Here is a 387,762-nt window from a genome sequence, read left to right as displayed (position 1 = left end):
GTGGTCCCACCCGATCCCATCCCGAACTCGGAAGTGAAACGCAGCCGCGCCGATGGTAGTGTGCATCTCGCATGCAAGAGTAGGTCACCGCCAGGGGCTTTATCCTTAAACGCCCTCACCGTTATCGGTGAGGGCGTTTGTTTGTGCGCGATAGAAACCGCGGCACGCATTGTAAGCTGCAGCGGCGGGATCGGCTGCGCTATCCCCTATGATGCACGGGCAGCCGATGGCGGCGACTGCGGAGCGCGATCTTGTTTGTACACGTCGAGACACGCCGACGCCAGCAATGGCAGTGGGCCACGCTGCTCATCGTCAGCGTGTGCGTGCTGTGCTTCGTGTGGCTGGCCCTGTTGCCGCCGCAGCAGCGGATCGCAGTGCTGCAGGAATGGGGCACTGTGCCGGCGAACATCTTCAATGCGCACGAACCGCTTTGGCCACAGCTGACCGATCACTCGCTGCTGCGCCTGTTCACCGCGCTGTTCATCCATGTCACCTGGCTGCACCTGCTGAGCAACCTGCTGTTCCTGGTGATCTTCGGGCTGCCGGGCGAGCGCACGCTGGGTTCGCTGCGTTTCCTGCTGCTCTTCGTGGCCGGCGGCATCGTGGCAAACCTGATCGGCGCGCTTTCACTGGCTGGCTTGCGTCTGCCGATCATCGGCTGCAGCGGCGCGGTGTCCGCCGTGGTGGGCACCTACATGGCACTGTTTCCGCGAGCGCGCCTGGGGCTGGTGCTGCCGCTAGGCCTTTACCTGGAATTCGTGCGGGTGCCGGCCTTCCTGCTGATCGGCATCTGGGTGTTGCTGCAACTACTTTTCAGCTATGCCGGCCCCAGCTATGGCGCCTACGTGTGGTGGGCGCACATCGGCGGCTTCATGTTCGGCCTGGTGTTTGCCCTGTTCTCGCGCGACGCGATCGCGCGCCGCCTCCGCCACTGATCTTCAGCGGTGGCGGGTGCCATGCGACAGCCCGTGGTGGCGGGCGAAGTGATGCAGTAATCCGCGTGCGATCGGCGTAGCCGCCACTTCGCGGAAACTACGCTGCGGGTCGAACCCTTCGCGCCGCATGTCGACACGCTTCCGGCGGATGTAGGCGCGCATCACGTCGGCGCTGAATTCCGGGTGGAACTGCGTACTCAGCGCATGCGGGCCGTAGCGCAGCAACTGGTGCGGGTCGCGCGCCGAACGCGCTAGCACGACGGCACCGGCTGGGGCTTCCAGCACACTCTGCTCATGCGTGGTATGGGCTCGGAAGTTCGCAGGCAGCTTGGCAGCCAGCGGGTCATGCGCTGCGGATGCCAGCTTTTCGATCGGCTGCGTGCCGATCTCGCGGCCACCCGGGAGATAGTCGACACGGCCCCCCAATGCATGCGCCATCAGCTGATGGCCGAAGCAGACACCGAACAGTGGCAGTTCCACGTCCATCGCATCGCGGATCCAGCCTGCCGTGCGCTCGCTCCAGGACGCGCGCTCGGTAACCATCGCTGCCGAGCCGGTAATGATGGCGCCGGCCACGGCATGTGGTGCAGGCAGCGCATCACCGGCCGCGACGTCGACGACTTGCAGCTGTTGCAGCGGCAGCCGCGCACCAAGTCGAAACCAGTGTGGGAAATCGCCGTGACGGGCACGAATAGCGTCCGGCGCGCGGCCGGTGCGGATGATCAGGACGGGCTTCATGCTTGAGGAGATGGCTGGAAAGAGTGGGACTGCGTCGGTTCGTCGGGCGCTTCGATCGGCGGCAACACGGCGAGCACTTCCTGCACCGTGGTGAGTCCGCGCGCGACCTGTTCCGCCGCGGAAATGCGCAGCGGCCGCATGCCTTCGGACAATGCGGTCTGGCCGAAGTTGCCCAGCTCCAGCTGCGCCGCGACCAAGCCGCGCAGCCGCCGCGAGATCGGCATCATCTCGTAGATGCCGGTACGGCCCATGAAGCCGGTGTTGCGGCACTCCAGGCAACCGACCGGTGCACATACCTTCTCAGGCACCGGCAGCGGCCAGCCATGGGTGAGCGCGGCCCATTCGTGCGGGTCTTGCGCGGCTTCGCGCTTGCAGTAAGGGCACAGGGTACGCACCAGCCGCTGCGCCACCACGCCGGCAAGCGTGGACTGGATCAGGTAGTGCGGCACGCCGAGGTCGAGCAGTCGCGTCACCGCGCTGGGCGCGTCGTTGGTGTGCAGGGTGGAGAGCACCAGGTGGCCGGTGAGCGAGGCCTGCACCGCCATCTGCGCGGTCTCGAGGTCGCGGATTTCGCCCACCATGATGATGTCCGGGTCCTGTCGCAGCAGGGTGCGTACGCCGGCGGCGAAATCGAGATCGATCGCGGGCTGCACCTGCATCTGGTTGAACTCGGGCGAGACCATTTCGATCGGGTCTTCCACCGTGCACACGTTCATCGCCGGCGTGGCCAGGTGCTTGAGCGTGGAATACAGCGTGGTCGTCTTGCCCGAGCCGGTAGGCCCAGTGACCAGCACGATGCCGTGCGGGCGCTCCACCATGTGCCGCCACTGCTCCGCCTCGCCCGCGGAGAAACCCAGCTGGGCGAAGTCCTTCACCACCAGGTCGGGGTCGAAGATGCGCAGCACCATCTTCTCGCCGAAGGCGGTAGGCATGCTGGAAACGCGCAATTCCACCTCGCGCCCGGTGCTGGAACGGGTCTTGATGCGGCCATCCTGCGGGCGGCGCTTTTCGGCCACGTCCATGCGCGCGAGGATTTTGATGCGCGCGGTCACCGCGCTCATCACTGGCGGCGGCAACTCGAACACCTTGTGCATCACACCATCGATGCGAAAACGCATCTGTCCGGCTTCGCGGCGCGGCTCCAGGTGGATGTCCGAGGCGCGCTGTTCGAAAGCGTACTGCAGTAGCCAGTCGACGATGTGCACCACGTGGCGGTCGTCGGCGCCCACCTCGCCGCTCTTGCCCAACTCGACCAGCTGCTCGAAGTTGAGGATCGCCGAGGTGTCATAGCCGCCATTGTTCTTCGCATCCTGCGCCAGCTGGATCGAGCGCTGGACGCCGTAGAACTCCTGCAGGTAGCGGTTGATGTCGATGGGACTGGACACCACGCGGTGCACGTCCCGCCGCAGCATATGCGAGAGGTCGGTGGCCCAGGCCGCGTCGAACGGCTCGGCGGTGGCGAAAGTCACCTCACCGGGCGCGGCCGCCACCGGCAGGATGCGGTGCCGCTGCGCATAGGCATGGCTCACCACCTGGGTGACCGCGGCCACGTTGACCTTCATCGGGTCGATCTTGAGATATTGCAGGCCGGCATGCCCGGCCAGCCATTCGACCAGGCCTTCCAGACTGAGCGGGCGCCCCGGTTCGCGCTGGTTCGACAGCTTCGCATTGGCGATCAGCACCAGCGGATGCAGCTCCACCGCGCTGCGTCCGGAACGCGAGCCCATGCGCACCTGCTTGGCGTCTTCGGCTGTCACGTAGCCGTCGACCACCAGGGCGGCGAGCAGCTCGTCCAGTTCCAGTCGGCCGCGGCGGCCGAGCAGGGTTGCGATTTGCGGTGATGCAGCCATTCTCACAACTCCCCCGAAGGCGCGATACAACGGCGAAAAACCGCGCTGCAGCTATACTAGCGCGCTTTGCTCACGGTCACGGAAAGCCATGTCCGCACGTACCTTCCAGGATGTGATCCAGACCCTCAACCGCTATTGGGCGGAACAGGGCTGCGTGCTGCTGCAGCCGCTCGATACCGAGGTCGGCGCCGGCACCTTCCACCCGGCCACTTTCCTGCGTTCATTGGGTCCCGAGCCCTGGGCAGCGGCCTACGTGCAGCCTTCGCGCCGCCCCACCGACGGCCGCTACGGGGAGAACCCGAACCGCCTGCAGCATTACTACCAGTACCAGGTGGTGATGAAGCCGAACCCCGAGAACATCCTCGAGCTCTACATCGGCTCGTTGAAGGAACTGGGCCTGGACCCGCTGGTGCACGACCTGCGTTTCGTCGAGGACAACTGGGAGTCGCCCACGCTGGGTGCCTGGGGCCTGGGCTGGGAGGTGTGGCTGAACGGCATGGAGGTCACCCAGTTCACCTACTTCCAGCAGGCCGGCGGCCTGGAGTGCCGGCCGGTGACCGGCGAGATCACCTACGGTCTCGAACGTCTCGCGATGTACCTGCAGAACGTGGACAACGTGTACGACCTGGTCTGGACGCAGGGCCCGCATGGCAAGGTGACTTACGGCGACGTGTTCCATCAGAACGAGGTGGAGCAGAGCACCTACAACTTCGAGCACGCCAACGTGGCGGAACTGCTGCGCTGGTTCGACGTGTGCGAAGCCACCGCCAACCAGCTCATCGCGGCGAACCTGCCGTTGCCGGCCTACGAGCAGGTGATGAAGGCCAGCCACACCTTCAACCTGCTCGACGCGCGCCGCGCGATCAGCGTCACCGAGCGCCAGCGCTACATCCTGCGTGTGCGCGCACTGGCCCGCAGCGTGGCCGAGACCTATGTAGCGCAGCGCGAGAAGCTCGGCTTCCCGGGCCTGAAGAAGAACGCAAAGGAGCAGGCCGCATGAGCGCCGCCAAGTCGCTGCTGATCGAACTGGGCACCGAGGAACTGCCGCCCAAGGCGCTGGACGAACTGTCTCGGCGATTCGCCGAGGGGGTCATGCTCGGGCTTGCGAAGCACGGTGTGGCTTTCGACGCCGGTGCGCGTGCCTATTGCTCGCCGCGCCGTCTGGCCGTCCATATTCCCCACGTCGCCGCGATGCAGCCGGAGCAATCCGTCGAGCGCCGCGGTCCGGCGATCAACGCCGCACTGGATGCGGACGGCAAGCCCGGCAAGGCTTTGCTTGGCTTTGCGCAGTCCTGCGGTGTGACTGTGGAGCAGTTGGAAAAGCTCGAGACCGACAAGGGCGCGTGGTTCGTGTTCCGCGCGGTCAAGCCTGGCCAGACGCTGGCGTCGTTGCTGCCTGACATCGTGGACGAGGCGCTCAAGGGCCTGCCGATCCCGCGACCAATGCGCTGGGCCGACCACGACTACGCCTTCGTGCGCCCCGCGCACTGGCTGGTGATGCTACATGGCGCCGACATCGTGGACGGCGAGGTGCTGGGCCTCAAGAGCGGCCGCAAGTCGCGCGGCCATCGCTTCATGCACCCGCAGCCGGTTCACGTGGCCGATGCCGACGGCTGGCTCGACGCCATGCGCAATGCCAAGGTGCTGGCCGATCCGGCCGAACGGCGCGCGCGCGTCCAGGCCGAGGTGGCGCGGGCGGCAAAGGAAACCGGCGGTGTGCCGCGGCTGGACGATGCGTTGCTGGACGAGATCGCCAACCTCACCGAATGGCCGGCGGCGATCGCCTGCGGCTTCGAGCGCAGCTTCCTCGCGGTACCGCAAGAGGCGCTGGTCACCACCATGGAGACCAACCAGAAGTTCGTACCGGTGTTCGATGCGGATGGCAGGCTCAGCGAGCACTTCATCGGCATCGCCAACATCGAGTCGAAGCAGCCGGCCGAGATCCGCAAGGGCTACGAGCGGGTGATCCGCCCGCGCTTCGCCGATGCGAAGTTCTTCTGGGATGAGGACCTGAAGACGCCGCTGGCGAACTACCAGGAGCAGCTCAAGAACGTCACCTACCAGCAGGCGTTGGGCAGCCTGTGGGACAAGAGCGTGCGCGTGGCCGAGCTGGCGCGCATCGTCGCCAATCGCGTCGGCGCCGATGCGGGCGCCGCCACACGCGCGGCCTCCCTCAGCAAGTGCGACCTGCTCACCCGCATGGTGGGTGAATTCCCCGAGCTGCAAGGCGTGATGGGGCGTTACTACGCCAGCCACGACGGCGAGCCGGCCGAGGTGGCCGTGGCGCTGGACAGCTATTACCAGCCACGTTTCGCCCGCGACGGCATCGCCGCCGACAAGCTGGGCCAGGTACTGGCCGTGGCCGAGCGCCTCGACACGCTGGCCGGCATCTTCGCGGTGGGCATGAAGCCCAGCGGCAACAAGGACCCGTTCGCGCTGCGCCGTGCCGCGTTGGGCCTGGCGCGTACCTTGATCGAAGGGCAGCTGGAGCTCGATCCGCGGGCCGCCTTCGTCGAGGCGCTGGAGCTGCTGCCCGAGGCGGCCTTCGTGGCCGGCGTAAAGCCAGGCAAGGATGGCAAGCCACCCGTGGTCGATATCGGCCAGCGACGCGCGGCCCTGGCAGCCGAGCTGGGCGACTTCCTGCTGGATCGCCTGCGCGGCTATTACGCGGAACAGGGCTGCTCCGCCGAGACCTACGAAGCCGTGCTCGCGGTGCGGCCGGCCACACTGCCCGACTTCGACCGCCGCCTGCACGCGGTGGTCGAGTTCGGTCGGCTGCCGGAAGCAGCCAGCCTGGCCGCCGCGAACAAACGCGTGGCGAACATACTGCGCAAGCAGACCGAAGAGGGCGGCGCGGTGGCGCCGGATCAGGCGGTCGACCCGGCGCATTTCGAGGGCGACGCCGAGCGCGTCCTGGCCGATGCGCTCACCGCGGCAGGCAAGGAAACCGCCGAAGCACTGCGGCATGGCGACTACACCAGCGTGCTGAAGCGGCTGGCGCAGCTGCAGGCGCCAGTGGACGCGTTTTTCGAACAAGTGCTGGTGAATGCCGAGAACCCGGCGGTGCGCCGCAACCGCCTCGCCTTGCTGGGACGGCTGAAGGCCGCGTTCGGCGAGGTGGCTGACATCGCACTGCTGCGGGACTGATCCCTGCGAACGTCCCAGGTCGCGTCAATCAGGCGGTCAGCCCTCGCTGGCCGTCACCCAAACAAAAACGCGGCGCCTTTGGGGCGCCGCGTTTTTGTTTGCAATGACGCGTCGGTCAGACTCAGGCGACGTCGCGCGACTTGGCCTGGCGGATGCGCTCGGTCAGCTGGCGATTGAACTTCAGCATGGCGGTGGCATCCACGCTGGAACCGTCGTTGCCCAGGATCTCGTAGAGATTGCTGAGCATGTCGGTGTTGTCGGCCAGCGTCATCGGGCTGTTGGCCAGCTCGAGTTCCGACTGCAGGATCTGCATGGCGGTATTCAGCCGATGCGGGTCGACGGCGGTATCCGTGTGCACGGGCAGGCGAGCAGCGTAGCTCATGCGACCGCGGGCGCGGTGCGGCGAGACGGTCTCGGAGCTGTACTGCTGGTCATCACCGCCGGTGGTGGTCGGATCGACCTGCAGGGCGCCTTCGCCCGCCACCAGCCAGACCAGCGAGATGCCCAGCGTGCGAGCCAGGGTCACGCAGCGTGCGCGCGAGGGATCAGTGTGGCCATCGCGCCAGCTGCGTACCACGCCCTCGGAAAAACCGCACATACGCGCGATTTCCGTGGCGCTACCCACGCGCTGGATCAGCAATTTAATGCGATCGGCGAAGGTCGACTGGAGCGGGTCGTGCGTGTGTTTTTGCGTGTTCATGAGGGCTTACCCTGGTTGGGCAGGAGGTGTTCGCAGTTTTATGCGCGACAGTGTCGAAAGAACGTGTTGACAGCCTGAAGAAACCACATGGCCGTGCGGCTTCTTGCCATTGCTGCCTGGCCTCCAGCATTCCGGCCCAGGCGTCTCGCCCTCCCCAGCCCGAAACAAAATCTCCCGTGGAGAAAATGATAAGCCCCGCCAAGAAGTTCCGTCCGGTATGGTTCAAGCGGCCGTTTCGTATACGTTCACGCAAGAACGCGAGTAGACCGGCTTGACTTTCCCGCGGGTGTGCATTTTGGGCTATCCTCGGAGCTTCCCCCGCGATGAAACCGAGGCGTGTCGGTGTTTGCCGGTTTCCGTGTCCGATCCAATTCAGTAACGAGGCTTACCCCCATGCGTAAGATGGTTTTGTCGGTGACGTCGATGGCCGTGCTGGCCCTGACCGGTTGCGGTTCGTCGACGTCGTCGCAGACGGAGCAAGGCGCCGCCAGCGCCAGCTCGACAGCCGCCGCAACCGCCAGTTCCGTGAGCGGAACCATCGCGGTGCGCGGCACGGTCCAACCGTCGCCGAACGCGCAGCTGGTGATCAACCTGGTCGACGTGTCCTCCACCCAGGCCGGCGCGGCACCGGTCGCCAGCAAGACGGTGGCCTCGGGCGCCACCTTCCCCTATTCGTTCCAGCTGACCTTCAAGCCGGGCGAGATCAATTCGGCTGACCTGTACGTGGTGAAGGCCATCCTCACCGACGGCGCCCGCCACTACGCCATGCCGATCCAGGCGCCGGTGCTGACCAAGGGCAACAAGAACCAGGCCAGCATCGAGCTGGTGGCCGAGCAGACCCCGGCCGAGAAGGATCTGGCCGACTTCACCGGCTTGATCAAGCAGATCGGCGGCATGAAGGTGAGCAGCGGCACCAAGCTGGACCCGAATGCCTCGCGTGGCTGGCAGGTGTTCCGCCAGAACGGCGAGACGAAGGTGATCCGCGAGCTGGTGGACTACGGCGACAAGGGCTTCACCAGCACCGACTTCGCTTACCGGAACGGCGCGCCGTGGGTGGCCGTGCAGCAGCGGAAGGCGAACAAGGATGCTGCGCCGAGCTCGATCGACCGTGTCAGCTGGACCGAGAACGGCATGGTGGTGCTGCACGAGCAGCAGGCGGGCAGCAAGACCGGCGACCTGGGTTCGGACGATGCCTCCAGCCTGCGTCAGCAGGCGGAAACCATCTACGGCCTCGCTGGCGGCAACAAGAAGAAGTAAGCCGTACCGCCAAGCCTGGATGTGAAAAAGCCGTCCGCATTGCGGACGGCTTTTTTCATGGCTGCATTCGCGGGTTCGTGCGTGAACGCGAAACCCGGACGGGCGGCCGTTCATGGCCGCACTTCATGGGCGCTGGCTGGCGCCTTGCGGGCGCCAGCCCCGGCGTCAGAAGGCGTACTTCACGCCCAGGTTGACGCTGTTGTACTTCTGGCTGTTGTCGCTGAACCGGCCGCTGTAGCCCACCCAGCCGCTGAAGCGCGGATTGAACTGCGCGGACAGGCCCAGGTCGGCGGTGCCCCAGGTCTTGTCCGGCATGTAGCCGGTCAGGGCGAAGCTGCCGTTCATGCTGTTGAGGCCGGCGGTGATGTCGCGTGCATCCGCCTTGCTGTCGTGGTTCCAGGCGATTTCGGCATAGGGCGCCAGCATGGTGTTGCCGGCCTGCCAATGACCTTGCACGCGCCAGCCCAGCGTACCGATCAGCGCATTGCGCTGCTGGCGGCCGAACCACATCGCGGTGCCGTCGTTGCCGTCCTCGTTGTAACCGTTGACCTTGATCGACTGCCATTCGACGTTCGCGAACGGGCCGGTGCGCACGCTGTTGAAGTCGAACCACCAGCCGCCGGTGAGGCCACCGCCCAGGTGCGAGCCGTCGGCCTTGCCGGTTTCGTTGCGCGACGCGATGCCGATCGCGATGCGGCGGTCGATGTCGCTGAAGTTGGACTGGCCGAAGTTGGCATAGCCGCCCACGTAGCCGCCACCCTGGTGGTAGGTGACATAGCCGAGGCCGCTGATGTCCTGCAGCTTGTAGCCGCCGCCACCGGCGAAGTCGGCATTGTGCTGGCCCACGCCGAGCGCGATGCCGGCCGAGATGTTGTCGCTGGCGCGCACGTCCACACCCAGCGTGAGGTTGACGTTGTTGCTGGTGGCCTTCGGCGAGTTGCTCTGCGCGTCGAAGCTCTGGTGCGCGTAGTCCACGTTGACGAAGGCGCGGGTGTTGCTGCCGTTGCCATCGGCCAGCATTTCATTGCGGACCGCGCGGGTCTGCGCGGTGCTGGCGGCCAGCGGCGCCTCGCCCAGCAGCGAGATCTGGCCGGGCGCGGCGATTTCGGACAACACGATCTGGGCCAGCATCGCGTGCGCCGCAGTGGAGGGATGCACACCGTCAGCGAACAGGTAGGTCTGGTCGGTGCCCGGGGCGTAGGTCACCGGGGTGCCCGATCCCTGCGGGCCGCACTGCACGGAGCTGCCGCTGCCGCCGGTACAGGCCGGCGCGGTGACGTTGGTGAAGCCGTAAGCCGAAGGATTGGCGGCCACCTCGTTGATCAGGGCGTAGGTATTCACCGGGATCACGTTGAGGCCCTGGCCGCTGAGCTGCGCCAGGCCCGAGCTCAAGGTGCTATTGAACAGCACCGACAGCTGGGTGGCGCCGGCCGAAGCCGCCGCGCCACCGGCCAGGGCTTCGGGCGTGCGGCCGATGTTCGGCAGGTTGTAGACCACCACGTAGCGGGCGCCGCTCGCCTGCATCTGGCCCAGCAGGCCGAGTTCGGTCTTCGCCACGTTGATCGTGCCGGCGCCGAGCACATTGGGATCCGTGCTGGTGCCGGTCAGATAGAAGATGTCGTTGGCGCCGCCCCAGACCTGGTACAGCGCACCCGAATCGGCGTGCCCGCCGTTGGCGGCCAGGTACATCTGGAACTGCTGCGGCAGCGTCGGCACGGGGGCTACGCCCTGCACCACGCCGGCGCCGCCAAAGGCGTAATCGGTGCCGCCCAGCAGCGAGGCCTGGATCGGATCGCCCAGCCCGGCCGCGACCAGCTCCGCCGCCGTCTTGCCCGGGTTGGTGGTGAAACGCATCGGCACCGGCGAGCCTTGGGAAAGCGACAGGTTGCCGGCGTCGCTGAGGCTGTCGCCGAACACGATGACCTTGCTGAAGTCGGTGGCGCCGGCGGCGGTGCTGAACAGCAGGGCGGTGGCGATGGCGCCGACCAGGTGACGGGTACGAAGCATGGAAATACTCCCCACGGCCGGAATGGCCTTGTTAGCTGGACGTTACGGTACGGCATTCCATACGGAACCGCATGCTGCAGCGCATCGCTGCGGCATGCGGTCCAGCTGCTGGGAATTCAGCGCTTGATCGCCCGCGTCAGGGCGTCGGCGAAAGCGCTGTTGGCCGGGGCTGGCGCCTGCTTGGGCGTGCCGCCCGGACGTGGGCCGCGGTGGTCGCGCTGGCCTGGACGGACATCGCCGCCGGACGGCTGCTTGCCGCGCATCTGGCCCGGTTCGTCGTCGAGCCGCATCGACAGGCCGATGCGCTGGCGCGGGATGTCTACCTCCATCACCTTCACCTTGACGATGTCGCCGGCCTTCACCGCATCGCGCGGATCCTTCACGAAGGTGTGCGACAGCGCCGAGACGTGGACCAGCCCGTCCTGATGCACGCCGATGTCCACGAACGCGCCGAACGCGGCGACGTTGGTGACGCGGCCTTCGAGGATCATGCCGGGACGCAGGTCCTTCACGTCCTCCACGCCCTCGGCGAAGCTGGGTGCGACGAACTCGGGGCGCGGGTCGCGACCGGGCTTCTCCAGCTCCTTGAGGATGTCGCGCACCGTGGGCACACCGAACTTCTCGTCGGTGAACTGCTCGGGCTTGAGGCCGCGCAGGAAGCCGGTATCACCGATGATGTTGCGCACCTCGCGGCCGCACTGGGCGATGATGCGCTCGACCACCGGATAGGCTTCCGGATGCACCGCGCTGGTGTCCAGCGGGTTGTCGCCATGGGGCACGCGCAGGAAGCCGGCGCACTGCTCGAACGCCTTGTCGCCCAGGCGTGGCACTTTGAGCAAGGCCTTGCGGTTGGCGAAGGCGCCGTGGGCGTCGCGATGCTTCACCACATTCTCGGCCACGCTGGCGGAAAGGCCGGCCACGCGCGACAGCAGTGCGGCGGAAGCGGTGTTCACGTCCACGCCCACCGCGTTCACGCAGTCTTCGACCTTCGCGTCCAGCGCACGCGCCAGCTTCACCTGGTTTACGTCGTGCTGGTACTGACCCACGCCGATCGCCTTGGGCTCGATCTTCACCAGTTCGGCCAGCGGGTCCTGCAGGCGGCGCGCGATGGAGACGGCGCCGCGCAGGCTCACGTCGAGCTCGGGGAATTCCTTCGCGGCAGTTTCCGAGGCGGAGTACACCGAGGCGCCCGCTTCGCTGACCACGATCTTCGACAGCTTGTGTTCCGCGTGTGCCTTGGCCAGGCCCTTGATCAACTCGCCGGCCAGCTTGTCCGTCTCGCGCGAGGCGGTGCCGTTGCCGATGGCGATGAGATCCACGTTGTGCTTCTGGCAAAGCCGGGCCAGCGCGGCCAGCGATTCGTTCCACTGCCGACGCGGTTCGTGCGGATAGATGGTGTCAGTGGCCAGCAGCTTGCCGGTGGCATCGACCACGGCCACCTTGCAGCCCGTGCGGATGCCGGGGTCGAGGCCCAGCACCGTCTTGGCCCCGGCCGGCGCGGCCAGCATCAAGTCCTTGAGGTTGTCGCCGAACACGCGGATGGCTTCGTCCTCCGCGCCTTCGCGCACGCGGCCGAACAGGTCCAGGGTGAGATGCAGGTGCAGCTTCACGCGCCAGGTCAGGCGCACGGTTTCGCGCAGCCAGGCATCGGCGGCGCGGCCGCGATCGTGGATGCCGGCGTGCGCGGCGACACGACCCTCGCCTTCGGCATGGCCTTGCTCGGCATCCTGCGCGGGCTGCAGGTCGAGCTCGATGATGCCCTCGTTGCGTGCGCGCATCAGCGCCAGCAGGCGGTGCGAGGGAATCTTGCCAATGGCTTCGATGTGGTCGAAGTAGTCGCGGAATTTCGCGCCTTCGTTCTCCTTGCCCTCGACCACCTTGGCGCGGATCTGGCCCTTCTCCCACAGCCAGTCGCGCAGCTCGCCCACGAGATGGGCGTCTTCGGCGATGGACTCCATCAGGATCGCGCGGGCGCCATCCAGCGCGGCGCGCGTGTCGGGCACGCCCCTTTCGGCATCCACGAACTGTTCCGCGAAGGCGTCGGGCGACTGCGTGGGATCGTCGCGCAGGCCCGTCGCCAGCGGTTCCAGCCCCGCTTCGCGCGCGATCTGCGCCTTGGTGCGGCGCTTGGGCTTGTACGGCAGGTAGAGGTCTTCCAGCGTGGCCTTGGTTTCGGCCCCGAGGATGTCGGCCTTCAATGCATCGGTGAGCTTGCCCTGCTCGGTGATGCTGTCCAGGATCGCGGCGCGGCGTTCTTCCAGTTCGCGCAGGTAGCGCAGGCGCTCTTCCAGCGTGCGCAGCTGGGTGTCGTCCAGTCCGCCGGTGACTTCCTTGCGGTAGCGCGCGATGAACGGCACGGTGGCGCCGCCGTCGAGCAAGTCGACCGCCGCACGTACCTGTTCGGTCTTCGCGGCGATGTCCTGGGCAATGCGTTGTTCGATGCTGAGCATGGGACTGGAACGGTTCCTTGGTTGCCGATGTGGGCCGGGTGGGACCGTCGATGATAGCAAGTCGCCCGGACGGGCCCGCCCGCCATGAAGCGTCTCGCCATGAGCTTGGCGAGCAGCGGCTCGTTGCGGGATGGGATGCCGATCCGAGGCGCCGGTTCGGGCCGGCATCCGGCGGTCGCGCGACGGGGGCAAAGGGCATCAGTGCGCGGGTGGTGATCCCGGACCATGACGCGGCCGGCTGGTGCCATCCAAGGAATAGCGTGCTTACCGCATATCGTGCGGTTCGCCGGGCTTCCGGTCTACGCGCTTCGCCGGCGCAGCCACCGCAAACCATCATCGAATCCACGACCATCCATCAGGAATTCCTCAAGCATGCGCCAGTGCGCCGACCTATCGTCGCAGAACGGACCTAGAGGTCCGTGTGGAGGTGCTTATGAAACGTATGATCGTTGTCACGGCCATCACTCTGGCTCTCGCCTGCGTTTGCGGCGCCAGCGTCGCCCAGCAGCAGTCCCAAACCGCTAATTTGCAGCATGTCACCGTCACCGCCGCACGAGGCCAATACGAGGCCTACGTGGTCAACCTGGACACGGGCTTCGATCTGGAAGTGCGTGTCGGCAACACGCACATGCAATACATGCAGGCGGAGCGGGTGACGGAGCGCTCGGAGGCCTTGCGGAAACAGGGCATGGCGCAGTCGCCGTTTGTCGCCGTCGCCATCGACAACTCGGTCGGTTCGGGTTTGGCTCGGCAGGTCGAGTTGCGCGACGGCGCACAGAACACGCTTGCCATCGTCGACGTGTATTGCAAGCAGAGCGCCAGGCCAGACGGCAACCGGTGCCGGATGGTTTCCGAACCTGTCTCGAGCCATGCGTACAGCCAAGGCCTGGCGTCGATGCCGATGGGGCGCCTGTCGCTGGCGCAGGTACAAGTCGGCTCATCGCGTTGAGTCGGGATGCGCCCTGCTTGTCCGTTATCCGCAGGCCGCGGCGGTGCTGTGCCTGATGGGGTGGTCCGCCGAACGAAGCAGGAATCCGAGTGTGCCATCTTCTTGCGGGATGACGGAGCAGGGGAAGGGGCTGGCGGCGTCATGTCGCCAGCCCGTCGCAGCGTGTCGTCAGTCGGGCGAGCCGGGCCGACTCGCCCACGGCGTCGCGGCTGTGTAGGCAGTCAGCGTGCCGACAAGCGTTCGTGCAGCGCCCGCTCGGCGGCCAGCAGCGCGTCGAGCCGCTTTTGCTGATGATGGAAGTCCGCATCATCGGTCAAGGCGCGCCAGGCCAAATCGCGCCGCAAGGCAAGTTCATCGCGGAAGCCTTCGTCGATCGCCTGGCTCAATGCGGAGAGGGCGGCATGCCGATCGCCTTTCAGCGTGGCCAGTATCGCCTCGTGGTAAGCCAGCACAGGTGTCGCCATGCCGCTTGCGCGAAGTCGCGCATACTCCAGGCCCAGCACCTCGAGGATGGCGCGGCGCTGCGTGTGGCCTGACGGTAAAAGGGCGGCCCAGTTGGCAAGCTGTTTCAGGCACGGCTGCAGGTCGATGCAATTCAGGAACTGGTCGCCGTCGGTGAAGCGCCGACGGTAAGGCGGCTGCGCGACCTCCGCCGGTTTGTCCGTGGCTGGCGCCTGCGTCGGCAAGCACGGCGGCGGTGCATGGGGCGGCAATTCGAAGTCGCCATTTCCCGGTGGGGGAGAGCATTGCAAGTCGCCGATGAAGCGGTAGCCCAGGCTGTGCACGGTGGCGATGTAACGCGGCTGTGCAGGCGAATCGCCCAGCGTGCGACGCAGTCTCGAAACCACCCGGTTCAATACCCCGATGGTGACGTGCGGATGACCCCAGACGCGATCCAGCAACACGTCCTTGCTGACCAATTCGCCGGCGTGGCGCAACAAGGTCAGGAGAAGAGCGTAGGCCTTCGGTTCCACCGGCAGCGGTCGGCCGTCGCGCTCCAGTCGGTGCGCGGCCGGCTCGACCAGAATGTTGTCGAACCGATAGATTCCGGCATTATCAGGATCGGTCCCAGGCATGGCTTCGAACCCAATGCGCAAGACGCTGGGAGTGTACGCAGTCGATGATTAGGCACGCGTGACGGTGCGGCCCGCAGTGGAAGCGCTGGCGTGGACTCGCTGACGGTCATCGAAGCGAGGTGCAGGGTGCGCTGGGAAAACAGCCGTGGGAGTGTGCACATGCAATCCCGGGGCGGCGCGCGAACGGGCATTGCGGAGCAAAGCAGTGCAGCGGCACCGCGATCAATCGGTGCCGCTGCCGTCGGACTTTTCCGGATCAGGCGTTGAACGAACCGCTGCTGGTGGAGGACTTGGCAGCTGCGTCCTTGAATTCGCTGGCGCGGCCGTTCAATACCAGCGTGCTCGCAATCAGGTCGTGCAGACCCTGCTTGCGACGGGTAAAGGCCACCATCACGAAGCCAATGAACAGGGTCAACACGCTCAGATATTTGGCGAAGAAGCGACCGGTGGCACGCAGGAAGCTGATGCGCGCACCTTGCAGGTTGGTGACCCGGATGCCGAGCGCCAGCTTGCCCACGGTGGCCTGCCAGGCCGAGCTTTCGCAGAAGGCGAAGTAAAGCCAGGTCAGTACCGTGGTCAGCACGTTGAAGGACCACGTGGTGCTGTAGAAATGCTCGTAGACCTGCATGATGGGGGTGCCGCTGAGCATTTCCTGCTTCATCGCTTCCTGAGCCGCGGAAATGCCGAAGAACGTGCCTATCACCTTGAAAACGATGGTGAGCAGGATCAGGTCGAGGATGTAAGCGGCCACGCGCTTCCAGAAGCCGGCGTGATCCTCCAGTGCCGCGGCCGTGGTCTGCGGCAGGTTCTGCATCGGCGCGGTGGGTGCGGAGTAGGGGTTGTCCGCGACGGGAGGGGCGGCACTGCGCACCTCGTCGGGAAACAGCGTCGACAGCGGCTGCCAGTCGGCGAGGCCTTCGCGCCAGGCCAGGTCGCTGCCGCTGACCTGGCCGCTGCGCAGCCACTGGCGCACATCTTCTTCCTTGTACGGGCCGTGGCGTTCGCCGTCCCGTCCGATCCAGATTTCCATCGTGCACACTCCTCGCGCTGGTGAATGCCGGCATCATGCCATGGGCGCATGGCTGTGGAGCGCGCCGGATGGCTGGAGCGCTCAGGCGGCGTGGCGCTTGAGGTGTACCAGCAGCAGCGAGATGGCGGCGGGAGTGACGCCGCTGATGCGTGCGGCCTGGCCGATGGTGGCCGGCTGCGTGCGCTTGAGCTTCAGCAGCACTTCGGCGGACAGGCCGCGCACCTTGTCGTAGTCGAAGCTGGAGGGGATCGCGGTCTGCTCGTGGCGGCGCTGGCGTTCGATTTCCTCGCGCTGGCGTTCCAGGTAGCCGGCGTACTTGGTCTGCACTTCGACCTGGGCGGCCACGTCTTCGTGTTCCACGGCAGGGCCGAGTCCGGCGACGCTGCTCAGTTTCGTGTAGTCCAGCTCCGGCCGGCGCAACAGGTCCAGCGCATTCGTTTCGCGGCTGAGCACAATGCCGAGCTGGCGCTCGATCGCCGCGCCCAGTGCGTTGGTTGGCGCAGCCCACAACGCGCCCAGGCGCTGCGTCTCGCGCTCCACCGCCTCGCGCTTGGTGCGCAGCGCGTCGTAGCGTTCCTGCAGCACCACGCCCAGCGCATGGCCTTGCTCGGTGAGGCGCAGGTCGGCATTGTCCTCGCGCAGGTGCAGCCGGTATTCGGCGCGCGAGGTGAACATGCGGTAGGGCTCGATGGTGCCGTTGCTGGTCAGGTCGTCGATCAGCACGCCGACGTAGGCCTCGTCGCGGCGCGGATACCACGGCGCCTTGCCCTGCGCGGACAGCGCGGCGTTGAGGCCGGCGATCAGGCCTTGCGCGCCGGCCTCCTCGTAGCCGGTGGTGCCGTTGATCTGGCCGGCGAAGTAGAGGCCCGGGATCGCCTTGGTCTCCAGCCACGGGTTGAGTCCGCGCGGGTCGAAATAGTCGTATTCGATCGCGTAGCCGGGGCGGGTGATGTGCGCGTGTTCGAAGCCCTTGATCGACTGCACCAGCGCCAGCTGCACGTCGAACGGCAGCGAGGTGGAAATGCCGTTGGGGTAGATTTCGAACGTGCCCAGGCCTTCCGGTTCGATGAAGATCTGGTGCGAGGCCTTGTCGGCGAAGCGCACCACCTTGTCCTCGATGGACGGGCAGTAGCGCGGGCCCACGCCCTCGATCTGGCCGGTGTACAGCGGCGAGCGGTCGAGCGCGCCGCGGATCAGCGCATGGGTGCGTTCGGTGGTATGGGTGATCCAGCAGCTCACCTGGCGCGGATGTTCGTCGCGCGAGCCGAGATAGGAGAACACCGGCGCCGGATCGTCGCCGCGCTGCTCCTCCAGGCCGTTGAAGTCGATGCTGCGCCGGTCGATGCGCGGCGGCGTGCCGGTCTTGAGCCGGTCCGCCGCCAGCGGCAGCTCGCGCAGCTTCCGGGCCAGTGCACTGGCCGGCGGATCGCCGGCGCGGCCACCGGCGTACTGGGCGGGGCCGACATGGATCTTGCCGGCGAGGAAGGTGCCCGCCGTGAGCACAATCGACCCGGCGCGGAAGGAAACGCCCATTTGCGTCACTACGCCGACGGCGCGGCCGCCTTCCAGGATCAGGTCGTCCACCGCCTGCTGGAACAGGTCCAGGTTCGGCTGGCTTTCCACGATGTGACGTATGGCGGCACGGTATAGCGCGCGGTCGGCCTGGCAACGGGTGGCGCGAACCGCAGGCCCCTTGGAGGCATTGAGCGTGCGCCACTGGATGCCGGCCAGGTCGGCCGCGTGCGCCATCGCACCGCCCAGCGCGTCGATCTCCTTGACCAGGTGGCCCTTGCCGATGCCGCCGATCGCCGGATTGCAGCTCATCGCACCCACCGTCTCGATGCTGTGGGTGAGCAGCAGGGTGCGCGCGCCGGTACGCGCGGATGCCAGCGCGGCCTCGGTGCCGGCGTGGCCGCCGCCGATCACGATCACGTCGTAGCGGGTGGGATGGAGCATCGTTTCGAACTGGCTGGAACCGGGATGGCTATGGTACTGCGCCGGCGCGGGCGGGGTGCTTGGCACGCAAACTGCATTATCCGTGTCGCACTTTCATGGGCAGCGGCTGTGCGGGAACGCGCGCCGGGATCGGGAGGACAGGGGCCTGGTCACGTGCCGTGAGAGGAAGCAGGACGGCGCCCTTCGGGGCGCCGTCGTTTTTTGCCCGCAGGTTTTGCCCGCCCAAAACACGAGACCCCGCATAAATGCGGGGTCTCGTCGTTTAGATCTGGCGCCCGGCGGTCTCAGGAACAGGGGGAATCCAGGATGACCGTATTGCCGGGCGCCAGAAACTGTGGAATTTGGGGTGCTTGGCCGTCTATCTGCCAGACCGTGGGTCGATATTCACCGCATGCACGTGAACACGCGGTGACTGAAATGGAAGTTTCTGCCGAGGCATGACAGCTGCTGACACGCCGCGTCAGTTCCGCTACACCGTCCAACCATCCAATGTGATGCAAATCACACTCTGGCACGACCGATGCATTACCTCCGGCGAGAGCGAAAATCGGGAGAGGGTGTCATGGGCATGAGCGTCGATTTCGAAAAGTTCTTTCCGCATCACGACCTGCTGATCGAGATCGGCCGGATCGAAATGGCGATGGAAACCCTGGAGGATCGCGCGGAGAACGAACGTGCGATGCTGAAGCCGCGGCTGGAGTCGCGCATGGTGCGGCTGCGCACGGCGCTGAAGAGCCTGCCTGCATGAGGCGGTGCCGCGGAGACGTGTGACGCGGAGCGTCGCAGGACTTGGGTGTGGCGGCGGCACGAGGCCGCCGCCTTCGTTTCAGGGCGCCGTTCGCGCGCTCAGCTCTTGAGCATGTTGCCGACGATCTCGGCGAGGTTGCGCGACAGCTTGTCGTGGGCGGCCAGGGCGGTGAGCGAGGCATGGGCTGCCTCGCGGCGCCGCGGCTCCAGCCGCTGCCAGCCATTGAACGCGGTGGCCAGCCGGGCGGCGATCTGCGGATTCAGCGCGTCGAGCGCGAGCAGGCGCTCGGCGTAGAGCCGGTAGCCCGCGCCGTCCACGCGGTGGAAACCGGTGGGGTTGCCGCTGGCGAAGGTGCCCAGCAGAGCGCGGGCGCGGTTCGGGTTCTTCAGGGTGAAGGCAGGGTCCGCTTCCAGCGCCTGCACGCGGGCGAGTGCGCCTTCGCCCGGCAACTGCGCCTGCAAGGCGAACCACTTGTCCAACGCCAGCGGATCGTTCGCGTAATGGGCGCGATAGTGCGCCAGCGGCTCGGCGCTGCGTGCAGTGTCGTGGCGCGCCAGCACGGTGAGTGCGCCGAGGCGGTCGGTCATGCTCGGTGCGTGGCGGTACTGCACGGTGGCGTGGCTACAAGCCCTGGCCGGATCGAGCAGCGCCAGCAATTGCAGCACGCGCTGCTTCAGGCGGCGATTGGCCTGGCTGGCAGCGTCGAGCGCCGCCGTGGATTGCGCGGCCAACGCGCGGTAGCGCGCGTCGAGCTTGTCGATGCCGATGCGCACGGCAAGATGTTGCAGCAGCTGCTGGCGCAGCATGTGGATGCGCGTGGGGTCGACCACGGATTCGCGTTCGGCCAGCTCGATTTCGCCGGGCGGGGTGAGCAGGTCGGCAAGCAGGTCGGCGTCGAGTCCTGCATCGTCGAACAAGGCGGCCAGTGCATCGCACCAGGCCGCGACGGCTTGCGGGGGCGTGCCGTCGCGCAACGCGTCGCAGGCGCGCACGGCAAGCTGCTGCCCGGCTTCCCAGCGGTTGAAGCCATCGGGATCGTGGGTCAGCAGCAGCGCGAGTTCGTCCGGCGCGTAGTCGCACTCCAGGATCACGGGCGCGGAGTAGCCGCGCAACAGCGAAGGCACCGGACGCGTGGCCACATCGCGGAACACATAGCGTTGCTCGATGCGGTCGAGCACCACCACGGCCTCGGTACCGCCGGTGGACGTCTGGCCGTCCAGATGCAGCGGCAGCAGACGGCCGTCGGCGCCGAACAGCGCCAGTTTCACCGGGATCGGCAACGCCTGCTTGTGCGGCTGCCCGGCGCCGGGGGGGGTGTGTTGCGACAGCGTGAGCGCGTACTCGCGTCGCGCGGCGTCGTATTCGCCGTGCGCCCTGAGCCGCGGCGTGCCGGCCTGGCCATACCAGGCGAGGTAGGGCGTGAGGTCGATGCCGTTGGCTTCGCCTAGCGCGTCGAGGAAATCCTCGATGGTGGCGGCGCGGCCATCGTTGCGTGCGAAGTACAGGTCGGTGCCGCGGCGGAAGCCCGCCGCGCCCAGCTTGCCGGCCAGCATGCGTACCAGTTCGGCCCCCTTCTCGTACACGGTGGCGGTGTAGAAATTGTTGATCTCGCGGTATTCGGCCGGGCGCACCGGGTGTGCCAGCGGGCCGGCATCCTCGGGGAACTGCGCGCGGCGCAGCAGCGAGACGTCCTCGATGCGCTTCAAGGGCGCGGAGTTCATGTCCGCCGAGAAGCTCTGCTCGCGGAACACGGTGAAGCCTTCCTTGAGGCTCAGCTGGAACCAGTCGCGGCAGGTGACGCGGTTGCCGCTCCAATTGTGGAAGTACTCGTGCGCGATCACCGCTTCCACGCGACGGTACTCGTCGTCGGTGCTGGAATCGGGGTCGGCCAGCAGGCACTTCGCGTTGAAGATGTTGAGGCCTTTGTTCTCCATCGCACCCATGTTGAAGTCGTGGGTGGCGACGACGTGGAACACGTCGAGGTCGTAGTTGCGGCCGTAGGCCTGCTCGTCCCAGCGCATCGAGCGTTCCAGCGCGTCCATCGCGTAGTGGCAGCGGTCGATTGCGTCGGCTTCGGCCCAGATCTTCAGCTGCACGTTGCGGCCGTCGGCGGTGCGGTAGTCGCGCTCGATCTTCTCCAGCCGGCCCGCGACCAGGGCAAACAGATAGCTGGGCTTGGGGTGCGGATCGACGAAGCGCGCCCAGTGGCGGCCACCCTCCAGTTCGCCGGCACCGTCCGGGTTGCCGCCGGCCAGCAGCACCGGGAAGCGTGCGCGGTCGGCGCGCAGGGTCACGGTGTAGGTGGACTGCACGTCGGGGCGGTCCGGGAACCAGGTGATGTGGCGGAAACCCTGCGCCTCGCACTGGGTGAGCAGGAAGCCGCTTTCACGCGGACCGGACAGGTACAGGCCTTCCAGCGCGGTATTGGCGGCGGGATGCACGCGAACCCGCGTTTCCAGCACGCTGCCGTCGCGGGCGCCATCCACTTCCAGGCCGCCTTCGATCAGGCGCCAGGCCGTGGCGGGCAGCGGTTGGCCGTCCAGCGCGATGGACAACAGCTCCAGCTGCTCGCCCTCCAGACGCAGCGGTTCGTCCTGCGCGGGATCGCGGCGCAACAGCAGCTTCGCGGCCACCTCGGTCGCGTCGATGCCCAGCTCGAAATCCAGCTCCACGCGCTCCACCCGCCAGGCCGGCGCCCGGTAGTCGGCGAGGCGGATCGGCAAGGTGGCGGTTTCGGGGCGTGCGTTCATGCGCGGAGAGGTCGGGTGCGAGGGTGGATCAGGCTAACATGCGGGGTCCCTTTCCCGCCTTCAACCGGAGCTTGCGATGACGCGTTTCCATGCCGCCGAGGCCATGCTGGGCACCCAGCCCGTAGTGGAGCTGGAGGATGCCGCAGGCGGTCGCCGCGTGCGCATCGCGCGCGGCGGCGCCGCGCTGCTGAACTTCGAGGCGAACGAGGGCGGCGCGTGGCACGACTATGCCGACGGTTACCGCAGCGATGCCGAGATCGCCGCCCACTCCGGCTCGCGCTTCGCGATCATGGTGCCATTCGCCGGGCGCATCGCCGACGCGCGTTACAGCTTCGACGGCCAGGTGCAGGACCTGCAGCCCGGCGTGGTCGGCGACGCGCGCGCCAGCCGCCACGGTTTCGTGCGTGGCACCAGGTTCGAACTGGCGGCGCTGGCCGCCGACGAACGGCAGGCTCAGGTGACGCTGACCACCACCGCGATCCGCCCGCGGTCCGGCTATCCGCATGCGATCGACCTGGCGGTGACCTACACGCTGGATGCCGCCGGCCTGACCCTGGAGGCGGTGATGCGCAACGTCGGCGACAGCGAGGCGCCGTGCTTCTTCGGCTGGCACCCGTATTTCCGGCTGGCCGACGAAACCGTGGACGGCTGGGAGCTGGCGATTCCTGCCGAGACGCTGGTCCGCACTGGCGCCGACATGATCGCGCTGCCGGGCGAGGCTGCCTACGTGGCGCTGGACGATGCGCCCGCGCTGGACTTCCGCGAGCCGCGCGTGATCGGCGATCGCATCATCGACCAGGGCTACACCGACCTGCAGGCCGATGCCGACGGCCGCATCCGCACGCACCTGCGCGATCCGGCCAGCGGCCGCGCCCTGGTGGTCTGGCAGGAGAGCGGCCTGATGCACGCCTTCACCTCCGATACGATCAGCCGCGACGTGCGCCGCGCAATCGCCCTGGAGCCGATGGAAGCCATGGCGAACGCATTCAATCGACCCGAGTGCGCCGACGCGATCCGACTGCTGCCGGGCGCGGAACGGCGCTATCGCTGCGGCGTAGAGATCGTCACGGCATGAACGCACTGCCCGACATCGACGCCATCCGCGACGCCGCCGCGCGCATCGCGCCACACGCCACGGTGACGCCGGTACTGCGCAGCGCGGCACTGGATGCGCTGGCCGGTGCCGAGCTGCATTTCAAATGCGAGAACCTGCAGCGCGGCGGTGCGTTCAAGTTCCGCGGTGCCTGCAATGCGGTGTGGTCGCTGACGGACGAGGAGGCCGCGCGCGGCGTGGTCACGCATTCCTCCGGCAACCACGGCAATGCGCTGGCGCTGGCTGCCGCCACCCGCGGTATCCAGGCCCACGTGGTGGTGCCGGAGGGCGCGGTACAGGCCAAGCTCGACGCCATCGTACGCGCGGGCGGCACGCTGCACCGTTGCGCGTCCTCCCAGGCCGCGCGCGAGGCAATGTGCGCCGACGTGCAGGCGCGGACCGGTGCGGTGCTGGTGCATCCCTATGCCGACGCGCGGGTGATGGCGGGGCAGGGCACGATCGCGCTGGAACTGCTGCGGCAGGCGCCAGGACTGGATGCGCTGATCACCCCCGTCGGCGGCGGCGGGCTGGCCGCAGGCGTGGCGATAGCAGCGCACGCGCTTGATCCAGCGCTGATGCTGTTCGGCGCCGAACCGGCCGGCGCCGACGACGCGGCACGTTCGTTGGCGGCCGGCCGACGGGTCGTCAGCGTGGCGCCGGACACGGTCTGCGACGGCCTGCGTGCCTTGGTGGGCGAACCCAATTTCGACGCGTTGCGCGAACAGCACGTGGAAGTCGTCACGGTGAGCGACGCGGAAACCGTCGCCGCGATGCGCCTGTTGTGGAGCGAGCTGAAGCAGGTGGTGGAGGTGTCCAGCGCCACCGTGCTGGCGGCCGTGCTGAAGGCGCGCGAACGCTTCGCCGGGCGCCGCGTGGGCGTGGTGCTCACCGGCGGCAATGTCGATCTCGACGCGCTGCCGTGGTGAGTGTCAGAGCCTGTTCAATGTCTCCGCGTAGCTCGCGTTGCCCTCGCATGGCGGCCATGCGAGGGCAGCCCTTCCTCGCTCCTCAAGGCCGAGTCCATCCATGGACTCCCCCCGCGTGCGGACCGGGTCTGTTTGCGTGCATGCCTGCGTCATCGGCCACGCGGAGACATTGAACAGCCTCTTAGGCTGCCGCGGATTCCTCGACAGTGGTATCGCTGGTCGCCGCGCCGGCCGGATGCGCGACGGCGGCACCCGGCTGGTGATGCGCCAGCGCGTGCAGGTCGAGCTTGTCGACCGACACTGGACGCAGGGTGGCCGGATCGAACGCCACTTCGCCCGGCTTCCAGCCGTCCAGGCAGCGCACCGCGGCCAGGAAGCGCTTCGTCGAAGCCCAGTGCAGGCCCAGCAGGCCGTAGTTGTTGTCCGCGTCCACCACAGGGTCGCCCACGCCAGTGGGGCGCGGCGGCTCGCCGTAGAGCGCGGTGCCGAAGATCACGTCCCAGATCGAGAACACCTGGCCGAAGTTGCAGTTGTGCAGCTTCGGTCGTTCGGGATCCACCAGCATGTGATGCAGGCGGTGGAACTTCGGGTCGACGAAGACGCGCTCGAACAGCCGGCCGAAGCCCAGCCGCGTGTTCGTATGCGAGAGGTTCTGCACCAGTTCGCCGAGCAGCATCAGCCAGGCGAACTCGTCCGGATCCACGCCCATTGCCAGGCCCACTACGGCGAGGATCATCGACTGGATGAAGCCGTCGATCAGGCTGCCGCGGTCGTTGGTCCAGCAACTCATCTGACGCGTGCTGTGGTGCATGCTGTGCAGCGCCCACCACCACGGGATCGCGTGCTGGGTGCGGTGCATCCAGTAGTACGTCAGGTCGTACAACACGTAGTACACGCCGAACAGCACGTAGGGGTGGCCGTTGAACCACGGCACCAGGGCCGTCAGCGCCAGCGGCGAGCCGGTGCTGGAGGTGGCCGCGTCGGCACCGCCGAACAGGTGGCTGAACGGCATCAGGATCAGGTAGGTAAACAGCGGGAAGATGCCCATGAGCATCATCACCGTGTAGTTGCGGTCCACCAGGGTGAGCTTGCGGTTGTCCCACTTTTCCGCGGGAAAGAAGGTTTCCAGCGGGCGGAAGATGAAACCGATGATGCCGATCTGCAGTGCTGCGATCAGCAGCGAAGCGGCAATATCGCGCGGATCGCCGGAGAGCTTGCCCAGGTGCAGCAGATCGAGCGCAGGCGCCACGGCATGGCTGCTCAGCCAATCGACGAGATGGGACCAGAGTTGGGGCAGGGAAAGCATCGGCATGACGGTGGCGGACGACAGCCACATGATATCGCCCTTGTCGCGCCACCGCGCTGAACACCGTCGCGCGAACTTGCGGCCTCAGAGCCTGTTCAATGTCGCCGCAGGCGCACGCCGCTCACCGCGCACAGGCCTAGCAGCACGAAGCCGATGCCCAGCCATTCCATCGCACGGGGCTGCTCGCGCAGGATCAGCCAGGCCAGCAGCACGCCGACGATGGGCACGCCCAGGCTGCTCACGCTGGCCAGGGCGGTGGGCAGGCGGCGCAGCACGATCGACCACAGCCACCACGCCAGGCTGGATGCCATCAGCACACTGTAGGCAAGGCCGCCCACGAAGGCACTGCTCCAGTCGATCGCCCGCTGCGGCACCGCGAGCGCCACGACGCCCAAGGCCAGGCCGCCAGCCAGCATTTGCCATGCAGTGAGTCCTAGTGCGGATACGGCGTGCTGTCGGAACAGCCGCTTGCTCAACACCGTGCCCGTAGCCCAGGCCATGCCGCCGGCGACGGCCAGCACGGTACTCGTCGCGTTGCCCAGCCCGCGCCACGGCTCGATGATGCAGACGAGGCCCAGCGCGGCCAGCGCCAGGCCCAGCCAGTGCCGGCGGCTAGGTCGCTCGTGCAGGATCAGCCAGGCCAGCAGCACCGCCCAGAACGGCATGGTGTAGGCCAGCAGCGCCACGTGGCCCGCGCCACCACGCACCAGCGCCCACTGCTCCAATCCCTGGAATGCCGCGGTCTGGCACAGCCCGATCAGAAGGGTAGGCGCGAGCGGCGGCGGCTTCAGCGACTGACGTGCCAGCAGCATCGCCGCGAACAGCACTGTCGCGCCCAGCAGGTAGCGCATCGCCGCGAAGTCGAACGGTCCGGCATAGGCCAGTACCTGCTTCATCACCACCCAGCTGTAGGCCCACAACAGAATCGTGGCGAGCAGCGCCAGCACGGCGCCGCGTTCGGCAGATAGAGAAGGCATAGGCGGCGGACTGGTGGAAAGGCGCGAGTGTAGTGGTTGCTTGCGGGCCGCGGTCGAGCGCGGTTCACTACGCCCCATCGCGCCGAGTGCGCCAAGCCGGGATCACCGCATGCACCGCTGCCACTGGGCCAGTGCCGACGACACGCTGATGTGCGCCTACCACGACACCGAGTGGGGCGTGCCGTTGCACGACGACGACGCCTTGTTCGAATTCCTGTGCCTGGAAGGCGCGCAGGCGGGACTGTCCTGGCGCACCGTGCTGGCCAAGCGCGACAACTACCGCAAGGCCTTCCACGGCTTCGACATCGCCCGCGTGGCGGCGATGAAGGATCGCGAACTGGAGAAGCTGCTGCTCGACCCCGGCATCATCCGCAATCGGCTCAAGGTGACGGCGGCGCGCGACAACGCCATCGCTGCGCAGAAGGTGATCGCGGAGTCCGGCAGCCTGGACGCCTATCTGTGGTCCTTCGTCGACGGCAAGCCGCTGCGCAATCGCTGGAAGGACCGGAGCGAGGTGCCGGCGAGCACGCCGCTCTCCGACCGCATGAGCAAGGAACTGAAGAAGCGCGGCTTCCGTTTCGTGGGCACCACCATCTGCTATTCGCTGATGCAGGCCACCGGCATGATCAACGACCACTTGGTGGGTTGTTTCCGGCATAAGGCGTGCACCACTGCGGCGTCCCGACATTCGTAGCGCAGTGGCCGGGGTCGCCGTTGCTGTCCATACTTCCTCTCAAGGAGAACGTCCATGAAATTGCCGATACTGCTGCCATTCGGCGCTGGCCTAGTCTTGGTTGCAGTCTGCGCGACGTGCTTCGCTCAGAAGATGGATGGCAAGCTGATTGAAGTCAGCCAGACCGTCACAATACAGATGCAGAGCATGGCTGTGCCGCCGCAAACGATGAGCCGAAAGATCTGCACCGCTCCGGACAAGTTCGATCCGCAGGCGCTGCTGCAGGAGGGCAGCGATTGCAGTATCAGCGATTACCGCGAGAACGGCAGCACCATCACTTTCCATGTGGCTTGCACCAGTCCGCATCTGGTTGCCGCCGAGGGAGTGCTCCATCGGCATGCGGATGGAGGCATCGATGGCAGCATGCATGCCGCGATGACTGCTGTCGGCCGTCCGGTGGCAGTGGAGACCACCTACCAAGGCAGGCCGGTCGGCAGTTGCGACTACAAGCCGGCAGGCTAGAAGCCGGCGCTTCATCGCGCCGCAGGCACGGTTCGTCGCAGCGTGCTGGCGCGTCAGTCGCGGCGCCGTGTGCAATGGGTTCGCCCACCCACGCACCGGAGTCCCCATGAAGAAAATCGGATGGTTCGCCTGGCCGTTGCTGGCCGCTGTTGCTTTTGCCGCCCACGCGGCCACCCCGGCGCCGCCGGACGCGCACGCGCAGATCGAGCAGGTGGTCGCGAAGTTCCAGGCGGCGCTGATCGCCAAGGACAAGGCGGGTCTGGAAAACCTGTTCATGCCCGAGGGCGGCGCCTGGTTCGAAGTGCTGGGCGACGACGCCTACCGCCAGCTCAGCGCCAAGCATCCGCAGGTGCCGCGTTTCCACGGCGACAACTATCGACGCTTCATCGACTTCGTCGTCGGCAGCAAGAGCCGCGTGGAAGAGAAGTTCTCCAACGTACGCATCGAGACCGACGGCGCGATCGCCTCGGTGTATTTCGACTTCCTGTTCCTTGCCGACGGCAAACTCAACAACCGCGGCCATGAAGCCTGGCAGCTGGTAAACACCGGTGCAGGCTGGAAGATCAGCGGGATGGCGTATTCCAGCGAGCCGACGAACCTGCGCTAGAGTGAGGCGGCGGCGGGTGCCCCGGCCTGCCGCCGTTGCCGGAAACCCTTGCACATGATTCACGCCGTGCCGTCCGCCACATCCCGCGCTGCCGACGTTCCGTTCTGGTTGCCGCTGCTGGCGGGCCTGCCGCTGGTGCTGTGCATGGCGGTGATGGCGCTGCCCGAGCTGGGCCACGGTCGCGCGCTGGATTTCCGCGTGCTGTACGCGGCCACCTACCTGCTGTGGATGGTGCCGATGGCGGCCGCGCAACGCTGGCTGCGCCGCCGCGGTGTGTCGTGGCTGCTGGCGATTCCGGTGCTGCTGATACTGAGCTACCTGATGTCGCTGGCCAACAACGCAGTGGGTGAATGGCTGGCGGTCCGCCTCGGCGCACTGCCGCGCTTCCAGTGGTCATTGCTGTTCAGCGGGCTGGATGGTTGCTGGCTGGCGCTGATCGCGTTCGGCGCGGTGCATGCGGTGGTGGATCACTATGCGGCGCTGCAGGCCGAGCGCGAGCGCGTGCGCGAGATCGCGGCGCTGGCGCGCGACGCCGAACTGCGTGCGCTGCGCTACCAGCTGCAGCCGCATTTCCTGTTCAACACGCTCAACGCGATTTCCACGCTGGTGGCCGAGTACCGCAATCCGGAAGCCAACCGCATGTTGGCGCGGCTGGCGGATCTGCTGCGCGCCACGCTCGACAGCGGCGAGGCGCACGAGGTGACCCTGGCCGAGGAGCTGGCGCTGGCCGGCCATTACCTCGACATCGAGAAGGTGCGCCTGGGCGAGCGTTTGCTGCTGGACGTGCGCGTTGGTCCCGATGTGCTGCAATCGGCGGTGCCGCCGCTGTTGCTGCAGCCGTTGCTGGAGAATGCGATCCGCCACGGCATTGCGCCGCGCCTCGTGCCCGGCCGCGTGGCGCTGACGGTCGAGCGCGATGGCGGAACGCTGCGGCTGTCGCTGCGCAACGACGGCGTACCGACTGTGCCCGATGCATCGGACGACGAGGCGCGTCCGGCCGCCATCGGCCTGCGCAACGTGCGCGAGCGGCTGGCGCGGCTTTACGGCGATGCGCAGCGCTTCGAGTTTGCGCTGGCCATCGATGGCGGCTGTGCGATCGACATCGTGTTGCCGTACCGTGCCGCTGCGGTTGCCGCGCCGGAGTCCGCATGACGCTGCGCGTGCTGGTGGTGGATGACGAACCACTGGCGCGCGGCGGTGTGCGCGCACGGCTGGCGACACAGCCGGACGTGAGCGTGATCGGCGAGTGCGCCGACGGCGAGGCGGCGCTGGCCGCCATGCGCGCACAGCGTCCCGACCTGGTGTTCATCGACGTGCAGATGCCGGGGATCAACGGCCTGGATGCACTCGAAAGCCTGTCGCCGCCGGAGCGGCCGCTGGCGATCTTGCTCACCGCGCACGCGCAGTTCGCCTTGCGTGCCTTCGCCGTGCACGCGCTCGACTACCTGCTCAAGCCGATCGATGACGAGCGCTTCGCCGACGCGCTGGACCGTGCGCGGCAAGTGCTGGCGCTGCGCCGGCGCGATCCTGCCATGCCTTCGCCGGCACCGGCCTGGGCCAGCCGTTTCGAGGTGCGCCTGGGCCAGCGTGTGCGACTGATAGATGCAGCACAGATCGACTGGATCGAGGCACAGGGCGACTACGCGGGCCTGCACGCCGGCGGACAGATGCACCTGCTGCGGGAGCCGCTGCACCGGCTTGCTGCACGGCTGGACCCGGCACAGTTCGCGCGCATCCACCGCTCGGCGATCGTGCGGCTGGACCGCGTGGCCGAACTGCAGGCGCTGTCCAACCGCGACAGCTTGCTGCGCCTGCACGACGGCACGCCACTGCGCGCCAGCCGTACCTACGTGGACGCGCTGCGCGCGGCATTGCTGGTGGTTGGCACCGCTGCCTGAACCGCCTCCGGCGGCAGTGGCATGCATACGTATTCAAAGGGACGGCGCGACGCCGGCGCGGCCAGAATCGGAACCTTGCAGGCGACAGCCGTGGGGGAGAACGCGATGAGCGCAGTGGGCGGCGTGAAAGACATGGGCGGGCAGCGCGCGACGGCACGGGTGGTGCTGATCGCGGCAGCGGCGGCGCTGGGCGGCTTCCTGTTCGGCATGGACACGGCGGTGATCAACGGCGCCGTGGACGCGGTGCGCGCCGGCTTCGGACTGGGCGCGGGGCAGATCGGCTTTGCGGTGTCCTGTGCGTTGCTGGGCTCGGCGCTGGGCGCGTGGTATGCGGGAACGCTGGCAGACCGCTACGGCCGCGTGCGCACCATGCAGGTGGCGGCGACGCTGCTGGCGGTGAGCGCGCTGGGCTCGGGCCTGGTGCACGGTGTGTGGGACCTGGTGCTGTGGCGGCTGATCGGCGGCACCGGCGTGGGCATGGCCTCGGTGATCGCGCCCGCCTACATCGCCGAAGTGTCGCCCGCGGCGATCCGCGGCCGGCTGGGTTCGATGCAGCAGCTGGCGATCGTGCTGGGCATCTTCGCCGCCTTGCTCAGCGATGCCTGGCTGGCCGGTGCGGCGGGCGGCGCCGGGAGAACTTTGTGGCTGGGGCTCGAAGCGTGGCGCTGGATGTTCCTCGCCGCGGTGGTGCCAGCACTGGTCTACGGCACGGTAGTGCTGGGTGTGCCGGAGTCGCCGCGCTACCTGGTGGCGCGCGGCCGGCTGGCCGAGGCGAAGGCGGTGCTGCGTGAGGTGTTGGGTCTTGTCGACGAGGCCGCACTGAACGGCAAGCTCACGGACATCGAGCGCAGCCTGCGCATGGAACGCCGGCCGCGCCTGCGCGACCTGCGCGGCAAGTGCGCAGGCCTGTTGCCGGTGGTGTGGATCGGCATTGCGCTGTCGGTGTTCCAGCAGTTCGTGGGCATCAACGTGATCTTCTACTACTCGTCCACCTTGTGGCATTCGGTGGGCTTCAGCGAAGCCGATGCCTTCAGCATCACCGTGGTCACCTCGGTGGTGAACGTGCTGGTGACTCTGGTGGCGATCGCGCTGGTGGACCGGATCGGCCGCAAGCCGCTGCTGGCGGTCGGTTCGGCAGGCATGGCGATCACCCTGGCGCTGATGGCGTGGTGTTTTTCGCAGGCCACCGGCAGCGGCGCCACGCTGGCCTTGCCGCATGGCGTAGGCATGCTGGCGCTGGTCGCGGCAAACGCGTATGTGGTGTGCTTCGGCGTGAGCTGGGGGCCGGTGGTATGGGTGCTGCTGGGCGAGATGTTCCCCAACAACATCCGCGCGATCGCGCTGGCAGTCGCCGCGGCGGCGCAGTGGCTGGCCAACTTCGCGATCACCAGCAGCTTTCCCGCGCTGGCCGAGCTCGGCCTGCCGTTCGCCTACGGCCTGTATGCGGCGTTCGCGCTGCTGTCCCTGCTGTTCGTGTTGTACGCGGTGCGCGAGACGCGCGGCGTGGAACTCGAAGACATGCACGCGTAAGGCCTTGCGCCGCGCGACACGGTAGGATGCGGTGAGCAGGCGACCTGTCGTCGCCTGTGCCACGCATCAGGTCGCGCGGATGAAGGGAAAGGCCACATCGTTCGATATCGCCCATCTCGCCGGGGTCTCGCAGTCCACGGTGTCGCGCGCGCTGCGCGGCAGTCCGCTGGTCAGCGAGGAGACCCGGCGGCGCATCCAGTCGGCCGCCGACACGCTGAACTACAAGGTGGACAAGAACGCCTCCAACCTGCGCCGCCAGCACACCGGCACGCTGGCGCTGCTGCTGTTCGAGGATCCCACCGCCGACGACTCGCACATCAACCCGTTCTTCCTGTCGATGCTGGGCTCCATCACCCGCGCCAGCGCGCAACAGGGCTACGACTTGCTGATCTCGTTCCAGCAGTTCTCGCGCGACTGGCATGCCGACTTCGCCGGCTGCCAGAAGGCCGACGGCCTGATCCTGCTCGGCTACGGTGATTACCAGTCGCACCGCGACAAGCTGGAGAAGCTGGTGGCGCAAGGCACCCGTTTCGTGCGCTGGGGCGCGGTGCTGCCTGGCCAGCCGGGCGTATCGATCGGCTGCGACAACCACGAGGGCGGCCGGCTCGCCACCAGGCACCTGATCGAACAAGGCTGCCGGCGCATTGCCTTCCTCGGCGACGCCACGCCGCATTACCCGGAGTTCCACGAACGCTACCGTGGTTACGCGACGGCACTGCGCGAAGCCGGGCTGGCGGTCGACGAAACCCTGCAGGCCGATGCCGAGACCACCGAACGCGCCGGTTACGAGGCCGCCGAGTTGCTGCTGGAACGCGGCGTGGCGTTCGACGCCGTGTTCGCCGCCAGCGACCTGATCGCCATCGGCGCCTTGCGCGCCCTGGCCGAGCGCGGCTTTTCGGTGCCTGGCGACGTGGCGCTGGTCGGCTTCGACGACATCCCGATGGCCAGTTTCGTCAATCCCGCGCTCACCACGGTACGCCAGGACACCGGCAAGGCGGGCGAGGTGCTGGTCGACCAGTTGTTGCGGCTGATTCGCGGCGAAGACGCCGGCAGCGCCATGCTGCCGGCGCAGCTGAAGGTGCGCCGTTCGAGCCAGCGCTGATAGCGCAGCCGCGGCGCAAGATCATTCGATTGCCGCCATCGCGTTTTCGCATTGCGGGGCATCCGTGGCTGGCATAACCTGCGCGAGCCGTCCGCGCAGCCGCGCGACAGGATCGCGTATTCCATGGGGCGTAGTCAGTCCGAGTTTGAGTCCCTGCATGTCTTCGAACGCATCACCGATGCGTACGTGGCGCTGGACCGCAACTGGTGTTTCACCTACCTCAATGCGCGGGCCGGCGAACTGCTCGATCGCCGTGCCGGGGAACTGGTCGGCAAGCATATCTGGACGGAATTCCCGAAAGACGCGGACTCGCCGTTCCGGCAGGCTTGCGAACAGGCGATGGCCGAACAGCGGCCACGGACCATCGAAGCCTGGTACCCGCCGCACGAGCGCTGGCTTGAGAACCACATCTATCCGTCGGCCGACGGCCTGACGGTCTATTTCCAGGACATCACCGAGCGCAAGCAGGCCGATCAGCAGCTGCAGCAACAGCAGCGCCTGCTGGACCAGGCCCAGCAACTGGCCCGCGTCGGCAGCTGGAGCTGGGAGGTCGCCTCCAACCGGGTCCGTTGGTCGACCGAGCTGTACCGCATCTACGGTGTCGACCCGGCAAGCCATGCGGCCACCTTCGAGGCCTACCTGGCGTGTGTGCATCCGGACGATCGCTTGCGCGTGCACGACGCCGTCGAGCGCGCACTGCGGGATGGCGGCGTGTTCGAGTTCGAGGAGCGCATCCTGCGACCGGACGGCGAGGAGCGCGTGCTGCACAGCCGGGGCGTGGTGGAGGTCGACGCGGACGGCCGCGCCGTGCGCATGCTGGGTGCCTGCCAGGACATCTCCGCGCGCAAGCGCGACGAGCGGATGGCCACCGGCCAACACGAGATCCTGCTCGGCATCGCCGCGCATCGCCCGTTGGCGGAAAGCCTGCGGCACATCGCCCGCCTGCATGAATCGCTGAATCCCGGGGCGCTGTGCTCGCTGCTGCTGCTCGACGAGGATGGTCGGCGCGTGCTGCACGGCGCCGCACCCAGCCTGCCGGAGGACTACAACCAGAACGTCCACGGACTGGCGATCGGCGAAGCGCAGGGTTCCTGCGGCACGGCGGCCTGGTGCGGCAAGCGGGTGGTGGTGGAAGACATCGCCACCCACCCGTACTGGGCGGCTTACCGCGAACTGGCGCTGGCGCATGGCTTGCGGGCCTGCTGGTCGACGCCGGTGCTCGGCAGCCACGACGAAGTGCTGGGCACGTTCGCGGTGTACTACCGCGCGCCGCGCGCGCCGCGGCCGGAGGAGCTGGCGAGCATCGACCGCATGCTGCCGATCGCCGGCATCGCGATCGAGAGCGAGCGGATGGTCGGCCGCTTGCGCGAGCGCAACCGCTTTTTCGAGATGTCGCAGGAAATCTTCTGCATGCTCGATCCGCGCAGCGAGCGTCTGATCCAGTTCAACCCCTCGCTGCCGCGCCTGATCGGCTACACCGCCGACGAACTGAAGTCGCGCAGCTACCGGGACTTCCTGCTGCCGGAACCCGATGCGATGGCGTCCGACCCGATCCTCGGCACGGCCCACGCGGAGCAGCGGGTCCACGAATTCGTCAACCGCTGCGTGGCGAAGGACGGCAGCGAACACCTGCTGGAATGGACTGCGTTCACCACGCCGGATGGCCTGATCTTCGCCGTGGCGCGCGACATCACCGCGCGCCGCCAGGCCGAGCAGGAACTGGCCCACGCCGCCAGCCACGATGCGGTGACCAGCTTGCCGCGCCGCCCGCTGCTGGAGCGCACGCTGGCCTTGATCCTGCAGAACCCCGCCACGCCGGCCTGGGTGCTGATGGTCGGCCTCGACCGCTTCCAGACGGTCAACGAGTCGGTGGGCCACGTGATCGGCGACGACGCGCTGCGGCGCGTAGCGGGTCGACTGCGCGCGGCGCTGGGGGCGCAGTGGCAGATCGCCCGCATCACCGGCGACAGGTTCGCGGTAGCCGCCGGCGGCCTGGGCAGGGACGCGGCGCTGGAGCTGGCCGAGCGCCTGCGCGGCGTGGTGGCGCGGCCGATCGAAGGACAGGATTACCGCCTGCTGCTCACCGCCAGCATCGGCATCAGCCATTCGCCCGAACACGGCGATACGCCGCAGACCCTGCTGCGCAGCGCCGAGGCGGCGATGATGCAGGCCAAGCGCGATGGCCGCGACCGCGTCAGCGAGTTCAGCGTCGCGCAGAAGCAGGCGCTGGAAGAGCGCGTGCTGCTGGGCAGCCGGTTGCGCGACGCGCTGCGCCACGACGAGCTGGAGCTCTATTACCAGCCGCAGTACAACGCGCTCGATCATTCGCTGACCGGATTCGAGGCGTTGCTGCGCTGGAACTGCGGCGAGCTGGGGCGGGTGCTGCCGGCCCGCTTCATCCCGGTCGCCGAGGCCATGGGCCTGATGCCCGAGATCGGCGGCTGGGTGTTCATGCAGGCGGCGCGGCAAGTGCGCGCCTGGCTGGACCGCGGCCATCGCGGCTTCACGATGGCGGTGAATGTTTCGGCGCAACAGCTGCAGCATCCGCGCCTGGTCGAGCAGGTGACCGAGGCGCTGCAGCGTTACGCCGTGCCGCCGGCGATGCTGGACATCGAAATGACCGAGAGCGCGCTGATGGAGAACGTGGGGCGGATCCGCCGTACCCTCGGCGGCCTCAAGTCGCTTGGCGTGCTGCTGTCGCTGGACGATTTCGGCACCGGTTATTCCAGCCTCGCCTACCTGAAGCAATTCCCCATCGACAAGCTGAAGATCGACCAGAGCTTCGTGCGCGACCTGCCCGGCAACGCAGACGACGGCGCGATCGCGCAAACCATCATCGAGCTGGCCCACCAGTTGCGCATGCTGGCCGCGGCCGAAGGTGTGGAGACCCCGGCCCAGGCCGTCTTCCTCGCCGGGCTGGGCTGCGACGAACTGCAGGGCAACGGCCTGGGCGCGGCGATGCCGGTGGTCGACGCGGAGCGCTTCTTCGCCTCGCCGCGGGGTGCGTCCTCGGCGTAACGGCCGGGATGCGTGTCAGCGGCTGCCGCCGCCATCGTCCCAGCGCAGGAACAGCGGCAGCATCTTCGCCCATGAAGCCTGCTGGTGCTTGCCGCCGGGCAGCAGGTAGATGGCGACGTCGGCATGGCGGCCGGGCTGCGCGGCGTAGTCCGGATTCACGCTGTAGCCGAGCTGGCGCAAGCCGCGCAGGCGGAAACCGTCCGCCGCGTGGTAGCCGTCGATGAGGTCGCGGATATCGCCGATCACGTCGATCACGCCGTCGTGGTCGCGGTCGCTGGTCTCCTCGGCGGTGCCGGCGGCGAACCAGAAGCGCAGCTGCGGGCGTTTCGGCCCACGGTCGACCATGCGCTGGGCCAGTCGCGTACGCTCCACCGCGTCGTCGCTGCCGCGGTCGGCGGCGAGCCAGAACGAGGGCGAGAACGCGCCCACGCGGCCGAACACCGCCGGGTATTGCCAGCCCAGGTTGAATGCATTCAGTCCGCCCAGCGACCAGCCAAGCATGCTGCGCGAAGCGGCATCGCGGCGGCTGCGGTAGTGCGCGTCGATGTACGGCACCAGCCGTGTGGCGAGCCATTGCGAGTAATCGTAGGCACGCCGGCCGACCGGGCCGTACTTGGTGTCGGCGGAGAGGCTGCGGCGTTGCGCGCGGTCCGACAGCCCATAGGTGCCCATGCGGTCGCGCAACATGTGCACCGCCACCACGATGGGCAGGCGGATCGCCTGCGCGTGGCATAGCGCGGTGAGCGTGGGCACCAGCCCGACGGCCGGCATGTCCTGGCCGTCATCTGCATACAGCACGCGGTAGCGGCGGCTGGAGCGGGCGTAGTCGCCGGGCAGGTAGACATCCACCGTGACGCGTTCCGGCGCGAACGCGGGCGCATCGAGCTGCAGCGTGCGCTGCGTGGGCGTGCAGGTATCGGCAGCGGCGGCAAACGCGTGCAGCGGCCAGCAGGCGAACAGCAACGCAAGCAGGCCGCCGCGGCGCGGCGGGCGCGTCATGCCATGTCGCCCGTGGCCATCGCGCATGGCTCCTGCACGCGTAGCGTGCACAGTCCCGCCGCGATCAGGCTGGCGCCGCCCAGCGCCAGCGCCCAGATCGGCTGGTCGCCGAAGAACAGCTTCAGCAGCACGCCGAGCACGCTGGCGGCGAGCAGCTGCGGGATCACGATGAAGAAATTGAAGATGCCCATGTAGATGCCCATCTTCGCCGCGGGCAGGTTGTCCGACAGTATCGCGTAGGGCAGCGAAAGGATCGAGGCCCAGGCGAAGCCCACGCCGACCATCGAGGCGATCAGCCAGTGCGGGTCGCGGATGAACAGGAAGGACAGCAGGCCCAGCCCACCCAGCCACAGGTTGATCAGGTGGCTCCAGCGCAGGCCGCAGGCGCGCACCATGACCGGAATCGCGATCGCGGCCAGCACGCCCACGCCGTTGTAGGTGCCCATCAGCACGCCGGCCCAGTTCGCGCCATCGTTGTAGGCGGCGGAGGTGGTGTCGGTGCTGCCGAAGAAATGCCCGGCGACGGCCGGCGTGGTGTTGATCCACATCGCGAACATCGCGAACCAGGAGAAGAACTGCACCCAGTTCAGCCGGCGCATCGCGCGCGGCATGCCGTACAGGTCGCCCATGATCTGGCGCAGCGCGCCCTGGCGTTGCGTGCGGGCCAGCCACACAAACAGCGCGCCGGCGCCGATCAGGCCGCCAGCCAGCAGATAAAGCTCATCGCGCAGCGCGCAAAACCAGATCAGCGCCAGCAGCGCCACGCCAAGCAGCAGGAACCCTGCGCCTGGCTTCCACGCACCGGCTACGTCCACCGGTTCTTCCTGCACGTGGCTGTCGGCGAAGGCTTTCAGCTGTTCCGGCGGGTACTCGCGCGTGGTGCAGATGGTCCATAGCATCGCGCCCAGCAGCACCGCTGCGCCCGCGTAGAAGGCGTACATCACCGAATGCGGCACCATGCCGGCCGGCGCGGTGTTGGCCACGCCGAAGCGGGTGAGCAGCCAGGGCAGGAACGAAGCCACCACGGCGCCCACGCCGATGAAAACGCTCTGCATCGCATAGCCCAGCGGGCGCTGGCGCGGCGGCAACTGGTCGCCCACGAAGGCGCGGAACGGCTCCATCGACACATTGAACGAAGCGTCCATGATCCACAGCAGGCCCGCGGCGATCCACAGCGTGGGCGAGTTCGGTATCGCCAGCAGCGCAAGCGTGGCCAGCACCGCGCCCGCGAAAAAGTAGGGGCGGCGGCGACCGAAGCGGTTCCAGGTGCGGTCGGAGAAATAGCCGATCAGCGGCTGCACGATCAGCCCGGTGAACGGCGCGGCGATCCACAGCACCGGGATCTGGTCCACGTTCGCGCCCAGCGTCTGGAAGATCCGGCTGACATTGGCGTTCTGCAGCGCGAAACCGAACTGGATGCCGAGGAAGCCGAAGCACATGTTCCAGATCTGCCAGAACGACAGCTCGGGCTTGCGCGTCACGGAGTGCCCTCCGCGGCCGGCAACGGCGCGATGCGCAGTGCGCCGACCTCGGCGTCGTTGAGCGGGCCGTCGCTGCCGCCGGCACCGCCGGTGTAGTGCGCGTTGTTGGCGAGGAAACTCATGTTGAAGCCCTGCTCCAGCGTAAAGCCGCAACGTGCGCCCGCTTTGGCGTCGAACTGCGCGGTGGTGGAAAGCTGTTCGCCCGCACTGTGTGGCATCACCACCAGCACGGTCTGCAGCGGGCTGCCCTCGCAGCGGATCGCGAGCTGCTTCACCGCGGCAGTGACGCCGGTGTTGATCGGACCGTGGTCGTTGCGGTAGCTGAGCGCCACCTGATAGCGGCCGGCCGTTGGCGCGGTCCAGGCTCGCGGCCAGGCGCCTTCGATGCTGCTGACCGGGCCTTCGCAGCGCGGCGGGCTCTGCAGCGATTCGAGGTCGCCAGCGCCCGCCTGGGTGACGCTGAAGCATTGCAGCGCGTCGGCGGCGGGCACCGCGAGCGTGCCTTCGATCGCACCCACGCGCCGGCCATTGAGATAGAGCGTGCCCGGCGCGCTGCTGCGTACCTGCCAGTTCGCGCCATCGCGCGTCACGTCCGGCGCGGCCGGTGCCGGCGGCGCGAAGGGCGGTACCTTGCTGCGCAGCGGCAGCTCGGGCACGGTGACCGCCTTCAGTTGCACCACGCTGTCGTCGCCGTGCGGGTCGATGCGATCGGCCACCAGCAGGTTGCCGTCGAGTTTCTTCGGCCGCTGCAAGGTGATGCGGCGGCCCGGCAGCTGCAAGCTGATCGTGGCCTTGTTGCCGAACAGCATGGGGACCAGCGAGACCGGCAGCTTGGGCTCGATGCGGCCATCGTCGCCGAGGCCGAACACGCCTTCGCTCACCATCGCGAGGTAGCCGGCCACGGACCACAGCTGGCGCGGCGAATCCACCACCGGGCCGCTGAGCTTGCCGTCGTCCACGTGGGTGGCCTCGGTGGTGAGCTCATAGTTCTCCATGTTGGAGCCGGCCAGCGCCGCGCCGCGCATCAGCGAGGTGATCTCGAACGCGATGTGCGCGGGATCGTCCAGCGTGCGTGCGGCACGCAGCGCGTAGGCGCTCACGAACGGCCAGATCGCACGGTTGTGGTAGACCGGCTGGTCGCTGCGCTCGGGCCAGATCACCGGGCTCCCGGCGGGCCACACCGGGTAGTTCGCCAGCGCCTGCCGTGCGCGGCCGGCGTCGGCCACGCCGCTGTCGATCGCCAGCGCGATGCCGAGCAGGTCGTAGCTGTCGTAGGGGGTGCCGTCGCCGCCGAGGTAGCTCATGTACATGCCGCGATCGGCACGCCAGAAGCGTGTGTTGATCGCGTCCTTCAACGCGTCGGCCTGCGCCTGGTATTCCGCGGCGCGCGCATCGTGGTGCTCGCCGGCCAGCCGCGCGGCCAGCAGCAGCGCCTGGTAGTGCAGCACGTTGGTGGAGAGCGAGAAGGATTGCGCAATCGGCACCACATCGGTCGCCATCCACGCCGGGTAGCTCTGCTCGCGCCAGTCGAGGAAGGACGTTTCGCCCCGATACAAGCCCATGCCGGCGTCGAAGACATAGCGCCGGTCTTGGACCAGGGTGGCGGTGAGCGCGCGCCAGGTGGTGTCGGCGAAGGCCGGATCGTCCAGCAGGTGGCGCGCGGCGAGGAACCAGGCCACGCGGTCGGTGCTCACCGGCCAGCTGCCGCCCGAGCCGGTGTCCTGCATGACGAAGGGGCCTTTCGGCGCACCGGCCATGCGACTGTCGGAGAGCTTGAAGCGCAGGCCGTTGCGCGAGCGCGCGGCATCGAAACGCCAGAGGCCGAGATCCACCGCGTAAGAGAGATCTCGCGTCCACACGTAATGCCACTTCGCACCCGTCTCGAAGCAGGTGCACGGCATGGGCTGGCCGTGGTCGAAGGCGTCGTCGCGGATCGAGCCGACCGAATCCTGGCGCAAGTCGTCCTGCGCCATTGCATACAAGCCGTCGAACAGCGGACTGGCGGTCTGCACGGCATACGGCGGCACGGGGATCATGCGTTTGTCGTGCGCCGCCTGCAGCAGGAAGCCGCCGCCGGGCTGGATCGTCATGCTGGCGCTCTGGCCGCGCCAGTGCAGGTTGTCGTGCCACAGCGGGCCGTGTGCGGCGGCGGTCAGCGCGAGCATCAAGCTGCTGAAGACGCTCATGCGGCAGGCCTCCGCCGGAGGTGGCGCGAAGCGACGTGCGTGACGATCTTGCTCATGTGATTTTCCCTCGATCCCCGGCGGGCAGCAGCTCGTGCGCTTGCCCGTCGCCTGCGTGTCGGCGGCCCCCCGTGGCCGGACCATCGCACGCGCAGGCATGCGATGGTCCAGGGGCCAGTGTACGCAGATGCATGCAGTCTTGTGTGAGAAGCCCCTCCGCCACGGGACGGAGGAGCATGGCTCATTGCGCCAGGATGGCGCCGTAGTGGCCCTCCACGCTCAGCGTGACGGTGCCGCCGCTGACGGTGTATTTGGTGCCGGTGAGCAAGTCGGTGACCTGGCTGCCGTTGGTCATGCTCTCCTCGTACACCGGCACCGTCACCGTTTCGGTATTGCCGGTGCCGTTGAGCACCACGGCGACGCGGTTGTTCTGGTCGAAGCGGCCGAACGCGTAGATGTCGTTGGTGTCGTCGGTGAGCAAGGTCATGAACGAGCCGGTGCGCAGGGCCGGGTAGGTGTTGCGGATGCGAATCAGCTGCTGCGTCAGCGCCACTGCAGTGTTGCTCGTGGTGGCCTGGCTCCAGTCGAAGCTGCGGCGGTTGTCCGGATCGGCGCCACCTTGCATGCCGTATTCGTCGCCGTAGTAGATGGTCGGCGTGCCGACGTAGGTCATCTGGAAGATCAGGCCGAGGTAGGTCTTCCAGATATCGCCGCCGCAGCGCGTGGCGAAGCGCGAGGTGTCGTGGCTGCCGAGGAAGTTGGTCATGGTCTGCTGCACGTCGATCGGCAGGTCGGCGCGCGTGCCGAGCAGCCAGCTGTCGAGCTTGCTCGGGACCAGCGCGGCGCTGTTGCCGCTTTCGTCCACGCCGCAGATCCATTCCGATACCGGTTGGGTGAAACCGTTGTAGTTCATCGCGCCATCCCACTCGGTGCCGTCGTCCAGCCAGGATGAGGCGTCACCCCAGTATTCGCCGACGATGGTGGCGTTCGGGTTGACCGATTTCACCGCTGTGCGCAGCTCCTGCATGATCTGGTGATTGGTGGCGTCGCTGCCGTTGTTGCCGCCGGCGTCGAGGTACTGCGCCGCATCCAGTCGCCAGCCGTCGATGCCGTAAGGCTGCTCCAGCCAGGTCTGCACCACCGAACCGGAGTTGCCGTAGATCTGATTGCGCGTGGCCGAGCCGCTGGCGCCGTAGTCCAGCTTAGGCATGCTGGAAATGCCGAAGAACGTCGAATAGCTGCCGGGCCAGGTCTGGAAGGTGTAGTAGCTGTAGTACGGGCTGGCCTGCGACTGGTAGGCGCCCTGCTGCGGGCAAGTGATCGCGTCGTAGCTCTGCGCGCCGAACCAGCAATTGCTGTCGCCGCTGTGGTTGAACACGCCGTCCAGGATGATGTAGCCGGACGGGCCGTTGCTGGCGCTGTGCACGTCGCCGATCAGCTGCTGCAGCGTGGCGTTGCTGCCGAAGGCCGGGTCGACCGTGTAGTAATTCTGGGTGTCGTACTTGTGGTTGGTCGGCGAGGAGAAGATCGGGTTCAGGTAGATGATGTCGGCGCCCAGCGTGCTCTTGATGTAGCCGAGCTTCTGGTCGACGCCGGCGAGGTCGCCACCGAAGAACACCGCGCTGTTGCAGCCGCTGACGTTGGCGGTCACGCCGGTGCCCCAGGCGTGTTGCTCGGTGGCGCAGCCGGCGTAGGTGTATGCGCCGTTGGTGACGTCGTTGCCGGTGTCGCCGTTGTAGAAGCGGTCCGGGAAGACCTGGTACATCACGCCGTTCTTCATCCAGCTTGGCGTCTTGAAGCCGGGAATGACGAAGAAGTCGCCGGACGACGGCTCGCTGCTGGTGATGCCGGCCGCGTTGTACCAGGCGGTGGCGGTGCCGTCGTTGATCTGGAAGCGGTAGTACTTCTTCGACGAAGTCGCGGGGATGGTGCCCTGCCAGAGGTCGTAGGTGCCGGTGGCGTCGTTGGCCGCCCAATGCATCGCCACCCAGTGGAACTGGCCATCGGCGCTGTCGTAGTACTTGATATTGGCGCTGGTGATGTCGCCCTTGAAGGTGCGGAACGTGAGCGTCACCGGCGTGCTCGCCGTGGGCTCCGGGGCGCTGTCGTACAGCGGGCCCTGGTCGTGGAACAGGCCGGCCCATTCCACGTTGTTGTCGTTGCTGGCGGCCCACGCGGCGGCGCTCCACAGCGATGCGCCGGACACCGCCAGCGCCAGGCACAGCGCAAGCGGCAGCCTGTGCAGGCCGCGCAGATCCTGCTTTATCGAATGACTCATCGAAACCCTCCCGGTAGGACTGGGCGGATGCCGCCGCGCTCGCCGGGGCCCAGGGCCGGCAACTCCTCGCGTGACGGTGATGGGGGCCATGCCTGGCCGCGGAACCTCCCTGCGCCGCGCACTCCCGGCGCGGCGCAACCTCCTCTCAATGCGCGGCAGCTGCGTGCAGTGTCAGCGTGCGTGCCGCGCCGGCATCGAGCTTGAGCACGGTGACCGGGCCGTAGCGGTCGCTGCCGGCGCCCCAGCCCTCGCCGTCGGCGGCGGCCAGTTCGGCCGGCGTCGCGTAGTGCCGCAGCGCCGTGCCGCCGAGGTCGACATTGCTTGCCGCGATGCCGTGTATCCGCACCAGCCAGAGGCGCAGCTCAGGGCGATAGCTGCCCTCGGGTGCCGTGATGCTGAAGCTCACCGTGTTGCCATTGCGCTGCGTGGCGAGGTGCTGCAGGAAGTACGCGCCATCCGCGTAGGCATAGGTTTCGCCGTCGTCGTCGTAATAGTCGAAATGGCTGGCCTGGTCAGCGGGAAATACATCGACGGCGACCCTGGTCACCGGGTGCTGGCCTGTCCAGTCCATCACCGGCTGGGTGGGGATGATCGCGCCGGCGCGGATGAACAGCGGGGTGTCGCGCCAGGTCTTCGCATCGACCGGGTAATCGATGGTCTGGCCGCCTTGGTAGGTCTTGCCGTCGGCCCAATCGGTCCAGGTGCCTGCAGGCAGGTAGATGCGTTTCGTGGCCTGGCCTTGTTCGACCACCGGCGACACCAGCATCCAGTCGCCGAACAGCCAGGCGTCCACGTCGTTGCGTGCCTGTGCGTCATGCGGCCAGGCGAAGGCCAGCGGCTGCACCAGGCCCACGCCTTGCGTGCTGGCGCGATGCTGGTAGGCATAGATGTAGGGCAGCAGCGCGTAGCGCAGACGGATCGCACGCGTCGCCGCCGCCTCGGCCGCCGGGCCGTAGGTCCATGGCTGGCGCTTTTCGCCCTCGGTGCCGTGCACGCGGAACACCGGCGTGAACGCGCCGAACTCGATCCAACGCGCATAGTTCTCGTCGGAGGGATGGCCGAAGAAGCCGCCGCCGTCCATGCCCCACTGCGTCTCGCCCGCGTTGATCGCGCTGAGCATGCGCGGGCGTTGCGCGGCCATGCTGGCGAAGCCGGTCTGGATGTCGCCCGACCACAGGCCGTAGGCGTAGCGCTGCGCACCCAGCCAGAAATCACGATTGATCGACCACACGCGCAGCTTCGAGTACGCGCGCTGGCCGTCGTAGATCGTGCGCTGCATGTTGAGGAACTGGGTATCGCTCTTGGTGGTATCCGCCTCGTCGTTCCACCAGCCGACGATGCCGGTGTCGAAGCTGTGCTTGAGCGCGTCGTTGAAGAACCAGGCGCGCGTGGCCGGCTTGTCGAAGTCGAGGTCCTTTACCGGCTTGTGCGAGAAGTAGTCGGGGCTGACCTTCTCGCCGGGCAGCCACAGATCGTGCGCGGTGGCGTAGCGACCTTCCACGGTTTCCACGTGCACGCGCGGCTTCATGATGCCGGTCATGTGCACGCCGAGCGCATCCATGTCGGCCTTCAGCTTGCCGGTGGGGCCGGCGGGGAATTTCGTCGCGTTCCAGCGGAACTCGCCCCAGTCCTCGCCCCAGGCCTTCCAGTCGAAGTCGAAGGTGAAGGCGTCCAGCGGGATATGCTTCGCGCGATAGGTGGCGACGATCTGGCGGAACTCCTGCTCGTCGATGCCCCATTGGCTGTTGATGAAGCCGTTCGCCCAGCGCGGGAACAGCGGCGCGTGGCCGCTGAGGTCGGCGAGCGCACCGAACAGTTGCATGGGATCGCCGGACATCAGATAGACGTCCACCGCTGGCTTGGACAGGGCGGTGATATCGATGCGGCCGCCCTTGAGCATGAAGTCGGCGCCGTCGCTGTCCACCAGCACGCCGTAACCGGCGGTGCTCCACACGAAAGGTGCGCCGGCGTGGCCTTGTTCACCGGCCTTGGCCACCTGCTTGCCCGTGCGCAGCAGGCCGGCGGAAGCATCCTGGTCCTTGTCATAGCCGCCGATGCCGTACAAGGCGTCGCCCGGCGCATGGCCCAATTGCACGTGGCCTTGCGTCAGTGCGGCGAGGTCGAGCGTGAGCAGCGGATGGTGTTGTGCGTCCTGCAGTTCCAGCGTGCCCGGGCCCTTGTGCCAGATCGCGGTGAGCCGGTCGCTGGTCAGAGTGAACGCGGCACCGTCGTCGTGCACACGCGCATCGGCGACGGCAGCGGGCTTTGCGTTCGGATCGAGCACCAGCGTGTGCACTTCGTCGACGCCGGCGGGCAGCGCCTGCACGTGCACCACGCCGGCGCCGTCGAGGCGGATCGATAGCTGTTCGGCGCCCAGGCGGAACGCTACGCCTTGCGCATCGGCATGCACGGCGGAGGCTGCCGGAGCTGTAGCGGACCGTGCTTGTGCGGAAACCAGCAGGCCGGCGGCCAGGGCGGCGGCCAGGAGCCGGGCCGTCACTGCAGCACCACGCTGCTGTAGGCCGGCACGCTCAGCGTGCTGCCGTGGATTGCCGCGCCGGGGCCGGTCTGCTTCAGCACGCGGCTGTAGTGCGGTTCGCCGGGCACGTCCAGCGTCATCGTCTGCGTTTGGCTGGAGAGGTTGTGCACCACCAGTACGGTGTCGCGGCCGTCGCTGCGTTCCCAGGCGGCGAGGTGGTCGCTGGCCTCGGGGTAGGCGCGGAAACCGCCGTCGCGCAAGGCCGGCACCTCGCTGCGCCAGTGGATCAGCTGCGTGTAGTAATGCAACAACGAGTGCGGATCAGCCTGCTCGGCCTCGACCGAGACAGCCGCGCCGTTGGCAGGGTTGCCGGCTTCCCAGGTGGTTTCGCCCTTGGCTCTGGTCGCACGATCCCAGCGCATCGGCTCGCGCAGTGCGGGGTCGGGTTTCTTGCCCAGCGTGCCCAGCTCCTCGCCGTAATAGATGTACGGCTCGCCCGGCAGCGTGAGCAGCATCGCAGCGGCGGTGTGCATGTGTTGCGGATTGCCGTCGAGCTGGCTCATCACGCGTTCCTGGTCGTGGTTGGAAAGGAAGGGTGCATCCTTGATCGCCTTGCCGCCGACGGCCTGGTAGGCGGCATAGCTGCGGTCCAGTGTGGGGCCCAGCCCCTGGTTGCGTTCGCTTTTCGCGGCGTCGATCAGCTGTACCGTCAACGGGAAGTTGAACACGGCATCCAGCGGTTTCAGGTACGGCGCGAGCATAGTGGCGGCGGGCTGAGTCACCTCGCCCACCAGGTAAGTGTGCGGGTTCACCGCGGCCAGGCCGCGGCGGTATTCGTTCCACCAGTCGAGGTTCTTCGCCAGCGCGGCGGGGTCATCCACATCCCACGGGAAGTTCTCGTAGATGTGCCGGGCGGCGTCGAGGCGGAAGCCGTCCGCGCCTTGTTTCAGCCAGAACTGGCCGGCTTTGACCATCGCGGCGCGCACGGCACGGTTGTCGTAGTTCAGGTCGGGCATATCCGCCGTGAAGATGCCGAGGTAGTGTTCTTTGCCCGCCGGGTGCCAGGCCTGGCTGCCGGCGGCGCTGCCGCTTTCCAGGTCGGTGTACTTGTCGGCCCAGCTGTACCAGTCGTGGTAGGGGCTCTTCGTATCCAGCGCGGCCTTGAACCACGGGTTTTCGTTGCTGGTGTGGTTGATCACCATGTCGATGATGACGCGGATGCCGCGCTTGTGCGCCTCGTCCGCCAGGCGGCGGAAGTCGGCCAGTGTGCCGTACTGCGGGTTCACCGCCTCGTAGTCGGTGACGTCGTAGCCGTGGTAGCTGGGCGAGGGATTGATCGGCATCAGCCAGATGCCGCTGACGCCCAGCGACTGCAGGTAGTCGAGCTTGGCGGTGACGCCGTTGAGGTCGCCGATGCCGTCGCCGTTGGTGTCGTACCAGCTGCGCACGAAGATCTCGTACCACACGCCGGAGGGGGCGGTCCGCGTGGTGGCTTCCGTTGCCGGCGAAGCCGCTGCCTGCAGCGCGCAGGTGCCACCCAGCGCAAGCAGGGCGGCGAGAAGAGGGAGGACGGAACGACGGCGTCGGATCATCGATGACTCCGGTGGAACGCTGGGGATGGGGTGCGGCTCACGCGATTGCCTCGCGGAAGTGCCGGGCGATGAACTCGGCATGCGTGGGCATGCTGGCCGTGGCGCGTTCGACCAGGGTGCGGATGTTGCCGAGGAATTCGTCGAGCTGCGCCTTGGGTAGTTCGTCGGCCAGGGGGTGGTAGCACTGCGGCGCGATGCCCTGGCCGATCAGCACCTGCAGCCAGCCCATCTCGGTGAACAGCTCCTCGCCTTCGCGGAAGACATGGGCGTGGCGGCGGAACAGCTCGATGCGATGGGCCAGGCCGTCGGGCAGCGTCATCGTGGCGCAGTCGCGCCAGAACGTGCTGTCATCGCGCTCGTTGGCGTGGTAGTGCAGCACGATGAAGTCGCGCGTCTGCTCGTACTCGGCGCGGGTCTTGCGGTTGTACTCGGTGATCAGCGCCGGGTCGAAGGATTTGTCCGGGAACATCGTCAGCAGCCGCGCCACCGCTGACTGCATCAAGTGGATGCTGGTCGATTCCAGTGGCTCGATGAAGCCACTGGCCAGGCCCAGCGCCACGCAGTTGCGGTGCCAGATCTGCTTGCGGATGCCGGTGTGGAAACGCAGCTGGCGCGGCTCGCCCAGAGCGCGGCCTTCCAGGTTGCGCAGCAGGGTCGCAACGGCTTCGTCGTCGCCGACGTGGCGGCTGCAATACACGTGGCCGTTGCTGTCCAGGTGCTGCAGCGGTATGCGCCACTGCCAGCCTGCGCGCTGCGCGCTGGCCTGGGTGTACGGGCGGATCGTGTCGCCATGCTCGCTGGCCACCACCACCGCGCGGTCGCACGGCAGCCAGTGCTGCCAGCTCTCGTAGCCCGTCTTGAGCGCGCCCTCGGTGAGCAGGCCGCGGAAGCCGGAGCAGTCGAGGAACAGATCGCCGGCGACAGTCTCGCCGCTTTCCAGCTTCACCGACTCGATGAAGCCGTCCGCGCCGCGCAGCGCCACGTCCACCACCTTGCCCTCGGTGCGCCTTACTCCGCGCTGCTCCGCATGGCGGCGCAGCAGCTGCCCGAAGCGGGAGGCGTCGAAATGATAGGCGTAGCGGATGCCGGTCAGCGGGCTGTTGCCTATCGTCTCCATTCGGGCGAAGCGGTTGGCGTCGGCGGCCTGCGCGTTGATCGAATAAGCCCACAGCCCGGGCGCCTGCGGATTCTCGCGCCGGTTGCGCAGCCAGTAGTGCTGGAACGGCAAAAGGCCAAGCGGCAGGCCGATGTCGCTGAAGGCGTGCAGGTAGCTGTCGCCGATCCGTCGCCAGTCGTTGAATTGCACCGCCAGCTTGATGGTGCCGCGGCTGGCTTTCAGCAGCTCGTCCTCGTCGATGCCGAGAAAGCGGCTGACGTGGCGGATCTGCGGAATGGTGGCTTCGCCGACGCCGACAATGCCGATTTCGTCGGACTCGATCAGCCGGATATCCAGCGCGCGGCCGAAGGCCTGCGCCAGCAGCGCCGCCGCCATCCAGCCGGCGGTGCCGCCGCCCACGATCACCACGCGTCGAATGCGCGAATCATTCATGTCGTTACCCTGACCCATTCCTCACCTCGCATGGGACCCCATCGCGCGTGTCGGCTCCGTCGAAAAAAGGCCCCGCTGGTTTGCACGCAGCGGGGCACGGGGGAGTTGCGCGGATCTTGCGTGTTACCGCCTACTGGAACTTGTACGAGACACCCACCGAGTAGGTGCGGCCGTAGCGTTCCCAGGTCAGCACCTGGCGGGGATCGTTGTTCTGGTACGTGGTGAAGATCTTGTTCGACAGGTTCGACCCCGTCGCGATCAGGGTCAGGCCCTTGAACGTGCCGTTGTCGAACGTGTAGCTCACCTGTGCGTCGTAGGTGCTGCCGCCCTTCAGCGTCTGCTCGATGCGCGTGGCGCTGATGCCCGCCACCTCGCCGAGGAAGTCGGACCGGTAGCTGTCGCTGATGCGCGCCTCGAAGCCGTTGTGCTGGTAGTACAGCGTACCGTTGGCGACCCACTTCGACAGGCCGGGCACGGTGATCGGCGCGGCATTGCCGGCGTACACCAGCGAACTCCGGGTGCGGTTGGCGGTGAGGATGGTGCCGAAGCCGTCGAGCACCGGGCTGACCAGGTTGAAGGGCAGGTTCAGGGTGCCCTGGATGCCCTTGACGTAGCCGCGGCCGTCATTGGTCGGGCCGCTCACGATGCCGAGGGGGGTGCCCAGCTGGCTCAACTGCGCCGGGGTCAGGGTGAACGGCAGGAAGGGGCTGAAGTCGTACAGGAAGGACGCGTTCGGATTGATGTAGTCGTGCAGGTCGATGAAGTAACCCGACACCGAGAAGTAGCCGCCGCCGCCGCTGCGGCACAGGTCCGAGTTCTTCTGGTCGGTGGAATTGCACTGGAAGCCCGAGGCCGGTCCCGAGAAGTAGTGCTCGTAGCTGATGTTGTAGTTGTCAGCCATGGTGGGCGTGAGCTTCGGATTGCCGCCCGAAGCACTGAAGAACGCCTGGTTCGGGTTGGTGCTCTGCAAGAGGGTGAAGTTGCCGCTCACCCCGAGGCCGGCGTTCATCTGGTCCATGCGCGGGCGGGCCAGGGTGCGGGCGGCACTGACGCGCAGGTCGTCGTTGTCGGTGAAGCCGAAGATCAGGTTCGCGCTGGGCAGGTAGCGGGTGTAGCTGGTGCTGCCGGATACCGGGATCAGCGTGATCGCGTTGCCGGTGGTGGCGCTGCCCGGCGCCACGCGCTCGCCTTCGGCACGCTGCGCGGTGTGCTGCATCTGCATGCCGAAGTTGCCGCGCAGGCTGATGCCGCCCAGGGTGGTGTCGAGGTTGAACTGGATGTACGGAGTGAAGACGTTCTCATGCGTCTTCCAGTTCGGCGGCGTGCCGGTGTTGGAGCCGAAGGTAGGCACGTTGACCAGGCTGCCGTTGTCGATCAGGGCAAACGGGTTGTAGCAAAGCTCCGGGCCGATGCCCATCCACGACAGCGGGTCGCAGCTGCTGCCACCCTGGATCGGCGCGGTCTTGACGGCATTGCCGCCGCTGAGGGTGCCGCCGCCCAGGGTCAGGAAGGCCTGGTCGATGTTGTAGGTCTTGTTGCGGCGGCTGTTGCTGACGCCGAACTCCATGCTGGAGAACGGACCGCTGGCGAAGCTGCGTTCCACCGCGATGCGCATGTTGGCGAGGTAGTCGACGGTGCGCGGCGCATTGATGAAGCCGGCCTGCACCACGTTGCTGCCCGCACCCCAGCCCTGTGGGTCGGTCAGCATCACGCCCTGGGTGTAGTTCAGCGACGGGCTGAGATAGAGCATGCCGTTGCCCAGCTCGTTGAAGCCCACGGTGTCGAGCGCGCCGCCGCTGGCGCCGTAGCCGGTGCCGGAATAGCTTTCGAGATCGACGTCGTGGCGGGTGGCGCGCGAGTAGTTCGCGTCGGCGTCCACCGACCAGTTCTCGTTGATGGTGAACTTGTTGTCCCAGTTGAGGTTGTAGACCCGGGCGCTGGTGCTGTTGTAGTCGTTGCGGATCACCGGCTTGACGTTGCCGTAGGCGCCGCTCTGCACGAAGCCGCCGCCGTTGATCTCGGAATCCGGCACCACCACGCCACCAGGCTGCAGCTGCGCCGAGCTGTAGTACAGCGGCAACTCCATGCCCTTGGCCTGCTGGGTTTCCTTGAAGTTGTCGTAGGTGAGGTCGAGGGTGCCGGTGTAGAACTCGCTCGGCTGCCATTCCACGGTGGCGAGCACGCCGTTGCGCTTCATCGAGTCGGTGATGCCGTAGTTCTTCGAACCGCCGATCACGGCATTACCGTTCGGATCGGTCGCGTAGCCCCACGGTGCCTGGTGCTCGATCTGCGAGGGGTTGTCCTCCAGGTCCACGCCCAGGGTCACGCCGACGGTATGGTCGGCGAACTGGTCCACCCACACGCCGTTGAGGTTGCGGCCGGAATTGCTGACGCCCTTGCCCTCGGCCAGCTGGGACATGTCGTTCCAGATGTACTTGGCGTTCACCGCCGCCTCGGGGCCGGACTTGTCCAGTGGGCGGATCGTGTGCATGTCCACCGTGCCGGTGAGGCCCTGGCCGACCAGGTCGGCCTGCGGGCTGAGGTGCACCACCACGTTGTCGAACCAGCTCGACGGGTACTGGTCGAACTGCACGTCGCGGTTGTTGGAGGTCGACACCTGCTGACCGCCGTTGATCAGCGCGGTGGAGAAGTCGGGGCCGAGGCCGTGGATGGTCAGCACCTGCGGGCGGCCGTCCACGGTTTGCACCGCGAGGCCGGGCAGGCGGCCCAGCGTGTCGGCGATGGAGGTGCCGGGCAGCTTGCCGACCTGTTCGGCCGAGACCGCCTCGACGATGGAGTCGGAGTTTTTCTTCAGCGCGGTGGAGTTCTCGATGCTGCTGACGAAGCCGTTCACCTGCACGCCCTGCATCTGCTTCGCCTTGTCCTTCTTGTCCCGCGGGGACAAGGGATTCGTGCTGGTGGTCTGGTCGCTGGTGCTGGTGCTCTGCTGGGTGTCCTGTTGCTGCGCGGCGGGCGCAGGCGCGGTGGCGGCATTGGCCGCGGCGCAGGCGCCGAAGCAGGCCGATGCGATCGCCATGGCCAGCAGTTTGTGTTTCATCAGCATGTTTCGTCTCCCCACGAAATGGTCGTTGTCGTTGTCGCGGTGCGGACCGTTGACGGGTTCCATTGGCGACGGTCGCCGGCAGCCGGCTTGCGCCTGTGTGTGCCGATCGCTTGACCGCATGGTAGGGCGGTGTTTTTGGCGCGAACGATTCATGCATACGTATTCATGGCGCGGTGAAAACGTGCTTGTCGCGACGCAGCATGGCGCCGCTGCGCGCGTCGCCACGGGATGGCGCGCACCGCGCAAACCCGCCCTGCGCCTGCGTCGGCGCGGCGGGTTGTCGCCGGACGGAAATGGTTTGGACGTTCATTGGTCACGAACGCATGACGCGACTGCAGCATCCATGAATACGTATGCAGCGCTGTGCGGTATCGGCATGGCCAGCCACTAAGCTGGGCGCCGTTCGACGACAGGCGCCCGGGAAGGTCGTCTGCCTCACGTCATGGGGTCCAGCAATGACCGACACACCGTGGTGGCGCGGAGCCGTCATCTACCAGATCTACCCGCGCAGTTTCCTCGACACCGACGGCGACGGCGTGGGCGACCTGCCCGGCATCATCGAGCGGCTCGACTACGTGGCCGGTCTGGGCGTGGACGCGATCTGGATCGCGCCGTTCTTCCGCTCGCCGATGGCGGACTTCGGCTACGACATCGCCGACCCCTGCGACGTCGATCCGTTGTTCGGCACGCTCGCCGACTTCGACCGCCTGCTCGGCGAGGCGCATGCGCGCGGCCTCAAGGTGATGATCGACCAGGTGCTCAGCCACACTTCGGCCGAACACGCCTGGTTCGGGGAGAGCCGGCAGAGCCGCGACAACCCGAAGGCCGACTGGTACGTGTGGGCCGATGCGAAGCAGGATGGCACGCCGCCCAACAACTGGCTCTCGATCTTCGGCGGCCCGGCCTGGCGCTGGGAGCCGCGGCGCGGCCAGTACTACCTGCACAACTTCCTCGCCGCCCAGCCCGACCTCAATTTCCACAACCCGGCAGTGCGTGCGGCGGTGCTGGACAACCTGCGCTTCTGGCTGGATCGCGGCGTCGACGGCTTCCGGCTGGATTCGATCAACTTCTGCTTCCACGATGCGCAGCTGCGCGACAACCCGGCGAAGCCGAAGGCCGAGCGCACCGGGCGTGGTTTCAGCGCCGACAACCCCTACGCGTTCCAATACCACTACTACAACAACACGCGCCCCGAGAACCTCGCCTTCCTGCGCGAACTGCGTGCGCTGATGGACCGCTATCCCAACATTGCCACGCTGGGCGAGATCTCCTCGGAGGATTCGCTGGCCACGATGGCCGAATACACCAGCGGCCACCGCCTGCACATGGGCTACAGCTTCGAGCTGCTCACCGACGATTTCAGCGCCGCTTACATCCGCGACACGGTGCGTGCGCAGGAAGCGAAGATGAGCGAAGGCTGGCCGTGCTGGGCGATCTCCAACCACGACGTGGAGCGCGTGCTCAGCCGCTGGGGCAACGGCGATGCGTCGGCTGCGATGGCCAACCAGCTCACCGCACTGGTCTGCTCGCTGCGCGGTTCGGTCTGCGTGTACCAGGGCGAGGAACTCGGCCTGACCGAGGCGGAGCTGCCCTACGAGGCGCTGCGCGATCCCTACGGCATCGCGTTCTGGCCCGAGTTCAAGGGCCGCGACGGCTGCCGCACGCCGATGCCGTGGGACGACGGCGAGCACGCCGGCTTCAGCCACGCCACGCCGTGGCTGCCGGTACCGCCCGAACACCGCGCGCTGGACGTGGCGCGCCAGCAGGTCGATCCCGCTTCCGCACTCAACGGCTATCGCAGCTTCATGCACTGGCGCCGTGGGCAGCCTGCGCTGCGCAGCGGTGCCATCCACTTCCTCGACACCCCCGAGCCGGTGCTGGCCTTCGTGCGCGAACTGGGCGGGGAGAAGGTGCTGGTGGTGTTCAACCTGTCGGCTGTGCCGGTGGAGTTCGCACTGCCGTTGCCCGGAACGTTGCAGCTGCTGCAAGGCCACGGCCTGGCGGCAGGCACGCTTGACGGCGAGCGCCTGCGCCTGCCGGCCAACGGCAGCCTGTTCGCGCGGATCGACTAGCGCGTCACGGCCGTCGCTGCTGCCAGCCGCTGTCAGCAGTATCGGGCTGGCGGGATGGGCTTTGTGCACGGGCGCAGGCATCATGGCGGCCCGTCCCTGACTATCATCGCCAGTGTCTGCGCACACCTCCCGTGCTTCCGTGCTGTTCGCGGTCGGCATGCTGCTGGTCAGCATGGCCTCGTACCAGTTCGGTGCCGCGCTGGCCAAGCAGCTGTTTCCCGCGATCGGTGCGCAAGGCGCCACCGCCTGTCGGCTGGGCCTGGGCGCGGTGATCCTGCTGCTGGTGCGGCGGCCCTGGCGCTCGTGGCAGCGCGGTCGCGACCTGCGTGCGCTGTGGGGCTACGGCTTGTCGATCGGCGTGATGAACCTGGTGTTCTACATGTCGCTGCGCACGATTCCGCTGGGCATCGCGGTGGCGCTGGAGTTCACCGGGCCGCTGGCGCTGGCGCTGTTCGGCTCGCGCCGCCTGCTGGATTTCATCTGGATCGCGCTGGTCGTTGCGGGCCTGCTCCTGCTGCTGCCGCTGCGCGGGCAGGTGCATGCGCTCGATCCGGTCGGCGTGCTGTACGCACTCGCCGCGGGCGTGGGCTGGGCGTGCTACATCGTGCTGGGTCAGCGCGCCGGCAGCGCGCACGGCGGCGATGCGGTGACCTGGGGCACCTCGATCGCGGCGCTGCTGGCGATCCCGGTCGGCGTGGCACACGCCGGCAGCGCGCTGTTCAACCCGGCGCTGCTGCCGTTTGCACTGGGTGTGGCCGTACTCAGTTCCGCCCTGCCGTATTCGCTGGAGATGGTGGCGCTGACGCGCCTGCCGACGCGCAGCTTCGGCACCTTGCTGAGCCTGGAGCCGGCATTCGCCGCGCTGGCCGGTGTGGTACTGCTCGGCGAGCATTTGAGCGTGCTGCAGTGGCTGGCGATCGTGGCGATCATCGTGGCGGCGGCGGGTACCGCGCTCAGCGTGCGCAAGCCAGTGGCGGAGCCGCTGGTGAATTGAGCGGATACCGGCGGGAAGGCCGGATCAGCGGGCAGTCACCTCCCGATAGAACGCGTCGATGGCATCCACCATCTGCGCCAGCCCCGGCTGCTCCAGCGGATAGTGTCCGGCGTTGTCGAGCATGGTGACCTGCACCGGCACTTTCCGAATGCGCTTGAGGAAGGGTTCGCTGAGATGCCGGGGTGTCCAGCGGTCCGCCGCGGGCTGGGTCAGCAGGATCGGGCAGACGTCGAAATCCTCTGGCTCGGTCACGGGCCGATACGAGAGATAGGCACTGAGGAAAGCCATCGTCATGGCGTTGCCCGCGGAGCGGCGGTCGGACAGCCAGACCTTGAGCGCGGCCTTGTCGTTGAGCAGTGCCGACATCTTGCTGGCCACCGTCATGGGCAGGCGCAGCGCCCTCAATGGCGTCTTCGCGGCGAGATTCATCATCGCGCCGCCCACGCGGCCCATGAACGGGTTGCGGGCGGTTTCGTCACGCACCTGCCGCAGGCGCTGGTCGAGGAAGGTCATCCCGACGATGCCTTTCACTCTCTTGTTCATCGCTGCGACGTGATAGGTGAGCATGCCGCCCGCGCTCAGTCCGTACAGCACGATGGGGCGATTGTCGCGCACAAGTTCGGTGTCGATGAGCGCGCTGCCGACGCGTACCCAGTCGTCGTAGCGCACCAGTGCGCCCGGGGCCGCTTCGGTCATGCCGTAGCCGGGCATGTCGACCGCGATCGTCTCGTAGCCGCGGCGCGCCAGCGGTTCGCCCAGGATCATCGACATCTGCCGCCCGTTGGTGCCGACGCCATGGAACAGGATGACCTTCACCCCGGCCTGCGCGTTGCGGTAAGTGTCGAGGTGGAGGCGATGGCCGTTCCAGTTCCACCATTCCTCCTGCGGCAGCTGGTCGGCTGTCCACTGGAAGTCGGGCGGGAGAAATTTCTGCATGTCGCGCCAGACGGGCTGGTCGGCGTAGGTCATGGGCATGGCGGTGGCCTCGGTCGGATGGAGGGCTTGGGACGCCCGCATCTTCGTCCGGCGCCCTCCGGCGATCGATGCCCGGATGGGCCAATCGCTTTAGAATCCGGGCCAATCTGTCGAGGGGCTTGCCGTGAGCCACTGGAATGTCGCGCGAAGTCCGGCCTCGGTCCTGCTCATGCTCGCGTACGGGCGCAGCCGGAAGATCGCGCCCGCGGCCTTGCTCAAAGGCTCGCGACTCACGCCGAGGCAACTGGCCGATCCCGATTTCACGCTGCAGACCGCGCAGGAGATGGCCGTCGCCGCGAACCTGCTGGCGCTGACCGGCCACGAGCCCGACCTGGGCCTGAAGCTCGGCTTGTCCTACCAGCTTTCGGCTTACGGGCTGCTGGGCTTCGGGCTGTTGAGCAGCGCCACCGGCATGGCGGCCATCGCCTTCGCGCGCCGCTACCTGGCGCTGACGTTCGCCTATGTCGGGATGGCATATCGCCGTGCCGGGCAGTGCGACACGATCACCTTCGAGCCGTCGCCGGAGCTGTCGGCGGATCTGCAGCGCTTCTTCGTGGGGCGCGCCATGGGCGCCACCTGCCGTGTGCTGCGCGACGTCATCGGCAGCGATTTCGAGCTCGTGTCATTCGACCTCGCCTTTGCCAGCGAACCGGGCGGAAAGAGCCACGTATTGGGTGCGAAGCTGCGGCATGGCCGCCGTGCGAATGCGCTGGTGTTCGGGCATGCCCAGCTCGAACGGTCCCTGCCTCAGGCGAATCCGGCCACCGCGGCGATGTGCGAGCGCATGTGCGCCGAATTGCTGTCGCGCCGCCGGACCCGTCTGGACATCGTGTCCTTCCTGCAGGAATACCTGGCCACGCATGCGTTCGAAGGGCCGCCGCAATTGAAAGACGTCGCGGCGCTGCTCAACACCAGCGAGCGCACGCTCAAGCGCCGGCTGCAGGCGGAGGGCGCCAGCTTCCGGGACATGTCGAACGCCGCGCGCAAGGCCAGGGCGCAGGCACTCGTTTCCGACAGGCGGCTTTCGATGAAGGAGATCGCCGAGGAACTGGGCTTCAGCGACCTGTCCTCGTTTTCGCAGGCCTACAAGCGCTGGACCGGCGTGGCGCCTAATCTGGCGCGACAGCGGACGGGCAGCGCGTGACGCGATCCGCGCCCAACGACGCATGCGCAGGCAGGTGCAAGTTCAGCGTCGCCGCGAACCGCGCAGGCTGCTGACCGAGAAGCTGGCCATCTCGCCGCCGCCAGCCATGCGCCGCGACTGCCCCGGCGGCGGTCCCCAGGCATGCGCGGTCACCACCTCCCATGTGGCGGGGATGCGGCCGTCCACCCGCATCGCCTCGTAGGCGGCGAGCATGGCGCGGTAGTGCGACTTGCCGGTGAGGTGGCGTTCGCGCGCGGCGTCGGCGTGGGTGGCGCCCAGCCCGCGCAGCTCTTCCAGCAGCTTGCGCGGCTCGCTGTAGGTCAGCGTGTAGCGCTCCACGTCCAGCACCGGGTCGCGCAGGCCGGCGTTGAGCATCGCGTCGCCGATGTCGTGCATGTCGAGGAAGCGGCTGACGTGGGAATGGCCGTCCGCCGCGGCCCAGGCCGCGCGCAATTCCTTCAGCGTGTCAGGGCCGAAGGTGGTGAACGCGAGCAGGCCGCCGGGTTTCAGCACGCGCGCGCATTCGCCAAACAGCGCGCCGAGGTCGTCGATCCACTGGAAGCACAGGTTGGAGTGCAGCACGTCCACGCTGTGGTCGGGAAAGGGCAGGGCGGTGGCCTCGGCGCAGACGCGACGGAACGGCTTGAGCCAGCCGCTGTGCGCCTTCGCCTCGCGCAGCATCGGCAGCGCGAGGTCGACCGCGATCACTTCGGCCTTGGCGTAGCGCTGCTTCAGCAGCGCCGTGCCGCGGCCGGTGCCGGCGCCCACGTCGAGCACACGCGCGGGCGCTTCCAGGAAGAAGTCCAGGCGTTCCAGCAACGATTGCTGCACTTCGCGCTGCAACGCGTCGTGCTTTTCGTAGCTGCGCGCGGCGCGGCCGAAGTTGCGGCGCACGCGTTCGCGGTCGAGATGGAATTCACTCATGGAAGCTGTCCAGCAAGGGCTGCAGCGCCTGCGCCACTTCGTCGGCATGCGCCACGAAGGGCGCATGGCCGGCGTGTTCGATCTGCGTATAGCTGCCGTGCGACTGTTGCGCCGACCATGCCATCGCCTGCGGCGGTACCAGCCGGTCGCGGCGGCCGGCAATCCACGCATTGGACTGGCGCAGCGACGGCAGCCGCGTGCGCAGGTCGCTGGTTTCGAGGATGCGGATGCCTTCCTGCAGCACGCGCAGATTGGGTTTGCCGCGGGCGAAGCTGATGTCGCGCAGGTGGCGCAACGCGGCGCGCGGATCGGCGCTGCCCATGGACTCCAGCGCGAGGAAGCGGTCGATAGTGGCGTCGTAGTCGGTTTCCAGGTCCAGCGCGAGCTGGTGCACCAGCGTCGCGTCGCTGCCCCAGGGCCAGCTCTCGTCGCGCGTGAACTTCGGCGTGGCGCACAACATGGCGAGGCCGCGCACCTGCCGCGGCTGCTCCAGTGCGGCCGCGAGCGCGATCAAGCCGCCCAGCGACCAGCCCAGCCAGAGCGCCGGCGGCGTGGCTGCCGCAATGGCCGCCGCGCAGGCGGAAGGTTCCAGCGGCAAGCCGCAGTCGCGCGACCAGCCGTGGCCCGGCAAGTCCACCACGTGCATCGTGCAGCGGTCGGCCAGCGCTTCCGCCAGCGGCGCCAGCACGCCGCCGTGCATCGCCCAGCCGTGCAGCAGCACCAGCGACACGGGGCCGCGGCCGAGTTTCTCGATGTAGAGGCTCATGCCCCGCTCCCATAGAGCAACGCGCCTCTTGCGTTCGCCTCCTCTCCCCTCAGGGGAGAGGATTGAGGTGAGAGGTGGGTGCTCGCGGGAACGTTGCTCAGAGTCGACTCTGATGCGGGTTCGTCGCAAGAGTCGCCCCTCACCCCAGCCCTCTCCCCGGAGGGGAGAGGGAGTGGATTGGCAGGGGCGAGGCGTGCGTCCACCGCGCCGCGTCCGTCGAACACGAAGCAGTCGCCCTGCCAGTGCGTGCCGTCGGTGAGCTCCAGGTATTTCAGGATGCCGCCTTCGAGCTGGTGCACGCGCTCGATGCCGAGGTCCTGCATGTGCAGCGCGGCCTTCTCGCAGCGGATGCCGCCGGTGCAGTACGACACCACGGTCTTGTCCGCGAAACGGTCGCGGTCGGCGGCCACGGCGGCGGGGAAGGCAGTGAAGCTGGCAAGCCGGTAGTCCACCGCGTGCGCGAAGCAGCCTGCGTCGGTTTCGTAGTCGTTGCGCGTATCCAGCATCACCACCTCGCGGCCGTCGTCGTCATGACCCTGGTCCAGCCAGCGCTTCAGCGTGGGCGCGTCCACCGCCGGCGCACGTCCGCCCTCGGGGCGGATCGCCGGCATGTGCATGGTGATGATCTCTTTCTTCAGCCGTACGCGCAGGCGGCCGAACGGCACGTCGTCCGAAAGCGATTCCTTCGCATCCAGTCCGGCGAAGCGCGCATCCGCGCGCAGCCATGCCATGAATGCTCCCACGGCTTCGCGCGGACCGGCGAGGAACAGGTTGATGCCCTCCGGCGCCAGCAGCACGGTGCCCTTCAGCGCCAGCGCCGTGGCGCGTTCGAGCACGCGTTCGCGCAGCGCCGGCAGGTCGTCGAGGCCGACGAAGCGGTAGGCAGCGATGTTGAGGATGGACATGGCGGGGCGGAGAGCGGCAAACAGGCCATTATACGGGGCGGCCTGCGGAGCCGCCCCGCGGCAGCGTGGCAAGCGCGTCCAGCAGGCGGTCCACGTGTTCGTCCTCGTGCGCCGCCGAGAGTGTGATGCGCAGCCGCGCCTGGCCCTGCGGCACCGTGGGCGGGCGGATCGCGGTGACCAGCAGGCCGTGCCGCTCCAGCGCTTGCGCGGCATTCAGCGCGGCCTGCGCATCGCCCAGCAGCAAGGGCTGGATCGCGCTGGGCGAATCCAGCAGCGGCAGGCCGAGCTGTGCCGCGTCGGCGCGGAAACGGGCGATCAGCGCCTGCAGCTTGTCGCGGCGCCAGCCATCGCGGCGCGCCAGCTCCACGGCGGTGCAGGCCGCCGCCGCCAGCGCGGGCGGCATCGCCGTGGTGTAGATGTACGGCCGCGCGAACTGCAGCAGGCCGTCGATCAAGGCGGCGGAGCCTGCCACGAACGCGCCGCTGCAGCCCAGCGCCTTGCCCAGTGTGGCCATCAGCACGGGCACCTCGCGCTGGCCCAGGCTTGCGGCCGCCACGCTGCCGGCGCCATCCGCGCCAAGCACGCCGAGGCCGTGCGCGTCGTCCACCATCAGCGTGGCGTTTTCCCGCGCGCACAAGGCGGCGAGCCTGGCGAGTGGCGCCACATCGCCATCCATGCTGAACACGCCGTCGCTGGCGAGCAGCGCAGCGGCGCCCGGGCGGCTCGCCAGCTGGCGCGCAGCGGCCTCGATGTCGGCGTGCGGATAGCGCTTCAGTTCGGCGCCGGCCAGTTGCGCGCCGTCCAGTAGGCAGGCGTGGTTGAGCTTGTCCTGCACGCAAATGTCGCCACGCGCGAGCAGCGCCTGCATCGTGCCGAGGTTGGCCATGTAGCCGGTGGAAAACAGTAGCGCGCGTTCGCGCCCCGTCCATTCGGCCAGTGCTTCCTCCAGTTGCGCATGCTCGCGGCGATGCCCGCAGACCAGGTGCGCCGAGCCGCTGCCCACACCTTCGTCGTCGGCGGCGCGCTTGAGCGCGGCGATCAGTTGCGGGTGCTGCGCAAGCCCGAGGTAATCGTTGCTGCAGAAACCGAGCAGGCGACGGCCGTCGCTTTCCAGCCACGGGCCTTCCGCATGCTCGATGGTGCGCAGGCGGCGACGCAGGCTGGCATGTTCGCGTTCGGCCGTCTGGGCGGCCAGGCGTTCGATCAGCCCGGCCCGTGTTCCCGGTGCCGGAGGCGTGGCCGTTTCACGCCGCTGCACTGCACCCACACCCATGCCCGCACCCTGCCGGTGCGGCTTGCATGATGTCCGCGTGTGCGGTGCCCGCTTCTTCCACCACTTCCATCGCGTGCAGGTCGAGGCGGCGGAACAGGGCGCGGTCGTGTTCGGTGTCGGGGTTGCCGGTGGTGAGCAGTTTTTCGCCGTAGAAAATCGAGCCGGCGCCGGCGTGGAAGCACAGCGCCTGCACCGCGTCATCCATCTGCTGGCGGCCGGCGGACAGCCGCACGATGGACAGCGGCATCAGGATGCGCGCCACCGCGATGGTGCGCACGAATTCGAACGGGTCGAGCTTTTCGGCGTTGCCCAGCGGCGTGCCGGGTACTGGCACCAGCTGGTTGATCGGCACCGAGTGCGGGTGTTCGGGCAGATTCGCCAATGCCTGCAGCAGGCCGGCGCGCTGCGCGCGCGTCTCGCCCATGCCGACGATGCCGCCGCAGCAGGTCTTGAGGCCGGCGTCGCGCACCTGTTCCAGCGTCTGCAGGCGATCCTGGTATTCGCGGGTGTGGATGATCTCGCCGTAGAACTCCGGCGCGGTATCGATGTTGTGGTTGTAGTAGTCGAGGCCGGCATCCTTGAGCTGCTGCGCGTGGCCGTCGCCGAGCAAGCCCAGGGTGGCGCAGGTTTCCAGGCCGAGGTCCTTCACCGCGCGCACGATTTCCGCGACCTTGGGGATGTCGCGGTCCTTCGGCCCGCGCCACGCCGCGCCCATGCAGAAGCGGCTGGCGCCGGCGGCCTTGGCGGCTTTGGCGCGCGCCAGCACGTCGTCGACCTCCATCAGCTTCTGTGCCTGCACGCCGGTGTCGTAGCGCGCCGCCTGCGGGCAGTAGGCGCAGTCCTCGGGGCAGCCGCCGGTCTTGATCGAGAGCAGGGTGGACACCTGCACCGCGTTCGGGTCGTGGTGCGCGCGGTGGACGGTGTGCGCGCGATGCAGCAGCTCGTTGAACGGCAGCGCGAACAGCGCGGCGACTTCGTCGCGGCTCCAGTCGTGGCGGATGACGGCTTCGGGCATGGGGAGGCTCCGTGGCAGAGGCGGCGAGTGTGGGCAGCGCAGCGCGGCTCGTCAACCGTTCGTACGGGTATTGAGGTTGACGGAGCGTGGATCCGGACTGCCGTTACTATCGATCTGTCCAGCGAGGGATACGCATGGCGATCAGCAGCAAGAAGGCTGCACTGCTCCAATCGTGGCAAGGGCTGCACCGCTGGCTGTTGCCGCTGCGCTGCCTGCTGTGTGGCGCGGCCGGCGAGCATGGCGTGGACCTGTGCACGGCTTGCGCTGCCGAGCTGCCGCGCAACCGCCGTTGCTGCGCCCGCTGCGCCCTGCCATTGCCCGTGCCCGCCGCGCTATGCGGCGCATGCCAGCGTCATGCGCCGCCGTGGGAGGCGGCGTGGGCACCGTTCCGCTACGGCTGGCCGCTGGATCGGCTGGAATCACGCTTCAAGTTCGGCCGCGACCTCGCTGCTGGCCGTGCGCTGGCGACGCTATGGCAGCGCGAGCCGCTGCCGCTGCCGGCGCCCGAATTATTGTTGCCGGTGCCGCTACATGCGGGCCGCCTGCGCCAGCGCGGCTACAACCAGGCGCTGGAGTTGGCGAAGCCACTGGCGCGCCACTGCGGCTTGCCGCTGCGCCACGACGTGCTGCTGCGCAGCCGCGGCACCGCGGCGCAGACCGAACTGGATGCCGCCGCCCGCCGCCGCAATGTGCGCGGCGCCTTCGCCGTGCGCGGCGGCAGCACGTTGCCAGCCCATGTGGCGATCCTAGACGACGTGATGACCACCGGCGCCACCCTGGCCGAATGCAGCCGCCTGCTGAAACAGGCGGGCGTGGCGCGGGTGGATGTGTGGGCGTTGGCGCGGGCGCCATCGCCGCGCGGCTGAAGCCTTGGCGCCTGTTCAGTATCTCCGCATGGCGGCCACGGCAAGGCCACGCGGGCCACGTGGAGATATCGAACAGGCGCTTATTTCACCGCCAGCGCCAGCGCGATGCCGATCCACATCGTGAGTCCCCACCAGTTGTTGTGGCGGAACGCGGCGAGGCAGGCGTCGCGTGCACGGCCGCGGATCAGCCACAGCTGATAGGCAAATAGCCCAGTGGCTGCGATGAGGGCCAGCCAGTACGGCCAGCCCAGGTGTGCGCGCTGGCCCACGAAGACCATCGCCAGCAACAGCGTGGCCATCAGCACGCCGATGATGGGCAGGTCGGCGTCGCCGAACAGGATCGCGGTGGATTTCGCGCCGGCGGTGAGGTCGTCGTCGCGGTCCACCATCGCGTATTCGGTGTCGTACACCACCGACCACAGGATGTTGGCGATGAACAGCAGCCAGCCCAGCGGCGGCACCGTGCCCGCCACCGCGGCGAACGCCATCGGGATGGACCAGCCGAACGCGGCGCCCAGCACCACCTGCGGCAGGTAGGTCCAGCGCTTGGTGAAGGGATAGAGCGCGGCCAGCGCGGCACCGGCGAAGGACAGCTTGATCGTCAGCGCATTGGTGAACAGCACCAGCACGAAGGCGAATACCAGCAGTACCGCAAACACGATCAGCGCCTCGCGCGGCGTCACCCGTCCGCTGGCGATCGGCCGGCCGGCGGTGCGTTCCACTTGCGGGTCCAGCTTGCGGTCGGCGTAGTCGTTGATCGCGCAGCCCGCCGCACGCATCGCGAACACGCCCAGGGTGAAGATCGCCAGCGGCTTCAGCGGCGGCCAGTCGCCGGCCGCCAGCCACAACGCCCACCAGGTCGGCCACAGCAGCAGCAGCGCGCCGATCGGACGATCCATCCGCGTGAGCACGAGATAGTCGCGCGCCTTGTCGCGGTAACGCGGCGGCAGCCGCCCCAGCAGCCAGTCCAGCACGTTGGTGGCGCGTGTCGAGCTGTCGGCCGGGCGCGCTGGGGTGACCGGCGCTTTCGCGCCGCGCGGCGATGTCGAAGGAGCGGATTTGCGCCGCTGGCGCTTGCGCGATGGGGAAGGCATCGGCGCAGTTTAGCGTGCGAGGGTGACAGGGGCGGCGTGATGCGGTGCAGGGAATGGCGCATCGACCGCGTGCTTCCGGCTGGCGAAATCGACGGCGGGCCGTCTTGCCGTTGCCGCGGGCGAAACACGCTCCCGTATCAGGAAATGCGGCTGACCGTGGGGTAGCTCATCAACCCGGGCATGGTCAGCATCGCCGCGAACCAGCCGGCATCCATTTCGCGTTCCACCGGCAGGCGATACAAGGCGTAGCGGTCAGCGGTGCGCGCGAAGTTGGTGCCGCAGATGTAACTGCATGCAGCGCGATAACCGGCTTCCCGGGTGGCCCGCACCACGCGTTCGTCGAACGCCGCGTCGCCGCCGACCGGATAGGACATCAGCGTCGCCGATGCGCCCAGCTCGCGTTCCAGCGCGGCTCTGGACCCACGCAGTTCCGCTTCCAGCTCGTGCTGCGGCAGTTTGGCCAGCATGCGGTGATGCACGCCGTGGGAGCCGATCTCGAAACCGGCTGCGTGCATCTCGCGCAGCTGCGCCCAGCTCATCGGGCGGCAGTCGGGGTGGCTGACTTCGCGCGGCAGGTTCCATGCGGCTTCCAGTCGTGCGATGACGGCCGCCTGGTCGGTGCCGTCGAGCGCCTTCAGGCGGTCCAGCGCCTGCTGCGCCAGGCGACGGCGTGCCGGTCGGTCGGTGGGCATGGCCTGCGCCAGTCCCAGCTCGGGGATGGCCAGCTCGCCGGCCTGCGTGCACAGGATCATGTGCACCAGCCAGTCGTAGGCATACGGTCGGCCGCTGTCGATATGCCCGGTGCAGACGAAGAAGGTGGCCGGTATGCCCAGTTCCCGCAGAACCGGGAAGACGTACCGGTAGTTGTCGTCGTAACCGTCGTCGAAGGTCACGACCACGGTGTTGGCCGGCAGGCGCTCGCCCGCATCCAGCATCGCCAGCACCTGCGTCAGCTGCAGCGGGCGGAAGCGCCGCTGGAGCAGCTGCATCTGCCGCCGGAACCCGTCCAGCGACGCGCTGACCAGCTCCAGGTCGAAATCGAAGCGGTCCGGCTCGGCCAGCGGCAGCACGCGATGATAGGCCAGCACGCGCAGATCCCGGCACAGCCAGCCGCGCGCGTGCTGCAGCAGGCGGAGCAGTCCGCTGCGATAGCACAGCTCGCCCAGGCGTCCGCGCATGCCGGGCCGGATTTCGCTTCGTGCGGGCGGGCTCATCACGGGCGCAGCACCCGCGTGACCCGCCCGGATGGCGGAGTCGGCGATACGTCCTTCACGACGACGACGGCATGGTTTGCTTGCGCGACGGTCATGGCCTTTTCCCCTCGATGGCGGTCCCCGCCATCCCCACTGTGCGGCCATCCGCATGGCCGGCCCCTCTGCCCTGCCACCATGCATCGCAACGGCGACGCGTGGCAGCCGAGAAATGTGATACGCATCACATATGCTACGGCGTCCTTATATACTTCGGATAAGGCTGTCAGGCCAGCGCCGCCCTGCAGGCGCTGGCCGAAAGAGGCGGGTCGGCGCGTACGGGCCCGCTAATCGAGAACGTGCAGGAAGGCGCTTGCGCCATACGCGGCAGGGGTAAAACAGGGGGCGCGATATGGGTTCCATCGACCTGTACTTGGATCCGGCTGTGCGGTCCGGCTGCCTGTTGCCCGGGCCCGGGCCGGCGCGTCGCTGCGGTTTGCCCAACGCGGCATACCCGGCCGGCGGCACCGGGTAGCCCTGGCCATGTGCGGCATCGCCGGCTTCATGGGTATCCCGGACGCGCCCGACGTAGCGCGCGCCACGCTCGAGCGCATGATCCGCACCTTGCACCACCGCGGCCCGGACGGCTACGGCTTCCACGTCGACGGCGGCGCAGGGCTTGCGCATGCGCGGCTGGCGGTGATCGATCTGGTGACCGGCGCGCAGCCGATCGCCAACGAGCGCGGCAACGTTTGGACGGTGTTCAACGGCGAGATCTTCAACTACCGCACGCTGCGCGCGGAGCTTGAACAGCGCGGCCACCGCTTCGCCACGCAGTCGGATACCGAAGTCATCGTGCATCTGTACGAGGAACACGGCGACCGCTTTGTGGAACATCTGAACGGCGATTTCGCCATCGCGCTGTGGGACGGCGAGCGCCGTCGCCTGGTGCTGGCGCGCGACCGTTGCGGCGTGCGACCGTTGTACTTCACCCGCGCGGCAGGGCGGCTGTGGTTCGGCTCGGAGATCAAGGCGCTGCTGGCGTGCGCGCCCGGGCGGGCGCGGATCGATCCGGCCGGCCTCGCGCAGAGCTTCACCTACTGGGGGCCGATCGATCCGGGCAGTGTGTTCGCCGGCGTCGAGAGCCTGCCGCCCGGGCATCTGCTGGCCATCGAGTCCGACGGCCGCGAGTCGCTCGGCCGCTACTGGGACTGGAGCTTCCCCGGGCGGGAAACACCGTCGCAGCGGTGGCGCTCGGTGGAGCATGCCGCCGCCGAACTGCGCGAGCTGCTGACCGACGCCGTGCGCCTGCGCCTGCAAGCGGACGTGCCGCTGGGCGCGTACCTGAGCGGCGGGCTGGATTCCTCCGCCGTGGTGGCGCTGATGCGCGAGGCCGGCGCCACGCGGCTGCGCAGCTTTTCCATCGCTTTCGACGACGCCGAGTTCGACGAGAGCGAACAGCAGCAGGCGATGGTGCGCCACCTGGATTGCGAACACAGCACGCTGCGCTGCACGCGGCGTTCGATCGGCGAGGCCTTTCCTGCGCTGGTCCGCCACGCCGAGGCGCCGATCCTGCGCACCGCGGGCGTGCCGCTGATGCTGCTGGCGCAACAAGTGCGGCAGGACGGCTACAAGGTGGTGCTGACCGGCGAGGGCGCCGACGAAGTGTTCGGCGGCTACGACTTGTTCAAGGAAGCCAAGGTACGCCGCTTCTGGGCACGCCAGCCGGATTCGCATTTCCGCCCGCTGCTGCTTGGCCGTCTCTACGGCTATCTGGAGAACTCGCCGGTGCGGCACGCAGCGCTGGCGCAATCGTTCTTCGGCCGCGGCATGGAGCACCTCGACCGGCCGGTGTTCGCGCACGTGCCGCGCTGGGCCAGTTCGCGGCACGCGCTGCGCTTCCTCGCGCCTGAGCTGCACGCCAGCCTAGACGACTGGGATCCGCTCGCCTGGTACGAGCAGCGCCTGCCGCCGACGATCCACGGCTGGAGCCCGCTGGCGCGCGACCAATACGTGGAGGCCAAGACCTTGCTGGCCAGCTATCTGCTGCCCGCGCAGGGCGACCGCCCCGCGATGGCGCACTCGGTCGAGGGGCGTTTTCCCTTCCTCGACCACCGTGTGATCGAGTTCGCAAACGCCTTGCCGGACCGCTGGAAAATCCGCGGCATGACCGAGAAATACCTGCTGCGCCGCGCGTTGGACGGGTTGCTGCCCGAAGCGATCCGCAGCCGCACCAAGCAGCCCTACCGCGCGCCGGACCAATCCAGTTTCTTCGTCGACGGCGAGCCGCTGGACTACGTGGCCGAGCTGATGGGCGAGGCGCGCATCCGCGACGCCGGCTACTTCGATGCGCCCGCGGTGGGCCGGCTGTTCGAGAAGTGCCGGCACGGGCGGGCGATCGGCTTCGCCGACAACCAGGCCTTCGTCGGCATCCTCTCGACCATGCTGGTCCACGAACACTTCGTGCGGCGGGCTGCCGCATGATTCTTGCCACGGAGCCCTTGATGTCCACCGACGCCACCAGCGTGCGCACCAGCGTCCGCGACTACATCCTGGAAAACCTGTTGTTCAGCAGCGACCCGAACGAGCTGCCGGACGACGTTTCGCTGCTCGACCGCGGCATCATCGATTCCACCGGCGTGCTGGAGCTGGTGCTGTTCCTCGAAGAGCACTTCGGCCTGCGGATCAAGGCCAGCGAAATGCTGCCGCAGAACTTCGACTCGGTGAACGCCATCGTGGCCTTCGTCGAACGCACGCGGAGCGTGGCGTGAAACCTGGCCGCCCGCCACGCCGCCTGCTGCACGATGCGCTGTTGGAGCACGGCACCGACCCGGTGCGCGCGCAGCGTGTCGCGGTGGCGGTGGAGGGGCGGCCTTACAGCTACGGCGAATTGCTCGACGCCGCCAGCCGCCTCGCCGGCGCGCTGCGGCAGCGCGGCGTGGGCCGCGGCGACCGCGTGGCGATCTACATGGACAACACCTGGCCCTGCGTGGTGGCGATCTTCGCCACATTGCTGGCCGGCGGCGCGTTCCTCGTCATCAATCCACTGGCCAAGTCGGACAAGCTGGGCTTCATGCTCGACGACAGCGGCGCGCGCGTGCTGCTCAGCGACGGCCACATCGCGCACGAGTTCGCGCCCTTGTTGCCCGACCGCCCCGCGTTGCGCGTGATCGCCTCGGGGCAGTTGCCCGAAGGTCTTGCCGTCGAGGCCTTTAGCGACGTGCTCGCTGCCAGCGAACCGCTGCACGAGCCGCCTGCCACCATCGCGCTGGACCTTGCCGCGCTGATCTACACCTCGGGCAGCACGGGCCAGCCCAAGGGGGTGATGCACACGCATCAGTCCATGCTGTTCGCGGCCGGCAGCCTGATCCAGTACCTGCGCCTGGCCCGCTCGGACCGCATCCTGTGCACCTTGCCGCTGGCCTTCGACTACGGCATGTACCAGTGGCTGATGGCCGTGCAGCTGGGTGCCACCCTGGTGCTGGAACGCTCCTTCGCGTTCCCCGCGCAGGTGTTCGCGCGCATGGAGGAATTCGGTGCCACCGTATTCCCCGGCGTGCCCACCATCTTCGCCATGCTGCTTTCCGCGCACCGCCGCGAGCCGCTGTGTTTTCCATCCGTCACGCGTGTCACCAACACCGCCGCCGCACTGCCCGACGAGCAGGCGCTGCGGCTGCGCGAGATCTTCCCGAACGCGCTGATCTACAAGATGTACGGCCTCACCGAGTGCAAGCGCGTGTGCTATCTCGAACCGGAACTGCTGGAGGCGAAGCCCGGCTCGGTGGGCAAGGCGATTCCCGGCACCGAAGTGTTCCTGCGTTCGCCCGAGGGCGAGCCGGTGACGCCCGGCGAAGTCGGCATCCTGCACGTGCGCGGACCGCACGTGATGCTGGGTTACTGGAACCGGCCCGACCTTTCCGCGCAGATGCTGCGGCCTGGCCCGCTGCCCGGCGAGCGCGTGCTGTGCACGCACGACTGGTTCCGCATGGATGCGGAGGGCTTCCTCTACTTCGTGGGCCGCAGCGACGACATCATCAAGACGCGCGGCGAGAAGGTGAGCCCGGTGGAAGTGGAGAACGCATTGCACGCGATCGACGGCGTGCGCGAGGCGGCGGTGGTGGGCGTGCCCGACGAACTGCTGGGCGAAGCGATCCGCGCCTACGTGGTGCTGGAGCCGGGCGCGGCACTGACCGTGCCGCAAATCCGCGCGCAGTGCATGCGCAAGCTGGAAAGCTTCATGGTGCCGCAGCAGATCGTGCCGTGCCTGGAGCTGCCGCGCACCACCACCGGCAAGGTCAGCCGCAAGGCGCTGCTAGAACATCCCCCTGTCTGAGGCGTGCCATGGACGCGTTCTATCAATCTCTGCACTACCGCCTCGCCATGGGTCTGCAGGTCCTGCCGGACAAACCCGAGGAAAATCCGGACAACACCTTGCACGCGCTGTGGCATGCCGCTGCCGGCCAGCCCCGTTCAGTCGCCACCGCCATGCAGGCGGCGTTGCCGCCGCTGGCCGATGAGGCGCGACAGAACCTGCGCGAGCTGGTCGAACGCCGGTTGGCCGGCGAACCGCTGGCCTACCTCACCAGCCGCGGCCACTTCATGGGGCTGGAGTTGCTCGCCGGACCCGATGCCTTGATTCCGCGCACGGAAACCGAGTTGCTGGCGCGCGCTTGCACGGAGCTGCTGCAGTCGGCCTTGGCACACCATCCCGTGCGGGTGATCGATGTCTGCACCGGTTCGGGCAACCTCGCCTTCGCCATCGCCCATCATGTGCCAGGTGCCGAGGTGTTCGGTGCCGACATCAGCGCCGAGGCCATTGCGCTGGCCACGCGCAATCGCGAACACCTGGGCTTGTCGCGGGTGGCGCTGCGCTGCGGCGACCTGCTGGCACCGTTCGATGCCGGTTTCGACGGCACGGTCGATCTCGTGGTCTGCTCGCCGCCTTACATTCTCAGCACGAAGGTGGAGCAGATGGCGCGGGAAATTTCCGCGCACGAACCGCGGCTGGCCTTCGACGGCGGCCCGCTCGGCGTAAGCATCCTGCTGCGCCTGCTGGAGGAGTCGCCGCGCCTGCTGCGCGCCGGCGGCTGGCTGGCCTTCGAGGCGGGCCTGGGGCAGGGGCCGGCGATGCATCGGCGGCTGGAGCGCGACAGCCACTACGACGAAGTGCGCGCATGCACCGACGAGCGTGGCGACATCCGAGCGATCCTCGCTCGCCGCGCCCCGGCGCAGGAACATCGGACATGAACGGGCTGGGCCCGGACGTATTCGCGCTGGACTACGCCGCCGAGGCTGAGCGCATCGCTGCGCGCCTGCGCGAAACCACCGCGCGCGAGCTGCACAAGCGCGGCCTGGTGGTGGCGATCTCCGGCGGCGTGGACAGTTCGGTCTGCGTCGCGCTGGCGGTGCGCGCGCTGGGTGCGCAGCGCGTGCTGGCGCTGATCCTGCCCGAGCGCGATTCGGCCTCCTCCAGCGCGCGCAACGCGCAGGTGCTCGCCGCGCATCTCGGCGTGCACGCGGAAACCGTGGACATCGCCCCCACCCTGGCCGCGATCGGTTGCTACGCCGCGCGCGACGAGGCCGTGCGCCGGGTGCTGCCCGGGTACCGCGAGGACTGGCGCATGAAGATCGCGATCGCCGGCGGCAGCGAGGGCGCGATCAACCATTTCAGGCTGATCGCCGAGTCGCCCGACGGCGCGCGCCACGCATGCGACCTGCCGCTGGCCGAATACCTGCAGATCGTCGCCGCCACCAACTTCAAGCAGCGCGTGCGCAAGACGCTGGAGTACTACCACGCCGACCGCCTCAACTACGCCGTGGTGGGGACGCCGAACCGGCTGGAATACGACCAGGGATTCTTCGTGAAGAACGGCGACGGTTCCGCCGACATCAAGCCCATCGCCCACCTGTACAAGACCCAGGTCTACGGCCTGGCGGCACATCTCGGCCTGCCCGAGTGCGTGGCCACCGCACCGCCCACCACCGACACCTACAGCCTCGCGCAGGGCCAGGACGAGTTCTACTTCGCGTTGCCGTGGCCGCAGATGGATCTCGCGCTGTGGGCGCTGGAACATGAACGCCCGGCCGCCGAACTCGCCGCCGCGCTGGATGTATCCGAAGGTGCTGCCGAGGCGATCTACACCGACATCCGCAACAAACGGCGCAGCACGCGCTACCTGCACCTGCCGCCGTTGCTGCTGAGCGAGGAGGCACCCGCGGAGCCGCCGCGATGAACGGTGCCGCCGCGTCCGGCTACCGCACCGAAGTTGCCGAGCTGCCGCGCGATCGGGATGTGGTGCTTGCGCTTTGGAACGGCAACCTGGGCGATCCTGCGCGACACGCCGGCAAGCTCGACTGGTTCTATCAGCACCATCCGTTCGGCGAACCCCTGTTGCAGCTGCTGCGCCACGACGGCGAGGTGATCGGCAGTTGCGGCGTGGCGCCGCGGCGCATGCTGTGGCGTGGCCGCGAGATCCGCGCCGGCCTGCTCGCCGATATGGCGGTGGACGCACGCCATCGCACGCTGGGGCCGGCCTTGATGCTGCAGGAATCGCTGCTTGCCGCAGCGACGGATCGCTTCGACCTTGTCTACGGCTTCCCCAATCGCAAGTCGCTGCCGGTGGTGAAACGCCTGGGCTTCGCCGTGCTCGGCGAAATGCCGCGCTACTCGCGGGTGCTGCGCCATGCCGGTTACCTGCAGCGCAGCTTGCCGCGCTGGCTGGCGCTGCCGCTGGGCGGCCTGCTCGACGCGAGCTTCGCCCTGCGCGATCGTTTGCAGACGCTGGGGGCGCCGCGCCTGGTGGCGACCTGGTCCGAACAGGTCGACCCGCGCATGGAGGCGCTGTGGCAGGCCTCGTCGCACGGGCAAGGGCTGCTGGGTGCGCGCGACACAGCCATGCTGCGTTGGCGTTTCGACCAGACACCGCTGGGTCATACGCGCTATCTGTTGCTGAGCGACAGCGCCGACGGCCCGTTGCGCGCCTGGTTCGCCTGCGAGGTTGTCGGCAGCGTGTTGCGTGTATGCGACTACTGGTGCGTGCGTGGCACGGCGGGCATCGACATCGCGCTGGTGTTGGCGCTGGTGCGCATCGCGCACCGCGGCCGCCATGCATCGATTTCGCTGGAGCATGCCGCCTCCGTCGAACAGCTGGCGGGCTGGCAGCGCGCAGGTTTCGTCTGCCGCGACAGCCAGCCGGTGGTGGGCAAGTGGCTGGGGGGTGGCCCGGCACCGGCCGCCATGGCGCAGGACTGGTATCTGACGGCGGGGGATGAGGACGAGTAGGCAAGAAGGCCGTCGGCAAGAACTGCCCGCTGGCCGACGAGCTGCTGGATGACACGGAGGCAATTCGCCGCCTGTTCGTAGAAGTCGCGGCGCCCACGCCGGTGCCGGAACCCCGAGCCCGCGGCCGCCGGCAGGCGCGCCGCATAGCCTCCGCGTCATGGGTAACCGCCCGGTCGCTTGCCCTATGCCATGATGCGGTTCGTCGCGGCGTCATCTGCTTCATCGTTCCGCAAGGAGCCGACGTGGAGGGCGAGGGGAGGTTTCGGTATATCGCATTCGACGCGGTCGAGATCGATCTCGACGGCCGGCGCCTGAGCGTGGGTGGCCGCGACGTCGCGCTGGAGCCCAAGGCATTCGACGTGCTGGCGTTGCTGGTGCAGGCGCCGGGCAAGGCGTTCTCGCGCGACGAACTGCTCGACGCGGTCTGGGGCCATCGCCACGTCACGCCCGGCGTGTTGAATCGCGTTGTCACACTGGTTCGCCACGCACTTGGCGAGAGCGCCGGCAGCACGCGCTACATCCACACCTTGCATGGCGTCGGCTACCGCTTCGATGGGGTCGTGCGGCGCTTCGCGCAGCGTGCAGGGTCGTCAGAAGAACGCGCCGCAGCCGAAGGCGTCGCATGGGCAACGCCATCGGCGGCGATATCGGAGCCGGACGATGCGCCTGAGACACTGCCGTCCGCGGCCGGTATCGGAGAGCAGGTGAAGGATACGCCGACTGCTGCCGCGCCCACCGTGTCGGCGAAGCCGCTCCGCCGGTCGGGGTGGCCCGGGCTTTGGCTGCTCGCGGCGACGCTGGTGGTTGTCGCCGTCGGCGCCTTGCTTTGGTGGCGGGCGAATCCCGCGAAACCGGCGGTTGCGCCGCAGTCCACCCTGGTGGTGCTGCCGCTGCGCGCGATCGGCGACGACAAGGGCGAGGCCGTCTTCGCCGATGGGCTGAGCGAGGAGTTGACCACGGCGCTCGCGCGCGTCGACGGCTTGCGCCTGATCGCCAGTGTTTCGGCCGCACGGGCGCGCGAGCAGGGACTCGACGCGGTACAGCTGGCCGAACGCCTGCACGTTACCCATGCGATCGAGGGCAGCCTGCGCGAGTCGGGCGATGCGCTGCGCATCGACCTGCGCCTGGTCGAAACACCGTCGGGGCGCACGGTGTGGGCGCAAAGCTACGATCGCCGGATGAAGGACGTCTTCGGCGTGCAGCAGGAAATCGCGCAGGCCGTGGCATCGGCCCTGGCGCTGCACCTGCCGCTGGACCGTGTCGCGGCGAAGCCGCCCGATCCCGCGGTGTTCCGCGAATACCTGCGGCTGCGCCACATCTTCCTCACGCGTCCCGACGACGCGGACTACGCCAAGGCCGAGGTCGCGCTGAATGCGCTGGCCGCGCGTGCGCCCGATTTCGCGCCGGTGCACGGCTTGCTCGCGCTCAACCTCGCCACCCACTTCGAGCCGGGGCGCGAACAGGAGGCGCTGCCGGAAGCCATGCGGGCGTTGCGGATCGATCCCGACAACGTGTACGCACATGCCGTACTGGGCGAACTGGCCTGCCAGCGCGACGAATGGAACGACGGCATGCGGGAGCTGCGGGCGACGCTGGCGCGCAACCCGACCGATCCGATCATGAACTCGCTGGTGGGCATGCGCCTGGCGGGGCTTGGCTACGGCGAGGAGGCGCTGCGCCTGGCCCAGGTCGGCTACGCGATGGATCCGCTGAGCTACTGGGCGGTCGCCAATCTCGGCGCCCAGCTCGATACGCTGGGCCGCCACGCGGAGGCACGGTCCTATCTCGATACCTTGCCGGGTCTGGCCGGCAAACCCGACGTCGAGACCGACGAGCTGCGCTGGCGCAACGCCGTCTGGCGCAAGGACCTGGCCGGCGCGCGCGACATCGCCGCGCACATGCCCGACGACTTTGCGCAGAAGCCGCTGTACGTCGCGTTCAGCGCGGCGCTTGCCGATCCCGCACTGTGGCCGCAGGCGCTGGCGCAACTGCACGCGGCGCAGCAGGCTAGCGGCACGCCGCTGTTGTTGCAGCTGCAGGTGCCGCAACCCGACCAGGCGATGGCATTGCGCTTTTTCGAAAACAACTGGTTCTTCTACGGCAGGCTGTTGTGGGTGCGCGAGTACGCGGCAATCCGGCAAGGCCCGGCATTCTCCGATTTTCTGCGGCGCACGAAGATGCTGGCCTACTGGAACGCGAACGGCTGGCCGCCGCAGTGCAAGCCCGACGGCGACGGCGCGCGCTGCGAGTGACCGCGATGCGTTTCGTCCCGGCCTCCACTGCTGGCTGGGGAAGCCGGAGCGGATCCGGTACCAGCAAGAAGCTGCCAGAACTCGCGGATCGGTCGCCCGGCGACCGATCCGCGACCGGCCATCCGTGGCCGGGTCGAGCGCCCGGAAAATGCACTAACTCCCGGGGTCCGGGCGGCGCCTAGGACAAAGGCTGCATCGCGCAGGTCACCTTGGTGTTCCAGTCGGCGAAGCTGCCCTTCGGGTTGTCCTGCCAAGCCCATACGTGCAGGTAATAGGCCTGCGGCAGGCCAAAGCGGTTCGGCACCTGCAACAGGTTCATCAGATTGCCGGCCACCTCGGGCGGCGGGCCGTTCGGGTGGCGTGCCGCCCAGTCGGCGGCGACCTCGATGAACTCCACGCCTACCAGGCGCATCGAGCCGTCCGCCATCGGCTCGTAGATCAGCGCTTCCGGCGCGCTCGGGTCGAGCACGCCGTCGGCGATGCGCGACGGGTTCACCACATGGACGCCCATGGCACCGGTATCCGGCCCGCTCACGCACGGCGTGGCGACCACCCAGCCGGTCTCCTTGTGCAAGGCCACGTTGATGTCCTTGTATTTTGCGGTTGCGAGGCGGATTTCCTGCACCAGCGGCGAATTGGCATCGGCGCTCATGCCTTGCGGCATGTTCATGGACGTTGAATCGCCCAGTGGTGCCGCCTGGGCATAGGCGGGCGGCAGCGCCAGTGCCAGCATGGAAATGGCGATGAAGCATGCGTGACGTGACATGATCCCCTCCGGTCGGTTCGGCAGCGATGGAATGGTCGGCGACAGGCCTTGTCGCCGTTCCAGCCTGCTCCCGGCCTTGTCCGGAAGCTTGAGGACAGGCTTGGGCAATCGCGAGGAAATCGTTTGGAAAGCTTGGGAAACGGCATGAGCTGCGGTTTCCCGGTCACCAGGGGCGGCAACACGCAACGGCCGTGTTGCGGAACGGGCTGCGAAGCTTGGAACGTGGAATCTGGAGGGGGCTTATGGTGGCGACAATCTCCGAAATCGTGGTGCTGCTGGTGGCCTTGCTGCACGGCTATTTCCTGATGCTGGAAATGTTCCTCTGGGACAAGCCGGCTGGGAGGAAGGCCTTCGGCATGTCGAAAGAGCAGGCGGCAGCGACAAAGGTGCTGGCGGCAAACCAGGGCCTGTACAACGGCTTCATCGCCGTCGGTTTGCTGTGGGGCCTGATCCGGGGCGCGGCAGGTTACGAATTCAAGGTCTTCTTCCTGCTGTGCGTGGTCGTCGCGGGCGTCTATGGCGCGGTGACGGCCAGCCGGAAGATCCTCTACGTGCAGGCGCTTCCCGGTCTGCTGGGGTTGTTGCTGGTGCTGTCGCCGAGCTGAAGGCTGCAGCCTGGTGATCGTATTCAAGGGCTGCGCTGTCAGGTTGTTGCTACGTTGAAGCCGCGACCGCTTCGCGGTACGCAAATTTAGGTGTCAGGTGCTGTCATATAACTTCAGGGAAGGTCATGCTTGAACGCAATCGTAAGCGAGTCCAGCAACTCACTGGTGCAGAGATCTGGGTGTTTATTGTCGCCAGAGCTCTGCTGGGTTTCGCGCTCGGAGTCTTCGCAGCAATCTACTTTCCTCGTTTCGCCACACAGCTTGCTTGGCCAGCTCTCATTCTGGGTGCGGTGTTGTTCATGATTGCCGCAAAGGGCCTGCTCCGCCGTGGGGCGTAACACATCATCCAAATGGATGGTCCGACGCCACTCAATTTGGACGTAACGCACCATGAAGATACCCGTTCAAAAGATAGGGCTGCTTGTGATCCTGGTCAGTTCTGCGTGCGCATCTGCCATGCAGGCAAAAGTCCGCTTCATAAAGTTTCCAGACCGTGATGCGGAGACACTGGGGGAAATCGACAAATTATCCGTAAACATAACGTGCAGCCGGATATCGCGGCTTTCAAACATTCCAGAGCTGTATGACATCCACATGGGTTATGAAATGCCAGCGCAGAATGCTTTCGAAGCAGTACCTAGACTCGGCGCCGCCGCAGTTGACTTGCGGAAGTGGAGCAATGTCATAGGAGTCTCGCTTCCGGCAAACCCGGATGACGCATCGTGCTTTTCTGTGACCGTTACAGCGGAGGGGCGGGGCGACGGGGTTTCCGTGGTCACCCACAAATGGACCGGCCGTGAACTTGGCTTCTAGATTTGCTTAGCACCTCGTTGAATGCTGGCGGCTTCACCGTCGCTTGGTAACTAGCGTCAGTCGCGACCAGCCATTTCAGGCCGCTGCGGTGACGACGATCTCGACCTTCCATTCCGGATCGGCCAGGCGCGCCTGTACCGTTGCGCGCGCCGGCGCGTTGCCGGGGACGACCCAGGCATCCCAGGCGCGATTCATGCCGGCGAAGTCGTCGATGTCGGCGAGAAAGATCTGCGCGCGCAGGATGCGTGTCTTGTCGCTGCCGGCCTGGGCCAGCAGATCGTCGATCGCGGCGAGCACCTGCCGTGTCTGCCCCTCGATGTCGTTGCGGGTGTCCTCGGGGACCTGTCCGGCGAGATAGACGATGCCGCCGTGGATGCTGGCTTCGGACATGCGCGGGCCGGCTTCGATGCGCTTGATCATGAGATGCCTCGATGGGGTGATGGGCAACGCAGCGTACAGCCGGCGGCGCCGCGCGCTACCGGCCGATCGACCAACGGGCGCCGCTCAGCCAGCCGCGGCGCCGAGCCGGCCGAGGTCGCGTACCGCGCCATTTGCGGCATTCGACGCCAGTGCCGCATAAGCCTGCAGCGCGACCGACACCGGGCGCGTGCGGTTCTGCGGTTTCCACGCGTCGCGGCCGCGCGCCTGCATCGCGGCGCGACGGGCGGCGAGCACGTCCTCGGGCAGGTCGAGCTGGATGCGGCGCTCGGGGATGTCGATCACGATGGGGTCGCCGTCTTCGACCAGTGCGATCAAGCCGCCTTCGGCGGCCTCCGGCGAGACGTGGCCGATGGACAGGCCCGAGGTGCCGCCGGAGAAGCGGCCGTCGGTGATCAGTGCGCAGGCCTTGCCCAGGCCTTTCGACTTCAGATAGCTGGTGGGGTAGAGCATCTCTTGCATGCCGGGACCGCCGCGCGGGCCTTCGTAGCGGATCACCACCACGTCGCCGGCCTTCACCTTGTTGCCGAGGATGCCGCTCACCGCGGCTTCCTGGCTTTCGTAGACCCTGGCGGTACCGTTGAAGCGCAGGATGGAATCGTCCACGCCCGCGGTCTTCACGATGCAGCCTTCCGGCGCGAGGTTGCCGAACAGCACGGCGAGGCCGCCGTCGTGGCTGAAGGGCGTGCAGGCGGAACGGATCACGCCACGCGCGCGGTCGGTGTCCAGCGACTCCCAGCGCGCGGACTGGCTGAAGGCGGTCTGCGTGGGCACGTTGCCGGGTGCGGCGCGATAGAAGGTGTGCACCGCTTCATCGTTGCTGCGCACGATGTCCCACTGTGCCAGCGCCTCGCCCAGCGTGGGCGCGTGCACGGTGGGGCGCGTCGTGTCGATCAGCCCGGCGCGGTCCAGCTCGCCCAGGATGGCCATGATGCCGCCGGCGCGGTGCACGTCTTCCATGTGCACGTCGCTCTTCGCGGGCGCCACCTTGCACAGACAGGGCACGCGGCGGGAGAGGCGGTCGATGTCGGCCATGGTGAAGTCCACGCCGCCTTCGCGCGCCGCTGCCAGCAGGTGCAGCACGGTGTTGGTGGAGCCGCCCATCGCAATATCCAGGCTCATCGCGTTCTCGAACGCGGCACGGTTGGCGACGCCGCGGGGCAGTACGCTGGCGTCGTCGTGCTCGTACCAGCAGCGGGCGAGCTCCACGATGCGGCTGCCGGCGCGGCGGAACAGCTGCTCGCGGTCGGCGTGCGTGGCCAGCACCGAGCCGTTGCCGGGCAAGGCCAGCCCCAGCGCCTCGGTGAGGCAGTTCATCGAATTGGCGGTGAACATGCCCGAACAGGAGCCGCAGGTGGGGCAGGCCGAGCGTTCCACCGACGCCACCTCGGCATCGCTGTAGCTGTCGTCGGCGGCCACCACCATGGCGTCGATCAGGTCGAACTTGCGCTGCACACCTTTCATCACCGCCTTGCCGGACTCCATCGGGCCGCCGGAGACGAAGATGGCAGGGATGTTCAGCCGCATCGCGGCCATCAGCATGCCGGGGGTGATCTTGTCGCAGTTGGAGATGCACACCAGCGCGTCGGCGCAGTGCGCGTTGGCCATGTATTCCACGCTATCGGCGATCAGCTCGCGCGAGGGCAGCGAATACAGCATGCCGCCGTGGCCCATGGCGATGCCGTCGTCCACCGCGATGGTGTTGAACTCCTTGGCCACGCCGCCGGCGGCCTCGATTTCGCGTGCAACCAGCTGGCCGAGGTCCTTCAGGTGCACGTGGCCGGGCACGAACTGGGTGAAGCTGTTCGCCACCGCGATGATGGGCTTGCCGAAATCCCCGTCCTTCATGCCCGTGGCGCGCCACAGGCTGCGAGCGCCGGCCATGTTGCGGCCATGGGTGCTGGTGCGGGAACGGTAAGCAGGCATGTGTTTCGTACTCCGGGAATCGATGTGAATGTGTGGTGTCAGCTGCGCAGCAACAGGCGATAAGCGGCGTTGTCGCTCTCGTCGCAATGCGGGTAGCCGAGTGTTTCGAGGAAGCGGCGCAGCGCGGTCTGTTCGTCGGCCGGCACCTGGATGCCGACCAGGATGCGGCCGTGGTCGGCGCCGTGGTTGCGGTAATGGAACAGGCTGACGTTCCAGTCCGGATGCAGGCGGGCAAGGAAGTCGGGCAGCGCGCCGGGGCGCTCGGGGAAGTCGAAGCGGTACAGCCGTTCGTCCTGCGCCAGCGGCGAGCGTCCGCCCACCATATGGCGCAGGTGCAGTTTGGCCAGCTCGTCGTCGCTGAGGTCGAGCACGGCGAAATCCTGCGCGCGGAACACAGCGGCCAGCGCCGCGCGTTCGTCGCGGCTGGCGGTCTGCACACCGACGAAGATGTGCGCCTGACACGCGTCGCCGATGCGGTAGTTGAATTCGGTGATGTTGTGCCGGCCCAGCGCGGCGCAGAAACGGCGGAAGCTGCCGCGCTCCTCGGGGATGGTCACCGCGAACAGCGCTTCGCGCTGCTCGCCGGCTTCGGCGCGCTCGGCCACGAAACGCAGGCGCTCGAAGTTCATGTTGGCGCCGGAGACGATCGCGGCGAGCGTCGCGCCCTGCAGCTGGAGGGTGGCGGCGTACTGCTTCAGCCCGGCCAGCGCCAGCGCGCCGGAGGGCTCCGGTACGCTGCGGGTTTCCTGGTAGACATCGCGGATCGCGGCGCACAGAGCATCGCCGTCCACGCGCAGCACTTCGTCCACGTGGCGGCGGCACAGCGCGAAGGTGAGTGCGCCCACCTGCTTCACCGCGGTGCCGTCGGCGAACAGGCCCACTTCGCTGAGAGCCACGCGCGCGCCGCTTTCCAGCGAGCGTGCCATCGCGTCGGAGTCGTCCGCCTGCACGCCGATCACTTTCGTTTGCGGCGACAGTGTCTTGATGTAGCTGGCCACGCCGGCGAGCAGGCCACCGCCGCCCACCGGCACGAACACCGCATCGGGTGCAGGGCACTGGCGCAGCAGTTCCATGCCCACGGTGGCCTGGCCGGCGATCACGTCGAGGTCGTCGAAGGGGTGCACGAACACCAGGCCGCGCTCGGCCTGCAGGCGCGCGGCCGCGGCCTGGGCGTCGCTGTAGGAATCGCCGGCCAGCAGCACGTCCACGAAGTCGCCGCCGAAGCGGCGCACCGCGTCCACCTTCACCTGCGGCGCGGTCACCGGCATCACGATTACCGCGCGGATGCCCAGCTTCGCCGCTGCCAACGCCACGCCTTGCGCGTGGTTGCCGGCCGAGGCGGCGATCACGCCGTTCACCCGTTCGGCAGCGCTTAGCGCGGCCATGCGGTTGTAGGCGCCGCGCAGCTTGAACGAGAACACCGGCTGCAGATCCTCGCGCTTCAGCAACACGCGGTTGCCGATCCTCGCGGACAGCAATTCGGCGGATTCCAGCGGCGTCTCGCGCGCCACCTCGTACACGCGCGCCGCCAGCGTGCGGCGCAGCAGCTCCAGGTCGGACGGTGCGTCGTCGCGTTCCGCGCGCGTGGCGAGCCGTGCGTTCATGCCGGCGTGGCGGCGAACCGGCTGCCGTCGCGGCTACCCACCAGCGACAAGCTGCTCGCATCCAGCACGTCGACCAGCTTGCGCAGCTGGCGCAGGATCTGTTCCAGCGTGCCCTCGTCGCCGTGCATCACCAAGGTGAGCTGCGACATCGCCGGGTCATGCGTGGTCGCCACGGTGAGCGCGTCGATGTTGACGTGGCGCGCGGCGAACAGCCCGGCCACGCGCACCAGGGCGCCGGATTCGTTCTGCAGCAGGATGGACAGGGTGTGTTTCATGGCTGTGCTCCGCATGGCGACAACGCGAACCTTGTTGGGTGGAATCCCTCTCCCACCGGGAGAGGGTGCCGGCAGGCGGGTGAGGGTGCGGGCGGAGCGAGGCGCTTCGCTTTGGCCGTACCCTCATCCGGCCCTTCGGGCCACCTTCTCCCGGAGGGAGAAGGGATGAAGCTCAGAACATCGATGTAGAAGGAATCTCGTTTGTTTCGACGGAACCCGTGCTGCGCGACGGAATGAAATCTCCGGTGATCATCTGGGCATAGGTGGCGCCTGGCCCCACCATCGGATAGACGCCGGCATCGGGATCGATCATCACTTCCAGGAAGGCCGGGCCATCGAAGGCGAGGAAGTCGGCGATGGTGGATTCCAGCTGCGCCTTGTCCGCCAGCCGGCGCGCCCAGCCGAAGCCGTCGGCCTGCGCGGCGAGTACGAAGTCCTTCTTGTGCAGGCTCTTGTCCGAGGCGGCGAAGCGCCGGCCGAAGTACAGCTTCTGCCACTGCCGCACCATGCCGTCGCCGCTGTTGTTGAGCACGACGACCTTCAGCGGCAAGCCGTAGGTGGTGACGGTCTCCAGCTCGCCGAGGTTCATGCGGATGCTGGCATCGCCGTCGATGTCGATCACCAGCGCGTCGGGCCGCGCGAACTGCGCGCCGACCGCCGCAGGCAGGCCGAAACCCATCGTGCCCATCGAGCCGGAGGTGAGCCATTGCCGCGGCGCGCGAAAGTCGAAGTACTGTGCGGCCCACATCTGGTGCTGGCCCACGCCGGTACTGACGATGGCGCGGCCCTTGGCGTGATGGTTGATCGCCTCGATCACCGCCTGCGGCTGGATCAGCGCATTCGCGCGGTCGTAGCCCATCGCATGCTGCTGCTTCAGCGCGGCGACGTGGGCGTGCCAGTCGTCCAGCGCGGGACGGATGCCGCGGCTCTGGCCGTAGCGGGTCAGCCGTTCCAGCGCGGAGCGCAGCGGGCCCACATGCTGCCAGTCCACCGGTTTCACCTTGCCGATCTCGGCGGGATCGATATCGACCTGCGCGATGAATTTCGCGCGCGGCGCGAACTTCGCGGGCACGCCGGCCACGCGGTCGTCGAAGCGTGCGCCCAGCGCGAACACGAAATCGCAATCCTCCACCGCGTAGTTCGCGTAGGCGGTGCCGTGCATGCCCAGCATGTGCAGCGCCAGCGGCTCGGTGCTGTCGAACGCGCCCAGGCCCATCAAGGTGGTGGTGACCGGCAGGCCGAACGCGTCGGCGAACACGCGCAGCGCCACCGCCGCCTCCGCCGCGATCACGCCGCCGCCGGCATAGATCAGCGGGCGCTTCGCCTGCATCAGCGCGGCGAAGAACGCGGCGCAGGCCTCGTCGTCCAGCCGGGACTCCTCCACCGCGCGCAGGCGCGCGCGGTAGCCGGGGATGCTCAGGCGGCAGCCGCCGTCGAAACGCAGCGTGGCGTTCTGCACGTCCTTCGGCACGTCCACCACCACCGGGCCGGGCCGGCCGCTGCGGGCGATCTCGAACGCGGTGCGCAGCGTGGCTTCCAGCTGCGCGACGTCGGTGACCAGGAACACGTGCTTGGCGCAGGCGCCCATGATGTTGCTGACCGGCGCCTCCTGGAACGCATCGCTGCCCAGCGACGAGGTGGGCACCTGGCCGCAGATCGCCACCAGCGGAATCGAATCGGCCATCGCGTCGCGCACCGGCGTCACCATGTTGGTGGCACCGGGGCCGGAGGTGACGATGGCCACGCCCACCTTGCCCGAGGCGCGCGCGTAGCCCGCGGCCATGAAGCCCGCACCCTGCTCGTTGGCGGGCACGATCAGCGGCATCGGTTCGCGGCCGTCGGCCGACGCGTGGTCGGCGTTGTAGCGGAACACGGCGTCGTACACCGGCAGGATCGCGCCGCCGGAATAGCCGAACAGCACGCCGGTGCCTTCGTCGGCCAGTACCTGCACGATCGCCTCGGCGCCGGTCATGGCGTGGCCGGCGAGCGGATGCAGCTGGGAGGCGGTAGGCGCGTGGGCGCTCTGCGTGGTGGCGGTCACGATGGATTCCTGGGTGGGGAGTAGGGCGGGCATCAATTGCGGATCAGGTCGCGCTCGACCGCCGGGTGCACCGGCACGCCGAAGGTGGCGATGATCTGCAGGTCCTGCTCCAGCGTGGAGAAGCGTTCCCACGCGATGCCGTTCACGTCGGTGCTGCTGGTGAAACCCTGCACGGCGTCGTCTTCGAAGCCGAGCTGGCAGATCTGGCCGGCTTTTTCGGGTTGCTGGCGGATCGAGAAGTTGAGGCTGTCGGTGCGCCACATGGCGTAGATGCCATAGACCAGGGCTTGCGGCGGCTGGCCCAGGCGCTTGCTGTAGTCGGCGATGGAGGCGTCCAGGTCGGCGACGGCCAGGGCGATATGGAAGCGTTTCATGGCGTACCTCGTTCTGCTTTCGTGCGTGGTGGAACGGGCCGCGCGATGCGTCGCGCGCGGCCCGGTGTCGGCCTCAGCCGACCTTCTTCAGCGGTTCGGCGGCGGGCTTCGGCGCATGGGCCTGCAGCCAGGGCATGCGGGCGCGCAGCTTCTTGCCCACCTGCTCGACCGGGTGCTCCAGGTCGGCCTGCTTGAACTTCTTGTAGTTCGGCAGGCCGGCGTTGTACTCGGCGATCCAGTTGCGCGCGAAGGTGCCGTCCTGGATGTCCTTCAGCACGCCTTGCATGCGCTGCTTCACGCCGGCGTCGATCACGCGCGGGCCGCTGACGTAGTCGCCGTACTGCGCGGTCTCGGAGACGAACTCCAGCATCTTGGTGATGCCACCCTCGTAGAACAGGTCGACGATCAGCTTCAGCTCGTGCAGCACTTCGTAGTAGGCGATCTCCGGCTGGTAGCCGGCCTCGACCAGGGTTTCGAAACCGGCCTGCACCAGCGAGCTGGCGCCGCCGCACAGCACGGCTTGTTCGCCGAACAGATCCGTCTCGGTCTCTTCCTTGAAGTCGGTCTTGATCAGCATGGCGCGGCCGCCGCCGATGCCGTCGGCATACGCGTGGGCCTTCGCCTCGGCCTGGCCGGACACGTCCTGGTGCACCGCCCAGATGCACGGCACGCCGCGGCCGCGTTCGTATTCGGTGCGCACCAGTGCGCCCGGGCCCTTCGGCGCCACCAGGATCACGTCGATGTCTTTGCGCGGATCGATCTGCTGGAAGTGCACGTTGAAGCCGTGCGCGAACAGCAGGGCGGCGCCGGGCTTGATGTTTGGCTCGATGCTCTCGGTGTAGAGCTTGGGCTGCACCATGTCGGGGGTGAGCACGGCAACCAGGTCGGCGCCCTTCACCGCCTCGCCCGGCTCGGCCACGGCGAAGCCTTCGGCGCGTGCCTTCTCCCACGAGGGGCCGCCCTTGCGCAGGCCGACCACGACATCGAGGCCGGAGTCGCGCAGGTTGAGGGCGTGGGCGCGGCCCTGGCTGCCGAAGCCGAGGACGGCGATGCGGGCCGTGGCCAGCGTGTCGTTGGTGGTGCTGCTGCTCATGCGGTGACTCCTTCGTTGACGGTGACGTGGATGCGGTGGGCGGTAGTGACGGGCGCGGGTGCGCGACGGGTGGTGGTTGCCTCCCCTGCGCGCGTCGAGGCGCCTGACAGGGGGTTGCGACGGAAGCACGCCGGGGAGAGGGCGGTCGTCGCCGGCGGCGCCGCAGGCGGCGCGCAGGGGAGGGCAAAGGTGGCGAAGGCGCGATCGCCTTCGCCGTAAATGCGCGGGCGAGTGCTCAGCCGCATGAGCGTGCTCCGCTGAAGAAGGCGCGCTCGGTGCCGGCGTGTTCTTCCAGCGCCGCCAGCACGGCATCGCGCACCTCGGCGGTGCTGGCGCTGCCGCCGATGTCGCGGCTGCGCGGACCATGCTGCAACACGTGGTCGACGGCGGCTTCCACCGCCTGCGCCTCGGCCTCCAGCTGCAGCGAGTGGCGCAGCAGCAGCGCGGCGGAGAGGATGGTGCCGATCGGATTGGCGATGCCCTTGCCGGCGATGTCGGGCGCCGAACCGTGGATGGGTTCGTACAGTCCGGTGCGGCCCTCGCCGATGGACGCCGAAGGCAGCAAGCCCAGCGAGCCGGCCAACGCGGCGGCCTCGTCGGTGAGGATGTCGCCGAACAGGTTCTCGGTGACCACCACGTCGTAGCTGCCGGGTCGGGTCAGCAGCAGCATCGCCATCGAGTCGACCAGCTGGTGCTCCAGCGTGACGTCGGGGTAGTCGGCAGCCACGCGCGTGACGGTGCGGCGCCACAGCCGCGAGGTCTCCAGCACGTTGGCTTTGTCCACCGAGGTGACGTGGCGGCGGCGGCCGCGCGCCAGCTCGAAGGCGCGGCGGGTGACCCGCTCGATCTCGGCCTCGGTGTACTTGCACTCGTCGGTGGCGTAGTCGGCACCCTTGGTCTTGGCGCCGAAGTAGGCGCCGCCGGTCAGTTCGCGCACGAACAGCACGTCGACGTCCTTCAGCTTCTCGTCCTTCAGCGGCGACAGCGCGGCCAGCGCGGGATGCACGGTCAGCGGGCGCAGGTTGGCGTAGACGCCCAGACCGGCGCGCAGGGCCAGCAGGCCTTGCTCGGGGCGCACCTTCGCGTTCGGGTCGGACCACTTCGGGCCGCCCACCGCGCCCAGCAGCACCGCGTCGGCGGCCTGGCACGCGGTCAGCGTCGCGGCGGTCAGCGGCTCGCCGGTGGCGTCGATCGCGGCGCCGCCGGCCAGGTGCTCGTCGAACGAGAACGCGTGTTCGTAGTGGGTGGCCACCGCTTGCAGCACGGCAACCGCCGCCGCAGTGACCTCGGGGCCGACGCCGTCGCCGGGCAGGGTGACGATGCGTGCCTTCATGCAGCCTTCTCCTGGTGTTCGTAGTGGGTGATCGCGTCGCTGTGCTGGAGCAGGAAACCCAGCTGGTCGACGCCGTGCAGCAGGCAGTGGCGCGCGAACGGTTCCAGCTCGAAGCCGATGCGGCCGCCGTCGGGCAGCGCGATGTACTGGCCTTGCACGTCGATGGTCAGTTCGACGCCCGGATGCGCCAGCAGCCAGCGGTGCTCGGCGGCGGAGATCACGATGGCAAGCAGGCCGTTCTTCAGCGCGTTGTTGCGGAAGATGTCGGCGATCTCGCTGCACAGCACCGCACGGACGCCGTAGTCCAGCAGCGCCCACGGCGCATGCTCGCGCGAGGAACCGCAACCGAAGTTGCGGCCGGCCACCACGATGGCGCAGCCCTTCGCCGCCGGCTGGTTGAGCGGGAAAGCCGGGTTGTCGCTGCCGTCGGGCAGGTAACGCCAGTCGTTGAAGCAGAGCTTGCCCAGGCCTTCGCGGGTGGTGGTGGTGAGGAAGCGCGCCGGGATGATGCGGTCGGTATCGATGTTCTCGTCCGGCAGCACGGCGGTGCGCGAATGGATGCGGGTGACGGGGCGCATTAATGAAATTCCTCGCTGGTTGCGTTCGCCTCCTCTCCCCTTTGGGGAGAGGATTGAGGTGAGGGGCGGGTGCTCGCGGTGATGTGCATCGAAGCGCGCTCCGATGCGAGGGCATCGCAAGAGCGCCCCCTCACCCCAACCCTCTCCCCGCAGGGGAGAGGGAGAAAAACCAGCGCGTTCATGCGGCCACCTCCGTCAGGTACGCGCGCGGATCGGCGATGGCACCGGCGACGGCGGAGGCCGCGGCGGTGGCCGGGCTGGCCAGCACGGTGCGCGCGCCCTTGCCCTGGCGACCCTCGAAGTTGCGGTTGGAGGTGGAGACGACCAGCTGGCCCGGCTGTGCCAGGTCGCCGTTCATCGCGATGCACATCGAGCAGCCGGGCACGCGCCACTCGGCGCCGGCGGCGCGGAACACTTCGTGCAGGCCTTCTGACTCGGCGTCGCGGCGCACCGCTTCGGAGCCGGGCACCACCAGCATGCGCACGCCGCTGGCGACGCGGCGGCCGCGCAGCACCTGCGCGGCTTCGCGCAGGTCGGACAGGCGCGAGTTGGTGCAGCTGCCCACGAACACTACGTCTACCTTGGTGCCTTGCATGGGCTGGCCGGCGCGGCTGTGCATGTAGTCCAGCGCGCGCTGCTCCATCGCATTGCGCGCGGCGGGCACCGGGGCGTCCATCGCGATCGCCATGCCGGGATGCGTACCGTAGGTGACGGTGGGCTTCACCGCACCGGCATCGATGCGGACTTCGCGGTCGTACTGCGCGCCCGCTTCGGTATGCAATGTGCGCCAGTGCGCCACCGCACGATCCCACGCTTCGCCCTGCGGCACGCGCGGGCGGCCTTTCAGCCACGCGAACGTCGTTTCGTCCGGCGCGATCAGGCCGGCGCGCGCGCCGGCTTCGATCGACATGTTGCACACCGTCATGCGCTCTTCCATCGACAGCTTCTCGATGGCCGCGCCGCGGTATTCGATGACGTGGCCGGTGCCGCCGTCCACGCCGATCGTGCCGATGATGTGCAGGATCAGGTCCTTCGCGCCCACGCCGGCCGGCAGTTCGCCGTCGACGTGGATCGCCAGCGTCTTCGGCTTGCGCTGCAGCAGGCACTGCGTGGCCATCACGTGGCCCACTTCGGTGGTGCCGATGCCGAAGGCCAACGCTCCAAATGCACCGTGGGTGGAGGTGTGGCTGTCGCCGCAGACGATGGTGTTGCCCGGCTGCGTCGCGCCCAGCTCCGGGCCGATCACGTGCACGATGCCGCGCTCGCTGCTGTCCCAACCGTGCAGCTCGACGCCGAACTCGCCGCAATTTTTCTCCAGCTGCGCCACCTGCGCCTGCGCTTCGGCGTTCGCATACGGACGCGTGCCGTCGGCGTTCGCCGGCAAGGTGGGCGTGGAGTGGTCCAGCGTGGCCAGCGTGCGGTCCGGGCGGCGCAGCTTCAGGCCGCGCGCGCGCAACTCGTCGAAGGCCTGCGGCGAGGTGACTTCGTGCACCAGGTGCAGGTCGATGTACAGGATCGCCGGCGTGGCGGCGCTTTCGGGCGCGACGACGTGCGCGTCCCAGATCTTTTCGAACAAGGTCTTTGCGCTCATGCCATGACTTCCATAGGAGCGGGCTGCTGTTGAGGAGTGCGGCCATGGATGGCCGCTGTTGGGCTTTCGCGGTCAGGGATGGCCGCATTGGTAAAGCTCAACCAATCCCACTTGTCTTCGGTGCGGCCGTCGAACAGGCCGAAGAAGGCGTCGCGCAGCGCGCGCGTCACCGGGCCGGGCGTGCCGCTGCCCACCGGCTTGCGGTCCACCGAGCGCACCGGGGTGATCTCGGCGGCGGTGCCGGTCATGAACATCTCGTCCGCCGTGTACAGGGCCTCGCGCGGCAGGTCGCGCTCTTCCACCGCGATGCCCAGTTCGGCGGCCAGCGTGATCACGCTGTCGCGAGTGATGCCGGCGAGGATGCCGGCGCTGGACGGCGGGGTGAGCAGCTTGCCGCGCTTCACCAGGAACAGGTTTTCGCCGGCGCCTTCGCTGAGCAAGCCGTTGTGGCCCAGCGCGATACCCTCGTCGTAGCCGCCGCGGCGCGCCTCCAGGCCGATCAACTGGCTGGACAGGTAGTTGCCGCCGGCCTTGGCCCAGCTGGGGAGAGTGTTCGGCGCGGGGCGGTTCCACGAGGACACGCAGACGTCGGCGCCACGCTCGGCGGCGTCGCCCAGGTACGCGCCCCATTCCAGCGCCATGATCGCCACGTCCACCGGCGAACCGGTCCTGGGCAGCACGCCCAGGCCGCCGGCGCCGCGGAACACGATGGGGCGCACGTAAGCGGATTTCATGCCGTTGGCGCGGATCAGCTCATGGCAGGCGGCATCGATCTCGGCCTCGCTGTAGCCGATCTCGATCTCGTAGACCTTGGCCGACTCGAACAGGCGCCGCGTGTGGTCGGCGAGGCGGAAATAGGCAGGGCCGTTCGGCGTGGCATACACGCGCTCGCCCTCGAACACCGAGGAACCGTAATGCAAGGCGTGCGCGCTGACGTGGACGCCGGCTTCGGCCCAGGGCTTGATGCGTCCGTTGTGCCAGATGAAAGGTGTGTGGCTCATGGAGGTTTCCGTGGTTACAGGCGGGCGGCTGCCGCCGGCGCGGTCGCCGGGGCCTGCCGCTCGATACGGTTGACGATGGCCAGCGCGGCCTGCGCGGTGGCTTCGACGATGTCGGTGCTGACGCCGTGGCCGCGCCAGTCGCGTGCGGCATGGCGCGCCACCAGCTGGGCCTGGCCCTGGGCGTCGCCGCCTTCGCTGACCGCGCGCACCTGGAATTCGGTGACGTCCAGCGTGCTGCCGGTGGCCCGCTCGATCGCACGCAGCACCGCGTCCACCGGGCCGTCGCCGATCGCTGCCTCGCCGGCCTCGCGGCCGTCGTCGTGGGCCAGCCTCACCGAGGCCGAGGCGCTGCCGCCCAGGTGCGTGCTGGTGTTCAGCTGCACCAGCCGCCACGGACCCAGCGCCTCGGGGTCCTGGCCCAATGCGATGGCTTCCAGATCCTCGTCGTGCACCTCGCGCTTCTTGTCGGCCAGCGCCTTGAAGCGCGCGAAGATGCCGTCCATCGCCGCGTCGTCCGGGGTGTGGCCCAGCACCTGCAGGCGCTGGCGCAGCGCGGCGCGGCCCGAATGCTTGCCCAGCACCAGCTTGGTCTCGGCGATGCCGACGTCCTGCGGACGCATGATTTCGTAGGTGCCGCGGTGCTTCAGCATGCCGTGCTGGTGGATGCCCGACTCGTGCGCGAACGCGTTGTCGCCGACGATCGCCTTGTTGCGCTGAACCGGCTGGCCGGTGAGCTGGGACAGCAGGCGCGAGGCCGGGTACAGCTTGCGCGTGTCGATGCGGCTGTCGGTGCCGAAGTAGGCGCCGCGCACTTTCAGCGCCATCACGATCTCCTCCAGCGCGGCGTTGCCGGCGCGCTCGCCGATGCCGTTGATGGTGCATTCCACCTGGCGTGCGCCCGCGCCGACCGCGGCGAGGCTGTTCGCCACCGCCAGGCCCAGGTCGTTGTGGCAGTGGCTGGAGAACACCACGTGCTCGGCACCGCGCACGTTGGCGCGCAGCCAGGCGAAACGTTCGGCGATCTCGGCGGGCGTCATGTAGCCCACCGTGTCCGGCGCGTTGAGTGTGGTGGCGCCGGCATCCGCGGCGGCGCCGAACACCTCGGCCAGGAATTCCGGCTCGGTGCGCATCGCGTCCTCGGCGGAGAACTCCACCTCGTGGCACAGGCCGCGCGCCCGTTCCACCGCGGCCATCGCGGCATCCAGCACCTGTTGCTTGCTCATGCCCAGCTTGTGCTCGCGGTGCAGCGGACTGGTGGAGATGAACACGTGGATGCGCGAGCGCCGGGCCTGCTCCAGCGCGCGGCCGGCGCTGTCGATGTCGCCGTTCTGGCAGCGCGCCAGCGCGCAGACGGTGGTGTCGCGCAGGGTGGAGGCGATCTGTGCGACCGCAGCAAAATCGTCCGGCGATGCCTGCGGGAAGCCCGCTTCGAGCACGTCCACGCCCAGCGCTTCGAGCATCTGCGCCATGCGCAGCTTGGCGCGCCGGTCCATCGAGAAGCCGGGTGTCTGTTCGCCGTCGCGCAAGGTGGTGTCGAAGATGCGCACGCGCTCGGCGACTACGTCGCCGGCCTCGTTTTGTTCGTTGTGCTGCTGGGTTTTCATCGCTGGCTCCGCTGTGGGAATGCGGTGCCGAGGGCAACAAAAAACCCCGCGCCATTTCTGGTGCGGGGTTCTTTGGGTGTTTTCAGGTTTGTTTTCTAGCTACCTGGACACATGCCCTCAGCCCGCACCTCCGTTGGTAATAAGGAGTACGAGTACAAGGGCAAGAAGAAGCGCGCCGCGAAGCTGCAGCAGGCCGGCGACCGTCGCTAGACGGGTCGTTTCGGCAATGCGGCGGTGGCTGTTGCGCTGCGGCATGTCGTCGACCCTAAGGGAGAGCGTGCGGGCCTGTCAACTCTTTTTATATGAGAATTTTTCCGAAGTGCGAATTCCATCGTCTGGACGTCTGGACGTCTGGCCGTCCAGACGCGGCAGTCATGGCGTCGCGCGGGCTTTCAGCGCTTCGCGCAGATAGAGCTGCAGTGCCTGCTGCAACTGGTCCAGCGCCGCCTTGCGGCCGTTCAGGCCGGGCTCGGCGTTCACCGCCACCGCGGCCTTCATCAGCTGCTGCACGACGATTGTGACGGCGTGCAGATCGGCCGGCGCAAGCGAGGGCGCATGCCGGGCCAGCAAGGCCTGCAATTCGGCGCGCAGGCGGCGGCGGATCGCCAGGCTGTGTTCGCTGGGCACCGTGACGGATTCGGCCAGCACCACGAAGGCCGGATAGCGCCGGCGGAACGCCACCAGGAGGCGGATCAGCTGCGCGCCGAGCTGATCGCTGTCCCATCCCGCGGAGCGCGCCGCGAGTGTGCCCAGCCGTGCGTAAAGGGCCTCGGCGTAACGGTCGAGCAGGGCCTGCGCGAGCGCCTCCTTGGTCGGGAAGAACTGGTACAGCGAGCCGATCGCGGCGCCGGCGCGGGCGGCGATCTCGGTCATGGTGGCGGCTTCGAAGCCCTTTTCGATGAAGCAGTCGGCGGCGGCTTCGAGCAGCGCGGCGACCCGCTCCCGGCCGCGCTGGCGCTGCGGCGCCCGCCGGGTGGCGCTTGTCTTTTGCGAGAACATCCTCATAAACTCCTAAGTGAGGATGTCCTCACGTTTCTTGACTGGAGAATTTCGTGGAAAAGCTCGATCCGCGAAGCACCGCGCTGGTGCTCATCGATTTGCAGAAGGGTATCGCACCCTACGCCGGCGGTCCGCATGGCGCGCCTGAGGTGTGTGGTCGGGCCGGCCGGCTGGCGGCGCGCTTCCGCGCGCTCGGCGCGCCGGTGGTGCTGGTGCGGGTGGGCTGGTCCGCCGACGGCGGCGACCTGTTGCGCCAGCCGATCGACCGTTCCATGCCGACCAAGCCGATGACACCGGCATGGTGGGAGTACGCCGACGAACTCGCCGTGGCCGAGGGCGACATCCACATCGTCAAGCGCCAATGGGGCGCGTTCCACGGCACCGAGCTGGACCTGCAGCTGCGTCGTCGCGGCATCGCGCAGATCGTGCTGGGCGGCATCTCCACCAATATCGGGGTGGAATCCACCGCCCGTGCGGCATGGGAGCACGGCTACGCCATCGTCTTCGCCGAGGATGCGATGAGCGCCGCGAGCGCCGAGCAGCATGGTTTCGCCATCGAGCACATCTTCCCGCGGCTGGGGCGCGTGCGTTCGACGGCGCAGGTGATGGAGATGCTGGCCTGAGGCTCCGTCCGGCGCGGCGCAGCCGGAGAATGGGGGCGTCCGGAACGGCTGGAAGTCCCCTGTTCAACAAGCAGCAACGCTCCGCTATGCGTTTGGACGGATATCCGTCTGAGTGCGGTGGGGTGCCGCGTGTGTGCTTCAGTCGCGGACGTCGAGCAGCGCCATCAAGCCTTGGCGGCGGCGCAGCGAGAGTTTGCGGGTGGCCTGCAGCAGCGCTTTTTCGTCGACGCTCAGTACGTCGTAGCTATGTGCCCGTTCGCCCACGCCGGGCGGCGCCACCATCGGGCCGCGACCGGTAGCGAGCCAATCCAGGCTGACGCGGCAGTCGTCGGCGATCTCGATCAGGCGACGGATTTCGGGCATCGCGCGCCCCGCCAGCCACAGGCGCGCGGTTTCGCGGGCGACGGCGTAATGGTTGGCCAAAGCGGTGGTGCGTTGCCGGCCCGGAGGGATCGCCGTGCGGTCGAGCGCTTGCTGGAGGCGTTGCCCGAAATGGCGGGATGCGGAGGCTCTTGGACTCATGGGCGACGCCAGTGTTGCATTTGCGTCGCGCCAAATATCCAAATAGACATGGTTGACAAATGCAAATTTGAATTGCAATTATCGGTGAGCCATTCCAGGCGGTTTGTGACGACGGTCTCCGCCGGAGACGCGCCGGCGTGGCGAAGGAGATGCCCGCAATGGACGACACGATGATCGTGCTGCACTTGCATTTGACGCATGACGAACTGACCAGCCTGCTGATGGCCCAGATCAATCAGGCCCGGCACAGCCGGCGGATACAGGGCAGGGACGGTCCGAGCGCACGCACCGATCTGTCGGTGCTGGAAAAGCTGGTGGCGGCGCAGCGGGTCGCGGCGCTGGCGGACTAGCAGGGGCGGTTCCGGGCTCCTGACCGCGGCGCGGTGTCGGCACGAAGGGCGTCGCCGAGAGGCCTGTCTACATCGACGCTGCGACAGCGCGTGCACGTTGCCTGCACATGCCGCCTTTCATGTTGTGCGGCGACACCAGCATGGCGGCCGCGACGTTTCCGCCTTGCCGCTGGTCGACGCTGCATGGAGCGATTCCGGATCGGCGTTGCACGGGGACGCGCAACGCGACATCCGGCGCAGGCGGGCCCTGGAAGATGCGCAATCGCCGGAAGAACGGCGGCGTGGCCGGGACTTGAATCGCGATCCGTCCCCGGTGCCTGGCGCGGAAGCCGGCCCGGCATATCCCGACAACAGGGGGATATGGGGAGTACATCGCATGAATACGACGATGAGCCAGAAGCTGCGCAGGCAGCTGCTTTCCGGTTTGATCCAGGCTGCGATCGCCGCCACGTGCGCGATACCGGGGTGGTCCGTGGCGCAGACGGCAGACGCCACGCTGCGCGGCCACGGCCCGGCCAGCACGGTCGTCACCGCGCGTCAGCTGTCCACCGGCGCCGTGCGTCGCACGCGCACCGACAAGGGCGGCAGCTATGCGCTGGTCGGCCTGCCTCCTGGCACCTATCAGGTGGATGCCGGCCCCGGCACCGAGCGAACTGTCACTTTGTCGGTGGCCTCGGTCGGCACGCTCGACCTGGGTGCGGCCGCGCCGGCGGCGCCCGCGCCATCCAACGTCAAGGCGCTGGGTGGCGTGACGGTGTCCGCGGTGACCTTGCCGGAGGTGACGACCTCCGAGGTCGGCAACATCGTCTCGCTGCGGGACATCGATGCGCTGCCGGCCGCTTCGCGCAACTTCCTGGAGTTCGCCGACATCGTCCCGGGCATGGTGTTCACGCGCAATGCCGATGGCACCACCAGCCTGCGTGCCGGCGCCCAGGCCAGCAGCAACATCAACGTGTACATCGATGGCGTCGGCCAGAAGAACTACGTGCTGTCGGGCGGCATCACCGGCCAGAACGCCAGCCAGGGCAACCCCTTCCCGCAATTGGCGATCGGCGAATACAAGGTCATCACCTCCAACTACAAGGCGGAGTACGACCAGATCTCCAGCGCTGCGGTGACCGCCGAAACCAAGTCCGGCACCAACGATTTTCACGGCGACGTGTTCGGCAGCTTCACCAATACCCGCCTGCGCGCGATGACGCCGGCGGAGCAGGCGGCGCACGACAAGACCCAGTCGCACGAGAAGGATTACGGCTTCGATTTCGGCGGCCCGATCGTGAAGGACATGGCGCACTTCTTCATCGCCTACGAAGGCAAGGAATTCGACAGTCCCACCACCGTCGTGCCCGGTGTCACCGATTACGCAGGCTACTTGCCCGCCAGCGTGCAATCGCAGCTGGGGCCGGCGAGCCTGCCGTTCAAGGAAAACGACTGGTTCGGCAAGATCGACTTCGAGCCGACCGACCACGACCGCTTCGAGGTGAGCGGCAAGTACCGCAAAGAAACCTCCATCAGCGGCCTCGGCGGCACGCTCGCCGCATCGGCGGGACTCGACACGCAAAACACCGACAAACGTTTCGACATCCGCTGGGATCACAGTGCCTACAGCTGGTTCAACCGTTTGCAGATGACCTACGAGAACGCGTTCTATGCGCCCACGCCGATCATCGTCGGCGACGGCAGCTCCTACACGCTCACCGGCGCACAGCTGAACAAGGTCATCGTGCAGACCGGCAACTCGCCGCTGGCCCAACAGAACAAGGGCCAGAAGGGTCCGGCGATCCAGGACGACTTGACCTTCAACGACCTGGAGTGGAACGGCGACCACGTCGTAAAGATGGGCTTCAAGTACAAAGCGGTGAAACTCACCGCGCAGGATGCCGGCGATTCCAACGCGCTGTTCAACTACGCGGTGACGCCGGCCGGCACCGAAGCGATCCCGTACCAGGTGCAGTTCGGCTCGCCCACGCCCGGCATAAGCCCGGTGGCCACCAGTTCGGACAAGCAGTTGGGCGTCTATATCCAGGACGACTGGGCGGTGGACGACCATTTGACGCTGAACCTCGGCGTGCGCTGGGATTACGAGAAAACACCGTCCTACCTCAACTTCGTGACCCCCGCGAACGTGGTGGCGGCGTTCGGCATGCAGGATCCGAATGCGCCGCCCGGACAGACGTACGCGCAGACGCTGGCGCTGGGCGGGGTGAACATCAACGACTACATCAGCACCGGCCACAATCGCCATGCGAAGACGAACGAGTGGCAGCCGCGCTTCGGCTTCTCCTACGACATCAACGGCGATCAGAAGCATGTGGTCTTCGGCGGCATCGGCCGTTCCTACGACCGCGACCTGTACGAGTCGCTGCAGGTAGAGCAGACCAAGCAGGCGCTGTCGCAACCCACACTGTTCTTCAATACGCCCGACGTGCCCTGCAATGTCGGCGTGAACAACTGTTATGCCTGGAACCCGGCCTACCTCAGCATCCCGACCCTGCAGGGGCTGGTATCCGGCAGCAATGCCGGCAAGGAAGTCGACCTGGTCACCAACAACCTCAAGGCGCCGTATTCCGACCAGTTCAGCATCGGCATGCGCAATCAGATAGGCGACTGGAACACCAGCGCGACGCTGGCCTACATAAGCAGCCACAACGGCCTGGTGTACACGCTGGGCAACCGTTATCCGGACGGCAGCTTCTGGCAGAACGGCGGCCAGCCCTGGGGCAACGGCATTCCCGGTTTCGGTAGCCTGATCATCGGCAACAACGGACTGGAGACGCAAACCACGCAGGTCCTGCTGTCGGCCGACAAGCCTTACACCCACGAGTCGCACTGGGGCGCGACGATCGCCTACACCTACTCGCACACCAAGCAGAACAACGACAACGCCGATCCGACCGACCAGTACGCGTTTGACTACGAGTGGATCGGCAACTACCCGTACACCTCGTCCGGCGTGGCCAAGCACCGCCTCGTGATGACCGGCACGCTGGATGGCCCTTGGGGCTTCGTGCTCGGCGCCAAGCTGACTCTGGCCACGCCGATCCCCGACCTCAACCTCGCCTGCTTCGGGGCGACGCCCACCAACGTGGACAGCGGCGGCAGCGCCGGCAGCGGTTGCCGTTCGGTGGCGATCGCGCCGCCGGGCAATGGGCGCTTCCTGATCGGCGGCAAGATCTTCGGCTATCGCGACCTGGACTTCCAGGCAACCAAGAACTTCATGATCTACGGCAACCTGAAGGCCTACCTGCGTTTCGACCTGATCAACGCGTTCAACTGGAGCAACTACGTCGATTACCTGGAGAACTGGGGATCGAATGGCGTGATGAGCAGCCGGCCGGTGATGTACAACCCGATCGGCGACATCACCGGTTATCCGCGCACGGTCAAGCTCACGATGGGCGTCAGCTTCTAACGATGGCCTGTGTCGGAACGCGGGGCAGGCGTGGCCCCGCGCTCGCCATGCACTTATGCGTACACGAGATCCCGATCGCATGATTCCAAGCTGGCGGCGCAACCTGTATGTCGTTGCGGCTATCGCGCTGCTGACACTGGTCGTCGGCGGGCCCGCGCCGGTCGTCGCCAAGGAGGCCGCCGGGAGCTACGCCGACCTGGCGCCCGCGCAGCAGGCGATGGTCGACGACCTCGAACATCGCAGCTTCGACTGGTTCTGGCAGGGCACAGATCCGCGTACGGGACTGGTGCCGGACTCCTGGCCCAACCATTCCTTCTCTTCGATCGCTGCGACCGGCTTCGGACTGACCGCCTACGGCATCGGCGCGGAGCGCGGCTATATCAGCCGCGCGCAAGCGGTGGAGCGCACGCTGGCCACCCTGCGTTTCTTCGCGGATGCGCCGCAGAACGCCAGCGAGGACGACGCCAGCGGCTACCGCGGCTTCTTCTATCACTTCCTCGACATGCGTAATGGCCGGCGCGCGGCGCGCTACGTGGAGCTGTCCAGCGTGGATACCACGCTGCTACTCGGCGGTGTGCTGTTCGCGCAGTCGTATTACGACCGCGACACCGCGCCGGAACGCGAGATCCGCCGGCTCGCCGACCGGATCTACCGCCGCGTCGACTGGCCGTGGATGCAACCCCGCAAACCGCTGATCGGCATGGGCTGGACGCCGGGCGGCCAGTTCATCCCGTCCGACTGGAAGGGCTACAACGAGGGCATGCTGGTCTACATCCTTGCGTTGGGCTCGCCGACCCATCCCGTTTCTCCCGCGGCGTGGAAGGCCTGGCTGTCCAGCAACCATCTCTACTGGGGCGCGTTCGAGGGACAGACCTTCCTCAACTTCGCGCCGCTGTTCGGCCATCAGTTCAGCCAGAGCTGGATCGACTTCCGCGGCATCCGAGACGACTGGAGCCGCCAGCATGGACTGGACTACTTCGAGAACAGCCGCCGCGCGACCTACGCGCAGCGCAGTTACGCGATCGCCGATCCCGGTGGCTGGACCGGCTATGGCGCAGATGTGTGGGGGCTCACTGCCTGCGACGGACCCGGCGACTACGTGGTGGGCGCGCGCCACTATTACGGCTATACGGCGCGCGGCGCGGGTCTGGCGGATACCGTCGACGACGGCACCATCGCACCGACCGCGGCCGGCGGGTCGATCGCATTCGCGCCGGAGATCGTGGTGCCCGCGCTGGCCGCGATGAAGCAGCGTTACGGCAAGTACATCTACGATCGCTACGGCTTCGTCGACGCGTTCAATCCGAGTTTCCACGACGCGCAGGCCAAATCGGGCACCGGCCATGTGGTGCCCGGGCTGGGCTGGGTCGATACCGTGCACCTGGGCATCGACCAGGGGCCGATCCTGCTGATGATCGAGAACTGGCGCAGCGGCCTGGTGTGGCAGGTGATGCGCCGGAATCCTTACATCCGCGCCGGCCTGCAGCGCGCCGGCTTCCGTGGCGGCTGGCTGGACGCGCAAGTGCCTGCGCCGGGCCGCGGCGCACTCGGGGCCGGGCGAATCCCGGCCGGGGCTCCTGCAAGGTGATGGCATGAACGACGAATCCGTGAAGCATCGTGTCGTCCGCGGTTTGCTGCTGTGCGCTTTGCTGTTGGCAACCGGCGCGCCGTGCGCGGCGATGCCCGCACCCGCTGGCGATACCGTGCGCATCCAGATCGACGCCAAGGCCAGGGGCACGCCGTTTCCGCATTTCTGGGAGCGGATGTTCGGCTCCGGCCGCGCGGTGCTGTCGCTGCGTGACGACTACCGCAAGGACCTCGCGACGGTGAAGCAGGCCACGGGGTTCGGCTACGTGCGCTTCCACGGCATCCTCGACGACGACGTGGGCCTGTTCCAGCTGGGCGGGAAAGGTCAGCCGTTCTACAACGCCGCCGGTGCGTCGGGCGGCGACGAACGGCCCGTCTACAACTTCTCCTACGTGGATCAGATCTACGACGGCCTGCTGGCGCGCGGCGTGCGCCCGTTCGTGGAGCTGGGCTTCATGCCGAAGGACCTGACGTCCGATCCCAAGGCGCTGCAGGATTTCTGGTACCACCCCAACGTGGCGCCGCCGAAGGACTATGCGTTGTGGGACGGTATGATCCGTGCGTTCGCGCGGCACCTGGTCGCGCGCTACGGCATAGCCGAAGTGTCGCAGTGGTATTTCGAGGTGTGGAACGAACCAAACATCGGCTTCTGGGCCGGCAATCCCAAGATGCCGACCTACTACACGCTTTATGACCACACCGCGCGCGCGCTGAAATCGGTGAGCCCGCGCCTGCGCGTGGGCGGTCCGGCCACGGCGCAAGCCGCGGAAGTCGCCGATTTCCTCAAGCATGTCCATCAGGCGAACGTGCCGGTGGACTTCGTCAGCACCCACGTCTACGGCGACGACACCGCCGACAACGTGTTCCACACCCGCGAGAACATCCCGCGCAAGGACATGGTGTGCCGCGCGGTGGACAAGGTGCACAAGGAGGTGCTGGCGTCGCCGTACCCGAAACTGCCGTTCATCATGAGCGAGTTCAACGCTTCCTATGCCAACCTGCCCAACGTCACCGATACGGTGTACATGGGCCCGTGGCTCGCCAACACCATCCGCGCCTGTGCCGGCAAGGTGGAGGCGATGAGCTACTGGACGTTCTCCGACGTGTTCGAGGAGGGCGGGGTGGTGCGTACGCCGTTCTATGGCGGCTTCGGCCTGATCGCCGAAGACAACATCCCCAAGCCGGCCTTCAATGCCTTCGCGATGTTGCACAAGCTGGGCGACGTGCAACTGCCGGCGACCTCCGATGCCGCGCTGGTCACCCGCCGTGCCGACGGCACCCTGGTGCTGGCCTTGTGGAACTACGCGCCGCCGGTAGGCGACGGCGCCAGTTACACGGCCGGCCGGCCGAAGGGCGCGGTGCGGCACTTCGAGATCGATGTGTCGTCGCTGCCGGCAGATGCCAGAGCGCGGGTGTGGCGCCTGGACGAAACGCACGGCAATGCCGTGGCTGCGTTCGACGCGATGGGCCGCCCGGACTTTCCGTCGCGTGAGCAGATCGTGCAGCTGCGCGGCGCCGGCACGCTGGCGGCGCCCGCGCAGGTCGAGCCACACGACGGCAAGCTCGAGCTCGACATCCCGCCGCAGGGACTGGTGGTCATGGAGCTGCGCTAGGCTGGCCTGCCTGATCCGGAAGAAGGTGACGCATGGAACCGCTCGATCGGCCGGTATGGGCCAGCCTGACCAGCGTGCATGCGGAACTGGCGCTGGGCGATGCGCTGGCGCGGTGCTACCGGCCGGATATCAATCGCTTCGCCTCCGCGCGCGACGACGGTGCCGAAGCGCTGGCGGCGCTGGCCCGGCTGGTGCGGCCGGCGGAGCCGGTGTTCGTGCTGCAGGTGCCGGAGATATGCATCCCGCCCGGCCTGGCGGCGGCCAAGACCGCCAGGGGCGTGCAGATGGTTGCCGCCGGAGATATCACGCCGGAGGCCGGTCCGGAAACGGTGCTGCTGCTGGACGACGGGGATGCGGAGGAGATGCTGGCGCTGGCGACGCTCACCGAGCCGGGCCCGTTCCTGCGCCACACCCATCGCATGGGCCGTTTCGTCGGCGTCCGCATCGACGGGCGGCTCGCCGCGATGGCGGGAGAGCGCTTCCGCTTCCCGGGGTATACCGAGGTCAGCGGGGTATGCACGCATCCGGATTTCCGCGGCCGCGGGCTGGCCCGGCGCCTGTCCCGGCAGGTCGCCGCCGGTATTGCCGCACGCGGCGACACGGCCTTCCTGCATGCATGGAAGAGCAACACGGCGGCGATCCGCCTCTACGAGTCGCTGGGTTTCCGGCTGCGTTGCGAGGTGAATGTGGCGGTGCTCCGGCGCGACGCCGGGGTGGATTGAGTCCGGCAGGCGATGCACTTCCGGCCGGTGCCGGCGGCGATGGGCGGAGCAGGGGATTTCACACCGATTTACGTCTTGCTGGTTCACAATATGCTAACGTCTGGGTCACAGATTCAGGGGGATGACCATGAAGCGCCTTATCGTGCTCGTTGTGTTGCTGCTGACTCTTGTAGTAAGCGGCTGCGCTGCGGTGACGCCGTCGACCCAGCCGCCGAAAGTCAACGCCGACGCCATGGCGGTCAACGACTACCGCATCGGCGTGGACGACCAGTTGCAGGTGTCGGTGTGGCATAACCCCGACCTCAGCGTATCGGTGCCGGTGCGCCCTGACGGCAAGGTCACCGTGCCGCTGATCGGCGACGTGCAAGCCGGCGGGCAGACCTCCGAGGAAGTGGCCGCCACCATCCGCGACAAGCTCAAGGCCTATGTGCGCGATCCGCAGGTGGCGGTGATCCTGACCCAGCTGCGCAGCCACGAATACCTTGCCCGTGTGCGCGTCACCGGCGCGGTGCGCACTCCCGTCTCGCTGCCTTACCGCCCGGGCATGACCGTGCTCGATGTAGTGCTCGCGGCCGGCGGCGTCACCGAATACGCCTCGCCGGACCGCACCGAGCTCTACCGCCGCGCCGGCCAGGGAGACAGCCAGGCCTACGCCGTGAACCTGGGCAAGATCCTCAACGACGGCAACCTGGCGACCAACTATCCGCTGCAGCCGGGCGACGTGATCACGGTGCCGCAGCGCACCTTCTGAAGAAGACGCCTAAAGGGGGCCTCAGGGAACGGAGGCGAGCGCCATGAACGAACAATCGATTTCACTCCAGGACCTGCTGCCCGTACTGCTGGAGGAGGGCCGCCGCCGACGCATCGCGCTGGGGCTGATCTTCGCCGCGATCATGCTGGCGGCGCTGTTTCTCGGCGTGCTGTGGCCGAAGAAGTACGAGGCCTCCACCACCATCCTGGTGCAGGAGAGCAGCATCATCGCGCCCCTGATGCAGGGTGCCGCCACGCCCACCGCCAACGCCAACCGCGCCGACATCGCGCGCGCGGTGATCCTCACCCCCCGGGTGCTGGACAAGGTGCTGGCAGAGGGCGGCTGGCTGGCTGGCCATCCGACCCCGGTGGAGCTGGACCGCATCACCAACGGCATCAAGTCGCGCACCACGGTGAAGTTCTCGCGCGACAATCTGCTGACCATCAGCTACTACGACTCCGACCCGGCGCGCACCTACCACGTCACGCGGCTGTTCGGGCAGCTGTTCATCAGCGAGAGCCTGGCCTCCAAGCAGCGTGAGAGCCGCGACGCCTTCAACTTCATCAACAGCCAGGTCGAGGCCTACAAGCGCAAACTCACTGGCGCCGAAGACAAGCTGAAAACCTATCGCGAGGAGAACGCCGACGCGCGTCCGGGCAGCGAGGCAGCCACCGCGGCACGCGTCAACGACCTGCGCTCGCAGGTGGAAAACGCACGCATGGACTTGATGGAGAAGCGCTCGCAGGAAGCCTCGCTGGTAGCGCAGCTGTCCGGCGAATCGGAGGTCTCCGCCGTGCAGACCACGGCAGGCCTGTACCAGGCCCAGTTGGCCGACTTGCAGGCGCAGCTGGACAAGTTGCTGCTCACCTACACCGACGACTACCCCGACGTGGTGCGCGTGCGCCACCAGATGCAGGATCTGCAGCAGCAACTGGCGCAAGCCGAACGCAACCGGCAGAACCCGAACGGCAAGCCGGCCTCGCTGGGCAATGCGCAGTTCAACCCGCTGTACCAGCAGATCAAGAGCCAGCTGACCGATCTGCGCGGCCAGATCGCCGCGGCCACGGCGCGGATGAACGCGAGTCAGGCGATGCTGGATGCCGAGCTCGACCGCAGCAAGCGCATCGCCGGCTCCGAGAACGCCACCGCCGAACTCACCCGCGACTACGACGTCAACCGCGACGTCTACCAGGATCTGCTCAAGCGCCGCGAGAACGCACGCGTGTCGATGGACCTGGACGCCACGCAGCAAGGCCTGACCTTCGCCGTGCAAAATCCGGCGACGATGCCGTTGATCCCCACCGGGCTGCGCTTCATGCATTTCGCCGTGGGCGGCGTCCTGCTGAGCCTGGCGTTGCCGCTGGGCCTGCTGTTCGGCATCGCCCGGTTCGATCCGCGCGTGCGTTCGGCCGGGCAGCTCGAACGGCTCACCGGCCTGCCCGTACTGGCCACGGTGCCCTACTACGCCACGCCGCATGACCGGCGCCGGGCGCAGTTGCAGAACCTCGTGCTGGCGCTGATCCTGGCGGTGGTGGTGGTGTCTTATCTCACCTTGTTCGTGTTCAAGCTCAAGGGGGCGGCATGAAGCCCGACGAATCGATTTCCGGTGCCGTGCTGCGGGCCGGCGAGGCCGGCAACGCCGACCATCTGCCGCAGCAGGCATCCGAGCACTCCATTGCGCTGATGGCCGAACCGCGTGCGCTGGCGCCGCGGCAGCTGGAGGAGCGCCGGCTGATCCATCGCGAGGCGGGTTCGCGGGCAGAGTCGGATGTCTTCCGCGAGATCCGCACGCGCCTGCTCGGCATGGCCGGCCCCAGCAACTTCATCACCCTGGTGGTCGCGGTCAGCCCGCGCTCGGGGGCCAGCTTCGTGGCGCGCAACCTGGCCGCCGCGTTCGCCTTCGACGAGGCCCGGACCAGCCTGTTGATCGACTGCAACCTGCGCTACCCGGAACAGCATCGCGCGCTGGACGTCGACCCGGCCAACGGCGGTCTGATCGATTTCCTCGAACACCCGGCGCAAGGCATCGCATCGAAGATCTACGCCACCGGCGTGCCGCGCCTGCGCCTGATCCCGGTGGGCGAGGCGCGCGAGGGCAGCGGCGAGTACTTCTCCTCGTTCCGCATGCATGCGCTGCTCGACTCGATGCGCCACCGCTACCCGGACCGCTACCTGTTCCTGGACGGCCCCACCATCAAGGGCTCGCCGGACGCACGCATCCTCTCCGACCTTGCCGATTTTGTGGTGGTGGTGGCCGGCTATGGCCGCGATACTCCTGCTGCGATCAGCCAGGCGGTGGCCCATTTCGAGCCGGAGAAGCTGGCCGGCGTGGTGTTCAACCAGGCGCCCTGAGGCCCCGCGGCGGCCCACCGTTCCGGCCACAGGGGGCCGGACGGGAGCGACGGCCGCGCAACGATTGCTGGAGGCAGCCATGCCCGCATCTAACCGACTCGCCCGCACCATCGCGCTGGCCCTGGCGTTTACCGCCGGTCCGGCGGTCGCCGGTCAGTTCGACTACGTGCTGTACGGTGGCGTCGAGCACAGCGACAACATCAACCTCAGCGACACGGCGCCGGCAAGCCAGTGGTTGCTGGTTCCCGGCTTCGGCTTCGACTACGACCAGCGGGGCGCGACACTGCAGGCACACGTCGCCGGCGGAGCGGAATACCGCGACTATCTGGGCGGCAACTACGCGAACCAGAAGTTCGGCGAGCTGGCCGGCCAGGTGAACTGGACGGTGCTGCCGCAGCGGCTGGATTTCATGGCGCAGGACTACGCCAGCGTGCAGCCGATCTCCTCGCTGGCCAGCAACGGGCCTGGCAACCAGCAACAGACCAACGTGCTGACGGTGGGCCCGACCCTGTACTTCAACCTGGGCAGCGCGCTGCACGGCCAGGCGGAGCTGCGCTACATCAACAGCCGCGCCTCGCGCACCACCCAGTTCGACTCCTCGCGCGGCGACGGCGCGCTGCGGCTGATCCGCGACGTCTCGCCGACAAGCCAGCTCTCATTCAACCTGGAGGCCCAGGAGGTCAACTTCGACGACAGCAGCGAGGTGAACTACAGCCGCGACGAGGCGTTCGTACGCTACGTGCGCAAGCTCGCGAAACTGGACCTGGACGTGGCGGCAGGCTGGTCGCACCTCAGCTTCGATCGCGGCTACGGCTCGGCCTCCACCCCGCTTGTGCGCGCCAGCCTCAAGTGGCATGCGAACGCCCGCAATGCGTTCGGGGTCGCCTACATGCGCAATTACTCGGATGCCGCGCAGGATCTCATCAGCCTGGCCGACCCGATGGACAACGGCGCGCCGCTCACGCCACCGTTGAGCATCCAGACCGGCGGCGCGGTGATCGGCAGCGGGGTCTATCTCGAGCAGCGCGTGGAAGGCCATTACGACTACATCGGCGACCGTCTCACCGTCAGCCTGTCGCCGTGGTACCGCAAGTTGCACTACCTGGAAGGCCTGCAGCCCGACCAGACCGGGCGCGGCGGCGATCTCGGCGTGAATTACCGCATCAACCCGCGGCTGACGCTCTCGGGCTTCGCCAACATCGAGCGGGAGGACTACACCACGCTGGCGCGTCGCGACACCACGCGCAACGTCGGCGTCGCCTTGCGCCAGTTCATGAACAGCCACTGGAGCTGGCGCGTGTCCGTGGTCAACCAGCATCGCACCAGCACCGCGCCGGGCGAGGGCTACCGGGAGACGGAAGTCTATTTCGGGGTCGTCTACCAGCGATGACGCCGGCATCGGAGCCCTGCCAGTTCGGTCGCGACGGAACGCTGATGGGGGTGTACCACGGCGTCGCCGGCCATGCGCCGATGGGCGTGTTGCTGTGCCCCCCGTTGGGCCAGGCGCTGATGCGCACGCATCGGATCTACCGCCAACTGGCTGTCGGTCTCGCCGCGCGCGGCATTTGCAGCTTGCGTTTCGACTACCGCGGCAGCGGCGATTCGGCCGGCGACAGCCTGGCGCTGGACTGGCAGCACTGCCTTGCCGACATCCGCAGCGCGGCGGCCGAACTGCGTGTGCGCAGCGGTTGCGCCAGGGTGATCGGCTTCGGCGCGCAGCTGGGCGGCAGCCTGGCGCTGGCAGCGGCACCGGCGGTGGGTTTCGCGCGCCTGATCCTGTGGGACCCGGTGCTGGACGGGGCCAGGCATGTGGCCGAGCTCGACGCCTGGCAGGAGGCGTTGCGCAACGACCCGCTGCACTATGCCCGCCCGCGCAGTACAGCGGACGCGGATGGGCAGTGGCTGGGTTTCCCGGTCAGCCCGCACTGGCGCGCACAGGTAGCCGCCTGGCGTGCCGAACCGGCACGGGTGCCTACCGTGATTGTCGACTCGCTGCCTGAGGCGGCGGGTGGCTGGTCGCCGCTGGCCGAGGCCGGCGCGCAGGTGGCCGCGATGCAGCCGGGCACGTACTGGGGCGACCTGCACCGGCTGGAGCACGCGATCCTCGCCCCCGACCTGCTGCGCCTGGTGAGCGAGGCGGTGGAGCAGGCCGCATGATGCCCGAGCGAGTCTTCCGCTTCGGCCGCGCCCAGCACCTGGTGGGCGTGGCCGGCCTGCCGTCCGGCGCACACGCCACGGTGGGCGTGATCGTACTCAACACCGGCCTGATGCATCGCGTCGGCCCGTTCCGCCTGCACGTGGACCTGACCCGCCGGCTCAATGCGCTCGGCTATCCCAGCCTGCGCTTCGATTTGTCCACCATGGGCGACAGCGGCGCCAGTGCGGAAGCCGGCTCGCGCGAGCAGCAGGTACGCGCCGACGTGAGCGATGCCGCCGCGCTGCTGGCGAGCCATGCCGGCTGCACGCGTTTCGTGCTCGTCGGCCTGTGCCGCGGCGCGCAGAGCGCGCACATCGCCGCGCACGCCACGGCGAGCGTGGCCGGCGCGATCTTCCTGGACGGCTACATCTACCGCACCCCCGGCTTCAAGCTGCGCCACTACCTGCCGAGGCTGCTCAGTCCCGCGCGCTGGCACGGCTTTTTTGCGCGCAAGCTGCGCCAGGTGGTGGAGCCGGAGGAAGTCACCTTCGGCAGCATCTATCCACCCCGTGAGCAGGTGCGCGGCGAGCTCGTCGAGATGCTGGCGCGCGGCTTGAAGCTGTACTTCGTCTACAGCGGCGGCATCGGCGAGCAGTTCAACCACCCACGCCAGTTCCGCGAATGCTATGGCCGCGCCGTGGCGGGGCATCCGGCGCTGCGCATGGACCTGCTCGACGGCACCGACCATACCTACACCCTGGTCTGCGACCGCGAGCGCCTGTTCGGCCATGTCGAAGGCTGGCTGCAGGAGCATTTCCCGGCGCCGAAGGCGGCGCCGGCCGGCTGAGCTATTCCACCGCCTCGCGTGCGGCGGTCGCCATTGCGCTGCGCACACGGTGCGGCGGAGGCGGCAGCTCGAAGTCGCGATAGTCGTGCGGATTGCCGCTACGCCCCGCCTCGGCAGCCTTGATGATGTTGTACATCTCGCGTGCGGTGACGTAATGGAGCACGTGGCGCTCGCCATCGTTGTAGGCCTGCTCCAGGTGCGCGTGCATGCGCTCGGCCGCTTCGCCCAGCAAGGTATCCATGTCGCGCTCCTGGGTGCCGTGAGTGTGCACTTTGACGAAGATCCATTCGGGCCGGCCTTCGACGTGGATGCCGGTGCGCACCCAGTGGTCCACGCGCGCCGGGGTGGGCGGACAGCCGCGGCGCACGTCGGCGTTTTCGATGCGCGGCACCAGGCCCAGGCGCCGCTCGCGCCAGTTCAGGCCTAGTGGTCCCTGCACGATCATCAAGTCGCCGCTGGGCGAGCCGCCCGTGCGCACCGGCACGCCGCTGTCGTGCGATTTCGGGCGCAACGGGTCGTCGGTGGCGTAGTAGATGCTGTTGACCATGCGCGTCTGCGTGTCGCTGGGCGCGGAGGGCAGGGTGAAGTCGGCGTAGCAGCCCAGCTCGCGCAGCAGGATCAGCTCGTTGTTGAGGCCGCACCAGCGGCCGTCTGCGCGTGAGTTGTCCAGGCACCAGTTGCCGTGGATGAAGCCGAAGCGCAGCTGGCCGGTGCGTGGATCGCGCGGCAGCGCGCCATGGCGCTCGTGCAGCAGTGCGTTGAAGCGGGCGATGGTGGCGGTGAAATTTTCCGGCGTGTCGTTGTCGTGGTGCAGGTGGATCTCGATCTCGCCGTAGCCGTCGGCGCAGAGCGCGGCCAGCTTGTCGAGGTGTTCCTCGACGTATTCCTCTTCCGGATAGAAGAAGCTGTGCTGCGGCGGGCGGTCGTCGGCGTCGCGGTGGCGGTCGGCCAGCGCACGGTAGTCGCGACACCAGCGGTCGACGCGGGCGCGCTGGGTGGCGAGGTCGACGCGGCCCCAGTTCGGTTCGAAGTGGTCGACGAAGGCGAACATCACGTGCACCGGCCCGCGGGCCGGACGCGGCGGCGGGCGCCGGCGCAGGTAGCTGCCCAGCCAGATCTGCATGTTGCGAGAGCGGATCGCCAGCGCCACTGCCGCGACGGCGGCCAGCACCAGGGTGGCGAGTACGGCGAGCACGATGTTCATCGCTGTGCCTCCGGCAGAAGTCCCAGCAATTGCTCGGCGTTGTTGCGCCACTGTCGTTCGCGCACGATGTACTCGCGCGCGGCTGCGCCGACGCGCAGGCGTTCGTCGGACTGCGCGGCCAGTTGCAGCACGCGCTGTACGCAAGCCAGCAACTCGCGCTGCGGGAACAGCCAGCCGGTGCGGCCATCGTCGATCACCTCGGCCACCGGCGCATAGTCGGGCGCGACCATCGCCACGCCCATCGCCATGAACTCGAACAGCTTCACTGGCGAGCCGTAGCGGTTGGAATCGGGCAGTACCGCGTAGTCCATGCAGGCGATCCAGGCGGGAATCTCGTTGTGCGGCACCCGGCCGGGCAGCAGAATGCGGTCGGCCAGGCCGTGTGCCTGTACCAGGTCGCGCACCTCGGGCAGGCTGCGGCCATCGCCGACCAGCACGAGCACCAGCTCGGGCACCTCGGTCAGCCGCGCGGCGATCGCCTCCACGAAACCGTTGACGCCGTGCCAGTGCACGAACGCGCCGACGTAGCCGCATACCACGCGTCCAGCCACGCCGCGCTCGGCGCGCAGGCGTTCGCGGTCATGGCGGGACGGATCGAAGCGGGCGAGGTCGGCCGCATTCGGTGACACGACCGAGGGGGCGATGTCGCCGTAGGCGGCCCTGGCCTGCTGCTGGAAGTAGCTGGAAATGAACACCAGCCCGGTCGCCTGGCGCAGGCACCAGCCTTCGATGCGCCGCGCCAGGGATTTCAGCCACAGCGGGCGCACCCGTTCGACCAGCGCGGAATCGTTGATCTCCAGGATCACCGGAATGCCGTGTCGCCGCGCCAGCCACAAGGTGGCGAACAGGAACAGCGAATAACGCTCGTAGATCAGTTGCGGCTTGAATCGCGCAAACGCGCGGCGCATGCGCACCAGGGTGACCAGGTTGTAGCCCAGTTCCAGCACCTCGAACAGCACGCCCGGCATGCGCGAGACCAGGGCGCCGAGATGTCCGCGCCGCTTGGGCTTCGCTGCGCCGTGGGTCTGCTCCTGTTCCGGGTCCGCACCGGGAAAGGACATCACGGCCACTTCGTGGCCCAGCTGGCGCAAGCCGCCGACCACGCCGCGAATGTGCACACCCTCGACGTCGCGCCCGCGCGTGCGGTGGTGATAGAGAATCCTCATGCGGCCACCGCCGGCAGCGCATGCAGCTTGCGCCCCTCGGCGAGCCACGCGGGAAGCAGGTGCGCGAGGATCTGCGCGGCACAGTTGCTGTCGTCGTGCATCAGCAGCACGTCGCCGTCCACCGGCGGCCGTCGCTGCAATCGCGCGGCCAGCTCCGCGGGCGGGCGCGGCTGGTAGTCGAGACTGTCGTAGGACCAATAGGCCAGGTTGCGCCCGCGCCGCGCGAAGGCCAGCAGCAGCGGCAGCGACACGTCGCCGCGCGGTGGCCGGAAGCGGTGCGGGCCGGCGCGGTCGAAGCCCGCCAGCAGCCGGTCGGTACGTTCCACCTCGTCGAGCTGCTCGCGCAGACTGAGGCGGCGGAACATCGGGTGGCTGTACGAGTGATTGCCCAGGACGTGGCCCTCCGCCACGATGCGCTCGACCAGCGCGGGGTGCTGCTCGATCCGCTGGCCGACCAGGAAAAAGCTCGCCCGCACGCCGTGCCGGGCCAGCAAGTCCAGCAAGTGGGGCGTGTGTTCCGGATGCGGGCCGTCGTCGAAGCTGAGATAGAGCGCGCCGGGTTCGCGCGGGCCGCGCACCAGCACCAGCCGTTCGGGCAGCAGGCCGAGCAGCTGTCGTCGCGTGGGCCGGATGCTCATCGCAGCGCCTCCGCCGCGGCGCCGACACGTGCGGCCTGCTGCAGGATGGTATCGAACCGGTCGATGTTGGCCTCCCAGCTGAAGCTGCGCGCGTGATCCACGATGGCGGCATGATCCCATGTCTGCGCCGTGGCTTCCGCCAGCGCGCCGGCCAGCGCCGCGCGGTCGCCTAGTGGCACCAGCCGGCCGGCATGCGCGGGCACCACTTCGGGAATGCCGCCCACCTGCGTGGCCACCACCGGGGTGCCGCAGGCCATCGCCTCCAGCACCACGTTGGGCACGCCTTCGTTGTGGCTGGGCAGGCACAGCAGGTCGGCGGCGCGGAACCAGTCGGGCAGCGCGTCGTGCGGCATCGCGCCGGCCAGGCGCACGCGCGTGTCGATGCCCAGCGCACGGGCGCGCGCAAGCAAGGCACTCCGGCACGGGCCTTCGCCCACATAGATCAGCCGTGCCTGTGCATGCTCCATCGCCGCGAAGGCTTCCAGCAGATCGAGACAGCCCTTGCTCTCCTTCAGGTTGCCGACGTAGAGCAGCAGCGGCCCGGCGTCGTCCTCCAGGCCGAGCCGCGCACGCGCCGCGGCCTGGTCGCCGGGCGCGAAGCGCTTGCTGTCGACGCCGTTGTAGAGCGTGTGCACGCGCGCCGCGTCGGCGCCCAGTGCCACCGCCTTGCCGGCCAGCGCCCGGCTCACCGTGACCACGGCGGCGGCGGCGCGCAGGCTGGCGGCGATCTGCGGCCGGCGCAGCGCATGGGTGGCCTGCACGTTGAGGTCGCTGCCGTGCACCTTCACCACGTACGGAATGCTGAGCAGGCGCGCCAGCCAGCCGGCGGCCACCGCATCGGGGTAAGCCCAACTGGCCAGGATGCAGTCGTAGCCGGCTGCGCGCAGTCGCCAGCCGCGCTGTAGCAGCAGCGAAAGCAGCCAGCACGCCGCATGCAGCGCGCGGCCGAATCGCGGCGGGTAGACGAATACGAAATGGTCGGTGCCCAGCCCCGCCACCTGCACATTGCCGCGCCGGCCGCGCAGCCGCTCGCGGAAATCCACCGCGGTTAGCACGTCCAGCGCGTGGCGCCGGCCCAGCCGCTCGAACTGCTGGCGGTTGAACGCGCCGCGCAGCGGATCCCAGGGCGTGGGGAACAGGTTGGTCAGCACCAACACCTTCATGCGCCCTGCCTCCGTGGCTCGTAGAGCGCGGCATAGCGCACCGCCATGGCCTCGAGCGAACCGCTGGCCTCCATCATCGCGCGAGCGGCCGCGCCGAGGCGCGCGGCGTGCTCCGGATTGCGCAGCAGTGCGAGGACCGCCTGTGCCAATGCCTCGGCGTCGCGCGCCGGCACGATGGAGCCGGTGACGCCGTGCAGCACGATCTCGCGGTTGCCGCCAACGTCGGTGGCGACGATCGGCAACGCGGTGGCGGAGGCTTCCAGCAAGGCCATCGAATAACCTTCGCTCACCGAGGACAACACGAACACATCCAGGCCTTGCAGCAAATCGCGCACGTCGCTGCGATCGCCGAGGAAATGCACCGCGCCGGCCACGCCCTCGTCGCGCGCGCACGCCTCCAGCTCCGGCCGCAGGCTGCCGTCGCCGATCATGACCAGCGCGCTGTCGGGCAGCTGCTCGTGCACGTGGCGGAAGGCGTGGATCAGGTTGGCCTGATCCTTGGCCCAGTTGAGCCGTCCCACCGTGCCGATCACGCGTGTCTGCGGCGACAGCCGGAGCGCCTCGCGCAGGCGTGCGCGCGCGGCCGGCGAGGCGACGGTGAACTCCTGCACACGGACGCCGTTCGGTACCACCCGCAGCTTGCGCTGCGGCACCAGGCCATGCTCGATCGCGCCGTTGCAGGCGGCCTCGCAGACCATCGCCACCGCGTCGGTGTGGGCAAGGCTGGCGCGATAGAGCATCTCGGCGCGGTTCCAGCGTTGCATGCCGCCCATGCCGTGGCGGGTGTTGATGACCTTGCCCACGTGCAGCCCGAGGCTGGCCAGCACCGCGAGGTAGTGCGCCACCGCGTTGTGGCTGTGCAGCACGTCGGTGCGGTGGGCGCGGATCAGCCGACGCACGCACGACAGCGCCTTGACATCGAACCCCCTGCGCTTGCCGCAGGCATGCACCGGGATGCCCGCGGCATCCAGCTCGTGCGCCAGCGTGCCGCGTTCGAACAGGCACACCACCTGGCAGCGGTGGCCTTGTTGCTGCTGCAGCTTGACCAGGTCGAGCACAACGCGCTCCAGCCCTCCGCGATTGAGGTTTTCCACGACGTGGGTGATGTTCATCGATGCATTCATGCGGGCGGAGCGGCAAGGGCGGAAACGGTGACGCGCAGCTTGCCGCTGGGCGTCAGGGGAATGTCGTCGACGATGCGGCAGTCGAGCGCGACGCTGTCGCCGACTACCTTGGCCAGCTCGTGGCGGATGTACGCCATCGAAGCGTCGTCGAAGCGGTCGTCGCAGACCAGCGCGAGCTCGAGCCGGTCGAGCCGGCGCTGCACCAGCTGGAAGCGGCGCAGGCCCGGCACGTCCTTGAGCATGTGCGGGAAGAACTCGCCGGGCAGCAGGTGGCCGTCGGGCGTGCGGATCGCGTCCAGCTTGCGGCCGTCCACGTGCGCCAGCAGCGGCAGGCCGCGCCCGCACGGGCAGGTCTCCGCGCTGGCGGTGGCCATGTCGCCGTTGGCGTAGCGCAACAGCGGCATGCCGTAGTTGGAAAGATCGGTGAGCAGCACCTCGCCGCTGGCGCCGGCTGCCGCCGCGCCGTGCAGCTCCACCACCAGATGGTCGGCGTTGACGTGCAGGCCGTGCCGCTGTTCGCACTCGGACGCGATCAGCATGACCTCGCGGCAGCCGTAGGTGTTGTAGGCCGGGCAGCCGAACGCGCGCTCGATCAGTTCGCGCTGGAAGTCGTGCAGCGCCTCGGCCGCGCCGAGCACCGACACCGGTTGCGCCACCCGGCGCTGCTGTTCGAGCAGCCATTGCGCGAGGCGCACCAGCGGGCCCACATAGCCCACGATCACCTCCGGCCGGTACGCGTCGATGGCGTCGGCGTATTCGCCCAGGTTGGCGTCGGTCATATGGAAGCTGTTGAGCATCCGGCGCGCGAACGCGGCCTGGTAGAGCCGCTCCTTCAGTTGATGCAGTGGATGCGGCCGACCCACCGCGCCACCCCACACGAACAGCGTGCGCCGGCCCATGCGCGCGCCGGCCCAGTCGTAGCCGCGCCACATCACGGCGGTGCGCCGCTCGTTGCTCTCGCGGGTGTAGCCGAAGCGCATCGGCTGGCCGGTGGAGCCGCCGGTGGCTTTGTACAGCAGGCGGTCGTGCCAGCCGTCGGCCTTGAACTCGTCGAAGTGCTCGCGGATCTCGTCCTTGCCCAGCACCGGCAGGCGCGCGTAATCGTCCAGGCTGCGGATGTCCGCCGCCGCGATGCCCAGCTCGCGCCAGCGCCGGCGATACCAGGGCACGTGCTGCTCGCAATGCTGCAGCAAGCGTTGCAGCCGTTCCCACTGCAACGCGAGGATCTGCTCGGGCGCCAGCCACTGGTCGCGTTCGTAGTCGGCGAGCCAGGCCAGCGTGCGGCGCCGGCGCAGGCCCGATTCGTAGGCCGGGTAGAGCACCCGGCGGAACATGTGTTCGTAGACGCTCATGGTTGCTGCCCCGCCCGCGCGCCCGACCATGCCAGCAGGCGCCCCAGCAGCAGCGGGCGCCCTGCCGCGAAACGTCCGTGCAGTTCCTTCAGCTGCTCGATGTCGGCGTGGGTCCAGCAGCGCAGCCACAATGTGAACGGCAGGTAGGCCGCGACCAGCAGCGGTCCGCCCAGCAGCAGCGTCGCCAACGGCGGCAGATGCAGCGGCAGTACCAGCGAGGCGACCGCGCCGGCCAGCACGGCGGCCAGCACGATGCGCGCGAGCCGGCGCCATTCCAGCGGCAAGCCGCCGACGCGCATGCCCAGCCACAGGAAGGCCGAAGAGCTGGTCAGCGCAGCGACGACGATCGCCGCCATCGCCCCGTGCAGCCCGAAGTGGCGGATCAGAGTCACGTCCATGGCGATCTTGAACACGCCGAACAGCAAGGTGAGCGTCAGGATCACGTGCTGGCGATCGGCGCTCACCAGCAGGCTGGTCGCGCCTTGTCCCGAGGTGCCCACCGCACTGGCCAGCATGCACAGCGCGAACACCGGCGCCGCGGCGGCAAAGGCCGGACCGTACAGCAGCCCGATCACCGCAGCCGCGAAGCAGATGCCGAATACCGCCACCGGCGCGCTGAGCAGGGCCAGGTACGAGGTCACCGCGACGAAGCGGCGGCCGCCCTCGGCGCGTCCCTCGCTCAGCGCCTTCGCCATCATCGGCAGCAACACCGCGCTGAACACGCCGGGCACCAGCAGCATGATGCCGGTGGCCAGCTGGTAGGCCACCTTGAAGTAACCCGCTGCGGCCGGGGTAGCGAACATGTTGAGGAACAGGATCTCCACGTCGCTGGCGATCAGGAAGCTCACGATGATGGTCAGCGAGACGATGCGCAGGTGCCGGCGGATGCGCTGCAGCAGCTCCGCCGGCAGCTTGCCGATGCGCGGCAGCGGCGCCAGCAGCCGGTGCACCTGGTACTGCGAGGCAAGCAGGAACATCGCGCTGGAGATCGCGTACATCACCACGAACCACAGGATGTCGCCGTGCAGCAGCATTGCCGCGATCACCAGTACGAGGTTGGTCGGCGCGGCTATCAGGGTGATCCGGGCGGTCGCGTCGAAGGCCTCGAAGCCCTTGGCGATCGCCACGTTGAACATGTATGGCGCACGCATACCCACCGCGGCTGCCAGCAAGACGAACTCCAGCGTGCTCAGCTCGGCGGCATAGCGGTGCCCGAGCAGTACGAACAGGCCAAGGCCGATGCCCAGGACCACCAGCAGGTGCCAACGCTGCACACCGCGCATGTAGGCAAGCATCGGCCGGATCAGTTCCGGCTGGCGGCTGCCGCGCAACTCCGCGACGAACTTGATCACGCCGGTAGTGATGCCTGAGTTGGTCACCACGATGCCGATCGCCGCGAACCAGATGAACAGGCCGTAGATGCCGTACTGGCGCGGCCCCAGGTGGCGCGCGATCAGCACCGCGCAGACCATGCCGAGGAAGTACTCGACATAGATCCCCAGCGAGGAGAACAACGTGTTGCGCAGAGCGAGCGAGCGATGGTTCATGACGTTCGCAACAGGATGGCGACCAGGATGTAGAGCGCGACCACGCTCACCAGTGCGATCGGCAACCAGCGCCAGCCGCTGACGGAAAGGGCGAAACGCGGCAGCGTGTCGTGCCGCTGGCGCATGTTGGCGTAGTGGCCCACCGCGACCGCGGCCAGCGTGTAGAGCATGATGTTGTAGCTGCGGCTGAGGAAGAACGCGGCCAGGAAGAAACCGCACAGCGCGCAGAACAAGGTCAGCGACAGTGCCTGCTCGGCGCGGGCCTGGCGAGCCTCGGCCGCGGTGTCGTGCTGGTCCGGCGCGGTTCCCGGATTCGCCGTCGCGCCGACCCGTCCGCGCACCAGGGCTTGCCGGCGCTGCACCACGTCGACGTCGACCGGCAGCGGCGGCGCCAGCGCCAGGCGCGCCTGCGGGCGTACCGCCGCCACCGCGTGCACTGTGGCCTGCACCGCCCTTGCCAGGCCGGTCTGCAGCCGCAGCAGGCGCCACATCATCCAGAAGCAGTAGCCGACGAAGGCCAGCCAGGTCATGAAACCCAGGAAACCCGTCTCGGCCAGCACCAGCACGAAGGAGTTGTGCGCGGTGAGCGTGTTGTAGTCGGTGAAGTTGCCGAAGCCCACGCCGAACAGCGGATGCGTCTTGAACATGTCCAGCCCTTCGTACCAGGCATCCACGCGGCCGAAGGCGGACTCTTCGTCCGGGTCCAGGTCGTTCATGCGCGTAGAGGGCATCAGCATCAGGCCGACCAGGCCGACGAAACCCAGCGAGCCTGCGGTCAGAAGCCCGCGCTTCTGCCACAGCCAGACCGCGCCCATCAGCAGCACTGCCAGCTGGGTGCCGCGCGACTTGGTCAGGTAGACGCCGAACAGCAGCAGCACTGCGCCGATGCGCCAGAACCAGCGACCGAAAAAGCCGGCGCGCGAAGCGAGGCAGACCACCATCGGCAAGGCCATCACGAACAGCAGGCCGAGGTCGTTGGGGTCGTTGAAGATGCCCACGTAGCGGATGCGCCCGTCCTCACCCAGGGTCATGCCGGTCCAGCCCACGCCTTGCTCGGCCTGCTGCACGCTGTGCAGGGCCAGCACCATCGCACACAGCCCGATCACCGCGAAGGCGATGGCGGTGCGGCGCGGATTGTCCAGCGCGCTCGCCAGCACGAAGAACACGATCAGCGACGGCCCCATCTGTTCGATCACGTACTGCATGCCGCCGCTCCAGCCGCTGATCACCTCCGAGGCCATCGCGATCAGCACGAACACCGGCAGCAGCAGGAACTGCGGCGCGCCGGAGGTGCGCGCGCCGCGCAGCAGCCAGCCGACGAAGGCCAGCAGCAAGGTGATCGACATCACCGGCAGGTTCGCCATCCCCGGCAGGAAGTCCTGCGGGCGGACGATCGCGAAGCACAGGTAGACGAGGATCAGCAGGAACATGCGCGCCACCTGCGGGATAGCCCCGCCTCAAGGCCGCGGCGCGCCGCCACCGGGTCGATCCGCTTGCATCGAATGCTCACCACAGGTGCAACCTCCGATTGCGCGCGAACGCCAGCAGCGCCTGCGCGGCGAACAGGTTGAGATAGCAGAAGGCGGTCAGCAGCCGTATCGGCAAGCGCCCGCCCAGCGCCGGCAGGAAGCGCCCGGCCACTACCGCGGCGAGCCCCGCGGCCAGCGCCAGCGCAGTCATCGCGAACAGTACATGGTGCGTCGCCAGCAGCGCCGCCGAGAGTGCCAGCGCCAGCAGCAGCCAGGGCGCCAGCAGGCGCAGCAGCTTGTGGCTGACGAAGCGGAACCACAGCGGATTGCGCCAGGGCAGCAGCAGCCAGGGCGCCAGCTGGATCAGCTGGTAGTTGCCGGCCAGCGTGCGGATCTTGCGCCGCTGCTCTTCGCGCGGCTGCTGCGAGGTGCCGTCCCAGGCCACCGCCATCGGTTCGTAGACCACGCGCAAGCCGGCTGCGGCCACCTGCATCGGCACCAGCACGTCGTCCAGCACGGTGCCCGGCGGCAGCGGGCGGAACAGTTCGCGGCGCATCGCGTAAAGCGCGCCGCTGACGCCGATTGCCGAGCCCGAGCGGCTCTCGCTGATACGGATCAGCGTCTCGTAGCGCCAGTAGGCGTCGATGCCGCGGGCAAAGCCGGTCTGCGCGTCGAACAGGCGCAGCTGTCCACCCACCGCGCCCACGCCCGGATCGCCGAGGTCGGCGATCAGTCGGCGCAGCGCATCCGGTTCCAGCCGCTGGCGCACGTCGGTCATCAGCAGCACCTCGCCGCGCGCGTGCGCCACCGCGTCGTTGACGCAGGAGGCCTTGCCGCGCCGCGTGTCGAACTCGAGCACGTGGATGCGCGGATCGCCCAGTTGCCGGCAGCGCGCCGCACTGTCGTCGCGGCAGCCGTCGCAGGCCACCACGATGTCGAGCAGCGCGGACGGGTAGTCCAGCGCGAGCAGATTTGCCAGCTTGGCCTGCACGTGCGCGGCGCCATCGTGCACCGCGAGCACCGCGGTGACACGGGGCGTCCACACGCGCCGCTGCACCGGGCGCGGCCGCCAGCGCGCCAGCGCGAGCATCCACAGCGGGTAGCCCACGAAGACGTGCACGAGGGCTAGCGCCGATATCGCAAAGACTTCACTGGCAAAGCCAATCAAGGCCGATCTCCCCTGTCTTGCTCATGGCGAACCACAGGCTCAGTCCCAGCCAGCGATGCATGCGCAGCAGCAACGGCAACCGCAACCGCGGCGCGTCATCTGCCTTCGCGGGCAATTCGGCGGCCAGCGTCGCCAGCGTGCCGGAGGCCACGTCGAGCAGATGCAGTCGCACCGAAGTCTCCCGTTGCACGCGCGCCACCATCTCCGCCGCCAGCAGCGAATGGCCGCCCAGGTCGAAGAAACTGTCGTCGACACCGACCTGATCGATGCCGATCAGCTCGCACCAGATCGCGGCCAGATAAGCCTGGCGCGGATCGGTCAGCGCACCTGCCTGCGCCCGGGCGCCGCGCCGCGCGGCCCCGGATGGCCGCGGCAGCGCCTTGCGGTCGATCTTGCCGTTCGGCGTCTTGGGCAGGGTGTCCAGCCGCTCGATGTGCTGCGGTTGCATGTAGGCGGGGAGTTGCTGGTACAGGCGTGCGCGCAGGCGTTCGGCCAGTCCGTCGTCCGCGGCGGCTACGTACAACACCAGCCGCACGTCGTTGTCGCTGAACGTCCGTGCCACGGCGACGCATTCGCGCACGCCCGGCTCGGCAGCGGCGACCGCCTCGATGTCGCCCGGCTCGATGCGGTAGCCGCGGATCTTGATCTGGTCGTCCGCGCGGCCGCTGAAATACAGCTGGCCATCGCGCCAGTAGCCGCGGTCGCCGCTGCGGTACATGCGGCCGTCGGCGAAGGGGTCGTCCACGAAGCGCTCGGCGGTGAGGTCGGGGCGGTGCAGGTAACCGTCGGCCACGCCATCGCCAGCGATCCAGATCTCGCCGACCACGCCCGGTGGCACCGGCTGGCCGTGCTCGTCCAGCACGTAGAGCCGGGTATTGGCGATCGGCTTGCCGAGCGGGATCGAATCCATGCCCGGCTCGATGCGCGCCAGCGAGGACCAGATCGTGGTCTCGGTGGGGCCGTACATATTCCACAGCTCGGGGCAGCGCCCGGCCAGCGTGCGCGCCAGCGACAGCGGCATTGCTTCGCCGCCGACGAACAGCCGCAGGTTGCGCAGCGCATCCTCGCGGCCGATGCCTTGCAGCAGGCGCAACAACGACGGCGTGGTCTGGAACACCGTGCAGCCGCTGCGGGCGATCAGTTCGCACAGCCCCAGCGGGTTGGTGTACTCGGCCGCCGTGGCGATCACCATGCGGCCGCCGCTGATCAGCGGCAGATACAGCTCCAGGCCGGCGATGTCGAACGACAAGGTGGTGGCCATGCACAGCGTGTCGCCGGCGCCGTAACCCGGCTGCTCGCGCATGCTCCTGAGGAAGTTGACCAGACTGCGGTGCAGGATGCGCACGCCCTTGGGCTGGCCGGTGGAGCCGGAGGTGAAGAGCACATAGGCCAGATCCTCGCCGCGCACGGCCGGCAGCGCCGCATGGCCCGGCGCCTCGGCGGCAAGCTCGCCGATCACGAGGCATTCGCGTCCCGCGACCAACGCGGGCGGTGGGTGCAGGGCCGGCGTGACCAGCAGATGGCGCAGGCCGGCATGCTCGGCCATGTAGCCGAGCCGCTCGTGCGGAAACTCCGGATCCAGCGGCACATAGGCGGCGCCGCTGCGCAGGATGCCGAGCACCGCGACCAGCATGTCGAGGCTGCGCGGCACGTACACGCCGACGAGGTCGCCGCGCCCGATCCCGCGCCGCGCCAACGCCGATGCCAGTGCGTGTGTGCGCTGTTCCAGCGCGGCATAGTCCAGCGATTTGCCGGCGCATTCGGCGGCGATGCGTCCGGGCGTGCGCTGCGCCTGCGCCGAGAGCAGCGCTGGCAGCCCAAGGCTGCGGTCGTAGTCGCGCGCGGTGTTGTTCCACTCCTCGATCACCTGCGCGCGGCCAGCGGTGTCCAGCAGGGGCAGCTCGGCGAGCTGCAACGTCGCCGGATCGCGCGTATCCGCGAGCGCTTCCAACAAGGTGGCGTAATGGCCCAGCCAGCGTTGCAGCGTGGCGGCGGTGAAGCGGGCGGCGGTGCCGTGGAAATCGATGGCCAGCGCGTCGTCTTCCAGCGTCGCGCTGGCCTGTAGTTCGCCCGGCAGCGCGACGCGGCCACCGTCGAGCACGTGGTGGCGCAGGCCGGCGAAGGCGAACGCCGGCATGCCCGGATCGAACTCGAACGAGACATGAGTGAGCGCGGCCTCGGCGCCGCGGCGGTGCAAGTCCAGCGCGCGCAGCAGGCCCATCACGGTGACCTGGCCGTGCGTCTCGGCATCGCGCAGCGCGGCGGCGGCGTGGGCGAGCAGCCCGGCCACGCTCTCCGCCGGTTCGACGCCCAGGCGCACCGGCAAGGTGTGCAGCGGGCCGCCTTGTACGCTCAACGGGACGCCGACGGCAAAGTCGCGCTGTCCGCTCATGCGCATGAGGAAGGCGGCGTAACCGCCGAACAGCAGTTCGTGCAGCGCCACACCGCAGCGCTGCGCCAGCTGCCGCAGGCCGGCGACCGTGGATGCCGGCAGCACGCGCCGCGCGCCCACCGCGTCGAATTGTGGCCGCATCGGCGCCGGATGGTCGGCGGGCAGGGTCAGGGGATCGGGCAGCGTAGCGTAGCGCGAGCGCCACCAGGCCAGTGTCTCAGCGGGCGTCTCGTCGTCGGTCTGCAGCGACGGCATTGGCGTTGCCGTCGGCTCCCGGCCCGCGACAAGCTCGCCGTAGCCATGCGCCAGTTCGGCCAGCAGGCGGCCGGTCGCACCGCGGTCGAGCACCAGCTCGTGTGCGTGCAGCAGCAGGGCATGGCTATCGTTGTCCAGGCGCACCAGCTCCAGTTGCAGCAGCGGCGGTACGGTCGGGTCGAACGGTGTGTGCAGGCGCGCCTGCATGTGCGCGGCGAGACGCGCTTCCGCCGCTGCGCCCTCCGGTGAGAAATCGCATTGCGTCCACGGCAGCGGCAGCGCGTCATGCACGCGCTGCACGTGGCCGTCGGTCGACAAGCCGATGCGCAGGCCGGCGTGCCGGCGCCACAGGCAGGCGGCCGCCTGTTCCAGCAAGGCAGCCTGCAGCGGACCGTCCAGCCGCACCACGGTGAGTCGGGCGAGCGCCAGCGCGGCAGCGTCGCCGTAATGGCCGAACAGCCACTGCTCTTTCTGGATTTCGCTCAGCGGAACGGCGGGGCCGGCGTCCGGCTCCGTGTATCGCCCATCAAGGATGTCGTTCATGCGAGTTCCTGTTTCGAGCAATCCCCTGTCAACATTCATTGACCGAAACGGTGTCGTCATTATGGGTGCCGCACCCCATGGTGGCGATGGGCGAAAGCGATACGGTGGTATCTGCGAGCTGCGCATCAGTGCAGCCCCAGCAGCCGCCGCAGGCGATGGCCGAAATGGCCGTTCTGTCCGGCCGCGGCGGGCTCGGGCAGTTGCCCGGCCAGCGCGGCCAGCGTGCTGCTGGCGATGTCCAGCAAGCTCAGCCGCACACCGGTCTCGCGCTGCACGCGCATGACCAGCTCTACCGCCAGCAGCGAATGGCCGCCCACGTCGAAAAAATTGTCCTGCGGCGCCACGTCCGCCACGCCGGTCAGCTCGCGCCACACCTTGCCCAGGTAGCTGCGGCGCGGATCGGCGTCCTCGACGCGCGGCACCGGATCGCACGCGTCCGCCGCCGTCACGGCGGGCGGCAGCGCCTTGCGGTCGAGCTTGCCGTTGGGAGTCTGCGGGAAAGCGTCCATCCGCACGAAGTGCTGCGGTCGCATATAGCCGGGCAACTGCGCTTCCATCGCGTTGCGCAGTCGCGGTAGCAGCGTGGTTTCGGCCTCGTCGGCGACCAGGTAAAGCACCAGACGCTGGTCGCTGGCGCCGAGTAGGCACACCACGGCGGCGGCATCGGTCACGGCGGCATCCTCGCGGGCGATGGATTCGATCTCGCCAGGCTCGATGCGGAAGCCGCGGAGCTTGATCTGGAAGTCGGCGCGGCCGAGGTGTTCGAGTGAGCCGTCGGGCTGCCAGCGGCCGCGGTCGCCGGTGCGGTAGAGGCGCGCGCCAGGTTCGTCGCTGAAGGGATCGGCGATGAAGCGCTCGGCGGTGAGCTCCGCCCGGTGCAGGTAACCCAGCGCCACGCCGGCGCCGCCGATCCACAGCTCGCCCGGCACGCCGAGCGGACAGGGCTGGCGCCGCTCGTCCAGCACCCACACGGTGGTGTTGGCGATGGGTGCGCCGATGCGGATCGGCTGGTCCTTTTCCAGCTTCGCGCAGGTCGACCACACCGTGGTCTCGGTGGGGCCGTAGAGATTCCACACCTCGCCGCAACGCGCCAGCAGCGCCGCCGCCAGATCCGGCGCCAACGCCTCGCCGCCGCACAGCGCACGGAAGAAAGCGCCGCCCTGCCAGCCGGCCTGCAGCAGCATGCGCCAGCTGGCGGGGGTGGCCTGCATCAGCGTGATGCCGTGGTCGGCCAGCAGCGCCTGCAGTGCTGCGCCATCCATCGCCTGCTCGCGCGTGGCCAGCACCACCGTGCCGCCCACGCCGAGCGGACCGAGCAGTTCCAGCACCGCGATGTCGAAGGAGAGCGTGGTGACCGCCAGCAGGCGATCGTCGCCGCGCAGGCCAGGACGTTCGGCCATGCTGGCGAGGAAGTTGGCGACGGCGCGGTGCGGAATGGCGACGCCCTTGGGCCGACCGGTGGAGCCGGAGGTGTAGATGACGTAGGCGATGGACTGCGGATCGACGGACAAGGCCGGTGCGGTGATCGGCAGTGTTTCCCAACTGGGCGGCGGCGCATCGAGCGCGATCACCGGGCGGCCGTCGAGGTGGAAGCGGGCGGCCTGGGAGGACTGGGTGAGCAAGGCGGCCAGCTTGGCGTCCTCGGCCATGTAGGCGAGGCGTTCGGCGGGGAAGCCGGGATCGAGCGGGACGTAGCCGGCGCCGGCCTTGAGGGTGCCGAGCAAGGCGGCGAGCATGTCGGGGCCACGCTCCAGCGCGATGCCGACCAGTGCACCGGGTCCGACGCCTTGCGCGATCAGGTGATGGGCGATGCGGTTGGCGCGTTCGTCGAGGGCGCGGTAGCTCAGCGTCTCGGCGCCGCAGCACAGCGCGGTGCGCTCGGGCGTGGCCGAGGCCTGCCGTTCGAACGCGCCGTGCATGGTCGGCAGCGGAATCGCCGCCGCGGTGGCGTTCCAGCGCCGCAGTTGCGCCAGTTCGCTCGCCGGCAGCAATGGCAGTTGCGCGATCGATTGGCGCGGATCGGCCAGCGCACCTTCCAGCAGGGTTTCGTAGCCGCGGCGGAAACGCGCGGCGGTGGATGGGTCGAAGATGTCGGCATTGAAGCCCATGCCGCCGAGCAGGCGCTGCTCCTGCTCGATGAACCACAAACCCAGATCCTCGGTGCTGCCGCGCTGGAACACCGGCAGGTGTTCGTGCTGCAGGCCGCCCCAGGTGGTGGCGCGGCCGCGCACGTCCTGGAACGAGAACATCGCCTGCGCCAGCGGCGGGCGGCTCTCGTCACGCGGCAGGCGCAGTGCCTTGACCAGGTGCTCGAACGGCACGTCGGGGCAGGCGAAGGCGTCGAGCACCATCGCGCGTACCACATGCAAGGTGTCGAGGAAGCTGGCCTGCGGATCGATCGCCAGGCGCAGCGGCAGCGCGTTGACGAAGAAGCCCATCACCGTTTCCAGCTCCACCGTGTCGCGGCCGCGCACCGGCGTGCTCACTACCAGGTCGCGTTGGCCGCCGAGCCGGTGCAGCAGCGCGAAGTAGGCCGCGAGCAGCACCACGAACGGCGTGGTGCCGGCCTGCTGCGCCAGCGCGTGTACGGCAGCCAGCCGATCGGACGGCAGCACGATCCACTCGGTGGCGCCGGCGCCGGACATGCGCGTCGGTCGCGCGCGGTCGGCGGGCAGCGCCAGCGGTTCGATCCCGCCCTTGAGGTGCGACAGCCAATGGTCGAGCTGGCGCTGCAGCTCTTCGCCTTGCATCCACTGCCGCTGCCACGCGGCGAAGTCGCCGTACTCGACCGCCAGCGGCGGCAGCGGATCGGGCTGGCCGGTGCGGAACGCGTCGTAGAGCGCGCTCAGCTCCCGGTACAGCAGGTCGAACGACCAGCCGTCCCAGACGATGTGGTGGGTCATGAAGAAGAACACGTGTTCCTGCTCGCCCAGCCGGAACAACCGGGCGCGGAACAGCGGCGGCGTAGCCAGGTCGAACGGTTCGGCGATCAGCGCGTCCAGCCGGCGCCGCAGCCAGGCATCGCGTTCGTCTGCCGGCATGCCGGAGAGATCCTCGAGCGGCAGCTCCACGTCCAGTTCGGCGTGGATGTGCTGCATCGCGCCCGCCGCGTCTGGCTCGATCGAGGTGCGCAGCACCGGCTGGCGCCGGACCATGGTGCGCAGCGTCTGCTCGAAGGCGGCGAGATCCAGCGATCCGCTCAGGCGATGCGCCGACGGTGTGTGAAACGCCACGCCGCCGGGCCTGAGCTGTTCGAGGTACCACACGCGTTGCTGCATCAGCGACAGCGGCGCGTGTTCGCGGTCAGCCAGGCGCGCGATCTGGCGCGGCGCCTGTTTGCCTGCCGCGCCTGCCGCGCGAATCGCTGCTGCCAGCCGCGCCACGGTCGGCGCCTCGAACAGGGTACGCAGCGGCAGCGCCAGACCCAGCTCGCGATTGAGGCGCGCGGTGAGTTGCGCGGCGAGCAGAGAGTGCCCGCCGTGCTCGAAGAAGTCGTCATCCAGGCCCGGCTCCAGTCCGCCCAGCACGGCCGCCATCGCCTGCGCGATCTGACGCTCCAATTCGTCGCGTGGCGCGGCGCGCGCGATGGCCGGCGCGGCGGCGAGCGGCGCCGGCAGCCGGGCGCGATCGATCTTGCCGTTGGGCAGCAGCGGCAGCGCAGCCAGCACCACGAAGTGCTGCGGCAGCATGTATTCGGGCAGGCGTTCGCGCAGGCGGCTGCGCAAGGCGGCCTCGTCCACCGGCGTTTCGCTCGCCAGATAGGCAACCAGGCGCGCGTCGCCCGGACGATCCTCGCGCACCATCACCAAGGCTTGCGTCACCGGCGGATGGCCGGCCAGCTGCGCTTCGATCTCGCCAGGTTCGATGCGGAAGCCGCGGAGCTTGATCTGGAAGTCGGCGCGACCGAGGTGTTCGAGCGAGCCATCGGGCTGCCAGCGGCCGCGGTCGCCGGTGCGGTAGAGGCGCGCGCCGGGTTCGTCGCTGAAGGGATCGGCGATGAAGCGCTCGGCGGTGAGCTCCGCCCGGTGCAGGTAACCCAGCGCCACGCCGGCGCCACCGATCCACAGCTCGCCCGGCACGCCGAGCGGACAGGGCTGGCGCCGCTCGTCCAGCACCCACACGGTGGTGTTGGCGATGGGTGCGCCGATGCGGATCGGCTGGTCCTTTTCCAGCTTCGCGCAGGTCGACCACACCGTGGTCTCGGTGGGGCCGTAGAGATTCCACACCTCGCCGCAACGCGCCAGCAGTGCCGCCGCCAGATCCGGCGCCAACGCCTCGCCGCCGCACAGCGCACAGAAGAAAGCGCCGCCCTGCCAGCCGGCCTGCAGCAGCATGCGCCAGCTGGCGGGGGTGGCCTGCATCAGGGTGATGCCGTGGTCGGCCAGCAGCGCCTGCAGTGCTGCGCCATCCATCGCCTGCTCGCGCGTGGCCAGCACCACCGTGCCGCCCACGCCGAGCGGACCAAGCAGTTCCAGCACCGCGATGTCGAAGGAGAGCGTGGTGACCGCCAGCAGGCGATCGTCGCCGCGCAGGCCAGGACGTTCGGCCATGCTGGCGAGGAAGTTGGCGACGGCGCGGTGCGGAATGGCGACGCCCTTGGGCCGACCGGTGGAGCCGGAGGTGTAGATGACGTAGGCAATGGACTGCGGATCGACGGACAAGGCCGGCGCGGTGATCGGCAGCGTCTCCCAGCCGGGCGGCGGCGCATCGAGCGCGATCACCGGGCGGCCGTCGAGGTGGAAGCGGGCGGCCTGGGACGACTGGGTGAGCAAGGCGGCCAGCTTGGCGTCCTCGGCCATGTAGGCGAGGCGTTCGGCGGGGAAGCCGGGATCGAGCGGGACGTAGCCGGCGCCGGCCTTGAGGGTGCCGAGCAAGGCGGCGAGCATGTCGGGGCCACGCTCCAGCGCGATGCCGACCAGTGCACCGGGTCCGACGCCTTGGGCGATCAGGTGATGGGCGATGCGGTTGGCGCGTTCGTCGAGGGCGCGGTAGCTCAGCGTCTCGGCGCCGCAGCACAGCGCGGTGCGCTCGGGCGTGGCCGAGGCCTGCCGCTCGAACGCGCCGTGCATGGTCGACGGGCCGCTCCAATGGCGCGCGGGCGGCTGCAGTCCGGCCAGCTCGCTCTGTGCCGCCGCGTCGACCAGTGGCAGAGCGCCGAGCGGATGGTCGGGCTGCGTCACGGCGGCACGCAGCAAGGCCTCGTAGGCGCGTAGCCAGCGACGCACGGTGGCTGCGTCGAACAGGCCGCTGTTGTACTGGCATTCCAGGCGCAGGCCACCATGTTCCTGCACCGCGTTGATGAACAGTTCGAAGTTCTCGTAGCGGCGAGGCACGCTGGCGAAGTCCAGCCGCAGCCCAGGGAAGGCCTCGCCTTCCTGCTCCAGCGCCTGGTCGATGTTGAACAGCACGCTGACCAGCGGCAGGCGCGCGGGATCGCGCGCGATGTCCAACTGCTGCAGCAGGCTGCCGAAGGTGCAGCGCTGGTGCTCCAACGCATCGAGCAGCTCGCCGCCCGCCGCGCCAAGCAGCTGCGTGAACGGCAGTGCCGGATCGGCCGTGCAGCGCAGCGGCAGCAGATTGACGCCGTGGCCGACCAGGTCGCCCAGGCCTTCGTTCGCCTGCGCTGCGGCGGGGATGCCGAGCACGACTTCGTCCTGCCCGGCCAGCCGGCCGAGCAAGCCGGCGAAACTGCCCAGCAAGGTGGCGAACAGGCTTGCGCCGTGACGCGCGCCCAGGTGGCGCAAGGCGCCGACCAGGTCGGCGCCGAGCACATGATCCTCGCGGCCGGCAGCGAAGCCGCGCCGTGGCGGCCGCGGGCGGTCGCCCGGCAGGTCCAGCGCCGGTGGACGATGGGCGTGATGCGCTACCCACCAGGCCTCGTCGGCGGAGCGGGCGTGGCGGTCCGCCTGACCGGCGCATTGCAAGGCGTAGTCGGCGAACGAGGGGGCTGGCGGCAGGGTTGCGTTGCCGGCGCCGCTGCGCAACGCGTACAGCGTACCCAGTTCGCGCAGGACCACCCACCACGACCAGCCGTCGCAGACCAGGTGGTGCGCGCTGAGCAGCAGCACGTGCTCGCCCTCGCCCAGGCGCAGCAGTTCGGCGCGGAACAGCGGTCCGGTTTCCAGGTCGAACGGCAGCAGCACGACTTGCGCGCGACGCTCCTCCAGCGCGGCAATGCGCGTGGATGCATCGAGCGTGCCCAGGTCGGTCTGGCGCACGTCGAGTGCGACGCCGCCGGCCACGCAGAAGGTCTCGCCGTCCGGGCCGAAACTGGCGCGCAACGCATCGTGGCGATCGACCAGCGCTTGCAGCGCGTCGAGCATGGCCGTGCGGTCCAGCGCGCCGTGCAGGTGCAGCGCTACCGCTTCGTTATAGGCCAGCGAAGCGTCTTCGCCCAGCTTGGCGGCCAGCCAGATTTCGCGCTGCGCCTCGGTGCTGGGCACCACGCGTTCGAGCGCTGGGCTGGCGAACGGATCGTAGTCGACAGCCGAGAGGCCGGCATGCGCGTCCATGGGCGTGTTCATGACTCGACCTTCATGTATTTGCCCGGTTGCGCGGGGTTGGGCACGAACCAGCACGGCCGCCCGTCGGGCTCGCGGCCGAGCCGCGCGCCGGGCACGGGCGGCTTGCCCGCATCCATCACCGTCTGCGCCGGGGGAACGTTGCGCGGCAGGAAACCGGCTTCCTGCAACTCGGCCACCGATTCCTTGTAGGCCTGGGTGATCTTCTGGAAATCCGCCTCGCTGTGCGCGGTGGTGAAGAAGCACGGGAAGTTGTCGAGGATGTGCACGCCGCGGCTGCGCATCATCGCGAACAGCAGATCCTGCAGCGGATGCTCCTCCAGGAACTGGGTCTTCCACAGCGAAGCGAACTGCTTGACCGCGATCGGCGCGCCCACTTCCACGAAGAAACCGTTGAGCTCGTCGGCCATTGCCGCGGTGCGCGCATTGAGCCGTTCCTGCAGCGCGCTCCCGGCGTCGCGCACGTGCTCGAGCACCGCCTTCGCCGCGGCCAGCGCCAGCGGGTGGCGCACGAAGGTGCCGGCGAAATAAGTGACGCCCACAGTGGGGATCGAGTCGTCGCCGTACTGCCATTGGCCGCCGTCCAACGCATCCATGTATTCGCGTTTGCCTGCGATCACTCCGATCGGATAGCCGCCGCCCACGACCTTGCCGTAGGTGGCGAGGTCGGCGCGGATATCGAACAGCGCCTGGGTGCCGCCGGGATGGCTGCGGAAGCCGGTGACGATCTCGTCGAAGATGCACAAGGTGCCGCTGGCCGCGGTGATCGCACGTACCTCGCGCAAGAATTCGACCGGACGGAAATCCGGCCGCCGGCTCTGCACCGGCTCGATCAGCACGGCGGCCAGCTCGTGCGCTCGCTCGCGGATGATTTCCAGCGACTCCGGCGTGCCGTAGTCGAGCACCAGCACGTGTTCGGCGGTGTTGCGCAGGATGCCCGGCGCGGCCGGCACCGCGCGCAGCTTCTTGGTGCCGCGAACGATCACTTCGTCCACGATGCCGTGGTAGGCGCCGGTGAACAGCACCACGGTCTCGCGCCCGGTCACCGTGCGCGCGATGCGCAGCGCGCCCAGCACCGCCTCGGAGCCGGTGTTGCACAACGCGGCGCGCTCATGCCCAGTGACCTCGCAGACCAGCTTCGCCACTTCGCCGGCCAGCGGATGCTGCGGGCCGATCTCGTAGCCGAGATCGAGCTGCCTGCGCACGGCATCCAGCACGAAATCCGGCTGCCAGCCGAACAGACTCATGCCGAAGCCGTTCAGCGCGTCGACGTATTCGTTGCCGTCGAGGTCCCACAGGTGGGCGCCCTTGGAGCGCTCGATGACGATCTGGTAGACGATTTCCTTGAGCAGGGGACGGAAGCCGTTGACCACACGCGGGTCGGCCATGTGCGGGCGATGCGCCTGGGTGTACTCCTTCGACTTGCGCGTGCGCGCCGCGTAGCGTTCGACGAAGCGGTCCAGCCGGCCCTGCTGGCGCGGCGTGAGCTCGAACTTGCCGGTGTCGATGCGCGCGATCGCGCCGAAGGCCTTCTTGACGTCGTAGCGGGTGTGGGCCAGCGCGGCCTCCTCGTCCACCACCGGAGCCGCGGTCGCGACGGGTGCGGCGGGTGCTGGCGCGGCGGTCACGGGCGACGGCACGGCGGCCGGCGCCGATGGCGCGACGCCGAGCAGGGCCAGTTGCTGGGCCATCAGTTGCATCTGCTGCGCGATCACCTGCTGCACGTAGCTGTCTGGCGCCGCGCCGGCCATGGCCGGCAGCGACGGCATCGCCAACGGGGCCGGTTGCAGCGGGGCGGGTGCCGCTGCCGCGGCGGGTGCCTCAGGCGGCAGCTGCGCGTCGAGCAGCGCGGCCAGTTGCGCGAAGCTGGAGCAGTCGCCCATCAGCTGGCGAAAGCTCACCGGCACCGCGAAGGTCTTGGATACCTGCAGCGCCACCTGGGTCAGCATCAGGCTGTCCAGGCCCAACTCGATGAAGTGGCTGGCGGGATCGGCGTCGGCCAGGTCGATGCCGGCGACATCCTCGAAGGTGGCCTTGAGCTGGCCGATCAGGCGCGGTTGGCGATCCACGGACGACACGGTTGGCGCGGACATGATGGGCGTTCCTTCGTGGTACTCGGACGTTGTGGCGGGCGGCAACGATGCGTGGACGCCCGATGCCGCGGGCGCGTCGATCCAATGGCGTTGGCGTTCGAACGGGTAGCTGGGCAGGCATACGCGCCGACGCCGTGCGCGCCGGTCCAGCCGTGCGGCGTCGATGGCCGCACCTTGGCGCCACAGCTCGCCGACGGCCTGGCGCAACTGCATCGGTTCCAGCTGGGGCGCGTCGCCGAGCGAGGGCAGGGCGGCGATGCGCTGCTGGCGCAGCAGCGGCTGCTGGCGCGCCAGCGAACACAGCGTGGCGCGAGGCCCCACTTCCAACAGTACGCGGGCTGGCCGGTCGAGCACGCGTTCGAGCGCGGTGGAGAAGCGCACCGGTTCGCGCAGGTGGCGTGTCCAGTAGTCGATCGACTGCGCTGCGTCGTCGCCCAGCCAGTCGCCGGTCGCGGTCGACACCAGCGGGATGCGCGGCGCCTGTCGCGGCACGCGCTCCACCTCGGCACGGAACGGCGCCAGCACCGGTTCCATCATCGCCGAGTGGAAGGCGTGCGAGGTGCGCAGCAGGCGGCAGGCGACACCGTCCTTCTCCAGCGCCGCCTGCAGCGCGGCGACATCCGCGTGCGGTCCGGCCACCACGCAGGCAGCCGGTGCGTTTTCCACGGCCAGCGACAGCGTCACCGGCAGGCGCGCGAGCACGTCCTCGCGCGGTAGCCGCACCGACAGCATGGCGCCTTCCGGCTGTGCCTGCATCAGCGCGCCGCGGCGGACGACGAGACGCATCGCATCGCGCAGCTCGAACACACCGGCCAGCGTCGCCGCGACGAATTCGCCGACGCTGTGGCCGAGCATCGCCGCCGGTTGCACGCCCAGGCTCATCCACCATTGCGCCAGCGCGTATTCCATCGTGAAGATTGCTGGCTGCATCACCGCGGTGGGCAGCAGCGCCGCGGGATCGTCGCTCCACATGTGTTCGCGCAGGTCGAAGCCCGCCACCTCGCCGGCATGTGCCACACAGGCGTCGAAAGCCTCGCGGAACGCCGGCTCGGCGGCATGCAGCGCGCGGCCCATGCCGGGGTAGGGCGAGCCCTGCCCCGGGAACAGGAACACCACGTCGGTCGGCTGGCTGGGGTGGCTGCGCACGCTGGCGGCGGCAACTTCGGCGAGGCGCAAGGCCGCCTCGGCCGCGTCGCCGGCCACCACGGCGGCGCGATGGGCGAAGGCTTTGCGGCCGACCGCCAGCGTCCAGGCCACGTCGGCGAGGTTCTCGCCGGGTTGCGTGCCCAGGTGTGCTGCCAAGCGTTCCGCCGTCGCGGCGAGCGCTGTCGGCGTACGCGCCGACAACAGCAGCAGCTGCGGTCCGTCGGCGGCATCGGAGGGTTCCCGCGCGGGGGCCTGTTCCATTACCACGTGTGCGTTGGTGCCGCCGACGCCGAACGAGCTGACGCCCGCGCGCAACGGCCCGCTGTCGGCGTGCCATTCCAGCAGGCGCGAGTTGACCACGAACGGCGAGCTGGCGAAATCGATACCCGGGTTGGGCGCGCGGAAATGCAGGGTCGGCGGGATCCGTTGCTCGGCCAGCGCGAACGCCGTCTTGATCACGCCCGCTACGCCGGCGGCGATCACCATGTGGCCGACATTGCTCTTGAGCGAGCCGACGTGGCAAAAGCCGACGTCGTTCGTACTGCGCCGGAACGCGCTGGCCAGCCCCTCGATCTCGATCGGATCGCCGATCGGAGTGGCCGTGCCGTGGGCTTCCACGTAGCTGATGCTGCGCGCGTCGACGCCGGCGTCCGCCTGCGCCATGGCGATCACCGCGGCTTGCCCCGCGCTGCTCGGCGCCATGAAGCTGGCCTTGCCGCCGCCGTCGTTGTTCACCGCGCCACCACGGATCAGCGCATAGACCGGATCGCCGTCGGCGATCGCGTCGGACAGCCGCTTGAGCAGGACCACCGCGGCGCCATCGCTGAACACCGTGCCCCGCGCATCCGCGTCGAAACTGCGCGTGTGCCCGTCCGGCGAAAGCATGGTGCCTTCCTGGGCGAGATAGCCGCTGCGCGGCGGGCAGGTGATCGACGCGCCGCCGGCCAGCGCCATCGTGCAACGGCCGGCGCGCAAGGCGTCGAAGGCCTGGCAGATCGCCACCAGCGACGTCGAGCAAGCGGTGTTCACGCTGACTGCCGGGCCGGTCAGGTCGAGCTTGTGCGCGACACGGGTGGCCAGGAAATCCTTCTCGTTGGCCAGCATCACCTGGAACGCGCCGAGCTTGTCGACCAGGTCCGGCCGCGCACTGAGATGACGCTGGAAATAAGTGGCGTGGTACATGCCGCCGAACACGCCGACCGGTCCGGTGTGCGTTCCCGGCGCATGGCCCGCGCGCTCCAGGCATTCCCAGCACAGTTCGAGGAAGATCCGCTGCTGCGGGTCCATCAGCTCCGCCTCGCGCGGGGGGATGCCGAAGAACGCGGCGTCGAAGTTCTCCACGCCGTCGATGATGCCGCGCGCGGCCACATAGGACGGGTCGTCGCGCTCCGCGCGCGCGATGCCCGGGTCGAGTTCGTCGGCGCCGAAGAAGGTGATCGATTCCTGGCCTTCGCACAGGTTGCGCCAGAACGCCTCGACGTTGTCGGCGCCAGGGAAGCGTCCGGCCATCGCGATGATCGCGATCGGCTCTGCATCGGCGCCGTGCCCGCCGTGCAGCAAGCCGGACGCGATGGGCGCGGTCCGCGCGGTTCCTGCCATCGCCTGCGCCAGCGCCGCCGGCGTGGGGTTCTGGAAGAACATCGGTATGGTCAGTTCGCGCGGCGCCAGCTTGCCGAGCCGGGTGACCGCGCGCACGGCGGACAGCGAATCGCCGCCCAGCTCGAAGAAGTTGTCGTCGCGGCCCACGCGGTCCAGTCCGAGCAGTTCGCCGAACACGGCGCATGCCTGCTGCTCCAGCGGGCCGACGGGTTCCACGTACGGCACGGCAAGTTCGGGCCGGCGGGAATCCGGCGCAGGCAGCGCGCGACGGTCGAGCTTGCCGTTGGTGGTCAACGGCAGCGCATCGAGCTGCACATAGCATGCCGGCACCATGAACTCGGGCAGGCTGGTGCCGAGGTAGCCGCGCAGCGCCTGCGCGGTGGTCTCGACGCCGTTGCCTACGTAATAGGCGACCAGGCGCTTGCGGCCGGGCTGGTCTTCGCGCGCCTGCACGGCGCAGGCGCCGATCGCGCGATGACGCGCCAGCACCGCCTCGATCTCGCCAGTCTCGATGCGGTAGCCGCGGATCTTGACCTGGCCATCGATGCGGCCGACGAACTCGATGGCGCCGTCCGGCAGGTAGCGCACCAGATCGCCGGTGCGATACAGGCGTTCGCCCGCGTTGCCGAACGGATCGGGCACGAAACGTTCGGCGCTCAATTCGGGACGCCGCAGGTAGCCGCGCGCGACGCCGGCCCCGCCCACGAACAATTCGCCGACGACGCCGGTCGGCAGCAGCTCCATGCGCCGGTTCAGCACATAGAGCCGCGTGTCAGCGATGGGCCGCCCGATCGGAATCGTGCGCGCGTCGGCTGCGAGGTCGCGCGGTATCCGATGGGTGGTGGTGAATGTCGTGCATTCGGTCGGGCCGTACGGATGGACGATGGTCGTGCCGGGCAGCGCATCCAGCGCCCGGCGCACATGCCGTACGGAGACCTTCTCGCCGCCGGTGAACAGTTCGCGCAGCCCGGTCAGGTGCCGGGGATCGACATCCACGATGGCATTGAACAGCGCCGTGGTGAGGAAGGCCGTGCTGACGTTGTGCCGCGTGATGCTGCGGGCGAGGCCGCCGCCGGTCGGTACCGCTTCGTCGTGCACGATGACGCAACCGCCATTGAGCAGGGCGCCCCAGATCTCCAGCGTGGAGGCATCGAAGCCCAGCGGTGCTGCGTGCAACAGCCGTGTGTCTAGCCCCAGATCGATGTATGCGACGTCACGTACCAGGCGGATGATGGAACGGTGCCGGATCTCGACGCCCTTCGGCGTGCCAGTCGACCCGGAGGTGTACATCACGTAGGCCAGTGCTTCGCCGTCGAGCCGGATGGGGTCGGCTGCGATGGCGCCGGGATCGCCGGGCTGCTCCCCGGCAGCGACGGAAACGCGCACGATCGTATCGGCGAGTGGCAGCGCCCGCGCGATGCGCGGTGTCACCACGATGCGCACTTCGGCATCGTCGAGCATGAAAGCCACACGCTCTGCCGGGTAGGCCATGTCGAGCGGCAGGTAGGCGGCGCCCGCTTTCAGTACGCCGAGGATGGCGACCACCGCGTCGACCGAGCGATCCAGCATCACGCCCACGATCGTGCCCTGCGCGACGCCGGCATCGCGCAGGCGAAGCGCCAGCGCCGTCGCCAGCCGGTCCAGTTGCGCGTAGGTCAGGTTGCGCTGGTCGTCGATGACCGCGATCCGGTCCGCATGCTCCCTGGCGGTGGCGGCAAACAGGCCGTCTACCGTGTCGGCAGCATCGCGCGGCACGTCCGTCGCATTCCATTCGACCAGCAGCCGGCGACGCTCGGCCGGATCGAGGATGTCGATCGATTCCAGCGCGCCGTCCGCTGGCTGTGCGCATGCCGCGAGCGTCCGCAGCACGCAGCCCGCAAGCAGGTCGACGGACGCCTCGCCCGGCGATCCACGGAAATCGACGTGCAGTTGCGTGTCGCCCACCAGTTGCAGTTGCCACACCAGCTGCGCCGGCATGTCGCCGCAAGCGGGCGCTGCCTCGTCACGGACACACCACACGCTGTCCGCCGATCCGCTCGCCGGTTCACGCAGCGCGCGCGCGCAGGTTTCCAGCCATGCGTCGCGCGACCCCGTGCGTGGCACCTCGATGGAACCCTGGGTGACGCCGCTGGCCTCTGATACCGTCGCAAGCACGACGTCTGCCCCGGTCAGGCGCGATTCGACCAGCGCCAGCGCTGCGCTCAGCAGTTGCGCAGGACCCAGCGGCGATCGGCGCACGGCATCGGCCAGCGCGGCGGCGAGTGCGGAGCCGAGCGGATACTGCCGATGCCGCCACGCGTCGCCCGCGCCATCCACGGCGCCAGGCAGCACGTCGAGCAACTCCATGTTTTGCGTTTCGCCGTGCGTCATGATCTGTATATCCATCTAACTGTCTGCCTGCCTGGCCGTCTGCCCGCTCAATCGTCTGAGGCGTAGGGCGCTCCATCGAAATGGACAGGCCGGCCGAGTTGGCGGCGAACGTATCTGCGCGCGCCGTCCGCGGCATGTGCGGCGGCATGCAGCCATGCATCGAAGCCGGGGCTGCGACCGACCGGAGGCCAGCCGATTCCGAGGCCGCGCATGCGGTCGCGCACGACGTGCAGCAACACGTTGCGGCGCGATGCGTCGGTGTTGTAACTGAGGCTCAGCGTCGTCGACGGCTCGTCATTGGTCTCGACCATGTGCGGGCTGGTCAGCGGCATGTACACACCCATGCCGGGTTGCAGCCGGAACACATGCGCGCGGGCACGGAACTCCTCGCGCCACTCGACCAGGCTGAGTTCGCGATGGCCGTGGAACCAGTCGCGGGCGCGGTCGTTCACCACCGTGACGTCGTCGGGATCCCATACGTAGACGGTCTTGCTGCCGCGTATCTGCAGCAGGATGCCGTGGTTGCGGTCGATGTGGAACGGTGTGACCGTGTGCGGCGAGGACACGAAGATCCAGCCGGCCCGGTAGCACATGCCGGGGTCCTTGTGTTCCACCTGCGGTTTGATTTCATCGAGCACGGAATCGACGAGCTCCCGGTAGGTCGGATCGCCCTGTACATGGCGAAGCAACATCCATGCCTTGGCGTGGTCGATGTCCTTCAGGGTTTCCTGCGCGGACTTGCGGTTCGGGTTGGTGCTGCCCGCCTTGCTGAAATTGGTGCCGGCGGTGACGTCGTTGCTGAACGAGTAGAGCTGCGCCGCCCGTTCGAGGCGCCGGCCGAACTCCACCAGCCGGTCCGGCTGCAGCAGCGGGTGCTCCATCAGCCGATGCTGCACCGGCTGCACGCGCCACGGGTCGAACGTCGCCCAGTCGATGTCTATGCATGCCGTGTGCTGGTTCATGGCCGTACCCCTGTCGTGCCATTGCCGTTGTCGCCGCCTGTGCGCCGGATCGCCCGGTGCTCCCCTGCTGCATGCCGATGGCGGCCCTCGGCGTGGTGATTTCGTCTTGTATGCAAAGCAGGCGTCGCACAGAATCCGCTGGCGCCGCCCTCAGCAACCCGAAGGCCATGGACATGCAGGATGTCGTTCCCGACGATCGCTATGAAGTGATCGAAGGCCAGCTCGAGCGGGATCGCGATACTGTCATCGGCATCTGGCGCGGCCATATCGGCTGGCGGGACCAGCTCGACCGCATGTACGACGTGTTCTATCTGAACTGCCCGTTCGGACGTCCGCTGCTGCGGCTGCTGCGCCATCGCGCCAGCGGCGAGATCGTGGGCACCGTCGGCGCCGGTCCGCGGCCGATGCTCTGGCAGGGGCGCGAGGCGCTGGCCGCCTGCGCCAGCCATTTCGTCGTGCTGCCCGGACACCGCTCGCTCAAGCCGGCGGTGGGATTGATCCGTGCGGTGGCGCTCGCCAGCCAGGAGCATTTCGCGTTCGGCTATGCGATGACCAACTTGCAGGGTGGTGCAGTCGGCAAACGCGCCGGCTTTGCCGTGGCTGGCCAGTTGCTGCGTCATGTGAAGCCGTTGCGTTACCGCGGCTATGCGTCGCGCGTGTTGCCGGGTCCGCTCGGTCGTGCCGGTGGCGCGCTGCTGGATGGCGTGCTCGCGACAGGCCGCCGGCTGCGCATCCCGGGGCAGCGTTCCGGCCTGCACGTGGCCTGGAGCGACGCTGTCGATCCGCGCATGCAGGCGCTGTGGGAGCAGTCCGAACACGGCAGCGGCCTGTGCACGGTGCGCAGCACGCAGATGCTCGAGTGGCGCTTTCTCCGCCTGCCGGCGATACGCCGCCGCTTCCTGCTGGTCGCCCCGGCGCCAGGTGCGCCGCTGCTGGCCTGGTTCGTCTGCGAGACCAATGTGCGTGCAGCCGGCTTGATGACCGTGACCGACGCCTGGTTTGCCGGCGGCATGCGCGAAGCCGACCGCCGCGCGATACGCGAGCTCGCCCGGATGGGCTACGAGGCCGGCTTCGATGCGATCGAGGCCCGCCTGGCCGCCGCCGCGCCCGTGCACGCCGCATGGCGCGCCGAGGGCTTTGTGGTGCGTGGGCGGCAGCCGCTGTTCGTCCACGGGGTGGACGCGCGGCGCGCGAATGAAATCGGCGCCGGCATGCACATCACCGACATCGAGCAGGATGGCTGAAGGCTTGTCGTACATGGCGCCCATCCAGCTACCCGGTCATCCCTTGTACGGCCTGGGGTAGCCGGACACCGGCAAGCCGGACACCGGCGGTGCGTACTTCGGCTGTTGCACGGTGCCGCCGCTTACCGTGAAGCTGAGCACGCCGTTGGCGCTGCTGGTGGTGCTGCCACCCGGGGTTACCGTGATGGTCTGCTGGTTGCCGGTGGTGGCGACGGCCACGGTGTAGCCGGCCGACGGCGCCAGCTCGGTGATCACATGTCGCGCGGCGAGGTTGTCGACGGTGTAGGCGATCGTGCCGGTCATCGGCGTGCCGGCCGCGCCGGTGCTGCCGACCATCACCGAACTGCCGTCCGCCGCCGCCAGCTGCACGCCGAGGATGCTGCCCTGGTTGACCGTCACCGGCTTGGCGGCGGCCACCGCGGCGCTGGAGGTGGACAGATCGAACACCGTCAGCCACTGCTGGCTGACGGCTGTGGCGGGTGCGCGCACCTGCACTTGCCAGGCTTTGGCCGGGTTGCTGGTCGGATACATCGCCGTAGTGGTCAGCGCGGTATTCAGCGGCAGCACGGCGGTCATCGCGCCGGCATAGGTGCCGCTGTAGGTGACATCCAGCCGCTTGCCGCTGGCGGCCGTCGTGCTGGTCGTCGGGCTGGCCGGGAAGTGCCACGCCAGGTACTGGTCGTAGCTGGCGCTGCCGGCGGTGGTGCGGTCGTAGACCACGAAGCGGTTCGGGCGCAGGTACACCACCTCGCGCGCCCAGTTCGCCACGGCCTTGCCGGCGGCGAAGCTGCGGTACATGTCCTGCAGGCCGGTGGCGAGCACGTAGGCATAGCTGCCGCCGTCCTCGAACGCGGCCACCTTGGTGCTGGCCTGGTTGCTCTCGGTGGTGCTGGCGAACTGGCCGAACTGTTCGGCCAGCGTGCCGTTGCTCATGTTGCGCACGTAGAAGATGTTCTCTTCCTGGCGGTTGCCCGAGTAGATGTTGCTGCTGCTGAAGCTGCCGAAGTTGTCGGTGTAGATCAGGTTCTCGTCCGCGGTGCCGTTGGGGTCGTGCACCATCCAGCCGGTGGCGTTGAGCAGCAACGGCGTGCCGCCGTGGACCAGGGCCAGGCTGCCCTGGTCGAAGAACTCTTCGCCTTGCGCCGGGTTGTTGGCATAGGGTGCGGCGCGGAAAGACATCCAGCTGGCGCTGGTGCCCCAGTCGGAGCGGGCGGCGACCGCGCCCAGCCCCGGCGCGAAGTAGGACAGCGGCAGCCCGCTCACCGGCGACACCGCGCCGGCCGGATCCAGCGCCAGGAATTGCAGCCACGGATCCGTCGCGCCGAAGCCGCTGGTGGCGGCGTTCACCTCGGACAGGTACTGGCGCAGGATCGCCGTGTGTGGCGAACCCCAGTAGCCGAGTGCGCCGACCAGTTGCTGGAACAGCCCGACCTGGGTCGTGCCCGGCGGCTGGCTGCCGGAACCGGAGCCGGAATGGTTGGTGTCGCGGTCGTCGAAATAGGCACGCGAGGGCCAGGTGAAGTGCATCGCGTACTCGCCGCTGTCCAGCGGGTAGTTGTAGGGCGCGCTGGCATGCACCAGGTCCTGGCCGGTGGCGGTCTTTACTTCCTGCAGGGGCAGGGTCATGTTGAGCACGCCCAGCGAGGCGTAGTTGGAGTACCCCTCGGGCCAGCCGCCGCCCGCCAGGTGCAGCGCGTAGTACGGCTGCACGCGCACGGCGAACTGGTTGCTCAGCCAGTCGCTCCACTGCGCCGGCGCCGAAGGGTTGTCCTCGTAGGTCGCCAGGGCGATGGCCGCCTTGGCGTGGAAGTAACCCGCGTAGTAGTTGCTCTGCGGATGCGCGTACTCGAAATCGGCGCAGCCGTTCGCCGTTTCCCAGGCGGTAATCCACGCGTTCGCGGTGGTGTAGACCTGTGTGCGCTGGGCCGGCGTCAGCAGCTCATACACCCAGTCGTAGCCCAGGCCCATGCCCACGCCGTAGAAGCGCATGCCGTAGCCGCTGTCGGTGCAGGGCGGCTGGCCCTGGCTGCCGGAGGTGGACATCTTGAGCAGGATGTCCACTGCCTTGGCGCCGTAGTTGGCGGCGGCCGAGGCGTTGCTGGTCTTGAGCACCTGGTAGCACATGCCTTCGGCCAGCAGGGCGGGCACGTAGCTGCTGCCCTGGTAGCCCTGGCCGATGTTGGGCAGGTTCGGGTAGGCATTGCCCGTGGGGTATTCCACCGTGCCGCCGATGTAGGAATCGCACTGTGCCTTCAGTGCCGTCCATTGCGGGTTGGAGCTGGTGGCGCGCTGGATCAGCGCAGCCAGCGTGGTGCTGTCCAGCAGCAACCGCGGATGCGGCGCCAGCGTCACTGTGGCCAGGGCTTGCACCGAGACCGCCGCCGGCACAGGCGCGGATGCGGGCGCGGGTGCAGAGGTGTTGCGTGTTGCGCGCGTCCCGGTATCTACCAGGGCCAGCACCCGCGAGGGCGAACAGGGATCGGGCGATGGCGTGACGCCGGCGCGGCTGTCGCACGGTGAATCCTCATAGGTCCACGCCAGGCTGTCCGACGAGGGCTGTACGGCTGTTTCGGCATCCGCCGCAATCCGTGCCGCGCGCGTCGACGCGACGGTGGGTGTCGCCTGCGTGCGTGCGGTGATGGCCGGCGATGCGGCGAAGGACGCCTGCTGCGTTTCCTGGGCAACGGCCAAGGGCGTGGCCAGGTGCGTCGCCGGGTGCTCGTTACGGCTCCGCACGATGGCTTGCGCCATCACCACGGCGGCCAACAGCGTCGCCGTCGCCGCCAGCGCGGCGCGCCAGTGCCAGTTGCGGCGGGGCGCAGACGCCATTCCCCACGTGTGCGGGGGCGACGTACCCGGGTGGTCCGGCGAGCTTCGACTCGGCATGGCGAATCCTTGGATCAGATGGGCTTACCGGATCTGCCCTGCCAGGCGCCGCCGCTCAGCGTGCGCCGCGGCGGAACAGCACCACCTCGACCGTCTGGATCAGGATCAGCAGGTCGAACAGCAGGTTGTTGTTCTTGACGTAGTAGAGGTCGTATTTGAGCTTTTCGGCAGCGTCGTCCTCGGATGCGCCATAGGGGTAACGCAGCTGCGCCCAGCCGGCCAGGCCGGGTTTGAGGCAGTGGCGCAGGTTGTAGTAATGGATCTTCTGCGCCAGATCGGCGACGAACTGCGGTCGCTCGGGGCGCGGGCCAATGAAGCTCATCTCGCCCTTGAGTACGTTCCACAGCTGCGGCAGCTCGTCCAGCCGCACCTTGCGGATGAAGCCGCCGACGCGGGTCACGCGGTTGTCGTTCTTGGCCGCCCAGCGTGCCACGCCATCGCGCTCGGCATCCGTGCGCATGCTGCGGAACTTGATCAGCCAGAAGGTCCGGCCACGCACGCCCACGCGCTCCTGGCGGTACAGGATGGGTTGACCCGGGCCCGATTCGATGCGGATGGCCAGTGCCGTCAGCAGCATCATCGGCCAGGTCAGCACCAGCACCAGCAGCGCCGCGGCCAGGTCGAAGCAGCGTTTGCTGAGCCGGCGCATCGGAGAGGCATAGAAACCGCCCGAGTAGACCAGCCAGGAGGGGTAGGTCAGCGACAGCTGCACACGCCCGGATTCGCGCTCGAAGAAGGTGGTGAGGTCGGTGACCTCGATGCCCAGCTGCCGGCAGTCGAGCAGCTCGTCCATCATCAGGTTGCCGCGGCGGTCGTCGACGCCGACCACGATCTCGTCGATGTGCTGCCGTTCGGCCCAGACATCCAGCGGAGTATCGGGCGTAACCAGCAGCTCCGAGGGGACGTTGACGGTCTCGCCGGGGCGGGGCACGAAGCCGACCACGACGAAGCCGCGGCGGTCGGCGCGGCGGCGCATGCGGTTATGGATCTGCGCCGCACGCGAGCCGCTGCCGAGGATCAGTACGCGCCGCTTGAGCGCCTCCACCTCGACCAGCCGCAGGAAGGCCGCGCGGAACGCGGTGACCGCCACGAAGCCGACCACCAGCGAGATGCCCAGCACGCCGCGGCCCATGTAGGCCTTCGGCAGCACGTAGTAGGCCACGACCAGGCCCAGGCCGCCGAGCGCGAAGCCGACCGCCTGGCGTGCCAGCAGGCCGAACCAGGTGACGCGCATGTGTACCTGGTACTGGCCCATGGCCGCCAGGCCGAGCATCAGCATCAGGCCGAACAGCAGCGAGCGCTCGGGCAGGTGGTGCAGCTCGTTGCCGTTGCCGAAACGTAGCCAGGTGGCGGCGTTCAGGGACGCGCAAAGCAACAGCAACTCGGCTACCGCCAGTAGAAGCAGCCAACGTGTGGACTGTCTATGCAGAAACCGCAGCATTCCTTCAACCCCCTTCCCGGCATCCAGTGCCTGTGGGTTTTGAAGAGTAGCAATGCCGAGGGCCGCTGTCTATATCACTTGATACTCATATGCGCAATACATCTATGTGCCAATTAGGTCACAAAACGTACATTTTTTGGCAGTGATTGACTGTGACAAGGGCAGATTCATCGGCATGGGGCATGACAAGGCCGCCAGCCATGGACTGTGTCTATGGCTGGTGCGGGGACTCGTGGGTTTGCGCGGCCCACGGCGGGAGGGCCGGGGCGGGGCGGTTCCTGCGCGGGGCGCTTGTGGCCCCGCGTAGCTTGCTCAGGGAGCGGCTTGTTGCGCGATGAAGCCCAGGTACCAAGGCATCGCCTCGCCCAGGCCCTGGACCAGGGTGTGGGTGGGCGTGTAGCCCAGGCGCGTGTTGGCGCGGCCGATATCGGCCAGCGAATGGCGCACGTCGCCCGCGCGGAACTCGCGGTGGACCGGGGTCTTGTCGTAGCGCACGCCTTCGACCGCGAGCTGCTGTACCAGTCCATCGAACAACTGGTTGAGGCTGGTGCGCTGGCCCACCGCCACGTTGCAGATCAGGTCGCGATGCTCGTCGGCCGCCAGTGCCGCCAGCAGGTTGGCCTGCACCGCGTTGGCGACGTGGCAGAAGTCGCGCGTGGTCTCGCCGTCGCCGTTGATGAACACGCTCTCGCCGCGGATCATGGTGGCGATCCATTGCGGGATCACCGCGGCGTAGGCGCCCTCCGGGTCCTGCCGACGGCCGAACACGTTGAAGTAACGCAAGCCGATGGCCTTGAAGCCATAGCAGCGCGCGAACACCTCGGCGTAGATCTCGTCGAGCAGCTTGGTCACCGCATAGGGCGAGAGCGCGCGGCCGATCCGGTCTTCGACCTTGGGCAGGCTGGGTTCGTCGCCGTAGGTGGAGCTGGAGGCGGCATAGGTGAAGCTGGTCACGCCGGCGTCGCGCGCGGCCACCAGCATATTGATGAAGCCGGTGGCATTGGCCGCGTGAGTGGCCAGCGGATCCTCGATGGAACGGGGTACCGAGCCCAGCGCGGCCTGGTGCAGCACGTGGCGCACGCCGGTGCAGGCGGCGCGGCAATCCGCGAGCTCGCGGATGTCGCCATCGATGAAACGGAAGCGCGACCAGGCTGCGGGGCCGACCAGTCGTTCGACCTCGTCCAGATTGCGCCGGTGGCCGGTGGCGAAGTTGTCCAGGCCCACCACGGTCTGGCCCAGGCCCAGCAGGGCCTCGACCAGGTTGGAGCCGATGAAGCCGGCGGCACCGGTGACCAGCCACGTGCCCGTTTCGGCGCGCACGCGCGCCTGCAGGTCCGGCGGCAGCAAGGTGTCGAGGGTCGCCATCACAGCCTCCCGTCCACGGCGTCGCGTGGCAGCACGTATTTGACATCGTAGAGCACGGACGACGGCTTGCCATAGGCGCGCACGCCGGCGGCGCCCAGTGCCACGAACTGCCGGTGGCCCACCGCCACGATCACCGCGTCGTACGCGCCCATCGGGGGCTCCGCCAGCGGGGTGAGGCCGTATTCGTGCGCGGCCTCGGCCGGATTCACCCAGGGGTCGTGCACGTCCACTGTGGTGTTGTAGCCGTGCAGCGCCTGCACGATGTCGACCACGCGCGTGTTGCGCAGGTCCGGGCAGTTTTCCTTGAACGCCAGGCCCAGCAGCAGCACGCGTGCGTTCACTGGGTTGATGCCCTTGCGTACCATCAGGCGGATCACTTCGCCGGCGATGTACGGACCCATGCCGTCGTTGGTGCGCCGTCCGGCGAGGATCACGTCGGGGTGGTGACCTACTTCCTGTGCCTTGTGGGTGAGGTAGTAGGGGTCGACGCTGATGCAGTGGCCGCCGACCAGGCCGGGACGGAACGGCAGGAAGTTCCACTTGGTGCCGGCGGCTTCGAGCACCTCCAGCGTGTCGATGCCGAGCTTGTTGAACAGGATCGCGAGGTCGTTGACCAGCGCGATGTTGAGGTCGCGCTGAGTGTTCTCGATCACCTTGGCCGCCTCGGCCACCTTGATGCAGCTGGCCTTGTGCGTGCCGGCGACGATGATCGAGCCGTACAGGCGATTCACGAAATCGGCGACTTCCGGGGTAGAGCCGGAGGTGACCTTGAGGATGCCGGTGACGCGGTGCAGCTTGTCGCCCGGGTTGATCCGCTCGGGGCTGTAGCCGGCGAAGAAATCCTGGTTGAAGACCAGTCCGGAGCCCTCGGCGAGGATCGGCACGCACACTTCCTCGGTGCAGCCGGGATAGACGGTGGACTCGTAGACCACGATGTCGCCCTTCTTCAACACCTTGGCCAGGGTCTGGCTGGCCTTGATCAGCGGCGTCAGGTCGGGGCGCTTGGCCTGGTCGATCGGGGTGGGCACGGTGACGATGTAGACGTCGCGGTCGCGCAGGTCGTCCAGCGCGGCCGAGAAGCGCAGGCGCGTGGCGGCGCCCAGTTCGTCGGCATCGACCTCCAGCGTGCTATCGCGGCCGGCGCGCAATTCCTCGATGCGTGCGGCGTTGATGTCGAAGCCGAGCGTGTCGTGGTGCTTGCCGAACTCTACTGCCAGCGGCAGGCCGACATAGCCCAGGCCGATGATGGCGATCTTGCTGTCTTCCGGATTCCGCATGCGGGGGTCCCTAGTCTGCTGACTGTCACAGTCGCCGTGGTGGCAGCGGCCGTGACGGGGGCGGGTGAGGTGTGCGCTGTGCAGCTGCGGACGAATCCGCATGCCGCTTACACGGGATCATGCACGCGGCTGCGTACCACCGGCGCAGCCGGCCCCCTTCGTCCTATCCTAGCGGCTGCGCAAGCCGGCAGCATAGCAACGAAAAGACGCCAGTCATCCGCGAGCCGGGTACATGGCATTACCGTGATGGCGATACGGCCGCGGCCGGTTTCAGGCCTGCGCCGACGCGCGCAGCCAGCGCGACAGCGACGCTTCCGTCGCTGCCATCGGCGCGGCGCTGGCCGGGCGTTGCAGCATCGCCGCTAGTGCGGGTGGTATCGCTAGCGGCCGCTCGACGAGGGGCTCGACCACTTGCTCGAACTTCGCCGGGTGCGCGGTGGCGGCCACCGCCCACGGTTTCGCGTCGCCCGATTCGCGCAAGCGGTCGAGCAGGTGCACGGCGGTGGCGGTATGCGGGCAGAAGATTTCGCCGTGCCCGCGGGCCTGCGCGGCGAGGGTGTGGCGGATCGTGGCGTCGTCCACGCTCTGCGCTTGCAGCGCGCGGCGCAGCGTGGCGTCGTCGCCGCCGAAGGTCCAGCGCAGGCGTTCGACATTGCTGGGTGCGCCCACGTCCATCGCGTTGGCCAGCGTGGCGACGGCTTCGCGCGGCATGTAGTCGTGGCCGGCGAAGAATTCCGGCAAGGTGGCGTTGGCGTTGCAGGCCAGGCGAATCTCGCCGACCGGCAAGCCCATCGTGCGCACCCACAGGCAGGCCAGCGCATTGCCAAGATTGCCGGTGGGCACGATGAAGTTCAGCGCTTCGCCGCGCTCGCGCCAGAAGCCGAGTGCCGCATGTGCGTAGTAGCTCATCTGCGGCAGCAGGCGGCCGAGGCTGATGCTGTTGGCCGAGCTGAGCGGCACGGCGGCCTGCAGCTCGGTGTCGCTGAGCGCAGCCTTCACCATGCGCTGGCAATCGTCGAAACGACCAGCCACGCGCAGCGCCTGCACGTTGTCGCCGAAGCAGCCGAGCTGATGCGCCTGCCGCGGCGAAACCAGGCCATCGGGATACAGGATCGCCACGCGCACGCCTGCCTGGCGATGGAAGGCCGCACCCACCGCCGCACCGGTGTCGCCCGAGGTGGCGACAAGGATGGTGAGTGGCCGCGAGTCATTGCGCGGCAAGCGGCGCAGGCAGGCGGCGAGGAAACGCGCCCCGGCGTCTTTGAACGCGGCGGTCGGGCCATGGAACAGTTCCAGCACGTGTGCGCCGCTATACGGGAGCTCGCGCAGCGGCACGGGAAAATCCAGCGCCTCGGCGCAGATCGCCGGCAGTTCGCCAGCGAGCGGGTCGCCCGCGAAGAACGGTGCGAGCAGGGTTGCCGCGGTGTCGGCCAGCGCGCCATCCGGGTCGAAGTCCGCAGGAGTCAGCGACGGCAACTGCTTCGGCACATACAAGCCGCCGTCGGGTGCGAGCCCGGCGGCGATCGCCGCACTCAGGGCAGCGGCCGGTGCGCGGCCACGGGTGCTCAGGTAGCGCAAGCTCTCACCCATGGCTGACTTCCGCTGCCTCGTCGAGCAACTTGGCTGCAGGTCCGTCGATCGGCGCGACGAACGTATCGCTGCCCAGGCCGGCCTCGGCAAACGCCGCCTGCATCGCGGCCGCGGCCGCTTCCGCTTCGCCGCGGTGTTCGAACCAGCCGAACACGCTCGGCCCGCCGCCCGAAATGCTGGCGCCCAGCGCCCCGTGATCCAGTGCCGCCTGCTTCACGCGGGCGAAGTTCGGCACCAGCGGCGCGCGGCGCGGTTCCACCAGCACGTCCTTCAGGCCGGCGCGTACCAGAGCGGCATCGCCGCGGAAGCAACCGGCAAGCAGCAGCGAGAGGTTCGCGCTCTGTGTCACGAATTCGCCCAGTGCGTAATGGCCGGCCAGGGCGGCGCGCGACGCGCGCGTTTCCAGCACGCAGTGCGGATGCACCAGGGCGCAATGCCAGTCCGCGGGCACCGGGATGCGCAGCAGGCGATCGTGCGTGGCCAATACCAGGCCGCCGAGCAGCTGCGGGCCGACGTTGTCGCCGTGGCGGCCGCCGCTGGCCACCGCCTCGCCGTCCATCGCGAAGCCGTACAGCGCTTCGCGCGGCAACGACGTGTCCAGCAGCGCGTTGGCGGCGACCAGCGCCGCCACGCAGGAGGCGGCCGAGCCGGCCATGCCGGAGCCCAGCGCGATGCCTTTGTGCAAGGTGAGCTCGAAGCCGTGCTGCACACCCAGTGCCTTGCGCAGTGCCAGCAGGGCGGCGCCGGCAGTGTTCGCGCCCGCGTCGGTGGGCAGCGCGGTGACGCAGCCGTGGATCGCGGCTATGCGCACGGTGGGTTCGTCGATGCGGCGCACTTCCGCGTGGTCGCCGGCGCCGGCCATGCTGTGGCCGAGGATGTCGAAACCCACACCGACGTTGCCCACGCAAGCGGGCGCGAAGGCGGTGGCATGGTCGAGGCGTGGTGGTCGTGCGCTCATGGGTTCCTGCAACAGGGCGATGGCGTTCATGCCTGCACCCCCAGTGACTCGGCGATGCGCAGCAGGTCGGCGAACACGCCGGCCGCGGTGACTTCCGGCCCCGCGCCGGGGCCTTGCACCTGCAGCGGATTATCGCAGTAGCGGCGGGTGGTGAACTGCACCACGTTGTCGGTGAGCCGGCTGTGCGCGAAGGCATGCGTGGCCGGCAGCACCGCCAGCTTCACGCTGGCGCGGCCGCGCCGGTCGAGACTGGCGACGTGACGCAGCACGCCGCCTTCGACACGCGCCGCGGCCAGTTTCGCGGCCAGCGGCGCATCCAGCGCATCGAGACGTTGCATGAATTCGTCCAGCGACAACGCAGCCAGCGCCGGCGGCACCAGACTCTCCACATCCACTTGTTCCAACGACAGCGGCCAGCCGGCTTCGCGGGCCAGGATCACCAGCTTGCGCGCCACGTCGAGGCCGGACAGGTCCGCGCGTGGGTCGGGTTCGGTATAGCCGAGCGCGTGTGCCTCGCGCAGCAGCGCGGAGAACGGCTGGCTGCCGTCGTGCCGGTTGCACAGCCAGGCCAGGGTGCCGGAAAACATGCCCTCGATACCCAGCAGTTCGTCGCCGGTGTCGAGCAGGTCGCGCAGGGTCTGCACCACCGGCAGCCCGGCGCAGACGGTGGCCTCGTAGCGGAAGCGCGCGCCGCTGGCGCAGGCGGCGCGGATCGCCTGCCAGCGTTCCAGCGGGCCGCTGCCGGCCAGTTTGTTCGGCGTCACCACGTGCAGGCCGGCGGCCAGCCAGTGCGGGTAGTGCGCGGCGACCGCTTCGCTGGCGCTGCAGTCGATCAGCAGCGCGTGGCGGTCATCGTTGCCGCGCACGTGGGCAGCGAATGCATCCAGGTCGTTCGGCCGCCAGATCTGCGCACCGGCGTGGCGGCCGTTGAGTTCGGCGTCGTCGCAGTCCAGCCACATGCGCTTGCTGGCCACCACGCCGCAGAGTTTCAGCTCCAGCGCATGGTCGCGCGCCAGTCTCGGCTGCGCGCTGCGCAGCTGCTCCAGCAGCGCCCCGCCGACCCGGCCGGGACCGATCACGCCGACCGCCAGCGTGCGCCGCCCGGTGGTGCCGGTACGCGGCATCGCCAGCGGAGGCAGCGCATGGTGGGGGACTTGCTCGATTGCACAGGTGATCACGACGGCCTCTCCGTTGGAGGCCCGTCCTGTCTGGCGTGTCGGTGTGTGTGCCGGCCCGCCTCGTCGAGGGCGGGCCGTTGCGTGGAAAAATCAGCTACGCACGACGCTCCGCCCGGACCGGGTACCGGTACCGGTGGTAATCGTGGTGGTAATGGTGCTGGCGATGTCGCCCGCGCGCGACGGCATGCGACCGGCGGAAACCGGGGCGTAATGCATGCGTGCGGGTGCGGAAAGCGGCGACATGGTGTCGACACTAAGCCCTATGTTGCACTGCAGTCAACAGGTGCATCTGCAACTGTTTCGCGGCCATCGTCAACGGCGCGCGGCCGCGGCCAGCCATCGCAACGATGGCTTCGACCTTCCCGTTTTCGATTACCTGCCAGGTAATCGCCTCGCCGCGGCAGCGACCGCAAGCTGTGCCCACACCCACCACGGAGCACAGCCATGAGCGCCACCCGCGAACTGATCGAAAACTACATCCGCAGCTGGAACGAGACCGATCCGCTGCGTCGTCGCGTGCTGATCGAGCGCGTCTACGCCGAGCAGGTGACCTACACCGACCCGATGGCGCAGGTGCGCGGCTGGGAGGGTATCGACGCCTCCATCGCCGCGGTGCAAGGCATGTTTCCCGGCCACCGTTTCGCCCTTGCCGGCGAGGTGGACGCGCATCACGACCTGGCCCGCTTCCAGTGGCAGCTGAGCGCCCCGGGCGACGACGAACCGCTGGTGATCGGTTTCGACGTGGCGGAACTGGACGAGGGCCGTGTGCGCCGCGTCCACGGCTTCCTGGACAAGGTGCCGCAGACGGCCTGAACCGGTCGCGCCTGTTTCCCCCATCCCCCTTTGCCGGAGTACGCCATGAGCCATTTCACCACCACCGACGGCACGCAGCTGTTCTACCGCGACTGCGGCCGCGGCCAGCCCATCGTGTTCGTCGCTTCCTGGGCGCTGGATTCGCGCACCTGGGGGCCGTACATGCTGCATTTCCAGGAGCTCGGCTATCGCTGTATCGCGCTGGACCGGCGCGGCCACGGTCGTTCGGACGATCCCGGCCACGGCTACCGGCTGGACCGCCTCGCCGACGATCTGGCGGAACTGCTTGAACACCTGGATCTGCGCGACGTCAGCCTGGTTGCGCACTCGATGGCCAGCGGCGAAGCCACACGCTACCTCGCGCGGCATGGCCGCGGACGCGTCGCCCGCGCGGTCTTCCTTGCTCCGACCGCGCCCAGCTACGTCGAGGGCAGCCGCGAGCCGTGGAGCATGGACGAGCCCACCACCGCGGCCGTGCTCGCCGCGATTCGCCGCGATCTGCCGTACTGGCTGACCGACAACGCGAACGACTTCTTCCTGCCCGCCGAAACCGGGACCACGCCGGAATACATGCAGTACACCATCGACATGATCTGCGGCGTTTCGCTGCAGGCGCTGGTGGAATGCTTCCGCGCCAAGCGCGTGGACTTGCGCGAGGAGTTGCGCAACTTGCCGGTGCCCCTGCTGGTGATCCATGGCAACCGCGATGTGAGCGAGCCGGTGCAGCAGGGACGCGCCACCGCGGCGATGGTGCCGGACGGCCGGTTCCTGGAGTACGACGGCGCCCCGCACGGGTTCTACCACACGCATTACGAGCGGCTGATAGCCGACATCCACGCATTCCTGCGCGAGGCCGGAGTCATGCCTCGTGCCGCCTGAGCATCGGCCACCGACCACTGGCATCATCGCCGCATGAACGTTCAGACCATCGACGCCGACCGCCCCGTCGGCGACCTGCTGCGAGAGTGGCGCCGCCATCGGCGCCTCTCCCAGCTCGAACTCGCCACCGGCGCGGAACTCTCCACCCGGCACCTCAGCTTCGTCGAGTCCGGCCGCGCGCTACCCAGCCGCGACATGATCCTGCGGCTGGCCGAATACCTCGACGTGCCGTTGCGCGAACGCAACGCCTTGCTGGTCGCCGCGGGCTTTGCGCCCGCGTTCCGCCAGCGCACCCTGGACGATCCCGCGCTTGCCGCGGCACGCGCCACCATCGACCTGCTGCTGAAGGGGATGGAGCCCTATCCGGCGCTGGCAGTCGACCGCTATTGGCAGCTCGTCGCCAGCAATCAGGCGACCTTGCGCATGCTTGGTGGCGTGGCACCCATGTTGCTGGAGCCGCCGATCAACGTGCTTCGCCTGAGCCTGCACCCCGCCGGGCTCGCGCCGCGCATCCGCAACCTGGGTCAATGGCGCGGGCACCTGCTGCACCGCCTGCGCCAGCAGATCGATGCCAGCAACGACCCCGTGCTCATCGCGTTGCTGCGCGAACTGCAAGCCATGCCGGCTCCGGAGGGTGCCGGCGAGGTGGATGTGCAGACGTCCATCGCCGTACCCATGCAGCTGGAGCTGGATGGCCAGGTGCTCTCCATGCTCAGTACCACCACGGTGTTCGGTACGCCGGTCGACATTACCCTGGCCGAGCTGGCGCTGGAGGCCTTCGTGCCTGCCGATGCGACGACGGCGGAGTGTCTGCGGCGCATGGCGGAGTCGCACGAACCCGCCGTGTCGCCCTGAGCGGAGGACCGTCCGCCAGCGCGGACTGCCTGCGCCATGCACGGATGGATCGGATCGCAGCGATGCGGCGCACGTGGCATCCTGCGTCGCCATTGGCTCGTCGTTTCCGGGCCATGGGAACTCGTCATGCGCTTGTGGTCGCTGCATCCGCGTTACCTGGATGCCAAGGGTCTGGTGGCCCTGTGGCGTGAGGCCTTGCTGGCACGCGCGGTATTGCGTGACGCCACGCGCGGCTATCGCCACCATCCGCAGCTCGACCGGTTTCGCGAGCATCCGGCGCCGCGGCAAGCGATCAATGCCTATCTCGCCGCGGTTTACGCCGAGGCGCAGGCGCGCGGTTATAGCTTCGATCGCAGCCGTTTCGGTCCGGTGCGCGGGGAAGTGGCCATGCTGCCGTTGAACGACGGCCAGCTCGACCTGGAGTGGCGGCACTTGCTCGCCAAGCTGGCGCTGCGCGATCCGGCGCGGCATGCGTGCTGGCAGGGGCTGGCCCGGCCGGACTGCCACCCGTTGTTTCGCCTGCGGCGCGGGCCGGTGGCGGCGTGGGAGCGCGCTACCGGCTAGCGCGTCTTAATGCGACAGGTCGATCGCGTAGGTGGCCGTGCCGTCGCCGTGATCCTTCAACGCGCGGATGTTGTTGAGGCCGTCGGTTTCGGCGATCGCCTGCTTGCCGCTGGCGCTGGTGAACACCACCGGACCTGCGGTCCTGAGCTTCGCGAAGCGCCAGGAGCGGGCGGGCAGGTCGCGCATGCCGATGTCGCGATGCTGCTGCAGCCAGCGCGCCACGATCTCGCGCGTGCCGTCGGGCGCGGCCAGCACGATGTTGCTGCCGTCCAGGCCCGGGAAGCGGCCGCCGCCGCTGGCGCGGTAGTTGTTGGTCACCACGATGAAGGGCTGGTCGGGTTTCACCGGCTTGCCATCGAACGTCAGCGACACGATGCGCTGGCCCGCCGGCTTGGCCACGTCGATGACGTAGTGGATGCCGCCCTGGAGCTGGTCGAAGTTGAAGCCGGGGAAATGGGTGTTGATCAGCGGCTGCGCATCGGTCTTTGCCGGGTCGATGCGATTGAAGCGCGTGGCGGATTCTTCCAGCCACGCCTTTACACCCGCGCCGTCGATCTTCACCGCGGCGAGCGTGTTCGGATAGAAGTACAGGTCGGCCGCGCTGCGCAAGGTGAGCGGGCCGGGCGCCACATCGGTGTAGTCGTCCGGGCCGCCGAAGCCGGTGCGGAACGCGGCGGCGGCGGAAAGCACCGGCACCTTTGCAAGTTCCGGGTGCAGGCGCGGCAGCTCGCTGCGCACGTAGTCGCGCTGCGCTGCATTGACCACGGCCAATGCCGTCATGTCGCCCTGGTCGGCGAAGTAGCTGCTCATGCGTATGCGGCTGGCGCCGATCGGCGTGTTCACGTAGGCCACCGCGGCCTGCTGCACCGTCGCCACCAGCGGCGCGATGGCCGGGTCGGCCGCCACGCAGCTGGCGGCGTCGCCGGGCTTGCTGCAGATCGGGCGTACTTCGCTGTGCGTCTGGTGCTTGTCGATGGTCCAGCGGCCGTCACGGCGATCCAGCGCCAGTTCGATCACGCCGAGATCCTTGCCGAAGAAGCCGCCCATCACCGCCGGCACGCCGCGCACGAAGCCGCGCACGGCGTCCACGTCCTGCATGTGGGCGAAGCGCGGACCGGGGAATTCGGTGTGCGAATGGCCGAGCAGCAGCACGTCAATGCCGGGCACGCCGGCGAGATGCCAGCCGGCATTCTCCATCGCGGGCGTGTACGGCGCGGTGTCGAGGCCGCCGTGCACGACCGCCACCACCAGGTCCGGATGCTGCGCCTGGATCTGCGGCAGGTATTTCTTGGCCGCTTCCACCACACCGTCCACGGTGACCTTGCCGGCGAGGTTCTGCTTGTCCCACTGCATGATCGGCGGCGGGGTGAAGCCGATGATCGCCACGCGCAGCGGCACGCTCTCCGTCGTGCCGTCAGGCAGCTGCACGGCGATGGGTTTGCTGACGATCGTCCACGGCTTGAAGATCGGCGCGCCGTCGCGCGCGCTGTCCACGTTTGCCAGCACCAGCGGGAAATGCGGGCCGGCGCAATGCTGCTGCGCGCCGCCCTCCACGTTCATCGGCGTGCCGCTGACCTGCGAGAGCCAGCCCAGACCGTAGTTGAACTCGTGGTTGCCCGCGGTGCCGCCGTCGTAACCCACCGCATCCATCGCACGGTAGATCGCCAGCTCCTGGCCGCAGGCCAGCTTCTGCACCTGTGCCTGCCAGTCGGCCAGCACCGTGCCCTGGATGGTGTCGCCGCTGTCGAACAGGAAGTGGTTCGGAAACTGTTTGCGCGCCGCGTCGATCAGCGTGGCGGTGCGTTCGAAGCCCAGCGTGGGATCGGCTTTCTGCTTGTAGTAGTCGTAGCCGAGGATGTTGGAGTGGATATCGGTGGTTTCCAGGATCGCCACCGTGGCGTGCGAGCCGTCGGGCAGGCCGGGCGCGTGCCGGGGCTGGTGGGCGCAGCCGGCGAGCAAAGCGGTGGCGAGGAGGGCGAGGCGGGTGCGGCGAGGAAACATGACGGGATCGAATAAGCACATGGAGCCGGCAAACTAACAGAACGCTGTGACAGCTGGCAGGCCGCCATACACCGGGGTTGGCGCCATGCCGGCGCGATGCAGGCGGGCGGGCCGGCGCTTTGCCGCCCGCGCGGGAAACCGCGACAATGGTCCGCTGGCCTCGCGCCATCCCCCATCGCCGTCAGAGAGTCCCGCCGACCATGTCCGATACGCCGAAGATCATCTACACCCTCACCGACGAAGCGCCGTTCCTCGCCACGGCTTCGCTGTTGCCGATCGTGGAGGCGTTCGCCGCCACCGCGGGCATCGCGGTGGAGACGCGCGACATCTCGCTGGCGGGACGCATCCTGGCGCAGTTCCCGGATCGCCTGAAGGACGGGCAGAAGATCGGCGACCACCTCGCCGAACTGGGCAAGCTCGCTACCACGCCGGACGCGAACATCATCAAGTTGCCGAACATCAGCGCCTCGGTGCCGCAGCTGAAGGCTGCGATCAAGGAACTGCAGGCGCAGGGCTACGCGTTGCCGGACTACCCGGATGTGCCGCAGGACGACGCCGAGAAGGATGCCAAGGCGCGCTACGACAAGGTGAAGGGCAGCGCGGTGAATCCGGTGCTGCGCGAAGGCAACTCCGACCGCCGCGCGCCGCTCTCGGTGAAGAACTACGCGCGCAAGCACCCGCACAAGATGGGCAAGTGGAGCGCGGACTCGCAGACCCACGTGTCGCACATGGACGGCGGCGATTTCTACGGCAGCGAAAAGTCCGTGGTGATGGACGCGCCGGCCACGGCGAAGATCGAGTGGTTCGGCAAGGACGGCACCAGCAAGGTGTTGAAGGAGAAGGTCGCGCTGAAGGCCGGCGAGATCCTCGACGCGTCCGTGATGAGCCGCAAGGCGCTGGCCGCCTTCATCGGCGCGCAGGTCGCCGATGCCAAGGCGAAGGGCGTGCTGTTCTCGGTGCACCTCAAGGCCACCATGATGAAGGTGTCCGACCCCATCATGTTCGGCGTGGTGGTGAACGAGTTCTACAAGGACGTGATCGCCAAGCACGCCGATGTGCTGAAGCAGGCGGGCTTCGACGCCAACAATGGCATCGGCGACCTGTATGCGCGCCTCGGCAATCTGCCGGCGGAGACGCAGGCGGCGATCAAGGCCGACATCGCGGCCGAATACGCCAAGCGCCCCGCGCTGGCGATGGTGAATTCCGACAAGGGCATCACCAACCTGCATGTGCCCAGCGACGTCATCATCGACGCTTCGATGCCGGCGATGATCCGCGACTCCGGCAAGATGTGGAACGCCGAAGGCAAGCAGCAGGACTGCAAGGCCATCATCCCCGACCGCAGCTACGCGGGCGTGTACGCGGCCACCATTGCCGACTGCAAGGCGCACGGCGCGTTCGATCCCGCGACCATGGGCAGCGTGCCCAATGTGGGCCTGATGGCGCAGGCCGCGGAAGAATACGGCTCGCACGACAAGACCTTCCAGATCGCCGCCGACGGCGTGGTGAAGGTGACCGACGAGGCCGGCAAGGTGCTGCACGAGCACGCGGTGGAAGCCGGCGACATCTGGCGCGCCTGCCAGACCAAGGACGCGCCGGTGCAGGACTGGGTAAAGCTCGCCGTGTCGCGTGCACGCCTCAGCAACACGCCGGCGGTGTTCTGGCTCGATGCGCAGCGTGCGCACGACCGCGAGATCATCAAGAAGGTCGAGCGTTACCTCAAGGACCACGACACCAGCGGCCTCGACATCCGCATCCTCGATCCGGTGGCGGCGACGACGTTCTCGCTGGAGCGCATCCGCCAGGGCCAGGACACCATCTCGGTCACCGGCAACGTGCTGCGCGACTACCTCACCGACCTGTTCCCGATCATGGAGCTGGGCACCAGCGCCAAGATGCTCTCCATCGTGCCGCTGATGGCGGGCGGCGGCCTGTTCGAGACCGGCGCCGGCGGCTCCGCGCCCAAGCACGTGCAGCAGTTCCTGGAAGAGGACTACCTGCGCTGGGATTCGCTGGGCGAGTTCCTGGCCCTGCAGGCGTCGTTCGAGTTCGTGGGCGACAAGACCGGCAACGCGCGCGTGAAGGTGCTGGCCCGCACGCTGGACGAAGCCAACGGCAAGATCCTCGACAACGACAAGTCGCCCGCGCGCAAGGTAGGCGAGCTGGACAACCGCGGCAGCCATTTCTATCTGGCCCTGTACTGGGCGCAGGCGCTGGCTGCGCAGGACGAGGACGCTGCGCTCAAGACGACATTCGCGCCGCTGGCGAAGGCCTTGACCGAGAACGAGGCGAAGATCGTGGGCGAGCTCAACGGCGCGCAGGGCAAGCCGGTGGATATCCAGGGCTACTATCACCCGGACCTGGCGCTGGTCGGTAAGGCCATGCGCCCGAGCGCGACCTTCAACGAGGCACTGGCCACGCTGAAATAAGCCGCCGTCGCCCAATGCATGCGGGCGGTCGCCGCCGTCCGCTGCGTTGCCGGCGTCATGCAGCCGCCATGCGCGACCGGTTAGCCTGTGCCGTCCTCATGGACACGTGGCGTGGCGGCGTGGCTTGCCTGGCGGCGGCAGCTTGAAACCGCGCGGCATCCGTTACTGATCCTGGAGATTCCCGAAAGGAAATGGAGCGCATGATCCGGGCATCCTGGCTACCGTTGCTGCTTTGCGCCTTTGCCGGGCCGTTGTGCGCGCAGACCGCCGCCGTGCCTGCGCACGCATCCTCGACCACTGTCACGCTGGCCCCGGTCACGGTCACCGGTGTGCAACCCGGTCCCAGCCTGTGGAAAGTGAGCAGGGGCGGCCATGTGCTGTGGGTGCTGGGCACGCTGACGCCGTTGCCCAAGCGGATGCAATGGCGTTCGGCGCGAGTGGAGCGGGCACTGGCGCAATCGCAGCAATTGCTCGAAGTGCCGACGGCCCAGCTGAAGCTGGATACCGACGCCGCTGGCAAGCTGCTGCTGTTGCCGTCCGCATACGGCACACGCATGAACCTCGACGATGCCACCTTGCAGCAGTTGCTGCCGCCGCCGGCTTATGCGCACTGGCAGGCGCTGCAGCACCAGTACGGCGTGCATGGCTGGGGCAGCGCGCACTGGCGGCCGATCGTGGCCGCGCTCGAACTTTACAAGGCAGCTTTGGCGCAGGCCGAGCTGACCGATTCGGACGAGGTGGCGCATGCCGTCGAGAAGCTGGCACGCCGACATGACGTGAAGCGCACGCCAGTCGAATACCAGGTGGTGATCGCGCATCCACGCGACGCAGCGGAAACCATCCGGGAAACCCGTCCGCAAGACATCGACTGCCTGCAGCAGACCATGGACGCGGTGTCGCGCGGCATGGGCTTATTGGCGACGCGCGCCAACGCCTGGTCGGCCGGCGACCTTGCCGCCTTGCGCGATACCTCGCCGGAAGCGCATGACGGAGCGTGCGTGGTCGCCACGATGAATGCCGACTTCGAACGGCAACTGGACGTACACGACCTTCCTGCGCGGATCGACGCCGCCTGGCTGGACGCCGCGCAGCAAGCGCTGACGCGCAACGCGACCAGCTTCGCCATGTTGCCGATGGACAAGCTGCTGTCGCCCGACGGCCCGCTGGCGCGGCTCGAAGCCGAAGGCTATGCCGTGCAATCGCCGGACGAAGCCGATCCGTAAGGCACGATGCGCGGGAAGCCGGCGGGTATTCGACACTGCTTAGCCTCTCGCCGTTGCGGCCTTGGCCGATCGAACGGGTCCGTTCAAGCGTCGTTGCCCCGTTTGGGCGAACATCCGGCGATGGCCGCGGTCACAGCGCCGGCGTCGGGTGGACACTGCCCGGATGCCGGGCGCCCGATATTGCCGACGAGGATGAACCTGATGCGCCCCTGGATCGTGCTGTTGTGTTTCGTGCTGGCCGCGCCGGCCACGGTGGCTGCACCGGTGCAGACCCCGCCACCGGCAACCACGGCACCGGCACCAGCGGTGCCTGCCAACGTGCCGCTGCTGGCGCCGGTGGTGGTGAGCGGCGTGGTGCCCGGCCCGGGCTTGTGGAAGGTCAGCAAGGGCGACCACGTGCTGTGGGTACTGGGCACCTTGTCGCCGTTGCCGGGGCATATCCAGTGGGAGTCGCACGAGGTGGAGCAGGCGCTCGCGCAGTCGAAGCAGGTGCTGCTGGCGCCGAAGATCAAGATGAAGGCGGACATCGGCTTCTTCGGCAAGCTCTTCCTGTTGCCCACGGCCTATGGCGCGCGCAAGAACCCCGACGGCAAGACACTGGACCAGGTGATGGATGCGCCGACCTATGCGCGCTGGCTGGTGCTGAAGAAGCAATACATCGGCGACGACGGCGGCATCGAGCGCTGGCGCCCCTTGTTCGCGGCGCAGGAGCTCTACAAGAAGGCATTGAAGACGAACGGGCTAAGCAACGACGGTGGCGTGTCGGGCGCAGTGGACGCACTGGCGAAACGGGGCGGCGTGCCGGAGACGCCGGTGGAATACCAGGTGGAGATCAAGCAGCCGCGCGAGGCGCTCAAGGCGTTCAAGGCCGCGGCGCCCAGCGACCTGGAGTGCTTCAACCGCACGCTGGACAGCATCGAGCACGATGTGCCGGCGATGACCGCGCGCGCCAACGCCTGGGCCACCGGCGATCTGGAGGAGCTGCGCCAGTTGCCCGACAGCCATCGCCGCGACGCCTGTGTCACCGCGATCACCAGCGCCGGCTTCGCCCATCAGCTCGGCCTCGACGACGTGCCCGCGCAACTGCAGGCCGTGTGGCTGGCCGCAGCGCGCAAGGCACTGGCGGACAACACCACCAGCTTCGCCCTGCTTCCGATGAACGAACTGCTGTCGTCTACCGGTTATCTCGCCAGGTTGAAGGCGCTGGGCTATGCGGTGGAGGCGCCGATCGGTCTGGACGAAGCCCCTGCCGCGGCCGGCAGCGCCGCGCCCGCACCGGCGGGTTCGGCGGCTGCACACTGAGGCGACGGAGCGAGGCCGCTTGCCGGCGCGCTGAACTTCGACCCGGCGGGCTGGTCCGTGCGAAACCCAGGAAAGGGTCAAGGGAGTGAATGATGCGCGCTGGTTGGTGGATGGTGGCGGTGTTTGGCTTGGCGACTCAGTCGGTATCTGCGCAAGTGGCACCTGCGCCGGCCGCCACGACCGCGAAGAATCTGCCCGCGGTAGTGGTAAGTGGCGAGTTGCCGGGGCCGGGCCTGTGGAAGGTCAGCAAGGGCGACCACGTGCTGTGGGTACTCGGCACGCTCGCGCCGTTGCCGAAGAAGATGCAATGGCAGTCGCGCCAGGTGAGCGATACCGAACTGGCCGCGCAGGCGGTGCTGCTGCCGCCTGGTATCGAGCTGGACGCGAAACTGGGTTTCTTCGGCAAGCTGATGCTGCTGCCGCGGCTGATCGGCATTCGTGACAGCCCCGACGGCCGCAAGCTCGAGGATGTGTTGCCGCCGCCCGTGTATGCACGCTGGCTGGCGCTGAAAGCACGTTATCTCGGCCATGACGGCGGCGTGGAGAAATACCGGCCGATGTTCGCCTCGTTCAAGCTCTACGAGGCGGCGGTGAAGGAAGCCGACCTCAGCAACGACGATATCGCCGGCAAGCTGGTGCGCCAGCTGGCCAAGGCGCACAGCATCCCGCTGGTCGATACCAGCTATACGTTCACCGTGGCGGACCCGAAGGCGGCGCTCACCGCGTTCCGCCACAGCAGCATGGACGATACCCGCTGCTTCGAGCAGACCCTGGATCGCATCGAACATGGCCTGCCGCAGATGCAGGCGCAGGCCAATGCCTGGGCCACCGGCGACATAGACACGCTGGCACACCTGCCGCGCGACACCGCCGGCCGCGCCTGCGCCGATGCCTTCGCCGGCGCCGACTTCGCCCGCCAGCAGGGCCTGCAGAACCTGCCGGAAAAAATGGCGCAAAGCTGGATGGATGCCGCCGACAAGGCGCTGGCGCAGCATCGCAGCACGCTGGCCATGCTGCCGATGGGCGACCTGCTGGCGCCGGACGGCTATCTCGCCCGGCTCAAGGCACGGGGCTACACGGTGGAATCACCCGACGAGCAGGACGATGCGGCAGCGCCCGCCGCCGATGCCGGCAGCGCGGCCCCAGCCACTGCGGGTTCCACCGCACGCTGACCGGGCCGCGTACCGCCGCGTGGGATGGCCCGGCGACGGCAGGCTGGGCTGTCGCCCGTGCGGGATCCCGGCAGGCTGATGCGGACGACGGGCACGGGGTATAGATAGGGCAAGATGCGATATATGGAAATCGTGAGGTGACCGTCGTGATCTGGCTAGCGTGCGGATTCGTCGTCCTGCACGCGCTGGCCATCGCGCTCTTTCCGGGCGCGGCGATGGCCGTGTCCTACGCCTTCCTGATCGCGGCCCCCGCCCTGGCGGCAGCGGCCATGTTGCGGCAGTGCCTGGTCGAGGGGTATGCGCCGGCGCGGGGCTGGAGCCTGGCGGCAGCAGCGATGGTCGTGTGGATGCTCGGCATGCTCAGCAGCATGAGCCAGGATCTCCTGCTCGGCACCACCATCCTGGCGCCGACCGAAACGATGCTGATCTACACCTTGTACGGGGTGCCGCTTACCTATGCGATCGCCACCGTCGGCACCGAGCCGGCCAGCACGGTGCAACGCGTGATCGACGCCGTGCTGGCGATGACGCTGGGTCTGCTGTATTTCAGCCTGATCGTCGCGCTGAACTCCATCCACCAGGGCACCGGGACGACTTCGCCGTCGCTGATTGCCGATTTGTTCGACATCGAGAACGGGTATCTGGTGGTCGCGACGCTGTTGCGCTTCATCGCCTGCGAGCATGGCCCGCAGCGCAGGTTCTTCGGTGCGCTGGCGGGCTACGCGCTGTGTTATGCCCTGGTCGCCGCGTACTACAACCACCATGTGGCGCTGGACGTCGCGCCGAACACCGGTTCGCTCTACGACGTGGTCGTCGACGTGCCGTTCATGCTGCTGGTGGTGCTCGGCCTGCGGTCCGGCGGCGAACGCGGATGGCGTGCGCCGCCCCGGCTGACACGTTTCGTACGCAGCGCCAGTCCGCAGCTGCTGGGCATTTCGGTGCTGGTGGTGGCCTTGTTCCTGATACGCCACCGCTTTACGTGGGGGGCCGTCGGCGTGATGGTCGCCCTGCTCGCCACCGGCCTGCGCAGTGTGCTTTCGCAGGTGCGGCAGGCCGAGGCCGAGTTGCTGCTGCACCGCGACCGCGAGCATCTGGCCGCGCTGGCCAGCGTGGACGGCCTGACCGGGGTGTTCAACCGGCGCAGCTTCGAGGAGGCGCTGCAGCGGGAATGGCATGCCCCCGGGACGGTGGCGCTGCTGCTGGTCGACGTGGACTTCTTCAAGCAGTTCAACGATCGCTACGGGCACGGCGCCGGCGACGACTGCCTGCGCGCGGTGGCGGCGGCGCTGCATCGGGTCCTGCCGCCGACCGGCATGGCCGCCCGCTACGGCGGCGACGAATTCGCGTTGCTGTTGCCGCGCGCGGCACCGGAGACGGCGCGCGCGGTGGCGGATCGCCTGTGTGCGGCCATAGGGCGGCTCGGCGTGGCCCACGAGGACAACCCGCACCGCAAGGTGACGATCAGCGTTGGCGTTGCCATCGGCGGGTCATCTCCCGCCGACCTGGTTGCATCGGCCGACCGCGCGCTGTATGCCGCGAAGCGGGGTGGGCGCCACCGCGCCGAAGGGCCGGGCTGATCTCGGGCTCTCAGGCCGACGCCGCATCGAGTGCGGCGATCTCGCCGGCACCGAGGCTGAGCGACAGTGCACCCAGCAGTTCCTGCAACTGCAGCACGCTGGTGGCGCTGGCGATCGGTGCGGTGATGGACGGGCGGGCGATCAGCCAGGCCAGCGCCACCTGCGCCGGCGTGGCGCGATGCGAGGCGGCCACCGCGTCCAGTGCGTCGAGCACGCGCAAGCCCTGCGGGTTGAGGTAACGCTTCGCCGCGCTGCCGCGCGCGCTGCTCTTGGCGAGGTCGGCCGCGCTGCGGTACTTGCCGGAAAGGAAGCCGCTGGCCAGCGCGTAGTAGCAGACCACGCCCAGGCCCTCCTCGCGCACCAGCGGTTCGAGCCCGGTTTCGTAGGCGCCGCGCGCGACCAGGTTGTATTCCGGCTGCAGGCATTCGTAGCGGGGCAGGCCGTGCTCCTGCGACACCGCCAGCGCGTCGGCGATGCGGTCGGCGCCGAAGTTGGAGGCGCCGATCGCGCGCACCTTGCCTTCCTCGATCAGCCGCGCGAATCCACCCAGCGTCTCGTGCATCGGCACGCTGGCGTCGTCCTGGTGCGCGAAGTAGAGGTCGATGCGGTCGGTCTGCAGGCGCTTGAGCGAACCTTCCACCGCCGCGCGGAGGTTGACCGGCGACAGGCCGGGATGCTCGGCCCATTTCGCCACCTTGGTGGCGATCAGCACCCGGTCGCGCTTGCCGCTCTTCCGCAGCCATTTGCCGATGATGGTTTCCGACTCGCCGCCGGTGTTGCCCGGCACCCATGCCGAATAGACGTCGGCGGTGTCGATCAGGTTGCCGCCGCCGTCGACGAAGGCGTCGAGCAACTCGAACGAGCGCGCCTCGTCGGCACTCCAGCCGAATACGTTGCCGCCGAAAACCAGCGGGGCGATGGAAAGCGGCGAACGGCCGAGCGGGCGGTGTTGCATGGCGATCTCCGGAGGCGGCTGCGGCTGGCCGGGCCGCGGGTGCCGATTCAGCCGGAGTGTTCGAAAGCAGTCACGACGAAGTGTTGAACCAGCGGCTCGAACTCCAGCAGGTAGTCCCGGTCCTCGGGGTAGTACCTGGCCTTGAGCAGCTCGTCTCCGGCGAAAGCGCGGATGCTCTCCTCCGAATCCCAGTGCGTCACGGTCAGGAAATGCGTGAGCTCGGCCTCGTCGCGTCGAAGCACGGCAACATCGCGGTTGCCGGAGACGGAACGGTAGTCCGGAACGGCGCGCCGCTCAAGGAAGGCCGCGTAGGCGTCAGCCTTGGCGCGTGGGGTGATTCCGTGCCAGATGCGGCAGATCATCGGGTTCTCCCGTACCGTCCAGCGTGGCTTGCGACCGGTGGCGGCTCAGCCGCCACCGGTCGACCAGGTCTACGGGTGCCGTCGCATGTATGCGCCGGCGGGGTGGATCAGGGCGAGTTGATGGGAAACAGCTGGCGCGCGCCGCTGACCGGGCCACGCCACGAGCCGCGCTTGGAGGCGTCCGTTGCGATCAGCTGCCGGAAGGCGCCAAGCAGGGTCAGCGGGCGCCGGTCTGCGCGGTCCAGCTGGCGGGCGAGTTCGGGGGAATGCACATGGCCGTGCTGCAGCAGCAGGCCGATCAAGGGCGAGCGCATGGTGAATTCCTTGCAAGTGGGGGTGGGGACAAGTGCAAGGTAAAGCGTGGCGGACGCTCGAAAAAGCGATATCTTCGCAAGCCTGACTTGAGGATCATTCAAGATGACGCGGCTCTCGCTGGACCTGCTGCAGCAGTTCGTACTGGTGGCCCGCCACGGCAAGCTGTCGCGGGCCGCGGAGCAGGCGCATCTCACGGTGAGTGCGCTCAGCCACCAGATGCGCCAGCTGGAGGAGCGGCTGGGCCGGCGCCTGCTCGAACGGGGTCCGCGCGGGGTGAGCCTTACCGTGGAAGGCTGCCGCCTGCTCGAGGCCGTGGGAGGGCATTTCGACGGCATCGAGCATGCGCTGATGCGTTACCGCGACTACCGCCACGATGCGCTCACCCTCAGCGCCAGCCCCGGCATCATGTCCAGCTGGCTGGTGCCGCGGCTGCCGCGGCTGGTGGCGGCGCATCCGGAACTGGAGCTCAACCTGCAGTCCTCGTCGACCCTGGTGGAGTTCGAGCGCGAGCCGGTGGACTGCGCGCTGCGCTATGGCCGCGGCCAGTGGGAGGGCTTGCATAGCGAGCGCTTGTTCGGCGAGTGGATCGCACCAGTAGCCGCACCCGAACTGATAGCGCGGATGGGCGGCGCCAACCACGACGATCTGAGCGACTGGCCGCTGCTCGGCGATCCACACCCGGCCGACCGCTGGCGCGACTGGTTCGCGCGTTTCGGTGGCCGACTGCCAGAGCGTCGCGTGGCGAACTTCGACAGCATTGACGCGGCGCGCCATGCGGCGCTGGAGGGCCTGGGCGTGGGCCTGGGCCGCATGGTGACCTCGAAGTCCCTGATCGACGCCGGCCTGCTGGTGGTGCTGGGTCACAACTACCTGCCGGTGCAGGAGGCGTACTGGCTGGTGTATCCGCCACGTTCGCAGGATCACCGCGGCCTGCATGCATTCCGCGAATGGCTGCTGGCCGAAGCGGACGATTACTGCCGGCGGCTGCCGATCGGGTCGCCCGAAGCCGCGCTGGAAGATTGACCGGCCGCACATCGCTATAAAATCGCCAAGTCCGGCCGCTATGCGCCGGTCGCATCCGATATCGCGGCATCCATAAGGAACTCCTATGCAACGCACAGCCATCCTCGTCGACGGCGCTTTTTTTATTGCCCGCTACCGCAAGGTTTGGGGCGACCGCGACGTCAACGACGCGCGCACCGTGGCCAAGACCGTGTTCGGCATGGCGCTGGAACACCTGAAGGCGCTCGATCGCCCGCGCGAATCGCTGTACCGCATCTTCTTCTACGACTGCCCGCCGTTGGACAAGAGCTTCGTGCGCCCGGTGAGTGGCGACACCGTGGATTTCGGCCGCAGCAGCGCCGCCGCGTTCCGTCGCGAGCTGCACGAACAGTTGCGCCGCCAGCGCAAGATGGCGTTGCGGCTGGGCCGGCTCGCCGAACGCGGCGAGTGGAAGCTGAAATCCCATGCCATGCAGCAGTTGCGCGACGGCAACCTGCATTGGGAGGATCTGGGCGATGAGCACTACGAACCGGAAATGCGCCAGACCCAGGTGGACATGAAGATCGGTATCGACATCGCCGCGCTGGCTTACAAGCAGCAGGTGGACCAGATCGTGCTGGTGGCCGGCGACGCGGATTTCATCCCCGCCGCGAAGCTGGCGCGGCGCGAAGGCATCGACTTCATCCTCGACCCGATGTGGCAGGGTATCGCCTCGGATTTGCACGAGCACATCGACGGCCTGCAGTCGGTGTGCCCGCGGCCGTTCTGATACACAGCTGATACGCCTCCACCCCCTCTCCACCAGCCAAACTGCAAGCTTCGGCAGCTGGCATACCCTGAGGAGTCACCCATGAAAGTGTCGAAATTCTGCGGCATAGGCATCGCACTGTTGGCTTTCGGTACGACGGCCGGCGCAACGCAGGCCATGAAGCATCAACCCGCCGGCGCAGCGGCGACGTCGGGCAGTGCCATCGACGCCGTGCTGGCGGGCGGCTGGCGATTGCCGGCGAACCGCGCGCGCGACGTCTACCGCCACCCGAAGGCCACGCTGCAGTTCTTCGGCATCCAGCCGAGCCAGACGGTCGTCGAAATCAACCCCTCCGCCGGTTGGTACAGCGAGGTGCTGGCGCCGCTGCTGCGCGACCACGGCCACTACATCGCCGCCGAGCCCATGCCGTCGAACGGTAGCGAAGCCAGGCGCGACGACAGCACGCTGCGCAAGAAATTCGCCGCCGACCCGGTCGAATACGGCAAGGCGAGGGTCGTCGAGTTCGACCCCAGGACGCCGGTGTTCGGGGCCCCCGGTTCGGCGGATGCGGTGCTGACCTTCCGCAACGTGCACAACTGGGCGATGGCGGGCACCGCGCCGGCCATGTTCAAGGCCTTCTTTGCCGTGTTGCGTCCTGGCGGCGTGCTTGGCGTTGTCGATCACCGCGCCGCGCCCGGCGCCACGCTCGACGCGGTGAAATCCAGCGGTTACCTGCCGGTCGACTACGTGGTGAAACTTGCCACCGATGCCGGCTTCAAGCTCGTCGCCCAGAGCGAGATCAACGCCAACCCGAAGGACACCAAGGACTATCCCAAGGGAGTGTGGACGTTGCCGCCCACGTTGGAGCTGGGTGACACGGACCGGGCGAAATACCTGGCCATTGGCGAGTCGGACCGCATGACGCTGCGCTTCGTGAAGCCGGCGGACACGGCCGCCGCCACGACCTCGCACTGAATGCCGCGCGCCGGCCGGCCATGCTCATCGCGTTGAACAAGCCCTATGGCGTGCTCTGCCAGTTCACCGATGAGCGCGGCCGGCCCACGCTGGCCGACTATGTGAAACAGAAGGACGTCTACGCGGCGGGCCGGCTGGATCACGACAGCGAAGGCCTGCTGCTGCTCACCGACGACGGCCGGCTCGCGCACCGCCTCACCGATCCGCGGCACAAGCAGCCCAAGACTTATCTGGTGCAGGTGGATGGCGCGATCGACGATGCGGCGCTCGCCGCCTTGCGCCGCGGCGTGGTGCTGAACGACGGCCCCACCTTGCCGGCGCCCGCCGAACATGCCGACGAGCCGGGCTGGCTGTGGCCGCGCGATCCGCCGGTGCGTTTCCGCAAGAGCATCCCCACCAGCTGGCTCACCCTCACCTTGCGCGAAGGGCGCAATCGTCAGGTGCGCCGGATGACCGCGGCGGTGGGTTTCCCCACGCTGCGGCTGATCCGCGTGCGCATCGGCGAGCATGCGCTGGACGGGTTGGCATCCGGCGAGATGCGTGTGCTCGGCTGATCCGACGCATTCCATCGTCTAGCGCGGCACCGAGCTGGCGCAGCCAGCTGCGGCCGGGTGGGGTCGGCAGCAGCGCGCGAACCGTCATGGCGGCGCATCAGATGTTCGATCATCGCCACGCCCAGCGAGCCGCTGAAGTGGGCGCGGCGCATGGTCCAGCCTAGGTAGCCGCGACTCGCCAGCGCCTGCCCGGCACCGGACAGGAGCAGGCCTGCCGCGCGCAGGGTCCCCGTGCCGGTGGCACTGGGACGCACCGCATGTTTGCCGAGTTCGATCCGGGCCTGCCGGCGCAATGCCTCGTAAAACGTCACGTCCATTCACGTCGGGCTATGATGACGCGCGCGCCGAAACATCGCATTGAAATCATGGAAGTACGAGGCGCGGAGAAGACAGGTTCCGACATCGGCCGGTTGGACACCGCGGTGCGGAAAAGGCCTGCAAGCGTTGCTCTCCTACGGAACGGACGCCAGGATTATTCAATGCCGGGTGGTTTTGCCATCATGAATATTCCTGCCTGCACGCTGTGGGTGAGGAGCAGGATCAAATTTCGGCGGCAGGTTTATCTCACTTGATGGATTCCGAATCTCGAGGTGTGTTCAATGTCGTCGGCTAATCCAACCGCTTCCACCGAGAGTGAGGGTTCGTTGCGGCTCGTTCTCCTGGAAGACGACGATCTTTTGCGCGAGCACGTTCTGGCCCCGAAACTGCGCCGATTCGGTTTCGAAGTCCGGACTTCGGGAAGCATGGCGGAGATGTCTGAAGTCATAGGGAAAATGGTGCCCGACATTGTCATTTTGGACATCGGCTTGCCGGACAGCGACGGTTTCGAAGTGGCGCGCGGTTTGCGTGCGCGCAGCCCGGGGCTCGGGATAGTGATGTTGACGGGACGGTCCGAAAGCGTCGACCGCATCCGGGGGCTGACCGAGGGTGCCGACGCCTACCTCGCCAAGCCTGTCGAGATTGACGTCCTGGTGGCGACGCTGCACAGCGTCGCGCGGAGACTGAAGCCGCATGCCCCGGATATTGCTGGTACGTGGCGCCTGAGCTCGGATAACTGGATTCTGGTTTCCCCGCTGGGGGGAAGGGTGACGCTTACCAAGACCGAGCGACTGTTGCTGGAGGAGCTGATGCGACGCCTCAATCAGGTCGTATCAAGAGAAGTACTGATCGGTGTGCTGGCCGATGATGTGCTGGCGTTCGATCCTCATCGTCTGGATTCCATGATCCACCGTTTGAGGCGAAAGGTATTGGCGACGCTGGGTATCCCGCTGCCACTGGATGCAGTGCACGGCGCCGGCTATCTCCTGGCGGCATGAGGAGGAGTTGCTCCATCACCCGCCGAGCGCTCTCGTGGCAATGCGTGGTGTTATGGACGACGGACGTCAGTCGCGCAATGCCTTCATCGCGCCCGAACCATGCTGCCCGAGCGACGCTGCGACGCTGGCGACGAGGGCATCTGGCGAGAATGGCTTCGGCAGACGTTTGATGTTTGGCTCGTCGCTCCGCGCCGGCAGGCCATCGGTATCGAGGTGGGCGGAGATGAGGATGGCGGGTATTTCATGAAACCGGTCGCGTAGCTTGCGCAGCACCTGGGTGCCGTCCGCGCCGGGCATGTGATGGTCGCATACGATGACATCAGGGGCGTACTGCATGTGTTGCGCGAGGTATTCGGCATTCGCGCCATCGCAGGCCTCCGTGACGTCGTATCCCTTTTTCTTGAGTGCCTTGGCAAGGACGACGCGCAGATCCTGGTCGTCATCGACAAGAAGGACGTGGTGACGCCTCTCTGTTACACCGGACGGCTGGGCGGCATCGGGTGACGGTGTCATGGGAAGTCCGATGCGAAAGATGGAGCCCTTGTCGGGTGCGCTTTCCACGCTTATCTCGCCGCCTGCGCGCTGGATCAAGCCGTAAACGACGCTGAGCCCCAGCCCTGTACCGCTGCCCACCGGCTTGGTGGTGAAGAAGGGCTCGAAGATTTTTTCCTTTATGTGTTCCGGGATGCCGGTTCCGGTGTCCTGGACGGACAAGTTGGCGTGGGTTTGCCCGAGCTCGAGGGCGAGCGTGCAGATGCCGCCCGCCGGCATGGCGTCGCGGGCGTTGGACACAAGGTTGATGATGGCGAGCTCGAACTGGCTGCGATCAAAGCGGATGGGCGTTTCCCGATTCGGGATGTGCGCCTGAAAGCGGATGGAGGGCGGCAGGATCTGGCGTATCAGCGGCTGGAGTTCGCGCAATGCCAGCGCCATGTCGAAGGTTTCCAGCTGGGTGACGTCGCGCCGGCTGAAATTGAGCAGTTTCCGACAGACGGAGGCTCCCCGGCGTGCGGCCAGCTCGATACCTTCCATGGCGTCTTCGATGGAGTGAATCTCTTCCCGCAGTCCAGCGTCTTTTTCGGTCAACCCGGCCAATCGATCCCGTTCCGTGGAAAATCCGAGGATGATGCCGAAGACATTGTTTATGTCATGGGCTATGCCGCTGGCGAGCTTGCCGATGGCATCCATTTTCTGCGCATGCAGCAGCTGTTCGTGGGTGCGTTCACGCTCGGCTATTTCCCTGCTCAACAGCTGCCGCTGGTGGTTCGATTCCACCAGGCTGTCGCGCAGCGCATGGATGCTTCGATCCAGGATGATCGCTATCAGCAGATAACTCAGCAGCGTTTGCAACGGCAGATGGCCGTATGTGTCTATAAGAGCGCTGGGGGGCATGAGCGCGTGGCCAATGCTTATCGGGGCCGAGCTGACCGTCAGGATCGCGACCTCGGCGCCATAGGCGATCCACAAGGCCTTGCGCCCAAGCATCATGCCGCTGAGGGCCAGCAGCATGATCATGGTCAGATTGTCGTTGATGACCTGATAGCCGAACGCTATGTAGGCAAGCGCCGCCGAACCCAGCATGACCTCCAGAAAGAGCGCTACGGCTGCCCGGAACTTTCCTTTGCGAATAAGGTAAATGCCGGTCCATGCCGACAAGGTCATGGCCAGATCGGTTCCCATGTCTATGGCGATGGCCGCATGCACGCCTAAGCGGGCCTTGCCGTAGAAGTGCTCCACCATGTAGGGCCAATGGAGCGAGATCAGGTAGATCTTGTTCAGTGGCGTGCGCAGCCCTTCGAACAGCAGCAGCCATTGCATGAAGACGGCATTGCGGAGGTCGACGGGATCATCGATGGGAACCCGTCTAACCCATGACAGGAATCGCAAAAGCATGCGATTCATGCTGCGCGCGCCACCCGGCGCGGCGGAACAAGGATTCCGTGTCTTGTCTCGCTACAGCGTTGCGGCATCACGTGCATCGTGCGGAGGCGTGCGCGGTGAGAATTCGGTGAGTTTACGGCCATAACGTCGTGTGTGACTAACAAAAAACACGACGCTAACCTGCGGCGGCTCGACAAAGGCGCCTGGTGCATGTCGCCAAGCCTGTCGGAGTGCATTCGCCGGAATTTTGGGGGCCGGCGCAGTCATCAGCGATGCAACATCGTTTGGGGGAACACCTCTATGTCGATCGATAGATACCGGCCATGGCTTGCGGGCATGGCCGTGGTGCTTGCGGGTAGCCTGGGGCAAGGTGCTCATGCCGCCACAGCCACCCAGTTGAATGGAGCAGCGCCGGCGACGCCGTTGCTGGACGCATCGAAGATCAACGCCAGTCAGCTGACGACGCTGAAGGGCACCGTATCGTTGCATGCCATTACCAGCACGGATCTGGGCCCGATGGCCCAGACGAAGGTGATCCCGTCGATGACGCTACTGCTCAAGCGCGGCGCGGAGCAGCAGAAGCATTTCGATGCGTACCTGGCTTCACTGAACGTTCCGTCTTCGCCGAACTTCCACAAATGGCTGACAGCCAAGCAAGTAGGCGAACAGTTCGGACCGAGCGACCAGGACGTGGCGACGGTGGAGAAGTGGCTGGAGTCGCAGGGCCTGGGCGTGAAACTGGTGACGCCGGACAAGATGATGATCCGGTTCTCGGGTTCGGTGACGGCGGTGCAGCGGGCCTTCTCGACGTCGATCCATCAGTACGTGGGCGATGACGGCAGAGTGCGTTTCGCCAATGCGACGGAGCAGAAGCTGCCGACGGCGCTGACGCCGGTGGTGGCAGGTGTGGCATCGATGACGAACTTCTTCCCGACACCGCAGGTGAAAAATATCCATGCTGTGAAGCGGGACAGCAAGGGTCATTGGGTGGCGGTGGACGGAAAGTCGTCGGATTTCAACTTCCAGTTCAATGGTCAAGTGGACTTTGACGTGGTGCCGGCGGATTTCGACACGATCTACAACGTGAATTCGCTGTGGTCCCAGAACACGCCGGTCCGCGGCAGCGGCCAGACGGTGGCTGTGCTGGAGCGGACCGACGTGCAGGACGCGGATGTGGCGACGTTCCGCCAAACGTTCCTGCCGCCGGATGCGCAAGGCATGTTCACCCAAGTGCATCCTGCGCTATACGTGGGCGACACCAGCTGTGCGGATCCTGGAACGAACGGAGACGAGGGTGAAGCGGCCCTGGATGCGGAGTGGGCTGGCGCGGCTGCACCGGATGCCAACGTGGTGCTGGCGTCATGCGCGGACACCGGCAGCGACTTTGGCCCGTTCCTGGCAGCGCAGAACCTGATATTCCAGCCCGCACCGCCCGCGATCATGAGCTTGAGCTATGGCGAGTGCGAGGTGATCAGTGCGGCCGTAGGCGATAGGAATGAAGCGGCGTACCTGTGGTCGACCGCGGCGGCGGAAGGCGTGACGGTGTTCGTATCATCAGGAGATGCGGGCTCGGCGGGTTGCGACCAGAACCAGCCGGCAGCGAGCTTCGGCATTGCGGTGAACGGCATGGGCAACACGCCGTACAACGTGTCGGTGGGGGGCACGGATTTCGACGATCTGGGCAATCAGTCCAAGTACTGGGCCCCGGGCAACGGGAACCTGGGCGTGAGCGCGATGAGCTACATCCCGGAGCAGCCGTGGAACAGCTCGTGCGCGAGCAGCAAGCTGTATCCGTTGCTGGGTTATTCGGATCCGAACACAGCATGCAACACGAGTCCCGGGAACAACCTCCTGAACACGGCGGCCGGTAGCGGCGGCCCGAGCTATTCGTGGCCTCAGCCGAGCTGGCAGACGGGCGTGGCGGGCATGCCGCAAACGCAGAGGCGCATGATTCCGGACGTTTCGCTATTTGCGGCGAGCGGCATCTACGGGCATGCACTGATCTTTTGCATGTCGGATCAATCGGAGGGTGGCACGGCCTGCAACTACCTGAACCCCACGGATGCGGTCTACAACAGCGCGGGCGGCACATCTTTCGCCGCACCGGCGATGGCGGGCATCCAGGCGTTGATCAACCAGAAGTCGGGGGTGAGTCAAGGCAACATGGCGCCGGTGCTGTATGACCTGGGGCGCAAGCAGTATGGCAGCGTGGGGTCGCCGACGGGCACGTGCGGCAATGACGGCTCGGGTGTGAACTGCGTATTCCACGACATTACTGTGGGTGACATCGACGTGCCGTGCTATGCGGGAACAGCGGATTGCTATTCCAAGGGGAACGACAGCTACGGCGCGTTGAGCAACGGCGGGGCAATGACGTTGGCGCCGGCGTGGAAGGCGGGCTATGGCTACGACTACGCGACGGGCCTGGGCTCGGTAAACGTGGAGCACCTCGTCAATGCTGTCGCCATGCTCGATGCGCGCGGGCAGGCCGTGCCGACCTGGAACTTCATGGGGCTGGACGACAGCGGCAACACGGGCGGGTTCAGCGGCCGCAGCAACGTGATCCTGATCGACAGCGCCAATGGCAACTCGACCATCCTGGCGATGAACGGCGGCACCGTCGTCGTCAGCGTCGCCACCGACAGCCCGGTTTTCACCCCAGGCGACCAGCTGGATGGTGTGCCGGCGGATGTCGGCAAGTTCGTAATGGCAGGTCAGCCCGTGCTTGAAACTGACAACGCCACGACGAATACGGCCACCCTCGAAATTTATGGAGGGACAGGTTGGCAGACGTTCAAATTCCCGCATCCGGCCGGTTGGACCCTGGTGGGCTCAGGGGTGGTTGATGCGACGAACGTGTCGAAGGAGATCTGGCGCAACAACAGCACCGGTCAGCTGGGCTTCTGGCAGGTGAGCTGCGGCGGGTTCTATATCCTTGGCCATAAGCACGCCTTTTGCGGCAGGAACGTCGAATCAACGATCGACGCGACGGCTGGCTATACGCCACGTCTGGCGGACCTGAACGGCGATGGTTACGTCGACATCGTGTGGACTGGCCCGAACAACGACATCTACTACTGGATCAACGACGGCACGGGCAACTTCACCAAGACCTATGGCGGCACCTATGCCGCCGGCTGGGAGCTGGAAGGTGCGGGCCGGATCGCGGGAAGCGGCCAGACGGATCTGATCTGGTTCAACCCGTCGACGAGCCAGTTGGGCTGGTGGGTCATGAATGGCACACAGGTGCAGGATCGCGAGACGCGCAACGTAACGAGCGGTTACACGATTGCGTCGATCGAGGACTTCGACGGAGACGGCCTGGCGGACATTCTGTGGACCAACAGCCAGGGTGATGCCTATGTGTGGCAGGGCACGGGGGGAGCGTTTGTGCCGCAGCACCTGGCGGATGGCCTGGGCAATGTGTACACGATCCCGGCAGGCTATGTGGTGCAGAAGAGCCGACTGCAGGGTGTGAAGGCAATGCCGGCGCAAACGACAGGTCCAGTCATCCCGTAAGTTCGGAGATAGGGAAAGGCCAAGGACGGCCGCCTGGTCTCGATCGATGCAAAGCAGCCGGCGCTACTAGTCGACGAACCCGGCGTCATCGGGCGCATGGGTGTCCTTTGCGGGAAAGGCACCCACTGCAGCAAGCTTTTCGCGGCGAGGTCGACAAGTACACCTGGGTCGACATCGGTTGCTCTTGCTGCCCAGCGAACGGATTGCGATCAGGTACCCATGGCTGATCATGAGGGGCAGGCCCATGCATTGCGGGCTGGAGGCCTCAGTGTGCATCGAAGACCAGCCGCGCCTGCATCATGATCTGGCGACCGTAGATGTCGTAGTTTTCGACGTCGAAGTAGGGGTAGTCGCCGAAGGTGGAATCGCGCGGCGGCATCTTGTTGGCGAGGTTGTCCGCCGTGAGCATGAAGCTGAGTCGGCGGGTGGGTGCATAGCTGAGGGTCCAGTTGAAGGTGACCCATGGGTGCAGCTGGGTCGCGCCTGGGGAGCCGGTGCCGTAAAGCGCGGTCGCCTGGTTGGGCGACGCGCCATATCGACGGCCATAGAGCGTGCTGCTCCAGGCACCGCCGGGGGCTGTCCAGTCCAATGCTCCGGTAAGCACGTCATGCGGGCCGGCGACCGGTTCCTGCGGCAGGTCGGCCGAGTAGCGGAAGTCGTGCCGGAACTGGTTGTTGTAGTCCATCTCCAGGCGGAGGCTGCCGAAGCGCGTGGGAGCGAAGCGGTAGCGCAATGCGGCGAAGATCGAGTGCACCGTCTCGCTGGAGAGGTTGACGTAGGTGGTGACCACGCTGTCGATAGGCCCGCCGGGCATCGGGCGATGGACCTGGCCGTCGACCGGATCGGTCAACGCACGGCAGCGCGCGGACGACGGGTCGAGCTGGCCGAGCAGGCAGCGCGCCTCGTCGTAGGAAAGCAGGTCTACGTTCTGTGCTACTTCCTCGTTGCGGATGGCGATGTCGAGATAGTCGACGCTGAGATTCAGCCGGTCGGTGGGCGACCACACGGCGCCGAGCGACCAGGTGCGCGCGTCGGTGGGCTTGAGCGAAGGATTGGCCAGCGTGACGCCGCGCACGGGATAGGCGTATGCGCTGCATTCGGAGGCACCAGCGAGCGCGCACAGGTAGTAGTCGGTCACCGTGGCGTAGTAGCCCGAGGGGCTGAGGAACAGCGCGGAGAGATCCGGCGCCTTGAAGGCAGTGGCGTAGTTCGCGCGCAGCAGCAATACGTCGAATGGGCGGTATTCGATGCCCGCGCGATAGGTGTAGCGGTGGCTGGCGCGGGCGGGCCCGGTGTAGCGGTCATAGCGGCCGGAAAGATCCACGGTAAGCGGCTTGAGCAGCGGCAAGTTCAGCTCGAATGCGGCCGCGGCATGTTGGCGCTGGCCGCCGCCGCCTGAAGCCGTGTGCTGGAACGCCAGCTGCTCCGAGAACAGCGGGTTGAGCGGCTCGTGCCAGGATTCGCCGCCGGCCTCGACCAGGGAGGCGAAGCCTGCGTCCCCGCCGGGCAGGCTGAACCAGGCGGCGTTGCCCACCGTGAGGCGGGTGGTGTCGAGGCGGGTGTCGCTGGCCTCGTTGGCGTACTGCGCGAAGCCGGCGTACTGGGCTGGCGTCACCGCGCTGAAGAAGCTTGCGTAGTCGCCGCGGTACAGTGGCAGGCCGGTGGCCGGATCGGTCGTGCCGGTCGCGCCCAGCAAGGCATCGAAGAAGCGGTTCACGCGCGGTGTGACAAGCAGCGGTTCCTCCACCAGCGTGCGATCGCCGCTGCGCAGGTAATAGAGATCCCAGGTCCAGCCGGAGTCGCCGAAATTTCCGTTGGCGCCCACATCGGCCTGGTAAAGCACGTCGCGTTGGCGCGCCATCTGGCCGTACGCGCCGCCGGGCACTTCCTCGGGTGCGAAGACCCGCTCCGGATACAGGATCTGGCCGCTGGCGGCGTCTTCGATGGCGCCGCCCGGCAGGCTGGCGGGAGTCCAGTACGTCGGACCCGGATACCAGCGTTGCTGCTGCCAGTTCCACATCGCGTCCATATATAACTGCAGCTGGTCGTTGGCGCGGTAGCGCAGCTTCAGCAGGCCGTCGTAGCCCCGCTCCTGGTTGCTGTAGGTGCGCCAGGCATCGCCGCGCGGCGAGCCGCAGTAGTGGGTGCCGGCGTTGTTGCCGACGAGCGTGTTGCTGCCGGCGAAGAGAAGGTTGTCGCAGCCGGCGGGCGGGTCGAGGTAGCCCTGCGGGTAACCGTTGAAGCCCGCCAGCGTGCCGTAGTCCTGGATGCCGGCCTGGACGGGAGGCATGCGCTGCTGCGGGCCCGTGCCATCGGTGAGCGGACGTTGGTAACCCCAGATGGGGTCAGCGTTGGTGAACTCCATCGCGCCCACGGTTTGCCAATGTCCCTGCGTGTGTCCCCAGGTGAAGGTCACGCGCTGGTTGGCGCCGCCACCGGCCGGGTAATGGCCGGCTTGCACCTCCACTGAACCTCCGTGCGATTGCGCGCGGGTGACGATGTTGACCACGCCACCGATCGCCTGCGAGCCGTAGATCGTCGAACCGCCACCGGCCATCACGTCGATATGGTCGACAATCGAGAGCGGCAGGTTGGCTACGCTGGCGGCGAGGGTGCTGCCGTTGTAGGGGCGTCCGAAACGTGCCAGCGGCTTGCCATCCACGAGCACGAGGGTGAACTGCGGGCTGAGCCCGAACAGGCTGATGGGCTGTGCGCCCTGGGTGAACGAACCGGCGGTTTGTGGTCCCTGCACCGGCCCGGTGGCGAAGACCATGTTGCGCAGCACCTCGGCGACGCTGCTGAAGCCGCGAGCCTGGATTTGCGCCGCGGTGATCGTGAGTACCGGGGTGGCGGTTTGCACGCTGGCGTTGTCGATCAAGGTGCCGCTTACGGCTACCGTGGCCAAGGTCGCGACGATCTTTGGAGGTGGGCGAAGCGATATGGGCATCGTTTCCTGCTGCTTCGGAATCAGCACGAAACTCGTCCCGCCCAGATCGCGCCAGCGCAAGCCCGTGCCGCGCAGCAGCCGTTCAAGCGCTTCCTCCGGGGTATAGATTCCGGCCAGGCCGCGGGTGCGCAGACCGGCGACGAGCGCTGGCGCATAGGCCACTTGGGTGCCGCCTTGAGCGGCCAGTTCGTCCAGCGCGCGATCGAGCGGGCCCGGAGGAATCGAGTAGGTGTGCCGTGATGCGGTTTCGAGGGGGAGCGCCGACTTTTGAGGGTTGGCGTGCGTCGACCATGCGATGGTGACCAGCAGGCATGCCAAGAGGCGGACGGGCAGTAGGCGCCGGGTTCCCGCTGTTGGATGCTTGGCCAGCATGCGCCCCCCCGTGTCTGCCGCTTGCAATGGGACAGTAGCTGCCCCTGTGCCTCACGGGTACATCATACGGGCGCACCAGGCAACAGATTCAAGGACGCCAAGGCCCGAACGAAGCAGGCCCGGCCGTGCTCGGCCGGGCCTGCGGGAGACGGCGCGCATCCCTGCGCGCCGTGTCTTTCTCAGAACGTCATGCTCCAACCGTTGAGCGTGCCGTAATCACCGCTGTACCACGGGTCGTTGTCGATCACGCGCAGCTTCCAGGTGCCATTGCCCTGCACCGAGGAGGCATTCACCGTGTAGGTGGCGTTGATGTTGCCGTCGTCGTTGTAGTCCGGCGACTGCAGCACCGCATACGCACCGTTCGGCGCAACCAGGTCGATCTCCAGATCGCCCGACCAGTTGTGCGTGATGTTGACGTGCACCGACAGGGCCGCCGGCGCCGCACCCGGCTCACCGGTCACCGCGATGCTGCTGGTGATGGTGGCGTTGTCGGCGATCGTCTTCTTGGTGTTGTTGCTGAAGGTGCCACCGCTGGGCGCGGTCACGGTCACCGATGCGGTCTTGCTGCTGGTCGCACCGGTGTTGTCCTTCACCGTCTCGGTCACGCTGTAGGTGCCCGCCGCCGCGTAGGTGTGGCTCGGGCTCGCCGTCGTCGCCGTCGAGTTGTCGCCGAAGGTCCACGCGTATGAGCTGATCGTGCCGCCCGTATCGGTGGAGCTGTCGGTGAAGCTCGCGGTCAGGCCGCTCACCGTGTCGGTGAAGTTCGCCACCGGCTTGCCGGTGCTACCGCTGGAGACGGTCACCGAGGCGGTCTTGCTGCTGGTCGCGCCGGTGCTGTCGGTCACGGTCTCGGTCACGCTGTAGGTGCCCGCCGCCGCATAGGTGTGGCTCGGGCTCGCCGTCGTCGAGGTCGCACCATCGCCGAAGGTCCAGGAATGCGAGCTGATCGTGCCGCCCGTGTCGGTGGAGCTGTCGGTGAAGTTCACCGTCAGGCCGCTCACCGTGTCGGTGAAGTTCGCCACCGGCGTACCGCCGGTCGAACCGCCGTGCAGGATCGCGTGCGAGATCGCGCAGGCGTTGGTGTCGTTCGACCAGCTGGCCTGCTCGGTGAAGGTGCCCGCCGTGCCCATCGTCACGTTCGCCGCACCGCCGGCCTGACCCGCTGCGATCCACGCGCACTCGTCCGAGTTCTCCTCGCCGCTGCTGGCGTTCGACCAGCCGCCGGCCGGATAGGTGTCCGACATCATCTCGTGCCACTCGTGGCCCAGGGTCATCGTCCAGCCGTCCAGGCTGCCGGCGCTGCCCGAGTTCACGAAGTTCACGCCGCAGCTCGAACCCATGTCCATGTTGTAGGGCTGGTTGCTGTAGGCGATGTCGCCGTACGACGAGGTGGTGTAGTTGTGCCACGCGCAGTAGCCCTGGGTCGGGCTCTGGTAGTTGTCCGGGTCCGTGCCGTGCGGCGACATGACGATGTAGTAGGTGTAGCGGTTCGAGCCGGCGGCGGTGTTGCCGAAGTGCGCCGCGGCCTTGATCGCCTCGTTCGCCAGGTCGGTCGCGGTCGGGGCGCTGGGTGCGGCCGCCGAGTTGTCGTAGTAGACGCCGGCCAGCACGCCGCCGGTCTGGTACGGCACGAAGCTCGCGTTCGACGGGCAGCTGGTGGCACCGGTGGCCACGTTCGGGCCGTCGCACCACTGGGTCAGGTCGGCCGACCACAGCTCATTGCCGGTGCCGATGCCCTTGAACATTTCTTCGGCCACTGCCGCGGCACCGTAGGAGTCGCCGCTGAACACGTCGTCGCCCTTGGCGTTGGTGCTCTGCGTGCCCCACTGGCTGCCGTAGTACACGATGTAGACCTTCACGTGGCCGTCCATCACGCCCACGCCATCGATGCCGCCGCCGTAGGCCAGCGTGTTCGCGCTGGTCGCTGCCGTGCTCGCGTGCGTGGCGCGGTAGTTCTTGATCTTCTGGTGCACTTCGCGCGTCGGCACGGCGCCGTGGCGGTAGGTATGCCCAAAGGACGGTGCGTACGGATTGAACTCCGACGATACCTGGCCGTTACCTGTCGCCAGAGCCGGTCCCACCGCCAGCCCCAGGAGCACGGACGCCGCCATTGCCTTCAACATCAGGTGTTTCATGAAAAGCCCTCTTGAAAGTGATTTTTTGGGCAAGCCGAGGCCTCGCCTTCGCGCGCCTCTATGCCTCACTACTGCTGCGCCTTGGCGCAACACCTCCCCCGCCGGCTGTCCGTGGCGTCTGGGGTTGTTCGAAATGCCGTTCCCCTTGCTCCCCGCATCGGCATCGCGCAACGCCACCTCATGCTCAACAACGTGTGCCGTCGCAAAAGCCCTACCTTCGGGTTTCAGTCGCCATCGTGTCGATGCCGCCAAAGTGTGCGCGCCGTCCCATATTCCATGCCGCTTCGTCTTGGTAGCCCGTTCGCGCGGCCGTGGTGGGTTTGGGGCGCTTCCTCGAATGAGATGGACCTTCGGAATGCTTGCGCCGGCAGCGGGCGATGGGGCGGCGTGCCGTCACGGGCTTGAATCGACCGTCGGCAGCGCGGCGCTGTGCGCCCCGCGCCTCATGTCTGTCGGGCGGGCTTGGCCGCGCGTTGGTGGGTAGGCGCTTGCGTGTTGCGCGTCGGCGATCAGCCTGACCGGGCGCCTAGCGCTTGCGCGGGAGTTCGGTCTGTCCCGCAAGCGGCACCAGCAGCACCCGCGTACCGTCAATACGGCGGGCATGCACGGGCCAACCCTGCTGCAGCATCTGCAGCATGGTTTCAGGGTCGTTGGCGTCGAACACGCCACTGACGCGCAGGGCGTTAAGCGACGGATCGCCAATGGCGACCTGCGTCTGGTTGTAGCGGTTCATTTCGCTCAACAGGTCAGGCAGGCGCCAGTCGTGCACGACCAGCTTGCCTTGGGTCCAGCCTTCGGCAGCCTGCGTGTCGGCGGGTTGCGGCGGCGAGATGCTGCCGTCGCGGGAGAACCATACCTGCCGGTTACCGTGAAGCAGAGACACCTGCGCTACCGCATGGCCCGGCGCGGCCACGGAGACGTTTACCGCGCCCTTGAGCAGGATCACGCCGGTGCATTCGTCGTCGGTGCGCACCTGGAACACGGTGCCGACGTCAGTGATGGTGCCATTGCCCGCATGCACTTCGAAGGGGCGCTGCGGGTCGTGGCGCACCGCGAACTGGGCGCGCCCGCGCAGCAGGTCCGCGTGACGGAAGTGCTCGCCGTAGCGCACCTGCAGGCTGGACTGCGCGTCCAGGATCACCAGCGTGCCATCGGCGAGTCGAACGCTGCGCGGCTGGCCGGTCGTCGTCTGGTACACGACGGTATCCGACGGTGGTGACGCCGTGCGCCAGCGCGGCAGCACAACCAGCACGGCCACGGCGGCAGTCGCCAATGCAGCGACGGCTGGCAGGAGGACACGGGTGCGCCGGTACCAGGGCGTGGCCGGTTGTTCCCGCAGCGCACGCCAGGCAGCGGCAGCCAGTGCCGGAGAGCGCACGGCGTCGGCGCTCTGTCGCCACAATGCGTTTACTTCGCGCCATGCCGCTGCGTGGGCCGGATCTGCGTCGTGCCAACGCTGGAAGGCGACCGATTCGGCGTCGGAGCAGCCGGGTTCGAGCAGGCGTGCGAACCAGTGCTCGGCATCGCCGGGGCGGCCGGAGGTGCTTTCGTGCTGGCCGAACTCCTTGTCCATGACTTCTAAAACGGTTCCATAAGGGAATTGCCTACCTTGCGGCGCAGAAGAGCCATGGCATTGGCCAGATGCTTTTCCACCATTTTCACGGAAATGCCGCAGCGCGCGGCGATCTGAGCGTGGCTGAGCCCGTGCGCGCGCTTGAGCAGATACACGCGCTGGCACTTCGGCGGCAGGGCAAGAATCGCCTCGCCGATCCGCGCCACTTGCTGGTTATAGGCGGCGCGCTGGTCCGGCCTGTGGTCGCTGTCGGCGATCGGCAGGTCGTCCAGCGGCACATGGTCGCTGCTGTGCCGGCAGGCACCGGCGCGATACTGATCGTTGGCGACATTCGCAGCGATGCGATAGAGCAGGGCCTTCCAGGCCTCGGGCGACTCGTGGTGGCGGTAGCGCAGCAGCTTGGCGAGGCTCTCCTGCAACGCATCTTCGGCATCCTGCTCGCTAGCGGTGCGGCTGCGCAGGAACTGCAAGAGCCCCTGGCGTTGTTCGCGCACAAAGACGTCGAAGGCGTCCGCTGAAGCGGATGCCTCCGGCCTTGCCGGGGATGTGATCAATGCGTTGTCGTATACGCCACGCATGCCTTGGCGCCTCCCTCTCCACGCCGGACTGTGCGGCAAGGCAGGGCCGGTGCGCAACAGGCACCGTGGTACGCGTTCGGTTTCAGCGGTGCGGGGCGAGGGGGTGTTCCACCGGCAAGCCGAAGAACGCCGCGGCCGTCGCCGTGCTGTTCGCCGCGGTGACTTCCACCCGTTCGCCGCGGTCGCGCGCGATTTCCTCGCAGATGTGTCGCAGGTACATCGGCTCGTTGCGCCGGTGGCTGGGCTGCGGACGCACCGTGCGCGGCAGCAGGTAGGGCGCGTCGGTCTCGATCATCAGCCGGTCGGCGGGGATCTCGCGCACCAGCTCGCGCAGGTGGGTGCCGCGGCGTTCGTCGCAGATCCAGCCGGTGATGCCGATGTGGCAATCCAGCGCGAGATAGTCGGCGAGCGCCTCGCCGGTATCGGTGAAGCAGTGCACCACCGCAGCCGGTACCTTGTCGCGCCAGCGACGGAGCAAGGCGACGAAATCCTCGTGCGCGTCGCGCTGGTGCAGGAACAACGGCTTTCCCAGTTCCGCCGCGATGGCGAGCTGGCGTTCGAACACCTGCAACTGCACGTCGCGCGGCGAGTAGTTGCGGTTGTAGTCCAGCCCGGTCTCGCCCACCGCACAAACCGCAGGATCCTGCGCGAGCTCACGCAGCCTCGCGTCGGTGGCATCGTCGTAATCCACCGCGTGATGCGGATGCACGCCGGCCGTGGCCCACAGCACGCCCGGGTGCGCGTGCGCCAGCGCCAATGCGTGCTCGCTGCCATCGCGCGAGGCGCCGGTGACGACCATCCGGCCCACGCCGTGCGCTTGCGCACGCTGCAGCACGGCATCGAAGTCGTGATGGAAGGATTCGTGGCCGAGGTTGGCGCCGATGTCGACGAGTTGCATGGGGAACCCGGTGAAAAGCGCCATTGTCCCAGACTGGCACAGGCCGGCAAGTCAGCGGATCGTGCGGCCGGCGGCACCGCGCTCGCCAGCCGCTCCATCGATGTGTTACCTATGCGTATTCGCCGTGCGACGGGGGGCGCGGCTGGGAAAGCGGTTTACTTGGCTTTGCGATTCATTGAGTGGGGTGACGTATGTCGGCAGTCGTGCAGCCGGCGCAGGACGAGGGAGCGGCGGCGATGGACGAACGCGAGGCAGCGGTGTGTGCGCTGCTGGTAGCGCGTGGGCGGCTGAAGGACGGCGACCTGGTGCGGGCCCGGCGGCTGCACGAGGAGGCCTCCGAGGGCACGCTCACCGCGTTGCTGGCGCGATTGGGTCTGGTCAACGAGCGTGAGCTGGCCGAGGCCTGGTCCGAACTGCTCGGCGTGCCGATGCTCTCCGCGCGCGACGCGCCGGAATTGGCGCCGCCGGATCTCGAGCTCTCGCTGCGCTTCCTCAAGCAGCAGCACGTGGTGCCGGTGAGCGACGGCGAGCATGGGCTGGCGCTGATGGTGGCCGATCCGGCCGATGCCTACCCGCTGCAGGCGGTGACGCTGGCGGCGGGGCGCCCGGTGGCGTTGCGCATCGGCTTGCGCTCCGAAATCGACGACCTGATCGAACGCTATTACGGCAGCGGCCGTTCCGCGATGGGCACCATCGTGGAAAACATCGACGGCGGCGCCACCGAGGTGGACGACGTGGAGCACCTGCGCGACCTCGCCAGCGAGGCGCCGGTGATCCGCCTGGTCAACCTGATCCTGCAGCGCGCCGTTGAGCAACGGGCCTCCGACGTGCACATCGAGCCGTTCGAGAACCGCCTCAAGGTGCGCTACCGCATCGACGGCGTGCTGCACGAAGTGGAGGCGCCGCCGGCGTCGTCCACCGCGGCGGTGATCTCGCGCGTGAAGATCATGGCCAAGCTCAACATCGCCGAACGCCGCTTGCCGCAGGATGGCCGCATCCAGCTGCGCGTGCAGGGCAAGGAGCTGGACCTGCGCGTGTCCACCGTGCCGACCAGCTTCGGCGAATCGGTGGTGATGCGTATCCTGGACCGCGAATCGGTGGTGTTCGATTTCGCCACGCTGGGCTTCACCGACGCCTTCCAGTCGCGTTTCGTCGATGTGCTGGAGCGCCCGCACGGCATCTTGCTGGTCACCGGCCCCACCGGCTCGGGCAAGACCACCACGCTGTACACCGCCTTGTCGAAGATCAACACGCCGGACGTGAAGATCATCACCGTCGAGGACCCGGTCGAATACCAGATCGAGGGCATCAACCAGATCCAGGCCAAGCCGCAGATCGGGCTGGACTTCGCTGCGGCGCTGCGTTCCATCGTGCGTCAGGATCCGGACGTCATCATGATCGGTGAAATGCGCGATCTGGAGACCTGCCGCATCGCGATCCAGTCCGCGCTCACCGGCCACCTGGTGCTCTCCACGCTGCACACCAACAGCGCCTCTGGTGGCATCACCCGCCTGCTCGACATGGGCGTGGAGGATTACCTGCTCGGCTCCACCGTCAACGGCATCCTCGCCCAGCGCCTGGTGCGCCGGCTCGACCCGGAGACGGCGGTTCCCTACGAGCCCTCGCCCGAGGTGATCGCCGAGTTCGAGCTGGAGAAATACGCGGGCGGCAAGCCGATCCGGCTGTGGAAGCCCGGCTCCAGCGCCGCCAATCCCAGCGGTTACCGCGGCCGCCAGGCGATCATGGAATTCCTGGTGATGAGCGATCCGCTGCGCCGCCTGGTGATGCAGCGCGCCGACGCCGGCGAGATCGAGAAACAGGCGCGCGCCGAAGGCATGCGCAGCATGTACGAGGACGGCATCGCCAAGTCGCTGGCCGGCATCACCACGCTGGAGGAGGTGCTGCGTGTCACGCAAGAGGGTTAAGGCGCTCTTTCCCTTCTCCCTCCGGGAGAAGGTGCCCGAAGGGCGGATGAGGGTACGGGCGGGGCGTGGCGCTGCGTCATGCCCGAACCCTCACCCCAACCCCTCTCCCGAGGGGAGAGGGGCTGAAGCGCGTGGTTCGATCGCATGAGCCAGTTCAGTTACAAAGCCGTCAGCGAAACCGGCGAATTGCTGCAAGGCCAGATGGAGGCCGCCAGCGTCGAGGAGGTAGTGGCGCGGCTGCAGGACCAGGGCCACACGCCGCTGGAGGCGCAGCCGGCCGATACGATGGGCGGCGGCTCCGGTTTTGCCGCGCTGTTCAAGCGCGGGCCGTTCACCGGCGACCAGCTGGCGCAGTTCACCCACCAGCTGGCGACCCTGCTTGGCGCGGGCCAGCCGCTGGACCGTGCGCTGGGCATTCTGATGGATCTGCCCGAGGGCGAGCGCGCGAAAAAGCTGATCGAGCGGGTGCGCGACCGCGTGCGCGGCGGCATGCCGTTGTCGCAGGCGCTGGACGAGGAACACGGCGTGTTCCCCAAGCTGTACATCGCGCTGGTGCGTGCGGGCGAGGCGGGCGGTTCGCTGGAGGAGACGCTGCGCCGGCTCGCCGACTATCTCGAACGCTCGCAGCAGCTGCGCGGCAGCATCATCAACTCGCTGATCTACCCGGCCTTCCTGCTGGTGGGCGTGCTGGGTTCGCTGGTGCTGTTGCTGGCCTACGTGGTGCCGCAGTTCGTGCCGATCTTCCAGGACATGCAAGTGCAGCTGCCGTGGATCACCGAACTGGTGCTGGCGCTGGGCAACACCATGCAGGCGTGGTGGTGGCTGATCCTGCTGCTGATCGTCGGCAGCGTGTTCCTGCTGCGCGTACGCCTGCGCGATCCGGCGACGCGGCTGGCCTGGGATGCGCGCCTGCTGCGCCTGCGCGTGGCCGGTCCGCTGCTGCTGAAGGTGCAGACCGCACGCATCGCGCGCACGCTGGGCACGCTGTTGAAGAACGGCGTGCCGCTGCTGGGCGCGCTGTCCATCGCGCGCCAGGTCACCGCCAACCGTGCCCTGGACGCGGCGCTGCTGCAGGCCCACGAGCAGGTGAAGGAAGGCTCCGGGCTCAGCCTCGCGCTGGGGCAGTCGAAGGTATTCCCGCGCCTCGCGCTGCAGATGGTGCAGGTAGGCGAGGAGGCCGGCGAACTGGACGGCATGCTGCTCAAGGTAGCCGACACCTTCGAGCTGGAAAGCCGACGCTCGATCGACCGCCTGCTCGCCGCGCTGGTGCCCGCGCTCACCGTGGTGATGACCGTGCTGGTGGGTTTCATCATGGCGGCGATCCTGCTGCCGCTGCTCAGCCTCACCAGCAACATCCAGTAACGCGATTCCCGATTCCGACAACGATGCCACGAGGCCATTCCATGCAGCACAAACGCATCCGTTCCCTTCGCCGCGCAGGCGGCTTCACCCTGCTGGAAATGCTCGCGGTGATCGTGCTGATCGGCATCGTCGGCGCGGTGGTGGTGACCCAGGTCGGCAAGAACATGGATAAGGGCAAGTACGGCGCGGGCAAAGCCCAGCTGGTCACGCTCAGCCAGAAGGTCGAGAACTACGCGCTGGACAACGGCACACCGCCGCAACAGTTGGAAGACCTGGTAACCAAGCCGGCGAACGCGCCGAACTGGCAGGGCCCGTATGCGAAGGAGTCCGAGCTGAAGGATCCGTGGGGACACACCTTCGGCTACAAGTACCCTGGCGACCACGGCAACTTCGACCTGATCTTCTATGGCCGCGACGGCAAGCCCGGCGGTGACGACTACGACAAGGACGTGGGTAACTGGCAGTAGAGCATGGGTCTTGCGCCGCCACGCGTGCTGCTATGCCTTTTCCCGCATGTGCGTGGAGCACGCCGCCGCGTCCGCGGCTTCACCTTGCTGGAAATGCTGGTGGTGATCCTGCTGATCGGCATCGCGGCGGCGGCGGTGTCAGTGTCGGTGACCCAGGGCCTGGCCAGTGCGCGCATCAACGCCGCCAGCGGCGAGATCGCCGCCGCGCTGCGTGCCACCCGCGCACAGGCGATCGTGCAAGGCAAGGAACAGTATTTCGACGTGGATATCGGCGCCGACACCTGGAGCGACGCCAAGCGGAAAGGCGTGCGCCTGCCCAAGGGCCTGAAGCTTTCCATCACCAGCGCGCTGGAGGATCGCCCGAACGAGCACACCGGGCGCATCCGCTTCTTTCCTGACGGCAGCTCCACCGGCGGCCACATCATCCTGCACAGCGGCCGCCGCGAGTGGCGGATCAATGTGTCGTGGCTCACCGGACAGGTCGCGGTGGTCGACAAGGTGGCGACGTGATGAAGCGCGAGCGCGGTTTTTCCCTGCTCGAAGTCATTGCTGCGATGCTGCTGCTGGCGATTGCCTTCGCCGCGCTGATGAAGGTGGCCAGCGGCGCGATCGCGCTGTCGCGCAACGCGGCGGCGCACGACGAGGCAGCGCTGTGGGCACGCAGCGTGCTCGACAGCGCCTATGTGGCGGAGCCGCTGCGGCCGGGCAGCCGTTCCGGCGATTTCGATCACCGCTACAGCTGGCAATTGGACGTGGCGCCGTGGGATCCGCCCGGTCCGCACCCGCGCGACCCGATGCTGCAGTTGTACCGGCTCGATCTCACCATGCGCTGGGGCAATCGGGCGCACCCCCAGGTCGCGCGCTTCAGCACCTTGCGCCTCGGCGGCCCGCCGACCGCGGGCGGCAACGCGCCATGAGCGCCTGTTTATGACCTCCGCATGGCCTACGCTGCCTTACCGTGGCCGTCAGGTGGTGGCGCATGGCGCGGCGCCTGTCTGGCTGGCAGATCAAGCCGCGTGCTGCCGCATGACGGCCACGGCAAGGCAACCCGAAAGCCCGGGTCTGTTTACCCACGCACCTGCGTCATCGCTCGGTCGTGGACGGACGCCCTCCTTCTTCCCTAGCCTGCGCGCAAATAGCTCCCGGTGCGGGCCATGCGGAGGTCATAAACACGCTTTGCGCCAACGTGGCTTCACCTTGCTGGAAGTGTTGGGCGCACTGGCCTTGCTGTCGTTGTTGCTGGTGGGCGTGTATGCCGGCGTGCGCAGCGCGACCCATGGGGTGGGTTCGGGCAGCGCGGCGATCGCACGCATCGACGAAATCGGCTCCGCCCAGCGCTTCCTGCGCGGCGAACTGGCCCAGGCGCTGGCGCAACCGATCGAGCGCGACGACCAGGGGCGACCGGTCTACTTCAGTGGCAGCGAACACGAGATGCGCTATGTCGCGCCGCTGCCGGGTTATCTCGGCAAGCTGGGTGCCCAGCTGCAGCAGCTGCGCCTGGTCAGCGACGGCAAGGGCGCGTCGCGGCTGGAGTTGAGTGTGGCGCTGCTGCCGCCGGACGGGCAACGGCCGAAACCGTTGGGCGAGCCCCAGGTGCTGCTCGACCACGTCAAGGGCGGCAGCTTCAGCTACCGCGGCCAGGATGCCTTGAATCGCGTGCTGCCGTGGGCCGACAGCTGGGCGGACGGTCAGCGTCTGCCGCAGCTGGTGCGCGTCCGCTTGCAGCTGCAAGGCAGTTACGACTGGCCGGAGCTGGACGTGCCCTTGCGGGTCGACGCTTCGGCTGTGGTCGGCCGGGTCGGGTTGCTGCCTGGCAGCATGCCGTTGAACGGTGGTGGCCGATGAACCGGCGTGCAGCTCAGCGTGGCGTTGCCTTGCTGCTGGTGCTGTGGGCATGCACGTTGCTGGCGGTTCTGCTGGGCGGCTATGCCGTGCTGGCGCGCACGCAGGCCATGCAGACTCGCTACCAGTTCGCGCAGACGCGTGCCCACTATGCGGCGGAGGCGGGCGTGATGCGGGCGGTGTACGCGGTACAGGATCCCGTGGCGCAGCGCCGCTGGGTTGGCGATGGCCGTGTCTATCCGTTCCGTTTCGACGATGCCGCGGTCAGCATCACGGTGACCGACGAAGGCGGCAAGGTCGATCTGAACGCTGCCACGCCGGAGATGCTGAAAGGGCTGTTCCGTGCCGAGGGGTTGGACGATGCCGCGGCCGGCAAGCTGGCCACGAACGTGGTGACGTGGCGAAGCCTTCCAATCATCGGTACCGACACCATGCGCGACAGTGCAGCCTATGTTGCGGCCGGGCGCGATTACGGTCCGCGCCACGGTCCCTTTGCCAGCCTGCAGGAGCTTCAGCTCGTGCTGGGCATGACGCCGGCGCTGTATCAGCGCGTCGAGCCGGATCTCACCCTGTGGTCGGGCCTGGCCCTTCCTGATCCGAATACCGCCTCGCCGCTGGTACTGTCGGCGATCCCCGGACTCGATCCGCAACAGTTGCAGGCGATCAAAGCCACACGGGAGCAAAACAGCCGCGCGGCCGCACCAGCCATCGGTGGCGGGATCACGCATAGTATTCGTGCGGAAGCCGTACTGGCCGATGGTGCGCGAGCGGTAATCCGCGCCACAATACGCTTTCAGGTCGGGGGAATGGGAGCGCAGCCATACAAGGTCTTGCGCTGGCAGGAAGGGGACGTGGAATGAGTGCTGCGATGCAGTCGCTGCGGCCACTGCTGGACGGATGGCGCCGGGGCTGGCGTGCTTCGCCCCTGCCGGCTTTTTTTGCATGGTGGGGCGGCGAACTGGTCGCGCTGCTGCCGCCGCGTTGGCGTGCGGCGCTGGCCGATGGCGCCGGCTGGCACCTGTTGCAGCAGGTCGACGGCGACTGGCGCTTGCGCCGCGCCGGTCGTTCCGAGCCGCTGGCGCGCTGGAGCGACGACCTCGACCCCACCACGCAGCAGGCCGAGCTGGCCGCCGCGTGGCAGGGTACCGACCCCGAAGATCGCCGGCTGGCCTTGCTGTTGCCCGCCCACGCGGTGTTGCGCCGCGTGTTGCAGCTGCCGGTGGCCGCGCGCGGCAAGTTGCATCAGGTAGCGGGTTTCGAGATGGACCGGCAGACGCCGTTCAACGCCGCGCAGGTGTATTACGCGGTACGCGAGCTGGCGCAGCCGGCAGCGGCCGGGCGCTGCGCGGTGGAGCTGCTGGTGGTGCGGCGCGATACGCTCGATCCGCTGCTGGCCCGGCTGCAGGCTTCGGGCATCACGGTCGACGCGGTGGATCTGCCGCAGGATGCCGGTCGCCTCGGTGTCGATCTGTTGCCGCCGGAACAGGCGGCGCACCGCACGCGTCCGCGGCTGCGCCTGAACCTGGCGCTGGCGGCGGCTTGCGTGCTGCTGGTCTTTCTGGCGCTGGGCAGCTGGCTGCATAACCGCGAAAGCGCGCTGGCGCAGATGCAGACGCAGGTCGAGGCGATGCGCGGCAAGGCACAGCAGGTGGCCGTGCTGCGCAAGCAATTGCAGGACGATGCCGGCGCGGCCGGTTTCCTGGCGCAGCGCAAGGCGCAGCGCGCCACGGTGCTCGGCGTGTTGCTGGATCTCACCCGGCGGCTGCCGTCCACTGCGTGGCTGGAGCGTTTCACTCTCGACGACAACGGCCAGATCGGTTTCCAGGGCCAGAGTCCGCAGGCGGCCAAGCTACTGGATCTGCTCAAGGGCTCGCCAGTGATCGACAACGCGAATTTCCAGGGCAGCATCCAGTCCGATCCGGCCACCGGCAAGGAGCGCTTCTACATGGTGGCGCAGTCGCACAAGCCGGCGCCGGAACATGCCGACGCCGGCAAGGCCGCTGCCGGCCAGCCGGCTAACAGCGGGAGCACGCCATGAAGGCGCTGAAACTCTCGACGCGCGACAGCCGCATCGCGGCGATCGGCCTGCTGGTACTGGCGCTGCTGCTGGCCTACCTGCTGCTGCTGCATTGGTGGTTCGTGGCACCGCTGCGCGACATCGCTGCGCAGATGGGCGACTTGCGCGACACCCAGAGCCGCTACGCCGCGGCGATCGCCGAGCAGCCGCAACTGCAGCAGCGCATCGCCGCGCTGGGCGCGGGCCAGGCCGCCAGCAACGCCTTCCTGCCCGAGGACGATCCGAACACCGCCGCCGCCGATCTGATGCAGCGCGTGGTCGACGTGGTGGGCGCGCACACCACCGGTGGCAGCTGCACGGTGGCCCAGAAGATGCCGGTGCCCAATCCGCCGACGGGTCCGGGCGAGCCGTATCGCAAGGCAGCGGTGAGCATCAACCTGAGCTGCGACATCGAGCCTTTGGTCGCCGTGTTGCAGGCGCTGGAGCAGGGCACGCCGTACCTGTTCGTGGACAACCTCAGCGTCTATCGCAATCCGGTCGCGGCGCAGCAGGGCGGCGGCCCGCCGCTGGAGGTGCAGTTCACTCTGTCCGGCTACGTGCGTCCCGGCAATAACGCCGCCCCGGCTACCGCAGCGTCGACGCCCACGCCGGATCAAACCACCGACATGCCGGGAGCGGCGCTATGAACGCGGCCACTCAACGCCGGCTGACCCCGGGGCTGGTGATCGTCGCGTTGCTGCTTGGCGCGGCATGGCTGTCGCTGCTGGCCGGGTTCGGCCGCGGCGTGCGCTGGGATGCGCCGCGCGCGCCAGCGCTGCCGCCCGCGACCGGCCGGCATGCTGGCGGCCTGCCGGCGCCGGTGCCGCTGGCGGAGTTCGCGCCGGTGTGGCAGCAATCGCTGTTCAGTCCCGATCGCAAGCCCGAAGCGCACGCCGCCAACGGCGGCAGCAGCCTGGGCGACCTGCAGCTGACCGGCATCATCCTCACCCCGCAGCTGCGTATGGCGCTGCTGCACGACAAGAGCGGCAACAAGGAGCTGCGCCTGCGCGAAGGCCAGGCGCTGCCCGACGGCAGCCTGAGCCTGGTCGAGGTCAAGTCGCGCTCGGTGATCCTCGATTCGCCGCAGGGGCGCACCGAATTGAAGCTGCCTGCCGGCGCGCCGATCGATACCGGCAAGGCGGCGCCGCAGCCTGCCGCCGCGCCGCAGGGCGACACCGGCGGGTTCCCCGTTGGCGCCGTGCAGCAAACCGTGCCGATGGGCCAGGGCGCATCGCGCCCGCCGCCGCCCCAATACAGTCCGCAACAGATCGACCGCCTGCGCAAGCTCAAGGCCGCGATCATGCAACGCCGCGCCGCCACCAAGGCCGCGAACCCCGAAGGAGTCCACTGACCATGTCCCGCCAGTCCACCTCGGTGCGTTCGCGGCCGCCGGCCCAGCCTCGATCCATCCTGCCGCGCGCGGTCGCGCTGGCGGCGCTGACCTTGCTGGCCGGCTGCGCCAGCCTGCCGCCGCAACCGGACGATGCCTCGCTGCAGCGCGAGGCGATGGCCGGTACCCACGCGCCGGTGCCGGCGCCGCTGCCGCTGAACAACGATCAGACCAGCACCGCGAATGCCGCGGTGCTGCCGAAGATCAGCCGCGGCAGCGGCCAGTTCGTGCGGCCCACGGGGCTGGCTACGCCGCGCCCGCCGGTGGCCGGGGCTAGCGGGGTCACCTTCAACTTCGAGAACCAGCCGGTGCAGGCGGTGGTGAAGGCGATCCTGGGCGACCTGCTGAAGAAGAACTACACCATCGTGCCCGGCGTGCAGGGCAACATCTCCTTCTCCACCGCCGAGCCGGTGGACGCCAGCCAGGCGCTGCCGATCCTGGAGACCTTGCTGTCGTGGACCAACAACGCGCTGGTTGAACGCAACGGCAGCTACGTGGTGCTGCCGGCGAAGGAGGCGGTGGGTGGCAACCTGGTGCCCAGCCTCGGCGCGGTGGCGCCGGTCGGCGGCCTGCAGGCGCGGCTGTTTCCGCTGCACTACATCGCTGCCAGTGAGATGCAGAAGCTGATCAAGCCGTTCGCGCGGCCCGACGCGGTGCTGCTGGCCGACCCCGCCCGCAACCTGCTGGTGATGTCGGGCACGCCGGAGGAACTGGACAACTACCAGCGCACGGTGCGCACTTTCGACGTGGACTGGCTGCGCGGCATGTCGGTGGGTGTGTTCAACCTGCAGAACGCCGACGTGGACCAGCTGATGCCCAAGCTGGACGAGATGTTCGGCTCCAAGGGCGACACGCCGCTGGCCGGCATGCTGCGCTTCATCCCGATCAAGCGTACCAACGCGCTGGTGGTGATCAGCACGCAGCCGAACTACGTGGACGAAGTGGGCGACTGGATCGCCCGCATCGACCAGGGCGGCGGCAACCAGCCTGAGCTGTTCGTGTACAACGTGCGCAACATGAAGGCGTCGGACCTGGCCAAGTACCTGGCGCAGATTTATGGCGGCAGCGCGGGCGGCGGTTCCGGCGGCGGCGAGGTGGGGCCGGGCCTCACCAGCGGCACGCTGGGCAGTGCGGACAACGCGCGCGGCTCGGCCAGCGGCATGGGCAGCACGGCGGGCAGCTTCGGCAGCAGCAACACCGCAGCCGGCGGCCAGGGAGGCTTTGGCGGGCTGGGTGGCAACAACACCGGAGGCCTTGGCGGGTTAGGCAACACCAACGGCATCAATGGAGGCGCGGGCGGCATGTCCGGCAGCGTCGCCTCTTCCACCAGCTTCGGCAATCCCAACGCCGCCAGCCAGGACCAGCAGTACACCTCGCAGGACGGCAGCATCCACATCGGCTCGGTGGATTCCAACAACCAGCTGCTGGTGCGCGCGCGGCCCTCGCAGTGGACCGAGATCGAGACGGCGATCAAGCGGCTCGATAACGTGCCGCTGCAGGTGCAGATCGAGACGCGGATCCTCGAAGTCGATCTCACCGGCCAGTTCCAGTTCGGCGTGCAGTGGTATCTGCAAGGCCTGGCCGATAGCACGCCCACCGGCACCGGTTTCAACAACAACGGCGCCACCAGCATCTATCCGGGCGCACATCGCCAGATCGCGCTGGGGCAGGGCACCAACGCGTACGGCGGCCAGCCCTTCTTCTATTCCTTCCTCAGCAGCAACGGCAAGTTCCAGGTGGCGGTCAATGCGCTGGAGCAGAGCGGCAACACCAAGACGCTGTCGGCGCCGTCGCTGGTGGTGCTCAACAACCAGGTGGCGCACATCCAGGTGGGCAACCAGATCCCGGTCAACCAGACGTCGTTCGTCGCCGGCCTGACCACCGGCACAGGCAACACCGCCACGGCCAGCAGCGTCACCTACCTGCCCACCGGCGTGATCCTCAATGTGCAGCCGCGGGTCAATCCCGGCGGGTTGGTCTACCTCAATATCGATCAGCAGGTGAGTTCCACCCAGGGTCCCGCGAATGCGCAGGGCAACTACACCATCGCGCAGCGCGAGATCGGCACCCAGGTGGCCGTGCAGAGCGGCCAGACCGTGCTGCTCGGCGGCCTGATCCAGGACCAGGAAGACAACACCGACACCGGCATCCCCGGACTCAACCGCATACCGGTCCTGGGGCGCCTGTTCGGCAGCACCACCCGCAACCGCAACCGCACCGAACTGATCGTGTTGATCACCCCGCGCGTGATCCGCGACAGCGAGGAAGCACGCCAGATCACCAACGACTACCAGCAGGGCTTCGAATCGCTGAAGCCGCTGCGGGCGGAGCGGGCGGCGAAGGAGGCGGCTGCGCCGGCTTCGACGGGTGCGGCACAGACGGTACCGCTGCAGCATTGAGATGGCCGATAGCTCGGATACCAATACGGTTGAACATGGTGAAATTGCGGCGGGGAATTTGGTCTCGATCAGCAACCGAATTTGAGTTGGGTCTCGACTATGGATTCGAGCAAGTGCTCTCTTCTTAAGTCAAAGCTTGCGAGCTGCCCGGAGCCACAGTTTGTCTCAATTGATGAGTTCTTTGACGGCAACGATGACGAGGGCTCGATTGGCTGCAATTTATGGCCCAATCATCCTGGTATTGCAGCGTTTCGTGAGACGTTGGCTACCCTCGCAGCTAGGCACGATGTAGACCAAGTGGTCATCGAAATAAATGAAGCAGATCCAGGCGCAGACGACTGGCCATTCAGTGATGTTGTCTATGTGGCGGGAGCGGTGCCTGAACTCACGCTTCAGTCCTTGCTTTCGCCGTTGGCCCCTGACGAGGTTGCGGAAATGCCGGCTCACGACGCACCGCCATATCTTCAGCGCATATCGAGCCCCATATTCCGAGTTTGGTGGGACTGACACCTACGTTACGCGTAAGTGGGGCATGCACGAGCGTCGCTCAGATATCGGATGGCTTCGGGCTGGTTGAGGTCAACCGTTATCATCGGCGTGTCATGAGTTCCGCTACGCCGACCTTTCCGATCACTCCACTGCTTCCAGACATCCGCGCCTCGCTCGCTGCGACGCCGCGGCTGGTGCTGGAGGCGCCGCCCGGCGCCGGCAAGACCACCCAGGTGCCGCTGGCGTTGCTCGACGCGCCGTGGCTGGACGGCAGAAAGATCGTGATGCTGGAGCCGCGCCGTATCGCCGCGCGCGCCGCCGCGCAATTCATGGCGCGCCAACGTGGTGAGGAGGTGGGGCAGACCGTCGGCTACCGCATCCGCTTCGAATCGAAAGTGGGTGCGGCCACGCGCATCGAGGTGGTTACCGAGGGCATCCTCACCCGGCTGATCCAGGACGACCCCGAACTGGCCGGCATCGGCGCGATCCTGTTCGACGAATTCCACGAGCGCCATCTCGCCGGCGATCTCGGCGCTGCGCTGGCGCTGGACGTGCAGGCCACGCTGCGGCCGGATCTCCGGCTGGTGGTGATGTCCGCCACGCTGGACGGCGAACGCATCGCGCGCTGGCTGGACGCGCCGCGGCTCACGAGTCCCGGCCGCAGCTTCCCGGTGCGTATGGAGTATCCGCCGGCTCGCACGCAGGAGGGCGTGGAGCATCAACTTGCCCGCGTGGCAAAGCAGGCGCTGACGGAGAATGCGGGCGATGTGCTGGCTTTCCTGCCGGGGCGCCGCGAGATCGCGCGGACGCAGGCGATGCTTGAACAGACGCTCGAACGCGACGATGTGGAAATCGTGCCGCTGCACGGCGAACTTTCGCTGGCCGAGCAGCAGTGGGCGTTGTCGTCCGCCGAACCAGGCATGCGGCGCATCGTGCTGGCTACCAACGTGGCCGAATCCAGCGTCACCTTGCCGGGCATCCGCGCGGTGATCGACGCGGGCCTCGCGCGCGAGCCGCGCTTCGATCCGAACTCCGGGTTCACCCGGCTGGAAACCGTGGCTATCTCACAGGCCTCGGCCGACCAGCGCGCGGGCCGTGCGGGCCGCGTGGCCGAAGGCACGGCGTATCGCTTGTGGCCGCAGAGCAAGCGGCTCGACCCCGCACGCACGGCGGAAATCGCACAGGCGGAGTTGTCCGGCCTCGCGCTGGAACTGGCCGCCTGGGGCAGCGATACGTTGCCGTGGCTGGATGCGCCGCCGCCCGGCGCGCTGGCACAGGCACGCGAACTGCTCGCGCATCTCGGCGCGCTGGACGGCGATGGCCGCATCGCCGCGCTGGGCCGGCGCATGCTGGCGCTGGGCGCCACGCCGCGGCTCGGTGCCGCTGCGCTGCGTGCGCCGGAAAACCTGCGGCCGCTGGTGGCCGACCTGCTGGCGCTGATGGAGGCACGTTCGCAGCTGCGCGGCGAGCAGGCGCGCGGCGACGACTTCCGCGTCCGCGTGGCCGCATTGCATGCCTGGCGCGATCGCCGCGGTCACGGTGCCGATGCCGGCGCGCTGGCGGCGATCGAGCAGGCTTCGAAAGGCTGGCGCCGCCGCCTGGACGTGCGCAGCGCCGCCAGCGGCACACCGGACAGCCATGCGGTTGGCGATCTGTTGCTGCATGCCTTCCCCGATCGGATCGCGCATCGCGACGGAGCCAATCCCCTGCGCTATACGCTGGCCAACGGCCGCGGCGCGCGCCTGCACGAAAACACCGCGCTGCTGGGCGAACCGTGGCTGGTGGCGCTGGACCTGCGCTTCGAGGCGCGCGACAGCCTGATCCTCGCCGCCGCGCCGTTCGACCCGCGCACGCTGGAACGCGACTACCCGCAGCACTTCGTGCGCGAACGCGTGCTGCGCTGGAGCGACGCGCGCGATGCGGTGGAGGCCTTCGAGGAATACCGCTATGCCGCGATCGTGCTGGAGCGCCGCAGCGTGCCGGTGCAGCCGGAGGATGCGCTGCCCGCGTTGCTGGCGGCGATCCGCAGCAAAGGGCTGGATGCATTGCCGTGGAGCGAACACGCAGCTCGCCTGCGCCTGCGCATGCAGGCGCTGCGCGCGTGGATGCCGGAGCTTGGCCTGCTCGATGTCTCCGACGTGCGTCTGCTCGCCACGCTGGAGGACTGGCTGGCGCCGTACCTGCATGGCAAGCGCCGGCTCGACGCGCTGACGGCAGAGGAACTGTCGCAGGCGTTGTCGACGATGCTCGATCATGCACAGCGCCAGGCGCTGGATGCGCAGGCGCCGGATGCGTTGCTGGTGCCCAGCGGGCAGACGCGCCGGCTGGAATACGCGCCCGATGCGCCGCCGGTGCTGGCGGTGAAGCTGCAGGAACTGTTCGGCCTTGCCGACACTCCGCGCGTGGGCGGCGGCCGCGTGCCGGTGACCTTGCACCTGCTGTCGCCCGCGGGCCGGCCGATCCAGGTTACCCAGGACTTGCGCGGTTTCTGGGAGCGCACCTATCCCGAGGTGAAGAAGGAGCTGAAGGGACGCTACCCGAAACACCCGTGGCCCGACGATCCGTGGACGGCCACACCGACGCACCGGGCCAAGCCGCGCGGCACTTGATGCGGGCCGCCGCCGTTTACACCTCGGCCTTGAACGTGCGGCCCAGCGCCGGCCCCACGCCGTAGTAATGGCGGAACACGTAGAACAGCGGGCGGTAGCGGCGCGGATCGATGTGCGAGCTGCCGGGCACCACGATGTCGGCGTGCGCATGCACCTGGCACACTTCCAGTTCCAGCGTGGTGTAACCGCCGGCATCTTCGCGCCAGGCCTCCAGCGGATGCTCGGTGGCCTGGAGCAGGCGTGCTTCCAGTTGCAGCGGAGCCTCGGCGATGCGCGGCGCGCCCACCAACGCGGAAGGCAGCGCATGCCAACCGGCCAGGGCGAACTTGTCCGCCGCATGGCGGTAGCCGCGCTTCCACGCCGGCACCGGATCGCGACCGCTGGTGGGTGCCAGGCGTTCCACCGCCTCGCGCATCGATTCGGAGGCGAGGTTGAGTACGCACTCGCGTTCGCGCAACAGGTTGGCCAGGCCCTGGCCGCCGCCCGTCAGGCCAATCGTCACGCGGTCGGCGAGCGCCCAGGCGGACGACATCGGCGTGATGTTGGCGGAACTGTCGGGATTGCGTGTGGTGATCAGCAGCACCGGGGTGCCGAAGTACAGGATCGATGGGCGGATCTGCAGCGTGTCGGGGGCGTGGTAGATGTCCATGCCGGCAGTGTCGACGGATCGGGCGATGGATGTTTCGCTGGGCGGCGAAACGAGGGCGCGCGGCGGGCACTACACTGCGCGCATGAGCCGCGCCAACATGCCCAATCGTTATCAGCTGGCCGAATTCGGCGCCCTGTTGGCGGAACCGGCGCGCGCGGCGATGCTGCTGGTGCTGCTGGACGGCAGCGCCCGTCCCGCCGGCGAACTGGCGCAGGTCGCCGGCGTCGGCGCGGCCACTGCGAGCGCACACCTGAAGCGTCTGCTGGATGGCGGCCTGCTCGCCGTGCACGTGCAGGGCCGGCATCGCTACTACCGGCTGGCCGACGACGAGGTGGCGGCATGGCTGGAGGCGATGGCGCTGCCGCGCGCGCCGCGGCTGCCGCGGCCGCAAGGCAGCGACCCCGCACTGTGCCGCGCGCGCACCTGCTATCGGCACCTGGCCGGACAACTGGGCGTGGCGTTGTGCGATGCGTGGCTGGGCCGTGGCTGGTTGCACAGCGACGGCGGTGGCCTGCGCCTCGCGGCGACCGGCGCGCAGGCGCTGGCGGCGGCGGGCATTGCCGAGCCTTCGTCGGAGCAGCTGTTGCGGCTCGCCGGGCGCGGCTGCCTGGACTGGACCGAGCGCCGGCTGCACGTGGGCGGCCCGCTCGGCGTGGCGATCACCGGCGCCATGCTCGATGCCGGCTGGATGCGCCGCAGCCAGCACAGCCGCGCCCTGTTGCCCAGCGACGAAGGCCTGCGCCGGCTGGCCCAGCTCGGCGTGCGCCTGGACGAGGCGGCGCACTGAGCGTCCGTGCCGGATCGCGCGCCGGGGCAGATTCGAGCGCCGTCGACGCGGATTTCATTGGTGGGGCGGTTTGATGGGGTTTTCGGCTCATGGAGATCCGTCGATGAAAACCCAAGCTGTATTCGTTGCGCTGCTGCTTCTGGCGGCACCGGTGCTGGCCCATGCCTCGTGTGATGCGGTGAAGGCCAGCATCGACGCGAAGTTGAAGGCGAAGGGGCTGCAGGACTACACGCTCGCGGTGGTGCAGCACGAAGAGCCGGTGACGGATGGCAAAGTAGTCGGCCAGTGCGAAGGCGACAAGCAGATCGTGTACACGAAGGGAGCGGCCTCCGACCAGCAGTCGGCAAGCGGTGGCAAGTCGGCGCATCATCCGCACGCGATGATGGAGAAGAAGCCCGCCGGCACGGAGCCGGCATCGTCGGGCACAGCGCCGCAGAGCGACGAACCGCACCCGGCGGTGCCCTCGACCAGCGGGACATGAGCGCGGGAGTCAGCGCTGTGTTGCGGCCGGCGGCGAACGTTCAAAGCTGCCGGCGTCGCCGGGGAACACCACTGGGCTTTCGTAGCCGTCGCTGGAAACCGACGACACGCCGAAGAACCAGTCGTCGATCACCACATCCTTGAGTACGTAGCGGTCGACATCGCCAGTCGCCTGTGCGTGCTGCCATTGCGGCGCGGTGGTATCGCGCCAGTGCACGCGGTAGCCGGCGGCGCCCGGCGCCTTGTGCCAGTCCAGCGCGGTGTCGGTGGCCAGCGCGCCGTGGATGTCCATCGCCGAGGGTGGTGCCGGCGCGCGGCCAAGGGTGGCCGTGGTGATCGCATCGAGCGCGGTCACCCGCGCCAGGTAGCGGAAGTCGATGCCGTCGATGGTGTCGCCGTAGCGCACGCCATGTTCGGTGCGCAGGTCCTGATGCTGGCGGGTGTAGTCCTCCTGCGCCTCGGTGACGCGCACAGCCGGATAGCCGGCTTCGAGGAACGGCACCTGGTCACCGCCGCGGCCGTAGCGGTCGGTGCGATAGACCATGCGTACGCGGAAATCGGGCAGGTACTGATCGGCCAGCCCGGCCATGCTGCGGGCGAGATTGCGCGAGGGCGAATCCACTTCGCCGCCGTGGTAGCGCCGATAGTCGGCTTGCTGCAGGGTTTCGTTGCTTCGGGTGCCTTCCGAGAACACACGCACCGCGGTGTTGTCGCGCACGCCATTCTGGCCGCGGCTGTTGCCTACGATGTCGTTGTTGAGTTCGGCTTCCACTTGCCAGCCGTGCGCGACTGCGTAGTCGGCGAGCAGCTTGCCGCCATACAGGCCTTGCTCCTCGCCGGACAGCGCGGCGAACACCAGGGTCGCGCGGTTATCCTGCTTCGACAGCAGGCGCGCCGCCTCGATCAGCACGGCCACGCCGGAAGCATCGTCGTTGGCGCCGGGTGCGTCGCTGCTGGCGTTCATCACGTCGCTGACACGCGAGTCCAGGTGTCCGGTGATCGCGATCACGCGTTGTGGATCCGCGCTGCCGCGCTTGATCGCCACCACGTCCATCACTTCGGCCGGGTGCGGCATGCGCTTGCCGGTGAAGGTCTGCGAAGGCGTGATCACTTCCAGGCAACCGCCGCAGTCGCGTGAGATCGCTTCGAAGCGTGCCTTCACCCAACGTCGCGCCGCGCCGATGCCGCGCGTATCGGATCGGGTGTCGGACAGCGTGTGGCGGGTACCGAAGCCCACCAGTTTCGCGATGGTGGCGCGCAGTTCGGTCTCGCTGGGCGCGGCCGCCAGCAGGTGCAGCGCCGGCTGTTCGTGTGGCTCCGCAGGCATTTCGACAGCGTGGGCGGAAGCGGTGACGGCCACGGCGATCGCGCAGCATGTGGAGAGGATGATACGGCGCACCACCTCTCGGCCTTGAATGACGGTTCGGGTCGGCATGTCAGGCAACTTCATCTTTTCCTGGTCGGATGCGTGCTGGTGGGTGCCACCATGGCAATCACCGTATCGCAACTTCGGGCCTGTTGTTGCGCGCACGAACGCCGGCAAAAAATGAATCAGTCGGTCAATTGAGCCCCGATAATCGAAGGCAATGGACCGGCCATTATTTTGTTCGAACAGTGTTTTCTTGCTGCTGAAATTCGTTATTTACTGCGGAAATCTGCACACATTCGAAGGAGCGCCACGTGAACCATTGCCGGAATGATGTCGTATCACACTGAATTATAAGAATGTTATCGAAGGTCGAGGCTCTGAGTTATCGCATGTAATTACGATAAAGAATAGCAAGTTTATGCGTGAAATTTCAACATGAAGAAAACATGAACAATTGATGTGCCGATGGTTACATATGCGACTTCCTAGTATTGACGGGTGCAAATTCGATTTCGTAGTTTCATCGAATTCGCCATGGGGAGCATCGGCGAATGATTCCGGGCAACACCTGCGGGGGCAGGTGTCGTCGAGCAAAAGCCCAAGGCCGTCCGTGAGAGGGAATGTCATAGGGGGACAGCGGCCGAATGTGGTAGCGGGTGCTCGGGAGTCGTCTGGCAGGCAATAAAGCGGCGTCGCACGGGGTGCGACATGTCTTGCAGCGCGGTCATCAGGCCGCGTAGGGCCCGTTTGTCCAAAATTTTGGGGGCGTTGCATGCAGTACGCAGGAATGAAAGCACTGGCCGCCGCCCACGCCTTGGTGATGAGTACGCCGGTGTGTGCCGCTTTGGCCGGCTTCCCCGGCATGAAGCTATGCGCTACAGCGCGACCTACGACCACGTTGCGGGCGATCGGCAACGATCCCGGGTGCAACGGCGGCACCGACATGCTGAACAGCTGGGGCATGACGCTCGGATGAAACACACGGCGCGCAGGGATGCGCGCCGTTTTGACCCGGAGTGCAAGGGGGTCGCCTCGAGTCCACTAGCGTCGACAAGGGAAGTGCCATCCATCGCATGCAGGTGCGTGCGGCGCCTGCCAACGGCAATCCGACTCATCACGCGGAGGTGTGAACATGAAATCGATCGTCATGAAAGCCATTGCAGCATCGGTCATGCTCGGCCTGGCCTCGGGCGCTCTGCTGGCCCAGTCCGCCAATCAGAATCTGGAAGTCAATCCTTACGCGCCTTCGTATGGGCATTCGTATCGCCATGGTGCGATACCCACCCGTTCGGTGCAGGCGCAGATGCACCGTTACGCGGCTTCGCGCCATCACGGCAGCTCGAAGACGCTGGCCTATGGCGGCGGCACCAGCGGTGTGGGCGTGATGGATGGCCACGTGAAGGTCTACATCGTGTACTACGGCAGCCAGTGGGGCACGCAGAGCAGCAACGCCAAGGGCGACGACGTGTTCTCGAATGACTCCTACGGCGCCGCGGCAGTGGCCGAAGAGATGTTCAAGGGCATCGGCACCGGCAGCGAGACGTGGTCGGCCGACCTGACCCAGTGGTGCGACGGTCCGTACGCGGTCAAGGGCGCCACCAGCTGCCCGTCGAACGCCAACTTCGTGCCGTACCAGACCGGCGGCATCTACGCGGGCTCGTGGTACGACAACACGACGGCACCCAGCGCACCGACCGCGACCGACCTGGCGAACGAGGCGATCAAGGCGGCGGCGCACTTCGGCAACACCGCAGCGGGCTCGAACCGCTACACCTACTACGTCGTCATTTCGCCGCACGGCTCCAATCCGGACAACTACCAGGGTTCGTACTGCGCGTGGCACGACTACACCACCTCGTCGTACGGCGACATCGCCTACAGCAACCAGCCCTACAACATGGATTCCGGCGCGGGCTGTGGCGTGAACTTCGTGCACTCGGGTAGCGCCGGCAGCCTGGACGGCTGGACGATGACGCTGGGCCACGAGTGGCACGAGACGATGTCGGACACCTACCCGTCGGGCGGCTGGAGCAATCCGACCAACGGCCAGGAGAACTCCGACGAGTGCGCCTGGATCGCGGCGGGTCAGCCTGGCGGTGCGGCGAGCGTGGCCATGGGCACGGGCACCTTCACCGAGCAGGCGAGCTGGTCGAACGACACCAACTCCTGCGCGATCTCGCACGCGATCCTGCACTGAGATCGGTACTGATGGGGACACGGCGCGCAGGGAGGCGCGTCATCTTTGCCCGGGATGCGAGGTGATTGCCTCGCGTCCCGCGGCGTTCGACAGGGGATGTGCCATCCACGACACGCATGGTGCATGTCGCGGCTACTACCAAGCTTGACCATCCAGACCCAACACTCGGGGGAGTGAAAATGAAGTCTTTTGCAATGAAAGCTCTTGTGGCATCTGTCGTGCTCGGCCTTTCTTCGGGCACGCTGCTGGCGCAGTCCGCTGAGCAGAATCCGGAATTCAATCCTTATGCGCCGGCCTTCGGCCACACGTATCGGCATGGCGCGTTGCCCACTCGTGAGGTGCAGGGGCAGATGCATCGTTACGAGTCTTCGCACCATGGTGGCGGCGGCAGCGCCAAGACGCTGTCCTTTGGCGGCGGCAGCGTGATGGACAGCCACATCAAGGTCTACATCGTGTACTACGGCAGCAATTGGGGTACGCAGAGCGCCAACGCCAAGGGCGACGACGTATTCTCGAACGACGCTGATGGTGCCGCCGGAGTGGCCGAGGAAATGTTCAAGGGCATCGGCACCGGCAGCGAGACGTGGTCGGCCGACCTGACCCAGTGGTGCGACGGCCCGTATGCGGTCAAGGGCGCTACCAGCTGCGCGTCCACGGCGAGCTTCGTGCCGTACCAGACCGGCGGCATCTACGCGGGTTCGTGGTACGACAACTCGGCGGCGCCCAGCGCGCCTACCGCGACCGACCTGGCGAACGAGGCGATCAAGGCGGCGGCGCACTTCGGCAACACCGCGGCCGGCTCGAACCGCTACACCTACTACATCATCATGTCGCCGCACGGGTCCGACCCGGACAACTACCAGAGCCCGACCCAGGGCTACTGCGCGTGGCACAACTACACCGCCTCGTCCTACGGCAACATCGCCTACAGCAACCAGCCCTACAACATGGACCTGGGAGCCAGCTGTGGCGTGAACTTCGTGAACTCGGGCAGCGCGGGTACCCTCGATGGCTGGACGATGACCCTGGGCCACGAGTGGCACGAGATGATGTCGGACACCTATCCGTCGAGCGGCTGGAGCAATCCGAGCAGCGGCCAGGAGAACTCGGACGAGTGCGCCTGGATCGCCGCCGGTCAGCCGGGCGGTGCGGCGAACGTGTCCATGGGTACGGGTACCTTCACCGAGCAGGCTAGCTGGTCGAACGACACCAACTCCTGCGCGATCTCGCACGCGATCCTGCACTAAGGTTTGTGCGTGGGGCGCGCGGAGGGCGCGCCCCACGTGGATCGGATTTGGCCCGGCCGGCAACGATCGGGCTTTTTTACGCCCGCCATCCCTGACAGACGCTTCGGGCTATCGCTGTGCGATATCAAAGATCGCTTATGGCGATTCTTGTACCCGTGCTCGCCCGGCATGCGACCATGCACGGATGACGACGAACATCCCACTGCGCCTGGCCATCATCGGCGGTGGCCCGGCCGGCCTGATGGCTGCCGAGGCGGCCTGTGCGGCCGGTATCGCGGTTGACCTGTACGACGCGATGGGCTCGGTAGGCAGGAAATTCCTGCTCGCCGGCAAGGGCGGGCTCAACCTCACCCATGGCGAGTCGTTTGCGGCATTCGTTGCGCGTTACGGTGCCCGACGCGAGGAAGTCGCATGCTGGCTGCGCGCCTTCGACGCCGACGCGCTGCGCACCTGGGCACGCGGACTCGGCGTGGAAACCTTCGTCGGCAGTTCGGGCCGGGTGTTTCCCGCCGACATGAAGGCCGCGCCGCTGCTGCGCCGCTGGCTGCACCGGCTGCGTGCCGGCGGCGTGGCTTTCCACATGCATCACCGCTGGTTGGGCTGGCGCGCCGACGGCGCGCTGCGCTTCGCCACGCCGGACGGCGAACGTGCCATCGCGGCCGATGCCACCGTGCTGGCGCTGGGCGGAGCGAGTTGGCCGAAACTGGGTTCCGATGGCACCTGGGTGGCGCCCTTGCGCGCCATGGGCGTGGACTTGGCCCCCCTGCAGAGCGCCAACTGCGGCTTCGAGATCGGCTGGAGCGAACACCTGCGCAGCCGCTTCGCCGGCGCACCGCTGAAGGCGGTGGCAGCGCACTGGGTCGATCGCCATGGCGTCGCGCAGGTGCGGCAGGGCGAATGCGTGCTCAGCGAATACGGCATCGAGGGCAGCCTCGTCTATGCCATCGGCGCGGATCTGCGCGAGCGGATCGCACAGGACGGCCAGGCGATGCTGCACCTCGACCTTGCGCCGGGCGTCGCCCAGGCAGCGCTGGCCGAGCGCCTCGCCGCGCCGCGCGGCAAACACAGCCTGGGCGACTGGCTGCGCCGCCGCGCGCATCTGGATGCCGCGAAGTGCGCGCTGGTGTTCGAGGCCACCGACAAATCCGCGTTGGCCGATCCGGCCGCACTTGCCGCACGCATCAAGGCATTGCCGCTGACGCTGCGCGCCCCGCGCCCATTGGCCGAGGCGATCAGCACGGCGGGTGGCGTGCGGCTGGAGGCGCTGGACGAACGGCTGATGCTGCGCGCGCTGCCCGGCACGTTCTGTGCCGGCGAGATGCTGGACTGGGAGGCGCCCACCGGCGGCTACCTGCTCACCGCCTGCTTCGCCAGCGGCCTGCTCGCCGGACGCGGCGCCGCCGGCTGGCTTACGGCATCGCGCCGCAGTTAGGCCAACGCCCGCACCCGGAAATTGCGGCCCTTGATGCGCCCCGCGCGCAGCCGTTCCAGCGCCTTGTTCGCCAGTGCGCGGCTGATCGCCACGTAGGCGCGGGTGGCAAACACGTCGATCTTGCCGATGTCCTGCGCGGTCAGCCCGGCGTCGCCGGTGAGGGCGCCGAGGATGTCGCCGGGGCGTAGCTTGTCCTGCCTGCCGGCATCGATGACGAGGGTCTTCATCGGCGCAAGATTGAGCTGCTTGCCGCGTGGCGGCGATACGCGCAGCGGGTGCCAGGGCAGCGGACGGCCGAGCTGCTCTTCGATGTTCAGTGCCTTGGGGCGTTCGCGCGGGGTGACGAGGGTGATGGCGAGGCCGGCCTCGCCAGCGCGCCCGGTGCGGCCGACGCGATGCGTGTGCGTGTCCGGATCGTGGGCGATGTCGTAGCTGACCACCAGCGGCAGCGCCGTGATGTCCAGGCCGCGTGCGGCCACGTCGGTGGCTACCAGGATGCAGCAGCTGCGGTTGGCGAATTGCACCAGCACTTCGTCGCGGTCGCGCTGTTCCATGTCACCGTGCAGCGCAAGTGCGGAGAAGCCGCGGCGGTCCAGTTCCTGCGCGACGGCGTCCACGTCCTTGCGCATGTTGCAGAACACCAGCGCGTGCTGCGCCTGTTCCGCACTGAGTGCGCCCTTGCCGAGCAATTGCGCCAGCGCGTCCATCTTCTGCGCGGGCTCCACTTCGTGGAAACGCTGCTCGATGGTGGTTTCCTCGTGCGGCGCTTCCACTGTCACTTCCACCGGTTCGCGCTGCAGGCGCTTGCTCACCTCGCGGATCTCGTCCGCATAGGTGGCCGAGAACAGCAGCGTCTGGTGATGCTTCGCGATGCGCCCGACGATGTCGTCGATCGCCTCGCTGAAGCCCATGTCGAGCATGCGGTCGGCCTCATCCAGCACCAGCACCTTGATGCCGCCGCCGTGCAAGCTGCCGCGCTTCAGATGTTCCTGCACGCGGCCGGGCGTGCCGACCACGATGTGCGGGTCGTGCGTGAGAGAGGCCAGCTGCGGCCCCAGCGGCATGCCGCCGCACAGGGTCAGCAGCTTCACATTGGGGATGTTCGCGGCAAGCTTGCGGATCGCCTTGCTGACCTGGTCGGCCAGTTCGCGAGTGGGGCACAGCACCAGCACCTGCAGGCGGATCGTTTCCACCTGAAGCGCCTGCAGCAAGGCCAGTCCGAACGCGGCAGTCTTGCCGCTGCCGGTCCGCGCTTGCGCGATCACGTCGCGACCTTCCAGCATCGGCGGCAGGCTTTGCGCCTGCACCGGCGTCATCTCTGCATAGCCGAGGGTTTCGAGGCTGGCGAGCAGGGCGGGCTTGAGCGGGAGCGTGGCGAAGGTGGTCATGCGCCATGATCGCATTTCCGCCATCGCTACGGGCTTATTCCAGAGCGGAATCGATGCGGATCTGGCCGCTCAGCACCTTGTGGATCGGGCAGGCGTTGGCGATCTGCAGCAACCGTTCGCGCTGATGTTCGTCCAGCTGGCCGTACAGGGCGATGCGTCGCCGAATAAGGTTCGTGCCAGCCTCTGGCGCGCCATCGGGATTGAAATCCAGCGCCACTTCGACGCCTTCCAGCGGCCAGCCCTTACGCTCGGCGTACATCTTCAGCGTGATCGAGGTACAGGCGCCGAGGCTGGAGAGCAGCAGCCGGTGCGGGTCGGGGCCGGCATTGGCGCCATGCAGGTCTTCCGGCTCGTCGGCCAACCATTGGTGGCCGCGGTCGTCGCCAAGGCGGACGGTGTAGGGCGTGCTGGCGATGGCGGCCGTCACGTTGGCGGGAGTGCTCATTGTGGATCCTAGATGGTGTGGAGGCTCCACATCTAGCACGTCGCGCGCCGGTCTGCGTGCCGCTGGCGTGAAACGGCGCCGGCTTGCATCTGTGCGCGCAGTCGCCGACCCTGTAAGGCCTGTATTTCGCCGACGCACCGCCATGGATATCGTTTTCATCGAGGATCTGCGCATCGACGCCGTGATCGGCATCTACGACTGGGAGCGCCGCGTGCGCCAGACGCTGGCGTTCGACATCGAGATGGCGTTCGACAACACCGTGCCGGCCGCCAGCGACGACATCGCGCACACGCTGAACTACAAGGACGTGTCCAAGCGGCTGATCGACTACGTTGGCAGTTCCAGCTTCGGCCTGGTGGAGACGCTTGCCGAACGCTGTGCCGCGATCATCCGCGAGGAGTTCGGCGTCGCCTGGGTGCGGCTGAAGCTCTCCAAGCCGGGGGCGGTGCGCGGCGCGAAGGCGGTGGGCGTATGCATCGAACGCGGCACGCGGCCCTAGAGAGCGGCGACGACCTTCTGCGCGAGGTGCCACGGCCAGCCTACGGCCGCGGCAAGCGCGTCGCCCCGGTATCCGAGGAGCGAAGAGACGAATGAATTCCCTGCGGCAACTGATGGAATGGCCAGGCATGCGCACCGCGCTGGGCCTGTTGGCCCTGATGCTGCTGGCCTGGCTGGTCGGCGTGCTGGTACGCAGCGTGCTGCTGCGCGTGGTGCACGGCATCGCCGCGCGCACGGAGTGGCGGTGGGACGATGCCCTGTGCCGGCGCCGAAGTTTCTTCTGGCTTGCGCGGATGGCGCCCATGCTGGTGGTGCAGTACGGCATCGCGCGGGTGCCGGACGTGTCCGGCGATGTAGAGGGGATCGTTGTCAGCATCAGCAAAGCACTGCTGGTGCTGTGCCTGGCGATGGCGATCAGCAGCGCACTGTCGGCACTGGAGGACCTCTATCGCGAGACGCCGCGCGGCCGCGAACGCTCGATCAAGGGCGTGGTGCAGCTGGCGAAGATCGGGCTGTTCGTGGTGGCCGGGCTGGTCATTGTCACCGCGCTGACCGGGCAGAGGATCGGCCTGCTGCTGTCCGGCCTGGGCGCGATGTCGGCGGTGCTGATGCTGGTATTCAAGGACACCATCCTCGGCTTCGTGGCCGGCGTGCAGCTCTCCTCCAACGACATGCTGCGCGTGGGCGACTGGATCGAGATGCCCCAGCTCAACGCCGACGGCGACGTGATCGACATCGCCCTGCACACGGTAAAGGTGCGCAACTGGGACAAGACGATCACAACGATTCCCAGCTGGCGGCTGATCTCCGACTCGTACAAAAACTGGCGCGGCATGCAGGAGACCGGCGGCCGGCGCATCAAGCGCGTACTGACCATTGACGCGGGCAGCGTGCGCTTCCTCGACGGGGCGGCGCTGGATCGGCTGGCGAAGCTGCGCTTGCTAGCGGACTACCTGCCCGCGAAGCAGCAGGAGGTGGCCGAATGGAACCGGGCGTTGGGCGAGGCGGGCGGAGTGGCGGCGAATCGCCGCCGGCTCACCAATCTAGGAACGTTCCGTGCCTATGTGCAGGTCTATCTGGACACGCATCCCCGCATCCATCATGGCCTGAGCTGCATGGTGCGCCAGCTCGCCAGCGGATCGCAGGGCATTCCGCTGGAGCTGTACTGCTTCACCGACACGGTGGTTTGGGCCGATTACGAGGCCATCCAGGCAGACATCTTCGATTATCTGTTCGCGCTGTTACCGGAGTTCGGCCTGCGCCTGTACCAGCAGCCCAGCGGCCACGACATGCAGGCCGGACTGGCGCGGCTGGACGGTGGGCGGGCAGAATCGCGGTCCCTGCAGTCAGCGACATCGTGATGGCCCGCGTCTACCTCAGCCTGGGCTCCAACCTGGAGCCGCACCGTTATCTGCGTGCCGCGCTGGACGAATTGCGCGCGCGTTTCGGCGCAATCGACGTGTCGCCGGCCTACCGCAGCCGTTCAGTGGGCTTCGACGGCGCGGATTTCGTCAACCTCGCGGTGGGCCTGGATACCGAGCTCGAACCCGGGGCGCTGAACGACTGGCTGCACGCGCTGGAAGATCGCCACGGCCGCCGCCGCGACGTACCACGTTATTCGGACCGCACGCTGGACGTGGACATCGTGCTGTACGACGAACGCGTGATCGACGGCCCCGGCCACCTGCAGATTCCGCGCAAGGAGCTGCAACACGCCTTCGTGCTCAAGCCGCTGGCCGACATCGCGCCGCAGGCGCGCCACCCAGTCGGTGGGCAGACGATGGCGGCGTTGTGGGCGGCATTTCCGGTGGGTCGCGAGCCGCTCGTTCCCGAGCCGCTTCCGTAGGAACGCACTCGGTGCGTGAATGCTCCGGTGCCTGATCAAAGCCAGAGCGTTCGTGCACCGGGTGCGCTCCTGTGAGTCCGCTGCGGCTCTGTTGTCGGAGCGCGCTTGGTGCTAGAACAGCGACTCCAATCGCATGGGGGTCGGGGACATGGCTGGAAAGTTCGCCCGCAGTTGGGCATTGATGAAGGCGAGCGCAGGCGTGCTGCGCGCGGACAGGTCGCTGTTGCTGTTTCCCCTGCTGTCGGGCCTGTGCAGCATCGTGGTGGCGGCAAGCTTCCTGGTGCCGGTGGCGCTGGCGCTTATTGGCCACGGCGACGACTTTGAAGGCCGCCGCTTTGCGCCGGCGTACTACGTAGTGCTGTTCGCGTTCTACCTGGTGCAGTACTTCGTGATCGTGTTCTTCAATACGGCGCTGGCCGGTGTAGCGTTGCAGCGCCTGCGTGGCGAGCCGGCCGGGCTGGCCGACGGCTTCGCGCTGGCGCGTTCGCGACTGGGCAGCATTTTCGGCTACGCGTTGATCGCGGCCACGGTGGGATTGTTTCTGCGCGCAGTGCAGGAGCGGCTGGGCCTGATCGGTCGTTTTGTGGTGGGTCTGATCGGCCTGGCATGGACCGTGGCCACCTTCCTGGTGGTGCCGGTGCTTGCCAGCGAAGGCGTCGGTCCCGTCGATGCGGTGAAGCGCAGCGCGGAACTGCTCAAGCAGACCTGGGGCGAGAACCTCATCGGCAATGCGGGCCTGGGCGTGGTGTTCGGCCTGGTATTTTTCCTCACGGTCCTGCTGGCGGCCGTGCTGGTGTTCGGCGCGATCGCCACGCAGTCGATCGCCGTCATCGCACCGGTGATCGCGCTGGTATTGGTCGGCTTCGTGCTGCTGGGGCTGGTGCAGTCCACGCTGCAGGGCATCTACGCCGCGGCGCTGTACCGCTATGCGGAAGCAGGCGAGGTGGGGGGCGGTTTCGACCAGGCGTTGCTGGAGTCGGCGTTCCGCCCGAAGCGTTGAAGGACGATCCATGGGTGGATCGCACGCTGGTCAAGCGCGTAAGCGACTGACCGGCGGAGCCGAGTCTGCAAAGTGCAAGACGCACTTTGCAGGCATTCGGTTACGTCGACAAGGTGCGCCCGCCGTCCACGCGGATGATCTGCCCGGTCACGTAGGGCGCGTCGCGCAGCAGCCACAGCACCGCGCCGGCCACGTCCTCGGGCGAACCGGCGCGTGCCAGCGGCGTGCGCGCCAGCATCGCCTGCTGGTCGGCGTAGGGCTTGCCGTCGCTAGGCCACAGCACGGCACCAGGCGCCACGCCATTGACGCGGATGTCGGGGGCGAGGTCGAGCGCGAGCGAGCGCGTCATCGCCGCCAGCGCGGCCTTTGCCATGCAGTAGATCGGATGGTCCGCCAACGGGCGTTCGGCGTAGATGTCCACCAGGTTCACGATGGCGCCGTGCGTGGCGCGCAAGGCGGGTGCGGCGGCCTGGGCGAGGAAGAACGGTGCCTGCGCATTCGAGGCGAACAACTCGTTCCATTGCGCCACGGTCGCCGCGCCCACCGGCGTGGGATGGAACGCCGAGGCGTTGTTGACCAGTGCGTCGAGCCGGCCATAGCGGGCGAGCGCGGTGTCCACCAACGCGGGCAGCGCATGTGGATCGGCGAGTTCCGCCTGCAGCACCAGGGTGCTGTCGGCGCGCGCGTTCTCCAGTTCAGCGGCCAGCGTCTCGGCTTCTGCCACCGAATGGCGGCAATGGAGGGCGAGGTCGTAGCCGGCGGCGTGCAGTGTGCGCGCGATCGCCGCTCCCACACGCTTGCCGGCGCCGGTGATCAGCGCGGCGGGACGTTCACGGCGTGGCGGCATGCGGCGATTCCTGCGCGGGAGCGGATAGCGACAGCTTGCCGGATCGGCGCACCTGCGTCACCCGCAACGGCTGCTTACGCCTGGTCCGTGGGCGGGTGTCGTCCGCGCGTGGCGGCCTTGCGCACCGCGCCAGCGAGTTTCCGCGCGGCAAGGCCCGCTTTCCCGTGTGTCTTAGGGGTTTCCCGGCGTGCGAGCGGTGGCGGCTCTGCCGGCGCGTCGCCGGTTTCGTGTTCGATGCCCCCGTCGAACAGCGCGATCGCGGTCGCGGCCACTTGTCCGGTGTCGTAATACGCGTAGGCGCCTACACCGAGCGCGCCGATCACCGGCAGCCAGCGCGACACGCCTTCGCCCACCGCGCGGCGGCTGAGCTTCACACCGAGCTGCTTGGCGATGCGCTCCACCACCGTCTGCGACATGCGCCGGAACAGCAAGCGGTCGCCCATGCGCACCACCAGGTCGCGGAAGGCCTGCGCCGCGGTGTGGCGGAACAGGCAGTACAGCATCTGCTCACGGCCGAGTTCGGCATGGCGGCCGTACGCAGCGGCGATGTCGCTGACCATCTGCGCCTGCAGCTTCCAGATCGTCACCAACTCCGGCAGCACGGTGAGCCAGCCCAGCGGTCCCGGCGGCAATGCCAGCGTGCCGGCGGTGAGCGCGGCGCGCTGGGCGGCACGGCTGGCGATCTGGCGCGCCTGCGCCTGCGGATCGGCGGTGGCGTCCACCTTGCTGTCCGGGATGCGGCTGATGAAATCGAGAATCGCCTGGGTGACCCGGCTGGCTTCTTCGTGGCCGCCGATCACGGCGGGAACCTGCCGGCTGTTGCCGGAGCGATCCGGTTCGGGCGGGCGTCGCTGGCTCATGGCGCACTCCGTGGGCGCACTGGCGTGCGCATGCGTGCACCAGTCTAGGCCGTCGGCATGAAGCGGAGAGCAACGCACTGATGCGGCGACCATGACTTTTGGCCCGGGCCGGCTTGGGGGTGCGATAGTAATGTTATAACATTACGAAAACTGACCCGGCCACGCCCGTGTGCCGCCGCCCCAAGGAAGTCCCGCACATGAAGCTTTCCCCGCTCGCCCTGAGCCTCGTCGCCGCGCTGTGCGCCATCCCCGCTTCCCGCGTTCACGCCGACGATGTCACGCCTGCCAGCGCCACGACCGCCAGCACCGCGGCAACCGACGATGACACGGGCGGGACGCGCAACCGGCAGGCGCCGAAAGTGCACGAGCTCGGTGCGATCAGCGTCTCCGCCGCGCTGGACCAGGCACGCAACGCCTTGTCGCCGGATACGGGCTCCAGCCAGTACGTGATCGACCAGAAGTCGATCCAGGCGCTGCCGCTGGGCGCCGCCACCCCGATGAACCAGGTGATCCTGCAGGCGCCCGGCGTGGTGCAGGACTCCTACGGTGGCCTGCACGTACGCGGCGATCACGCCAATCTGCAGTACCGCATCGACGGCGTGATCATCCCCGAGTCCATTTCCGGCTTCGGCCAGACCCTGGACGCGCGCGCCATCCAGCGTGTGAGCCTGCTCGACGGTGCGCTGCCGGCGCAGTACGGCCTGCGCACCGCGGCGGTGGTGGACGTCACCACCAAGAGTGGTGCCGACCTCGGCAACGGCGGCAGCATCGGCGTCACCGGCGGTTCGTTCGGCACCTTCAATCCGAACGTTTCGCTGTGGGGCAGCAGTGGTAACTGGAGCGCCTACTTCACCGCCAACTACCTGCAGAACGATGTCGGCATCGAGAACCCCACCGCCAGCCGCTCACCGATCCACGACCACACCAACCAGGTCAAGGGCTTCGGTGACATCTCCTACCTGATCGACAACGACACGCGGTTGAGCTTCATGTTCGGCTTCGCCAACAACCGCTTCCAGATCCCGAACCGGCAAGACGCCTCGCCGCAGTTCGGCTACCTCGACGTCACCAACTTCGATGCCGCCAACCTCAACGAGCAGCAGAACGAACAGACCCGTTTCGGCGTGCTTTCGCTGCAGGGCAAGCTGGGCGCGACCGGCTACCAGGTCTCGCTGGGCCAGCGTTACAGCGGCCTGCAGTACCTGCCCGACGACATCGGCGACCTGATGTTCAATGGCGTGGCGGGCGCCATCAACCAGGCGGATCGCGCCAGCACCTTGCAGGCCGATTTCTCCACGCCGCTCAGTGATACGCATACCTTGCGCTACGGCGTGTATGGCAGCTACGACCGCGCCGGCACCAACACCCACTCGCTCGTGTTCCCGGCTGACGCGGACGGCAACCAGACCAGCACCACGCCGTTCGGCATCTTCACCAGCAACCGGATCGTCGCCAAGACCTGGTCCGCCTATGTGCAGGACGAGTGGAGCATCGGCCAGAACTGGACGGTGAACTACGGCCTGCGCGGCGACGAATACAAGGCTTTCGGCACCACCCAGAGCCAGCTCAGCCCGCGCATCGGCGTGGTCTGGCAGGCCACCGACAGCACCACCGTGCACGCCGGCTATTCGCGCTACTTCACGCCGCCGGCCACGGAGATGATCACCGCCGCGAACATTGCGGCCTTCGCCGGCACCACCAACGCGGTGAAGAATTACGGAAACAACGAGCCGCTGGCTGAGCGCTCCAACTATTTCGACGTCGGCGTTTCGCAGAATTTCGGTAGCGCGTGGACGCTGGGCCTGGATACCTATTACCGCCAGGTACACCGCCTGCAGGACGAAGGCCAGTTCGGCCAGGCGCTGGTCTATTCCACCTTCAACTATCGCCTGGGCCGTGTGGCCGGCGCGGAGTTCACCGCCAACTACGACAGCGGCCCGTGGTCGGCGTACTTCAACTTCGCGTACACCAAGGCGATGGGCAAGGACGTGATCACCAGCCAGTACAACTTCAGCCCCGAAGACCTGGCATACATCGCCGACAACTACATCTATCTCGACCACGATCAGAAATACACCTCGTCCGGCGGCGTCAGCTACGCGCTGGGCGACGACACCAAGATCGGCGCCGATTACCTGTTCGGCACCGGCCTGCGCCGCGACGGCGCGGTGCCGAACGGCGCCAGCATGCCGGCGTATTTCCAGCTCAATCTCAACGTGTCGCACGACTTCACGTTCGACCGCTTCGGCAAGCTGCACACCCAGCTCGCGCTGATCAACGCGCTGGATCGCACCTACCAGCTGCGCGACGGCACCGGCGTGGGTGTGGGCGCGCCGCAATTCGGCCCGCGCCGCGGCCTGTACCTCAGCCTGCAGAAGGACTTCTGAGCGCCATGACGATCGGCCAGGCCATCGCATTCGCGTTGCTGGTCGGCGTTGGTGCCACGCTGGCGATGGATCTCTGGGCGCAGCTGCTGCGGCGGGTCCTGGGCATTCCAGTGACGGACTGGGCACTGGTCGGCCGCTGGTTCGGGCATCTGGTGCGCGGGCGTTTCGCGCACCAGAGCATCGCGCGGGCGCAGCCTGTTCGTGGCGAACGCGCCATCGGCTGGCTGGCCCATTACGCGATCGGCATCGCCTATGCCGCGGCGCTGTGCGCGCTGGCAGGGCCGGCGTGGGCGAGGCATCCCGCCTTGCTGCCCGCATTGGGGTTCGGACTGGCAACGGTGATCTTCCCGTTCGCCGTGCTGCAGCCGGGCATGGGCGCGGGTTTCGCCGCTTCCAGGACGCCACGGCCGAACCGGGCGCGTTTGCGCAGCCTGCTGACCCATGCCGTGTTCGGCTTCGGCCTGTATGGTTCAGCGCTGCTGGTTGCACGGCTGCTACCGCAGGATTAGGGCCGCCATCCGCTATGCTTGTCGCGGATTTCCGCGATGCCAGCACCGATGCAGTCTCGACTCCCCGAACCCAGCGCCGACGAGCGCGCGCATTCCGACCGCCTGCTGCGCCAGTTGCGCGAGCAGATCGCCGCGCACGGGCCCATACCGTTCTCGCAATTCATGGAGCGCAGCCTGTACGCGCCGGGGCTGGGCTACTACAGCGCGGGCAAGACCAAGTTCGGCGAGGCGGGCGATTTCGTCACCGCGCCGGAACTGGGCGAACTGTTTGCGCGCTGCGTAGCGAACGTGGTGGGGCCCGTGCTGGACACGCTGGGCGAGGAGGCGAACTTCCTCGAACTGGGCGGCGGCAGCGGCGCCTTCGCCGAGGTGGCGCTCAAGGCGTTCGCCGAAGCCGGCAGCCTGCCGCATCGCTACCTGATCCTCGAGCCCAGTGCGGATCTGCGCGAACGGCAGCGCGAACGCCTTGCCGCTGCCTTGCCTGCCGAACTCAATGCACGTGTCAGATGGCTGGACGGTCCGCCCGATCACGGCTGGCGCGGCGTGTTGTTCGCCAACGAGGTAATCGACGCGCTGCCCACCACGCGCATCGCGTTGCGCGACGGCGAAGTGTTCGAAGAACACGTAGCGCTGGATGGCGAAGGCCGGCTGATGCGCGTGGACCGCCCTGCCGATGCCCTGGTGGCTGGCGCGGTGCGCCATGTCGAACGCGATATCGGCGCGGATTTCGCCGACGGCTACCGCACCGAGATCCTGCCGCAGCTGCCGTACTGGCTGCAGGCGGTGGCCGGTTCGCTGGAGGCCGGCTTGATGCTGTTCGTCGATTACGGCTACGTACGGCGCGAGTTCTACCAGGCCGATCGCCGCGACGGCACGCTGATGGCGCACTACCGCCATCACGCGCACAGCGATCCGCTATGGCTCCCTGGCCTCAACGACCTTACCGCTTCGGTGGATTTCACCGCGCTGGCCGAGGCCGGCAACAGCGCCGGCTTCGGCGTTGCGGCCTACCTGCCGCAGGCGCAGTTCCTGATGGCCAGCGGGCTGCAGGATGCGTTCGAAGCTGCTCACGCGCAGGCCGCCGACGAAGCGGCGCGCTACCGGCTGGCACAGGAAGTGAAGCGGCTCACCTTGCCCGACCGCATGGGCGAGCGCTTCCAGGCGATGCTGTTCGCACGCGGTCTCGACATGCTGCCGTTGCCGGCGGATCTGCTTGCCGCCGATCAGGGTGGTCGCCTGTAGGAATGCGCCCCGTGCGCAACAGCGAAAGGCGCAGGAAGAGAAGCGAGTAGAGAGAAGGCGCCTCGCCCTCTCTCGCTTCTCTTCACGTGCTGCTTTATTTCGCTGCGGGGACGGCCACTGCGTGGCCCAGCGCCATGCCTTTGAGCACATTCAGCGCCTGCGCCAGCGCGTAGTCGTGGGTGGCGAGCGAAGCGTCGGCGGCACTGCCATCGTTGTCGATGTCGTTGCCGGCCTTGGCGTCCTCGTTGGCGAGATGGTTCGGCAAGTCGGCTTCGGAGCTGACCAGTTCGGGTGCCGTGTCGGTTTTCTGCACGGTGAGGTCGGCGACCGGGATGTCGGGCTTGATGCCTTCGGCTTGTATCGATGTGCCGTTCGGCGTGTAGTAGCGCGCAGTGGTGATCTTCACTGCGTGGTCGGCGTCCAGCGGCAGCACGGTCTGCACCACGCCCTTGCCGAAGGTGCGCTGGCCCATCAGCAATGCGCGGCGGTTGTCCTTCAGCGCACCGGAAACGATCTCGGCGGCGGAGGCGGTGCCGTGGTTGACCAGCACCACCAGCGATGCGCCGTTGAGCAAGTCGCCGGGGTGCGCGCTGAAGCTCATGTTGGAATCCGGCAGGCGGCCGCGGGTGGTGACGATGGTGCCGGAGTCGAGGAAGTCGTCGCTCACCGACACCGCGGCGGTGAGCAGGCCGCCGGGGTTGTTGCGCAGGTCGAGTACGGCGCCCTTGAGCGGGCCGCTCTTGGCAACCAGCGCGGCCAGCTTGCGTTCGAGGTCGGCCGCGGTGTCACTCTGGAACTGGGTGATGCGGATGTAGTCGTAGCCGGGTTCGAGCTGGCGCACCTTGACGCTGGTGATCGCGATGTTCTCGCGCGTGAGGTGCATGTCGACCGGATTGTCGCTGCCCTTGTGCACGATGGTGAGGGTGATCTTGCTGCCGGGCTTGCCGCGCAGCTTCTTGAACATGTCGTCCACGTTCTGCGGATCGATCAGCACACCGTCGATCTTCACGATGTTGTCGCCGGGCCGGATGCCGGCGCGCGAGGCGGGGGTGTCGTCGATCGGAGTGACGATCAGCAGGCCGCCGTCCTGCTGCAGCACCTCGATGCCGAGGCCGCTGTACTGGCCGGTGGTGTCCTCGTCGAGCTGGGCGAGGCCTTCCTTGTCGAGGTATTCGCTGTGCGGATCGAGGCCGGCGAGCATGCCGGTGATCGCGTCCTTCATCAGCGCACGATTGCTCACCGGCTCCACGTAGGCCTGGCGCACGATGTCGTAGACGCGGCTGAAGCGGCGGATGTCCTGCAGGTCGACCTGGTTGTCGGCGGGCTTGGCGGGCGCGTCCGCGCGGACGTGGGTGGGCGCCAGCTCGGTAGGTGGTTCGGGCGCGCTCGCGGCAGGTGCCGGCGCGGTCTGCGCATGCGCGAACGGCGCCGCCAGCAGCAGCGCGCACAGGCTGTAGGTGGAAAATCGCATGGAACGACTCCGGGGAAAGGGGTGCCCGCCGCACGGGCGGCGGGTTTCGACACCGCCAGCCTGCGACGATGGCGGGCGGCCGTCAACGGTGCTGGCTGAACGGACCTCCCGGGCCCGGCCGGCTTAGCGGTGCTGGCTGAGCCAGTTGCGCGGGTCGACCGGCTGGCTGTCGTGGCGCAGTTCGAAGTACGCGCCGGTGTTGATGCCGGTGGGCGCGCTGGCGGTGCCCACCGTCTGGCCGGCGATTACCGCGTCGCCCACGCCATGCAACAGCGTCTCGTTGTTGCCGTACATGCTCATCCAGCCGTTGCCGTGGTTGAGGATCAGCAGCATGCCGTAACCGCGCAGGAAGCCGGCGTAGACCACCCGCCCGTTCGCCACCGCGTGCACTTCGCTGCCGCCTGCGGCGCGGATCAGCACACCGTTGCCGTAGCTGTGCACTTCGCCGGCGGCCGGCCAGGGCAGGTTGCCGCGGATGTTGGCGCCGGCGCCGCCCACTTCCAGCGGCGGTGGGGCCTTGCCGCCGTGCTTGCGTGCGGCGGCCTGTTGGGCGGCCGCGCGGGCGGCGGCCTCGCGCATGGCCTGGTCGATCTGCTTCTGCAAGCGCGCGACCAGTGAGTTGAGCGATTGCTCGTCCTGCTTCAGCGCGGCCAATCGCTGGGCCTGGGTCTGGTAGGTGGCGTCGGTTTCGGCGGCCAGCTTCTGCTGCGAGGCACGCTGGCGGGTCAGCTGCTTGCTTTGCTGCTCGCGCTGCGCGCGTTGCGCCTGCAGTGCCTGTTGCTCGGCAGTGATCTGGGCCTCCAGCGTCTGCAGCTCGGCCAGGCTGGCCATCAACTGCTGTACTTTCTGCACGCGGTCCTGCTGGAAGTATTTCGAGTAGACCAGCGCCCGCGCGATCCGGCCGACGTCCTCGTTGTCCAGTAGCAGGCGCAGGTCCGAACCGTGCCCCAGGGCATAGCTGGCGCGCAGCAGGTCGGCGATCGCGGCGCGCTGGCCGGCCAGCTTCTGCTTCAGCTCGGCGCGATGCTGCTGCAACTGGTCGAGCTGTTGCTGCTTGGCGGCGAGTTCGGCGTCGGTCTGGCGCAGCGCGCGCGCGGCGGTGGCGAGGGCGGTGGTCTGCTTCGCCAGTTCGGCGTTGAGTTCGTCGCGGCGGGCGGCGGTGGCGGTCTGACGCTTGTCCAGCGCCTGCAGCTCCTGATGCACGTCGCTCAGCTTTTGCTTGGCGGCAGCCTGCTCGGTCTGGCTCTTGTTCTGCCGCGCCAACGTCGGCGCGACGGCGAGTACGGCGCTCAGTGCCACGACGGAGAGGGCGGGGAGGCGGGCGGCGCGGACGGGGCTGGGCATCGGTCGATTATCGCCGAGCCCGCGGGCAGGAGCGAGCCGCCCCCGGGCGAGGGCGTTCACGCGCCGGATGCGGCATGCTTCAACGCGTGGTGACGGCCACGGCGGCGGCTGGCTCGTCCGGCAGTCCGAGTGCCTTGCGCAGCTCGGCGCGCGCCGCCGCATAGTCCGCCTGCCAGTCGGGATCGATGAGCAACTGCCCGCCAAGTACGGTGCCGGCGAGGCGGCCGGCTTCCACGTCGCTGGGGTAGTGCACGCCCATCACGATGCGGTGCTGGGCGTACAGGTCGGCGCGGGCGAAGATCGCCGCGCGCCGTTCCGGCACCATGTTCGACAGCAGCACGGCCTCGGTATAGCCCAGCGTGGCATGGCCGCTGGGATAGCTCCAGTCGTTCGACTTCTCCTGGCTCAACGGATGCACCGCGTGCGATGCCAGCACGGGGCGCGGGTGTTGCCAGAACACCTTCACCGCCTTCACTTCGCCCTTGTCGTAGGCCGTCACGCGGACGAAGAATGCCGCCGTGCGCGGCAACTGCGCCGGTGCGAATGCCGTGCCGAACACGTCGGCGAAGCGGAACACGCTGTGCTGCTGGTCGGCCTTCGCCGCGGCGATCTCCTCCGGCGTGCGGCGGGCCTGCGCGGCGAGTACGCCGTCGAGGTCGCGCCGTGCCGCCGGGGAGCCGGCGGCGGGCGGCGGGGGTAGCAGTGCGGCGAGGTCGACCGCTGGCCCGTTGCCGTCGGCCAGCGCGGGCTGGCCGATCAGCAGCATCAACATCAGCAACGCGGGACGTTTCATCAGAACAGATCGGCCGAGATGGTGAAGTTGAAGTTGCGCGCCGGGATGGTGAAGTACATCGGCGTGCTGTCCGCGCCGGTGGTGCCAGCCAGGGCGTTGATGTGGGTGTTGTTGAAGATGTTGTTCAGCTGCACGCCGATCTTCAGATCCTTCACGTCGGCGATGTGCGGATCGAACCGGTAGCTGGCGGTGAAGTTGGTCACCGCATAGCCGCCGATCGGCGTGTCGTCTTCCGCATTGGCCGTGTAGTAGGTCTTGCCGACGAACTTGTCGACCAGCGATACGTAGGCCGGGCCGTTGCTGTAGATGAAGCCCAGCGCGGCGGTCTTGTGCGGCGTGTTCGCGTTCCACGCGTTGTCGGTGGTCTGGATCGCGCGGTTGAGCGAGCCGTTGGCGTAGACGCTGAAGCCGGCGCCCAGCATGTAGGTGCCTTCGAGCTCGATGCCTTTGTAGTGCACGCCGCCGCCGTTGTAGAACTCCGTGATGCCGCCAACGTTGTGCTTCTGCACGAAGTTGTTGAAGTTGATCTTGTAGACGTCGCCGGACAGCGTCAGGCGATCGTCGGACCAGGTGGTGCCGAGCTGCCAGTTGGTGGTCTTTTCCGGTGCCACCGCGCTGTCGGTCACCGCCGGGTTCGGCACGTAGAACAGGTTGAGGTTGGGCGCCAGGTAGCCCTTCGCCCACTGTGCGTAGGCTGTCCAGCTCGAACTGAACGCATAGTGGAACGAGGCCGACGGCAGGGTCGCGGTCCAGGTCTTGGAATAGGACAGCGGGGTGCCCGTCTTCTGGTTCACCGGCGCATCGATGCTGCGCTTGAAGTCGTTGTACTTCACGCCGCCGATGAAATACGCGTTGTCGGTGAGGTTCCACTGGTATTCGAGGTACGGCTGGATCGTGACTAGGGTGTCGTTCATCCGGCGGTCCGCTGCGGCCAGCTGCAGCGTGGGCGCGCCAGGGGTGACCACCGGGTTCAACTGGTTGTTGGTGTCGTCGAACTCATACAGCCAGCGGATGTCGTCCTGGTGGTCGTACCACAGGCCGGTGCGCACCTCGCCCGGGCCGAGCTCCTTGGCCAGGCGGAAGATGTCGCCCCACGAGCGGTTCGTGTTGCGCATGTGCTGGCCGGGCACGTCGGTGGGGCTGTAGAAGGTGCCGTTCGGCGTTTCGCCGTTCGGGTCTTCGCCGTTGAAGCCGAAGTGGTTATAGCCGTAGGTGTAGGCCTTGTTGTCGATCGTCCAGCCATCGAACGCCGAGTGCAGGCCGATGTAGCCCAGGTTGGTGTTGATCTTGTCTTGGTTGTACCGGTAGTAGGCCTGGCTGGTCGGGTCGTTGTTGAGCCCGTAGTTCACGCCGTACTCCGCGATCTGCGCCTTGGTGGCGCCGAACGGCACGTATTGGTTGAGCTTGTTCGCCATGGCGGCGAAGGTCAGCGTGGTGTTGTCGCCCAGCGGCTGCACGACCTTGGCGAACACGCTCTGGCGGCGCTGGCCGGAATAGGTGAGGTAACCGTCGGAGTCACTGTTCTGCAGATTGACCACGGCGCTGGTGCCGCTGTCGGTGAAGCTGCCGGTGTTGATGATGGCGCCTTCCACGGCGGTGGCCCAGCTGCCGAGGCTGAAGTACGGGTTGATGCCGAACTGCTTCTGCGGGTTGATCGAATCCACCGTGATGGTGCCGCCGAACGTGGCGTTGCCCAGCGTGCCGGCCGTGCCCGGGCCGCGATCCACCGTGACGCTGCTGGTTTCCTGGTTGGTGAAGTACGAGGTCGAGTGGTGCGTGAAGTCGTTGGAGTCCATCCACGGGATGCCGTCGAACGTCACGTTGTACTGGCCGTCCTGGAAGCCGCGGATCGAAACCACTGCCGACTCCATCAGGCCGGAGCCGTTCGGCGTCACGGTGTACACGCTGGGCGAAATGGCTGCGGCGTCGGTGTAGTCGCCGGTCGGCGCGATGTTTTCCCGAAGGTACAAGGTGCCGATGATGGACTGCGGCTCGATGGCCACCATGGAGCCCTGCGTCGGCGCGATGGTGCTCGCGGTCGTGGCGGCGGTCACCTGGACGGCGCCGAGTTGCTTGGCGTCCTGCGGCGAGGCGACGGTGGTGTCTGTGCCTGTGCCCGCCGTTGCCGGCTTGGGTTGCACGGGATTCGTGTCATCGGCGTGGACCGGCGTCGCGAGCACCGCGGCAATGGCGAGGGCGAGCAGGGCGGGGCCGCAGGAACGGAAGGCGAGCGTGGGCTGAGGCATGGCAGGTCCGGGAAGTGGGGGGCAAGGCGCGGCCCGGCACGCTAGAGCCCCTGCATGACATTTATGCAACAAAAGGAAGATGCGATTCGCAGTCGCTGGCCGTGAGGAATTGCGATGTGGCCCGCGAGTCATGGCTCGCGCGCGCTGCTCGGATCGGTGGGCGCCTGGTATGCACGTCACACGCTTTGGCATGACGAGCGTAAATCGCCACACCCCGGGGTTGGGGCAGACGAGTTACGGCCGCTCAGGTCGCGGCAGATAGTTACAAATGCAATTGCATTTGGACGTATAGAAGTCTTTGACGCGACGCAGCAATTGTGGTGTAGTCGGACCGTAATCCACGAATCCAGCCCGGCGCCTCGGCGCCGCTGGCCTTCTGTGCCCGGTCATCCAGCGAGTGAGCAAGATGAAGCAGTCCGGCGGAACAAGCCTGTACGACGCAGCCTTCGAACATGACAGCTGCGGTTTCGGTCTGGTGGCGCAGATCGACGGCCGCGCCAGCGCGTGGGTGGTCGATACCGCATTCGAGGCGCTGGCAAAGCTCTCGCATCGTGGCGCGGTGAACGCGGACGGCGTGAGCGGGGACGGTTGCGGCGTGCTGATCCGCCGTCCGCAGGCTTGGCTGAGCGCACTGGCGAAAGAAGCTGGCATCGCCATCGGCGAGCGTTTCGCGGCGGGTCTGGTGTTCCTCGATCCGGCCGATGACACGGCCACACAGGCGCTGGAGCGCCATCTCGCCGAGGAAGGCATGCGCGTGGCGGGCTGGCGCGAGGTGGCGGTGAACGAGGAAGCCTGCGGTCCGTTGGCCGCCGCGGCGCGGCCGCGCGTGCGCCAGGTGTTCGTCGATGCTGGCGCGGACATGGGCGACGAGGCGTTCGAGCGTGCCCTGTTCCGCGCCCGCCGCCGCGCCGAGCATGCGCTGCGCGAGGATGCCTCGTTTTACGTGGTGACGCTGTCGGCTGAGCTGATCGGCTACAAGGCGATGGCCGCACCGGGACGGCTGCGCGAGGTGTTTGCCGATCTCACGCATCCGGCGCTGGTCGCCGATGCGGTGGTGTTCCACCAGCGCTTCTCCACCAACACCACGCCGCAGTGGCGACTGGCGCAGCCGTTCCGTCTGCTGGCGCACAACGGCGAGATCAACACCATCCGCGCGAACCGCCGCTGGATGCAGGCGCGCGAGACGATCTGGCGCTCGCCGCGCGTGGAGCTGGGCGACCTCGGCCCGCTGGTGCGCCAGCAGGGCTCGGATTCGGAAAGCCTGGACAACGCGCTGGAGGTGCTGCTGGCCGGCGGCCTCGACCTGCTCGCCGCGATGCGCGTGCTGGTGCCACCGGCGTTCGCCGCACGCGAGAACATCGACGAGGATCTCGCGGCGTTCTACGAGTACTACGCGCTGCACAGCGAGCCCTGGGACGGCCCGGCCGGCCTGGTGATGTGCGACGGCCGCTACGCCGCCTGTACGCTGGATCGCAACGGCCTGCGCCCCGCACGCTGGGCGCTGTCCGATGACAACCATTTCATCATCGCCTCCGAAGCGGGCCTGTGGGACATGCCGTCGGCGCGCGTGATCGCCAAGGGGCGTCTTGCGCCGGGCGAGATGATCGCGGTGGATTTCCGCGAACACCGCTTGCTGCGCGACGCCGACATCGACGAGGTCAACCGCAAGCGCGCGCCCTATCGCGATTGGCTGCGCGCCGGCGTGAGCTATCTGGAATCGGACCTGATCGATCCCTCGCTGGCCGCCGAGCCGCTGCCGGTGGACCAGCTGCGCTGCTATCAGAAGTTGTACGGCCTCTCGCGCGAGGAGCGCGAGACGGTGCTGAAGGTGATCGCCGAACTCGAGGCCGAGGCCACCGGCGCGATGGGCGACGACACCCCGGTTGCCGCGCTGTCGCGGCAGGTGCGGCCGCTGTTCGACCGCTTCCGCCAGGCCTTTGCCCAGGTCACCAACCCGCCGATCGACCCGCTGCGCGAAAAGCTGGTGATGTCGCTGGTCACCCAGATCGGCGCGGAAGGCAACGTGTTCGAGCTCAAGCCCGAGAACGCGAAGCAGGTCTTGATCAATTCGCCGATCCTCTCCCAGCGCAAGCTGCGCCAGTTGCTGGCCTTGCCGCAATTCGTGAACACGCCGCGCTTCGACCTGATGTATGCGCCCGGGTCCGGGCTGGAAGCGGCGCTGCGCCAGCTGTGCGAGGACGTGGCGCAGTCCGTGCGCGACGGCAACGCGCTGGTCTTCCTCAGCGACCGCTACCCCGAGCGCGACAAGCTGCCGATCCACTCCCTGCTGGCCACCGGTGCGGTACACGCGCATCTGGTCGAGCAGGGCCTGCGCTGCCAGTGCAACATCATGGTGGAAACCGCCACGCCGCGCGATGCGCACCAGTTTGCCTGCCTGCTCGGCTTCGGCGCCACCGCGATCTATCCGTGGCTGGCCTACCAGAGCCTGTTCGAGCTGGGCCGCGAAGGCCACATCGAGGGCGATCGGCTGGAGATCGGCCGCAGCTACCGCCGCGGCATCCGCAAAGGGCTGCTGAAGATCCTGTCGAAGATGGGCATCTCCACCATCGCCGGTTACCGCGGCGCGCAGCTGTTCGAGATCGTGGGGCTAGCGCCGGAGGTGGTGACGCTGTGCTTCCCCGGCACGCCTTCGCGCATCGGCGGCGCCGGCTTTGCCGAACTGGAGAATGAACAGCGCCTGCTCGCCGCCGAAGCGTGGAACGCCGCGCAGCCGCTGCGCGCGGGCGGCCTGTACAAGTTCGTGCACGGCGGCGAGTACCACATGTACAACCCCGACGTGATCGCCACGTTGCAGCAGGCGGTGCGCACGGGCGACGCGGCCGACTACCGCACCTATGCCGACCACGTCGACCATCGCCCGCCCTCGGCGCTGCGCGACCTGCTCGCCGTGCAGCCGTTGGGCGCGCCGGTACCGCTGGACGAGGTGGAGCCGGTCGAGGCGATCCTGCGGCGCTTCGACTCCGCCGGCATGTCGCTGGGCGCGCTGTCGCCTGAGGCGCACGAGGCACTGGCCACCGCGATGAACCGGCTCGGCGCGCGCAGCAATTCCGGCGAGGGCGGCGAGGACCCGGCGCGCTACGGCACCGAGAAGATGTCGAAGATCAAGCAGGTCGCCTCCGGCCGCTTCGGCGTCACGCCGGCCTACCTGGTCAACGCCGAAGTACTGCAGATCAAGATCGCGCAGGGCGCCAAGCCCGGCGAGGGCGGCCAGCTGCCCGGCCACAAGGTGGATGCCACCATCGCGCGGCTGCGCTACGCCAAACCCGGCATCGGCCTGATCTCGCCGCCGCCACACCATGACATCTATTCCATCGAGGATCTCGCCGAGCTGATCCACGACCTCAAGGAAGTGAACCCCGACGCGCTGGTCTCGGTGAAGCTGGTCAGCCACGCGGGCGTAGGCACGGTGGCCGCGGGCGTGGTGAAGGCCGGCGCCGACCTCATCACCGTGAGCGGCCACGACGGCGGCACCGGCGCCAGCCCGCTCACTTCGATCAAGTACGCCGGCACGCCGTGGGAACTCGGCCTCGCCGAAACCCAGCAGACCCTGCGCCGCAACGAACTGCGCGGCCGTGTGCGGCTGCAGACCGACGGCGGCCTGAAGACCGGCCTCGACGTGATCAAGGCCGCCCTGCTCGGCGCCGAGAGCTTCGGCTTTGGCACCGGGCCGATGGTGGCGCTGGGTTGCAAGTACCTGCGTATCTGCCATCTCAACAACTGCGCCACCGGTGTGGCCACGCAGCATCCGGTGTTGCGCAAGGAGCACTTCATCGGCCTGCCGGAAATGGTGATGAACTATTTCCGTTTCATCGCCGACGACGTGCGCGAACACCTCGCGCGACTGGGCGCGCGTTCGCTGGCCGAACTGGTGGGTCGCAGCGAGTTGCTGGCGCAGCGCGACAACGCCACGCCGGTGCGCCACGGCCTCGATCTCGCGCCGCTGCTCGACGGCGGCAGCCTCGGCGCGGCCAGCGACAGCGCCTGCGCGATGGCGCGCAACCCGGTGCGCGACGCCGCCGCACTGGCCACACGCATCGCATCGGATACCGCGCCGCTGGTGGAGCTGGGCGAGGGTGGGCATTTCAGCTACGCGATCGTCAACACTGATCGCGCGATCGGTGCACGGCTCTCTGGCGACATCGCACGCCGGCATGGCGACCACGGCATGGATGAGCGTCCCATCGTGCTGCAGCTGGAAGGCGCGGCCGGCCAGAGCCTGGGTGCGTGGAACGCAGGCGGCGTGCATATCGAGCTCACCGGCGAGGCGAACGACGGCGTAGGCAAGGGCATGGCCGGCGGCCGCATCGTGGTGCGCCCGCCGGCCGATTCGCCGTTCGCCAGCCAGGATGCTTCCATCATCGGCAACACCTGCCTCTACGGCGCCACCGGCGGCGAGCTGTACGCCGCGGGCCGTGCCGGCGAACGCTTCGCGGTGCGCAATTCCGGCGCGGTCGCGGTGGTGGAAGGCGCGGGCGACCATTGCTGTGAATACATGACCGGCGGCGTGGTGGCGGTGCTGGGCAAGGTCGGCCTCAACTTCGGCGCCGGCATGACTGGCGGCTTTGCCTACGTGCTCGATCTCGAACGCGACTTCGTGGACTGCTACAACCACGAGCTGGTGGACATCCTGCGCATCTCGCCCGAGGGCATGGAGCACTACATGCAGCACCTGCGCGGGCTGGTGACGCGCCACGTCGAGCTCACCGGCAGCGACTGGGGCCGGCAGGTGCTGCGCGATTTCCGCGGCTTGCAATACAAGTTCTGGCTGGTGAAACCGAAGGCGGCAAGCCTTGCCGTGCTGGCGGAAGAGTTGCGGAGGGCTGCATGAGCGACAAGTTGTTCCAGTTCCTCAATGTGCAGCGGGAGACGCCGCGCACGGTGCCGGTGGCGATCCGCGTGCTGGGTTACGGGGAAATCTCCGGCGACTTCGCGGCGCCGCAGGCCGGTACCCAGGCCGAGCGTTGCCTGGACTGCGGCAATCCTTACTGCGAACACGCCTGTCCGGTGCACAACTACATTCCGGAGTGGCTGAAGCTGGTGCAGAACGGTCGCATCATGGAAGCGGCCACGCTGATGTACGAGACCAATCCGTTGCCGGAGATCTGCGGCCGTGTCTGTCCGCAGGATCGTCTGTGCGAAGGCGCTTGCACGCTGGAGCAGACCGACTTCGGCGCAGTGACCATCGGCAGCGTGGAGCGCTGGGTCACCGACGAGGCGCTGCGCCGCGGCTGGCGGCCCGACCTGTCCGGGGTGCGCGAGACCGGCCATCGCGTGGCCATCATCGGCGCCGGCCCGGCGGGCCTGGCCTGTGCCGACCGCCTGCGCCGCGCGGGCATCGCCGCCGATGTGTACGACCGTCAGCCGCAGATCGGCGGTCTGCTTACCTACGGCATTCCTCCGTTCAAGCTCGACAAGCAAGTGATGCGCCTGCGCCACGAGCTGCTCGAAGGCATGGGCGTGCGTTTCCTGCTGGGCCGCGAGGTGGGTCGCGACATCGAATTCGGCGAACTGCTGGATGATTACGACGCGGTGTTCGTGGGTACCGGCGCCTACACCTATGTCGACGGCAAGCTGCTGGGTCGCGGGCTGCACGGCGTGCACGACGCGCTGCCGTTCCTGATCGCGAACACCGAGCGCCTGCTGCGCGATGAGCCGCCCGCGCCCGCGTTCGACCTGCGCGGCAAGCACGTGGTGGTGCTGGGCGGCGGCGACACCGGCATGGACTGCAACCGCACCGCGATCCGCCTCGGCGCAGCCTCCGTCACCTGCGTGTATCGCCGCGACGAAGCCAGCATGCCCGGCTCGCGCCGCGAGGTGGGTTACAGCCGCGAGGAAGGCGTGAACTTTCTGTTCCACCGCCAGCCGCTGGAAATCCTCGGCGACGAACACGGCCGCGCCCGCGCGGTGCGCGTGGTGGAGACCGAACTGGTGGCCGACGGCCACGGCCGCCCGCGTCCGCGCAACGTCGAAGGCAGCGAGAGCGAGTTACGCGCCGACGTGGTGATCCAGGCTTTCGGCTTCCTGCCCAGTCCGCCGGACTGGCTGGTCTCGCACGGCGTGAAGCTGGCGCACTCCGGCCGCGTCGTCACCGGTGCCGACGGCGCGCTACCGCAGCAAACCAGCCACCCGCGCATTTTCGCCGGTGGCGACAACGTGCGCGGGGCGGACCTGGTGGTGCGTGCAGTGCACGACGGCCGCGAGGCCGCCGCGTCGATCGCGCGCATGCTGGTGGAGGCGGCGACGGAAGTGGCTGCCGTCTGAGCGACGGCGATGCTTTTCGCGGCGTGTCAAAAGTTGGTTCGACACAAACTCTTGACAATGAGAAACGGCACATGAACAAGTGTCGTGGCGGTCACTTGTGAAGATCGTGTACTAGGGAGTAATCCAGCGTTCAGCGACGGTGTCCGCGTCCCCACGCCCGTCGGTCGCTAGAAGCAGTGTGTTCCCGCATCAAGACGGGACGCTTCTGCGCGCCTTCCGAGTCGTGCGAATACCTCGCTACGGTTCCCCACGCCGGAGGTTCGCCCATGAAACGCATGACGATGATTTCCATCGCCGGTCTGGCGATGACCCCGCTGGCCGCGGCCCTCGCGCAAAACGCATCGCCGCCGGCCTCCCCAACGCAGCCGCAGTCCACGCAACAGCAGCCAACGCAACCGGATGCATCGCAACAGCAACCGTCGACAAAGCAGGCACAACAGCTGCAGACCATCGTGGTGACTGGTTCGGCCATACCGCGTATCGACACCGAGACACCATCGCCGGTGACGGTGATTTCGGCCGTGCAGATCCAGCGCAGCGGCCTGACCACGCTCTCCGATGTGGTGCGCTCGATATCCGCCGACAACAGCGGTTCGATCCCGAACGCGTTCGCCAACGGCTTCGCGGCCGGTTCGTCCGGCGTGGCGCTGCGTGGCCTCACCGTCAACTCCACCCTGGTGCTGATCGACGGCCATCGCAACGCCAGCTACGCAGTGTCGGACGACGGCGAGCGCTCCTTCGTCGACCTCAACACCATTCCGCTCGCCGCGGTCGAGCGCATCGAGGTATTGAAGGATGGCGCCTCGTCACTGTACGGCGCCGATGCGATTGCGGGCGTGGTCAACATCATCCTGCGACCCGACTATCACGGCGTCGAGGCCACGGCCGACGTCGGTACCTCCCAGCGCGGCGGCGGCTTCACCCGCAAGGCCACCTTGCTGGCCGGTGGCGGAGACCTGGATACCGATCACTACAACGCCTATTTCAGCGTGCAATTCCAGAAGGACAACTCCATCAGCGTGAACCAGCGGCCGTTCCCGTTCAACACCACCAACCTGAGTTCGCTGGGCGGCCCGAATCCCTTCGTGCCTTCCAACGCGTTCGGTTCGATCTACGGCTCGGTCACGCCTTCCACCGGCGGCAAGATCCAGCCGTTGCGCAGCTGCGCAGGCGATCCCTACGAAACGCTGGTGACCAACGATCCGAACAGCCCAGGCAGCTATTGCGAGCAGAATTTCGTCGGCCAGTACTCGCAGTTCCAGCCGGCGATGGAGCAGGGAGGCCTGTACGGCCGTTTCACGGTCAAGCTTAATGACACCACCACGGCCTACCTGTCGGCCAGCTACTTCCAGGCGAAAACCTGGACCGTGACGGGGCCGGCGCAGATCCAGAACGCCACCCCGAACAACACCGACGGCATCACCTTGCCGGTGGGCAACCCCTCCAATCCGTTCGCGGTACCCGCGTCGATCAACTATGCCTTCGGCGACATCCCGCAAGGCTTCAACTACAACAACCACAACGCGCGCCTGGTGGGCGGGGTCAACGGGCAGTTCGACGACTGGCACTGGGATGTCGCGGCGGTGATCAACCACACCTGGCTGGGCACGGACCAGTTCGGCTATATCAGCTACAACGCCTTGCTCGGCGCAGTCGCCAACGGCACCTACAACTTCCTCAACCCGTCGGCGAACTCGCCCGCCATCCGCGCGACGCTGGCGCCGGGCTACAGCAAGACCTCGACCTCGGACCTCGACTCGCTGGACCTGAGCGCGAACCGCGAGCTGATGGACTTGCCGGGCGGCGGCCTGGGCCTTGCCGTGGGTGCGCAGTTCCGCCACGAGGCGCAGAACGATCCCACGCTGAACCCCAACTTCGAGTTCCAAGGCCTGGGCAATGCCCAGACCAAGGGCAGCCGCGACGTGAGCGGCGTCTATGCCGAACTGGACGCGCCACTGCTCAATGCGCTGGAAGTTGACGTGTCCGGCCGCTTCGACCACTACTCCGATGTGGGCAACAACTTCTCGCCCAAGCTCGGCATCAAGTGGAAGCCGCTGGACTGGCTGGCCATCCGCGGCACCTGGTCCAAGGGCTTCCGGGCGCCATCGTTCTCCGAGAACGGTTCCAGTTCGTCCGTGGGTTTCATCACCTACACGCCGCCGCCTGCGTTCCAGGCCCTGCACGGCAACAACGGCTATGTGCAGCCGTACAACCTCGGCGAGGACGCGCTGGCGAACAAGAACATCAAGCCGGAAAAGGCCACCAACTTCACGTTCGGTGTGGTGGTGCAGCCGACCAGCTGGCTGAGCGCCTCGCTGGACTACTACAACATCAAGAAGACCGGGGTGATCGTGCAGTCGCAGACGGGCGCGGCGCTGGCCAACTACTACGCTGGCACGCCACAGGCGCCAGGTGTCACGGTGGTGCCTGACGTGCCCGATCCGCAGTTCCCGAACGCGCAGCCGCGCCCGATCGAGGTGATCGGCGAGTACGTCAACGCGAACCAGCTCAAGACCACCGGCATCGACCTGGATCTGCGCGGACACTGGGACTTCGGCAACGACATCAAGTACATCAGCGAGCTGACCGCCACCAACGTCTTCGAGTGGAACCTGACCTTGCCGAACGGCATGGTGCAGCGTTACGTGGGTACCGAGGGGCCGATCAACCTGTCCTCGGGCGCCGGCACGCCACGCCTGCGCGGTTCGTGGGCGAACACGGTCATCTGGGGGCCGCTCACGGTGACCGGCACGCTGTATCGCACCAGTGGTTTTGCCCAGTACGCCGAGGACATAGGCGTTGGCCCGGGCGCGTGCGTCACCACCACGCCGGCCGGTACGCCGTTCCCGGCCAGCTGCCGGGTCGGGGCATCCACGTTCTTCGACCTGACCGGCAGTTATGCGATCAACGGCCACGTCACCATCACCGGGTCGATCTTGAACGCGTTCAACAAGCTGCCGCCAATCAATCCGGCGAACTATGCGGGCGGCGCCTACGACGGGTTTGGCACCAACTACAACCCGACCTGGGCGCAGGAGGGCATCGTCGGTCGCTTCTTCAACCTTGGCGTCAAGGTTGATCTGTAAGTTGTAAGTGAGGCTCGCAGACCACGGCGCGCCGGGTGACTGGCGCGCCGTGGTTGTGTCCGGGCCGCGGCTACTGCAGGGTGGCCGGTTGGCGCAACGTCATCCATGAGCGGACGTGTCCACCCCGCCGCTCGCGTCTTCGGTTGCGCTGGTTCGTCAGTCGTTGGTTTTCTTCCCCATGGTTGCGTGGCGCGCCGGCTATGATCGGGGTGTGTCACAGGTTCCGGATCGAAATGAGCGAGGAGACGAAAACGATGCGCCTGGGTCTGGCCGCCAACCAGCTTCACCACGGCAGCGACGATGCGGCGCTGTTCCGTTGGCTGCGCGCCTGCGAGCGCGGCATCCGCGAGCTCGATCTCGGCCTGCATGCGGTAGGCCGCACCCACGACGCGATCGTGCGTGCGGGCCTGCTGGCGGACTACCCGCCGCTGCGCCGCTATCCCTACGGCCGCGAGGGCGGCCTGATGAAGCTGGTCGCCGAGGTGGTGGGCATGGACGGCGATGCACGTACGCTGGACGGTGCGATCTATTTCATCGATCCGGTCGATCCGTCCTCGGTGTTCCCCGAGGCGGTGGCGCTCAAGCGCCAGTGCGTGATCCACGCCAAGCCCTTTCTTTCCACCGTGGCCTCGGCGCGCGACTGGATCGAGCTGGAACGCATGCACGCCGGGCTGGAGCCCGATCCCGGCGCGGACGACCTGCATGCGCCGGAGTCGCAGACGCTGGCCCTGATCGCCCACGACGCGATGAAACCCGCGATGCTGGCCTACGCGGCCCAGCATTTCGACACGCTGTCGCGCTTCACCCGCCGCGTGGCCACCGGTACCACCGGCCAGCGCCTCAACGAACTGGCATGGAGCCGCGGCTGGCCACAGGGCAAGCCATGGGCGGACCGCTACCAGAGCGGCCCGATGGGCGGCGACGCACAGATCGCCGACCTGGTGCTGCAACGCCGCTGCCATCGCGCGATCTTCTTCGAGGACCCGCACGTGGCACGCCAGCACGAAGCCGACATCCAGCTGCTGGAGCGCGCGGTGACTACGGTCACTGATGTGGCGGTGTGCATCACCACACCGCGGTTGGCGGCGCGTTGGGCCGAGGCGGTGGAATTGCGGAGGAATCGGCGGGCGGGTGGTTGATTGCCTGTCGACGTGCGGGCGAATCCCTCTCCCTCCGGGAGAGGGGTTCGGTCGAAGCGAGGCGCCACGGCATAGCCGAACTATCCCTCAGTGTTGGCCCTTCTTGCTCGCGTCCGGTCTCGCTTGGAACTTCCTAGAGTTCAGAAGCTGATCTTCAGAATCTGTCCGTTATTGCCGACGAACCATCCGGCTTTTGGATTCGCGAAAGCGACGGCCCAGTAGCCGCTCACCGTGGGTAGCCAATACCAGGTCTGGCCTTCGTCGGGAGTCCAGGCGGCCGATCCTGAACTGAAGTTGGGCGCGGTTTCGGCGGTAATCACGACCGTGCGGTCGAAGGGAGGGCGGTGGTCGCCATGGTCGTCCCGGTCCTGACCCTGATCGTCCTCGTCGTTGGAAGATGCGGAAAAGTGGCGATCGCGCAGGCCGCGGACATAGGCCACGCAGAAGACCGCCCCCGGGGTCGGCGGTGGGTTGGTCAGAATCCAGGTCGCGCCGCCATCGTGAGAGGTCGCTGCGTCGGCTGAGGTATTGCTCGACAAGTCGCCGCCACCGACAAACCCGTTGTGCGCATCACGGAAAGCCACACTCAAGCCGCCAGCACTGCCGTTGCTGATGAGCGGGGTCGCATAAGCGTTCCAGGTGTTGCCGCCATCGCGCGTTGCCAGGATGCGCGCGGTGGTCGAGCCGCCGGTGGCAATCCACGCATTTTGCTTTCCCTGCGTGGTGATGCAGGTTCCGCTCGATGCGAACGAGGCTTCTCCAGGGAGTGCCGGCGGCATATGGCCGGCGATCGACTGCCAATGGATGCCGTCGGTGGTGCGCAGCTCGGGAAACACCCCGTTTACTGAATCGCTGTGCGCGAGGCCGCGGTCAGGGGACCAGAAGGCGAAGCAGTCGTAGAACGCGTTGGCAAGCTGGTTGGTGAATTCCACCGTCCAGTGTGCGCCGCCATCGACGGTTTTGTAGATCTTGAAGTCGGTAGTGTTGGCGCCAACCGACGACAAATAGGCGATCCGGTCGCTCACCGCGTAGACATCGCGGAACTGCAAATTCTCCGCGCCGGGTACCACGCCGGACTTCCATGTATTGCCGCCGTCGGTGGTCACCACGTAGGTTCCCCCGGCCCCCGAGGCCCAGACCACGCGCGAGTTTACCGGGCTGACGGCGATCAGTAGCTGCGTGGTGCCGCTCGACTGCGGCGTGAGCGTAGGTTGACGAACTCTCGGAGGGTTGTCCGCAAGAGCAAGAGAGGCAAACGCAGCGAGCAGCAAAACGAGTACCGAACGCTTGAACATGACGGCCCTCCCCGGGTAGTTGGAGCGGGGCAGCATAAAGTGACCAAGATGAGGGTTTCGCGAAATAAAGGGTCGAGATTCGCATCCTCCGTGCATCGAAGGGCTACGCACAGATTGCCGACCTGGCGCTGGAGCGCTGGTGTCATCGCGCGATCCCCTTCGAGGACCCCGTGTGCGGTACGCCAGCACGAAGCCCGAAGCGTCCTAATCAGTGACTCAGCTTGTCCCAAAGATGTCAGCTATGGGTCGGAAGCAGACATTAGGGTGATCCCATCGTTCATCTCACAGAACCGATGAAAGCATAACGATGAGCAAACCAAGGACCACTCCTGCAAGCAGGACGAGGCAGAGTGCGGGAGCAGACAGGAAGCCAAAAACCCGAATATTTTTTGCCGCGAAGATGCACCCGCATCTAGGACAGCGAACTCTGGACGATGCAGCGGGCAGCGTGAAACCGTGGGAAGTGGCGACCCCGCCCCATACCAGAGCATCGCGGCCCTCAAAGTGCGCAGCGCATATGGGGCAGGTTTCCAACTGTGCATTCATCGATCTCTCCCTGTAGCTTCCCCCCGAAGTCCGCTCCGGGTCGGAAGCGGACATTTTCCATCTAACGATCTATCGCGACTCTGCGTACCGCCTGAAGGCATCGAGCGTTCCGGCCCAATAGAACTGCAGATGCCGGTAAATGGACATCGTGGGAAATCCTGATGCCTCGAACTTCAGGACTGTACGGTGCTCATCGGCATGGACTGCAAAGCGCAGTTTCGTATAGCTCGACGGTTGATCCGGCAGGCGGGACAACGAACTGAGATGCGTGAAGCTCACCTCTTCGCACGGTTGGAATGACAGGATCACGCCCTTGTTCTCGAACGGAAGGTGGTGCATGCCGCGAATGACTATCGCGCTTCCTCGCATCCATGTCGTTTCCACCTCGACAGAATAGTCGTCACCACCAAGCCACTCACGCATGCTGTCAAGGTTAACCAAATGGTTCCAAACCACAGCAATGGGCTTCTCTACAACCACTTCTTCGTGGAAGTAAGCCGGGGTAGCGCAGCCAACGCTGAATGGTGGATTCATGGCTCGACGTCCAAATCGCGCATTTGAAATCCGAAGACTAACCCAGGTCGCGAGGCCTATCGCCTCCCAGACTTGAACTGTCCGCTTTGGGTCGAAAGCAGACCTTGCCAGCACGTGTAGGGAAGAAGGACGATATATCGGAGCAGGCAAGCCAGCAATAACGATTCAAGATTCGCTGACCGAAGGAGCGCACCAAACCGGATGCGATTAACTCCGGCCAGATGAAGACTTGCCTCCGCGCGCTTTGCTTCGTTCCTTCTCTCGTCGCCGATGCTCCCCTTCCGTTATTGCCTTGAACCGGTTGAGCGATTGCAGCCACAGCGGATCGTGGCCTGCTTCGTTCTCGTCCTTCTCGGGAATGCGATTGAACGGAATGCGCATCGGCGCCGCGTCGTGCACCAGCGCAGCCTGCATGCCGCCGAAGTAGACCTTGTTGAGGCCGTATTTCGCGTTGATGCGATCCACCACGGTATCGATCCCGCGCGTGCCGGTGGCTGGGGCGAACAGCGAGCCGCTGGTCTGCGCGCGTTCGGCGAGGCGCGTCAGGGTGACGCTTACCGACAGCGGCACGGCGCGGGCGGGGCCGGGCAGTGGGCGTTTGCGCACTCGGCCGGCGTCCAGTGTGGCGGTGAGCAGGTGCAGCAGGCTGCGGCTGTCGTCGGTGGGGTCGAAGTTGATGCTGCTTTCCCAGCGGTCCTCGTAACCGACGAAGCGGATGGCCACTGTCATCGCGCCGGCCAGCAGCTGGTCGCGGCGCAGGCGCATGGCGGCTTTCACCAACAGTTTCTTCAGTACCGCCAGCGCGCCTTCGGGTGTGCGCAGTTCGGGGCCTAGCACATGCGAGTGGCCCAGCGAGCTTCGCGTGGTCGGGGCGGCGGGTAGCCAGGCGCCGCGCAGCAGGCCCCACATGCGTTCGCCTTCGATGCCGCCCCAGGCGCGGCGCAGTACCAGCTTCGACGCCTCGGTGAGTTGCGCTACGGTGGTGATGCCCTCGGCATGCAGGCGTGCCTCCATCGACGCGCCGATGCCGCACAGGTCGCGCAGTGCCAGCCCGTGCAGGGCCTGCGGCAGGTCGGCTTGTTCGATCACTACCAGGCCGTCGGGCTTCCGCATGTCCGAGGCGGTCTTGGCGAGGAAGTCGTTGGGTGCGATGCCGATGGAGCAGCGGATCGCACCACCGGGCGCGACTTTGGCGATTTCGTCTTTGACTTGCCGCGCGATCTGCTCGGCCGCCGCGCGCTGGCGCTGGCGGCCGACCAGCTCACACGCCATCTCGTCGATGGAGCCAACGTGGGCGATGGGGATCGCACGGTCGATCGCCTCCTTCAGGCGCCCGTGCCATTCGACGTACAACGCAGGCCGCGCGGTGACGATGGCGATGTCCGGGCAGCGTTCGCGCGCCTCGCGCACCATCGTACCGGTGGAGACACCGTGTCTTTTCGCTTCGTAGCTGGCGGCGATCAGGCTGGTGGTTTCGGCGTCCACCGGTGCCACGCCCACTGGTCGCCCGCGCAGCGCCGGCACCTCGTGTTGTTCCACCGAGGCGAAGTAGCTGTTGAAGTCGACGAACAGGCTGCGCAAGGTCATGACCGGATCCCGGAAAGGCCGGGAGATATAGCTTGCACCCGTCGCGCGAATAGAGACAGAGGGCGATCTGGTCCTGTCATGCCTATCGCGTCAAGGTTGTCCCGCGGCGTCCTTCTCCTTCCAGACCAGCACGCCGGCCGGCGCCAGCGGCGTCTGGCCTTGTACGGCCTGCGCGCCCGAGGGCAGCGGGAAGGCAAAGGGTTTGGGGTTGTAGCTCACCATGAAGTCGTAGCCGCCGCGCCAGTCGTGGAAGACGCCGGTGGGCAGGTCCTCGATGGCTACGCCGGCGCGCTGATAGACGCTGCGCACCAGCGCTCGTTCCAGTTCGCCGTCGTCGGTGGACACGCCGATCATGGTGACGCTGCCCTTGCCCAGCTTGCGCGTGGTGGCGGCGGCCTTGCCGGCGTAATAGTGGTCGGCGTAGGTGGCGAGCACCTCGGTGCCGGGGCGCGGCGTGAGGATGTCGGCCCAGCGGTGCCACGCCCAAGTCTTGCCGTCGGCCTTCACCTCGCCGTCGGCACTGGGCGGCAGCATGTCGAAGCCGTCGACGTCGGCGCCGATCAGGTCGAGGATGGTGGCGTACCACGGCCCCTCGGGGAAGTGGCCCAGTGCGTTCTTCTGCCCGGTACGGCTGGTGAGGATCAGGTGGCCGCCTTGTTCCACATAGCGTTTCCACTTCGCCGCCAGTGCAGGACTGACCATCTGGTAGGCCGGCGCGATGAGGAAGGGATAGCGGCTGAAGTCGTCCTGCTCGGAAATAAAATCCATCGGCGCGCCGGTGGTCTGTACCGCCAGCGTGTAGCCGTTGCGGTAGGCCCAACTGTGCCACAGCGTGGTCTGCGGCTGGATTTCCAGGTCCCAGAACACGTCCTGGCTCCACAGGTAGCCGGTGTAGCGCGCGGCGAGACGCGCGGGTAGTTTGGCATTCGGGTCAAGCCTGGCTGCCAGCGCCTTGATGTCGCGCATGGTGTTGATGTACTCGCGGCCGGTGCGCGAGGGCGTCACGCCGTCGGTGCCCACGATGCCCTCGTGGTACATCTCGCTGCCGCGCAGCGGGTGTCGGTAGCGATACGTGGCGAGCAGGGAAGCGCCGGAGGCGAAGGCGTGCCACATCCACATGCGGATAGCGCCGGGCATGGGCTGCGGATTGATCGAGGCCCAATTGACCTGGCCGGGTTGCAGTTCCATCACGCCGAAGGTGCCGTTGATCGGGCGGAAATACGCCGCGGCTTCCATCAGGTTGGCGGGCTTGCCGATGGCGTAGCTGTCGCCGCCCAGCGCGTTCGTCCCCGCCACCGGGTAGAGCGTGAAGGTGGGGAAGTCGAGGGCGCGCGCGCGGCGCGGATCGGTGTCGGTGCTGACGTTGGTGTAGTCGGTGGTCACCCACTGCCGCTTGCCGGCGTACTGGTGGATGATCTCGGCCTGCGCGTCGAGGAACTGCGCCTGGGTGTCGGCGCGGAAACGGGCGAGGTCGAGCACGGCATGCGGGCTCAGTTTGTCTTCGGCGGCCAGCGTGGTGTTGGGCAGCAATACTTCGTCGAAGCTGTCGTAGCGCGTGCTCCAGAACGAACCGGCCCAGGCCGTGTTCATCGCATCGATGCTGCCGTACTTTTTGCGCAGCCAGTCCTGGAAGGCCTTGCGTGCGCTGTCGCTGAAATCGGGGAAGGCGCTGGGCTCGTTGTCGATCTGCCAGCCCCAGACGCGGGGGTCGTGGCCGTAGCGCGCGGCCATCGCGGTGACGATCTTCGCGACAAAGGCCTTGTAGGTGGGATCGGTCAGCGACACTTCCGCGCGGATGCCGTGCTCATGGCGCTGGCCGTGCTCGTCGACGCGGTAGACCTGCGGATAGCGCTGGCCCATCCAGCTCGGCACTGCCGCCGAGGGCGTGCCGAGGACCACGCGCAGGCCGGCCGCATGTGCCAGCGCGATGGCGTGGTCCAGCCAGCCGAAGTCGTACTGGCCTTCCTTCGGCTCCAGGTAGGTCCAGCTGAATTCCGCCATGTGCGTGAATTCGAAGCCGAGCTTCGCCATGCCGTCGAAGTCGCGTTGCCACTGCTCCTGCGGCCATTGCTCCGGGTAGTAGTACACGCCGAAGCTCATCTGCTCCGGCTGGTGCAGTAAGGCCGCGCCCTGCAACCGCGCGGGCTGCCGCTCGCCGGCGCCGGCCGGGGCGGCGACAGCCGCGGTCAGTGCGAAGGCAGCGAACAGGGCAGCCAGCAAGGGCTTGGGCATGGTGGTGGGCCTTGAACCGGGGATGGATATATTTGTAATACTATATGCCTTTCTCTGCGAGGGTGTCTGTCCGTGGCTGCCTTGACTCCCGAAGCCGCGCTGGCGCTGGCCGACAAGCATTGGCGCATCCGGGGCGAGGTGCGCGCGCTGCCTTCGTACGCCGACCAGAATTTCCGCATCGGCGGCGAGCACGGCGACTACGTGCTGAAAGTGGCGCACCCGTCGTGGGCATACGCCGACCTGGACCTGGAAAACCGGGCCATGCTGACGCTGGCCGCACGCGAACCCTCGTTGCAATGGCCGCGCGTGATGCCTGGCGTGGACGGCGAATACCTGCTGGCGCTACCGCTGGAAGACGGGGTGCGCCACGTGCGCCTGCTGAGCTTTGTGCCCGGCATGACCTATGCCGAGGCGGTCGCGGGGGTGTCGCCGGCACAGCGTCCGGCGCTGCACGAGAGTCTCGGCCGTGCGGTAGGCCTGCTGATCCGCGGCCTGGCGGATTTCCACCATCCGGCCGCAAGCCGCGCGCAGGACTGGAACCTGATGAGCCTGCCGGACTTGCGCGGTGAGATTGCCCACATCGAGGACGATGCGTTGCGCGCCATCGTCGCGGCGCGGGTGGAATCATTCTGTGCGCAGCTGCCGGCGTGGCGTGCGCAACTGCCGATCACCGTGCTGCACAACGACGCCAACGACCTCAACGTGATCGTGGTGCTGGACGGGAAGGGCGGTGGCCGGGTCGACGCGATCATCGATTTCGGCGACATGTGCACCAGCTTCCGCCTGTGCGAGCTCGCCATCGCCTGCACCTACGCCATGCAGCACGAAGCCGATCCCGTGGCCTGTGCGCAGGCCATCGTGCGCGGCTGCCTCGAACTGTGCCCGCTGATGCGGGACGAGCTGGAACAACTGCACGCCTTCATCGTCGCGCGCCTCTGTCACAGCGTGCTGATGGCCACGCGCGCGCATCGCGAACAGCCGGACAACCCCTTTGTGCTGGTGTCGCAACAAGGTGTGCGCGCCTTGCTGTGCGCACTTGCCGATACCGACGCGCGCGCCATCGCCGCCCCCTTTCTGGAAACCTGCCATGAGTGATCGCATCGTTGCCGAAACCGTTCTTGCCGGCGTGCCCACGCGCGGCAACGCCGAGTTGCTGGACCTGCGCAAGCGCTATCTGAACCCCACGCTCAGCGTGTCTTACCGCGAGCCGTTGAAGATCGTGCGCGGCGAAGGCGCCTGGCTATACGACCAGCAGGGCGAGGCCTACCTCGACATGGTCAACAACGTCTGCCACGTCGGGCACTGCCATCCGCGTGTGGTGGCGGCCGGGCAGGCGCAGATGGCGCAGCTCAACACCAACACGCGCTACTTGCACGACAACATCGTCGAGTACGCAATGCGCCTCGTCGCGACGCTGCCGGCGCCGTTGTCGGTGGTGTTCCTCACCAATTCGGGCACCGAGGCGAATGACCTCGCGCTGCGCCTTGCGCGCACCCACACTGGGAAGCGCGGTGCGCTGGTGCTGGACCATGCCTACCACGGCCACTCGCCTTCGATGGTCGAGTTGAGTCCGTACAAGTTCAACGGCAAAGGTGGCGAGGGGCAGGTGGCGCACGTCGGCGTGGTCGACATGCCGGATGTCTACCAGGGTGCGTTCCGCGATCCGTCAACCGCCGGCAAGCAATACGCCGGGCTGCTGCCGGCGGGCATCGCGGGGCTGCGCGAGCGCGGTTTCGACCCGGCGGTGTTCTATTGCGAATCCCTGCTCGGTTGCGGCGGCCAGATCGTGTTGCCGGACGGCTACCTGCGCGATGCCTATGCGAGTGTGCGCGCCGCCGGCGGTGTCTGCGTCGCGGACGAGGTGCAGGTGGGCTTCGGCCGTGCCGGCGAACACTTCTGGGCCTTCGAACGCCAGGGCGTGGTGCCGGACATCCTTACCGTGGGCAAGCCCATCGGCAACGGCCATCCCATCGGCGCCGTGGTCACCACGCCAGAGATCGCCGCCAGCTTCGTCACCGGCATGGAGTACTTCAATACGTTCGGTGGCAACCCGGTGTCCTGCGCCATCGCGCTGGCCGTGCTCGACGTGATTCACGAAGAACGCCTGCAGGACAACGCGCGGGTGGTCGGCAACCTGCTCATGGACGGCCTGCGCGAGCTGCAGCGCCGCTACACCTGCATCGGCGACGTGCGCGGCTGCGGCTTGTTCATCGGTGCGGAACTGGTCAGCGACGCCGCGGCACGCACGCCCGACCGCGCCAAGGCCAAACAGGTGGTCGAGGCCATGAAGGCGCGCCACGTGCTGCTTTCCACCGAAGGCCCCGACGACAACGTGCTGAAGATCAAGCCACCGATCGTGTTCAGCCGGCGCGATGCCGCGGAGTTCCTGGAAAAACTCGATGCGGTGCTGGGCGGGCGCTAACCGGTCCTGCGCAAGGCGATGACCGACGGGGCCGACAGGCCCCGTTTTTGCGTCTGCGCGCCGCTGCCCGGCGTCTCCGCGGGCGGAGGCCCAGCTTGCTTGGGGGTGGGGGACAGTCTTCGATTATAGCTATTTTAATATTGTAGTATGAATAAACTTTTTGTAATACGATGCCCCGGCAGGCAGGACTCCGCACTCAAGCCGGCCACACAGAAGAGGTGATGGAAGCCCGATGGATCGGCCGCTTGTGAAAGCGCCTGTGCTGAAACCAAGGCAAACAACCATTCGGGAGGGGAGTTCGACATGAAGAATCACAAGCGGATCAACCGGAAGGCCCTGGCGGTCGCCATCGGCGCCATGCTGCTTTCCGGCGCGGTCATGGCTCAGGACGCGCCGACCCAGGCTGCACCCGCGCAGGCTGCACCCGCGCAGGCTGCGCCCGCGGCCGGCAAAGCCAAGCAGAAGAAGCCGGATGCGCAGTCTGCGCAGACGCTGGACCAGGTGGTGGTCACGGGTACCCCCACGGTCGGCGGCATTCGCCGCATCGATGCCAGCTACTCGATCACCACGGCGACCAGCGATCAGATCAAGGAACTCAACCCGGTCAGCACGGCCGACTTGCTGAAGCTTTCGCCGGGCGTGTACCCGGAATCGTCCGGCGGCGAGACCGGCGCGAACATCGAGGTGGCGGGCTTCCCGTCGGACAGCGGCGCGCCTTTCGTGACGCTGCAGATGAACGGCTCGCCGCTGTTCCCGAAGTGGGACTACTTCACCGACGCGATGTTCCGCCTCGACGACACCATCGACCGCGTCGAGGCCGTGCAGGGCGGCACCTCGGTGCTGTACGGCAACGGCCAGCCCGGCTTGATCGCCAACTTCATCCTGAAGGAGGGCTCCTCCACGCCCGGCGGCGACGTCGGCGTGACCTACGGCTCGGAAGGCATGGTGCGCCTGGACGGCTTCTACGGCTTCCCCATCGGCGGCGCCGACAGCGGCTGGTACGGCAGCGTGGGCGGCTTCTGGCGCAAGTCGGACGGCGTGCGCGATCCGCAGTTCCCCTCCGACAAGGGCGGCCAGCTCAGCGCGACGTTGAGCCACGACCTCGAGCATGGCTCGCTGGTGTTCTACACGCGCGTGCTGAAGGACAAGAACCAGTGGGTCACCGACACGCCGATCTACAACCCCTCAGCGGGGCACTTCTCCCCCTATCCCGGCTTCAGCCCGCTGACCGGCACCTTCGGCAGCAACGCCGACCGTTACCAGTTCCTGCAGACCACGCCCTGCTTCACCAACGGCTGTTCGCCGGGCGGCCTCAACATCGACATGGCCAATGGCCAGGGCGGCGACATGCACGTGTTCGGCGCCAACCTGGACCTGGATTTCGACAATGGCTGGTCGATCTCTGACAAGGCGATCTTCGTCGGCGGCAACATGGACACCACGGCGTTCTACAGCACCGGCGCCAACCCGGACACGCTGGCCAACGTGATCGCCGGCACGGCATCGTCGCTCGGCCTGCCCGCCGGCCTGACCGCGACGGCTACCTACGCCAACAACGGCCAGCCCGCCGACATGAATCAGAGTGTCAGCGTGCAGAACCCGGAGTACATCCACAAGCGCATCCACTCGCTGAGCAACGAATTCCGCGTCAGCAAGCAGCTGTTCGACGGCAACACCCTGACCCTGGGCAACTACACCGCGGTCTACGGCGAGCAGCATTCCGAGAACGACGGCCTCAACATGCTGTTGCAGGCGAAGAACAACCCGAACCCGATCGCGGTCAGCCTCAGCGACGGCACCAACACCTATCAGCTGACCGACAAGCAGGGTCTGTTCTGGGGCGCCGGCCCGCAATCGTGGATGGCGTTCAACGAGCGCTGGCACGCCACCACCACGGCGTTCTACCTCGCCGACGAATGGAAGGTGGGTAAATGGCGTTTCGACGGCGGCGTGCGCTGGCAGCACGACAACATCGGCGGCAACTTCCAGAACACTGCCTCGGGCGACCTCGACGCCAACCCCTACACCGTCTACAACAACAACGCCGAGTACCTGATCGACAGCTGGACCCATTACGGCCACAACCGCGGCGCGGCGTCGTGGACGCTGGGCGCCAACTACGCGCTGGCCGGCAACATGAGCGTGTACGGCCGCGTCAACAACGGCGCGTTTCTGCCCAGCTTCGACGACATCGTGAACCTCGGCACGCCGCCGACCGAGCACATCCACAACTATGAGATGGGCTTCAAGTACCAGGCGCCGTGGATCTACGCAGACATCGGCGTGTACCACCGCCAGTTCATCGGCGTGCCGTACTCGATCCAGCTGAGCACCGGCCAGGTCAACCTGGTCTATGGCTCGGTGACCAACGGCGTCAACACGCAGGTGATGGTCAAGCCGTTCGAGCACTTCTCCGTCGCGCTCAGCGGCAACTACATGCACGGCCACTACAACCGTTACGCGGGCTGCGTGCCGTACCAGGCGCAGGACGGAAGCTTCCAGTGCAGCAGCATCGACGGCATGACGGTGGATCGCCAGCCTGAGACGCAGTACCGCGTGACGCCGGCCTACGAGTTCCCGACCAGCTGGGGCAGCATGAAGTTCTGGGTCACCTACGAGCACATCGGCAACCGCTTCAGCGACCAGCTGCAGCAGCAGCCGATGGGCAGCTACTACGACCTCAGCTTCGGCGCCATCGCCAACGTCGGCCAGCACTGGATGCTGACTCTGCGCGGCACCAACATGACCAACCAGATCGGCATCACGGAGGGCAACGCGCGCCTGTTCGGCTTCGCCAGCGGCGGCGGTGTGATCCTGGCCCGCTCGATCCAGGGCCGCGAGGTGAATTTCCAGGCCAAGTACAAGTTCTGACGCTCGCCTGTCGAAGCTTGCCGGCCCGCATCGCATCAGTCATGTTCGTGGCTGATGGGGTGCGGGCCGGCGAGTTTTCGGGAGGCCGCACGGCCGGGCAAGCAAGCTCAAAGGAGACACGGTTCCATGCGTCCACTCATCAAGCCCCTGATTCTCGCCGCGACCATGATCACGGCCTGTGGCGCGTATGCTGCGCCGGCGAAGCAGTCCGCCGCGCAGTACCAGGACCTGCTCGATTTCCACGGCACGCCGCGCACGGCGGCGGATCGCAGCTTCAACATCTTCTTCGACATGGGGGCGTGGCAGGGTTACAGCCTGCCGCGCGCCGGCGATGTGGGCACGGGTTTCTCCGGCCCCTTCGTGCACAGCCTTGGCAGTGGGCAATGGGTGGGTTTGCGCTTCGCCGCGCTGGCCTTGCGCGATGCGGGCGGCAAGCAGGACATCGCGCTGAGGGAAGTGGCGAGCCACGCCGTGCCAGGAGCCTTGGAGCGCAGGTTCGCCGCGGATGATCTGGACGTGCGACAGACGCTGTTCTTCGCGGACTCGTGGCACGCGCTGGTGCGCATCGAGTTGAGCGCGGGCAAGTCGCGCGATATCGATCTGGCGGTCAGCGGCGGCGGCATGTCGCTGGCGGGCAGCCACCTCGACGGCAACGGCGATGTGGTGACACAGCACTTCGCCAAAGCGTCTTCCACGCTCACCACACAGCTGCATGCCGACAGCGCGATGACGGGCCGCGCCACCGTGTCAGGCAACGACTATCGCATCGCGCTGGACAAGCCGTTGCACCTCGACGCCGGCAAGCCGGTCACGCTCTACGTGGTGCAGACGCTGCGCTACGACGCGCAGGCGGAGCCGCCCGCCGTCGATTACGCCCGGGCGTGGGACGCCAATCGCGCACGCTGGGCGGCTTACCTGACATCCACCGGCGTCAGCCGCCTTGCCGGCCTGTCCGACGACGTGGCGCGACGCGTGGCCGCAAAGGCCGTCGTCACCCTGATCGGCAACTGGCGTGCGGCGCGCGGCGACCTGCACCATGACGGCGTCATCCCGGCCTATTCCAATCCCGACTTCAACGGTTTCTGGGCCTGGGATTCGTGGAAGCACGCGGCCGCGCTGGCCTGGTTCGCGCCGACGCTGGCGCGCGACCAGATCCGCGCGATGTTCGACTACCAGGCCGCTGACGGCATGGTCCCCGATTGCGTCTTCCTCAACCGGGCGGACGACAACTGGCGCGATAGCAAGCCGCCGCTGGCGACCTGGGCGGTGTGGGAGATCTACCGCGCCACCGGCGACCGCGCCTTCCTCGCCGAGATGTACGACAAGCTGGTGCGTTACCACCGCTGGTGGTTCACGGCGCGCGACCACGACCGCAACGGCCTGGCCGAATACGGCGCCACCGATGGCACCGCCATCGCGGCCAAGTGGGAAAGCGGCATGGACAATGCCGTGCGCTTCGATGGCGTCGCGATGTTGAAGAACGGCGAGCATGCCTGGTCGATGGACCAGGAGTCAGTCGACCTCAACGCCTACCTCTACCGCGAGGCGCTCGATCTGGGGCGGATCGCGGCGACCCTTGGCAAGCCGCAGGACCAGGCGGCGTGGCAGGCGCAAGCCGCCGCGACGAAGTCCGCGATCCAGTCGCGCATGTACGACGCGAAGCGGGGTTGGTTCTTCGATGCCAAGCTGGGCAAGCCCGATCTGGTGCGCGTCTACGGCTCGGAAGGCTGGACGCCGCTGTGGGCCGGTGTGGCGACGGCCGCGCAGGCTGCGGCGGTGGAAAAGACCATGATGGACGCGCGCAAGTTCGCCACGGCGATGCCGTTCCCCACGCTGTCCGCGGACGATCCGCACTTCTCGCCGGTCAAGGGCTATTGGCGCGGGCCGGTATGGATGGATCAGTCGCTGTTCGGCGTCGAGGCGCTGCGGCGCTACGGCTATCACGCGGAAGCCGATGCGATGGCGCGCCGGCTGGTGTTGAACGCGAACGGGCTGGCGAAGGGACAGGCAACGTTCCGCGAGAACTACGACCCGCTGACCGGGCTGGGCTACCAGTCGCAGAACTTCAGCTGGTCCGCCGCGAGCTATCTGCTGCTGTTGCGGGCAGACGCCGGCGAGTCGGGCCGGCGCCTGCCCTGATCGGGCCTACTGACCGATCTGCCGCAGCGGTTTGCCCGCCATCAGCTTGCGCTCGATCTGCTCCAGCGTGACGCCCTTGGTTTCCGGCACCAGCCAGACGGTGAGTACGATGAACACGGCGTTGAAGGCGGCGTAGAGCCAGAACGTCTGCGCCTGGCCGATGCCGTTGAGCAGCGGCAGGAAGGAGAGGCCGACCAGCCAGTTGGCCACCCAGTTGGTGAAGGTGGAGCAGCCGATGCCGAAGTCGCGGCCCTTGAGCGGCTGGATCTCCGAGCACAGCGTCCAGATCAGCGGGCCGGCCGACATCGCGAAGCCGACGATGAACACCAGCAGCATGCCCACGGTGAAGAACTGCTCGCCATGCGTGTGGATGCCCAGGTGCATCATGGTGCCGACCACGCCCAGGCCGATCGTCATCACCACGAAGCCGATGTAGAGGATGGGCTTGCGGCCCAACTTGTCCACCAGGCCGATGGCGATGAAGGTGGCCAGCACGTTGACCAGATCGACGATGACCGTGAACCACATCTGTGCTTCGGTGGCATAGCCCATGCCCTGGAAGATGCGCGGGGCGTAGTACATCACCACGTTCATGCCGGTGAGCTGCTGCATCACCTGCAGCAGCATGCCCAGCCCCACCGAGCGGCGGAAGTTGGCGTTCTGCAGGAACATCTGCACGCCGTTCTGCGGCGTCTTCAGCTGCTCCTTGATTTCACTGATTTCCCTGGCGATGGCGTCACGGTTGCCCAGCAATTTCTGCAGCACCTGCTCAGCCTCGGGCTGGCGGTTGCGCATCATCAGCCAGCGCGGGCTTTCCGGCAGGAAGGCCACGCCGAGCAGGAACAGCGCACCCGGGATGGCAATGACGCCCAGCATCCAGCGCCAGCTTTGCGTGTAGCTGAGGGCGGCGTCGGACAGGGCCGCGACGAGGATGCCGATGGTGATCATCAGCTGGTATATCGAGATCATCGCGCCGCGAATGGACTCGGGCGCCACCTCGGCGAGATACAGCGGCGCGGTGAAGCTGGCCAGGCCGATGGCGACACCCAGCACGAGGCGGCCGACGATCAGCACGTCGGGCGTCCATGCCAGGCCGCACAACACCGAGCCGCCGACGAACAGCACGGCGCCAAGGATCATCGTGCGCTTGCGACCCAGCTGGCTGGAAAGCCAGCCAGCCACCAATGCGCCCAGCGCGGCACCGAGCATCATCACGCTGACGATCCACCCGATGGTGTCGTCGTTGATGCCGAAGTCCTTCTGGATGAACTGCTGCGCGTTGGCGATCACGCCGATGTCCAGGCCGAACATCAGGCCCGCCAGCGCGGCGAGGATGCAGACGAAAATCGCGGTGGCCTTGCCGTGCGTGGCGGCGGGTGGTGCGGTGGTAGCGGTCATCGGTCTCTCCCCGTTGGATGCCGTGCAGGTGGCTTACTTGGCAATGATGCTGTTCATGGCGCGCCACCGGGTGGCGTGCCGGCAAAGCGTGGCTCGTGCAGGCCGCGCGCATCGGCGCGCGCGGCGAACAGCGCGCCGGCCTGCGGTTGGCGCGCCAGTGCGTCGGCATCGAGGCCGTCGCGGGCGCTGGTGACGTAGAGCGTGTCGAGCGTGGCGCCGCCGAAGGCAGGCCGGGTGGGCTGGCTGGCCGGCAGCGGCAGGATGCGGTCCATGCTGCCGTCGGCGCGATAGCGCACGACGCGGCCCAGGCCCCATTGCGCGTTCCACAGGCCGCCTTCGGCGTCGACGGCGGAGCCGTCCGGTTCGCCTGCGCTGCCGCGCAGGTCGGCGAACAGGCGCGACGGCCCCAGCGTGTCGCCGTAGCTGCAGCAACGGATCGTACGCGCGAGCGAATCGCAGTAATACATCGTGCCGCCGTCGGGACTGAAGGCGAGGCTGTTGCTGATCGCCACGCCTTCCAGTGGCAGTTTTTCCAGGGTGAGGTCGGCGTTCAATCGCCAGAAGCCGCCGATCGCTTGTTTCGGGCCGCCATCGGCAGGCTCGTGCAAGGTGCCGAACACGAAGCGGCCCTGGCGGTCGCAGGCGCCGTCGTTGCAGCGCGTGGGGAGCGCGGGTTCCACGTCGCAAAGCGTGTGCAGCGCGCCGTCGGCGAGGCGGAAGAACGCCAACCGCGAGGCCAGCGCCAGCAGCAGCCAGCCGTCCGCTTCGCACAGCGCGAACGAGGCGAGGCGCTCGGGCAGGCGCCACTGTTTCGTCTCCCCGCTGGATGGCGTGTGTCGCCACAGCACGGAAGCGTGGATGTCGGTCCAGTACAGCGCCTGTGCGCGATCGCACCAGACGATGCCTTCGCCCAAGGTGTTGTCCGCTGCCAGTACGGCCTGCATCGGGGCGCCTGTCACGCTCACACCCAGCCACCGTCGACGATGAAGGACTGGCCGGTGCACATGCGGCTGTCGTCGGCAGCCAGGAACAGCGCCATGCGCGCGAGGTCCTCGGCCATCACGAAGTCGGGCAGGCATTGCATGCGCGCGATCTCCGCCTCGCCTTGTGGATCCAGCCACAGCCGGCGCTGCTTCTCGGTGATCGTCCAGCCCGGCACCAGCGCGTTGATGCGGATGCGCTCGCGGCCCAATTCGCGCGCCAGTCCGTTCACCAGCCCGTGCACCGCAGCCTTGGCCATCGCGTACAGGGGATAGGCACCGTTCTTCTTCATCCAGCCGATCGAGCCGAGGCAGAGCACCGAACCGCCGCCCAGCGCACGCATGTCCGGCAGCACCGCCTGGGTAGCGAAGTACTGGTGGCGCAGGTTCACCGCCACGCTGCGGTCGAACTGCTCCGCCGTGGTGCTGCCGATGGCGTGGCGCACATCGTTGGCGGCGTTGTTGACCAGCACCGCGACGGGGCCGATCTGTTCGCGTGCGGCGGCGATCGCGCCGTGCAGCGTGTCGAGGTCGGTGACGTCGCAGCGCTGGAACACCGGTACGTGCGCCACGTCTTGCAGCGAAGCCAGCAGTGCTTGCGCACCGGCCTCGTCGATGTCGAGGAAGGCCACCTTCGCGCCTTGTCGCGCGAAGTGTTCGACGAAGGCGGCGCCGATGCCGGTGGCGCCGCCGCTGATCAGCACGCTGCGGCCCTGCAGGCTGGGGTAGCTGGCATACATGGAAGTCATCGTGCTCACCATTCCGCCACGCTGCCGTCGGCATGGCGCCAGATCGGGTTGTGCCACTGATGGCCGACCGCCGCGCGCTCGGCCACGTAGGCCTCGTTCACCTCGATGCCCAGGCCGGGACCCTTCGGCATGCTGACGTAGCCATCCGCATACGCGAACACGTTGCGGTCGGTGACGTAGTCGAGCAGGTCGTTGCCGGCGTTGTAGTGGATGCCGAGGCTCTGCTCCTGGATGAAGGCGTTGTGGCACACCGCATCCAGCTGCAGGTTGGCGGCCAGCGCGATCGGGCCCAGCGGGCAATGCAGCGCCAGTGCCACATCGTAGGCTTCGGCCATCGCGGCGATCTTGCGCGTTTCGGTGATGCCGCCGGCGTGCGAGGGATCGGGCTGGATGATGTCCACGCCGCCGGTCTGCAGCACGCGCTTGAAGTCGTAGCGCGAGTACAGCCGTTCACCCAGTGCGATCGGTGCGGGCGAGATCGCGGCCAGCTCGGGGATGCACTCCAGGTATTCGGAGAGCACCGGCTCTTCGATGAACATCAGCTTGAACGGCGCCAGTTCGCGCATCAGCACCTTGGCCATCGGCTTGTGCACGCGGCCGTGGAAGTCCACGCCGATGCCGATGTGCGGGCCCACTGCGTCGCGGATCGCCTGCACGTTCTCCAGTACGCGTTCGACCTTGTCGTGGGTGTCGACGTACTGCAGCTCCTCGGTGGCGTTCATCTTCACCGCGGTGAAACCGCGTGCTACCGCGTCCTTCGCCGCCTTGGCCGTATCGGCGGGACGGTCGCCGCCGATCCACGAGTACACGCGGATGCGGTCGCGCACCGGGCCGCCGAGCAGTTCGTGCACCGGCTTGCCGAGATCCTTGCCCTTGATGTCCCACAGCGCCTGGTCGATGCCGGCGATCGCGCTCATCAGCACCGGACCGCCGCGGTAGAAACCGCCGCGGTAGAGCACGCTCCAGTGGTCCTCGATGTGGCGCGGGTCTTTGCCGACCAGGTAATCGGCCAGTTCTTCGACGGCGGCGGCCACGGTATGCGCCCGGCCCTCGACCACCGGCTCGCCCCAGCCGCTGATGCCGGCGTCGGTGTCGATGCGCAGGAACAGCCAGCGTGGCGGCACCTTGTAGATGGTGAGCTTGGTGATCTTCATGCGTGCGTATCCAAAAGGTGCCAGGCCTGCGCGAAGGCGCGGGCGCGTTGTGCGGTGTCGTCGAGGGAGCGGCCGGGTGCGAACAGCGCGGAGCCGATGCCGAAGCCGGCGGCGCCGGCGGCGACCCATGGCGCCATGGTGTCGGGGGTGATGCCGCCCACCGGCAACACCGGCACCTCGCGCGGCAGCACCGCGCGCCAGGCCTTGAGCACGGCGGGCGCGGCCTGTTCGGCGGGGAACAGCTTCAGGCCATCGGCGCCGGCGGCCAGCGCCGCGAAAGCCTCGGTGGGCGTAGCGACGCCGGGTACGCAGAGCAGGCCGGCGGCCTTGGCAGCGCGGATCACCGCGACGTCGGCGTGCGGCATCACGATCAGGCGGCCGCCCGCGTTCGCCACGGCATCGACGCCGGCCGGCGTCATCACCGTGCCCGCGCCGACTAGCACATCCTTTCCGAGTGCCTCGGCGAGCAGGGCGATGCTGTCGAAAGGTTGCGGCGAGTTGAGCGGTACTTCCAGCACGCGGAAACCGGCATCGACGATGGCGCGGCCGATAGCCACTGCTTCGCCGGGCGTGAGGCCACGCAGAATCGCCACCAGCGGCAAGGGTTGGAGCCACGGAGTCAGCATGCGCGGGATTCCTGGAAAGCGTCGTGGACCAGCCCGGCCTGCGTGGCCAGTCGCCACAGGCCATGGGCGGCGGCGTCTGCGATGGGCGGCGGCAGTTCGATGTCGAACAGCACGGCGGCGCGGCGGTAGCGCTCGCACAGCGCGGCGTCGCCGATCGGCTGCAACGGTGTGTCGCGGCCGCCGAGGCCGCCGGCCAGCGCGGCGCGGAACTCCTCGCCGATCAGCAGGCCGGAGAGATAGTCGGGCACCGATGCGGGCGCCAGCGCGCCGTCGAGCATCAGCGCACGGGTGGAGAACAGCCGGCTCAGCGCGCCTGCTGCACCGCTGTCGCGCGCGCTGGCAACTCCGCGCGCGAACGCTTCCGCGTCGTTCACGGCCTCGGCGCCGGTGGCGCCGAGGATGGAATGCTGCCGCAGCACCGCAAACAACTCGCCGGTCATCAAGGTGCGAAAGCCGGCCACTGCGCCATCGCGCACCTCGGCCCATTTGCTGTGCGTGCCGGGCAGGATGAAGGTGGCGGCTTCGGCCAGCGAGGGGCGCAGCGCCATCGCGCCGATCAGCTGGGTCTCCTCGCCGCGCATCACGTCGGGTCCGAACGGGTCGCGCAGGCCAGGCACCAGATGGACGTCCAAGCCATCGGCGGCACGCAGGCTGCCGAGTGCGCCGCCGAGCTGTGCCGCGTTCGCGGGCGTGTCGAGGTAAGGCATCTCGCGCCAACCGTTGCGGCTGCCCACCATGCCGCAGGCCAGGCGCGGCAGCACAGGCCAGCCGCCGGTGATCTCGGCCAGTGCGGCGTCGTAGCCGCCTTCCGGCAGGTGGCGGATGCCCCAGGGGCGCGCTCGCGTTTCCTCAAGTCGGCCCTCGCCGTCGAAGCGGAAAGCGCGCAGGCTGCTGGTGCCCCAGTCGAGTGCGATCAGTCCGCTCATGCTTTGGGAGCCGATCGGCTCTTGGCGTGGCGTCGGATGTTGCTGCGTGAATCGGCCACCATTTTCTGCATCGCCTCGCGCGCCACTTCGGGCTGCCGGCGGCGGATGGCATCCAGTACTTTCTTGTGGTGCGGCAGCGAATACTTGAAGTCGCTGGCCTTGAGCGCCGACAAGGCCAGGTAGCTGCCCAGCGCCGTCTCGATCACCGCGAACAGCGAGATCATCAGTTCGTTGTGCGTGGCGTGCAGCACGGCTTCATGGAAGGCCAGGTCCGCCACGGACCATTCCTCGCGGTCGTTCGAGGCGGCCATGGCCTGGTAGGCGGCTTCGATGCGGTCGATCTGTTCGGGGTTGCGTCGCCGCGCGGCGGCGGCGGCGGCGGCCGGCTCGATGATTTCGCGCATTTCCACCAGCTTCTCGACGAAATCCTCGGTGGGCATCGAGGCGCAGCGCCAGGCCAGCACGTCGGCGTCCAGCTGATTCCAGTGGATGGTGTCGCGCACGCGGGTGCCGGTCTTCTGGCGCGACTCGATCAGGCCCTTCGCCGACAACACCTTCATCGCCTCGCGCAGCGCGGTGCGACTCACGTTCATGCGTCCGGCCAGCAACTCCTCCCGCGGCAGGTTTTCGCCGGGGGCGATCTCGCCGCCGACAATCAGCCGGCCCAGTTCCTGGACCACCTGGCCGTGCAGGTTGCGCACGATGACGGGCTTTACCATGCCTGTTCTCCTTGCCGCGGCTTTGGGGCCCGCGTCCGTGGTCATTATTTGTAATACATTATCTTATAGCAGGTCGAGGCGGAGACGTCACCCTTGCCGGTGCGGTCGCCGCCATGCCGGCGTGCCATCGGTTACGCTGGCACTGCAGCCGGGGCAGAGGGGCCGCGGCGCTTCATCGGAAACGGGGGAGGATCTATGTTGGGGATTTCCATGTTGGGTGTGTTTGCGGGCATGGGCCTGGTGGCCATCCTGCTGACGGTCGTGGTCGGCGTGCTGGTTTCGGCGCTGCTGCTCAGCCTGGCGTACCGGATGGTGGTGGGGCACATGCCGTCCTTTGCGCGTGCGCTCGCCACAGTGGTGGTGTCGTGGCTGGCTTCGGGGGTGGTAGGGCTGATCCTGCACGGCGGCATGGGCCACCTGCTGTCGTTTGTCGCACAGTTCCTGGTGGGTGCATTGATCATCAACCTGCTGCTGCCAGGCCAGGACGGCAGCCAGGTCGGCTACGGCAAGTCCTGCCTGGTGCAGCTGGTCTACATGGTGATCTTCTTCGTGTTGGCGCTCGTGCTGGCGCTGCTGTTCGGCGGCATGATGCTGGGGCTGATGCACCATTGAGCCGGTCGTCTTGCGGAAGGAGGGCGGGCAACCGCCCTTCTTTCCGTGCGTGATCGATGGCGCGACGGGTGGATTCACGCAAAATCCTGCTGCTTCGGTTCGTGCCGGGCGGGGCGTAGAATTTTCGCCTTTGAGTCGCGGCGGCCCCTTTCATGACATCCCCGGCTGACAATTCGCTCGGTCACACCGACGTGCGCACCGTGGGCAGCACCGATGCGCTGCCATTGTCTCCTTCGCTCGGTGCGACGCTGGACGCGGCGAAGATGCCGCGCCGCTCCACCCTGGTCGATCGCCGCGTGCTGCGCATCACGGCAGTGTCGGTGGTGCTGGGCATGGGCGCGGCGCTGATCGCGAAGATCCTGACCATGCTGATCGGCCTGATCACCAATCTGGCGTTCTACGGCCGCGTCTCCGTCGCGTTCTCCTCGCCGGCCGATGCGGTGCCGCACCTGGGCTGGTGGGTGGTGCTGATCCCGGTGCTGGGCGGCGTGATCGTGGGCTTCATGGCGCGCTGGGGCTCGCGCGCGATCCGCGGCCACGGCATCCCCGAGGCGATGGAGCAGGTGCTGCTCAACGAGTCGAAGATCCCGCCGCGCATCACCTTCCTGAAGCCGGTTTCCTCGGCGATCGCGATTGGCACCGGCGGCCCGTTCGGCGCAGAGGGCCCGATCATCGCCACCGGTGGCGCGCTGGGCTCCTTCATCGGCCAGATCCTCAAGGTCACCGGCAGCGAGCGCAAGGTGCTGCTGGCGGCGGGCGCGGCGGCGGGCATGTCGGCAATCTTCTCGGCGCCGATCGCCGCGGTGGTGCTGGCGGTGGAATTGCTGCTGTTCGAACTTCGCCCGCGTTCGCTGATCCCGGTGGCGCTGGCCTGCGTCGCCGCCACCGGCGTGCGCTACGTGCTGATGGGCACCGAACCGGTGTTCGCGATGCCCGCCTTGGCGTCGCCCGGCGGCATGGCGCTGGCCACCTACGTGCTGATCGGCGCGGTGGTCGGCCTGATCAGCGTGTGGACCACGCGCATTGTCTACGGCATTGAGGATCTGTTCGAGAAGCTGCCGATCCACTGGATGTGGTGGCCGGCAATCGGCGGCGTGGCGGTAGGCGTGGTCGGTTATTTCGCGCCGCTGACCCTGGGCGTGGGCTACACCAACATCGAGGACATCGTGAACGGCCGGCTGACGCTGACGGCGCTGGCCTTCCTGTGCGCGATGAAGTTCCTGTCGTGGTCGATCTCGCTGGGCAGCGGCACCTCGGGCGGCACGCTGGCGCCGCTGTTCACCATCGGCGGTGCGCTGGGCGCGATGATGGGCATCGGCGTGACGATGCTGGCGCCACACTTCGGCGTCGACCCGCGCATCGCCGCGCTGGTGGGCATGGCGGCGATCTTCGCCGGTGCGTCGCGCGCGCTGCTCACCGCGGTGGTGTTCGCCTTCGAAACCACCGCCCAGCCGGCCGGCCTGCTGCCGTTGCTCGGCGGCTGTACCGCGGCCTACCTGATCTCCGCGCTGATGATGCGCAACACCATCATGACCGAGAAGATCGCCCGTCGCGGCGTGCGCGTGCCGGCCGAGTACGCGGCCGATTACCTCGATCAGGTGGTGGTGGGCGATGCCTGCGCGCGCGACGTGGTGACGCTGAGAACCACGCAGACCTTGGCCGAGGTGCGCCGCTGGCTCAACGAGAGCACGCCGGAGTCGCTGCACCAGGGCTTCCCGGTGCTGGACGAGCGCGGTCACGTGCGCGGCGTGCTGACCCGCCGCAGCCTGCTCGATCCGCAGTGGCACTACACGCTGACTCTGGGCGAGCTGGTGACGCGGCCGCCGATCGCGGTGAGCGAAGAGCATTCGTTGCGCGAGGCGGCCGACCACATGGTGGCGGAGAGCGTGGGCCGCCTGGTCGTGGTGGGCAAGAACGACCCGCACACGCTGGTCGGCATCCTCACCCGCGGCGACATCCTCGCTGCGCACGGGCGGCGCCTGCGCGAGGCGCGCCATTCCTCGCGCTACCTGCGCTTCCGCGACGGCCTCAAGCCGCGCCCGGAAGACGCATCAGCCGGCGTCCGCAAAGGCTCAGGCCACGTCGCCGAGTGATCCGAGCGGCATAACGAAAAACGGCCCCATGCGGGCCGTTTTTCATGGGCGGTGCCTGGTGCCGACCAGGGCCGCGAGGCCGCGTTCAATGCGCCAGACTGGCCGTGGCGGTCTGCGCGGGATGGCACTGCAGGTTGCGCGACGCGCCTAGCCATTGCGGGTTCGGGTAGTAGGAGAACACGTACTGGCCGTCTTTCAGCGCGTCGATCAGCGGATGCGCCACCGCCGTGCGCACGGCCGGGCAGCCCCAGCTGCGGCCGATGCGGCCGGCCTTGTGCGCCAGCGCCGGATCGACGTACGCGGCGCCGTGGATCACCAGCGCGCGTTGCAGTGCGTTGCTGTTGAAGCCGGGGTCCAGCCCCTCCAGTCGCAGCGAGTAGCCGTTGTGGCCATCGTAGGTGCCCAGCGTGCGGAACAGCCCCAGGCTGGATTCCAGGCTGTCGGGCCGGTTGGAGAACTGCGTGGCGAGGTCGCCGCCGGAATTGCGGCCGTGCGCGACCAGTTCGTGGAACAGCAGCTTGCGATGGGCCAGATCGAACACCCACAGCCGCGGTTCGGTGGAGGGCAGCGAGTAGTCGATCACGGCGAGCCGGTCCGATGGCGGCAGGCCGCGCGCGGCGGCGCAATCGGTGGCCTGCAGTGCCAGCGCGATCACCGCCGGATTCGCCGCCGGCGCCAGCTTGTGCAGCGCGGCAGCCAGCGGGGATTCGGCGGCGTGGACGGGGAGCAGGCCCGCACTCGAGGCGAGTGCCGCCAGCATGGCGACACGGCGAACGATGGAGTTCATCAAGCAGGAAGCACGGCAGGGCAAAGCGTTGATGCTAATCGCAAGGCGTTAAGAGTCCGTTCGCGCTTTCTATATGCTGTGGGCGTTGGCACGCCTGCCTGAGCGCAGGCGGCGCCACCTGGAGAAGACGGCCCGTATGGGGCGGATGCCTTCTTCTTCACAAAACGCTTCACGTGGCGCCGTGCACGATGGCGCGGTGGAAGCAGGGGTATTCCAACAGGAGCGACCAGGGAGGAAAGCTGATGGGTAGTCGTCAGATGAGGATGTCGGGGGGACGTACTGTTTCAGTGGATCGGCGGGTGTTGGTTGTAGCGTGTGCCGCCGCATGGCTTTGCGCCGCACCGGGCGGCGTGGTCCTGGCCCAGGAGGCCACGGGCCAGAGCGAGGCGAAACCGGCCACGGGCGAGCAGGCGACGCCGGGGCAGCAGCAGAAACCGGCGCCGGCCAACGGCAAGAAGCCCAAGGTGGCCGCCAGCCAGCTCAGTGCCGTGGTGGTGAACGGCATCAGCAGCAGCATCCAGAATGCGTTGAACACGAAGATGAACTCCGACGACATCGTCGAGGCCATCTCCGCCGAGGACATCGGCAAGCTGCCGGACGTAAGCATCGCCGACAGCCTGGCGCGCCTGCCGGGCCTGGCCACCCAGCGCGTGGACGGCCAGGCCAGCGCCATCTCGATCCGCGGCCTGTCGCCGGATTTCGCCGGCACCACGCTGAACGGCCGCGAGCAGGCGACGATCGGCGAGAACCGCGGCGTGGAGTACGACCAGTACCCGTCCGAGCTGATCAACGGCGCCACGGTGTACAAGACGCCGGACGCCAGCGTGATCGGCCAGGGCCTGGCCGGCACGGTGGACTTGCAGACCATCAATCCGCTGGATCTGTCCAAGCGCACCATGGTGTTCAACCTGCGCGGCGACCACAACACCAACGGCAACCTCAATCCCGGCACCGGCACCAGCGAGAACGGCCATCGCGCCAGCTTCTCCTACATCGACCAGTTCCTCGACCACACGCTGGGCGTCGCCATCGGCTTCGCGCAACTCGACCAGCCGACCCAGCTGAAGCACTACAAGGCCTGGTGGTGGGGCGCCGACAACGGCAGTGCGGGCATGGACCAGAACTGGGGCGCCCCGACCGTGCCCGGCATGCCGGACAACGTGAACGCGCTGCAAGGCATGGAGCTGTTCGCGCAGTCGCAGAAACAGAAGCGCGACGGTCTGATGGCCGTGCTGGAGTGGGCGCCCAACGAGACGTACTACTCCAAGCTGGACATGTACTACTCCACCTTCAACAAGCGCGCGTTCAAGAACGGCGTGTCGTGGAACAGCAACGTCTACGGCCCGCCGTACGACGGCATTTCCTATTCGAACGTGGGCATCTCGCCCGGCTCGCCGCTGCCCGTGGCGACCTCGGGCACCATGAGCGGCATCGCACCCATCCTGCAGAACGACTACAACAAGGAACACGACAAGCTGTATTCGATCGGCTGGAACAACAAGCTCTACCTCGGCGACTGGACGACCTCGCTGGACCTGTCCTCGTCCTCGGCGCGGGTGAAGCTGCACGACGCCTATCTGTTCAGCGGGCTCGCCAACGGCGGAACGACCAGCGTGAACTTCTACACGCCGGGCGGCCCCGGTTATCCGGATTTCTCGCCGGCCGCGAACCTGGCCGATCCGTCCACCGTGGTCTTCACCGATCCGGCGGGCTGGGGCTACAACGGTCGCGAGGAGTTCGACAGCCAGACAGATCGCATCAACGCGCTGCGCCTGCAGGTGAGCCGCTCGCTGAACTGGTGGATCTTCAGCGGGATGGATCTGGGCTTCGATTATTCCGACCGCACCAAGACCAAGCACGCCGACGTGAACTTCGCGTGGCTCAATGGCAACGGCGACACCAGCGCTACCTACCAGAGCACGTTCAGCGCGCCGGTCAGCCCGGCTTTCCTCTATGGGCCGACCTCGCTGGGCTACGGCGGCATCCCGGCCGCGCTCAACTACAACGTGCTGGGGGCGCTGTACAACCAGTTCTATCTCACGCCGGAGAACGGCCAGGGCGACTGGAGCCGCAACTACACGGTGGAGGAGAAGGTTCCGCTGGCCTACGCCAAGTTCAACATCGAGACGGAGCTGGCAGGCCTTCCGCTGCGCGGCAACGTCGGCGTGCAGTTCGTGCATACCGACCAGTCGTCCACGGCGCTGCAGACCAACGGCAACACGCTGGTGGGCCAGCTCCATGGCGGAACCACGTACAACAACGTGCTGCCCAGCCTGAACCTGGTCGCCACGCTGGGCGATCGCCAGTACCTGCGCTTCGGCCTGGCCAAGACCATGACGCGCGGCCGTATCGACGACGAGAAGGTTTCCTCCTCCGCCAGCGTAGCCAGGGTCACCGCAGGCCCGCAGGCGGGGCAGGTGGTCTGGTCGGGCAGCGGCGGCAATCCGCTGCTTAAGCCCTACGTGGCGGTGGGCACCGACATCTCGTGGGAGAAATATTTCGGCAAGGCCAGCTACGTGTCCGTGGCGGTCTTCAAGAAGAACCTCCTCAACTACATCTACAACAAGACCATCCTCGACTACAGCTTCAAGAGCTACATCAACAACACGCCGACGCTGACGCCGACCAGCGACACCGGCTCTTTCACCCTGCCGCAGAATGGCACCGGCGGTTCGATGAACGGCCTGGAGCTGGCCGGTTCGCTGGAGGGCGGCCTGCTAGCGCACGCGCTGGAAGGTTTCGGCGTGCAGGCCAACTACTCGTTGACCAACAGCACCATCCCGACCAGTTCCATTTCGGAGATTCCGGGCGGACCCAAGACGCTGCCCGGCCTGTCGCACAAGGTGGGCAACATCACGCTGTACTACGAGCGTAACGGGTTCTCGGCGCGCATCGCACAGCGTTACCGCTCCTCGTTCACCGGCGAGGCGGTGGCGTTGTTCGACCAGCTCGGCTACACGAAGATCCAGGCGAACCGGCAGACCGACCTGCAACTGGAATACGACTTCAGCCAAGGTTCGCTCAACGGCCTGTCGATCCTGCTGCAGGTGAACAACCTGTCCAACTCGCCGGACGTGCAGGTGCAGTACGCCACGCTCGCCAACAATGTGCCGATGACCATGCCGCTGTGGTACGACACCTGGGGGCGCACCGTGCTGCTCGGTTTCAACTACAAGCTGTAGCTTCGGAGAACCTGCGCCGGGCGGTGCCTTGCCGCCGCCCGGCGCAGCGCCACGGTAGGCGCGTGTTCCAGACGTTGAGATGAGGTTGGTCATGATTTCGAATGCGGTAGGCATGGTGATTGCGATGCCATCGACGGGGTTCCGCAGCACGGGCGCCGTGCATGGATGAAGGCAAGGGCACTCCCGGCTGGGCCGCCGTCGCGTCGATGGCCGTGCTCACCGTGTGCGCGCTGGCGGTGTCGCGCCTGCCGTTGCGCCTGCCGCCCGCGCCAACCCTGCTGCTGCCGGTGGCGCTGCCGGCGGGGCCGGCGGTCGAGTCGTGGCTGAGCACGCAGGATCGCCGGCTGCGCCTGGTCCAACAGCCGGATGTTGCGATTGCCGCGCCTGCGTCGTCATCGACGACGGCAGCGGCAACGGCCGACATCGTCATCGACACCAGCAGGACCTTCCAGAGCATCGTCGGTTTCGGCGCGGCGTTGACCGATTCGTCGGCCTGGCTGATGCAGAACCGCATGAGCGTGCTGCAGCGCTTCGCGCTGCTGCGGGAAATGTTCGGGCCACCGCCGGGCCTCAACCTGGAGATGCTGCGGCTGACCATCGGCGCCTCGGATTTCTCGCTGAAGCCCTACACGCTGGACGATCTTCCCGCCGGCCAGCTCGATCCCGGGCTGGCGCACTTCAACATCGCCGCCGACATGCGGGAGGTGATACCCATCGTGCGCGGTGCGATGGCGGTCAACCCGCAATTGCATGTCATCGCCACACCTTGGAGCGCGCCGGCATGGATGAAGAGCGGCGACAGCCTGATCGGTGGCACGCTGCTGGAGCAGTACGAAGCGACTTACGCGCAATACATCGTCAAATACGTCGACGCGTTTCGCGCCCAGGACATCCCGGTCTGGGCGCTGACCGTGCAGAACGAACCTTCTTTCGAACCGCAGACCTATCCCGGCATGGTGCTGTCCGCGGCGGTGCGCGCGCGGATCATCGGCCAGTACCTCGGGCCAGCCCTGGCCAACCGCGATCCGCAGACCCGCATCCTCGGCTGGGACCATAACTGGAATGCGCCGGAGCAGCCCCTGAGCGAACTCGCCGACCCCACTGCCGCGCGTTATCTCGATGGCATTGCCTGGCATTGCTACCAGGGCGACCCGGCCGCGCAGAGCCGCGTGCATCGCGCCTTTCCGCGCCAGGACACCTACGTGACCGAATGCTCGGGCGGCGACTGGGAGTCCGCGAAGAACGGCGAACTGCTCTGGTTCGCGCGCGACCTGCTGCTGGGCAGCTTGCGGAACTGGGCGCGCGGCGTGGTCTACTGGAACCTGGCGCTGGATGAACAGCATGGACCGCATATCGGCGGCTGCGACAACTGCAAGGGCATGGTCGTGATCGACTCGCGCACCGGCGAGGTGAGCCGCAACGACGAGTACTACGCGTTCGCCCACTACAGCCAGTTCGTGCTGCCCGGCGCCGTGCGCGTGTGGTCCACTGCCAGCGGTCCGGATTTCAACAACGTGGCGTTCCGCAACGCCGACGACGGATCGGTGGTGCTGGTGGTGGTCAACAGCAAGACGCAGGCGCGCCGTTTCAGCGTGGCGCAGGACAAGGTGTACTTCGAGTACACGATGCCGCCTGAAAGCGTGGCGACGCTCAGGTGGAATCCGAACCTGGCCGCGGGCTCATGGGAACAGCGCACGCGCCGCTTCCTGGAGAAGGCGCTGCACGCCGTTACTCCGGGTGCGGCGCTGGACGTGCCGGGTGGTGCGCGATGAGGCGGATCGCATGTGCCGCGCTCGCGACAGGTTGCCGACGATGCCGGTCCATGCCGCATGCCGGCGAAGTTTTTCCACGATGGAGAATCGCGCGATGAATCCAGGCAGCATCTGGCGGCGACACCTGCCGGCCGTGGCCATGTTTCTTGCCGGCACCGCCGTGCTGGCGCCCGGTGCACAGGCGGCCACGGCGCGGCCCAGGGTGATCGTCATCAGCCTGGACGCCTTCGGCGCCGGGAGCCTCAAGGATCCCGAGCTGCCGGCGCCGACCCTGCATGCGTTGATGCGCCAGGGCGCGCATGCGGTTTCCATGCAGCCGATCAACCCCACCATCACCTGGCCCAACCACACCAGCATGGTCACCGGCGTCGATGCCAGCCGGCACCATGTGCTGGTCAACGGGCTGATCGTCAACCAGCGCCAGGCCACGCCGCCGTACATCGACATGAAGGCGCCGAAATCCACGCTGGTCGCCGTGCCCACCGTCTACGACGCCGCGCATGCGGCGGGGCTCACCACGGCCGAAGTGGATTGGGTCGCCGTCATGAAGGCGCCGACCATCGACTGGCGCTTTCCCGAGAATCCCGATCCCGATGGCGCCATCGAGCAGGAGCTGGTGCGCGATGGCGTGGTCACGCGCGACGAACTCGTCCATTTCGGTGCGCCTTCGCAGGCGTGGCGCGACCTGATCTATACCCGCGCCGCCGTCGACATCATCCGGCGGCATCATCCCGACTTGCTGCTGCTGCACCTGTTGGCGCTGGACAGCATCGAGCACGAAACCGGCTACGGCAACGACGCGGGGCGCAACACCATCGCCTTCCTCGACGACCGGGTGAAGGAGGTCGTCGATGCGGTGCGCGCAACCGGTGAACTGGACCACACCACCTTCGTCATCGTCTCTGACCATGGCCAACAAAGCGTCCATCACCGCTTGAACCCCGACGTGCTGCTGCGGCAGGCGGGGCTGCAGGGCGGCAGCGCCGGCCAGCCGGCGTTCTGCATCCCCGAGGGCGGCTTCGCCCTGGTGTTCCAGAAGCACGCCGACCTGGCGTCGCGGCAGGCGCTGAAGGCCTTGTTCGCCGGCAAGCCCGGCATCCGCGCGGCGCTGACGCCGGACGAAGCCGCGCTGCGTGGCTGGCCCACGCCGGCGGTGAGCAACCAGGCGCCCGACCTGCTGCTCTATGCCGCCGCCGACTACGAATTCAACGACAAGGACACCAGCCACTACGACGCGCCGACGCTGCAGGTCGGCGCCCACGGTTACCCCAACTCGGATCCGCTGATGCAGGCGATCTTCATCGCCGCCGGCCATGGCGTCCGGCCTGCGGGGGAAATTTCCGCGTTTCCCGACATCGACGTCGCCCCGACGCTTGCGCGTCTGCTGCACATCCGCTTCGACGGCGTGCAGGGCAAGCCGCTGACGGACATCCTCGCGCCGGGCGATTGAGCGGTCGCAGCCTGGTGGCATCGGGCGCCTTATCATCGTCCGATCATGCGCGATGCGTTATATACGGAAGCATCGCCAGGGAGTGAAGGATGCCGGCCATGTTGTCCTTGTTGTTGCGTTCGCGCGTATGGCTGATCGCCTTGTGCCTGCTGCCGCTGGCGAGCCGGGCGCAGACGCCGGACCCCGAGGCGGCGAGCATCCGCAGTCAGGTGGAGCAGCTCGCCGCGCCCGCCGGCACGGCGTCCACGCAGGCAGGCGCGTTGACGGATTTCTACCGGCAGCGCCAGTTCACCCCTGCGTGGACGAAGCCGGCCACGCTGGACCAGTTGCTGGCCGCGCTGGCCGACACGGTCTCGGACGGACTCGACCCCGAGGACTACGGCCTGTCGCGGCTCAAGGCGATGCGTGCCGCACTGGACAGCGGCCAGGCCTCGCCGGCGCAGCGTGCGCGCTTCGATCTGTACGCCAGCGACGCCTATCTTGCCGCGCTGGTGCAGTTGTATCGCGGCAAGGTCGCGCCGGCCACGCTGGACCCGCAGTGGAATTTCGAGGCGCGCCCGCTCGATCCGGCGCAAGGCCTGCAAGCCGCCATCGATGCGGTGGACAGCGGCCAGGTGGCCGAGTTGTTCGCGCGCGCCCGGCCGCAGAATCCGCTGTACGGGCGGCTGCGCGATGCGCTGGTGCAGCTGCGCACGGTGGCGCAGCGTGGCGGCTGGCCCGAACTGCCTGATGGCCCGACGCTGAAGTCGGGTATGCAGGATGCGCGCGTGCCGCTGCTGCGCCAGCGGCTCGTCGCGGGCAACTACCTGCCGGCCGACGAGGCCACCGGCGAACACTACGATGCCGCCGTGCATGCGGCGGTGAAGCGCTTCCAGCAGGACCAGTACCTCGCCGTCGACGGCAGCGTGGGCGCCGCCACCCGTGCCGCGCTCAACGTGTCGGTGAACCAGCGCATCGACCAGCTGCGGGTGAACCTGGAGCGTGCGCGCTGGTTGCTGCATCAGGTGCATGGCAACTTCGTGGTGGTCGACATCGCAGGCTACAAGGTCAGCTACTACAAGGACGGCAAGCCTGCGTGGAGTTCGCGCGTGCAGGTGGGCAAGCCCTACCGCAGCACGCCGGTGTTCAAGTCGCGCATCACCTACATGACGCTCAACCCGACCTGGACCGTGCCGCCCACCATCCTGAAAAACGACATCTTGCCGAAAGTGCGCGCCAACCCCGGTTACCTCGCCGCCAACCGCATCCGCGTGCTGGACAGCAAGGGCCAGCCGGTGCCGCCGCAGAGCGTGAACTGGAACAATCCGCGCGGCATCGTGCTGCGCCAGGACGCCGGTCCGGGCAATGCGCTGGGGCGGCTGGTGATCCGTTTTCCCAATCCCTACGCGGTGTACCTGCACGACACGCCGCACCAGGCGTTGTTCGACGCGAACCGGCGTGACTTCAGCTCCGGCTGCATCCGCGTGGAGCACCCGCGTGAGCTGGCGGTACTGCTGCTGGACGATCCGGCGAAGTGGGACAAGGCGGCGCTCGACCGCGCGATCGACACCGACAAGACGCAGACGGTGAACGTGGCCCGGCCGGTGCCGCTGCTGCTGGCTTACTGGACGGTGGACTTGCACGACGATGGCCGGCCCAGCTTCCGGCCGGACATCTACGAGCGCGACGGCAAGTTGCTGGCCGCGCTGGACCGACGCCGCGGCTCGCCGCTGGATGCCTTGCCGGGCGCGGCTCCGTGAGCCGTGCCCGGCGGTAGCTCAGATTTCCTTGTCGCCGACCAGCACCACGTCGGCCGGACGCTGCGCGAACAGGCCCACGGTGACCACGCCGGCGAGCTGATTGAGCTGCTGTTCCAGCGCCACCGGGTCGGCGATCCGCCAGTCGTGCACGTCGATGATCCAGTTGCCGTTGTCGGTGGTGACGCCGTCGCGCCACACCGGCTGGCCGCCCAGCTTCACGATCTCGCGCGAGACCAGGCTGCGCGCCATCGGGATCACCTCGATCGGCAGCGGGAACTTGCCCAGCACATCCACGCGCTTGCTGGAATCGATGATGCAGACGAACTTCTGCGCCGCCGCCGCCACGATCTTCTCGCGGGTGAGCGCGGCGCCGCCGCCCTTGATCAGGCGCCGGAACGGGTCGCACTCGTCGGCGCCGTCGATGTAGATCGACAGCGGCCCGGTGGCGTTCAGGTCCAGCACGTCGATGCCATGCTTCTTCAGCTGCGCGGTGGACTGCTCGGAACTGGACACCGCACCCTTGATGCGGTCCTTCATGCTGGCCAGCGCGTCGATGAAAAACGCCACCGTGCTGCCGGTGCCCACGCCCACGATGGCGCCGTCCTCGACATAACGCAGCGCGGCTTCGCCGGCGAGTTTCTTTTCGTTGGGTTGGCTCATGGCGGCACCGGAGGCTGGAAAGGGCGCCATGATCCCCGATTTGCGCATCCGTCGCACGCACCGCGTGTTACGGTGAAGCCCTGTCCGGAGCCCGGGAACGACGCATCGTGTGGTTGAGGACGACACGGCAACGCTGGCGCGCCAGCCTGCAGCGCGTGCAGCGGCTGTTGCGCACACCGTACTGGTTCCCGCAGGTTCCACTGGCGCTGTTGCTGGGGCTGGGCGCACTGGCGCTGCTGCGGCTGGACCTGGGCGCGGACTGGCAGCATTACCTCGGGCGCCTCGCCGCCGGCCAGTTCGCGCTGAAACCCGGCGTGCTGCCGCCGCTGCTGATCGGGCTGGGCCTGCTGACCATGGCGATCGGCCTGCTGCTGCGCTCGCGGCTGGCCTGGACCATGGCGCTGCTGCTCGCCACCACCGCGCTGGCGAACCTGCTGCTGGGCGCGCACCACGCGCACGTGCTGTTCGCTTACTTCCTGCTGCTGCTGGCGGCGCTGCTGGCGGCGTGGCGGCAGTTCGACCGCTCCAGCGTGGCGGCCAGCACGCTGTTCGCGCTGACTTCGGTGGCGATGCTGCTGATCTACGCCACCTTCGGCAGTTACTACCTGGGTGCGGAATTCCGGCCGGCGATCACCGACCTCACTACGGCGCTGTACTACGCGATGGTCACCATGAGCACGGTGGGCTACGGCGACATCGTGCCGGTGACCCCGGAGGCCAAGCTGTTTGCGGTGTCGGTGATCGTGCTCGGCGTGGCGGTGTTCGCCACCTCGCTGACCGCGGTGATCGCACCGATGGTGAGCCGCAGCCTGCAACGCATCGTCAACCGCAAGGGTTCGGACATGAAACGGGAAGACCACTTCGTCGTGATCGGCAACTCCTCGCTGGCGATCAACACCTGGCGCGAGCTGGCGCGGCGCGGTCAGCCGGTCACGCGCCTGCTGCGCGAGACGCCGGCGGAAGGCGAACTGGCCGGCGTGGACGTGGTGGTGGGCGATCCCAGCAACCTCGACGTGCTGCGCCAGGCCGGCGCGCACAAGGCCGAGGCCGTGCTGGCGATGATGGCGGACGACTCGGAAAACGCCTTCGTGGTGCTGGCGGTCAAGGAGCTGGCCGGCAGCGCGCGCACGGTGGCCGCGGTGAACGATGCCAGCCATCTCGGCCGGGTCAGGCTGGTGCAGCCGGACGTGGTGATCGCGCCGCAGGTGCTGGGTGGCGAGCTGATGGCGATGCTGCTGTCGGGGGAGGAAGTTACCGGGGACTTCGTGCTGCAGCGAGTGTTCCAGCAGGTGCCGGGCAAAGGGTGAGCGTACATACGACCTCCCCTCGCCCGCTTGCGGGGGAGGGGTTGGGGGAGAGGGCGCTTTTGATTGCAGATGACGCTCTAGATGCAGGCGCGGCGCGCGCCATCACTCCAGTGCGAGGATGTGCTCCCAGTGCCCTGCCTCCACCGGCTGCACCGACAGCCGGCTGCCCTTGCGCACCAGCACCATGCCGTCCAGCGCCGCATCCGCCTGCAATTCCTTCAGCGTGATGGTGCGCTTGAGCTTCTTCACGAACTTCACGTCCACCAGCAGCCAGCGCGGATTGTCGCGCGAGCTGCCGGGGTCGAAGTACTTGCTCTTGGGGTCGAACTGGCTGGGGTCGGGGTAGGCGTCGGTGGCCACCGTGGCGATGCCGACGATGCCGGGCTCGGCGCAGTTGGAGTGGTAGAAGAACACCTTGTCGCCCACGCGCATGCCATCGCGCATGTAGTTGCGCGCCTGGTAGTTGCGCACGCCGTCCCAGGCTTCCTGCTTCTTGCGTTTGAGGTCGTCGATGGAGAACGCGTCGGGTTCGGACTTCATCAGCCAGTAGTGGTGTTCGCGCGGGCTCATGCGTGGGCGGCTCCGTCCTGTCCGGTGTTGCTGCAAGCTATCAGTTCGCGGTCGGTGGCGACGTAGTCCAGCGGCACGTCCCAGGGCTCCGCTTCGAGGCTTTCGACTTCCTGGAACGCGTAGGCGACGCCGACCAGCAGCGGTTCGGTGGGGCGGGCCTGATCCTTGAGGAAGGCAAAGCTGCGGTCGTAGTACCCGCCGCCGTGGCCGAGACGATGGCCGCGGCGGTCGAAGGCCAGCAGCGGCACCAGCACCAGGTCGAGCTGGAACGGCGCGAACCATTCGCGCGGAGCGACCGGCTCGGGGATGCCGTAGCGGTTCGGCGCCACTGCGTCGCCTTCGCGCCACGGCGCGAAGTGCAGTTGCTTCTCCTTGGCCAGGATCGGCAGCATGAAATGCTGGCCGCGCGCGAGCAGGGGCGGGATCACCAGGTTCAGAGGCAACTCGCCGCCGGTGGCCCAGTAGCCGGCCACGCGCACGTCGGTGAGGTATTCGGGCAGTCGCTCCAGCGAACGGCGCAGCCCCTGGGCGGCGGCCATGCGGGCCGGCGGCGGCAGCGCGCGGCGGCGCTCGGCCAGCTGCTGGCGCAGTTCGCGGCGGTGGGCGGCAGCGTCCACGGGTCGCGCATCTCCATCGAAAGGCGCCCCGTCCGTCAGGGACGGACGGGGCGGGAATGAGGTGGCGTCAACCGCGATGCCGCTGCCCACCAAACGACCTTGATCCACGATGGATCAGGTGGGAGGGCGACATGGCCTCAAGGCTTTCCGCACGCGGCGGACATGCACAACGACCGATGAAAAGCCGACCCGGGGCCGTATTTAGGAACAAGGCAAATGTAAGAGTGTGCCGGCGCACACCGCAGAAAACGCCGAGGACGATTCTAGGCTTTTGGCAGCAAATCCGCTACCGCGCCATGATGCTGAGGGTCGGCGTTTTCCAGCGCGAACTCCAGCCGTTGCCGCAGCGTGGCGAGGCGGTGGGCGGTCTGCTGGTCGTGGCCGCCCTGCTGCTTGCGCAGCACCAGCAGCTCGTGGGTCATGCTCACTGCGGCCAGCACAGCCAGCCGTTCGAAGCTGGGCGCGCGGGCGTTGGCCCGCAGCTCGCGCATCTTGCGGTCGAGCAGGGCGGCCGCCTCGACCAGGCCGTCGCGCTCTTCCGGCGCACAGGCGATCAGGAATTCGCGGTCGATCAGCCGCAGTGCGACCGGATCGTTGTTGCCGGGAGTGCTCATCGATTCAGCCATTGCCTTCTAGCGACTTCAGTCGCTGGATCATCGCCTCGACCCGGCTGCGCGCCTGCTCGTTGCGCGCGAGCAGGTTGGCGCGTTCGCCCGACAGCTGTTCCTGGCTGTGCCGCAGGCTGCGGTTTTCCTCGCTGAGCCGACGCACGGTATCGAGCAGGCGGTCGACCTGGCGGCCCAGCGCCTCCAGCTCCAGCTGGACGGTGTCGGGCGGAAGGGAGTCGGAGGGGTTCATGCGCGGAACTATAGCAGTACGGGGCGCCGGGACAGGGGGCGTTTCACCGCATCCGGCCGCTGCCGAAGAGGCGTCGCGGCATGCCTGGCGTAGAATGGCGAGCCATCCCCGAGGAACGCTCCCATGCCGGCTACCGAACCGCTCAGTCACGACCAGCTGGATGCGCTGATCGTGCGCCTGCGCCTCGGCGTCGACGCCAGCGAACTGCACGGTTCGCTGTGCGGCTACCTGGCCGGCGGCGCCGCGCCGCACGGCGGCAACCTGCTGGCCGCGCTGCAGCTGGACGGTGCGGAGAGCGTCACGCCCGCGCCGGCCGATCAGGCCGCGCTGGACGGGCTGCTGAAGCAGTGCCGCGACGCGCTGGCCGACCCCGAACTGAGCTTCGAGCCGCTGCTGCCGGACGCCGACCGCCCGCTGGCCGAACGGGCGGAGGCGTTGGTGGACTGGTGCCGCGGTTTCCTCGGCGGTTTCGGCCTCGCCGGTACCGACGCGCACGCGCAGTTGTCGAACGACGCGCAGGAAGTGCTGCGTGACTTGGGCACCATCGCCGCCTCGTCGTTCGACTTCGGCGACGCCGCCGAGGACGAGGACGCGCTGATCGAGGTGCAGGAATTCCTGCGCGTGGGCGCGCTGCTGCTGTACACCGAATCCGCCGGCCGCCACGGCCAGCCCGGCAGCGACCGTCTGCATTGAACGCGCCGGCCGATCGCAACGCCGTGCCGGCGATCGCCGGCGAGGAATTCGCCCGTCGCCGCCGCCAGCTGATGCAGATGGCCGGCGAGGACGCGGTGCTGCTGGTCGCCGCAGCGCCCGAGCGCCTGCGCAACGCCGACGCCACCTGGCCGTACCGGCAGGACTCGGATTTCCATTACCTCGCTGGCTTCCCGGAGCCCGACGCCGTGCTGGCCTTGCTGCCCGGCCGCCTGCACGGTGAGGTGGTGCTGTTCTGCCGCGAGCGCGACGCCGAGCAGGCGCGCTGGCACGGACGCTCGATCGGCACCGAGCGCGCGGTGGCCGACTACGGCATGGACGACGCGTTCCCGATCGACGACATCGACGACATCTTGCCCGGCATGATCGAGGGCAGGGCGCGCGTGTACTGCCACTTCGGCCGCGAGCCTGCATTCGACGCGCAGCTGCTGGGCTGGATGCGTCGCCTGCGCCAGTTGCGCGGCGGCGGCGTGGTGCCCAAGGAGTTCGTGGCGCTGGGCCACCTGCTGCACGACCTGCGCCTGTACAAGACGCGTGGCGAGCTGAAGCTGATGCGTGCCGCCGCCGGCATCGCCGGCGAGGCCCACCTCGCCGCGTGGCGCGGCGCCTTGCCGGGCCGGCAGGAATACGAGGTGGAAGCCGAGCTGCTGCATGCCTTGCGCAGCCGCGGCGCGGTGCCTGCGTTTACGCCCATTGTCGCCGCTGGCACCAACGCCTGCGTGATGCACTACCAGCACAATCGCGCCCGGCTCGACGCCGGCGACCTGCTGCTGATCGACGCCGGCGCCGAGCTGGACTGCTACGCCAGCGACATCAGTCGCACCATCCCGATCAACGGCCGCTACAGCCGCGAGCAGCGCGCGTTGTACGAGGTGGTGTTGGCCGCCCAGCTCGCCGCGATCGACGAGGTGCGGCCGGGCCGGCCGTTCGATGCCGCGCACCACGCCGCGGTGCGGGTGATCGCCGAAGGCCTGTGCGCGTTGGGACTGATCGGCGGCGACGCGGACACCGCTATCGCCGAAGGCAGCTACAAGCGCTACTTCCCCAGCAAGACCGGCCACTGGCTGGGTCTGGATGTGCACGACGTGGGCGACTACCGCATCGACGGCGTCTCGCGCGTGCTGGAGCCGGGCATGGTGGTGACGGTGGAGCCCGGCATCTACGTGCCGCCCGACGAATCCGGCGTGGATGAACGCTGGCGCGGCATCGGCATCCGCATCGAGGACGATGTGGCGGTGACCCGCGACGGCAACGAGGTGCTCAGCGCCGCCGTGCCGAAGGAGCCGGTGGAGATCGAGGCGCTGCTGGCCGGGCGTTGACATGTTGCCGGCTCCGCATCGGCCGGCACAGCGGCGAAGAAAGCCCGGGGCGCGATCGCCACTCGACGATCGCGCCCCGCCGCTCCCCCTGCTCAGAACGTCCAGTCGAGACTGATGCGTGCCGACTGGTCCTTGGCGCGCTGGCCGAACTGTCCCTGGTAGCTGCCGTCCACCGAGACGTTGGGTGCGATGGTGAAGCTGATGCCAGCGTTGACCACGCCGGCATTGCGCAGCACCGGCAGGCCGGCGATCGCGAAGCTGTCGCCGCCGCTCTGGAAACGCATCGTGTCGACCGGCAGCAGGTCGCCCCAGGCGTGCTGCCAGCCGAGGCTGGCGTGGGCGTGCAGGCCGTGGTTCGGCGCACCGAGGTCGAAGCTGGCGCGCAGGCCCAGCGTGCCGTAGCCGACGGTGCTGTCCTGCGCGGCCACGTCCAGTGCGGCCGGCGTGCCGTTCTCCGCGATCGTCGGCGTGCCCAACCGTTCCACCGCGAGGTTCACGAAAGGCGCCAGCGCGGTGCCACCGTGCACGAACGGCAGGCTGCCATCGACATACGCTTGCGCGGTATGCGCGTGGTAGCTGCTGACGGCCGCGCCGTTGAACGTGCCGAAGTCGATCAGCCGGTTCGTCTCCACCTTCTGCCAGCCGTAGATGGCCGCGCCCTGCCACAGCAGCGATCCGGTCTGCGTGCTGCCGTAGATGCCCAGGTGCTGGTCGATGATGTGCGAGGACGAGCCCAGCGCGGTGATGCGGGCCGTGCCTTCGCCGGTGCCTAACACCGCACCGAGCCGCGCGGTGCCACCCACCGGCAGGTCGGCGCCCGCCAGGAAGCCGCTGCCGTTGGTGGCGAGGTCGGAGGCGTTGCCGTCGCTGTCGTGGCTACCCCAATGGCCCCAGGTGGCCGTCCAGGCGGTGACGCCGCCGGCATCGGTGATGTTCAGGCCATTCGCGTTGTTGTCCTGGCCGGCGAGATGCGCGTTGATCGCATCGCGCACGTAATGGTCGTCGTCGGCGATCGCAGTACGGGTAGAGGCATGGATCTCGCCGGATAGCTGGTCGAAGGCGTGGCGGGCGGTGGCCGCGTCGAGCACCACCAGCGCGTCGTAGACCGGATTGCCGAAGCCCATCGGGTTGACCGTGGTCGCCACGGCCTGTTGGTTGGGTGTCTGCGCCACGGTGTTGAAGCTGATGTCGTTGCGCTCCAGCGACAGCGTCACTGCGTTTGCGGCATAGCTCAGTACCGGGTCGAGGAAAGCCAGGTTGACGCTGGTCGAGGCGAACGCGCCGCTGACGCCGCCGCCGGCAGTGAGGATGGTGTAGTTGGTGCGTGGAGCCCATGTGCCGGTGTCCGCCAGCACCAGCGCGGTACCCGCCAGGTTGGCCGTTCCGCCGACGCGCAACAGGCTGGCCTGGCCACCGGGCGTGGCTTCCACCTCGAATACCCCGTTGGCGGCCTGGGCGTAATTGCCCTGGATCGACAACGTGCCGATCGAGCCCCCCGCCCACAGTGTGCCGTCGTTGCTCACGTTGCCAGCTATCGTGCCGTGGCCGCGCAGTGTGCCGCCGCTGGCGACCGAGACGCTGCCTCCGAGCACGGCCGATGGCGTGCTGGCATCGCCCACTTCCAGCGTGCCGGCCTGCACGCTAGTGGTGCCGGCGAAGCTGCTGCTGTTGCCGTCCAGGATCAGCGTGCCGGCACCGGTCTTGGCGAAACGGCCGTTGCCGCTGATCGCACCACTGAAACTGCCGTTGCTGGCCTGCTCGAAGACCAGTGTCGCGTTGTCGGTGACGGCGCCAGGCAGGCTGGTGCTGTCGACCACCAGCGTGCCCGCGCTGATCGTGGTGCCGCCGGAATAGGTGTTGGCGCCGGTGAGGGTGAGCGTGCCACCGCCCAGCTGCACCAGCGCGCCGCCGCCGCTGACGGTGCCGGCGAAGCTCACTGCGTCGCTGCGGTCGAAGGCCAACGTGCCGTTGTCCGCGACATTGCCGGCGATCGCTCCGGCAGTGCCGCCATTGCCGAGCTGCAGGGTGCCCGCCGCGATCATGGTGCCGCCGGAATAGGTGTTGGCGCCGGTGAGGATTTCGGTACCGCTGGCGAGAGTGAGGCCGCCGCTGCCGCCGATCACGCCGGCAAAGCTGCCCGCGGCGTTGGTCAGGGTCAGCATCCGGCTGCCGAGGGTGACCGCACCGCCGCCGTCGAGCGAGACGATGGACGTGCCGCTCGTGGTGCCGGAGATATCAAACGTGGCGCCAGCCGCGACGGCCACACCGGAGGATCTGGCGATGCTGCCGCTACCCGACAAGGCCAGCATGCCGCTGCCGATCGTGGTCGTGCCGGTATAGCTGTTGGCGCCGGTGAGGGTGAGAACGCCGCCGCCGATCTGCGCCAGCGTGCCACTGCCGCTGACGCTGCCGGTGAAGCTCACCACATCGCTGTGGTCGAAGGCCAGCGTGCCGTTGTCGGCGACGTTGCCGAGGATTGCACCCGTGCTGCCACCGTTGCCTATCTGCAAGGTGCCGGCGTCAATGGTGGTGCCGCCGGTGTAGGTATTGGCCGCGGTCAGCACCAGGGTCCCGAGATCGGTCTTGGTGAGGCCGGCACTGCCGGCGAGGATGTTGTTGATCGTCGCCGTCATGCCGGCGCCTGCGCTGCTGCCATCGCCTACGCGGATCACCGGCGCGGCGTTGCCGTTGGCAGCCAAGGTCAGCGTGCCGCCAACCAGGGCGTAGCCATTCGTAGCGAATTGCATGCCCGTTGCCATGACGCTGCCGGCGCCGTCGTCCACCGTCACCGTGCCCGGCGTGCCGCCGAAGATCGCAAAGCCCGGCTGCGGCTGCATCGCCAGGTTCGTTGCACTGCCGGTGGCGTTGGTCCACTCCTGTGAGGTGGCCGACCAGGTGCCGTTGCCGCCGCCCATCCGCGTGGCCGAGGCCAGGGCGTTGGCATTCCAGAAATCGAGCGTGAGGCCGGTGGTGTCGATCAGATTGATCTGTTTCTGCGCGGTGAGATTCTGGATCGTCAGTGCCTGGCCCGCGGTCGTGCCCAGGCTGATGCCGCCGTTGGTCTCGGTCAGGCTGCCGCTGTAGGTGAACAGGTTGTACAGCCCCGGCCCCATGCCGCCTGCGTTGGTGACGTTGAGAGTGGTGCCATCCAGTTCGAGGTTGCCGCCCACATGCACGCTGTCGCCGCTGCCGGCGGTCTGGAAATTCGCGGCCGGCGCGCCGAAGGCGAAGTTCATAAGGCTGCCCTGCGCCGCGGTGAAGTTGCCGTTGACGGTGAGTGTGCCGATGGAATCGCCCGGCGTGACGATGCCGCCGGACAGCACATCGACATTGCCGCCGACGCTGCCATGGCCGCGCAGCGTGGAGCCGGCATCGACCACGACATGGCCACCCAGCACGGCGCCATTGCCGGCCACGCTGCCGATCACCAGCGTGCCCGCGGCCACGGTGGTGTTTCCCGCAAAGCCGCTGCTGCTGCCGTCGAGGACCAGGGTGCCGCTGCCGGCCTGTGTCAGCGTACCGTTGCCAGTGATCGCGCCGGCCAAGTCCACGGTGTCGCTGCGGTCGATGGCCAACGCGCCGTTGTCCGTGACGTTGCCAGTGATCGAGCCGGCAGTGCCGCCATTGCCGATCTGCAGCAGCGAGCCCGCGTTTATGGTGGTGCCGCCGGAGTAGGAGTTGGCGCCGGTAAGGATGAGCGCGCCGTTACCTTGCTGGATGAGTGAGCCGGTACCAGAGATGCGGCCGGCATAGCTGGTAGTAGCGGTATTGTCGAAGGCCAGCGTGGCGTTGTCGGTGACGTTGACGGCGAGTGCACCGTCGCTGCTGCTGTTGCCCACCTGCAAGATGCCGCCGTTGATCGTCCACGGTGCGGTCGAGGCTGTGTTGCCTATGATGACCCAGGTGCTGTTGCCGCTCTTGGCGAGCTTGTCGAAGCCGACATATTGCGTGCTGCTGTAGCTGGATGGCAGCGAGGCGACGACGTTGGACAGGTCGAATGCGTTGGCAGGCGAGGTATCGCCGCCCAGCACCAGCGTGTCTCCTCCCGTGGACACCACGTTGCCAGCGAAACTGAAGCCGCTTTCCAGGGTCAGCGTGTTGCCGCCGTTGGAGAGATCCACCGCGTCGGCCCGGCCGCCGTTGCCTGTGCCGCCGAAGATCCTGCCGCTGGTGGTGATGCTGCTGCCGCCGGTGGCGACGACACCGGCACCGCCGGCGCCGGCGGCGCCGTTGACGCTACCGGCTCCGCTAGCACCGCCGCTGCCGCCGTTGATGCGTCCGCTGTTGGTCAGGATGAAATCGGCGCCGCTGATGCCGGCGGCGCCACTCCCGCCATTTCCGCCAATGCTGCCGGAGCCACCGCCGGCACCGTTGCCGCCACCGATGCTGCCAGCGTTGGTCACGGTAAAGCCTTGGCCGCTGACCGCCGCGCCACCATTGCCGCCATTGCCTCCGATGGCACCCGCGCCACCGCTGCCTGCGTTGCCGCCGATCAGCATCGCGCCACTATCGACGGCCAGCGCGACACCGGGATCCGCCGATACGGCGACGCCACCATTGCCGCCACCGCCTCCGGGGCCGCCATTGTTGCTGACAGTCCCGCTGTTGCCGGCCGTGCCGCTGAGCCAGCCAGGCATGAATCCCGCTACCGCTCCGGCCAGTTCGAGCGTACCCCCGGAGAGCGACCAGTTGCCGACGCCAAGGCCGGTCAGGGTCCAGCTGCTGCTACCGGTTTTCTCGTAGTGCGTGAAGCCGTAGTACTGCGTCGATGCGTTGTTTCCCATCGGCAGCACGTTGACGATGGCCGACAAGTCGAATGAACCGTTGCCTGTTGCGCCAGGGCCTGAGTTGTCGCCCCCCAGCACCAGGGTGTCGCCACCGTTGGCGGTGCCGCTGAAGCTGATCACGTTGCCGGCGAAACTGAAGCCGTTTTCCAGCGTTAGCGTGTTGCCGCCGCCAAGGAAGTCGATGGCATCCATCTGCCCGCCGCTGCCTGACAGGCCGCCCGCAATGTTCCCGCTGGTGATGACCTTGGCATTGCCCAGCCCCAACACGCCTGCACCACCGATCTGGGCGCCACCGGCGTTGCCACTGCCGTTGCCACCTATGCCGATGATGCCGCCACCACTGCCGACCCCGCCGGTGCCGCCACCGCCACCGTTACCACCGGTGATTCTGCCCGCGTTGACCAAACTGAAATCCGCGCCGCCGACGCCGCTGCCGCCGTCGCCGCCAAAGCCGCCGAAACCACCGCCGCCGCCGCCGTAGCTGACCAGCGAATCACCGCCGCTGCCGCTGCCGCCGCCGCCACTGCCTTGTCCACCGTCACCACCGGCGATGGCACCAGAAGCGCTGTTGGTCAACACGAAGTGTTTGCCGCTGACGCCGCTGCCGCCGCCGCCACCGCCGCCACCATTACCGCCGTTGCCACCGCCGGTGCCGATCAGGGTGAAGCCGCTGTTGCCACCGCTGCCGCCACTGCTGCCGGTGCCGCCTGCGCCGCCCTTGATGCCGCCCGCGTTGGTCAGGGTGAAGTAGCTTCCGTTGAAGCCGCCGCCACCGCCGCCGCCGCCGCCGCCGCCACCGCCCACGCCGCCGCCGCCCACGGTGGCGACACCGTAGCCGCTGGTTCCACCACTGCCACCTGAGCCGCCCCTGCCACCGTCGCCACCGACCATCGCGCCCGTGCTGACATTGGTCGATACAAAGTAGTGGCCGCTGGTGCCCGTGCCACTGACACCCATGCCGCCGCCGCCGCCACCACTGCTCATGCCGCCATTGCCGCCACCGCTGGTGACAAGGCCGATGCCGCTCGCGGCCCCTTGGCCGCCGATGCCGCCGGTGCCGCCAGCGCCGCCGTGGATGGATCCGGAGTTGTCCAGGGAGGACTGATATCCGATAACGCCCGCGCCGCCCGCACCGCCGCCGCTGCTGAAGCCGCCACCGCCGCCGCCGCTGCCCGTCACGCCGCTGCCGCCGGTGCCGCCATTGCCGCCCGTGCCGCCATTGCCGCCCGCACCGCCATCAACGGCGCCGGAGTTGGTCAGGGTGAAACTGGTACCGATCACGCCTACGCCACCGGCGCCGCCGCCGCCGCTGGCACCGCCGCCGGAGCCATTGCCGGACAAGACGCCACTGCCGCCGCTGCCGCCCTGGCCGCCTGTACCGCCGCCGCCGCCTTGGCCGCCATCGACGATGCCGGAGTTGGTCAGGGTGAAGCTGGTACCCATCACGCCCGCGCCGCCCGCGCCACCACCACCACTGACACCGCCACCGGAACCACTGCCCCCCACGACGCCGCTGCCACCGTTGCCACCGCTGCCACCGTCGCCGCCCTGGCCACCCGCGCCGCCCTTGATATAGCCCTGGTTGGACAAGGTGAAGCCTTGGCCACTCACCGCCGCTCCGCCGTAGCCGCCGATACCGCCGTTGCCCGGAATCCCGGCCGAACCACCTACGGTGGCGCCGTCTGAGCTGCCACCGTTGCCGCCGCTGCCGCCAGCGCCGCCGTCGCCGCCAAAGATGTAGCCGGCGTTGGATGCGTTGAAACCGGCGGTGCTCAAGATGCCAACGCCACCGTCGCCGCCATTGCCGCCGTTGCCACCATTGCCGCCGGCGCCGGCGGTACTGAGCGCCTGACCGCCGCCGCCGCCGCCGCCGCCCGCGCCACCGGTGCCGCCAGCGCCGCCGGTAATGCCGCCAACAAAGGCGCCAGTGCCCGTCACGTGGCCAGCAAGGTTGGTCAAACGGAAGTAGCCGGTACTCAAGATGCCGGTGCCGCCATCGGCGCCATTGCCGCCAAAAGCGCCATTGCCGCCAGCACCGCCGCGTTGGGTAACGCCGCCGCCCTTGCCGTTGCCGCCGCCGCCGCCCGCGCCGCCGCCACCACCCTGGCCGCCTGCCACCAGGCCCGGCACCGCGACGCACAGTGACGCCGTGCCGCTGCCCGCGACATAGGCGTTTCCACCCGACGTACCGTCGCTACCCGCGGAACCCGAGAAACCGCCGTCGCCCGTGTTGGCGCCGTTTGCCCCCGTTGCGCCGGTGCCGCCAGGCGTGCCGGCGGTTCCGCTGGTCGCGATCACCGAACTACCTATCGGACATGTCGGCACTGCCGCCGCAGGCAGCGTGACCCACAACAAGCCGGCGCCAAGTACCGAGGCAATGGCCCGCGGCAGGCGTCGCTGGGTAGGTGCGTGCGCGTTGTCGCCGCAGGCGCCGGTGGCGCCATGCGATCGCGCGAGTTCCGAGGCGACTTGCAACGTGCGCAGCGCGCGATTCCATACGAGTCGATAGATGCGGTTCATGGCGGATTCCCCCTGGAATGCGTCGAGATGGCGAGTGGCGGCGGTGCGATGACGATGCGCGTCAGACGATGCGCAGGCCTTCGGGCAGGCGTTGCGGGTCGTTCCAGAAGGCGTCGCCGGCGAAGCGCTGGAACAGGTCGGGTGGCAGCAGGCTCTTGCGCGGTTCGGCCTTCACCTTGCCGCGCACGGTGTGCAGGCCCGGGGTGCCGGCGCGGCGGTCGAATTCGGTCACGTCGTAGTCGACGTGCAGGAAATCGTGCGGGAAGGCCGGTTCGCCGATGAAGTCGTAGATGGCCTCAAGCGTACGGGCCGGCTGGCTGGTCAGGGTTTCGTACTGCACCAGCAGCAGGCGGTCGGCCTGGGCGCCGTAGCAAGCCTGCTTCAGCGCGTCGTAGGCGAAGCCGACCATGCCGTCGGCGCCGGCCACGCCGTTGGCACGGGTGTACACCGTGCCGCCCGGCGTGAAATTGAAGATCGACGAAGGGCTGTACAGGTTTTTCTGTACCAGACGTTCGATGCTGTCGATGATCCACGGCAGCTCGCGCACGCAGGCGATGACTTTCGCCTCGGGGAATAGATCGGCGATGGCCGGCATGCGGGCGCACCAGGCGCGGCTGGTGTCGAACACCACCCTGGCAGCGTTGTCGGCATGGAATTCGTCGAACAGGGTGCGCAGGATGCGCCGGCGCTTGGCATCGTCGAGGAAGACGGCGAACTCGTTGCGTTCGCTCATCTCGCCCATGAGTGCGCCGAACATGCCGGCGAGCGGGCTGCTCATGCCGGCGTGCAAGCGCGGGTTCTGCCGCAGCAAGGCGGCCAGCAAGGTGGAGCCCGAGCGCGGCAGGCCCGAGATGAAATGAATGCGCTGCAGCACCGGCTTGCCTCCCCCTGGATGACGCGCTCGATCTGTTGAGCGTTACTTTTGCGAGCGGCGTCACGCTAGTCAGATGGGGCGAGCTTGGGTATCCCCGAAATCAGGGGTAAGCGATCATGAGGTGGTGGCCGTGGCGACTCTGGAATCGGGGGATCAAGCCGATGGGCATGCCCGCGGCATGATGGCGCCTTCGCCTGGTGCGGCCTGAGCGGCAGACGCTGTCGCTTCGAGGTGTCTAGCCGTCAGCTGCCTGGTCGTGCACGGTGCCGGACGCGTGCCCGAGCGATTGCAGCAGTGGCTGGAGATAGGCGGCATGGCCTTGCCAGCGGCCCTTCGAGCTTGTGTAGATCGGCCTGCGTACTTGATTGACGCTGGCGGTGAGCACCACTCGGCGGCTTTCATGGAAACGCAGGCAGGCGTCGTCCCAGGGCAGACCCAGAAACGCCACCATGCGCCGTGCCTCGCCTTCGAGATCCTCGATCACGGCCTCGTAATCCACTTCCAGGAAGCGATCGGCCGGCAACACGCGGCGCCAATGCGCCATGAGCTGTTCGTAGTCGCGGTAGTACGCGCCTAGCTCTGTCTGGTCGTAGGTGAACGACTGGTCGCCGGCGAAGAGCTTGGTGTAGCAGGACAAACAGGTATCGACCGGATCGCGTCGCACGTGGATGATGCGCGCGCCAGGCAGGATCGACGGGATTGCCCCGGCGTAGCGGTGGTTGGCCGGCATCTTGTCGATGACACGCAGGCGCCCCTGCGCCAACGGCGCCACCTGCTCAAGATAGGCGCGGCCAAGCTGCTTCAACACCGGCCGGGTGTCGTCGGTGCGGGCGTCCGCGAGTGCCGCCCAGCTGTCGGGATAGTTGCCCTGGCATTCGAAGACCTGCTGCAACGCAGACAACTCGCCCGCACCCGTCACCAGCGGGTGCGAAGCAAGAATCTGCTCGATCAGCGTGGTGCCCGAACGCGGCATGCCGATCACGAACACCGGCAGCTCCGTAGCCTCGCCCAAGCCGGTCAGACGCGCGCATCGCCCGGCGGTGAAAGTGGCCGCGACTTTCGCCATCCATCGCCCTTCCGCGGCAGCGTCGTAATCGAAGGTGGCGCGGTGCAGCCGGTTGCCTTCGTCGAAATGGGCAAACGCATGTGCCGGGTCTTTCACGTCGAGATACGCCTTGCCGAGCGCAAAGTGCATCGCGATGCGCTGGCGCAAGGGATGGCGCGTGCCTTCGGCGAGGAAAGCGTCGAATAGGGCGAACGCCGGATCGTCCGCCGTGAACGTGTGCCTGTCGGCACGGCCGGCGAGGATCGTCGCCGAGTCCGGGAAGGCCTCGAGCGCGCGCTCGAACGCCCTGTCTGCTTCGTCTTCGCGCCCAGCTTCCTGCAGCAGCAAGGCGCGATCCAGCAAGGCTTCTTCCGCCCATGTGCCGGGTAGCTGCACCGCGTGCTCGAACTCGATCAGTGCTTCATCTGTCTGACCCAGCGACTTCAGCACCGTCGCCAGCGCGTGGTGGGCATCCGCACGCTGCGGCGCGCACGCCACTGCGTCACGGGCGAAGCGCAGCGCTTCGGGGAGGCGCTGGAGCCGGCACAGCGCCGTGGCGCAGGCGACCAGCACGAAGGGGTTCTGCGGTGCGAGGGCGAAGGCTTGATCGAGCGCTTGCAGCGCTGCGTCGTGGTGGCGCCGTGCACCTTCGACTTCCGCGAGGTTGAGATAGGCTTCGACGAGGTGCGGGTTCAATGCGATCGCCCGCCGGGCTTCGGCCATGGCCACTTCGTAGTGCCCCTGCTCGGACCAGAGGTAAGCGAGATTGCTGTGCGCCTGGGCGTAGCCCGGCTGGAGCGCCAGTGCGCGGCGGTAGTGCCGCTCTGCCAGCTCGAAGCAGCCCAGGCGACGGCAGGTATTGGCGAGATTGTTGTGTGCCTCGGCCCAATCCGGCCGGTGGGCGATCACCCGTTCGAGGCAGGCCCGGCTTTCTTCGAACCGGCCCGCTTCCTTAAGCACGACGCCGAGGTTGTTCCAACCCGCGAGCAGCGACGGATCCATCGTCACGGCACGCCGGGCGGCAACTTCGGCGTCCGCCAGCCATCCTCGCTGGCGACACAGTTCGGCGAGGTCGCTCACATGGACAGCGCGCGCGGAGGGTGCGCGGCATGCCTCGTGCAGATGGGTAATCGCCTGATCAAGCTTGCCGGCTGCGTGTTCCATCAGACCCAGCAAATGCAACGCGTCAGGCTGGCCGGGCCAAGCGGCCAGCGCGCGTTGGCCGAGTTCATGCGCTTGTTCGGTCATGCCGGCATGCCAAGCGTCCCAGGCCCTGCGGAGGGTGTCGGGTAGGCTCGGCGCTTCCTGGCCGACATCGGATGACATCACGGCCGACCCGGGGGCACGCAGCCGGATGGACATCCATGGCCCACATGGAAAATCGGGCGCTGGCGCAGCGAGGGCGAGCCTGAGCACGGCGGGGCCGGGATGAAATGGGTACGCTGCAACATCGGCCTGCTTCCCCTGGATGATGCGTCCGGCGGTTGAACACCGCTGCATGGGCAACGCCACATTAATCAGCGGCGGAGGGCTTGGGTATCCCCGGAATCGGGGATCAGGATGTGGGGCAGTCCAACTGCAGAACGGCACCTGCGCCAGGCACTGCCTGGATGTGGAACAGGCCACCGAGACGGCTGGCGCGGCTGCGCAGGCTGGCGAGGCCGGCGCCCTGCGAACCATGGCTGGACGGATCGAAGCCACGGCCATCGTCGCGGACTTCGGCGTGCAGCTGCCCGTGCGCGTGGCGCACGAGCAGATCGACGCGGCGGGCGCCGCTGTGCTTGAGCACGTTGGTCAGCGCCTCTTGCAGGAAGCGCTGCAGGTCCAGGCTGCGGGCGGCACCTAGGCGGCAGTCGTCCAGGCCGTCGAAGCGCCAGAAGCTGTCGATCCCAGCAGCCTCCAGTCGCTGGCTCCAGCGGTGTCGCAATGGTGCGAGCAGGCCGGCGAGGTCGGTGTCCTGCTCGTGGGTGGTGGTGTCGATGACCAGGCGCAGGTCGTCGCGCAGTTCCTTCAGTGTGGCGACGGTGCGCGTGGCTTCCGGCGAGGGCGGCGATTGCTCCAGCGTGGCGATGGCGCCAAGCAGACTGCCGCCGAAGCCGTCGTGCAGGTCGCGCACGAGGTTGAGGCGCTCGCCGATGCGGGTGTTGGCGAGGGCCAGCGTGTGTTCGCGCGAGAGCGTGTCGGACAGGCGCAGGGTGGCGACATCCACTTCGCGCTGCAGTTCGATGTTGAAGCCTTCCACACGGCGCATGGCGGCGGAGAAGCGCCAGGCGATGGCGAAGCCCATGCCGATCAGGGTCAGCGGCGAGGTGATCGCGCCCAGGTCGTTGTTGCCGGAAGGGAGAACCTCGAGGTAGACCAGCAGGTCGATCAGCGATACCAGTACGGGCACCGCCAGGCAGGCTGCCATCACGCGCAGGTCGGCACGCGGCGTGCGCAACGCATGCCACTGGAACGCCAGGATGGCGGCGTAGTAGAGCGCTACCGTAGGTAAGATCCAGACATTGCGCCACGGGCCCATGACGTGCGGCATGAACAGGGCCATCAGCAGCGCCACCGCCGTGGCCAGCAGCAATACGGCTTCGGTACGCCGCCAACGCAGTTCGCAGAAACGCAACAGGAACACGCAGAACGTGGTCGCCGACGCCAGGAACAGGGCGGCGTTCACCGCTTCCCATGCGTCCGTGCTCGCCAATGGCCAGGTGCTCGAAGCCACGAAGTTCCAGGCATAACCGGCGCCGAGCAAGGTGGTCAGGGCGTACCAGCCGAATACCGTTTCCCTGCGACGCAGCAGCCAGAACATCAGGAACAGCACGCCGAGCACCGCGCTCATGGCGAAATTGAGAAAGTGGACGTGGATCTGCCAGAACATCGCCTGCTGGTAGCGGGCCTGGATGGCTTCGGGATGGCCGATGTTCACCGTGCCCAGGCCGGGCTGGTAGGCAGCCAGCCCCGAGACGCGCACCAGCAAGGTGTTGTCCCCCGCGTGCAGCACCGGTCGGTCGAGCAGGAAATACTGCGGCGCGACCCAGCTTCGCGACAGCGGCTCGACCAGGCTTGGTTCGCGGTAGACCAGGCTGCCGTTGACCCAGACTTCGTCGGCCATGCAGGCGTAGTCCAGCAGCAAGCCGATCGGTGCGTTCGCATCCGTCTGGTTCCAGTGCAGCCGATACCACACCACGCCGTCGTGCTGCGGCCAGCGCTTGTTCCAGTAATCCATCAGCTTCACCGGCACCCAGCCCGAGGCCGGCGGGGTGGTGGCGTTCCAATCGGAGGGCGCGGCTTCGGCATCTTTCAACGTCTGCATCGCTGCCGGTGGCGGGTCCGCCCGGTGCTGCCGCGCGCAGGCAGCCAGCAGCGCCAGCAGGCCGAGCAGCACCACGACACGCAGGCGCGCTCTCAACGCAGCAGTCCGCGCGACTTGGCCTCGAACACCGCGGCAGTGCGCGAACTTACCGCGAGCTTGCGATAGATCGCCTTGGTGTAGCCCTCGATGGTGAAGCGCGACAACGCGATCAGTTCCGCGATCTCGCGATTGCTGTAGCCGCGCGCGACCAGTCCCAGTATCTCGGTCTCGCGCTCGGACAGCGCATGTTCGTCGGGGCCTGCGGCGGCCGGGGAGGGCGCAGCGGGCAGCAGAGTCAGGATGCGCCGGGCGACGAACGGGTCGATGGGAGCGCCGCCGCGTTGGATGCTTTGCAGCGCGAGTTCCAGTTCGATGTCGTCGCGCTCCTTCAGCAGGTAGCCGATGGCGCCGGCCTGCAAGGCGGCGAGCACGATTTCCTCATCGCCCCAGGCAGAGATCACCACGGTCGGCACGCTGGGGTGGCGGTTGCGCAGCCAGCCGATCAGCTCGATGCCGCTGCCGTCGGGCAGGCCGATGTCGATCAGCGCGAGGCGCGGAACCTGCGCGGCGATCCGCGCCTTGGCCTCAGCCATGCTGCCGGCGGCAGCGATGTGGCGCACACCGCCGCCCAGTCCGGCAAGCAGGCGCGCGAGGCGCCGCTGCGTCGTGGTGTCGTCCTCCACGATCAGCGCCGGGTCGAGTTCGATTCCGTCGGCCGTTCCCATTCCGTGCCCCCCGCTCGGTGGCGCCATTATGCGTGGATCGCACCGCAGCTTCATGCGGCCGAAGGCGGCGCTTGTCCGTCTTGCTGCTGCGTTCCCGGCGTTCAGTCGAGTCCGGTGAATGCGTCCCGGGTGAGGTTCTCCGGCGCGGCGTCGGTGCACACCACGTCGTCCTCGATGCGGATGCCGCCGTACTGGCGGAAGGCGTCCACCTTGGCCCAATCGATGTCGGCCGCGACCGGCTTGTCGCGCAGTTCGGCCAGCAGCATGTCGATGAAGTACAGGCCCGGCTCGATGGTGACCACCATGCCGGGCTCCAGCACGCGGGTCATGCGCAGGTAGGGATGGCCGGCGGGACGCGGGATGCTGCCGCCGCGCTCGCTCTGCTGGAAGCCGGCGACGTCGTGCACCTGCAGGCCGATCGGGTGGCCCAGGCCGTGCGGGAAGAACGCGGAGGTGACGCCCGACTCCACCGCGCTTTCCGCGCTCATGCGGATGAAGCCGTGTTCGCGCAGCACCTGCGCCAGCACGTGGTGGGCATGCAGGTGCAGCTCGGGATAGCTCTGGCCCGCGCGCACGTTCGCCGCGTAGCCCTGCTGGGCGGCGTCCATGCTGTCGATCAGCGCCTGGAATTCGGCGGCATGCGGCGCTGCGTAGGTGCGGGTGATGTCGCTGGCGTAGCCGGCACAGCTGGCGCCGGCGTCGATCAGGAAGGAGCGATGTTCCGCCGGCGGCGTGCGGTCGAAATGCATGTAATGCAGCACCGCGCCGTGCCGGTTCAAGGCCACGATGCTGGCGTAGGGCAGCTCGGCGTCGATCTGCCGGGCCGCGGCGAGGTAGGCCAGGTGGATGCCGAACTCGCTCTCGCCGGCGCGGAATGCAGCCGCCGCGGCGCGGTGCGCGCGCGCGCCGATGCGGTTGGCCTCGCGCATCAGCGCCAATTCGTAAGGCGTCTTGTAGCTGCGGTACCAGTGCAGGTAGTCGAGCACGGTTTGCGGATTGTTGACCTCCACGCCGCCGATGGCGGGGCAGGCCGGCGCGAGTACCGCGCTGCGTCCCTTCGGCAACTGCGCGACCGCTTCTTCCGCGCTGCGCACAATGACGATGTCGAAGTGCTCCACCCAGTAGCCGTGCGGCGCCTCGGGCACCACGTGCCAGTAGTCGTGCGGCTGCACGAACACCAGCTTCGGCTTGCCGCCTGGCGTATAGGCGATCCAGCTGCCGGGCGCATCGGTGAGCGGCAGCCAGTGCCTGAAATGCGGGTTGGCGACGAACGGGTAGTCCTGGTCGTCGAGGAACTTGCCAAGCGGCGTGCTCGCAGCGATCAGCAGATGATCGAAGCCGCCCAGCACCAGCGCCTGGTCGGCGCGTGCGCGCAGGGTGGCGAGATGTGCGGGATAGAGCGTGGCAAGCGGCGCGTTCATGCGGGTTCCGGGCGGGGGCGTCGGCCTGCCAGTGTAGCGCGCGGCGGTCGGCGTACCCGATGGAATGCCTGCGACGCTCAGGCGTGCCGCAGCCAGCGTTCCAGCAGTTCGCCGTGGGCTGTGCTGATCGCGATGATGCGGTAGCCGGCCCAGTACTGGCCGGGGCTGGCCGCCGGCTCGTGCCATTGTTCCTGCAGGCCGACTTCGATGTTGCCGCTGGCGTCCGGCAGCGACAGACGCACCTGGTAGATGCCTTCGCTGCGCGGCTTGCGGCCGCCGATCAGCATCAGGCCGCTCGCCGACAGGTTGCACAGGTGGCCGAGCGGCTGCTCGGCGATCGTGTCGATCGCCACGATGCCGGCGTCGACCGGCTTGCGCGGCGCGCGGCGTTGCTCGCGTGTACTCATGGGCGGGCTCCGGGCGTGGGCGACGACGGATGGCGCAGCAGGTTGCCGGTGAGCGCGTGCCAGGCGCGATCAAGCAGGCCGTCGCGCTGCGGCGGCAACTCGCGCACCTGACCGTGGGTCATTGCGTGTACCAGCTCGCGCAGGTTCATTTCCACACCGTGCTGGCCGCGCCGGGTGACGAACAAGCTGTTGCCGGTGACCGGCGAGAACCAGGCCAGCTTGCGCCGGGTGACTTCGCCCGTTGCCGGGTCGGTGAATTCGAACCAGCTGCCGTACGGGAGGTGGCGCAGACGGTTATGAATGCGCGCTTCTTGAGGGCCTAGCGGCGGCTCGGCGGCTTCGGCCACCACCGGTTTCGCGCGCGGCGATTCGCCCAGCCGCTGGCGCTGCTTCAGCCGCAGCGCGAGATCGGTGGCGCTGGGCAGGTCCTGGGTGGGCGCCGCTGCGACGGGGGCGCTCGCGGAAGGCAGCGTGGCCGCGGCGATGGCAGGCAAAGCCGTCGCGGCGGATGGATCGTCCACAAGGGGAGCGACGGCGGCATCCGATGCGGGCGATACCGTGGCCGGCGGCGAGGGCGGCGGCATCGCATCCACGGTAGTGGACACAGCCGGTTCCGTACCGATCAGGCGCAGCGCCACCTGGCCGGCTTCCTCGGCATGCATGCCGATCTGTTGCAGGCCGGCCTGCACTTCGCGACGCAGCAGGTCGGTGTCGTCCACCGGCAACCGGCCCAACAACTGGTCGGTGACGCGCAGCCGCTGCGTGAAAGCGGGGCTGTCCTCGCCGTGCTGCAGCAAGGTGAGCGCCAACGCATCGGCCCAGGCGCGATCGAGCAGGGCGCGCAGCAGGCCGCGCGGCGGATTCACTGCGAAACGCTCGGCCAGCAATTCGCTGGCGCGGCGGCGGGCCAGGTCCAGCCGCTCGCGGCCTTGCATTGCTTCGACGTGGCGGCGTTCGGCGGTCTGGGCGCGCCGACTCAACTGCGCGAGGTGGTGTTCGATGTCGGCGAGCAGGCTGGTGTAGAGGCCGGCGCTGGGCGGTTCGTGGCGTGCCCGCTCGACCAGTTGGTGCAGGCGTTCGGTGAGCCGGTGGTCGACTTCGCCGTCGGGGCCGTCCAACCAGTCGTTGGCGGCCTCGGCCACCGCGCCAAGCAGGCGGCGCGCGGGATGTTCGCGCTGGTCGAAGAAGTCGCGGTCGGTGACGGCAAGGCGCAACATCGGCAGCTGCAGGTCGTCGAGTACGGAGCGGGCGTGCGGGCCGTGGTGCAGTTGCCGGCCGATCTGCTCGAACAGCATCGCCACCAGTTCCACCGTGTCGTCCTGTTCGGCACTGAGCCGGGTCGGCACGGCGCCTTCCGGCTTGCCGGCGTTGAGTTGCAGCAGCAGTTCGTCACGCAGGCGCTGGGCGCTGCGCAGTTCGCGGCTGGCCTGGTCGGTGACCTGGGCCAGGTGCTGCTGCAGGGCGCCCAGCGCGGCCTGCAGTTCGTCGGGCGAAGCCGCCCGACCGGTGGCGGCGGTGCCGTTTACACCTACGCGTTGCTGGGCGAGCAGGTCGCGCAGGGTTTCCAGCACGGTGATCGGCGCCTGCGGCGCCCCGGCGCTTTCGGCGGTGGTTGCGGTGGTGGCGGGTGGCGTCTCGCCGGTCGCCGCGCCGCGCGGGCCGGCGGTAGCGCGCGGTGGCGCGTACGGGCGCAGGCGCGGCAGCAGGCCGTCGTCCAGCAATTGCGCGTTGACAGCTTCGTAGAGCGGCTCTGCCGCCACGATCACCCACTGTTCGAAGCTTTGCAGCAGCAGCAGGCGGTGCTCCGGCGGAAGATCTAGGGTGGCGACGGCGGTGCGCATCGCCCCGGCGAGGCCGGCTGGGGCGATCGGCAGTGCCGCACCCTCCAGCGGCGCGGCGCCGACCAGCGCGGCGAAACGGTAGGACAGCTCGGACAGCAGCAGGCTGTGATGCGCTTCGCCGCGCGCGCTGAGCTTGTCCAGCGCGGCGGTCAGCTCGTGCTCGCCGCGTTCGAGCAGGCTCAACGGCCTGTGCGCGAGCGATCCATCCGCGGCTTCGTCGATCTCGCCCAGGCGCGCGAAGCTGTTGCGCAGGTGGTCGGCGAAAGCGGACATGAAACCCGCGCGCTGCAGGTGCAGCAAGCCGCGGCTATCGAAGCAATGCTGCTGTTCGAGGTGGCTGCGCGAGCGCTCGGCCTGCAGGTAGAGCTCGCGGTCGAAGCGATCCAGGCAGTGTTGCAGCGCCGGCTCCAGCCATTGCGCGCACAACGGGCCGATCACGCCGAGCAGGCGTTGCGTGCGCGCTGGCCAGCGGCCGCGCGCGGCCGTGGTCGAGTATCGGTGCTGATGCTCGGCATCCATGACGCGTTTCCGTCGATTCCCCTGGACGGAAGTGTAGGCTGGATGCCACGGGGTCGCTACGCCCCGAGGGGCTGCTCAATCGAGAAAGCTTGCGATCACGTCGTTGAGGAAGCGCTGGCCCAGCGCGGTGGTGCACAGCCGATGCGGATCGTCGACCAGCCAGCCGCGGCGGCGCGCCTCGGCCAGCGGGGCGGCAATGCGTTCGGGCGGCAGGCCGGTGCGGGCGCCGAAGTCGGCCAGCGGTACCCCGTCGATCAGGCGCAGCGCATTGAGCATGTATTCGAACGGCAGCTCGTCGGCACCGACGGCGTTATCGCCGCCGATGCGGGCGGGACCGCCGGCGGCCTCCAGGTAAGCCTTCGGGTGGCGGGTCTTCCAGCGCCGGCGCACGTTGCCGGCGGCCGCATCGCTGAGCTTGCCGTGCGCCCCTGCGCCGATGCCGAGGTAGTCGCCGAAGCGCCAGTAGTTGAGGTTGTGCGTGCAGCGCCGGCCCGGCTTCGCGTAGGCGGAAATCTCGTACTGGCCGTAGCCCGCTTCGGCCAGGCGCGCCTCGCAGGCTTCCTGCATCGCCCAGGCATGGTCGTCGTCGGGCAGCGGCGGCGGGTTGGCGGCGAACGCGGTGTTCGGTTCCAGTGTGAGCTGGTAGTGCGAGATGTGCGTGGGCGAGAGCGCGATCGCGCGCTCCACGTCGGCCAGGGCGCCGTCCAGCGACTGCCTGGGCAGGGCGTACATCAGGTCGAGGTTGAGGTTGGCGTAGCCGGCGTCCTGCGCCGATTTCACCGCGGCTTCGGCCTCGGCGGCGGAGTGGATGCGGCCGAGCCGTTCCAGCTTGTCGTCGTCGAAGCTCTGGATGCCGAAGGAGAGCCGGTTCACGCCGGCGGCGAGATAGCCGTCGAAGCGCCCGTGCTCCACCGTGCCGGGATTGGTCTCCAGGGTGATTTCGCAGTCGCCGGCGAACGGCAGGCGCGCGCGCGCGCCGTCGAGGAAGCGGGCGATGTGCTCCGGCGCGAACAGGCTGGGCGTGCCGCCGCCGAAGAACACGCTGACGATGTCGCGGCCGCGCGCGGCCGCGCCGAAGTCGGCGAGGTCGGCGTCGAGGTCGGCCAGCAGCAGCTCCACGTACTCGGCGTAGGGCGGCGTACCGCGCAGGCCGTGCGAGTTGAAGTCGCAGTAGGGGCACTTCTTCACGCACCACGGCATGTGTACGTAGAGCGCCAGCGGTGGGGCGGTGAGGTTCATTGCCAGTGCAGCTCGTGCAGCCGTTGGCGCAGCAGGGCCAGGGCCTGGCCGCGATGGCTGAGGCGGTTCTTCAGCGCATCGTCCATCTCGGCCACGCTCTGCGTGTAGCCGTCCGGCAGGAACACCGGGTTGTAGCCGAAGCCGCCGCTGCCACGGCCCTCGGCGAGGATGCGCCCATGCCACCGGCCTTCCGCGATCAGCGGAGCCGGATCCTCGGCATGGCGCAGCAGTACCAGCACGCCGATGAAGAAGGCGCTGCGCTGTGCGTCCGGCACGCCGTCCAGGGCGCGCAGCAGCTTGGCGTTGTTGGCTGCGGCATCGCCGTGGCCGCCGCTGTAGCGTGCGGAATACAAGCCGGGCGCGCCGCCGAGGTGGTCCACGCACAGCCCCGAGTCGTCCGCCAGCGCGGGCAGGCCGGTGGCGCGCGCGGCATGGCGCGCCTTGAGCAGCGCGTTCTCGACGAAGGTAAGGCCGGTCTCCTCGGCGTCGTCCACGCCGAGGCGGGTCTGCGGCACCACTTCGAAGCCGCTGTCGGCGAGCAGGGCGCCGAACTCCTTCAGTTTGCCGGGGTTGCTGCTGGCGAGGACGATGCGTTGCATGGGGGTCATTCCGTAAGCAGGTCGAAGGCGGGGGCGTAGTCCACGCGGCCGCGGCGGCCGTCGAGGCCGTTCGGGCGCAGCGCCTGCGCCATGAAGGCGTCGCCGCCGCCATAGATGTCGTGCAGCCCTGCCACCGAGGCGGGCGTGAAACCGGAACGGGCGTACCAGGCGGGATCGCCCAGCACCACCACCAGCGGCGTCTGGCCGTCCTGGCGCAAGGCGGCCAGCGATGCGTCGATCAGCGCGCGGCCGATGCCGCGCCGCTGCCATGCCGGCAGTACGCCCACCGGTGCCAGGCCCAGTGCACGGCCGTCATCGCCTTGTTCGATGCGTATGGGCGAGTACGCCACATGACCGATCACCTGGCCGTCCGCTTCGGCGAGCCATTCCAGCGTGTTGTCGCCGGCCTCGCGCAGGCGCTGCAGCAGCCAGGCTTCGTCGTCGCGGCCGAAGGCGGCGCGATGCACGGCTAGCGTCGCTTCCAGATCCTGCGGGCCCGGTCGCAGGCGGCGCAGGACCGGGGTCATGCCTGCGCCAGCGCCGCGCGCTGGGCGGCGACCAGTTCGGCGATGCCCTTTTCGGCCAGCGCCAGCAGCGCGTCCATCTCGTCGCGGCGGAACGCGTGGCCTTCGGCGGTGCCCTGCACCTCGATGAAGCCGCCGCCGTCGTTCATCACCACGTTCATGTCGGTGTCGCAGTCGGAGTCCTCGGCGTAGTCGAGGTCGAGTACGGGCACGCCCTTGTAGATGCCCACCGAGACCGCGGCGACCGCGCCCACGATGGGACTGCGCTTGAGGTTTTCGCGCTGCATCAGCGCGTTCACCGCGTCGGCCAGGGCCACGTAGGCGCCGGTGATCGCGGCGGTGCGGGTGCCGCCGTCGGCCTGGATGACGTCGCAATCCAGCGTGATCACGCGCTCGCCCAGCGCCTGGCGATTGACGCAGGCGCGCAGGCTGCGGCCGATCAGGCGCTGGATTTCCATGGTGCGGCCGCCCTGGCCGCCGCGCGCGGCCTCGCGCTGCATGCGAGTGTGCGTGGCGCGCGGCAGCATGCCGTATTCGGCGGTGATCCAGCCTTCACCCTTGCCGCGCAGCCATGGTGGCACGCGGTCCTCGATGCTGGCGGTGCACAGCACACGGGTGTCGCCAAAACTCACCAGCACCGAACCCTCGGCGTGGCGGGTGTAGTGGCGTTCGATGCGGACGTCGCGCAACTGGTCGCTGGCGCGGCCGCTGGGGCGTCCGCCTGGATGGGATGACTGGTTCATGCAGGCGGTTGGGCAAGGCTGGGTGGGAAAGTTTACCATTGCAACCTTTCCCGCCGTCCGCAGGCCACCGATGATCCGCAGCATGACCGCCTATGCCTCCGCCGAAACCGGCGGCTCCGCCGGCACGCTGAGCTGCGAGTTGCGCACGGTCAACCATCGCTACCTGGAGCTTTCCCCGCGCCTGCCGGACGAGTTGCGCAGCCTGGAGCCACAGTTGCGCGAACGCATCGCGGCGCGGCTTTCGCGCGGCAAGGTGGATGTCACCGTGCGCTGCAGCGATTCGCGCAGCGAATCGCTGCAGGTCAACAACGGGCTGCTGTCCCGTTTGTCCGAGTTGAACCTGGATATGCAGGCGCGGTTCCCTGGCATGCAGTTGCAGTTCACCGAGCTGCTGCGCTTCCCCGGGGTGCTGCAGCAGGAGGCGGCCGATCCCGAGGCGCGGCAGGCCGCGCTGCTCGACGTGCTGGACCGTGCGCTGGATGCGTTGACCGCAACCCGTGAGCGCGAGGGCGCCAAGCTGGGAGAGATCCTGCGCGAGCGGCTGGACGCGATCGAGCGCATCGTGGTCCAGGTGCGCGAATGGATGCCGGAAATCCGCACCGCGTTGCGCGCCCGGCTGGAGACGCGACTGGCTGACATCAAGCAGCCCACCGATCCCGGCCGGCTGGAGCAGGAACTGGTGCTGCAGATCACCCGCAGCGATGTCGACGAAGAGCTGGATCGCCTCGCCACCCACATTGCCGAGACGCGCCGCGTGCTGGGCTTGAAGGAACCGGTGGGTCGCCGCCTCGACTTCCTGATGCAGGAGTTCAACCGCGAGGCGAACACGCTGGGCTCCAAATCGGTGGACGCGCGCAGCACCAATGCGGCGGTGGAACTCAAAGTGCTGATCGAGCAGATGCGCGAACAGGTGCAGAACATTGAATGAGTGCTTCCGGCAAGCCTTGGCCCCTCTCCCCAACCCTCTCTCCGGAGGGGAGTGGGAGCAAACGTGCTGCGCGGCCTTATGACGATTGAAGCGGGCACCTTGTTCGTGGTCGCCGCGCCGTCCGGCGCGGGCAAGTCCACCCTGGTCAACGCGCTGCTGGAGCGCGAGCCGGCGATCTCGCTGTCGATCTCGCACACCACGCGCCCGCCGCGGCCGGGCGAGCAGTACGGCCGGCACTACTACTTCGTGGAGCGCGCGGAGTTCGAGCTCGAAGTGGCCGAAGGCATCTTCCTGGAACACGCCGAGGTGCACGGCAACCTGTACGGCACCTCGCGCGAGAAAGTGCAGGGCTTGCTGGGGCAGGGGCGTGACGTGCTGCTGGAGATCGACTGGCAGGGTGCGGCGCAGATCCGCAAGAGCAAACCCGACTGCGTCAGCGTATTCATCCTACCGCCGTCGCGCGCCGAGCTGGAGCGCCGCCTGCGCGGCCGCGGCTCGGATGCGCCGGAGGTGATCGAGCGTCGCCTGCGCAATTCGCGCGGCGAGATCGCGCACGCCCACGAATTCGACTACATCATCGTCAACGACCGCTTCGAGGATGCGCTGGACGAGCTGCAGGCCATCGTGCGCGCGGTGCGCCTGCGCAGTGCGCTGCAGTGCCGACGGCACGAATCGTTGATCGCCGAACTGCTGGCCTGAATGCCGCGCGGCCGCCTGCGGCATGCCCCGGCTTGGCTGCCTCCTGCCGCTCCGCTAACGTAGCCCATCTATGAACGCCGCCGCCCCCTCCGACGACACGCTGATCCGCATCCGCGGCCTCACCACGGTGCTCAACGGCAAGAAGGTCTTCGACGCGCTGGACATGGACATCCCGCGCGGCAAGGTCACCGCGATCATGGGTCCCAGCGGCACCGGCAAGACCACCTTGCTCAAACACATCACCGGGCAGATGCGCGGTGATGCGGGGCAGGTCATGGTGGACGGGAAGAACGTGCCGGAACTGAGTCGCGAGGCACTGTACGCGCTGCGCGAGAAAATCGGCTACCTGTTCCAGAACTCGGCCCTGCTCACCGACTTCGACGTGTTCGAGAACGTGGCCTTCCCGCTACGCCAGCACACCCAGCTGCCCGAGGTGCTGATCCGCAACCTGGTGTTGACCAAGCTGCAGGCGGTGGGCCTGCGCGGCGCGGCGCAACTGATGCCCAGCGAGCTGTCCGGCGGCATGGCGCGGCGCGTGGCGCTGGCGCGGGCGATCGTGTTCGACCCGATGCTCATTCTTTACGACGAGCCGTTCGTGGGCCTGGACCCGATCGCGCTGAACCAGGTGCTGAAACTGATCCGCACGCTCAACGAGACGCTGGGCATCACCAGCGTGCTGGTGGCGCACGAGCTGGAGGCGATCAAGCAGGTCGCCGACCACATCTACCTGATCGCCAACGGCAAGGTAGTGGCGCAGGGCGACCCGCGCACCATCGCCGACGACGGCTCACCGTGGACGCGGCAGTTCTTCGGCGGTGAGGCGGACGGCCCGGTGCCGTTCCAGTATCCGGCCGGCGACTACGCAGAGGCATTGGGCTTTCCTCGGGGTGGCGCATGAACGCACGTATCGAACGCGACAACGTGGTGACGCAGGCGCTGGGTCAGATCGGCGACTGTGGGCTGTTCCTGCTGCAGATCCTCGCGGCGGTCCCACGCAGCCTGCGCCACGCGCGCGAGACGGTGCGCCAGCTGTGGTTCGTGGGCGCGATGAGCCTGACCATCATCATGACCTGCGGCCTGTTCGTAGGCATGGTGCTGGCGCTGCAGCTCTACCACGTGCTGTCGATCTTCGGCGGCACCGCGGCCACCGGCACCGTGGTGGCGATCTCGATCTACCGCGAGCTGGGCCCGGTGGTCACCGCGCTGCTGTTCGCCGGCCGCGCCGGCACCGCGATCACCGCCGAGATCGGCTTGATGCGCGCCACCGACCAGATCGCCGCGATGGAGTTGATGGCGGTGGACCCGCTGGCCTACGTGGCGGCGCCGCGCTTCCTCGCCGGACTGATCGCGATGCCGCTGTTGTGCTGTGTGTTCTGCGCGCTCGGCATTTTTGGCGGGCACCTGGTGGGGGTGAGCTGGCTGGGCATCGACAACGGCACGTTCTGGTCGAACATGACCGCCACGGTGGACGTGTGGCAGGACATCGTCAGCGGCGTGATCTGGAAGAGCCTGGCATTCGGCGCCGTGGTGGCGTTGATCGCGGTGTTCCAGGGCTATACCGCGCCGCCCACCAGCGAGGGCGTGGCCTACGCCACCACCCGCACCGTGGTCGCCTCGTCGATCGCCATCCTGGCGCTGGACTTCGTGCTGACCGCCTTCCTGATGTGATGCCATGACGACGCGCGAAAGCATTGTGGTGCCCGCGGCACATGGATGTGCCGCCCGCGATCAGGCACACGAGTGCTTGATCGGCGGAGCCAAGCCCGGACATGCGCCGGGCCTGGCGACTCGGAAAACCGCCAGGAAGGCGGGTTTCCGGGATTCCAAAAAACCTTCGAGGATGTTGCCGTGAGCCAGAGAAAATCCTATGCCGTCGGCACCGGCCTGTTCATCGTGCTCGGCTTCGCCGCGCTGGCCTATCTCGCCACCCAGACCAGTTCGGTGGCGAACCGCCACCAGGGCGCGAGCTACACCGTCGACGCGCAGTTCGAGAACATTGGCCAGCTCAAGGAGCGCGCCCCGGTGAAGATCGCCGGCGTGCGCGTGGGCCAGGTGCAGTCGATCGCGCTGGAACCGGGCAAGTCGGTGGCCGACGTGAAGCTGTCGATCGACAAGCAGTACGCCACGATTCCCGCCGACTCGGTGGCGACGGTGTTCACCAGCGGCCTGCTCGGCGACCAGTACGTGGGCATCGAGTACGGTCACGCGAAGAACTACGTCGCCGACGGCGGCAAGCTGGCGCTCACGCGCTCCAGCCAGCCGCTGGAGGAGATGCTCGGCAAGTTCTTCGGCGCCGGCGGCGCGGCCGACAACATCGGCGGCACTTACAAGGTGACCGCGCGCTTCAGCAACGTGGGCACGCTGTCGGCGGGTGCGCCGGTGAAGATGGCGGGCGTGGCGATCGGCCAGGTCGCCTCGGTACAGGCCGACCCGACCAAGCTGGACGCGCTGGTGACGCTGGCGATCGACAACCGGTACAACCAGATTCCCGACGATTCCTCGGCCGCGGTGTTCACCAGCGGTTTGATCGGCAGCCAGTACGTTGCGATCCAGCCCGGCGGCTCGCCGGACATGTTGAAGAACGGCGACGAGATGATCCTGACCCAGTCGGCGATGCAGCTGGAAGACCTGATCGGCAAGTTCCTGGTCAACGGTTCCGGCAGCAGCGACACCAAGAAGGATGCCGGTTCGTCCACCACCCCCGCCGGCAAGCACTGAAGCCGGTAGCCCGTACCGCTTGCACAGGAGTTTCCCCATGATGCGTCATCTGGCCCTTGCCATCGCCGTTGCCTTCGGCGGCATGCTTGCCGCGCCGGCCATGGCCCAGTCCGCTGCCCAGCAGCCCGCCGCCCAGCAGACCCCGGAGCAGGTGGTGCAGCAGATCGCCCACCAGCTCGACACCGCCGTGGCCGGGCACAAGGCCGAGCTGCAGAGCAACCGCGAAAAGACGATCGGCATCGTCAACCAGGTGTTCCTGCCGCACTTCGACGTGGACTATGCGGCGATCCTGGTGCTCGGCCAGCACGCACGCGAAGCCTCGCCCGAGCAGCGCGCGCAGTTCGCCAAGGCGTTCTACAACTCGATCACCCATCGCTACGCCGAGGGCTTGCTCAACTACACCACGGGCGCGGTGAAGGTGATGCCGTTCGCCGGCGACCTCAACGACAAGCGCAGCGTGGTGCGCACCCAGGTGGCCACCGGCGACGGTAAGACGGTGTCGGTGGACTTCGCGTTCCGCAAGACCGCCAGCGGCGAGTGGAAGGCCTACGACGTGGTTATCGAAGGCATTTCCTACATCACCAACTACCGCAACCAGGTGGACGCGGAGATCCGCAAGGTCGGCCTCGACCAGCTGATCAAGAACCTGCAGAACCAGGGCGACCAGGCGCTGAAGGAGCTGGAACAGAACGGCAAGTCCAATGGCGGCTGAAAGCGCGTTCCGGCTGGATCGCGCTGAGCCGGACACGCTGGCCGTGTCCGGCACGCTGGGTTTCGCTACGGCGACCGAGGCATGGCGGGCCCTGGACGAAGCCTTGCGCGTGGGCGACCGCTCGCAGCTGGACCTGGCTGGAGTGCGCAGCTGCGACAGCGCCGGGCTGGCCTGCGTGCTGGCGGTGCTGGCCGCGGCGCGCAAGCGCGGCCAGGCCGTGGGCCTGCAGCACGTGCCCGACGGTCTGCGCACGCTGGCGCAGGTCAGTGGCGTAGAGGCCATGCTCGCGGCGGGTTGAAAACCACAAGCTTGAACGCGCACGTGAAAACGGGGCCAGCGGCCCCGTTTTCACGTGTGCATGTGGTGCCTCAACTCTTGGTCGGCGCCGACTTCGAGGTGGCGTGCTGCTGCTCCCACTGCTTCTGCTGCTCCAGCAGTTCGTCGGGATCGAAGCCCGGTTGGTCGACGCCCTGCATCTTCTCGATCACGTCGGCCGGCGGGTTGCCGTCGTACAGCATGTACAGCCGGCGCTGGCGGTAGGCGTCGCGCAGGAAGGCGTAGGGATCGTAGGCCGTCTGCAGGAAGCCTTCCGCATCGATCAGCTGCGAACGCATCGATACCACGTACAGCACCTGCGGCAGGTAGTACTGGCCGAAATTGAAGCCGTGGTTTTTCGCGATCAGGCTCAGCGGATCGAAGAAATAACCGTCCACCGGGTAGTGCCACACGTCGCGCACGGTGCTGGGGCCGAGCAGGGGCAACATCAGGAAGTCGCCCTCGGGCACGCCCCAGCGCGCCAGGGTGATGCCGAAGTCGGTGGTCTGCAGCGGCAGGCCCATCCGGGTAGCCGGATCGAAGATGCCGCCCACGCCGACGGTGAGGTTGATCAGGAAGCGCCCGGTGTTGCCCAATGCCTGCGAAGGCCGTGCCTGCAGCAGGTTGTTGGCCACCGTGATCGGCATCTCGATGTTGGTGAAGAAGTTATTGACCGAGCGCCGCACCGGCGGATTGGTGATTTTGCGATAGCCCACTGCCGCGGGACGCAGCACCGCCTTGTCCAGGCGATCGTTGAACGCGTAGACCTTGCGGTTGACCTTCTGCAGCGGGTCGTCGGTGCGCGGTGGCGCGATCGCGCAGCCGGCCAGCAGCGCCGTGGCGAGCAGGATCAGGCCGCGGCGTGGCAGGAAGGAGCGGAGCAGTGAAGGCGTCGGCATGGGGTCACGGCCAGGGCAGGGGCGTGGCAGGAAGCGCAGCAGGTTCAATAGTGTACTGTCTGGTTTTATATCCTGCACGCGTTTCGCCCCGCTTTCGCGCGCAAGCGGCGAAAACCGCCCATGGTAAGCGCGGCTTGCATTGCCAGGCCAGCGCCGGCTGCTCTACACTGGCGACCTGTATAAGTCTCTATTTCGTTGAGGATTTGGCATGGCACGCATTACCGTGGAGGACTGCCTCGAGGTGGTCGACAACCGATTCGAGCTGGTGTTGATGGCGACCAAGCGCGCCCGTCAGCTCGCCAAGGGTGCCGAGCCGGCGGTCAATCCCGATAACGACAAGCCCTCGGTGCTGGCGCTGCGCGAGATCGCCGGCCGCCGCATCGACCAGGCCACCATCGACGAGATCGACAAGGCCGAGCGCGAGCGTGCCGAGCGCGAGGCGCTGGAGTGGGCCGCCGCCGAAGTGGACGATGATCTGTCCAAGGTCGGCGACGATTGATGGAGGGCGGCTGTAGACCGCGCATGCATCGCATCGGGGCGGCCGATGTCATTGCACGCGCGGCCGGCCGCGTTCCGCTGGTCCGCATAACAGCGCCGCAGGCGCGATACCGCCGGCGCGTCCAAGCATGACCGCCGCCAGCACGCCAGTTGCCATCGATCCCACCGCGCTGCCGCCCTACGTGCTGGCGCTGAAGGATCAGCTCGGCTACCTGCCGGCGCCGCAACTTGATCGCGTGCTGCGCGCCTTCCAGGTCGGCGCGCAAGCGCACGAGGGTCAGACCCGCAAGAGCGGGGAGCCCTACATCACCCATCCGGTCGCCGTGGCCGGCATCCTCGCCGAGCTGGGCATGGATGCCGAGACCATTATCGCGGCGATCCTGCACGACACCCTGGAAGACACTGCGCTCAGCCGCAGCGCGCTGGCCGGCGAGTTCGGCGAGATCGTGGCCGAGCTGGTCGACGGCGTCACCAAGCTGGACAAGATGCGCTTCGGCAGCCGTCAGGAGGCGGATGCGGAAAGCTTCCGCAAGATGCTTCTTGCGATGGCGCGCGACCTGCGCGTGATCCTGATCAAGCTGGCCGACCGCTTGCACAACATGCGCACGCTGGGCGCGAAGGACGCCTCCTCGCGCCGCCGCATCGCGCGCGAGACGCTGGAAATCTATGCGCCGATCGCCCAGCGCCTGGGCATGAACAAGATCAAGGCCGAACTGCAGGATCTCGGCTTCCGCGCGCTGCATCCCGACCGCTACCGGGTGATCAGCGAACGTATCCGCGCTGCGCTGGGCAACCGCCGCGAAGCCATGGGCCGGATCGAGACTGCGTTGTCGCAGCGCTTGGCCACCGAGCACCTGCCGGCACGCGTGGTGGGACGCATCAAGTCGCCGTGGAGCATTTATTCGAAGATGCACAGCGAGCACAAGAGCTTCGCCCAGCTGATGGACGTGTACGGCTTCCGCGTGGTGGTCGAGAGCGCGATGAACTGCTACATGGCGCTGGGCGTGGTGCACGGGCTGTACAAGCCGGTGGACCGACGCTTCAAGGACTTCATCGCGATCCCCAAGGCGAACGGCTACCAGTCGCTGCACACCGTGCTGCTCGGCCCGTTCGGCGCGCCGATCGAGGTGCAGATACGCACCGCCGAGATGGACTCGGTGGCTGAGCGCGGCGTGGCCGCACACTGGGCCTACAAGACCGACTCCGGCCCGGCGAACAGCGCGCAGGCGCGTGCCCGCGAATGGCTGTCCTCGCTGGCCGACAGCCAGATCAATACCGCTTCGTCGGCGGAGTTCATCGAGAACGTCAAGATCGACCTGTTCCCCGACGAGGTCTACCTGTTCACCCCGCGCGGCGACATTCTCGCGCTGCCGCGCAACGCCACCGCGCTGGACTTCGCCTACGCCGTGCATACCGACGTGGGTGACCACGCGGTGGCCGCGCGCGTGGACAAGAAGCTGCTGCCGTTGCGCACGCGGCTGGAATCCGGCCAGCTGGTGGAGATCATCACTGCGCCATCTGCGGTGCCGAACCCGGCCTGGCTGGAGTCGGTGGTCACCGGCAAGGCACGTACCGCGATCCGTCAGTACCTCAAGCACCTGCAGCACGAGGACGCGGTGGACTTCGGCCACCGCATGCTCGACCGCGCGCTGGACGCGCGTGGCAGCAGCCTCGATGCGATCCCGACCGAAGTGCTGGACCGCTTCCTGCACGAGGCCAGGCTGAAGCGGCTGGAGGAACTGCTGGCCGAGATCGCGTTGGGCAACCGCATGCCCGACGTGGTGGCGCGCCATCTGCTGGCGTTGCGCGACGGCCGCTCCGACGACGCGGCGCCCGGTGCCAGCCCGGTGCACGAGAAGATCCGCATCACCGGCGCCGAGCGCGGCGTGCTCAGCTTCGCCAACTGCTGCCATCCGCTGCCGGGCGACGCGATCATCGGTTACCTGTCGCCGGGCAAAGGCATCGTGGTGCACCGCGAGGAGTGCCCGAACGTGGTCGAGCTGCGCAAGTCGCCCGAGCGCTGTGTGGCGATCGAATGGGATCACGACGTGCAGGGCGATTACCGCGCCGAGCTGCGCATCGAGGTGATCAACCGGCCCGGCGTGCTTGCCACCATCGCCGCGGCGATCGCGGCGGCCGACTCCAACATCGAGAATGTGGAATACGCCGAGCGCGACCTCGCCGCCGCCACCTTGCTGTTCGCGATCGAGGTGAAGAACCGCAAGCACCTCGCCGACGTGATCCGCCGCGTGCGTCGCACCGGCGTGGTAAGCGGGGTTTATCGCTACCCGCTGTGATTCCGGGTTCGGGTGGGCAGCGATGCCGAGGCGCGGTACGCTTTCGCCTTTCCGCCCCCGTATCCCGAGGCCGCCCCATGTCCCGCAGCATCATTTCCACCACGCAGGCGCCCGCCGCGATCGGTCCGTATTCGCAGGCCGTGCGCGCCGGCGACACCGTGTACTTCTCCGGGCAGATTCCGCTCGATCCAGCCACTGGCAACCTGGTCGATGGCGACATCGGCACACAGGCGCGACGCGTGTTCGACAACCTCGTAGCCGTGGCGGAGGCTGCCGGCGGCTCGCTGGCGCAGGTGGTGCGCGTGGGCATCTACGTCACCGACCTGGCGAATTTCGCCGCGGTGAACGCGGTGATGGCCGAGTACTTCCAGCAGCCGTATCCGGCGCGTTCCACCATCGAGGTCTCGGCGCTGCCCAAGGGCGCGCAGGTGGAAGTGGACGCGATCATGGTGCTGGGCTGATCCGCTCCGCCGGGCGATGAGCGTCGCCACCGCCGCCATCGACGCGGGCATGCAGCCCGCGGCCGCGCTGCCCGGCGTGGGTCCGGCGCTGCAGGTCCTGCTGCAAAAGCTGGGGCTGGAGCACGTGCAGGACCTGTGGTTCCACCTGCCGCTGCGTTACGAGGATCGCACCCGGGTCACCGCGATCGCCGACCTGCGCGCGGGACAGAGCGCGCAGGTGGTGGGCACGATCGAAGCGGTCGAGCGCGGCTTCCGCTATCGCCCGCAGCTGAAGGTGGCGATAGGCGATGACACGCTGCAGAGCCTGCAGTTGCGTTTCTTCCATTTCAACCGCGCGCAGGCCGACCAGCTGACGCCGGGCACGCGCCTGCTGTGCTTCGGCGAAGTGCGCCAGACGACGCTTGGCCTGGAGATGGTGCATCCGCAGTATCGCCGCCTCGCTGCCGGCGAGGCGGTGGTGGTGGAGGATCGGTTGAGTCCCGTCTATCCGACCACCGAGGGGCTGGGCCAGAAGCGGCTGGCCGGCGTTGTCGCCAAAGCGTTGGCGCTGTTGCCGCCGGAGTCGGTGCTGGAGCTGATTCCGCGTGACTTGTGCGCGGCGCACGGCCTCGCCTCGCTGCGTGAGGCGTTGCTGACGGTGCATCGCCCGGCACCCGATGCGCAGCTGGATCTGCTGCTGCATGGCCGGCATCCCGCGCAACAGCGGCTGGCGTTTGAGGAACTGCTCACCCAGCACCTCGGCCTGAAGCGGATGCGCGCCGCGGTGCAGCGGCGCAAGTCGCCGAAGCTCGCGGTCGCCGGCGTGCTGCGTCGGCGGCTGATCGAATCGCTGCCGTTCTCGCTCACTGCCGCGCAGCGACGCGTGGACGAGGAGGTGCGGCGCGACCTCGTCCAGCCGAAGCCCATGCTGCGGCTGGTGCAGGGCGACGTGGGTTCGGGCAAGACCGTGGTCGCCGCGCTGGCCGCGCTGGCCGCGGTGGAGTCGGGATATCAGGTGGCGCTGATGGCGCCCACCGAACTGCTGGCGGAGCAGCATCTGCGCAACTTCCGCCACTGGCTGACGCCGCTGGGCGTGGATGTGGAATGGCTGGCTGGCAAGCAGCAAGGCAAGGCGCGGCAGGCGGCGATGCGCCGCGTGGCCGAAGGGGCGCCGGTGACGGTGGGTACGCACGCGCTGATGCAGGAAGACGTGAGCTTCGCCCGGCTCGGTTTGGTGATCGTCGACGAGCAGCATCGCTTCGGCGTGCAGCAGCGCCTCGCGTTGCACGATAAGGGCGCGGATACGGCGCGAGGGGAAGTGCCGCACCAGCTGGTGCTCACCGCCACGCCGATCCCGCGCACGCTGGCGATGAGTGCCTATGCCGACCTCGACGTTTCTGCCATCGACGAGTTGCCGCCCGGCCGCACGCCGGTGCAGACGGTGGCGGTGTCCAATGCGCGCCGTGCCGAGGTGATCGAACGCATCCGCGTAGCTTGCGCCGAAGGGCGTCAGGCGTATTGGGTGTGCACGTTGATCGAGGAGTCCGAGCAGTTGCGCGCGCAGGCTGCCGAAGTGGCGCACGCAGAACTCTCCGCCGCGCTCGCCGACTGCAGGGTAGGCTTGATCCACGGTCGCCTGAAGCCGAAGGAAAAGCAGGCGGTGATGGATGCGTTCAAGGCCGGCGAACTGGCCGTACTGGTCGCCACCACGGTGATCGAAGTGGGCGTGGACGTGCCCAATGCCAGCCTGATGGTGATCGAGAACAGCGAGCGGTTGGGGTTGGCCCAGCTGCACCAGCTGCGCGGACGGGTGGGGCGCGGCGCGGTGGCCTCGAACTGCGTGTTGTTGTACCAGCCGCCGCTGGGCCAGCTGGCCCGCGAGCGGCTCGAGGTGATGCGTGAGACCAGCGACGGCTTCCGCATCGCCGAGAAGGATCTGGAACTGCGTGGTCCAGGCGAGGTGCTGGGCACGCGCCAGACGGGCCAGCTCGGCTTCCGTATCGCCGACCTCGCCCGCGATGCACATCTGCTGCCGGCGGTGCAGCAGGTCGGCGCGCGCCTGCTGGCCGAACACCCGCGCGAGGCGGACCGGCTGATCGCGCGCTGGATCGGCGGTTCGGCGCGCTATGCGCGGGCATAGCATGGGTATTGTGCGAGCGCAGAGGCAGAGATGGCGACAGAATTGCCTAGAGCGTGCTGAGTTAGACTTGCCGACTTTTCCGAGGAAAAGTCGGCCATGAGCAAACCGCAATTGCTGATCGACACCGACCCCGGCGTGGACGACGCGCTGGCCATCATGATGGCGCACGCACATGCCGACATCGCGGCCTTGAGCGTGGCTGCCGGCAACGTGGGCCTGGGGCACACCGTGCGCAACGCGCGCACCTTGCGCGATCTGCTGGGCGCCACGTTCCCGGTGTATGCCGGCTGCCCCTCGCCGCTGGTGCGCGCACCGGACGAGGACGCCGCCTTCGTCCATGGCATGGATGGCCTGGGCGATGTGGGCTTCCCTGAGCCGAAGGCGGCGGCCGATGCGGAAGCTGCCGCGTTGGCGCTGCTCCGGCTCACCCGCGAGCGCCCCGGCGAACTGACCCTGGTAGCGCTGGCGCCGCTGACCAACCTTGCGCTGGCCTTGCGGCTCGACCCCACGTTGCCGCAGCGGGTGAAGCGACTGGTGGTGATGGGCGGTGCGGTAACCGGCCGCGGCAACACCGGCAAGGTGCCCGCCGAGTTCAACATCGGCTTCGACCCCGAGGCCGCACACGTGGTGTTCGAGGCGTTTCCCGCCTTCGACCTGGTCGACTGGGAGGCCACTCTGCGCCACGGGTTCGACGATGCCGAGTTCGACGCGTGGCTGGCGGCCGGCGACCGTCGGGCGGAATTCTTCGGCCAGGTGTTTCGTACCGCGCGCGACTACAACGCGAAGCACGACCGCCATGGCGTGGTCGCGGCCGACGCGCTGGCGATGGCCGTGGCGATCGACCCCGCCATCGTGACCCGCAGCGAGACCCGTGCGGTGGCGGTGGAACTGGACGGCCGCCTCACCCGCGGCGCTACCGTGGTGGACTGGGCGAACCGGCTGGGCCGACCGGCGCAGGCGCGCATCGTGCTCGAGGTGGACCAGGCGCGGTTCGCTGCGATGGTGCGCAAGGCGCTTGGGGCGGCATGACGGGCGTCGGCGTGCTTGACGCCATGCGGCATGGCCACGTAAACTTGTCCTCTTTTCACGTTGCATTGAGCCCGTCATGAAGCCCGATATCCATCCGAATTACCGCCCGGTGGTGTTCCAGGATCTGTCGTCCGACTTCGCGTTCCTGACGCGTTCGACGATCGCCGCCAAGGACACCGTCAAGTGGACGGACGGCAACGAGTACCCGCTGATCAAGGTGGATATCTCCAGCCATTCGCACCCGTTCTACACCGGCAAGCAGAAGACGCTGGACGTCGGTGGCCGCGTCGACAAGTTCCGCAAGCGCTACGCGCAGAAGTAAGCGCGTTCCGCCGCCGCGTTGCGGCAGGCGGTGCGTGACGCATCCACGCACGGGGCAGGCCTTGGCCTGCCCCGTGCGTTTTTGCATCCGCCATCCCCGGCGGGTGCCTGCCGGACCCTTGCTGGCGCGACGCCATGTCGCTACAGGCGGGTTTTTGCGCCCGATCTACGACCATCCGCGAACGCATGTGCGATGGGTCGATGTGCGATAATGCATGGATTGCATCGCCGCTTTCCCCGGCGCGATGCCTGTTTCCCCTCGCTGGCCGGTGCTGCCTCGCGGCCCTGGCGGGCGACGACCCATGCAAAGGAGGTTCCCGTGTCCGATTCCAAGACTGTCAAGCTGGTGGATGAGTCGAGTCAGCGCAGCAGCACGTTGCCGCTGGTCGCCGGCACCCTCGGCCCGGCCTGCATCGACATCAGCACGCTGTACAAGGACACCGGCCACTTCACCTACGACGTGGGCTACGGCAGCACCGCCAGCACCAAGAGCGCGATCACCTACATCGACGGCGACCAGGGCGTGCTGCTGTACCGCGGCTACCCGATCGAGCAACTGGCCGAGAAGTCCAGCTTCCTCGAAGTGGCCTACCTGCTGCTCAACGGCGAGCTGCCGAAGCCGACGGAGTTCGCGGCCTTCGAGAACGACATCACGCATCACACGATGATGCACGAGTCGCTGAAGGACTTCTTCAAGGGCTTCCACCACGACGCGCATCCGATGGCCATGCTGGCCGCCTCGGTGGCCTCGCTGTCGGCCTTCTATCACGACGACATCGACGTCGATAACGCCGAAGACCGCAAGCTTGCCGCGATCCGCCTTATCGCCAAGATGCCGACGATCGCCGCCGCCTGCTACCGCTATTCGATCGGCTGGCCGTTCCGTTATCCGCGCAACAACCTCGAATACGTCGACCGCTTCCTGCACATGATGTTCGAGGTGCCGAGCGAGCCGCTGGCGATGAGTCCGGTGGCCGCCAAGGCGCTGGATCTGCTGTTCATCCTGCATGCCGACCACGAGCAGAACGCCTCCACCTCGACTGTGCGCCTGGTCGGTTCCACCGGCGCTAACCCGTACGCTTCGATCGCCGCGGGCATCACCGCGCTGTGGGGCCCTGCGCACGGCGGCGCCAACGAGGCGGTGCTCAAGCAGTTGCAGGAAATCGGCACGCCGGACAAGGTCGAGACCGCGGTGCTGCGCGCCAAGGACAAGAACGACAACTTCCGCCTGATGGGCTTCGGCCACCGCGTGTACAAGAACTTCGACCCGCGCGCGAAGATCATCCGCGAGATGTGCCACAAGGTGCTCGCCGAGCTGGGCGTCAACGATCCGCTGCTGGACGTGGCGATGAAGCTGGAAGAGGCGGCGCTGAAGGACGACTACTTCGTCGAGCGCAAGCTGTACCCGAACGTGGATTTCTACTCCGGCATCATCTACAAGGCGCTGGGCATCCCGACCGAGATGTTCACCGTGATGTTCGCGATTGCCCGCACCGCCGGCTGGATCGCGCACTGGATCGAGCAGCACGAGACGCCCGGTGCGCGCATCGGTCGTCCGCGCCAGATCTACACCGGCCACGACGTGCGCGACTACGTGGCGTCGGGCAAGCGCTGAGCTGTAGCCTCACGGATGAACGAAAACGCCCCGGCTTGCCGGGGCGTTTTCGTTTGGGTGGTGCGGCCATGGAACGTCGCCTGTTTGACTCTTGCGATCAGGATGATCGCAAGGCGATGCCTGCTAGGTACGAGGTGCTGCGTTCGCCAGCATGCGCTCCAGTTCGTCCGTGTCGTCATCTTCGGCTAGCAGGATTTCCACCGCGCTCAGCGCGGCGCGACGCATCGGCTTCTCGTCGATGCGGTCCAGCGGTGCCTGGCGCAGCGCATCGCGCGGCAGCACGGTGAGGTCGAACGGCAGCGCGTCGGCAGCGAACAGCAGCACCGGGAATTCGACCTGTTCGTCGCGGCTGGTACGCAGGCGACGGATCTGTGTCTCGAATGGTACGCTGTGTTCGTGCAGGTAGCGGTGCACGGCATCGGGATCGTCGCTGAATACGTGCAGGCAGATTGCCGAATGCGCGTCGGCGGTGCCTTCCAGCACGGCGCCGACCAGGCGCGGCTCGAAGCGGTCGAGGAAGCGCATCGCCTCTACCGCCGCCTCGCGCCGCGCACGCAGCAGCTGCGGCTGGCTGTCGGCAAGAAACAGGCGCTGGTGTTCACGCAGCGCCTGTTCGATCTCCTGGTTGCGCGGCAGTGCCTGGGTATCGAGGATGCCCAGCCGTTCGGCGGCTTTGAGCTTGGCGCGGTGGAAGTCGCGGATGCCGTGCTCGCTCATCAGGCGGGCCGCTTCCTGGGCCACGCGTCGCCGATTGCGCTGCTGGCGGTCGCTTGCATGGATGCGGTGGTGCTCGCCTCGGGCCATGTCGGTTCCTCCGCCGTTACGCATCCAGACTAGCGCAAGCGGCGGAACGCGGGAACCGTCCCCGCGGACCCGGGCGGGGCGCCGCCCGGATCAGAAGATGTTGTAGGGGTTCTGCTGGTCCTGTTGCTGCTGGGTGGCCTGGCTGCGCAGGCGGTCCACGTCCTCGACCTTGAAGAACTCGTTCATGCTGTTCGGGTCGTCCGGCGCCGTCGGCAGGCCACTGGAGCGATCGATCAGCACGGTGGCGATGCCCGGCGGCATAGGCAGCGAAGCCAGAGGCGTGTCCTTGAGTACTGCGCCCATGTAGTCCATCCAGATCGGCAGCGCCGCCTTGGCGCCGAACTCGCCGCGGCCCAGCGAGCCGTAGTTGTCGAAGCCCACCCACACTGCGGTGGAGACGTCGCCGTTGAAGCCCACGAACCAGGCGTCGCGGTGGTCGTTGGTGGAACCGGTCTTGCCGGCGAGATCGGCGCGGTTCAGCGCCTTGGCCGCCGAGCCGGTGCCGCGCAGGATCACGTCCTTCATCAGCGAGGTGACCAGGAAATCGGTGCGTGGGCCGAGTACGTACGGTGCGAGCACCGGTGGATGCGCGCCATTGCCATGAGCGTCGGCCGGAAGGGTTTCCACGCCGGAGTCGTCGGCGCTGCCGGCGCTGGCCGGTTGCGCGGTGCTGGCGGCATTCGCCAGGCCATTGGCCGGGTGCTTGCCGGTGTCAGCCGGCGGCGGGCCGGGCGGCGTGTTCTCCAGCAGGCGCTCCTGGCATTCGCTGCAGGCACGCGCGGGGCTGGCGAGGTAGACCGGTTTGCCGCTGCGGTCATCGATCTCGCTGATGAAGTACGGTGTGACCAGGTAGCCGCCGTTGGCGAACACCGCGTAGCCGCGCGCCATGTTGATCGGCGACACCGAGGCGGTGCCCAGGGCCATCGACAGGTTCGGTGGCAGCGCGTCGAGCGGGAAGCCGAAGCGGGTGATGAACTCGCGCGCGTAGCGCACGCCGATTGCATCGAGCAGGCGGATCGAGACCAGGTTCTTGGACTGCACCAGCGCCTCGCGCAGGCGCATCGGGCCGGCGAACTTGTCGTCGTCGTTGTTCGGCGTCCACAGGCCGCCGGGGCGCGAGGGATCGGGCAGGGCGATCGGTGCGTCGTTGATGATCGAGGCGGGCGTGAAGCCGTGGTCGAACGCCGCCGAATAAAGGTAGGGCTTGAAGCTGGAGCCGGGCTGGCGCGCCGCCATCACGGCGCGGTTGAACTTGCTGCGGGTGAAATTGAAGCCGCCCACCAGCGACTCGACGGCGCCGTCCTCCGGCCGGATCGAAGCCAGCGCACCCTGCACGGCGGGGATCTGCGCCAGCTGCCAACCGCCCTTGTCGTCCTGCGACACGCGGATGATGTCGCCGCGCTTGAGCACGGCATCCACCTGCTTCGGCGCGGGGCCGGTGCGGCTGTCGTTGACATAGGGTCGTGCCCAGTCCACCGCGGCGAGGTCGAGCCGGATGCTCTTGCCGTCGGCGAGGAAAACGCTGGCACTGTCGGCGGCGCTGGCCGTGACCAGCCCCGACACCAGGCCGGAAACGTCGGTGTATCCGGCGAGCGCCCGCGCGTAGTCCGGCTGGCCGGCGTCGGCTGCCAGGTCCTGGTGCGCCTCCGGACCGCGCCAGCCGTGGCGGCGGTCGTAGACAATCAGGCCGTTGCGCACCGCTTCCACCGCGGTCCGCTGGCGCGTGCTCTGCACGGTGGTTTTGACTACGTAGCCTTCGGTGAGTGCATCGTTGCCGAGGCGATCCAGCACCTGCCGGCGTACCATTTCGGCGAGGTAGGGCGCATCCACCTCGATCGGCGCCTCGTGCGGCGCGGCGTCGTTCGGCTCGGCGATGGCCGCCTGGTATTGCGGTTCGGTGATGTAGCGGTGCCGGAGCATCTCGCCCAGCACCCAGTTGCGCCGCGCCAACAGGCGGGCCGGGCTGCTGATCGGGTTCACCACCGAGGGTAACTGGAAGGAGGAGGCGATCGCCGCGCATTGCGCGATGCTGAGCTTGTCCAGAGTCTTGCCGTAGTAGTACGAGGCCGCCGCGGCCACGCCGTAGGAACGGTGGCCGAGGAACATCTTGTTGAGATAGAGCTCCAGGATCTGGTCCTTGCTCAGCTCGTGCTCGATGCGCAGCGCGATGAAGATCTCGGTGAGCTTGCGCGAGTACAGCTTCTCGGGGCTGAGGAAGAAGTTGCGTGCCACCTGCTGGGTGATGGTCGAACCGCCCGGGCCCTTGTCGCCGCCGGTGATGACGACGTGCCAGCCGGCGCGCGCGATGCCGCGCCAGTCCACGCCGGGGTGGTGGTAGAACTCGGCGTCCTCGGCCGACAGCACCGCGTGCTTGAGGTTGTCCGGCACGTCGGTGATCGCCACCGGGATGCGCCGCGTCTCGCCGAAGCTGGCGATCAGCTTGCCGTCGGCGGTCTCCACGCGCAGCGGCACCTGCATGTGGTAGTCCTTCAGCACGGCCACCGAGGGCAGCCGCGGCGCGACCAGCCAGTACGCCACCCCGACCGCGAGCACCGCCAGCAGAAAACCCGTGAACGCCAGGATCAGTGCCCAGCGCAGCAGACGCTTGAAAATACGCATGTGTGGCGGATGGCCCATGTCGAAACCCTGAAGAGTATAGAGGGTGTGTAGGCCGCACCCGGCTAAGGGGTATATCTCCGGGTTGGAGGACGCTGCGACCGCAAGAACCTGTGTCCGGGCCGAAACGAGGCCTTCGTCACGCTGCGCAAAGGCCGCGGCCCAAATGTGGGCGCCATCACGGGAAATACTTGAGAAAGCCGCGCCAGGCCATTGCGGGGCCGTTAAATTTTCGATCTAATGCCACCGCACATCGGCCGGAAAACCGGTAGTTGGCGCTCGGGGGCAAAGGGGGAACACCGTGGGGCTCTTCACACCCAAGAAGCCGGCACTGATCGGCGTCGACATTAGTTCGACTGCGGTCAAGCTGCTGCAGCTCAGCCAGGCTGGCGGGCGTTACCGCGTCGAGCATTACGCGGTGGAACCGCTGCCGCCCAATGCCGTGGTCGAAAAGAACATCGTCGAGGTCGAGGCGGTGGGCGAGGCGATCCGTCGTGCGCTGGCGCGCTCCGGCTCCAGGCTCAGGCACGCCTCCGCCGCGGTGGCCGGTTCGGCGGTGATCACGCGCATCATCCCGATGCCGAGCGAACTCTCTGAGGAGGACCTGGAAGGTCAGATCCAGGTCGAGGCGAACCAGTACATCCCCTATCCGATCGACGAAGTGAGCCTCGACTTCGAGGTGCTCGGTCCGGTACGCGACAACCCCGAGATGAACAGCATCCTGCTCGCTGCCTCGCGCACCGAGAACGTGGACATGCGCGTGGCTGCGCTGGAGCTGGGCGGCCTTACCGCCAAGGTCGTGGATGTAGAGGCCTTCGCGATGGAGAACGCGTTCGCCCTGCTCACCGACCAGCTCAACGTGGGTCGCGACGCGCTGGTGGCGGTGGTGGACGTGGGCGCGACGATGACCACGCTGTCGGTACTGCGCAACCAGCGCACGATCTATTCGCGCGAACAGGTGTTCGGCGGCAAGCAGCTCACCGACGAGATCATGCGCCGCTACGGGCTCTCCTACGAGGAAGCCGGCCGGGCCAAGCGCAAGGGCGGCCTGCCTGACTCCTACCAGAGCGAGGCGCTGGAGCCGTTCAAGGAATCGCTGGTGCAGCAGGTCAGCCGCCTGCTGCAGTTCTTCTTCGCCGGCAGCGAATACAGCAAGGTCGACCAGGTGGTGCTGGCCGGCGGCTGCGCCACCATCGACGGCATCGCTGCGATGCTCGAGGAGCACATCGGCGTGCCCTGCGTGGTGGCGAATCCGCTGGCACGCATGTCGATGTCGCCCAAGGTGCAGGGACAGTCGCTGTCGCAGGACGCACCGGCGCTGATGATCGCGGTCGGTCTCGCCCTAAGGAGTTTCGACTGATGGCCCACGTCAACCTCCTTCCCTGGCGTGCGGAGCGGCGCAAGCTGCGCGAACGCGAGTTCTTTGGGCAGCTCGGCGCCGCCTTCGTGGCCGCACTGGGCTTCGTGTTGCTGTGGGCGATCTGGATGAGCGCGCGCATCGACAACCAGAACGACCGCAATGCCATCCTGCAGGGCGAGATCAAGCAGCTCGACGTGAAGATCGCCAAGATCAAGGAGCTGGACACGGTGCGCGATCACCTCCTTGCACGCAAGCAGATCATCGAACAGCTGCAGTCCGACCGTTCAAAGATGGTGCACTTGTTCGACGAACTGGTGAAGACGATACCCACCAGCGTGCGCCTCACCTCGGTCAAACAAGCCGGTGAAACCATGTCGCTGGACGGCGTGGCGCAGTCCAATGCCAGCGTCGCCGAGTACATGCGCAACATCGAGGCCTCGCCGTGGATGGGCCACGTCGACCTGGGCAAGACCGAAAACAGCCACGATTCCTCGCGCATGCCCTACGGCTTCGGCCTGAGCGTGAAGCTGAGCAAGCCGAAGGCGGACGCGTCCGGTGCCACGCCGGCCGGTGCGGGCTCGGCAGCGGCGCCTGCGCATGCCGGTAGCGCGGCGAGCGTACCGACGGCCGCGACCACGGCGGCTCCGGCCACGTTGGAGCCTGCAATGGTGCATGCCCCCGGCCGTGAGCCCACCAAGCCGGCTGCCGCCGCCAAGGGAGGAGTCAAGTCATGAAACTCCTCGACGATCTGCGCGGCCTCGACCGCAACAACATCGGCGGCTGGCCGCAGTCGGTCAAGATTTTCTTCATCTCGTTGCTGTTTCTGGTCGTGGTGTTGCTGGGTTGGTACTTCTACGTCAGTAGCCAGCAGGATGAACTGGCTACGCTGGCGGGCAAGGAGACCCAGCTCCAGCAGGAATTCACCAGCAAGCAGGCTAAGGCGGTAAACCTCGAGGCGCTGCAGCAGCAGCTCGACGAGATGAAGGACATGCTGCGGCAGCTGTTGCGGCAATTGCCCAGCAGGACCGAGATGCCCGAGCTGCTGATCGACATTTCGCAGACCGCCTTGTCGGCGGGCCTGCAGGTCGACTCTTTCGTGCCGCAACCCGAAGTGCCGATGGACTTCTACGCCGAGAAGCCGATCCAGCTGAAGATAGTAGGCACTTACCATCAGTTCGGTACCTTCATCAGCGGCGTTGCCTCACTGCCGCGCGTGGTGATCCTGACCATGCATGACGTGTCGCTCACGCCCCAGCATGCAAGCAAGGACGGCACCAGTACCGATGGCTTGCTCGTGCTGCAGGGTACGGTGAAGACCTATCGCTACCTGGATGAGGACGAGGCCGCGGCCTCCGCGAAGAACTCGGCCAAGGCAGGGGGGCGCAAGTGATGAAGCTGTCCGCTGCCATGAAGCCGTCGATGCTGGCGCGCACCGCCTTGCTGCTGGTCGCCGTCGCGATGTTGGGGGGCTGCACCCGCGGTACCTCGGATCTGCGCGAATGGATCACCCAGCAGAAGGCGAAGAGGGGTGCACCAATTCCGCCGCTGCCCGTAATCAAGACGTTCGAGACCTTCACTTACGCCGACCAGGACCTGCGCGACCCATTCGGCCCGGGTGCGGTGGAGCAGGAAGCATCCGCCAGCGGGCCGCGCCCGGACCAGAACCGGCCCAAGCAGCCGCTGGAGATGTTCGCGCTGGACAGCCTGAGGATGGTCGGCACGATCGGTGCCGGTGCGGGCATCGAGGCGCTGGTCAAGGATCCCAGTGGCGTGATCCATCCAGTGCACCGCAACGAATACATGGGCCAGAACTACGGCCGCATCACCGCCATCAGCGATGACCACATCGACCTGATCGAGCTGGTATCCAATGGCAATGGTGGCTGGATGGAGCATCCGACCAGCGTCGCACTCAGCGAGAAACAGGGGACACAGGGGGCGATGCAATGAGCAACCACAATCAATCTGTCCGAGGCCGGGTCATGCGCCACGCCATTCGTTGTCTCCTGTTGCTGCTGCTTCTCGCCGGTACCGGCTTCGGCCAGGCTGCGCTGGCTGCCGGCGGCAGCACGCTGAAGGACATCAACTACACCACGCTGCCCGGTGGCAGCGTGCAGCTGCACCTGAACTTCTCAGGTGCCGTGCCGCAGCCGCGCATTTTCACCACCGACAACCCAGCGCGCATCGCACTCGATTTCGCCAACACCGATACCACCGCCCAGCGGCATACGGACATCGGACAGGGCGCCACCTCCGGTGTTTCGGCGGTATCCGCCGGCGGCCGTACCCGGGTGATCGTGGAGCTGATGCGACAGGCGTCGTACCAGTCGGCGATCGAAGGCGACAGCCTGGTGCTCACGGTAGCGGCTGGCAGTGCACCTCAAACGGCATCTGCACCTGCGCCAGCGCAGCGCAGCGTCACCACCGCGGCGATCATCGATCCGTCCAAGCGTCTGCCGGTGACGGCTGAGGGTGGCATCAGCGTTACCAACATCGACTTCCGCCGTGGCGCGAACGGCCAGGGCCGCGTGCTGATCAGCTTCAGCGGTCCCGGCGCCGATGCTCAGATGCACACCATCGGCGACAAGGTCGAAGTCAGCATCCCCAATGCCAGCGTGCCGTCCAACCTGGCGCAGCGGCTGGATACGCTGGACTTCGCCACCCCGGTGCAGTCGATCGCCACCCGCGCCGGCGCTTCGGGCGGTGTGCAGATGACGATCATCACCAAGGGCGTGGTCGACCCCTCGGCCTACCAGGATGGCAACGAGTACGTGGTCGAGGTGGCAGCGAAGAAGAGCGATACCACCGCCGGTGGTGGCAAGCTGGCGTTGGACCAGACCCCGGTCTACACCGGCAAGCGTGCGACCTTCAACTTCCAGGACATCCCGGTGCGTTCGGTGCTCCAGCTGATCGCCGATACCTCGGGTCTCAACATCGTAGCCTCCGACAGCGTCACTGGTAGCATCACCCTGCGCCTGGTGAACGTGCCGTGGGATCAAGCGCTAGACGTGATCTTGCGCTCCAAGGGTTTGGACAAGCGTCGCGACGGCAACGTGATCTGGATCGCGCCGCAGCAAGAGCTGTCTAAGTACGAGGAGGATCTCGCCACCGCGCGCATGAAGGCCGAAGACAATGCGCCGCTGATCACCACCTACATCCCGATCAGCTACGGCAAGGCGACCGATATCGCCAAGCTGCTGACCACTGGCAGCATGCAGAGCAATGGTGGGGGCGCGGCCGCGGGCGGTGCTGGCGTTGCACGCGGCTTTCTGTCCGCGCGTGGCAGTGTCTCCTACGACGAGCGCACCAACACCTTGCTGCTCAACGACACCGCCGAGAAGACCGAGCAGATCCGCAAGCTCGTCGCCGTGCTGGATCGACCGGTGCAGCAGGTGCTCATCGAGTCGCGCATCGTGATCGCCAGCGACAGCTTCACCCGTGCGCTGGGCGTGCAGTGGGGTGCGTATGCGCAGCGAATCAATCCGAGTGGCCAGGTGATACAGACGGGTGGCGGCGCAGGTGGCACCACGCTGGGTTGGAACACGCCAGGCAGCACCACCAGTAGTAGCGGCAGCAATGGTGTCTCCACCAATCCTGGCCTTGTGGTGAATTTGCCGGCGGCGAGCAGCAACTCTCCTGCAGGTGCGCTCGGCTTCGCCATCCTTGGCAAGAACTACGCGCTGGACCTGGAACTGTCGGCCTCGCAGACCGAAGGCAACAGCGAGATCGTCGCCAGCCCGCGCGTGATTACCGCAAACCAGCAAGAAGCGGTGATCCGCCAGGGCCAGGAGATCGGCTACGTTACCTACCAGGGTGGCGCAGGCTCCAGTTCGAGTACGGGCACGGCCTCGGTGCAGTTCAAGGATGCCGTGCTGCAGCTCAAGGTCTTGCCGACCATCACGGCGGACAACCGCGTCTATCTCGCGATTACCGTCAACAAGGACTCGCTGGCTTCTTATCTGCAGACGCCGCAGGGCCAGGTGCCGAATATCAACACCCAGTCGGTGAATACCAACGTCCTGGTGGACAATGGCCAGACCGTGGTGCTGGGTGGCATCTACGAGGTCGACAAGACCAACTCGGTCACCAAGGTGCCCGGCCTTGGCGACATCCCCATCGTGGGTACCTTGTTCCGCAGCACCAACCGGAACAACAGCAAGGCGGAACTGCTGATCTTCGTGACGCCGCGCATCCTCAACGATTCGCTGCAGTAAGACGTTGCATCCGTGCTACACGCAAAGAGGCGGCTTCGGCCGCCTCTTTGCGTAGTGCGCCTGAATGCCGGGGCGCCGTCGACTAAACTTCCAGGCTCCGTCGCGGTCAACAACCGCGACTTGCTGCTGGAATTCCCATGATGGACATACCCGAGACTCCGCCCCGCAGTGCTCTGCAGCAGGCCTTTGCGCGGCTGCGCGACGAGCTGCGGGCCTGCATCATCGGCCAGCCGAAGCTGGTCGATTGCCTGCTGGTGGCGTTGCTCGCTGACGGCCATCTGCTGGTGGAGGGCGCGCCAGGCCTGGCCAAGACCACTGCGGTGAAGGCGCTGGCGGCGCGGATCGAGGCGGACTTCCACCGCGTGCAGTTCACCCCCGACCTGCTACCGGCCGATCTCACCGGCACGGATGTATTCCGCCCGCAATCCGGCAGCTTCGAGTTCGAGCGCGGTCCGCTGTTCCACAACATCGTGTTGGCCGATGAAATCAATCGTGCACCGGCCAAGGTGCAATCGGCCCTGCTGGAAGCGATGGCCGAACGCCAGATCACCGTGGGCCGCAGCACCTGGCCGTTACCGGAGCTCTTCATGGTGATGGCTACGCAGAACCCGATCGAGCAGGAAGGCACGTTCGCGCTGCCCGAGGCGCAGCTCGACCGGTTCCTGTTGCATGTCACCATCGGCTATCCCGACGCTGCGGCCGAACTGGCGATCCTCAGGCTGGCCCGCGAACAGGCCAGCCGCCGCGCGCACCCGGTGCCGGCGCCGGCCTCCTTGCTTAGCCAGGCCGACGTGTTCGCTGCACGCGATGCCGCGATGGCGGTACATATGGCGCCCGCGCTGGAGGAATACCTCGCGCAGGTGGTGCTGGCCACGCGCGACGCCGGCCGCTACGGACAGGAGTTGAAGCGCTGGATCGCCTGGGGCGCCAGTCCGCGCGCCACCATCGCGCTGGACCGTTGCGCCCGCGCGCAGGCCTGGCTGGCTGGTCGCGACTATGTGCTGCCAGAGGACGTGCACGCGATCGTGCACGAGGTGCTGCGCCATCGCGTGTTGCTCAGCTATGAAGCCGAAGCCGAAGGCGTGCGCAGCGATCAGGTGATCGCCCGGCTGCTGGATCTCGTGCCGCTGCCGTGAGTGTCGCTGCGCCGAATCGCGTCGACGGCGATGGCCGGGCATGCGTGTCGCTGGCCGAACTGATCGCGCAAGGAACCCGTGTCGGCCGTGCGAAGCTGGCGCCGACGGAGAGCCGTGCCGCGCGCAGCGGCCAGCACCCCAGCCGTCTGTACGGCCGTGGCATGGACTACGCCGAATCGCGCGTCTACCAGGCCGGCGATGACGTGCGGCGAATGGACTGGCGACTCACCGCACGCAGCGGCAGGTTGCATACCAAGCTGTTCCAGGAGGAGCGCGAAGGGCGTCTGCTGATCCTGCTGGACACACACGTCAGCCTGCGCTTCGGTACCCGCGTCCGCTTCAAGTCGGTGCAGGCTGCGCGCGCCGCCGCGATTGCCGCGTGGCTGGCCGTGCGCGCGGGTGAACGCGTGGGCATGATGGCCTTCGGCGTGCACGATCGCCTGCTGCGCCCACAAGGCGCCGCGCGTGGCGCACTCGCGGTGTGCGGCGCCCTGGCCGAATGGGATGCGTTGCCGCCGACGGATCGTGCCGAGCCGCTGTCCGCCACCCTGCTGCGAGCCCGCCGCCTGCAGCATGGTGCCAGTCGCGTGCTGTTGCTCAGCGACGGGTTCAGCGCGGACGCCGAAGCTCGGCGGCACTTGCTTGAACTGAAGGTGCGGGCTGAAGTCGGCGTGCTGGTGGTGGCCGATGCGCTGGAACGCGAGCTGCCGCCACCGGGCCGCTATCCGCTGGAGCACGCGGGCGAGCGGCGCGATGTGGTGCTGCTGGGCGAGCGCCAGCGGCGCGAGTTCCAGCAGGCGCTGGGCAGCGGCCCGGCGCGCCTGGAAGCCCTGGCGCGCGGCACGGGCCTGCGTTGCCGCGTGATCGACACACGCGACGATCCGCTCGCAGCGGTCGGCGAGTTGCTGGGCGCGGCAGGGATGCGCCGATGATGCCGCAACCACCCGGATCGAAGGGGCCGGCGCTGCGCGACATCCATTTGCCGCCCGCACCGTCGTGGTGGCCGTTGGCGCCGGGCTGGTGGCTGTTGGCCGCGCTGGCGCTGTTGGCGCTGATCGCGGCGGCGTGGTTCTGGCAACGGCATCGTCGTTTGCAGAAGCAGCGCCGCCTGCTGTTGGACGAACTGGAACAGCTGGCGACATGCCATGTGCGCGACGGCAACGATGCCGCGTTGGCGGCCGCGCTTCATCAACTGCTGCGCCGTGTGGCGCGCCGGCATGATGAGGCCGCGGCGAGGCAACGTGGCGAAAGCTGGCGGCAGACGCTGGCGCGCGTGCCGGTGGCGGCGCCGGTGCTGGATCGCCTGATGGCGCTGGACCAGGCGATTTATCGACCGCAAGCGAAATTCGACGTGCCCGACACGTTGGCAGCGGCACGCAGCTGGCTGCAGGCGGCTGCGAAGCCGCGCACCTGGCCGTCGGTCGCCAAGGAGCCGGGCCATGTTTGAGTTCGCATGGCCTTGGCTGTTCGTGCTGTCGCCGCTGCCCTGGCTGCTGCGCCTCGTGCTGCCGCCCACCACGCCAGGGCAAGCACTGCGTTTGCCGCAGCCCGGCTTGCGCCTTGCAGCGGCAGGCGGCAATGCGGCACGCAGCGTCGCCCCGTGGTTGCTGGCAACGTCGTGGCTGTGCCTGGTGGCCGCGGCGGCGCGTCCGCAGTGGGTAGGGCCGCCGCAGGCGCAGCAGCGCAGCGGCCGCGCGCTGATGCTGGCGGTCGACCTTTCCGGCAGCATGCAAACGCCGGACATGGAGCTGGCTGGCCAGCCGGTGAGCCGCTTCGGCGCGGTGAAGGCGATCGCCGGCAACTTCATCGACCGGCGCCACGGCGACGAGATGGGCCTGATCCTGTTCGGCAGCCAGGCCTTCCTGGTGACGCCGCTCACCTACGATCTGGATGCGGTGCGCGCGCAACTGCAGGGCGCGGCCGTGGGCCTGGCTGGCACCGAAACGGCAATCGGCGATGCGATCGCCATCGCGGTGAAGCGGCTGTCCGCATTGCCCGAGCAGGCGCGCGTGCTAGTGCTGCTCACCGACGGTGTCAATAACGCGGGCAGCATCACTCCGCTGGAGGCCGCGCGTGCCGCCAAGGCGGACGGCGTGCGCATCTATACCGTGGGTATCGGCGCCACCCGTATGCGCGTGCCAGGCTTCTTCGGCAGCCAGATCGTCAATCCTTCCGCCGACCTCGATGCGTCCATGCTGACGAAGATCGCCGACGGGACCGGCGGTCGCTTCTTCCGTGCCACTGACAGCGACCAGCTGGCCGATGCCTATCGCACCATCGATGCGCTGGAGCCGATGCCGCAGCACGGCCCCAGTCTGCGGCCACGGCACGAGTGGTTCAGCTGGCCGCTCGCTGCCGCGCTGCTGCTGTGGCTGCTGGCCAGCCTGCCGCGTCGGCGGGCGGTGGAGATGCCGGCATGAGCGCTGCGCTGGCCCAGTTCCACTTCCTCAGGCCGTGGTGGCTGTGTGCGCTCGTCGCCCTGCCGTGGCTGTTGTGGCAGGCCTCGCGCCGCGGTCGCGGTCTGCAGGCCTTGTCGCGGCTGGTCGATGCAGAGCTGCTGCCGCAATTGCTGCATGGACAGGCCACGCGGCAGCGGCTGCCGCTGGGCCTGCTCGCGCTGGCCTGGTCGCTGGCCGTACTGGCGCTGGCCGGGCCAACCTGGAGTCGCGTCGAGCAGCCCTTGTATGCGCGTCGCGCGGCACAGGTCGTGGCGATCTCGCTGTCGCAGCGCATGCTGTCGCGGGATGTGACGCCCAGTCGCATCGACCGCGCACGCTACAAGGCGCACGACTTGCTGATGGCCAACCGCGATGGCCTCAACGCACTGCTCGGCTACGCCGGCGAGGCCTTCGCGGTGGCACCACTCACTTCCGATGTGGACAGCTTGGGCACGCTGCTCGACGCGATGGCGCCCGACACCATGCCGGTGGACGGCGATGACGCGGCGACAGCGATCGCGCGCGGCGCGGCATTGATCCACGATGCCAAGGTCGGCGGCGGCTCGCTGGTGTTGATCGCCGATACCGCCGACGCGGCGGCGCAAGACGCCGCGCGCAAAGCGCATGCCGAAGGCGTGCGGGTCTCGGTATTGGGCGTAGGCACGTCGCAGGGTGCGCCCGTGCCGCTGCCAGGCGGCGGCTTCTTGCACGACGCGCAAGGCCATCTGCAGCTGGCGGGTCGCGATGATGCGGCGCTGGCGGCGGTCGCCGCGGCGGGCGGTGGTCGTTACGTGTCGATGCGTGCCGACGGCAGCGACATCGCGGCGTTGCGCAGCGAATTGCAGGCAAGCTCCACGCAAGCGATGCAGGGGCAGGTCGGCGACGAATGGCAGGATCGCGGCCCCTGGTTGCTGCTGCTCCTGTTGCCGCTGGCAGCGTTGGCGTTTCGCCGTGGCTGGCTGCTGCTGTTGCCGCTGGTGCTGCTGCCAACGGTGCCGGGCACGGCGCACGCAACGGATTGGCGCGACCTTTGGCAGAACAAAAACCAACAGGCGGCTACGGCGCTCCGGCAGGGCGACGCGAAGCAGGCGATGCAGCTGGCACAGGACCCGGCCTGGCGCGGAGCGGCGGCTTACCGTGCCGGCGACTATGCCGCCGCCACGCAAGCGCTGCGCGAGGCGAAGGGCAGCGATGCCGCATACAACCTCGGCAACGCCTTGGCGCGCAGCGGCAAATACCAGGACGCGATCCATGCCTACGACGAGGCGCTGAAGCGCGATCCCGCCAACGCCGACGCAAAGGCCAACAAACAGGCCGTCGAGGACTGGCTGCACAAGCAGCAGAAGGACAAGTCGCAGAACCAGTCCTCGCCACAGCAGCCACAGCAGCCACAGAAGCAGGGTGGCTCGTCTTCGCCGCAAGGGCAGGGTGGCAACAGCGGACAGAGCAAGGACAAGCAAGGCCAGGGTGGTCAAGGCAAGAACGGCCAAGACAAGAGCGGCCAGGACAAGAACGACGGCCAGCCCGGCCCATCGTCGCAGCGGGGCGACGACTCGAAGCAGCAAGGTCAGCGGGATGCATCGAACGATGCCGGCCAATCGCCGCAAGACAAAACGAAACAAGGCGACCAACGATCACCCGGCAGCACTGGAGCGCAACAGGTCAAGCCGCAGCCGACGCCTGAACAGCAGGCGGCCCAGCAGGCGCAGGCCGAGCGGGCGCAACAGGCGTTGAAGCAGCAACTCGACAGACAGCTGGGCGCGCCTGGCAAACCCGCGGCGGGCCAGCCGCCCGCGCACCAGCTCGGCGCGGAAGGTGCCGACGCGCAGTCGAAGCTGCCCACGGATTTGCGCCAGGCCTTGCAGCGCGTACCCGACGATCCGGGTGCGTTGCTGCGCCGCAAGTTCGAATTGGAATACCAGCGCCGCCATGGTGGCGTGGCCGATGAAGGTGGGCCGTGATGTTTAGAGGAAAGGCTTTGCTGTTGCCGCCATGTCTCGCTGCGGAGATCGGACGGGCTGCCGTCCTCAATCGCACTTTTCAGTGCCTGTGCCTGCTGCTGTGCCTGGCCTTTCCACTGCTGGCGCACGCCACCGGTGTGCGGGCCACGCTGGATCGCAACACCGCGCAACTGGGCGAGACGGTGACGCTGAACCTGCACGTCGACGATGGCGGCGGCAACGTCGCCATGCCCAATCTCAGTCCTCTGCAGCAGGATTTCGACATCCTCGGCCGCTCGCAAAGCAGCAGCCTCAGCATCGTCAACGGCCAGCGCAGCGCGGAGCTGGTGATCGGCCTGGTGCTGCGGCCGAAGCGTCTGGGCACGCTGACGATACCGCCGCTCGCGGTGGCCGGGTCGCGGACCGCGCCGCTGCAACTGCAAGTCGTCGCGCCGAATCAGTCGGCCGCTGCGGCGACGAACAAGAATGTGTTCATGGAAGTCGAGGTCGCGCCGAAGCAGGCCTGGGTGGGCCAACAGCTCAGCTACGTGGTGCGGCTCTACGTCAGCGGCGATATCACCGGCGGCACGCTGGACACACCGCAGGTCGATGGCGTGCAGCTCAGTCAGATCGGCGGTGAGCTGCGCTACGACAAGGTGCGTGATGGCCGCGAATACCGTGTGATCGAACGCCGCTATGCGCTGGTGCCGCAGCATGCGGGTACGTTGGCTATTCCCGCGTTGGGTTTCCAGGGGATGGCGCTCGATCCCGGCGATCCCGACAGCTTTTTCGGCGCGGGTACGCCAGTCGGCGCCAGTGCACCAGCGCAAACCGTACAGGTGCGAGTCGCGCCCGCCAACTGGGGCCAGTCCGCGTGGCTGCCGGCGCGCGCACTCAGCCTCACGCTCAGCGGCTGGCCGGACGCGGGCACGCCGGTGCGCGTGGGCCAGCCGATCAACCTCACCATGACGCTCAGTGCCACCGGCCTGCCGGCCGATGCGTTGCCGAAGCTCAGCCTGCCTGCGGTGCAGGGTGCCACGGTGTACCCCGACCAGCCGAAGACGGCCACTGCGGAAGACGATGCATGGCTACAGGGCAGCAGCGTGCGCAGCTTCGCGGTGGTGCCGGAGCAGGCCGGTACCTTGACCTTGCCGGCGACCACATTGCGCTGGTTCGACGTGACCTCGGGACAGGCGCAGACCGCGGAGATTCCCGCGTACAGCATCACCGTGCTTCCGGCAGCCGGTGCAGCCGCGGCCACGCCCACGACTCCGGCATCGACGGCATCGACTGCATCGCCCGCTACGGCAACGGCGCTGGCGCCGGACCGCGCGCACGACGTGCCGTGGCGCTGGATCGCGCTGGCCTGCCTGGCGCTGTGGCTGCTCACCCTGCTGGCATGGTGGTTGTGGCCGCGACGCACGGCGCGCCAGGCTGCCGTCGTGGCGAACCGCAGCGTCGTCGGCGATTCCACGCGCCAGGCAAGGCAGGCCTTCGTGGCTGCCGCGCGCGGCAGCGATGCATCGGCGCAATTGCGCAGCCTGCTGGCCTGGGCGCAGACGGAGCGGCCGGCGATCCAGCATCCGGGCGCGCTGGCGAATGCACTGGCTGACGAGACGCAACGGCGCGCGCTGGCTGGGCTGCAGCGGCGCTGCTACGGCATGGCATCAGTATCGACGGCGGAGAGCGGCGATCTCGTCGAGGTGTTCAAGCAGGGCTTCGCATGGCGCCCGGCCGACAAGGTGGACGATGACGGCCTGCCACCGCTGTACCCATTCAAAGTGAAGTGAGTGCCGCCTGAAACACCGCACGCATCGGCTCGCTGTAGCAGCACACAATGAGGTCGAATGCGGGGTCGCTGGCCAGTTCCTTGCGCAGCGTGCCCAGCGCGATCACGGCGGCCAGCGACGCGGGGTAGCCGTAGACGCCGCAGCTGATCGCCGGGAAGGCAATGCGGTGCAGGCCGTGTTCGCGCGCCAATTGCACGGCGTTGCGGTGGCAGCTCTCCAGCAGCTGCGCCTCGCCATACGCACCTCCGCGCCAGATCGGACCCACGGTGTGGATCACCTGACGAGCCGGCAACGCGAATCCCGGCGTGATCCGGGCCTCGCCGGTGGGGCAGCGTACCCCGGGAGCGGCTTCCGGCAGCGCGCGGCAGGCGGCCAGCAGCGCCGGACCGGCGGCGCGGTGGATGGCGCCATCGACCCCGCCGCCCCCGAGCAAGGTCTCGTTGGCTGCGTTGACGATGGCGTCGACGGCCAGCGTGGTGATGTCGGCGGTGATGACGGCGAGGGGCATGTGCGTGTGGCTTTCGGCTTATGCTTGAGCCCAATGCGGGCGAGGTTGCGACCATCATGGCGAAAACAGAAGAGCTTTCCTTCGGCTATTTGCTGAACGACGTGACCTTGCTGTTCCGCAAGCATTTCGACCGGCGCGCGGTGAAATTCGGCCTGACCCGCGCGCAGTGGCGCGCCACCAAGATGCTGTACCACCGCGAAGGTATGCGCCAGACCGAGCTGGCCGAGGCGCTGGAGATGGAGCCGATCGCGGTGGGCAGGGTGATCGACCGCCTGCAGGCTGCCGGTTTCGTTGAGCGCCGGCCGGACCCGAAGGATCGGCGCGCGTGGCGGCTGTATGTCACCGCACAGGCGCACGACGTGGTGGACGACATGGAGCAGATCGCGCGCGAGCTGCGTAGCGAGGTTACCCAGGGCATCGACTACGACGAGCTGAAGCAGGCGCTGGCGGTGATCGGGCGGATCAAGGAAAACCTGCAGGCACTGGACACGGCCGAAGCGCCGGCAACGCGCAAGGAATAGCCGCGGGCGGATGCCCTAGCCACATTCGTCGCGCCTGCCAAGTGCCGGGCGTTGCGGGTCCCGCGCCGCGCAGTCGGCGCAGAATGTGTCATGACAGTCAGCGCATCGTTGCATGCGTGCGTTTGTTATTCATTTGATTCCTGCTGTGCTCCGGCGTCGCGATAGCGTGGTTTGCCAGTCGGCGGGAATGCCCGATTCGATACTGGAGTTCCCATGCCCCAGCGCATGTCCTGGAAGAAGCTCGTGGCGCTGCTGGTCGCGGTGGTGCTGGTCGCGCTGGTCGCGCGCGGATGGTCCGGCCGGGGCAAGAGCGATGCGGATAAATCGGTCGCCACACAGGCGGTGCCGGTGAAGGTGGCAGTGGCGCAGCGCGGCGATCTCGACCTCTCGCTCAAGGTGATCGGCAGCGTCGAGGCGTATTCCAGCGTGACCGTGCAGTCGCGCGTCAGCGGGCAGCTGGAGTCGCTGGCGTTCGTTCCGGGCGGCCGGGTGAAGGCAGGGCAGGTGATCGAGCGGATCGATCCCAGCCTGTTGCAGGCGCAGCTGGATCAGGCGCGCGGCAACCTCGCCAAGGACCAGGCCCAGCTCGTGAACGCCGAACAGGTATTGCGCCGCTATACGCCGATGCTGGCCAAGGGTTACGTCGCGCAGACCGACTACGACACCTACAAGGCGAATGTGGGCATCTATGCCGCCTCGGTGAAGGCGGACAGGGCGGCGGTGGAAATGGCGCAGACCCAGCTCGGCTACGCGCGGATCGTCGCGCCGGTGGACAGCATCGCCGGCGCGCCGCTGGTTTACCCCGGCGCGCAGGTGAGCGCCAATAGCACCAACCTGGTGGTGCTCAACCAGGTGCGGCCGATCTACCTCACCTTTTCCGTGCCCGAGACGGCACTGGATGGCGTGAAGGCCGCCCATGCGCGCGGCAAGGTGACGGTCGGCGCCACCGTTCCGGGCGCGAAGGGGCCGCCGCTCGAGGCCACCCTGGATTTCATCAACAACACGGTGGATGCCACCACCGGCACGATCCAGCTGAAGGCGGTGTATCCGAACACCGACGACCGGCTGACCCCGGGCCAGTACGTGCAGCTGCATCTGCCTACCACCCGCCTCGCCAACGTCGTGACCGTGCCGGTGGAAGCGCTGCAGAACTCGCCGAACGGCAGCTTCGTGTTTGTGGTCGCCGCCGACGGCAGCGTGCAGCAGCGCATGGTGACGACGGGACAGAGCAGTGGCGACCGCCTGGTGATCGAGAAAGGCCTGGATGCGGGCGAGCAGGTAGTCACGGACGGCCAGATGCTGCTCACCAACGGCACGCATGTGCAGGTGGTGAAGGGGTGAGCGCCGCCATGTTTCGCTCCTGCCGCGGCTTGATGAAGGTAGTGGCAAGACTGACCCCTCCGCACGGAGGGGGGAAGGTGCGAACGTGCTATGCGGATTCGCACCACCGCATGAATCGTGACCCGAGCGTATGTGGCCTGCAGGCACAACGGGTTTCGAAAGGAGGGCGGCTGCCTTGAACCTGCCTGCCCTGTGCATCCGGCGACCGGTGATGACGGCGTTGCTGATGATCGCGCTGATCGTATTCGGCGTGGTCGCCTATCCGAATCTGCCGGTGAACGAACTGCCGAACGTGGACTTTCCCACCATCTCGGTGAGCGCAAGCCTGCCCGGCGCTTCGCCGGAGACCATGGCCACCGCGGTGGCCACGCCGTTGGAGAACCAGTTCTCGACCATCGCCGGCATCAGCCAGATGACCTCGACCAGCGCGCTCGGATCGACCTCGATCACGCTGACCTTCGACCTCGGCCGCAACATCGACGGTGCCGCGCAGGACGTGCAGGCGGCCATCTCGGCGGCGCAGCGCCAGCTGCCCACCAACATGCCCACGCCACCCACTTTCCGCAAGGTCAATCCGGCGGACAAGGCGATCCTCTACCTCACGCTCAGTTCCGACACGCTGCCGCTGTCCACCGTGGATGAGTACGGCGAGACGCAGCTGGCGCAGGAGCTGTCGATGATCAACGGCGTGGCCCAGGTGGGTGTGTTCGGCTCGCAGAAGTACGCCGTGCGCATCAGCGTCGACCCCGCCAAGCTGGCCGCCAACGGGATCGGCATCGATGCGGTGCAGCAGGCGATCGCGAACGCCAACGTCAACCTGGCCACCGGTTCGCTCAATGGCAGCCGGCAGCTGCTGCAGGTGAGTTCCGATGGCCAGCTGCGGCGGGCCGAGCCATACAACAACCTGATCGTGGCGTATCGCAACGGCGCACCGGTGCGCTTGTCGCAGCTTGGCCACGCCGCGGACAGCGTGCAAAACGACCAGCTGGCGAGCTGGTTCAACGGCAGGCGCGCGGTGGTGCTGGCGATCGATCGCCAGCCCGGCTCCAACACCGTGGCGACGATCGATCGCATCCGCGCGGTGCTGCCGCAGTTCAAGGCCACGCTGCCGCCCGGGATCAAGCTGGAGACGCTGTACGACCGCTCCGATTCGATCCGCGCCTCGGTGGATGATGTGCAGTTCACCTTGCTGCTGGCCGGCGTGCTAGTGATCCTGGTGATCTATCTGTTCCTGGGCAACGCCTCGGCGACGCTGATCCCCGCGTTGGCACTGCCGGTGTCGGTGATCGGTACCTTCGGCGTGATGTACGCGTTGGGCTACAGCCTGGACAATCTCTCGCTGCTGGCGCTGACCCTGGTGGTCGGCTTTGTGGTGGACGATGCGATCGTGATGCTGGAGAACATCGTGCGCCACGTCGAGGCCGGCATGGACCCGTACGAGGCCTCGCTCGTCGGCGCCGGCGAGATCGGCTTCACCATCTTTTCGATGACGCTGTCGCTGGTGGCCGTGTTCCTGCCGGTGATGTTCATGGGCGGCATCGTGGGTCGGCTGTTCCACGAGTTCGCGGTGGTGATCTCGACCGCGATCCTGATCTCGGGTTTCGTCTCGATCACGCTCACGCCGATGCTGTGCAGCCGCTTCGTGAAGCATGCCGAGCACGAGCAGAAATCCCGCGTGGCGCTCGCCTTCGATCGCGGCTTCAACCATGTGCGCGACGGCTACAACCGCTCGCTGGCCTGGGCCGTGGCGCATCCGCGCATGGTGATGGGCGTGTTCTTCGCCAGCCTCGTTGCCACCGCGGTGCTGTTCGTGGTGGTGGACAAGGATTTCATTCCGGCCGGCGATACCGGCCAGTTGAGCGCCAATACCGAGGGCCCAGACGATATCTCCATCGCCGGCATGGCGGTGCGCCAGCAGAAACTGGCGGAGATCGTGGGCCAGGATCCGAACATCGCCGCCTACATGTCGTCGGTGGGTTCGGGTGGCCCGCGCACCACCACCAACAACGGCTCGATCTTCATGCGGCTGAAGCCGGCGAGCGAGCGCGAGCTCGATCCCGACCAGATCATCCAGGAGCTGCGCGCGAAGTTCGCCAAGGTGCCGGGCATCCGCGCCTACCTGCAGAACCCGCCGCAGATCCAGGTGGGCGGCCGCGCCTCCAAGGCGGAGTACCAGTACACCTTGCAGTCCACCGACCTCAACGCGCTGTACGCCGAGTCGGGCAAGGTACTCGATGCCTTCGCCAGACTGCCCGGATTCCAGGACGTCACCAGCGATCTCGACCTGAATGGCCCGGCCATCCAGGTGCAGGTGGATCGCGACAAGCTGGCGCCGCTGGGGCTCACCATGTACCAGGTGCAGAGCGCGTTGGGCACTGCGTTCGGCGAGGGCCAGATCTCCACCATCTACGGGACTGCCACGCAGTACTGGGTGATCCTGCAGGCGCCGTACGAGCTGCAGAACGACCCGGCGGTGCTGTCGCAGCTCTATGTCACCTCGAACACCGGCACGCTGGTGCCGCTCAGTACGGTGGCGAGTTTCACCCGCAAGGCGCAGCCGCTCACCGTGAACCACCAGGGCGAGCTGCCTGCGGTGACCATTTCGTTCAACCTCGCGCCGGGCGTGAGCCTCAGCCAGGCGGTAGCTGAGATAGGCGGCGCGATGCGCCGGCTCAACCTGCCGGCGTCGATCACCGGCAGCGTGCAGGGCACCGCGCAGGCTTTCCAGGATTCGATGCAAGGCATGGGCATGCTGCTGGCACTGGCCTTGTTCGTGATCTACCTGGTGCTGGGCATTCTGTACGAGAGCTTCATCCACCCGCTGACGATTCTCTCCGGCCTGCCCGCGGCGGGCGTGGGCGCGCTGCTCACGCTGATGCTCTTCCATGCGCCGCTGGACCTGTTCTCCTTCGTCGGCATCGTGATGCTGATCGGCATCGTGAAGAAGAACGCGATCATGCTGATCGACTTCGCGCTGGAGCGGCAACGCGTGGAAGGCATGTCGCCGGCCGAAGCCATCATCGAGGCCTGCCACGTGCGCTTCCGCCCGATCATGATGACCACCATGGCGGCGTTCGCCGGCACGCTGCCGATTGCGCTGGGCATCGGCGCCGGCGCGTCCTCGCGCCGCCCGCTGGGCCTTGCCGTGGTGGGCGGCCTGGTGGTGTCGCAGGTGCTCACGCTGTACCTGACGCCGGTGATCTACCTGTACATGGACCGACTGCAGCAGCGCTTCGGGCGCAAGCGCACGCCGGGCGCGGAGCGTTTGCCGGCGCCATGACGAACAAGGCGGCCCGTAGGCCGCCTTGTTCGTTTCAGCAGATCGCCGCCGGCCTCACTCTTCCGCGCCATCGCTGGCGAAGGCACCGGGTGCCGAGCCGAAATCGCCATCGGCCTGCGCCGCCATGTAAGTCCAGGCCGCATACGCCGCCACGTTCTGTGCCAGCTCCTTCGGGTCGACCTTGTCCAGCGTGTCGTTCGGCGTGTGGTGCCAGTCGAAGTAGTGGGTGGCGTCCTGGTCCAGCGTCAGCGCCGCCATGCCCTTGGCGTGCATGGAGCCAAGGTCGGAGCCGCCGCCGCCGGGGCGCTTGGCGTCGTAGGCCACACCCAGCGGCTTCAGCACGTCGGCGATCTGTTCGATGGCGTGGCGGGCCGACGGCGCGACGCTGGCGTTCATGCGGTACACCTTGCCGGCGCCGAGGTCGGAGTCGGTGCCAAGCAGGAATTTCGACACTTCCTTCGCATGCTTGTCGGCATAGGCACGCGCGCCCCACAGGCCCATCTCCTCGTTCGCGAAGGCGATCACGCGGATGGTGCGGTCGGGGCGCCGCGGCAAGTCGTGGATCAGTTTGGCGGCGGCCATCGAGATGGCGATGCCGGCACCATCGTCGATCGCGCCGGTGCCCGGATCCCAGGAATCCAGGTGCCCGCCGATGGCGACGACCTGGTCGGGATGCTTGCGGCCGGTGATCTCACCGATCACGTTGGCGCCGGTGTATTCGCCCACGATGCCGCAGTCGAGGTCCAGCTTCACCGTCACTGGCTTGCCGTAGCCCAGCTCGCGCTCCAGCTGGTCGGCATCGGGGTTGGAGAGCGCGGCAGCGGGAATACCTTCGGCAGCGTTGGTGAAGCCGGTGACGCCGGTGTGGGCGATGCGCTCGTGCGCGTCGGTGCCGGCCGAGCGCAGCAGGTAGCCGGCGGCCCCCTTCTTCGAGGCGATCACCGGGCCGGCCACGCGCATGGCCGAGCCGATGCCGTAGTCGTGGCCGTCCTGGTGCCGCTGCATGCGGGCGCCGACGTAGACGATCTTGCCCTTGATCGTGGCGGGGTCGGCCGCCTTCAGCGCATCGAGGCTGTCGAAGCTGACGACCTGCGCGGTGAGTCCGCCCTTGGGCGTGCCCGGCGAGTAGCCCAGTGCGGTGAGCACCAGATGCTGGGGGAATGGCGCCACGATGGCGCCGCTTTCGTGGCGGCGCACCCACAGCGGATAGGTCGCCGGCTCGGTATAGACCTTGTCGAAACCCAGCGCCTTGAACTTCGCCACCGCCCAGTCGCGGGCGCGCTGGTCGGCGTCGCTGCCGGCCAGGCGCGGACCTACCTCGGTGGTGAGCGAGGTCAGCACGGTCATCGCCGTACCGTCGTCTAGCGCTTTGTCGCGTAGCTGTTCTGCCGTCTTTACGGCCGCGTCGGGAATGACGGTGTCAGCGGCGCTGGCGAGACCGGTGGCCAGCAACAAGCTGGCGGCGAGCAGGGTAAGGGTAGGGCGGCGCATGCGTGGCTCCAGGCAGTGAAGCCGCGATTATCGCGCCGATGAGGCGCCCCGCTTGGGCCGGAAGTCACGGCTTGCGGATGCGGGGGCGGCCCGAAGCCGCCCCCGCGGATGAATGTCATTGCTTGTTCTTGAGCAGGTCGCGGATTTCGGTGAGCAGGGCCACGTCGGCCGGCGGCGCGGCGGGCGCTTCTTCCTTCTTCTTCTGCATGCGGTTCATCAGCTTGATCACCATGAAGATCGCGAAGGCGACGATGATGAAGGTGATGATGGTATTGATGAAGGTGCCGTAGTTGATCGCCACCTCGGCGATCTTGTGCTTGGGGTCGCTGTCGTCGGCGGGTTTGAGCACCCATTTCATCGCCGAGAAATCGATGCCACCGGTAAGCATGCCGATCGGCGGCATGATGACGTCGCTGACCAGCGAGCTGACGATCTTGCCGAAGGCGCCGCCGATCACGATACCGACGGCCATGTCCATCACGTTGCCGCGCATGGCGAACGCCTTGAACTCCTGCATCATGCCCATGGATTTTCTCCCCGATTGGTACGCCGAATGGCGAGGGAGACTCTAGCGCAGGGCCTGTCGGCGAACCATGCATGGCTCGCGCAATATCCTGCGGCTGTCAGGCGATGCGGCCGCGCAGTTCGGCAACACCTTCCAGTTCGGCGTGGAAAAGGTCGCCGCGTTGCAGCGCGGCCACGCCAGCCGGCGTGCCGGTGAATACCAGGTCGCCGGCCTTGAGTTCGAACAGCGTGGACAGCGCCACCAGGATCGCCGGCAGGTCGTGCAGCATGTCGCCGAGCCGGCCGTGCTGGCGCAATTCGCCGTTGACCGTCAGGCGCAGCCCGGTATCCGCGCCGATGACGGCTTCGTCGGCCCGGCGCAAGGCCGATACCGGCGCGGAGTGGTCGAAGCCCTTGGCTACGTCCCACGGGTGGCCCTTGGCCTTGGCCTGCGCCTGCAGGTCGCGGCGGGTAAGGTCCAGCCCCACGGCATAGCCGAAGACTGCGGCCCTGGCCTGCGCCGGCGTGAGGTCGCGGCCGCCCGCACCCAGTGCTGCCACCATCTCCACCTCGTGGTGCAGTTCCTGCGTGGCGGAGGGATAGGGCACGTCGGCGCCGTCGGTCACCACCGCATCGGCTGGCTTGCAGAAGAACATCGGCCGGCCGGGTTCCACCGCTGCGCCCATTTCCTTCGCATGGTCGGCGTAGTTGCGGCCGATGCAGAACACACGGCGGACTGGGAAGCGCAACTCGCTGCCGAGGATCGGCAGGCTGGGCACGACGGGTGGGGTGATGGCGTAGTCCATGCGCGGCAGTGTAGCCGTCGGCGACGTTCAGGGGCGGTGCGGTCGGAACAGGATGTCGAACAGCGGTGTCCACGTCTTGCCGTTGTCACGCGACTGCACCGCCGTTTCGCGCACACCGTCGCCTTGCTGCGTCCAGCTCACCCGCTGCAACTGGGTGCCTTGCGCGTCGCGGACGGCACCCGTCAGCACGATCGCCTTCCCTTGTCGTTCGCCTTCGGCCAGCAGCAGCTCCCCCTCGTTGGTCACCCAGCTCTGATGCCACAGGTGGCGCGTGGCGTCGTAGATGGTGAAGCTTTCGCCGGTATAGCCGTCGGTGCGCCGGTATACCTCGTGCAGCACGCAGCCGCCGAGGGTGGCCGTGATCTGGTTACGCGCCACCGACGCCGCACCGGGTGGAGTGTGGCCCGCCTTGTCCACGCGATAGGTGTCCCAGTCGCCCAGCCAGAAGTCGAACTCCCGGAAGACGGGCGCGCTGCAGTGCGCGGCGGGCGGCGCGCCCGTCGCCAGCGTCGGCGGTGCGGGGATGGCGAGTGCGAGGGTGGCGGCGAACAAGGCGGCAATCGGGCGATGCGGCATGAGGCGGCTCCGTGGGCATGGAAGGCGGCGCTCACGTCAGCGTGCCGATTCCCCGGTGCCTGTTCAATACCCTCGCGTGACCCGGTCCAAAGAGCCGTCCTCGCATAGGGGCCCGCGTCCAACACCTCGTTCGCGGATTCCGTTCCGGCAAGCGCAGGGCATCCTGCCGCTGCCAGCCGTTGAAGATGCGCAGGACTGTGTCGATTTTCGAGAACTCTGTTCGTCATTCCCACAAGGGCCGGGTGGACCAGCTCCGGCAAGGAGACAGGAAATGCATGTCTGGTCGACAAGGCGACAAGGCCAATCCTGGTGGGGCGGGCAGAGCCATTCCCATCGATTGCGCGCGTGGGATGACATCTGTCATTGTCGATGGCTGATAACCGCCCGTGGCCCCGATAGCCCGGGAGCCGCTACGGTGTCGTGCATCACGGAGTCACGGGGATGACGGTGAGCCAGGCCGAGTTGCTGAAAGAACTGCGTATCGAGAAACACCAGCGCGACGACCATCGCCAGAGCCCTGCGCGCTGGCCGTGGATCGTGCTCGCGCTGGTAGTGGTGCTGGCGCTGATCGGCGCCGGCGCGTGGTGGGTGATGAGCCATCGCGCCATCGCGGTGCAAACCGCCACGGCGGTATCGCCGGCCAGCGACCCCGGAGCCGGTGCTGTGCTGCAGGCCACTGGCTACGTCACTGCACGGCGGCAGGCCACGGTGTCGGCGCAGATCACCGGCACGCTCACCGCTGTGCTGATCGAGGAAGGCGACCATGTGAAGAAGGGCCAGGTACTGGCCCGGCTGGACGACAGCGCCTACAAGGCGGCGCTGGATGCGGCACGGACACAGGCCGCCGCCGCGCACGCCCTGGTGGCGCAATACCAGGTCCAGCTGGCGCAGAACCTGCGCGATGCCACGCGGCAACAGTCGCTGGCCGGGCAAGGCCTGGTGCCGAAGCAGGCGGCCGAGCAGGCGCGCACGCTGGCCGACAGCACGCGCGCCCAGCTTGCCTCGCAGAAGAAAACCGCGGCCTCGGCCGACGCGCAGGTGGTCGAGGCGCAGGTCAATTTCGACTACTGCGTGATCCGTGCGCCGTTCGACGGCGTGATCACCACCAAGGATGCCCAGGTGGGCGAGATCGTTTCGCCGTTCTCCGCCGGCGGCGGCTTCACCCGCACCGGCATCGGCACCATCGTCGACATGGATTCGCTGGAAGTGGACGTGGACGTCAACGAGGCTTACATCGGCCGCGTGAAGCCGGACATGCCCGCCGAGGCCGTGCTCGATGCCTACCCGGACTGGAAGATCCCTGCCCACGTGATCGCCATCGTGCCTGCCGCCGATCGCGGCAAGGCCACGGTAAAGGTGCGCGTGGCACTGGAGAACAAGGACGCACGCATCGTGCCCGACATGGGCGTGCGTGTGTCCTTCCTGGAACAGAAATCGACCACCGTGGCGCAGGCACCTAAGGGGGTGCTGGTGCCGGCCAAGGCGATCGCGCAGCGCGACGGCCGCAGCGTGGTGTTCGTGGTCGCCGGCGGCAAGGCGCAGCTGCGCGCGGTGCAGCCCGCGACGCAGAATTACGGCGACATGAAATTGATCCCGGACGCGCTGCAGGCAGGCGAAGCGGTGGTGCTGTCGCCGCCGGCAGAGCTACGCGACGGTTCGAACGTCCAGACGGAAAAATCGTCCCCCTGATCGGCGTGCCTGCACGGGCGGGCACGCAGCTGTTTCCATCTATCCGGCCAACATCCATCGGAGCAACGCCATGGACACACTGATCCAGATCCGCGACCTCTCCAAGGTCTACGAACGCGGCAAGCAGAAGGTCGAGGTGCTGCACCACATCAACCTCGACATCGCCGAGGGCGACTTCCTCGCCCTGATGGGGCCGTCCGGCTCGGGCAAGACCACCTTGCTCAACCTGATCGGCGGCCTCGATTCGCCCACCGCGGGCAGCATCGGCGTGGGCGGCCAGCGCATCGATCAGCTGGGTGGCGGCCAGTTGGCGAAGTGGCGCGCGTCCAACGTGGGCTTCGTGTTCCAGTTCTACAACCTCATGCCGACGCTCAGCGCGCAGAAGAACGTGGAACTGCCGCTGCTGCTAACCAAGCTCTCCGGAGCGCAACGCAAGAAGAACGCGGCCATCGCGTTGCAGCTGGTGGGCCTGGCCGATCGCGCCAGCCATAAGCCAAGCGAGCTGTCCGGCGGCCAGCAGCAGCGCGTGGCGATCGCCCGCGCGATCGTTTCCGATCCGACGTTGCTGGTCTGCGACGAGCCCACCGGCGACCTCGATCGCCAGAGCGCGGAGGACGTGCTGGGCCTCTTGCGCACGCTCAACCGCGAGCACGGTAAGACCATCGTGATGGTCACCCACGATCCCAAGGCTGCCGAATACGCCGATCACACCCTGCATCTGGACAAGGGCACCCTCGTCGAACAAGTGACGGCATGAGGATGGCGCCATGAAATACCTCCATCTCATCTGGGCCGCGCTGTTCCGGCGCAAGGCCCGCACCATCCTCACCCTGGTATCGATCGTCGCCGCGTTCCTGCTGTTCGGCATGCTCAACGGCGTACGCACCAGCTTCGCCAATGCAGGCAAGAGTGCCGCTGGCGCCGAGCGTCTGCAGACCGGCGCGAAGCTCTCGTTCATCCAGCCGCTGCCATCGGCGTTGCAGGCGAAGATCGAGGCTGTGCCCGGCGTGAAGGGCGTGGCCTTCGCCAACTGGTTCGGCGGTGCCTACCAGGATCCGCACAACCAGATCTTCACCTTCGCGGTCAGCCCGAACTACATGGACATGTACCCAGAGCTCGTCATCTCGCCCGAAGAACGCAAGGCGTTCGACAGCACCCGCACAGGCGTGCTGGTGGGCGACGTAATTGCGAAGAAGTACCACTGGAAAGTCGGCGACAAGATCCCGCTGATGTCGAACATCTTTCCGAACCGCGACGGCAGCAAGAACTGGACGTTCGACATCAGCGGCATCATGCACGCCAAGGACCCCGACCACGGCCAGTTCCTGCAGGGCGGCATCCTGATGCACTGGAAGTACTTCGATGAGTCCAACCCCTACAACAGGGGGCAGGTGGGCTGGTACGTCAGTCATGTCGCCGATCCCGCGCAGGCCGACGGGGTGGCGAAGGCCATCGACGCGTTGTCGGCCAATTCCGATCACGAGACCAAGACGCAGACCGAACAGGCTGCGATGGCGTCATGGATCAAGCAGATGGCGAACGTCGGCTTGATTGTGTTCTCGATCATGGGCGCGGTGTTCTTCACCCTGCTGTTCCTCACCGGCAACACGATGGCGCAGGCCGTGCGCGAATGTACCTCGGAACTGGGGGTGCTGAAGACCATCGGCTTTTCCAGCGTCAGCGTGTTGATGATCGTGCTGGCCGAATCGGTGTTGCTGGTGCTGATCGGCGGCGTGCTGGGGCTGGGGCTGGCGGCCGTGCTGGGCCCGGTGGTCAGCGCAGGCAGCGGCGGCGTCATCAACATGCCGCCGGTAGGCGCGAGCAGCTGGTTGCTCGGCGTGGGGCTGATGGTCGCCATCGGCTTGCTGGTGGGAGCGCTGCCCGCGTTGCGGGCGATGCGCCTGAACATCGTCGACGCACTGGCCGGCCGCTGAGGAGCAACCGCCATGAACAAGTTGAAATCGATTCTGGGTGGCCTCGGCCTGTGCCTGGTCGTCGCCGTGGGCATCGCAGCCTGGACAGTTTTGCCGTGGCCGGCGTTGCTGGTGATCGCCGTGCTGTTCGCGCTGTGGATGCTGCTGCTGCGCACCGGTCGGCAAGCGAGTTCGGTTACCGGCGTCGGCATCAGTACCTTGCCGCAGCGTATCGGTTCCTCTTCGGTAGTGGTCATTGGCATCGCCGGTGTAGTCGCGGTGCTGGTGTCGCTGCTGGCGATGGGCACGGGGTATCAACAGACGCTGAGCATGAGCGGCAGTGCCGACAGCGCCATCGTGGTGCGCGGTGGCTCGGACTCTGAAGTGTCTTCCGTGCTCGACAACGCGAGCACTACGGTGATTGCGCAGGCGGCGGGCGTCGCCCGTGACGCCGCCGGCAAGCCGATCGCTTCGCCTGAACTGGTGGTGGCGGCAAACCTGCCGCTCAGCGACGGCAGCGGCGACGAGGGCAGCGTCCAGATGCGTGGTATCGGCGACGAGGCCTGGGCGGTGCGTCCCGAGGTGAAGATCGTCGCCGGGCGCAAGTTCAAGCCGGGCCTGCGCGAGTTGGTGGTGGGCAAAGGCGCGCAGAACCAGTTTGCCGGGCTGACGCCGGGCCACGACATCAAGTTGGGCAACCAGGCCTGGACCGTGGTCGGCGTGTTCGAGTCGGGCAGCGCGATGGACTCTGAACTGTGGGCCGACGCCAACGTGGTCGCCGACACCTACCGCCGCGGCAGCAGCCGCACCTCGGTGTTCGTGCGCCTGACCAACGCCGCAGCCTTCGACACGTTCAAGGCGGCGCTTGCCGGCGATCCACGCCTGCAGGTGGACGCCACCACCACGCTGGACTACTTCCGCAAGCAGTCCGAAGGGGTCACCAAGGCGATCACCATCATCGGCATCGTGGTCGGCGTGATCATGGGCATCGGCGCAGTGTTCGGTGCGCTCAACACCATGTTCGCCACCGTTGCGACGCGGGCGAGGGAGATCGCTACGCTGCGCGCCATCGGTTTCCGCGGCCTCCCTGTGGTGGTTGCAGTGATGCTGGAGACGATGTTGCTGGCGTTGCTCGGCGGCATCATCGGCGGCTTGCTGGCTTGGCTGGTCTTCAACGGCTACAGCGCCTCGACCCTGGCCCAGGGAACCGTCGGCACGGTCAACTTCAAGCTGGCTGTCACGCCCGCGCTGCTCTGGACGGGCCTGAAGTGGGCGCTGGCGATCGGCTTCGTTGGCGGCTTGTTTCCCGCCGTGCGCGCGGCACGCTTGCCGGTGACCACGGCGCTGCGCGAGCTTTGAATCCGCGTGACCTGTAGGAGCGCACTTTGTGCGCGATGGCTCTGGTGCTTGATCGAAACCAAAAGCCATCGCGCACAGGGTGCGCTCCTACGGCATTACCGGCGGCACGTAGTCCAGTGTGAGCCCCAGTAACCACAGCAAGCCAATCACCAGCGGAACGTGCACCAGCAACTGCATGAAGGTGTAGCCCACCACGTCGCGTGCCTTCAGTCCCAGCACGCCGAGCAAAGGCAGCATCCAGAACGGGTTGATCAGGTTGGGCAGTGCCTCGGCGGCGTTGTACACCTGCACCGCCCAGCCCAGGTGGACGTGCAGATCGTTCGCCGCCTGCATCACGTAGGGCGCCTCCACCAGCCATTTGCCGCCCCCGGATGGCACGAAGAAGCCGAGGATGGCGGAGTACGCACCCATCACCGCGGGGAAGCTGTCGGTGCTGGCCACGTGCACGAACAGCTGTGACAGCCGGTGCGCCAGCGTCAGGCCGCCCGCACCTTGGGCATGGGTGAGCAGGGCGGCGATGCCGCCGTACAGCGGGAACTGGATCAGCACACCGGCCGTACTCGGCACTGAGCGTGCCACCGCGTCCAGAAAGCTGCGCGGACGCCAGTGCAGCAGCAGGCCCACGGTGAGGAACAGGAAGTTGTAGGTGTTGAGGTTGGCGATGGCGCTCACCACCGACTTGGTGACGAACTCGTGGCCCAGCCAGCCCAGGCCCAGCAAGCCGATAAGCACCGCCAGCAGCGGGCTGTATTCCAGCCATTCGCCGGGGCGCTGGCGCGGCGGCAGCTGCGGCACGGCGGTCGCCTCGCTCACGCCGAAGTAGTGCGCCGTGCGCGCATTGCGGTCCGACGGCGCGGTGAGCCAGCACACCAGCAGCGAGGCCACGATCAGGCAGGCGGTGAGCGCGAAGGACTGCCACAGGAAGATGGTGCTGGTGAACGGCAACACGCCGGTGATGGCGAGCAGGCCCGGCGGCATGCTGGCCGGGTTCGCTTGCAGCTGCGCCGCCGACGAGGACAGGCCCATCGCCCACACCGCGCCGAGGCCGAGATACGCCGCCGCGCCGGCTGCGCGGTAGTCCATGCGCAGGTCCTCGCGCCGCGCCAGCGACCGCACCAGCAGGCCGCCAAACACCAGCGAGAAGCCCCACGACAGCAGCGAGGCCAGCATGCTCACCAACGCTACGTAGCAGATCGCGCCGCGCCCGCTCTTCGGTACGCGCGCCAGCTGGTCGATGAGGCGCGCCACCACCGGCGCGGTGGCCACCACGTAGCCGCCGATCACCACGAAGGCCATCTGCATGGTGAAGGGGATCAGGCTCCAGAAGCCGTCGCCGAACGCGTTGACAGCAGCCACGGGCGTGCTGCCGAAGGCCAGCGCGGCGATTGCCACGATCACCACGCCCAGCGCCGCGAACACCCAGGCATCCGGGAACCAGCGCTCCGACCACGCCGCGCAGCGCAACGCCAGGCGCGCCATCAGGCCTTCGTTCGTCGTATTCATGCCCTGGTTCCTTAGCTCATGCGAAGCCGCGGGCATGGTGGCGCGCGGCCGGCATGCGGGGCAAGCCGACCAAGGTATATCTCCGCCTGTGGCGGAGCCGCGGTGCGGCTCAGGCGCGGCGCTGGTGCGCCAGCGTGATCGCCGCCACGCCGAGCAGGATCACCGCCATGCCTGCGAGTTCGAACAGCCCGATATGCTCGCCGGCCAGCAGCATGCCGAACAGCACCGCCACCGGCGGGTTCACGTAGGCATAGCTGGTGGCGAGCACGGGGCGCGCATGCTTCAGCACGTAGAGATAGGCGCTGAAGCCGATCAGCGAGCCGATCACCACCAGATAGGCCAGCGCGAGGTTGGCGTGCAAGCTGGGATGGGCGGGCAAGTGTTCGCCGCCGCCAAAGCCCATCAGCAGCAGTGCCGCGCTGCCGCACAGCATCTGCGCCGCCGTGTTCATCGGGCCGGCCGGCATGTCCTGTCGCTTGCTCCAGACCGAGCCGAACGCCCACGCGGCGGCGGCGGTCAGCAGCGCCAGCGCGGCGACGCGCGAGCCGGAAAGGTCGCTGCCCAGGTTGAGCACGACCACGCCCGCGAAGCCAATCAGGAGGCCGAGCATCTCGCGCCGGTTAGGCCGGTGCCCGTACCAGCGACCGAACAACGCGGCGAACAGCGGCATGCTGGCCACCGCTACGGCGGCGATGCCCGAGCTCACCCGCTCTTCGGCGAAACACACCAGGCCGTTGCCGAGGCCGAGCAGCAGCACGCCGGTAAACGCGGCATTGCGCCATTGCCGACCCGTGGGTGGCGCCATGCCGCGCATCCGCAGGAAGCCGAACAGCAGCGCGCCGGCGATCAGAAAGCGCACGCCGGCGAGCAGGAATGGCGGCCAGCTTTCCAGCGCGAAACGGATGCCCAGATAGGTCGAACCCCAGATCACGTACAGCGCCAGCAGGCCCAGCGGCACCAGCAGGCGGGAGCGGTCGGCAACGGCGTTTGCCGCGCCGTCGGCGGCGAGGGCGGTGACGTCATTCATGGCGGGGACTCGGCAGGGGCGCAACGCGCGCGGCGCAGTCTACAGGCAACGGGGGAGCTATCCGTAGCTTCGACTGACGCCGGCGCACCGCCGTGGGGGAACGGCAGCAGCATGGATGATGGACGAGGCGCGGGCCGTGCGGTAGCGAGGCTTGCGCAAGACAGGCTTGAGGCGGTATCAAGGCCGGCGGGCGGCGCTCAGCCCCGCTTGCGTTGCGCTTCAGGCGCCGTGGAGCGCTTGCGTTCGCGCGCCAGCAGGGCGCGTTTGCGTTCCACGCCCCAGCGCCACCCGCCGGACGAGCCGTCCTCGCGCACCACGCGATGGCAGGGCACGATCAGGGCGAGGCGGTTGTTGCCGCAAGCGTTGCCCACCGCGCGCGCGGCCTTTGGTGCGCCGATCGCGGCAGCCAGCTCGCCGTAGCTGCGCGTCTCGCCGGCGGGGATGCGGGTGAGCGCGTCCCATACCCGCCACTGGAACGCGGTGGCGGCCACGTCGAGTGGCGGCAAGGCGGGGGCGCCGGCATCGCTCCAGCCCAGCTCGCTGGCGATGCGCGCGATCACCGCGTCCAGCCATTCCTCGCGGCCCGCGTCCACCCGCTCGTGCGCGGCCTGCGGGAATTCGGCGTTGAGCCGCGCTTCCAGTTCGGCGTCGTCCGCACCCAGGGTGACGGCGCAGATGCCGCGCGCGGTGGCCGCCACCAGCAGCCGGCCCAGCGGCGTGGCGGTGGTGGTGTAGCGGATGCTGGCGCCCGCGCCGCCGGCGCGATAGCTGGCCGGCGTCATGCCGAGCAAGCGGTCGCTGTGTTCGTAGACACGGCTGCCGGAGCCGAAGCCGGCTTCGTACACCGCTTCGGCGACGGCCGCGCCATCGCGCAGCGCGGCCTTGAGCTGGCCAAACCGGCGTGCGCGATGGTACTCGGCCGGGCTCATGCCGTAGCGGCGGCGGAATACGCGCTGCAGGTGGCTGGGGCTCAATTGCGCGAACTGCGCCAGCGCATCGAGCGTCGGTGCCTCGTCGGCGCGCTCGATGCGGGCGCGCACGCGTTCGAGGGTCTCGGCGATGGGAGCAAGGTGGGCGTTCATGGCGTTATCCAATGGAACACGCCGCCATGTTGTGCCGAGGTCGCGTCACGCGCCATCCGGATCTTGCGTCAGTGGGCGACCGGCCTTTGACGGATCACCACGAACTCGCCTTCCAGCACCTCCGGTGCCGGCTTGTTCGGCCTGGTTCGGGCGATCGGCGCACGCGCCTGCTTCCACAGCCGCCATGCGAGCAGCAGGCCGCCGCCGAGCAGCAGCACGCCGGCCACGGCCAGCCCGAACACCAGCAGCACACCCAGCATCGCGATGCCGAGCAGCAGCGAGAGAGCGCGCACCAGCGGGTGGCGGGAACGACGGGGCGGAGGCAGATGGAAGCGCATGTGTTAAAAATCCGTGTGCTAAAATCAACGACTTACGTGTGCAACGATGAGGCCATCCGGCCCGCAGGACAAGTGCCGATGGACACCGCTTTCCCACCCTCCCTGATGTGCCGGCTGGACGAGATTCCCGACGACGGGGCCACTGCGATCGAGGGCGTGGCCGCGCTCGGCGGCGAGAGCGTGATCGTCGAGCGCCGTGGCGATGCGGTGCGCGCCTGGCTCAACATCTGTCCGCATGCCGGCCGCCGGCTGGACTATGCGCCGGGCCGCTTCCTGCTCAAGGACGAACTGCTGATCTGCGCCGTGCACGGCGCCAGCTTCAACCGCAACGACGGCGTCTGCGTGGCCGGGCCTTGCCGCGGCGAACACCTGCGTGCGCTGGCGGTGGAGTTGCGCGGCGGCGAAGTGTGGTTGCTGGCGGCCGGCTGAGCCGCAGTCTTCGGACAGGCGCTCAGCGGAACAGCAGGTTGATCGACACCAGGGTGACGACGAGCATCGCCAAGGTGAGCGGCACGCCGACGCGCAAGAAGTCCTTGCCTCGGTAGCCGCCCGGGCCGGTGACCATCATCAGGGCGGGATGGCCGGAGCTGAGCAGGAAGGTGTTCGACGAAGACACCGCCACGATCAGTGCGTAGGCAGAAGGATTGCCGCCGGTGGCCACCGCCACCGAGATGGCGATCGGCACCATCATCACGGTGGCGCCCACGTTGGACATCACTTGCGAGAACAGCAGGGTGAGCACGGCCAGCGTGGCCTGCAGCACCCACGGCGAGGCGCTGCCCAGGTAATGCAGCACATACTGCGCCAGCCATGCCGCGGTGCCGGTGGAGTCCATCGACCAACCCAGCGGGATCAGGCATGCGGTAACGAATATCGTCTTCCAGTTGACCGCCTTGTAGGCCTCGTCCATGTTCAGCACGCCCGAGAGCAGCATGCCGATCGCGCCGGTCATCATCGCTACCGACAGGTCCAGGTTGGTGAACAGTGCGAGGCACTTGGCCAGCACGAAGAAGCCCACCGCCTGCCAGATCTTGCCGGGGCGCTGCTCCTCCTTCGGGATGTCGGTGACGACCACCAGGTCGCGGTCCTCCGACGCCAGCGAAAGGTCGCGCCAGGTGCTGTGCACCACCACGGTGTCGCCCGCGCGCAGGGTCACCGCACGCACGTCGTCGCGCAGTACCTGATCGCCGCGGTTCACCGCCAGCACCGAGATGCCGAAGCGCTTGCGCAGCCGCAGCTCGCCCACGGTGTGCTTGATGAAGCGCGACACCGGCGGAATCACCACCTCGGAAATGCCCGCACGGGTGGGGTTGAACAGTTCGGCCAGCTGGCGCATGCGGGTGGACAGCCGGCACAGCTGGTTGTTGGCGAAATTGGCGAGCTGCTCGCGCGGCCCCAGCACGCCGAGCACCGAGCCCACCCAGATCACGTGGTCGGCCGGCGGCGCCATGCGCGCCTCGTTGCCGCTACGGATCGCCAGGATCAGCGGTGCGTCGTGCAAAGCCTCGGCCTCACCGATGCTCATGCCCACCAGCGGGCTTTCGGCGGTGACGGTGAGCTCGGCGGTCTCGCCCACGATGCCGTAGGTGTCGGCGAAGTAGCTTTCGGTGCGGCCGGGCGTCACCTTCAGCCGCTCGTCCTCGTGGCCGGGCAGCAGCTTGCGGCCGAAGAAGTAGAAGTAGCCGACACCCACCGCGGCCAGCGCGAGGCCGGTCGGGGTCACGCTGAACAAGCCGAACTTCGGAATCGTGTGCGCGCCCGGCAGCAGGTTCGCGTTCGCGCTGGCGATCAGGTCGTTCAGCACGATCAGCGGCGAATTCGCGATCAGCGTGGTGTTGGTGGCGGTGAGAATGCAGAACGCCATCGGCAGCAGCAGCCGCGACAGCGGCACGCCGGTACGCGCGGACAGGCGGCTCGACACCGGGATCATCAGCGCGGCCAGCGCTTGGCTGGGGATCACCGCGGAAAACAGGCTGGCCATGATGTTGATGACCAGGCCAAGGCGCGATTCCATGCCTTTGGCCAGCTTCATCACCATGTGCGCGGTGAGGTTGAGCACGCCGGCGCGGTCCAGCCCCTCGCCCATGATCATGATCGCGATGATCGCGATCACCGCGTTGCCGGCGAAGCCGTTGAACACGCGGTCGGAGGGGATCACCCCGGTGAGGCCGATCACCACCACCACCAGCAGCGCCACCATGTCGGCGCGGATCCACTCCAGCACCAGCATCAGCATGGTGAAGCCCGCCAGCCCGAGCACCAGGATCATTTCGGGGGTGAGCGTAAGCGGCACTAGCGCGCGTCCCGGCAGGGCGTCGAATGTGGATGGATGCGGAGTGGCAGTGGCGAATTCACGCTGCGGCGCTCGTCCCTGGCAGGTTTGCGCAAGTATAAGCGGCGTGATGCAAGGGCTGGTGAATCGAGAGGCATGCCGTTGCAGCTTTTTCCACTGCGGTCCGTGATGGGCAGGGTGAGGGGCGGAGGTTCGCGATGATGTTTGTTTAGAGCGGAGGGCCTTCGCGGCGTGTCCCTCTCCCCAACCCTCTCCCGCAAGCGGGAGAGGGGGCGAACGAGACGCCGCCCGAAAGGGCGGCGTGGCTATTATTTCGTTGAGGCGGCTTGGTAGAGCAGGTCCCACACGCCATGCCCCAGCTTCAGCCCGCGCCGCTCGAAGTGGGTCTCGATGCGCCACGCCGGCTTCTCGGCATATTGGCCGGGGGCGATGGCGTTGCGCCAGCCGGGCGCCGCTTCCATCGTTTCCAGCATGTGTTCGGCGTAGGGCTGCCAGTCGGTGGCCAGGTGCAGCAGGCCGCCGGGGGCCATGCGCGAGGCGAGCAGGGCGACGAAGGCAGGTTGGACGATGCGGCGCTTGTTGTGGCGCTTCTTGTGCCAGGGGTCGGGAAACCAGATGCGCGCCTCGGCCAAGGTGCCCGGCGCGATCTCGTGCTCCAGCACCTCCACCGCGTCGTGCTTGTAGAGGCGCACGTTGCGCGCGTCGCGTGCGGCCAGCGCATTCATCAGCCGGCCCACACCGGGGCCGTGTACTTCCACGCCGAGATAGTCGCGCTCTGGGTCATGTTCGCTGGCCCAGGCCAGCGCCTCGCCATTGCCGAAGCCGATCTCCAGCACCAGCGGCGTACTGCGCCCGAAGCGGGCGGCGTAGTCCTGTGCGTTGCCGCTGTAATCGATGCCGTAGCGTGCCCAGTGTTCGTCGAAGGCGCGTTGCTGCGCCGGCGTCATGCGGCCTTCGCGCAGCACGAAGCTGCGGATGCGGCGCATGAAATGCGGATGCTCGGCGCCTTCCTGTTCGTCTTCGTGGTCGTGCGTGTCGCTCATGGCGTCAGCCGATGGTGCCGTCGATCGGGCTGGATGCCGAGGCGTAGCGCTTGCGCGGGATGCGGCCGGCCTTGAACGCGGCGCGGCCGGCCTGGATCGCCAGCTTCATCGCATGCGCCATCAGCACCGGGTCCTTCGCGCCGGCGATGGCGGTGTTCATGAGCACGCCGTCGCAGCCCAGTTCCATCGCCACCGCGGCATCGGATGCGGTGCCCACGCCGGCGTCGACGATGATCGGCACCTTGGCGTTCTCGACGATCTCCAGCAGGTTGTAGCGGTTCTGGATGCCTAGGCCCGAACCGATCGGCGCGGCCAGCGGCATCACCGCCACGCAGCCGATTTCCTCCAGCCGTTTGGCCAGGATCGGATCGTCCGAGGTGTAGACCATCACGTCGAAACCGTCGGCGACCAGCGTCTCGGCGGCCTTCAGCGTTTCCACCACGTCGGGGAACAGCGTGCGCTGGTCGCCCAGCACTTCGAGCTTCACCAGCTTGTGGCCGTCCAGTAGCTCGCGCGCCAGCTTGCAGGTGCGCACGGCATCGACCGCGTTGTAGCAGCCGGCGGTGTTCGGCAGCAGGGTGAACTCGTTCGGTGGCAGCGCATCGAGCAGGCTGGGCGCGTTCGCATCCTGGCCGATGTTCACGCGGCGGATCGCCACCGTGACGATCTCCGCGCCAGCCGCCTGCGAGGCGGCGCGGGTCTCGTCGAAGTCCTTGTACTTGCCGGTGCCGGTGAGCAGGCGCGAGGCGTAGCTGGTGCCGGCGATGACCAGCGGATCGGCGACGTCGAGGGTCTTGAGATTCATGGAGATGCCTTGCAATGGCGGCGTCCGGCGCGAACGTCGCGGGGATGCGGGAATCGGGCGCGCGAACTCACCCGCCGCCGATGGCGTGGACGATTTCGACCTGGTCGCCTTCGGCGAGCGCGTGGCTGGCGTGCTGGCTGCGCGGCACGATCTCGCGATTCAGCTCCACCGCCACGCGCCGACCGCCGTAGCCGGCCGTTTCCAGCAGCTGGGTGATGGTGGTAGCGGGAGCGCAATCGCGCGGCTGGCCGTTGAGCGTGATCTGCATGCGCCCATTGTAGCCGCTGCCGAATGGGGCGGGGCGCCTTGTCGCCGCGGTGGGTGACAAGGCGCAGGCGTCAGTGCTGATCGTCCTTGCGTGGCGGTGGCGGCGCCTTGTGCTCCGAACTGTCGTGTCGCTGCTGCCCCTGGCCCTGCCCCTGTACAGCGGGGTGTGGTGCCTCATAGCGCGGCTGGGCGTATTCGCGAGGCGGCTGGTAAGACGGTTGCGGCTGGGCGTACTGGCGTTGCGGCTGGTACGCGGGTTGGCTGTATTCGCGCTGCGGCTGGTACGACGGGCGGGGCTCGTATGCCGGCGCAGGAGCGCGCTCCGCCGGTGCGGCCGCCGGCGCGGGTGCGCGTTCGAAGCGCGGCGGTTGCGGCAAGGCATTGGCCGGACGCTCGTTGCGGTAGGCCGGTTGCGACGGCGACTGTTCCGGCCCGGAGATATAGCTCACGCCGGGGCGCGGCGCCTGGGGCGATGCGGCGGGTTCCGCGCGGCGGATGGGCTCGACCGCGGGCAGGTTCCGCCCGTCGCCATTCGGATGGGCGAATCGGGCCGAGGGCAGTGCGCCCGCCTGCGCCGGCGCGGGTTCCATCCGGCGCACGTCCGGCTGGCCGGCGGCGTCCGGGGCACGCATCGTGCGCGGCTGCGCCGGGGCGAAACGGGCCGACTCGGTTTGCGGCTCAGCGACCGGGCGCGGCGCAGCGCGACTGTTCAACACGCGCACGTTGGCGAAGGGAGCGGCCGTGCGCTGCGGGCCGCGTGCGGCCGCCGGGGCGAAGTTCGCATGCACCGCGGGCAGCGTGGACGGCGGCGGGGTGCGTGCCACCACGTTGCGGCGGAAGTCGGCGGTCGGCAGCGGTCGCGACTGCGGGCCGCGCGCCGGCGCTACGCTGCGCAGGTCGGGACGCACTGCGGTCACGCCACGGGCCAGCACCGGCGCGGAAGCGAGCTGGCGCGGATCGACCTGCAGCAGGCCGCGCTGCACGCGCTGGCCGCCGGCGAAGGTGGTGCCGGATACGGCGGTGAAGCCGCGCGGCGCGGCGCGGTTCGCGTAACGCAGGTTCTGCGCCGCGCGTCCTACGCGGTAGTCGTTGTACTGGTTGTTGATGTTGTTGATGACCGTGTTGCGGTAGACGGTGTTGTGCACATAGATGTTGGTGACGTTGACGCGCTGGTAGTAGGCGCGGTCGCAGTGGTACCACGGGTTGTAGACCTCGCCCGGGCCCAGCGGGAACCAGCCCACCGGAGCGCCGCCGCCGATGCCGATGGACACGTTCCATCCGCCGCCGCCCACGAAGGCCACCAGCGCCGGCGCATACACCGGTCGCCCCATCCGCGGTCCGGGAATCCAGCCCCAGGCGCCGCCGACGTAGGCCCAGCGGCCGTAGTGGTACGGCGCGAAGCCCCACGGTGAATCGTCTACCCAGGTCCAGCCCCAGGGCGCGATGTAGGCCCAATGGCCGTCGCGGTACGGCGCCCAGCCCACCGGCACCTGGCTGGGGTACCAGACCGCGCCGTAGTCGGCGGAGGTCTGCCAGCTACCGTACTGGTCGAGATCCTGGTAACCGACCACGTCGTCGGAGACGAAGTGGTTGTCTTCGGACTGCGCGTAGCGCTGGTCGCGTCCGCTGCACCACGCATCGAAGGCGTCGCCGCCGCCGATGTCGGTGACCATCAGTGCCGCCAGCGAGGAGTCGTCGAACTGGTAGCTGCGCCCGGCGAACACGTCGTGTTGCGTGTTGTTCTCGCCGTACACCGAGGCCTGGCCGTTGAACACGGTGACACGGGTGCCGCTGCCGTCGTTGCCCACGTCCACGCGGAAGGTGCCCGGCTGGTTCACCACCAGCGCCAGCGTGGGTGTGTCGATCTCGTAGCTCTGGCCCTGGTCGAGGTGGCGCACGCTGAGGTTCAGCGTGCCCTGGGTCAGCTCCACCTGGGCGAGATTGTCGTTGAGGTTGAGCAGGCCGAAGTCGCTGCCGCCAGCCATGCGCAGGCTGGCGCCGCCCAGCTCCAGTTCGGCGCGGGCGCTGTCGCCGGTGGACAGGCGATCGCCGGTGGTCAGCGGCCGGTTGAGGTCGGCGCCGGCCCAGTCCTGGCTGCCGGCGGGCAGGAAGCCGAGGTCGCCGGCGATGTAGGACAGCCTCGCCACCCGGTCCGGTGGTGGCGCGCTGTCGTCGGTGTCGGCGGACTGCGCCTGGGCCAGTCCGGCCGCCACGCACAGCAGCAGCACCGCCAGCAACCGCCAGCCGCGACGCCACGAAGCAACCAGATCGATATGCACACGCATTGGAGTCTCCCGGTTCCAGTGCTACGCGAATCAGCATGGCGCGATGCCATGCCCGGCTTCAAGCACGCTGCGCGCAGCGCATTGACGGCCCGATTATGCCTACGGCAGGGATTAGGGGCGGCTTAGTTTCCGCGCGGGCGGCGCCGATGGTTCAGCGGACGGATATCGATCGGCTGGCGACGGTTCATGCTGGTGTACCGGCCGGCGATTCCCAGCGCGCCGTTTCCCGGGTTACCATCCGCGGGCCGACGCGGGTGTAGCTCAATGGTAGAGCTGTAGCTTCCCAAGCTACTGACGAGGGTTCGATTCCCTTCACCCGCTCCATTGCTTCCCCCGCAATGGCCAGACGCCGCTCCCATCGCCACCCCCGCGAGCATGCCGACGCCGATGACGGATCCGACTACCCCGTGTCCAACCGTGCCCGGTCCGCTGGTGCTGGGCTGGCGCGAGCGGCTGGCGCTGCCGCAACTGGGCATCGCCCAGCTCAAGGCCAAGCTCGATACCGGTGCGCGCAGCAGCGCGCTGCATGTGGAAACGCTGGAAAGTTTCCTGCGCGATGGCGTGGTGTGGCTGCGCTTCACCGTACGCACCGGGCGGCAGTCGTCGCACGAAGTGCAATGCGAGGCGCGGGCGCTGGACCGGCGCGTGGTCACCGACACCGGCGGCCGCCGCACCGAACGCTGGTTCATTCGCAGCGAGATCCTGCTGGCCGGGCGGCGCTTCATGGCGGACATCAACCTGACCGACCGGCGGCACATGCTGTTTCCCATGCTGCTCGGCCGCAGCGCATTGCACGGGCGCTTCGTGGTCGACCCGGCGCGCGCCTACACCCAGCCCAGGCTGCCGCTGGCGGCCACGGACCATCCATGAAGATCGCCATCCTTTCGCGCAACACGCGGCTGTATTCCACCCAGCGTCTGGTGGACGCGGCGCGTGCGCGCGGCCATGTGGTACGCGTACTCGACCCACTGCGCTGCTACGTGCGGATTGCGCCGGACAGCGTGGCGATCCGTTACAAGGGCAAGCCGGTGCGCGATCTCGATGCGGCGATTCCGCGCATCGGTACGCAGAGCACGTTCTATGGCACCGCCGTGCTGCGCCAGCTGGAAATGATGGGGGTCTACACACCCAATTCGTCCGATGCGGTGCTGCGCGCGCGCGACAAGCTGCGCAGCCTGCAGATCCTTGCCGCACAAGGCATCGCGATGCCGGTCACCGTGTTCGGAGACAACCCCGACGACACCGAGGACTTGCTGGCGATGCTGGGCGAGCCGCCGCACGTGATCAAACTCAACGAAGGCAGCCAGGGCACCGGCGTGGTGCTGGCGGAAAAGCGCAGCGCCTCGCAAAGTGTGATCGAGGCTTTCCGCGGCCTGTACGCGAATTTCCTGGTGCAGGAATTCATCGCCGAGGCCAAGGGCTGCGACCTGCGCTGCTTCGTGGTCGGCGGCAAGGTGGTGGCGGCAATGCAGCGCGAGGCCAGCGCGGGCGAGTTCCGCGCCAACCTGCACCGTGGCGGCAGCGCGACGGCGGTCAAGTTGAGCGCCGCCGAGAGGCGCATCGCGGTGCGCGCCGCCGCCGCCATGGGGCTGGGCATCGCCGGCGTCGACTTGCTGCGCTCGGATCGTGGTCCCCTGGTGCTAGAGGTGAATGCCTCGCCGGGGCTGGAAGGCATCGAGGCGGCCACCGGCGTGGATGTGGCCGACGCGATCATCGCGTTGCTGGAGGACCAGGTTGGCGGTGCGCGGCGCGGCGGGGCAAATGCGAGATGAACGCCGTGCGCCCGGGTTAACCCGGTCGTAACCCGCAAGCTTCTATAAACGATCCCGCTGTCGATTTGCCTGAAGCGTGCCGCAAGGTCCGATGACGGTGGATGGCGGTAACGGGACGAGCCCTGTACCCGGATGCGGCGGCGAGCAGCCGGCTCATCCGGGTTTTTTCTTGGACGACGCCGGCATTCAGGCTGGAGCCGGCCTGCAGCGAGTTTCGCGCGCCGCGAATGTTAAGCTTGCGGCCGGGGCCGGCCCATGTCGCCGGCGGCATCGCGGAGCGGCGCATGCGCGTACTGGTGATTGAAGACAACAGCGATATCGCGACCAACATCGGCGACTATCTGGAAGATCGTGGCCATGTGGCGGATTTCGCCGGCGACGGCGTCACCGGCCTGCATCTGGCGGTGGTGCATGACTTCGACGTGATCGTGCTCGACCTCACGCTGCCCGGCATGGACGGCCTCGAGGTGGCGAAAAAGTTGCGCCACGAGGCGCACAAGCAGACGCCGATCCTGATGCTCACCGCGCGCGATGCGCTGGAGCAGAAGCTCACGGGTTTCGAGTCCGGTGCCGACGATTACATGACCAAGCCGTTCGCGCTGCAGGAACTGTCCGCGCGCCTGGAAGTGCTGGCGCGTCGCGGCAAGGGTCCGCAGAGCCGCGTGCTCAAGGTGGCCGATCTCACCTACAACCTCGACACGCTCACGGTGAGCCGTGCCGGCAAGGCGATCCAGCTCAACCCGATCGGCCTCAAGCTGCTGCAGGCGCTGATGGAAGCCAGCCCCTCGGTGGTGACGCGGCAGGATCTGGAACAGAAGGTATGGGGCGAGGAGTTGCCCGATTCCGATTCCCTGCGCGTGCACATCCATGGCTTGCGCGCGGCGATCGACAAACCCTTCGACAAGCCGCTGATCCATACGCGGCACGGTATCGGCTACAGGATGGTCGAGCCGGATGCAATCCAGGCGTAAGCTCCGTTTCCGCCTTGTCCTCTCCTTCGCGCTGTTCGGCTTCGGCCTCAGCGTGCTGTTTGCTGTCGCCTCGTTGTATGTGCGCGCCAAGGTCGAAGACCAGCTCGTGGTGTCGGCGTTGCAGCACGACATCGATCAGGCGGTGGAAAACAAGCATGAGCATTTCGACCAGCCGTTGCAGTCCGAGCTGATCTCCGCGTGGCTGTGGAGTGACCGCACCATCTACAAGGCGCCGTTGGCATGGCAGAACCTTGCCAACGGCGTCTACGACATGCATGACGTGGATCAGGACGGCCGGCAGCGGCATTACAAGCTTGCGGTGGCCCGCAAGTACGGCCTGATTGCCTTTCTCACCTACGACGTCAGCCGCGAGGAACTGGGCAAGCGCCAGCTGGTAACCTCGCTGATCGCGGTCGTGCTGCTGTTCAGCTTGCTGTCGCTGGCGATCGGCTTGTGGTTGTCGCGCAAGGTGCTCAAGCCGGTAAGCCAGCTGGCGACCAGGCTGCGCGATTTCCGCAAGGCCGGCAAGGCCGAGCCGCTGGCCCAGCATTTCGCCGATGACGAGGTGGGCGAACTGGCGCACGCGCTGGACGAATACGCGGCGCGGCTCACCGCGATGGTGGAGCGTGACCGCGAGTTCAACTCCGACGTAAGCCACGAGCTGCGCACGCCGCTGGCGGTGATCGCCAGCACCACCGAGCTGCTGCAAGGCTCGCCGGATCTCACCGACAAGCTGCGCGAGCGGCTGAAGCGCATCGAGCGCGCCTCGCGCCAGGCCACCGAACTGATCGAGGCGCTGCTGCTCTTGTCGCGTGCCGAGCGGCGCGGCCCCACCCGCGGCGAGACCACCGAAGTGGCCAGGGTCGCCGCCGACGTGATCGAAAGCCAGCGCCCGCAGGTGCGCGGCAAGCCGATCGAGATCGAACTGGCGGCGCGCGAGCCGGTCAGCGTCAATGCGCCGGCCTCGGTGCTGTCGGTGGCGCTCACCAACCTGATCGGCAACGCGATCAAGTACACACTCGAAGGCACAGTGCGCGTCGAGGTCGGCAAGGGGCGCATCGAGGTGATCGACACCGGCCCCGGCATCAAGCCGGAGGACGCCGAGCGCCTGTTCCAGCGTGGCGTGCGCGGCGAAGGCGCGGGCGGCAGCGGTGCGGGCCTGGGCCTCGCCATCGTGCGCCGATTGTGCGAGCTCTATGGCTGGGAGGTGTCGATGCGTCCACGCGCCGACACCAATGGCGCGATCGCCAGCATCGTATTCGGCTGACGGCCGCTCAGCGCAGCCGCAGCGCCAGCCACGACAGCAGTGCCAGCAGGTTGATACCGAGGTGTGCGGCGGCGGGGCCGCCGACGGCAAGCACGAAAGCCTGGCTGCCGAAGTGCGCGGCCAGCCCCAACTGCGGCGGCAGATGCAGCGTGGCGAACACGTTGACGTAGCCGCCGCAGTACAGCGCCCAGCTGAACACGGGAGTGGCGATCAACGGCAGCTGCAGCAGCTGCGCCCAGCCCGACCAGCGCACGCCGCGCTCGCTGTTCTCCAGCAGCAGCACGCCGGCCACCAGCACGAAGGCATACAGCGCCAGGCCGATCAGCGCGACCACGCTGTCGTGCGCGCGGAACGGCAGTAGGCGGTAGAGCATCAGGATCATGCCGTAGCAGCCGCCAGCCACTTCGAGGATGCCGATCAGGCGGAACAGGATGGTGCGCACGCGGTGGTCTCGTTCGAAAAGGGAAGCTTAGGCTATCGGCGCAAAAAGCGCGCTGGCTTTCGCCGAGCGCGTCAATCCAGCGCATCGGCCAATTCATGCAAGTCGGCGATGTGCTCGTCCCACCAGCGGGCCTCGGCCACGAACGGGAAGGCGGCGGGGAAGGCAGGGTCGTGCCAGCGCTGGGCGATCCAGCCGGCGTAATGCAGCTGGCGCATTGCGCGCAGCGCGGGCACCAGCGCGAGTTCCGCGTGATCGAAGTCGCGCAGCTGGGTATAGCCGTCCAGCAGCGCGTGCATCGTCGTCTCGTCGCTGGCGAGCATCCACAGGTCCTGCACCGCCGGGCCCATGCGCGCGTCGTCGAGGTCGACGAAGTGCGGGCCGGCATCGGTCCAGAGAATGTTGCCGGGGTGGCAGTCGCCATGCAGGCGCAGCGTGCGCACGGGGCCTACGGCATCGAAACGCGCGGCCACGGCTGCGTCGAGCCGCTGCGCCGCGTTGCGGTAGGCGGCATGCAGGTGCGCGGGCAGCAGCGACGAAGCCAGTACGGCCTGCATCGGCTGCGCGATCAGCGTGGTGCGGTCTAGCGCGCCGCGATGCGAAAACGGGCGGCGCGTGCCCACCGCGTGCAGGCGCGCGAGCAGGCGGCCCAGCCACTCCAGTTGCTCGCGCGATTCCAGCGCGGGCGCGCGGCCGCCGTGGCGCGGCGCCAGCGCATAGCGGAAGCCGCCGTGCAGCAGCAGGCTGCGACCGTCGAACGCGAGCGGCGCCACCATCGGCACCTCATCCACTGCCAGTTCCTGTGCAAAAGCATGCTCTTCCAGGATCGCCGCATCGCTCCAGCGGCCAGGACGATAGAACTTCGCGATCACCGGCGAGGCGTCCTCGATGCCCACCTGCCACACGCGGTTCTCGTAGCTGTTGAGCGCGAGCAGGCGGCCATCCGGCCACAGGCCGCAGGCGCCCACGGCGTCGAGCACCCGGTCGGGGGTGAGGTCCGCGTAAGGCGTGTCGTTCAACGCGGCGCCACCACGTCGACCGGTACCACCGCCATGGTCAGTCGGGACACGCACACCAGCCGTTGCCGCTCGTCCTCGATGCGGATCTCCCACAGCTGGGTGCTGCGCCCCAGGTGCAATGCCTTCGCGGTACCGGTGACGATGCCTTCGCGCACGCCGCGTACGTGGTTCGCGTTGATCTCCAGGCCGACGACGTGGAACTGCGCCGGATCGAGCGTGAGCATCGCCGCGGTGCTGCCCAGTGTCTCGGCCAGCGCCACGGAAGCGCCGCCGTGCAGCAGGCCGTAGGGCTGGTGGGTGCGCTGGTCCACCGGCATGGTGCCGCGCAGCCAGTCGTCGCCGGCGGCGGTGATGCGGATGTCCAGCGCCTCCATCAGCGTGTTTGCGCTCCACCCGTTGACGCGCGCCAGATCGATGTCCTGCTGCCAGATACCCATGCCCGTTCCTCGTTTAACAGGCCTCCATTGTCGGCCGACCGCCATCGCGGCGACAATGTGCGCGTGTTCACCGTCACCCTGAAAAGCACCGGCCGTCGCTTCGACGTGGCCGCGGGCGAAACCGTGCTGGAAGCCGCGCAGCGTGCCGGCATCGCCTTGCCATACTCGTGCCGCGCCGGCGTCTGCGGCAGCTGCAAGGCCACCTTGCTCGCCGGCCGCTGCGACTACCCGCGCAACCCGCCGCTGGCGCTGGACGCCGACGAGCGCGCCCATCATGCCGTGCTGCTGTGCCAGGCGGTGCCGGCCAGCGACCTGTTGCTGGAGGCACGCGAGGTGGCCTCGGTGGAAGACATCGCGCGCCGCCAGCTCAGCGTGCGTGTGACCGAGAAGCGGGTGCTGGCGCCCGACGTGACCGGGTTGCATCTGCAACCCGTCGATGGCGAGGCGAGGCTGCAATGGTTGCCGGGCCAGTATCTCGATGTGCTGCTGGACGAGGGGCGGCGGCGACCGTTCTCGATCGCCAACGGCCCGCAGCCGGACGGCACGATCGAGCTGCACGTGCGCCACGTCGCCGGCGGCGGCTTCACCTCGCGGGTGGCCGACGAGCTTGCGGTGGGCGATGTGATGCGCATCGAGGCGCCGTTGGGTACCTTCGTGGCGCGCGAGGATTCGGAGCGGCCGATGATCTTCATGGCCGGCGGCACCGGCATCGCGCCGGTGAAGGCGATTGTCGAGCACTTTCTCGCGCTGGGCTCGCGCCGCACGATGGATGTGTACTGGGGCGTGCGCAGCGCGGCCGATCTGTATCTGCTGCCGAAGATCGAACAGTGGCGGCGACAGGCACGGCAGCTGCGCTTTCACGCGGTGCTGTCCGACGTGGAACAAGCTGCCGGCGCGGGGTGGCGCGCGGGATTGGTGCACGAGGCCGTGCTGGCCGATTACGCCGACTTGTCTGGCCACGACGTCTACATGAGCGGGCCGCCCGCGATGATCGACATCGCGCGCCACCGCTTCGTGGCGGCAGGCCTGCCGGAGGAGCGGCTGTACTACGACTCGTTCGATTACGCGCCGGACGTGCTGGCGCAGATCATCGCCGGCCGCGCCGGTTTTCACCTGTAGGAGTGCGCCTTGCGCGCGATGGCTTTTGGCCGGTAACCGCCAAAGAGCTCTCGCGCACCGGGTGCGCTCTTACTTGTTGCCCTTGGCCACTGGCAGCTGGGCCTGCTGCCAGGACAGCACGCCGCCGCCCAGGGTGTAGACCCGCTGGAAGCCGGCCTTGACCAGCCGCTGCGAAGCCTTCGCGGCGTTGCCGCGGCCGTCCTTGTCCATCACCACCACCGGCAGTTCCTTGGCCTTGGCCAGGTCCTTGTGCTCGGGGTCGAACTGGCTCATCAGCACGTGGCGCGCGCCGGGCACGTGCATCTTCTCGAAATCGGCGATCGCCGAAAGGTCGATCAGCAGCGGGTTGTCGCGATTGATGAGCTGGGTCAGGCCGGCCGGCGTCAGTTCCTTGCTCTTGCTGAACAGGACGCCGATCTGCACCACGATCAGTGCGATCAGCAGGATTGCGAACAGCGCGGCGAGCGCCGCGTGGTTGCCGATGAACTGGGGCAGCTTGTGCAGGAAATCTTGCATGTCGGTTCCACGGGGCGCGACAGCCGCGCCGGTACGGTCGAACCGGCGATTATACGGGCATCCGATGCCGCTATAAGTCCGGCTGCTACAAGTCCGGCCGCCATCAATCCTGGCGGATGTCCGGCAGGCCGCTCTCCAGCCACCAGTGCTTGGTCTTCTCGTCGTAGCGCCAGACCTGGCGCTGGACGACGCTGCGTTCGACCTGGGTGTGGATGTTGACGAAGCTGATCTGCACCGTCTGCTGCACTTCGTCCTGGTTGACCGCCGCCGGGCCGGAGCCCTCGTCGTAGTCGGTGACGCGTACCTGCTGGTAGCGCGCCAGGTCGATGTTCGAGGGCGGATGTTCCTTGAGCACCTTGGGGTCGACGAACTGCAGCGCACTCTCCAGGCCATCCCAGCGTATGGCGCCGCCGTAGGCCCTGAGTGTGGAGGTCAGGTTATCGCTGCGGGTGTTTTGTGCGCAGCCGGCCAGCAGCAGGGCGGCGCTGGCGACGGGCAGGAGCAGGATACGACGCATGGTGGTTGTCCCCCGGGGATCCTCGCCATTCTGCGGCGGCGGGCGCGCCGCTTCAATCGCGGCGCTTGGCGACGAAGCGGGCGGTCAAGGTGGCCGCTGGCAGGCCGTCCGTGCCGGGCACATGGCAGCTCACTTCGATGCGTGCCCTGCCACGTGCCTGCAGGGTGGCGAAGAATCCGGCCCAGTCCGCGTCCTCGGCCAGCCGCGCCTCGGCGCGGAAATCCGCCCATACCGGCTGCAGGTAGCGCACGGTGGATTCGCCCACGAACACATCGCAGTCGTGGCCTTGCTTGCGCAGCGCCAGCTCCACCAGACCCCAGCCGCACAGCGTCATCAGGCTCACCAGGCTGCCGCCGAACGCGCAGCCCTTGTCGTTGACGTTGGGCGCCAGCGGTGCGCCCAGGATGAGCAGTTCGTCGTTGTGGGCCAGCAGTTCGAGGTCCATCGCCCGCGCCAGCGGGATCTTGTCGCGGATGAAGCCGACCAAATCGTGTGCTGCGTTGTTGCTTGGGTTCACGGGCGATCCATTGGGGGTGATGGCAACCGCTAGACTGCGGGTTGTCCGAGCCGGAATGATGTGGGGCGCAGGTGCCTTCCTCAAGTGCAAGCAAGCCGTTCGCGTTGCGCGGCCGTGTGGTGGTGATCACCCGTCCGGCCGGCACTGCCGCCGCGCTGGCGCGGCGCGTGCGTGCGTGCGGCGGCGTGCCGCTGCTGTTGCCGGGCCTGTCGCTGCGCGGCACGACAGACGAAGCAAGCCTGCGCACGCAGATGCGCGCCGCGCTGAGCGATCAGCTCTTGGTGTTCACCAGTCCCGCCTCGGTGCGTTTCGCCGCTGCGTTAGTGCCCTTGCGCACGCGCGCCACGGTGCTGGCCGTGGGGCAGGGCACGGCGCAGGCGCTGCGCCGGCACGGCGTGTCCGCGCAGGCGCCGTCGCGGCAGGACAGCGACGGCCTGCTCGATCTGTCCGCCACGCAGGCCCTGCGCGGCAAGCGTGTGGCGCTGGTCGGCGCGCCCGGCGGCCGTGGCGTACTGCGCGAACAGCTGGCCGCGCGCGGCGCGCGGCTGCGCGAGCTGCAGGTGTACCGGCGCGTGCCGCCGCGGCTGGGCCGTCGGCATGCCGAAGCCGTACTGGCGCTGCCGCGTTCGGCGCGGATGCTGCTATCCAGTGCCGAGGCGCTGCAGAACCTGGTGGACTTGTTGCCGGCGCCGGCACTGGCGCGCCTGCGTGCGGCAGTGGTCGTGGTCAGCAGTGCACGGCTGGCGCAAGCCGCGCGTGCAGCGGGTTTTACGCGCATCGTGCAGGCCGGGTCCGCGCTGGCCGGCGATCTGCTCGAGGCTGCGGCCCAGCGCTGATCGTTTCACGGCCTTGCAACGAACGTCGCGGGCCTGCCTGCTAGCATGCCGGGCATGAACGAGCACGAGTCTGCACCGTCCGCCACGCCGGCATCTGCGCCGCGTGCCACGAAACCTGCATCCCGCCATGCCGCGCCGCGCGGAGGCAGCGTCGCGCTGGCCCTGCTGTTGGCGTTGCTGGCCTTGCTGGCAGCCGGCTACGTAGGCTGGCGCCAGTGGCAGCAGCGAGTCGGCGTCAATGCCGCCGTGCTGAACACAGTGGACTTGCTCAATCGCGTAAACGCGCTGGAGCACAAGCTGGACAGCCTGAAAGGCGGCAGTACAGACCTCGCCCAGCGACTGGATGCCGCCGACCAGCGCGACCGCGGCATGCAGGCCGCGCAGCAGACACAGGGTGATCGACTGCGCATGTTGGAAGAGGCGGTGGGCAAGCTCTCTGAGAACACGCTCTCCGCGCATGACGCCACCTTGCTCGATGAGGCCGAGTCGCTGTTGCGCATGGCCAAGGAGCGCTACGAACTGTTCCACGACACGCAGGGCGCGGCGGCTGCCTACGCATTGGCCGCGCAGACGCTGGCCGCGGTGAACGACGGCGCGTTCGCGGGATTGCGCCAGGGTGTGGAAACCGAGCGCCGCGCGCTGCTCGCCAGCCAGCCCACCGGCCAGACGGAGGCGCTAGCCAAGCTCACCACGTTGCGTGGTGTGCTGCCCTCCTTGCCGCTGAAGCCGCTGGATGCACCCGCCAGCGCCTCCTCGAGCAGCGCGTGGTCGCGCATCGGTCGCGCGCTCGCCGGCGTGGTCAGCGTGCAGCGCGACAACGGTGCGCCACTAGCCGTAGCCGATGCGCGCTTCGCGCGCGAACTGCTAGCGCTGGACCTTGCGCAGGCGCAGGCCGCCTTGCTCGCGCACGATCCCAAGGCCTGGGCGGCGGCACTGCAACGTGCCGACGCCGGGCTCGCCAGCCAGTTCGACGACAGCGCCGAGGCCGTGCAACAGGCGCGCGCCACGTTGCAGCAGCTGGCTGGTGCCTTGCCGGACAACACGCCGGTGCAGCTGGGTGCCGCGCTTACCGAACTGCGCAACCTGCGCGCGGTGCACGCGCTGTCGAACAGCCCCGCGGCGGCGGCCAGCACGGCTGCGCCGGCACACGGCGCGGGAGCCGCGCGATGAGTCTTTGGCGCTGGATCCTGCTGCTGGTGGTGGTCGCCGCGCTGGCCGCGTTCGGCTGGCATTGGGTGGCGGCCGATCCCGGCTATGTGCTGGTGCGCATCCGCGGCTGGAAGGTAGAGACCTCATTGCTCGCCACGGTGGCTATCCTGCTACTGGCCTGGGCCGTGCTCACCGTGGCATGGCGGCTGTTGCGCTGGCCTTTCGGTGCGTTGTCACGGCGGCATCGCCGGCTCAGCCGCAAGCGGCTGGCGGAAGGCCTGATCGCGCTGATGGAAGGCCGCCACGGCGACGCCGAGCGCGACCTCAACCGCGCCTCGCGGCTGGGCGCGTTGCGCGGCGTGGCCTTGCTGGCCTCCGCCGAGGCTGCCTCGCGGCGCGGCGAACACAGCCGCGCGCTGGAAATCCTTGCCGAGGCCTCGCAGGCCGCACCGCAGGCCGCCCGCGTGTTGCGCGCCCGCGTGCTGCGTCGCGACGACAAGGCTGCCGAGGCGCTGGCCCTGCTCGCGCCCGACGCCGACAAGGCTGCGTTGCCGCCGGGCGGTTGGCGCGAGCTGGCACTTTCCGCACTGGCCGCGGGCGACACCCGCCGTGCGCTTTCCGCGCTGGAGCCGCTGCAGAAAAGCGGCGCGCTCGGTACACGCGGTTATGCCGCGCTCGAGGCCAGGGTACTGGTCGCCGCCATCGACGCCGCGCCTGACGGCGCCGTGCTCAATACGCTGTGGTCGCAGCTGCCCAAGACCCAGCGCCGCGCCCCTGCCGCCATCGACGCCTACGCGCGCCGTGCGGCCGGCTTCGGCCTGGTGCTGCCGGCGATGGATGAGCTCGAATCGGCGTTGCGGCGCGAATGGTCGCCGGACCTGGTGGAGGCCTACGGCGTGCTCGCCGGCGGCGACCTCGACGCCCGCCTGCGCCGTGGCGAAAGCTGGCTCGACCAGCATCCCAACGACCCCGCGCTGCTGCTCGCCCTGGGCCGTATCTGTGTGCGTTCGAAACTATGGGGCAAGGCCCGCCAGTACCTCGAACGCTCGCTGGCGCTCGAACCCGGTGCCGGTACCTGGGAAGCGCTGGGCGACACCTGGCAAGGCCAGGGCGACGCCGCCCAGGCCCAGCGCTGCTACCGCAATGCCTTGGCCATGGCTCGCGGCGAGACCGTGCAGCAGCCCCCCGGTCGGGCCAGTGGTGTGATCGACACCAGCGCGATTGCGGTAGAGGAACGCGATGAGCACGGGGTGCCGCGGTTGCGCGGCTAGCCCCTTCGGGCCTGTCCCGTGAAGAACGCGTGTCGGGCGACGGGTGTCCGTGACCCCGGTTGCACAACCGGATCGGTCGCCGCCTTCCGGTAGCCCCGGGCCTGGTTTTTCCTTGCACTTCAGACCATTTAGGTGCATAGAGGCCCCGGGCCTCTCTCGGCGTACCTACCCTGTCCCGCCGGCCATGGCCCGGGCTGGCACAAACCGTCTGGAGCGACCATGGCTACCGCGATCCTGGAGAAGCTTGCTTCTGTCCCCCGTTACCCCACCCTGCGTGTCACCGAAAGTGCAGATGCCTCTGTGCACTGGTGCCACATGCATGCCGACCTGGCTACCTTGCCCGGCCGCGCCTGCTTCAAGCCGGCACTGGTTGCCGACATCCTGCAGTATCAGAACGTCCTGGGCGACAGGCTGCGCCGGGAGCGCATGCTTGGCGAAGCCGGACTGCGGCATGTGGTGCTCGCCTCCGATTGCGATGCGTTCAACCTCGGCGGCGATCTCGAATACTTCTGCGAGTCGATCCGCCGGCAGAACCGTCCTGCGCTGCTGACCTACGCACGGCAGTGCGTGCGCGGTGTGCATGCGTTCCATGCCGGACTCGATGCCGACGCACACAGCATCGCGTTGGTGCAGGGTGACGCCTTGGGCGGCGGCTTCGAAGCGGCATTGAGCTGCCACACCATCGTTGCGGAAGAAGGCGTCGGCATGGGCCTGCCGGAGGTGCTGTTCGACCTGTTCCCGGGGATGGGCGCCTACTCCTTCCTGTGCAAGCGTATCCCGCCGCAGCAGGCCGAGCGACTGATGCTCAGCGGCGACATCCTTTCCACCGAGGAGCTTTACAAGATGGGGCTGGTGGACGTCCTGGCTCCGCGCGGTCAAGGCGTGCAGGCGGTCGAGGAAGTCATCCGCAGCAATCGCCGCATCCCGCATGCGCGCATGGCCATGCATCGGGTCCGGGCGCTGGCGCAACCGGTGACGCTGGAAGAGATGATGGCGATTACCGAGATCTGGGTGGATACGGCGTTGCAGCTCGGCGGGAAGTCGCTGCGCACCATGGAGCGGCTGGTACGCGCGCAGTATCGCCGACACGGCGAACCGGCTGCGGTGCAGGCCTGATCATGATGACTGCGGACTGTCCTCGCGCGCGGGTGTCCAGCTCCCGCGCGCCTGCAGCGCCTGTTCGCCGTCGCGCAGGCGTTGCGTCAGGCTGTCGCAGTGGCGCTGCCAGTCGCGTTCCAGCTCGAAGGCGGTCATCCGCATCATGCCGCCGCTCAAGCCGGCGCACTGCACCAGGCCCAGATTGCCGGAGATCCCCTTCATGGCATGCGCTTGGTCGCGGAAGCGCTCCCAGTCGGCCTCCGCTCCGGCCTGGCGCATCCTTGCCAGCGCCACCCGCGCATCGGCGATGCACTGGCCGACGAAGTCGGCTTCGAAGGCCTTCCCCATGCCAAGCGACGCGAATTCATCGAGTACCGATGTGTCCAGCACCTCCCCGGCAGAGGCGTGCGCGCCTGGGGTGGAGCTGTCCAGTTCCTCGCCGTCCCCACCTGTCAGGATCGCCGCGATGGCGTCGAGCAGCCTTGCGGCGGCGAAGGGTTTGGTGATGAATGCACGTGCGCCGGCGTCACGGCATACCCGTGCCGATTCGGGAGTGGCATCGGCGCTGATGACCACCACCGGGGTACGGGTGCGCGTGCCGGCTTCCATCACGCGCAGCTGACGCAACAGGTCGATGCCGCTCAGCGACGGCATGTGCAGGTCTACCAGCGCCAGCTCGAACCCGCCGCCCGCCAACGCATCCAGTGCGTCTTCGCCGTCCTCCACGGTCATGACCCGGTGTCCGGCCTTTTGCAGCACGCCCTGCAGAAGCAGGCGGTTGGCGGCATGATCGTCGGCGACCAGGATGCGCACGGACTTGATCCGCGCACGATGGCGCGAGAACGGATCGGCAAACGCAATGACGTTGTGCGCCGGCGACGGTGACGGCGGTAGGCGCGCGTCCGTGCTCTGCAATTTGCCTTCGGCGGATGCGCGCGCGGGTTCGACGGCGGGTTCGAACGGCAGCTCGACCCAGAACCGGCTGCCGACGTTCTCGTGGCTTTCGAACCCGATCGATCCACCCATGGCCTCGGTCAGGCCCTTGGCGATCGTGGTGCCCAGCCCGCTGCCCTGGTGCTTGCGGGCGAGGCTGTTGTCGGCCTGCTCGAAGGCCTCGAACAGTCGCGCACGCGCCGATGCGGGTATGCCGATGCCGGTGTCCGAAACCGTGAAGCGCAGGCGCAGTTGCCCGCTGCCGCCCCCGGCCGATTTCGCCACGGTCATGCGGACTTCGCCCGACGCGGTGAACTTGATCGCGTTGCTCAGCAGGTTCACCAGTACCTGCTGCAAGTGGTGGGCGTCGCCACGCAGTTGCACGGGCACTTCCGGCGATACCGTCACCGTGTAGTCCAGCCGCTTCGAGCGCGCCTCGGGGCGCAGCATCAGGTTGATCTGTTCCAGCAAGGCATTCAGGTTGAACGCCTCCTGCTTCAAGCGCAGCTTGCCGGCCTCGATCGCCGAGATGTCCAGCACGTCCTCCACCAGGGCCAGCAGGGAGCGGCTGGCCGCCTGGATGGTTTCCAGGTAGCCGCGCTGCTCGGCATCCAGCCGGGTGCTCGCCAACAGCTCCGACATGCCCGACAACCCGTTCAGCGGGGTGCGGAACTCGTGGCTCATGTTGGCGAGGAACCGGCTCTTGGCCAGATTGGCGCGGCGGGCTTCCTCGATCGCGGCGGTCAACGCCTTGAGCAGGGAGGCGAAGTACAGCGGCACGGCGACCAGGCCTAGCAGCAATCCCCAGGACAGGTAGCGGTTCTGCAGCCAGTACGGAGTGAAGGCCATCATGGCCGCGAACGACAGCGCGGCCAGTGTGGTGGAGGCATACAGGTAGAGCGGCCCGTAGCGCATGCCGTTGCCGATCGACACCCACAGGTATGCCGCGTACAGCGGGGAGGCCGACTCGCCCTGCAGGTACATGACCCCACCGATCGCCGCGTAGTCGGCCAGCATCCCGAGCCAGCGTCGCACCTGCGACGGCTGAGGCGCGATGAGAATGGCGGCAAGCAGGCCGATCGAAAGCGCCAGCTCGCCGAGCAGGATCAGCCAGGTCGAGAACAACGCCTGATCGTTGTCACCCCAGCCGACTTTCCAGCCAAGGTAGACGGAGAACAGCAAGGTGATCGCGATGCGCACGAACACCTGCGCGTGCTCGCTGTCTGCGCGTCCGCGCAGCCTCAGTCGCATCCAGGCCAGTGCCGTGAGCATGCCGTCAACGCCAATCGCGATGCCGCGGGACATTGGAGTAGCGCTCGCAAATGCCGTACAGCCGCGGCAAGTTGTCCATCAGGGCGCGTACGCAGGCCGGATCCAGCATGACGCCGCTTTGCGTGCCGATGAATTCGAGCGAGCGCCCGATGCTCCATGCCTCTTTGTACGGGCGCGGCGACAGCAAGGCATCCAGCACGTCGGCCACGGTCGTCACCCGTGCCTCCAGCGGGATCTCCTCGCCCGCCAGCCCGTCCGGGTAGCCCTTGCCATTCCAATGCTCATGGTGGCGCAACGCGATCTGCGCCCCCGCCTGGATGAAGCGGTTCTGGCTGTCCTGCAATAACTGGTAGCCGATGCGCGGGTGCTGCTGCATGCGCGAACGCTCGTCCGCGTTCAGCGGGCCCGGCTTCATCAGGATCGCGTCGGGGATGGCGATCTTGCCTATATCGTGCAGCGGCGCGGCCAGCTCGATGGTGCGCACCTGCTCCTCCGGCAGCCCCAGGCCCTCCGCAATCAGTCCTGCTATATGCGACATGCGCTCAAGATAGGCGCTGGTGCCGGCATCGCGGAGTTCGATGGCTCGCGCAAGCCGCGACAAGGTCTCGCGTTCGCGTTCCTCGACTTCGTGCATGCTGGCCAGGAGCCGTTGCTCCAGCGACAGCGAACGCTGCTTGATCGATTCCGACTGCTGGCGCAACTGCAGCAGGTTGCGGCAACGCGCGCGCAGCTCGCGCGGGTGGATCGGTTTGACCAGGAAATCGATTACCCCGGCATCCAGTGCGGCCTGCCGCACCGGTTCGTCGCCCACCACCGTGACCAGCACGATAGGCACATCCCGGTTCCGTAACGGCTCGCGGAAGGCCTTGGCCAACTCCAGCCCGTCCATGTCCGGCATGCGATAGTCCAGCAGCAGCAGGTCGGGCCGGTTGTCCTGGCACCAGTTCAAGGCTTCCACGGGGACACCGAAATCATGCACGACGAGCTGCGGCCCGATGCCCTGCACGATATGCCGAAGCATCGTGCGTGCCGAAGGTTGGTCGTCGACGATCACGACATCCATGCAATCCTCCTCTCGGCCAGAACGCAGGAAGGCGCGATTGCCCGCATCCTCCCCGCAATCCGGCGCCTTGGCAAGGGGCGGCAGACGGGTTTGGACTCCCAAAAGAACGTGGCCGGGAGTGGCGGGAACGGGGTTCGCGCGCCCCGGTCCGCTGCCGGGAATCGGCATGGTCTACAAAGGCGTGAGATTCGCATACGCCGCCACCAGCCACTTGCTCCCCGCCGCCTCGAAATTCACCTGCAGCCGGGTGTGCGCGCCGCTGCCTTCGGCGCTGATCACCACGCCTTCGCCAAAGCTGGGGTGGCTGACACGCTGGCCGAGTCTGACCGGCAGATCCTCCTGCAGGGGCGCGTGGTCGATGTAGCGGCTGGCGCCGCTGTAGAGCGGTCGGCTCACCTGCACGCGGGGGCGCACCTCGTCGATCAGTTCGGCGGGCATCTCGGCGAGGAAGCGCGAGGGGCGGGCCAGCATCTCGGTGCCGTGCATGCGGCGCGATTCGGCGTAGCTGATGACGAGGCGTTCGCGGGCGCGGGTGATGCCCACGTAGGCCAGCCGGCGTTCCTCTTCCAACCGGCCCTCGTCCTCGGTGGAGCGCTGGCTGGGAAACAGGCCTTCTTCCAGCCCGACCAGGAACACCAGCGGAAACTCCAGGCCCTTGGCGGAGTGCAGCGTCATCAGCTGCACGCAATCGTCCCAGGCTTCGCCCTGGCCCTCGCCGGCTTCCAGCGCGGCGTGCGAGAGGAAGGCGGCGAGCTCGCCCAGGCCGGCGTCGATGTCTTCCTGGGTGCGCTCGAAGCGGCTGGCCACGTTGACCAGCTCGTCCAGGTTCTCGATGCGTGCCTCGCCGTTGCCGCGGCTGTCCTTCTCGTAGTGGTCGCGCAAGCCGGTGTGGCTGAGCACATGGTCGATCTGCTCGGCGAGGGGTAGGCCTTGGCTCCCCTCTCCCTGCAGGAGCGGGGTCGGGGGTGAGGATTCGGGAGAAGAGGGGGCTTCCGGCAAGTCCAGCCCCTCACCCCGATCCTCTCCCCGGCGGGGAGAGGGAGAAAAGTCGCGGGCCATGCCATCGATCAGCGCGAGGAAGCCCTTCACCGCGTTCTTGGCGCGGCCGGCCAGTTCGCTGCCGGCGAGTTCGCCGAGGGCGGCCTCCCACAGCGAGCTGCCGTCGTGGCGGGCGCGGCGGCGCAGCACGTCCAGCGTGCGGTCGCCGACGCCGCGCGGCGGCGTGTTCACGGCGCGCTCGAACGAGGCGTCGTCATGCCGGTTGGCGGTGAGGCGCAGGTAAGCCAGCGCGTCCTTGATCTCGGCGCGCTCGAAGAAGCGCTGGCCCCCGTAGACGCGGTAGGGGATGTTGCGCTGGGTGAGCTGTTCCTCGAAGTTGCGCGACTGCGCGTTGGAACGGTAGAGGATCGCGCAATCCCTGGCGTTGCCGTGCTCGGCGATGTATTCGCGGATGCGCTCGATCACGAAGCGCGCCTCGTCCTGTTCGTTGTAGGCGGCATACAGCGAAATGCGTTCGCCTTCGCCGCCGTCAGTCCACAGGTTCTTGCCGAGGCGGCCGCCGTTGCGTGCGATGACTTGATTGGCGGCCTTCAGGATGGTGGCGGTGGAGCGGTAGTTCTGCTCCAGCTTGATCGTGCGTGCGCCGGGGAAGTCCTTGAGGAACTGCTGCATGTTCTCTACCCGGGCGCCGCGCCAGCCGTAGATCGACTGGTCGTCGTCGCCCACGGCGAAGACTTTGCTGGCGTTGCCGGCCAGCACGCGGATCCACGCGTACTGCAAGGTGTTGGTGTCCTGGAACTCGTCGATCAGCAGATGCCGCCAGCGGTTCTGGTAATGCTCCAGCACAGCGGGGTTCTTCAGCCACAGTTCGTGCGCGCGCAGCAGCAGTTCGGCAAAGTCGACCAGGCCGGCGCGGCGGCACGCGTCCTCGTAGGCCTGGTAGATGCGCACCAGGGTATGCGTGACCGGGTGGTCGCGGTGCTCGATGCCGTCGGGGCGCCTGCCTTCGTCCTTCCAGCCGTTGATGGTCCAGGTGGCCTGGCGTGGCGGGAATTTCGCCTCGTCCAGGCCGAGTCCGGCGATCACGCGCTTCACCAGCCGCTGCTGATCGTCGGCATCGAGGATCTGGAAGCCCTCCGGCAGGCCCGCTTCGCGCCAGTGCCGGCGCAGCAGGCGATGCGCGATGCCGTGGAAGGTGCCCACAGTGAGGCCCTGGGTGCCACCGGGGATCAGGCTTTCCAGCCGCGCGCGCATCTCGCCCGCAGCCTTGTTGGTGAAGGTGACGGCGAGGATCGCCCACGGCGGCACGTGCTCTACCTGCATCAACCAGCCGATGCGGTGGGTGAGCACGCGGGTCTTGCCGGAGCCGGCGCCAGCGAGGACGAGGTAGTGGCCGGGCGGGGCGCAGACGGCTTCGCGTTGCGCGTCGTTGAGCGAGTCGATCAGGTGCGAGACATCCATCGCACCGATTGTAACGGTTGCCGCGCTCAGCCCTTCCTGAAAATGCCGCCCAGCGCCAGCAAGGCGCCCACCGCGATGCCGGCGATACCCAGCCACTGCGGGAAGGCCTTGTCGTGCGTGGCGGTGATCTTGGCCGAACCGAGTTGCACCAGGGTGTCGGTGGTCTGGTAGCTGCCGTGGCCGAAGACCACCCACAGGCCCGCGACAAGCAGGACGAGGCCAACGACGATCAGTGCGAAACGCATGGGTTCTTCCAGCGGTGGAACAGGCTTCGAGTATGCCGGGACGGTCCGTGCAGATGAAGTGCAGGATCGCCTGGTCACGACACTCAAGACAAAGCAGCTCTCTATGAGGAGTGCGGCCATGGATGGCCGCTTTTTGATCTTGTTCTGCGCCCAGGGACGGGTGCACAAACCAAACAGTGCGGCCATGGATGGCCGCTTTTCGATCTTGTTCTGCACCCAGGGACGGGTGCTCAAACCAAACGGTGCAGCCATGGATGGCCGCTTTTCGATCTTGTCCTGCACCCAGAGACGAGTGCACGAATACACCCACAAAAAAAGGCCCCGAAGGCCAGGGGGTGCCTTCGGGGCCGGTGGAGGCGGATGCCCAGGGGAGAGGTTCCGCGTCCGGGTGGCTGTCCAGGGAGGTGACCAGCCATGGATGCCGTTGCGTGCATCCGATGATTGAGAACGCGCGAATCCGCAAAAGTTCTACCACCGGGGCAAAAAAGTCAGGCCCGATTCATTTCACGGAAACCCAACAACTGGGTGCGCCCCGCCTCAGTGCGCCTCGTCCCAGTTCGCTCCCACACCCACGTCGACCAGCAGCGGCACGGCCAGTTCCGCCGCGCCTTGCATGCGCTGCTGCACCGCTTCGCGCACCTCGTCAACCGTATCGGCGCGCACTTCGAATACCAGTTCGTCGTGCACCTGCATCAGCATGTGGGCGTCGTCGCGGTTTCGCAGCCAAGCGGCCACGGCGATCATCGCGCGCTTGATGATGTCGGCGGCGCTGCCCTGCATCGGGGCGTTCACCGCGGCGCGCTCGGCGCCGGCGCGATGGGCCTGGTTGCGGGACTGCAGGTTCTCCAGGTACAGGCGGCGGCCGAAGATGGTCTCCACGTAGCCGTCGCGGTGCGCCTGGGTGCGAGTGGCTTCCATGAAGGCGTGTACGCCGGGGTAGCGGGCGAAGTAGCGCGCCATGTAGTCGCTGGCCTCGCCACGGTCGATGCCGAGCTGGCGGGCGAGGCCGAACGCGCTCATGCCGTACATCAGTCCGAAGTTGATCGCCTTGGCGGCACGGCGCTGGTTGGCGGTGACTTCTTCGGGCTTGAGGCCGAACACCTCGGCGGCAGTGGCGCGGTGCACGTCGCCGCCTTCATGGAAAGCCTTCAGCAGGCCCTCGTCGCCGGAGAGGTGGGCCATGATGCGCAGTTCGATCTGCGAATAGTCCGCCGCCATCACCTTCCAGCCGGGTGGCGCGATGAAGGCCTGGCGGATGCGGCGGCCTTCTTCGGTGCGCACCGGGATGTTCTGCAGGTTCGGATCGGTAGAGGAAATGCGCCCGGTGGCCACCGCGCCCTGGTGGTAGCTGGTGTGTACGCGGCCGGTGCGCGGGTTGACCGTGCCGGCCAGCTTGTCCGTATAGGTGGAACGCAGTTTGGCCAGGCCGCGGTAGTCGAGGATCAGCTTGGGCAGCGCATGCGCATCCGCGATCGCCTCCAATGCCTCTTCATTCGTCGAGGGCTGGCCAGTGGGCGTCTTGAGCCGGGCGGGCAGGCCAAGTTCGTCGAACAGGATCGCCTGCAGCTGCTTGGGCGAATCGAGGTTGAACTCGCGGCCGGCTTCCTTGTAGGCCTGCTGCTGCAGTTCCAGCATGCGCTTGCCGAGCTGCTGGCTTTGCCGACGCAGTTCGTCCACGTCGATCAGCACGCCGCGCTGCTCCATGCCGGCCAGCACGGGTATCAGCGGGATCTCGATGTTTTCGTAGACCGAACGCAGGCTGGGCACGCTCTCCAGCTGCGGCCACAGCGCGTGGTGCAGGCGCAAAGTGATGTCGGCGTCCTCGGCGGCGTAGCGGCAGGCGGTGTCCAGGTCTACCTGCGAGAACGGGATCTGCTTCGCGCCCTTGCCAGCCACTTCCTCGTACTTCACGGTGTCGTAGCCGAGGTACTTCTTCGCCAGCGAATCCATGTCGTGGCGCGTTGCGGTGGCGTTCCACACGTAGGATTCGAGCATGGTGTCGTGGCGCACGCCCTGTACCGCGATACCGTAGTGGGACAGGATGTTGATGTCGTACTTTGCGTGCTGGCCCAGTTTGGGCCGGCTGACGTCCTCGAACACCGGCTTGAGCGCGGCGAGCACCGCATCGCGCGGCAGCTGCGCGGGTGCGCCGGGATAGTCGTGCGCCAGCGGGACGTAGCAGGCCTTGCCGGGTTCCACCGCCAGCGACAAGCCCACGATGTCGGCCTGCATCGGGTCGATGCTGGTGGTCTCGGTATCGAAGGCGATCAGCGGCGCGTCCTGCAGTTTTTCCAGCCAGGCGTCGAGTTGTGCTTGCGTAGTGACGAGCTCGTAGGCGCCGGGCGCGGCGAGGTCGAAGCCGTGCTCGCCTTGCAGGAGAGGTTTGGGTGAGGATTCGACTGGAGCGCGCGGCGCCGTCGTACCCTCACCTCCAATCACTCTCCCGGGGGGAGAGGGGAGCGAGGCGTCTGCAGCGGCGTCGAGATCTTTCAGCGCCGCCTTGAATTCGTAGCGCGCGTACAGCTCGCGCAGCGCGGCGGCGTCGGGTTCGCGCAGCGCGAGATCGGTAGGGCCCTGCTCCAGCGTCACGTCGGTCTTGATCGTCACCAGCGCGCGCGACAGCGGCAATTGTGGCAGCGCAGCGCGCAGGCTTTCGCCGATCTTGCCGCCCACCTGATCGGCATGGGCGACCACGCCGTCGAGCGAGTCGTATTCGGCCAGCCATTTCGCGGCGGTCTTGGGGCCGCACTTGGGCACGCCGGGCACGTTGTCCACGGTATCGCCGACCAGGGTGAGGTAATCGATGATGCGTTCGGGCGGCACGCCGAATTTCTCGATCACCCCTTCACGATCCATCGTGGTGTTGGTCATGGTGTTGACCAGGGTGACGCCGGGGCCGACCAGCTGGGCCATGTCCTTGTCGCCGGTGGAGATCTCCACCTCGATACCGGCCTGCTGCGCCTGCAAGGCAAGTGTGCCGATGACGTCGTCTGCTTCCACGCCTTTTATGCGCAGGATCGGGAAGCCCAGCGCACCCACGATTGCCAGCATCGGTTCGATCTGCGCGCGCAGGTCGTCCGGCATCGGCGGGCGGTTCGCCTTGTAGTGCTCGTACATCGCGTCGCGGAAAGTGGGGCCGGAGGCGTCGCTGACGAACGCGACGTATTCCGGACGTGCCTTCAGCGTGGCGCGCAGCATGTTGACCACACCGAACAAAGCGCCGGTGGGTTCGCCGTGCGCATTGCTCAGCGGGGGCAGCGCGTGGAAGGCGCGATACAGGTAGGAGGAACCGTCGATCAGGATGAGCTTGGGCATGCGCCCATTCTGGCATGCGGCGCGCGATGTCGCGGTTCACGGGCGGGCAGCGGGCACACTGTTATGCTTCGGCCCCCCAATGAGGTCGCCGTCATGAAACCTGCCGCCTGCCTGCTTGCCCTCACTGCCTTCGTCGCGCTGCCGGTTTGCGCGCAATCCACCAGCGCGCAGCCGCCGAAATTCGCGCCGGTGCCGCCACCGCCCGGCATGAACGATCCGGGCGTGAAGGCGGTGGCGCCGCCCGCCCAGCCGGCGCCCGCGGGCACCAGCGGCAGCACGCCCGCCGAGGTCACCGCGACGCCCTTGCCCGGCAAGCCGATCCCGTTGCCCGCGATGCCGGGCGACAAGCGTGCGCCGCAGGCCGCCCAATCCAGTTCGCCGGCGGACGATGTCACCGTGCATACCGAGGGCGATGCGGTGTACCAGGAATACCGCCGCGGCGGCCGCGTCTACATGGTGGTGGTCACCCAGAAGAACGGTCTTTCCTACACCTACATGGTGGACCGGAACGGCGTGATGAGCGCCACCGAGGGGGCGCCGCCGGTGCGCCCGGTGATGTACAAGATCCTGGAGTGGGGCGGCAGCAAGAAGCCTGCCGAGTCCGACAACGGCGCGCAGAGCGACGGCAGTCGTTGAGCCGGGATGGGCGCGGCGACGCGTCGTGGGCGTGATGAAAGCGCGCGGGCTGCGGGATTGATTTGCCCCGGAGGCCCCGCTGCAATAAGCGCTACTCGTTGCTGGTGTCCCGCATGTTCCGCCGTTACCTGCCCGATCGCTTCACCTGCGCGCTGCTGCTGACCGTGCTGTTGGCCAGCGTGCTGCCTTGCCGCGGCAGCTGGGCCACCGTGTTCGGTTGGCTCACCGATGCGGCGATCGCGTTGTTGTTCTTCCTGCACGGCGCCAAGTTGTCGCGGACGGCGGTGTTTGCGGGCATCACCCATTGGCGGCTGCATCTCGCCGTGCTGGCCAGTACCTTCGCGCTGTTTCCGCTGCTGGGCTGGGTACTGCGCCCCGTACTGGCGGCGCTGGTGACGCCTGGGCTGTATCTGGGCGTGCTGTTTCTCTGTGCGCTGCCGTCCACGGTGCAATCGTCGATCGCGTTCACCTCGATCGCGCGCGGCAACGTCTCCGCTGCAGTGTGCGCGGCTTCGGCTTCCAGCCTGTTAGGCATCTTCGTCACGCCGCTGCTGGTGGGCGCGATGCTGGAGTCGCATGGCGGAGGCGGCATGTCGTGGCATGCGGTGGGTGAGATCGTGCTGCAGCTGCTGGTGCCGTTCGTGGCGGGGCAGGTGGCGCAGCGCTGGATCGGCGGCTGGGTACAGCGGCACCGTCCGCTGGTCGGCCTGGTCGACCAAGGTTCGATCCTGCTGGTGGTGTACACCGCATTCAGCGCCTCGGTGCTGCAGGGCTTGTGGCGACAGGTGCCGCTGCCGGTGCTGGGCGGATTGCTGGTGGTCAACGCGGTGTTGCTGGCGCTGGCGCTGCTGGTGACACGCTGCGGCGCGCGTGCGCTGGGCTTCGGCAAGGAAGACGAGATCACCATCGTGTTCTGCGGCTCCAAGAAGAGCCTGGCCAGTGGCGTGCCGATGGCCAAAGTGCTGTTCGCCGGCCATCCGCTGGGCATGATCGTGCTGCCGATCATGCTGTTCCACCAGATGCAGTTGATGGTGTGCGCGGTGCTGGCGAAGCAGTACGCACAGCGGAGTGTGGCGATGTCGGCGGACGAGGGGGATGTGGCGCCGGCGGATTGAGGCGGGGGCAAACCCGGCCCCTCACCCAATCCTCTCCCCGAGGGGAGAGGGAGATGCCACGATCAATGCCGGAAGTGGCGCATCCCGGTGAACACCATCGCCATGCCGTGTTCGTCGGCGGCGGCGATCACCTCGGCGTCGCGCATCGAGCCGCCGGGCTGGATCACGGCGCTGATGCCGGCGGCGGCCGCTGCGTCGATACCGTCGCGGAACGGGAAGAAGGCGTCCGACGCCATCACCGAGCCGCGCACTTCCAGCTTCTCGTCGGCGGCCTTGATGCCGGCGATCTTCGCGCTGTACACGCGGCTCATCTGGCCGGCGCCGATGCCGATGGTCTGGCGGTCCTTCGCATAGACGATGGCGTTGGACTTCACGAACTTCGCCACCTTCCACGCAAAGATCAGATCGTCGATCTGCGCGGGCGTGGGCGCCAGCTTGGTTACGATCTTCAGGTCGGCGGCGGTGACCATGCCGGTATCGGCGGTCTGGATCAGCAGGCCCGAGCCGACGCGCTTGACGTTGTCGCCGGGAAGCGCGGCGACCAGGTCGGTGCCCGGCGGCACCGGGATCTCCAGCACACGCACGTTCCCCTTCTTGGCGAATGCCTTGAGCGCTTCGTCGCTGTACGACGGCGCCAGCACTACCTCGACGAACTGCCGCGACACGATCGCCTGCGCGGTGGCGCCGTCCAGTTCGCGGTTGAACGCGATGATGCCGCCGAAGGCCGAGGTGGGGTCGGTCTGGTAGGCGAGGTCATAGGCCTTGCCAATACCGTCCAGGCTCACTGCCACGCCGCAGGGGTTGGCATGCTTCACGATCACGCAGGCGGGTTTGACGAAGCTGCGCACGCATTCCCACGCGGCGTCGGCGTCGGCGATGTTGTTGAACGAGAGCTCCTTGCCCTGCAGCTGGCGGAACGTGGCCAGCGTGCCGGGCGCCGGGTACAGGTCGCGGTAGAACGCGGCCTGCTGGTGCGGGTTCTCGCCGTAGCGCAGGTCCATCAGCTTGACGAAGCGGCCGTTGGCCTGGGCAGGGAAGGCTTCGTGGCCGGCGATCGCATCGTGGGAATCGTCGAGCTTGAGGCCCGAGAGATAGTCGCTGATCGCGCCGTCGTAGCTGGCAACGTTGTTGAACGCAGCGACCGACAACTTGAAGCGGGTCGCGCGGCTGAGGCCGCCGTGCTGTTCGATCTCGGCCATCGCGTCTTCGTACTGGCCGGGCGAGGTGAGTACGCCCACGTCGTTCCAGTTCTTCGCCGCCGAGCGCAGCATCGCGGGGCCGCCGATGTCGATGTTCTCGATCGCCTGCTCCAGCGTGCAATCAGGCCTGGCGACAGTGGCTTCGAACGGATAGAGGTTCAGCACCAGCAGGTCGATCGGTTCGATGCCCAGCTCGGCCATCACCGCGTCGTCGGTGCCGCGCCGGCCGAGCAGGCCGCCGTGAACCTTGGGATGCAGGGTCTTGACCCGCCCGTCCATGATCTCGGGGAAGCCGGTGAGTTCGCTGACGTCCTTCACCGGGATGCCGGCTTCGCGCAGCGCCTTGGCGCTGCCGCCGGTGGAAAGCAGTTCCACGCCCTTGGCGGCAAGGCGGCGACCCAGTTCGATCAGGCCGGTCTTGTCGGAAACACTGAGCAGGGCGCGGCGGACGGGGGCGACAGCGGGGGCGGACATGGCGGCTTCCAGGCGGGAAAGCCGCAGATTATAGCCGAGTCCGGGGTGCGGCCGCCGTTTGGACGGCCAAACGGCGAAGAGGGGGTGTTACAGCAAGCCGTGCGCGGCCAGCTTCTTGCGCAGCGTGGCGCGGTTGATGCCCAGCGCCACGGCGGCGCGGCTCTGGTTGCCGTCGTGGAATGCCAGCACTTCGCGCAGCAGCGGGCCTTCCACTTCGCGGATCACCAGCGCATGCAGGCCTTCACCGCAGTCGGCATCGCCGAGGTCGGCGAGATAGCGGCGCACGGTGCGGCTGACGCATTCGCTCAGCGCACTCTGCGAAGCGACCGCACGGGTGGCTTCGGTGGCTGGCAATCTCACGGCATTCACTGACATTTCCCTCTGTATGTGCTGCGCGGCTGCTTGGGCCGCTGCTTCTGATTGTCGTCCGCGACCGCGTCGGCGGTCCCCCGTACATACCGGTGGCGATGTGCGGAAGGGCGAAGTCTACCCGCGCGGGCCACGAATTTTAAGTGCTGTGTGTAGCAAACAGACAGGTCCAGGCACTTGCGTCCCTGTTGCGCGCGATGCCGCCGGCGGTACAGGGATGGGTGGCGCGTTACTCGAAGCCGAATTCGTAGGCGACCGCCTGGTCGCCGGGGTCCTGCACCTCCAGCAGCAGCGCCGTGGTGGCGCCAGGCGCAAGTCCGCGGCGCAGGACGGTGGGGTCGTCCAGGTAATCCGAAGGCAGCAGGCGACGCATCGTCAACCGATGGCCTTGCGCATCCGACAAGGTGACCACCACGACCGGCCAGGGCTGTGCGAACGTAGCTTCGTTGCGCAGGCTGAGGCTGATCATCAGCGCGTGCGCGGCATTGGGATGGCTTTCGACATTGCTGGCGAGCAGATGCAGCTGCTGCGGTGCGGCGACCAGCGGCAGGCTGCAGCCGAGTACGTCGCAGGCGCCGCGCAACCCGCCGCCAAACAGCGGATTGCGGACCAGGTTGTCGCGACCGACCCACGCCAGCTGGCACGCGAGCGCGAGCGCGAGCGTCGTGCAGACCAGTAACCATGGCCAGCGTCGCGGCCGCGCGGCATCGTGTCGCGCACGGCGTGCACGCTCGGCGCGTCGCGGCTTGCGCTGGCGCGAACCTTTCGCGAAACGCGGCGTGAATACCAGTTGCGAAAAATCTTCGGAAGACGCCTCAGGCGTCGTCGCCGGCTCCGCCACCACGACGGGCTCGGGCGCAGGCGGCTGCGGGCGATACACCACCAGTTCGATGCGCGGCGGTACCAGCGCCTGCTCGTTCACCGGAAGTTCCTGGAACGGTTCCGGCGGCAGTTGTTCGGCGAGTGTGGCGAGGCTGTCGAAGCCGGCGCCGCAATGCCCGCACATCACGTAGCCGTGCGCTTGTACCAGCGCTTGCGCACCGAGCGAGAACACGGACAGGCATTCGGGGCATTGCGTATACATGCGCGACGCTGCGGTGAACGAGCTGCAAGCTTAGAGCCTGTTCGCAATCTCCGCATAGCCCGCGTTGGCTCGCCGCGGCCGCCATGCGGCGGCATCGAACAGGCGCCGACAGACGGCTCAGTCGCGTCGACGGCCGCTGATGCGCACCCAGCCGTCGCACATGTCCACGCACAACGCGTCGAACCATTCGGCGTAGCGCGCCAGCAGTTCGTCCTGCTGGCCGTCGAGAATGCCGGAGATCGCGAACGGGGCGCCAGGCTTCGCGGCAGCGGCGAAGACCGGGGCCAGTTCGCCCAGCGGTCCGGCGAGGATGTTGGCGACGAACACCTGGGCCGGATCAGCCACGTGGTCCTCGGGCAGGTACAGCGCGAGGCGCTCGGCCACGCCGTTGCGCTCCGCATTGTCCTGCGAGGCGACCAGCGCCTGTGGATCGTTGTCCACGCCTACTGCGCTGGCGGCGCCGAGCTTGAGCGCGGCGATGGCGAGGATGCCCGAGCCGCAGCCGTAATCGATCACCGACTTCCCGGCGAGTTCGAGGCCGTCCAGCCACTCCAGGCACAGTGCCGTGGTGGGATGGGTGCCGCTGCCGAAGGCGAGGCCGGGATCGAGGCGCACCACCACCTGCTGGTCGTCCGCCGGCGGTTCGATGTTCCACGGGTAGATCCACAGCCGCCGGCCGAACAGCATCGGCTGGTACTGGTCCATCCACACGCGCTCCCAGTCCTGGTCTTCCACTATGCGGAAGTCGAGCTGGTCCGGCTCCAGCCAGGGCAGCAGCTCGCCCAGCGCGGCGGCGAGGCCGCGGCGGTCGGCGTGCTCGTCGAACAACGCGTTCAGGGTGATCGTCGGCCACAACGGCAACTCGCCCACGCCAGGTTCGAAGATCGCTTGCTCGTCGGGCGTTTCGGCGTCGGCGTCGCGCAAAGTGATCGACAGCGCGCCGAGATCCTCCAGCGCTTCCTCCACACGGGGCTGCTGTTCGAGGCGGGCGGTGAGGGAGAGTTCGAGGAAGGGCATGGTGGAAGTCCACTCCCGCTTTCGTTGGGGCGCGGGTCGGAGTGAGGGGTGTTCTGGCAATGAAGCGTGGGTGAGCGGGTGTTGATCGGGGCTAGTCGCAGGCCCCGATCGCTCGCCCCCATCCTCTTCTCGGCGAGGGGCGGGCCTTAGTGGCCCACGCCCTTTTCCTTCTGCTCGGCCATCCGCTTCTCGAGGTAGTGGATGTTCTGGCCGCCGTGCTGGAAGCCCACATCGGCCATGATGCGCTGCTGCAGCGGGATGTTGCACTTCACGCCCTCGATCACCGTCTCGGCGAGCGCGAGGCGCATGCGCGCGATCGCGGTGGCACGGTCCGGGCCGTGCACGATCAGCTTGCCGATCATCGAGTCGTAGTTCGGCGGGATGCGATAGCCGTCGTACAAATGGGTGTCCACACGCACGCCAGGGCCGCCGGGCGCTTCGAAACGCTTCACCGTGCCGGGGCAGGGCAGGAAGCTGTCGGGGTCCTCGGCATTGATGCGGCATTCGATCGCGTGGCCGTGGATCTGGATGTCTTCCTGCTTGATCGACAGCTTCTCGCCGCCGGCGATCAGCAACTGCTCGCGCACCAGGTCGACGCCGGTGATCAGCTCGGTCACCGGGTGCTCCACCTGGATGCGGGTGTTCATCTCGATGAAGTAGAAGCGGCCGTTCTCGAACAGGAACTCGAAGGTGCCGGCGCCGCGATAGCCGATGCGGACGCAGGCGTCCACGCAGACCTTGCCGATTTCGGCGCGCAGCTCCGGCGTGATGCCGGGGGCGGGCGCTTCCTCCACCACCTTCTGGTGGCGGCGCTGCATCGAGCAGTCGCGCTCGCCGAGGTGGATGGCGTTGCCCTGGCCGTCGGCCAGCACCTGGATCTCCACGTGGCGCGGATTCTCCAGGAACTTCTCCATGTACACCTGATCGTTGCCGAAGGCCGCCTTGGCCTCCTGCTTGGTCATCACGATGGAGTTGCCCAGGTGCGCCTCGGTGCGCACCACGCGCATGCCGCGGCCGCCGCCGCCGCCGGCCGCCTTGATGATGACGGGGTAGCCGATCTCGCGCGCGATGCGCAGGTTTTCTTCGATGTCCTCGCCCAGCGGGCCGCCGGAGCCGGGCACGCAGGGCACGCCTGCGGACTTCATTGCACGGATCGCTTCCACCTTGTCGCCCATCAGGCGGATCACGTCCGCGGTCGGGCCGATGAACACGAAGCCGGACTGCTCCACCTGCTCGGCGAAGTCGGCACGCTCGGAGAGGAAGCCGTAGCCCGGGTGGATCGCCTGCGCGTCGGAGATTTCCGCCGCGGCGATGATGCGCGGGATGTTGAGGTAGCTCTCGGCCGACGGCGCTGGGCCGATGCAGATTGCCTCGTCGGCGAGGCCGACATGCTTGAGGTTGCGGTCGGCGGTGGAGTGTACCGCCACCGTCTTGATGCCGAGGCTGTGGCACGCGCGCAGCACGCGCAGCGCGATTTCGCCGCGGTTGGCGATGAGGACTTTTTCTAGCATTCGCGTGGCCTCAGCCAATCACGAACATAGGCTGGTCGAATTCGACCGGCTGGCTGTTCTCGACCAGGATCGCCTGGATGGTGCCGGAGACGTCCGCCTCGATCTGGTTGAACATCTTCATGGCCTCGATGATGCCCAGCGTCTCGCCGGCCTTCACCTGCTGGCCCACCTTGACGAAGGCGGCCGCGCCCGGCGTCGCCGAGGCATAGAAGGTGCCGACCATCGGCGCCTTCACCACGTGGCCGGCCGGCAGGGCGTCGGCGGCAGGGGCTGCTTCGACTGCGGCGGGAGCGGGTGCGGCGGCAACGGGCGCGGGTGCCACGGCGACCGGAGCGGGGGCGGCCATGCTGCCCTTGGGCACGCGCGACAGGCGCACCACTTCCTCGCCTTCCTTGATTTCCAGTTCGGCGAGGTTGGACTCCTCGAGCAGGTCGATCAGCTTTTTGATCTTGCGCAGATCCATGGGGTGGCCTTCTTTATGTCGTGACGCCGCCTGCGGGCGACGGGAAAGGGAAAACAGAGGTCAATGGGCCGCCAGCCGGGCGATCGCCGCTTCCAGCGCCAGCCGGTAGCTGTCGGCACCGAAGCCGCAGATCACGCCGACCGCGATGTCGGCCAGGTACGAGTGGTGCCGGAACGGCTCGCGTGCGTGCACGTTGGAGAGATGCACTTCGATGAGCGGAATCGCCACCGCGGCGAACGCGTCGCGCAGGGCGATGCTGGTGTGGGTGAAGGCGCCGGCGTTGCACAGAATCATCGCCACCTGCTCGTCCCGCGCCTGCTGCACGCGGCCGATCAGCTCATGCTCGGCGTTGGACTGGAACCAGCTGAGTTCATGCCCGGCAGCCTGCGCCTGCGCGGCCAGCCGGCCGTTGATGTCGGCCAGCGTGTCGCGGCCGTAGATGGCGGGTTCGCGTGCGCCCAGCAGGTTGAGATTGGGTCCGTGCAGAGCCAGGATCTTCGCCACACCATACCTTCGACGGCGTCCGGATGACCCGGAACGCGCGCAGTGTGCGCGCTGTTGCGGATGTTGTCCAGTTCGGCGCAGTTCGGCGATGTTCCAAGGAGAAGTGCGTCACTCTCCGTGCGCTGACGTATGCATTGCTTTTGCGGTCATCCCTGTGCGCGAGGATCGGATGAGTGGCCATCCCGGGGCATGCTTCCCGTAAACCAATCTTCGAGCGTGGCGGTATCCAGCGGGCCCCAATGTGTGGCGATCACGCGCCCATCGGTCCCGATCAGCACACTGTAAGGCAGCATTTCGCCGCTATCGCCCCAGCGCAGCGAGGTGCTGGGCGCTTCCATCTGGCCCAGCAGGACCGGGAAATGCAGGGGATGGTCGGCAAGAAAGGCGCGAACCCGCAGAGGCTCGTCCATCGCAATACCGAGCACGATCGTCCCCTGATCGCCGAACTTGGCTTGGGTACGGTCCAGCGCCGGCAGCTCGTCCAGGCACGGACCGCACCAGCTGGCCCAGAAATTCAACAGCACCCGGCGGCCCCGGTAATCGGCCAGACTATGCACGCGTCCCTGCAGGTCCGGGAGTTCCAGCGCAGGGGCTGCTTCGCCAAGCTGTGCCACCGTCGCCCCAGCGGGGACGTGCGCCAGCCGGCTCTCGTGCTGCAGCCATCCGCCCAGTGCGGCGGCCAGTACGGCGATGCCAAGAATGACGAGGTTGTCGCGGCTCAGCATGCCGGCGCATTTCCTGCCCGGACGAGCCGGTCCGCGGCCAGGCCGATGCGTATCCCGTTCACCGTGCCGCTTCCTCCAGCGCCCGCGTCACCAGCGACGAGGTCAGTACCGTAGGCAGTTGCCGCCCTTCGCCGCCACCCTTCGGAAACACCACATACAGTGGCACGCCCGGCGAGTGGTATTGCTGCAGGAAGGTGGTGATCGCAGGATCTTCGTTGGTCCAGTCACCCTTCATGTAGATCGCGCCGGTGCGTTCGAGCGTGGCGCGGAATGCCGCGCCGTCCAGCACGGTGTGCTCGTTGGCTTTGCAGGTGATGCACCAGTCGGCGGTCATGTCCACGAACACCGGGGTGTTGGCGGCGCGCAGTTCGGCCAGCTTCGCGGCGCTATAGGGCACTGTACCGTCCCGGGTCGCCAAGGTTTTAGCCGTGGCCGGCACCTGCGCCAGCAGGTACAGCGGCGCCAGCGCAGCCAGCGCCAGCAAGGCGGTCAGTGTGTGGTGCAGCGGGCCGCGCCCGCGGCTGCGTTCGAACCACCACAGTGCCAGCGCCAGCAGCACCATCGCCACCAGCAGCAGGCCCACTGCATCGGCGCCGCGCTGGTTGGCAAGGACCCAGGCCAGCCATGCCGCAGTGAGATACATCGGGAAGGCCAGCACCTGCTTCAGCGTTTCCATCCAGCGCCCCGGCCTGGGCAGCCAGCGCGCCAGTGCGGGAACGAAGGCAACGGCGAGGAAGGGCAGGGCCAGGCCCACGCCGAGCATGAAGAACACCAGCAGCGCACTGAACGCCGGTGCGGCGAAAGCATAGGCCAGCGCGCTGCCCATGAACGGTGCGGTGCAAGGGCTGGCCACCACCACGGCGAGTACGCCGGTGAAGAAGTCGCCGACCACGCCGCCGCGATTTGCCAGCGCGGCACCCGCATTGCCCAGCGAGGCGCCGAACTGCACAACGCCGGACATCGAAAGGCCTAGCGCGAAAATCACGCAGGCCAGGGCCGCCACCAGCAGCGGCTGCTGCAATTGCGTGCCCCAGCCCAGGGCGTGCCCGGCCGAGCGCAGCGCGAGGATGGCCAGGCCCAGCGCGACGAAGCTCGTCAGCACGCCGGCGGTATAGGCCAGCGCGTGGCGGCGCCGGCGCGCGGGGTTCTCGCCGCTTTCCAGCAGGCCCACGGCCTTGATCGACAGCACCGGCAGCACGCAAGGCATCAGGTTGAGCACCAGGCCGCCACCCAGAGCCAGCAGCAGCGCGGCGAACAGACTGGTCTGGATCGGGCCGCCCGGCAGCGTTTCGGCGGGTGGGGCCGCCTTCGCGGCAGCACCCGCACCGGCGGCCGCGGGCGCGCCGGGCACGGTCACGCCGCTCGCCGCGGTGCCGCTTTGCAGGTCCACGGTCATGTCACGCGTGATCAGCGGATAGCACACGCCGCCGTCCTGGCAGCCGAGGAAGCTGGCTTCCAGCGTGAGCTGGCGGCGTTCCGCGATGTCGCCCTCGACCGCTACCGGCAGTTCGAGGTTGCCGAAATACACCGTCACTGCGCCAAGCTGTGCATCCTGGTGCACCACGCCGCCGGTCGGCCACGCGGGCGCGGCGAGCTTGAGGCCTTCCGCGTCCTTCAGGCGCAGCGCGATATGGTCGCGGTAGACGTAATAGTCCTTCGGCATCGTCCAGCGCAGCAGCAGGTGCTGCGAGTCTTGCGCCAGCGCGGTGAGCCGGAAGGCCTGTTCCGGCGGCAGCGGCAAGGATGCCGCGCCACCCGCCTGCAGCAGCGCCGCGGCCAGGGCGCTATTGCCGCCCGCAGGCGGCGTCGTGCCCGTCGCCGCGCTGGCGGGCAGCGGCAAGTCGAGGTGTTCGGTGTGCGGCGGGTAGCAGATCTTCGGCTCCACTTCGTGGCAGCCCTGGTACTGCACGCTCAGCTGCAGGCGGGTGGTGCCCGGCGCCACGGTGTAGGGCAGGCCGGCGTCCACGCCGTGGTGGTAGGTCTCCACCGGGCCGAGATAGGGGTCGTCGTGCTTCTCGCCGGGTGGCAGTTGTGCCTCGCCCAGCGTCACGCCGGGGCCGGCGGTGAACTTCATGCGGCCGCGATAAAGGTAGTAGTCCGGCGCGATCGTCCAGTGCAGCTTGAGCGTGCCGGGCGTGCCCGCATCTGCGCTGAGCTTGTAGGCCTCGGTCACCGGCAGGATGTTGTCGTCCTGCGTCTGCGCGTACGTTGCAGGGGCCAGCGCCGCCAGCAGGGCGAACAGCAGGCCCGTCAGCAGGGTTCGGTGGAAGATCTTCGGCATCACGACTCCGGCCAAGCGACGCTGCGGGGGCGAGACGGTCATTATGACGACTGGATGCCGGCAAGGTTCACGGCGCGACGTTCGCCCGCACCCACGCCAGATAGGCGGCATGGCCGCGCTCCACCGGCAGCGCGATCAGTTCGGGCAGTTCGTAGGGATGAAGTTCCAACAGACGCGCCTTGAGTGCATCGAGACGCCCGGCCGTGGTCTTGATCAGCAGCAGCTCTTCGCTGTCGGTACTCACCTCGCCTTGCCAGCGGTAGGTGGAGAGCACACCCGCTACGCGGTTGACGCAGGCGGCCAGTCGCTCGCCCACCAGCGTCTCGGCCAGCCGCTGCGCGCTGGCGGCGTCGGGGCAGGTGCAAAGGCAAAGCAGGATGGCGGAGTCGGGCATGGCGGCAATCGATGTCGAAATCCTACAGACCCCCTCGGGCATGGCGCCGGGCAAATGAGGGCTGGGTCGCAAGCGGGGCAGCTTAGTGCACTGCAGGTGCTGCCGGTCGGACGCATGGGGCATCAGGCGGATTTCGATGGTGGAGGGCTCTTGAAAGCGGCCTGAGTCCACCCCATCCGCTGTCCTAAGGGTCGAATCGGGTGATGTCGCACACGCCGCACTTGCAGCGAGGGCTTGCATCGCTAGAATTGGCACTCATCTATGGCGAGTGCTAACAGCGGTCTCCCGGGCCGGCCTGTCAGTCCTCAAACCACATTCCACCACCTAGCTTGGGAGCCACCCATGAGCAAACTGCGTCCGCTGCACGATCGCGTCATCGTCAAGCGCCTGGAAGAGGAGCGCGTCTCCGCCGGCGGCATCGTCATCCCCGACAGCGCCACCGAGAAGCCCACCCGCGGCAAGGTGATCGCCGCCGGTACCGGCCGCATCCTGGAAGACGGCAACGTCCGTCCGATGAGCCTGAAGGAAGGCGACGTGGTGCTGTTCGGCAAGTACGCCGGCCAGGAAATCAAGATCGACGGCGAAGAGCTGGTCTTCCTGAAGGAAGACGACATCGTGGCGGTCATCGAGGGTTGATCGACCGCTGATTGGCCGAGCGCGGAAAGCGCGCACGCCAGTCGCCTTCGGCTCCTTCCCGCACCCCTTTCGCAAGATTGCCCGTACCTAATTTCAAAATTTTTCAAGGAAAAATTTTATGGCCGCTAAAGAAGTCCGCTTCGGCGAAGACGCCCGCTCGCGCATCCTGAAGGGCGTCAACACGCTCGCCAACGCCGTCAAGGTCACCCTGGGCCCGAAGGGCCGCAACGTCGTGCTCCAGAAGAGTTTCGGCGCCCCCACCGTCACCAAGGACGGCGTGTCCGTGGCGAAGGAGATCGAGCTGGCCGACGCCTACGAGAACATGGGCGCGCAGATCGTCAAGGAAGCCGCCTCGAAGACCTCCGACAACGCCGGTGACGGCACCACCACCGCGACCGTGCTGGCCCAGGCGTTCATTCGCGAAGGCATGAAGGCCGTTGCCGCCGGCATCAACCCGATGGACCTGAAGCGCGGCATCGACAAGGCCGTGATCGCCGCTGTGGCCGAGCTGAAGAACCTCAGCAAGCCCACCGCCGACGACAAGGCGATCGCCCAGGTCGGCACCATCTCCGCCAACTCCGACAGCGCCATCGGCGACATCATCGCCACGGCGATGAAGAAGGTCGGCAAGGAAGGCGTGATCACCGTCGAGGAAGGCTCGGGCCTGGAGAACGAGCTGGACGTGGTCGAGGGCATGCAGTTCGACCGCGGCTATCTGTCGCCGTACTTCATCAACAACCAGCAGAGCCAGCAGGTCGAGCTGGAAGACCCGTTCATCCTGCTCTACGACAAGAAGATCTCCAACGTGCGCGAGCTGCTGCCCGTGCTCGAAGGCGTGGCCAAGGCCGGCAAGCCGCTGCTGATCGTCGCCGAGGAAGTGGAAGGCGAGGCGCTGGCCACCCTGGTGGTCAACACCATCCGCGGCATCGTCAAGGTCGCCGCCGTCAAGGCGCCGGGCTTCGGTGATCGTCGCAAGGCGATGCTGGAAGACATGGCCATCCTGACCAACGGCCAGGTGATCTCCGAGGAAGTGGGCCTGCAGCTCGAGAAGGCCACCGTGGCCGATCTGGGCCGCGCCAAGAAGATCGTGGTCACCAAGGAAAACAGCACCATCATCGACGGTGCCGGCGAAGCCGAGAAGATCCAGGCCCGTATCAAGCAGATCAAGGCGCAGATCGAGGAGACCTCCTCCGACTACGACCGCGAGAAGCTGCAGGAGCGCGTGGCCAAGCTGGCCGGCGGCGTGGCGGTGATCAAGGTTGGCGCCGCGACGGAAGTCGAGATGAAGGAAAAGAAGGCCCGCGTGGAAGACGCCCTGCACGCTACCCGTGCGGCGGTGGAAGAAGGCGTGGTGCCGGGCGGCGGCGTGGCGCTGATCCGCTCGCTGAAGGCGATCGAAGGCCTGAAGGGCGACAACGAGGACCAGAACCTCGGCATCGCCATCACCCGTCGTGCGCTGGAAGCGCCGCTGCGCGAGATCGTGTTCAACGCCGGCGCCGAGCCGTCCGTGATCGTCAACCAGGTCAAGGAAGGCCAGGGCAACTTTGGCTACAACGCCGCCACCGGCGAGTTCGGCGACATGATCGCGTTCGGCATCCTGGACCCGACCAAGGTCACCCGTTCGGCGCTGCAGTACGCCTCCTCCGTGGCGGGCCTCGCCATCACCACCGAAGCGATGGTGGCTGAGCTGCCGAAGAAGGAAGAGCACAACCACGGCGGCGCCCCCGGTGGCATGGGCGGCATGGGCGGCATGGATTTCTGATGCCCCCGTCGGCACCGTCGATCCGATGGCGCCGGCCAACATGCAGCCATCCATGGCCGCACCGCTCGCCAAGAGCGGCGCAACACGAAAAAACCCCGCTTCGGCGGGGTTTTTTCGTGGGGTTGTGCGAAAGGCTGGGCGTCGCTGGATCAGGCGCTTGGCCATGCCCTGCTGGCGCGACTGCCCGACAGAAGTATCTTGACGAGGAAGCGGATCTGCGCCGGCTCGTGGGTATCGACCTTCACCACGGGCAGGCGGAATCCTTCCGCGACCAGGGCGGCGCGGAACGCATCCAGCCGGAATTCGGGGGCGAGGTCGCTGCGCGTCACGCCGACGGTAAAGCTGGCGCCCGGCGCCAGATGGGAAAATTCATCGAGCATCGATGTGGTGTAGGCGAGCCGTTGCGGGTCGCAGGCATTCACCAGGACGAGTACGCCGGTGGCGCCATCGCAGACCATTGGCCACATGAAGTCCAGGTGCCGCTGCCCGGGAACACCGTGGATGTGCAGCAGCTCTCCGTCGTCCAGCCTGGCGGTGGTGTAGTCCAGCGTGAACTTTGCCTCCGCCTGGCCGATGCCCACCGGCATCCGGGTGCTCACCGGGGCGACGTCGGAAAGGGACTCGATGACCGTGGTCTTGCCGGATTCCATGTTGCCGACGAATACCAGTTTGTGCTCGAAACAGCCGCTGCTGGCGTCGCAATCCGGGAGCTCTTGCACGACTGGCTCCAGGCTGGGAGCGGTGGTATTGCGAGGGCGGACACTTGCCGGACTCCAGATGTGGCTCGGCATGCCCTGCCGCATTTCGTTGTTTCTTGTTTTGGTTCTTGGCACTGGGGCAATCCTTGGCATGCGTGCCATGGCCGAAGCGGTTTCTGCTTCTGCAAGGCAGCACGACGGGAGCGGCTCCAACCGCAGGACCGATGGACCGGCACATCCGGGGAAAAGGTGGAGCGCGCGTTTCGTCTGGTGCGCTCCAAGCTAATCGACCAAGGTCTTGCTCGAAATAGGAAAACTCTTAAAAGCGACGTGCGCATGTGCGGGAGCAGGGCATGGCCCTGCAGATCACGCACGAGAAATCCCCTGGTGCGCTGGCAAGCGTAAACCCGATGCAGCGTGGCGGTGTCAGCTGATTCCGGATGGATTGGAACTCAATGCACCCCGGTTGCCGGCGCGGCGACCGCGGATGCCTGGCTGGCGGCAGAGGCGGTTGTCGGCGCAGCTGTTGTCCCCACCACTTTTGCCAGCAAGGCTTGCAGCTTGCGGGTCATGCGTAGCTGCTCGACGCTGGCCATGGACTGGTCGAGCTTCTGGGTGGCGGCGTCTTCGTCCGGTTGCGGGGCGCCGGGGGCGCGGGTGAGCGTGGCCAGCGACGGGCCAATCAGCTCGGTGAGCGTGTAGTAGGGATCGTCGTGGATGCCGGCGGCCGCGAGCAACCTGCCAGGCAGCAGCCATGCAGCGGTGTCTTCGTGCACGGCCTGGCCAGTGGCGTGCGGATCGACCAGCAGCCAGGTGCCGGCTTGCGCGAGCATGTCCTGTCCGTTGACGAAGCCGTCGATGCGGTAGCTGTCGGTGAGCGCGGGCAGGTGGTCGCCGTAGAACAGCAGCAAGGTGGAGCGCTGGCGCTTGGCCAGCCATGCGGCGAGCCGGCCGAGTTCCTGGTCGGCGTGTTGCATGTGGTAGAGGTAGGTCTGCAGCTCCCGCTTGTCCTTGCCTTCGATGCCGGCGGGCACCGCGATCGCGTCGCGGGCGGCGGTGTCCTTCGGCTCCACGTCGTAGGGACCGTGCGCCTCGATGCTGATCGCGAAGACGAACTGCGGCGGCCCGCTGTCCTTGAGCTGGCGCATGATCTCGTCGGTCATCGCGCTGTCGGCCATGTATTTGCCGTCGTTCGGCGCATCGGGCGGGAACGCGGACTGCGAGACGAAGTGCTGGAAGCCCAGTGTCTTGAACGCGGTATCGCGGTTCCAGAACGTGGGATCGTTGCCATGCACCGCCACCGTGGCGTAGCCATGGTCGTCCAGCACATGGACGAGGCTGGGCAGCGGCTTGCGGCCGATCTGCAGATAGGGAAACTGCAGGTTGTCGAAATAGCGCAGCGACAAGCCGGTGAGCATTTCGAACTCGGTCCGGATGGTGCCGCCGCCAAAGGTAGGCACGTGCAGTGCGCCGCTGATGCCGTGCTGGGCCAGCCGGTGCAGGTTGGGGGTAAGGTCGTCGTTCGCGTAGCCCTTCATGATGCGCGGGTCGAAGAACGATTCGCTCTGGATCACCACGATGTCAGGCAGCACAGCGGCGTTCGGCGTCTGCAGGTGTTGGCGCAGCGCGTCCGCGGACTGGCCGATCAGCTGTTCGGCGACGGCGTGATCGGGTTTCGGCTTCTGCTGGCCGTACTGCAGGTGGAACATCACCAGCTCGCTGAACAGGCCGGAATGCACGCGGGTGGAAGCGGCCGACCACGGCTCCAGCCACAGCACGCGGCTGTTGTAGATCTTGGCCCAGCCGCTCCAGCCACCGAGCAGGCTGCCCAGCAGCAGCGCCAGCACGCCGCCGGCCAGGAGGCGCTTGCCGCCGGTGCGGCGCTCGAACAGCGGCGGCTCCAGCCGCCACATCGCGATCAGGATCAACACACCGGCGATCATCGCCAAGTACGGCCATGGGCTGTGCGGCAGGTAGCCGGCCAAGAGATGGAACCCGCCTTTGCGCAATTGGCCCGCCATGCGGAAATCCGCTGGCAACAGTGGCGTGCCGAGGTTCGCCGCCTTCAGCGTGCTGATGCCGTAGAGCAGCCCCTGCAGCAGGTAGGCCAGTCCGAACGACAGCAACAGCCGGCGCGTCATCACCAGCAACAGACCGGCAAACAGCAGGCCGGGCCATGCATTGGCGATGGGGAAGCGCGGCTGGTCCAGCAGGCGCAGCGGCAACACGCCCATGCCGCCGTCGAGCAAGCCGGTGAGCAGCACGAAGACCAGCGTCATCGCCAGGATCAGGGCGATGCGCGGTGCCGTGCGGCGAAGTACGGGGACAGCAGATGGGGGCATGGCGGAACCGGGGGCTCGGTTGTCATGGATATTGAACAGTGCGGCCATGAACGACCGCCCGTTTGATTCTCGCAATCAGGGGTGATTGCGAGGAAATCGAAGGGTGCGGCCATGGATGGCTGCCGATTTGATTCCCGGGATCAGGGATGATTGCAAAGGAACAGTAATCAGGATGACATGAATCGATTGTTCGCCGTGGGGCGGGCCGCAACCGGCGGGGGAGCCCTCCTGCAACGCGTCAGCCCGGTCAAGGTGCACCGGCGCGCCTGCCGATCCGTGCCCCGGCTGCGGCACAATGGCCCGATGCCTGTTTCCGCCCACGAATCCTCCGCACTGCGCGCCCTGGTCGACGACCGCTATGCCGAGCTGGCCGCCCGGTGCCGCGCGGCCGGCGTCCCCCTGCACGACGACGCTGGCGTGGCCGAGCGCATCCGTCGCACCTTGGCCGCCAGCGATTTCGCATTCGAGGCCTGGCGTGGGCAGCCGGCGCTGCTGTCGCCCGCGGGGCTGGAACGCCTGCGTTCGAACGCCGATGCCGCGGCACGCATCGACGCGCTCAGACTGCCGGAAGACGAAGTGCAGACGCTGGCCGCGCTGCGCCGCTTCCGTCACGCCGAGGCGCTGCGACTGGTGTTCCGCGACGTCAACGCGCTGGACGAGCTGCCGGAGACTCTGTCCGCCACCAGCGTGCTGTACGAGTCGTTGCTGGAGGCGGCGCTGGGCTGGTCCGAACGCGCATTCGCTGCGCGCTATGGCCATGCGCGCAGTCGCGAGGGTGAACGGCAGCGGCTGGTGGTGGTGGGTTTCGGCAAGCTGGGCGGCGCCGAGCTCAATTTCTCCTCTGACATCGACCTGGTGCTGGCCTACCCGCACGGCGGTGAGAGCGACGGTGCGCGCGTACTCGACAACGGCGAGTACTTCGTACGGCTGGGCCGGCAACTGGTGCGCCTGCTCAACGAGCCGACGGTGGACGGCATCTGCGCACGCGTCGACCTGCGCCTGCGGCCGTTCGGCAACGCGGGGCGGCTGGCGCTGTCGTTCTCGGCGATGGAGCAGTACTACCAGCGCGAGGGCCGCGACTGGGAGCGCTATGCGTGGATCAAGGCGCGCCCGGTGGCCGGCGACCGCGCTGCCGGCAAGCGGCTGCAGGAGTTGTTGCGGCCCTTCATCTATCGCAAATACCTCGACTACACCGCATTCGCCGGCTTGCGCGAGATGAAGGCGCTGATCGACGCCGAGGTGGCGCGCAAGGATCTCTCGGACAACCTCAAGCTCGGTTCCGGCGGCATCCGCGAGATCGAGTTCATCGTGCAACTCACCCAGCTGATCCGCGGCGGCCGCGAACCCTCTCTGCGCGTGCGCGGCCTGCTGCCGGCGCTGGCCGCGTGCGAAGCGCGCGGCCACATTCCCGCGATGCGCGCCAAGGCTTTGCGCGAGGCCTACGTGTTCCTGCGTCGGCTGGAGAACCGCGTGCAGATGCTGCGCGACGCTCAGACCCACGACATCCCCGACGACGCCTTGAGCCGCGAGCGCATCGCCGCAGGGCTGGACTGGCCGGCGTGGGAGCCGCTGGCTGCAGCGCTGGCGAAGCACCGCGAGATCGTCGCCACCGAGTTCGCCGCCGTGCTGATGCCGCAGGGCGGGCGCGACGTCCGCGTGCCGGCGGCGGATGCGGCGCTGTGGCAGGCGGCCTGTGCCGGAACACTGGAGGTCGGAACGCTGGAGGCCAGCGGATTCGTGCCGGGCGCGGAAGTGGCCGACGCTCTCGCCAAGCTGCCGCAGGGCGGCGCGGTGCGCGCGATGTCGGTGCGTTCGCGCGAACGGCTGGATCACCTGATGCCGCAGCTGATCGCCGCCGCACGCGGCAGCGTGGCGCCGGCGCCCTGCCTGCTGCGCCTGTGTCGATTGACCCAGGCGGTGGCGCGGCGCTCGTCCTATCTCGCCCTGCTGGAGGAGCAGCCCGCCGCGCGCAAACGCTTGGTCGCACTGTTCGCCGACAGCGCCTTGCTGGCCGAACAAGTGATCGCGCAACCGCTGCTGCTCGACGACGTGCTCGATCCGCGCATCGACCAGTTGCCGCTGAAGCGCGCCGACATCGGCGCCGAGATCGCCCGCGTGCTGTCCACGCTGGAAGAACGCGAGGCCGAGGCCGAACTGGAGCGTATCAACGAGTTCCAGTCCTCCACCGCGTTCCGCCTCGGCCTTGCCTTCAACGATGGCCGCGCCGATGCCGCCGCTACCGCGCGCCGTCTCGCCGCGCTGGCGGAATCGGTGGTGGGCGCAGTCACCGCGCTGGCCGAGCGCGAGCTGGTCGCCCAGCACGGCCGCCTGCCGGGCGAGGGTTCCGGTTTCGCGGTGCTTGGTTATGGCAGCCTCGGCGGCGAGGAACTCGGCTTCGCCTCCGATCTCGACCTGGTGTTCGTCTACGACGGCCGGCGTGCGCAAGCAATGAGCGACGGCGCACGGCCGATCGAAGGCGCACGCTGGTACCAGCGTCTCGCCCAGCGCGTGATGAACTGGCTCACCATACCCACCCGCGCCGGGCGCTTGTACGAGGTGGACACGCGGTTGCGGCCGGACGGCTCCAAAGGTCTGCTGGTGGGCAGCCTCGATGCCTTCATTGCCTACCAGCAGAGCCGTGCATGGACCTGGGAACACCAGGCTCTGCTGCGCGCCCGTCCGGTGGCCGGCGATGCTGGGTTGGGCGCCGCACTGTCCGCGGTGCGGCGCGACATTCTCGGCGCGCCACGTGAGCGCACGACGGTGCTCGACGAAGTGAGCCAGATGCGCCGACGCTGGCGTGCCGAGCGCGATCGCTCCGACGAACGCCAGCTCGATCTCAAGCAAGGTCGCGGTGCTTTGCTCGACATCGAATTTGCGCTGCAGGGACTGGTGCTGGCGCATGCCGCGCGGCATCCCGCTCTGTTGGGTGTCACCGCCACTGCCGCGCTGCTTGCCGCCTGCCGCGATGCGGGCCTGCTCGACGCAGCGCAATCGTCCGTGCTGGCGGCCGCGCATGCGGGCCTGTTGCAGCGCTCGCTGGTCTGCACGCTGGATGCGCGCCCGCGCATCGCACCGCGCGACAGCGTGCTGGAGACTCTGTGCAGCAAGGTGATCGAGGTTACGCGGGCGCTGGGCTTCGCGTTCGACTGAGCGCAAAAGCGTGGGGCGAACGGCCGGCAGCAAGGCCGGCCGTTATCCGCGATAGAGCAATGCCGCGTTCAGTGCACGAGCGCAGGTGCGGCCAGCGGCATGCTTACGACATACTCGATCGATTCGAGGCTGTCCTTGCTGGATTCGTGATAGCCGCCGCCGTAGAACTTGCGCGCCCAGTCGGCATAGCGCTCGAGCTTGGTGGGCATGTGATCACTGCGCGTGATGAGATCGCAGGCATAGGGAGAGCTGGCAAACGCGTCGAACATGTTCATGACGACACCTCCTCTCTGGACGCACCATGTGGTGATGGTGCGATGCTGGCCGCCAGCCTCCCCGCAGGGATGTGCATCGATGGCCAAGCTGGCGTCCGGGATTTTGTGCGCTGCCGGGCAAGCGCCACTATTGGACGCCGAGTCACGGTGCAGCAGCCGTGAATTTCGGGCGATATGGAAGTGGGGAGGTCGTTCCGCGCGGGTACGGCGGGATCAGCGTCCAGCCATGCGCCGTTGCAGTTCGGCTGCGATCGCGGCGGTCTCGCGCAGCGGCGGCTGGCGGACGGGGGCGGCGGCATCGAGCTCGTGCAGCAACCCGCGTTCGCGCAGGGCATGGTGGAAGCGTGCGAGCTTGTCCGGCAGTGCGGCGTTGACCAACGTGTGCACGGCGCAGCCGACCGCACAGGCTTCGCTGAGCATGTTCACCGAATCGGGCGTGACCACCAGCCGGTCGGCCCAGCCGAGTACGCCGGGATAGGGATTGCGGCCGTCGTCGGGACCGGACCACACCAGACCCGGCACGTCGGTCAGGGCCCGGCGGAAGATATCCAGCACGTCCGGCGGCGTGCGCCGCGAGGCCAGCACGAGCAGGCTGCCACCCTCGCGGCCATGGCGGCCGAGCAAGTGCGTGGCCAGTTCGTGCGCGTAGCCGGCATCCAGCGCCAGTTGCTTGCGCGGGCCGCCCAGCAGCACGCCCACGCGCGGCTGCGGCAGCGCTTCGAAACCGGGGCAGGCATCGCGGCCGTCGGCCAGCCAGTCCTCGTCCACCGGGTTCAGCGAGCCCAGTGGGGTGAGCACGTTGGGGCCGCCGAGCTGGTCGTGGCGTGGTGCGATCACCGTATCCCAGTGCGCCGGATCGATGCGCGGGTCGAGGATCTGCACGGTGTGGCACTGCCCGTGCGAGAGGCGGCGCAGCATGCGGGTGAACAGTGCCGCGGCCCGCCCGCAGCCAATCGCCAACCGCGGCCACGGCGGGGCGAACAGGCCTCGGTGGGCGGCCGGCAGCGCCAGGCGACCGCCCAGCGCGAAACGCGGTGCCAGCCACGACCAGGGCGCGCGTGGTTCCAGCAGCAGGTGGCGCACCGGCAGGCCCATCATCTCGGCCAGCGCCAGTGCTTGCCGCTGGTTACCCGCGGAGGCATCGGTGATGGCCCAGCACTCCTCCCTCACGCCCGGCATGCGGTAAGGCGCTGTGGGATTGTTTCCTGTGCGTGCACGCTGCGTTGCTCCCGATCGCGTTTCTGGCTTGGCGGCGTGTCGATACACTGGGCGCCGGCATTGTTGCCGCCGAGCCGGCGACTTGGAGAATACCCGCGATCAGCGGGTTTTCCGAGGTGACGGCGATGGCTAGTTGGCGACTCGCTTTCGCCGGAACACCGGTCACCCGACCGAACACCCACTACTGCGGAGAATTCACATGCGCGTGTTTCGTTGCCTCCTGATCGCGGGCCTGCTCGGCGCCGCGGCCACCGTCCAGGCCAGCCCGGTCACCTACAAGCTGGATCCGGGTCATACCATGGTGCTGTTCAGCTGGAACCACTTCGGCTATTCCAATCCCACCGCCGACTTCGGCCTGGGCGAGGGCACGCTGGTATTCGACCAGCAGAATCCGGCGAAGTCCTCGGTGGACGTGACGCTGCCGCTGGACAAGCTCGACACCCATGT

303 protein-coding genes, 1 tRNA gene, 1 rRNA gene and 1 other RNA gene (1 of these 306 only partly in view) are annotated in these 387,762 nt (G+C 67.8%); 152 read left to right on the top strand and 154 right to left on the bottom strand.

From position 1 onward, the window contains the following. Positions 1-96, top strand: a 5S ribosomal RNA gene (gene rrf, locus ISP14_RS07750); the annotation flags it as partial. A 155-nt stretch (positions 97-251) separates the two neighbouring features. After that, the gene (locus ISP14_RS07745; RefSeq protein WP_404537811.1) at positions 252-935 is read left to right on the top strand and encodes a rhomboid family intramembrane serine protease; all 684 of its coding nucleotides are present in this window, start codon (positions 252-254) and stop codon (positions 933-935) included. A 3-nt stretch (positions 936-938) separates the two neighbouring features. Here the strand turns inward: ISP14_RS07745 and ISP14_RS07740 are convergent, their stop codons facing one another. Together ISP14_RS07740 and ISP14_RS07735 are read right to left on the bottom strand one after the other, a co-directional pair. After that, positions 939-1,673: a glutamine amidotransferase gene (locus ISP14_RS07740; protein WP_404537809.1), complete on the bottom strand. Its 735-nt coding sequence runs from the start codon at positions 1,671-1,673 to the stop codon at positions 939-941. Beyond that, positions 1,670-3,523: a GspE/PulE family protein gene (locus ISP14_RS07735; RefSeq protein WP_404537807.1), complete on the bottom strand. Its 1,854-nt coding sequence runs from the start codon at positions 3,521-3,523 to the stop codon at positions 1,670-1,672. The genes ISP14_RS07740 and ISP14_RS07735 overlap by 4 nt, the downstream gene beginning before the upstream one ends. 88 nt (positions 3,524-3,611) lie before the next feature. Here ISP14_RS07735 and glyQ point away from each other — a divergent pair, with 88 nt between their 5' ends. Together glyQ and glyS are read left to right on the top strand one after the other, a co-directional pair. Then, a complete protein-coding gene (gene glyQ / locus ISP14_RS07730; protein ID WP_404537805.1) occupies positions 3,612-4,523 on the top strand; it encodes a glycine--tRNA ligase subunit alpha in 912 nt (303 codons plus the stop codon). After that, on the top strand, positions 4,520-6,670 hold the full coding sequence (gene glyS / locus ISP14_RS07725; RefSeq protein WP_404537803.1) for a glycine--tRNA ligase subunit beta: 2,151 nt from the start codon (positions 4,520-4,522) through the stop codon (positions 6,668-6,670). Before glyQ ends, glyS begins: the two co-directional genes overlap by 4 nt. A gap of 121 nt (positions 6,671-6,791) precedes the next feature. Here glyS and ISP14_RS07720 read toward each other — a convergent pair whose 3' ends face one another. Next, positions 6,792-7,370, bottom strand: a complete 579-nt coding sequence (locus ISP14_RS07720) for a helix-turn-helix domain-containing protein (protein WP_404537801.1) — start codon at positions 7,368-7,370, stop codon at positions 6,792-6,794. A gap of 393 nt (positions 7,371-7,763) precedes the next feature. Here ISP14_RS07720 and ISP14_RS07715 point away from each other — a divergent pair, with 393 nt between their 5' ends. Beyond that, positions 7,764-8,627, top strand: a complete 864-nt coding sequence (locus ISP14_RS07715) for a YbaY family lipoprotein (RefSeq protein ID WP_404537799.1) — start codon at positions 7,764-7,766, stop codon at positions 8,625-8,627. A 165-nt stretch (positions 8,628-8,792) separates the two neighbouring features. Here ISP14_RS07715 and ISP14_RS07710 read toward each other — a convergent pair whose 3' ends face one another. Next, positions 8,793-10,634, bottom strand: a complete 1,842-nt coding sequence (locus ISP14_RS07710) for an autotransporter domain-containing protein (protein WP_404537797.1) — start codon at positions 10,632-10,634, stop codon at positions 8,793-8,795. A 116-nt stretch (positions 10,635-10,750) separates the two neighbouring features. Further along, positions 10,751-13,084 carry a Tex family protein gene (locus ISP14_RS07705; protein WP_404537795.1) on the bottom strand — a complete coding sequence of 778 codons (2,334 nt, stop codon included), beginning with the start codon at positions 13,082-13,084 and terminating at the stop codon, positions 10,751-10,753. Positions 13,085-13,517: 433 nt separating this feature from the next. Here ISP14_RS07705 and ISP14_RS07700 point away from each other — a divergent pair, with 433 nt between their 5' ends. Then, on the top strand, positions 13,518-14,033 hold the full coding sequence (locus ISP14_RS07700) for a hypothetical protein (protein ID WP_404537793.1): 516 nt from the start codon (positions 13,518-13,520) through the stop codon (positions 14,031-14,033). 221 nt (positions 14,034-14,254) lie between these two features. Here the strand turns inward: ISP14_RS07700 and ISP14_RS07695 are convergent, their stop codons facing one another. The 3 genes from ISP14_RS07695 to mnmG form a co-directional block, all read right to left on the bottom strand. Further along, positions 14,255-15,109: a winged helix-turn-helix domain-containing protein gene (locus tag ISP14_RS07695; protein ID WP_404537791.1), complete on the bottom strand. Its 855-nt coding sequence runs from the start codon at positions 15,107-15,109 to the stop codon at positions 14,255-14,257. Positions 15,110-15,365: 256 nt separating this feature from the next. Beyond that, positions 15,366-16,139: an RDD family protein gene (locus ISP14_RS07690; RefSeq protein WP_404537790.1), complete on the bottom strand. Its 774-nt coding sequence runs from the start codon at positions 16,137-16,139 to the stop codon at positions 15,366-15,368. A gap of 81 nt (positions 16,140-16,220) precedes the next feature. Further along, entirely contained in the window at positions 16,221-18,095 is a 1,875-nt protein-coding gene (gene mnmG, locus ISP14_RS07685; RefSeq protein ID WP_404537838.1) for a tRNA uridine-5-carboxymethylaminomethyl(34) synthesis enzyme MnmG, read from the bottom strand. 568 nt (positions 18,096-18,663) lie between these two features. On the opposite strand from mnmG, the gene ISP14_RS07680 reads away from it, so the two are divergent. Next, positions 18,664-18,843, top strand: a complete 180-nt coding sequence (locus ISP14_RS07680) for a hypothetical protein (RefSeq protein ID WP_404537788.1) — start codon at positions 18,664-18,666, stop codon at positions 18,841-18,843. Positions 18,844-18,941: 98 nt separating this feature from the next. Here the strand turns inward: ISP14_RS07680 and pepN are convergent, their stop codons facing one another. Further along, complete coding sequence (gene pepN, locus ISP14_RS07675) at positions 18,942-21,593, bottom strand: aminopeptidase N (RefSeq protein WP_404537786.1); 2,652 nt, start codon at positions 21,591-21,593, stop codon at positions 18,942-18,944. A gap of 76 nt (positions 21,594-21,669) precedes the next feature. Here pepN and ISP14_RS07670 point away from each other — a divergent pair, with 76 nt between their 5' ends. Continuing rightward, positions 21,670-22,668 (top strand): aldose 1-epimerase, encoded by a 999-nt coding sequence (locus ISP14_RS07670; RefSeq protein ID WP_404537784.1) that lies wholly within the window; start codon positions 21,670-21,672, stop codon positions 22,666-22,668. After that, the gene (locus ISP14_RS07665; protein WP_404537782.1) at positions 22,665-23,612 is read left to right on the top strand and encodes a pyridoxal-phosphate dependent enzyme; all 948 of its coding nucleotides are present in this window, start codon (positions 22,665-22,667) and stop codon (positions 23,610-23,612) included. The genes ISP14_RS07670 and ISP14_RS07665 overlap by 4 nt, the downstream gene beginning before the upstream one ends. A 181-nt stretch (positions 23,613-23,793) precedes the next feature. On the opposite strand, the gene ISP14_RS07660 is transcribed toward ISP14_RS07665, so the two are convergent. Then, positions 23,794-24,918 (bottom strand): sterol desaturase family protein, encoded by a 1,125-nt coding sequence (locus ISP14_RS07660; protein WP_404537836.1) that lies wholly within the window; start codon positions 24,916-24,918, stop codon positions 23,794-23,796. Between the two features lie 95 nt (positions 24,919-25,013). Beyond that, positions 25,014-25,895, bottom strand: a complete 882-nt coding sequence (locus ISP14_RS07655) for a DMT family transporter (RefSeq protein ID WP_404537780.1) — start codon at positions 25,893-25,895, stop codon at positions 25,014-25,016. 109 nt (positions 25,896-26,004) lie between these two features. Between ISP14_RS07655 and ISP14_RS07650 the strand changes: the two genes are divergently transcribed. The 8 genes from ISP14_RS07650 to ISP14_RS07615 all read left to right on the top strand — a co-directional run bounded on the left by ISP14_RS07650 (position 26,005) and on the right by ISP14_RS07615 (position 35,245). Next, entirely contained in the window at positions 26,005-26,589 is a 585-nt protein-coding gene (locus ISP14_RS07650) for a DNA-3-methyladenine glycosylase I (protein ID WP_404537778.1), read from the top strand. A gap of 54 nt (positions 26,590-26,643) precedes the next feature. Beyond that, a complete protein-coding gene (locus ISP14_RS07645) occupies positions 26,644-27,090 on the top strand; it encodes a DUF3617 domain-containing protein (RefSeq protein ID WP_404537776.1) in 447 nt (148 codons plus the stop codon). Between the two features lie 106 nt (positions 27,091-27,196). After that, positions 27,197-27,697 (top strand): Cif family virulence factor, encoded by a 501-nt coding sequence (locus ISP14_RS07640; protein WP_404537774.1) that lies wholly within the window; start codon positions 27,197-27,199, stop codon positions 27,695-27,697. Between the two features lie 54 nt (positions 27,698-27,751). Continuing rightward, positions 27,752-28,849: a sensor histidine kinase gene (locus ISP14_RS07635; RefSeq protein ID WP_404537772.1), complete on the top strand. Its 1,098-nt coding sequence runs from the start codon at positions 27,752-27,754 to the stop codon at positions 28,847-28,849. Then, the gene (locus ISP14_RS07630) at positions 28,846-29,595 is read left to right on the top strand and encodes a LytR/AlgR family response regulator transcription factor (RefSeq protein ID WP_404537771.1); all 750 of its coding nucleotides are present in this window, start codon (positions 28,846-28,848) and stop codon (positions 29,593-29,595) included. Before ISP14_RS07635 ends, ISP14_RS07630 begins: the two co-directional genes overlap by 4 nt. Positions 29,596-29,700: 105 nt before the next feature. After that, positions 29,701-31,125, top strand: a complete 1,425-nt coding sequence (locus ISP14_RS07625) for a sugar porter family MFS transporter (RefSeq protein WP_404537769.1) — start codon at positions 29,701-29,703, stop codon at positions 31,123-31,125. 79 nt (positions 31,126-31,204) lie between these two features. Then, a complete protein-coding gene (locus ISP14_RS07620) occupies positions 31,205-32,227 on the top strand; it encodes a LacI family DNA-binding transcriptional regulator (protein ID WP_404537767.1) in 1,023 nt (340 codons plus the stop codon). A 123-nt stretch (positions 32,228-32,350) separates the two neighbouring features. Next, complete coding sequence (locus ISP14_RS07615) at positions 32,351-35,245, top strand: EAL domain-containing protein (protein ID WP_404537765.1); 2,895 nt, start codon at positions 32,351-32,353, stop codon at positions 35,243-35,245. 15 nt (positions 35,246-35,260) lie between these two features. On the opposite strand, the gene ISP14_RS07610 is transcribed toward ISP14_RS07615, so the two are convergent. The 8 genes from ISP14_RS07610 to ISP14_RS07575 form a co-directional block, all read right to left on the bottom strand. Then, on the bottom strand, positions 35,261-36,244 hold the full coding sequence (locus ISP14_RS07610; protein WP_404537763.1) for an alpha/beta hydrolase: 984 nt from the start codon (positions 36,242-36,244) through the stop codon (positions 35,261-35,263). Beyond that, a complete protein-coding gene (locus ISP14_RS07605; RefSeq protein ID WP_404537834.1) occupies positions 36,241-37,683 on the bottom strand; it encodes an MFS transporter in 1,443 nt (480 codons plus the stop codon). Before ISP14_RS07605 ends, ISP14_RS07610 begins: the two co-directional genes overlap by 4 nt. A 38-nt stretch (positions 37,684-37,721) precedes the next feature. Further along, positions 37,722-39,911 carry a glucosidase family protein gene (locus ISP14_RS07600; protein WP_404537761.1) on the bottom strand — a complete coding sequence of 730 codons (2,190 nt, stop codon included), beginning with the start codon at positions 39,909-39,911 and terminating at the stop codon, positions 37,722-37,724. A gap of 238 nt (positions 39,912-40,149) precedes the next feature. Continuing rightward, complete coding sequence (locus ISP14_RS07595) at positions 40,150-42,186, bottom strand: glycoside hydrolase family 13 protein (protein ID WP_404537759.1); 2,037 nt, start codon at positions 42,184-42,186, stop codon at positions 40,150-40,152. Between the two features lie 145 nt (positions 42,187-42,331). Then, the gene (locus tag ISP14_RS07590) at positions 42,332-44,686 is read right to left on the bottom strand and encodes a TIM-barrel domain-containing protein (protein ID WP_404537757.1); all 2,355 of its coding nucleotides are present in this window, start codon (positions 44,684-44,686) and stop codon (positions 42,332-42,334) included. Further along, the gene (locus ISP14_RS07585; protein WP_404537755.1) at positions 44,683-46,257 is read right to left on the bottom strand and encodes an alpha-amylase family glycosyl hydrolase; all 1,575 of its coding nucleotides are present in this window, start codon (positions 46,255-46,257) and stop codon (positions 44,683-44,685) included. Before ISP14_RS07585 ends, ISP14_RS07590 begins: the two co-directional genes overlap by 4 nt. 37 nt (positions 46,258-46,294) lie before the next feature. Beyond that, positions 46,295-47,806 (bottom strand): tryptophan halogenase family protein, encoded by a 1,512-nt coding sequence (locus ISP14_RS07580; RefSeq protein ID WP_404537753.1) that lies wholly within the window; start codon positions 47,804-47,806, stop codon positions 46,295-46,297. Positions 47,807-47,936: 130 nt separating this feature from the next. Next, on the bottom strand, positions 47,937-50,864 hold the full coding sequence (locus ISP14_RS07575; protein ID WP_404537751.1) for a TonB-dependent receptor: 2,928 nt from the start codon (positions 50,862-50,864) through the stop codon (positions 47,937-47,939). A gap of 461 nt (positions 50,865-51,325) precedes the next feature. Between ISP14_RS07575 and ISP14_RS07570 the strand changes: the two genes are divergently transcribed. Continuing rightward, positions 51,326-52,942, top strand: coding sequence for an alpha-glucosidase family protein (locus ISP14_RS07570; protein WP_404537749.1), 1,617 nt, complete (start codon positions 51,326-51,328; stop codon positions 52,940-52,942). A 112-nt stretch (positions 52,943-53,054) separates the two neighbouring features. Beyond that, on the top strand, positions 53,055-53,936 hold the full coding sequence (gene rhtA, locus ISP14_RS07565; RefSeq protein WP_404537747.1) for a threonine/homoserine exporter RhtA: 882 nt from the start codon (positions 53,055-53,057) through the stop codon (positions 53,934-53,936). A 24-nt stretch (positions 53,937-53,960) separates the two neighbouring features. Here the strand turns inward: rhtA and ISP14_RS07560 are convergent, their stop codons facing one another. Continuing rightward, entirely contained in the window at positions 53,961-54,911 is a 951-nt protein-coding gene (locus ISP14_RS07560) for an alpha/beta hydrolase (protein ID WP_404537745.1), read from the bottom strand. A 169-nt stretch (positions 54,912-55,080) separates the two neighbouring features. Between ISP14_RS07560 and ISP14_RS07555 the strand changes: the two genes are divergently transcribed. Next, the gene (locus tag ISP14_RS07555) at positions 55,081-56,055 is read left to right on the top strand and encodes an AraC family transcriptional regulator (RefSeq protein WP_404537743.1); all 975 of its coding nucleotides are present in this window, start codon (positions 55,081-55,083) and stop codon (positions 56,053-56,055) included. Positions 56,056-56,097: 42 nt separating this feature from the next. On the opposite strand, the gene bioC is transcribed toward ISP14_RS07555, so the two are convergent. From bioC to bioB, 5 genes are read right to left on the bottom strand one after another with little or no spacing between them, the layout of a single operon-like run. Beyond that, complete coding sequence (bioC, locus tag ISP14_RS07550) at positions 56,098-56,979, bottom strand: malonyl-ACP O-methyltransferase BioC (RefSeq protein WP_404537742.1); 882 nt, start codon at positions 56,977-56,979, stop codon at positions 56,098-56,100. Next, positions 56,972-57,745: a pimeloyl-ACP methyl ester esterase BioH gene (gene bioH, locus ISP14_RS07545; protein ID WP_404537740.1), complete on the bottom strand. Its 774-nt coding sequence runs from the start codon at positions 57,743-57,745 to the stop codon at positions 56,972-56,974. The genes bioC and bioH overlap by 8 nt, the downstream gene beginning before the upstream one ends. Then, positions 57,742-58,650 (bottom strand): sulfurtransferase, encoded by a 909-nt coding sequence (locus ISP14_RS07540; protein ID WP_404537738.1) that lies wholly within the window; start codon positions 58,648-58,650, stop codon positions 57,742-57,744. The genes bioH and ISP14_RS07540 overlap by 4 nt, the downstream gene beginning before the upstream one ends. A 28-nt stretch (positions 58,651-58,678) precedes the next feature. Further along, the gene (gene bioF / locus ISP14_RS07535) at positions 58,679-59,923 is read right to left on the bottom strand and encodes an 8-amino-7-oxononanoate synthase (protein ID WP_404537736.1); all 1,245 of its coding nucleotides are present in this window, start codon (positions 59,921-59,923) and stop codon (positions 58,679-58,681) included. After that, positions 59,895-60,938: a biotin synthase BioB gene (gene bioB / locus ISP14_RS07530; protein WP_404537734.1), complete on the bottom strand. Its 1,044-nt coding sequence runs from the start codon at positions 60,936-60,938 to the stop codon at positions 59,895-59,897. The genes bioF and bioB overlap by 29 nt, the downstream gene beginning before the upstream one ends. A 134-nt stretch (positions 60,939-61,072) precedes the next feature. Between bioB and ISP14_RS07525 the strand changes: the two genes are divergently transcribed. After that, complete coding sequence (locus ISP14_RS07525; RefSeq protein ID WP_404537733.1) at positions 61,073-61,804, top strand: ComF family protein; 732 nt, start codon at positions 61,073-61,075, stop codon at positions 61,802-61,804. An 80-nt stretch (positions 61,805-61,884) separates the two neighbouring features. Here ISP14_RS07525 and ubiA read toward each other — a convergent pair whose 3' ends face one another. Both ubiA and ISP14_RS07515 read right to left on the bottom strand, forming a co-directional pair. Then, a complete protein-coding gene (gene ubiA / locus ISP14_RS07520) occupies positions 61,885-62,778 on the bottom strand; it encodes a 4-hydroxybenzoate octaprenyltransferase (protein WP_404537832.1) in 894 nt (297 codons plus the stop codon). Between the two features lie 257 nt (positions 62,779-63,035). After that, positions 63,036-64,076 (bottom strand): polysaccharide deacetylase family protein, encoded by a 1,041-nt coding sequence (locus ISP14_RS07515; protein WP_404537730.1) that lies wholly within the window; start codon positions 64,074-64,076, stop codon positions 63,036-63,038. Positions 64,077-64,631: 555 nt separating this feature from the next. On the opposite strand from ISP14_RS07515, the gene asnB reads away from it, so the two are divergent. The 7 genes from asnB to ISP14_RS07480 all read left to right on the top strand — a co-directional run bounded on the left by asnB (position 64,632) and on the right by ISP14_RS07480 (position 73,622). Continuing rightward, positions 64,632-66,572: an asparagine synthase (glutamine-hydrolyzing) gene (gene asnB / locus ISP14_RS07510; protein ID WP_404537728.1), complete on the top strand. Its 1,941-nt coding sequence runs from the start codon at positions 64,632-64,634 to the stop codon at positions 66,570-66,572. A 20-nt stretch (positions 66,573-66,592) separates the two neighbouring features. Further along, positions 66,593-66,859 carry an acyl carrier protein gene (locus ISP14_RS07505; RefSeq protein ID WP_404537726.1) on the top strand — a complete coding sequence of 89 codons (267 nt, stop codon included), beginning with the start codon at positions 66,593-66,595 and terminating at the stop codon, positions 66,857-66,859. Beyond that, positions 66,856-68,421 (top strand): class I adenylate-forming enzyme family protein, encoded by a 1,566-nt coding sequence (locus ISP14_RS07500; protein WP_404537724.1) that lies wholly within the window; start codon positions 66,856-66,858, stop codon positions 68,419-68,421. The genes ISP14_RS07505 and ISP14_RS07500 overlap by 4 nt, the downstream gene beginning before the upstream one ends. Before the next feature lie 8 nt (positions 68,422-68,429). Further along, positions 68,430-69,335: a peptide chain release factor N(5)-glutamine methyltransferase gene (gene prmC / locus ISP14_RS07495; protein ID WP_404537722.1), complete on the top strand. Its 906-nt coding sequence runs from the start codon at positions 68,430-68,432 to the stop codon at positions 69,333-69,335. Beyond that, the gene (gene nadE, locus ISP14_RS07490; protein ID WP_404537720.1) at positions 69,332-70,321 is read left to right on the top strand and encodes an NAD(+) synthase; all 990 of its coding nucleotides are present in this window, start codon (positions 69,332-69,334) and stop codon (positions 70,319-70,321) included. The genes prmC and nadE overlap by 4 nt, the downstream gene beginning before the upstream one ends. Beyond that, positions 70,318-71,370, top strand: a complete 1,053-nt coding sequence (locus tag ISP14_RS07485) for a hypothetical protein (RefSeq protein ID WP_404537718.1) — start codon at positions 70,318-70,320, stop codon at positions 71,368-71,370. Before nadE ends, ISP14_RS07485 begins: the two co-directional genes overlap by 4 nt. A gap of 242 nt (positions 71,371-71,612) precedes the next feature. Continuing rightward, positions 71,613-73,622: a winged helix-turn-helix domain-containing tetratricopeptide repeat protein gene (locus tag ISP14_RS07480; RefSeq protein WP_404537716.1), complete on the top strand. Its 2,010-nt coding sequence runs from the start codon at positions 71,613-71,615 to the stop codon at positions 73,620-73,622. 178 nt (positions 73,623-73,800) lie between these two features. Here ISP14_RS07480 and ISP14_RS07475 read toward each other — a convergent pair whose 3' ends face one another. Continuing rightward, positions 73,801-74,388 carry a hypothetical protein gene (locus tag ISP14_RS07475; protein ID WP_404537714.1) on the bottom strand — a complete coding sequence of 196 codons (588 nt, stop codon included), beginning with the start codon at positions 74,386-74,388 and terminating at the stop codon, positions 73,801-73,803. A gap of 245 nt (positions 74,389-74,633) precedes the next feature. On the opposite strand from ISP14_RS07475, the gene ISP14_RS07470 reads away from it, so the two are divergent. The 3 genes from ISP14_RS07470 (at position 74,634) to ISP14_RS07460 (ending at position 75,806) form a co-directional block, all read left to right on the top strand. Then, on the top strand, positions 74,634-74,993 hold the full coding sequence (locus ISP14_RS07470) for a DUF1304 domain-containing protein (RefSeq protein ID WP_404537830.1): 360 nt from the start codon (positions 74,634-74,636) through the stop codon (positions 74,991-74,993). Between the two features lie 125 nt (positions 74,994-75,118). Continuing rightward, a complete protein-coding gene (locus ISP14_RS07465; protein WP_404537712.1) occupies positions 75,119-75,331 on the top strand; it encodes a hypothetical protein in 213 nt (70 codons plus the stop codon). Positions 75,332-75,383: 52 nt separating this feature from the next. Beyond that, positions 75,384-75,806, top strand: a complete 423-nt coding sequence (locus ISP14_RS07460) for a hypothetical protein (RefSeq protein ID WP_404537710.1) — start codon at positions 75,384-75,386, stop codon at positions 75,804-75,806. 75 nt (positions 75,807-75,881) lie between these two features. Here the strand turns inward: ISP14_RS07460 and ISP14_RS07455 are convergent, their stop codons facing one another. From ISP14_RS07455 to ISP14_RS07395, 13 genes are all read right to left on the bottom strand, one after another. Then, positions 75,882-76,226, bottom strand: coding sequence for a RidA family protein (locus tag ISP14_RS07455; RefSeq protein WP_404537708.1), 345 nt, complete (start codon positions 76,224-76,226; stop codon positions 75,882-75,884). Between the two features lie 84 nt (positions 76,227-76,310). Further along, positions 76,311-78,170 (bottom strand): dihydroxy-acid dehydratase, encoded by a 1,860-nt coding sequence (gene ilvD / locus ISP14_RS07450; protein ID WP_404537705.1) that lies wholly within the window; start codon positions 78,168-78,170, stop codon positions 76,311-76,313. Between the two features lie 38 nt (positions 78,171-78,208). Continuing rightward, on the bottom strand, positions 78,209-79,774 hold the full coding sequence (gene ilvA / locus ISP14_RS07445; protein ID WP_404537703.1) for a threonine ammonia-lyase, biosynthetic: 1,566 nt from the start codon (positions 79,772-79,774) through the stop codon (positions 78,209-78,211). Then, entirely contained in the window at positions 79,771-80,049 is a 279-nt protein-coding gene (gene ilvN, locus ISP14_RS07440; protein ID WP_404537701.1) for an acetolactate synthase small subunit, read from the bottom strand. Before ilvN ends, ilvA begins: the two co-directional genes overlap by 4 nt. A gap of 172 nt (positions 80,050-80,221) precedes the next feature. Beyond that, positions 80,222-82,021, bottom strand: coding sequence for a biosynthetic-type acetolactate synthase large subunit (gene ilvB / locus ISP14_RS07435; protein ID WP_404537828.1), 1,800 nt, complete (start codon positions 82,019-82,021; stop codon positions 80,222-80,224). Positions 82,022-82,122: 101 nt separating this feature from the next. Continuing rightward, positions 82,123-82,464 (bottom strand): VOC family protein, encoded by a 342-nt coding sequence (locus ISP14_RS07430; RefSeq protein WP_404537699.1) that lies wholly within the window; start codon positions 82,462-82,464, stop codon positions 82,123-82,125. A gap of 73 nt (positions 82,465-82,537) precedes the next feature. Next, positions 82,538-83,557, bottom strand: a complete 1,020-nt coding sequence (ilvC, locus tag ISP14_RS07425) for a ketol-acid reductoisomerase (RefSeq protein ID WP_404537697.1) — start codon at positions 83,555-83,557, stop codon at positions 82,538-82,540. 235 nt (positions 83,558-83,792) lie between these two features. Continuing rightward, positions 83,793-84,890, bottom strand: a complete 1,098-nt coding sequence (leuB, locus tag ISP14_RS07420) for a 3-isopropylmalate dehydrogenase (RefSeq protein ID WP_404537695.1) — start codon at positions 84,888-84,890, stop codon at positions 83,793-83,795. Beyond that, positions 84,887-85,468, bottom strand: coding sequence for a 3-isopropylmalate dehydratase small subunit (gene leuD / locus ISP14_RS07415; RefSeq protein WP_404537693.1), 582 nt, complete (start codon positions 85,466-85,468; stop codon positions 84,887-84,889). The genes leuB and leuD overlap by 4 nt, the downstream gene beginning before the upstream one ends. Before the next feature lie 178 nt (positions 85,469-85,646). Next, positions 85,647-87,059: a 3-isopropylmalate dehydratase large subunit gene (gene leuC, locus ISP14_RS07410; RefSeq protein WP_404537691.1), complete on the bottom strand. Its 1,413-nt coding sequence runs from the start codon at positions 87,057-87,059 to the stop codon at positions 85,647-85,649. Further along, the gene (locus tag ISP14_RS07405; RefSeq protein WP_404537689.1) at positions 87,056-88,060 is read right to left on the bottom strand and encodes a branched-chain amino acid transaminase; all 1,005 of its coding nucleotides are present in this window, start codon (positions 88,058-88,060) and stop codon (positions 87,056-87,058) included. The genes leuC and ISP14_RS07405 overlap by 4 nt, the downstream gene beginning before the upstream one ends. Positions 88,061-88,074: 14 nt before the next feature. After that, positions 88,075-89,664, bottom strand: a complete 1,590-nt coding sequence (locus tag ISP14_RS07400) for a 2-isopropylmalate synthase (protein WP_404537687.1) — start codon at positions 89,662-89,664, stop codon at positions 88,075-88,077. A 372-nt stretch (positions 89,665-90,036) separates the two neighbouring features. After that, the gene (locus ISP14_RS07395; RefSeq protein WP_404537685.1) at positions 90,037-90,663 is read right to left on the bottom strand and encodes a TetR/AcrR family transcriptional regulator; all 627 of its coding nucleotides are present in this window, start codon (positions 90,661-90,663) and stop codon (positions 90,037-90,039) included. A 53-nt stretch (positions 90,664-90,716) separates the two neighbouring features. Here ISP14_RS07395 and ISP14_RS07390 point away from each other — a divergent pair, with 53 nt between their 5' ends. Beyond that, entirely contained in the window at positions 90,717-91,286 is a 570-nt protein-coding gene (locus ISP14_RS07390) for a hydrolase (RefSeq protein WP_404537683.1), read from the top strand. 138 nt (positions 91,287-91,424) lie between these two features. Here the strand turns inward: ISP14_RS07390 and ISP14_RS07385 are convergent, their stop codons facing one another. Further along, on the bottom strand, positions 91,425-91,808 hold the full coding sequence (locus tag ISP14_RS07385) for a helix-turn-helix domain-containing protein (protein ID WP_404537681.1): 384 nt from the start codon (positions 91,806-91,808) through the stop codon (positions 91,425-91,427). 158 nt (positions 91,809-91,966) lie between these two features. Between ISP14_RS07385 and ISP14_RS07380 the strand changes: the two genes are divergently transcribed. The 11 genes from ISP14_RS07380 (at position 91,967) to ISP14_RS07330 (ending at position 105,579) form a co-directional block, all read left to right on the top strand. Then, positions 91,967-92,158, top strand: a complete 192-nt coding sequence (locus ISP14_RS07380; RefSeq protein ID WP_404537679.1) for a hypothetical protein — start codon at positions 91,967-91,969, stop codon at positions 92,156-92,158. Between the two features lie 376 nt (positions 92,159-92,534). Then, the gene (locus tag ISP14_RS07375) at positions 92,535-95,570 is read left to right on the top strand and encodes a TonB-dependent receptor (RefSeq protein WP_404537677.1); all 3,036 of its coding nucleotides are present in this window, start codon (positions 92,535-92,537) and stop codon (positions 95,568-95,570) included. Between the two features lie 79 nt (positions 95,571-95,649). After that, entirely contained in the window at positions 95,650-97,158 is a 1,509-nt protein-coding gene (locus tag ISP14_RS07370) for a glucoamylase family protein (RefSeq protein ID WP_404537675.1), read from the top strand. Positions 97,159-97,162: 4 nt separating this feature from the next. Further along, positions 97,163-98,770, top strand: coding sequence for a GH39 family glycosyl hydrolase (locus tag ISP14_RS07365; RefSeq protein WP_404537673.1), 1,608 nt, complete (start codon positions 97,163-97,165; stop codon positions 98,768-98,770). Positions 98,771-98,802: 32 nt separating this feature from the next. After that, positions 98,803-99,492 (top strand): GNAT family N-acetyltransferase, encoded by a 690-nt coding sequence (locus ISP14_RS07360; RefSeq protein WP_404537671.1) that lies wholly within the window; start codon positions 98,803-98,805, stop codon positions 99,490-99,492. 127 nt (positions 99,493-99,619) lie between these two features. Then, positions 99,620-100,243 carry an XrtA/PEP-CTERM system exopolysaccharide export protein gene (locus tag ISP14_RS07355; RefSeq protein ID WP_404537669.1) on the top strand — a complete coding sequence of 208 codons (624 nt, stop codon included), beginning with the start codon at positions 99,620-99,622 and terminating at the stop codon, positions 100,241-100,243. 43 nt (positions 100,244-100,286) lie between these two features. Next, positions 100,287-101,828: an XrtA system polysaccharide chain length determinant gene (locus ISP14_RS07350; protein ID WP_404537667.1), complete on the top strand. Its 1,542-nt coding sequence runs from the start codon at positions 100,287-100,289 to the stop codon at positions 101,826-101,828. Then, on the top strand, positions 101,825-102,595 hold the full coding sequence (locus ISP14_RS07345) for a P-loop NTPase family protein (RefSeq protein ID WP_404537665.1): 771 nt from the start codon (positions 101,825-101,827) through the stop codon (positions 102,593-102,595). The genes ISP14_RS07350 and ISP14_RS07345 overlap by 4 nt, the downstream gene beginning before the upstream one ends. Positions 102,596-102,674: 79 nt before the next feature. Next, positions 102,675-103,985, top strand: a complete 1,311-nt coding sequence (locus tag ISP14_RS07340; RefSeq protein WP_404537664.1) for an outer membrane beta-barrel protein — start codon at positions 102,675-102,677, stop codon at positions 103,983-103,985. A 44-nt stretch (positions 103,986-104,029) separates the two neighbouring features. Then, entirely contained in the window at positions 104,030-104,752 is a 723-nt protein-coding gene (locus ISP14_RS07335; RefSeq protein ID WP_404537662.1) for an alpha/beta fold hydrolase, read from the top strand. After that, positions 104,749-105,579 carry an alpha/beta hydrolase family protein gene (locus ISP14_RS07330; protein ID WP_404537660.1) on the top strand — a complete coding sequence of 277 codons (831 nt, stop codon included), beginning with the start codon at positions 104,749-104,751 and terminating at the stop codon, positions 105,577-105,579. Before ISP14_RS07335 ends, ISP14_RS07330 begins: the two co-directional genes overlap by 4 nt. 1 nt (position 105,580) lies before the next feature. Here the strand turns inward: ISP14_RS07330 and ISP14_RS07325 are convergent, their stop codons facing one another. From ISP14_RS07325 to ISP14_RS07265, 13 genes are all read right to left on the bottom strand, one after another. Next, positions 105,581-106,783: a hypothetical protein gene (locus ISP14_RS07325; RefSeq protein ID WP_404537658.1), complete on the bottom strand. Its 1,203-nt coding sequence runs from the start codon at positions 106,781-106,783 to the stop codon at positions 105,581-105,583. Then, the gene (locus ISP14_RS07320; RefSeq protein ID WP_404537656.1) at positions 106,780-107,949 is read right to left on the bottom strand and encodes a glycosyltransferase family 4 protein; all 1,170 of its coding nucleotides are present in this window, start codon (positions 107,947-107,949) and stop codon (positions 106,780-106,782) included. Before ISP14_RS07320 ends, ISP14_RS07325 begins: the two co-directional genes overlap by 4 nt. Then, the gene (locus tag ISP14_RS07315; RefSeq protein WP_404537654.1) at positions 107,946-108,587 is read right to left on the bottom strand and encodes a polysaccharide deacetylase family protein; all 642 of its coding nucleotides are present in this window, start codon (positions 108,585-108,587) and stop codon (positions 107,946-107,948) included. The genes ISP14_RS07320 and ISP14_RS07315 overlap by 4 nt, the downstream gene beginning before the upstream one ends. After that, positions 108,584-109,750, bottom strand: coding sequence for a glycosyltransferase (locus tag ISP14_RS07310; RefSeq protein WP_404537652.1), 1,167 nt, complete (start codon positions 109,748-109,750; stop codon positions 108,584-108,586). Before ISP14_RS07310 ends, ISP14_RS07315 begins: the two co-directional genes overlap by 4 nt. Next, positions 109,747-110,862: a glycosyltransferase gene (locus tag ISP14_RS07305; protein ID WP_404537650.1), complete on the bottom strand. Its 1,116-nt coding sequence runs from the start codon at positions 110,860-110,862 to the stop codon at positions 109,747-109,749. The genes ISP14_RS07310 and ISP14_RS07305 overlap by 4 nt, the downstream gene beginning before the upstream one ends. 8 nt (positions 110,863-110,870) lie before the next feature. Beyond that, a complete protein-coding gene (locus ISP14_RS07300) occupies positions 110,871-112,226 on the bottom strand; it encodes a phenylacetate--CoA ligase family protein (RefSeq protein ID WP_404537648.1) in 1,356 nt (451 codons plus the stop codon). Then, the gene (locus tag ISP14_RS07295) at positions 112,223-113,773 is read right to left on the bottom strand and encodes an oligosaccharide flippase family protein (protein ID WP_404537646.1); all 1,551 of its coding nucleotides are present in this window, start codon (positions 113,771-113,773) and stop codon (positions 112,223-112,225) included. Before ISP14_RS07295 ends, ISP14_RS07300 begins: the two co-directional genes overlap by 4 nt. Continuing rightward, positions 113,770-115,203 carry an O-antigen ligase family protein gene (locus ISP14_RS07290; RefSeq protein WP_404537644.1) on the bottom strand — a complete coding sequence of 478 codons (1,434 nt, stop codon included), beginning with the start codon at positions 115,201-115,203 and terminating at the stop codon, positions 113,770-113,772. The genes ISP14_RS07295 and ISP14_RS07290 overlap by 4 nt, the downstream gene beginning before the upstream one ends. Before the next feature lie 76 nt (positions 115,204-115,279). Further along, positions 115,280-116,362 carry a glycosyltransferase family 2 protein gene (locus tag ISP14_RS07285; protein ID WP_404537642.1) on the bottom strand — a complete coding sequence of 361 codons (1,083 nt, stop codon included), beginning with the start codon at positions 116,360-116,362 and terminating at the stop codon, positions 115,280-115,282. 28 nt (positions 116,363-116,390) lie between these two features. Next, positions 116,391-119,600, bottom strand: coding sequence for a non-ribosomal peptide synthetase (locus ISP14_RS07280; protein WP_404537640.1), 3,210 nt, complete (start codon positions 119,598-119,600; stop codon positions 116,391-116,393). A 125-nt stretch (positions 119,601-119,725) separates the two neighbouring features. Next, complete coding sequence (locus ISP14_RS07275) at positions 119,726-126,124, bottom strand: amino acid adenylation domain-containing protein (protein ID WP_404537638.1); 6,399 nt, start codon at positions 126,122-126,124, stop codon at positions 119,726-119,728. Beyond that, positions 126,121-133,329 (bottom strand): hybrid non-ribosomal peptide synthetase/type I polyketide synthase, encoded by a 7,209-nt coding sequence (locus tag ISP14_RS07270; protein WP_404537636.1) that lies wholly within the window; start codon positions 133,327-133,329, stop codon positions 126,121-126,123. Before ISP14_RS07270 ends, ISP14_RS07275 begins: the two co-directional genes overlap by 4 nt. A gap of 47 nt (positions 133,330-133,376) precedes the next feature. Then, a complete protein-coding gene (locus ISP14_RS07265; RefSeq protein WP_404537635.1) occupies positions 133,377-134,291 on the bottom strand; it encodes a cupin-like domain-containing protein in 915 nt (304 codons plus the stop codon). Positions 134,292-134,464: 173 nt separating this feature from the next. On the opposite strand from ISP14_RS07265, the gene ISP14_RS07260 reads away from it, so the two are divergent. Next, entirely contained in the window at positions 134,465-135,535 is a 1,071-nt protein-coding gene (locus ISP14_RS07260; protein WP_404537633.1) for a hypothetical protein, read from the top strand. A 36-nt stretch (positions 135,536-135,571) separates the two neighbouring features. On the opposite strand, the gene ISP14_RS07255 is transcribed toward ISP14_RS07260, so the two are convergent. The 7 genes from ISP14_RS07255 to ISP14_RS07225 all read right to left on the bottom strand — a co-directional run bounded on the left by ISP14_RS07255 (position 135,572) and on the right by ISP14_RS07225 (position 146,230). Then, the gene (locus tag ISP14_RS07255; RefSeq protein WP_404537631.1) at positions 135,572-138,364 is read right to left on the bottom strand and encodes a hypothetical protein; all 2,793 of its coding nucleotides are present in this window, start codon (positions 138,362-138,364) and stop codon (positions 135,572-135,574) included. Positions 138,365-138,476: 112 nt separating this feature from the next. Continuing rightward, complete coding sequence (locus ISP14_RS07250) at positions 138,477-139,862, bottom strand: TIGR03013 family XrtA/PEP-CTERM system glycosyltransferase (protein ID WP_404537629.1); 1,386 nt, start codon at positions 139,860-139,862, stop codon at positions 138,477-138,479. A 312-nt stretch (positions 139,863-140,174) separates the two neighbouring features. After that, positions 140,175-141,227 (bottom strand): SDR family oxidoreductase, encoded by a 1,053-nt coding sequence (locus ISP14_RS07245; protein WP_404537627.1) that lies wholly within the window; start codon positions 141,225-141,227, stop codon positions 140,175-140,177. Next, positions 141,227-142,504 carry a Vi polysaccharide biosynthesis UDP-N-acetylglucosamine C-6 dehydrogenase TviB gene (gene tviB, locus ISP14_RS07240; RefSeq protein ID WP_404537625.1) on the bottom strand — a complete coding sequence of 426 codons (1,278 nt, stop codon included), beginning with the start codon at positions 142,502-142,504 and terminating at the stop codon, positions 141,227-141,229. The genes ISP14_RS07245 and tviB overlap by 1 nt, the downstream gene beginning before the upstream one ends. Before the next feature lie 270 nt (positions 142,505-142,774). Next, on the bottom strand, positions 142,775-144,094 hold the full coding sequence (gene thrC, locus ISP14_RS07235; RefSeq protein WP_404537623.1) for a threonine synthase: 1,320 nt from the start codon (positions 144,092-144,094) through the stop codon (positions 142,775-142,777). After that, on the bottom strand, positions 144,087-145,082 hold the full coding sequence (locus tag ISP14_RS07230) for a homoserine kinase (protein ID WP_404537621.1): 996 nt from the start codon (positions 145,080-145,082) through the stop codon (positions 144,087-144,089). Before ISP14_RS07230 ends, thrC begins: the two co-directional genes overlap by 8 nt. Continuing rightward, positions 145,079-146,230, bottom strand: coding sequence for a homoserine dehydrogenase family protein (locus ISP14_RS07225; protein WP_404537619.1), 1,152 nt, complete (start codon positions 146,228-146,230; stop codon positions 145,079-145,081). The genes ISP14_RS07230 and ISP14_RS07225 overlap by 4 nt, the downstream gene beginning before the upstream one ends. Before the next feature lie 444 nt (positions 146,231-146,674). Here ISP14_RS07225 and ISP14_RS07220 point away from each other — a divergent pair, with 444 nt between their 5' ends. The 4 genes from ISP14_RS07220 to ISP14_RS07205 all read left to right on the top strand — a co-directional run bounded on the left by ISP14_RS07220 (position 146,675) and on the right by ISP14_RS07205 (position 149,341). Then, positions 146,675-147,043 (top strand): nuclear transport factor 2 family protein, encoded by a 369-nt coding sequence (locus tag ISP14_RS07220; protein WP_404537617.1) that lies wholly within the window; start codon positions 146,675-146,677, stop codon positions 147,041-147,043. Positions 147,044-147,088: 45 nt separating this feature from the next. Next, complete coding sequence (locus tag ISP14_RS07215; RefSeq protein WP_404537615.1) at positions 147,089-147,922, top strand: alpha/beta fold hydrolase; 834 nt, start codon at positions 147,089-147,091, stop codon at positions 147,920-147,922. Positions 147,923-147,955: 33 nt separating this feature from the next. Then, a complete protein-coding gene (locus ISP14_RS07210) occupies positions 147,956-148,777 on the top strand; it encodes a helix-turn-helix domain-containing protein (protein WP_404537613.1) in 822 nt (273 codons plus the stop codon). A 126-nt stretch (positions 148,778-148,903) separates the two neighbouring features. Next, entirely contained in the window at positions 148,904-149,341 is a 438-nt protein-coding gene (locus ISP14_RS07205) for a pyrimidine dimer DNA glycosylase/endonuclease V (RefSeq protein WP_404537611.1), read from the top strand. A 6-nt stretch (positions 149,342-149,347) separates the two neighbouring features. On the opposite strand, the gene ISP14_RS07200 is transcribed toward ISP14_RS07205, so the two are convergent. Beyond that, the gene (locus tag ISP14_RS07200) at positions 149,348-151,342 is read right to left on the bottom strand and encodes a bifunctional 2',3'-cyclic-nucleotide 2'-phosphodiesterase/3'-nucleotidase (RefSeq protein ID WP_404537609.1); all 1,995 of its coding nucleotides are present in this window, start codon (positions 151,340-151,342) and stop codon (positions 149,348-149,350) included. Between the two features lie 200 nt (positions 151,343-151,542). Between ISP14_RS07200 and ISP14_RS07195 the strand changes: the two genes are divergently transcribed. The 5 genes from ISP14_RS07195 to ISP14_RS07175 all read left to right on the top strand — a co-directional run bounded on the left by ISP14_RS07195 (position 151,543) and on the right by ISP14_RS07175 (position 159,045). Then, the gene (locus ISP14_RS07195; RefSeq protein ID WP_404537607.1) at positions 151,543-153,771 is read left to right on the top strand and encodes an NADP-dependent isocitrate dehydrogenase; all 2,229 of its coding nucleotides are present in this window, start codon (positions 151,543-151,545) and stop codon (positions 153,769-153,771) included. A gap of 200 nt (positions 153,772-153,971) precedes the next feature. Then, on the top strand, positions 153,972-154,994 hold the full coding sequence (locus tag ISP14_RS07190; protein ID WP_404537605.1) for a TraB/GumN family protein: 1,023 nt from the start codon (positions 153,972-153,974) through the stop codon (positions 154,992-154,994). Positions 154,995-155,186: 192 nt separating this feature from the next. Beyond that, positions 155,187-156,296 carry a TraB/GumN family protein gene (locus ISP14_RS07185; protein WP_404537603.1) on the top strand — a complete coding sequence of 370 codons (1,110 nt, stop codon included), beginning with the start codon at positions 155,187-155,189 and terminating at the stop codon, positions 156,294-156,296. Positions 156,297-156,388: 92 nt separating this feature from the next. Continuing rightward, on the top strand, positions 156,389-157,468 hold the full coding sequence (locus ISP14_RS07180) for a TraB/GumN family protein (protein WP_404537599.1): 1,080 nt from the start codon (positions 156,389-156,391) through the stop codon (positions 157,466-157,468). A 137-nt stretch (positions 157,469-157,605) separates the two neighbouring features. After that, complete coding sequence (locus ISP14_RS07175) at positions 157,606-159,045, top strand: GGDEF domain-containing protein (protein WP_404537598.1); 1,440 nt, start codon at positions 157,606-157,608, stop codon at positions 159,043-159,045. A 10-nt stretch (positions 159,046-159,055) separates the two neighbouring features. On the opposite strand, the gene ISP14_RS07170 is transcribed toward ISP14_RS07175, so the two are convergent. From ISP14_RS07170 to ISP14_RS07160, 3 genes are all read right to left on the bottom strand, one after another. Then, a complete protein-coding gene (locus tag ISP14_RS07170; RefSeq protein ID WP_404537596.1) occupies positions 159,056-160,000 on the bottom strand; it encodes an aldo/keto reductase in 945 nt (314 codons plus the stop codon). A 47-nt stretch (positions 160,001-160,047) separates the two neighbouring features. Continuing rightward, positions 160,048-160,362, bottom strand: a complete 315-nt coding sequence (locus ISP14_RS07165) for an antibiotic biosynthesis monooxygenase (RefSeq protein WP_404537595.1) — start codon at positions 160,360-160,362, stop codon at positions 160,048-160,050. 107 nt (positions 160,363-160,469) lie between these two features. Further along, positions 160,470-160,676, bottom strand: coding sequence for a hypothetical protein (locus ISP14_RS07160; protein ID WP_404537594.1), 207 nt, complete (start codon positions 160,674-160,676; stop codon positions 160,470-160,472). Between the two features lie 103 nt (positions 160,677-160,779). On the opposite strand from ISP14_RS07160, the gene ISP14_RS07155 reads away from it, so the two are divergent. From ISP14_RS07155 to ISP14_RS07130, 6 genes are all read left to right on the top strand, one after another. Continuing rightward, the gene (locus tag ISP14_RS07155; protein WP_404537593.1) at positions 160,780-161,700 is read left to right on the top strand and encodes a LysR substrate-binding domain-containing protein; all 921 of its coding nucleotides are present in this window, start codon (positions 160,780-160,782) and stop codon (positions 161,698-161,700) included. An 85-nt stretch (positions 161,701-161,785) separates the two neighbouring features. Further along, on the top strand, positions 161,786-162,448 hold the full coding sequence (locus ISP14_RS07150) for an NYN domain-containing protein (protein WP_404537591.1): 663 nt from the start codon (positions 161,786-161,788) through the stop codon (positions 162,446-162,448). An 81-nt stretch (positions 162,449-162,529) separates the two neighbouring features. Further along, the gene (locus tag ISP14_RS07145; RefSeq protein WP_404537589.1) at positions 162,530-163,402 is read left to right on the top strand and encodes a class I SAM-dependent methyltransferase; all 873 of its coding nucleotides are present in this window, start codon (positions 162,530-162,532) and stop codon (positions 163,400-163,402) included. 20 nt (positions 163,403-163,422) lie between these two features. Continuing rightward, entirely contained in the window at positions 163,423-163,956 is a 534-nt protein-coding gene (locus tag ISP14_RS07140) for a pseudouridine synthase (protein ID WP_404537587.1), read from the top strand. A 257-nt stretch (positions 163,957-164,213) separates the two neighbouring features. Continuing rightward, entirely contained in the window at positions 164,214-164,528 is a 315-nt protein-coding gene (locus ISP14_RS07135; protein ID WP_404537585.1) for a hypothetical protein, read from the top strand. A 27-nt stretch (positions 164,529-164,555) separates the two neighbouring features. Then, positions 164,556-165,272, top strand: a complete 717-nt coding sequence (locus ISP14_RS07130; protein WP_404537583.1) for a response regulator transcription factor — start codon at positions 164,556-164,558, stop codon at positions 165,270-165,272. Between the two features lie 66 nt (positions 165,273-165,338). Here the strand turns inward: ISP14_RS07130 and ISP14_RS07125 are convergent, their stop codons facing one another. Next, positions 165,339-167,174 (bottom strand): hybrid sensor histidine kinase/response regulator, encoded by a 1,836-nt coding sequence (locus tag ISP14_RS07125; protein ID WP_404537580.1) that lies wholly within the window; start codon positions 167,172-167,174, stop codon positions 165,339-165,341. Between the two features lie 279 nt (positions 167,175-167,453). Here ISP14_RS07125 and ISP14_RS07120 point away from each other — a divergent pair, with 279 nt between their 5' ends. Then, entirely contained in the window at positions 167,454-170,672 is a 3,219-nt protein-coding gene (locus ISP14_RS07120; RefSeq protein ID WP_404537577.1) for a protease pro-enzyme activation domain-containing protein, read from the top strand. Between the two features lie 265 nt (positions 170,673-170,937). On the opposite strand, the gene ISP14_RS07115 is transcribed toward ISP14_RS07120, so the two are convergent. From ISP14_RS07115 to ISP14_RS07095, 5 genes are all read right to left on the bottom strand, one after another. After that, entirely contained in the window at positions 170,938-173,781 is a 2,844-nt protein-coding gene (locus ISP14_RS07115; RefSeq protein WP_404537575.1) for a TonB-dependent receptor, read from the bottom strand. A 389-nt stretch (positions 173,782-174,170) separates the two neighbouring features. After that, the gene (locus ISP14_RS07110) at positions 174,171-176,126 is read right to left on the bottom strand and encodes a PKD domain-containing protein (RefSeq protein ID WP_404537573.1); all 1,956 of its coding nucleotides are present in this window, start codon (positions 176,124-176,126) and stop codon (positions 174,171-174,173) included. 526 nt (positions 176,127-176,652) lie between these two features. Then, positions 176,653-177,699, bottom strand: coding sequence for a FecR family protein (locus tag ISP14_RS07105; protein ID WP_404537572.1), 1,047 nt, complete (start codon positions 177,697-177,699; stop codon positions 176,653-176,655). Between the two features lie 5 nt (positions 177,700-177,704). Continuing rightward, positions 177,705-178,277 (bottom strand): RNA polymerase sigma factor, encoded by a 573-nt coding sequence (locus tag ISP14_RS07100; protein WP_404537570.1) that lies wholly within the window; start codon positions 178,275-178,277, stop codon positions 177,705-177,707. An 82-nt stretch (positions 178,278-178,359) separates the two neighbouring features. After that, positions 178,360-179,175, bottom strand: coding sequence for a TatD family hydrolase (locus ISP14_RS07095; protein WP_404537568.1), 816 nt, complete (start codon positions 179,173-179,175; stop codon positions 178,360-178,362). Between the two features lie 191 nt (positions 179,176-179,366). Between ISP14_RS07095 and gspE the strand changes: the two genes are divergently transcribed. The 13 genes from gspE to hrpB all read left to right on the top strand — a co-directional run bounded on the left by gspE (position 179,367) and on the right by hrpB (position 193,714). After that, the gene (gene gspE / locus ISP14_RS07090; RefSeq protein ID WP_404537566.1) at positions 179,367-181,100 is read left to right on the top strand and encodes a type II secretion system ATPase GspE; all 1,734 of its coding nucleotides are present in this window, start codon (positions 179,367-179,369) and stop codon (positions 181,098-181,100) included. A gap of 144 nt (positions 181,101-181,244) precedes the next feature. Further along, positions 181,245-182,462 (top strand): type II secretion system inner membrane protein GspF, encoded by a 1,218-nt coding sequence (gene gspF / locus ISP14_RS07085; protein WP_404537564.1) that lies wholly within the window; start codon positions 181,245-181,247, stop codon positions 182,460-182,462. Positions 182,463-182,503: 41 nt separating this feature from the next. Next, a complete protein-coding gene (gene gspG / locus ISP14_RS07080; RefSeq protein WP_404537562.1) occupies positions 182,504-182,929 on the top strand; it encodes a type II secretion system major pseudopilin GspG in 426 nt (141 codons plus the stop codon). A gap of 3 nt (positions 182,930-182,932) precedes the next feature. After that, positions 182,933-183,439 (top strand): GspH/FimT family pseudopilin, encoded by a 507-nt coding sequence (locus tag ISP14_RS07075; RefSeq protein ID WP_404537560.1) that lies wholly within the window; start codon positions 182,933-182,935, stop codon positions 183,437-183,439. Continuing rightward, positions 183,439-183,846, top strand: a complete 408-nt coding sequence (locus tag ISP14_RS07070) for a prepilin-type N-terminal cleavage/methylation domain-containing protein (protein WP_404537558.1) — start codon at positions 183,439-183,441, stop codon at positions 183,844-183,846. The genes ISP14_RS07075 and ISP14_RS07070 overlap by 1 nt, the downstream gene beginning before the upstream one ends. Positions 183,847-184,105: 259 nt before the next feature. Beyond that, a complete protein-coding gene (locus ISP14_RS07065) occupies positions 184,106-184,774 on the top strand; it encodes a prepilin-type N-terminal cleavage/methylation domain-containing protein (RefSeq protein WP_404537556.1) in 669 nt (222 codons plus the stop codon). A 38-nt stretch (positions 184,775-184,812) separates the two neighbouring features. Next, the gene (locus ISP14_RS07060; RefSeq protein ID WP_404537826.1) at positions 184,813-185,631 is read left to right on the top strand and encodes a type II secretion system minor pseudopilin; all 819 of its coding nucleotides are present in this window, start codon (positions 184,813-184,815) and stop codon (positions 185,629-185,631) included. Next, a complete protein-coding gene (locus tag ISP14_RS07055; RefSeq protein WP_404537554.1) occupies positions 185,628-186,809 on the top strand; it encodes a PilN domain-containing protein in 1,182 nt (393 codons plus the stop codon). Before ISP14_RS07060 ends, ISP14_RS07055 begins: the two co-directional genes overlap by 4 nt. Further along, positions 186,806-187,474 (top strand): type II secretion system protein GspM, encoded by a 669-nt coding sequence (gene gspM / locus ISP14_RS07050; RefSeq protein WP_404537552.1) that lies wholly within the window; start codon positions 186,806-186,808, stop codon positions 187,472-187,474. Before ISP14_RS07055 ends, gspM begins: the two co-directional genes overlap by 4 nt. Then, positions 187,471-188,178, top strand: coding sequence for a hypothetical protein (locus tag ISP14_RS07045; RefSeq protein WP_404537550.1), 708 nt, complete (start codon positions 187,471-187,473; stop codon positions 188,176-188,178). The genes gspM and ISP14_RS07045 overlap by 4 nt, the downstream gene beginning before the upstream one ends. 2 nt (positions 188,179-188,180) lie before the next feature. After that, positions 188,181-190,616 carry a type II secretion system secretin GspD gene (gene gspD, locus ISP14_RS07040; protein ID WP_404537548.1) on the top strand — a complete coding sequence of 812 codons (2,436 nt, stop codon included), beginning with the start codon at positions 188,181-188,183 and terminating at the stop codon, positions 190,614-190,616. A gap of 99 nt (positions 190,617-190,715) precedes the next feature. After that, the gene (locus tag ISP14_RS07035; RefSeq protein ID WP_404537546.1) at positions 190,716-191,123 is read left to right on the top strand and encodes a hypothetical protein; all 408 of its coding nucleotides are present in this window, start codon (positions 190,716-190,718) and stop codon (positions 191,121-191,123) included. Positions 191,124-191,218: 95 nt separating this feature from the next. Then, positions 191,219-193,714, top strand: a complete 2,496-nt coding sequence (gene hrpB, locus ISP14_RS07030) for an ATP-dependent helicase HrpB (protein WP_404537544.1) — start codon at positions 191,219-191,221, stop codon at positions 193,712-193,714. A 16-nt stretch (positions 193,715-193,730) separates the two neighbouring features. Here the strand turns inward: hrpB and ISP14_RS07025 are convergent, their stop codons facing one another. Continuing rightward, entirely contained in the window at positions 193,731-194,363 is a 633-nt protein-coding gene (locus tag ISP14_RS07025) for a flavin reductase family protein (protein ID WP_404537542.1), read from the bottom strand. 25 nt (positions 194,364-194,388) lie between these two features. On the opposite strand from ISP14_RS07025, the gene ISP14_RS07020 reads away from it, so the two are divergent. Beyond that, positions 194,389-195,150: an ArsR/SmtB family transcription factor gene (locus ISP14_RS07020; RefSeq protein ID WP_404537540.1), complete on the top strand. Its 762-nt coding sequence runs from the start codon at positions 194,389-194,391 to the stop codon at positions 195,148-195,150. A 103-nt stretch (positions 195,151-195,253) separates the two neighbouring features. Continuing rightward, positions 195,254-195,631, top strand: a complete 378-nt coding sequence (locus ISP14_RS07015) for a DUF1161 domain-containing protein (protein WP_404537538.1) — start codon at positions 195,254-195,256, stop codon at positions 195,629-195,631. A gap of 9 nt (positions 195,632-195,640) precedes the next feature. Here the strand turns inward: ISP14_RS07015 and ISP14_RS07010 are convergent, their stop codons facing one another. Beyond that, entirely contained in the window at positions 195,641-196,957 is a 1,317-nt protein-coding gene (locus ISP14_RS07010) for a M20/M25/M40 family metallo-hydrolase (RefSeq protein ID WP_404537824.1), read from the bottom strand. Between the two features lie 829 nt (positions 196,958-197,786). Between ISP14_RS07010 and ISP14_RS07005 the strand changes: the two genes are divergently transcribed. The 4 genes from ISP14_RS07005 to ISP14_RS06990 all read left to right on the top strand — a co-directional run bounded on the left by ISP14_RS07005 (position 197,787) and on the right by ISP14_RS06990 (position 201,875). Next, positions 197,787-197,975, top strand: a complete 189-nt coding sequence (locus ISP14_RS07005; RefSeq protein ID WP_404537536.1) for a hypothetical protein — start codon at positions 197,787-197,789, stop codon at positions 197,973-197,975. A 156-nt stretch (positions 197,976-198,131) separates the two neighbouring features. Then, positions 198,132-199,196, top strand: a complete 1,065-nt coding sequence (locus tag ISP14_RS07000; protein WP_404537534.1) for a hypothetical protein — start codon at positions 198,132-198,134, stop codon at positions 199,194-199,196. Between the two features lie 194 nt (positions 199,197-199,390). Beyond that, positions 199,391-200,443: a hypothetical protein gene (locus ISP14_RS06995; protein ID WP_404537532.1), complete on the top strand. Its 1,053-nt coding sequence runs from the start codon at positions 199,391-199,393 to the stop codon at positions 200,441-200,443. 184 nt (positions 200,444-200,627) lie between these two features. Then, entirely contained in the window at positions 200,628-201,875 is a 1,248-nt protein-coding gene (locus tag ISP14_RS06990) for a TIGR03862 family flavoprotein (RefSeq protein WP_404537530.1), read from the top strand. Here ISP14_RS06990 and dbpA read toward each other — a convergent pair. Beyond that, a complete protein-coding gene (gene dbpA / locus ISP14_RS06985; RefSeq protein WP_404537528.1) occupies positions 201,872-203,263 on the bottom strand; it encodes an ATP-dependent RNA helicase DbpA in 1,392 nt (463 codons plus the stop codon). The genes ISP14_RS06990 and dbpA overlap by 4 nt on opposite strands. Before the next feature lie 34 nt (positions 203,264-203,297). After that, positions 203,298-203,708, bottom strand: a complete 411-nt coding sequence (locus ISP14_RS06980) for an OsmC family protein (RefSeq protein ID WP_404537526.1) — start codon at positions 203,706-203,708, stop codon at positions 203,298-203,300. A 142-nt stretch (positions 203,709-203,850) separates the two neighbouring features. Between ISP14_RS06980 and folB the strand changes: the two genes are divergently transcribed. The 4 genes from folB to ISP14_RS06960 all read left to right on the top strand — a co-directional run bounded on the left by folB (position 203,851) and on the right by ISP14_RS06960 (position 207,052). Beyond that, entirely contained in the window at positions 203,851-204,207 is a 357-nt protein-coding gene (folB, locus tag ISP14_RS06975) for a dihydroneopterin aldolase (RefSeq protein ID WP_404537524.1), read from the top strand. Positions 204,208-204,298: 91 nt separating this feature from the next. After that, complete coding sequence (locus ISP14_RS06970; protein ID WP_404537522.1) at positions 204,299-205,567, top strand: mechanosensitive ion channel family protein; 1,269 nt, start codon at positions 204,299-204,301, stop codon at positions 205,565-205,567. Continuing rightward, entirely contained in the window at positions 205,567-206,052 is a 486-nt protein-coding gene (folK, locus tag ISP14_RS06965; protein ID WP_404537520.1) for a 2-amino-4-hydroxy-6-hydroxymethyldihydropteridine diphosphokinase, read from the top strand. Before ISP14_RS06970 ends, folK begins: the two co-directional genes overlap by 1 nt. 148 nt (positions 206,053-206,200) lie before the next feature. Further along, the gene (locus tag ISP14_RS06960) at positions 206,201-207,052 is read left to right on the top strand and encodes a DUF6159 family protein (RefSeq protein WP_404537518.1); all 852 of its coding nucleotides are present in this window, start codon (positions 206,201-206,203) and stop codon (positions 207,050-207,052) included. 100 nt (positions 207,053-207,152) lie between these two features. Here the strand turns inward: ISP14_RS06960 and ISP14_RS06955 are convergent, their stop codons facing one another. Together ISP14_RS06955 and ISP14_RS06950 are read right to left on the bottom strand one after the other, a co-directional pair. After that, positions 207,153-207,899 carry a pteridine reductase gene (locus ISP14_RS06955; protein ID WP_404537516.1) on the bottom strand — a complete coding sequence of 249 codons (747 nt, stop codon included), beginning with the start codon at positions 207,897-207,899 and terminating at the stop codon, positions 207,153-207,155. A gap of 74 nt (positions 207,900-207,973) precedes the next feature. Next, a complete protein-coding gene (locus ISP14_RS06950) occupies positions 207,974-208,759 on the bottom strand; it encodes a hypothetical protein (RefSeq protein ID WP_404537514.1) in 786 nt (261 codons plus the stop codon). A gap of 197 nt (positions 208,760-208,956) precedes the next feature. Here ISP14_RS06950 and ISP14_RS06945 point away from each other — a divergent pair, with 197 nt between their 5' ends. Genes ISP14_RS06945 through ISP14_RS06935 form a run of 3 tightly spaced genes read left to right on the top strand, consistent with a single transcriptional unit; the run spans position 208,957 to position 212,897 of the window. Further along, entirely contained in the window at positions 208,957-211,146 is a 2,190-nt protein-coding gene (locus ISP14_RS06945) for a TonB-dependent receptor (RefSeq protein ID WP_404537513.1), read from the top strand. A gap of 5 nt (positions 211,147-211,151) precedes the next feature. Further along, positions 211,152-211,655 carry a DUF2938 domain-containing protein gene (locus tag ISP14_RS06940; protein ID WP_404537511.1) on the top strand — a complete coding sequence of 168 codons (504 nt, stop codon included), beginning with the start codon at positions 211,152-211,154 and terminating at the stop codon, positions 211,653-211,655. A 48-nt stretch (positions 211,656-211,703) separates the two neighbouring features. Beyond that, complete coding sequence (locus ISP14_RS06935) at positions 211,704-212,897, top strand: class I SAM-dependent methyltransferase (RefSeq protein ID WP_404537822.1); 1,194 nt, start codon at positions 211,704-211,706, stop codon at positions 212,895-212,897. A 94-nt stretch (positions 212,898-212,991) separates the two neighbouring features. On the opposite strand, the gene ISP14_RS06930 is transcribed toward ISP14_RS06935, so the two are convergent. The 4 genes from ISP14_RS06930 to ISP14_RS06915 form a co-directional block, all read right to left on the bottom strand. Continuing rightward, positions 212,992-214,368: a S41 family peptidase gene (locus ISP14_RS06930; protein ID WP_404537509.1), complete on the bottom strand. Its 1,377-nt coding sequence runs from the start codon at positions 214,366-214,368 to the stop codon at positions 212,992-212,994. Positions 214,369-214,491: 123 nt separating this feature from the next. Then, a complete protein-coding gene (locus ISP14_RS06925; RefSeq protein WP_404537507.1) occupies positions 214,492-215,712 on the bottom strand; it encodes a murein hydrolase activator EnvC family protein in 1,221 nt (406 codons plus the stop codon). Positions 215,713-215,791: 79 nt separating this feature from the next. Continuing rightward, positions 215,792-216,505, bottom strand: coding sequence for an acid phosphatase (locus ISP14_RS06920; protein WP_404537505.1), 714 nt, complete (start codon positions 216,503-216,505; stop codon positions 215,792-215,794). Next, entirely contained in the window at positions 216,505-218,751 is a 2,247-nt protein-coding gene (locus ISP14_RS06915; protein ID WP_404537503.1) for a TonB-dependent receptor, read from the bottom strand. The genes ISP14_RS06920 and ISP14_RS06915 overlap by 1 nt, the downstream gene beginning before the upstream one ends. A 406-nt stretch (positions 218,752-219,157) precedes the next feature. Between ISP14_RS06915 and gltB the strand changes: the two genes are divergently transcribed. The 4 genes from gltB (at position 219,158) to ISP14_RS06895 (ending at position 229,258) form a co-directional block, all read left to right on the top strand. Next, positions 219,158-223,600, top strand: coding sequence for a glutamate synthase large subunit (gene gltB, locus ISP14_RS06910; RefSeq protein ID WP_404537501.1), 4,443 nt, complete (start codon positions 219,158-219,160; stop codon positions 223,598-223,600). Continuing rightward, positions 223,597-225,033: an FAD-dependent oxidoreductase gene (locus ISP14_RS06905; RefSeq protein WP_404537499.1), complete on the top strand. Its 1,437-nt coding sequence runs from the start codon at positions 223,597-223,599 to the stop codon at positions 225,031-225,033. The genes gltB and ISP14_RS06905 overlap by 4 nt, the downstream gene beginning before the upstream one ends. A gap of 266 nt (positions 225,034-225,299) precedes the next feature. Beyond that, a complete protein-coding gene (locus ISP14_RS06900) occupies positions 225,300-228,119 on the top strand; it encodes a TonB-dependent receptor (protein WP_404537497.1) in 2,820 nt (939 codons plus the stop codon). 254 nt (positions 228,120-228,373) lie between these two features. Further along, entirely contained in the window at positions 228,374-229,258 is an 885-nt protein-coding gene (locus ISP14_RS06895) for a methylglyoxal synthase (protein ID WP_404537495.1), read from the top strand. Between the two features lie 140 nt (positions 229,259-229,398). On the opposite strand, the gene ISP14_RS06890 is transcribed toward ISP14_RS06895, so the two are convergent. The 4 genes from ISP14_RS06890 to ISP14_RS06875 all read right to left on the bottom strand — a co-directional run bounded on the left by ISP14_RS06890 (position 229,399) and on the right by ISP14_RS06875 (position 235,452). Continuing rightward, positions 229,399-230,553, bottom strand: coding sequence for a WD40/YVTN/BNR-like repeat-containing protein (locus ISP14_RS06890; RefSeq protein ID WP_404537493.1), 1,155 nt, complete (start codon positions 230,551-230,553; stop codon positions 229,399-229,401). Between the two features lie 615 nt (positions 230,554-231,168). After that, the gene (locus ISP14_RS06885; protein ID WP_404537491.1) at positions 231,169-231,633 is read right to left on the bottom strand and encodes an SRPBCC family protein; all 465 of its coding nucleotides are present in this window, start codon (positions 231,631-231,633) and stop codon (positions 231,169-231,171) included. Between the two features lie 207 nt (positions 231,634-231,840). Then, positions 231,841-233,220: a DNA polymerase Y family protein gene (locus ISP14_RS06880; RefSeq protein WP_404537489.1), complete on the bottom strand. Its 1,380-nt coding sequence runs from the start codon at positions 233,218-233,220 to the stop codon at positions 231,841-231,843. Between the two features lie 90 nt (positions 233,221-233,310). Further along, positions 233,311-235,452: a beta-galactosidase gene (locus tag ISP14_RS06875; RefSeq protein WP_404537488.1), complete on the bottom strand. Its 2,142-nt coding sequence runs from the start codon at positions 235,450-235,452 to the stop codon at positions 233,311-233,313. Between the two features lie 72 nt (positions 235,453-235,524). Between ISP14_RS06875 and ISP14_RS06870 the strand changes: the two genes are divergently transcribed. The 4 genes from ISP14_RS06870 (at position 235,525) to ISP14_RS06855 (ending at position 242,884) form a co-directional block, all read left to right on the top strand. Next, positions 235,525-236,547, top strand: coding sequence for a phosphotransferase (locus ISP14_RS06870; RefSeq protein ID WP_404537486.1), 1,023 nt, complete (start codon positions 235,525-235,527; stop codon positions 236,545-236,547). Further along, a complete protein-coding gene (locus ISP14_RS06865) occupies positions 236,540-237,874 on the top strand; it encodes an aminotransferase class III-fold pyridoxal phosphate-dependent enzyme (protein WP_404537483.1) in 1,335 nt (444 codons plus the stop codon). Before ISP14_RS06870 ends, ISP14_RS06865 begins: the two co-directional genes overlap by 8 nt. Positions 237,875-238,177: 303 nt before the next feature. After that, a complete protein-coding gene (locus tag ISP14_RS06860; RefSeq protein ID WP_404537481.1) occupies positions 238,178-240,745 on the top strand; it encodes a TonB-dependent receptor in 2,568 nt (855 codons plus the stop codon). A gap of 126 nt (positions 240,746-240,871) precedes the next feature. Next, positions 240,872-242,884, top strand: coding sequence for an MGH1-like glycoside hydrolase domain-containing protein (locus ISP14_RS06855; protein WP_404537479.1), 2,013 nt, complete (start codon positions 240,872-240,874; stop codon positions 242,882-242,884). Between the two features lie 6 nt (positions 242,885-242,890). Here the strand turns inward: ISP14_RS06855 and ISP14_RS06850 are convergent, their stop codons facing one another. The 7 genes from ISP14_RS06850 to ISP14_RS06820 are packed head-to-tail and all read right to left on the bottom strand — an operon-like array spanning position 242,891 to position 249,436. After that, entirely contained in the window at positions 242,891-244,282 is a 1,392-nt protein-coding gene (locus tag ISP14_RS06850; protein WP_404537477.1) for a sugar porter family MFS transporter, read from the bottom strand. 53 nt (positions 244,283-244,335) lie between these two features. Continuing rightward, positions 244,336-245,226 (bottom strand): SMP-30/gluconolactonase/LRE family protein, encoded by an 891-nt coding sequence (locus ISP14_RS06845; RefSeq protein WP_404537475.1) that lies wholly within the window; start codon positions 245,224-245,226, stop codon positions 244,336-244,338. 17 nt (positions 245,227-245,243) lie between these two features. Then, complete coding sequence (locus tag ISP14_RS06840) at positions 245,244-246,011, bottom strand: SDR family NAD(P)-dependent oxidoreductase (protein WP_404537473.1); 768 nt, start codon at positions 246,009-246,011, stop codon at positions 245,244-245,246. 5 nt (positions 246,012-246,016) lie between these two features. Further along, a complete protein-coding gene (dgoD, locus tag ISP14_RS06835) occupies positions 246,017-247,165 on the bottom strand; it encodes a galactonate dehydratase (protein ID WP_404537471.1) in 1,149 nt (382 codons plus the stop codon). Continuing rightward, the gene (locus ISP14_RS06830) at positions 247,162-247,791 is read right to left on the bottom strand and encodes a 2-dehydro-3-deoxy-6-phosphogalactonate aldolase (protein ID WP_404537469.1); all 630 of its coding nucleotides are present in this window, start codon (positions 247,789-247,791) and stop codon (positions 247,162-247,164) included. The genes dgoD and ISP14_RS06830 overlap by 4 nt, the downstream gene beginning before the upstream one ends. Beyond that, positions 247,785-248,717 (bottom strand): 2-dehydro-3-deoxygalactonokinase, encoded by a 933-nt coding sequence (locus tag ISP14_RS06825; protein WP_404537467.1) that lies wholly within the window; start codon positions 248,715-248,717, stop codon positions 247,785-247,787. The genes ISP14_RS06830 and ISP14_RS06825 overlap by 7 nt, the downstream gene beginning before the upstream one ends. Next, positions 248,714-249,436, bottom strand: a complete 723-nt coding sequence (locus tag ISP14_RS06820) for a FadR/GntR family transcriptional regulator (RefSeq protein WP_404537465.1) — start codon at positions 249,434-249,436, stop codon at positions 248,714-248,716. Before ISP14_RS06820 ends, ISP14_RS06825 begins: the two co-directional genes overlap by 4 nt. Before the next feature lie 195 nt (positions 249,437-249,631). Between ISP14_RS06820 and ISP14_RS06815 the strand changes: the two genes are divergently transcribed. Together ISP14_RS06815 and ISP14_RS06810 are read left to right on the top strand one after the other, a co-directional pair. Beyond that, a complete protein-coding gene (locus ISP14_RS06815; protein ID WP_404537462.1) occupies positions 249,632-250,048 on the top strand; it encodes a hypothetical protein in 417 nt (138 codons plus the stop codon). Positions 250,049-250,200: 152 nt separating this feature from the next. Continuing rightward, positions 250,201-252,141, top strand: a complete 1,941-nt coding sequence (locus tag ISP14_RS06810; protein ID WP_404537461.1) for a chloride channel protein — start codon at positions 250,201-250,203, stop codon at positions 252,139-252,141. An 85-nt stretch (positions 252,142-252,226) separates the two neighbouring features. On the opposite strand, the gene ISP14_RS06805 is transcribed toward ISP14_RS06810, so the two are convergent. Continuing rightward, positions 252,227-252,928 (bottom strand): murein L,D-transpeptidase catalytic domain family protein, encoded by a 702-nt coding sequence (locus ISP14_RS06805; RefSeq protein WP_404537460.1) that lies wholly within the window; start codon positions 252,926-252,928, stop codon positions 252,227-252,229. A gap of 242 nt (positions 252,929-253,170) precedes the next feature. Between ISP14_RS06805 and ISP14_RS06800 the strand changes: the two genes are divergently transcribed. The 4 genes from ISP14_RS06800 (at position 253,171) to ISP14_RS06785 (ending at position 261,071) form a co-directional block, all read left to right on the top strand. Then, on the top strand, positions 253,171-256,110 hold the full coding sequence (locus ISP14_RS06800) for a TonB-dependent receptor (RefSeq protein ID WP_404537458.1): 2,940 nt from the start codon (positions 253,171-253,173) through the stop codon (positions 256,108-256,110). Between the two features lie 161 nt (positions 256,111-256,271). Beyond that, the gene (locus ISP14_RS06795; protein ID WP_404537456.1) at positions 256,272-257,882 is read left to right on the top strand and encodes a glycoside hydrolase family 30 protein; all 1,611 of its coding nucleotides are present in this window, start codon (positions 256,272-256,274) and stop codon (positions 257,880-257,882) included. 94 nt (positions 257,883-257,976) lie between these two features. Further along, a complete protein-coding gene (locus ISP14_RS06790) occupies positions 257,977-259,332 on the top strand; it encodes an alkaline phosphatase family protein (RefSeq protein WP_404537454.1) in 1,356 nt (451 codons plus the stop codon). Positions 259,333-259,430: 98 nt separating this feature from the next. Beyond that, a complete protein-coding gene (locus ISP14_RS06785) occupies positions 259,431-261,071 on the top strand; it encodes a L,D-transpeptidase family protein (RefSeq protein WP_404537452.1) in 1,641 nt (546 codons plus the stop codon). 18 nt (positions 261,072-261,089) lie between these two features. Here the strand turns inward: ISP14_RS06785 and rpiA are convergent, their stop codons facing one another. Then, positions 261,090-261,731, bottom strand: a complete 642-nt coding sequence (gene rpiA / locus ISP14_RS06780) for a ribose-5-phosphate isomerase RpiA (protein ID WP_404537450.1) — start codon at positions 261,729-261,731, stop codon at positions 261,090-261,092. A 107-nt stretch (positions 261,732-261,838) separates the two neighbouring features. Here rpiA and kch point away from each other — a divergent pair, with 107 nt between their 5' ends. Then, the gene (kch, locus tag ISP14_RS06775; RefSeq protein WP_404537448.1) at positions 261,839-263,038 is read left to right on the top strand and encodes a voltage-gated potassium channel protein; all 1,200 of its coding nucleotides are present in this window, start codon (positions 261,839-261,841) and stop codon (positions 263,036-263,038) included. A 102-nt stretch (positions 263,039-263,140) separates the two neighbouring features. Here kch and ISP14_RS06770 read toward each other — a convergent pair whose 3' ends face one another. From ISP14_RS06770 to ISP14_RS06750, 5 genes are all read right to left on the bottom strand, one after another. After that, on the bottom strand, positions 263,141-263,608 hold the full coding sequence (locus tag ISP14_RS06770; RefSeq protein WP_404537446.1) for an EVE domain-containing protein: 468 nt from the start codon (positions 263,606-263,608) through the stop codon (positions 263,141-263,143). Then, complete coding sequence (locus tag ISP14_RS06765; protein WP_404537444.1) at positions 263,605-264,225, bottom strand: 5-formyltetrahydrofolate cyclo-ligase; 621 nt, start codon at positions 264,223-264,225, stop codon at positions 263,605-263,607. Before ISP14_RS06765 ends, ISP14_RS06770 begins: the two co-directional genes overlap by 4 nt. A gap of 64 nt (positions 264,226-264,289) precedes the next feature. Beyond that, a non-coding RNA gene (gene ssrS / locus ISP14_RS06760) (6S RNA) lies at positions 264,290-264,476 on the bottom strand. Between the two features lie 12 nt (positions 264,477-264,488). Continuing rightward, entirely contained in the window at positions 264,489-264,839 is a 351-nt protein-coding gene (locus tag ISP14_RS06755; protein ID WP_404537442.1) for a cell division protein ZapA, read from the bottom strand. Between the two features lie 4 nt (positions 264,840-264,843). Next, a complete protein-coding gene (locus ISP14_RS06750; RefSeq protein ID WP_404537440.1) occupies positions 264,844-265,083 on the bottom strand; it encodes a TIGR02449 family protein in 240 nt (79 codons plus the stop codon). Between the two features lie 123 nt (positions 265,084-265,206). On the opposite strand from ISP14_RS06750, the gene ISP14_RS06745 reads away from it, so the two are divergent. Then, positions 265,207-265,776, top strand: coding sequence for a UPF0149 family protein (locus ISP14_RS06745; protein ID WP_404537438.1), 570 nt, complete (start codon positions 265,207-265,209; stop codon positions 265,774-265,776). Beyond that, on the top strand, positions 265,773-267,113 hold the full coding sequence (locus tag ISP14_RS06740) for an aminopeptidase P N-terminal domain-containing protein (RefSeq protein ID WP_404537436.1): 1,341 nt from the start codon (positions 265,773-265,775) through the stop codon (positions 267,111-267,113). Before ISP14_RS06745 ends, ISP14_RS06740 begins: the two co-directional genes overlap by 4 nt. A 92-nt stretch (positions 267,114-267,205) precedes the next feature. Here the strand turns inward: ISP14_RS06740 and ISP14_RS06735 are convergent, their stop codons facing one another. The 12 genes from ISP14_RS06735 to rph all read right to left on the bottom strand — a co-directional run bounded on the left by ISP14_RS06735 (position 267,206) and on the right by rph (position 287,703). Continuing rightward, entirely contained in the window at positions 267,206-274,420 is a 7,215-nt protein-coding gene (locus ISP14_RS06735; RefSeq protein WP_404537434.1) for an autotransporter-associated beta strand repeat-containing protein, read from the bottom strand. Positions 274,421-274,481: 61 nt separating this feature from the next. After that, positions 274,482-275,294 (bottom strand): sulfotransferase family protein, encoded by an 813-nt coding sequence (locus ISP14_RS06730; RefSeq protein WP_404537432.1) that lies wholly within the window; start codon positions 275,292-275,294, stop codon positions 274,482-274,484. Positions 275,295-275,529: 235 nt separating this feature from the next. After that, positions 275,530-277,701, bottom strand: coding sequence for a sulfotransferase (locus tag ISP14_RS06725; protein ID WP_404537430.1), 2,172 nt, complete (start codon positions 277,699-277,701; stop codon positions 275,530-275,532). A 193-nt stretch (positions 277,702-277,894) separates the two neighbouring features. Next, positions 277,895-279,742: a sensor histidine kinase gene (locus tag ISP14_RS06720; RefSeq protein WP_404537428.1), complete on the bottom strand. Its 1,848-nt coding sequence runs from the start codon at positions 279,740-279,742 to the stop codon at positions 277,895-277,897. Continuing rightward, positions 279,739-280,410: a response regulator transcription factor gene (locus tag ISP14_RS06715; protein ID WP_404537426.1), complete on the bottom strand. Its 672-nt coding sequence runs from the start codon at positions 280,408-280,410 to the stop codon at positions 279,739-279,741. Before ISP14_RS06715 ends, ISP14_RS06720 begins: the two co-directional genes overlap by 4 nt. A gap of 101 nt (positions 280,411-280,511) precedes the next feature. Continuing rightward, entirely contained in the window at positions 280,512-281,831 is a 1,320-nt protein-coding gene (gene pepQ, locus ISP14_RS06710) for a Xaa-Pro dipeptidase (protein WP_404537424.1), read from the bottom strand. 77 nt (positions 281,832-281,908) lie between these two features. Then, positions 281,909-282,238 carry a PilZ domain-containing protein gene (locus ISP14_RS06705; RefSeq protein WP_404537422.1) on the bottom strand — a complete coding sequence of 110 codons (330 nt, stop codon included), beginning with the start codon at positions 282,236-282,238 and terminating at the stop codon, positions 281,909-281,911. Beyond that, a complete protein-coding gene (locus ISP14_RS06700; RefSeq protein ID WP_404537420.1) occupies positions 282,235-284,598 on the bottom strand; it encodes a DUF1631 family protein in 2,364 nt (787 codons plus the stop codon). Before ISP14_RS06700 ends, ISP14_RS06705 begins: the two co-directional genes overlap by 4 nt. A 75-nt stretch (positions 284,599-284,673) precedes the next feature. Then, on the bottom strand, positions 284,674-285,837 hold the full coding sequence (hemW, locus tag ISP14_RS06695; protein ID WP_404537418.1) for a radical SAM family heme chaperone HemW: 1,164 nt from the start codon (positions 285,835-285,837) through the stop codon (positions 284,674-284,676). Next, positions 285,834-286,436, bottom strand: a complete 603-nt coding sequence (gene rdgB / locus ISP14_RS06690) for an RdgB/HAM1 family non-canonical purine NTP pyrophosphatase (RefSeq protein ID WP_404537416.1) — start codon at positions 286,434-286,436, stop codon at positions 285,834-285,836. The genes hemW and rdgB overlap by 4 nt, the downstream gene beginning before the upstream one ends. 5 nt (positions 286,437-286,441) lie before the next feature. Continuing rightward, complete coding sequence (locus ISP14_RS06685) at positions 286,442-286,963, bottom strand: GNAT family N-acetyltransferase (protein ID WP_404537415.1); 522 nt, start codon at positions 286,961-286,963, stop codon at positions 286,442-286,444. Further along, a complete protein-coding gene (gene rph, locus ISP14_RS06680) occupies positions 286,960-287,703 on the bottom strand; it encodes a ribonuclease PH (RefSeq protein WP_404537413.1) in 744 nt (247 codons plus the stop codon). Before rph ends, ISP14_RS06685 begins: the two co-directional genes overlap by 4 nt. A 70-nt stretch (positions 287,704-287,773) precedes the next feature. On the opposite strand from rph, the gene ISP14_RS06675 reads away from it, so the two are divergent. The 7 genes from ISP14_RS06675 to ISP14_RS06645 all read left to right on the top strand — a co-directional run bounded on the left by ISP14_RS06675 (position 287,774) and on the right by ISP14_RS06645 (position 293,058). After that, positions 287,774-288,631, top strand: coding sequence for a YicC/YloC family endoribonuclease (locus ISP14_RS06675; RefSeq protein WP_404537411.1), 858 nt, complete (start codon positions 287,774-287,776; stop codon positions 288,629-288,631). A 78-nt stretch (positions 288,632-288,709) separates the two neighbouring features. Continuing rightward, a complete protein-coding gene (gene gmk, locus ISP14_RS06670) occupies positions 288,710-289,330 on the top strand; it encodes a guanylate kinase (RefSeq protein ID WP_404537820.1) in 621 nt (206 codons plus the stop codon). Positions 289,331-289,400: 70 nt separating this feature from the next. Continuing rightward, positions 289,401-290,228 carry an ABC transporter ATP-binding protein gene (locus tag ISP14_RS06665; protein WP_404537409.1) on the top strand — a complete coding sequence of 276 codons (828 nt, stop codon included), beginning with the start codon at positions 289,401-289,403 and terminating at the stop codon, positions 290,226-290,228. Beyond that, positions 290,225-290,998, top strand: a complete 774-nt coding sequence (gene mlaE / locus ISP14_RS06660; RefSeq protein ID WP_404537407.1) for a lipid asymmetry maintenance ABC transporter permease subunit MlaE — start codon at positions 290,225-290,227, stop codon at positions 290,996-290,998. Before ISP14_RS06665 ends, mlaE begins: the two co-directional genes overlap by 4 nt. A 180-nt stretch (positions 290,999-291,178) precedes the next feature. Continuing rightward, positions 291,179-292,048 carry an outer membrane lipid asymmetry maintenance protein MlaD gene (mlaD, locus tag ISP14_RS06655; protein WP_404537405.1) on the top strand — a complete coding sequence of 290 codons (870 nt, stop codon included), beginning with the start codon at positions 291,179-291,181 and terminating at the stop codon, positions 292,046-292,048. Between the two features lie 37 nt (positions 292,049-292,085). Then, positions 292,086-292,760, top strand: a complete 675-nt coding sequence (locus ISP14_RS06650) for an MlaC/ttg2D family ABC transporter substrate-binding protein (RefSeq protein WP_404537403.1) — start codon at positions 292,086-292,088, stop codon at positions 292,758-292,760. After that, positions 292,750-293,058, top strand: coding sequence for an STAS domain-containing protein (locus ISP14_RS06645; protein ID WP_404537401.1), 309 nt, complete (start codon positions 292,750-292,752; stop codon positions 293,056-293,058). Before ISP14_RS06650 ends, ISP14_RS06645 begins: the two co-directional genes overlap by 11 nt. A 70-nt stretch (positions 293,059-293,128) precedes the next feature. Here ISP14_RS06645 and ISP14_RS06640 read toward each other — a convergent pair whose 3' ends face one another. Further along, on the bottom strand, positions 293,129-293,974 hold the full coding sequence (locus ISP14_RS06640; RefSeq protein WP_404537399.1) for an MlaA family lipoprotein: 846 nt from the start codon (positions 293,972-293,974) through the stop codon (positions 293,129-293,131). Positions 293,975-294,182: 208 nt separating this feature from the next. Between ISP14_RS06640 and rpoZ the strand changes: the two genes are divergently transcribed. From rpoZ to ISP14_RS06605, 7 genes are all read left to right on the top strand, one after another. Further along, complete coding sequence (rpoZ, locus tag ISP14_RS06635; RefSeq protein ID WP_077484992.1) at positions 294,183-294,473, top strand: DNA-directed RNA polymerase subunit omega; 291 nt, start codon at positions 294,183-294,185, stop codon at positions 294,471-294,473. Between the two features lie 127 nt (positions 294,474-294,600). Beyond that, positions 294,601-296,769 (top strand): RelA/SpoT family protein, encoded by a 2,169-nt coding sequence (locus tag ISP14_RS06630; protein ID WP_404537398.1) that lies wholly within the window; start codon positions 294,601-294,603, stop codon positions 296,767-296,769. A 77-nt stretch (positions 296,770-296,846) separates the two neighbouring features. Next, positions 296,847-297,230 (top strand): RidA family protein, encoded by a 384-nt coding sequence (locus ISP14_RS06625; RefSeq protein WP_404537396.1) that lies wholly within the window; start codon positions 296,847-296,849, stop codon positions 297,228-297,230. A 16-nt stretch (positions 297,231-297,246) separates the two neighbouring features. Beyond that, positions 297,247-299,349, top strand: a complete 2,103-nt coding sequence (recG, locus tag ISP14_RS06620) for an ATP-dependent DNA helicase RecG (protein ID WP_404537394.1) — start codon at positions 297,247-297,249, stop codon at positions 299,347-299,349. 96 nt (positions 299,350-299,445) lie between these two features. Continuing rightward, entirely contained in the window at positions 299,446-300,378 is a 933-nt protein-coding gene (locus ISP14_RS06615) for a nucleoside hydrolase (protein WP_404537392.1), read from the top strand. Between the two features lie 76 nt (positions 300,379-300,454). Further along, positions 300,455-300,700 carry a type B 50S ribosomal protein L31 gene (locus ISP14_RS06610; RefSeq protein ID WP_192105394.1) on the top strand — a complete coding sequence of 82 codons (246 nt, stop codon included), beginning with the start codon at positions 300,455-300,457 and terminating at the stop codon, positions 300,698-300,700. Positions 300,701-301,018: 318 nt separating this feature from the next. After that, positions 301,019-302,314, top strand: coding sequence for a citrate synthase (locus ISP14_RS06605; RefSeq protein ID WP_404537390.1), 1,296 nt, complete (start codon positions 301,019-301,021; stop codon positions 302,312-302,314). Positions 302,315-302,437: 123 nt separating this feature from the next. Here the strand turns inward: ISP14_RS06605 and ISP14_RS06600 are convergent, their stop codons facing one another. Both ISP14_RS06600 and ISP14_RS06595 read right to left on the bottom strand, forming a co-directional pair. Further along, positions 302,438-303,118, bottom strand: coding sequence for a hypothetical protein (locus ISP14_RS06600; RefSeq protein WP_404537388.1), 681 nt, complete (start codon positions 303,116-303,118; stop codon positions 302,438-302,440). A 90-nt stretch (positions 303,119-303,208) separates the two neighbouring features. Beyond that, positions 303,209-305,737, bottom strand: a complete 2,529-nt coding sequence (locus ISP14_RS06595; RefSeq protein ID WP_404537386.1) for a penicillin-binding protein 1A — start codon at positions 305,735-305,737, stop codon at positions 303,209-303,211. Positions 305,738-306,035: 298 nt separating this feature from the next. Between ISP14_RS06595 and ISP14_RS06590 the strand changes: the two genes are divergently transcribed. The 11 genes from ISP14_RS06590 (at position 306,036) to ISP14_RS06540 (ending at position 318,612) form a co-directional block, all read left to right on the top strand. Continuing rightward, positions 306,036-307,094: a pilus assembly protein PilM gene (locus ISP14_RS06590; RefSeq protein ID WP_404537384.1), complete on the top strand. Its 1,059-nt coding sequence runs from the start codon at positions 306,036-306,038 to the stop codon at positions 307,092-307,094. After that, positions 307,094-307,828, top strand: coding sequence for a PilN domain-containing protein (locus ISP14_RS06585; protein WP_404537382.1), 735 nt, complete (start codon positions 307,094-307,096; stop codon positions 307,826-307,828). The genes ISP14_RS06590 and ISP14_RS06585 overlap by 1 nt, the downstream gene beginning before the upstream one ends. Continuing rightward, complete coding sequence (gene pilO / locus ISP14_RS06580; RefSeq protein ID WP_404537380.1) at positions 307,825-308,484, top strand: type IV pilus inner membrane component PilO; 660 nt, start codon at positions 307,825-307,827, stop codon at positions 308,482-308,484. Before ISP14_RS06585 ends, pilO begins: the two co-directional genes overlap by 4 nt. Next, complete coding sequence (locus ISP14_RS06575) at positions 308,484-309,044, top strand: pilus assembly protein PilP (RefSeq protein WP_404537378.1); 561 nt, start codon at positions 308,484-308,486, stop codon at positions 309,042-309,044. The genes pilO and ISP14_RS06575 overlap by 1 nt, the downstream gene beginning before the upstream one ends. A gap of 32 nt (positions 309,045-309,076) precedes the next feature. After that, the gene (pilQ, locus tag ISP14_RS06570; RefSeq protein ID WP_404537376.1) at positions 309,077-311,308 is read left to right on the top strand and encodes a type IV pilus secretin PilQ; all 2,232 of its coding nucleotides are present in this window, start codon (positions 309,077-309,079) and stop codon (positions 311,306-311,308) included. Between the two features lie 140 nt (positions 311,309-311,448). Beyond that, the gene (locus tag ISP14_RS06565) at positions 311,449-312,444 is read left to right on the top strand and encodes an AAA family ATPase (protein ID WP_404537818.1); all 996 of its coding nucleotides are present in this window, start codon (positions 311,449-311,451) and stop codon (positions 312,442-312,444) included. Beyond that, entirely contained in the window at positions 312,441-313,376 is a 936-nt protein-coding gene (locus tag ISP14_RS06560) for a DUF58 domain-containing protein (RefSeq protein WP_404537374.1), read from the top strand. The genes ISP14_RS06565 and ISP14_RS06560 overlap by 4 nt, the downstream gene beginning before the upstream one ends. Continuing rightward, complete coding sequence (locus tag ISP14_RS06555) at positions 313,373-313,891, top strand: DUF4381 domain-containing protein (protein WP_404537372.1); 519 nt, start codon at positions 313,373-313,375, stop codon at positions 313,889-313,891. Before ISP14_RS06560 ends, ISP14_RS06555 begins: the two co-directional genes overlap by 4 nt. Continuing rightward, positions 313,884-314,864 (top strand): vWA domain-containing protein, encoded by a 981-nt coding sequence (locus tag ISP14_RS06550; RefSeq protein ID WP_404537370.1) that lies wholly within the window; start codon positions 313,884-313,886, stop codon positions 314,862-314,864. The genes ISP14_RS06555 and ISP14_RS06550 overlap by 8 nt, the downstream gene beginning before the upstream one ends. Continuing rightward, entirely contained in the window at positions 314,861-316,843 is a 1,983-nt protein-coding gene (locus tag ISP14_RS06545) for a tetratricopeptide repeat protein (RefSeq protein WP_404537368.1), read from the top strand. The genes ISP14_RS06550 and ISP14_RS06545 overlap by 4 nt, the downstream gene beginning before the upstream one ends. Then, on the top strand, positions 316,843-318,612 hold the full coding sequence (locus tag ISP14_RS06540) for a BatD family protein (protein WP_404537366.1): 1,770 nt from the start codon (positions 316,843-316,845) through the stop codon (positions 318,610-318,612). The genes ISP14_RS06545 and ISP14_RS06540 overlap by 1 nt, the downstream gene beginning before the upstream one ends. On the opposite strand, the gene ISP14_RS06535 is transcribed toward ISP14_RS06540, so the two are convergent. Beyond that, entirely contained in the window at positions 318,599-319,120 is a 522-nt protein-coding gene (locus ISP14_RS06535) for an O-acetyl-ADP-ribose deacetylase (RefSeq protein WP_404537364.1), read from the bottom strand. The genes ISP14_RS06540 and ISP14_RS06535 overlap by 14 nt on opposite strands. 56 nt (positions 319,121-319,176) lie before the next feature. Here ISP14_RS06535 and ISP14_RS06530 point away from each other — a divergent pair, with 56 nt between their 5' ends. The 3 genes from ISP14_RS06530 to ISP14_RS06520 all read left to right on the top strand — a co-directional run bounded on the left by ISP14_RS06530 (position 319,177) and on the right by ISP14_RS06520 (position 324,262). Then, positions 319,177-319,641, top strand: coding sequence for a MarR family winged helix-turn-helix transcriptional regulator (locus ISP14_RS06530; RefSeq protein WP_404537362.1), 465 nt, complete (start codon positions 319,177-319,179; stop codon positions 319,639-319,641). A 213-nt stretch (positions 319,642-319,854) separates the two neighbouring features. After that, a complete protein-coding gene (locus tag ISP14_RS06525) occupies positions 319,855-320,982 on the top strand; it encodes an efflux RND transporter periplasmic adaptor subunit (protein ID WP_404537360.1) in 1,128 nt (375 codons plus the stop codon). Between the two features lie 175 nt (positions 320,983-321,157). Next, positions 321,158-324,262 carry an efflux RND transporter permease subunit gene (locus tag ISP14_RS06520; RefSeq protein ID WP_404537358.1) on the top strand — a complete coding sequence of 1,035 codons (3,105 nt, stop codon included), beginning with the start codon at positions 321,158-321,160 and terminating at the stop codon, positions 324,260-324,262. 54 nt (positions 324,263-324,316) lie between these two features. Here the strand turns inward: ISP14_RS06520 and ISP14_RS06515 are convergent, their stop codons facing one another. From ISP14_RS06515 to ISP14_RS06500, 4 genes are all read right to left on the bottom strand, one after another. Continuing rightward, positions 324,317-325,753 (bottom strand): M20/M25/M40 family metallo-hydrolase, encoded by a 1,437-nt coding sequence (locus ISP14_RS06515; protein WP_404537356.1) that lies wholly within the window; start codon positions 325,751-325,753, stop codon positions 324,317-324,319. A gap of 115 nt (positions 325,754-325,868) precedes the next feature. Continuing rightward, positions 325,869-326,279 carry a large-conductance mechanosensitive channel protein MscL gene (gene mscL, locus ISP14_RS06510; protein ID WP_404537353.1) on the bottom strand — a complete coding sequence of 137 codons (411 nt, stop codon included), beginning with the start codon at positions 326,277-326,279 and terminating at the stop codon, positions 325,869-325,871. A 97-nt stretch (positions 326,280-326,376) separates the two neighbouring features. Beyond that, positions 326,377-327,063, bottom strand: a complete 687-nt coding sequence (locus ISP14_RS06505; RefSeq protein WP_404537351.1) for a fumarylacetoacetate hydrolase family protein — start codon at positions 327,061-327,063, stop codon at positions 326,377-326,379. Between the two features lie 27 nt (positions 327,064-327,090). Then, the gene (locus tag ISP14_RS06500) at positions 327,091-327,639 is read right to left on the bottom strand and encodes a hypothetical protein (protein WP_404537349.1); all 549 of its coding nucleotides are present in this window, start codon (positions 327,637-327,639) and stop codon (positions 327,091-327,093) included. 441 nt (positions 327,640-328,080) lie between these two features. Between ISP14_RS06500 and ISP14_RS06495 the strand changes: the two genes are divergently transcribed. The 4 genes from ISP14_RS06495 to ISP14_RS06480 all read left to right on the top strand — a co-directional run bounded on the left by ISP14_RS06495 (position 328,081) and on the right by ISP14_RS06480 (position 332,600). Next, the gene (locus ISP14_RS06495; RefSeq protein WP_404537347.1) at positions 328,081-329,328 is read left to right on the top strand and encodes an efflux RND transporter periplasmic adaptor subunit; all 1,248 of its coding nucleotides are present in this window, start codon (positions 328,081-328,083) and stop codon (positions 329,326-329,328) included. A 70-nt stretch (positions 329,329-329,398) separates the two neighbouring features. Beyond that, positions 329,399-330,085 (top strand): ABC transporter ATP-binding protein, encoded by a 687-nt coding sequence (locus tag ISP14_RS06490; RefSeq protein ID WP_404537345.1) that lies wholly within the window; start codon positions 329,399-329,401, stop codon positions 330,083-330,085. Between the two features lie 10 nt (positions 330,086-330,095). Continuing rightward, on the top strand, positions 330,096-331,262 hold the full coding sequence (locus tag ISP14_RS06485) for an ABC transporter permease (protein ID WP_404537343.1): 1,167 nt from the start codon (positions 330,096-330,098) through the stop codon (positions 331,260-331,262). 12 nt (positions 331,263-331,274) lie between these two features. Further along, positions 331,275-332,600 (top strand): ABC transporter permease, encoded by a 1,326-nt coding sequence (locus ISP14_RS06480; protein WP_404537341.1) that lies wholly within the window; start codon positions 331,275-331,277, stop codon positions 332,598-332,600. A gap of 87 nt (positions 332,601-332,687) precedes the next feature. On the opposite strand, the gene ISP14_RS06475 is transcribed toward ISP14_RS06480, so the two are convergent. The 4 genes from ISP14_RS06475 to ISP14_RS06460 all read right to left on the bottom strand — a co-directional run bounded on the left by ISP14_RS06475 (position 332,688) and on the right by ISP14_RS06460 (position 336,550). Next, a complete protein-coding gene (locus ISP14_RS06475) occupies positions 332,688-334,079 on the bottom strand; it encodes a short-chain fatty acid transporter (RefSeq protein WP_404537816.1) in 1,392 nt (463 codons plus the stop codon). Between the two features lie 133 nt (positions 334,080-334,212). After that, a complete protein-coding gene (gene yedA, locus ISP14_RS06470) occupies positions 334,213-335,130 on the bottom strand; it encodes a drug/metabolite exporter YedA (protein ID WP_404537339.1) in 918 nt (305 codons plus the stop codon). Between the two features lie 197 nt (positions 335,131-335,327). Next, positions 335,328-336,212 carry a methylated-DNA--[protein]-cysteine S-methyltransferase gene (locus ISP14_RS06465; protein ID WP_404537337.1) on the bottom strand — a complete coding sequence of 295 codons (885 nt, stop codon included), beginning with the start codon at positions 336,210-336,212 and terminating at the stop codon, positions 335,328-335,330. 68 nt (positions 336,213-336,280) lie between these two features. Then, positions 336,281-336,550, bottom strand: a complete 270-nt coding sequence (locus tag ISP14_RS06460; RefSeq protein WP_404537334.1) for a hypothetical protein — start codon at positions 336,548-336,550, stop codon at positions 336,281-336,283. A gap of 78 nt (positions 336,551-336,628) precedes the next feature. On the opposite strand from ISP14_RS06460, the gene ISP14_RS06455 reads away from it, so the two are divergent. After that, a complete protein-coding gene (locus tag ISP14_RS06455; RefSeq protein ID WP_404537331.1) occupies positions 336,629-336,979 on the top strand; it encodes a Rieske (2Fe-2S) protein in 351 nt (116 codons plus the stop codon). A 22-nt stretch (positions 336,980-337,001) separates the two neighbouring features. Here the strand turns inward: ISP14_RS06455 and ISP14_RS06450 are convergent, their stop codons facing one another. From ISP14_RS06450 to ISP14_RS06430, 5 genes are all read right to left on the bottom strand, one after another. After that, positions 337,002-338,819, bottom strand: a complete 1,818-nt coding sequence (locus ISP14_RS06450) for an SLC13 family permease (protein WP_404537329.1) — start codon at positions 338,817-338,819, stop codon at positions 337,002-337,004. Positions 338,820-339,151: 332 nt separating this feature from the next. Beyond that, complete coding sequence (gene trmB / locus ISP14_RS06445; RefSeq protein WP_404537327.1) at positions 339,152-339,886, bottom strand: tRNA (guanosine(46)-N7)-methyltransferase TrmB; 735 nt, start codon at positions 339,884-339,886, stop codon at positions 339,152-339,154. Between the two features lie 4 nt (positions 339,887-339,890). Further along, on the bottom strand, positions 339,891-340,691 hold the full coding sequence (locus ISP14_RS06440) for a thiazole synthase (RefSeq protein WP_404537325.1): 801 nt from the start codon (positions 340,689-340,691) through the stop codon (positions 339,891-339,893). Between the two features lie 67 nt (positions 340,692-340,758). After that, entirely contained in the window at positions 340,759-340,959 is a 201-nt protein-coding gene (gene thiS, locus ISP14_RS06435; RefSeq protein ID WP_404537322.1) for a sulfur carrier protein ThiS, read from the bottom strand. 70 nt (positions 340,960-341,029) lie between these two features. Beyond that, the gene (locus tag ISP14_RS06430; protein ID WP_404537320.1) at positions 341,030-343,243 is read right to left on the bottom strand and encodes a DUF6600 domain-containing protein; all 2,214 of its coding nucleotides are present in this window, start codon (positions 343,241-343,243) and stop codon (positions 341,030-341,032) included. A 250-nt stretch (positions 343,244-343,493) separates the two neighbouring features. Here ISP14_RS06430 and ISP14_RS06425 point away from each other — a divergent pair. The 5 genes from ISP14_RS06425 (at position 343,494) to ISP14_RS06405 (ending at position 347,253) form a co-directional block, all read left to right on the top strand. Then, positions 343,494-343,567: transfer RNA gene (locus ISP14_RS06425), tRNA-Gly, on the top strand. A gap of 93 nt (positions 343,568-343,660) precedes the next feature. Continuing rightward, positions 343,661-344,113 carry an ATP-dependent zinc protease family protein gene (locus tag ISP14_RS06420; protein ID WP_404537319.1) on the top strand — a complete coding sequence of 151 codons (453 nt, stop codon included), beginning with the start codon at positions 343,661-343,663 and terminating at the stop codon, positions 344,111-344,113. Beyond that, positions 344,110-345,015 (top strand): 30S ribosomal protein S6--L-glutamate ligase, encoded by a 906-nt coding sequence (gene rimK / locus ISP14_RS06415; RefSeq protein ID WP_404537317.1) that lies wholly within the window; start codon positions 344,110-344,112, stop codon positions 345,013-345,015. The genes ISP14_RS06420 and rimK overlap by 4 nt, the downstream gene beginning before the upstream one ends. A gap of 284 nt (positions 345,016-345,299) precedes the next feature. Next, complete coding sequence (locus tag ISP14_RS06410; RefSeq protein ID WP_404537315.1) at positions 345,300-345,986, top strand: response regulator transcription factor; 687 nt, start codon at positions 345,300-345,302, stop codon at positions 345,984-345,986. Beyond that, positions 345,970-347,253 (top strand): sensor histidine kinase, encoded by a 1,284-nt coding sequence (locus tag ISP14_RS06405; protein WP_404537313.1) that lies wholly within the window; start codon positions 345,970-345,972, stop codon positions 347,251-347,253. Before ISP14_RS06410 ends, ISP14_RS06405 begins: the two co-directional genes overlap by 17 nt. A gap of 7 nt (positions 347,254-347,260) precedes the next feature. Here the strand turns inward: ISP14_RS06405 and ISP14_RS06400 are convergent, their stop codons facing one another. The 3 genes from ISP14_RS06400 to ISP14_RS06390 all read right to left on the bottom strand — a co-directional run bounded on the left by ISP14_RS06400 (position 347,261) and on the right by ISP14_RS06390 (position 349,148). Beyond that, entirely contained in the window at positions 347,261-347,695 is a 435-nt protein-coding gene (locus tag ISP14_RS06400) for a hypothetical protein (protein WP_404537311.1), read from the bottom strand. Positions 347,696-347,766: 71 nt separating this feature from the next. Next, the gene (locus ISP14_RS06395) at positions 347,767-348,711 is read right to left on the bottom strand and encodes a serine/threonine protein kinase (RefSeq protein ID WP_404537309.1); all 945 of its coding nucleotides are present in this window, start codon (positions 348,709-348,711) and stop codon (positions 347,767-347,769) included. Then, positions 348,708-349,148, bottom strand: a complete 441-nt coding sequence (locus ISP14_RS06390) for a hotdog fold thioesterase (protein WP_404537307.1) — start codon at positions 349,146-349,148, stop codon at positions 348,708-348,710. Before ISP14_RS06390 ends, ISP14_RS06395 begins: the two co-directional genes overlap by 4 nt. Before the next feature lie 63 nt (positions 349,149-349,211). On the opposite strand from ISP14_RS06390, the gene ISP14_RS06385 reads away from it, so the two are divergent. Further along, positions 349,212-350,267 (top strand): 2Fe-2S iron-sulfur cluster-binding protein, encoded by a 1,056-nt coding sequence (locus ISP14_RS06385; protein ID WP_404537305.1) that lies wholly within the window; start codon positions 349,212-349,214, stop codon positions 350,265-350,267. A gap of 69 nt (positions 350,268-350,336) precedes the next feature. Here the strand turns inward: ISP14_RS06385 and ISP14_RS06380 are convergent, their stop codons facing one another. The 3 genes from ISP14_RS06380 to ISP14_RS06370 form a co-directional block, all read right to left on the bottom strand. After that, complete coding sequence (locus tag ISP14_RS06380) at positions 350,337-350,783, bottom strand: rhodanese-like domain-containing protein (protein WP_404537303.1); 447 nt, start codon at positions 350,781-350,783, stop codon at positions 350,337-350,339. Positions 350,784-350,886: 103 nt separating this feature from the next. Further along, entirely contained in the window at positions 350,887-351,300 is a 414-nt protein-coding gene (locus tag ISP14_RS06375) for a hypothetical protein (RefSeq protein WP_404537301.1), read from the bottom strand. A 52-nt stretch (positions 351,301-351,352) separates the two neighbouring features. Beyond that, complete coding sequence (locus ISP14_RS06370) at positions 351,353-351,817, bottom strand: YiiD C-terminal domain-containing protein (protein WP_404537300.1); 465 nt, start codon at positions 351,815-351,817, stop codon at positions 351,353-351,355. Positions 351,818-351,888: 71 nt separating this feature from the next. Between ISP14_RS06370 and ISP14_RS06365 the strand changes: the two genes are divergently transcribed. The 4 genes from ISP14_RS06365 (at position 351,889) to ISP14_RS06350 (ending at position 356,189) form a co-directional block, all read left to right on the top strand. After that, positions 351,889-352,653, top strand: coding sequence for a uroporphyrinogen-III synthase (locus ISP14_RS06365; protein ID WP_404537298.1), 765 nt, complete (start codon positions 351,889-351,891; stop codon positions 352,651-352,653). Between the two features lie 54 nt (positions 352,654-352,707). Continuing rightward, positions 352,708-353,823 (top strand): uroporphyrinogen-III C-methyltransferase, encoded by a 1,116-nt coding sequence (locus ISP14_RS06360; protein ID WP_404537296.1) that lies wholly within the window; start codon positions 352,708-352,710, stop codon positions 353,821-353,823. Beyond that, positions 353,820-355,073 (top strand): heme biosynthesis HemY N-terminal domain-containing protein, encoded by a 1,254-nt coding sequence (locus tag ISP14_RS06355; protein ID WP_404537294.1) that lies wholly within the window; start codon positions 353,820-353,822, stop codon positions 355,071-355,073. Before ISP14_RS06360 ends, ISP14_RS06355 begins: the two co-directional genes overlap by 4 nt. Before the next feature lie 219 nt (positions 355,074-355,292). Then, a complete protein-coding gene (locus tag ISP14_RS06350; protein ID WP_404537292.1) occupies positions 355,293-356,189 on the top strand; it encodes a crotonase/enoyl-CoA hydratase family protein in 897 nt (298 codons plus the stop codon). Here the strand turns inward: ISP14_RS06350 and ISP14_RS06345 are convergent, their stop codons facing one another. The 5 genes from ISP14_RS06345 to polA all read right to left on the bottom strand — a co-directional run bounded on the left by ISP14_RS06345 (position 356,190) and on the right by polA (position 365,459). Further along, positions 356,190-358,376, bottom strand: a complete 2,187-nt coding sequence (locus ISP14_RS06345) for an ATP-binding protein (protein ID WP_404537290.1) — start codon at positions 358,374-358,376, stop codon at positions 356,190-356,192. A 4-nt stretch (positions 358,377-358,380) separates the two neighbouring features. Further along, positions 358,381-359,439: an HD domain-containing phosphohydrolase gene (locus ISP14_RS06340; protein WP_404537288.1), complete on the bottom strand. Its 1,059-nt coding sequence runs from the start codon at positions 359,437-359,439 to the stop codon at positions 358,381-358,383. Positions 359,440-359,610: 171 nt separating this feature from the next. Continuing rightward, entirely contained in the window at positions 359,611-361,899 is a 2,289-nt protein-coding gene (locus tag ISP14_RS06335; RefSeq protein ID WP_404537286.1) for a DNA helicase II, read from the bottom strand. Between the two features lie 26 nt (positions 361,900-361,925). Beyond that, positions 361,926-362,144: a hypothetical protein gene (locus ISP14_RS06330; RefSeq protein WP_404537284.1), complete on the bottom strand. Its 219-nt coding sequence runs from the start codon at positions 362,142-362,144 to the stop codon at positions 361,926-361,928. Between the two features lie 537 nt (positions 362,145-362,681). Beyond that, positions 362,682-365,459, bottom strand: a complete 2,778-nt coding sequence (gene polA / locus ISP14_RS06325; protein ID WP_404537282.1) for a DNA polymerase I — start codon at positions 365,457-365,459, stop codon at positions 362,682-362,684. 93 nt (positions 365,460-365,552) lie between these two features. Here polA and ISP14_RS06320 point away from each other — a divergent pair, with 93 nt between their 5' ends. Together ISP14_RS06320 and ISP14_RS06315 are read left to right on the top strand one after the other, a co-directional pair. Next, positions 365,553-366,095 carry a DUF2782 domain-containing protein gene (locus ISP14_RS06320; RefSeq protein WP_404537280.1) on the top strand — a complete coding sequence of 181 codons (543 nt, stop codon included), beginning with the start codon at positions 365,553-365,555 and terminating at the stop codon, positions 366,093-366,095. A gap of 113 nt (positions 366,096-366,208) precedes the next feature. After that, the gene (locus ISP14_RS06315; protein WP_404537279.1) at positions 366,209-367,210 is read left to right on the top strand and encodes a bile acid:sodium symporter family protein; all 1,002 of its coding nucleotides are present in this window, start codon (positions 366,209-366,211) and stop codon (positions 367,208-367,210) included. Positions 367,211-367,272: 62 nt separating this feature from the next. Here ISP14_RS06315 and purH read toward each other — a convergent pair whose 3' ends face one another. The 10 genes from purH to cutA form a co-directional block, all read right to left on the bottom strand. Beyond that, a complete protein-coding gene (gene purH / locus ISP14_RS06310; RefSeq protein ID WP_404537277.1) occupies positions 367,273-368,883 on the bottom strand; it encodes a bifunctional phosphoribosylaminoimidazolecarboxamide formyltransferase/IMP cyclohydrolase in 1,611 nt (536 codons plus the stop codon). An 87-nt stretch (positions 368,884-368,970) separates the two neighbouring features. Beyond that, entirely contained in the window at positions 368,971-369,258 is a 288-nt protein-coding gene (locus ISP14_RS06305; RefSeq protein WP_404537275.1) for a helix-turn-helix domain-containing protein, read from the bottom strand. Positions 369,259-369,481: 223 nt separating this feature from the next. After that, positions 369,482-370,336, bottom strand: coding sequence for a zinc-ribbon and DUF3426 domain-containing protein (locus ISP14_RS06300; RefSeq protein WP_404537273.1), 855 nt, complete (start codon positions 370,334-370,336; stop codon positions 369,482-369,484). Between the two features lie 117 nt (positions 370,337-370,453). After that, the gene (prmA, locus tag ISP14_RS06295; protein WP_404537271.1) at positions 370,454-371,353 is read right to left on the bottom strand and encodes a 50S ribosomal protein L11 methyltransferase; all 900 of its coding nucleotides are present in this window, start codon (positions 371,351-371,353) and stop codon (positions 370,454-370,456) included. 146 nt (positions 371,354-371,499) lie between these two features. Next, positions 371,500-372,864: an acetyl-CoA carboxylase biotin carboxylase subunit gene (accC, locus tag ISP14_RS06290; protein WP_404537269.1), complete on the bottom strand. Its 1,365-nt coding sequence runs from the start codon at positions 372,862-372,864 to the stop codon at positions 371,500-371,502. Between the two features lie 10 nt (positions 372,865-372,874). After that, on the bottom strand, positions 372,875-373,327 hold the full coding sequence (gene accB / locus ISP14_RS06285; protein WP_404537267.1) for an acetyl-CoA carboxylase biotin carboxyl carrier protein: 453 nt from the start codon (positions 373,325-373,327) through the stop codon (positions 372,875-372,877). A gap of 60 nt (positions 373,328-373,387) precedes the next feature. Then, positions 373,388-373,831, bottom strand: coding sequence for a type II 3-dehydroquinate dehydratase (aroQ, locus tag ISP14_RS06280; protein ID WP_404537265.1), 444 nt, complete (start codon positions 373,829-373,831; stop codon positions 373,388-373,390). 146 nt (positions 373,832-373,977) lie between these two features. Next, positions 373,978-374,556 (bottom strand): peroxiredoxin family protein, encoded by a 579-nt coding sequence (locus ISP14_RS06275; protein ID WP_404537263.1) that lies wholly within the window; start codon positions 374,554-374,556, stop codon positions 373,978-373,980. Positions 374,557-374,614: 58 nt separating this feature from the next. Next, on the bottom strand, positions 374,615-376,837 hold the full coding sequence (locus tag ISP14_RS06270) for a protein-disulfide reductase DsbD family protein (protein ID WP_404537261.1): 2,223 nt from the start codon (positions 376,835-376,837) through the stop codon (positions 374,615-374,617). A gap of 67 nt (positions 376,838-376,904) precedes the next feature. Beyond that, complete coding sequence (cutA, locus tag ISP14_RS06265; RefSeq protein ID WP_404537259.1) at positions 376,905-377,231, bottom strand: divalent-cation tolerance protein CutA; 327 nt, start codon at positions 377,229-377,231, stop codon at positions 376,905-376,907. 342 nt (positions 377,232-377,573) lie between these two features. Between cutA and groES the strand changes: the two genes are divergently transcribed. Further along, the gene (gene groES / locus ISP14_RS06260) at positions 377,574-377,867 is read left to right on the top strand and encodes a co-chaperone GroES (protein WP_049623107.1); all 294 of its coding nucleotides are present in this window, start codon (positions 377,574-377,576) and stop codon (positions 377,865-377,867) included. Positions 377,868-377,985: 118 nt separating this feature from the next. Continuing rightward, the gene (groL, locus tag ISP14_RS06255; protein ID WP_404537257.1) at positions 377,986-379,629 is read left to right on the top strand and encodes a chaperonin GroEL; all 1,644 of its coding nucleotides are present in this window, start codon (positions 377,986-377,988) and stop codon (positions 379,627-379,629) included. A 149-nt stretch (positions 379,630-379,778) separates the two neighbouring features. Here groL and ISP14_RS06250 read toward each other — a convergent pair whose 3' ends face one another. Continuing rightward, the gene (locus ISP14_RS06250) at positions 379,779-380,279 is read right to left on the bottom strand and encodes a GTP-binding protein (RefSeq protein WP_404537815.1); all 501 of its coding nucleotides are present in this window, start codon (positions 380,277-380,279) and stop codon (positions 379,779-379,781) included. A 500-nt stretch (positions 380,280-380,779) separates the two neighbouring features. After that, positions 380,780-382,669 carry an LTA synthase family protein gene (locus ISP14_RS06245; RefSeq protein WP_404537255.1) on the bottom strand — a complete coding sequence of 630 codons (1,890 nt, stop codon included), beginning with the start codon at positions 382,667-382,669 and terminating at the stop codon, positions 380,780-380,782. A gap of 303 nt (positions 382,670-382,972) precedes the next feature. Between ISP14_RS06245 and glnE the strand changes: the two genes are divergently transcribed. Then, positions 382,973-385,822 (top strand): bifunctional [glutamate--ammonia ligase]-adenylyl-L-tyrosine phosphorylase/[glutamate--ammonia-ligase] adenylyltransferase, encoded by a 2,850-nt coding sequence (gene glnE, locus ISP14_RS06240; protein WP_404537253.1) that lies wholly within the window; start codon positions 382,973-382,975, stop codon positions 385,820-385,822. Between the two features lie 68 nt (positions 385,823-385,890). Here the strand turns inward: glnE and ISP14_RS06235 are convergent, their stop codons facing one another. Both ISP14_RS06235 and ISP14_RS06230 read right to left on the bottom strand, forming a co-directional pair. Next, the gene (locus ISP14_RS06235) at positions 385,891-386,097 is read right to left on the bottom strand and encodes a hypothetical protein (protein WP_404537251.1); all 207 of its coding nucleotides are present in this window, start codon (positions 386,095-386,097) and stop codon (positions 385,891-385,893) included. A 213-nt stretch (positions 386,098-386,310) separates the two neighbouring features. Next, positions 386,311-387,276 (bottom strand): mitochondrial fission ELM1 family protein, encoded by a 966-nt coding sequence (locus ISP14_RS06230; protein WP_404537249.1) that lies wholly within the window; start codon positions 387,274-387,276, stop codon positions 386,311-386,313. A 238-nt stretch (positions 387,277-387,514) separates the two neighbouring features. Between ISP14_RS06230 and ISP14_RS06225 the strand changes: the two genes are divergently transcribed. Continuing rightward, positions 387,515-387,762, top strand: the start of a protein-coding gene (locus tag ISP14_RS06225; protein ID WP_404537247.1) for a YceI family protein. The gene runs 337 nt beyond the window's last position; only the first 248 of its 585 coding nucleotides appear in the window; its start codon is at positions 387,515-387,517; its stop codon lies off the right edge, out of view.

The sequence above is a fragment of the Dyella agri genome, from assembly GCF_044904705.1.
GTDB classification, from domain to species: Bacteria; Pseudomonadota; Gammaproteobacteria; order Xanthomonadales; family Rhodanobacteraceae; genus Rhodanobacter_A; species Rhodanobacter_A agri.
This window is presented reverse-complemented; position numbering and strand designations above follow the sequence as displayed.

What these genes read in the sequence shown, in the direction of transcription:
- ISP14_RS07740 (WP_404537809.1), bottom strand. Translation starts at nt 1,673, where the DNA reads ATGAAGCCCGTCCTGATCATCCGCACCGGCCGCGCGCCGGACGCTATT.
- ISP14_RS07735 (WP_404537807.1), bottom strand. Translation starts at nt 3,523, where the DNA reads ATGGCTGCATCACCGCAAATCGCAACCCTGCTCGGCCGCCGCGGCCGA.
- glyQ (WP_404537805.1), top strand. Translation starts at nt 3,612, where the DNA reads ATGTCCGCACGTACCTTCCAGGATGTGATCCAGACCCTCAACCGCTAT.
- glyS (WP_404537803.1), top strand. Translation starts at nt 4,520, where the DNA reads ATGAGCGCCGCCAAGTCGCTGCTGATCGAACTGGGCACCGAGGAACTG.
- ISP14_RS07720 (WP_404537801.1), bottom strand. Translation starts at nt 7,370, where the DNA reads ATGAACACGCAAAAACACACGCACGACCCGCTCCAGTCGACCTTCGCC.
- ISP14_RS07715 (WP_404537799.1), top strand. Translation starts at nt 7,764, where the DNA reads ATGCGTAAGATGGTTTTGTCGGTGACGTCGATGGCCGTGCTGGCCCTG.
- ISP14_RS07710 (WP_404537797.1), bottom strand. Translation starts at nt 10,634, where the DNA reads ATGCTTCGTACCCGTCACCTGGTCGGCGCCATCGCCACCGCCCTGCTG.
- ISP14_RS07705 (WP_404537795.1), bottom strand. Translation starts at nt 13,084, where the DNA reads ATGCTCAGCATCGAACAACGCATTGCCCAGGACATCGCCGCGAAGACC.
- ISP14_RS07700 (WP_404537793.1), top strand. Translation starts at nt 13,518, where the DNA reads ATGAAACGTATGATCGTTGTCACGGCCATCACTCTGGCTCTCGCCTGC.
- ISP14_RS07695 (WP_404537791.1), bottom strand. Translation starts at nt 15,109, where the DNA reads ATGCCTGGGACCGATCCTGATAATGCCGGAATCTATCGGTTCGACAAC.
- ISP14_RS07690 (WP_404537790.1), bottom strand. Translation starts at nt 16,139, where the DNA reads ATGGAAATCTGGATCGGACGGGACGGCGAACGCCACGGCCCGTACAAG.
- mnmG (WP_404537838.1), bottom strand. Translation starts at nt 18,095, where the DNA reads ATGCTCCATCCCACCCGCTACGACGTGATCGTGATCGGCGGCGGCCAC.
- ISP14_RS07680 (WP_404537788.1), top strand. Translation starts at nt 18,664, where the DNA reads ATGAGCGTCGATTTCGAAAAGTTCTTTCCGCATCACGACCTGCTGATC.
- pepN (WP_404537786.1), bottom strand. Translation starts at nt 21,593, where the DNA reads ATGAACGCACGCCCCGAAACCGCCACCTTGCCGATCCGCCTCGCCGAC.
- ISP14_RS07670 (WP_404537784.1), top strand. Translation starts at nt 21,670, where the DNA reads ATGACGCGTTTCCATGCCGCCGAGGCCATGCTGGGCACCCAGCCCGTA.
- ISP14_RS07665 (WP_404537782.1), top strand. Translation starts at nt 22,665, where the DNA reads ATGAACGCACTGCCCGACATCGACGCCATCCGCGACGCCGCCGCGCGC.
- ISP14_RS07660 (WP_404537836.1), bottom strand. Translation starts at nt 24,918, where the DNA reads ATGCTTTCCCTGCCCCAACTCTGGTCCCATCTCGTCGATTGGCTGAGC.
- ISP14_RS07655 (WP_404537780.1), bottom strand. Translation starts at nt 25,895, where the DNA reads ATGCCTTCTCTATCTGCCGAACGCGGCGCCGTGCTGGCGCTGCTCGCC.
- ISP14_RS07650 (WP_404537778.1), top strand. Translation starts at nt 26,005, where the DNA reads ATGCACCGCTGCCACTGGGCCAGTGCCGACGACACGCTGATGTGCGCC.
- ISP14_RS07645 (WP_404537776.1), top strand. Translation starts at nt 26,644, where the DNA reads ATGAAATTGCCGATACTGCTGCCATTCGGCGCTGGCCTAGTCTTGGTT.
- ISP14_RS07640 (WP_404537774.1), top strand. Translation starts at nt 27,197, where the DNA reads ATGAAGAAAATCGGATGGTTCGCCTGGCCGTTGCTGGCCGCTGTTGCT.
- ISP14_RS07635 (WP_404537772.1), top strand. Translation starts at nt 27,752, where the DNA reads ATGATTCACGCCGTGCCGTCCGCCACATCCCGCGCTGCCGACGTTCCG.
- ISP14_RS07630 (WP_404537771.1), top strand. Translation starts at nt 28,846, where the DNA reads ATGACGCTGCGCGTGCTGGTGGTGGATGACGAACCACTGGCGCGCGGC.
- ISP14_RS07625 (WP_404537769.1), top strand. Translation starts at nt 29,701, where the DNA reads ATGAGCGCAGTGGGCGGCGTGAAAGACATGGGCGGGCAGCGCGCGACG.
- ISP14_RS07620 (WP_404537767.1), top strand. Translation starts at nt 31,205, where the DNA reads ATGAAGGGAAAGGCCACATCGTTCGATATCGCCCATCTCGCCGGGGTC.
- ISP14_RS07615 (WP_404537765.1), top strand. Translation starts at nt 32,351, where the DNA reads ATGGGGCGTAGTCAGTCCGAGTTTGAGTCCCTGCATGTCTTCGAACGC.
- ISP14_RS07610 (WP_404537763.1), bottom strand. Translation starts at nt 36,244, where the DNA reads ATGACGCGCCCGCCGCGCCGCGGCGGCCTGCTTGCGTTGCTGTTCGCC.
- ISP14_RS07605 (WP_404537834.1), bottom strand. Translation starts at nt 37,683, where the DNA reads ATGTGCTTCGGCTTCCTCGGCATCCAGTTCGGTTTCGCGCTGCAGAAC.
- ISP14_RS07600 (WP_404537761.1), bottom strand. Translation starts at nt 39,911, where the DNA reads ATGAGCGTCTTCAGCAGCTTGATGCTCGCGCTGACCGCCGCCGCACAC.
- ISP14_RS07595 (WP_404537759.1), bottom strand. Translation starts at nt 42,186, where the DNA reads ATGAGTCATTCGATAAAGCAGGATCTGCGCGGCCTGCACAGGCTGCCG.
- ISP14_RS07585 (WP_404537755.1), bottom strand. Translation starts at nt 46,257, where the DNA reads ATGATCCGACGCCGTCGTTCCGTCCTCCCTCTTCTCGCCGCCCTGCTT.
- ISP14_RS07580 (WP_404537753.1), bottom strand. Translation starts at nt 47,806, where the DNA reads ATGAATGATTCGCGCATTCGACGCGTGGTGATCGTGGGCGGCGGCACC.
- ISP14_RS07575 (WP_404537751.1), bottom strand. Translation starts at nt 50,864, where the DNA reads ATGAAACACAAACTGCTGGCCATGGCGATCGCATCGGCCTGCTTCGGC.
- ISP14_RS07570 (WP_404537749.1), top strand. Translation starts at nt 51,326, where the DNA reads ATGACCGACACACCGTGGTGGCGCGGAGCCGTCATCTACCAGATCTAC.
- ISP14_RS07560 (WP_404537745.1), bottom strand. Translation starts at nt 54,911, where the DNA reads ATGCCCATGACCTACGCCGACCAGCCCGTCTGGCGCGACATGCAGAAA.
- ISP14_RS07555 (WP_404537743.1), top strand. Translation starts at nt 55,081, where the DNA reads ATGCTCGCGTACGGGCGCAGCCGGAAGATCGCGCCCGCGGCCTTGCTC.
- bioC (WP_404537742.1), bottom strand. Translation starts at nt 56,979, where the DNA reads ATGAGTGAATTCCATCTCGACCGCGAACGCGTGCGCCGCAACTTCGGC.
- bioH (WP_404537740.1), bottom strand. Translation starts at nt 57,745, where the DNA reads ATGAGCCTCTACATCGAGAAACTCGGCCGCGGCCCCGTGTCGCTGGTG.
- ISP14_RS07540 (WP_404537738.1), bottom strand. Translation starts at nt 58,650, where the DNA reads ATGTCCATCCTCAACATCGCTGCCTACCGCTTCGTCGGCCTCGACGAC.
- bioF (WP_404537736.1), bottom strand. Translation starts at nt 59,923, where the DNA reads ATGGGTGTGGGTGCAGTGCAGCGGCGTGAAACGGCCACGCCTCCGGCA.
- bioB (WP_404537734.1), bottom strand. Translation starts at nt 60,938, where the DNA reads ATGCCCGAAGCCGTCATCCGCCACGACTGGAGCCGCGACGAAGTCGCC.
- ISP14_RS07525 (WP_404537733.1), top strand. Translation starts at nt 61,073, where the DNA reads ATGGCGATCAGCAGCAAGAAGGCTGCACTGCTCCAATCGTGGCAAGGG.
- ISP14_RS07515 (WP_404537730.1), bottom strand. Translation starts at nt 64,076, where the DNA reads ATGCGCGGACGCCTGGGCGAGCTGTGCTATCGCAGCGGACTGCTCCGC.
- asnB (WP_404537728.1), top strand. Translation starts at nt 64,632, where the DNA reads ATGTGCGGCATCGCCGGCTTCATGGGTATCCCGGACGCGCCCGACGTA.
- ISP14_RS07505 (WP_404537726.1), top strand. Translation starts at nt 66,593, where the DNA reads ATGTCCACCGACGCCACCAGCGTGCGCACCAGCGTCCGCGACTACATC.
- prmC (WP_404537722.1), top strand. Translation starts at nt 68,430, where the DNA reads ATGGACGCGTTCTATCAATCTCTGCACTACCGCCTCGCCATGGGTCTG.
- nadE (WP_404537720.1), top strand. Translation starts at nt 69,332, where the DNA reads ATGAACGGGCTGGGCCCGGACGTATTCGCGCTGGACTACGCCGCCGAG.
- ISP14_RS07485 (WP_404537718.1), top strand. Translation starts at nt 70,318, where the DNA reads ATGAACGGTGCCGCCGCGTCCGGCTACCGCACCGAAGTTGCCGAGCTG.
- ISP14_RS07475 (WP_404537714.1), bottom strand. Translation starts at nt 74,388, where the DNA reads ATGTCACGTCACGCATGCTTCATCGCCATTTCCATGCTGGCACTGGCG.
- ISP14_RS07465 (WP_404537712.1), top strand. Translation starts at nt 75,119, where the DNA reads ATGCTTGAACGCAATCGTAAGCGAGTCCAGCAACTCACTGGTGCAGAG.
- ISP14_RS07460 (WP_404537710.1), top strand. Translation starts at nt 75,384, where the DNA reads ATGAAGATACCCGTTCAAAAGATAGGGCTGCTTGTGATCCTGGTCAGT.
- ISP14_RS07455 (WP_404537708.1), bottom strand. Translation starts at nt 76,226, where the DNA reads ATGATCAAGCGCATCGAAGCCGGCCCGCGCATGTCCGAAGCCAGCATC.
- ilvD (WP_404537705.1), bottom strand. Translation starts at nt 78,170, where the DNA reads ATGCCTGCTTACCGTTCCCGCACCAGCACCCATGGCCGCAACATGGCC.
- ilvA (WP_404537703.1), bottom strand. Translation starts at nt 79,774, where the DNA reads ATGAACGCACGGCTCGCCACGCGCGCGGAACGCGACGACGCACCGTCC.
- ilvN (WP_404537701.1), bottom strand. Translation starts at nt 80,049, where the DNA reads ATGAAACACACCCTGTCCATCCTGCTGCAGAACGAATCCGGCGCCCTG.
- ilvB (WP_404537828.1), bottom strand. Translation starts at nt 82,021, where the DNA reads ATGACCGGCGCCGAGGCGATCGTGCAGGTACTGGCCGACGAAGGCACC.
- ISP14_RS07430 (WP_404537699.1), bottom strand. Translation starts at nt 82,464, where the DNA reads ATGAAACGCTTCCATATCGCCCTGGCCGTCGCCGACCTGGACGCCTCC.
- ilvC (WP_404537697.1), bottom strand. Translation starts at nt 83,557, where the DNA reads ATGAGCAGCAGCACCACCAACGACACGCTGGCCACGGCCCGCATCGCC.
- leuB (WP_404537695.1), bottom strand. Translation starts at nt 84,890, where the DNA reads ATGAAGGCACGCATCGTCACCCTGCCCGGCGACGGCGTCGGCCCCGAG.
- leuD (WP_404537693.1), bottom strand. Translation starts at nt 85,468, where the DNA reads ATGCGCCCCGTCACCCGCATCCATTCGCGCACCGCCGTGCTGCCGGAC.
- leuC (WP_404537691.1), bottom strand. Translation starts at nt 87,059, where the DNA reads ATGAGCGCAAAGACCTTGTTCGAAAAGATCTGGGACGCGCACGTCGTC.
- ISP14_RS07405 (WP_404537689.1), bottom strand. Translation starts at nt 88,060, where the DNA reads ATGAGCCACACACCTTTCATCTGGCACAACGGACGCATCAAGCCCTGG.
- ISP14_RS07400 (WP_404537687.1), bottom strand. Translation starts at nt 89,664, where the DNA reads ATGAAAACCCAGCAGCACAACGAACAAAACGAGGCCGGCGACGTAGTC.
- ISP14_RS07395 (WP_404537685.1), bottom strand. Translation starts at nt 90,663, where the DNA reads ATGTTCTCGCAAAAGACAAGCGCCACCCGGCGGGCGCCGCAGCGCCAG.
- ISP14_RS07385 (WP_404537681.1), bottom strand. Translation starts at nt 91,808, where the DNA reads ATGAGTCCAAGAGCCTCCGCATCCCGCCATTTCGGGCAACGCCTCCAG.
- ISP14_RS07380 (WP_404537679.1), top strand. Translation starts at nt 91,967, where the DNA reads ATGGACGACACGATGATCGTGCTGCACTTGCATTTGACGCATGACGAA.
- ISP14_RS07375 (WP_404537677.1), top strand. Translation starts at nt 92,535, where the DNA reads ATGAATACGACGATGAGCCAGAAGCTGCGCAGGCAGCTGCTTTCCGGT.
- ISP14_RS07370 (WP_404537675.1), top strand. Translation starts at nt 95,650, where the DNA reads ATGATTCCAAGCTGGCGGCGCAACCTGTATGTCGTTGCGGCTATCGCG.
- ISP14_RS07365 (WP_404537673.1), top strand. Translation starts at nt 97,163, where the DNA reads ATGAACGACGAATCCGTGAAGCATCGTGTCGTCCGCGGTTTGCTGCTG.
- ISP14_RS07360 (WP_404537671.1), top strand. Translation starts at nt 98,803, where the DNA reads ATGGAACCGCTCGATCGGCCGGTATGGGCCAGCCTGACCAGCGTGCAT.
- ISP14_RS07355 (WP_404537669.1), top strand. Translation starts at nt 99,620, where the DNA reads ATGAAGCGCCTTATCGTGCTCGTTGTGTTGCTGCTGACTCTTGTAGTA.
- ISP14_RS07350 (WP_404537667.1), top strand. Translation starts at nt 100,287, where the DNA reads ATGAACGAACAATCGATTTCACTCCAGGACCTGCTGCCCGTACTGCTG.
- ISP14_RS07345 (WP_404537665.1), top strand. Translation starts at nt 101,825, where the DNA reads ATGAAGCCCGACGAATCGATTTCCGGTGCCGTGCTGCGGGCCGGCGAG.
- ISP14_RS07340 (WP_404537664.1), top strand. Translation starts at nt 102,675, where the DNA reads ATGCCCGCATCTAACCGACTCGCCCGCACCATCGCGCTGGCCCTGGCG.
- ISP14_RS07335 (WP_404537662.1), top strand. Translation starts at nt 104,030, where the DNA reads ATGGGGGTGTACCACGGCGTCGCCGGCCATGCGCCGATGGGCGTGTTG.
- ISP14_RS07330 (WP_404537660.1), top strand. Translation starts at nt 104,749, where the DNA reads ATGATGCCCGAGCGAGTCTTCCGCTTCGGCCGCGCCCAGCACCTGGTG.
- ISP14_RS07325 (WP_404537658.1), bottom strand. Translation starts at nt 106,783, where the DNA reads ATGAACATCGTGCTCGCCGTACTCGCCACCCTGGTGCTGGCCGCCGTC.
- ISP14_RS07320 (WP_404537656.1), bottom strand. Translation starts at nt 107,949, where the DNA reads ATGAGGATTCTCTATCACCACCGCACGCGCGGGCGCGACGTCGAGGGT.
- ISP14_RS07315 (WP_404537654.1), bottom strand. Translation starts at nt 108,587, where the DNA reads ATGAGCATCCGGCCCACGCGACGACAGCTGCTCGGCCTGCTGCCCGAA.
- ISP14_RS07310 (WP_404537652.1), bottom strand. Translation starts at nt 109,750, where the DNA reads ATGAAGGTGTTGGTGCTGACCAACCTGTTCCCCACGCCCTGGGATCCG.
- ISP14_RS07305 (WP_404537650.1), bottom strand. Translation starts at nt 110,862, where the DNA reads ATGAACATCACCCACGTCGTGGAAAACCTCAATCGCGGAGGGCTGGAG.
- ISP14_RS07300 (WP_404537648.1), bottom strand. Translation starts at nt 112,226, where the DNA reads ATGAGCGTCTACGAACACATGTTCCGCCGGGTGCTCTACCCGGCCTAC.
- ISP14_RS07295 (WP_404537646.1), bottom strand. Translation starts at nt 113,773, where the DNA reads ATGAACCATCGCTCGCTCGCTCTGCGCAACACGTTGTTCTCCTCGCTG.
- ISP14_RS07290 (WP_404537644.1), bottom strand. Translation starts at nt 115,203, where the DNA reads ATGTTCCTGCTGATCCTCGTCTACCTGTGCTTCGCGATCGTCCGCCCG.
- ISP14_RS07280 (WP_404537640.1), bottom strand. Translation starts at nt 119,600, where the DNA reads ATGAACGACATCCTTGATGGGCGATACACGGAGCCGGACGCCGGCCCC.
- ISP14_RS07275 (WP_404537638.1), bottom strand. Translation starts at nt 126,124, where the DNA reads ATGAACACGCCCATGGACGCGCATGCCGGCCTCTCGGCTGTCGACTAC.
- ISP14_RS07270 (WP_404537636.1), bottom strand. Translation starts at nt 133,329, where the DNA reads ATGACGCACGGCGAAACGCAAAACATGGAGTTGCTCGACGTGCTGCCT.
- ISP14_RS07265 (WP_404537635.1), bottom strand. Translation starts at nt 134,291, where the DNA reads ATGAACCAGCACACGGCATGCATAGACATCGACTGGGCGACGTTCGAC.
- ISP14_RS07260 (WP_404537633.1), top strand. Translation starts at nt 134,465, where the DNA reads ATGCAGGATGTCGTTCCCGACGATCGCTATGAAGTGATCGAAGGCCAG.
- ISP14_RS07255 (WP_404537631.1), bottom strand. Translation starts at nt 138,364, where the DNA reads ATGGCGTCTGCGCCCCGCCGCAACTGGCACTGGCGCGCCGCGCTGGCG.
- ISP14_RS07250 (WP_404537629.1), bottom strand. Translation starts at nt 139,862, where the DNA reads ATGCTGCGGTTTCTGCATAGACAGTCCACACGTTGGCTGCTTCTACTG.
- ISP14_RS07245 (WP_404537627.1), bottom strand. Translation starts at nt 141,227, where the DNA reads ATGGCGACCCTCGACACCTTGCTGCCGCCGGACCTGCAGGCGCGCGTG.
- tviB (WP_404537625.1), bottom strand. Translation starts at nt 142,504, where the DNA reads ATGCGGAATCCGGAAGACAGCAAGATCGCCATCATCGGCCTGGGCTAT.
- thrC (WP_404537623.1), bottom strand. Translation starts at nt 144,094, where the DNA reads ATGGGTGAGAGCTTGCGCTACCTGAGCACCCGTGGCCGCGCACCGGCC.
- ISP14_RS07230 (WP_404537621.1), bottom strand. Translation starts at nt 145,082, where the DNA reads ATGAACGCCATCGCCCTGTTGCAGGAACCCATGAGCGCACGACCACCA.
- ISP14_RS07220 (WP_404537617.1), top strand. Translation starts at nt 146,675, where the DNA reads ATGAGCGCCACCCGCGAACTGATCGAAAACTACATCCGCAGCTGGAAC.
- ISP14_RS07215 (WP_404537615.1), top strand. Translation starts at nt 147,089, where the DNA reads ATGAGCCATTTCACCACCACCGACGGCACGCAGCTGTTCTACCGCGAC.
- ISP14_RS07210 (WP_404537613.1), top strand. Translation starts at nt 147,956, where the DNA reads ATGAACGTTCAGACCATCGACGCCGACCGCCCCGTCGGCGACCTGCTG.
- ISP14_RS07205 (WP_404537611.1), top strand. Translation starts at nt 148,904, where the DNA reads ATGCGCTTGTGGTCGCTGCATCCGCGTTACCTGGATGCCAAGGGTCTG.
- ISP14_RS07200 (WP_404537609.1), bottom strand. Translation starts at nt 151,342, where the DNA reads ATGTTTCCTCGCCGCACCCGCCTCGCCCTCCTCGCCACCGCTTTGCTC.
- ISP14_RS07195 (WP_404537607.1), top strand. Translation starts at nt 151,543, where the DNA reads ATGTCCGATACGCCGAAGATCATCTACACCCTCACCGACGAAGCGCCG.
- ISP14_RS07190 (WP_404537605.1), top strand. Translation starts at nt 153,972, where the DNA reads ATGATCCGGGCATCCTGGCTACCGTTGCTGCTTTGCGCCTTTGCCGGG.
- ISP14_RS07185 (WP_404537603.1), top strand. Translation starts at nt 155,187, where the DNA reads ATGAACCTGATGCGCCCCTGGATCGTGCTGTTGTGTTTCGTGCTGGCC.
- ISP14_RS07180 (WP_404537599.1), top strand. Translation starts at nt 156,389, where the DNA reads ATGCGCGCTGGTTGGTGGATGGTGGCGGTGTTTGGCTTGGCGACTCAG.
- ISP14_RS07170 (WP_404537596.1), bottom strand. Translation starts at nt 160,000, where the DNA reads ATGCAACACCGCCCGCTCGGCCGTTCGCCGCTTTCCATCGCCCCGCTG.
- ISP14_RS07165 (WP_404537595.1), bottom strand. Translation starts at nt 160,362, where the DNA reads ATGATCTGCCGCATCTGGCACGGAATCACCCCACGCGCCAAGGCTGAC.
- ISP14_RS07160 (WP_404537594.1), bottom strand. Translation starts at nt 160,676, where the DNA reads ATGCGCTCGCCCTTGATCGGCCTGCTGCTGCAGCACGGCCATGTGCAT.
- ISP14_RS07155 (WP_404537593.1), top strand. Translation starts at nt 160,780, where the DNA reads ATGACGCGGCTCTCGCTGGACCTGCTGCAGCAGTTCGTACTGGTGGCC.
- ISP14_RS07150 (WP_404537591.1), top strand. Translation starts at nt 161,786, where the DNA reads ATGCAACGCACAGCCATCCTCGTCGACGGCGCTTTTTTTATTGCCCGC.
- ISP14_RS07145 (WP_404537589.1), top strand. Translation starts at nt 162,530, where the DNA reads ATGAAAGTGTCGAAATTCTGCGGCATAGGCATCGCACTGTTGGCTTTC.
- ISP14_RS07140 (WP_404537587.1), top strand. Translation starts at nt 163,423, where the DNA reads ATGCTCATCGCGTTGAACAAGCCCTATGGCGTGCTCTGCCAGTTCACC.
- ISP14_RS07135 (WP_404537585.1), top strand. Translation starts at nt 164,214, where the DNA reads ATGTTTGCCGAGTTCGATCCGGGCCTGCCGGCGCAATGCCTCGTAAAA.
- ISP14_RS07130 (WP_404537583.1), top strand. Translation starts at nt 164,556, where the DNA reads ATGTCGTCGGCTAATCCAACCGCTTCCACCGAGAGTGAGGGTTCGTTG.
- ISP14_RS07125 (WP_404537580.1), bottom strand. Translation starts at nt 167,174, where the DNA reads ATGAATCGCATGCTTTTGCGATTCCTGTCATGGGTTAGACGGGTTCCC.
- ISP14_RS07120 (WP_404537577.1), top strand. Translation starts at nt 167,454, where the DNA reads ATGTCGATCGATAGATACCGGCCATGGCTTGCGGGCATGGCCGTGGTG.
- ISP14_RS07110 (WP_404537573.1), bottom strand. Translation starts at nt 176,126, where the DNA reads ATGAAACACCTGATGTTGAAGGCAATGGCGGCGTCCGTGCTCCTGGGG.
- ISP14_RS07105 (WP_404537572.1), bottom strand. Translation starts at nt 177,699, where the DNA reads ATGGACAAGGAGTTCGGCCAGCACGAAAGCACCTCCGGCCGCCCCGGC.
- ISP14_RS07100 (WP_404537570.1), bottom strand. Translation starts at nt 178,277, where the DNA reads ATGCGTGGCGTATACGACAACGCATTGATCACATCCCCGGCAAGGCCG.
- ISP14_RS07095 (WP_404537568.1), bottom strand. Translation starts at nt 179,175, where the DNA reads ATGCAACTCGTCGACATCGGCGCCAACCTCGGCCACGAATCCTTCCAT.
- gspE (WP_404537566.1), top strand. Translation starts at nt 179,367, where the DNA reads ATGTCGGCAGTCGTGCAGCCGGCGCAGGACGAGGGAGCGGCGGCGATG.
- gspF (WP_404537564.1), top strand. Translation starts at nt 181,245, where the DNA reads ATGAGCCAGTTCAGTTACAAAGCCGTCAGCGAAACCGGCGAATTGCTG.
- gspG (WP_404537562.1), top strand. Translation starts at nt 182,504, where the DNA reads ATGCAGCACAAACGCATCCGTTCCCTTCGCCGCGCAGGCGGCTTCACC.
- ISP14_RS07075 (WP_404537560.1), top strand. Translation starts at nt 182,933, where the DNA reads ATGGGTCTTGCGCCGCCACGCGTGCTGCTATGCCTTTTCCCGCATGTG.
- ISP14_RS07070 (WP_404537558.1), top strand. Translation starts at nt 183,439, where the DNA reads ATGAAGCGCGAGCGCGGTTTTTCCCTGCTCGAAGTCATTGCTGCGATG.
- ISP14_RS07055 (WP_404537554.1), top strand. Translation starts at nt 185,628, where the DNA reads ATGAGTGCTGCGATGCAGTCGCTGCGGCCACTGCTGGACGGATGGCGC.
- gspM (WP_404537552.1), top strand. Translation starts at nt 186,806, where the DNA reads ATGAAGGCGCTGAAACTCTCGACGCGCGACAGCCGCATCGCGGCGATC.
- ISP14_RS07045 (WP_404537550.1), top strand. Translation starts at nt 187,471, where the DNA reads ATGAACGCGGCCACTCAACGCCGGCTGACCCCGGGGCTGGTGATCGTC.
- gspD (WP_404537548.1), top strand. Translation starts at nt 188,181, where the DNA reads ATGTCCCGCCAGTCCACCTCGGTGCGTTCGCGGCCGCCGGCCCAGCCT.
- ISP14_RS07035 (WP_404537546.1), top strand. Translation starts at nt 190,716, where the DNA reads ATGGATTCGAGCAAGTGCTCTCTTCTTAAGTCAAAGCTTGCGAGCTGC.
- hrpB (WP_404537544.1), top strand. Translation starts at nt 191,219, where the DNA reads ATGAGTTCCGCTACGCCGACCTTTCCGATCACTCCACTGCTTCCAGAC.
- ISP14_RS07025 (WP_404537542.1), bottom strand. Translation starts at nt 194,363, where the DNA reads ATGGACATCTACCACGCCCCCGACACGCTGCAGATCCGCCCATCGATC.
- ISP14_RS07020 (WP_404537540.1), top strand. Translation starts at nt 194,389, where the DNA reads ATGGATGTTTCGCTGGGCGGCGAAACGAGGGCGCGCGGCGGGCACTAC.
- ISP14_RS07015 (WP_404537538.1), top strand. Translation starts at nt 195,254, where the DNA reads ATGAAAACCCAAGCTGTATTCGTTGCGCTGCTGCTTCTGGCGGCACCG.
- ISP14_RS07010 (WP_404537824.1), bottom strand. Translation starts at nt 196,957, where the DNA reads ATGCCTGCGGAGCCACACGAACAGCCGGCGCTGCACCTGCTGGCGGCC.
- ISP14_RS07005 (WP_404537536.1), top strand. Translation starts at nt 197,787, where the DNA reads ATGAAAGCACTGGCCGCCGCCCACGCCTTGGTGATGAGTACGCCGGTG.
- ISP14_RS07000 (WP_404537534.1), top strand. Translation starts at nt 198,132, where the DNA reads ATGAAATCGATCGTCATGAAAGCCATTGCAGCATCGGTCATGCTCGGC.
- ISP14_RS06995 (WP_404537532.1), top strand. Translation starts at nt 199,391, where the DNA reads ATGAAAGCTCTTGTGGCATCTGTCGTGCTCGGCCTTTCTTCGGGCACG.
- ISP14_RS06990 (WP_404537530.1), top strand. Translation starts at nt 200,628, where the DNA reads ATGACGACGAACATCCCACTGCGCCTGGCCATCATCGGCGGTGGCCCG.
- dbpA (WP_404537528.1), bottom strand. Translation starts at nt 203,263, where the DNA reads ATGACCACCTTCGCCACGCTCCCGCTCAAGCCCGCCCTGCTCGCCAGC.
- ISP14_RS06980 (WP_404537526.1), bottom strand. Translation starts at nt 203,708, where the DNA reads ATGAGCACTCCCGCCAACGTGACGGCCGCCATCGCCAGCACGCCCTAC.
- folB (WP_404537524.1), top strand. Translation starts at nt 203,851, where the DNA reads ATGGATATCGTTTTCATCGAGGATCTGCGCATCGACGCCGTGATCGGC.
- ISP14_RS06970 (WP_404537522.1), top strand. Translation starts at nt 204,299, where the DNA reads ATGAATTCCCTGCGGCAACTGATGGAATGGCCAGGCATGCGCACCGCG.
- folK (WP_404537520.1), top strand. Translation starts at nt 205,567, where the DNA reads ATGGCCCGCGTCTACCTCAGCCTGGGCTCCAACCTGGAGCCGCACCGT.
- ISP14_RS06960 (WP_404537518.1), top strand. Translation starts at nt 206,201, where the DNA reads ATGGCTGGAAAGTTCGCCCGCAGTTGGGCATTGATGAAGGCGAGCGCA.
- ISP14_RS06955 (WP_404537516.1), bottom strand. Translation starts at nt 207,899, where the DNA reads ATGCCGCCACGCCGTGAACGTCCCGCCGCGCTGATCACCGGCGCCGGC.
- ISP14_RS06950 (WP_404537514.1), bottom strand. Translation starts at nt 208,759, where the DNA reads ATGAGCCAGCGACGCCCGCCCGAACCGGATCGCTCCGGCAACAGCCGG.
- ISP14_RS06945 (WP_404537513.1), top strand. Translation starts at nt 208,957, where the DNA reads ATGAAGCTTTCCCCGCTCGCCCTGAGCCTCGTCGCCGCGCTGTGCGCC.
- ISP14_RS06940 (WP_404537511.1), top strand. Translation starts at nt 211,152, where the DNA reads ATGACGATCGGCCAGGCCATCGCATTCGCGTTGCTGGTCGGCGTTGGT.
- ISP14_RS06935 (WP_404537822.1), top strand. Translation starts at nt 211,704, where the DNA reads ATGCAGTCTCGACTCCCCGAACCCAGCGCCGACGAGCGCGCGCATTCC.
- ISP14_RS06930 (WP_404537509.1), bottom strand. Translation starts at nt 214,368, where the DNA reads ATGCGATTTTCCACCTACAGCCTGTGCGCGCTGCTGCTGGCGGCGCCG.
- ISP14_RS06925 (WP_404537507.1), bottom strand. Translation starts at nt 215,712, where the DNA reads ATGCCCAGCCCCGTCCGCGCCGCCCGCCTCCCCGCCCTCTCCGTCGTG.
- ISP14_RS06920 (WP_404537505.1), bottom strand. Translation starts at nt 216,505, where the DNA reads ATGAAACGTCCCGCGTTGCTGATGTTGATGCTGCTGATCGGCCAGCCC.
- ISP14_RS06915 (WP_404537503.1), bottom strand. Translation starts at nt 218,751, where the DNA reads ATGCCTCAGCCCACGCTCGCCTTCCGTTCCTGCGGCCCCGCCCTGCTC.
- gltB (WP_404537501.1), top strand. Translation starts at nt 219,158, where the DNA reads ATGAAGCAGTCCGGCGGAACAAGCCTGTACGACGCAGCCTTCGAACAT.
- ISP14_RS06905 (WP_404537499.1), top strand. Translation starts at nt 223,597, where the DNA reads ATGAGCGACAAGTTGTTCCAGTTCCTCAATGTGCAGCGGGAGACGCCG.
- ISP14_RS06900 (WP_404537497.1), top strand. Translation starts at nt 225,300, where the DNA reads ATGAAACGCATGACGATGATTTCCATCGCCGGTCTGGCGATGACCCCG.
- ISP14_RS06895 (WP_404537495.1), top strand. Translation starts at nt 228,374, where the DNA reads ATGCGCCTGGGTCTGGCCGCCAACCAGCTTCACCACGGCAGCGACGAT.
- ISP14_RS06890 (WP_404537493.1), bottom strand. Translation starts at nt 230,553, where the DNA reads ATGTTCAAGCGTTCGGTACTCGTTTTGCTGCTCGCTGCGTTTGCCTCT.
- ISP14_RS06885 (WP_404537491.1), bottom strand. Translation starts at nt 231,633, where the DNA reads ATGAATCCACCATTCAGCGTTGGCTGCGCTACCCCGGCTTACTTCCAC.
- ISP14_RS06880 (WP_404537489.1), bottom strand. Translation starts at nt 233,220, where the DNA reads ATGACCTTGCGCAGCCTGTTCGTCGACTTCAACAGCTACTTCGCCTCG.
- ISP14_RS06875 (WP_404537488.1), bottom strand. Translation starts at nt 235,452, where the DNA reads ATGCCCAAGCCCTTGCTGGCTGCCCTGTTCGCTGCCTTCGCACTGACC.
- ISP14_RS06865 (WP_404537483.1), top strand. Translation starts at nt 236,540, where the DNA reads ATGAGTGATCGCATCGTTGCCGAAACCGTTCTTGCCGGCGTGCCCACG.
- ISP14_RS06860 (WP_404537481.1), top strand. Translation starts at nt 238,178, where the DNA reads ATGAAGAATCACAAGCGGATCAACCGGAAGGCCCTGGCGGTCGCCATC.
- ISP14_RS06855 (WP_404537479.1), top strand. Translation starts at nt 240,872, where the DNA reads ATGCGTCCACTCATCAAGCCCCTGATTCTCGCCGCGACCATGATCACG.
- ISP14_RS06850 (WP_404537477.1), bottom strand. Translation starts at nt 244,282, where the DNA reads ATGACCGCTACCACCGCACCACCCGCCGCCACGCACGGCAAGGCCACC.
- ISP14_RS06845 (WP_404537475.1), bottom strand. Translation starts at nt 245,226, where the DNA reads ATGCAGGCCGTACTGGCAGCGGACAACACCTTGGGCGAAGGCATCGTC.
- ISP14_RS06840 (WP_404537473.1), bottom strand. Translation starts at nt 246,011, where the DNA reads ATGACTTCCATGTATGCCAGCTACCCCAGCCTGCAGGGCCGCAGCGTG.
- dgoD (WP_404537471.1), bottom strand. Translation starts at nt 247,165, where the DNA reads ATGAAGATCACCAAGCTCACCATCTACAAGGTGCCGCCACGCTGGCTG.
- ISP14_RS06830 (WP_404537469.1), bottom strand. Translation starts at nt 247,791, where the DNA reads ATGCTGACTCCGTGGCTCCAACCCTTGCCGCTGGTGGCGATTCTGCGT.
- ISP14_RS06825 (WP_404537467.1), bottom strand. Translation starts at nt 248,717, where the DNA reads ATGAGCGGACTGATCGCACTCGACTGGGGCACCAGCAGCCTGCGCGCT.
- ISP14_RS06820 (WP_404537465.1), bottom strand. Translation starts at nt 249,436, where the DNA reads ATGGTAAAGCCCGTCATCGTGCGCAACCTGCACGGCCAGGTGGTCCAG.
- ISP14_RS06815 (WP_404537462.1), top strand. Translation starts at nt 249,632, where the DNA reads ATGTTGGGGATTTCCATGTTGGGTGTGTTTGCGGGCATGGGCCTGGTG.
- ISP14_RS06810 (WP_404537461.1), top strand. Translation starts at nt 250,201, where the DNA reads ATGACATCCCCGGCTGACAATTCGCTCGGTCACACCGACGTGCGCACC.
- ISP14_RS06805 (WP_404537460.1), bottom strand. Translation starts at nt 252,928, where the DNA reads ATGAACTCCATCGTTCGCCGTGTCGCCATGCTGGCGGCACTCGCCTCG.
- ISP14_RS06800 (WP_404537458.1), top strand. Translation starts at nt 253,171, where the DNA reads ATGGGTAGTCGTCAGATGAGGATGTCGGGGGGACGTACTGTTTCAGTG.
- ISP14_RS06795 (WP_404537456.1), top strand. Translation starts at nt 256,272, where the DNA reads ATGGATGAAGGCAAGGGCACTCCCGGCTGGGCCGCCGTCGCGTCGATG.
- ISP14_RS06790 (WP_404537454.1), top strand. Translation starts at nt 257,977, where the DNA reads ATGAATCCAGGCAGCATCTGGCGGCGACACCTGCCGGCCGTGGCCATG.
- ISP14_RS06785 (WP_404537452.1), top strand. Translation starts at nt 259,431, where the DNA reads ATGTTGTCCTTGTTGTTGCGTTCGCGCGTATGGCTGATCGCCTTGTGC.
- rpiA (WP_404537450.1), bottom strand. Translation starts at nt 261,731, where the DNA reads ATGAGCCAACCCAACGAAAAGAAACTCGCCGGCGAAGCCGCGCTGCGT.
- ISP14_RS06770 (WP_404537446.1), bottom strand. Translation starts at nt 263,608, where the DNA reads ATGAGCCCGCGCGAACACCACTACTGGCTGATGAAGTCCGAACCCGAC.
- ISP14_RS06755 (WP_404537442.1), bottom strand. Translation starts at nt 264,839, where the DNA reads ATGAGCACTCCCGGCAACAACGATCCGGTCGCACTGCGGCTGATCGAC.
- ISP14_RS06750 (WP_404537440.1), bottom strand. Translation starts at nt 265,083, where the DNA reads ATGAACCCCTCCGACTCCCTTCCGCCCGACACCGTCCAGCTGGAGCTG.
- ISP14_RS06745 (WP_404537438.1), top strand. Translation starts at nt 265,207, where the DNA reads ATGCCGGCTACCGAACCGCTCAGTCACGACCAGCTGGATGCGCTGATC.
- ISP14_RS06735 (WP_404537434.1), bottom strand. Translation starts at nt 274,420, where the DNA reads ATGAACCGCATCTATCGACTCGTATGGAATCGCGCGCTGCGCACGTTG.
- ISP14_RS06725 (WP_404537430.1), bottom strand. Translation starts at nt 277,701, where the DNA reads ATGTCCATCCGGCTGCGTGCCCCCGGGTCGGCCGTGATGTCATCCGAT.
- ISP14_RS06715 (WP_404537426.1), bottom strand. Translation starts at nt 280,410, where the DNA reads ATGGGAACGGCCGACGGAATCGAACTCGACCCGGCGCTGATCGTGGAG.
- pepQ (WP_404537424.1), bottom strand. Translation starts at nt 281,831, where the DNA reads ATGAACGCGCCGCTTGCCACGCTCTATCCCGCACATCTCGCCACCCTG.
- ISP14_RS06705 (WP_404537422.1), bottom strand. Translation starts at nt 282,238, where the DNA reads ATGAGTACACGCGAGCAACGCCGCGCGCCGCGCAAGCCGGTCGACGCC.
- ISP14_RS06700 (WP_404537420.1), bottom strand. Translation starts at nt 284,598, where the DNA reads ATGGATGCCGAGCATCAGCACCGATACTCGACCACGGCCGCGCGCGGC.
- hemW (WP_404537418.1), bottom strand. Translation starts at nt 285,837, where the DNA reads ATGAACCTCACCGCCCCACCGCTGGCGCTCTACGTACACATGCCGTGG.
- rdgB (WP_404537416.1), bottom strand. Translation starts at nt 286,436, where the DNA reads ATGCAACGCATCGTCCTCGCCAGCAGCAACCCCGGCAAACTGAAGGAG.
- ISP14_RS06685 (WP_404537415.1), bottom strand. Translation starts at nt 286,963, where the DNA reads ATGACCCCGGTCCTGCGCCGCCTGCGACCGGGCCCGCAGGATCTGGAA.
- rph (WP_404537413.1), bottom strand. Translation starts at nt 287,703, where the DNA reads ATGAACCAGTCATCCCATCCAGGCGGACGCCCCAGCGGCCGCGCCAGC.
- ISP14_RS06675 (WP_404537411.1), top strand. Translation starts at nt 287,774, where the DNA reads ATGATCCGCAGCATGACCGCCTATGCCTCCGCCGAAACCGGCGGCTCC.
- gmk (WP_404537820.1), top strand. Translation starts at nt 288,710, where the DNA reads ATGACGATTGAAGCGGGCACCTTGTTCGTGGTCGCCGCGCCGTCCGGC.
- ISP14_RS06665 (WP_404537409.1), top strand. Translation starts at nt 289,401, where the DNA reads ATGAACGCCGCCGCCCCCTCCGACGACACGCTGATCCGCATCCGCGGC.
- mlaE (WP_404537407.1), top strand. Translation starts at nt 290,225, where the DNA reads ATGAACGCACGTATCGAACGCGACAACGTGGTGACGCAGGCGCTGGGT.
- ISP14_RS06650 (WP_404537403.1), top strand. Translation starts at nt 292,086, where the DNA reads ATGATGCGTCATCTGGCCCTTGCCATCGCCGTTGCCTTCGGCGGCATG.
- ISP14_RS06645 (WP_404537401.1), top strand. Translation starts at nt 292,750, where the DNA reads ATGGCGGCTGAAAGCGCGTTCCGGCTGGATCGCGCTGAGCCGGACACG.
- ISP14_RS06640 (WP_404537399.1), bottom strand. Translation starts at nt 293,974, where the DNA reads ATGCCGACGCCTTCACTGCTCCGCTCCTTCCTGCCACGCCGCGGCCTG.
- rpoZ (WP_077484992.1), top strand. Translation starts at nt 294,183, where the DNA reads ATGGCACGCATTACCGTGGAGGACTGCCTCGAGGTGGTCGACAACCGA.
- ISP14_RS06630 (WP_404537398.1), top strand. Translation starts at nt 294,601, where the DNA reads ATGACCGCCGCCAGCACGCCAGTTGCCATCGATCCCACCGCGCTGCCG.
- ISP14_RS06625 (WP_404537396.1), top strand. Translation starts at nt 296,847, where the DNA reads ATGTCCCGCAGCATCATTTCCACCACGCAGGCGCCCGCCGCGATCGGT.
- recG (WP_404537394.1), top strand. Translation starts at nt 297,247, where the DNA reads ATGAGCGTCGCCACCGCCGCCATCGACGCGGGCATGCAGCCCGCGGCC.
- ISP14_RS06615 (WP_404537392.1), top strand. Translation starts at nt 299,446, where the DNA reads ATGAGCAAACCGCAATTGCTGATCGACACCGACCCCGGCGTGGACGAC.
- ISP14_RS06610 (WP_192105394.1), top strand. Translation starts at nt 300,455, where the DNA reads ATGAAGCCCGATATCCATCCGAATTACCGCCCGGTGGTGTTCCAGGAT.
- ISP14_RS06600 (WP_404537388.1), bottom strand. Translation starts at nt 303,118, where the DNA reads ATGGCCCGAGGCGAGCACCACCGCATCCATGCAAGCGACCGCCAGCAG.
- ISP14_RS06595 (WP_404537386.1), bottom strand. Translation starts at nt 305,737, where the DNA reads ATGCGTATTTTCAAGCGTCTGCTGCGCTGGGCACTGATCCTGGCGTTC.
- ISP14_RS06585 (WP_404537382.1), top strand. Translation starts at nt 307,094, where the DNA reads ATGGCCCACGTCAACCTCCTTCCCTGGCGTGCGGAGCGGCGCAAGCTG.
- pilO (WP_404537380.1), top strand. Translation starts at nt 307,825, where the DNA reads ATGAAACTCCTCGACGATCTGCGCGGCCTCGACCGCAACAACATCGGC.
- ISP14_RS06575 (WP_404537378.1), top strand. Translation starts at nt 308,484, where the DNA reads ATGAAGCTGTCCGCTGCCATGAAGCCGTCGATGCTGGCGCGCACCGCC.
- pilQ (WP_404537376.1), top strand. Translation starts at nt 309,077, where the DNA reads ATGCGCCACGCCATTCGTTGTCTCCTGTTGCTGCTGCTTCTCGCCGGT.
- ISP14_RS06565 (WP_404537818.1), top strand. Translation starts at nt 311,449, where the DNA reads ATGGACATACCCGAGACTCCGCCCCGCAGTGCTCTGCAGCAGGCCTTT.
- ISP14_RS06555 (WP_404537372.1), top strand. Translation starts at nt 313,373, where the DNA reads ATGATGCCGCAACCACCCGGATCGAAGGGGCCGGCGCTGCGCGACATC.
- ISP14_RS06550 (WP_404537370.1), top strand. Translation starts at nt 313,884, where the DNA reads ATGTTTGAGTTCGCATGGCCTTGGCTGTTCGTGCTGTCGCCGCTGCCC.
- ISP14_RS06545 (WP_404537368.1), top strand. Translation starts at nt 314,861, where the DNA reads ATGAGCGCTGCGCTGGCCCAGTTCCACTTCCTCAGGCCGTGGTGGCTG.
- ISP14_RS06540 (WP_404537366.1), top strand. Translation starts at nt 316,843, where the DNA reads ATGTTTAGAGGAAAGGCTTTGCTGTTGCCGCCATGTCTCGCTGCGGAG.
- ISP14_RS06535 (WP_404537364.1), bottom strand. Translation starts at nt 319,120, where the DNA reads ATGCCCCTCGCCGTCATCACCGCCGACATCACCACGCTGGCCGTCGAC.
- ISP14_RS06530 (WP_404537362.1), top strand. Translation starts at nt 319,177, where the DNA reads ATGGCGAAAACAGAAGAGCTTTCCTTCGGCTATTTGCTGAACGACGTG.
- ISP14_RS06525 (WP_404537360.1), top strand. Translation starts at nt 319,855, where the DNA reads ATGCCCCAGCGCATGTCCTGGAAGAAGCTCGTGGCGCTGCTGGTCGCG.
- ISP14_RS06515 (WP_404537356.1), bottom strand. Translation starts at nt 325,753, where the DNA reads ATGCGCCGCCCTACCCTTACCCTGCTCGCCGCCAGCTTGTTGCTGGCC.
- mscL (WP_404537353.1), bottom strand. Translation starts at nt 326,279, where the DNA reads ATGGGCATGATGCAGGAGTTCAAGGCGTTCGCCATGCGCGGCAACGTG.
- ISP14_RS06505 (WP_404537351.1), bottom strand. Translation starts at nt 327,063, where the DNA reads ATGGACTACGCCATCACCCCACCCGTCGTGCCCAGCCTGCCGATCCTC.
- ISP14_RS06500 (WP_404537349.1), bottom strand. Translation starts at nt 327,639, where the DNA reads ATGCCGCATCGCCCGATTGCCGCCTTGTTCGCCGCCACCCTCGCACTC.
- ISP14_RS06495 (WP_404537347.1), top strand. Translation starts at nt 328,081, where the DNA reads ATGACGGTGAGCCAGGCCGAGTTGCTGAAAGAACTGCGTATCGAGAAA.
- ISP14_RS06490 (WP_404537345.1), top strand. Translation starts at nt 329,399, where the DNA reads ATGGACACACTGATCCAGATCCGCGACCTCTCCAAGGTCTACGAACGC.
- ISP14_RS06485 (WP_404537343.1), top strand. Translation starts at nt 330,096, where the DNA reads ATGAAATACCTCCATCTCATCTGGGCCGCGCTGTTCCGGCGCAAGGCC.
- ISP14_RS06480 (WP_404537341.1), top strand. Translation starts at nt 331,275, where the DNA reads ATGAACAAGTTGAAATCGATTCTGGGTGGCCTCGGCCTGTGCCTGGTC.
- ISP14_RS06475 (WP_404537816.1), bottom strand. Translation starts at nt 334,079, where the DNA reads ATGGCGCGCCTGGCGTTGCGCTGCGCGGCGTGGTCGGAGCGCTGGTTC.
- yedA (WP_404537339.1), bottom strand. Translation starts at nt 335,130, where the DNA reads ATGAATGACGTCACCGCCCTCGCCGCCGACGGCGCGGCAAACGCCGTT.
- ISP14_RS06465 (WP_404537337.1), bottom strand. Translation starts at nt 336,212, where the DNA reads ATGAACGCCCACCTTGCTCCCATCGCCGAGACCCTCGAACGCGTGCGC.
- ISP14_RS06460 (WP_404537334.1), bottom strand. Translation starts at nt 336,550, where the DNA reads ATGCGCTTCCATCTGCCTCCGCCCCGTCGTTCCCGCCACCCGCTGGTG.
- ISP14_RS06455 (WP_404537331.1), top strand. Translation starts at nt 336,629, where the DNA reads ATGGACACCGCTTTCCCACCCTCCCTGATGTGCCGGCTGGACGAGATT.
- ISP14_RS06450 (WP_404537329.1), bottom strand. Translation starts at nt 338,819, where the DNA reads ATGATCCTGGTGCTCGGGCTGGCGGGCTTCACCATGCTGATGCTGGTG.
- trmB (WP_404537327.1), bottom strand. Translation starts at nt 339,886, where the DNA reads ATGAGCGACACGCACGACCACGAAGACGAACAGGAAGGCGCCGAGCAT.
- ISP14_RS06440 (WP_404537325.1), bottom strand. Translation starts at nt 340,691, where the DNA reads ATGAATCTCAAGACCCTCGACGTCGCCGATCCGCTGGTCATCGCCGGC.
- thiS (WP_404537322.1), bottom strand. Translation starts at nt 340,959, where the DNA reads ATGCAGATCACGCTCAACGGCCAGCCGCGCGATTGCGCTCCCGCTACC.
- ISP14_RS06430 (WP_404537320.1), bottom strand. Translation starts at nt 343,243, where the DNA reads ATGCGTGTGCATATCGATCTGGTTGCTTCGTGGCGTCGCGGCTGGCGG.
- rimK (WP_404537317.1), top strand. Translation starts at nt 344,110, where the DNA reads ATGAAGATCGCCATCCTTTCGCGCAACACGCGGCTGTATTCCACCCAG.
- ISP14_RS06410 (WP_404537315.1), top strand. Translation starts at nt 345,300, where the DNA reads ATGCGCGTACTGGTGATTGAAGACAACAGCGATATCGCGACCAACATC.
- ISP14_RS06405 (WP_404537313.1), top strand. Translation starts at nt 345,970, where the DNA reads ATGCAATCCAGGCGTAAGCTCCGTTTCCGCCTTGTCCTCTCCTTCGCG.
- ISP14_RS06390 (WP_404537307.1), bottom strand. Translation starts at nt 349,148, where the DNA reads ATGGGTATCTGGCAGCAGGACATCGATCTGGCGCGCGTCAACGGGTGG.
- ISP14_RS06380 (WP_404537303.1), bottom strand. Translation starts at nt 350,783, where the DNA reads ATGCAAGATTTCCTGCACAAGCTGCCCCAGTTCATCGGCAACCACGCG.
- ISP14_RS06375 (WP_404537301.1), bottom strand. Translation starts at nt 351,300, where the DNA reads ATGCGTCGTATCCTGCTCCTGCCCGTCGCCAGCGCCGCCCTGCTGCTG.
- ISP14_RS06360 (WP_404537296.1), top strand. Translation starts at nt 352,708, where the DNA reads ATGAACGAGCACGAGTCTGCACCGTCCGCCACGCCGGCATCTGCGCCG.
- ISP14_RS06355 (WP_404537294.1), top strand. Translation starts at nt 353,820, where the DNA reads ATGAGTCTTTGGCGCTGGATCCTGCTGCTGGTGGTGGTCGCCGCGCTG.
- ISP14_RS06350 (WP_404537292.1), top strand. Translation starts at nt 355,293, where the DNA reads ATGGCTACCGCGATCCTGGAGAAGCTTGCTTCTGTCCCCCGTTACCCC.
- ISP14_RS06345 (WP_404537290.1), bottom strand. Translation starts at nt 358,376, where the DNA reads ATGCTCACGGCACTGGCCTGGATGCGACTGAGGCTGCGCGGACGCGCA.
- ISP14_RS06340 (WP_404537288.1), bottom strand. Translation starts at nt 359,439, where the DNA reads ATGGATGTCGTGATCGTCGACGACCAACCTTCGGCACGCACGATGCTT.
- ISP14_RS06335 (WP_404537286.1), bottom strand. Translation starts at nt 361,899, where the DNA reads ATGGATGTCTCGCACCTGATCGACTCGCTCAACGACGCGCAACGCGAA.
- ISP14_RS06330 (WP_404537284.1), bottom strand. Translation starts at nt 362,144, where the DNA reads ATGCGTTTCGCACTGATCGTCGTTGGCCTCGTCCTGCTTGTCGCGGGC.
- polA (WP_404537282.1), bottom strand. Translation starts at nt 365,459, where the DNA reads ATGCCCAAGCTCATCCTGATCGACGGTTCCTCCTACCTGTATCGCGCC.
- ISP14_RS06320 (WP_404537280.1), top strand. Translation starts at nt 365,553, where the DNA reads ATGAAACCTGCCGCCTGCCTGCTTGCCCTCACTGCCTTCGTCGCGCTG.
- ISP14_RS06315 (WP_404537279.1), top strand. Translation starts at nt 366,209, where the DNA reads ATGTTCCGCCGTTACCTGCCCGATCGCTTCACCTGCGCGCTGCTGCTG.
- purH (WP_404537277.1), bottom strand. Translation starts at nt 368,883, where the DNA reads ATGTCCGCCCCCGCTGTCGCCCCCGTCCGCCGCGCCCTGCTCAGTGTT.
- ISP14_RS06305 (WP_404537275.1), bottom strand. Translation starts at nt 369,258, where the DNA reads ATGTCAGTGAATGCCGTGAGATTGCCAGCCACCGAAGCCACCCGTGCG.
- ISP14_RS06300 (WP_404537273.1), bottom strand. Translation starts at nt 370,336, where the DNA reads ATGTATACGCAATGCCCCGAATGCCTGTCCGTGTTCTCGCTCGGTGCG.
- prmA (WP_404537271.1), bottom strand. Translation starts at nt 371,353, where the DNA reads ATGCCCTTCCTCGAACTCTCCCTCACCGCCCGCCTCGAACAGCAGCCC.
- accC (WP_404537269.1), bottom strand. Translation starts at nt 372,864, where the DNA reads ATGCTAGAAAAAGTCCTCATCGCCAACCGCGGCGAAATCGCGCTGCGC.
- accB (WP_404537267.1), bottom strand. Translation starts at nt 373,327, where the DNA reads ATGGATCTGCGCAAGATCAAAAAGCTGATCGACCTGCTCGAGGAGTCC.
- ISP14_RS06275 (WP_404537263.1), bottom strand. Translation starts at nt 374,556, where the DNA reads ATGCTGAGCCGCGACAACCTCGTCATTCTTGGCATCGCCGTACTGGCC.
- ISP14_RS06270 (WP_404537261.1), bottom strand. Translation starts at nt 376,837, where the DNA reads ATGCCGAAGATCTTCCACCGAACCCTGCTGACGGGCCTGCTGTTCGCC.
- cutA (WP_404537259.1), bottom strand. Translation starts at nt 377,231, where the DNA reads ATGCCCGACTCCGCCATCCTGCTTTGCCTTTGCACCTGCCCCGACGCC.
- groES (WP_049623107.1), top strand. Translation starts at nt 377,574, where the DNA reads ATGAGCAAACTGCGTCCGCTGCACGATCGCGTCATCGTCAAGCGCCTG.
- groL (WP_404537257.1), top strand. Translation starts at nt 377,986, where the DNA reads ATGGCCGCTAAAGAAGTCCGCTTCGGCGAAGACGCCCGCTCGCGCATC.
- ISP14_RS06250 (WP_404537815.1), bottom strand. Translation starts at nt 380,279, where the DNA reads ATGGAATCCGGCAAGACCACGGTCATCGAGTCCCTTTCCGACGTCGCC.
- ISP14_RS06245 (WP_404537255.1), bottom strand. Translation starts at nt 382,669, where the DNA reads ATGCCCCCATCTGCTGTCCCCGTACTTCGCCGCACGGCACCGCGCATC.
- glnE (WP_404537253.1), top strand. Translation starts at nt 382,973, where the DNA reads ATGCCTGTTTCCGCCCACGAATCCTCCGCACTGCGCGCCCTGGTCGAC.
- ISP14_RS06235 (WP_404537251.1), bottom strand. Translation starts at nt 386,097, where the DNA reads ATGAACATGTTCGACGCGTTTGCCAGCTCTCCCTATGCCTGCGATCTC.
- ISP14_RS06230 (WP_404537249.1), bottom strand. Translation starts at nt 387,276, where the DNA reads ATGCCGGGCGTGAGGGAGGAGTGCTGGGCCATCACCGATGCCTCCGCG.